We start from the raw sequence: 461,373 nt of genomic DNA, 5'->3' as shown, positions 1-461,373 counted from the left end.
GCCGAGTTTGGAGCAGATGGCGGCGATAGAAGGGATGTCTGCTCGAACGCTGCGACGCCATCTTGCCAATGAAGGGTTAAGTTACTCTCAATTAAAGAGCCAATGCCGTCATGAAGCTTCCTTGGATTATCTAAACTGTCCTGAATTGTCTATTCATGATGTTGCGACCCTAGTCGGGTTTGAGGATCCAAGTCCGTTCATTCGAGCCTTCAAACAATGGACTGGAACCACTCCAGGTGACTACCGTTCTACTTTAATGGAGTAGTCTTGGGCGGAGTGGGCGCTTACATTCACTGCGTTTTTTTCACTATTTATACTTAGTTGTTACGCCTGCCTTATCCATTTGTGGCCGATTATGTCTATTTGGTTGTCCCATCTGGTCATTGGCAAACTGTGCGCTAGCTCACACAATGGAGTAACTTGATGCAACGGATGCATCGTCAACAGTAGGTGGACGTAATGAAAGTACTGGTCGCAGTAAAACGCGTAATTGACTACAACGTGCGGGTTCGCGTCAAAGCGGATAATACCGACGTTGATTTGGCTAACACTAAGATGGCCATCAACCCGTTCTGTGAGATCGCTGTAGAAGAAGCAGTGCGCCTGAAAGAGAAAGGTGCAGCAGACGAAATTGTGGTGGTATCCATCGGCGACAAATCCTGCCAAGAGCAATTACGTACCGCGTTAGCTTTGGGAGCCGATCGCGCAATCCAAGTTGATGTGAGTGAAGCGCCAGATCCGCTGTCGATTGCCAAGTTATTAAACAAAGTTGTTGAACAAGAACAACCAGGGTTGGTGTTGTTGGGTAAGCAGGCGATCGATTCAGATAATAACCAGACAGGACAGATGCTAGCTGCACTGGCTGGAATGGCACAAGCGACCTTTGCATCTGAATTGCAGGTTGCTGATGGTCAAGCCACGGTAACCCGTGAGATTGATGGCGGTATGCAAACGCTGGCATTGAAACTGCCAGCAGTGGTGACCACAGATCTACGCTTGAACGAGCCGCGTTACGCGTCGCTACCAAACATCATGAAGGCTAAAAGAAAGCCGCTTGCGGTTGTAACCCCTGCTGATCTGGGTGTGGAAGTCTCTCACAACATCACTACCTTGCGCGTTGATACGCCGCCGGTACGAAGTGCTGGTGTCAAGGTAAGCTCGGTTGCCGAGCTGGTAGAGAAACTGAAATCTGAAGCCAAAGTGCTTTAAGCTGCCCCAATCAGAAGGAATTGAATTATGACCACACTGGTTATTGCTGAACATGACAATACTGAGCTAAAGCCCGCAACCTTGAATACTATTGCTGCGGCGCAAGCCATTGGCAACGACATCACCGTTTTGGTGGCCGGAGTAGGCTGCCAACCAGCGGCTGAGCAGGCGGCGCAAGCGGTTGGAGTAAGTAAGGTATTAATTGCTGATAACGGTAGCTACCAACATCAACTGGCTGAAAATGTATCTTTGTTGGTGGCTGAGCTAGGTAAGGACTATCAACATATCTTGGCTCCAGCTACCTCCATCGGTAAAAACCTGCTGCCACGAGTTGCCGCCTTACTGGATGTGAATCAGATCTCCGATATCATTTCGGTTGAGAGCGTTGACACCTTCACTCGTCCTATCTATGCCGGCAACGCCATTGCTACGGTCCAATCTGCCGATGCGATCAAGGTGATTACCGTTCGCGGTACCGGTTTCGACGCAGTGGCGGCAACGGGTGGCACTGCCGTGGTTGAAGCGGTAACTGCAGTGCACAACGCTGATATTTCAAATTACGTGTCGGAGCAACTGGCTGAATCAGACCGTCCAGAGTTGACCGCTGCTGAGGTGATTATCTCTGGTGGTCGAGGTATGGGCAATGGCGACAATTTTGCCCTGCTTGATGGTATTGCCGATAAGTTGGGGGCCGCAGTTGGTGCCTCGCGCGCTGCTGTCGATGCCGGTTTTGTACCTAATGACATGCAGGTTGGTCAAACGGGCAAGATCGTCGCGCCTAACCTTTACATCGCAGTGGGAATATCTGGTGCCATTCAACACCTCGCTGGAATGAAGGACTCAAAGATCATTGTTGCTATTAACAAAGATGAGGAAGCGCCCATCTTCCAAGTGGCAGACTATGGTTTGGTTGCCGACCTATTTGATGTGTTACCTGAGCTTGAAGCCGCATTGTAACCAATCACATTACTCAATACGGCACCTTCGGGTGTCGTTTTTTGCAACAATACCCGAGTGTTGTTCTAGGTAATTTGAGTCTATGTTACATTGCGGATACTATTGTTAAGGATAATTATTAACATTTGCACTTGGAGTTTACATGCGTCAGATTTTTGCTTTAGTTGCGTTGCTGCTCAGCGTTACAGCTCAAGCTGCTGAAACCGTTACCATCTATTCTTACCGTCAGCCTTTTTTAATTGCACCTATGTTGGAAAAGTTCACTGCTGAAACGGGCATTGAAACCGAGGTAGTGTTTGCTAAAAAGGGGTTAGATGAACGCCTTAAGCGTGAAGGTAGACTAACCCCCGCCGATGTAATGTTGACCACTGATATCTCTCGCTTAGCTAACCTGGTCGCGATGGACTTAGTCCAGCCGGTAGAGAGTGAAATCTTGACGAAAAACTTACCCGCGCAATACCGGGACCCATCCAACAATTGGTTTGCTTTGACTGTACGCGTGCGCAATGTTTACAGCTCTAAAGAGCGAGTTGGTAAAGCCAACTTAAGCTACGAAGATCTCGCAAAGCCTGAGTTTAAAGGCAAGATTTGTACTCGCTCCGGTAAGAACGCTTATAACATTGCCTTAGTATCGTCGATGATTGCTCACCACGGTGAAACCAAGACCATTGAATGGCTGCAAGGCGTTAAGGCTAATCTTGCACGCAAGCCACAGGGTAATGATCGTGCTCAAATTAAGGCAATAGCTGAAGGGGTTTGTGACTACGCCATTGGCAACAGCTACTACTTCGGAAAGATGCTGAGCGATGAGAAACAGCGTCCCTTTGCTGACCAAGTGGAGATTAACTTCCCTAACCAAGCTGATCGTGGTGCACACGTAAACGTTTCTGGTGCTGCGCTAACTAAGTACTCAAAGCATCCTGAAGCAGCAATCAAATTGCTTGAATTCTTATCAGCACCAATAGCACAGCAGATGTATGCGGAAGCAAATATGGAATATCCAGTGAATCCCATGGTTAAGCCTTCTGAGCTGGTATCGAGCTGGGGCAGCTTCAAATCTGATGACTTGCCGGTTCACCGTTTAGCTGAATACCATCAGGATGCGGTTAAGCTGCTTGATAAAGTGAAGTTTGATCTATAACCGATGAACCATTCCCTCAATCGTCGCTGGTTGTATGGCGGAATGATGATTACCTTGTTGCTGTTAGCGCCTGTTGGGGCGCTACTGCAACAGGGAATGATGCCAGCCAGTGAGGTGTTTACCGATCTGGCCTCGTCGGTGTTAGGGGATTACATAATAAACACCACTTTGCTGGTTCTAATGGTGGCGTTAGGCAGTGCTGTTATTGGTGTTCCTGCGGCGTGGTTAGTGGCCATGTGCCGTTTCCCACTGCAACGGCAGCTGCAATGGGCGCTGTTGTTACCCTTAGCGATGCCAGCGTATTTAGTCGCTTACGTTTATACCGACCTACTTGACTATGCAGGCCCCGTGCAAAAGGCGCTGCGTAACTGGTTTGGCTGGCACAGCCCCAGTGATTACTACTTTCCCGAAGTCCGCACTCTTGGTGGCGCTGCTATCATGCTGGCCTTGGTGTTGTTCCCATATGTGTTTATGTTAGCTCGCACTGCTTTTTTGGAGCAGGCGGGCAATTTGGTGCAAGCCAGTCGTACCTTAGGGTGTAGTCCGTGGAGGAGTTTCTTTCGGGTTAGTTTACCGCTTGCCCGCCCAGCGATTGTGGTTGGTGTGGCGTTGGTGGGCATGGAAACCATGGCTGACTTTGCCACTGTAAATTACTTTGCCGTGAACACCCTCACCACAGCGGTTTACGATGTTTGGCTAGGCTACGGCAGCATTAGTGCAGCGGCGAGATTATCTTGTTTGATGTTGCTCGGGGTGATGTTGTTGATTGCGGTTGAGCGCAGAGGCCGAGCACAACAAAAGCTGTTTCAACGTGGCGATAATCAGCAATCGTTTCATCCCTATACACTTGGTGGTTGGCGGGCTTGGTTGGCTTGCGGCTATTGCGTCACGATGCTGTTATTGGCCTTTGTATTGCCAGCTGCCATTTTGCTGAATTACGCTATCGCCTACTTGGATTGGAGCGAGCTAGATAAGTTTTGGCAGTTTAGCGGTAACAGTTTACTGGTTGCCGTGCTGGTGGCCCTGCTGTCTATTACGGTCGCATTGTTATTGCAATTCCTTGCACGCACCGGTGTGGCTAACTGGCCAAGTCAGATAGCGGGTTTTGGTTATGCATTGCCGGGTACCGTATTAGCCATTGGCGTGTTGATCCCGCTAACGTGGCTGGATTACCGTATTAATGATGTTGCTCAATGGCTGGAACAACCATTACCGGGACTGGTGTTATCAGGTTCGATGCTGGCGCTGTTGTTTGGTTACACTGTTCGTTTCTTAGCGGTGGCCTTGGGCAGTGTTGAATCAAGCTATAAGCGGATAAACCCAAATTTGGATATGGCGGCAGCCACTATGGGGTGTCAATCGCCGCAGATCTTACGCCGTATCCATCTGCCTTTACTACGGCGGGGGCTGCTGACCGGAGCGGTTATTGTATTTATGGAGTCGATGAAGGAGTTACCAGCAGCACTACTACTGAAACCGATAGGCTTTGAAACCCTAGCGACCTACGTCTATCAATTTGTTTCTGATGAAGCGTTGGAACTCGGTGCCTTACCTGCGTTAGTGATTGTCGCCGCTGGACTGCTGCCGGTATGGTTACTGAATCGAAGTTTGGAACAGTCACAATGACAACGACGCTCGAACTGAAACAGCTCCGCTGTAACTACGACGATAAAACGGTACTAGATGGCATCAACCTAACCGTTAAAGATAATGAGATTCTGGCTTTGCTTGGCCCAAGTGGGTGCGGCAAAACTACACTGCTGCGGGCAATCGCCGGTTTACAGGCCGATGTGCAAGGGGAGATCTGGCTGCAGCAACGGTGCTTAACTGCGGCCGGTAAACAGCTCCCACCTGAGCAGCGTAACGTTGGTATTATCTTTCAGGATTATGCTCTGTTTCCTCATTTAACGGTGGCTGACAATATCAGTTTTGGTTTGCAAGGCATGACCAGTGCGTGCAAACGTGAACGGGTCAATGAGATGCTCGAACTGGTGCGGCTTGAGGGGTTAGGGAAACGTTATATTCATCAACTCTCCGGTGGGCAGCAACAACGGGTCGCTATTGCTCGGGCGCTAGCTTATCGACCTAAGTTACTTTTATTAGATGAACCATTTTCCAATATTGATTCACAGGTTCGCACTGAGATGATGCGAGAAATTCGCCAGATCTTGCAGTCGCAAAAAGTGAGTGCCGTTTTCGTTACTCATGCTAAAGAGGAAGCGTTTGCCTTTGCGGATAAGTTGGCCTTGATGCATCAAGGTCAAGTGGTGCAACAGGGGCAAGCGGAACAGCTTTACCGATTTCCCGCGAGCCGTTTTGTTGCCGATTTTCTTGGTGGAGGGAATTATCTTGATGCGGTGGTCAGTGCCGTCGATGAGGTTGAAACTCCGCTTGGTTCGATCAAAAGCTTAAACCCGCTTTCATACCCGCCTGCCCACCAAGGGAAGCTACTGTTGAGACCACAGCAACTTAACCTAGTAGCCGATGATGATGGCAGCGGCATTGTTACCGCGCGTAACTTCAGCGGTACCTATTGCGATTATCAGGTTGAGGTAGGTCCGATTAGCCTAGCAGTGCGTTCGGAACGGTTAGATCTAGCTCAAGGAGCTAAGGTTGCAGTGTCTGCTTTACCTCACGCGTTGATTTTATTGTAATTGATGTTGGTTTTAGCGTTATCCTACTTGCTTGATTGCGGCTCAGTGAGCAAACTATTGCCAGTTGAATTTTGAAGGATAAGACAATGCCGAGAGAGCAGGGTGGGATCTGTGCAGAGGGTAATCTGCATGGGTTATATATGATGTTTAATGCCTACGAAGGAGCTGAGTTGGCATTGCCAGGAGTATTAGCTGGATTAGCGTCATGGCTGCAAAGCTCTGCTGATCGCAATGCTGATTGTGCCTTTAATGGTTTTGTTGCCGTTGGTGCTAACTATTGGGATACCTTGTACCCAAACCAGCGTCCGCCATTGCTTAATCCGTTCCCACAATATTCAGCTGAAGATCGGCACACTCCAAGCCAGCCGGTTGATCTGTTTATCCACCTGCGCAGCGACCGCCTCGACTTTAACCATGTCGTGGCGCAAGAAGTGTGTCGTCGTTTGGTTGGCTTTGCTGAATTGGTCGAGGAGGTGCGTAGTTTCCGTTACCTTGATAACCGTGACTTTACCGGTTTTGTTGATGGCACTGAAAACCCTACAGGCAGCCATCGGCGTGAGGTTGCCTTAGTCGCCGAAGGTGAGTTTGCTGGTGGTAGTTACGTTCATACCCAGCGTTACGTACACAATATGGCGCAGTGGCAACAACAATCGATAAAGACTCAAGAAGATACCATCGGTCGCACCAAGGTTGATAACGTTGAGTATCCATCAGCAGCCAAGCCTGCTTACTGTCATATTAAGCGTACCAATCTTAAAGATGAACACGGCAAAGGCATGGAGATTTTACGTCAAAGCATGCCTTACGGTGATATGAAGGAGCAGGGACTGTTCTTTATCAGCTGTTGTTATACCCCGGTACACTTTGAGAAGCAGTTGCATTCGATGGTTGTCGGTGATGGCCACGGCCACCACGATCACTTGCTGAACTATACACAAGCGGTAACGGGGGCTTCATTTTTTGCACCGTCGCTCGACTTTTTAGAGCAAGCTGCGAATCTATAAGCTGCCACAAAAAACGCCTGACTTAATCGTTAGGCGTTTTTGTATCTAGCGACTTAACTGGTAGAGGCTAATCGACGTAATTGAACAGTTCTTTGATCATCGCTAAGGTTGGCTCTAATTGAGCGTGGCTGGTTGGAGCGATGAAGATGGTATCGTCGCCTGCGATGGTGCCTAAAATCCCCTCAGCTTTACCCATGGAGTCCAACAGACGAGCAATCAATTGGGCGGCGCCTGGACTAGCGTGAACGACGATCATGCTGCCGTTATGATCAACATCTAATACTAGATTACGAAGCTGTGCATTCGCCGTTGGTACCCCAAGCTCTGCAGGTAAGCAGTACACCATCTCTTGCTTAGCGTTACGAGTGCGTACTGCCCCAAACTTGCTAAGCATCCGCGATACCTTGGACTGGTTAATATTGCTGAACCCTTCCCCTTGCAGTGCGGTAACGATCTCGCCTTGTGAGCCAAATCGCTCCTCTTTCAAGATCGATTTGAATACTCGTACTAGTTCGTCTTGCTGATGGCCTGTCTTCATAAGTGCTTTAATACAACAAAGTTAGCTTTTAAGGAGGGTTAGGTTGCATAAATAGTGCTTATAAAGCAAGAGTGATTCATATATACGGCATAAAAATTCATCATTACGTATTATCTACAGCCATTTTTGCTGCCATTGACAGTATTGATACCAGTCATTGCGAAACGTCTTACCTTTGGGTATTGTGGGCGCCAATAGAGTGATGTCTATCACATTTTCATGGAAAGATGGAGACAACGATGAAAGTTGCAGTATTGGGTGCCGCAGGTGGCATTGGTCAGGCCTTAGCCCTGTTGTTGAAACTGAACCTGCCTGCTGGCAGTAAATTGGCATTGTATGACATTGCGCCAGTAACCCCGGGCGTAGCAAAAGACATTAGCCACATACCTACCGATGTGGAAGCAACCGGCTTTGCCGGCGAAGACCCAAGCCCAGCGCTTGAGGGAGCTGACGTAGTACTGATCTCAGCGGGTGTTGCCCGTAAGCCAGGTATGGACCGTTCTGATCTGTTCAATATTAATGCCGGTATTATTCGGAACCTAACCGCTAAGGTCGCTGCAGTAGCTCCAACAGCGTGTATCGGCATTATCACCAATCCAGTAAACACTACAGTGGCGATTGCTGCTGAAGTGCTAAAAGAAGCGGGTGTTTACGACAAGAATAAATTGTTCGGCGTAACCACGTTGGATGTGATCCGCAGTGAAACCTTTATTGCTGAAGCAAAAGGCTTGAACGTTGCAGATGTTAAGCTAAATGTAATTGGTGGCCATAGCGGTGTGACTATCTTGCCACTGCTGTCCCAAGTTAAGGGCGTTGAGTTTAGCGCTGAGGAAATTGCCAGCCTGACTCACCGTATCCAGAACGCCGGAACAGAAGTAGTAGAAGCTAAAGCCGGTGGCGGTTCTGCCACATTGTCGATGGCGCAAGCGGCTTGTCGCTTTGGTTTAGCGGTTGTTCGAGGTTTACAAGGTGAGCAGGGCGTAATTGAGTGCGCTTACGTTGAAGGCGCAGGTGAACACGCTCGTTTCTTTGCTCAGCCGATTGAACTTGGTACCGCGGGTGTTAAAGCCATTTTGCCGTACGGTGGCCTCAGTGCTTTCGAGCAAGATGCACTGACCGGCATGCTCGAGACTCTTAAGGGTGATATTCACATTGGTGAAGAGTTCGTTAAGTAATAATGCTCTTTGCTAGTGCTAACAAACCGACGCTGATGCGTCGGTTTTTTTATGCTTTGATGTTGCCAATGCGCCGAGCCAATCACATTCTTCGCCACTGCGATATCGTCAACTGTATGCCAATTCAATTGGAGCCTATGAAACGCTGGACTTGGTGTTGATATGCACTTAGGTCTGCTACTGGGGTTGGCAGGCGAGGGTATAAGTCAGGGGGGAACTGCTAATTTCTGGCGCAGCAATCGGCATGATGATGCTGTTGTCGGTATTGGTTATTCGTGAGTAGCTTAGTGTTGGGCGATGCTAGTGATAGCCAAGGCATTGCCCGAGCGTTTCAGTTGAGTGAGCTAGCGGGTGCATTCGTAGGGTTGGTAATAACAGTTCATTTATTACTGCCGTTGCTCAGCTCGTACTAACGACACTCTTTTCTCGGCGCTAGATACAACAACACGCCTACAGCGGTAGGCGTGTTGGTAAGCTAGGCGAAACGCCGCGGATTAGCTTTGGCTTTTCACTGTGACGAACTCAGGGTACGCATCAATACCACAATCTGATGCATCCATGCCGTTGTACTCTTCCTCTTCGGTAACACGGATCCCCATGGAGTATTTAAGCGCTACCCATACTACGAAGCTGGTGCTAAATACCCAAGCGAAGATGATGGCAGCACCCAGTAGCTGGCCGCCAAAGGTGGCGTCGGCATTGGATACTGGTACTGCTAACAAACCAAATAGGCCACACACGCCGTGAACTGAAATTGCACCCACAGGGTCGTCCAGCTTAATCTTGTCCATCGCAACGATGGAGAACACTACTAAGCTACCAGAGATGCCACCAATCAGTGCAGCCATAGGCAGTGATGGTGATAGCGGGTCGGCTGTGATAGCAACTAGGCCAGCCAAAGCGCCGTTCAATATCATGGTTAAATCGGCTTTTGCCCAGGTGATTTTACAAAGCAGCAGCGCAGCGATGGCACCAAAGGCAGCAGCGGAGTTAGTATTAACGAAGATCTTAGCAACAGCGGTTGAGTTTTCAGCATCGGAAATCAACAATTGCGAGCCACCGTTAAAACCAAACCAGCCTAACCACAAAATAAAGGTACCCAGTGTTGCCAGTGGTAGGTTTGAGCCCGGAATCGGATTTACGCTGCCATCGGCGTTGTATTTCCCCTTACGCGCTCCTAATAAAAGCACACCAGCGATTGCTGCTGCGGCACCAGCCATATGGACAATGCCTGATCCAGCAAAGTCTACAAATCCGATAGTGCTAGAGATAAAGCCACCCCCCCAGGTCCAGTACCCCTCTATCGGATAGATAAAGCCAGTTAACACAACAGCAAACGCCAGAAATGCCCAAAGCTTCATGCGTTCAGCGACAGCGCCGGACACAATGGACATGGCAGTTGCAACGAACACCATTTGGAAAAAGAAATCAGACTCAAGGGCGTGATCGGCCCCCTCTGCTTGGCTGCCAATCAGGCTGCCAAAGCTTGGTAACCAGCCGCCTTCGACGTTGTCGACGTACATAATGTTGTAACCGACCAACAGGAACATGGCACAAGCAATGGCGTACAGTGCCATGTTTTTGGTTAGGATCTCGGTGGTATTTTTAGAGCGGACTAACCCCGCTTCGAGCATCGCAAACCCGGCTGCCATCCACATCACTAAGGCGCCAGACACCAAGAAGTAAAAGGTATCTAAGGCAAAGCGTAATTCAGTAACTGTGCTCGTCAATTCGGTAACTTGTTCCATGTTGGGTTCCTCCTTAAATTGCTTCGGCGTCGAGTTCGCCAGTACGGATCCGAACCACACGATCAAGATCGACGACAAAGATTTTCCCATCCCCGATTTTGCCGGTTCCGGCGGCTGCAGTGATCACTTCGAGTAGGCGTTCAACCTTGTCGGTTGAGGTAGCGATCTCTAGTTTCACTTTTGGGAGAAAATCTACTTGGTATTCCGCCCCGCGATAGAGTTCGGTATGACCTTTTTGACGACCAAAGCCTTTAACTTCAGTGACGGTCAATCCTTCAACGCCTAACTCGGCGATGGCTTCTCTAACGTCATCTAGCTTGAATGGTTTTATGATTGCACTGACCAGTTTCATTGCCGTTACCTCGCCTTTTTAATTAGTTGCCAAGACTCTTACAACAGTTGTGCCAGTTTTTTTTATCTAACATTAACAATGATTTAGATGTTATGGCGCTGGTGGGGGCTGGAAGCATGCACCGAGTTGGACTGTGTTGTTGCACACTTATTGTGCAGGGTGCGTTGTGGTGCAAGCTGTGAGGTTGTCGAGCTAGGAATAAAAAAGCTGTGTACCAACTAAGTGTTGTTGTTTCCAATGCTGTTAAAGCACCGGCTAGGCGAGTTTTGATACAAGGGGAAAGCACTACCGCCGTTGATCTCCTGCCGCATTGGAGCAGTTCAGCGAAGCGTTTTGGACTGCGACCTAAGGCAAAGGGGGATTCCAAAGGGGGCGGAGCTCCCCCCTAATGCATACAAGAATGTGCCGTCGCCACCGCGACATCCTCCCCTAAAGCACCGAAATCGATGAAGCCGAAGGCTTAAGATAAACTTCAACAGCTAACTACGACACAGCCATAAAAAAGGCAGCCATAGGCTGCCTTGATAATCGAACCAAGTTAACGGTTACTCAGGAGAGCTGCCGTACTTGTTGTTGTAACTTTCGTCCCACTTAGGCGCCAATGTTTCTAGGAATTTTGCTTTCTCTGCTTCCAGTTTCTCCATATCCCAACCAACGGCAGCTTGCGCTGCGGCTTTGGTGGAGATATCAGGAATGGCAACCACGTCGGTGTAACCATGCTTAGCCAATACTCGCGCCAAAGCGGCTCGGGCATCAGCACTACGCTCAAGTGAGCTGGCCAATAAGCGCAGAGCTTCGGCTGGGTTGTGCATATGGATTCCGTGGGAAGCGATAGCCATATCCCAACGCCATTGGCTGTGGCGAATGGCGGTCAGCACCTCTTTCATTTCCGCTTCGGTTGCACCAGCATCCCAAGCGGCTTTGGCCTCAAAGTGCGCGTGTACCAATTGTTTCTCGGCATTAAGCTTAGCTTCGTTCACCATCTCCTTATAACCATGAACTACTTTTTCGAGATCCTCTTTGCTCTGATCGTGACAGCGAGCACAAGTGAATTCGAACTGGTCAAATGGGTTACCAACGTTGTGATCGGTAAACTTGCGCCCCTCGGCGTTAGTGACTCGCGGCATGTGACAGTCCGTACAGGAGACGTTATTGCGCCCATGGGTACCGGAGGTCGTGGTTTCAAAGCCCGGATGCTGGGCTTTCAGCATCGGTGCCTTAGAGATCCCGTGGGTCCAGTCTGAGAACTGAATGCTGTCGTAGTACTTCTCGATCTGCAGTGCATCGGTGCCCATATCCCATGGGAATTTAACGAATTTGTTGCTCTTTTCGAAGTAGTATTCAACGTGACATTGAGAACAGACCATGGTCTGTTTTTGTGACTTAGTGGCTTCTTTCCAATTCCAGCCGATGGTATCCATGGCACGTATAGCGAAAGGCACACTCATCCGCAGTCGAGCGTTATTGTCGTGGCAGTTGCCGCAACCAATTTGGTTATTGATCTCGTCGCCACCTTTAGCCCACTTACCAGTGAAATACTCTTTCTCGCCATTGGTTTCTATATAGCGTGGCACATCGGGAGACTTACATGACCAACAAGCCATTGGCATCGGTCCATCTTCTGGGCCGGTTGGACCGCCGGTTCGCAAAGTATTGCGAATGTCGGTAATGGCGTAGTGGTGCCCACGTGCCTTGTTATAGTCTTTGGAAAAACCATAACCGGCCCAAAGCACAACCAGATTAGGATCACCGGCTAGGGCATCCTCAACCTCGTCACTTTCGCTGGTCTTCATCCATGACTCATGCTGCTTTTTAAAGCGTGAAAACTTGCTGTTGTCCGCCTCGGTGATTTGCGCTGCTCCTGCACTGAAGGAGATGGATGCAATTGCAGCCATCAACACGCAGGCGGTCTTAGAAACCATAGTCCTCATTATTAATCCTTAAATTTAGTAGGAGTACATCCTCTATAAAGTTAGTGCAAAAATCACCCGCACACACGCGCTTTTAGATCACAAATAGGCCTAATTTTGCTGGTTATGCCACATCAGTCGCGGCACAATAAACGTTCCTTTCATACGAGCATTTTCATGGCCAATAAGTTATCCCTCGGGCGCAGTGTTGCGGTCACGATTGCAGTAGTGATGCTTTGTGTCACCGTCCAAGCCAGCGTTGGCCTTATTACCGCTATATACAGCATCGGCGACGGGCGAGCGATTAACTACGCAGGTTCATTGCGCATGCGTTCCTATCAGCTGGTATTCGTTGCAACTACCACTCCAACTAAGTTGCCCTTTAAATTGGATCAGTTTGAGCTAGTGCTGCACGCCCTAGAAGGTAATCTTGCCGAGCAAGGTTTAAGCCCTGATGAGTTGGAGCAGCGATTCCGCTTGGTTGAGAACCGTTGGGACAGCATGCGTGGCCTTATCGAGAAGGGGGACATTAATCGCTACGTCAATGAGGTGCAGCCGTTTGTCGAGGAAATCGATGCCTTTGTGCGCGAACTGGAGAATTTCTCCCGGCAAAAACTATTGATGTTATTAATCTGTCAAATCGCAGCGATGGTGTTGATTGGCGGTTTAACGCTACTAGCGTTTATCTATATTCGACGCCAAGTTATCCAGCCACTGGCGCAGCTTGAAGATAATGCTGAACTGATGGCTTCAGGTGACTTCAACGTCATTAACCCGGCTTCGCGGTTTCGGGAGCTCTCCACGTTAGGTGATTCGATGGCAAGTGCCAGTCATCAACTGAATACGTTGTACCAACGCTTAGCCAATCGAGTTGAAGCGCAGGATATTGCACTTCGGCAGGCGCACCTGAATCTAACCTTCTTATACGACACTTCGTTTACGTTGCATGCGCAACCGCAAAAGACCGAGCTGATTGAGATTGGCCTCGATGCGTTCAAACAGCATATTGGCGCAACTTCAGTAGGCTTGTGGTTAGGTGATGAACAACGAATAAAGTGGCGGGTTGGTTCTGCTGTAGATGCTAATTACGAAGTAAAGTTACCGGAACAGCACGGCGTGCAAGGTTCGTTGCTGGTCAGTCATGAAGGCAAGGTGGATAAAGAGCTGTTGCACAGTTTTGCGCTATTGATCAGTCAGACGCTACGGATCCAACAAGACGCCAACCAGCACGAGCAGATGGGCTTGATGGAGGAACGGGCAATTATTGCCCGTGAACTGCACGACTCGTTAGGGCAGTTGCTAGCCTATATGAAGATCCAGATAAGCTTACTTAAACGAGCTAATCGTTCCGGTCAAAAGGCTGCCATTGATGATGCCACAGCGGCATTGCAGGACTCGACTGATGCCGCTTATAAACAACTGCGGGAGTTGCTCAGCACCTTCCGTTTAAAGTTGGTGGCGACCGATCTGCGCCAAGCGCTTAACAGTATGATTGAGCAGTTGCAGCCCCGGACTAAAACCAAGCTCAAACTTGATTATCGCTTGCCTAAAATTGTATTGGAGGCCAGCCGGCAGGTACACCTTCTGCAGCTGTTACAAGAAGCGGTAGTGAACGCGATTAAACATGCGGAGGCCGACAACATCACCATTCGTGGCGTTGCAAAAGGAGCCAGCTGGCGTGTCAGCGTGTGTGATGATGGCAAAGGGATGGATATTCCCAAAGATGTGTCTGGTCACTTTGGTTTGGGCATTATGCGAGAACGTGCCAGTAAAATGGGAGCAGAGCTCTCACTGGAATTAAATGAAGGCGGTGGCGTTTGTGTCATCGTGCGATTGAACGACTCAGAGGACAACTTACATGACTGAGACTTGGTCAGTGCTTCTTGTTGATGATCACCCGTTGCTACGACGTGGGGTTGCTCAGCTGCTTAACAGTGAAGCGAAATTTGACGTGCAATGGCAGGCTAGCAGTGGTGAAGAAGCGTTAGCGTGCTTAGACGAATATAAGCCAGCGCTGGTGGTGTTGGATCTCAACATGCAGCCGATGAGTGGTCTGGATACCCTGCAAGCTATTCGCCAGCGTGGCGATGACGTCAAGGTTGTGGTGTACAGCGTGTCTGATAACTCTCGCGAAGTGAATGCAGTACTGGAAGCCGGAGCCGATGGTTTTTTAGTAAAAGATACCGACCCCGATGAGCTGCTCGAATCGCTTAGCGCGGTAATGCACGGCGACAAGTGCATTACTCCAAGGATTGAGCAACAGTTAGCGGAAACCAACTACTGGGATCAAGACCTGACTCCGCGTGAGAAAGAGATTGCCCAGCTAATTGGTTTAGGTAAAAGCAATAAAGCAATTGGCGAAGCACTGTTTATCAGTGAAGGTACCGCTAAGGTGCACGTTAAAAATGTACTTCGGAAAACGGGTTGCAGCAGCCGAGTAGAGCTAGCGTTAATGGCAACACAGGATTAACGGCCGCCTAGAAACTCAAGCCAGCTGTGAAGCAGGTGTTCAAAATCATCTAAACCGCAGCAGGCTTCGCTTTCCGCGTCATAAAGCGATAGGTCGGGGTCATCTAGCTCCTCATGTTGATGCAAGCGATGATCCTTCACCTCAACCTCGCCGTCGAGAATAACTAAGGTTTGCTCGCGCCCCTCGAAGGTAAATGGCTTGTGTGCACTAAATTCCCCTTGTGCTAACTGGGCCAACAGTTGCTTTACACTGTGGCTGTCACCCAGTTCATCGTTAATAAAACGGGCGATGGCCTCGTGGCCCATCGATAGCTCTAGTTGAGCTTGGCCGCCAAGCTCGCGGCGAAATTCAAACTCCATTGTGATCCTGTAACTTGCTCGTTGGGTAAGGCCTTATTGTAACCCAGTCAATTGGATTTGGGGCTGACTTGACCATAGCTGTCGATACTAAATTGATGTGCTTTATCGTCCCTACGTGATTCTCACGCAGATTACAGGGTAAACTTGCGGCTAAAGCCATATTGACGGTAGTACTAGTGAACGCAGAACAAACAACGACCGAGATTAATGAACGCCTGATCGACCTAGAAACAAAGGTGTCCTATCAAGATGGCATTATCGAACAACTCAATGATACCGTTGTCGAACTTAACAGCATGTTGGCCAAGCAGGGTGAACAGATTCGCTTGTTAGCGGAACGAGTAAAATCGATGCCGCAGGGAAACAGTACTGACGGCGATGACAACACGCCACCGCCACACTATTAATAGGATAGGAGCTGCTTTGAATAACATTGCACAACTAGGTGAGCCGGTATTAGCTGAGGTTGCCACCTATGTTCGTGATTTCGGTCCAGAGTTACAGCAGCTGGTGGAGCGAATGCAGACCGCGATGGAAGATGCCAATGGGGTTGGTATTGCAGCGCCACAGATCTTTGAAAGCCAACGGGTGATGATCATCGCCTCGCGCCCGAGTGAACGCTATCCAGATGCACCGCATATGGAGCCATTGGTGTTGGTTAACCCAGAAATGCTTACCCATGGTAGTACTAAGCAGCTGGGGTGGGAGGGCTGTTTATCGGTACCGGGGATCCGCGGTCGTGTCTGTCGTTTTTGCGATGTTGGCATTGCCTACCAAGACCTCAATGGCAATAGCCACAGTATTCAGCTTAGCGGTTTTGTAGCTCGTATTGCTCAGCATGAACTGGATCATCTTGACGGCAAAACCTTTGTTGATAAAGTTGAGTCGCGCCGTGATTTGATTGCGGGAACCGTATGGGAGCAGCAGTGTCGGTGATGGGACGACGGTGTCGACAATGGTGGACAGTAACGCTATTGGCGGTGCTGCTCTGTGGCTGTGCTAATAGTAGCTTACTGCTGTCTTACCCTAGTCGATACGCCAAGGTGGCTGCCAACGCAGACGCCGATCCCAATGCGGCATTAGAGCAGTTGTCACAAGGGCTCAACGGCAACGACAAACTATTGTATGCACAAGAGTCCGGGCGAATAGCCTCGTTAGGCGGTGACGTTACCGCCAGTATCGATTTCTATCACCAAGCTGAGCAAAGTTATCAGCAATACGATTGGAAGGCGGTGTTCTCGTTAACGGATATCAGCAGTCAGGTTGCCGGTTCGACCATCTCCGATAATCTTATTCCATACCGAGGTCAAGCCTACGAGCGGGTGATGCTGCATCAACAGCAGTCTCTCAACTACTTGTGGCAAGGCAAGCTCGATGATGCGCTGGTTGAAGTACGACTGGCGACTCAAGCTCAAGACCAAGCGCAGAAAGCTTATGCTGATGCGTTGCAATCTAACCAAGCCTTTGACGGTGGTTATGTTGATTCTGATCTGGCAGAGCTGGATCGGGCCGCTGGTAACGCCCCTGATTCGTTTATTAACCCTTACGTGCTCTACTCCAATGCAACCTTGTATGCGGCTGCAGGAAAGGAGAATGATGCACTTATCGATGTGCGTAAGGCGCTGCAGCTTCAACCAGAAAATCCACTGCTGCAACGGGAGTTTGTGCGGTTGTCCTGTGTAGTTCGGATTGACTGTGACCAGGCACAGCAGCGCTATGGCGAACTTGCACCGGCTGATAACAAGGCAGGGCAAGTGGTGGTATTGATGGAGTCTGGCCAGATCTCCGCTAGGCAGACCTTTTGGTTACCGTTTAGCTGGGACGGAAACTATCAACAGATTGCGATGCCTTACTATTATCAAGCGCAGGTAACGGCACCGCCGCAAGTGAGTTTAGGACAGCAACCACTGGCGTTAACGCCTTTAGTGCGACTGGACCAGTTAGCGGCGCGGTCATTGCGTGAGCAATATCCGTTCATTTTGGCACGACAAACACTCCGTGCAGTCACCAAGCACAATAGCAATAAATGGGCTGAGAGCGCTGGCGGTGATATAGGTAGCATTGCGATGCAAATTTTTAATGCGGTAACCGAACAAGCGGATCGTCGCAGTTGGTTATCGCTGCCTCAACAAGGTTTGGCTTGGCAAGGGGCTTACGCTGCCGGTGAACATCAACTCAATGTTGGCAGTCAAAGTGCCACCATTAAGGTTATGGCAGGGCGAACCACAGTAGTATGGGTTGCCAATAGTGGCGCTCGCACTCAAATCCATTCACAATTGATTTGATTTAACTAATTTAGCAGAAGGACCCGTCCGATGAGTAAGATGAGATTGATGTTAGGGCTGGCGCTGGCGGTTGCGTTAACTGGCTGTGCCTCAAAAGTGGAATACCGCGACGCAACTGAAGTGGAAACCGTTGATGTCAGCTTTGGGTCCAGCGACCTGCAAGCGGTCGCTAGCAAAATGGTTGATTCAATGTTGACTACTCCGTCAGTGATGATGCTCACCAATGACAGCCGCCCGATTCTGTTTGTTGATCGTGTGACCAATAAAACCTCTGAGCACATCGATACCGAATCCATCACCGATACCATCAGCACGCAGTTGTTGCGCAGCGGTAAGTTCCGCTTTATCGACATGACCAAGGTTGATGCGGTTCGGAAACAGCTGGATTACCAAAACCACTCCGGTTTGGTTGATCCAAGCAAAGCGATTCAATTTGGTCGCCAAGTTGGTGCTCAATACATGTTATACGGCAACCTTTCGAGCATCGTTAAGCAAGATGGCTCAACCAAAGATGTTTACTATAAGATGACCATGCGTTTAATGGATCTCGACTCTGGCCTGATTGAGTGGGCTGATGAGAAACAGCTGCGTAAGCAGAAGTCTAAATCGCTGTTTGGTATGTAACATACTGCAAAAACAAAAGGGGCCGTTGGCCCCTTTTGTTGTTCTAGTGAGTTACTCGGGTTTGAATACCCCGATAACGTCGCCACTGGCTTGCTGCTCTGCAGCTTCGGATCCTTGGTGCTTGCGGTAGCCGCAGCTAACACACTCCATCACCTCAACGCCACTCTCGATAAACAGCATAATACTGTCCTGATCACTGCACTTTGGACAGGTTGCACCAGCAATAAAGCGTTTACGCATGGTAGTACCACTCCCTTGTTGAGCCGAAATCCGCTATTATCCGGCCACTTTTCCCAATTAGATGTTTCCTATGATAACCCTGGATAACGTGCAACTCATCCGTGGCGGTAAGCGATTGCTCGATAACGCCAGTTTGACTGTATTTCCAGGCCACAAAGTGGCCTTAGTTGGCGCCAATGGCGCGGGTAAATCAAGCCTATTTGCCTTGCTTCAGGGTGAATATGGCGTCGATGCCGGTAATTGTCAGTTGCCGAAAGATTGGCGAATGGCGTCAGTGGCACAGGAAACTCCAGGGCTAGATACCAGCGCCATAGATTACGTGCTGGATGGTGACAGCCGTTATCGTCAGCTAGAGCAGGAACTGCACGATGCCCAAGAAGATGGCAACGGTGACCGTATTGGCCATGCCCATGAAGCGTTTGAGGCATACCACGGCTATCAGGTTGGGGCGACAGCAGCAGAGCTGCTTAATGGCCTAGGCTTTGAACAGGAGGCCCAAGGGCGTCCGGTACGTTCATTCTCCGGTGGCTGGCGGATGCGACTTAACTTGGCTCGGGCACTGTTGATCCCATCGGATCTGTTGTTGTTGGATGAGCCGACTAACCACCTCGATTTAGATACCCTTATCTGGCTAGAGCAATGGTTGAAACGCTATCAGGGCACCTTGCTATTGATCAGTCACGATCGCGATTTTCTCGATGAGGTAGTCAATGAGATTGTTCACTTAGATCAACTGCAGCTTAACCATTATCAAGGCAACTACAGTCAGTTTGAACGGCAGCGAGCCGAGCGTTTGGCTCAGCAGCAGGCAGCTTTTGATAAGCAGCAGCGTGAAAAGGCGCACATGCAGAGCTTTGTTGATCGCTTTCGAGCCAAGGCCAGTAAAGCCAAGCAAGCGCAAAGCCGTATTAAGGCGCTGGAGAAGCTAACACTCTCCGCCCCAGGGCACGCGGACTCGGTATTCCATATGGCCTTCCGTCAACCTGCGGCATTGCCATCGCCGTTATTGCAGATGGACAAGGTACAAGGGGGCTACGGTGACCATGTAGTGCTAGAGCAGATTAAGCTCAACTTGGTGCCTGGCAGCCGTATTGGTTTACTGGGTCGTAATGGTGCTGGTAAGTCGACCCTAATTAAGATGCTATCCGGCGACCTAACGCCACAAGCCGGTGAGCTCAAGTTGGCCCAAGGGGTGAAGATTGGTTACTTTGCTCAGCATCAGCTTGAGTTATTGCGCTTGGACGACTCGCCACTGGATCATCTAGTGCGATTGGCTCCAGAAGCGAAAGAACAAGAGTTGCGCAATTTCCTTGGTGGCTATGGCTTCGCTGGTGACCGAGCTCTGGCACCGGTACGGCCATTTTCCGGTGGTGAAAAGGCGCGGCTAGTATTGGCTTTACTGGTGTGGCAAAAGCCAAACCTGCTGTTGCTTGATGAGCCGACTAACCACCTCGATTTAGAGATGCGTCATACACTGACCATGGCGTTGCAGGACTTCGAAGGAGCGTTGGTCGTGGTGTCGCACGATCGTCACTTGTTGCGCGCTACCTGCAGTGATTTTTATCTGGTTGATAGCCGTCGAGTGGATAACTTTAATGGCGATTTAGAGGACTACCATCAATGGCTGCTGCAGCAGCAAGGTGCTGGAACGGCTAAAGAGTCGGCGAGTGTTGCAGTGGTCGATCGCAAAGCAGAGAAACGCCAACAAGCTGAGTTACGCAAGCTGATCTCTCCATTGAAAAAGCGACAAGAGCGCATAGACAAAGGGATGTCTCAAGCACAGACTGAACTGGATGAGATTGAAACCTTATTGGGCGAAAGTGAAATCTATCAAACTGATCAAAAGGATAGGCTCACCGAACTGTTAAAGCGTCGCGGTGATCTGCAAGGTACTCAGGAAGAGTTGGAGATGGAATGGTTAGAGTTGCAGGATCAGATCGAACAGCTGATGGCGTAGAGCCCAGTATCGATCTGCAAGGTTTTGTGGCGTTTGGTGATAGTCAGTGGCATAACAAAACCTTACGAGCTTTGGCGTTGCGCCTACAGGATGAACATCAATTGGAACCCAACCTATTGTTGTTGGCCATCTTTCTTAGCTCGAAGGGGCAATTTGTCGACAGCGATGACTTTAAACAGATCGCTTTAGCGCAGCAGCCGTTTGCAACTGAGGTTCTATCGCCATATCGAGAGCTCCGCCGCTTAGCCAAAAAACATCTTGTTGAAACTGACTATCGGCGGATGCTGGAGGTAGAGCTTATATTGGAGCGTCACAGCCAGAAGTTGATTGTTGGTGCATACAAAGGCATTACGCCCAAGGCAACAGGTAACAACGGAGCCGCCTTGTTAGCCGCCCACCAGTGGTATGAAACGCCATTGCCTGCGGATTTAGCTGAGCAGCTGCAGCTTTGTATAGGCTCAGTCGATTTGTAAGCTCAAGAAAAAGGGTAGCCATTTGGCTACCCTTTTTGCTTTAGGCTTGTTGTGATAGCCGTTGCAGTAGCTTGGTGCAATTGCGCCGCGCTAACCCGTATAGGGTAACTTGTGGGTTAGCGCCCAAGCTGGTTGGCAATACTGAGCCATCAAATATGGATAAGTTCTCAAGCTGGTGGTGTTCGCCGTTAGCATTTACTACCCCAAGCTCCGGACTGGCCCCCATGCCACATCCACCCATGATGTGAGCGCTGGACACTATGGTTTGGTATTTTTGCAGTGTTAATTCGTTAAAGGCCAGCTCAGCTTCCTCCACGCTATTAACCCAAACTAACGGATCATGTGCCAGTGCTACCCGTTTAGCGCCTGCAGCAAATTGCAGTTTAGCCATGTGAATCGCGCTGTGTCGTGCGCTTTTCCAGAACAGCTCATTAAGCGGATAATCGAGCAGTGGGTCGCCAAATTTATCGAGTTCAACTGTCCCCCCAGGACTGTTTGGTCCGAAGCCGTCTCGGAGCAGGGCAATCGTCATCTGTAGGTGCTGGAATGATTGCATTAACTCGGCATGTTGCTCCCCCAGCAGCGGCAACTTGGTTGCTAACAAAATAGGATGCAGTGGTGCCGCTTCCATTTTATAACCTAAGCGCTGCTCATCTTCTGTCGGCCATAAAAATTGGTCACTGTAGATCGATTGTGGTGCGCCACTGTGGGCCGCGATGGTACGGTCAAACTCACTGATGTTGATTAGCACCGGGTGAAGAAAAGTTCGCCTACCGATAAGTTGATGTGGATCTGGCACCTTGGAGCGCAGCAGTAGTGCCGGGCTATGCAGAGCGCCGCCACAGAGCACAAAGTGCTTGGCGCTGATCGAGATGTTGATATCACGCCGTTGATGGTTGGTGTCGCGGGTACGACAGAGTATAACGGTGACCTTATTGTCGCTGTGCTGTAGTTGCCATGCCTCGGTATAGCTCAGTAGAGTTGCGCCGGCGTTGAGAGCGGCGGGCACAGTAGTGACCAACATCGATTGTTTAGCATTGATGGGGCAGCCCATGCCGCAGTAACCCAAATTGGCACAGCCGTTAACATTGCGTTCGATCACGGTGTGATCCCAACCAAGCTGTTGGCAGCCCTGTGCCAATACATCATTGGATTGATTGGGACTCATTTGCCATTGATGGATATTTAATGCTTTATCGGTTTGCTCAAACCAGGGGTCTAGTTCTTGGCGGGTAAGTTCAGTTAAGCCAAAATGCTGTTGCCAGTGGGTGAGTGTTGGCTCTGGGGTGCGAATTGAGGTGGTCCAGTTGACCGTGGTTGAGCCGCCAACACAGCGCCCCTGTAGCATCGCAATAGCACCATCTTTAGTCTTCATTGCGGCAGACTGCTGATACAGATCTGGGTAGGCGATCTTTTCCTGCATCTTAAAGTCCGATGAGGATTTTAGCGGCCCCGCTTCAATGATGATTACCTTAAAGCCGGCTTCTGCCAAGATCTGTGCACTGGTACCGCCACCGGCACCGCTGCCTATCACTACCACATCGGCTTGCAGTTGTAGGTCTGCGGCCAGTTGGGCGCCATTTATGTGTTGCCATCCCGCCGCTAGGCCAAGTTTAATTGGATCACTTATCATGACGACGATCCCATTGACGGCGCTTGGTAATTAAACTCGCTCCAATGGGATGGGTCACCCCAGTAAGCGGCAAAAATTGGTTCTTTTAAACCGACATAAGCTAACTTGATGGTATCTAGGAAGTGGTGCCGCCATTGGTTGAGTATCTGTGTTAGTTGTTGCGGTTGTCGCTGCGCCAATGGCACGGTCGAACCGGTTAATGCTAGCAGCGCGACGCGGTTATCTAACAACCCCAGCAGTTCGTCTAGTTGCGCCCGGGTATTGGGCGGCAACGTCTGGATGGTTTGGCTGATAGCCTCGACTAACCGTGGGGCCAACTGTTGCAGTTGTTGTGGCGATTGGGTACCGGCCAAAACCACCGGAACCAAGGCCTGAATAATCCAACTTTGCTGATCGGTAAGGGTCGAGTTTGGCGCTGCCGTTGGCACCACCGAGATCCCAACGGTCACGGCGGCCACTCCAGCGAGCGAACCATATAGGAATGTACGTCTATCCATGACGGCACCTTGGTGTTGTCCAAAAATTGACTTACAGTGGTACCATTTTTCAAACGGCTGTTTCAATATGGATCTAGTGAATGAATTTTATCCGAACCGGTTTTGGCGTAACCCCCATCTGCAAACTATCTGGCCGTTAGTTTGCCGACCTCGCCGTGCCCCAAGGCTTACACGGCAACGCCTCGAGTTGGCGGATGGTGATTTTTTAGATTTAGATTGGCTCATCCGACCAGAACAGCAGCAACCTATTTTGTTGTTAATACATGGTTTAGAGGGCAACGCTGACTCTCATTACATCCGCCGCATGCTGTTGCAGGCACAGCACGTTGGCCAAGCTGTCGTGGTGATGCACCAACGCTCCTGTTCCGGTGAAATGAACCGATTGCTGCGCAGTTATCACAGTGGTGCCAGTGATGATATTGCTGCCGTAGTGGCGACGTTACAACAACATTATCCGCAATCGCCACTATGGGCTGTTGGTTACTCTTTGGGCGGTAATCAATTGGCGAAGTACCTAGGCGAAACCGCTACTAGCAGTGGCCTTGAGCGAGCGGCGGTGGTTTCAGCACCGCTTGAGTTGGCAGCTTGCGCTAAAAGAATGGAAGCGGGTTTTTCGCGGATTTATCAACGTCGACTGTTGAAGCAGATGCAGCAAAAAACCGAACAAAAACTGGCGATGTTTCCCCAATTTACGTTGCCGCAACCGGTAACCAGCCTTAACACTTTTTATCAATTTGACGATGTCGTTACTGCCCCAACAAACGGTTTTGACGATGCGCCTGATTACTATCGTCGTGCGAGCGGCAAACCTTACATCGCACAGATTGAAACGCCGACTCTGTTGTTGCACGCCTTGGATGATCCGTTTATGACCGAGGCTGTGGTGCCAGAGCAGATCGCCCCAGCGGTAACGATGGAGTTGCATCCCTACGGCGGGCATGTTGGCTTCATTGCTGGCGGTTGGCCATGGGCACCTAAGTTCTATCTTGAACAGCGACTATTTGATTTTTTTAATAACAATGCCGTTCAGCCTAACTAAACTTAGCGTTCGTTTTTAGCCTTTGAGCAGTATCGGTTCGCCATCGACTCGGGTTTTTGCTAGCGCTTTGGTAGTAGGAAAGCGACAATAGTGCTTTGTTTTAAGTAGTGAAATAGGCCATGTTGATCGACTACGCGACGTTAGTGTCAGCCATAGATGCGGATACCATCGACAATTTGCTGCGCGAGTTTCTGTTAACGCAGGTAAGTGACGAAGGTTTTGAACAGACCGATGCTGAAGGTTTGAGTCGTGCCATTACTGCTGCTCGAAGTGCACTAGCGCGGGCTGAGTTGGTAGTTGAGTTTAGTGAGGAAGATGAAAGCATAACGGTGCGGCGAGCAGAAGATATCGCTCGTTAAGATTGAATTTACGGATGCGACTACGACAGAGGGATTATGTCAGCTAAACACCCAATTATTGCGGTGACCGGCTCTTCAGGAGCTGGTACCACAACTACTACGACTGCGTTCAAACATATCTTTCGCCAGCTGAGTATTAATGCCTCATTAGTCGAAGGCGATAGCTTTCATCGCTATACCCGTGTGGAAATGGAAGTGGCTATTCGTAAAGCTAAAGAGGAGCGGCGGGCGATCAGCTACTTCGGTCCAGAGGCCAATGACTTTCAATCGTTGGAAGCGTTCTTCAAACAATATGGTGAAGACGGGCAAGGACAACTTCGACGCTATCTACACACCTTTGACGAAGCAGTCCCATTCAATCAAATGCCAGGCACTTTCACTCCTTATCAACCCTTGCCAGATGACAGCGAGCTGCTTTATTACGAGGGGTTGCATGGTGCCGTCGTTACTGAACAGTGCGATGTGGCCAGTCATGCTGACCTGTTGATAGGGATGGTACCTATCGTCAACCTTGAGTGGATTCAAAAAATTGTTCGTGACACCAATGAACGCGGCCATAGCCGTGCAAAGGTGATGGACTCAATTGTACGTTCTATGGATGACTACATCGAACATATGACACCGCAGTTTTCCCGAACCCACATTAATTTCCAACGAGTACCGACGGTAGACACCTCTAATCCATTTTCGGCTAAAGCGATTCCTAGCTTGGATGAGAGCTTTGTGGTTATCCGCTTCCGTGGAGTAAAAGATGTTAATTTTACGTATTACCTACAGATGATCAGTGGTAGTTTTATGTCGCGCGTGGATACGTTAGTTGTGCCGGGCGGGAAGATGGCATTAGCGATGGAACTGATCCTCACACCACTGATCCGTAAGCTTAAAGAGACAAGGCAGCAATGTTTATTGGCTGGCCAAGCAACCAATATCCAGCCCAAGGAGTAATAGTGGCCAACACGTAGGTCACATTACTGCAAGATATGACAGAATAGGCCAAACTTTGATAAAAATTTGAACAGGTTCAAAGTGTCATTCGCTTTACCGTATTAACATTTGCCTGTAGAATTTTTTGAATTATGTTTCAACCGACTCGAACCGAAAGGAATATTTATTATGGCGCTTATTGGTAAGCCGAAGCCAGATCCAACACTGGAATGGTTCCTGTCTCACTGCCACATCCACAAGTACCCAGCAAAGAGCACATTGATCCATGCTGGTGAAGAATCGGATACGCTGTACTACATCGTAAAGGGTTCGGTAGCAGTACTGATCAAGGATGAAGAAGGCAAGGAGATGATTCTTTCCTACCTTAACCAAGGTGATTTCATTGGCGAACTGGGCTTGTTTGAAGAGCAACCAGAACGTACCGCATGGGTACGTGCTAAGTCACCTTGTGAAATTGCTGAAATCTCTTACAAGAAATTCCGTCAGTTGATCCAGGTTAACCCTGACATCCTGATGAAGCTTTCTTCACAGATGGCTAACCGTCTGCAGTCTACTTCCCAAAAAGTAGGCGATTTGGCATTCTTGGATGTAGCTGGCCGTATCGCTCAAACGCTGCTGAGCTTGGCTCGCCAGCCGGATGCGATGACTCACCCAGATGGCATGCAGATTAAGATCACTCGTCAAGAGATTGGTCAGATTGTTGGCTGTTCCCGCGAAACTGTGGGCCGCATCTTGAAGATGCTGGAAGAGCAGAACCTGATCCAAGCCCATGGTAAAACCATCGTGGTATACGGCACTCGTTAAGCGATTGCCGCATAACAAAAAAGCACCTTAGGGTGCTTTTTTTGTGCCTACCGTTTACTGCTTAACGAGCGTCGGTTGATTCGAAAATCTTATCTGCAGAAGCCGCGACAAAACCACTGTAGAGGTTGCCATCAGCCATTGGGTAGCGCTGAGCAAACTCATAGAAACAGGCTGGGATCTGTAATACGCCATCGACAAAATTCACATTGATCTTATCCGCTAGGGTCGAGGACTGCTCTAATAGCACCTGCGGCGATCCTTTGATCTCCCCTCCTGCTTGATTAAGAGGGAAGCCCGCTTGCTTTAGCGCGGTGTTTACGTCGCCCAGGTGGGAGAATTGAGGTAACTGGTTAACATTCACTGTGAAATGATTGGCACGATAACCAAAAGCGGCTAGCCAAGCGGCGTATTCACTCTCTTGCTGCAACGCTTGGTAGGTCGCGGTGGAAACTTGCCATTGCTGACCGCTGTAGAGGAAGTCTTTATCTGCGACGGCATCGACCTTGAGCTGGGCTACCAATGATTTAGCCACTTGTTGTAATGAATCACTGCACTGTTCTAGCAGCAACTCTGAGATAAACACTTTTGGAGCTGTCGGCGACGGGTGCTCGAAGTGACGCGCAAACAACTTCTTCTGTTTGAATGCGTACTCACCCTTGGCTTCATACCCCAAGGCGATGAAGTGCTGAGCCAGCTTATCAAGACCTACCTCGGGTAGATTGAAGGTACGAAAGGCAACATGGTCATTGATGATCTCACCGTCATGTTCAAGCAACTGGTGAATTTTGTCGGCACTCGGGCATTGAACGATATAGTCCTGCCACATGGCGTCAAATAACGAGGCTATGGTGTGGGGCATATGATAGCTCCTATTCCTTGTAACTATCGTTGAAAAAGGCTGCCAGAGGCAGCCTTATATAGAGAGGTTTAGTCGATGGTTAAGCCCGGCGATAGCGACGCGGGGAAGCTCACCTGATCGGACTCCATTGAGGCCACAGGATAAGCACAATAATCAGCAGCATAGTAGGCTGAAGCACGATGATTACCACTGGCACCAATGCCACCAAATGGTGCTGAACCGGCGGCTCCAGTGATTTGCTTATTCCAGTTGACGATGCCGGCACGGCTGCGCGGTAAGAAATAATCCCACTCGGCGCGGTCGTCTGCCAGCAATCCCGCAGACAGGCCGTAACGGGTGTTGTTGGCCATGGCGATGGCGTCATCAAAGGCGTCGTAACGAATCAACTGCAGCAATGGCCCGAAGTACTCTTCGTCTGGTAACTCGGCAATGGCAGTAACATCAACGATACCTGGACGGACCAAACCGGTATCAGGTTTTAACTGAGTTAGTGCGGTGAGAATGGTGCCACCAAGACTAACCAGTTGTGCCTGTGCAGCCACCATCTGTTGAGCTGCTTGAGCTGAGATCATGCTGCTGATAAATGGGGCTGGGGTCGCGTCTTGCTGAGCTACATGGATCGCTTCGGTTGCGGTAATTAAACGGGCTACGATCTCATCACCTTGCGTTGTGCGTGGCACATAGAGGCGACGAGCACAGGTACAGCGTTGGCCAGAAGAGATAAATGCCGACTGAATGATGTCATGAACGGCCCCGCGCACATCACTTACTTCACGAACGATGAGTGGGTTATTGCCCCCCATTTCCAACGCTAAGATCTTACCAGGTTGGCCGCCGTGTTGTTGATGCAGTAAATGACCAGTGCGAGAGCTACCGGTAAAGAACAAGCCATCGATGCCGTTGTGGCTAGCCAGTGCCTTACCGGTTTCCAATTCACCTTGGACTAGGTTGATAACACCATCAGGTAAGCCCGCTTGTTGCCATAGTTTTAGCGCTTTTTCAGAAACCGCAGGAGTTAATTCTGACGGCTTTAACACCACGGTGTTACCGGCGATAAGGGCAGGGACTATGTGGCCATTAGGCAGGTGGCCAGGGAAGTTATATGGACCAAACACCGCAACTACACCGTGGGGTTTGTGACGCAATACGGCGCGACCGGCAGGGGTATCGCTCTCTTTTACACCGGTACGCTCGTTGTAAGCGTTAATTGACAGGCCAACCTTGCCAATCATTGCAGCAGCTTCAGTGCGGGTTTCCCATAGCGGCTTGCCGGTTTCGTTGGCAATCAATTCTGCCATCGACTCTTTGTTTTGTTCGAGTAATGCTTTGAATCGTTCAATGACAGCCAGACGGGCGCCTAGACCCGCGAGGTACCAGTCCAACTGAGCAGCGCGAGCGGCAGCAACCGCATTATCGACCTGTGCGGCATTAGCGCTGTTGCCTTGCCACACCACCAAGTTGTTGGCGGGGTTGAGCGATTGAAATAGGGGGCCTTGGCCGTCAAGCCATTCGCCGTTAATAAAATGAGTCATGGGTAATTTCCTTATCTACAGCGGTAACAGCCAAATTGGATCGCCACAGTTTATCTGTAGGGCGTCCAGTACTTGCTGGCTGAGCCCTACACCATGTGACTCAGTAAGTTGGGCAGCAGCACGGACGACGCGATAGTTGTTGATGCGACCATTGGACACGATGTAATCGCCGCTAAGTTCAGCCTCCTCCGCGGTATGGCAGTGGCGTGGCTCTGACAGCTGCACCGAACGGATCTGTTGGCGTTGACATTCAACAGTTGGGCCAGCATCGAATATGTCGACGTAATTGCGAAAGGTGAAGCCTTCATGCTTCAGCAATGATAACGCTGGCGCGGTATTGGTATGTACCTTGCCGACTACTTGCTGCGCCGCTTCACTGAGCAGATTGACGTACACTGGATGGCGCGGCATCAACTCAGCGACGAAGCTCTTCTCGCCGATGCCAGTAAGGTAATCGGCAGTTGGAAAGTCGATGCCAAAGAAGTGTTGTTCAAGCCACTGCCAGAACGGTGACTCGCCATGCTCATCACTGACACCGCGCATCTCAGCAATCACCGTGTCGCTAAAGCGTTCCGGAAATGCTGCCATCATCAAAAAGCGGCTACGAGAGAGAAAGCGACCAATGTTGCTGTGACGATGCTCTTCGCGCAAAAATAGGGTACACAGCTCACTAGCACCGGTGTAGTCGTTGCAAAGGGTGAGCGTCTCGACCTCGCGACGGATGTTGAGCTTGTCGGAGACATGAACATCCTTGCCAAGCCGATAGTGGTAAAACGCATCATCGTGGCCTACGGCTGCGGCGATGGCGCAGGTACCGACGACTTTGCCATCGTCTTCCAACACCATCAGGTAGCTTTCGCCACCGGGTTGAGTAATGGTATTGGCAAAACTGTTAACCGAGACCTCGATCTTTTTGCGTAGCAAAGATTCATCGACCGGTAACGAGGTGAAGCCGTGCCCAGAGGCGACGGCGATCGCCATCAGCTCTGGGTAATCTTCATTTTGTATTGGGCGGATCACTAGCATGTTGAGGTCCTCGATTAGCCAGCGACTACTTGTGCAACCGCCTTTTCGAAACGAGCTAACCCTTCATCGATCTCTTGGTCGCTGATGACTAAGCTTGGGGTGAATCGAACCACATTGGCACCGGCAACCAAACACATTGTGCCGTGCTCTGCTGCTGCTACTAAGAAGTCACGAGCACGACCTTGGTAATCCGCGTTTAAGGCTGCGCCGAGCAGTAAGCCCATGCCGCGGACTTCGCTAAATACATGGTATTTGGCGTTAATGGCAGCTAAGCCGTCACGGAAACGCTGAGACTTGGCTTCAACCGCAGGCAATACGTCGGGCGTGGTGATAACGTCGAGTACTGATTGTGCCACAGCACAGGCTAATGGATTGCCGCCATAAGTTGAACCGTGGGTACCAACCTTCAGGTGTTTAGCAATCTCGGCTGTGGTAAGCATTGCGGCAATAGGGAAACCGCCACCTAAGCCTTTAGCTGAGGTCAGGATGTCTGGCACGATGCCGTATTTTTGATAGGCGTACAGGTGACCAGTGCGACCTGCACCGGTTTGTACTTCATCAAAGATAAGCAGGGCGTTGTGTTGATTGCATAGGTCGCGGACAGCCTGCAGGAATTCGTCTGAGGCTGGGATAATCCCCCCTTCACCTTGCATCGGCTCGATCATAACTGCACAGGTGCGCTCGCTGAAAGCTTCCTTTAATGAGGCAACGTCGTTAAACGGCAGGTGATCAATAGCGCCCGGTTTAGGGCCGAAGCCATCGGAGTAGGCTGCTTGACCACCAACGGTAACGGTGAAGAAGGTGCGGCCGTGAAAGCCCTGTTTGAAGGCGATGATCTGATCCTTCGTTTCGTCGAAGCGCTCCAAGGCGACGCGACGGGCCAGCTTCAATGCTGCTTCGTTGGCTTCTGCACCAGAGTTTGCAAAATACACGCGCTCAGCGAAAGTATGGTCAACTAGGGTTTGCGCGAGCTTCAGAGCCGGCTCATTGGTAAATACGTTCGATAGGTGCCACAATTTTTGCCCCTGCTGCGTTAACGCATTAACCATCGCAGGATGACAATGACCTAAGCAACTCACGGCAATACCACCGGCGAAGTCGATGAAGTCTCGGCCCGTTTGGTCCCAAACGCGGCTGCCTTCGCCTCGTACCGGCACTATGGCCGCGGGGTTGTAGTTCGGTACCATTACCTCATCAAACAAGGCACGATTTAGGGTGGTTTGTTCACTCATGGCGGGGTTCCTCTTATGGCCACTGCGTCATCTCGGTGTGACGCTTCTCTCATTTCCTATAACGCTGAACCATATAAAAACAAGGCAACAGAGTCAAAAAAGCGCTTATTGTAGCAATAAGCGGCTTTTTGCTTAGTTATGCAGCTTTAAGTTTATAAAATTGTTGGTGATTTGTACCTAGGTTTAAAATTTACTAGGCCACACAACCGCTGTTGGCAGTGATCTGATGTAGGGTAACGGTTGTTGCTATAACGTTACTGGTCGCGCCAAAAACGCTCATTCATGTGATTGTTATGCTGTTCTATGCGTACTTTTTTGTTGCGTCAGCCAAGCTAGGGTAACTATATCGCCACAATACCAGTTGCTCTGGCTCGACCAATTTTCGCTTTTTAAGGGTACTGCTGATGGTAATTAGGTGGGCGTGAGCCACCACTTCAGTTGCGGCTGATAGCTTATGATAATGCTGTTGCGCCATCTCAACCATAAAGCGTTTATTGGCGTTCGATAGGTGCGCAGATAGTGTCTGGAAACCCCATAAATGCGGCTTCTGCCAGGCGCTAACTAAACTGCGGCTTGGTAGCTTTACGTCGAAGATAGCTTGATGGGCCAGTTTTTCACCAGCTTGGCGGGCATGGGTTAACCATTTATGCCGGAGCTGCTCGAACAGGTTCTCGCCAATGTGAAGCAATAACATGATCTCCACCGATTGCAGTACAGCTAGCCCTTCTGCGAGTCCGCTATTGCAGCCGAAGCTTGGCGCTAATTTGCCTGCCATCTTCTTTTGTTGCTGTAGCATTCGCCACAACTTACGCAGTCGAAGTGAGGTTGGGCCGTTGCGACGCCATAACTGAAACTGCAACCATGGCAGCACTTGCTGCAGCTCTTCAACCCCAAGAAAATTGAAAGCCAAGCGGACGTTGGTTACCGGCGCACCATCGCGTTGGAGTTGTTGTTTATTGACATAGCGGACCAAGGCGTTACTTAGACTCGGCAGGGCTGTGAGTTGGGTTAGTACTCGGTTGCGATTGACGTTAGGCGATAGTAACTCGTCCAGCAAACCCAACTCTGCTTCGGTGATGGGGCTGCCCTGACTGATCAACTCCGGTGAGGCCATCACTCGCTGGAGCTCTTTATCGTAATGGCTGACAAAGCGTTGTTGGAATTGCTGTATCTGCTGCTGTTGAGCCTCTAAGTCGGCTTGGCGCTGCTGCTGGGCAACGCGTTCCACCTCAAGCTTACCTTGCCAATAATCCGCCTCTACTTTGTCCGCATCCTGTTGCTGGCGATTTTTCGGGGCGTCGTCGATCAGATACTGCCAAAAGCGTTGTTGCAGGGCGCCTCTATCCGTTAATGGGTTGGCGGTTGAAGGCAAACTACCTGCGGTTGGTTTCAAGTTGGGCTCCGATATATGGGTTTACATCAATTACGTTAAATAGATGCTCTTAGCTAAGTTAGCAACTACTGAATGTATTTGGTATTTATGATCTTGAACAATCTATTTTACCTCAGCCTCGAACAAACGGAAGATCCTTCTATACTCATCGAGCCAACTGCTGGGCTGACGGAAGCCGTGGGGCTCGACTGGATAGATAGCGGTTTCAAACATGGGCTTTTCAAGCTCAATTAGTCGTTGCACCAAACGGACGCTGTCTTGAAACAATACATTGTCATCTAACACTCCAGTCATAATCAGCAGTGGTTTGTTGAGCCCATCGGCGTGATAGATAGGTGAGCTGCGTTGGTAGGCGATATGGTCATCTATCGGAGTATTGAGAATGTTGCTGGTGTAGTTATGGTTATAATGAGCCCAATCGGTCACCGGACGCAGTGCCGCGCCGGCTTGGAATAACTCCGGCTGGGTAAATAGCGCCATAAAAGTCATAAAGCCACCGTAACTGCCGCCATAGGTACCGACTCGAGCTCGGTCAACGGCTGCATTGGCCACCATCCAGTCAATGCCATCAGCAAGATCGTCAATCTCGGGATGGCCCATATGGCGATAGATGGCCGTTCGCCAATCGCGGCCGTAACCTTTAGAACCGCGGTAATCCATATCCATCACCACGTAACCCTGTTGGCTCAGCAGGTTATGGAACATGTATTCGCGGAAGTAACCAGACCAGCCAAAGTGCGCATTTTGTAGATAACCAGCCCCGTGGTTAAAGATCACCGCTGGGTATTGTTTGGTAGCGTCATAATTTTGTGGCAGGTAAACCCGAGCGTAGACAGGCTCCTGTTGATGGCTTGATGGAACCGCAACAATGGTGGGGGCCTGCCAAGGATAAGCGCTAAATTCGGTTGAGATGGTATTGGTTAATCGTTGTGGTGCTGCTCCAAGCACTTGGGTATACAACTCTGGTGGTCGAGTCGAACTCGATGCAAATAACAGAAGGGTTTGCTCGTCTGGACTGAGCTGATAGTCCAAATTACCCTTTAAGTCAGTTAACTGCTCAACTTCGCCAGTCTTAGTGGCAACGCGAAATACTTCATACTGACCCGGATGATTTGGGTTGGATTGATAGTAAATGTATTGCTGATCTGCGCTGACGGTAAGGTTGCTAACGACCTGTTTGCCCGCAACCAATGCGTGCTCGGATTGGCCAAGCGCTTGCAAGTACAGATTGGAATACCCAGATTGCTCCGAAAGATAGTAAAGCTGCTGCCCTAACCAGCCAAACTCGTTGTGGGTGTAGTTGACCCAAGCGTCGTCATGCAGGCGGTGCTCGGTATTAAAGGTACCCTCGCTCAGATTCACCGTCGCAATCCAACGGTCTTTATTGTCCGCTGCCTCTAGCATCACGGCAACAACATCGGCATCTTGCTGCCATACCATCGCGCTTTGTTGCCACCCCCAGTCTTGTATTAAGCGAATGGTACGCAGCTTAGCTTCAGAATGATAAGTCCGGCCTTGTGCCAAGTAGTTTTGCTGTTTCTCGCTAATCAAGACATCTTCGTCGAAACCACTTAGCCCTTCGTAACTGACATCCTGTTGTTGTCCGGTGTTGGTATCCAAGACGACGAAGCGATGCGCTGCGATCTGCGCTTCAGCGACTCGGGTCCGGACCGGCAGTGCATCCACATATCCAGACTGGGTAACGTAGTTGGGCATGATGTCATGCTCTGCGCGTCTGCTGGCGTCTTTGTCAGTCAACGCCAGTAATAGGTAACGGCCCGTTGGAGACAATGAGAGTTCCACTAATCGCTCTGTTTCACCGAGGTAAAACTGGGCATCGCTGATGGCTGGATCTTGTTGTTGACGTAGCTGCTTCAATTCAAACTGTTGCCGCGCTTGATGCTGTTTTTTAGCTAAATAGCTGCTGAGTAACTGCTGCTGTTTAGCTAGGTAGTTCGTTGCCTGTGGCACTTGGGGTGCGGCGCTAAAAATGAGTTGGGCTAATAATTTAGGTTGTGGTCGATTGGGCTCTATTAGCCACACCTGTTGATTATGCCAATAGGCTAGCCGACCATCCTTTAACCAGCGAAAATCGTCAATTGGCTCATTACCAAAGGTCAGCTGTTGCACTTCACCTTTATCTTGGAAAAACAGGTTGCCTTGATATAACCACGCTGTTGCGCCTTGGTGAGACTTGCCTGGCTGTGCGACTGAGCCCCATTGCGACAGCGGCAGCTGTTGTGGGTTGATAGCGTCCAACCGATGCACATATCGGTCTCGTAATATCGAGCCGTGCTGTTTGCGCTGATAGAGTACCGCTTGGCTGTCTGGAGCCCAGTAGTAACGCTCCGGTGAGCGTGCTATCCAGTCTGGTTCGGCCATTATCTGCTCCAGCGTCAAAGGCTTTGCCGGCAGTGGCGGCGCAGTTAACGCTGGGGGGAGTGCCGAGGTATTTGGCTGCCCATTATTCGCTATTGGTTGTTGAGTATTAACGCATCCACATAGGGTGATTGCGACCGCGAGTAAGCCGATTTTCATCATGGTTCTTCCGTGATTGCCATTGTTATTAATGGGTTATATCACGTTAAATACGCGGCAAAAAACAGTTACATCGGTGGGAATTGTGTCTAGGTGTTAGCGTTGTTGATTGAGAAAATTATTGAGCAACTCTAACCCTTGTTCAGTCAGGATAGACTCCGGATGAAACTGTACCCCTTCAATCGGTAAGGTTTTATGACGTAACCCCATGATTTGTTGTTGTCCGGCAGGGCTAGTATGGCTGGCGGTGATCTCAAGACAAGCAGGGAGGGTCGCCGCGTCAACAATGAGCGAATGATAACGGGTGACTCGCAATGGTTGAGCTAAGTGCTGAAATACGCCAACGTTGTTATGGCTGATGTCACTTGTTTTGCCGTGCATCGGGGCATCGGCGCGAATGACGCTTGCTCCAAAGTGCTGGGCGATGGCTTGGTGGCCCAGACACACCCCTAAAATGGGAACGACGCCTGCAAAGTGGGCTATCACCTCCAGACTTAGCCCAGCTTGGTTAGGATCTTTCGGCCCTGGGGATATAACTATGTAATCTGGCTGTAATGCGTTGATCTCAACAATGCTGGTTTGGTCGTTACGTCGAACTACAACCTGTTGACCTAATTGCTGAAAATACTGCACAAGGTTAAAGGTAAAAGAGTCGTAGTTATCGAGCATTAACAGCATGGTGAGCAATTCTTCGTTGTACTGGGCGGGGCGATGATAGCAATTGTCGCGGTAATAGAAACAAAAAACGCCCTAACGGGCGTTGATTGTGGTGACTATTGATTGACGGTCAATTGTCACCTAGCAGGGATGATGAACATAACATCAGACTGCGCCTAATTTGATAAGTTCACATCCGTTTAAAATTTTCTGTAAATTTCTTAATTTCGGCGTTGTACCGCAATGTGGGCCAACCCGACTAAGGCTTGTTTAAAGTCGCTCTCAGGCAGGATAGATAGCGCGGCAATCGCCTTATCTGCTTCCTCTTCAGCACGCTGCATGGTGTATTCGAGTGAGCCAGTTTGATTGAGAGTCGCAACAACGGCCTCGACCTCATCACAGCCGCCTTGCTCGATAGCGGTACGAATACGGCTACTGCCGGTCTCATCAGCATGAGCGATCGCATGGATCAGCGGTAAGGTTGGTTTGCCTTCAGCCAGATCATCGCCAAGGTTCTTACCTAGCTCTTCTGCGTCTGCGGTGTAATCCAATACGTCATCAACTAACTGGAATGCGGTGCCAAGGTAGCGACCATAATCGGACATAGCTTGATTAACGTTGTCTTCACAGCCAGCCAGAACCGCCGCCAAGTGGGTTGCTGCCTCAAATAAGCGAGCGGTTTTGCAGTAAATAACCTGCATGTAGCTATCTTCAGTGGTGTCGGCATCATTACAGTTCATGAGCTGCATCACTTCACCCTCTGCCAATACGTTGGCAGCGCTGGCGAGATCAGCCATTACATAGTGCTCTTTGAGATCAACCACCATCTGAAATGAACGAGAATAAAGGAAGTCACCGACCAACACGCTCGCGCTATTGCCAAACATGGCGTTGGCAGTTTGACGACCACGGCGCATGGTTGATTCATCCACCACATCGTCGTGCAGCAATGTCGCGGTGTGGATAAATTCGATGATAGCCGCAAGCTTGACGTGAGCATCACCGTCTTGATAGCCAGCAGCTCGAGCCGCCAAAACAGCCAATAATGGGCGCAGGCGCTTGCCGCCGCCATTAATGATGTAAAATGACAACTGATTGATCAAAGCAACATCGCTATGAAGCTGCTCAGAAATAGTACTATCTACTGCTTGCATATCTGCTGCAGCAATGGCGCGGATGGCGTTCAGGTCCATGCTGGGATTCCGAGATCGTGCTTAACGATGAGTTAAGCCTATTATGGTTAGTGTTTTTCGGATTGTCATTCTACCCAAAAAGTCGCAATGAACCAGAGTGTTCCTTGCACAAGGTTGAGAAAATATCGGTAACCTCGGTTTTTTTTTAAAGTCGGACTTGCCTGTTTCCTGCTCATGCCGTAGAATCCGCGCCCATTGTCAAACAGTTTTAGCCACACCCTGACCCCCAAACTAATAGGCGGTTTCAGCGTGTGAAGTAGCGGAGTTATTATGTACGCGGTTTTCCAAAGTGGCGGTAAGCAGCATCGTGTTGCTGAAGGCCAGACCCTGCGTCTAGAGAAATTAGACGTAGAGACCGGTTCTAGCATCGATTTCGACCAGGTTTTACTGGTTGCTAACGGTGAAGAAGTAAAAGTAGGTGCACCTCTTGTTGAAGGTGGCAAAGTGGTAGCGGAAGTGATTTCTCACGGTCGTGCGGACAAGGTGAAAATCGTTAAGTTCCGTCGTCGTAAGCACAGCCGTAAGCAAATGGGCCACCGTCAGTGGTTCACTGAAGTTAAAATCACTAGCATCAACGCTTAATACGAGGGTACTGAGAAATGGCACACAAAAAAGCTGGCGGTTCGACTCGTAACGGTCGCGACTCAGAAAGTAAACGTCTTGGTGTTAAGCGCTTTGGCGGTGAAAACGTTTTAGCGGGCAACATCATCGTTCGTCAACGTGGTACTAAATTCCACGCTGGTGACAACGTAGGTTGTGGTAAAGACCACACCTTGTTTGCTACCGCAAACGGTAAAGTTCAGTTTGAAGTGAAAGGCAAGAACAATCGCAAATTTGTGAGCATTGTTGCCGAGTAATTCGACCTGTTCGAATAAGAAAAGCCCCGCCTCGGCGGGGTTTTTTGCGTATTACGCATATACTTTAGGCGAAACCTTGGTGGGACCTGATCATGAAGTTTGTAGATGAAGTCACAATCCGCGCAGAAGCTGCGGATGGCGGAAGCGGTGTTGTTAGCTTCCGCCGTGAAAAATACATTCCCCGCGGCGGCCCGGATGGCGGCGATGGCGGTGATGGCGGCGACGTATACCTGGTTGCCGACGAAAACCTAAACACGTTAGTGGACTACCGCTTTGAACGTTGTCACCGCGCTGAGCGTGGCAAGAACGGTCGTGGCGCTAACTGTACCGGTCGACGTGGCGAAGATAAGCTGTTGCCTGTACCGGTAGGTACTCGTGCTATCGATGCCGACACCGATGAGCTGATCGGTGATCTGACCAAGCATGGTCAGAAGCTGATGGTCGCTAAAGGCGGGTTCCACGGTTTGGGTAACGCCCGTTTTAAAAGTTCGGTTAACCGTACCCCTCGTCAAAAGACCTTAGGCTCGAAAGGCGAACATCGCGAAGTGAAGCTGGAGTTGTTGCTATTGGCAGATGTAGGCCTATTGGGCTTACCAAATGCCGGTAAATCAACCTTCATCCGTTCGGTGTCTGCTGCTAAGCCTAAGGTGGCGGATTACCCGTTCACCACTTTGGTACCAAACTTAGGCGTTGTGCGCACCGGAGCTTCCTCCAGCTTCGTGATTGCTGATATCCCAGGTTTGATTGAAGGCGCATCCGACGGTGCAGGCCTAGGTATTCGCTTCTTGAAGCACCTAGAACGCTGTCGTTTGTTGCTGCACATCATCGATATGGCACCATTTGACGGTTCTGATCCTGGTGATGGCGCTGTTGCTATCTTAAACGAGCTAGCGGAGTACTCCCCTAAGCTGTATGAGAAGCCTCGTCTGCTCGTGCTTAACAAACTGGACCTTGTGCCAGAAGATGAGCGCGAAGAGCGTATCAACGCCATTAAGGACGCTTTGGAGTGGGATGAAGAGGTAGCGACCATCGCTGCAATCTCTAAAACCAATACCGACGACTTAGTGCAACAGGTACAACGCATCATCGATGAGATGCCTGAGCAGTTCTCTGAAGAGGAATCTGAAGAGGAAGTGAGCTTCAAGTGGGAGCATCACCATGCTGAGCAAATGAAGCACGTAGTGGTTGAAGATGACGATTGGGATGATGATTTTGACGACGACGATTATGACGTTGAAGTTATCTACCAAAAGTAACAGCTACTGACTTCTGCTGTGAATTTTGCGAAAGTAGGGCGCCCTTAGGGGCGCCCTTTTTTATACCATCAAGACAGTTACTTAACTGCAACAAGGAGAGTCTGTGCAGATCGCGATGATTGCCTGTATGGCCCGTAACCATGTTATCGGTAAAGAAAATAAGATGCCGTGGCATCTCCCTGCGGACTTGGCGCATTTTAAAAGTGTGACCATGAGCAAGCCTATCGTCATGGGGCGTAAGACCTATGAATCGATTGGTCGACCGTTACCCGGGCGACAGAATATCGTTATTTCTCGGCAGGAAGCGCTTACGATCCCAGGGGTGGAAGTGGTCAACAGCATCGATGCGGCTATGGCACTGGTTGCTGCAACGACCGATGAGTTGATGGTGATTGGTGGGGGCCAGCTCTATGGAGAGTTGCTACCTCGTGCAGATACGCTGTACCTCACAATGGTGGACGCTGAGCTTGATGGCGACACCCATTTCCCTCAATGGGACTCGACACAATGGCGAGAGGTTAGCCGTGAGCGTCGTAGCCGCGATGCCAACAATGGTTACGATTTAGATTTTATCTGCCTCAAGCGATGTGTCGAATAGCAAACAGCCCAGCTATCGAGCTGGGCCGTTTGGGATTGACTGCGTCGTATTAAATAACGAATTGACGTACGCGCGTACGCAGTTGTTCTGACAGCTGCGCAACTTGATGACTGGCGCTGGCAGTTTGCTCGGCGCCAGTACTATTTTCCTCAGCGATCCCGCTAACTTGGTTGATGCTCTCAGAGATACTCATTGACACCTCGTTTTGCTGTTGGGCTGCTTGAGCAATATGATTGCCGGCGCTGTAGACGCGGTTTACCGCATCAGCGATTGAGTCCAGTACCTGATTCACTTCATTGGTTTTATCGACACTGCTCTGCGCTTTCGCTTGGCCATGGCTCATAGCGCTTACGGCTTGCTGAGCACCGAGTTGAAGCGCTTCAATCATATTTTGGATTTCGGTGGTTGAGGTTTGAGTGCGCGATGCCAATGACCTTACCTCATCGGCGACCACAGCAAACCCTCGGCCTTGCTCACCGGCGCGGGCTGCTTCGATAGCGGCATTGAGCGCCAACAGATTAGTTTGATCAGCAATGCCGCGGATTACATCCAAGATACTGCCAATGGTGGCACTGTCTTCATGCAGTTTATTGATCACCATGCTGGCTTGTTCAACCTCTTGAGCAAGCTCAAGCAACGACGCTGAGTTTTCATTCGATAGGGATTTCATCCGCTGAGTTTCATCGTCGGCTTGCTTCATTTCACCGAGGGTGTCATTGGCACTGGTGGCGACTTCGCTGGCAGAGGCGGATAGTTCAATGGTCGCCGCGGCGACTTGCTCTAACTGATTACGCTGCGCTTGGATGCCCGAGGTAGTCTGTGTAGTAATGGCCGAAGTTTGCTCGGCGGCGGTGGCCAGTTGGTTAGCGTTGTCACTAATAGAGCTAATCAAGGTGCGGAGGCTACCAACTAAGGTATTGATGTTAGCAATCAGTAGGCCAAACTCATCCTTAGAGCGGTAATCCAGTTCTGCGGTAAGATCCCCTTGGGCGAGGATAGTCAGGGTGTGGTTGACTTGATTCAGTGGTCGGGTGATCGAGCGAATAGTGAACAAGCCAATGGTGGTTGCTAACAGTATCGACAGTGCCATCACCACTAGAGTTCGTTGCTGGCTCGTCAGAATCGAATCGATGGTGTCATCGCCAGCGCTTTCAGTTGCGTTAAATAGTTGGTCGTTTAACCGCTGCACATTCATTGATAACGCTTCAGCTTGAACGTTATTGGCTGTTAGTGATTGCTTGGCACTTTGGTTGTGTTCAACGTAGCGTCGCGCCTGCTGCCAGACGCCATTATTACGGCTCAGGTTACTGATGATAGCCGTTACGGCTTCAACCAGCTCGTCGATGTCGTTGGCGATGGGAAGAGTATTGTTTAGCCCAATCAATTTATCGCGACTTTGCCCTAAAACCTGTACCGAACCCTGTAGCTCTATAGTGAGCGAGTCGATTTGCGGCAATGTATTGATGGTTGATAGCGCCACCAATGAGCGGGCAAGAACGGTAATATTGTTTTGCAGTTTACCTGCCTCTATGGCCATCTCTTGTTCAAATAGGTTATTGGAATCTTGCAGATCGATAATGTCTTCAAGGAAGTATTCGGTGTCGTCGATGGAGATACGCAGTTGCTCTAATGTTTGTTGCACCTGTACCTGGGTTTCTAAGGCGTTGTTGTGTGCGTTGATTAACGCAGTACCCGATTGATTGAAGGTGTCGAGCTGTTTTTTCAGCTCTATCAATACTTCGAGGGAATCAGGAGCAGTGCTCAGTAGCGGCTCAATCTGTGCCAGCACCTCGAACAGTTGCGCTTGGTGACTATCCAGACTTTGTTGGGCATTGTCGTTGCTGCTTTGGTTGTTGCTGAAATAAGCGTTGAGTAGGTCGACTTGCTGTTTTGACAGTAATCGCTCAATGCTGGTGGCATGATCTTTTGCTGGTAGGGAGAAGTGCAGTAGTCCCTCAGTATTGCGAGTAACCTTTTGCATATCGAGCCACGATAAACTGCCTAACAACAACAACAGTAAGGTTACTGAGGCAAAACCACCAATGATTCTCTTTGCTACCGTTAAAGTCATAACAAGCTACCCTAATTATTATTATTATTCTGAGTTATCGGCAGGAATGTCATTCGACTTTAATTGTCGCGCAAATTTCCCACACTAGTCGTAATCTTTACTCTTTTTGCGTGAGGGTATTGTGTGCTTTATCCCAGTTTCAGCCTGCCAAATACACAACTCTCCGCCCCAGCAGCAGCCTAAGTCGATAGCGATGGCGTTGCTGTCGGTTGTATTTCCCTGTAGTGACGCCCAATGGCCGAACACTAGTCGATGGTGCTTAAGAGCATAGTGATCAGGGTAAGCAAACCACGGTATGTAAGGGGAATCCTCAGTCGGTGGGGTTTTATCCTCAAATTCAAGTGCGCCGTCGGTGGTTAGGTAACGCATTCGAGTGAGCGTATTGACGGTGAAAGTGGCTCGCTCATACAGCGGTGCCGCGGGGTTGTCTTGGTTAGGTTTAACCCCATACATCTGCTGACAGAACTTAAGGTAATCATCCTGCTGTAATATGGCTTCGACTTCGGCGGCACGTTGTTGAGCGGTCTTGAGGTCCCACTGTGGTGGTAAACCTGCATGGGTCAGTACTACGTTATGTTCTGGCAACGTCCGTAGTAGTGGCTGAAACCGCAACCAGTCGATAATTTGCGGTAGGTCCGGTGCTGCTAATAGCTCCTGTTGCAGATCTTTTCTACTGCCTCGCTTTAGCCCAGCGGCAACGCAAAAAAGATGTAGATCGTGATTGCCTAAAACCACCTTGGCATGGTCACCGAGAGACATGAAAAAGCGCAGGGTCGCCAAAGAGTCTGGTCCGCGAGAGATAAGGTCACCGCAGGCCCAAAGCACATCAGATTTAGGGTTGAACTGGAGTTGCGCTAACAGCTGAGTTAGTTCGACAAAACAGCCTTGAACATCACCAACAATAAAGTTTCTGTTGGCTGCAGTGGTGGCCATGTTAATGAAGAATCCCAGGTTGGCTTAATTGGAATGGAGCGATAGGGGCTTTGATAGAGCCGCGGGCAGTGGCTAAGGTAAAGTAGCCATGCATGCTGCCAACAGGGGTTTCGATAACAGCAGCGCTGCTGTATTGAAACCGTTGCCCTGGTTGCAGCGTTGGCGTTTCACCGACAACGCCTTTGCCTTCAACCTCAACCTGTTTACCGTTAGCATCGTGGATAAACCAGTGACGCCGTTCAAGAGTGAGACGGTCATTACTGATATTGTCGATGGTGATCTGGTAGTGAAACAGGAAGCGACATTCGGCCGGATCGGATTGCTCCGGCACGAATGTGGTTACAACCGTTATCCGCAGCGGGGATTCAGGCTGCATTACGGCGGCTAATGAAGTTGGCCATGGTTACGTACTGCTCTACGCTGATGCGCTCAGGACGTAGGGTTGGGTCGATCCCCATTTGCGCAAACTCTTCATCATTCAGCTGACCCTTGAGGTTATTACGCAGGGTCTTACGGCGCATGCTAAAGGAGCTGGCAACCAGTTTTTCCAAGGTACGAATGTTGTCGGCAGGGTACGGCTTCTGCTTGTGTGGCATCAGTCTTACTACGGCGGAGTCTACCTTTGGTGGCGGGGTAAAGCTGCCTGGTGGTACTTCCAGCACTGGCATGGTTTTACAGTAGTACTGCGCCATAACCGTAAGACGGCCATAGTTTTTATGACCAGGGCCAGCACAAAGACGTTGCACCACCTCTTTTTGCAACATGAAATGCATGCTTTCCATGTTGTCGACGGTTTCAAATAGGTGGAACATCAGCGGAGTCGAGATGTTATAAGGCAGGTTGCCAAACACCTTCATCCGTTTACCTGGTTCTGCCAGTTGACCGAAATCAAACTTAAGTGCATCCCCTTCGTGAATAACCAAGTGTTGCCCCCAGCGTGGTTGATTACGCAGGCGCTCAGCCAAATCACGGTCAAGTTCAACCACATTTAGGGTTTCTACTTGCTCTGCCACTGGCTGAGTTAAGGCGCCTAGACCAGGGCCAATCTCAACCATGGTGTGATCGTTATCAGGGCTGATAGCAGCAACGATATGATCGATGACGTTCATGTCATGCAGGAAGTTTTGACCAAACCGCTTTCGGGCGCGGTGCCCCATATGAATATTGTTGCTCATGAATGTTGATTATTCGCTAGCTCGATGGCTTTACTTAAGGCGACATGGAGGCTACCCGGATCAGCTTTGCCTGTTGCGGCTAAGTCTAATGCGGTACCGTGATCGACAGAAGTTCGGATAAAAGGTAATCCCAGTGTGATGTTCAGTGACTGACCAAACCCTTTGTATTTTAGCACCGGTAAACCTTGATCGTGATACATTGCTAAGACCGCGTCGGCCTCATCGAGGTATTTTGCTTGGAACAAGGTATCCGCGGGTAGCGGTCCGGTTAGCAACATTCCTTCGCCGCGTAACGCTTCGAGGGTTGGCTCGATAACGTCGATCTCTTCTCGACCTAAGTGGCCGCCTTCGCCGGCATGGGGATTTAAGCCACAGACGAGGATTTTCGGTTGCTCGCAACCAAATTTGGTTTGCAGATCGTTGTGCAAGATACGGATAACTTTATCCAAACGCGCTGGTGTGATCGCCTTAGCTACGTAAGCTAATGGGATATGAGTAGTAACCAGTGCTACTTGCAACCCTTCGGTAGCCAACATCATCACCACATCTTGACACCCTGCCTGTTGAGCAAAGTATTCAGTGTGACCAGAGAATGGCACGCCTGCTTGGTTAATTATGCCTTTATGAACTGGTCCCGTCACTACCGCATCAAACTCACCACTTAGGTTGCGTTCACTGGCAAAGCGAAGTGTTTCCACGACGTAAGCGCTGTTTGCTTCATTCAGAACTCCGGCAGTAACCGGTGCTCGCAGTGGCGTTGGGGCAATCGTTAAGGTGCCTGCTGCTTGCGGCTGTGGCGGTTGCGATGGTTGATACGGTTGCAGTTGCAACGGTAAGCCAAGTAGCTTGGCACGCTGTGTCATTAAATCAGGATCGGCACAGATCACCAGCTCAACAGGCCATGCCTGTTGAGCTATTTGGATGACGAGATCGGGGCCGATCCCTGCAGCTTCACCTGGGGTAATCGCGATCCGGCGAGTTGTCATTTAGTTTCAACTACTTCGATATAGGCGTTAGAGCGTAGCTCGTTCTGCCAGCTTTGCGCTTGTTCACCAAACTTACGGCGATAAAGTAACTGATAGGCGCGATCTGAATTGATGGATTCGCTGGCGTCGGTGGTACGACGTTCGATTAACTGTACCACGTGCCAACCGTGGCTAGAGCGAAATGGCTGCGAGTATTCGCCCGGCTCAAGACTGTTAAGGGTGTCGCGGAATGCCGGAACATACATATTGGGATCAGCCCAACCTAGATCGCCACCACGAGCCGCAGAGCCAGGGTCGTCAGAATGCTTTTCTGCCAAGTCGGCAAACTCACTTTGACCCGCTTTTAGTTGTTCTAAGAATTCAACTAGCATCGCTTGAGCACGGTCTTCACTTAGGATTGGTGAAGGCTTTAGCAGGATGTGACGCGATTGCAGTTCTTTTAGCTCTTTGGTTTGAATACCGCGGGTCTCAAATACCTTGACGATGTGGAAACCGGCACCGCCCTTAATTGGGCCAATGAGGTCACCAGCTTTAGCGTCGGTAACCACTTCGCTGAAAAGGGTTGGCATGGCGTTGACGTTCATAAAGCCCCAGTCGCCACCCTCAAGTGCTTTAGGGCCAGATGATGCCGCTAGGGCAGTCTTCTTAAAGTCAGCGCCTTCGTTCAGCAGCGTCATCACTTTTTCGGCTCGCTCACGGGCAGCGATTTCGTCATCGGCGAAATCGATAAGGATGTGACCGACATGGAATTCGGCGCTTTTGAGACCTTGTTCCTTAATCAGTTTTACAAGGGTTTCAATTTCTTGAGGGGAGATCTGTACGCGGCGTTGAACCTGAACTCGTTGTACCTGGCCAATGGTGATCTCATTGCGGATCTGCTCACGGTAAGCAGCATAGTTGTCGCCACGGGACTCAACAACAGAACGAAACTGGGTTAGATCCATGCCCTGCTCTTTGGCCATGTTGGTTAGGGTTTGATCTAGTTGGGTATCACCAACAACCATGCCCATACGTTCAGCCATCTGTAGTTGTAGCGATTCAGTAATAAGGCGATCAATCACCTGAGTTCGTAATGCGTTGTCAGATGGCAGCTGCTGGCCCGCGTCAGTAGCAGACTGCTTCACCATATCTAGGCGGTCAACTACTTCACTTTCAAGGATAATGCCGTCATTCACCAGAACGGCGACGTGATCCAGTGGTTGCGGTGCTGCGATGGCTAACATCGGGGCTAGCAGTGAAGCGAGTAGGGTATTACGAACTCTCATTTATGGTATCCATTCTGGCTTTATTGGCGTGATTTGCTCAACGGAGGCACTTTATCACGTCTTAGTTAATCAGTTACGTAAGTAGTAAGGTTTGCGATAGTTAAACTGACCTTCATCGCGCATCTTCGATACGCCGATAGGGCCGGATGAACCAAGTCCTTTCAACACAAAGTTGATGCGGAAACCTTTGTCATAGTCAGAGGTACGACCGATGGTATTGAAATCTTCGCCCTCATAGTTTGTTTCTAATTCTTTGTAGTAAGAGAACTGAATCGCCCAACAGCAAGACTCATATTGAAATCCTGCATAACTCTCAACGGCACGGCTAAGGTGGGTGTCGTAGTAGTAATTACCAATGAAGTAGATATCTTTAGCTACTGGCCAAGTGGTACGTAAACCGGCTTGGCTAATATCGACCGAATCGCCGTTATCGTCGACGCCCAAATCTGGCACGTATCGATGGGACAGCTGAATCATCCTATCGTTATCGACCTGATAATCGACCGACAGTTCAGTTTTGTTGGTATCACCGGATTGGGTATCAAATTGGAATGAGCCTTGCAGTGCCCAGCGCTGGTCGATCTGCCATTGACCTTCCATTGCTAACGCTGAGGTACTTTCTTGGCGCTGCTCATCCTCAGAACCGAGGCTTACCTCAGAGTCTTCGAAATAGAAAATTTGGCCGATTGAGAAACTGCCGCGCTCATGCAGTCCATCATCGAGAACTCGAGTCGACAAACCAACGGTCAGCTGATTGGCGTCGGCAATCCGGTCGAGGCCAGAATAGCGTCGGTCGCGGAACAAGCCATAATAATCTTCTTGCAGTTGCGCGGTATCATAAAGGCCAATATCTGATTGGTCTTCATGGGGAATGTAAAGATATTGGAACTGCGGTTCAACGGTCTGCAGGTAATCGTTGCCCTTGAACTGGAAGTCACGTTCGAAGTTCATCTGGCCGCCGATGCGCAGCTGTGGCAAGGTTCGGCTTACTTGATCATCGAGATCATCATTTTGTTGGTAATTGAGGCCGCTCTGATCGTAAAAGGTCTGCATCAGCTTCAGTTCGGCATTGAGGCTGCCAAGTGGCGACTGATAAGGCAGGCTCAACGTTGGCTCAAGGTGCAGGCGAGTCGCGGTGAGGTGATTACTATCACGGTGAGCAAAGTGAGTGAGTTCACTGTTGAAGTCGAAATTCAGGTTAGCCGGAATGCCGTGTTGGTAATAGTTGAAGGTCAGCGATGGCATAACCTGGAACGGCTTTTCTACATCACCTAATACCTCGATGTCTTGCACCCGTATCGCCATATCCCAGTTGTCACTGAAATAGGACACTTCGCCTTCACGATTGATCTGATTATCGGTGTTGGTACTGACGTCGCTGTCCATGTCAGAGAAATAGTTATCATCACTGAACTGGGTAAATTCACCGAATATGCGCCAGTTTTTGTCTAACTTGCCGGCATGCTCGAAGTGGAAGAGGTAGCGATCTTGGTTATCATCTTCTCTATCTTTGCCAATGTATTCTAGGTTTACTTGGCCTTGTCCCCAAGGCTGAAGGTAACGACCTACACCACGGACGAAGGTGCCACGCGCACTCATCACCTGAGTGGTTAAGGTGGCGTCCATATTCGGGGCGATGTTCCAGTAATATGGGACACTTACGTCGAAACCATTGTCTGAGCTGGTGGCGATGCTAGGAAAGAGGAAACCAGACTTACGTTTATCGGTAATCGGTACCGTCATGTACGGCATATACATTACCGGTACACCAAACATGTTTACCTTGGCGTGCCAAATTTCGCCCCACTCGGTTTCACTGTCGAGGATGATGCTATCCGCTTCCAGCTCCCAAGTTGGATCGTCGGCTACACAGGTGGTGAAGGTTGCATCCGTTAGCTCGATATTATCGTCAGCGGTGATCTGCAATAACTTAGCATCACCGTGAACCTGCTGACCGTTGAGCCAATATTTGGCTTTAGATAGCTCCGCTTCGCTGGCGTTCATGTCGGCGCTGAGTGAATCCGCGGCAACAGAAACCCCAAGATCTTGATAGAAGATCCCCCCGGTAGCGGTTAATTTTCCTTCAGCTTCACTTACTTTGGCTTGTTCGGCGGTAATGCGCCGAACCCCCTGAGTTAATTGAACCTGCCCTTCAAATTTGGCTGAATCACCGGCCACGGCCTCACTGCGATTGGCGTTAACGCGAACCGCTCGGTCATTTTCGTTTTCTTCCAGCGTCGTTGGGCTAGTAAGCTCTGGTGGACGAGGGGCTTCGCATTCGCCAGGCTGGACAAAATCGGTTGCCCACACAGTAAAGGGGGTAACACTAAAAGTAAGGATGAGGGAAAAGCGCATGAGGTCCCGTAATCGTCAACATCAAAAATCGAGTAACATCCATTTCGCCCGATAAGGAGCGCATGAAAGTTTTCCCTACAATTGCACAACAGCTTAATCGTAGGTAGAAAAACTTAGGTATGATAAAGCAATTTTAACTTTTCTACTACGTGTGGGACAGCGATGACGACCGACCCAAGAGCGCAACGATTACATCAATGGCTTGAACAAATTTGGCAACAACCGCTCGCGCCACCAGAAGCCATTTTTGCTGACGCCAGTTTTCGCCGTTATTTTCGTTATCAGCGTAATGGTGTTAGTGAAATAGCCATGGACGCTCCGCCAGAATTAGAAGATTGTCGGCCGTTTGTGGCAATGACTAAAGCACTTGCCGATGGTGGTTTACCAGTACCACAGTTGTTGGCGGAAGATCTGCAGTTAGGCTTTTTGTGTTTGTCTGATTTGGGCGATACCCACCTGTATGCTCGTTTGATAGAGAATGATGCGCAGCGGTGGTATCAAAAGGCGCTAGCGATGTTGCCAGCGTTTGCCGAGATAACCTCAACCGTTGCCGGTGCATTGCCGCAATACAGCCGAGCGCTGCTAACCACCGAGCTTGAGCTCTTTCCTCAGTGGCTGTTAAAGACTCATCTGCAACTCGATGTTGATGCCCAAATGTGGCAACAGCTAGTTGAGGTGTTGGTCGGCAATGCCATCGAGCAGCCACAGGTTGGAGTACATCGAGATTTTCACAGCCGTAATTTAATGGTTATCGGTGATACATTGGCGTTGATTGATTATCAAGGTGCCGTTGTCGGCCCGATAAGCTACGACGTGGTATCACTGCTTCGCGATTGCTATCTAGTGTTGCCAGAGGCGCAAATAACGTCGTTGCTGCAGCAACACCTAACCCAACTGAAAGCGGACGGGTTGCTAGATGAAACGGTTACACAGGAGCAGTTTCAGCGTTGGTTTGATCTGATGGGCATGCAGCGCCACCTCAAAGCCGCGGGAATATTTGCTCGGCTGCACCATCGAGATGGCAAGTCAGGCTATTTGGCTGATCTGCCGCGAGTGATTAATTACCTCATTGCAGTTGGGCAGCGTTATGTTGAAACACAACCTTTAGCGCAACTATTGGCCCAACAAGTTGCGCCTAGATTGGCTAACCCATTAGGCGAGCAGATGGATGATCTAAGCCGATGAAAGCGATGATCTTAGCTGCTGGGCGTGGTGAGCGTATGCGCCCATTGACGGATTCAACCCCTAAACCATTAATTCCGCTGCTGGGTAAACCACTTATTGAGTATCACTTGGAGAACCTAGCCCTTGCTGGTTTTACTGAGATAGTGATTAACCTAGGCCATTTAGGTGAACAAATCCCGCAAGCATTAGGAGATGGTAGCCGCTGGGGTTTATCGATTGCATACAGCGACGAGCAAGGTATGCCGTTGGAAACTGGCGGCGGTCTGTTAAAGGCCTTGCCCTTGTTAGGTCAACAGCCTTTTTTGTTGATTAACGGCGATGTCTATTGTCCCTACCCATGGCAACAGGTGACACTACCGGTAGGTAAAGTGGCACACCTGTTGATGGTGGCTAATCCAGAGCATAACCCCTCGGGGGATTTCAGTTTGGATAACGGCCTATTATCTCAGCACGGAGAGGCTAAGCTGACTTACTCGGGCTGTGCGATTATCGATCCACAACTATTGGCGGGCTCGCAGCCGGGGCGGTTCCCACTAGCACCGCTGCTACGTGCAGCAATGGAACAGGGCCAAGTTAGTGGCCATAGAATTACACAACCATGGTGCGACGTAGGCACCGTGGCTAGATTACAACAGTTGGAGAAACAGCTAGATGCGCATTTGGGGTAAGCTTATCGGTGCCGGAATCGGCTTTATGATGGGCAAATGGTTTGGAGCACTGTTGGGGCTCTATTTAGGGCATCGCTTCATCGATGCTCGTCGCCAACGTCGACCAAACCCGTTTTTCCACACCACCTTCGCCGTAATGGGCCATATGGCCAAAAGTACAGGCCAAGTGACTCAGCAAGATATTGCCTTGGCATCTGCGTTGATGGATCAGCTGGGGTTACGCGGTGATGCTAGGATTATTGCACAGCAAGCCTTTAGCGATGGCAAGTCGGCAGATTATCCATTGCGGCAACGGCTGAAACAGCTGGGTTTAGCGTTGCGTTTTCGTCGCGATTTGGCGCAGATGTTTGTTGAAATCCAGATCCAAGTTGCGCTGGCCGATGGTGAGGTACAAGCGCCAGAGATGCGTTTGTTGGAGATTATTGCCCATGAGCTTGGTTTTAACCAAGAGCAGTTGGCGCAGATGTTGGCGCGTCAAAAAGGTGGGCAACATGGCCAGCAAACTGGCATGAACATGGCGGATGCATGCCAGATCCTTGGTGTCGATGAGGCCGATGATTTGCGTACCATTAAACGCGCGTACCGTAAGCTGATGTCGCAGCATCACCCAGATAAATTGGCTAGTCAGGGGCTGCCGCCGGAGATGGCTCAGGTTGCTCAGGAAAAGAGTCAGCAGATCCAGTCCGCATGGGAGTTCGTTCGCGCTAACAAAGGAGAGTAACAATGCGCCAAGGAGTAGTGGCAGCGATAGCAACACTGTTAAGTGGCTCAGCACTTGCTGCTGAGCCCAATTATTTTATTGCACCAATGTATGGAATGAGCTTCGGCGGTGAGTTTGATACCACCGATGAGGTTGAAGGGGAGCGCACCGATGTTGGCGATCTAGAGATCGATAGTGATAGCCATGTCGGTTTTATGATTGGGCGAGAGCTGGATGACCCAGGTAACGTTTACCTGCTCTATTCGAAACAGAGCACCTCATTCAAGACCGGCAGCTTTGGTCCCTCCAACGGCGTTGATCTTGATGTTAGTTACCTGCATTTTGGTGGCAGTCTCTATTTCCCCAATGGGGATTTTGTACCCTATGTAACGGCGAGTGTCGGTGTTACTGAATTCAAACCAGATGGCGACTACTCTTCTGAGTATGCGTTCTCAATGGGGTTGGGCTTAGGCGCGCGCTATAACATTACCCGTAACATTGGCATCTATGCTGACGCCCGCAGCTTTTTCAGTGGCTACGAAAGTTCATCTGATCTAGTTTGTTTTGACCAAGATGGCCAATGTAAATTGCGACTGGAAGCCGATGCTATTGTGCAAGGGCAGGTGAACATCGGTCTATTGGCGCGGTTTTGATTTTAGCTGTGACGACGTTTCACAACCAAGTGAATTACCATGGCGCGATAACTATCGCGCCTTTTTTCTGGAAGTAGTATGAGAAAAATCATTGTATTGGATGGTGAGACGCTGAACCCAGGTGATCTCGATTGGACTTTGTTAAACCGATACGGTGAGGTGACCGTTTATTCCAACAGTTCAGCGGAGTTGGTGTTAGAGCGTTGTGAAGGCGCTGAGATCGTCTTAACCAATAAGGTTGTTTTAGATGCGTCCTTATTGGTACAGCTGCCACAATTACGTTATATCGGAGTGACGGCAACAGGCTATAACGTGGTTGATGTAAACGCCGCGGCAGCTCAAGGAGTTGTGGTTACCAATATTCCCGGTTACGGGCCCGAGTCGGTGGCGCAAATGGCAATGGCTCATCTGCTCCATTTTGCCAGTCGAGTGGCGCAGCATGATGACGCCGTGCATCAGGGTCAGTGGGTGGATAGCCCCAACTTTTGTTTCTGGAATGCGCCACTGATGGCATTGGCTGGTAAAACACTGGGCGTCGTTGGATTTGGCGATATTGGCCAAGCGATGGCTCGGATGGCGAGGGGCTTTGGCATGAAGGTTTTGGTGCATACTCGGTCAGAACGCCATGACCTGCCAACGGAGCACCGCTGGGTAACTCTAGCCGAACTATTTAGTCAAGCCGATGTAGTGAGCCTGCACTGCCCCCAAACTGCCGCCAATACTGAATTTGTTAATGCCCAGCTGCTGGCCACCATGAAACCAACGGCTCTGCTGCTCAACACTGCTCGAGGTGGACTGATCCATGAGGCGGAACTAGCGCAAGCATTAGCGGCGGGAGTCATTGCTGGTGCAGGTTTGGATGTACTCTCAACCGAGCCACCAGCCGCAGATAACCCACTGTTGACTGCGCCTAATTGTAGTATTACGCCACACAATGCGTGGGCAACTCTCGAAGCGAGACAAAACCTGCTCAACATCGCCATTGCCAATATTGGTAGCTACCTTAATGGTAAGGTTCAGCATCAAGTAAACTGATAGTCATGGTGCTGCCATGGGTCACCGATAAGGTTGGCGCATGCGGTGCTATCCCGTACAATTGCCGCTTTTCTGGTACCGCCGGAAGCCCATTTTAGTCAGCACAGAGACGGTAACCCCGATGTTTCAAGACAATCCGCTGCTGCAGCAATTAAAAGCTCAGATCCGCGAAACCCTGCCAACCGTTGAAGGGCAGGTAAAAGCTACCGCCAAAGGTTACGGCTTTATCGAAACCGATAAGGGCGAAAGCCACTTTGTGCCGCCGCCGATGATGAAGAAAGTCGTGCACGGTGATCGTGTTAGTGCGGTATTGCGCGAAGATGGCGATAAAACATCCGCCGAACCAGAGCAGCTGCTTGAGGCGAGCCTAGATCGCTTTATCGCCAGAGTGCAATGGTTTAAGGGCCGTTTAAACCTTGTTCCTGATCACCCGATGATGAAAGCGGGCATGCGTGCTCGCTGTAAAAAGCACATCGATGAGAAATCGTTAAAGGATGGCGACTACGTGGTTGCCCACCTGAAACGTCACCCGCTGCGTGAAGACGACAAGAGCTTCTTGGCGGAAGTGTCAGAGTTTGTCGCTGCCACCGATGATCCCCATGTGCCTTGGTGGGTGATCCTCGCTAAACATGACTTAGCTAAGGTTGAACCAGAAGGGCCAAGTACATGGCAACTGGATGGTGCTGAGCGTCAAGATCTGACCGCACTGCCATTTGTTACCATTGACGCGGCCTCAACCAAAGATATGGACGACGCCCTATATGTTGAGCGCAACGATAACGGTTGGCGTTTAACCGTCGCTATCGCTGATCCAACAGCCTATGTGCAGCCAGGCGATGACGTTGACCAAGAGGCCTTTAAGCGTTGCTTAACCCAGTATCTGCCGGGTTACAACGTACCGATGCTGCCACGTCAATTGGCAGACGAGCTGTGCTCGTTGGTTGAAGCTGAAGATCGTCCAGCCCTATGTGCCCATATACAAGTGGCTGCTGATGGTGAACTGCAGCCGGGGGCTGAGTTCTTTTTAGCCACCATTCGCTCGCAGGGCAAACTGGCCTACGACAACGTGTCTGACTACTTGGATGAGGTTGCCGATGGGTGGCAGCCACAGCAAGCTGAGATTGCTGAGCAATGCCAACAGCTGCACGCCTTAGCTAATGCTCGCAGTGCGTGGCGTAAAGAGAATGCCTTGGTGTTCCCCGATCAGCCAGACTATCGCTTTGAAGTGGATGACAACGGCAACGTACTCAATATTCACGTTGATGAGCGCCGTACCGCCAACCGTATTGTTGAAGAGTGTATGATTGTTGCTAACGCCGCTTGTGCCGAGCGTCTAAGTGCAACCGTTGGCCAAGGTATTTTTAATGCTCACGCCGGTTTGGACCCAGAGCGCATCAATCTGGTGGTAGAACTACTTGAGAAGCACCACATCACCTTTGACGCAGAACAGTTGCTGACGATGGGCGGTTACTGTGCCTTGCGCCGGGTATTGGATAAGCAAGAAAGCGGTTACCTTGATGCTCGAGTGCGTAAGCTACAGGCCTTCGCTGAGGTAGTAGGAACACCACAACCTCACTACGGCATGGGGCTAGAAGGCTATGCAACATGGACTTCGCCGATTCGTAAATACAGCGATATGGTTAACCACCGCTTGTTGAAAGCCACTATCGCTGCAAGCGATCCAACCCAAGTGGTAACTGACCAGTTGTTAGAGCAGTTGGCTAAAATGCGCAAGCTGCATCGCATGTGCGAACGTCACGTTGGCGATTGGCTCTATGCTCGTTATCTGCTGGCGGAGTCCGGTTCTAAGACCGAATTTACCGGCAAAATTATCGACATCAATCGCGGTGGTATTCGAGTGAAGTTAGCAGAAAATGGCGCCGTCGCCTTTATGCCAGCTAGCCACGTTAGCGTTGATAAAGCTCGTCTGAACATCAATGGTGAAACCGCTCAGGCATCGTTTGACGACGAGCTTAAGTTACAGGTGGCCGATACCATCGCCGTGACTATCGGGCAGGTAGACGTTGATCAACGTAGCGTTATGGTGTTACCGGTGACGCCGCTGGGCAGTTGATAGCTACTTATGTTTAGCAATTGTGAATAAAAAAGGGCTGTGTCGTAGTTAGTTGTTGAAGTTTATCTTAAGTCTTCGGCTTCACCGATTGCGGTGCTTTAACAGCCTTGGAAAGAACAACACTTAATTGGTACACAGCCATAAAAAAGGAGACGGTAAAACGTCTCCTTTTTTGTTGGCGGCAGCGAGCTTACGGAATGGGTAAGCCCAAGACAAAGCTGGCAAAACCAAGATAGATAACCATACCGGTAGCATCAACGATAGTGGTAACCAGTGGGCCAGAGGCCGTTGCTGGGTCGAGGTTGATCCGTGACAGCAAAAACGGCAGTGATAAGCCAATGAGTGAGCCTGCCATTACCACACAGATCATCGCCATGGTAACCACCAGTGCGATCTCTGGCCCACCGCGGAACCAACCTAAACTGGCAACCACGGCTCCCATGGTTAAGCCAAGGCCGCCAGCAACCAAAACTTCACGGCCAAGAACGCCGAGCCAGTCCTTCAATTCAACCTCGCCGGTGGCAAGGGCTCGCACCATCAGTGCGGCGGCTTGCGAACCGGCGTTACCGCCAGAGCCCACCAATAACGGCATAAAGAACACCAGTGCGACATGGCTTTCAATTACCGCCTCATAGTGGGCGATGCCGGCTCCAGAAAGTAGCGAACCAAATACCAACAGGATCAGCCAGCCAATACGTTTGCGATAAAGTTCCCATTTGCCGACTTTATCCATGGTGGAATCAAGTGCGGCAACCGAACCACTCTTTTGCGCATCTTCGGTCGCTTCTTCAACCACCGCATCCATGGCGTCATCGTAGGTACAGATCCCCACTAATCGCTCGGCGGTATCTAAAACCGGCAATGCCAGTAAGTCGTAGTGACGGATTTTTTCCGATACATCTTCCTGATCTTCATCAACGCGAACAAACAGTACCTCGGTCAGCATGATGTCCGACACCAGTCGCTCGGGGTTAGATAGGATCAATTCACGCAGCGAGATGGTGCCAACCAGATGGCGATCGCCATCGATAACGTAGGTTTGGTAGATGGTTTCTTTATCTGGCGCTTCTAACCGGAGACGTTGTAATGCCTTTCGGACGGTCCAGTGACTACGTAAGGTCGCGTAGTCAGAGCTCATCATTGCCCCTGCGGTTTTTTCTGGGTAGGAGGCGAGTTTGCGTACGTCTTCACGCTCGGCTTGAGCTAGCCCTGGCAGCAATGCTTGTTGTTGCTCTTTTGACAGCTGGTTGAACAGATCCGCTCGTTCATCAGATTCCATCTGTGAGAACAATGCCGCCAACTCATTGCGGGGCATCGACTCAGCGATGTCGGCTTGATTTTGCGGGTCGAGGTAACCGAATACATCGGCGTGATCAGGCAGCGACAGCAGATCCAGCAGCTTCGCCGCTAGAGGAGCATCGAATTCATCAACGGCCAGTGCGAAGTCGGCCGCGTGCATATGTTCCAGCTCAGCACGAATAGCGCGTTTATCACTGGCAGCGAGAGCTTCGCTAAGGGTGGCAAAAAGTTGTTCTTTTTGCATGGTCCACCTCCGAGAGTCGGAAGCAGAGCATTAGGGAGGCTATCCCTAGGGAGTATGGACTCTGCTTACCGAAGGTAATTGTTACATGTTTCGGTTATCTCGTCCCACCTGGGACTGGGAATGGGGTCCATATGGCCTCCTGAAATTACTTTTCGCTGAGATTTTAGGTGCTTACATACAGTGGTGCAAGGGGAGATAGAGATAATGCGCAAATTGTTGTTGCTTGCCTGCGGCATCAGTCGTGTCTGGCCACTACCGTTATCACTAACAAAAAAGGGGTGCCATTGGCACCCCTTTTCAGTAGCGATGGCTAACGCTATTTATTCCGGTGTAACCACAATCAAGCGAATAGCATCCAGCTGGATCTGGGCGCGGTCCAGGTGGGCCTTAGCCATGCTCATCTGCTCACGTACTGCGTCAAGTTCTGCGTCTCGAATGTTCGGATTTACCGCCTTAAGTGCTTGGAGACGCTCGAGTTCACCACCCAACTCTTGCTCCATGCGTTGTTCCGCCGAGCTAACCAAGGTCGCCAGACGTTCGGCTACTTGAGTTTCCGCAGCGGCAATCAACGGGTGTAATACCGATTGCGACGCCGATACCAGTTTAGAGCCAGTGTGGCGGTTGATAGGCACCAGCTGGCGGTTAAAGGAATCGAAGTCGATGTTTTGTCCTAGATCTTTACCAGACTTATCCATTAGCAGGCGGATGGGCGTTGGCGGCAAGAAACGACCCAACTGTACTTCGGCCGGGGCAATTGCCTCAGCAACATAGATCATTTCCAAGAACAGAGTGCCAGCTGGCAGTGCCTTGTTCTTCAGCAGTGATACGCCGGTACAGCCAGTTTCTGAACTGGTGATCAGATCGATACCTGCTGCCACCATTGGGTGGGCAGGGGTGATGAACTGGAAGTCATCACGCGACAGTGCGGTGTCGCGATCGAAGGTGACTGAGCAACCGTCGTCTGGTAAGCCGGGGTAGCTTGGGTAGAGCATGTGCTCGGTTGGGCGCAGCACTACCGCATTTTCACCGCGATCGTCTTGATGCACGCCAATTACATCCCATAACTTCAGCATAAAGCTAATGAAGTCGGTATCGTCGTCGGCCTTTTCAATCTGTTCGACCAAGGCTTGCGCTTGTTCGCCACCGTTGGAGTTTATCTCCAACAGGCGATCACGGCCGGCTTCCAGAGCTGCATTGTGCTCGGCGGCACGGGCAGCTGTTTGTTCAATCAGCTCATTCAGGCCTTCACCGGTACCCGCTAACACGTTGATCAACGCTTCACTGAATTCGTTGTGCAGCAGGTGGCCACCTTGACAGTTATGCTCGAATGCATCCATGCCCTTATCGAACCAGTCCAGTAGATGTTGCTGGGCGCTGTTTTCGATATAAGGTACGTGGATCTGTACATCGTGATTCTGGCCAATACGATCCAGACGGCCGATACGTTGCTCGAGCAGATCTGGGTTTTGTGGCAGGTCGAACATCACCAAGTGATAGGCGAACTGGAAGTTACGACCTTCTGAGCCGATCTCAGAACAGATCATCACCTGAGCGCCACCATCTTCTTGGGCAAAGTAGGCCGCGGTTTTGTCACGCTCTAGAATCGACATACCTTCATGGAATACACCAGCCTGAATACCTTCACGGGTACGCAGGGCTTCTTCCAGTTGCAGCGCCGTGGTGGCTTGCGAGGCAATAACCAACACCTTTTTGGAACGGTGGGACTTTAAGAACTCAAGCAACCAGTTAACGCGGGTGTCGAACTGCCACCACGAGGCGTTACCTTTATCCCCTTCAAACTGTTGGTATAGTTTTTCTGGGTAAAGGTTGTTGATCACCTGTTGTTCGGTGTTGCCGGCACCACCAAACATGTTAGATACCTTAACCGCGGTAGCATACTGCTCTGGTAAGGTGACCGGGTGACGGTTGAGCTGACGGGCGGTAAAGCCAGACACGCCAGCACGGGTGTTACGGAACAAGACGCGGCCGGTACCGTGGCGGTCAAGCAGATCGCTCAGCAGTTTGTCGCGGGCGTTTTGGTCATCAGCAGCAATAGCAGCCAATGCTTCAGTCAAATCTTGCTCAGGCAGTAGCGCAGTTAACGCTTTGGCTTCAGTGTCAGTCACCGGTCGCTTCTCTAATAGGGCTTCCGCCGCATCAGCAACCTGCTGGTATGCCTGCTCTTCTGTTAGGAACGCTTGGTAATCGTAGAAGCGATCAGGATCGAGCAAGCGCAAACGAGCAAAGTGACTCTGATGGCCAAGCTGATCTGGAGTGGCGGTGAGCAGCAGTACGCCAGGTACTTCTTCTGCTAGCGACTCTACTACTTGGTAAGCGCGGCTCGGCTTGTCTTCACTCCATTCTAAGTGGTGTGCCTCATCGACAATCATAAGATCCCAAGTCGCATCTAGGGCTTGTTCGAAACGCTTTTTTCGGCGCAACAAGTCAATGGAGCAGATGATCAACTGTTCAGTGTCAAATGGATTGTCGCTATCAGCCAGCGATTCGATGCAGCGCTCTTCATCAAACAGTGAGAAGCGCAGGTTGAAGCGACGTAGCATCTCAACCAGCCATTGATGCTGCAGATTTTCCGGTACCAAGATCAGTACGCGTTCGGCGCGACCGCTCAACAATTGCTGATGAAGGATGTGACCCGCTTCGATGGTTTTACCCAGACCAACTTCATCGGCAAGTAGAACTCGTGGAGCGTGGCGCTGGCCAACTTCGTTAGCGATGTAGAGCTGATGGGGGATCAGGCCTGCACGAGGACCCTGCAGCGCGCGATGGCTGTTCTGTTGCATGGCATGACGCTGTTGCTGACATTGGTAGCGACTAACGTAATACTCCATTCGGTCGATCTGACCTGCGAACAAGCGGTCTTGTGGCTTGTTAAAGCGAATTTGGTGGTCCAGCATGGTTTCACGCAGACTTACTGCTTCACCATCGTCGCTACGTTTGCCGTGGTAGGTAACCAGTTGGTTACTCTCTTCAATGGTCTCGACGATCATCTTCCAGCCTTCATGGCTGCTAATCTCATCACCCTGATTGAAGATAACGCGAGTTAATGGCGCTTCCTGAATGGAAAAGAGGCGGTTGTCGGCGGTAGCGGGGAATAGCACGGTGACCATTCGACCCTCAACGGCAACAACGGTGCCGAGGCCAAGATCAGATTCGGTATCGCTGATCCAGCGTTGACCTAAAGCAAAGGACATAGCGTGGGAAACTCCTGACTGAGCGAATTGCTGGCGCAAAAAGGCGCGTATCTTACACCAATTACCACCTCGCAATCACCTGCTTGTTTTATATGGTTAAATGATAGCCGTTAGCCATGTGATACAGTGTTGTTGATAGCAAAAAATTGATGTTTAGCTGGTCGCTATCATCAATGCCGTTGCTACTCTAAAGATAGAAGCATAGCGGAGGCGTCATGGTTGAGTCTGAGAAAAAGCTATTCGTACTTGATACCAATGTGCTGTTACATGAGCCATTAGCGATCTATTCATTTCAAGAACATGATGTTGTGGTACCGATGACGGTGCTGGAAGAGTTAGATCAAATCAAAGACCGCAACAAGGATGTCGCTCGTGATGCGCGTATTGCGGTGCGAACGCTCGAGCAATGCGTTGGCTCGGCCTCGCCAGACGAGCTGTTAGCGGGAGTACCATTAGAAGCCGCTGGTATCGATATCCCCAGTGGCAAGTTACTTATCTTTCCCGACCACCAAGCGACGTTTGCCCCAAGCCAATCTCTTCCTCTGAGCTGTAACGACAACACTATTATTAATAGTGCTTTATACCTACAACAGCAGCATCCCACTCGGCCAGTAATCCTGGTTACTAAAGACATCAATATGCGTATCAAAGCCAAGGGGGCAGGGCTCCGCTGGGTTGAAGATTATCGCAGCGATCAGTTGGTTGATGACATCCGTTATTTGGCTAAAGGTTTTGCCGAGTTTGAGGGAGACTTTTGGCAAAATGTTGGTGAAGTTAAGAGCAATCAACAGGGCCGTTTTACCGAGCATCTTATAAAGAACGAGGTGTTTGCAGAACAACAGTTCTACCTCAATCAATATCTGCTTGATGATGGTGAACAGTTTTGCGGCCAAGTTAAGCAGTTGGACGAGCGCTACGTCACCATTCGAGATTTGGGTCGCGACCGGTTGATGCACTATCACGCTTGGGGGATAACCCCCAGAAATATCTATCAGGGTATGGCGTTGCACGCACTGCTAGACCCAAAGATAGATGTGGTGATCCTGACCGGGCCTGCTGGCTCAGGCAAAACGCTGCTGGCGTTAGCTGCAGCTTTAGAGCAGGTGATAGAAACCCGCCGCTATAGTCGGGTCATTGTGACTCGTAATACCCCCGAAATTGCCGAATCAATTGGCTTTTTACCTGGTACCGAAGAGGAAAAAATGATGCCGTGGTTGGCGGCCATTACCGATACATTGGAGGTACTGCATAAGCAGGATGAGAGCCCATCAGGTAGTCTGCAGTACATTATGGAAAAGGCCAATATTCAGTTTAAGTCGGTTAACTTTATGCGTGGTCGTTCGATTCAAAACAGTTTTGTGCTGTTGGATGAGTGTCAAAACCTAACGCCATCGCAACTAAAAACCATCATCACCCGCATGGGCGAAGGCACCAAATTAGTATTAAGCGGAAACTTGGCGCAGATAGACTCCAGCTACCTTACTGCAGTTACCTCTGGGCTAACCTATGCGGTTGAGCGCTTTAAAAGCTTTAACGGCAGCGCCAATGTCTTTTTGGATGGGGTCGAACGATCGCGATTAGCGGCGTTTGCAGAAGAAAATTTGTAGTTAATAATAAACTGGGGCACGGCTAATTTCGTGCCCCATTAATTAAAAAATACCAGTTATTTATGTCAACTTGTGTTCATTAGCCCAATATAGTTGAACTGCTACAACGCAGTTAACCGCGGTTGCGGATCACTGCTGCTCTAACTGATTCGGTTTGAATACGTATGGTGCTAACCAAGCGGTAAATGGAATGGTTAGTACGATACCAACGCTGCCGGCTAGGGCGTTGACCACTGCCATTGCGACCAACGGCATATTCATAAACTGGTTTGCTGGCATGTTGAAGCCCCACACCATCATGATGGTCGTTAACGCGCCACCGGCGAAGGCTAAGATTAAGGTATTGGTCATGGTGCCCATGATATCGCGGCCGATGTTCATACAGGCGTGCACTAACTGCTTTGGTGTTAATTTAGGATCGGTTATCCGCAGTTCGTTGTAAGCGGAAGCGATCGAGATAGCTACGTCCATCACAGCGCCAAGGGCAGCAATAACAATGGCGACAAACATCAGCCAGCGAATTGGAATCAGGTTTTCCGCGAGGTAGATGACGTCTTCGCCCTTATCTAAGTAGATCCCCGATAGGTTGGCCATTTCGCCAAACAGCTGCGCCATAATGCCAGCGGCGACAATACCAAGTAGGGTACCGCCCATGGCACAGATGCTTTTGCGGTTGGCACCGGATACCAAGATAAAGCTGACTATGATGATCACTGCCATCAATACAATACTGGTGAGGATGGGATTCCAGCCAGCAAAGATGGAGGGCACCAGTACCCCAATAATCAGTGCTGCGGTGAAGTAAAGGGCGACCATCGAGTTGAGCCCTTCTTTGCGCCCAAATGACAACAATAGCGCGAAGAAAGCGGCTAGCATTAAGTAGATAGCGTCTGAGCGTTTGTGATTATAGGCCCAATAAACGGTGCCGTTGACGGTTTGCCGTACCATCATGATAAATACATCCCCCTCATCAACGTAAACGTTGTGTTGGCGGCTGAGTGGGTTGTCGATCTTAACTTGCTTGCCTTGCTCTGGCCCTTCTAGCAGTTCGGCCATAAACACTTGCTGGCCCGTCGTTATCGAGGGCACCCGTGCGTCTGGCGCAAGGTGGCTCGAGATCATCTTTACCACTTTGGCTTCTACAAATATCTGTTGCTGTGATTGCGTTGGCCGAAATGATTCACTCCAACTTGGAGAGAAGTAAAAGATCAGGGTTGATAGCGCAGCTATCAAGAAGGTGAAGCCATAGTTACGGATCATGGGTACAGCTCTAAGTTAATTTACTCACGACTAAATTCGGATTCGAGCAAACTCAGTGGTGAGTCAATTAGTTGGAAAAAAAGGCACGGTAAATACCGTGCCTTAATGCTGTTAACCGAAGTTATTACTTAGCTTCGATGTTACAACCTAAGTGCAGCTCTTCAGCAGTAGCACCATCTTTGTAATTGGTGTTAGTAAAGTACGTACTTGCATCTTTCACGTTAACTGAAGTCATGATGCCTGGGTACTTAGCGTTAGACCAATCGATCTGAACACAGGTCTTCATCTCTTGGATGTCTTCCCATAGCGCTTGGCCAGCGCCACCGTCAGTGCGTGCAGCTTCAATTGCTGGAGTCTGAACGAATGACCAAGTGTTCAAGCTATCGCTGAAGTCAGCAACGTCGATACCTTGGTTAGCGATAACGTATTCGGTCAGCATGTCGCGGATGGCGTACACGGTTTCGTTAACCGAATCGTAAGTTACGTCGTCATTTGAAGCCCAACCAAATTTAGCAACCTGAGAACCAAAGCGGTAGCTGTTCAGTGCCAGTGAGTAGGTAGCAGCTGGATCGAATGGCTTGCCATCGATTTCGGTAATGGAGATACGCTCACCAGCAGTCGTGATGTTGTATTCAGCATCCATTTCCTGAGCCGCTTTGCTTAGGTCAACGGTGTACGCAATAGCGCCATCGAATTGGTCGTATTGGTAAGCAGCAACACCTGGAGTGAAGGAGATGGTTAGATCGCCGTCTTTGTACTGATTGAAGTAAGTGTATGACCACTCCATGTACTTCTTCAGGTTTTCACCAGAGATGTTTACCGCCAGCAAGGTGTTGTCGTACTTGTACAGGTTAGTCGACTTGCCTTTGGTGTACTCTTCGCCGTCTTCAAGATTAGATGAGTCAGAGAACAGTGAAGCAGCTGAGATGGTTGCACCAGAAGCGTCCAGCTGGATCTTGTTGATTACGTCCATTAGCGGGGTATCGTGTACCTTGGCGTAGTGGATAGTGGTGTACAGTCGACCAGCGTCACCATCGTAGTCAGACTCGGTTGCGATATCTGGCTTACCGGTAGAGGTTGGAGTGAAGTTACCAACAACGTTACCAATTACTTCGTTAGCATCGGCTTTAGAGATGTCATCAACGTACTGGAACTGCGCAGCCAAAGTGGTGTCTTCTGCAACGTTCTTAGTAGAGGCGTTGGTCAAAGTGGTATCAACCATGGTCCACTTATCATCAACCTTGGCCAGCTTGATTTCAGCAATCGCAAGGTTAGAACCCCATTTGCCAGGCTCCATGATCTTAACCGACTCAGCACGGTTGCTTTCGTCGTAGCTGCCAGAGATGCTCTTATCTTCTACATAGCCGTTGCTGTCATCGGCAACTTTGATGTCGACGATGTTTTCTGCGTCACCCAACTTTACTGATTCAATGTAAGTTGCGTGCTCGTGGCCCGCTAGGATCACGTCAAACTTGTCAGCCATTGCAGCGGCGATGTCGTGCACACCAGCGCCATATTCGCCAGAGCGACCTAAGTGCAAGGCGCCTACGATAACGTCAGGGGCGTATTCAGCAACCAGTTCGTCCATTGCGGCTTGGGTAGAGGCTAGCTCTTCTTCAAACTTCAAACCAGCGAAGTGGCTAGGAGCAGATGCTTCCCAGTTAGGAACGTTAGCAGGGGTTAGGCCGATAACAGCAACACGAGCGCCATCAACTTCAAAGATCTGGTAACCACGGATGTAGTTAGCGCTGTTGCTTTCCCACTTGATGTTAGCGGACAGAACGGCACCGTTGAAGTTAGCCAAGTTACGGTCGATGAAGGAGCGCTCGAAGTTGAATTCGTGGTTACCCGGTACCCACACGTCGAAGTCCAGAGCGTTCAAGCTAGACACTACTGGGTGAGTAGGATCATCATTAAACAGCTGAGCGGAGTTACCTTGAACGGTATCACCGATATCAATCATGATGATGTTTGGATCTTGTGCGCGTGCATCAGCAAGCAGAGTCGCTACGCGAGTAAGGCCAGCATCAACGTCTTCGCTGTTAGTAGCGTAATCGTAGCCGAAGATACGACCGTGCAGATCGGAGGTCGCGCCGATGCTGATGGTTACTTCGGTTTTATCGGTATCGTCACTCTTAACAACGATGTCAGGAGTGTTGGTAAGAACTTTACCTTCAGCAACTACTGGGCTGTATGGAGATGGAACTTCAATTGGATCCGTTGGAACTTCGATGTATTTGGTATCGTCATCGTTACAGCCAGATAAAGCAGCAACGATAGATAGGCAGATCAAACTACGATTAATAATTTTCACGGTGACCCCTGCAATGTGTCGGAAAAGACTGGACGCTCTTTGGCGCTTTCTAAACGGGCGAATCTTAAGTCTCTTGGTTTGCGATAACATTACACTGATGTGTTTTTGTGACATTGGTGCGTGATTATTTGTGAACTCCCTTTCAGCGTTCCATAGCCGGTTACCTGAATTAACCTCGAGTTATCATTGGTAACTTGTTGGAAATAAACATATGGGATCTATCTTCTACTTTTTAATGAAATTTAGCTGTGGGTGCTAAAAGAGTCATTGGCGTGTGAAAATGTGTTCCTTAAGGAAATTGTTTGATAGACGATTAGAGCGCGGCTTAAGTTGGTTTTGGTAGTAACCGGGCAATCTTGCATCTGATACACTGGCAAACAACGACTCCTAATGTGTTCGACTGCTTGTGAAATTGCCGATTCTTCGCCGCTACAATAAAGCCGTTTTCTATACCTATTTGGTTGTGGTGCTGTTAGCTATGGTTACCGCTGCGGTTGATTACAACAACAAGCGTCAGCAGCTAATGGATGACAAGTTTGGGCGTATTACTCAGCACGCGCATCAAGTTGATATGCTGCTTGAGTCGAGCGTGCGAGCATTACAATCGTTGCATGATTTTGCGGTAAACCATCTAACCATTGGTCAAGTGACCCGAGTCAGCGCCTTCCCTGATTTAGCTCGGTTTGATGCTCACGACGATTACTTTGAGTTAGAAACCTTCGACAATCAGCTGATTAAAGAGGGGATAGGCTTGATTGTTGGTAAGGGGCGGCTATCAGGGCGCAGCCCTGATTTCTATCTCGAGCTGGATATGCTCCACCAGATGTCACTGACATTGCCAGTGGCGAAACGGATGGCGCCAAAGGCATCACAGATCTATTACATCTCGAACCGCAAGATGATGTCGGTGTATCCATGGCCTCAAGAAGACGGCGGTATCCGTGAAAGCATTCTGCACTCGCCGCTGTTTGGTTTAGCGCAGCCACAACAGAACCCAGAGCGGAAGATGTTTTGGAGCGAAGTGCGCCGAGATGAGCGTGGTGAGCTCATCACCACATTAGGAATGCCGGTATACATTGATAATCAATTTCTTGGGGCGCTGTTCCTTGATATTGAGTTAGTAACCCTCGCCAACCAGATTGAGCGTTACTTCGATGTCGAAGGTATGGTGTTGCTGCTTGATGACAATAATAACCTGATGTCTTACCCCAATATGCATCAGGAGTCGATTGCTCGTACCTATCAACTCAGTCAGAAATTGCCCCCTGCACTTAATAATGTGCCAGTTTCAGAACTGATTAACAGTGATAATGGCTTAATCACTAACGACTTTTATATCCGCTCTATGTCGATGGGGGTGGCACCATGGCGGTTGCTGTTTATGCAACCACAGGCTGAGATGATGGCACCTACCCTACGTCAGCTCGAATCCACCTTCTTGACCGTTATTATGGCGTTGTCGATCTTGGTGACGGCAGTGCACTACCTGACTCGCCGTGCCTTTGTTAGCCCAGCTTCGCAACTGTTAACTCACTTGGAACGCAGCACAGAGCAACCACAGCCACCACCAACGAGGGTGCAGCGAGGGTGGGAGACCTGGTTTGAGTTGATCTCCAGAACCTTTGAAGAGAATCAACAATACACCCGCCACTTGGCCGAACAGAACCGCCGTTTGGACAAGCTGGTTGCCAAGCGAACGGAACGGTTACGCCTCTCGAATGAGCAGCGGGAACGGGATTTTTCGCTGATGCGCAGCCTGATCGATGCTATTCCTGAAGCGATCGTATTTAAAGACACCTCTGGCCGATATCTGGGCTGTAACAAAGCAGCAGAACGGATGCTGGGCCAAAATGAATCGGAGATTATTGGTAGCGCCGTCACTGAGATCGATCCCTCACCGCGGGCAGCTCAACAAGCCAAAGAGGATTCAGAGCTGCTGGAAAAGCGGACTCCAGACCGTTATCAAGAACGGGTAGAGATCGACGGCAAAATGGTACTTCTAGATGTACTTAGATTGCCATTCTATAACCGTCGTGGTGAGCTATTAGGGCTGATTTCCGTATGGCGAGACATCACCCGTGAAGCCCAACAGCAGGAGCAGATCCGTCGTTCAGAGCAGCGCTATCACTTGGCGATGGACGCAGTTGAAGATGGCATGTGGGATTGGTACCTCGACTCCAACCAGATGATCTGTAACCCTGCTTATTACACCATGCTCGGTTATGAGGCCGATGAGTTCCCGCTGCTAATCGATACCTTCTATAGTTTGATGCACAGTGACGATCGCCAGCGGGTCGAGCGCTACATCGACGATTACCTTGACTTCCCCGAGCAAGCGTTTTCGGTGGAGTTCCGCCTTCGAGGGAAAGGCGGGGAATACCATTGGATCCTTTGTCGTGGCCGTGCGGTTGAGTTTGATGAGTTTGGTGAGCCGCTGCGTTTGCTGGGAACCAATAAAGATATTACCCAGCAAAAAGGCAACGAAGTTACCCTGCTGGAAGCAAAGCAAGACGCTGAGCTTGCTAACCGTACCAAAAGTGAGTTCTTAGCTAACATGTCCCATGAGATCCGTACCCCAATGAATGCGGTATTGGGCATGTTAGAGCTAACTTTGCGTACCGAAGTGGACGATCGCCAACGAGACTACTTAGATAAAGCTAAGATGAGTGCCGCATCGCTGCTGCGTATCATCAATGACATTCTCGACTTCTCCAAGATTGAAGCAGGTAAGCTTGAGTTAGAACAGCGTGATTTTTCTCTTGATCAGGTGCTTGAACACGTGTTGTCGATCAATGCAATTAAGGCTCAGGAGAAGGGCGTTGAACTGCTGCTGTATGCGCCAATAACCGCCGGTTTGCACGTGCAAGGGGACTCTCTCCGGCTTGGCCAGGTGTTGGTTAATCTACTGTCTAATGCGGTTAAGTTTACCGAGCACGGTGAAGTTGAGCTGGGCTGTGAAGACATTAAAGAGAGTAACGGTCGAGTTAGCCTCAAGTTTTGGGTGCGCGATACGGGTATCGGCATCACGGCAGCTCAACAAAAGCGGTTGTTTGATGCCTTTAGTCAAGCGGATGGGTCAACTACTCGTGAGTACGGTGGCAGCGGCTTAGGGTTGTCAATTTGTAAGCACCTTGTCGCTATGATGGGCGGTGATATAGAGGTCAGTAGTCGTATTGGTGAAGGCACCACCTTTAGCTTTACCATCGATGCGCTGCAGGTTGAGGCGCCACAAGGCAGTACCAAACTGCTGCCGGAGCAGCTGCAAGGCAAAGCCATTGTGGTCGACGATAATCATAGCGCGCTGCAGATCTATTCCACCTACCTTCGGGATCTTGGCTTTCAGGTTGAAACCGCCGATAACGGCGCCGATGCCCTTAATCTTATCAAGGAGCATCAGCCGGTTTTAGTGTTAATCGATTGGATGATGCCTGAGATGGATGGCCTTGAGCTGGTAGAACAGATCCATCATTTGCAGCAGCAAAACGGCATTGAGACTGTGCCGGAAATCTTGATGATGACCGCTTATCGGGGAGAGTCGGTACAGCACGAGGTTAAACAGGGTCGAGTTCATACGCTGCTACAGAAGCCGTTTAAGCAGAACGATCTGCAAGACGCCGTACTTGATGCTTTTGCTAGTAAGTTTGAACCAGCAGTTAAGGCCGAACAACCAGAGCCATTGCCGCAGACCAATGAACAGGCTCATATCTTATTGGTGGAAGACAACCTGATTAACCAACAAATTGCTACCGAACTGCTCAAAAGTGCCGGCTATCAGGTGAGTTTAGCCGTCAATGGTGCCGATGCGGTGCAAGCTGTGACAGACAACCAATACGACTTGGTACTGATGGACATTCAGATGCCAGTAATGGATGGGCTCCGCGCCACTAAAGAGATCCGTAAGAGTAATACCGACATACCAATTATAGCGATGACCGCCCATGCTATGAGTGGCGATCGCGACAAGAGCCTTGCGGCAGGCATGAATGACCACATTACTAAGCCTATCGTGTTACCACAGCTATTTGAGGCCCTGAATTCGTGGCTGAATAAGGAATCAGCTTAATGAAAGTGGCGCAAGGGCCGTGGCGCTATCTGTTGCTAACGGTAGGTTGGTTAGCGGTAGCGTGTGGCATGGTTGGCTTGTTTTTACCGTTGATTCCCACGGTGCCGTTCTTATTATTAGCGACCTTCTGCTTTTCCCGCAGCTCACAGTGGTGCCAGCAATGGCTGTTTAACAACCGTTTTCTCGGCCCAGTGCTAACTAACTACCTTGAGCGTCGAGGCTTAACACTGCGACAGCTCACCACCACTTTGCTGAGTTTGTGGATCAGCATTACTGTAGGGATTGTATTAGTGCCGCTGTGGCAAGTGCAGCTGTTGCTTGCGGTGATCGCGACTGCAGTATCTATTCACCTGCTGCGCATGAAGCGTCTACCGGAACAAGCTTAACCGCTCGAATCGACGTTGATAGCGCCCGGTCGCTCTATGTCTCTGTGCTTAAGAAAATGCGCGGATCCTTAGGGTAGTAACGGTTGGGTAGCTGCTCTAGTGTCGAGAACTGACGAGTGTTCTTGTAGGGAAGTTTCATAAAGCCAGCGATTCCGCATTCGTCGATATCCACTAGCGCCGCTAAAATTCGCTGCAAACAGTTGCTGAATGCCTGTTGCCGATTAGGATCCAGTAATCGTAGGCAGGAGTGGATTTTAAGGTGGTCCTCAAGCACTTCGAAAATGATGCAACCAGTATGGTGGATCAGGTTGAGGCGTCCGAGCTCACTCATGATTGAGGCAGGTAGGGTCAGGTTTTCATCGGGATCCCGGCCATCCTCAAAGTAAGAGTGTAAGCGGCTGCTTAACTCTTGTTGCGGGGCGCTACCGAGCTCAAACGGCAGCGATAATTCAGGTGGTGCGACAAATCGTTGGCCGTTATTGTTGCGGTTAAGGTGCAAGGTATCGCGTGCGTCAAAGAAGCATGCCTTAAATATCGCGTTATTGTGCTGGGGTTGTAGCGTTTGAGCCAAGCGCACCACGGTATTAACCACATGGGTAAAGGGTTGTCTTAAGGTTGGATCTTGCAGGTTGAGACTGCAATCAATATCGACTCCGTCGCCGTGCCAGTGCAGGGCCAACCCTCCCAATAGTGGGTAGTTTCCGAGTTGGCTTACCGCCACCACAAACGCTTTCTCATTGTCCCCCATACCTTGCATAAAGTCGCGATAGTAGTGTGCTAATTGGATGTCGTGGCGTTGATTGTCATTAGGCTTAATTTGATTGGCGAGCAGGAACGATTTACGTGAACTGTAAACCACGGTATCGATCTGTTTGCCCTGACGATGAACCCATAATGGCAACAGGCAACTGATAACCGGTTGGGGCGGTGCGATAAGACGCCAGTGCCGACTGGCAGGAAGGGTCGCAACAAGGTGATCTCCTGCTTGTTGCCGAGTCGTCTCATCGTCACTGAGCAAGCCATCAAGGATCTCAGCTAACGGCCGTGGCAGACCTAAGCTGCTAGCGGGTTGCAATTTGCTGCCAAAACGACTTATTTGGCCTGAAGCCAGAGCATACAATGTAGCCGCCACCCCCTGCTCGTCAAAACGCGGTGACGATGGTCGTTGAGCAAGTTGTTCTGGCCCAATAAAGTAGACATCACCCATGCGCGCATTGGAGCTTTGCTGGCCCTCATATAGGCCTATACTGGAGCCCAATGCATGGCCGTCGATATCTTGTTGGGCAGTCACGGCAGAGCCCCAATCAACCAAGGAGAGGTGGCGCTGAGCGGGCTCGAACAGCAGGTTTGATGGTTTGATGTCGCCGTGCACAATTGGCCGAGGTAGCTGGCGCAAATACAGCAATATTTCAGCGAGTTGTTGGGCAATTGGCATTAACCATGTGAGCGGGAGTGCGCCACAGCGCTGAGCCAGTTGGGCTAATTCTCGGCCTGGCGCACGCTCCATCTGGAGAATAGGTTGGCCGGAGGCACGTACAAAGTGGGTGAGTCCGGGAATGTTTGGATGGTCGAGTTGCGCTAAGATTTCCGCTTCATCTTGCAGTTGATCCTGGAGGCGTTGTGGCAGGGTGCGGCGGCTGAATTTAAACACCTGCTGTTTGCCGTGGCCGATGCCAGCGAACACAAACCCAAACACCCCTTTACCAATAAAGTGCACCTGGCTGTAACCCAATTGACGCAGCTGTTGTTGGCATAACGCTTGCCATTGTCGTAACTTTCGCGCGTCATCTTGACGCAGCAGGTAGATACTCTGCTCCTCGGGGATATAAAATTGCTGCAACGATTGCTGTTCTGCCACGACTTGGCTCCCTGCCACTAACGATCAATCAGTTAGCAGCATACCGTATAGTGAACAGTTGGTGTGATTGTGATCTACTGCACAATGCTCACTACTGTATTGATCTATGCCGCGGTAGCTGTGACAGACTAAGAGCAAATGGGAATTAGAGCGTTCACCATGACCAAAACCATACAATTAGACACAATCGATCGCACAGGCCTGTCCGAACTGATGGCTTACCCACGCCGGAAGATGCGTGACAACATGGACGTGCGCTTTTGTAAACATGCCGTTTTTTACAACCCGGTTGATGAAGAGTGCACTTATTGTCACCAAGACATGGAATGTAAGTGGTTGAATCACAATGATGAATTAATTTCTTTGGATGATAAAACTGACGACGATATTCGCCGTGAATTAACCAAAGCGATGGATTATGTTGAAGCCCAGCTAACTGCGGCACATCTTAATCGCCGCGCCTGCACCTGCGACAACTGCTCTTGGTTGGCGAAAGTGCGTTCGCTGCTCGAGATCTCCAGCTAGCCTCAATCGTTTATTTTTCTCCCTCTGTCAGCGGCCAACTTTTCACCGTTAATGTTAACGACTCCGGTTGGCTGGCTGCTGCTTTTTGCTATACTCGCGCCTCGATTTTTTCACTTAAGCTAGCGAGCTCCGATAATGAACGATCTCTATCAGCAGCGCTTTGGCGGCATCGGCCGTTTGTATGGAGCGCAGGCGTTGCAATATTTCGCTAATGCCCACGTTTGTATCGTAGGGATCGGCGGAGTTGGTACTTGGGCTGCTGAAGCTCTGGCGCGCTCAGGCATTGGCCAGATAACGCTTATCGACTTAGATGACATTTGTACCACCAATACCAATCGCCAGATCCATGCACTGAAAAGTACTGTTGGTCAGTCAAAGGTAGCAGTAATGGCGGAGCGTATGCGCGCTATTAACCCAGACATTGTGGTTAATGAAGTGGAAGAGTTTGTTGATCTCGACAATCTGCACGAGCTCATTGATAACAAACTAGATTACCTTGTGGATTGCATCGATTCGGTCAAGGCCAAAACCGCTCTTATTGCTCACTGTAAGCGCCAAAAAATTAAGATTGTGACCGTCGGTGGTGCCGGTGGCCAACTGGACCCAACCCGAGTACAGGTGGCGGATTTAGCCAAAACCTATCAAGATCCATTGGCTGCCAAAGTACGTAACAATCTGCGTCGAGAGTACAACTTCAGCAAGAACCTTAAACGTAAATTCAGCATTGAGTGTGTGTTCTCTGACGAACCGCTGCGTTACCCAAGCAGTGACGGTGAAGTGTGTATGACCAAATCCGATGCGGAAGGGCCTAAAGCGATGGACTGTGCCACTGGCTTTGGTGCGGTAACCCCAGTGACCGGTACCTTCGGCTTTGTGGCAGCATCGCGGGTGTTATTGAAGCTGGCAGAAAAAGCCAAACGTGAACAGCAATAGTTAGCGCGATATAAGGCGGTTAACAAAACGGAGCACTTATTGAGTGCTCCGTTTTTGGTATCCACACTTAGCTCTGTTATTGCAACGTCCGGATCTGTTGCACCACGGCATTAAGGCCATTGCTGCGGCTTGGACTTAAGTGGTCAGTGAGGCCCAACTCGGCAAACCAATCAGAGAGCGTGACGCTTGCCAGTTGCGCTGAGGTTTTGCCATTGCAGGCTGCGAGGACCAAAACCAACAAACCGCGGACAATTCGAGAGTCTGAATCGGCTAGAAAATAGTGACGTTCGTCGATCTGTCGATGATGCAGCCAAGTCACGCTTTCGCAGCCAGCTACGACTGCGCTATCGATCTGCAGCGACTCTGGCAATTTATCCATTCGCTGGCCAAGCTTCATTAGAATTCGGTAGCGTCCTTGCCAGTGCCCTTGGGTCATAAGCTCTTCAGTTAGTGCCGCTTGGGTGAGCGTATCGCCTAACGGGCTTTGTAGAAACAGTTGTTGGTTAACAGTCGTCATTTACAAATTCCAAGTAGTCTTTAATAGCTGCGATAAAGGCATCAATCTCAGCCATGGTGTTATAAGCGGCGACCGAGACGCGGCAGGTACCTTTCAACTGTAGGCTGGCCATGAGCGGCTGGCAGCAGTGGTGGCCGCAACGGATCGCAATGCCCGCCTGATCAAGCCACACCCCAACATCCTGATGGTGTTCGCCATTAATATTAAACGCCAGCGAACCTACGTTGTCGTCAAAGGCGCTGTACAAGGTAACGCCGTCTAGCTGGCGTAACTGTTGCTGTGCATAATTAAGGAGTCTCTGTTCATGCGCTGCCACTTCATCTCTATTTTGTCGTTGTAACCACTGTGCCGCGGCCCCCAAACCAATGGCTTCGGCGATGGCGGGGGTGCCAGCTTCAAACTTAAACGGCAACAGATTAAAGCTGCTGTGCTCAAAGCTGACGGTTTCGATCATCTCTCCACCAAACTGATAAGGTGGCATTGCGTTTAACATTGCGCTGTTGCCCCAAAGTACCCCTATCCCTGTTGGGCCGTACATCTTATGCCCAGAGAAGGCGAAAAAATCACAGCTTATTGCCTGCACATCGACCGGGTGATGCCCAACCATTTGTGCCCCATCGACAACGGTAATGGCCTCAACCAGTTTGGCGGCAGCAATGAATTGAGCGAGATCAGTACGGCAACCCAAGGCATTACTGACGCCGGTTAATATCACGACTTTAGGCTTGAGGGTGAGTAGCTGCCGATAAGCGTCGGTGTCCAGTCGGCCACTACCATCCATTGGGATCGCTTTGATGCTCGCCCCTGCGGTTATCGCAGCCTGTTGCCACGGCACAATGCTGGCGTGGTGTGCCCATTGATCGATTAATACCGTATCACCGGTTTGTAACGTCAACTTCCCTAATGAGCTTGCCAGCAGGTTCATCGCGTCGGTGGTGCCGCGGGTGAAGATCACCTCTTCGGTTTTAGGCGCATTGATGAACTGCGCCAACTGATAACGGGCACCTTCAAAGGCACGGGTGGCACGCGCTGACAGCCGGTGAGCACCACGGTGAACATTGGCGTTGTCGCGCAGGTAAAACTGCGACATGGCATCGATCACTTCATTGGGCTTTTGGGTGGTGGCGGCGTTATCTAAATAGATTAGATTGCCCTGTGCCAAAGCTGGGAATTGTAAGCGCAAGGATTCCACGGCGTACCTTTACTAAATCGAGGGTGAAACAGCAATTATACCTTTTGTTACCCCAGTGTGGGCAGCTTAGTACTTGAAACCAGTGGCGATTTGATTAAAAAGTAGCTTTACTAGTATTACCCGAAGTGAGGCTTTGCCCAGATTACTCAGACGACGCGCGCAGTATCCGCATTGTTTTTTAACAAGGAAGATAATTATGACAATAAGACCATTTTTGGTTACCGCGTTGACTGCCGCCTTAGTGCTTGCCGGTTGTGATAACGACTACGACGTACCAACGCCACCAGTGGCGGTGGTGCCACCGGCGCCAGAGCCGATTGTGCCGCCGTCGGTTACTACCATGGCAGACGGTACGCTGGAAGCACGGATCCGCCGCACCAGTTACGGGGTACCCCACATTGAAGCCGACAGTTTGCAAGAGATCGCATTTGGCTCTGGTTATGCTCAAGCAGAGGACCACCTGTGTATCTTGGCGGATGGCTTTGTGAAGGCCAACAGTGAACGATCTAAGTTCTTTGGGCCGCACCGTAGTATTGATTTTAATACCGGTGACGTGCTGGCGGAAGACAACCAAAATATTATTAGCGACTTTGGTTATAAAGCATTGGGGGTGCGAGCCAGTGCTGAGGTGTTACTCGATACCATGCCAGAGCGCTCTGTGGCGATGATGTCCGGTTTCACCGAAGGCTATAACCTCTACCTTTCGGAACTGGAGACCAATCAAACGCCGAACCTTCCCTGTGCAGGGCAAGCGTGGGTTGAACCGATTGAACCGGTTGATCTGCTAACCTACCTGTTTTCTATTGCACTGCTGCCAGGCTCAGCCAATTTCCTCGATCTTATTTTCTTTGCTAATCCCGGTGATGGCGACGAATATCTGCCGCAACCGGCAGCTACAGCTGCTATTGACGAGCTTTCGAAGCCACAGCAACAGCTGTTAGCGCAGATCCACGACAAAGCGCGGAGCCGCGCTGGAAAGATAACCACGCCAGAGCTTAATCCGATCGACTTAGGCTCCAACGGCTGGGGAATAGGCAGTGAGCTAAGTGCCAATGGCAAAGGTATCGTTTTGGGGAATCCTCACTTCCCCCACACCGGCCAGTTACGTTTTTGGCAATCGCACCTAACCATTCCTGGAGAGCTCGATGTGATGGGAGGGTCGCTGGTTGGTACGCCGGGTATCATCAATATTGGCTTTAATCAAAATCTAGCTTGGACCCATACTTTCTCTACCGCTGAACATTTCATTATGTATAACCTTGCGCTGAAAGAGGGTGACCGCCTTACCTACCTCTATGACGGGGCGGAGCTGCCGATTGAATCTGAACTGGTCAGCATCGACGTTAATGTTGGCGGAGGGGTGGTAGTGCCATTTGAAAAGACCATCTACCGTACGGCTAAGGGAGTTATGGTTGAAGCACCGCCGACGTTAGCCCCATTCGCGTGGGACGATAGCCAAGCGTTTTTTATTCAAGATGCGAATGAAGAGAATGTTGACGTATTAGAGCATTGGTTAGCAATGAACCTAGCCACCAATATTGATCAGTTCCAACAAGCGTTTAGGGATTTCGATGGGGTTATCTTTAACAATACCATGTACGCCGATGACCAAGGTAATGCCTTCTATATCGATGACTCAACAGTGCCGCATATCAGTGACTATGCCCAAACCGCGTTACGGGTATCTCCTGATTTAATAACGATTAAAGAGCAAGCCGGCTTTACTATTTTTCCTTACGAACCGCTATTTGCCTTCGATGACGCGGTGCCTTACGACAGTGCACCGAAGCTAGTTCGTCAGGATTTTGTGCAGAACTCTAATAACTCCTATTGGGTTACCAACCCTGCAGAACCGATTGAGGACGTGTCACCGTTATACGGTAAGCGTCGTAGCGAACAAACGTTACGAACGCGATTGGGGCTAACTCTGTTAACCGATAGCAGTGGTGATGATGGTTTGTTTGACCCCGCCGAGGTTGAAGCGGCACTGTTTTCCAACCGCGCTTATTTGGGAGAGTTGGTGTTGCCAGAGTTATTGACTCAGTGTGAAGCGCAAGGGAGTACCGGCGTCGATATTGGTAATGGCACTGTGGTTGATTTAACCAACGCCTGTGCAGCGCTAGGCCAATGGAATGGGGCGCAAAATAAAGACAGTATCGGGGGGGCGCTATTGCGTGAATTTGCCCATCGATTTGATACTGGTAGTCATCTAACTCAACCGTTTGTGTCGACCATGCCTGTAACTACCCCAGCAGGGTTGGTTGATGATGGCAGTGCGCTGGTTATTTTGGCTCAGGCGGCGCAAAGCTTAACGAACGCCGGCTTTGGACTTGATGCCCCCCTTGGCTCGATGCAGTTTATCGAGAAGTCGTTGCCGGATGGCAGCGCTTCAGGTGCCAAGATTGCCATTTCAGGTAGTAACAATCGCGAAGGTGGCTTTAATGTGTTCAGTTATTCACTCGACAGCCGTGATGATACCTTGTTACCACAACATGCCTATACCGCGGTTACTGATCCTGTTAGTGGCGAGCCGTTGCGTTCGCAGCTAAGCACTGAAGGTTATCATGTCCGTTACGGTTCTAGTTGGATGATGGTGGTAGGCTTTGGTGACAATGGGCCGACGGCTCGGGGATTATTGACCTACAGTCAGTCGAATAACTTCCAGTCACCTCATTGGAATGACCAAACTCAATATTACAGTGACAACAATAACTTGCGTCCATTGCTCTTTACTGAAGATGAGATTGCTGCAGCAACATCATCAGACAAGGTAATTCGCCCAGCAGAATAAGCTTTATTGCGGTAGCGCTACGCTACCGCAATCTCTGCTTCATTAATGGGAGCAACAATGATTCCTACCGGAGTGTTGAGCTTAATATAGGACGTCGTCAGCGTGGTTGCTAATGGGAAAACTAATGCTGGATCACTTGCTGATGCAGAGGTTGGACACAGCCATTTTTTAGGCCACTTAAGGCACCTGTTTCACTTAGTCTAACTGCTTGTGCTGAATAACGTGTTTAACGGATCTGTTTAGTTCTCAGTTATTTCGACAGCATAAATTGCTACTGAGATTCCAGTTCGCGCCGCCAAATGCCAAGTAAACTAATGACTACGCTAAAACTGTGGTGCGCGAGTCGATCCGTTCAGCTGCGTATGAATGAGCCATTAATTTGCTTGGAGCGGCAGATTGGCTAAAACAGGTTGGGATGTAAAAAGGGCGCCAGCAACAGTGTCATGGTATCGCGATAGGTGCTGCACCTATCAACCTTGCCATTGGTAAATAATCCAATAGCTCCGCCTTTCTGTTTGATGTTGTGATCGTTAAATAAGATGTCCATCAGCGGCCCAAGTTCGCCCCCTTGTTCCAGTTGGATTGCAACTTGTTCGGGTAGGGGCAGGGTGGCACTGCGGCCGAATTGCACTCGTTCGCCATTGGAGATAGCAACATAGGCAAAAGTAAAAGGCGAGCCGTTAAATCGGTCATAACCACCCTCAAATGCAGCATAGAAATCGGCGTCAGGCTGAGCCAAACGCAAGGCATTGAGACGGTTTTCAGCGCCGAGTCGAGTCTCAGTTTCGGTTAATGGTTGCTCGGCAACACCAGACGGAACTGCAAAGCCTTCAACTAACCAAGTGGTGGCGGGAAAAGCTTGTGATAGTGCCTGTTGCGCGGCTTGAACTTTTACAGGGTTTTTCGATGCTACGACTGCTCGTTTCTCTGACATAACGGTTACCGGTTAGATATATGGCTGTTATTTTGCCAGACTCACTGAGACAATGTGTTTGGTTTTGTAAGGGAAATAACCAACATGTCGGATTTACTGATTTATCTGTGCTTAGGTGCCTTCGCTGGCACCTTATCAGGGTTGTTTGGAATTGGTGGCGGGTTAGTAATTGTACCAGTGCTGATCACCACGTTTAGCTTGATGGGCTTAAGCCAAGATATCTATATCCACATGGCTATCGCGACCTCATTAGCAACCATTGTGATTACTGCGATTAGTGCGATTCAAAACCACCATCAACGGGGTAATGTTGATTGGAGCATCGTCAAGCGTTTTACTCCTGGGGTACTTTTTGGTGCTTACTTAGGCGGAATTATCGCTGATAGGGTTCCGGCCGACGGTTTAGCCATTTTACTGGGAGTGTTCATGTTTGTTATTGCGACCCAGATGTTGTTTGGTTTAAAGCCTGATGCCGGGCGTAAGCTGCCCCACAGTGGTGGTTTGATCGCAGCCGGCAGTGTCATCGGCACCCTTTCCGCCATGGTCGGGATCGGTGGAGCGAGTTTGAGTGTGCCATTTTTGCGCTATTGCTCAGTTGATATGAAGCGTGCCGTAGGCACCTCGGCCACGTTGACATTGCCACTGGCGGTCGCAGGCGTGACCAGTTTTATTGTTAATGGCTGGAATGCCGTCGACTTACCAGAGTGGACTTTAGGCTACGTTTATCTGCCTGCTTTTGCTGGTATTGTAGTGGCAAGCTCCCAATTTGTTCGAGTGGGGGCGGCGTTGGGGGCGAAATTGTCGCAACTGTGGTTGCAACGAGCATTTGCAGCCTTCCTCATTTTTATGGGGTGCAAACTGTTATTTGGATAAGCCAGCCGCCACAGCCTATCCACGCGGCTAAACGCTCCATTGGCATTGGTAACTCGATTATCGATGCCGCCTTAGCCAACTCCGACTGAACTTCCTTCCGGCTGCTATTGCCACCTCGCTCGACTGAGATTCACGCACCGCTGTGGTGCAAGCTCGCAAACGTTACAATCACTGGCGGTTTGTTTGTATTTGGTTGAAAGACGTTACTCATCAGCAACAAGGTGGCATTAATCACAAAATATCGACATTGGTGATCTATCTCGCCACCGTTCGACTGGGATAGTTCTCTGTAAAAGACACTGTATGCGCATTATTAATGGTAAATTGGTAAGACCAATCTGTGGTTCGAATGATATTCTGTTGCAGAACGTGACCTTGGTCACTTATGATCTTCACTGAGGTGATTTATATCACCTTTTTGTTCGCTCAAATCCCTATTCTGTGCCTCGCTAACTCGAACACACTCATAGGTGATAATCATGCAGAACAACACTGCAACCACAACTGATAAAAAATCAGTCGGCTTTTCTAAGCAGGACCTAACTTGGTCACTGTCTATGTTCGGTACCGCGGTAGGCGCCGGTGTACTATTCCTGCCAATCCGTGCTGGCCTTGAAGGTTTTTGGCCATTGATCGTGATTGCAATGCTGGTTGGTCCAATGACCTACCTGTCTCACCGTGCACTGGGTCGTTTTGTTCTGTCTTCTAAGAACCCAAATGCTGATCTGTCTGACGTTGTCGTTGAGCATTTCGGTAAGAACGCCGGTATCATCATCTCGTTCCTATACTTCTTTGCGATTTACCCAATCGTACTGATCTACGGTAACGCCATCACCAACACCTTAGACTCCTTTATGGTCAACCAGATGGGCATGGAATCAATCCCACGCTGGATTCTGTCAGGTGTATTGGTATCAATGATGATGTCAGTGATGATCCTAGGCCAGAAGTTGATGCTGAAAGCCACTGAGCTATTGGTTTACCCACTGGTTGCGATTCTGTTTGGTATGTCAGTTTACCTGATTCCAAGCTGGTCAATGGAAGCGATGTCCTTCGACAAGATGCCTGCTTTCGGTGACCTGATGATGGTTGTTTACCTGACGATCCCAATGTTGATCTTCTCGTTCAACCACAGCCCAGCAGTGTCCTCTATGGCACAAGCACAGCGTAAAGCACACGGCGACAACGCTGCTGCGAAATCTGACGCCATTCTTAAGCGTGCTTCGTTCATGCTGCTTGGCTTCGTAATGTTCTTCGTATTCTCTGTAGTACTGTCTCTGTCTCCAGCTCAACTGGCTGAAGCAAAAGCACAGAACTTACCTGTACTGAGCTACTTGGCTAACGAATTCGACTCTCCAGTTATCTCCTTGTTGGGTCCACTGGTTGCATTCTTGGCTATCTTCTCTTCTTTCTTCGGTCACTACTTAGGTGCGAAAGAAGGTCTAGCTGGTATGGCTCGTAAGAGCTGCCCTAACGCTGTTGAAGCAATGGGCGAGAAGAAGTTTGATAAAGCCTTGGTTGCTTTCTTCTTCTTCACCACTTGGGGTGTTGCCATCATCAACCCATCTGTACTGGGTATGATTGAGTCAATCGGCGCACCGTTTATCGCTGCCATCCTGTTCCTGATGCCAATGTACGCCATCAAGAAAGTACCAGCGATGAAGAAGTACGACGGTAAAGTGTCGAACATCTTCGTGGCCATCATGGGTCTAGTGGCAATCTCTGCCATCGTTAAAGATCTGTTGTTCTAAGTAAAAAGTACCCTTTATAGAAGCCGGGCTTGCTGGTCCGGCTTTATGTTTTCTATCTTTCCGAGGTTATGCAGATGTATAGCGTATTCGATATTTTCAAAATCGGTGTTGGTCCTTCTAGTTCGCATACAGTCGGACCGATGAAGGCAGCGAAAACCTTCGTTGACGATCTGCGTAATAGCAACAAGCTTGGTAACGTAACTCGCATCAGTGTTGATATTTATGGTTCACTCTCGCTAACTGGTAAGGGTCACCATACTGATATCGCTATCATTATGGGGCTGGCTGGCAACAGCCCAGAAAGCGTTGATATTGATAGCATCCCTGGTTTCATTGAGCAGGTTGAGCAATCGGAACAGTTAGTGGTTGATGGCTCTCACGTTGTTGAGTTCCCGCAAGGTTCTGTGACCTTCCATGAAGAGACATTAGCTCTGCATGAGAACGGCATGTCTATCCACGCCTACCAAGGCGAATTCAGCATCTATTCAAAAACCTACTATTCGACTGGTGGCGGTTTTGTGGTTGATGAAGAAAACTTTGGTAAGCCAGACAGTAACCTCAAACCACTGCCGTACGGTTTTACCGATGCGGAATCGATGCTGGATCTATGCCAATCAAACGGCATGAGCATCAGTGCGATGGTGATGGAAAACGAAAAGGCGTATCACAGCGAAGCGGAGATCGCGGCAAACTTTGCCCAGGTGTGGAATGTGATGCGCGAATGCATCAACCGCGGCTGCTCAACTGAAGGTTTGCTCGCTGGACCTCTGAGGGTGCCACGTCGCGCGGCGGCATTGCATCGTCAATTGGTTTCTAGTGCCTCTCTTTCAAACGATCCAATGGCGATTATCGATTGGGTGAACATGTTCGCGTTAGCGGCATCTGAAGAAAACGCTGCGGGTGGTCGTGTAGTTACCGCGCCGACAAACGGTGCTGCAGGCATCATCCCAGCGGTATTGGCTTACTACGATAAATTTATCGAACCAGTAGGCGTTAAGCAGTACACCACTTTCTTCTTAGCAGCTGGTGCTGTGGGTACCCTATACAAGATGAACGCCTCTATCTCTGGTGCTGAAGTTGGCTGTCAGGGTGAGGTTGGCGTAGCTTGTTCTATGGCTGCTGCCGGTTTGGCTGAGCTTATGGGCGCGTCTGCGTCGCAGGTCTGTATCGCTGCTGAAATCGCAATGGAGCACCACCTTGGCCTAACCTGTGATCCAGTTGCGGGTCAGGTGCAGGTGCCATGCATTGAGCGTAATGCGATTGCAGCAGTGAAGGCTGTCAACTCAACTCGTATGGCTATGCGTCGTAACTCGGATCCATGTGTTTCGCTGGATAAGGTTATCGCGACTATGTACGAAACCGGTAAAGATATGCACCCTAAATATCGTGAAACCTCTCGTGGTGGTTTGGCGATTAAGGTATTGAACGTGTGCTAATTGGCCACTTCGCTTAGAACTAAAAAAACCAGCCATCGGCTGGTTTTTTTGTATCTGAACACGAGATATCAAACTGTTATCTATCGGTCGGTTTGCCCGCTAAAAAGTCACTGATCTGATTGGCTGGCAGCGGTCGGCCTAAGTGGAAACCTTGACCATAGTGGCAGCCTAAGTCACGCAGTTGTTCAATCTGTTGTAATCGCTCAACACCTTCAGCATTGACGCTGATCCCCAGTTCGTTACACAGGGTAAAGATGGCACTTACTACGGCAGCAGAACGGTTGCAATGGTTCATTCGACTGATGAAGCTACTGTCGATCTTCACTACTTCAATAGGAAGTTGATGCAGATGGCTGAGAGAGGAGTAGCCGGTACCAAAGTCGTCCATAATCGAACGCACCCCAATATTTTGGAGCTGTTTTAATAGCTGAGCTGCATTCTCTTGATGGTGCTGAACTCCTTTTTCGGTGATCTCCAACAGCAGGTGTTTCGCTGCTAGTTTGTTAGTCGCTAAAGTTTTGATGATGACATCGAAGCTATCGTTACGACTAAACCATTCCGAGCAAAGATTTATACTCACTCCAATACTCTCAAGACGAGGGTATTTGGTTAACCACTGTGCAAAGTGCTTGGTCGCGGTTTGGAGCACCCAACGATCGAGCTCGATGATCTGTCGATTCTCTTCCATCATTGGTAAAAAGTCTTCCGGCAGCAGTAACCCGCGGGTAGGATGACGCCAACGCGCTAGTGCTTCAAAACCACACAACTTACCGGACTCCAAAGTCCATGTTGGTTGGTAATAAACTTCGAACTGTTCGAATTCCAGTGCCCGTTGTAGCTCATTTTCTAAGGTCATCCGCTGTTGGGCAGCCTCGCGCATACTGGCATCAAACACAACTGGCTTCTTACTGTGCTGATCTTTGGCGCGGTACATTGCAACGTCGGCGTCGCGAAGTAACTCTGACGGTTCTTGGTATTGCTCATCGCCAAAGGCGATGCCGATACTGGCACCGCTGTAAACCTCTTCATTATCGATGTAGAAAGGACGAGAAAGCGTAGCCTGAATGCGATTGGCAGTATTGATTGCGTCTTCAGGCGAGTTAAGGTGCTCGACCAGTATTGCAAACTCATCCCCCCCTAAACGGGCGACGGTATCAAATCCACGTAAGCAGTTACTTAACCGCTGTGCTACTTGACGTAGTAGATGATCACCAGTGAGGTGGCCAAGGGAGTCATTAATTACCTTAAAGCGATTGAGATCCAAAAATAGCAACGCATACTGAAAAGACTTATCGCGCTTGCGCACTGCAAGCACCTTGTTAAGGCGCTCCATGATCATGGTGCGATTGGGTAAACTGGTTAAGTCGTCGTGTAAGGTGTCATGACGTAGCTGACTTTCTATACGGCGACGTTCGGTGATCTCATGTTCTAACTCGGCGGTGCGTTGTTTAACTGCTTGTTCGAGCTTTAGTTGATTGTTTGCTAGCTGTTCTTGGGTACGCCGTGTGCCAATGACGTTAGCAATATGATGTGCGACATAGCCGAGCAGTTGCCGCTCAGCGACGCCGTAGGCGTGATCATCATGGTAATCCTGTAATACTAAGCTGCCAAGCACCTCGCCACCGAATCGCATTGGCGCTGCAAGCACACAAGCAGAACGTCTGCCCAGCAAGGTAACTTCACCATTATCGAACAGCGCCTGCATTTGCTCGCGGGTGAGCAATAATGGCTTGGCTTGCTGCATCGAGTACTCTGTGATGCCATTGTATCCTTGCCTAGGAGTGAAATCTTCCAGGTTTTCATTAGCGGTATACACGAAGTCAATCGTGTCTTCGCCCACTTTCAATGCGATGACAAAGTGGGTTGCCGGCATAAGCTGAGAAAGCAGTTCGTGAAAACGACCATACAGCGTATCCAGTGGCATTTCGCTTTGACACAGTTCAGTTAGCTCACACATCACTTGCAGTGACTTTTGCGATTTTCGTTCCGCTTGCTCGGCAATCTTGGATTCAAGCTGCTTATGTTGGGACTGGAGATGCGCAAGTGCACTGGCAATGGCAGGAGTCAGAAGGTCGAGCAGTTTTTTGTCGTCATTGGTAAAGCGGTAGCTGTCATAGGTTTGTAAGATAACGCTGGCAACTAATTGTTGCTGCTGCGCCACAATAATCCCCATCCAGCTGTGGGGTAAATTGCCAATCAAGCTAACCTGACCACGATTAATCAGGCTCAGCACTTCCATTTGATGCAGCACCGCGGAGCGGCCATGGCGCATCAAATAGTGAGTTACGCCATTTTCTAGATTGGTAGGGATTACATTATTGAGATTGTCTTTAATCCACATAAGCTTTGGCCACGCACCACTCATGTCGCACAACACCATATTCTCCGCTGGCATCTCAGTGCCAATCAGCTTTTGTAACGCTAAACAAAAGCTATTCAGATCGGCAGCACTACCCTGCATTTCGCTGATCTTAACATTCATCGCTTCAGCTCTAGCTTGGATCGATGTGGAGTTGGTTTTAGATAAAGACAAAATGGAAATAAACCTACTATTCGCGTGAACTGGTAATAGTGCCATGTTGAATATAAATGCACCACTAATAGCAAACAGATAATTCTAGAAAATATCCAGCTTAGTGTTTGATTTGTTACCTAAAGTAGAAATTTCTAAACATATCCTAAAGTGAGTCAAGGTCATGCTAACTCGCAAGTAAGTTGGAGTTATTAGGAATGCTCACTATTGCAGTTTTTGTTGAGGATTTTGTTAAATAGGTAGCGTAATTGTTTAGTGGTTGTGTGTTGGTCTGGTATATTCAATTCTTAAGCTTAGCAAGCCCTTAGGAATTCGATATGGCTTTAGATTATGTGGCATTGGCTATTTTAGTGATTGTGGTTTTGGTGTTGTTCTACGGCATCATCATTATTCACGACATCCCCTATGAAATTGCCGAGAAGCGCAATCACCCCCATCAAGATGCAATTCACGTGGCTGGTTGGGTGAGTTTGTTTACGTTACATACCATTTGGCCGTTCCTTTGGATCTGGGCTACGTTGTACCGCGAGGAACGAGGGTGGGGATTTAAGGCTGCAAGTAATGTCAGTCAGTTAGACAGTGAGCAAAGCAAACAAATAGAACAACTCACGCTTCAAGTTGACCAACTTCGAGTGCAAGTCGAGCAACTGCAGCAAAACCAAGACAAGGAGCAATAGTCATGGATTTACTGTTACTGATGACTTACGGCGCCATCTGTATTGTCATATTTAAGGTATTTGATCTCCCTCTAAATAAGTGGACAGTACCAACCGCTGCACTTGGTGGAATTGTACTGGTTGGCGCTTTAGTGTTACTGATGAACTACAACCATCCGTTTACAGCATTAGCGCGGCAGGTTTATGTCACCACACCGATCGTCCCTTCAGTTAAAGGACTCGTTACCGATGTACCAGCACAGGCGAACACCCCGTTAGTCGCAGGCGATGTGCTGTTTACCATCGACTCTCGTCGTTACCAAGATGAAGTAAACGAATTGGCCGCTGTCGTAGAGTCGAAGACAGCGGAGCGGGACCGAACCCAAACTGCATTTAAACGATACCAAACCGGTTATAACAAAGGCGGTGCCTTTACTAAGCAAGAGCTAGACAATCGCCGCCAACGTTATGCAGCGGCTGAAGCCGATTTAAAAGAGGCCGAGGCAAAATTACGTAAGGCTCAGTACGATTTAGAAGAAACCATTGTTAGAGCGCCGGCTGATGGTTACATCACTCAGGTAGCACTGCGCAAAGGGGTAATGGCTGTTCCTTTCCCGTTCTCACCTTCGATGATGTTTGTTGAGAGTTCGCATAGCCGAGTTGCCGCCGCCTTTAACCAGCGTTCTTTATTGCGGGTAAAGGCCGGTTACGAAGCCGAACTTATTTACGATGCCTTACCGGGCAAGGTGATTAAAGGACGAGTAGTGCAGGTCTTACCTAACATTGCCGAAGGTGGCTTTCGCACCAGCAGTAACCTGATTAGCTCAGACGTCTTGCGTAAACGCGGCCGCTCTTTTGTCGAGATTGAGATCTTAGAAGACATGAGCAAATACAACTTGCCTCAAGGGGTGCATGTTGAGGTAGCGGTATACTCAGATCATTTCGCCCACGTTTCTATCATGCGTAAGATTTTGCTGCGGATGAAGAGCTGGCAGAATTACTTGTTCCTCGAACATTAATAGCTAAGTCACGTGCGTGTGTGATGCTGTTGTTTGGTGGTCTTACCGAGTAAGGTGAGGCCATTAACGTTTTTGAGGATATGTCACGGATGCTAAACCCTACATTTTGTCGACGAGTGTTATTGATGCTCACCATCTCTGAGCTCGATCGTCCGTCGGTACCGATGCTGATGAAAACCTTAGGTTGGCCACGTCGTACCGTACAGGATGTGATTAAAGCCTTAGCGGGAATGGGGGTAGAGGTAAGCTTTATCGAAGATGGTGTTCGCCATAATGATGGCTACTACCAGGTCAGTGATTGGGGCAGCGTAAACCAACAATGGGTCGCGCTGCATCGAGAGCAACTACAGCAAGCACTGCTGTAGTGCCTTTCTCTATAAAGTAAGATCAAAAAAGGGCTCGTTTGAGCCCTTTTTTGTTGCTGTGAATCTTCTTAGTTCAACATGCGACGCGCTGCATCTACAACAACAGCAATGGCATTTTTTTCGGTTTGAGCCATGGTTGCTTCTGACGGGATTTCTTGTTCAGTACGATTAACGATAACCCCAGCAACACAACCGGCACGTAAGCCTAATGCGGCACACATCGTTAGCAGTGTTGCTGACTCCATTTCGTAGTTCAACACACCAAGAGCTTGCCATTCCTCCATTGAGCCTTGGAAGCGCTTGATTACTCGTTTGGAAATAGTGTCGTAACGTTCTTGGCCAGGATAGAAGGTATCTGAGCTAGCGGTAATACCAATACGAGGGGTTTGACCAATACCATTACTGGCCTCAACTAACGCTTGGGTACAAGCAAAATCGGCAACTGCTGGGTATTCGGCTGGTGCAAAGTGATAGCTAGCACCATCCAAGCGTACTGACCCTTGGGTAACAATAAGCGAACCAACGGGAATGTCTGGCTGGATAGCACCGGTTGTACCAATGCGAAGGAAGGTGGTTATTCCTAGCTGCGCTAGCTCTTCTACTGCGATAGAAGTGGAGGGGCCACCGATACCAGTGGAGCAGACAACCACCGGCTTACCGTCCATCTTACCTAAGAAGCTGGTGAACTCGCGTGTTGCTGCGAGCTTGGTTGGCTCATCCATCAAGCTGGCTATGCGCTCTACTCGTTCAGGGTCGCCAGGGACGATTGCAACGGTGGCACCTTGCAGCATGGTCTTTGTTAAGCCTAAGTGGAATACATCACTCATGATGACAATACCTATCTTTTATAATCCTACCGCTAGTTTAGACACACCTTTTGGTTTGGGTATATAGAAGAACTCAGTAAAGATGATAAACCACGGCCAAGTTCAAACTTGGCGCAAAAAACGAACTAAATTAGCGATATTTGTGGGTAACTCTGTGGAAATCTCGGTATTGGCTGTGTCTTTGACCAAACGGTAAGAAAAGCACAAATAAGCGCTTGCGGCAGCAAAGAATCTCCCTATAATGCGCATCTGTCGACGGGGCACAGCCACTTACCAAGTAAGCCGCTGAGCATTAAATCGACACTCGGAAAAGCCTTTAAAAATAGAGCTTGACGGGGAAATAGGAAAGCGTATTATACGCCTCCTGCTTCGGCAACGAAGCCAAGTTCGCAAGAACTGCTCTTTAACAATTTGTCAGACAATCTGTGTGGGCACTCACGTAGAATTGAGAAATCATCATTTTCTCGATATTTACTGAGTGACTATACGAAATTCAGTATTCATTGAGTGTCTAGCTCTTAGGAGTTGGACAAAAAATCAAATCTTTAATTGAAGAGTTTGATCATGGCTCAGATTGAACGCTGGCGGCAGGCCTAACACATGCAAGTCGAGCGGAAACGATGATGATGAACCTTCGGGGGATTCATTAGGCGTCGAGCGGCGGACGGGTGAGTAATGCTTAGGAATTTGCCCAGTCGAGGGGGACAACAGTTGGAAACGACTGCTAATACCGCATACGCCCTACGGGGGAAAGGAGGGGACGCTTCGGCACCTTCCGCGATTGGATAAGCCTAAGTGAGATTAGCTAGTTGGTGAGGTAAGAGCTCACCAAGGCGACGATCTCTAGCTGGTTTGAGAGGATGATCAGCCACACTGGGACTGAGACACGGCCCAGACTCCTACGGGAGGCAGCAGTGGGGAATATTGCACAATGGGCGAAAGCCTGATGCAGCCATGCCGCGTGTGTGAAGAAGGCCTTCGGGTTGTAAAGCACTTTCAGCGAGGAGGAAAGGTCAACGGTTAATACCCGTTGGCTGTGACGTTACTCGCAGAAGAAGCACCGGCTAACTTCGTGCCAGCAGCCGCGGTAATACGAGGGGTGCAAGCGTTAATCGGAATTACTGGGCGTAAAGCGCATGCAGGTGGTTTGGTCAGTCAGATGTGAAAGCCCCGGGCTCAACCTGGGAACTGCATTTGATACTGCCAAACTAGAGTCCTTGAGAGGGGGGTAGAATTTCGGGTGTAGCGGTGAAATGCGTAGAGATCCGAAGGAATACCAGTGGCGAAGGCGGCCCCCTGGCAAGAGACTGACACTCAGATGCGAAAGCGTGGGGAGCAAACAGGATTAGATACCCTGGTAGTCCACGCCGTAAACGATGTCTATTAGGAGGTTGTTCCCTTGAGGAGTGGCTTCCAAAGCTAACGCATTAAATAGACCGCCTGGGGAGTACGGCCGCAAGGTTAAAACTCAAATGAATTGACGGGGGCCCGCACAAGCGGTGGAGCATGTGGTTTAATTCGATGCAACGCGAAGAACCTTACCTACTCTTGACATCCAGAGAAGCGACCAGAGATGGACGTGTGCCTTCGGGAACTCTGAGACAGGTGCTGCATGGCTGTCGTCAGCTCGTGTTGTGAAATGTTGGGTTAAGTCCCGCAACGAGCGCAACCCTTGTCCTATGTTGCCAGCACGTAATGGTGGGAACTCATGGGAGACTGCCGGTGATAAACCGGAGGAAGGTGGGGACGACGTCAAGTCATCATGGCCCTTACGAGTAGGGCTACACACGTGCTACAATGGTCAGTACAAAGGGTTGCCAACTAGCAATAGTGCGCTAATCCCATAAAGCTGGTCGTAGTCCGGATTGGGGTCTGCAACTCGACCCCATGAAGTCGGAATCGCTAGTAATCGTAGATCAGAATGCTACGGTGAATACGTTCCCGGGCCTTGTACACACCGCCCGTCACACCATGGGAGTGGGCTGCAAAAGAAGTGGGTAGTTTAACCTTTCGGGGAGGACGCTCACCACTTTGTGGTTCATGACTGGGGTGAAGTCGTAACAAGGTAGCCCTAGGGGAACCTGGGGCTGGATCACCTCCTTAAACGACATGATTACTTGTTTTGCGCTGAGTGTTCACACAGATTGTCTGAAATCATTAAGTCTTTGACTTAATGATTTTGGCTCGTTGTTCATTTATGAATGACATGCTCTTTAAAAATTTGGAAAGCTGATAAAATTTTCTCGAGAAACTGTAAGAGTTTCTAAATAAACAATCTTACAAGTGTCTAAAGATATCCGGCGTTACACCTCCTACCCGGAGCGTGTAACTAACGAAAACATTTGGTTGCGGCATATTACTAACAATGACTTGCAAGTTGTTGTCAGTATTGCGAAAGCAAGACCCCTTGGGGTTGTATGGTTAAGTGACTAAGCGTACACGGTGGATGCCTTGGCAGTCAGAGGCGATGAAGGACGTAGTAACTTGCGATAAGCGTAGATTAGGTAGTAACAACCGTTGAGTCTACGATTTCCGAATGGGGAAACCCACTTGCATAAGCAAGTATCATTAACTGAATACATAGGTTAATGAGGCGAACCTGGGGAACTGAAACATCTAAGTACCCAGAGGAAAAGAAATCAACCGAGATCCCCCTAGTAGCGGCGAGCGAACGGGGGTTAGCCCTTAAGCATTTTAGAAGTTAGTGGAACAAGCTGGAAAGCTTGGCGATACAGGGTGATAGCCCCGTACACGAAAACGACTTTAGTGTGAAATCGAGTAGGACGGGACACGTGATATCCTGTCTGAATATGGGGGGACCATCCTCCAAGGCTAAATACTCCTGACTGACCGATAGTGAACCAGTACCGTGAGGGAAAGGCGAAAAGAACCCCTGTGAGGGGAGTGAAATAGAACCTGAAACCGTGTACGTACAAGCAGTAGGAGCCCACTTGTTGGGTGACTGCGTACCTTTTGTATAATGGGTCAGCGACTTACATTCTGTAGCGAGGTTAACCGAATAGGGGAGCCGTAGCGAAAGCGAGTCTTAACTGGGCGTCGTAGTTGCAGGGTGTAGACCCGAAACCCGGTGATCTAGCCATGGGCAGGTTGAAGGTGCCGTAACAGGTACTGGAGGACCGAACTCACTAATGTTGCAAAATTAGGAGATGACCTGTGGTTAGGGGTGAAAGGCCAATCAAACCGGGAGATAGCTGGTTCTCCTCGAAAGCTATTTAGGTAGCGCCTCGTGTCTTACCATTGGGGGTAGAGCACTGTTTGGACTAGGGGGTCATCCCGACTTACCAACTCCATGCAAACTCCGAATACCAATGAGTACAATCACGGGAGACACACGGCGGGTGCTAACGTCCGTCGTGGAGAGGGAAACAACCCAGATCGCCAGCTAAGGTCCCAAAGTACTAGCTAAGTGGGAAACGATGTGGAAAGGCTTAGACAGCCAGGATGTTGGCTTAGAAGCAGCCATCATTTAAAGAAAGCGTAATAGCTCACTGGTCGAGTCGGTCTGCGCGGAAGATGTAACGGGGCTAAGCTAGTCACCGAAGCTGCGAATGCTTATTTATAAGCATGGTAGAGGAGCGTTCTGTAAGCCGTTGAAGGTGGATTGAGAAGTCTGCTGGAGGTATCAGAAGTGCGAATGCTGACATGAGTAACGTTAAAGGGAGTGAAAAACTCCCTCGCCGGAAGACCAAGGGTTCCTGTCCAACGTTAATCGGGGCAGGGTGAGTCGACCCCTAAGGCGAGGCCGAAAGGCGTAGTCGATGGGAAACGGGTTAATATTCCCGTACCGCTAATTACTGCGATGGAGAGACGGAGAAGGCTAGGCTAGCGCGGCGATGGTTGTCCGCGTTTAAGGTAGTAGGCTGTTCACTTAGGCAAATCCGGGTGAACATTAGGCTGAGAGCCGATGACGAGGTGCTACGGCACTGAAGTAGTTGATGCCATGCTTCCAGGAAAATCTTCTAAGCTTCAGGTAATTAGAGATCGTACCCCAAACCAACACTGGTGGTCAGGTAGAGAATACCAAGGCGCTTGAGAGAACTCGGGTGAAGGAACTAGGCAAAATGGTACCGTAACTTCGGGAGAAGGTACGCCGCTGACGGTGATGGGACTTGCTCCCTAAGCTATTGGCGGTCGCAGATACCAGGTGGCTGCAACTGTTTATCAAAAACACAGCACTGTGCAAACTCGTAAGAGGACGTATACGGTGTGACGCCTGCCCGGTGCCGGAAGGTTAATTGATGGGGTTAGACTTCGGTCGAAGCTCTTGATCGAAGCCCCGGTAAACGGCGGCCGTAACTATAACGGTCCTAAGGTAGCGAAATTCCTTGTCGGGTAAGTTCCGACCTGCACGAATGGCGTAATGATGGCCACGCTGTCTCCACCCGAGACTCAGTGAAATTGAAATCGCAGTGAAGATGCTGTGTACCCGCGGCTAGACGGAAAGACCCCGTGAACCTTTACTACAGCTTGGCACTGAACATTGAACCTACATGTGTAGGATAGGTGGGAGACTATGAAACTTTGACGCTAGTTGAAGTGGAGTCAATCTTGAAATACCACCCTTGTACGTTTGATGTTCTAACGTAGGCCCCTTATCGGGGTTGCGGACAGTGCCTGGTGGGTAGTTTGACTGGGGCGGTCTCCTCCCAAAGAGTAACGGAGGAGCACGAAGGTTGGCTAATCACGGTTGGACATCGTGAGGTTAGTGCAAAGGCAGAAGCCAGCTTAACTGCGAGACAGACACGTCGAGCAGGTACGAAAGTAGGTCTTAGTGATCCGGTGGTTCTGAATGGAAGGGCCATCGCTCAACGGATAAAAGGTACTCCGGGGATAACAGGCTGATACCGCCCAAGAGTTCATATCGACGGCGGTGTTTGGCACCTCGATGTCGGCTCATCACATCCTGGGGCTGAAGTCGGTCCCAAGGGTATGGCTGTTCGCCATTTAAAGTGGTACGCGAGCTGGGTTCAGAACGTCGTGAGACAGTTCGGTCCCTATCTGCCGTGGGCGTTTGAGAATTGAGAGGGGCTGCTCCTAGTACGAGAGGACCGGAGTGGACGAACCTCTGGTGTTCCGGTTGTATCGCCAGATGCATTGCCGGGTAGCTAAGTTCGGAATCGATAACCGCTGAAAGCATCTAAGCGGGAAGCGAGCCTCGAGATGAGTTCTCACTGGAACTATAAGTTCCCTAAAGGGCCGTCGAAGACTACGACGTTGATAGGCAGGGTGTGTAAGCGTTGTGAGGCGTTGAGCTAACCTGTACTAATGACCCGTGAGGCTTAACCATACAACACCCAAGTGGTTTTGCGGATATCGCAGAGCTTGTGAGATTGTAGAGAAAGTCAGCTTACCAAATTTACGTTTTTTGTCTGATGACAATAGCGCTGTGGCCCCACCTGATCCCATGCCGAACTCAGTAGTGAAACGCAGTTGCGCCGATGGTAGTGTGGGAGTTCCCATGTGAGAGTAGGTCATCGTCAGACACCTTTTTAGATAATGGCTGAATGCAATTATCTGCACAGAATAGTGCGGAGTGGTAGTTCAGTTGGTTAGAATACCGGCCTGTCACGCCGGGGGTCGCGGGTTCGAGTCCCGTCCACTCCGCCATTATTTCGAATAAGCCCTGTCCTTTGGACAGGGCTTTTTTCGTTTCTGACGTTTGGGAAAATGGCGGTTGCGATATATGCGTCGTTGCGGGAGTGAAGGATGAACGAGCCAATAGTGGTGAAGCTTCAGTTCAGTTAGTCGACTTCTTATTTACAACGCAGCGGCCTGTCACGCCGGGGGCACGGGTTCGCTGGTGATAAGGGACGAGTCCACTGGGCCATTATTTGGCTGTGTCGTAGTTAGTTGTTGAAGTTTATCTTAAGCCTTCGGCTGTACCGATTGCGCACTCTTAAGGGGTTATGTCGCGGTGGCGACGGCACATTTTTGCATGCATTAGGGGGCGCTTTACCCCCTTTGGAATCCCCCTTGCCTTAGGTCGCCGTCCCAAACGCTTCGCTGAACTGCTCCAATGCGGCAGAAGATCAACGACGGCAGTGCTTAACCCTTTGTATCGCGACTCGCCTAGCCAGTGCTTTAACAGCCTTAGAAAGAACAACACTTAATTGGTACACAGCCCATTATTTTGTTTCTGGCGTTTGGGGAAATTGTAGGTCGAGTTTTGATGCTAGTTTGTATGATACCAAGTCGTCGACATTGGACAGATTGGGGTGTGCACTCAAGTTAAGATCACCCTGAAACAGCTATGTTGATCTTGAATAGGTTATCAACGGCTCAACCGTAGCCCTTGATTCTGCCGTGGTTGGCAGCAAAGATTACGAGAACAGACATAACAGTCCCTATTAGTGATGTGGTTTGGTAAGATCGCCGGCTAATGTTGTGGCCAGTATCGGTTAGCATACATTCAGAATACTACTGCCCAGCACGCTGGGTTAGCATCATTCTTCGTTTTATTTGTGCGGATATATCATGGCGGATAGCGGGTCTCGCGAACGACCGAGTAACAAAAAAGATATGGTGGATCAGCTTAAGATCCCACCCCACTCTCTCGAGGCTGAGCAATCGGTGCTGGGCGGCTTGATGCTGAACAGTGAATTGTTTGACCAAGTGGCTGAGCGAGTTGTAAAAGAGGACTTCTACAGTCGCAGCCATCAGCTGATCTATGAAGCGATGGCCAAAATAATGGAAACTGGTGAGCCGCTGGATCTGTTAACTGTGTCTGAAGAGCTATCTAAGACCGGCCACATTGAGTCGGTTGGCGGTATTCCGTACCTGTCTGATATCTCCCGTAACACCCCTAGTGTGGCCAACCTTACTGCTTACGCTGGTATTGTCCGTGAACGCGCGGTAATGCGTGAGATGATTAAGGTTGCCAACGAGATTGCCGATGCCGGTTTTAACCCAGAAGGGCGTGATTCATCACAGCTACTGGATCTGGCCGAGAGTAAGGTATTTAAGATTGCCGAAGCTCGAACTGACGCGAACGAAGGGCCAGAAACATTAAAACTGGTGCTGAATAAAACCATCGATCGAATTGAACAGCTGTTTAATAACCCTAATTCCGGCGGTGTTACCGGTGTCTCTACCGGCTATGCCGATCTGGATAAAATGACCGCAGGCCTACAGCCGTCTGATCTGATCATTGTGGCAGCACGCCCGTCGATGGGAAAAACCACTTTTGCCATGAACCTGTGTGAGCAGGCGGCGATGCACGAAGAATACCCTTGTCTTATTTTCAGTTTGGAGATGCCCTCTGAACAGATCATGATGCGTATGCTGGCTTCGCTTGGCCGAGTAGATCAGACCCGTATCCGTACCGGTGAGCTGGATGATGACGATTGGGCTCGTGTCACCTCCACCATGGGTATCATGATGGAACAGGGTAAAATGTACATCGATGATGGTTCCGGCCTGACTCCAACTGAAGTACGCTCTCGTGCCCGTCGTATTGCTCGTGAACACGGCGGAATTTCGATGATTATGGTTGACTACTTGCAGTTGATGCAGGTGCCGGGGATGTCGGAAAATCGAACTTTGGAAATTGCTGAGATCTCACGCTCACTGAAGTCGTTAGCCAAAGAGCTACAGTGCCCAGTAGTGGCACTGTCGCAGCTTAACCGCTCGTTGGAGCAGCGTGCTGATAAACGGCCGGTAAACTCAGATCTGCGTGAATCCGGATCGATTGAGCAGGATGCGGATCTGATTATGTTCATCTATCGTGATGAGGTGTATCACCCAGATACCGCAGAGAAAGGCCAAGCTGAGATCATCATCGGTAAACAGCGTAACGGGCCAATTGGCCGAGTACCGTTGACCTTCCAAGGTCGCTTTTCACGCTTCGATAACTACAGCGGCAGCAGCTTCGAATACGACGAGTAAGATATGCGTTTTTCTCCCATTGCTCAGATCAGCCGAAGCGCCCTTAAGCACAACATAGCTCGGCTGCGACAAGTCGCTCCTCACAGCAAGATCATGGCGGTGCTTAAAGCGAACGCCTACGGTCATGGGGTTATTCAGTTAGCCCAATGGCTTGATGGCGTCGATGGTTTTGGTTTAGCTCGTATTGAAGAAGCGCTGACGTTACGTGACAGCGGCATTGGTGCTCGCTTGGTGCTGTTGGAAGGGGTCTTCAATGAAGAAGATCTGGAACAAGCTGCACACCACCAACTTGATGTGGTGGTGCATGATGCTGAGCAAGTAGCGATGATATGCAATGCTGAGCTGTCGCAGCCATTGCGAATTTGGCTGAAGATTGATTCGGGCATGCATCGTTTAGGGGTTCAACCTGCTCAATTTGATGATCTCTATCAACAGCTAAGTCAAAGCAACAATGTGCAGCAGCCGATAAACTTGATGACTCACTTTGCCGTCGCCGATGAACTGGAAAACCCGCAAACGGTCAAACAGATCCAGTGCTTTAATAAGCTGACAAAAGGTCTTCCTGGTGAGCGTACGCTATGTAATTCTGCCGGTGCATTATCCTGGCCAGCGGCGCATGGCGATTGGATCCGTCCTGGGTTGGCGCTGTTTGGCGCTAACCCAATGGTTGGTGGCCGCGCCGAGCAGCAAGATCTTACGCCGGTGATGACTATGCGTTCTAAGGTACTAACGGTACGAGCGCTCGCAGCAGGTGAGCCGGTTGGCTACGGCCAGTCGTGGCGCAGTAATAAAGATACTCATATTGCGGTGGTAGCGATGGGGTATGGTGATGGTTACCCTCGCCATGCAGTATCGGGGACGCCGGTGTTGATTAACGGCAAGCGTTTTCCGCTCGCTGGTCGTGTCTCGATGGATATGATCACCGTTGATGTTGGCCATGCCAATGTTGAGGTTGGCGACGACGTGGTGTTGTGGGGGCAAGGGCTTGGGGTTGAGGAGATCGCCGAGTGTGCCAGTACCATTTGCTATGAGTTGTTATGTAGTACTACGGCACGGGTTGCGTACCAGTATATTGACTAATTGAACTCTTCCGGTGGTTGAGTAAGGACATTGACCATGTGGCAACAACAGCTTATTACCCTTCCTCAGTACCAGCGTGGCTTCCATCTTATTACTGATGCGATAGTGCAACGGTTGCCACAACTCGCTTATTTCGATGTTGGCCTGTGTCATCTTTTGATCCAGCACACTAGCGCCAGTTTGAGCCTCAATGAGAACGCCGACCCCACTGTTCGTGCCGACATGGAAGCGCACTTCCATCGCCTTGCACCAGAAAATGCCCCTTACTATCAGCACACTTATGAAGGGGCGGACGACATGCCTGCGCATATTAAATCTGCACTACTGGGCACTAGCCTAACCTTACCGATTCAGCGTGGTCGTTTAGCATTGGGGACATGGCAAGGGATCTACCTTGGTGAGCATCGTAATCATGGTGGTGAGCGCAACATCATCGCCACCCTGCAAGGCCAAGAGTTTTAACGTCCAATTTAATACTCATCTAGTTAAATAAATGTTAACTATGGACTTAAGTCGTAATCGAACGTTATTTGTCCAACTATAAATGCGTAGTCGCTGCTGTTATCGCAAAACGCGTGAGATTGATCGGAGCTAATGTTCATTTGCTGCTTTTTTGAGCACTCAGTTTAATATGGATAGATAACATAATTAAACCCAAACTGACTATTTGTTGGCTATAAAAACTACCATTTACAACAAAAAGCAGTGTAACTCCCTGTCTAAATATTTCATTTAACCGGCCCGTGTTAAATTTGAGTTAATTTCACTGGTTGCTTTCTGACTTTGAGTCAAAGGTGAATGTATCCGCTTGGTGCGTATTGTTTGAAATTTTGTTATGTTTTGACAAGCTGTGGTCGAATAACACGCTGCACATTTGCTTGTTGCAAGCATGTTAATTAAATAAAAATAAACACAGCAGCACAGAACCGACATAATTTAGAACCAGGGAGCACGAAGTACATGGCATATTCACGCTTTACTGCCGTGGGGCTCAGCTTAGTATTGGCTTCACTATTGCCTACTAGTCAGGCCGCACAAATACCGGAAGGAACCAAGTTACATTCGGTACAAGAGCTAGTTCGCGGTAATGGCAGCGAACCGGCCTCATTGGATCCACAAAAGGTGGAAGGGACTACCGGCTCGGCGATCACTAAAGATCTGTTTGAGGGTCTGGTACAGCAAGATGAATTTGGCAATATCATTCCAGCGCAAGCTACTCATTGGGAAGTGAGCGGTGGTAATAAGGTGTTTACCTTTTACCTTCGCGATGGCATCAAATGGTCTAACGGTGATCCAGTAACCGCTCATGATTTCGTGTTTGGTTTCCGCCGTGCTGTTGATCCTGAAACGGCCTCTCGTTACGCCTGGTATCTTGAGATTGCGACCGTAACGAACGCAGACCAGATCGTTTTAGGCAAAGCCTCGCCGGAAACTTTGGGAGTGGAAGCAGTAGATGATAAAACCTTCCGTGTAACCTTAGAAAAGCCGGTGCCGTACTTTGTACGGATGCTCGCGCACCAGAACACTTTCCCGGCACCAAAGAAAGTGATTGAAGCGCTCGGTGATAAGTGGACTCGTCCGGGTAATATGGTTTCCAATGGCGCTTATGTACTCGAAGATTGGGTCGTAAATGAGAAAATCATCGCTAAGCGTAATCCGCTGTACTGGGACAACGAAAAAACCGCTATCGAAAAGGTGACTTACCTAGCCCTGCCCGCCAATACCGAATTGGCACGCTACAAGGCCGGCGAAGTGGACATGACCTTAACCATTCCGATGGAACACTTTAAGTCACTGAAGAAGCAGATTCCTGAGCAGATTAAGATCTCTCCTTACCTTTCTGTTTACTACTACGAGTTCAACACTAAGGTACCGCCGTTTGATGACTGGCGGGTGCGCAAAGCGTTGTCGTTAGCAGTAAACCGCGAAGCGATGACCAAGTACGTTACTGGCATGGGCCAGAAGCCGGCGTACGGCTTTACTCCAGACTCTGTCGCGGGATTTGTGCCACCGGTACTGGATTACGCTACATGGACTCAAGAGGAACGTGACGCAGAAGCTATTCGGTTGATGAAAGAGGCAGGGTACGGCATTGGCAAAGATGACAATGGCAACAAGCTTAAACGCTTGAACGTTAACTTGCTGTACAACACGGCTGAAAGCCATAAGAAGATTGCCATCGTGGTAGCGCAGCTGTGGAAACCACTGGGTGTACAGGTACAACTAGAAAACCAAGAGTGGAAAACCTTCCTCGATACTCGTAACCAAGGTCGCTTTGAAGTAGCTCGAGCTGGTTGGTCTGGTGACTACAATGAAGCCTCCACTATGCTCGATATCATGCTGTCGACCCATGGTCAGAATAAAGGTCGTTGGGAGAACGCCGAATTTGATGACGTGATGACTCGTTCACGCTTGTTAGAAAGCGATGAAGAGCGCTCTAAGTTGTACACCCGCGCCGAAGAGATTATCGCTGCAGAAGCACCGGTATTGCCGGTATACCAGTCAGTGATGGCGGTATTGGTGAAGCCTTACGTAGTTGGTTACCCAATCGATAACGTTGAGAACACCATCTACACCAAGAACCTATTCATCAAAGCCCACTAAGGCGAGCAAGGAGCATATATGTTGAGTTTTGGCTTGCGCCGTCTGCTGATGGCGATCCCCACTCTGTTTATCTTGGTGACCTTGTCATTCTTTATGATGCAAGCGGCACCAGGTAGCCCATTTACCGGCGACTTCAACCTACCGGCTGAAGTACTGGCTAACATCGAAGCCAAGTATCACTTGGATAAACCGATGTGGCAGCAATACCTATACTACCTTGGTGACCTAATGCAGGGCGATTTCGGCCCGTCATTTAAGTACCGTGATTACAGCGTAAATGAATTGATTGCTGCGTCGTTCCCAGTGTCTATTACCTTGGGGACCGTAGCGTTTATCTTCACTGTTATCTTTGGCGGTACCCTAGGTGTCATCGCTGCACTTAAGCAAAACACTTGGATCGATTACACCGTGATGAGTTTGGCGATGGTTGGCGTAGTACTGCCGTCGTTCGTTCTGGCACCAGTGTTGGTGTTGGTGTTTGCGATTAACCTACAGTGGGTTCCTGCTGGTGGCTGGAACGATGGCCATTGGCTTAACTTGGTGTTGCCGGTATCAGCAATGGCGATTCTGTACATGGCCTCCATCGCTCGTATCATGCGAGGATCGATGATTGAGGTACTGCACAGCCCATTCATTCGTACCGCCCATGCTAAAGGCTTGCCGATGAAGCACATCATCTTCAAGCATGCGCTGCGTCCTGCAATGTTGCCGGTTATCTCCTATTTAGGCCCTGCATTTGTGGGGATCATCACCGGCTCGGTAGTGATTGAAACCGTATTTGGTATTCCTGGCATTGGTCAGTACTTCGTTAACGGCGCGCTAAACCGTGACTACTCATTAGTGCTGGGCCTAACCATCTTGGTTGGTGCTTTAACCATCCTGTTTACTGCCATTGTCGATATTGTTTATGGCCTTATCGATCCACGTATTCGAGTGGAGAACTAATTGATGCAAACCATTACCCAAAAACAAAATAACGAAGCGGTAGAGCAGTTTGCCCAAGAGTTAGAAGTTGAAGGTCGTAGCCTCTGGGCCGATGCCCGTCGTCGCTTCCTGCGTAACCGTGCTGCTGTTGTTTCACTAGGTATTCTGGCGTTCATCTTCGTGATGGTGATGATTGGACCGATGCTGTCCATTTACACCTTCGATGAGATGGACTGGGAAAACATGGCCACAGGTCCAAGCTTAGCGAACGGTCACTTCTTCGGCACAGACTTTATTGGCCGTGACTTGTTTGTTCGTACCCTTGAAGGCGGTCGTATCTCTTTCTTGGTGGGCGTACTTGGTGCTGGCGTAGCGGTGATCATCGGTACCTTGTACGGTTCAATTGCCGGTTACATTGGTGGCCGTACAGACAGCATCATGATGCGTATCCTTGAGATCCTGCAGTCGTTCCCATTCATGTTCCTGGTGATCCTGCTGATGACCTTCTTCGGTCGTAGCTTGTTCTTGATCTTCCTCGCCATTGGTGCGGTCTCTTGGTTGGATATGGCGCGGATTGTGCGTGGTCTAACCCTTGGTCTTAAAAAGAAAGAGTTCGTTGAAGCCGCCATTGTGGCCGGTAGCCCGAATAAAGACATCATCCTGCGCCACTTGGTACCGAACGTACTGGGTATCGTCGTGGTATACGCATCGCTGTTGGTTCCTGGCATGATTTTGTTCGAATCTTTCTTGTCGTTCTTAGGCTTAGGGGTACAAGAACCATTTACCTCATGGGGTGCCTTGGTGAACGAAGGCGCAATGACCATGGAAGTGGCTATTTGGCAGCTCGCATTCCCAACGTCATTCTTGGTCGTAACCCTGTTCTGTTTCAACTACATCGGCGACGGTTTGCGCGACGCCCTTGACCCTAAAGACCGCTAAGGAGGCGTCATGAGCTTATTGCAAGTAAACGATTTGAATGTGCAGTTCACCACGCCAGACGGCAACGTAACTGCGGTAGACAAACTGAGCTTCGACTTGGCGCCCGGTGAGACCTTAGGGATTGTGGGGGAGTCCGGTTCAGGTAAAAGCCAAACCGCTTTTGCTATCATGGGACTGCTTGCGAAAAACGGCGTGACTGGCGGCTCGATTAAGTTCGAAGAGCGCGAAATTCTCGGTTTGCCGCCTAAAGAGTTGAACAAGATCCGCGCTGAACAGATTGCGATGATCTTCCAAGACCCAATGACTGCGTTGAACCCGTACATCAAAGTAGGTCCGCAGTTGATGGAAGTGCTGATGCTGCATAAAGGCATGAGTGCTAAGGAAGCATTTGAGATTTCAGTGAAGATGCTCGATGCAGTGAAGATCCCTGAGTCGCGTAAGCGTATGGATATGTATCCGCACGAATTCTCCGGTGGTATGCGTCAACGAGTAATGATCGCCATGGCACTGCTGTGTGAGCCAAAGCTGTTGATTGCCGATGAACCAACCACCGCATTGGACGTAACCGTTCAGGCGCAGATCTTGGATCTGCTGAATGAGCTGAAACGCGATTTTGGCACATCTATCATCATGATCACTCACGATCTTGGTGTAGTAGCAGGTCTGTGTGACAAGGTAATGGTGATGTACGCCGGTCGTACTATGGAATACGGCAGCACCGATGACGTATTCTACCGTCCGGCCCACCCGTACACTGAAGGCCTATTGTCTGCTATTCCGCGAGTGGATAGTAACGAGGCTATCTTGCCGACCATTCCTGGCAACCCACCAAACTTGTTGGCATTGCCTCCAGGATGTCCGTTTAGTGCTCGTTGCGTTAAAGCGAGCGAATTGTGTCACACCCAACCAGCACCGTTAGTTGGCTTTGGTGATAACCGTCAGCGTGCTTGTCACATTCAGTTAGAGGAGGTTGTGGCATGAGCACCTTACTAAAAGTGTCTGATGTAAAAGTTCAGTTTGAGATCAAGAAAGGGCAGAAATGGCCTTGGGATCCTATTCCAAAACTGAAAGCGGTTGATGGTGTTTCCTTTGAGGTCAATGCCGGCGAAACCATCGGTGTGGTTGGCGAGTCTGGTTGTGGTAAATCCACATTGGCGCGGGCGCTGATTGGGCTGGTGCCTGTTGCGTCCGGCACTGTCGCTTTTAATGGTGTTGAAGTAGATACCCGCGATCCCAAGGCGATGAAAGATCTGCGTAAAGACGTGCAGATGATTTTCCAAGACCCGTTGGCGTCGCTGAATCCACGTATGACCGTAGGTGACATCATTGCGGAGCCGCTGCGTAACTACTACCCCGAGTGGAACAAAGAGAAGTTGCTCAGTGAAGTGCGAGCCATGATGGCCAAAGTGGGCTTGCTGCCAAACGTAATCAACCGTTACCCGCACGAGTTCTCTGGAGGTCAGTGTCAGCGTATCGGTATTGCCCGCGCGTTGATCCTAAAGCCGAAGCTGGTGATTTGTGATGAGCCGGTATCGGCCTTGGACGTATCGATTCAGGCGCAGGTGGTTAACTTACTTAAGCAGCTGCAAGCGGAGATGGGTCTAGCGCTTATCTTCATCGCTCATGATCTGTCTGTGGTTCGCCACATTAGTGATCGCGTTATGGTGATGTACTTAGGCAATCAGGTTGAAACCGCGAGTTGTGAAGAGTTGTATGCCAATCCATCACACTTCTACAGTCGTGCGCTGCTTTCTGCGGTACCGCTACCGGATCCAGAGGCCGAACGTAATAAGGTGGTTATCCCACTGACTGGCGAGCTGCCTTCGCCAATCAACCCGCCATCGGGCTGTGTGTTCCGTACTCGGTGCCCTGCAGTATGTGATGACTGTGCCAGCAAGCGTCCCGAGTTGACCAACATTGCGGGAACTCATTTTGTGGCCTGTCCACGGATTGATGCAGAGATTAACGTGGCTTAACCTAGCTATCGTAATAAAGAAACAGGGCGCCTAGTTAGGCGCCCTGTTTTGTTTGATGTCGTTGAGCCAAGAACGTGTTAACTCATATCAAGCCGCAGTTAGGATCGGCTTAATTGCAATTCGAGCGGCGATAATTGCTCCCCGAGTCTGTTCAATAATGCGCTGGCAGGTATGCCAATTTTTACTGTTGGTTTGATGCGCGTTGTTGTTGAATCTGCTGTTATCGACTCGGCCAAATAATGACCTAAATCAATATCCTTTTAAACTAAGCAGCGCATGATAAAACGGAAACCAAAGCAAGGAGAGTTAGGATGATTATTGAAGATCACAGTCTAGTGAATGAGTTTCCGAAGGACAAAACCCTGATTCAGGAACTCAATATGGTTGATAACCAGTTCCATCAATTATTCAACGAGTATCACGAACTCGACCGAGAGGTTCATCGCATCGAAGAGGGGATCGAGGTTAGCGAAGATGCCCATTTAGAAAGCCTAAAAGTGCGCCGACTGAGCTTAAAAGATTCATTGTTTGGTGCTATTCAACAAGCCAAACTTAAACTCAACTGATCCAGTAGCTCTGATTGGGTGAGTAACGGTAAAAAGCGCTGCAGTCGTTGCCGAGCAATAGTCAGTCTGCCAGTAGTTGCGTTAATTCGAGCTGTTGCTCACCTTGTACAAACTGCGATTTAAATAGATAACCTTGCACCAAATCAATGCCCAGATCTCGTGCGTAATGCAGTTGAGACTGCAGTTCTACGCCTTCCATTACCGTGGTCTTACCCATTTTCTTGGCATAATCGATAAGTGTAATCAGCAGTTGATGTTGGCTATCGCAATCAGAGCGATCGAGCCAAGTCATATCGAACTTGAAGCAATCAACCTCACTTAACAGCTGTAACGACAGCATTGAGTGCGGTGCACCAATATCGTCTAAGGCTACTTCATTGCCTTGTTGCTGGAGTTTTTTCAGTAGGGCTGCTGATAGTTTCGCGTCGCTAATAGACGTGTTCTCAATGAGCTCGGCGGTTAGATTTGGCTGCTGTGCTAACAGCGTCAGCATCGCCTCTTCGTTGTGCTGGTTAACCGCATGAGGATCGAGATTGATAAACAATCGGCCGGATTGTGGTGCGTTAATCAGTTGCAGCTGTTTGGCGAGATATTCAACCCGAGCTAAGGTTTTTGGCGACTGATGAAATTGGTCAAACACCACATTGGGGGCGACGGGAGAGCCACAGGGTAAGTGGAATCGCGCTAATGCTTCATAGCCGTGTGCGGTTAAGGTATGGGTACAAATCAGCGGTTGATATTCACAACCCATTCGCAACGCTTCAAATGGTGTCATTAGTGCTACATGTAATTAATGCGGATGGGAATTATTACCTTTAACAATGGCTGAACACCAGTATTAAAGTGCTAATTCGTGAGTGAAGTGGGAAAGACAGTGGATATTAATTAGCTAATTTTCATTCTATGTAATGAGGGCAATGGCTCAGCGCTAAATTCGATATAAAAAGGGCAGCCGTTGGCTGCCCTTAGTGCTAATCAATACGCATTAGTCGATTAAGCCGTAGTCGCGGCTCAGGATCTCAATGATTTCTGCTTTTGGGTTAGCACTTAATGGTACCGGCGCACCAGTGATCTTGGCCGCGATATCGGTGTAGGTTTTTGATACCGCCAACAACACCTCAGTTGGTAGGGCGTTGTCGCGTGCTAACGCTTCACGCTCTGGCATTCGATCTTTGTTGAGCAAGATATCGGGATCTGGGAAGTGGCTTAGCAGCAACTGACGGAAGCCCTCTTTCGATTGTTCTATGATCTTACCATCACGATGGGCGGGGCCATCCCAAATGCGGGACGAGTCAGGGGTGCCAACTTCATCCATGTAGATAAGCTTGTCATTACCTGCGGCATCGGTCACGTAGCCAAATTCAAACTTGGTATCGATAAAGATCTGATCCAATTCAGCCAACGCCGCGCTGATCAAATCAAAGCCTTCTTTTAGCAGCACTTCATAGCGGTCGACATCAGTTGGCGATTGAAAGTTGAAGGCTTGGTAGTTGTCGTCAATGTTGGTGCGGGTAATGTTGACGTCATCGACGGCAGGTACACCCGGAATGCCTTCTAGGATGCCTTTGGTAGACGGTGTAATCAGTAGCTCCGGTAACTTCTGATCCTTCTCCAGCCCTTCAGGTAACTGAATACCACAGAAGTCACGTTCGCCCTTGCTGTATGCTCGCCACATCGAACCAGTGATGTATTGGCGGCAGATCGCTTCAATCATCACCGGTTTGGCTTTTTGTACAATCCAAACAAATGGATGGGGGATATCGAGGATATGGCTGTCAGCTAAGCCATTCTCTTTAAACAGCTTGAACCAGTGGTTGGATATGGCGTTAAGTGCAGCACCTTTGCCGGGTACGCCAGCCATGCCTCCTTCACCGTGCCAGATGCAATCGAAGGCAGAGATCCGGTCGGAGATTACCATGATGGCCAACGGCGCATCAGCGGCAACGTCGTAGCCTTTCTCTTTTATTAGACGGGCGCTGTCGGCTTCAGTAAGCCAGTAAACGGAACGCACTTTGCCGGAGTGAACCGGTGCATCGGTGCGGATAGGAAGATCGTTATTAACGGCCAATACCTGCTCGGCAAGACTCATAATCACTGTCCTGTGTTGGTTGTAGGGGAGCCTAAACTTCTCTGCTAATTATCGATTTAGCTTATTGATAGTGATGAGGTTTAGACCAGCGGATAATAACAGATGTCGACCGTTGCTAGCGCATAATTGCAGCATAGTTTTTACTTATCATAGTAAAAGCCCAGCAAGTTATTGCTGGGCTTTGTGATGGGTGAGTGTGTTCAACTAAGGCTAGTGCTTACGTTGATACATCGCTTCAATCTCCTCAACAAACACCTCATTAATTACCTTACGGCGTAACTTTAGGGTCGGGGTGATTTCGCCATGATCCATACTAAATGGACGTTCCAGCAGGGTAAATTGCTTTACCTGCTCATAACGGGCGAGCTCAGACTGATGTTGCGACAGCTGCAGCTGATAATGACCGACCACCTCAGGCAACTTAACCAACTCGGCATTATCGCGAAAGCGCAGGCTCTGCTCGATAGCCCACTCTTGCAGCTGAACGAAATCTGGCACTATTAGCGCTGAGGCGAAGTTACGGCCATCAGCGATAACGGCAACTTGCTCGATCATTGGTGATAGCGTCAACATACCTTCAACCCGTTGTGGAGCGATGTATTTGCCGTTCGAAGTCTTCATTAACTCTTTGATGCGATCGGTAATGTGCAGGTGATTGTCTTTGTCTAGGTAGCCTGCGTCACCGGTTTTATACCAGCCATCGATAAAGGCTGCCGCGGTGTCTGCTGGACGGTTGTAGTAGCCGGCCATGACGGTATCGCCCTTAACTAGGATCTCATCATTTTCACCGATGCGGATCTGTAGCTTTGGCAGCGGTTTGCCTACGCCAGCAGTGCGACGGTCATGGATTTGGTTACAAGTTGCTGTTGCAGTGGTTTCGGTTGCGCCGTAGCCATTCAGCAATGGAATACCGATGTATTGGAAGAACTGGTTAACTTGCTGATCTAAGCGAGCGCCACCGGCAGACATTAGCTTAAGGTTACCGCCCAGTGCAGCGCGTAATTTGGCTAAAACCAGTTTATCGGCTAAGGCGAACAACAATCGTGAGATTAAGGCGCGGCGGCGTTGTTTAATGTTGGCATTAAACTGCCGGCGACCCTGACGTAAACACCAAGAAAACAGCAGGCGTTTGTGCAAAGGTGCTTTCGCAACTTTGCTGATGATGGCGCTGTGGATCTTCTCAAACAAGCGCGGTACGGCACACATCATCTCAGGTTTTACTTCGGTCAGAGCTTGTTGCACTGCGCTTGGATCGGATAGTACCGCGACCCGGCCACCGCTGCTAAGAACGTAATTGCTCCAGCCTCGCTCGTATACGTGCGATAACGGTAGGAAGCATAGTGATAACGCATTTTCTTCTAGCGGCACCGCAATACTGTGCTGCTCAATCATCGACGCCATATTCTTATGGGTCAGCATTACCCCTTTGGGCTCACCAGTGGTACCAGAGGTGTAGATTAAGGTAAACAGGTCGTCTAACTGCAGCGCTTGAAAGCGCTGTTCTAGCTCGTTCTGATGAGTGCTGGCATCGGTTTCAAGCAACTGCTCAATGGTGACGGTGCGGATGGTTACATTGCGATGTGGCGTTATGGCCGAACTCATCAGCACTAACGTCGTTAGGCTTGAGCAATTAGTAGCGATATTAACGGCGACGTCGTATTGATTTTGATCTCCAACAAACAGCACCTTAATCTGTGCATCGTTGATGATGTACTGCGCCTGCTCACTGGTACTGGTGCCATAAATCGGCACATTTACTGCGCGAGTCTTTAAGCAGGCCATGTCGGTGAGGAACCATTCGAGGCAGTTACCTGCAAAGATGCCAACCTTGTCTTGAACCTCAATACCTAGCTGTAATAATGCTGCAGCGAGTGAGTCACTTTTATCAGTAACCTGTTGCCAGTTTAAGCTGAGCCATTGGTCGCCCTGTTGATACTGAATCGCTTCACGATCAGCAAAGCGTTGAGAGGCAGATTTGAGCTTGCGCGCCAATAGAAAAGGGGACAGTTCGGAAGACATCGACAATTCCATAAGGGGTAATTGGCAAAGGCTATGTAAAATTGACGGGCATGACCATACTCGTTGCGGTTGAAGGCGACCTACATCACGGCTTTGCCAACTGGTCTGATGAGGTTTATTGGCAATGACCATATCCCATATCACTAAAGGTTAGCTGCCGTCGGTAGCGACAAAGTTGGCGATAGTGTCGCCAATGGGTATAATCCCGCCTCTTTTTTCACTGTGAGCCAACATGACCTACGCTGCTTCTCGTTTTTCTGTAGCCCCGATGCTGGATTGGACTGATCGTCATTATCGTTACATGGCACGCCTGATCTCCAAGCGTACGCTGTTGTATACCGAAATGGTGACAACCGGCGCCATTATTCATGGTAAAGGTGATTATCTGCAGTTTAATGAGCAAGAGCACCCGTTGGCGTTGCAGCTCGGTGGCAGCAACGTTCAAGACCTTGCCCACTGCGCTAAGCTGGCGCAAGAGCGAGGCTACGATGAGGTTAACCTAAATGTCGGATGCCCTTCTGATCGGGTTCAAAACGGCCGTTTCGGTGCCTGTTTGATGGCCGAGCCAAAGTTGGTAGCAGATTGCGTTAAGGCAATGCGTGATGCTGTCGATATCCCGGTAACGGTGAAAACCCGTATCGGTATTGATGAGCAAGACAGCTATCAGTTTCTTACTGATTTCGTCGGCACGGTTGCTGCCGCTGGCTGTAATGACTTTACCATTCACGCCCGCAAAGCATGGTTGCAAGGCCTCAGCCCTAAGCAAAATCGAGAGATCCCAGAGCTTAACTATCAGCGTGCTTACGATATCAAGCGTGACTTCCCGCAGCTTGATATTGGTGTGAATGGTGGCATTACCACTATTGAGCAGTGCTTGGCGCATCTACAACACCTCGATGGCACCATGGTCGGTCGTGAGGCCTACAGCAATCCATGGTTGTTAGCGCAAGTTGATAGCAAGTTGTTTGATGAACGGCGTGCGTTGCTTAGCCGCGCAGAAGTGGTTGAACAGATGATCCCCTATGTTGAAGCGCACATCGCTCAAGGTGGTCGCCCGAATCATATCACTCGACATATGCTGGGGTTGTTCAATGGTTTACCAGGTGGGCGCCGTTGGCGTCGACATTTGGCCGAAAATGCCCATAAGCCTGGTTGCACTGCTCAGGTACTTGCTGACGCGCTGGCGTGCCTGCCTGAAGAGGCGTTAATCGCTTAAACATCGCTTTAAATCCCCAATAGTGAAACTCACTACATCCGCTAGTGAGTTTCACTATTTTAAAACTACCTTGGTTAATTTGGATTCACCTTAACTCTCTTAATTTTTAAATTTAATTTATTTAAAACATACACTTAAATAATTATTTTCAATGTGGCACAGCTCTTGAAATACCTTTGGTGTTATTTACTGAAACTCAAAGGAACTTGTCATGTTTGCGGTTAAATCAATTTTGCGTCGTGGTGTGTTGGCTGGTCTGGTGTTTGTTGGTGTAGTAGGCAGCGTATCGGCACAAGGGTTACGTAACGATATCGATGCTGAGATCAAACAACAGAGCTTACTGGCCAGCAGTACTGTCCAGCAGCAAGCGCTTCATAATGCCCGAGTTGATGCCTGGAATGCCTTAATGGGCTACCAGTCGCAAACTGGCTTGCTAACCCTAGAGCAAGAGGTTGAGCATCAGTCTGAGCAGATTGCCGCAGCAGCAAAGCGCGACGCGTTAGAGCAAGCGCAAAGTTACTGGGAAGCGCCTGCTTTAACCACTCCTGTTGCCATCGCCAAAATCAAATAAGGAGCAGACACGATGAATGGAATAGTTCGCCCCTCTGAAGCGTGGATCTATGGTGTGGTGGCTGGTTTAAGTGCTCGGCTGGAGTTAAGCACCACTTGGTGTCGGGTAGCAGCGCTGGGGCTGTTGTACATCGCTCCGTTGAAGGCGCTGGTTATCTACTGTCTTGCACTGTGGTTGATGCCTAAATCATGGCGTGGTTGTTAATCGTATTGTTGGCGGTGTTGGTAGCAGTGGTAGGCATTATCGACATTTGGACGCTGGCGTTTATTGACTGGAAGTTGTCGTTCCTCATAACCGTCGCCACTGTTGTAGTGGCAATCGGATTAAGACATTGGCGACAGCGTGGTGGCAACTCACACCACGCCGATTGATCATCTCATCGCATTAACGATTGCGGATGGCGGCCAATAACGGTTTTGCTTCATCACCAATCAATGCGGCACTAAAGGCAACATCTTCTGCGTTCATCGCAGCATCAACCGAAGGTCGATTGGCTTTTAACAATGCTTTGGTTGCTTGCAGAGCTTTGGGCGGTTGCGCTGCTAAAGCTTGGGCTTGTGCCAACGCAAATGGCAAAACTTCATCCCGTGGTAATACCTTATTAACCAGTCCCAATTGGTACGCTTTGTCACCATCAAACGCTTTGCCTAGCAGCAGTAGTTCTGCAGCTTGGGCCCGACCAATTCGCAATGGTAACAGCAAACTAGAGGCTGCCTCCGGCACCAAACCGATATTAACAAAAGGCAACGAGAATCGCGTTTTGTCGCTGCAATAGACTAGATCGCAGTGCAATAACATGGTGGTACCAATACCAACCGCAGCGCCAGATACCGCTGCTACTAACGGTTTGTTTAGGGTTGGTAATAGACGAATGAATTGGTGTACTGGGCGGTTATTCTCTGCAACTTCAGTTTCCAGAAAGTCGTCAAGATCGTTACCGGCGCAAAAACAGTTATCACTGCCTTGGATTAACACCGCACGGATTTGCTCATCCTCTTCGGCATCGAGCAAACCTTTACACAGCCTTGCGTACATCTCTTGAGTTAAGGCGTTTAGCTTGTCCTGACGATTGAGGGTCAGTACCATGACATGTTCGTCACGACGACAGATTACGGACTCCATAGCTGCTCCTTGCAGTGGTTAAATCTCCATCAATGGTTGGTCAGTTTAAAGGATGAACTGCAATGATTAAACGTTTGTTTGAATTTTCGGCATTATCGGCAATGTTGATTGCCAATGCATGGGCAGGAGCGATTACCGTGTCCGCGCCAACAGTTCGGGCGATGCCAGCCAGTGTGCCTAATACCGCTGGATATGTGCAGCTTACTGCAACTGAGCAAGACGATGCCTTGCTGTCAGCCCGTTGTGAGGGCATTACCGTTACTGAGCTGCATACTTTGCTAATGGAAGACGGCATGATGAAGATGCGGCCAGTGGACGCCATCCTACTTCCTCACAACCAATTGATTGAGTTAGAGCAGGGTGGTTATCACTTGATGATGATGGGGCTGCAGCGGCCGCTGACGATAGACGATACCGTTTCGTGTCAACTCAGCTTTAAGCTGGCACCACCGCAGATGGTCGATTTCACTGTGCGGCGGATGGGTAAGCCCGCCGAACATCACCATCACCACCACTAAGATTTTTCTCAGCGGTTTATATTAAAACCAATGACTTACTAACAAATGATGTAACAAGGACATAATTCACATGCGCATAAATAGCTTAGTTGCAGCGTTCGTTTTGGCCGGTGCTGTTGCCGTGCCTGCACAAGCCGATGTTTTGGGCGTAAAGGTTGGCTTGGATATCTTCAGCACCAGCACCGACGGCAGTTTCGCCAATGCCGATGCTGACTTTAATGATGAAACTCACTTTAGTGGTTACGTCGCGTTTGAGCACCCAATTCCACTGCTGCCAAACGCCATGGTTCGCTATACCGATCTGAGCGATAGCGATAATGGCAGTAAACTGGATTTGAGCAACGCCGATTTGGTGCTCTATTATGAGCTGCTGGATAATCCTGCGCTGGAGTTAGATGTTGGTTTGGATTACCGAATCTACATGGGTGAAGCCGACGCTGCAGATATGTTAAAGAGCAAAGACCTCGATGAAGGTGCGCTAATGGGTTACGTTCGTGGCCGCTTTAACCTAATTGGCACTGGTTTGTTTGCTTACGCTGACATCGTTGCCACCGATTACGACGACAAAGCCATCAGCGATTACCAACTGGGTGTTGGCTACACCTTTGGTTTGGTGCCACTGATTGATATGACTGTTAAGGCCGGCTTCCGCGAGCACAGCTTTGATGTGTCTAAATTCAACGGTATCAGTGCTGACGTTACTCAGGACGGTTGGTTTGGTGGCGTAGAAGTCGCATTCTAAATCGCTATAGCAGTGAGAAAAAGAGGCGCCTTAGGGCGCCTCTTTTGGTTGCAATTTCAGCACCTCTGACTACACTGTGCGCTTTTCAAATGTTGTCCGGCGGCGAAGATGAATCGTAAGAAGAAAGTGAAACAAACGCTGCTAAAGCAGGTTAAGAAGAACAAAGCTAAGTTGGCACCAAGCTCTAAGCCAAAGTACATCTCCAAGGCGGATCGTGAAGCCATCGCTGTTGAAGCCGAAGAGCACAATGTTGTCGATGACAATATTACCTAGCATGCTCGATAACGAGCACCTAAACGCAAAAGAGCCAGTCGATTGACTGGCTCTTTTCGTATCCGCGGTTAACCCATCAATTAGCTGGCAGGGCGTAAGCCTTTATTGATCATTTCAAGATCCGCTTCAGCTAGGGTGCCGGCGGCTTGCTTTAGCGCCAATACTGAGATGATGTAGTTGTAACGAGCGTCAGCCAATTGCTGTTTCGCGCTGTACAGCTGCTGGGTTGAGTCCAGTACATCAACGATGGTACGCGTACCTACTTCAAAACCGGCTTCGGTCGCTTTCAGTGCGCTTTCTGCAGAAACTACAGATTGCTCGAAGGCGCGAATGGAGCTGATTGAAGAGTTAACGTTGTTCAAGCTAGCACGAGTGCTACGAACCACGCTGCGATGAGTTTCTTCCAGCGATTGCTGCGCAACTACGTAGTTCGATTTCGCTTCATCTACCTGACCGGTAACACGGAAGCCAGAGAAGATTGGGATAGAAACGTTAATGCCGATGTTGCTGTAGTTGCCCTCTTGGGAACTAATATCATGGCTGAAGGTATCGTTGTAACCAGCAGAGAAGCTGATGCTTGGCATGTGGCCAGTACGAGCCAAATTGATCTGCTCTTTAGCAATCTCAACACTCAGGCGGTTGATCAACAACGCAATGCTGGACTCTTCAGCAATGGTTTGCCATTGATCGTGACTGGTTGGTGTTGGTTTGCTTGGGCTGAAGCGCTCGGTATCAAGGATGTTGAGATCCTTATGGGCCATACCAGTGATTTCGCGCAGCGCTTCGAAGTTATTTTCGAGCGAGTTTTGTGCGCCAATCTCGTTTGCTACTGCTAAATCGTATTGAGCTTGTGCTTCATGTACGTCAGTAATGGCGGTTAAGCCAACGGCAAAACGCTGCTTGGTTTGTTCCAGCTGACGCTCAATCGCGCGCTTGTTGGCTAAAACAAACTCGAGGTTGTCTTGAGCTGACAATACATCAAAGTAAGCTTGAGCTACGCGCACAATAAGATCTTGCTTGCTGAAATCAAAGTTTAACTCTGATTGCGCAGCCGATTGCTTGGTAATACCTAAATTAACGTAGTTAGAGTGGTCGTAGATACTCTGAGATAAGGTGATAGAGCCGGTGGTGCTATCCACTTCAGAAACGGAATCAACACTGCTGTCGACGATATCGCTGTATCCTAACGAGGCATTAATCTGTGGCAGTAAATTGGCGCGAGATTGGCCAATGCGTTCGTAGGCCGCTTCACGACTGTAATCTGCCTGAAGCAGTACTGGATCTTTAGTCAGCGCAAGCTGATAGATCTGCATCAGATCATCCGCTTGAACGGCGCTGGTGGAAAGAGATAAGCCGATCGCCAAACAGGCAGAACGCAATTTGAAATCCATGGATCTTCCTTAGAGTTTGTAACAGTACTACGCCTTTTAGTCGGCATAACAACTTAAATAAGTGCCTGAATGGGCAATGGTAACTCAAGTAAACTTAAGTTGACCCTAACGAGTCATACAATACTACCAAACAATTGTAACATAGTACTCTGATTAGCTTAGGCTATATCGATTACCACAAGGGAAGATGATGGCTAGTTTTACCCAGCAATTTAGCTCAGCAGATGTGAACGTTGAACAGGTTGATACCGCCTTTAACGGTTTTTTTCGGTTAGACAAAATAACCTTCCGCCATGCGTTGTTTGCTGGCGGCATGAGCGACATCACGACCCGAGAAGTATTCGAACGCGGCGATGCGGTAGTTGTACTCGCTTACGATGCCGATATCGATACCGTCGTATTGGTAGAACAGTTGCGTATTCCGGCGCTGCGGACTGCGGCGAATCCGTGGCAACTGGAACTGGTAGCTGGCATTGTCGAACCGGGTGAATCAAAGGCAGCAGTTGCTCGGCGCGAATTGCTGGAGGAGTCTGGCTTGGTTGCCAACAGCTTAACCAAACTCTGCAGTTATATGCCCAGTCCCGGTGGCTGCAGCGAACGCCACACCCTCTACTTGGCGAATGTGACCATCAGTGACCAACAACAACTGTTTGGAGTTGCAGCAGAGCAAGAAGACATTCGTCGGCACCTATTTAGTCGTACCGAAGCCCTTGCGATGGTGGAGCAGGGCGTTATCGATAATGCGCCTACTATTATAGGGTTACAGTGGTTAGCACTGCATCACTCATCATTATGAAGCAGCGTTACTCACCAAAAGTGGCTGAACTGTTAGCGTTGTGCACTCGCAACTACGCGTCATTACAACGGTTATTAACCCAAGCGAGGCGGGTCAATGGGGAGTTAGAACGCTTCCATTGGCACCATAAAACGCAAGCGATAACCATCGAGCTAGCGCTGTGCGAGCAAACCAAATATACCGAGGTTGTTAAACTGACTCGGCATGATGAATCGACCAAACATCTGGATGCCCCTAGCATTGATTTACGCCTTTATCACGATGCCCAGCTTGCAGAAGTGTTAACTGGGCAACATTTTTCGAGATTCCTTCCGGTCTATCCTTATCCAAATGCGTCAATGCTACAGCGCAACGAAAAATTTCAGGTTAATCTATTTGTCACTGAACTACTGGGCCAGTTCCAACACCGGGATTGGTTGTTGATGACCATACAGGAGAGTCGTAAGTCTTGAGCCACACCAATCGAACTATCTCACCACTCGCTGATGATGGCAGTGTATTGCTAGCACAAGTTAGTGATCCGCACCTATTTGCGGATCGAGATAACGTATTTTTGGGGATCAACCCATACGACAGCTTTGAGGCCGTAGTAGACGAGTTACACGGTATTGATGGTTTAGATTCGGTGCTTGCCACCGGTGACATCAGTCAAGATCATACCCCTGGCGCTTACCACCAGTTTGCGCAGATGCTGGCGACGGTTAACGCGCCGAGCTATGTCTTACCGGGAAATCACGACCTTCCACATTTGATGAAAGCGCTGTTGGTTGGCCCTAAGGTCACCTGTGGTCGTCGTATCGTTGTTGGTGATTGGCAGATCTTAATGCTCGACTCGACCATTAAAGGCAAACCCGCAGGGCATATGAGCATTGATGAGCAAGCGTGGTTGTTAGATATGCTCAAAACTCATCAAATGCATACCTTGGTTGCGCTGCACCACAATCCTATTGCTACCGGCTGTACTTGGCTTGATCAGCACAGCTTGGATAATGGCAGCGAATTCTTGGCGCTGTTGTCGCGCTTTGACCATGTTAAAGGGGTTATCTGGGGGCACGTTCACCAAGAGATGGATCTGACCTATAAAAACATTCGCTTGATGGCTGTGCCATCAACCAGTATTCAGTTTTTGCCCAACAGCCATAACTTTGTGCTCGACACCAAGCAACCTGGCTTCCGTTTGCTGCGACTGCACCCCGATGGTAGCATCGAAACTGAAGTTAAGCGCTTGAACAGTGGTCGATTTAATCCAGATGGTAGTGCCACTGGTTACTAATACCTAGTTACTTAGATTGGTATAATCGTTGAGTCAGCGCCCCCTTAACCAATGAGAATGCTGATCAATGTTTTTATATCTGCACGGTTTTAATAGTGCCCCAAGCTCGCTCAAAGCGCAGCAAGCTAAAGATTATCTGGCTGAACACTACCCCAACGAACCGTATGCGTTCCCGCAGCTAGCCACCACACCTGATGAAGTGAAGGCACAGATAGTGCCATTGGCCTCCGCCGCGCTTGAAGCGGGTGAGCCGTTGCGATTGATGGGCAGTTCGATGGGTGGTTTTTTCTGCACCTATTTGCTGGAAAATTTGACAACTAAATACCCTCAAACCGAGATAACTGCGGTGTTGATCAACCCTGCAGTAAACCCTTGGGCGCTAATGGATGATATCCTAGGCGAACACACCAACCCCTACACCAATGAGGTGTTTCAGGTTGAGCATCAACACGCAGAACAATTGGAGTTGATGAATACCGCTAATATTCGCCACCATGGTGCTTATCGAGTGCTGTTACAAAGCGGCGATGAGGTACTGGATTATCGCTTAGCCGTTGCTAAGTACGGCCAAAGCCAGCTGCATATCGAGCCCGGTGGCGATCACAGCTACCAAAATTTTGCCGCTCAGCTGCCCCAAGCTTTTGCCTTTTTAGGGCTAGCTTGAAGCTAAACAATACGCCTCGTTAAGATGGTTAATAAAAACACAATTGGAATAATTGATGAGCAATCAATATACCTCGGATGCCATTGAGGTTCTCAGTGGTTTAGAGCCAGTGCAGAAGCGCCCTGGCATGTACACTGAAACTGCCCGCCCGAATCACCTTGGCCAAGAAGTAATCGATAACAGTGTCGATGAAGCACTCGCAGGCCATGCTGATGATATCCAAGTTATCTTGCGTGCTGATCAATCCCTAGAAGTGATTGATAACGGCCGTGGTATGCCGGTCGACATTCACCCAGAAGAGGGCGTACCTGGAGTCGAGCTGATCTTAACTCGGCTGCACGCCGGTGGTAAGTTCTCCAACGATAATTATCAGTTTTCTGGTGGTTTGCATGGAGTCGGGATCTCAGTGGTTAACGCGCTGTCGAAGCGAGTTGAGATCAAGGTTCGCCGCGATGCGCAGATGCATGAAATGGCGTTTGAGCATGGCGATAAGGTCAGTAACCTCGAAGTTACCGGCACTGTTGGTCGTCGTAACACCGGCACCAGCGTACATTTTTGGCCAGACCCAAAATACTTCGACTCCGCCAATTTTTCGGCCAGTCGCATGGCCCATGGTCTGCGCGCTAAAGCGGTGCTATGTCCTGGCTTGCGTATCCGTTTCGACAACAAGGTCAACGGTGAACGTCACGAATGGCATTATGAAGCGGGCTTAAAGGATTACCTTGTTGATGCCATTAAAGAGTGGCCTAAACTGCCAGAACAACCTTTTGTTGGTGAGTTTAGCGGTAACAATGAAGCGGTTGATTGGGCGGTCTTGTGGTTGCCTGAAGGCGGCGACAGCATTGGTGAAAGCTACGTTAACCTAATTCCGACAGCGCAGGGGGGGACGCACGTTAACGGCTTCCGCCAAGGTTTGTTGGAAGCGATGCGCGAATTTTGTGAGTTTCGTAACCTACTGCCGCGGGGTATTAAACTTGGGCCCGAAGATATCTGGGACAAAGCCGCTTATGTGCTGTCGACCAAAATGCAGGATCCCCAATTCTCCGGCCAGACCAAAGAGCGTCTGTCGTCGCGTCAGGCCAGTGCCTTTGTGTCGGGCGTGGTACGGGATGCCTTTAGTCTGTGGTTGAATGAACATACCGACCAAGCTGAGCTGCTGGCAGAGTTGTGCATTAACAACGCGCAAAGCCGACTGCGTAAGGCCAAGAAGGTCGCTCGTAAGCGAGTGACTTCAGGCCCTGCATTGCCAGGTAAGCTAACCGACTGTTCGGGCCAAGATGCCTCCAAAGGTGAGCTGTTCTTGGTAGAGGGCGACTCCGCTGGTGGCAGTGCCAAACAGGCGCGAGATAAAGAGTTTCAAGCGATCATGCCGCTGCGCGGTAAGATCCTCAACACCTGGGAAGTGGATGCCTCGCAGGTACTGGCGTCACAAGAGGTACACGATATTTCGGTGGCCATTGGCTGCGATCCTGACTCAGACGACCTAAGCGGTTTACGTTACGGCAAAATCTGTATCTTGGCCGATGCGGACTCCGATGGTTTGCACATCGCGACGTTGCTGTGCGCGCTGTTTATGCGTCACTTCCGCAAGCTGGTGGAAGATGGCCATATCTATGTTGCCATGCCACCGCTGTTTCGAGTTGATGTTGGCAAAGAGGTGTTCTATGCCCTTGATGACAGCGAGCGCCAAGGCATTTTGGATCGCATCACCGCAGAGAAGAAACGCGGCAAGGTGCAAGTGACTCGATTTAAGGGCTTGGGTGAGATGAACCCAGGCCAGTTGCGCGAGACCACCATGGACCCTAATACCCGTCGCTTGGTACAGCTTACCGTTGATGATGGCGAAGCAACCCTAGCGTTGATGGATATGCTGCTTGCTAAAAAGCGCGCAGGCGATCGTAAAAGCTGGTTAGAAACTAACGGTGATCTGGCTGAATTGGACTAGGAGATCATTATGTGGGCAAGGCTTGGATGGCTAATTATCGCGTTTACCTGCACCGCGATGGCGACGGAGGTTGAACCGCCCAAGGCGGTTTATCACGCTAAGCTGCAGCACGGTTTTCAGCTAGAACTGTACGTTGATGGTGTCGCTAATGCCCGCCAAATGGCGTGGGGCAATGACAACACGCTGTACGTTGGCAGCCGCAAAGAGGGTAAGGTCTATGCGGTCTACGACCGTGACCAAGATGGACGCCCTGAAACCGTTACTGAATTTGCCTCTGGGTTGAATATGCCCAGCGGCATTGCAACACATAATGGTTCGCTCTATGTGGCCGCGGTTAATCAAATCATTAAGTATGACTTGAGTGCTCTGAACGCCAGCGCGAAGGTGGTGTACGATCAGCTCCCTAGCGACGGTCATCACGGCTGGAAGTTTATCCGCTTTGATAACCAAGGGCGGTTAATCGTACCAATTGGTGCACCCTGTAATGTGTGCGATGAAGCACTGCCCTATGCCAGCATTTACGCCATCGATTTAGATAAGGGTGAGCGGCAGTTATTAGCCCAAGGGGTGCGCAATTCCGTTGGCTTCGACTTTCACCCACAAACCAACAAGCTTTATTTTTCCGATAACGGCGCTGACATGATGGGCGATGATATGCCCCCATGTGAGATCAACCGATTAGACCAAGTTGGGAGTCATTTTGGCTTTCCATATTGGCACGGTGGTGTGGTTGAGGATGGCCGTTTCACTATTCCTGAGGCACTGCAGGGAAAGATGGTGGATCCTATTGCTCGCCTGCAGGCACATGTGGCTCCATTAGGGGTTGAGTTTTATCGGGGAAGCCAGTTCCCCGAACCATGGCAGGGGGCGTTATTGATTGCCGAGCATGGCAGTTGGAATCGCTCCAGTAAGGTCGGTTATCGCATCAGTGCGTTGACCTTTGATGGCAGTGATAACAGCGGTTACCGTGTGCTGGTGGATGGTTGGCTTGATGGTCAAACACCATTAGCTCGCCCGGTCGCCTTCTTGCCTCACCCCGACGGCAGTATTTTAATTTCTGATGATTATCAGGGCCGGATCTATCGGCTCAGTTATAACTCCGGCATCGCCGGCAAGTGAGAACCATGACAGATCTGAGTGATATGAGCTTAGACGGCGTCGAGCAACAACCGCTGCGCCAATTTGCTGAACAGGCATACCTTAACTACTCCATGTACGTAATCATGGATCGCGCCTTGCCGCACATCGGTGATGGCCTAAAACCGGTACAGCGCCGGATCATCTATGCGATGAGTGAGCTGGGGCTCAGTGCGACCGCTAAGTACAAAAAGTCAGCTCGTACCGTTGGTGATGTGTTGGGTAAGTACCACCCTCACGGTGACAGTGCCTGTTATGAAGCGATGGTTTTGATGGCGCAGCCGTTTACCTACCGTTATCCGTTGGTCGATGGCCAAGGTAACTGGGGCGCACCGGATGATCCTAAATCCTTTGCGGCAATGCGTTACACCGAATCGCGTCTGTCACGCTTCTCTGAAGTGCTGTTGGCGGAATTAGGCCAAGGTACGGTGGAGTGGGGGCCTAACTTCGATGGCACCCTCAAGGAGCCGAAGCTGCTGCCGGCTCGTTTGCCTCATATCTTACTTAATGGCATTACTGGTATTGCGGTTGGTATGGCTACCGATATTCCGCCACACAATGCCCGAGAGATTGCTAACGCCTGTGCGTTGCTGCTGGAAAAGCCAAAGGCTGAACTGGCAGAGCTGATGGAGTTCGTGCAAGGCCCGGATTACCCAACTTCAGCGGAGATCATCACGCCGCGTAGAGATATAGAGAAGATCTATCGCACCGGCAAAGGCTCAGTACGGATGCGTGCTATCTACAACGTAGTGGATGGTGAAATCGTGGTTGATGCGCTGCCGCATCAAGTTTCTGGAGCCAAGCTGATTGAGCAGATTGCCAGTCAGATGCAAGCGAAGAAGCTACCAATGGTGGCGGACTTACGTGATGAGTCTGATCATGAAAACCCGGTACGGCTTGTCATTGTGCCGCGCTCTAACCGCATCGATCTTGAACAATTGATGGCGCACCTGTTTGCGACCACCGATTTGGAGAAGAGTTATCGCGTTAACATCAATATGCTGGGACTGGACAATCGTCCCGGTGTACGTGATCTGAAATCGATTCTTGTGGAATGGTTAGAGTTCCGCACTAATACGGTTCGTCGTCGTTTACAGTATCGTTTAGACAAGGTTTTGGCGCGCCTACATATCCTAGAAGGTCTGTTGGTTGCCTTCCTCAATATCGACGAGGTGATTGAGATCATCCGCGGTGAGGATGAACCAAAAGCAGAGTTAATGCGACGCTTTGAGCTATCAGAGAAGCAAGCGGAAGCGATCCTTGAGATTAAACTTCGTCAGCTGGCCAAGCTCGAAGAGATGAAGATCCGTGGCGAGCTCGACGAGTTAGCTGCGGAACGAGACAAGCTGCAACTTATCTTGTCGTCCGAACGTCGCCTTAAAACTCTAGTGAAGAAAGAACTGCTCAAAGATGCGGAAACCTATGGTGATGATCGTCGCAGCCCGCTGATTGAACGCGGTGAGTCTAAGGCGATGACCGAGCAAGAACTGACCCCTGCAGAGCCGGTAACGGTAGTGATGTCTGATAAAGCATGGGGCCGTTGTGCCAAGGGCCACGAGGTTGATCCTACGTCTCTATCTTACAAAGCCGGTGACAGTTACATGTCTCATGCTCGTGGCCGATCGAATCAGCCGGTAGTGTTCCTTGAGAGCTCTGGTCGAGCCTATACCACCGATCCACATACCTTGCCGTCGGCACGTTCTCAGGGGGAACCGCTGTCAGGCCGCTTTAACTTGGTTGCCGGAGCGCGCTTGGAGCACGTGGTAATGGCTGCTGATGATGACATGTACCTGATAGCGACGGATGCGGGCTATGGCTTTATCTGTCAGCACAAAGATTTGATCAGTCGTAATAAGTCAGGTAAAGCGTTGCTCACCGTACCTGCTGGGGCGGAAATTCTACAGCCACAGAAGATCAGCAACGATGGTTCTGAGCGATTGCTGGCGGTCACAACTGAAGGGCGGATGCTGCTATTCCCACTGTCACAGTTACCAGTATTGGCTAAAGGTAAGGGTAACAAGATTATCGGCATTCCTGCCGAACGAGTGAAGCAGCGCGAGGAGTTCGTCAAGCACCTGATTGTGGTGCCTGAGACTGCCCAAGTTACCCTGTGGGCTGGCAAGCGTAAGCTGACGTTGCGTTCGAGCGATCTTGACCACTATGTTGGTGAACGTGGGCGCCGCGGCAACAAGCTGCCTCGTGGCTTACAGCGTGTCGATAACGTCGAACTTGAGCTCGACTGATAGGTAATTTTGGCAGCAACTGTCTTGAGGTGGTTGCTGTCTATTAAGGAATCGTTGTGAAGTTGATCGATATGGCTACTTGGCCACGGCGAGAGCAGTTCCAGCTCTACCTGCAGCTAGATTTTCCCTATGTTGGTTTATGTGCCGACGTTGATGTTACTGCGCTACTGGCTCATTGTGATGCCCATGGCATCAGTAGCTACCGAGCCATCATCTACGCCATTCTGTTAGTAAGCGATGAGTTGCCATGGCTACGCCAGCGTATTCGCGATCAGCAGGTCGTCGAACACGACAAGGTCAACGCTGGCATTACCGGCTTGAGCGAGCAGCAACAACTTCGCTTTAGTCGTATTCCGTTTGCGCCAAGCTGGCCTGAATTTGATGCCAAAGCTAAACAGGTAGCGGCAGAGATTAAGGCCAGTCAAAGTCTGTTTAATGCCAGCATTGATGAATATGAAGATGCGGTGATCTACCTGTCCTGTATGCCATGGTTACGGTTTACCCAGTTTACCCACCCCGTGCCGATTAAACCTCATTGCTCGATCCCGCGTATGGGCTGGGGCAAATACGATAAACAAGGCGAGCGCACCGTGATGCCACTTTCATTGCAAGTACACCATGGTATTGCCGATGGCCTGCACCTAGCAGACTTTTATCGACGCCTAGAGCAACGTTTCGCCACGCCGGAACAGTGGTTAAGCTAGCTAGTGTAAAGTTTATTCACCGCTATCAAAAACTTGAGCGCACATCTGTAGCCTAAACGTATTGCTCCTTTGACAAGGCGGCTCTATACTGAGCGCCCGTTTTTGTCTGAGGATACGTTTGTGCTGACTTTGATCCGAGGCCTGCTGTTGGTCTTGTTACTTATGTTGTTGTTTGTTGGCACCATGGTGATGTGTATCGTACGGCCATTCCACCGAGATAACGTTCATCAAGTGGCACGCTGGTTTGGCCGAGTAGGACCATTAGTTGGCATTAAGCTGCTTAAACGTGGACAAGAGAATCTCTTGCCCGAGCAGCCAGTAGTTTACATTGGCAACCACCAAAACAACTTCGATCTGTTTACTCAGGCATCGATGGTTCCGAAAAGCACCGTAAGCATCGGTAAAAAAAGTCTCAAGTGGATTCCATTTTTCGGTCTAATCTATTGGTTATCTGGCAATATTTTGATTGACCGGAAAAACAGTAGCAAGGCGCGAGGCACCATCGAAAACGCCACCAATAGCATTCGTGATGATGGTTTATCGGTGTGGGTCTTTCCTGAAGGCACTCGCTCCCGTGGTCGAGGTCTGCTGCCATTTAAAAGCGGCGCCTTTCACACCGCCGTAAGCGCAGGTGTGCCTATTGTCCCGGTATTGGCGTCCTGCCAAAAAGACATCAACATGGGTAAATGGGACAACGGCACCATTATCGTTGAAGCAATGGCGCCGATAAGTACTGAAGGCATGACTCGCGAAGATGTGAGAGAATTAGCCACACGAGTGCAGCAACAGATGGCCACTCGCTTAGAAGAAATTAATGAGGAAGCGCGACAATTAAGCGCGGCCTAAGTAGCCAGTAATACGTTAGGAATGCAGCGATGATGACAGCTGATCAACTGATTAAAGAACAGCAGATGGAAACCCGCGAGATTGTGCAGGCGCTGCTGGAAGATGGCTCTAAAGAAGACGCAATCTATAGCATTGAACACCACTTCGCTTCGGAAGACTTTGACGCGCTTGAGAAGGCCGCGGTTGATGTTTATAAGGCGGGGTTTGAAGTGGAAGATGCCGAAGAGATTGAGTTGGAAGATGGTGATATCGCTTACTGCTTCAGCGCCGTAGTGGACCACGAGCTGAAGGTTGAGCGGTTAGATAAAGACTGCGCCCAGTTGATCGCCTTGGCAGAGAAGCACAAAGTATTGTACGACGGTTGGGGTACTCACTTCGTCGAGCAAGGTGAGTAATTAACAACGATTACCCGGTAACAGAAGCAGCCTTAATGGCTGCTTTTTTGTACCCAGCCTATACTCATGCAAGGTGAAACTAGTGGAGCATTGGCATGGACTACAACGGACCAGAACGAAGAGGTAAAGATAGGCGCTGGCAGATCCAACGTACTATTTCACAGCGCTGGGAAAAAGCTGGAGTTGATCGTCGCGTTAAGGGGCCGGGACGACGAGATGAAGACGTTTTACGGTTACCAATCTAAAGGGGTGCTTGATGAGTTATATGGGACCTGAACGTCGCTTACAGCCGCGACGAGTACAACTTGAGCGGCGTGGTGATACACGTTGGCAAAGCGAGTTGGTCGACCGTCGCTTTAGCCCTGGGCGCCGTACCAGTGATGCGCCCAAAACCCTAACTCGGTAAGGCTTTCTGCCAGATGGCCACGTCATACCAACGTTCAAACTTAAAACCGACCCGGTGCATCAATCCCACTTTTTCGAAACCGAACGAGCGGTGCAGTTGCGCGCTGGCGTCGTTGGGCTCAGTAATGATTGCCAACAGCTGTTGTATGCCCTGACTTTTTAGACGCTTAAACAGTTGCGGGTAGAGGCGCTTAGCAATACCGTGGCCATGATGCTGCGGGTTAACATAGATAGTTACCTCAGCACAGAAGCGATAGGCGCTACGCGGTTTATAGTGGCCACCATAGGCATAGCCGACCACCTCGTTATCGATTGTGGCCACTAACAACGGGTGGCTTTGCTGAATTGTCTCTAATCGCTGTGAGAATAGCGTCAGTGGCAACGGCTGCTCCTCAAAGGTTGCACTGCTATTGATAATGGCATCATTGTAGACAGCCAGTAATGCCGCGGCATCATTGGCGACATAGTCACGGATAATGATCTGTTTCATTACACCATCGTTAGCCGATTACGGCCTTCATTTTTGCTGCGATATAACGCTTGGTCTGCTAGTTCAAACCACTGCTTTGGTGACGTTAGAACCTTGCGGAAACCACATACCCCTAAACTCACCGTTACCTTCAGTGGCGGCTGCAGGTCAAACACCATCTGCTCTACTGTTTCACGTATTCGTTCTGCCAGCAGCTGTGCTTGAACAGGTGAAGTTTCGGTCAGTATAATGACAAACTCTTCGCCGCCATAACGGGCAATGCAGTCACTTTTTCTTAAGCAACTTTTGAGCAGATTAGCGAGCCCAACCAAGACCTTATCGCCGACCGCATGGCCGCGTTGGTCATTGACCAGCTTGAAATTGTCGATATCTAGAACCACCAGACTGCTGGATTGATCGTAGCGGCTACAACGGTGAAATTCACGCTCCAACAACGACTCCCATTGACGTCGATTAGTGAGCCCGGTGAGTCCATCGACCTGACTCAATTGCTCTAAGCGATCATTGGCACTGGTCAATTTCATTCGATCTTGCGCTTGCACGCTGACGTCATAGATAACCAATGCCGCATGGCTGATATTGCCGTTACTGTTCTTGAGCGGTTGGATAGTCATGTTTTGGTGCATCTTTTCCAAGCCACCGGTAATGGGCCTCGAGTTAGCAAATGAGAAGACCCATGGACGTTGCTCCCATACGGTAAAGCTGCGACTCTCTAGCAGGAAAGCGGACTCTAATTTGCTCAACAACCATTGTTGCGGTAGCTCAGGAAACCGTTCAAACAACGATTGCTCTAGTACATCGTTGCTTAGTACGCCCGAGTGGTTCTCCATAAACCCGTTCCATAGCTTTACCTTGTAGTCGCGATCGATAACGACCAAGCCAACTTCAATTCCTTGCAGTAGCTGTGTGAGCCAATGCAGTTGTTCAAATTCATGGTTGTCCAACGGTTATTCCACCAGGTACTTAATGTTGCGCTCAAGCCGGGGCAGGCTGGCATACGGGAATAGGATAAGCAGATCGCAGACGATCTGATGCTCTGCTAGACGGTAGCTGATCTCGACTGCTAGAGTTTGCTCGTCGAAACGTTCCGATGGTAACTCAGACAAAACTACCGGATGACTTTGGCAAAAGGGGATGTTGAGCTGTGCTGCGAGTCCGGTAAGAAATGAGGCAAACAGAATGTTGGCGGTATCCATCTGGATCTCCAACCGCGACTGCTTTGAACTAACATCATTGATGCCCATCAGTTGGCCCATGCTCTTATAGCTCCCCTCCTGCAGCATCAGCAACGCCTCGCCACTGATGCCATCACCAATGAAGCCTTGTGAGATCACTTGCAGATCTTGGTCATCGACTGACGGCAGTAGGATCATCTTCATCTCGCCTCTGTTGAGGCGGCGAACTTTAGGGATTGGCAAGTCAACAAAGGTACCCAACACCTGAGCAATACTGGCACCAGCCTTGCCCATGGCCACGTTGCAGATTTCGCGTAGGGCGTCATCGTAATCGACGGTAATATCGGTATCCGAAGACAATTGGCCGGTTTGGTACAGTTGATGAGTCTTCAACAGCACGAGAATCTCGTCTGCTTTGGATGGCTTTTTTAAGAAGCCCAGCGCGCCAAAGTCTAATACTCGGCGCAGCGCTTCCTGTTGAATGTCTGCTGAGCAGACAATGACTTTAGGAGCGATAGCGACATGTTGGAGTTGCTGCAATACGCCGTAGCCATCAAGCTCTGGCATGTTGAGATCCAAAAATATGAGATCAAATTTGGTGGTGCTGATCTGCTCTAAGGCATCAACCCCGTTTACCGCAAAGTGCACTTCAGCTTGCCAATCCTTTGGCAAATTGCGTTGTAAATGTTTCCGCGCCATTGCGGAGTCATCACAAATTAAAATCTGTAACGTCAAGTATTTAGTTCCAAAATTGCATAAATTAAGTGCCAATTTTATTCTATTTCAAATTCAATCGGTTGTCATGAATAGTCGCGATTGTTACTGTGCAAAAAGCAATCAAGGAGAGATGCATGGAACAGCGAATAGAGTGTGAAATTATCGACTCAGTGGCGGTAGTAACTCTGCAGCGCCCAGATAAGCATAATGCGCTAGATATGGCGATGTTTAAAGCGATAATTGCGGTACAAAAGCGTCTTGCTAAACAACATGAACTACGCGGCGTGATCCTAACTGGAGCTGGTGTCGATTTTTGTACTGGCATCGATGTTAAATCGCTACTTAGTGATGCCAAGCAAGCTGCGAAACTATTGTGGAAGTGGTGGCCCGGCCAAGCGAACATGGCGCAACGGGTGAGTACAGGTTGGCGCGATTTACCGGTACCAGTGATGGCAGTATTGCACGGTAAGGTCTGGGGGGGGGGCTTACAGATTGCTCTTGGTGCCGATTTTCGCTATGGCCAACCCGATTGTACCCTGTCAGTGATGGAAGGGCGCTGGGGGTTATTACCCGATATGGGCGGCAACTTGGCCATGCGCGAACAGATGAACCAAGATCAAGCGTTGTGGCTGGCCATGAGTGCCGATGTTATTGATGCGGAACAAGCAAAAGCACAGGGGTTGCTAACAGAGTTGTGTGACGACCCAATGGCTTTAGCACAACAAAAGATGGCTGAGTTGCTGCAACGTTCTCCTGATGCGCTGGCGGCCACCAAACGCCTCTATCGTCGTCATGGCGTACCTAAATCGGGACGTATGCTCGCAGCTGAAACCTTCAGCCAATGGCGGTTGGTGCTGGGTAAGAACCAGCGTATCGCTGTTGCCAAGCAACAGGGTAAAGAGCGTGATTACCTGCCAAGGCAGTCTTGGTAGTAAAACCGATATAAAAATGCCCAGCTAGTGCTGGGCATTTTTTTGTTGAACTCACCTTAGCCAATGATGTGGCTAATGCTCAGACGATTATTCGTCTAGGAAGCTCTTCAGGATTTCAGAGCGAGATGGGTGGCGTAGCTTACGCAGTGCCTTCGCTTCAATCTGACGAATACGCTCACGGGTTACGTCGAACTGTTTACCAACCTCTTCCAAGGTGTGGTCAGTGTTCATCTCGATACCAAAACGCATCCGCAGAACCTTCGCTTCACGAGCGGTCAGACCTGCCAATACTTCGTTAGTGGCCATTTTCAGGCTTTCCGAGGTGGCGGAGTCTACCGGTTGTGCCAAGGTAGTATCTTCGATGAAGTCACCTAAGTGAGAATCTTCATCATCACCAATTGGCGTCTCCATGGAGATTGGCTCTTTGGCGATTTTCAGTACTTTGCGGATCTTATCTTCAGGCATCAACATACGTTCTGCCAACTCTTCAGGAGTTGGTTCACGGCCCATTTCTTGCAACATTTGGCGCGAGATACGGTTCAGTTTGTTGATGGTTTCGATCATGTGTACCGGAATACGAATGGTACGAGCTTGATCGGCAATGGAGCGAGTGATCGCCTGACGAATCCACCAAGTGGCGTAGGTCGAGAACTTGTAACCACGACGGTATTCAAACTTATCTACCGCCTTCATCAAGCCGATGTTACCTTCCTGAATCAAATCCAAGAACTGCAAACCACGGTTGGTGTACTTCTTCGCGATAGAGATAACCAAACGTAAGTTGGCTTCAACCATCTCTTTCTTAGCGCGGCGAGCTTTCGCCTCACCAATAGACATACGACGGTTGATGTCTTTGATCTTGGAGATAGAAAGACCGGTTTCGCCTTGAATCACTTCCAGTTTGGCAACGCTGCGTTGCAGGTCGGTACGACATGCAGTCAGTGCGGCACTGTATGATTTGCCAGCGGCAATTTCAGCGTCCAACCATGTTTCGTTAGCTTCGTTACCAGCAAAAACTTTCATGAAGTTTTTCTTTGGCATCTTAGCTTGTTCAACACAGGTCTTCATGATCAGACGTTCTTGTACGCGAACGCGATCCATCATGGAACGCATAGAGCGAACCAGACCGTCAAACTGCTTCGGGATCAGGCGGAACTCTTTGAACAGCTCAGACAGTTTAGTAACGATCATCGCTACTTCAAGGGAGTCAGAACCGTGCTCAGCCATCGCAGTCATTGCCAGAGAGTAGTGCTCACGCAGGGCGTCGAACTTCTCTTTAGCTTGCTCAGGGCATGGGCCGGTGTTGCCTTCTTCTTCTTCCTCGTCGTCTTCCTCACTGTCGTCGTCTTCGTCGTCAAGCTCTTCTTGAGGTAACTCGGAACCGACGTGAGTCGCCGTAGGTGCTTCGTCTTCTTCGGTAATGAATCCAGAGATGATATCAGTTAGGCGGATCTCTTCAGCGACGTAACGATCCCATTGCTCCAGCAAGTAGCTGATAGCGGCAGGGTACTCGGCGATTGAACATTGCACCTGGTTGATGCCATCTTCAATGCGCTTCGCGATTACGATTTCGCCTTCACGAGTTAGTAGCTCTACTGTACCCATTTCACGCATGTACATGCGGACCGGATCAGTGGTGCGACCAAGTTCACCTTCGACACTAGCCAGTGCGGCTGCGGCAGCTTCAGCTGCATCTTCGTCGGTGTTGTCTTCCGACATCATGAGTTCGTCTTTATCCGGAGCGGATTCAAAGACTTGGATACCCATGTCGTTAATCATCTGGATAATATCTTCGATCTGGTCAGAATCGACCATATCGGCCGGCAGGTGATCGTTCACCTCGGCGTAAGTCAGATAGCCCTGTTCTTTGCCTTTGGCGACCAGGAGCTTAAGTTGTGACTGCGGAGTTTGATCCATTGATATCATCCACTTAAGGTTAAAAACTGAGGTTGAGCGATCGATGACGCACAAACGCCATAGTATAACGATGTTCGTTACATGCCGCTAGCCTTTGCCGAATATCTAAGCGCTTACCAACTCTTTTGTGAGCCACTGCAGTTGTCGAAGTTCGTCCTTAGTTATGGACCCGTCTCGAGCTTTTTGATTCAGTGTCTCGAACATTTGTTCTAAGAAGCGTTGATTAAGCCAACTTAAGCAGTCGGTGAATTCGCTGCCGAGGTTTTCCTCAACAGCAAGCTTTTGGCCCATTAATTTGCGCAACACCCCGTGCTCGGGGCGCTCGCGGAACCGTTCCAACAGTTGGGCCGTTGTTAATGGCTGTTGGCGGCAGAACTCCAGCATCTCGCTTAGTAACGCGACGCCGTTGAGATTTAGGTGTGCTAGCGCGGTTTGTCGCTGCAACTGATGTCCTAACTGCGGTTGATGTAACAGCAGTGTGATTGCGTGCCGTAATGGCGTACCGCGACCCTTGGATGTCTTTTTTAGTGCCAGCTGAGCAGGCTTAGCTTCTCGTTTGAGGAACTGCTCCAGCTTGTGATCGTGCCACGACAGCACCTGAGCTAAGCGGTTGGCGAAGGCGAGGCGAAGATCTTCGTCATTCACTTTGTTGATCAAATCACGAGTCAGCTTGGCTAAATGGCCTTTGCCCTCTTCGTTACTTAGATCCGCTTGCTTGGTCAACTGGCTGAACAGGTAGTCAGACAAACTGCTGGCGTTACTAATACGCTGTTCGAAGGCTTCTTGGCCCTCTTGGCGCACTAACGTATCGGGGTCTTCACCGTCAGGTAAGAACATAAATTTTAGTGCAGTTCCGCTACGAAGCAGTGGAAGTGCTGTTTCCAGTGCGCGCCAGGCGGCCTCTCGGCCGGCGCGGTCGCCGTCGTAACAGCAAACCACTTCGCTTTTGGCGGTACGGATCAACGCTTGGATATGTTCGGCAGTTGTTGCTGTGCCTAATGAGGCAACCGCATAATCAATGCCGTGTTGCGCTAGCGCAACCACATCCATGTAGCCCTCAACCACCAATACCCGTTCTGGGTTGCGGCTGGCTTGGCGTACTTCATAAAGGCCGTAGAGTTCGTGTCCCTTATGGAAAATCGGGGTTTCCGGCGAGTTTAGGTATTTAGGCGTATCGTCGCCCATTACTCGGCCACCAAAGCCTACTACGCGACCACGGCGATCGTGGATCGGAAACATTAGCCGGTCACGAAAGCGGTCGTAGCGCTTACCGTCCTCTTTCTCGATCACCATGCCGCAATCGGTGAGTAGCTTTTGGCCACTGTTGTTGCCGCGCTGCTGCCCTAGCAGGTTATCCCAGCCAGGAGGAGCAAAACCGATGCCGAATTTGCTTACGATCGACTCATCGAGGCCACGGCTGCGGATGTAATCGATAACACGCTGTTTTTCCGGGTGTTGCCGTAACGCTTGTTGAAAATACTGTGCTGACCACTGCATCAGGCTGTAATGATCAGTAAATTTGGCACTGTTACTCGGTGGCGCGGAACGAGGCGCATTGCCGCCGGAACCATTAGAACTGTAGTTCGATTGTTCGCGAACCACTTCTAGACCAGCTTGGCTGGCGAGCTCTTCTACTGCGTCGGGAAACTCGAGGCGGTCGTACTCCATAATGAAGTCGATGGCATTGCCATGGGCGCCACAACCAAAGCAGTGGTAGAACTGTTTGTCTTGGGCAACCGTAAACGAGGGGCTTTTCTCGTTATGGAAAGGGCAGCAAGCGTTGTAGTTACGCCCAGCCTTTTTCAGTTTCACTCGGCCATCGATCAACTCAACGATGTCGACTCGCGCCAACAGTTGATCAATAAATTCTCTTGGAATGCGACCTGCCACGTGAAGCGTTGCCCTCAAGCGAGTTTGTTGAAATACATATGACACTATTAATTTAGCAGTACTGAACGATATCAGTTACTTGTAATTAATAAGGGCATATATACTAGGTTAATAGCACAAACAAACAAGCCGTGCATTAGGCACGGCTTGTTGCTGTGATCGGGCTAGATCAATTACGCCAGTTGAGCTTTTAAAATTTTGCTCACCACGGCCATATCAGCACGCCCTTGAACCTGGCTTTGCAGCAGGCCCATCACTCTACCCATATCCTTCATCGAGCTGACACCGCTGTCGGCTACAGCTTTACTGATCAGGGCCTCCAGTTCCGCTTCGGTCAGCTGTTGTGGCAAGAATTCTTGCAGTACAACAACTTCAGCAGCTTCAGCGTCCGCCAAGTCTTGACGACCTGCATCTTCGTACTGCTTGATAGCGTCCCGACGTTGTTTCACCAATTTGGTAATCAACTTAATCGTTTCCGCATCATCCGGAGTGGTTTGGGTGTCTACTTCAATCTGCTTTACAGCAGCAAGAGCCATACGAATAGTACCCAAGCGCGGCTTATCTTTAGCGCGCATGGCTACTTTCATAGCATCTTTAAGTTGCTCGACTAATGTCATGATTAGTACAGGCGAACGCGACGTGCGTTTTCGCGAGCCAGTTTCTTAGCTTGACGCTTAGAAGCTGCAGCCTTTGCACGCTTACGTACAGTAGTAGGCTTCTCGTAGTGCTCACGACGACGAACTTCAGACAGGATACCTGCCTTTTCACAGGAACGCTTGAAACGACGCAGTGCTACGTCGAAGGGCTCATTTTCACGAACTTTAATTACCGGCATCTGCCTCTTACCTCGAAAAATATTTCGGTTACATCGGGCTGGTCAATCTTTGAGCAGCCTCAATTCAAAATGGTGCGAAATTCTACTCCGATTACCCCACGGTTGTAAAGTCTGGTTGTGGAGTACTGGCTACTGAAGTTTAGCGGCGGTAGAATTGCACCACTTTTATTACTAATAGAGACCCGTGCATGCGCATTTTAGGCATCGAAACTTCGTGCGATGAAACCGGTATTGCCATCTACGACGATGCAAAGGGATTGCTGTCAGAAACCCTTTATAGCCAAGTAAAATTGCATGCTGACTACGGAGGGGTAGTACCAGAGTTGGCTTCTCGCGACCATGTTCGCAAGATTATACCACTAATTAAGCAGGCAATCGCAGCGGCTGGCTTAACTAAAGATGATATCGATGGTGTCGCCTACACCGCAGGTCCTGGTTTAGTTGGGGCGTTGATGGTTGGCGCTTGTGCTGGCCGTGCGTTAGCGTTTGCTTGGGGCAAACCGGCAATTGCGGTTAATCATATGGAAGGACACCTGCTGGCGCCGATGCTGGAAGATACACCGCCGTCGTTTCCGTTTATCGCTCTGCTGGTCTCTGGTGGCCATACTCAGTTGGTGCAAGTTGATGGCATCGGCCAATACCAATTACTGGGGGAGTCGATTGATGATGCCGCCGGCGAAGCCTTCGATAAAACCGCCAAGCTGATGGGCCTGGATTACCCCGGTGGCCCGTTGTTGTCGAAATTGGCAGAGGAGGGACAAACTGGTCGTTATAAGTTCCCACGGCCAATGTGTGATCGCCCTGGCCTCGACTTCAGCTTTTCTGGCTTAAAAACGTTTGCGGCTAACACTATTGCTGCTGAACCCGAAGAGGCCAAAGCGGATATTGCGCGCGCCTTTGAAGACGCAGTAGTCGATACCCTTGCTATTAAGTGTCGTCGAGCATTTGAACAAACGGGCATCAACCGTTTAGTGGTTGCTGGTGGTGTGAGCGCCAACCGCCACCTGCGCAAGCAGTTAGCGGAGGTGATGAGTAAGCGTGGTGGTGAGGTGTTCTACCCTCGCCCGGAATTTTGTACCGATAACGGCGCCATGATCGCTTTTGCCGGGATGCAGCGGTTGTTGGCTGGTGAAGCACAAGGCTTAAGCGTTAAAACGACGCCACGATGGCCGCTGGATCAGCTTACGGTTCCGGGGCAGTAGTTCGTTTGGTACCGAGCTTAGGCTCGGTACCTTTATACAAACGAATAAAATTATCGCGATGACGCCATAGGATCAGTGCGATTAGCACCGATACAGAACCGGTGTATTGTGCTTTAAAGAAGAAGGTAAACAGCGGTGCTAAACCGCAGCTAATAATCGCAGCCAGTGATGAATAGCGGGTGATCAACGCGACCACCAGCCAAGTAATTGCCAGAGCAAGTAACAACTCCCACCCAATCGGAGCAATTGCGCCCAGTGCGGTTGCGACCCCTTTACCACCATCAAATCCGAAAAATATTGGGTAGATATGCCCAAGCGTAGCGGCGACGCCAATGGCGGCTAATGCCCAAGGTGACAACCCCAGAAAGTAACAGCCCCATACAGGGATGGTGCCTTTAAGAATATCGCACAGCAGCACCAGTATGGCCGGTAATTTGCCTCCTAACCGCAGTACATTGGTTGCGCCTGGGTTGCCTGAGCCGGAATGACGCGGATCCGGTAGCCGAAATACCCGACAGATCAATACAGCGCTTGATATGGAACCCAACAAATAGGCAGCAATGGCCATAGTAAAGGTAAGAAGTAGAGGGCTATCCAATGTTTTTCCTAGGTTGTTTAGGCTATTATCCTTCGCCCACAGGTTGCCGAATTAGATCGGCATATCACTAAGTTTAGGGTATCGAACCCGTAGTCGGAGCGCCAGTATATCCCGGTGCCAAAAACAGATGACTGACACAGTATTTATTAAAGCTCTCGATTGCCAAGCGGTGATAGGGGTATTCGATTGGGAAAAGCAGATTCGCCAGCAGCTTCTGTTGGATCTCACCATCGGTTGGAACAACCGCCCAGCGGCGGCCACTGACGATTACCAACATGCGCTCTGTTACGACACCGTTGCCAAGCAGGTCACTGCATTAGTGCAGGACCAACCACATGAGTTGGTGGAAACCGTAGCTGAAAAAGTGGCGGCACTTATCCTTACCGAATTTAACGCCCCTTGGGTACGGGTAACCGTGAACAAGCCTGGTGCGGTTGCTAACGCCAGCACCGTCGGGGTGGAGATTGAGCGGAGTCGCGCATGACCCGGATATTTATTAGTTTAGGTTCCAATATTGATGCGCATCGCCACATCAGTAATGGCCTTAATGATCTCACCGCGACCTTAGATAATGTAGTTATCTCGACGGTCTACGAAAGTGAAGCGGTCGGTTTTGAAGGTGATAACTTCCTAAACCTAGTGGCACAAGCAGACACCAATTTACCGATTGCCGAGGTGGTGGCGCTGTTTAAGCGGATTGAGCAAGCCCATGGGCGGATTCTTGGGGCGAAGAAGTTTGCGCCGCGAACCTTAGATCTGGATCTGCTGCTCTATGGCGATGTTTGCGTCAAGGAGCCGGTTGAACTGCCCCGAGCTGAGATCTTCCATAACGCCTTTGTGCTGTTGCCACTGCAAGAGCTATGGCCAGAGGGAGTGATCCCTGGCAGCAGTAAAAATTTACAACAGCTGTGGCAACAGTATCCGCAGCACAGTCAAAAACTGTGGCCGATCGCATTCGCTTGGCCTAATTCAGAAAGTTAACGGGGTAGTTCGTGGATTTAATGCAAACCGTTCTGCTGGCATTGCTGCAGGGCTTCACCGAGTTTTTGCCGATCTCTAGCTCGGCTCACCTTATTTTGCCAGCGCAAATGTTGGATTGGCCGGATCAAGGGGCTGCGTTTGATGTGGCAGTTCACTTCGGTACCTTAATGGCAGTGGTGTGGTACTTCCGTGATGATATCGGTCGATTGTGGCTGGCTTGGGTGGCATCCGTTAAAGGCAATCACAGTGCCGACGGTAATCTCGCCTGGTATATTGCACTTGGTACCGTACCTGCAGTTATTGCCGGATTATTGTTCAATGACATTATCTCGACTGAGTTGCGATCGACAACGGTGATTGCCTCAACAACGGTGATTTTCGGTTTGGCGCTATGGTACGCCGATGCCAGCGCGACCGAGCGTAAACAGATAACCGATGTAACTTGGAAAATCGCCTTACTGATTGGTATTGCTCAAGCGGTCGCGTTGATCCCTGGGACTTCCCGTTCAGGTATCACCATTACTATGGCATTGCTGCTTGGCTTAAGTCGGGACAGCGCAGCACGGTTCTCGTTTCTGCTATCGGTGCCAATCATTGTTGCTGCCAGTGGTAAGAAGGCACTCGATTTAGCTGGTGAAACTGTGCCGGTTGATTGGCTCGCGATGGGGGTTGGGGTGGCGCTGGCCTTTGCTTCTGCCTATGCCTGTATCTATCTGTTTCTAAAGGCTATTAGTCGCATGGGCATGTTGCCGTTTGTGATCTACCGTTTGGCCTTAGGGGCGGTGTTGTTTGCCTTCTTCGTTTAGGGGCAACTTTAGAGTTTAAATGACAGGGCAGCCAATTGGCTGCCCTGTTGGGTTTACACCCTATAGTTTTGCTTGAATTCTGTGAGCGCGGCTAAGCGACGTACGCTCATCTCATCGCGAATTTGAGGCCCTTTGAAACCAGCGGCTATTACTTGTTGTACTGATACCGCATTGGCGCAGCTGATTGCTTCGAGTAGATAGGCTTCGCTGGGGTAATTACTGCGCTGTTTATCTGGGCGCCCTTGGACATCAAGGCGGCAGCCTTGCAGAATTAAGCTAAAGCGATCCCCTTTACGCCAAGCATCGATCTTATCAAACAACTTGAGAATGGTAGCGGGCTTGAGTTCGAGGGCTCGGTGAATATTGAGGTGTTGCTCGCAGACAAGTAGCGCCAAATCACGCCACTCGTTGGGTAATCTTAACCGTTGGCATAGAGCTTTCAACGGCTTAATACCGGCGCGCTCATGGCCAATATGACGTGGCCATTCGCTTTCAGGGGTTAAACCTTTACCTAAATCGTGGGTTAATACTGCAAAACGGACTGAGCCAGTTGCCTGTTCGGCACTGCTCAGTTGCAGTGCGAGCATGGTGTGCTCGAACGCATCGAGGCCACCGTGCCATTGAGTTGGTTGCGTCACGCCAACAAGGCTATCGATTTCAGGAAACAGTACCTTGAGGGCACCACAACGTTGCAGCAATTGAAAATAGATGTGAGGGTTTGCCTCACCTAAGGCGCGTTCGGTCTCTTGCCAAACGCGTTCGGCACTAAGGTGCTCAAGCTCACCGCTGTTAGTTAGTTGCTGCATCAAGCTGAGGGTTGCTGGCGCTACGGTAAAACCAAGGTGATGCAAGCGTGCTGCAAATCGAGCCACTCGCAGAACCCGTAACGGATCTTCGGCAAAGGCTGGGGATATGTGGCGCAGTATTCGTGCCTCGATATCGGCTTGGCCGTTATAGGGATCGTGTAAGTTACCGCTGCTGTCTTGAGCGATGGCATTGATGGTTAGGTCGCGTCGGAGCAGATCTTGCTCAAGAGTAACGGTCGGTGCTGCGTCAAAGTCAAAGCCGCCGTAACCGTATCCGGTTTTGCGCTCGGTGCGGGCGAGGGCGTACTCCTCTTTAGTATGGGGGTGCAAAAACACCGGGAAGCTTTTGCCTACCTGAGTGTAGCCTTGCGCAATCATCTGCTCGGCACTGGCACCAACCACGAGGTGATCCTTATCTTTTACCTGCAAGCCGAGCAACTGATCTCGTACTGCGCCACCGACCAAATAAATTTCCAACCTGATTGTTCCTTTTCGACGTATCTATGATCCCAGACGCACGAAATGTTGCAGCGGGACTCAATATTTAGTGAGCTTGGTACCAGTATACCAATGGCGCCTTTTGACAAGCTATGGTGATCACCGTACCTTGGCTGAAGTTAACTTTCAGCGCAGTGTTGCCCATGTACAAAGGATTTTATGGACTGAATGAAAGTCCGTTTTCCATCGCCCCAAACCCCGCCTTCTTATTTCTCAGTGATCGCCACCGCGAGGCACTGGCGCACCTAACCTATGGTCTAGGTGAAAATGGCGGCTTTGTCCTGTTGACCGGCGAAGTAGGGACCGGTAAAACCACCGTATCTCGAACCCTATTTGCACAGTTACCTGACGATACCGATCTGGCCTTTATCCTGAACCCGGCATTGACTCAATTGGAGCTGCTGGCGACGGTATGTGATCAGCTTAAGTTGAGTTATCAACCAGAGCCAACTCTCAAACAGCTAACCGATAAGATTGCCGATTTCTTATTAGAAAACCATAAGAATGGGCGTAAAACCTTGTTGGTTATTGATGAGGCTCAGCACCTTGATGCCGATGTGTTAGAGCAGTTGCGCTTGCTGACCAACCTAGAAACCGACACACGTAAGTTGCTGCAGGTTATCTTGATTGGCCAGCCAGAGTTGCAGGCGTTATTGCGTCGTCAAGAGCTACGCCAGCTAGCGCAACGGATCACCGCTCGATATCACCTGTTGCCACTAAACCTTGATGAGGTTGCGGCGTATGTTAGCCATCGCTTGCATGTTGCTGGGCGCTCACAACCGCTGTTTAGGCGCAGTGCTATTAAAGCCCTGCATCAAGTCAGTGGCGGGGTGCCGCGGATCATTAACCTCATCTGCGAACGAGCCTTGATGGGAGGCTATGGTCAACAGAAGGCGCAACTTGCGGGTGTCGACATTGATGCGGCGGCGGCGGAAGTACTCGACCGACCACAAGCGAAACGTGTCCCTTGGGGCTTAGGCGTAGCGACCATTGCCGCAGCGGGGTTAGGCTTTGCGTTGGCCTATGGTTGGCAACCGTCGATGTCGCAGCCATCGTCTACTGCGGCTGTTGTCCCAGTTGCGGAGGTAACGCCGCCTATAACGGTAGCGGCACCAAAGCCGAGTGTTGATCTGGCCAGTTTTCCGAGCAGTGAGCTGTCGTCACTGCAAGCGCTGTTTCATCGTTGGCAACAGCCAGTACCGGCAACAGAGCCGTGCCGTTATGCCGCTGATTTTGGTTTGAGCTGCCTCAGTGACAATGGCAGTTGGCAACAGCTGCTACAACTTAATCGACCAGCGATGGTGACTATCAGCGATGATAGCGGCCAAATCCGCTATGGCGCGGTGCTGAGCAAAGAGCCTGAGCGTTGGTTGCTACAGTTAGGTGACCAGCAGCTGTGGGTACAACACGATTGGTTTGCGTTGCACTATCAAGGTCGATTTACCCTGTTGTGGCAACCGACTGAGGCATTACCGCGCTTGATCAGTCCAAGCGCGTCATTGGCGCAAATTCAGTGGTTAGAGAACCGGTTAGCGCAAGTGCAGCAGCGTAGTGCTCGTTTAGTCGCGAGCTTTGATAGTCAGTTAGAACGGGCATTGCGACAGTTTCAGTTAACTCAAGGGTTGAACGCCGATGGCCTTGCTGGCCGACAAACCTTAGAGCGTCTTAGTTTGCTGCTAGCTAATGTTGGTCCAACGCTTGTGCAGGAGAATCGATAATGTCGATGTTACTTGATGCGGTGCAAAGGCAGCGTCAGTCTGAACTGAATCACGACCCTGCCTTGGCAGCGATGCTACCGCGGCAAAAACCAAAGCGACAGCTACCCTGGACGTGGTTGCTACCACCGGCCGCGTTAGCTATTGGGGCGGCAGCGGGGTGGTTGTGGGCGCCAATGACAACAACTACTCCCCCCTTGAATGTACCTGCAAGCACAGCGGTGCGAGCCATTGAGCCGACGTTGGCAGCCTCAGTCGAGGCGGCAGCCGCAAACCAGTTTGAGTTAGCGCAGCGCATTGTTATGCCGTTGCCTGTTGATTTAGCTGCGCAGCGAATCACTGTAACACCTTCGATACCGGTTGCTGTTGTAGCTCAGCAACCGACTCAGTTTAATACTGCACCGCTGGAGCAAAAGCCAACAAATCAGTCTAAAGCGGTGACTGAAGAAGCTGTTGCAGAGCCAGTCAATAACGATCTGTTGGCTGCCTTAGAGCAAGCGCTGGCTGATGTTGGTGAGGAGCCGTTTGAGTCGCAACTATCTGCGCAGCACGGGCAGATGGAACGGTTGGAGCAAGAACTGACGGCAGCGGTTGAGGTAAATGCTGATGACGAACAGATAGTCATTCCCGTCGAGCCAGAAGGTAAATACGATGCAGCGGAAGACTCACTCGATAGCCTATCCCCAGATATGCAGGTAGCGCTGGAACAAGCGTTACAAAAAGTGGGGATTGAGGCGAGCGCTCCTAAAGCGGGTGAACCGATGGTGATCCCTAAGCTAGGTCAGATGCCGTGGTCGTTTCAAAAGAATCTGCCCGATCTTGATGTGACGGCTCATGTTTATGCTTCTGACGCCAGTAAGAGCTGGTTACGTGCAAACGGACAAGAGCTGCAAGAGGGGGACGAAGCGGCTCCGGGGTTGAAAGTAAAACAGATCCTCCCTAATGAGATTGTGTTGGAGATGGATAACCAAGTGTTCCGCATTCCGGCACTGGGCAGCATCTAGTTGATGCGGTGCAAGCCAAAACGGCCGCACATCTGTGCGGCCGTTTTTTTGCAAGCTGAGTTTAGCTTAACCATCGCCAAGGGATAGGAGTGTGGCATTGCCGCCGATGGCGGTGATGTTGTTGCTGATGGTTTTCTCGGTTACAAACCGGGTAAGGTAGTGTGGGCCACCGGCTTTCGGGCCAGTACCCGAAAGCCCTTGGCCGCCGAAAGGTTGCACTCCTACGACGGCGCCTATCTGGTTGCGGTTAATATAGGCGTTACCCACGTTTACCCGCCGCGCAATCTGTACCGCTGAGCCTTCGTTGCGACTGTGGATCCCCAGCGTTAAGCCATAACCGGTAGCATTGATGTCATCAATAACCTGCTGGATCTGGTTAGAGCTGTAGGTGATCACATGCAAAATCGGTCCGAACTGCTCCTGCGATAGTTGCGAGATCTTATCTATTTTGACCGCTGTTGGCGTAACAAAGTGGCCCTCAATGTCAGTAGGAATAACAGTTTGCGCAATCAGTTCACCAGTTGTGCTGATGGCCTCAATATGGGCGTTGAGTTTGTCTTTGGCAGTGGCATCAATAACGGGGCCGACATCAGTGCTCAGCAAGGCAGGGTTACCAACAGAGAGCTCGGCCATTGCTCCCTTCAGTAGGGTTAGCATTCGAGGAGCCACATCCTCCTGCACATATAACACACGTAGGGCTGAACAACGCTGGCCAGCACTTTGGAAAGCGGAGTGAACCACATCGGTAATTACCTGCTCCGGCAGTGAGGTGGAGTCAACAATCATCGCATTCTGGCCACCGGTTTCGGCCACGAGTGGCACGATAGCTCCCTCACGAGCTGCAAGCGTGCGGTTAATGTGCTTAGCGGTCGCGGTCGAGCCAGTAAAGCAGACGCCATTGATGCGCTCGTCGGCGGTCAGAATTGGTCCGATTTCGCGCCCTAACCCCGGCAGTAACTGCAATACATCAGCGGGGATCCCTGCTTGATGCGCCAACTCAGTTGCACGAAACGCAATTAGATTGGTCTGCTCAGCTGGTTTGGCAATAACGCAGTTGCCGGTGGCGAGTGCAGCGGTAACTTGGCCTAAGAAGATCGCCAATGGAAAGTTCCAAGGGCTGATGCATAAGAAGGTACCGCGTCCGTGTACGAACAGTTGGTTGAGCTCACCGGTTGGTCCAGGCATTTGTGGATCGGCGCCAATCAGCGCTCGAGCTTGAATGGCGTAGTAACGGCAAAAGTCGACCGCTTCGCGGATCTCGTCAATGCCATCTTGCAGGCTTTTTCCTGCTTCTCTGGTACATAGGCTGATCAACTCAACACGATTAAGCTCCAATAGATCAGCTAGTTTCTCTAAGGCGGTGGCACGAATATCAACGTCGCTGTTGTTCCACAGTGGAAACGCTTTAGTAGCCCGACGCAGTGCCTCTTCAATTTGTTCTGATGTGCTGAAAATCGCCGTGCCAACGCAGCTCAGATCATATGGGTTAGTGACCGTTACCGACTCGCCGTTAGTGCGTACTTCCCCACCAATGAGTGGCGCGGCTTGCCACTGGTGTTGCTCGAATTGCGCCAGCTGAGCATAAAATGGTCTAGCTTCGCTGTGGATATTGAGGTTGAGGCCACGGGAGTTGAGGCGATCACAGAAGATCTTTGCTGGCGTCATAATGCGATGGTTACCGAGGCTTGGAAAGCCGCTGAGTGTGGTTAGAGGGTGGGTAACCAAGCTCTCGATTGGGGTGTTGGGATCAACCAGTTTATGGACAAAAGAGGTGTTGGCACCGTTCTCAAGCAGACGTCGAACGAGGTAAGGTAGGAGATCTTTATGGGCGCCAACAGGCGCATATATCCGCACCTTTAAACCGTTATGTTTTTTCAGCAAGGTATCGTAGAGCTCTTGCCCCATGCCGTGCAGACGTTGAAACTCGAAGTCACGCTCACCAGCCATCGACAAAATTACTGCGGCGGTTTGGGCATTGTGGCTGGCAAACTGCGGGTAGATGTTCCCCCGAGTGGCATCAGACAACAGGTAACGGGCGCAGGCCAAGTAGGATACGTCGGTACCGGCTTTACGAGTAAATACCGGGTAGGCGTCGCTGCCGGTTTGTTGGCACCATTTAATCTCACTATCCCAGTAGGCTCCTTTCACCAAGCGGACTGGAATTAAATCGCCGTGTTCCGCCGCCAAGGTGCTGATCCACACTAATACTGGCAAGGCGCGTTTGGAATAGGCTTGCACCACCAGACCTAGGTTGCCCCAACCCTGACAGTCGTTGTGGCGGTAGATACGCTCGAACAGCTCTAACGATAATTCGAGTCGATCCGCTTCTTCGGCGTCAATCGTCATCCCCACGTCGAGGTTACGGGCGTGGCGAACAAGCTGCAGTACGGTGTCGCGTAGCTCGGTTAGTACGCGCTCGCGATTGGCGACTTCGTAGCGTGGGTGCAGCGCCGACAGCTTAATGGATATTGTTGGTCGTGGGGCTTCGCTGTTATCAAACTGCTGCGCACCTAGGGTGGTAATCGCCTGATAGTAATCGTCAAAATACTTAGCCGCATCCGCTTGCGTTAGCGCGGCTTCGCCAAGCATATCGTAGGAGTGGGTATAACCTAGTTTGCGATTATTGCGGCTCTGCTTCAGCGCTTCGTTAATGTCACGGCCAAGGACAAATTGGCGGCCCATGATTTTCATCGCTGCGTACATCGCTTGGCGGATCACCGGCTCACCAACCTTATTAACCAAACGGCCGAGTAGGCTAGCAGGTTTAGTTTCTACTGCCTTATCTAGGGTGACCACTTTGCCAGTCAACATTAGGCCCCAGGTAGAAGCATTGACCAGCAGCGAATCGCTGCCCTTAAGGTGCTTGCTCCAGTCAGCTCCAGAGAGCTTATCTTCAATTAGCGCATCAGCGGTGGCGGGATCAGGGATCCGCAATAGTGCTTCCGCTAGACACATCAGGATGATCCCCTCTTGGGTATCGAGACTGTACTCCTGCAAGAAGGCATCGATGCCAACGCTCAATCCTTTTTTATCGAATTGACGAACCTCGGTAACCATTTGATGGGCGTCGCTGGTGATTGCTTTAATATTGTTGCTGGGAACCAGCGTTATCAACTGCTCCAAGTAGGCGGCTTCATCAACACCATAGTTGCCACATACTTGCTCAAAACGTTCGGCTAGGGTGACACTGTTGCTCTGGGGATCCAGTACGCTGCTGGCTTCAAACATCGAATATCCTTCCTGATAGGCGTTCAATGAACGCACCTCCATTTTGTATACAATATATAACTTGGCTCGCAGTGTACTCGCAAAATGTGAGCTGAAACAACATTTGGCGGGTGTGTTTTGTACTTGCCTGAACATTAAATGAATCACAATGTTAAACGGCGGGATCAAAAAACGGCGCACAGTGGCGCCGTTTGGGATGATAACTAAACGAAATTCAGTTTATCGAATGTAATTGTGGTCTTTACGACGGCGAGATGGTCGTGGCAGGTAGGTAACGATAAGACCCAGAATGAAGCCGATACCGGCAATCATTGCACCCTGTTGCGACCACATAAACCGTAGATTGCTCTGCATCTCATTTAGTTGGGAGGACAAGGTTGAGTTCTCTTGCTCAAGCTCGTTGATACGAGTGCCCTGGGTAGTAACCCGTTCGCGCTGCTCCGCTAATGATTCTGCGCTCTGTTGCTTAAACAGTTCGTAGCGCTCGGTCATCTCAGTAAGCTGAGTATTGCTTTGCTCTAGTGCCAGCTCAGTTTCCGTCAGTTTCTGCTGAGTTTGCGGCAACAGGGTGCGGAAACTTGGCTTGTTTACCAAGTGCTGGGTTAAGGTCCAGCCTTCGCGGCCTTTGCCGTCTTTGACTTTGCTGTAGTCGCCAGAAACCTCATTTAGTGAGGTTACTGCATCACCAGCTTTCATACTGCCAAGAATGCGGTACTTGTTGCTGGGACCAGCCACCAAGTACACATTAATGTCTTCAGTGATGGTGAGTTCGTTGGCGTGGGCGCCGGTAAGGCTAAGCAAGGCGATAAAAGCGATGCTGATGCGTTTCAACATAATGTAAGTACCCTTTAATTTGCCCGCCCATGCTATGAAATTGGCGCTAGCGGTACAAGCGAACAAGCACAAAAAAAGGGGCTAATAGCCCCTTTTCGTTTTAGTGATTGCTGAATCACTGCATCATCGTGCGAATGATCATAAAGAACACGATAGAAAGTGCTGCGCCAGCTGGGAGGGTAACTACCCAAGAGATCACAATGTTACGTACTACGCTGATGTTCAAAGCCGCAATACCACGGGCCATACCAACACCCAATACCGCACCAACTAGGGTTTGCGTAGTTGAGATTGGCAAACCAGTACCAGAGGCGATTACAACGGTAGAGGCGGCTGCCAGTTCAGCAGCAAAGCCACGGCTAGGAGTCAGGTGAGTGATCTTAGTACCAATGGTCGCAATTACACGCTTACCAAGAATCGCAAGACCCAACACAATACCGAAGGCACCCAGAGGCAAAATCCACCACGCCAATGGTGCTTGGTCAGGGATCTCACCACCGTGGCTTACGATGGTTACAACTGCAGCTAGAGGACCAATGGCGTTAGCAACGTCGTTTGAACCGTGAGCAAACGCCATACAACAAGCGGTTACCACCATCAGCAATGCAAACACTTTTTCAACGTTAGCAAACTGTGAGTGACGGTCGGCATTGGTGTCGAACTTAACGCGACCAATGGCTACCTTACCCAGCAAGCCCACGATAGCAGCCAGTAGAATCGCTAAACCGTACGCTTCAACAGTATCGAAATGTAAGCCAACGTGCTTTAAGCCTTTCTTGATGGTTACCAAAGACATAACAAACGCGGCTAGGGCCATGTAAAACGGCACGTAGCGTTTTGCGTTCAATAGTGGCTTATCGGTATCGAAAATCAGCTTTTGCGCACTTTGGAATATTAAGAAGGCGATGATGCCAGAGATAGCTGGGGTTACCACCCAAGAGCCGACAATACCGGCAACCTTGCCCCACATTACCGCTTCCATACCAACACCCACAGCAGCGAAACCAATAATGGCACCGATGATGGAGTGAGTGGTCGAAACCGGCCAACCTAAGAACGAGGCTGCAACCAGCCAGATACCAGCAGCCAATAGCGCTGAAATAAAGCCATAAACCAACAGTTCAGGAGTATCGACGAAATACGCGCCATCAATGATCCCTTTACGGATGGTATTGGTTACTTCACCACCGGCCAGATAGGCACCAGCGAATTCGAAAACCATCGCAATCAAGATTGCTTGTTTGATTGACAGAGCACCGGAACCAACCGAAGTGCCCATTGCGTTGGCTACGTCATTGGCGCCAACGCCAAATGCCATTAAAAAGCCAAACAGTGCCGCAGCTGCAATCAGCCACGGGCCATAAGTTACTAGAACTTCAACCATGGAAGAGCCTATCTATGAACCTAAAAAAATTAACCGCAGACGGTTAGGAACGAGCCAGCATCAGTTCTAGACGAGCACCTACACGCTCGGCCAAATCAGCTAGATCACCAATCCATTCTAAAATTTTGTAAAACACCATCACGTCAATTGGGTTCAAATCGTTTTCGATAGAGAACAACTGACGACGAAGCTTCACCTGCATAGAGTCGGTATCGTCTTCGATAGCGTCTAGCTGCTGGATCAGTTCATTTACAAAGGTAACTTCACGACCACGGAATCCGCTTTCTAGCAGATCATCCATTTCGTTAATCGCTTTTTGGGCTTGCTTTACCGCATCGACACAACGTTGCACGTAGGCAATGAAGGTTTCTTGCAGTAATTCTGGAACCTGAGATTGACGACCGATAACACGACCGGCGATGTCTTTTGCTTTGTTAGCGATTTTGTCTTGCTGGGTTACTATCTCCAGCAAATCGGTACGCTGTACCGGCATGAAGATGCCACTTGGCAAGCTCATACGGATTTCGCGCTTGAGGGTATCTGCTTCTTGCTCCAACGCACTGATTTGGCGCTGGATGGTTTCAGCTTCTTCCCAACGGTTGTCCATGACCGCTTGGAAAAACGGCACCATTCTTTCTGCAGCATCGGCAACTTTGTCGATATGCTGCTCAAGAGGTTTGATCGGCGACTTTGCGAAGACGCCCAAAAAATTTACTGGCATAGCCTTAGTTCCTGCTGTGGAGCCCTATGTTAGGCGAGCGAATCATACTTACCTGAATTTGATACGCAAGATGATTTCTCATGTGCACACTGCCATATTTTATCTTATAGCGCAGCGAAGTGTTGTTTATTCGAATCGAGCGCATCGTATGGCAGAATTATTACACTGATATTACAGTTGAAACATGAACGTCATCTTACTGAAATTCTAATTAAAAATTAAAGTGTTATGGAAATAGAAATTAAACTGCTGTTACCCCCGAATTGTTGCTCTAAGCGCCTCTGTGACTGGCGCTGGCCAGCGCTTTTGGAGGCAACGAGCAACGATACTCTCGGAAATATTTATTTTGATACGGATCAACAGATCTTAAGAAAAAAGGATATGGGCCTTCGAATCCGTCGCAAAGGCACTCAACAAGAGATGACGCTGAAAACTGCTGGTGAGGTAGTTGGCGGAATGCATGCACGCCCAGAGTACAATGTTGATGTGGTTAGTGACCGTCCTGATTTGAGCCTGTTTCCCGCAGGGATCTTTGCCGATGACGAGGTGGCATTGATCAACGCCCAGTTACAGCCGCAGTTCGCCACCGACTTTGTTCGTCAAAAAGGGGAGTTGCAGATTGTCGATGCGGTCGTTGAGGTTGCCCTTGATCAAGGCGAGATCCTTGCAGGCGAACAATCTCTAACTATTGCGGAACTGGAGTTGGAGCTTATCAGCGGTGATGCCAAATCGTTGCTACCACTAGTGGCCGAAGTGATGCAGCAGCAACCGTTGCGATTGGGACTCGACTCCAAGGCTGCACGGGGCTATCGGTTAGCCCAGCTGCAACCTGCGGCAGCGGTAGTCACCCAGTGGCAAGAGACTCCTGCAGCGGTGTTGTCGGCGTGGCAACGCAACGAGGAGCGTTTGCTCTGCGGCGACCAACAAGCACTGGCACCGCTGTTGTCGTTATGGCAGCAGGCGCAGCAGTGGCAATCGCAGCCTCAGTGGCTTGCTCGTGCCCAACAGCAATTGGCGGCGAGCGAAGTGCCACAATCCACTTTGGTTGAGCTGTTACAACAACGCCAGTATGGTTTGACCCAACTGGCGCTATTAACGGCTTGGCTGCAATCGAACTAAGTTACTGTTTCTGTTGCAGCAGCCTGTCAAGTTTGGCTTCAAGTGCCGTTACTTTCTCTAAGATTTCGGCGTTTTGTTTGCGCAGCTCGCGGTTTTTGACGTTGGTGTCTGAAAAGCCAAACATACGGGTAGCAAACATGGCGCCAATGCCACCTAAAATGCCTACCCCTAAGCTAAACATAACCACTGAAACGATCCGACCACCTAAGGTGACCGGATAAAAATCGCCAAAGCCGATGGTGGAGGCGGACATCAACATCAGCCACACCGCTTCGGCATAGTTGGTGACATTCGCTCCTTCAGCACCAACTTCAAACAGGTAGGTGAGGTAGCCCAATCCAGTACACAGCATCACCATGGTCAAAATCGAGGTGATGAGTAGTGCTTTTAGGTGGTAGTTTTTCACCCCGAACTCATCGAGATGGTAAAATCCACTGCGTTCCAATACGTCTTTCAATGCCAGTGCCATGGTTATTTAAAGTGAATAGTTACATCTAGTTAAGTGCTATTTTAACGATAAAATAGAACAACTTAAACCGTTAGAATAGGTGGCTAATGAGATACGCTGAGGCAAACACCAGCGCCCCTTCAAGCGCGGCCACGCCACCGTTATTTTGCAGCTCAATCTCTTCATTGACTTTGACCTTGGCTAACACCAAGTATCGCAGTAGCGAAGAAAAGATAATCAACAATAGAATCTTGCACACCGATAAACTGAACCAAATGGCCAGATTGCTCACCGGTTCGTTGGGCGAAAAGATAGAGGACAGGCCGCTGCTGTGCATCAACAGGCCGCAAGCCAAAAGATAACCACCGTGGCGGATAGCCACTGGCATATGCCCTTGCGCTAGCGCTTGTTGTAGGCTGCCCCCTTGATTGTGACGGGAGAAACGCCACTCCAATACGCGGCTGATCAGCACCAGCAGCGTCAGTGCGGCGATGAAGTTGACCAATAGCATCGGAACCGTGCCCCAATGCAAACCATCAAACCAGACCATACTGCCTTTTAGTACCATCGCAATGGCACAAGCGACAGCACCGTCCACCAACGCCATCGCGATATTGCCTTCAAGGATCAGCTCACGCTTATCAAAGCGGTGGAGGCCCCACTTATCGTAGCTCCAGCGGCCGAGACGGATCATCAGCAGCGAGCCGATCCCAAGGGCGAGCAGCCTCAGACCATGCAATATTGGTTGATTGACCAACGGCAGCATAAACACTTCCGACAGTGCGATGGCGAGGGCAACCACACCACCAGCAACGCTTATCCCAAAGGCCACGTTGTCACGCTCAGCCAGCTCTGAAGTACTATCAACCCCACTAAACCAGCCGTGGCTATAGCGAGCAGCCACGAACAATAGCAGCACCAATACCAGATCGATGCCTTGCAGCAATAGATGCTCTGCTGACGGCAGAAGTGACAACGGCAAAATGCCTTCCATACTGCTTCCTTTCCTTAAGATGGCTCGATGGTGCAATAACCATCAAGCATAGAGGTGATGCTTAACGACTATCAAATAGTGCTTCATAGTGGGCTCGCTGCACTAAGGTTGCTACAGTGAGCTTCTGCTGTATATCAGGTTAGAATAAACAAGGCGTTAGACAATGACCAGCGTACCCCATGATCCCCAACTTAGCGCGGCACTGCAGACACAAGCCCTGCGCTTGTGGCAGCGATTGTGTCCCGACACCTTGGCACAATTAGGGGATAACGCCCACCTTCAAATCTGGCGGTTGTTGGCGCTATCGGAGTTTGTTGGTAACCAGCTGGCGCGAGACCCACAATGGTTAACCATGTTGTGGGGCGAGGGGCAGTTGCAAGCAACATTGCGTCATCCCGACTATGCCACCCAGCTCGCCGCTGAGTTAGCCCTGTGTCCCAGCGAAGCTGACGGAGCCAAAACGCTACGTCGTTTTCGCAATCGTGAGTTATGTCGTATTGCCTGTCGCGATCTACTTAACCTTGCTGATCTGAATGAATCATTAACCCATCTATCAGCCCTAGCTGAAGCAGTGGTTATTGCGGCCCGCGACTTTGTTATTAATCTGCAGGCGGTGGCATGGGGTCGAGCCAGTAACAGTGACGGCATTGAACAACCGCTGTTGATCCTTGGTATGGGTAAGCTTGGGGGAGCAGAGCTGAACTTCTCCTCCGACATCGATCTGATCTTTTGTTATCCCGAACATGGCGAAACCCAAGGTGGTCGGCGCCAATGGGACAACCAACAATACTTTATTCGCATTGGCCAGAAGTTGATTAACCTGTTGGCCAAAACTGACGTTGATGGTTTTTGCTATCGAGTTGATATGCGCCTGCGCCCTTTTGGTGAGGCGGGACCGTTAGTGGTATCGCTGGCGGCACTGGAAGATTACTACCAAGAACAGGGACGTGAATGGGAGCGCTTTGCGATGGTAAAGGCGCGGGTACTTGGTAATGACAGTGCGGCGGCAGAGGTGAATGCGATGCTGCGGCCGTTTGTGTATCGACGTTACCTTGATTATTCCGCGATTGATGCGTTGCGGCGCATGAAGGGATTGATCGAGGCGCAAATCCGTCGGCAGGCTATTCGCGATAACATCAAACTGGGTGCTGGCGGCATTCGTGAAGTTGAATTTGTGGTGCAAAGCCATCAGTTGATCCGTGGTGGTCGCGAACCTGGCTTACGGATGCAACCTTTACGGCCGGCGCTAGAGGAGCTAGAGCGCTTAGGGGTTTTAGGTGCTGGTTATAAACAGCGACTGCGGCAAGGTTATGACCTCTTGCGATCGGTCGAAAACCGCTTGCAGGCCCTCAACGATCAGCAAACTCAAACCTTGCCGAATAATCCAGACGACTTGCTTCGACTAGCGTTGGCAATGGGCGATGAAAACGCTGACCAACTGCTGGTGAAGATCGACCAAGCGATGGCCGATATTCACCAGGTATTTCGGATCACCATTGGCGATAGTGACGATGACGAGCAAGAACTCGGGGCACTGCCGTCATTGTGGCTCGATCAAAACAACAAGCTGGATGGCGAAGCGATTCTGACGGAACAACAAATCGAGCCTGAATTGTGGCCTAAGTTGCAACGCAGCCGAGATGATTTTAAACAACGTCGCTTAGGTCCTCGCGGCCGAGAAACCTTGGATAAGTTGATGCCACATATGTGGCAAGAGCTCGCTAAACGCGGCCATGCCGAAGCGGTGTGGTTGCGCCTAGAAAGTGTGCTGCTGACCATCCTAACGCGTACCACCTATCTGGAATTGTTGCTCGAAAAGGCCGGTGCACGAACCCAATTAGCTAACCTGTGTGCCAGTAGCCCGTGGATTGCTGAGCAACTGGCTCGCTATCCAGTGCTGCTTGATGAACTTATCGATCCGGTCGCATTGTACCAACCGTTACCTGCGCAGGGCTACGCTGCCGAGCTGCGTGAGTTTATGCTGCGCATTAGCGATGATGATCTGGAGTTGCAGATGGAGGCATTGCGTCAGTTTAAGCAGGCACAGCAACTTCGCATCGCCGCCGCGGACGTAACTGGCGTGCTGCCGGTGATGAAGGTTAGTGATCATCTGTCATGGTTGGCAGAAGCGATTATTGAAAAAGTAGTCGAAATGGCCTGGTATCAAATCAGCAGGCGTTTCGGGGTGCCGCATAACCTTGATGATGGTAATCGCGGTTTTGGAGTAGTGGCCTACGGTAAGTTAGGTGGGTTCGAATTAGGCTACGGCTCTGATCTTGATCTGGTGTTTTTACATCAAGCGGATGTTGGCGATACCGATGGCGATAAAGCCGTTGATGCTAGCCATTTCTACATCAAGCTCGCTCAGCGGATTTTACATCTGTTCTCAACTCGCACCTCGTCAGGGGTACTGTATGAAGTTGATATGCGCTTACGGCCATCGGGGCAAAGTGGTTTACTGGTGAGCCAAATAGGTCGCTTTGAGGAATATCAACAACGGGAAGCGTGGACCTGGGAGCATCAAGCGTTAACCAGAGCTCGCTTTGTTTTTGGTGATGACTCATTGGCGCAACGCTTTGCTCGGTTGCGTCATGGGATCTTAATGGAGCGTCGAGATCGCCAAGCGTTGCAGCTAGAGGTGGTTAAGATGCGACAAAAGATGCGCGATCACCTGAATAAATCCAATAAAGAATGGTTCGATTTAAAACAGGGTTGCGGTGGCATCACCGATATTGAGTTCATGACCCAATATCTGGTGTTGGCACACAGCGCTGAGGCCTCAGGTTTGGTGCGCTTTAGCGATAACGTCCGCATTCTCGAAGCGGCCCTGAAGGCTGAGTTGATAAGCCCCGAGCAGGCGGCGCTGCTCACCAGCACCTACATCGAACTGCGCGACGATAACCATCATCGAGTCTTGGCCGGGGATAAAGGCATAGTCCCGCTAGCGGAAAAGCCTAAAGCCTGTGAACAGGTTGCGCTGTTATGGCAGCAGATGTTCGAACATTAAACTGCATCAATTGGCGTAACAGCAAAGAGGGCTAACCTTGCGGTTAGCCCTCTTTGCTGTATCTGTTAGCGTATTAAGCAAGCTTAGGTTGCAACTGCTCTGTTTGGTTAGCGCGCTTATCAAGGCGTCCGCTAAAGCGTGTTAGTGCCAGAGCAACCAGAACTACTACTGCACCAACCCAAGGGGTATGCATCAAGCCCGCTTTATCGACGATGATGCCACCGCCCCAAGAGCCAAATGCGATGCCGACATTGAAAGCCGCGATATTCAAACCAGAAGCTACATCAACCGCATCTGGGGTGTGCTTCTCAGCCAGTTGAACTACATAAACCTGCAGTCCCGGGACGTTACCAAAGGCAAATGCCCCCCAAACTAAAATGGTCGCTACTGCTGCAATTGGGTTAACGGCAGTAAAGTTAAACACAACTAAGATGGTGGCAAGCGCCGCGAAGATAATGCTCAACGCTTTGATTGGCCCCATGCTGTCAGCCATTTTGCCGCCCCAGATGTTACCAACGGCAACCGATGCACCGTACACCAGCATGATTAAACCGATGGTGCTAGAGCTGAAACCAGATACCTGCTCTAAGATTGGAGCCAAGAAGGTAAATGCGGTAAATGTGCCACCGTAACCTAATGCAGTAATCGCATAAACCAACAATAAACGCGGTTGCAGTAATACCTTAAATTGTGAAGACAACTTCGCTGCTGGCGGTTGTTTTAGGTTGTTAGGCACTAAGATGGCGCTGCCAATAAGGGCAATTAACCCAAGTACCGCAACAACTAAGAAGGTGGTCTGCCAGCCAAATGCTTGACCAATATAGGTGCCTAAAGGTACACCGGTTACCAAAGCAACTGTTAAGCCAGTGAACATGATGGCAATAGCGCTCGCGGCTTTTTCTTTCGCGACTAAACCCGTAGCGATGGTTGAACCAATAGAGAAGAACACACCATGAGCGAGGCCAGTTAAAATGCGCGCCACAATCAAGGTGTTATAGCCCGGCGCTTGCCACGCCAGCACGTTACCAAGCACAAACAGTGACATCACTGCCAGTAGAACGTATTTTCGATTCCATTTTCCGGTGAGTGCGGTAAGCGCTGGAGCACCAATGGCAACGCCTAGTGCATATAGGCTGACAAGCAAGCCTGCAGAAGGCAATGACACGTTTAGATCGGTGGCCATGGTTGGGATTAAGCCAACGATGACGAATTCGGTAGTTCCGATGGCAAAGGCGCTTAACGTCAATGCAAGTAATGCTAACGGCATAATGATTCTCGCTGTGTAAAAGGCATCTACCCCGCGCCAACATCGACGCAGAGTTAATTTCAATGCGGCGATTATGGGTAAATTTTGTATTGTTAAAAACAGCACCTATAGCAAATTACTTTTGTTATATTTGGTGTCAATAATGGCGCAACGTGAGTACAGCCGATGCAAACACGCTCAGACGATCTTGAAATTTTGGTGACGGTAGTCGATAGCGGAGGTTTTTCCGCGGCAGCAAATGCCTTGGATATTCAAGTGGCGCGAGTGTCACGGGCAGTCAGTAAGATAGAGAAGCAGCTCGGTGTTTCTATTCTCAATCGAACCACCCGTCGAGTAGAGTTAACCGATGAGGGGCGCCAATTTGTAGATTCGGTTCGACTTGGGTTGCAGCAGATCCAAGCGGCAGAAGAGGAGCTGATCTCGCGGGGGGAGTTACCTCAAGGGCGTTTGCGTGTCGATGCCGCCAGTCCGTTTGTGTTTCATCAGTTGGTGCCGTTAATAAAGCGCTTTAACGCAACCTACCCAGATATCCAACTCGAGTTGACCTCCAATGAAGGCTTCGTCGATCTGCTTGAGCATAAAACCGATGTTGCCATTCGCATTGGCAAGCTAGCGGACTCGACCCTGCATGCCAGGCCGTTGGGCAACAGTCGTTTGTATATCGTTGCGAGCCCAGAGTACCTAGCTGGACGCGGAGTTCCACAGCGAACGGCAGAGTTGTCCAGTCACGACACCATCGGTTTCTCTGGGATCAAGGCACTGAACAATTGGCCACTGAAAGGTTTTGCATCATTAACCCCTGCATTTACCAGCAGTAACGGTGAAACCGTGCGGCAATTGGCACTAGCGGGTAATGGTATCGCCTGTTTGTCGGGGTTTATGGTTAAGCAAGATATTGAGGCCGGACGGCTTATCTCGCTATTGGAATCAGATAAGCTGGAAAACCGAGAGCGGGAGCAGATCAACGCGGTGTTCTACAAATCGTCGTCAGTGGCGCGGCGCATCTCCGCCTTTATCGACTTTATCCAGCCTAATCTTCAGCTGTAGCGGTAAAGCGTGTTTGTAGTGTGGCGGATTGCGACACCACGGCTAAGATCGAGATCCAATGCCGCCTAGCAATCAAAAAGGCTGTGTACCAATTAAGAGTTGTTCTTTCCAATGCAGTTAAAGCCCTACCGCCGTTGATCTGCTGCCGCATTGGAGCAGTCCAGCGAAGCGTTTTGGGCTGCGACCTAAGGCAAAGGGGGATTGCAAAGGGGGGCAGAGCTTTCCCTAATGCATACAAGAATGTGCCGTCGCCACCGCGACATTGTCCCCTCAAAGCACCGAAATCGGTGAAGCCAAAGGCTTAAGATAAACTTCAACAGCTAACTACGACACAGCCCCAAAAAGGCCTGCGAGTAAGCAGACCTTTTGTCGGTATTAGCTATAGCCAAGATTAACGATAAAACTCAGTTTTATCGCGGGTTCCCTCTTGGGTTTTAAAACGGCGGTGCAGCCACATATATTGTTCTGGGCGCATCCGTACCAGCTTCTCTGTCTCGTCATTACCCCGTTGAACATCCGCTTGGTCATCGCCACTTGGGAAATCGGTTAACGGCGGGTGCATCTTAATTCGATAGCCGCTGGCATCGGCTTTGCGTTCAACAAAGAACGGCAGCACTTGCGCCTTACCCATTTTCGCCAGCGCTGGCGCACCGGGGGCAGTGGAGCAGCGCAACCCAAAGAAGTTGGCAAACACGCCGCGACCGCCGGCGTCTTGATCTTGGGTGTACCACAGCACTTCGCCTTTACGCAGCGCCTTCACCATCTGCCGCACCTCTTTTTTCTTAATGAGGCCCTTATTGGAGCGCAAGCGCCCGGCGCTCTGTAGATACTCAAGTAGTGGGTTCTTATTGGGGCGGTAGACACCAACCCCTTGATGCATCTGGCCAAACACGCGAGCACCGGGCTCGAGCATTAAACAGTGGGACGCCAGCAGAATAACCCCGTGGCCGGCATCTTGAGCGGCTCGCAGGTGTTCATCACCTTCGATCTCCATATGCTGTTGAATCCGCTCATCGCTCCAGAACCAAGCGTTACCGGTATCAAATAATGCCATGCCGATCTCGTCAAAGTTGGCATCCAGTAGCTGTTGTTGTTCCGTCGCAGACATCTGCGGAAAGCAGCGCTCAATATTGCGCTGCACGGTCTTAACACGCTTAGGTTGAAATTTTTTAAAGCCACGGCCAATTCGTTGCCCCAAACTTACTTGGGTCGACAGTGGCAGTTTTACCAGCAGCTTGAGTAAACCGACCCCGGCCCATAGCAGCCAAAACTTTGGATGGAGTAAGCGGCGTTCAAATTGAGCTTCTGTAATCATGTTTGACCGATTTTAGTGGCAGAAAAATGGGCTGGAGATGCCATGGCGTAAAGCGGAACTATAGCGAAAATCACCATGTTGATGCAATTGACGACGTAGAGCTGAAGTGCAAGCTTGTGAGCAATGTATGCCGCTTCAGTGATCGCGGCAATGCAATATGGGCTAGTTACTCATTGCTGCTGTGATAAACTGAAGAATTAATCAGTTATAGCTAAAAGAGTGTGGCGATGAAAGTAGCCCTGTCGGCCTTTGAACAGGCTCAGGTATTGGTGGTTGGTGATGTGATGCTCGACCGTTATTGGGTAGGACCAACCGGTCGTATCTCTCCTGAAGCCCCAGTTCCAGTGGTTAAAGTAGACCAAACTGAAGACCGTCCTGGCGGCGCGGCGAACGTGGCATTAAACGTTGCTGCACTTGGCGGGCAAGCGCAACTAGTAGGCTTAGTTGGCGCTGATGAAGCCGCACAAGTACTGAAAGCCAGTTTAACCGGCCTTGGGGTTGAACCTCAGCTGGTCGAAGTTGCCAACGCACCAACCATTACTAAGCTGAGAGTGTTGTCTCGCAACCAGCAGTTATTGCGCCTCGATTTCGAAGAGGACTTTGGCCTAGAAGCCACGGCACCACTGAAAGCGGCCACCGAGAAAAATCTCGCTCCCAATAAAGTGATGGTATTGTCCGATTACGCCAAAGGTGCGCTAGCCCAAGTACAGGATTTAATCCAACTGGCTCGTGCTGCATCGGTACCAGTGCTTATCGACCCTAAAGGCGGCAGCTTTGAAAAGTACCGCGGTGCGACCCTGCTAACGCCGAACATGTCTGAGTTTGAACTGGTTGTTGGCAAAGTGGCCGATGAGGCGGACCTGGTCAACAAAGGCTTGGCATTGATTGAACAGTACGACTTCGAAGCGCTGCTAATCACCCGTTCTGAGAAGGGCATGACCTTACTGCGTCCTGGCCACAAAGAGCTGCACTTACCAGCAATGGCCCGTGAGGTTTACGATGTTACCGGAGCCGGTGATACGGTTATCTCTACTCTGGCTACGGCGTTGTCTTCTGGTGCGGAGCTGGATCAAGCCTGTGCCTTAGCGAATGCGGCGGCCTCGGTTGTGGTGGGCAAGCTTGGCACCTCAACGGTGTCGGCGATTGAAGTAGCGGCGATGGTGTCGGACATGCACGATGAATCAGGCTTCGGCGTGGTTAACGAAAGCCAACTGCAGCTGGCTGTCGCGGAGGCCAAAGCTCGTGGTGAAACCGTAGTAATGACCAACGGCTGTTTCGATATCCTGCATGCTGGTCATGTCTCTTATTTGGCGCAGGCGCGCAAGCTTGGTGACCGGTTGATTGTCGCAGTGAATGACGACGACTCAGTGCGTCGTTTAAAAGGCGATGGCCGCCCAGTCAACAGCGTCGATCGTCGCATGGCGGTTCTGGCGGCATTGGGGGCGGTAGATTGGGTGGTACCGTTTGCCGAAGATACGCCACAACGCCTGATAGCCCAAACCCTTCCGGATATGCTGGTGAAGGGGGGAGATTACGAAGTGGAGCAGATCGCAGGTCATCGGGAAGTGCTAGATAACGGTGGTGAGGTGAAAATCCTTGGCTTTGAAGATGGTTGCTCTACCTCGGCAATCATCAAAACCATTCGTTCTCAGGACTGATATGGTAAGCGCAAGGAAGCGCTTCACAATGCTATTATGGCCAGCCGCTTTGCTGGCCCTCCTGCCTTCACTTGGCCAAGCGATCCCCGCTCATCAAATGTGCCGCTTAGATCAGTTACAGCAGTGCCAGCTCAGTCTTGAGTGGCAACAGGTGCTAACTCAACTGTGGCCCGGGGATTATTATGGCTCGATGCGCCGCGCAGTTAAGGGGCAAGGGGGAGTGACTCTGCTGGCAGAGCACGACGCGTTAATCTTATTGAACCCGACAACGCTGCAACGTAATCACTTGGTGTTGCTGGATGAAACGCTGTACGAACGCCCCTCTCTTAGAAACTATCGCTCCACCTACTACCACGAGATAGGGCATGTTGCGACACAACACTCGCACTGGTTAGCTAGGTTACAACCACACAATTGGCCGCAGCACTGGAACCGCGAAGTGTTGGCGGATCTCTATCTCTATTGGCATCTGCTGCGAGAAGGCGCTGATGAGCAAGAGCTGTGGGCGCAATTGCATCTGCGCAATATCGGTTTGATTCAGGCCCAGCCTGATTGGCAACATTGGACTACACCGGTGTTGTATCCATTACTGCAGGACTTCGGCGCATTAAAGCAGTGGTCGAAAAGGCCATTGGAGCAATTTATCGACGCTGCGCTGGCGGATTACGATCTGTCGCCATTACAGGACTATCGCCAGTTGGGGCAGCGCCAGTTTGGGCTTACCCGCCCCAGTGTCGCACAGCCCTATCTGGGCGAACCGCATCGGCAACAATGGGCCGATATGCTCACTCCAACCCTGATTTGGCTCGGGGTCGATCTCAGCACTTACCTTAGGCGTCATCAGCTCTAGCACGCCTTACGGCATTCCGTCACTTTCGCCACTTATCGGCTATTTTTACTACCTATCGACGTTGGTATCTGCGCAATAACAGCGTCAGCGTTGAATATTTTGCATTGGCCTGTTCTTTGCTTACATTTTAGTAACAATGTGCATTTGTGGTGTCATTGAGGCCCATCCAGTAGCTGAACTTGACACCCTCCCCTCGAGCTACGATGTTTGAGGGTTAATCGATAGGAGAAACGGGTATGGAATTTTGGACAGCGATTGTTGTGATAGTAGCGATTTCAACGGTGATGGGGGTTATTCCGCAGATTATGAAGGAGCGAAATCGCTCGCGCGCCAACAAACAAAATACCGATCTCGAACAGCGTTTAGCTCAGCTTGAAAGCCATAATGAACAGCTGATGGAGCGGGTGGAGGTGTTGGAACGCATAGTTACCGATGGCAACTATGATCTGCAGCAACAGTTTCAGAAGTTAGGGTAGGAGAGCAACAATGGAGATCGGTGGCGTTTTTACATTATTACTGGTGTTTGGTTTTTTATCGTTCACGGTTTGGCTCGATTACCGTAAGTCGCAGCTAAAGATAAAGAGTGGCCGCGCCAATCTTTGGGACAAATGGTTTGGTGTTGGCGACATTAGCATGTCCGGCGATGGTACTGGGCCCGATGAGCTAACCAAAGAGCTTGCTGAGCTACGGCAGCATAATAAAAAGCTGGCAGAGCGAGTCGAAGTGTTAGAGCGGATCGTCACTGATAGTGGCTTTGAACTAGAGCAACAGATCCGCAAGCTTTAAACCGGGGGAGTTAACCAATAGTAGCCATCAGTACACTGCCTAGAATAATCCCACCAACCAAGGTAAAGACCGTGCCGCACAGCGCGTCAATCCACACCGCAATGCCTTGCAGTTTCTGCTGCATGCGCTTGCCGGTGAGGAGATAAGAGAGCAGTGCAAACCATGCAAACGACAACCCCCACAGAATCCCAATAGCTGCGCCTTTGCCTGCCATCGACATCTGCGTTGGCACTAAGCTGGTTAATAGGCTCAAGAAGAATACCAAGGCCTTTGGGTTTAATAGATTTGTAACAAATCCCTTGATGGTGGCTTGCTTAATGTTGAGGCTGTCAGCGCTCCCCTTTAGTAATGGTCCATCACCTTGCCGTAATCGACCGGGCACGGTTTTCAGCGCGCCAATCCCCAAGTACAGCAGGTAACAACCACCAGCCACTTTTAACGCTACGCCGAGCGCTGGCAGTTGTTGAATCAATACCGACACCCCAGTAATGGCAAATACTGCATGCAGCAAAATGGCGAGGGAGATCCCTAAGGCGATGGCTAGACCGGCTTTGCGGCCATGTTTACCGGCAGCTTGGACAACCAGAGCAAAGTCTGGTCCAGGACTAGCGAGAGCGACTAAATGCACTACCGCTAGGGTAGTCAGAATGGATATTTCGTTGATCACTGAAGCGACTTAATGAGGAAAAACGCCAGAGTAGCGCTGTCAGCATAAGGATGCAAAGAACAGGTCTTTGAGTGACGAAAGATGCGGCAAGCGTGACTTTTTATGCGGCCATTATTGCAACTATGTTTTTGTCGGGCTTTTCGACGTTGGCTGGTTGCTCGGCAACAGACGGGCTAACCCAAACCAGAAGCCAATCTCCAGCGCGACGCCAGCGATCAGAAGAATGATGAAGCCAGAGTGCATGCCCATGCCGTAGAAGGTGAGCGAAGCGATCAAACAAACGAGCGGCAGTAGATAACGCATGGTTAGCTCCGTCAAATCGGTTTTAGTTCAAGTTAGCAGCACAGCCCCCGAAAACAATCATTAGTAGTAACCAACTGGGTCAGCGAACTTGGCGCGCTTTCTTAGCTAACCAGCGATCGAGTTCACCAGCAAAAGCTTTGCGATCTTGTGCGCTCAGTGCTGGTGGTCCACCGGTTTGTACGCCACTGGAGCGGAGGGTATCCATAAAATCACGCATGTTGAGGCGCTGGCGGATGTTACTGGCGCTGTACATCTCACCTCGAGGGTTGAGCGCGAGGGCTTTTTTCTCAATCACTTCTGCAGCCAAGGGAATATCAGCAGTGATCACAAGATCGCCGCTTTCGACTTGAGTGACAATCCAGTCGTCGGCAACGTCAAAGCCGCTGCTGACTTGGCGAAACTGAATGTAGGGTGACGGTGGGATCCGAATGCTGTGGTTAGCAATTAGGGTGGTTTGTGTTTTAGTACGATCGGCAGCTTTAAACAGGATCTCTTTGATCACCGTTGGACAAGCATCGGCATCTACCCAGATTTTCATAGTGCGTCCACAAGAGTAAAAGCCGAATTATATCAGTATTGGTAGTGATGTTCTGCGTCCGCTGTATTGCGCGCTCGGGCCAAAGTTATGAGTAATATGGCTGCCAAAGAGTTGGCTTTGCAGTGGCAATTACAGTTGCTGCGATGATTTGTTATCAACAACTTGATTGCGCTGATAGCGACGTAAGCCGATGGTTACCGCTGCGCCAAGGTACATCACCAAACCATAGACCCCAGCGGTAATAGCGTAGTCTGGGTGGCCGAGGAACGTAATGGCGATCAACATCGACAGCGTAGTGTTTTGTACCCCGACCTCAATGGCAACGGTGGTGGTGTCGTTATTATCTAAGCTAAACAACTTACTTAAGCCATAGCCGATGGCTAAGCCGAGCAGGTTGAACGTTAAGCAGGCCAACAATAGCTGTTCGAGCATGGTTGTCAGTAAGTGCCACTCCTGCACAGTAATCGCAACAATCAGCAATATCAGCACCGCAATCGAGAAACCTCTAAACACCGGTTCGGTACGTTCAGCCCAATCACTATAGTAGTGGCGAACCACCATGCCGACGCCAACCGGCAATAACGAGATAGCAAACAGACCCAAAGCAGTATTTACTAGGGAAAACTCCACCGCCGCACCCGTGGCAAACCATTGCAACGATAAGCCCACCAACAGGGGGGCAGTAACCACACAGATGAGGTTACTTAGGGCAGTAAGCGACACGCTCAGAGCCAAATTAGCCCGCGCCAAATGACATAACAGATTGGATGTGGTCCCGCCGGGGCACACTGCCACGAGCATTAAGCCGATGGCCAGTGGTGTAGATAGGTTAAATACCACTATCACCAGTAGCGCCAGTAGCGGCAAGCCAATCACCTGCCCCAATAAGCCGGCTGCCACCGATTGCGGCAGCTTGAATAGGCGGCTGAAGTCTCGCCGATGTAGCGACAGTCCCATGCCGAACATGATCAGCGCCAGTGCTAATGGCAACAGTATTTGAGTAAGAGCAGTGGCCTGCATCAGTCGAGGAAGCTGGCGTCTTGGCTCAGCAGCTTTTGGTATAGCGGTTGGAAGTTGCCCCAAGTAACCAGTTCAGAGGCGGTGATCTGTTTGGCTTGGCGAGCGACTTCGGGGCGAATCAGCTTTAGTTCGCCTGCCGCTTGCGCCAACAGTTGACTGTGGCAGCAACTGTCCATGATGATGAAGTTGGCACAGGCTGCATCTACACTGCTGCCAACAGTTAATAGGCCGTGGTTTTGCAAGATCGCGGCACAGTTAGCGCCGAGGGAATTGGCTATGCGTTGACCTTCATCGAGTTCCATTACCACTCCGCCAAAGTCGTCGTAAACGGCGTGATTTTCAAAAAACATACAGGCGTCTTGGGAGATCGGTTGCAGTGGCTGCCCCAGTGCCGCAAAAGCACGACCGTAGCGGCTGTGGGAGTGAGCCACTGCGTTAATGCTAGGGTGCGACTGGTGTACTCGCGAGTGGATGGCGAAGGCGGCTTTATTTACCATTGCATCGCCCTCAACCACATTGCCGTGATGATCGACGCGCACTAAATGCGATGCTTTAATTAGTGAAAAATGCAATGCCAGCGGATTTACCCAAAAGGTCTCTGGTTCGACCGCATCGCGAACGGTAATGTGCCCAGCTAAGCCCTCATCGAAGCCGTACAGCGCAAATGCTCGGAAGGCGGCCGCCAATCGTTGTTTATCGTGCAGGCGCTGCTGGTAGGGATCGTCAAACTGCGGTGGTGCTAAGGTGGCACCAGTGCCTATGGTGAGGTTATTGATGGCGGCTTCGCTCATGGGTTGCTCCGTGCTATCCGTGATGCCCCTAACTAAATAGGAATGCGACTGATTTTTATACTAAGTCGTGGATGCATGAATACAAATGATGGTTATGCATGCCGATGTCTGAATTGGGCTCAGTGAAGTGTGTGGAAACTGGCCAAACTTGATCCTCACGAGCGGTTATCGCACACTGCCGCCATTTAGCTAACCCCTTTGAGCGCACACCAACCCATGACGCCATTACGCTACCTTGCCCACTATCCTGAGACCTTGCAGCAACAGGTGCAGCAGCTTATTGCCGAGCAGCGTTTAGGAGAGTGGCTCCGTCATAACTACCCGCAGCAACATCATATTGGCAGCGATAACGCGTTGCGCGATTACATCATGACTCTCAAGCAGCAATACATGAAGAAGTCAGGGCCGCTCAGTAAGGTGCAGTTCGATGGCAAGCTGCATATTGTGCATAACGCCCTAGGTACCCACACTACGGTTAGTCGAGTGCAGGGGGGCAAACTCAAAAGTAAGAATGAGATCCGCATTGGTAGCATGTTTAAGCGAGCACCAGAACCGTTGCTGCGGATGATCTCAGTGCACGAACTGGCACATTTAAAAGAGAAACAGCACGATAAGAACTTCTACGCCCTGTGCCAACATATGTTACCCAACTACCATCAATTGGAGTTGGCGACGCGGATGTGGTTAACCGAAGTGGAGTTAAATGGTCACCCCTATCAGAAATAGTAAGAGCCTACCGGAGCAGGCTCTGTTGTTAGTTGGTGTGGGTTAGGTAGCCTGCGGTTTAGATCGGCTCTCCGGCGCCACGCCAAAACTGAGTTACAACGATGGCTAACATGGGCTTACCGGAAGCTGATTGACCAGCGATTAAGTACTCACTTGGACCATAGTTGATGATCTGGCTGACTTTGCTCATGGTGAGATTGGCGTTGGTGGCTATTTGGTCGAGCGAATCGACGGGATAAGTATAGCCCGGTTCTTCCCTCTCGGGTTGATAATGGCTAACCAGATGGGCCGACGGGAAGAACACCAGTTCGTTGCTGACTTCAGCGTGAGAACCTTTCTCTTCAAGGGCTGCAGCGGCGCGGCCTAACTCCCATATCACCGTGTAACGCTGTGCTTTTCATCAGTCGGCTCCGCGTCGGTTTCAGCTTTGCGCTGCATATAACCAACCGCAATGGTGCCGTCTTGGCTGGCGGCAGTTAACCGATATAACCATGGATTTCCGTGCGCATTGATATGCAGTGCTTGTTCACCCACAACCGCTGGTGGTAGCTGCCCGGTTTGGTTTCGAACCAACCTTGCTGCTCGGCGTAAGAGGCGTATTCGGAATCGAGTTGGCGCAGCAGGGTATCGATACTGAATATCGGCGCGAAAGGGCTACCGGAATACTCAAAGGCTTGCGGGGTAGGTAGGGCATCACCGGGTTGTTTGCCTTCGCTCAGCACTACCGGCACCGGTTGATAAACACCATCATCGAAGTTAGCGCTTAATACCTTGCTACGATCGTTATCATTACTTATCTAAAATTGCTGCCACGGCTTACTGTCGTTGGTGCTTTTCAGTGTGACGACGTAGTTGGAGTCAAAGCCGCAGTTGTCGGCCTGCATGTTGACAGTAAAGGTAGCGGTAGCGGCGCCATAACGTTCCTGACTAGACTCATCGTTACGATAGCGAATTGGGTAGATCTCTTTGGTTGGGTCTCGTTTTAATTTGGTTACCGCGGTGATTTTACCATCTGTATTAATCAAGGCGTTGATCTGTCCAGGCTGATCGATAACGCAGGTAATAGGGACAAAAGCGGCTTGTGCAGCGGGCGTTAACGCAACTGCGGTCAGTAAAGCTAATGAAGTCCGTTTCATTTAAAAAAACCTTGTGAAGTACTAAACACAAAAGCATATGGCGTCACCCAGTAATGCAGCCCATAACAATTCCATGTTGCGCTGTCATTTTGCGTCCCAGCCTCACAACCGGTTTGCCGTTAGAGCTATCAATATTGGCCCTAGGGAGAGGGCTCGACGGCAACATCGTGGAAATAGTGCAGTTATTCAACAAGGCGGATAAACAATATCCAAGGCCTATAACTTTAGGTATCAATCTCTTACGCAAGGTTATGGCATTTTCTAGTGGTAAACTTGGCTATACAGGCTATCCAGTAGTCATTACAATGCGCCGCTGATTTAACCCAGAGGCAGCGGCATGAGTAATCGATTTGAACTATTGGCACCAGGTGGAGATATAGACTCTATCAAAGCGGCCATCGCAGCTGGTGCTGATGCTGTCTACTGTGGCTTAGATAAATTTAATGCCCGTCATCGTGCCGATAACCTCGATTTTGATGCACTCAATGGCGTGATCCGAGTTGCTCATCAGCACGGTTGTAAGATCTTTCTCACCCTTAACATCATTATTTTGCAGAGCGAGTTTGTCCAAATGTGGAAACTGCTCAACCTATTGCATAACAGCGATGTAGATGGGGTGATCTTGCAAGACATCGGTTTGTTTGGTTTGGTGAAGCAGCACTTTCCCCAGCTAGATGTGCACGCTTCAACCCAATCGAATACCCATAACAGCGGCCAGATTGAGTTCCTAAATCAACTTGGCGCGAGTCGGGTAAATCTGTCTCGTGAGCTTAGCCTCAAAGAGATCAAACCGTTGGCCAGCTTTGGTGCGGAGCGGGGCGTGCAGATGGAGGTGTTTGTGCATGGCTCCTATTGCATTGGCTTCTCTGGTTTGTGTTACATGAGCTCTGAGCACAATGGCTCTTCCGGCAATCGAGGTCGTTGCAGTCAGCCCTGTCGTGACCCTTACCAAACCACCGCGGCTGGCAGCGACTTCCCACTCAACATGAAAGACAACAGTGCCTTTAGCGATATGGCTGAGCTGGCGGACGCTGGGGTTTATTCATTGAAAGTGGAAGGGCGCATTAAGAAATCGCACTACGTTTACAGCGTGGTAGATCAGTGGCGCAAGCAGATTGATAACTACTGCCAAGATAAGCCGTTAGCGCAGAGTAGTGATCTGCTCTACACCGTATTTAACCGTGATTTTACTGCGGGCTTCCTCCATGGTGATATCAATCATTCGATGTACAGCAACAACCCTCGGGATAACAGCGCCTATCACTTTGCGAAGCAAGCGCAGATCAGCACCGAAGCTGAGTTTAAACAGATCAAGCGTGCGCTTTACGATGTTAAAACCGACATTATCAACCACGTTAGCGATGCCATTGCACCACTAGACATAAGTAAGCGCCCGCTAACATTGAGCCTGTCGGGCCAACACGGTGAACCATTAACGATCACACTTATCCGCGATCGTGGACAAGCTGCGCAGGTGTGGACGCTGCAATCCTCTTCAGCGTTAATCAGTGCCGATAAACGTCAATTGGATATCGATACCCTGCTACCGATCTTCAAGCCCCTTAATGACGCCAATCATCAGTTGCAACCATTGCAGCTGTTAAGCCTAGGTGAGCAGCTGTTGTTACCATTTGCTGAGCTAACCGCAATGCGTGAGCAACTGTTTACTTACCTGCGTGACGGCAAGCCGCTGCAACCAGAAGTTGCCTTACCTGCGGCGCCACAAAAGCAGACCCGAACCGAAACCGCAAAGCTGGCGGTATTGTTAAACCGAGCACCGAGTGAGGCGCTGTTGCAGCAGCCGGTTGAGCTCTACTACCAGTTACCGGAGGCGCTGGATCGCCAGTTTGATGCCATGGTTGAGCTGTTCACTGAGCAGCCGCGATTGTTGCCGTGGTTTCCAGCTATCTTACTGGGTAAACACTTCGACGCAGCTAAGCGTTTTCTTGAACGGGTAAGGCCTAGCCGGTTAGTAACCAATAACTCCGGTATCGTTAAAATTGCGCAATCATTGGGGCTTAAATGGGTTGCTGGACCGCAGTTTAACCTAACGAATAGCTATGCCTTTGAGGTGTTACAGCAGCAATTTGGTTGTGTTGGTGGCTTTCTATCTAACGAGCTAAGCCGTCGTCAGCTCTACCCGATTGCAGCACCGAAGGGGATGGATCTCTATTACAGTATTTATCACCCGCAAGCGTTGATGACCAGCCGCATGTGCTTCTTGCAACAAACCGTTGGTTGTCATAAGCCGCGCTTTACTGAGGGCTGTCTGCGTAAGTGTGATAAATCGGCGTCGTTGGTGAGCTTCAAAAACAGCAGTTTTGTAATTGATAAGCAGCGTGGTGATCACAATGTTATCTACGCCAACGATAACTTCCTTAATCTCGACGCAATAAACGACTTAAAGCAGTTGACCCACGGCTTTATCGATCTGCGCCAGATTGAGACTGGCACCCGTGTCGCCACTGATAACGCTGCAACCGTAGCGCAGTTCTTAGCGCTGTTAGCGCAGCAAGACGGGGCAGCGAGCACCTTGCAAGCGAGCATCAGCGGTAGCAGCAATAAGCAGTATCAGAAAGGGTTGTAGCGAAGCGCATGCCGACGAATGGCATCGTAGGGGCGCACATGTGCGACCGTATTTCGAAGTTAAATTTAGAAAAGGTCACTCACGAGTGCCCCTTCGGCAATACGAGGCTCTGCCAACCATTCTGCCTGCATTAGTCTGGCTCAGGCTATTCAACCGAATTGTCACCGTCGCTGCCACAACTGGCAAGCACCAGGGTTGCGGCAACGGCTGTCGCTAAGGCTTTAATCTTCAAGGTTCATCTCCAATTTGTTTGCTATAGGCAAAAGCTGCCCGAAACGCACTGATACGCTCTTGGCTTTAACGGCGCCACTCAGTTGGAGGTAGTGTGAGTTTTCACACGTTCAAAAACGGGTGTGAGAGGTCATAGGAAATGAGCACAAGCTGGCTGCATTTTGAAGCAGATCACGCCTAGCCTAACCATTTCCGTGCAGTGGAAGATATCGACTGAAATGGCTGAGTGTAGAAGCCAAAGTGGATGGGATTTTTGTAGGTGTCCGGTTACGCCTATGGCTAACCGGACTTACTAGGGCGCCGCATTCAATTGTTGTGGGAAGTCGCCCTTAGCGAAGCGCAAGCCGACGGCTCTCCGCCCCCGCTAATCTGCCAGCAGATTGATGCTGTCGCGGTAGATTGCCAACAAACGCTGGTCATCCACTGTAATCGCGACCTCTTGAGATCGGAAGTGGCTGAATTCGTCATCGTAGTATGGTAATGAATCAGTCTTTTGCACGGTCATGCCGATCATTGGCCCGCTATTTACTACCCGAACTGGGCCGCTGCGCGTACCAAATAGGGTTGGGTCGGCCACAAAGGCGACCGCTGATGGATCGTGTACATGACAACCGTCTTTGCCAAAGCGCTCACTGTAAAACTTGAGGTAGTGGCGGCTAACTTGCCAGATAAACTCTCCAGCTTCACCAGCACTATGGCGTAGTTGCTCCAGATAATCGCCGGAGAAAAACGCTTTGTGAGTCACATCGAGGCCGATAATGGTTACTGGCCAATCGGCAGTAAACACCTGATCTGCCGCATCAGGGTCGTCATGAATGTTGGCTTCAGCAAAGGGGGCAACGTTACCGAAGTTACCGTCGCTGCCAAAGGCGCCGCCCATGATGACCACCTGCTTAACGTGGTTAACGATGTCGGGGTCATGCTGCAGCGCTAATGCGATGTTGGTCAGCGGGCCAATGGCCACTAAAGTTATCTCGCCTGAGTTAGCCTTCACCTCGTCGCAGATATACTGGTAGGCAGGGCGGCTATCAATCTCAATTGGTGTATCGAGTGGGGCCTGTACATCACCTAAAGCGTGTTGACCATGTACGCATATAGTTGGCCCATTTGCTGGGCGTTGCAGTGGCCCACTGGCTCCTTCAGCAACCACGGCGCCGATAGCAAACTTGGCATTAATGAAGCAGGCGTTACGGGTGCAATCGCTAATCACACCGTTGCCATATACGGTAGTGATGGCGTGCAGTTTGATGTTGGGGTGTGCGTGGGCGAACAGTAGTGCCATTGCGTCGTCGATACCAGGATCGGTATCAAAGATGATTTTTTCAGCCATCGGAAAGCTCAAATTGATAAACGGTTTGCAACCATTATCGGCTATGCGACGCCATACCGCTGTGATCGAGCTATTACTGATTCAGCTTGGTGACCGAACTTTAGTGAAATTTTTATCAAAAAGCCTTGGTAATTAAAGACTACCAAGGCTTTGTAAACGCACTACCCAACCGCTAAGGTTGCACCATTAGTTCCGCTGCGGTAACGATCAGCTTAGGATGAACCCGTACCTTGTAGTTGGGATTGACGTAGGAGAAGTGCACGAGTCCATCGGTATCAACAAGGTAAGCCGCCGGAGCAGGTAAGATGACATTGCCGGAATCACTAAGCTTTAAGCGATCACCAAACTTGGCTTTGTAAGCGATGTTACTTGGGCCTGACAGTGTAAAGCCTAAGCCAAAGCCGATGGTGGCTTCGAGGTTGTGGTCAGACAGCAGTTGATAGTTACCTTTGCCTTCACCCTCTTTGAGATTCTCTGGAAGCTCTGGCGCAATGGCCAGCACCTGCACCCCAAGCGCCTCTAGCTCTGCTTCAATCTGCTGTAAGCCTGCCAGCTGCGCATTACAAAATGGGCACCAACCGCCACGGTAGAACAGTACCAACGACGGTTTTTTTTCCATCAGTTGATTAAGTGACAGTGATTTACCGTCGCTGTTTTGCACAGTGATGGCAGGTACTTCCATGCCATTGAGCAGCGGTGAGACTTTATCGGCGCTGTCGGCCAATGTGGCTTGGGCAGAGAAACTTAGGGCACCCACAAGGGTAAGAATTAGCGTGGTAAAAGTGAAACGGCTCATCGGGTCTGTTGTCCTTTTCAGAAGTAGGTAGTCAAAGACCGGAGCGGTGTTAGTTTTGTTGCATGTGAACTGCACCGGTAATGGTGCTGTTGCCGCTTGCTGCTAATATTGCTGGCAATTATAGGCACACAGTCTGTTATTCGGTGTCCATAAAAAGCCGCCCTAATGGGCGGCTCATTGCAGTGCGGCAATCAGTACAGATTTACTGGTGGATCTTACCGCCATAGTTGTCGGTGAGACTTTGCAGCTTGCTACCTTCGGCGTGACACTCGCCACAAGCCCAAGCGTCTTTCAAAAACGGATTCATGTATTTACCGTCATCGGTCAGCTGGCTCTTGTCGTTGTAGAGATCAATGGTGACCACGTGGGTCATCTCATCGCCGAAGGTGACCCCCGCAGAAGTTACCTTACTGGTGGCATTTTTCACTACTTCCGGCATGTGACAATCAGTACACTCGAAGCTGGCGTGGAGACCAACCATGCCACTATTGAACGCTATGCTGCTGTGACAATCGCTACACTGTTTAACCGCGCCGCTATGTTTGCCGTCGGCACTGTCTTGGTTGACGGTAGACTTGTGCGGATTGTGACAACTTGCACAGCTCATGCCTGCGTTGTAGTGCGGGTTAGTGGTCTCGCCGCTAGCAGGATCGATCCCCATGAACTCGTCGTGGGTTTGGTGGTGGCGAGTTAAACCGCCTTTGGCCGCGATGCGGCCGCCAAACTCTTCACCTTCAGGAAACGCCGTTTTGTAGCCGTTGAGGTAATTGTTACCTAAATCGCCACCAGCACGGTTGCCGTCACGGGTGTGGCACTCAGCACAGTGCATGGCCGCGCCATAGCCCATGGTTTCGCTTTGTAGTAATTCAGTTGTACGCGCTGTCGCGCTCTTGGTTATGTTGGTCTTACTTGGCGCGCTGATGTGGGCAGAGCCGGCACCATGACAGGCTTCACATTGAACGCCAGCGTAAGCAAAGTCGCCGCCCATACCGGGTAGGTCATCTTGGCGATGCTCGTAGCTGCCGCTGCTGAATGGACGCCAACCGGTGTTATGGCAGTTACCACAGTCGTAAATCATATCAACATCGTCAGCGTGGTAGCCGCTCATCTGTTGGTTATCGGCACTGCCTTCGAGGTTGTACTGAACCGCATCGCCGGTAACGATATGGCCATTAGCATCAAACCAGCGGATCTTCTTCCAGTAACCACCAGTGGTGTAGGTTACGTCATCGTAAGAATCTGGCGCACCCAAGCTATTCATGGTTGGGATTTCATTGCCGTTGTCGTCGTGATGGCGTACTAGCTGGAGGCCACCTGTGACGTCGGAGTATGGAAATTGAACCTGAGTGCCATCGCTGACTTTGCTGATCTTAAAGTTGTGGCCAGAAAGCTGATGGGTTTCGTACTCAGCGGCATGACAGCTTTGACAAGATTCTGAGCCTACGTAACTTAATACCACTTCTTCTTTGGATACCGTCACCGTTACTATGGCTGCCGTTGAGTCGGTGCCATCGCTTACTTCAAAGTCGATTGTATCGTCGCCAACGTAGTCTTGAGGATGGTATTGGATTTGGCCATTTACAATGGTGGCTTTGCCGTTTTTGGCGACAGCTGTGGTTAAGGTCAGTTCATCTCCGTCAGCGTCACTGGCAGCGCTCATTACGTCGATCATCACGGCGGTTGAGCTGGTGGTGGTAGAGGTGGCATTAGCAACAACAGGGGCGGTATTAGTAGGTACAATTACGTCGTTATCGTTGTTGTCGTCGTCACTACAACCGCCAAGTAAAGTGGCGGCTATTAGGGTGGCTAAAAGCCGGTATTGGGTTTTCATCAGTTATTCTCCTGCGGTGGACAATATCTATTTTTGTCCTGCGGTGAATATCCTCTGCCACTGATTTTTCTTCCAGATTAGTTAAATTAACAGGCCAATCAAAGTTGATAAATATTCTTATCAAATTTTATTTAAGTGTCTGTTTTATAAAGTTTTAGTTTTTGGTTGAAAGGGTAATGAATTGCATCATCTGCTCACCGCTGAGGGTAAGAAAATAGACCTTGCTCACGCTCTGTTCGACTAAACCGCTTTGCTTCAATTGGCGTAGGTGGAAGTTAAATTGGGTGTGATTCTCTACCCCAGATAAACGACATAGATCCATAAACTTTAGCTGCTTGTGTAGTGCTAATTGCTCCATTACCGTGCGCCGCATTGGATTTGCTAGCGCAGAAAAGACCTTGTTGGTTGCTGCGTTTGGTAGTGCCATTGATGGTTGTCGTTGTGCCTGAACTCGCCGCAGTGTGGTCGCTAAGGTGGGTAAGTTAAACGGCTTGGTAATGAAGTCATCGGCACCGCGTTTCATAGCATCGACCGCGGTATCAACAGTGGCGAAAGCGGTGGTAATTACAACGCCAATACTTGGTTGCAAACGGCGTAATGAGGCGATGGCCTCAACCCCGGTAACGCCTGGCATAACTAGATCAAACAGGGCGATATCAAACTTGCGGTGTTGGGCAATATCCAGTGCTTCCTCTGCGCTAAAGCATGAGGTGACGGCAAAGCCTTCGAAAGTTAACGCTTCCTCAACGGCAGCATTAAGTTGTTTGTCGTCTTCAGCCAATAGTATTGATAGAGTCATAGCGCCGTCCGAGGCAAGGTGAATTGAGCAGTTAAACCAGTGGCGCTGTTACTCAAGAGAAACTCACCCTGGTGTTGGTGGATTATCTGTTGGCAGATCGGCAGGCCTAAGCCTGTCCCTTTGCCTTGCGGCTTGGTAGTAAAAAATGGGTTGGTTGCTTGTTTTAATTGTGCTGCGGTCATGCCGCTACCCCAATCTATTATTTGTATCTGAACATACTGGCCATAGAGGGCCGCGTGGATACGGATCTTATGGGTGTCGTGGCTAGCATCGATGGCATTGCTGATGAGGTTAATGATTACCTCTTCCACCTTAATGGCATCACCAATTGCATCCAGTTCTGCAGGCACATCTACCTCTACCGCAAAGGTTTTAAGACGAAACTGCATTAACGCTAAGGCTGAGTTAACTACCTTGGCTAGGTTGATATTGGTGGGAGAACTGTCGCTTTGACGGGCGAAATGGAGCACCTCCTGGCTAATGTGGTTAGCGCGCTCAAGACCGTGCCGTATCCGATGTAATTGCCGTTGCTGTGGCTCAGAAAGATCACTTTGAGCTTCAAGTAGGTCACAGCCTAACGTGGCGTAGCTGAGCGGTGTCTTAATTTCATGGGCAACACCGGAAGCGAGTTCACCAATGGCACGGAGCTTTTCACCGCGCAACACCCGCCGCTGTTGCTCCTCAATTTGCTGCTGATGCTCTTGGTCAAATAGCTTTAATGCCTGTAACAAACTGAGCAATAATGCCAATGCACATAGCATTCGTACTATCGGTACCCATATACCCCAATCGGAAGACAGCAGTCCTGCCGCCAGAGCGTATGCCAGCAAGGATATACCGCTATAGGCGAAGGCTTGTGCCCCTTGATGGTTGCTACAGGACAGCTCGCGGGCGTAATAGATAAGCGCGATGCCAGCCAAGCCACCGCCAACCAAACCGAAGATCCCGCGGGTAAGTTGTACCGAAAGATAAAGCGAACGCTCAATTGGAAAGATTGACCAGTGCACCATTGCCGCCACCAAATACAACAGCAACAACGACGGGATAAGGTAACGCAGCCAACGTCTATGCGGCGCAGCTAAAATCTCGAGCATCTGCCAGGCAAACCAGAGCAGCGCTAAGAACGACACCAATAATTTTACGATTCGCATTACTTGTATCTCCACCCAAAGGTGCGAGAACTGATGGATATCGACCAAATTTAGATAAAGATCGGACCATTCGTGTAACGCATGGGTGAAGCCAAATAGGGCGAGAGCTGGTAATGCAGAAGCGATGGCTAGCTTACTGAATTTAAAATTGCGAAAGCTGATAACGCAGCCAATGGTGAAAAAAACCAAGCCATAAAGTAGGTAGACGTTAAATAAAATTAGCTCATTCATTTAACCATCGTAAACGTCTCACTAATTTGGCTGTGTGAGTCTGGCTCCAGTTTAGCGTTCCGTTTTTTGAATTGTGTTTAAATGGTGAGGTTTCTCTTGTTTTTCGAACCTATTGAATAGTTTTCTTCATTTGCATTGAGCTAAGTTAATACACACTCTTTGGTCGCGCTTGACTGACTAGCTTAATAACAACACCAGTGTTGACCATACCAGCGTCAAATTTGATAACGAACAAAGAAGGCCATCGCTCAATATGATGCTATTGCAGCACTAAGCGACGACGGTTGAGGCGCTATGGTGTCGACTGAACTAGCATCGAACTACACTTGGTGTGAGTACCAATAGGAGAACCAACATGAACCGATACAACAGAGTGTTACTTGCTATCGATTTCCATGACGACTGCCAAACGGTAATCGACCGTGGGCTACAAGTGGTTGCAGATAACGATGCAGAGTTGTTTCTACAGCATGTAATGGAGCCGATCACCGTAGCCTACTCCATTGAAGCGGTGGGCTTTGCCGATCAAATGGTCGAGATGAAGCAAACCATTCGAGAAAATTCAGCCAAGCAGTTACAGCATTTTGGTGAACAGCTAGGGGTTCCTGCCGAAAGACGGTTACATAGTGAAGGCATTGCTGCAGATGAGATCCATCGGATGGCAAAAGAACACAACATCGAGCTCATTATCATTGGTACTCATGGTCAATCAGGGTTGCGCTCTTTGCTTGGCTCGACGGCCAATAGCGTTCTGCACAACGTCGAATGTGATGTGTTAATGGTGCGTTTGTAACTCGAATAGCCCCAGCGCAATGACATAATGCTTTAAATACATAATCTTAGGTTGTGCTTGTGCGAGCTGAACCTAAGCGTAGAAGTATTATCGATAGATATGCTTAATTTGCTCTAGAGAATGGTTAGATTACTTAGTGAACAATGCGCAATGAGGTTAGATTCGGATGTAATTAAGCAATATTCATACGAATCGATGCTATCGATTAGCACCACTGTAAATAAAATCGCTAGTGGCTCATAAATATAAAGTGGGGATGGCGAATCAAGAGAGCTTATGATACCGTTATAATTTATATTATACTAAATTATTTGTGGTGTAATGTTAAAGTGTCGTGTATGTAATGATGTTTAGTTTAGGTAAGCAAACAAAAACCTTGTTACAACATTAACCATAACAGTGCTGTAATGTTCATAATAGATAAATCATGAATGTTAATAGCTAAAATCAGTGCTTATTTTATTATTATGAATAAGTTCTGGTAATTTAATAAGTTATTTAATGATGAATAAAAATATTCAATCTTCACTTGATGAAAAGAAAGTTATCGAGCTAAACCAGTACTCAGGGGTGCTTCGTAAAGTCGCCTGGGCTATCGAGTTTGTTGTTGTTTTCATTGGTTTATGTATCTCTGTTTTTCTGGTTCTAAACTCCGGTACGCAAACAAGTGCATTCATCCTAGCAGCACCATTCGTGATGATTTCTATCGTTGAGTTAGCGAAAATCCCTTTTGTGGTAGGCCTTTGGCATGCGCGAAAGTCATTTCCACTCTACTTGGTTATGATCACCCTGTTATGTACGCTGACCTTTGAAACCCTGCTGAACGGTTTTGAACGGGCATTCTCATCGATTAACGAAGGCATCAATATCAAAGAGATTGAGATAAGCCGACTAGAAAGCAATATCGAAGCAAACCTTAACAGTATCGATGTTATTGCTGCTGATTATAAAAATGAATCTAATAAATATGATTTAGAAGAAGCGGATATTAACGACACCTACCAACAGGCTTACACCAGTGCTGTCGAAGACAACAAAGTGAAGTCAAAAAGCATTCCAGTTTTGTTAAGTTCGCTTAATATAGCCAAACAAGAATTAATTGACTTGAAAGTAGAAAAGGCCAACCTTTTACTCGAATTAGCTCAAAAGAAAGAAGAAAAATTTAAAGATAGTATTCAGCGCCTAGATAACTCTGATAATGCAGTCAGCGATGAGCGTAAACGCTTATTATCTGAATTACAAACTCTTAAGATCGCTAAAGAGCAAGCAATTAACGATGCTAACTTCTTTACCCGTGGTAGTGTTAAAATTGAATACGACAAAAAGATCCGCTACACCAACGATCAATTAAATAATATTAACAACCGTACCCTTACCGGCGATAAGCCAGATGAACAGTTCGAATCCGTTAAGTTTCTTGATAACTATTACTCAGATCTACTGTCTATCAAAGATGATTTGATTGCACAAAAATCTGCAGCTGTTGCTAGCCTAAATAGCCAATATGTAACGGCAAGTAAGGCCAGTTACCGTCAGCTTGAGTCACTTAAGAGTAAGTTGCTAGCAAACCGTAACGCCCAGCTGGACAGCGTAGATGCAGAACGTGAGGAGTTGGATAATGAATTTAAGAATCAAAAGCTAACCATTAACTCTCTGTTAAAAGAGAATAATCAGCTGCACTTCGATATTCGCCGTACCGAGATTGAAACCAACTCACTGGCACTATCGAATCAGATCTACCGCATGGCTTCCTACATTGATAACGTCGACAACTATAAAGAGATTAAGAAAAATAGCTTAACTCTAGTTGGCTTGATTTGGTTCGGTTCGTTGGCCTTTATCGGCTCAATTACCGGCGTAGCGTTAACCCTTTCTGGACTGCATCTTAAAAGTTTGGCAGATAAAATCGCCCTGAAACGGGAGCAGGCCACTCAATTAGCTCAAGCAGATACAGCACAAGTTGCTTCAAATAGCGGTAATACTAGCGTTAGCTAAGTAGTATCGTGATTACCCAGCCGACTCATTTACACTATAAAATGAGTCGGTTTTTTAGCCTCATGTAAATTAGCTTCCCTTACTTTATCTAACCCCATTACTCGCTAATAATGTTGATTGGATATCAATAATCTAGGCGTTTCTGTCAACACTGCAGCAGCTGCATTTCGTTGCTATTATTTTTAGCTAACCACCAAATATTAATATTACTTTTAACTTTATTAACCATATTAATCAGCTAAAAAAGTGCTGTTACTTACTGGTACTGGGCTATACAAGCTGTGAATAACCATCATTTGGTGGAATATGGCAAAAGCAATGAGAGATCTAGAACTAATAGTGAGCACGTGCGACTCTAGAGGTAGTTGGCTCATCCACTTAGGGCAGTACTATGGATAGATCGAGTACGGGTTATTCCCTGGTTGAATTAGTTGTCACCATCGTGTTAATAGCCTTGTTAAGTGCTGTAGCGGTGCCTAAATTCATCTCTTTGTCGCAAGACAGCAAAGCGAGCGCCTTAGCTGGGGTAGCTAGTGCCATGCGTAGTGGTTTACAGATGATTTATGCCAAAAGCAGCGCTGTTGATCAGGATGGGGTTAGTGGCACGATAGTGATCGATGGAGTTGATATACCGCTGCATAACGGTTATCCCGCAGTGGATGGAGATGATGGATTTGAGGAAATTAACCAACAGGTTAAGGCTTGGCTTGATATCGATAGCGTCCCTCGAGATGAGGCAATCTTGAACCCAACCAACGCAACCTTCTTTACTGATAAGTCATCAGCAAGCAATTGGATTTTTATCTTTTTCACTGAAGATAGGGCGGTCAAAAGCACTAGGTTTTTATGTTATGTGCTTTACACAAATAGTGGTGACGAAGGCCCTACAGTGACCATCTACTCTTCCGATTGTTGATTTAATTAAATTGATTGCGAATTATAATTATTTAGGCACTAAAAAAGCTGATTTAACATGACATAAAGTCATTAGTTAAATCAGCTTGCAAGTCAATAAAACTTAAATTCAAGTCAGCTAGTTTTTGAGTGCTGGCTTATAGTCATGACAGTATGAGCAGTAATTTTTTTCAACTTTGTTTTGTTGGTGACAATTGGTGCAATCTACGTAACCGCCATGAATTGAATCATGCGGATTCCACTTTCCTAGATGAGCCGTGTTTTCAGCGTTCTCTTGGTATGAGCCGTGGCACTCCATACATTGTTGAGCGGTATCAAACCCTTGGTGCATACTGTCAATTTCGGTTGCACTACTCGCCGCTAATGCGACATTAGAGCTCATGATTAAGAATGACGCGAGTAAGAGGGAATATTTACTTTTAGAGGAAAATAGCATCTTAAGCTCCTTTAACTGCATGCTTAGCTGATAAATAACCGAAGGTAATGGCACGCCCTATGGATGTACCTGGTATGTGACGGGGATAGTTACCAGAGAAGAAATCTCCAGATGCATTACCAGCGGCATAAAGCCCTTTGATAGCTTCACCCTTTTCGTTTAATACCCTGCCGTTCTCATCAATAATTAGACCACTTACTGTTGCAAGGATTACACTGTTACATAGCAAGGCATAATATTTTTTACCATTAAACTCTTTCGCAAACTCCATATCACGATTGAAGTCTGCATCAACGCCTTTAAGCTTGAAGGAGTTAAATTTTTCTATTGTATTTACCAAATTTCCATTAGGAACATCTAGTGCGGCTTCTAACTCGCGTGGGCTATTCCCTTCGAATAACCATCCTTTAGCTTTTAAGGTTTCGAATGAAGCTATTGCTTTGTCAAAAATATCCTTGTTTTTTGAAATCATCGTGTCATCAAACAGCAGCCAACTCTTTTTACCTTGTGTTGCCTGTCTGTTGGTTGCGTTTGATATTGACTGGAATGCAACGTCTTCGCGAACAAAACGTTTTCCTTCATCATTAACAATGGCGTAGAGACCCATTGCTCTTAATGTACGGACCGCAGGAATATGAAACGACTCAGGGCTACCAAAAGTAAAGTTCATAACAGAATGAGGAACCGGATCCATAGCTGCGCCAACCTTTAACCCCATCATATGTCCATCACCGGTCGTTCCCCAAGAAGGGTTCCACCAAGAGGCTGATGAGTAATCTTCTGGTCGCAAAAATGCTTTCATCATTTCAGGGTTAGCATCATAGCCGCCGGAGGCAAGAATAACGCCTTTGTTTGTATTTACTTTAATGTACTCGTTATTTTCTTTGGCGATAACACCAGTTACTTGACCTGAGCCATTAGTTACTAATTGCACCGCTGGAGTACTATATTTAGTCTCGATGTTAGGGTGTTTCATCGCGGTGTTAGCGAGATCTTTGATAATTTGAACCCCAACAAAGCCACTTCTGAACTTAACATTTTTTGGCAATCCAGGAGTGTTGTAGAACATACATTCGGCATCAATTACAGGTGCACCAGTGTTCGGGTACTTAGGCTTTAATGGCATTGGAGAAATTACCACTCCTCGCTCGCCCTTATTAAACATTTTCTCCATGAAGTCAGTTGCTTCGCCTGATTTTTCTACGTATGTCCGGACTACATCTGGACCAATACGGTAGTCAGCTGAACGGTGAATTTCATCGAGCAATTCAGCTTTATTGGTTTTAATGTTTGCTTCTCTTTGGGTTCGTGAATCAACGCTACCAAAGCATTCGAAAATACCTCGACCCTTGGTCATTTTCTCAAGTAGGACAACCTTAGCGCCGTCTTCAGCTGCTTTTAGTGCTGCAATCAAACCTGCAATACCACCACCAACAACTGCAACATCAAAATCATACGATTTAGCTATTTCACTATTACTTATTTTACGATCTTCAAAGCCGATAGGGCCTTTTGGCCCTGGTGATGTACCTTTCTTGGTATAAATCGAATTTACATCATCGCCATATATTTCTTCGTAAACACTTTTTGGGTTATTTTCCATCGCGTTAGCCGAGAAAGATGTACCCATTACCGCTGCAACACTTGAAGCGCCAGCACCTTTGATGAACTTACGTCTTGATAGGTTAGCTTTTGAATTATTCATATGTATCTCCTAAAATAAATAATGCGATTTGACCTGTTAGTGATGTTTGCTTTATTAGTGGAACTGTTTTTATTATAATTTCTGTTTTGTGGTTAGTTACGTCTGCGATAGGGCATAGCAAGCCCAGCCATTAATTAATGGTAGCCGTTTCGTCCAAGGATTAAATAACACTTGGTAGTAGAGTTATATTGATTGCATCAACGGCGACACTAGTAATTAATATATTGTCGCCTTGTGTTTTTGGGCGCTGATTGGCTGATAATTTATTTGTGTAGAATAACTTTCAAGCTGCAAGTGTGTAAATGTTTCTTGGGGGTTGCAGTAGTCTGTTTTATATTTTTCTGGACAGAAAGTTATATCAATACTGTAGTTGCTATTGTTCTCGATTTAACAGGAATTCATTGATTAAATTAAATGACTCGTCAAATTTCATTTTGGACCCTAAACTGAAGCCGGAAATAGTGATTGAGTTAAAATCATTGTAGAGCTCCTCGAGCGTCATACTAATACAGTTTTTAAGGTATGGTTCATTTGAAATCGAGCTAACAATGCCTCTGGCATGTATACGATATGCATTTACAAGCCGGTGTACTTCTTTTGCTGTAGCGATATCATCATTTACGAATTCATCCTCTATTTTTTTAAAGGTTTCATTCAATTCTGACAGCGATAATTTTAGTTGGTCTAGTAAATCGTTAGAGCCAAAATGATAAACACTAGGAGTTGCAGAGATTAATGATATTCTGTCGCTATCACTATGGTTCATTGCAACTCTAACCACGTCGTACATGCAAGCAAGTACCATCTTGTCATTTGGGGCTAAGTCTTTCAGCGACAGTAAATATTGATTAAATGTTGTTATTTCATCAATATTTTTAATGTATATACCAATAATCAAGTTTTCTTTACTGTCAAAGTTGCAATACAGTGTTGATTTTGAACAGCAACAGTGTTTTGCTAGTTTTGTAAATGAAAAAGAAGAGAGGCCTTCTGTAGCAATTAATATTGCGGCATTTTTAAGTATTTTATCTTTAATGTTAGCCATACTGCCCTCTCAAATCTATAATGGATGTTATTGATATCAGATGATGGTGACAGTGACATTAATCACACTTGATTAGTACTATTTGTACTACTTTCAGTTGCTGCTGTATTGTTTCCTTTGGCGGATGCTTCGGGGCGGCGAAGAACTGTTTTTAGTTCGTTAATTTACAGCCTTAAACGTCAAGTTTGCTCGAATAAACTATCGCATTCACCTTAGCTCTTCTATATATGCTATTGATGAGAATGTGCTTAAGTCAGGCTGTTACTGCTAGCCACTCTGTATTCAAGCGATTACCACCACAGTGGTGTTGTCATGGTAGACCATATTTTTAACATTTAGAGTGCGGCATTCTCTGCCTTATATCGCGTTAACTGCAGCACCTACATAACTCAAACTGGTATGCTTTGGTCGCAGCTTGATGGGGATGATGGTGGTATTGCTGTGGATGAGGCTGGTAGATACCCACTGCTGATTCGTCCTGTCATCGTTCAACTATCTCTGCCACAGATACCCATTAGATAAATGTTCTGCTCATTTGTTAGTCACTTGCACCATCTGTTGGATTTTCAATAGCCTGCACTAATGACAACCCCGAATTGACCTCGTATAATCATCCGCTATCTACCGCAGCAGCAGTACGATGACAATCAGGCCCCTTAGCTCAGTTGGTTAGAGCGCGCGACTCATAATCGCTCGGTCCACGGTTCAAGTCCGTGAGGGGCCACCATATACAGTAAGGCGTAGCAGGTTAGTAACCGCTACGCCTTTTTTGTATCTTAATTCCTGTGTAGCAATATGTAGCGGATCGACGTTGGCATAAGGACCAAATAGGGTTAAACAACCGTAGCCTTTTGGCACTGAGTTACGAGAATAAATACTTGGACTCTCACTCTCACTCTCACTCTCACTCTCACTCTCACAGCAACCCATCTTGAGTTAACTCCGACGATACAGCGATCGCGGGAGCCACTACTGCTCGTTGGCTTTCAGAGCGCTGCCAACAAAGTATGAACACCTTCAAAGCATAAGCTTACGGGCAGTTACTGGGACAATGCCTGCGTCGAGAGATTGTTCCATTCGCTAATAATCGAGGCGAGCCAATATGAACCAATCATGAATCGTGAAACGATGCGGCAGACCGTATTTGAATATATTTAGGTTGATTACAACAGAACGAGAAGGCGCAGTGCTCTTGGCTATATCAGCCCAGAAAACGATTAACTAAAGAACAGAGCTTAGTGTGGTGCTCACTTTTACTGGCTCGAATTATTGGCTCAATATGATTGCTCTGTGTGTAATTTGATATGGGCTATGAAGCTATGGGGCTGCAGATTTCTGAGGTGAAATTGCGGCTGCTGTTGCTGGGATGGTAGGGCACTTTTGTGGCTAGATAAAAATCCACTATCGCGGGCTAGGTAACGGACTATTGAGGACGATGCGTTACAATATCGTAGCGGTGTGATACCGCCACAACATGCTGTTTTATCTTGCTTATAGTGATTGTCTTATGTCAAAAATCCCCCCCAATATCCGTATTGCTCAACTCGCTAAGATGTTGCTCGATGGCCAATGCCTTGAGAAACATGCTCTGGCCGCGCAGTTTAATGTAGACGAGAAAACCATTCGGCGTGACTTCGCTGCACTGGCGGTACTGGGTACCACCAAAACATCGGCTGGCACGGTGATGACCAACCCGCTGCACAAACAAGTAGCGCAGTTGGCTGATTTGGGCGGGTTGTCAGAATACCAGCGACTGCGCAGGTTGGCACTGGAGCGGGTCGAGTTGGATAAGCACAGCGAGACCGTGCGGCAGCGCCAGCTGGAAAAACACCGCGCTTTTGTCGACAGTATTACCGATGTGGCGAAGCCGAAGGCAGCGCAAACGCTGGAGCAAGATAAGCGGTTTATCGCACTATTTGATGCGATTGAGCGACGCCAAACGCTGAGCTTCAGCTATCGTCGGTCGGATGGGCAAAAGAAGCATTATGAAGGTGTGCAGCCCTACTTCATTCGCCGTTATGAGTCGGCATATTACGTGGTCTGCTTCCATCAGGAGATTATCAAACCATTTCGGCTTGAAGGCTTAGAGCGGTTGGTCGTGGGGGCATGTTTTCCCCTTGTGCCAGAGGTGCTCAGTCGGATCCAGGCCAGAGACACCATCTACTTTGGTAAGACGACTCCGGCCAAGATTTGGGTCGCGAACGACGCCATTCACTATTTCGAGCGTAAGCAGCTGTTACCCAACCAGCAATCCGGATTTGTGACCTTTCGAGGGGGCTACATTATCGATTGTGCCTATAGTGCTGAAGTCGAAATACTGCCGATCATCAAGCATTGGTTGCCGCGGATTAAGGTATTGGCACCGAAGGCATTGCGTGATGCCTTAATGGATGATCTACAACGCTATTTAGCCGAGCCCCAACTTGAGCCGGCGGCCAGTTGGAGCCCGAAAGAAAAGGCTGTGTCGTAGTTAGCTGTTGAAGTTTATCTTAAGCCTTGGGCTGTACCGATTGCGGTGCTTTAGGGGAGGATGTCGCGGTGGCGACGGCACATTCTTGTATCCATTAGGGGGAGCTTCGCCCCTTTTGCCTTAGGTCGCAGTCCAAAATGCTTTATTGGACTGCTCCAATGCGGCAGAAGATCAACGACGGCAGTGCTTAACCCCTTGTATCGGAGCTCGCCTAGCCGGTGAACAGTATTGGAAGAACAACACTTAGTTGCTATACAGCCAAAGAAAATGCCATAGGGTGAACACGCGTGATGAGCCGATTTTGATGTAACACTCTTGCCTTAAGCCGAGCAAGGTATTCGTCGATCCTGACGGCAAACCGCCCGTTTAGTTCCTTTTATAAATCATTACAGTGATGCCACTGCACAACTCGTTGAGTTATGCGGTGGCATCTGTATTTCTGGGCCTCGCCTCGAAAGCTCATTTATCTATGGACGCTGCATGTCCACCTCTCTGTCGCAAGATTTGCTTGCCCACAAACAAGTCAGAACATCGTGTTAATTTCATTTTTTTTCAATGAAATGGATGTCGTTCAAAGTTCTGGACGGGCAGATGAGATACAACCCTCGTTCAAATCACCATTGCCATTAAGAGGTAAGTGCAATGTTCAATAACGACATGAAAAAAGAAGCATTGGCGAAGCTAGAGAAGAGCTTCGAAAGTTATACCAGCCGCGTTGATTACGTGATGAAGCAGTCCGAGAAGCTGATGAACCTGCGGATCGACAGTGGCAAAGAGGTGATCCAGCAGGTTGAAGATTACATCAATGGCATGGCTAATACGCCGAAGTCTTTCGACAAGAGCGTGACCGAGTACAAAGCGGAGTTTCGCTGCTTCAATGAATCGCTGCAGCAAATCGAGTTGGAGGCCAGCAGTGCCGACTTTAAAGCCAAGTCAGGTGCGGCGGGTGGCGTTGCCGTTGGTGCTGGCGTTGCAGCGTTTGCGCCTACCGCGGCAATGGCGCTGGCAACGACGTTTGGCACCGCTTCTACTGGCACTGCGATAGCCTCATTAGGTGGTGCAGCGGCTACTAATGCTGCGCTGGCTTGGCTTGGCGGGGGAGCGCTAACAGCTGGTGGCGCTGGCATGGCAGGTGGACAGTTGCTACTAGGCCTAGCTGGACCTATTGGATGGGCAATTGGGGCCACATCGGTGCTTGGCGGCAGTTTCTTCATGCGTAAGAAAAACCGTGAAATTGCCGAAGAAGCCAATAACAAGCGCAAAGAAGTAGAAACCTACAACCGTGCCCTTAACGCGGCTAAGCGTGAAATCAAAGGGCTGCTTGAGCTGACTGAATCCCATGTCAAAGGGGTGAATGATCTGTTGTTTAGCCTAAGCAACGACGCACCAAAGGACTACAGCCAGTTTAATGCAGAGCAAAAAGATCAGTTAACCGCGTTGGTAAACCACATCCGCGCATTATCTGAGCTGCTTAATAAGCGCGTTTCTGCCTAATGGAACGGCAGTCGACTAAGGCTGCTCGCGATCAAGCGGTAGGCCAGGCGGCAGAAGCCGCCAATTTGTTGCGGCAACAGGCCGAACAGCAGGCGTTGAATGCTCAGCAAACTGCGTTTGCACAGGCGCAGCAACAGGTTGAGCAGGTGCGTCAATTTGTTGGATCGCCTGAGAACATCTTAGGCAGTGAATTGACTAAGCATGGCGAGATTGCTGAACAGGTCGAGATCGGCGTGCGCAACGCCCGGGCTATTATGGATGGCGAAGCGACGCCGGGCACTTTTGAAGGAGTGGGTCGACTGGCGCCAGAAGACTACCTGCTTGATGGTGCTCAGGTGCAGTCGAAATTCATTAATGGAGCCAGTAATAACCTAACTCATGTACTTGACCACATGGACAAGTATCAGGATTTTGGCCGCGATGGCTCGTTTTATCACATCCCCAAGGATCATTACGCCAACATCGAAAAAGTGATGAATGGCGACGTGCCAGAGGGGATGCATAGCCGCACCGTTTCAGCCATCCGCAGCAAGATTGACGAAATTGAAGCGCAAAGTGGTAGGCCTTTTACTGAGGTGGTGAAACCTGGACTGTCTGATTACAGCGAGGTGCAGCAAGGGCAGGTGCACAATACGTTGGAGGGTCATGATGCGGACTTAGCACAACGGCATGAACAACAAAGCGCTGAAATCCAGCAGCAGCATCAAGCCTCTTGGCAAGAAGGCGCGCAAGTTGCGGTGGTTGCTGGTGCGGTGGCAGGTGGGATCTGTTTTGGTACACAGCTCTATGCTAAATATCGCGAAGGAAAGAACCCGTTTAAGGGCGATTTGAGCCGTGACGAGTGGCGTGAAATAGGCATTGAAACCGCCAAAGGCACAGCCGGTGGTGCGGTGACCGGTGCCGCTATTTATGGTTTAACTAACTACGCAAGTATGAGCGCACCGCTGGCGGCATCGGTAGTCAGCGCGGTAAAAGGTGTGGGCTCATTAGCACTGGACTACCAGCAAGGTCGCATCGATGGCGAGCAATTTGTGGAGATGGGGTTAGCCGTCTGCGCCGATTCGGCGATTGTCGGGGTGGCTTCAGTCGCAGGTCAAGCTCTGATCCCAATTCCAGTAGTCGGGGCGGTGATTGGCTCGATGGCAGGTAAGTTGTTGGCTGACTTTGCCACCGGCAAGACAAAAGCCTTAGCTCAGCAAGCCGCGGCGGAGATGAAGGCTTTCATTGCTCAGCTGGATGCAAAATATCGGGACCTGATTGCGCAGATAGAGAACGCCTTCGCCAAGTTAGGGGCACTAACTCAGGCTGCATTTGATCCTGCCAATAATCAACGCCTAGTTGAAACCAGCTTGGAGTTGGCGCGCGCTTATGGCGTTAAGGAGTCAGCACTTATCCGTACTCACGCCGAGCTTGATGAGTTTATATTGGCTTAGCTGATTGTTCGATAAATGATGCCAGTCCATTGATGGGCTGGCCTTTTTTTAGGCTGTGTCGTAGTTAGCTGTTGAAGTTTATCTTACCCCTTCGGCTTCACGGATTGCGGTGTTTTAGGGGACTATGTCGTGGTGGCGATGGTACATTCTTGTATGCATTAGGGGGAGCTTTGCCCCCTTTGCCTTAGGTCTCAGTCCAAAACGCTTCGCTGAACTGCTCCAATGCGGCAGAAGAACAACGGCGGTAGTTAGCGCTTTCCCCTTGTATCAAAACTCGCCTAGCCGGTGCTTTAACAGCATTGGAAAGAATAACACTCAGTTGGCACACAGCCTTTTTATCCCTCAGTGGACACTCCGTGTCCGCTCTCTTGCTCGAAGATAACCCTAGCGCTCGACACTGAGCTGTTATCAACACTAAGAGTAACGGAGAGACGTATGTCTGATGTCATCACCCTAAACCGCAACCTGTTCGATCATCTGGCGAATGAGTTGCAGGTCGGGCTTATGCTGCTGGATAGCAAACAACGCCTGATCAGCTGGAATCAGCCGTTGGCACGGTATACCGGCATAGCCGCTGTGCAGGCCATCGGTAAAACGCCCAAGGAGCTGTTAAAGCGTCGAGCCGAGCAATGGGTCGTCAATAAATTGGAGCGCAAAATTGTGAAGTCCAAGCTGGGCAAGCTCTGGGAAGAGCCGAACAGTGTCTTGTTGGCTGAGCCTTGGATGAAACTGGGCGACGTTGATCTGTACCACGAGATCAGTGACGGTGAAGGCAACGAGTACAGCGCGGCCTTGGTGTATGGGATCAATGCGCTGATCAACGAAAACCAACTGCTGCACGAGGCCAACAGCCGGCTTAAACAGCAAGCCCGGCTCGACAGCTTTACCGGACTGTTAGAGAAAACCACTTGGTTGGGCCAGGTGGAGCAGGAGCTTGGATTAAGCCATCAGCAGGGGGGGCAGTCGACCCTAATGATCATGGACTTTAACGGCTTTAAACAGATCAACGATAACCACGGCCATGTGGCGGGCGATAAGGCACTTAAGTTTGTTGCCGATTTGCTCAAGCAGAACATACGCCAGCAAGATCTGGCCTGTCGCTGGGGCGGTGATGAGTTCACCCTATTGCTGCCCAATACCGAGACTGAGGATGCGCAACAGATTTTTCAGCGTTTTGCTGCTGCGGTGGAACAGCAAGCAGTCCAGGCACTGGGCTTTGAGGTGTCACTGTCGGTGGGCTTGGCGCCGTTGAGCTACCAGTTTCGCAACCCGAGTGATTGGATTAATGCCGCCGATGAAGGCCTATATCAGGCCAAAGCGGAGCGATAAAGATGATGCCGGGTATGGCGGGTCATTCAAGTTGGTGCCCCTCCAATAGCCATTAACGTTGCACCTAACGGCTGTTTAGCTACTTGAGACCGCGCTATCTGCTCATTAGGACAACGCGCTGTTATACCAAGACGTCCAGCAATAAACACTGGATGAAGAAGCGCCATAACCTGTTTTATGAGATGGAGATAAAGCGGCCAGAGCAGGCATTAGTAAGCGATACCACCTATGTACGGAGTGATGAGGGTGTCCACTATCTGTCGCTCGTTACTGACGCTTATTCACGCCGAATCATGGGCTACGAGCTAAGCCATGAGATGAAGGCAGAAGATACAGCTAAGGCACTCAACCGGGCGGTAAGGAGCTGGAGTTACTCAGATGAGTGTATTCATCACTTTGCCTAGGGTTTACTAAAGTAGGCGTGGCAAGCATTAAAGTAGTCGAACATTGGGGCTGACGATCTATTTGTTGGAGTGTTTCTGGCTGAATAATATACCGGTACAGTTGGCGCGGTGTTTCGGGATGTCCTGGCCGCTATCAAGAGCGGCCTGGGACCTTCACCTACCTTGGCGACAAGTAAGGGCGCATGTTGGCTCGAAAGTGAGTTTGCCCAGAGCCACTGTTCACCCAGCAGTAGGTGGCGGAGATACGCCGCTATCAGCGCAATAGAGACCGAGAGTTAACCGGTGATTTGACACTGACAGAGTACTACTAGCATTTGGGTTGGATCGCTCCCAGGTGCCAAACCAATGACACTCGAGTGCGAATGGACGCGTTGTATCAGCAAGGCTTTGCGCTGCGTTGTGTTTGGAGCGGTAAGCCAATAACGAACACTGGAATCTATTGTTTGCCTTAGCCAAAGACAACAATGCCAAACTAGATATGCTGCCCACCTCGGCGTGGTTAAACACTGCCAAGCAGTGGTTGCTGTTGCCGGAGTGGTAGTGGGCTCAAGAAGGTTCATCGACTAAAAAGGCGAAGTCTTCGGACTTCGCCTTTTTAGTGCTTGTTAATAATGTTTACGCCACAAACCCAACCGGGGCTTTGTGGCCTTTGTTTTTATTGATTACAGTAAGTTCTATTAGTGCTTGCTCTGCAGATAGATCCGGTTCGAGTCGCTCAATGCGGCGGCGGATCACAGCAAAGTCTCCAGTGGTTAAGAAGCTTAGCGAATCGAGAGCTCGTTGATGCTTACCATAAGCTTGTGGGCCGAATTGATTGGTGAATAACGTGCGTATAGCTTGCTTGGTTAAGTAATCGAATTGCAGCACTGCGTCAAAGCGGCGTCGAACTGCGGGGTCGAGGTGTTCTGCAAAGTTGGTGGAGGCAATCAATATGCCGTCAAAGCGTTCGATCTGCACCAGTAATTCATTCACCTGCGTCGTCTCCCAGCTGTGCTGATGGCCATGGCGGTCAGACAACAAGCTGTCGATTTCATCAAGCAATAGAATCGCACGAGATTGCCGTGCAGCAGCAAAGGCTTGCGCTAATTTGGTTTCAGTTCCACCAACGTACTTGTCGAGCAGATCAGATGCAGTTTTAGCAACAATAGGTCGTGATAATTGCTGTGCGATATAGTGCGCTAAAGCGGTTTTTCCTGTCCCTGGTGGCCCCTCTAACAACAGGTTGGCTTGGCCGATCTTTTGTACTTGGGGTAGCATTTTTTCCAATGCTGGGCCGTTGTAATTGAGTACTGCTGGGTTAAAAGATACAGCCGGTTGGTAGGTTGGTTTTGGCTTTTGCTTACTCAGCTGCAAGATAGTGCTTAGTTGGTTACCAATGAAAGACTCCGCAGCGCGACCCGATAGCATTGCAAGCTTGGCTGACTGCACATACTTGCTAAGGTGGCCCACGGTTACGGTTTGTTCTTTGGCGAGTTCAAGCAGGAATTTCTGAGACAGGCGCAGGCCGCGACTGATTTTACGAAAGCGTCTGAGCTTGAATTCGCAATTGCCAGGTTTCAGTTCCAATACCAGTCCGAAGCGACGTAAGCAGCTGTCAGGAATATCCAAAATTTCGTTGGTGATCCAGATGGCTGGCAGTGGGTTGCTCTCTAGCAACGGGTGCAACTTTGCTTTAACTGAATCACGGTTGCCTAGCGACTCAGGGAATAGGTCTTCGCATTCATCAATCAGTAACAATCCATTGGTATGCCGGCCTTGCAACCGATAGAAATTACTCATGTCGCGCAGGCGTTTATTGCCGTTGCATAGTTCGGTGCTGTCGAGATCTACACTTATGCTGTCGATGCTGAACAGTGGCCGTTTCAATGCGTTGGCTAGGGTGCAGCTAAAGCTGGTTTTGCCTGTGCCAGGAGGCCCAAACAATAGAATGTTGGCCCCCGGTTGACCCTGTTGTTGCGCACCTTGTAGATAGCGGAAGCATAATGTCGCGGTGTCTTCATCGAATGCGGTTAATGGTAAGTGCGCCGGATCGGTTACGGTCTGCATAGTGGGCACAAGCAATTTTAGTAACTGATTTCCTGGATAATTAACAATGGACCACGCTTCACTTTCATCCAGTTGAATGCAGTATTCAAAGCTGTGGTAGGAACTGCTCTGAGGCTGCTTAAGCCAATCGAGTTGTACCAGAATCGGTTGCTGTTCAAATAACTCAAGCAATATCTGTTTGTTGATGCCGCTAAGACCCGCCAGTTGAGCTAATGGCTCGCCATCTTGACCCGCCAGCATAGATTGTAGTGGCGCTGATAAAGCGGTTATTACGATCAACTCAAGGATTTGGTGCTCCAACGCCGATAGCTTTAATTCTGTGGCAACTCGGCCGATGGCGGCGAGGGCTGATTGGGTGTTGTGCGTGGCGCTGGGGAGAATCAATTTATCCCGCTGCCAAGCGGAAATGATCTGAGTTTTAAATTGATTTTTTTGTAGTGATTCGGGTAGCAAAAACAGCTGTTTGGCATCGGCAAGTTTTAGCTCGCTGAGTGCGTCTTCATCGCCGTCGCAGAAGTCTAAAATACGCTTGGCGAGATCGGCACAAAGTGGTTGTAATGCACCGCTATCAAATTGTGCATTAGTTTGAGTGGCACCTTGGGATTGAGTCACATATTACTCCATAGACATATGCTGGCTAAAGGCCAGCAAGTGCGGCGCATCGCGCCGAATGTATGACCTGCTCTTTTGTTAGATTACAACGAGCGGTCACCTATTTTTATGAGTTATACGTTCTTCCATTTTGCCTACTTGATAGCCATGCGTTCGTATTAAGGGTAAAGCAGATTAACATTAATTATTATGATAATCAGTAGTTTATTCCATGATCAATGGTCTTTATCTGTGTTTGTTTTTCATACCGCGCCACTTGCCGTCACCGCGCCTTACCAGCAGTGCTCATGCGGCTTGTGGTTCCTCAGTGGCCAAGCTATCCCTGCGGGGCCTTGGCCTTTAAGTATTGCGACACGGAAGCGCCGGTTTTGTTGGCGCCGGGGGCGAATCGTTACCAATACTCGAAACCATGTGGGCTCGGCTAGCCAGTGCGGGCCAGAGTTTCGGTAGTTTCGCTTGAGGCGGCTACGGCCATCGCGGTCTCTACGATTGTTGTGCTGAGACAAAGCGTTGCTCCTATTGAATGATTCAATGGAAGCCGTAGATCCAGTTTTCTGGTGTTGGTTTTTTCATATTATTCCATCAATTTAGCGCGAAGCCCGATGCTTTGCGGCAGCACCAGGCTTGGAGCGCTGGCTGGCCAACGTTGTTACCGCAGCCTGGCAGCGAGCACCATTGCTGCGGGGGAGGGCTCAGTTAAGGCTGGCATTTTCATTAGCTGCTTAAGAGACAGCCGACGATCGGCGCAGCGCAGAATATCAACCAGCCGCCATGGGTCATCGAACGCTTTGGTGAGCAGTTGTGCCCCGGGAGTGTCGATGTAGTCTCGGATTAATATTGAGATGTCCGGTACATCGGATATGTATGGGTAACAGTCCAATTCACACCGCCGACCAAAATGCTTTGGGTAGTCTCAGATGATCTCTTTTTAAGGGATATCCAATATCGAGGTAGGTCACTGTCGCCGTGTTGGCTGTTCATACGATAAGCACGGCATTGAATCTGAAAGCTGATACTCGGGTCAATGATGTTATACAGCGCTTTCTGTAGCTTGCTCCAAGGTTTTGACATTGGGCTTCCTTACTGGCTTTGGCTCTGTCCATTGAGCCTCCTGTTGAAACAATATAAACGTAACAGTTGATCTTGTCACTAGTGGTGTCTAGTATGGCTGTCATGAAAACGACAAATCGCTACACCTTAAATGAGTTAAGCCAGTTGGTTGAGTTGCCAACGCGCACCGTGCGGTTCTATATCCAAAAGTCGCTGTTGGCAGCGCCAGAGGGCAGTGGCCGAGGGGCCTATTACACCCAGACACACCTTGAACGTTTGCTTGAGATCCGCAAATGGCAGGATGCCGGTTTGTCGCTGGAGCGGATCAAAGAGCTGCTGTTCGATGAAGGCGACAGCAAGCCGTTGCCACCACTCAAACGGCAGCAGCCCGGCGATATTGAGGTGTGCAGCCACATCCATATCGATGAAGGGGTATCGCTCACTCTTAACCCAAGTAAGGCGGGGTTAACCCCGCAGCAAGCCAAACAACTCTCAATGGACGTGATTGAGTTGTATGAACGGATCATCGCTAAGCAGTAAGGAAACATCATGAATGCTGAAATAGGATTGTCGGCAACTACAGGCGAAGGGCTACCGCTAAAAGGAGTCAAAATTGATGCGACTCTACAAGGTATCGTGTCGGAAGTGTCTGTTACCCAGATTTATAAGAATAACGAGCCCACTAATATTGAAGCGGTTTATACCTTTCCGCTGCCAGTGGATGCGGCGTTGCTGGAATTGAGCGTTGAGATCAATGACAAACGGTTTCAAGGCCAAGTGTTGGCGGCAACCAAAGCTGAAGAGGTGTACGAAGACGCCATCGTCAGTGGTGATAGTGCTATTTTGCTGAAAAAGATTCAGCCTGGGTTGTTCAGCGTTAACGTTGGTAACCTGCTGGCGGGTGAGTCGGCCACCATCCATTTCCGTTATGCCCAGTTGCATCGGTGGCAGGGAGACCGGTTGCGCTTCTATCTGCCTACCACATTAGCACCGCGCTACGGCGCCCCTCTTGACGCTGGGCTGGCTGATCATGAGATTCCGCAGCACAGCATCAGCTGCCGGTATCCATTTTCGTTTCAATTATCCATTACCGGTGCGCTCGCAGATGCCCAATGCCATTGCCCAACTCATGCCATCACTCGCAGCATGAATGAGGAAGGTTGTCAGTTAGGCTTGCCAGAGGCGGCGAACGGCATGGATCGCGATCTCATCATCGAGGTAGAGAAACCGGCAAACTATCAAGGTGAAGGTTTTTGGGCTAAAGATGGCGAACAAATGGTGACCCTATCGTCTTTCTACCCGCAGTTACAGGCTGCGACAACTCGAGAGCCTCGCTGCTTTAAGTTGCTTGTAGACTGTTCAGGTTCCATGTCTGGCGACTCCATTCGACAAGCTCGGATGGCTCTGAGCGAAATCGTTAAGCTGTTAGGTGCAGACGATTACTTCAATATCATTCGTTTTGGCCTTCACCATCAAGCACTGTTCCCTGAGTGTATGCCGGCCGATGAAACTAACCTACTTGCGGCAGAGCAATTGTTGACTGAGTTAAATGCCTCATTTGGTGGTACAGAACTTGGCGCAGCGCTGCAGGCATGCTTTGAGCTGAAGGCTCCAGTAGGCATGGGCAACGATATCTTACTGATCACCGATGGTCAGGTCTGGGATTCTGAAAGTCTCATTATTAAAGAGGCGATCAAATCTGAGCAGCGGATATTTACTGTTGGCGTTGGCACTGCCGTCAGTGAAGCTCTGCTCAGTGAGTTGGCCACTAGCACCGGCGGTGCCAGCGAGTTCGTAACCCCAAATGAAGAGATGGGTAAGCGAATCGTGCAGCACTTTAAGCGTATCGCCCAACCGGCGCTAGCGCACAGCCAGGTTCACTACCCGAGTAAACCAAAGCGGTATTCTCCTGAACGATTGGATGGCGTATTCCTTAATGACACCGTGCATCAGTTTGCGTGGTTCGACGATACCTCCGTGGATTCCGCAAAGTTCGACGCCCAGCAGGTCAGCAATGCGGAGAAACTTTCACAGTCTGTTTTATTGCAGGAATGGTCACCAGGCAGTGACACGCTTGCTCGTTTAGCAGCTCATTCTCGGCTTAGTGCTTTGGCAAAAGATGAGGCGACGGCGTTGGCGCTGCAGTACCAGCTAGTCACGGAACATACTTATTGCGTTTGCGTAAAACACAACGAGCAACAGCAAGAGCTGCCATTACCCGAGCTACGCACAGTGCCACACGAATTACCCGCTGGGTTCAGTGGATTGGGTACGGTAGAGCTCGAGCATGTCGTTTCAGCTATGGACTCCCCTCACGATGCTAATTGCATCCCGTCCGATGGGGTAGTGTATTCATCACCTGCATCTCGCGGTGAACCTCGTGAATGTCTCGATATCACGCCATTCTTACGGTGTGAGGCCCCGGTTGATCGACACATCGGTTATTTAGCTGAATCATTAAACCGCAAGTACACCTCTACCAACAGCCTGCAGCTACCGCAGATGGATCTGGATAAGCTCTTTATCTTGGGTGAAGTCACGTGGGTGGTTGATGCGCTGGCGTCTCTGCGTTCCGGTAAGGTGACCGAAGCCCAGCTGGTAGCGGCCTGGCTCAGTGTTTATAACGAGGTGCAAAGCGGTATCCCATTAAGTCGTCACGTCACTCGATTGGTGAAACGACTCTGCCGAGAGCTGGAAGTCAGCGAGCACTTGATTGAAGCGATCCGTAATACCATGGCCAGCGCTAAAGCCAGCCACAAGCAAGGCGGCAACAAGCTTGATGAGTTGACCATTTAAAGGCTTAGTTCAGCACCGTTACATGATGAAAAAGGCGAAGCCTCTTGGCTTCGCCTTTGTATTCAAAGTGCTCATTATTGATACATGTCTATCAATACAACCAGAATGTTGTATCGGCTTAATTTAACAACTTATATGTAGTAAAAATCATTTTTACTACATATAAGTTGTTTTGATGGGCTTTTACTATATCAGTGTTGTTTTTTGTCGACATACTACTTTTATGATGATGTCTGAAGTGCATGGTGTATGAATGGAGCCGTCAATGACGCCTATCAACGAGCTCATAAAGGTATTGATCCACGCCCGGAAGCGAAAGGGGCTGGGTCAGGGCGATTTTGAATCCATGGCTGGGTTCAAGCAGCAGCAGATTTCCCGTATGGAGAAAGGCAATGACATGAAGTTGAGCAACTTTATGGCGTGGGCCGACGCTCTAGGCTACGACGTGACGTTGGTTGAGAGAGGTAAAGGAAACTCAAATGGTAACGACCATACGACTAAACATCGCGAGTCGACTAACTTAATCCATCAGATCCTTGGAAAGTCAGGGAGCGAAGAGCAATGACGCTTAAACGCCAAGAGCCGGTACAAGGGATCTCACTGCATCTGCATGGTGTTCGAGTTGGGGTTGTTGCCCGATTCGCCGGTAACAAGAATATTCTCACCTTTGATCCCGAGTATGCTGCGACCCAATCTGTTGAATTGCCAATCGTTACGCTACAGCAGCACGATTCATTCCCCTTGAATCAAAACTATCCTAGCCGGTGCTTTAACAGCATTGGAAAGAACAACACTTAGTTGGTATACAGCCCTAAAAAAGCCCTCGACCTGTGAAATCGAGGGCTTGGCGTGCCAGCGGTAGCTGGCTAACAACGCAGTGACTCTTGCTGATATCAGCGCAAGACCTTGCTTAGGAACGCTTGGGTACGAGCGTGTTGGGGATTATCAAACAGCTCTGCAGGTGGCTTGTTTTCAACAATCACGCCGCCGTCGATAAACACGACTCTATCTGAAACCTCGCGGGCGAAACCCATCTCGTGAGTAACGATCACCATGGTCATGCCCTGCTGAGCCAGATCTTTCATAACATCAAGCACATCGCCGACCATCTCCGGATCCAGTGCTGAGGTTGGCTCATCAAACAGCATCATGTCTGGCTTCATTGCGAGTGCTCGAGCGATAGCAACACGCTGCTTTTGACCACCGGAAAGGCTGTTCGGGAACACCTCTGCTTTCTCCGCCAAACCCACTTTAGCCAGCAGCTCATGCGCTTGTGCGTCGGCTTGCTCTTGGCTCATTAGCTTGAGTTTAACCGGCGCTAACGTAATGTTCTGCTTTACGGTTAAGTGCGGAAACAGATTAAAGTTCTGGAACACCATACCGACGTTTTGGCGCAGCTTATCTACGCACGCATTGGCGGCGGTAATCGATTCACCTTCAATAATGATGTCACCGCTGGTTGGCTGTTCCAACAGGTTGAGACAGCGTAAAAAGGTACTCTTACCTGAACCTGATGGGCCAATCACACTCACTACTTCACCGGCTTTGATATGCTCGCTGATGCCATTTAATACCTGGTTATCACCGTAGCTTTTATGAAGATTCTGTACCTTAATCACTTTGTTTTAGCCTTTTCTCAAACCGAGTCAACAGGAAGGTGAAGGTATAGGTCAACACCAGGTAGATGGCCGCACAGGTTAGCAGTGGGGCGACATCCTCAAAGGTTCTGGAGCGAATAATTTCTCCTGCCCGCATCAGATCTACACCACCGATAAAGCCAATTACAGCGGTCTCTTTCAGTAACACAATAAATTCGTTACCCAGCGCCGGTAATATCTTTCTGACCGCTTGCGGCATGATCACTGTGGTCATGGTTTGGGCGGCCGATAACCCAAGTGACCGGGCGGCTTCCGCTTGGCCCTTATCGACTGCTTGAATACCAGCACGAATGATTTCCGAGATGTAGGCACCGGAGTTGATCGAGAAGGCGATAATTGCGGCACTGACTTTATCTACATCCAGCGACGCCAAGATGATGAAATAGAGGATAACCAGTTGGATAACCACTGGGGTACCGCGAATAACGCCAACGTATAGATCCGCTGGCCACTTCAGGTACCATTTGCCCGACATCTTCATCAGGGTGGCGGCCACCCCGAGAATAGAACCGAACAGAGTAGCAGCAAAGGTAACCAGTAAGGTGGTCTTTAGACCTTCGAGGATCAGCAACCCGCCAATCAGCCCATCGCTACCGATGGGCGTAAAGAGTGTATCGATAAAGGCTTGCATCGGATTACTTCATGTACTGCGACAGCAGTTGTTGGTAACGGCCGTCGGTTTTCATGTTATCGAGAGTGCTGTTGATCTGGGTCAGTAGCTCATGGTCACCTTTAGCAACAGCGAAGCCGTAGTACTCCGGTGTAAACTCAACTTTGCTCGCTTTCAGCTTCGGCTTACCGGCGATGATGTTCTGTGCCGGTGCTGCATCAAACAGTACCGCGTCAACCTTGCCGTTAGCGAGCTCCATTACCGCTTCAAAGCCAGTGTTAAAAGCGCTGACATCGGTGGTGAAATCCTTCGCCATGGTATCGCCAGTAGTGCCTAACTGAACGGCAATTTTCTTACCTTTGAGCTGCTCGCTGCTGCTGAAATCAACATCGTGATGGCTTATGACCAGTTGGGTTGCTTCGTAATATGGGGTGGAGAAATCAACGTTAGCTTGACGCTCTTCGGTGATGGTCATGCCTGCGGCAATCATGTCGATTTTGCCTGCGTTTAGGGCGACTACCAGTGAGTCAAATTTCATGTCTTTGATGACGAGTTCTTTGCCGGCATCCGCTGCTACCTGTTTAGCTAGGTCGATATCAAAGCCGATGATTTCAGTGCCATTGGCGCCACCCACGTACTCAAATGGTGGGAAGGTGGCGTTGGTACCAACGATAAGTTGATTGGTTTTATCAGCGCCGCAGCCAGTTAGTGCTAAGGCGGAAAATGATAATGCAGCGATGGTCTTTTTCATGATGAAGCTCTCTTTCACAGGTATTGCGTTGCGTTGTTGCAGCGAACTATAAATACCCATGCACACCAAATCAATAGTTATTCACTAAAAGTGTATTGTTATTCGGGAGTCAATTGCTTATTTTTACACCTAAATTTAACTTTTAGTTGGCTATTGTTAATGTCCTGTGATGCTGCAAGCTTATGATTAACATTTTAAATTCTTTTTATTCAATGGTTTATTTCGAGTTGTTGCTCTAATTTGTCATTGCGGTTTAATTTTGCACCGCTGACGTAACTGAGTTGTTGGTTGTATGCATACTTATTCGTTTGCTTGTTTTTTAAACGAGGGCAAAGTAAATATTAGTGACGGCGGCTGGGGCGCTGTCGAGTTGACAACAAGCGGAGATATCAGCGGAGGAAAATCGCAGCGAAGATTGCACTTCGCTGCCGAAGGGTTAACGTTGCGCGCGCAATTGCACCCTTCCGTTATCAATACGGATGGGGAAGGTTGCTACACTGATGGTTTGATCTTGCAGGCAGTGACCGTCTTGAAGACTAAAGTGGTGACGAAACAGTGGCGAGCTGATAGTTGGTGTGCCATCGATCTCCGCCACTAAACCGCGAGACAATACATTGGCGCCGCCGATAGGGTCGTGATTATCGATGGCGTACCAGTCGCCGCTGCTTAAGCGGAAGATGGCAACTTGTTGGTTATCCACTAATGCGCAGGCACCGCAATCGATAAGGATGTCGTCGCTGGCGCAAATGTCGAGCCATTGCTTGGTAACGGTTGCTGTACTCATGAGATCTCCATTATATCGATGGTGCTGCTAGCGGGTTGGATCTGACCGCGCTGTTGTTCAAACACCACGGCGTTATCGGTCTGGTCGCTATTAATGAAGTGGGTAAATTTGCTTAGTTTATCTGGGTTTTGCAGCGTGGTAGCCCACTCGCATTGATAGGTATCCACCAGATATGCCATCTGCTGCTCCAGTTGTTCACACAGGTCGAGCTTATCTTCGATAACGACCTGCTTAAGGTAATCCAGTCCTCCTTCGAGGTTCTCTATCCAAACTGAGGTTCGCTGCAGTCGCTCAGCAGTGCGCACGTAAAACATCATTATGCGGTCGATGTAGGCGATAAGGGTGTCATCGTCCAGATCGGTGGCAAATAGATCCGCATGGCGAGGACGCATACCGCCGTTGCCGCCAACGTAGAGATTCCAACCCGCTTCGGTGGCAATAACTCCGAAGTCTTTGCTTTGGGCTTCGGCGCATTCTCGCGCGCAACCTGAGACTGCCAGTTTAATTTTGTGCGGTGAGCGAACGCCACGATAGCGATGTTCAATGGCGATCGCCATCGAGGTGCTGTCTTGAACGCCGTAGCGACACCAATTGGTGCCCACACAGGATTTGACCGTCCGCATCGCTTTACCATAGGCGTGGCCGGTTTCGAATCCCGCCGCAACCAATTGCGCCCAGATCAATGGCAACTGGTGTAACTGAGCACCGAACAGATCGATGCGCTGACCGCCGGTGATTTTGGTGTAGAGATTAAACTCCTTCGCCACTTGGCCAATCACAATCAGTTTATCCGGGGTAATCTCGCCGCCGGGAATGCGTGGCACTACCGAGTAGGTGCCGTTTTTTTGCATATTGCCGAGATAACGGTCGTTAGTGTCCTGTAGTGAAGCGTGGCTATCTTCGAGAATGTAGTCGTTCCATAATGAAGCCAGCATGGAACCCACTGCAGGGCGGCAGATCTCACAACCTCCGCCTTGGCCGCAGCGGGTTAGTAGTTCTTCAAAGGTTTTGATCTGGCGAATACGAATGACATCAAACAGTTCGGTGCGGGAGTAGGGGAAGTGCGCACATAAGTCGTTGTTGACCTCCATCCCTTTCGCAGCAAGTTGCTTGTCCAGCAGCTGCCCCACCAACTGAGTGCAGCCACCACAACCGGTACCGGCCTTGGTACAGGCCTTGAGGCTGCTGAGATCGCAACCGCCTTCGGCAATAAGACTATCGACCGCAGTGGTAATGTCGCCCTTACTTACGTCATGACAAGAGCATATTTGCGCGCTGTCTGGTAATGCATCAACTCCTGCAGCTGCGGTTGCATCGCCCTCGATCGCGGGTAACAGTATGGTTTCTGGCGGCTGTGGTAACGGCATCTCGTTGAGGCACAGTTGCAGAAAGTGGTGATAATCGCTGTTATCACCCACCAAAACTGCACCAATCAGCTTGGTACCACTGGGGTCGATCACCACTTTTTTGTAGACCTGATTGGCGTGATCGTGGAAGCAGTAGCTGAGTGAGCCGGCGCTGGTGCCATGGGCATCACCGATACTGGCGACGTCTACCCCAAGTAGTTTCAGCTTGGTACTCATGTCGGCACCGGTGAAACTAAGTTGTTGGCCAGTTAACTGGGCGGCAGCTACTTTAGCCATTTGATAACCTGGCGCCACTAAGCCGAATAATCGTTCTTGCCAGAGGGCACACTCACCGATGGCGAAGATGTTGGGGTCGCTCGTTTGGCACTGATCATTAATGACAATGCCTCCCCGTTCACCCATCTCAAGCGTGGCTTGCTTAGCTAAGGTATCTTGGGGGCGAATACCGGCGGAGAACACCACCATGTCGGTAAGCAACTCGCTGCCATCGGCAAACTGCAGCCGATAACGGCAGTCACCATCGTACGCTTCAATCTGCTGAGTCGCTTTACCGGTGTGAACCTGTACTCCCAAATCGTTGATTTTTTGCTGGAGCAAGGCTGCGCCATCTTCATCCAACTGCACTGCCATTAGCCGCGGCGCAAACTCGACCACATGGGTTTCTAGACCCAAGGTTTTGAGGGCATTGGCGGCTTCTAACCCCAATAGGCCACCACCGATCACCACTCCAACCTTACTGTTGCTGGCGGCAGCTTGGATCAGCTCAAGATCTTCAATGGTGCGATAGGGGTGGATATGCGGCTGTTCTTTGCCCGGAATAGGAGGCACAAATGGGTAGGACCCCGTAGCGAGCACCAACCGATCGTAGTGGTAGCTCTCACCGTCGCTGCAATGCAACAACTGGGCATTGCGGTCGATACTATCCACCCGGGTATTGATGTGTGCCAATACCCCATTTTTTTGGTATTCAGCTGCATCCGCCAACATTAAGCCGTTGACGCTACCATCGCTGAAATAACGAGTTAGCTGAACTCGGTCGTAAGCCAAGCGTGGCTCTTCACAAAAGACTCTTAGCTGATAGTCGTTACACTCCATCATCTGCTCAATGAAATGGTGACCAACCATGCCGTTACCGATAACGGCGACAATGGGCTTGCTCATGCGCTTTCCTTAGCCAATAGCGGCAGTGTATGCGGTAGTGATTGATGGTTGGTTTGCGCCAGTGACACCACGTCACCAACGTAGATTAGGGTTGGAGTTTGCAATTGATGACGGATTGAGTCAGTGCTCATCGCAGCAAGAGTGGTGCGAATGACACGCTGCTTTGGGCGACAGCCGTTTTCGACCAACGCGACTGGGGTGGTGTCGACCATACCGTTGCTTATGAGCTGATTGCGGATCTGTGGCAACGCATTCAGACCCATATAAAACACCAAGGTGTGGCGACAACTGGCCAAGTATGACCAATCGATCGGGTCTTCATCACTGCCGTGGCCGGTGACAAAAGTGCAGCCCTGCGACAGGCCACGATGAGTTAGTGGAATATCGGCGGCGCTGCCACAACCGCTGGCAGCAGTGATCCCAGGAATAACCTCCGCTTTGATGCCGTGCTGTTTTAGCGTTAGTAGCTCTTCGCTGCCACGGCCAAAGATAAATGGGTCGCCGCCTTTAAGACGCACCACCTTCTTGCCCTGTTGCGCCAGTGCTACCATTTTTTGCTCGATTTTATCTTGGCTTAGGCTGTGGTTATGGCGTTTCTTACCGACGTATAAGGCTTCAGCCGTTGCAGGAAACAGGCTTCTAATTGCATCACTTACTAAGTTGTCGTAAAGGATCACTTCGGCTTGCTCAATTCGGCGCAGCGCTTTCAGTGTCAGTAACTCAGGATCGCCTGGGCCAGCGCCAACAATGGCTACGGGGTAGGTAACGAGGTAAGCGGAGTGTGGCATGGCAATCTCCCTGCAGCTGCCGAACGATAGTGTCAGTGGCGTTCGCAAGAGCGGTGCCAATCGGTGATTAGCCCTATGCCTTTCTTTTTTTATTTAATAAAAACATGCATTTGAAATCTATGAGTGGCGTTAGTTATGGCAGTGACTAACCGCAGTGACACAAGTTAGTGCACCAAAGCAAAGCGGCAACTGCCCCAAAAACGTGAGTTAAATTCAATGATGGTTGTTTTGGGGCGGGAGCAAGCCATCATCAATAAAGTTAATCAATTGAATTAATTGACTAAATTTTGTTTTGTGTTGGAGGGGGAGGGGGATGATGGATTGGCCTTGTTGTTGCAACACTGCAATTATGCTGAGTAAAGACTGGATGGGTTTCAATGAGCAAAGTTCTAACCACTTGCCCCTATTGCGGTGTTGGTTGTGGCGTCGCAGTGACGGCCAATGGTGATGCTATTCAGGTTGAAGGCGACCCTAACCACCCAGCCAATTACGGGCGACTTTGTGGTAAAGGGATGCAGCTGGCGCAAACCCTGAGCCCAGCTGGGCGGTTGTTGCAGCCCCACATTGATGGCAAGCCGGAAAGTTGGAGCCGAGCAACGGCTCACATCGCCAGTCGTTTTCGCCAAGCTATTGACCGCTATGGCCCTGACTCGGTGGCGTTTTATCTCTCTGGGCAGCTACTAACTGAAGATTACTACGTGGCCAATAAGTTGATGAAGGGCTTTATTGGCAGTGCAAATGTCGATACTAACTCTCGCCTGTGCATGTCCTCGGCTGTTGCCGCCCATAAGCGTGCCTTTGGCAGCGATACGGTGCCGGGCTGTTATCAAGACTTCGAACAGGCGGATTTAGTGGTGCTGGTAGGGAGCAATTTAGCGTGGTGTCAGCCGGTATTGTTCCAGCGAATGATGGCCGCTAAAGCTAAGCGACCGCAGATGAAGCTGGTGGTGATCGATCCTCGCCGAACCGCGACCGCTGCAGGTGCAGATCTGCACCTGCCACTGCAGCCGGGCACGGATTTGGCCTTGTTTCACGGCTTACTGCGTTACCTCAGCCGCAATGCCGCTTGCACTCAGCAAGCCTTAGCTCAGCTTTCTCTGGCCCAATTGAACGACTACAGCATTGATAAAACCGCTGAGATAACTCAGCTGCCACTGGAGTCGTTAACCACATTTTTCCAATGGTTTAAGGAAACCGATAAAACCGTCACAGGCTTTTCCATGGGGATAAATCAGTCGGTTAATGGCGTTGGGCAGGGTAATGCCATTATAAATTGTCATCTGCTTACTGGGCGAATAGGTAAGCCGGGCATGGGCCCTTTTTCGATCACCGGCCAACCTAATGCGATGGGCGGGCGTGAGGTTGGCGGCTTAGCGACTAGCTTAGCTGGCCATGTCGACTTTGCTGATAGCGATAAGCGTGATGCGGTGGCAGCGTTGTGGGGCAGCGACAATATTGCAACCAGGGCAGGACTTACTGCAGTGCCGATGTTTGAAGCGATGGCGGCAGGCAAGATAAAGGTGGTGTGGATACTCGGCACCAACCCGATGGTGAGTTTGCCGGATACTGAATTGGTGCGACGAGCACTGCAAACCTGTCCAACGGTGGTAGTGAGTGATTGTGTTATTGGAACGGATACTCAACGCTATGCCGATGTGTTGTTACCGGCCAAAGGTTGGGGGGAGAAACAGGGCACGGTTACCAATTCCGAGCGCCGCATCTCACGCCAGCGTTCATTCGTCGCGGCGCAAGGGAGAGCACAAAGCGACTGGTGGGCGCTGTGTCAGGTTGCTAAGGCAATGGGGTTTGCTTCGGGTTTTGACTACCGCAATGAAGCGGAAATCTTTCGAGAACACGCGACATTATCAGCAATTAACGGCGGCCCATTTGATATCTCGGCGTTAGCACAGTTTTCTGACCATCAATATCAACAGATGGGACCACTGCAGTGGCCCCAGCCTGCAGGCAAACCGTTGCAACTGCAACCACAACGGCTCTTCAGCTCAAGCGGCGCTGGCAAAATAGTGATAGATCATCCCCAGCCACGACTAGGGCAGGGCAACTTTATTGTTAACAGCGGTCGCAACCGCGATCAGTGGCACACCATGACTCGTACCGGCCTAGCCACGACTCTTGGCCGCCATCGTCCCTATCCGCAAATCAGCATCCACCCAGATGATGCCGCCGCACTCGGGGCCCGCAGTAACGATTTACTGCAGTTGGGGTCCGATATCCTAGCACCAATAACAATAAGCCAAAGTCAGCGTCGAGGAGAGTTGTTTATGCCTATCCATTGGAGTGATAACAACAGCAGCGCTGGTAGCGTTAATCGACTCATTGATAGCCAGTATGATCCCATCTCGCAACAGCCGGGATTTAAAGGGGCGAGGGTTGAGGCAAAGGCTCAAACTGTCATGTGGTGGGGACAATTGTTATTGCCTACCGAGATCGCGCCATCACTAGCGTTAATGCGATTTTGGACCAAGCAAAAAGTGGATGAAGGCACCATTTGGTGGTTTGCGACCGATACTGACCCAGAGTGTTGGCGCCAGTGGTTAATCACCCTGCCGCAATTAGGGCGAGTGTGGGTTGATCAGCAGGGTAATGGGTTAAGCAGTGTGCTGATGCAGCAAGGGGAGCAGTTAAGTGCAGCTCTGCAACTCAGCCCGCAGCACGGCCAATTGGCGGGGGACGGTTGGCAAGAGGTGTTGGGGCAGCGACTGTCGGCCCATCTATTGCAACGGCTGTTAGTTGGCCGTGATGAACAGTTGCTTTGTGCCTGCGTCGGGCTTACTGAATCGCAGGTTGATAAGGCGATAGAAGATGGAGCGAATACAGCGGAAAAGATCACCCAAGCTTGCGGTGCTGGCGGTGGCTGTGGTGTCTGTTCAATGGAACTGCAGCAGCGCTGCGATGCGCATCAACAACGGCAAGCGGTGGTGCAACAAGGCCGAGTAGCAACGGTGATGTTGTAACCGATTATCGGGCGCAGCCGTGTTCAGCAATGATTTGCGCACTCGTTCATGAGTCAGGGGGTGGTGGGGGATTTATGCCAATGGCTCCAAACCAACAATGGCAGCCTAAGGGCTGCCATTGTTATTTCAAAAGTAATGTCTTCGACGTTATTTCTGATCTGGGCGGTTACGCTTACCCAAACCACGGACGAAGTAGCGCAGTACCTGATCGCCACACTCTTGGTAGTTGCGGTGATCGGTAGCGCGGAACATCGCTGACAGCTCTGATTTGGTGATGCGGAAGTCAGACAGCGCTAAGATCTCAATGATATCGGTATCTTTCAACTGCAGAGCAATGCGCAGTTTACGCAGTATGTCGTTATTGGAAATCCGCTGCTTACCACGCAGCAGGGTAGGTTCACGACCCTCTTGGACACCACGGTACTTAATGATCAAGCCATCTAAGAAAGCAGAGAGGGTGCGGTCGCGACATGCAACGAATCCTTGTTCGTCCTCTTTCTTCAACAAGTGGTCTAACTCTTCCTTGGTGATGGTGTAGTTCATCAACCCAAACACTTCGATCACATCTGGATTGTTGAATTTGAGGGCGTAGCGCAGTTGGCGCAGTAGGTCGTTTTGCAGCAGCATGTTGGTTCCAAAATGATAAATTCGGCGCAATTGTACTTAAATATACGCCAGCGTGTTGGATTAAATAGCAACACTTTCGAGTTGCCATACTAAACCCAGTATTTGAGTAGGGGCACTCGAGAGTGACCGAATGCCCAAAAATTAGTTTTATGGAACGGTCGCACGTGTGCGCCCCTGCGAGGGCATTAACTTATGGGAACGGTCGCACGCGTGCGCCCCTGCGAGAGCATTAACTTATGGGAACGGTCGCACGTGTGCGCCCCTACGAGAGCATTAACACTGCGCTTCGAGTTGGGCGAACGGTTGCTGCTCCTGTTGGCCGTAGTCTGGCATTTGGCGTGCCTTAACCATGGGCTTGGCAAGCCGGTAAGAAAGTGGGCACCAATCCGAGGGGTATAGCCCCTGCCTCGCAGAGGCTGTACTTGGTGCTCTAACACCGGCTCAAGCTGGCATACTAAACCCAGTATTTGAGTAGGGGCACTCGAGAGTGACCGATTGCCCAAAAATTAGTTTTATGGGAACGGTCGCACGTGTGCGCCCCTACGAGGGCATTAACTTATGGGAACGGTCGCACGTGTGCGCCTTTACGAGGGCATTAACTTATGGGAACGGTCGCACGTGTGCGCCCCTACGAGGACATTAACTTATGGGAACGGTCGCACGTGTGCGCCCCTACGAGGACATTAACTTATGGGAACGGTCGCACGCGTGCGCCCCTACGAGAGCATTAACTTATGGGAACGGTCGCACGTGTGCGCCCCTACGAGAGCATTAACTTATGGGAACGGTCGCACGCGTGCGCCCCTACGAGAGCATTAACTTATGGGAACGGTCGCACGTGTGCGCCCCTACGAGGACATTAACTTATGGGAACGGTCGCACGCGTGCGCCTCTACGAGGGCATTAACTTATGGGAACGGTCGCACGTGTGCGCCCCTACGAGAGCATTAACACTGCGCTTCGAGTTGGGCGAACGGTTGCTGCTCCTGTTGGCCGTAGCCTGGCATTTGACGTGCCTTAACCTTGGTTAACCATGGGCTTGGCAAGCCGGTAAGAAAGCGAGCTCCGATACGCGGGGTATAAGCCCAGCCGTGTTGCACTAATGCCTGCTGTAGTGGTGCCAACCATTGGGCTATCTGCTCGGGGCTTGCCATTGGCGGTGTGGCTACAGCAGCCAAGGTGGCAACGTCGCCGCGACACGCAGAGCAGTGGCCACACTGCTGCGGCGCGGCACTATCGCCAAAGTAGTCGGCTAAGGCGTGGCTCAAACACTCTGGGGTCTGCAACAAGGCGAGCATCTGTTCAATCCGCCCCACCTCGCTGTGCTCCTTACTGGCAAACTGCTGCACCAGTTGTTGCAATACAGGCTCAAGTGGTGGCAGAGGTTGTTGTACTTGATAAACCTCGGTCATCTGTTTGGTTTGCAGTTCGATCAAGCCTTGTTGTTCAAAGTAATCCAATGCGGTTAGGGCACGACTGCGCTCAGCGCCGTAACCTTGGTACAGCGCCTCGAAGTCGACCTGCCACCAGATCCGTGCTTTTTGGCAGCTGGCGAACAGCGCTTCGACAAAGTGTTTGCGCTCGCCTTGGAAACGGTTGGCTAGCTCGGTTTCAGTAACCTTAAGCTTGAACTTCACTTCGGCATAATAGCTGTATTTTGATTCGATCAGCCCCGCCATCTCGAGGTACACCAACAGGGTGCGCAGTGGCAGTGGCCGAACGTTGCTGCTAGCGGAAAGTTGGTTGGCCATCAGCTCCCATTGCGGCCCAGCTTGGCTTACCTCGGTGAGGACCCGAGCAATGCTGTCTTGTTCTGGAGTATCGCCGTAGATAAAGTTTTCCAGTACTGAGCGGTTGGCTTGGTTGGCCAGCACTAGGCACTCTGAACGTTGACCATCACGGCCAGCGCGGCCGATCTCTTGGCTGTAGTTTTCTATCGACTTGGGCAGATCGTAATGGATAACGTGGCGAATATCTGCCTTATCGACCCCCATACCAAAGGCAATAGTTGCCACAATAACCGCCAGCTCGCCGGCCATAAATTGTTGCTGAATACGCATTCGCAGCGGGTGTTCTAGCCCCGCATGGTAAGCGGCAACATGGTGGCCGGTTTGTTTAAGTGCAGTGGCAACCTGTTCAGCACTTTGTTGCTGCGTAACGTAGACGATTGCCGGTTGTTCTCGGCGGCTATCTAGATGCTGTTGCAGGTACGGAAGACGCTGCTCAGGGCTAACCGCTTCAACACCTAAATCGAGGTTACAGCGATAAAAGCCGGTAGCGGTGATGCAGCTGGGGTCAATGGCGAACTTGGCCGCCATATCGTCAATTACCTGTGGCGTAGCAGTAGCTGTAAGCAGTAATACTCGCTCGATATTAAGGCTTTGGCGGTAGTGCGGCAGCTTGAGATAGTCGGGACGGAAGTTATGGCCCCATTCGGAGATGCAGTGCGCTTCGTCGACCACCAATAAGCTGATTGGGATCTGGCCGATGAAATTACGAAAACGTTCGTTCTTGAGCCGCTCGACCGAGATCATCAAGATTTTAATCTCGCCGTCACGTACCTGACGCATCACCTGCTGGCTCTGTTCGTAGCTTTGGGTTGAGTCGATGGTGGCGGCAGGGATCCCTTTGCTGTGCAAAAAGGCCAACTGATCTTGCATCAACGCCAGTAATGGCGAGATCACCAAGGTGAGGTTTGGCAGCGCCAACGCCGGTAATTGGTAACACAGTGATTTGCCTGAGCCGGTAGGAAAGATAGCGGCGGCACTGCGGCCGGCTAGTAGATGCTCAATGGTTTGTTGTTGGCCAGGACGAAATTCGCTAAAGCCAAAGTGTTGCTGCAACAGGGAGTGAGGCATAAAAGGTCTGAGTTACCAAATTGATTGGTCAGTTTGGCGTGCAGCCGAGGCTGGGTCAAACCAACAGTCAGGCAGGGGGCTTTTATCGCACTTAACCATTACAGTGATCTGCTGCAATAATTTCACTTTAGTGTGATGTTGTTATAATGCGGCTACTTGATTAATGCTTAGGGAATTACCGTGAAAAAACTGCTTATTAAAGGACTACGACAAGGATTAGGTGGTTTGATTGTTATTGGCGATAAGCTGTCTCGGCCCAAGCCGATGCAACGTACTGCTGATAAACAGTCTCTGGTTGAGCAACAGATCGAAGGGTTAAGTTTATATCAGCTGCCTGCTTGTCCATTTTGCGTCAAAACTCGTCGGGCGATGCATCGATTAAATCTGCCAGTTACCTTGCGTAGCACCCAAGTGGGTAGCCCTTATCGCGATGAATTAGCTCAGCAAGGTGGCAAGTTAACAGTGCCTTGCTTGCGCATTGAGGAGCAGGGTGAGGTGCGTTGGATGTATGAATCTAACGACATTATTACCTATCTCGATCAGCGCTTTGGTACTCAAGCTGCCTAAGTGTCATTGCTGATTCAATTTATTTGAATGCTCTGCCGGTCGGTAGAGCGTTGCTCTTTCACCTAGATCAACTTATTCATTGCTATGCTGTGTTTAGATTAATAACAGTTAATCCAGCAGGAGCGTGACCATGAGTGAACGAATTGATGTCGCACCCGCATTGCATGCGGTGCAATTGGTAATCGAAAATGGTGAGGTTTGCCCGCAGGGCTATAAGTTTGAAGGCTTTGTCGCAGATAGCGATAACGATGGTTACAACGTTTCGTTAAGTCACGGTGCGGTTGAGTTAAGCATTGGTTTTCATAACGCTTATACCTTGAAGTCCCCTAATGACGCCGCGACCGAACGCTTTTTAGATTGCATCAATCAACTGCTTGCCGGAAAAAAGCAGGGTTGGGTGAGCCACTAATAGTTACTGAGCCTTATTCGTTCCCACCTAGGCTGGCTTAGGGAGTTGTTACTCGCCTAAGCCAACCCTATCTCTGGTGGTTTTGTGGTTACAGGTACTTAACCCAGGCCTTATTACTGCTGTGTTTGTAGCGAGCAAACGCTTTGGTTGGCCAGTACATCACCAAGGCTAGCAAAGCCGTAGTCGCCCAAATCATCCATAATGAATCAAAACCGTACATATCACCTTGGTTAGCGCCGAATATTGCCGTCATGATGCGATAGCCGATCAGCAGCACATACAGGTGCACGATGTAGAAGAACATCGGCGCTGAGCCGAAGGTGCTGAGGTAGTCAGTAGCGCGATGATGGTAACGCTCTAGCAGGCACAAAAGAGTACAAGCGATGCCAACCGTCAATAAGATGAAGTCGAGCGATGGCGGGTACTTGGTAAAGTTTAGGAATGACATCACCGTTTCAATGGTGGTGCTATGCACCTGCCATGGCGCGGTTTCGCCGTAGAGGTTGCTGCCACGCAATAGTGCTAGTAACGCTAAGCTAGCGGCGCTCAGTTGCAATAATGTGCGTTGACGCTTTGATGCTTCGACCATACGGCTAAACAGCGGCCCCATCGCAAAGCCGACTAAGATCACCCCAATCCAAGGCAATACTGGGTAAGACGCTTTAATGCGCAGCCACTCTTGATCAAGGATGAAGCCCCGATCGTGGAGGATGGTCCAAATTGTGTAACCCCATTGCTCAGGCGCAAACTGAATTGGCTCAAGCGCGTTATGGCCTGCAACAATCGCCAAGCCTAGAGCAGCAATGACTTTAAGTGGCAGTGAAGAGAGCAGTGCCAGTGCGATCATGCTCAGGCCAATCGCCCAAATTACCTGTAGATAAAGGGTTTCATAAGCACCAAACCAAGAGAAGTTGATTAGGGTCGCTTCAATAAGCACGAGCACCACACCGCGCTTAAGCAAAAATGCCCGTACATCACGGGGTTGACCGTTGGCAGGATTGGCGTACAGCCAAGCTGAAATGCCGGTCAGTAGCACAAATACTGGTGCACAAAGGTGGGCAATCAAACGGGTGAAGAACAGATCTGGATCGGTCTGATCTATGGTCATTGGATCGGTGATAACGTGATGATAGAAAAAGCGCTCGCGCACGTGGTCGAGTAGCATAATCAGCATCACTAGGCCGCGCAGGGCATCGATGGAGTGCAACCGTTTGCCAATGGAGGCAGGGCTGGTTGCTGGCACAGTAGAGTTTGGATTCACGCAGGATCCCTTTCAGTTGTCGCAAAGTCGTCTCTATGAAGGTTAATCCATAGATAAAAATGTTAGAGGTGGACTCTTAAAGTGTAATTACAGCAAACGACAACGTGGCGGAGCGCGAATGGATGTGGCAACAACGGTGCGCTGCAACAAGCAATGTAACGCTGTAGCGAGGCGAAAAGAGTGCAGCTTAACGATAACTTGAGCGACCACAATGGCCACAGCAGCCAAGCCACAGTGGTTTAGCAATAGATCTGCTAAACAGTGTCCTTGTTGGTGCTTTTTAGCTGAAACCGCATTGAATGACGTACTGTGACCAAGCTGGTGCAACTGTTCACTTAGCTGCAATACCGCATTGCTTTGGCCCACTAATAGGGTCCATACAATTAACAGTAACGGCAGAGGGCGAGAGGGCAGCATTGGGGTGGTCATTCTGGGTGGCTTAAAAGGGGCGGCTATTGTCGATGGTTCGTAGGGGGAGATCAATAATTGTTTATGGTGGAGTAGCAACAAAATGGGCGCTGTGATTATCGGCCGCCGCCGAAGCGAATCGCGGCAAATGGTAAGTTTTCCTTCCCCTAGTGAGCACTTATCGGTACCCTGCAGCGTTTATTTTTTCTACCAAGGGTATTTGCTGTGATCTCTACCGCCAACATTACCATGCAGTTCGGCGCCAAGCCGCTGTTTGAAAACATCTCCGTCAAATTTGGCGGCGGTAACCGCTACGGCTTGATCGGAGCCAACGGCTGCGGCAAATCCACCTTTATGAAGATCCTTTCGGGTGAGCTGGAGCAAAGCGCCGGTAACGTTTCTGTTGAAGCCAACACCCGTGTGGCTAAGTTGGGTCAGGATCAGTGGGCATTTGAAGAGTTCACCGTGATCGATACCGTTATCATGGGCCACAAAGAGTTGTGGGAGATAAAAGCTGAGCGTGACCGTATCTACTCACTGCCGGAGATGTCCGAAGAAGAGGGCATGAAGGTTGCTGATCTGGAAGTGCAGTTTGCCGAGATGGACGGTTATTCTGCTGAAGCCCGTGCTGGTGAATTATTAATGGGGCTTGGCATTGAAGAGTCTGCTCACTTCGGTCTGATGAGTGCCGTTGCGCCGGGTTTGAAGGTGCGAGTTTTGCTGGCCCAGATCCTGTTTGCTGATCCAGACATCATGCTGCTTGACGAACCTACCAACAACTTGGACATTCACACCATCCACTGGTTGGAAGACATCTTGAATGCCCGTCAGTGCACCATGATCATCATCTCGCACGATCGTCACTTCCTCAACTCCGTGTGTACTCACATGGCTGACATCGATTACGGTGAGTTGCGTGTTTACCCAGGTAACTACGACGAGTACATGACCGCGGCAACGCAAGCGCGCGAGCGTCTGTTGGCCGATAATGCCAAGAAGAAAGCACAGATCGCTGAGCTGCAGGGCTTCGTTGCTCGTTTCTCAGCTAACGCCTCGAAAGCTCGTCAGGCCACCTCCCGCGCTAAGCAGATTGATAAGATCCAGCTGGATGACGTTAAAGCGTCTAGCCGTCAGTCGCCATTCATTCGTTTCGAGCAAGAGAAGAAGCTGTTCCGTCAGGCGCTGGAAGTAGAAGGGTTGAGCCAAGGTTACGACGGCGAACTGTTGTTTAAAGGCCTCGACCTGAAAGTCGATGTCGGTGAGCGTATTGCTATCATTGGTGCCAACGGTGTGGGCAAATCAACCCTGCTTAACACCTTAGTGGGTAAGTTGACTCCCCAAGATGGCGACATCAAATGGTCTGAGAACAACAACATTGGTTACTACGCTCAGGATCACGCCGCTGATTTTGAAGAAGATAAGAACCTGTTTGATTGGATGGGCCAGTGGTCTACCGAAGGCGCCGATGAGCAAACCATTCGCTCCTTCTTGGGTCGTATGCTGTTTAGTCAGAACGACATCAAGAAGTCGACCAAGGTTATCTCTGGTGGTGAACAGGGCCGGATGTTGTTTGGCAAGCTGATGATGCAAAAGCCAAACATTCTACTGATGGATGAGCCAACCAACCACATGGACATGGAATCCATTGAAGCGTTGAACAACGCCTTGGAAAGCTACGCTGGTACCTTGCTGTTCGTATCGCACGACCGTGTATTCGTGTCCTCAGTCGCAACTCGCATTATCGAGCTGAAGCCAGATGGCATCACCGATTTCCACGGTACCTACGAAGAGTACCTGCGCAGCCAAGGCCTAGAAGGCTAAGGTAGATTGCGCCCATAGAAAACGGCCCGCTCATTTAGAGCGGGCCGTTTTTGTTGGTAGATGGATTGTGGTAGATGGATTGTGTTAGTTGGCTTGTAACTGATGGTGCTGCAGTAACCGCTCAATAGCGCTAACCACGTTAATGCTGGCGGACTCCATCTAGTTACGTTGATAGTTCTGCTTCATCAATAGATGCGTATTGTCACTACCGTTGTTGGCGTTATTAACTCAGCGCCTGTTATTCGGGGGTATTACTGTCGGCTTTGTGCTGCAACTGCTGGCGACGCTGCGTCAACATTTGCTGCTGTCGTTGTGCCACCTTTTTCCGCCCTTGCGCTTCCATCATTCGCAAACCACCGGTGCTAAAGGCGAAGTGTAAAATAACCAGTAGCACATCATTGGCAGAGGCCTCTTTTTCCACTAGCAGTAATTGACGATAGAGCGGTTGCAGATCATCAGCTAAGGCTTGGTTTTGTTTGGTTAAGTCGGCCGTGGCGGCATCAACTTTTTTACCACCTTGGTTGGCGTGATAGCCCTCAACAAAAGCCTTTTTAATCGCCGATATTTCGGCATTGACAAGCTGCTTATCAGTTAGCTGTTGTTGGGTTAACTCTTTCGCTATGTTCTTAATAGTCGCCCAGGCCATCTCATTGGCTGCAATCTCACGTTGACGATGTTGACGCGCTTTATAGACGGCGAACAGGGCAATGGCACACACAAAAATAATTACTGGGATTGGGTTCATGAGACTCTCAAATCGCAAGCTGGGAACAGTACTTAGTTGAATTCGCTAATGGCTAAGTTTTAATGCAGGATAACGCAGCATCTGCTCCAGTGTTAGTGTTGTAATCGACACGGCTCACAGTTATGGACGATTAGCACAGCAGAGTGTGAACAAGATTACGGTTAAATCTGGATAAAAGACGTAGCTTGATACCACTATTTATAAGCCGTGCCGATCCCAAACGGCACCAACGCAAAAGGACCTTAGGATGTCAGAGCAAGACAGCAACAACGCATTTTACGAGCGCGCGAACGAATTTATTCACGTAGCTAACAAGCACAACCAAGATCCTGAGATCAAAACTGGTGAAATCAGCGCGTCATTTATGTACGCCTTGTCTCGTTACAACGCTTGGTTTGGTTCAACTGGCTTCGCCAATGTTGACCAAATGAAAGAGAAAAAAGAAGAGATGATGGAATACTACCTAGCCGAGTATCGCAAGATGCTAGACGCGAATATGGAAGATTACATTAACAACTTCGATTTATACCGTAAGACGCAAAAGTAAGCGTGTTTCGTTATGGCAAACGCCACCGTTGTTACGGTGGCGTTTTTGTATCTGCGCTTTGAGGCAGATTAATATCCCAGTCGATCCTTTTTAGGCAGTGCACCAGATAATTGTTATTTCTAATATCGTTAATGCAGCGGTTAGGTAGATATAGACACAAATAACAAGCATGACGGCCTATGATCTTGCGCCGCATTGGAGCTATCCAGCCCAGCCCAGCGTTTTGGACTGCGACCTAAGACAAGGGGGATTCCAAAGGGGCGGAGCCCCCCCTAATGCGTACAAGAATGTGCCGTCGCCACTGCGACATCGGTAGAGCCGAAGGCTAGATATAAACCTCAACAGTTAACTGCGACACAGCCACAGTAAAGGGGGGCGAAGCTTACCCCTGTGGCGACCGTTGCCACCACGTTGGCTTAAATCGGCAATAGCTAACCACGCCCCAACTTTTGTGGGGCCAGTTCGTCACCAGCAAACGTGGCTGCAGTGGCTTTTTATAGGGTTGCTCGGTAAGGTCGATAGACTGCATGCTAACCATCAAAATAGATCATGACCATACTGACGCTACGCCCCTTGCGCGAGACTGACTTAACCACTCTGATTGAATTGGAAACTGACGCTGAGGCGATGTTCTATACTGGTTCTCCGGAGCCGAAATCGACCCAGGCGATTGAACAAAACCTGCACAAATTGCTTGCCGATTTTGAGCCGCTGCCTAAGTTTCAAAAACTGATGGCGGTGCATCCGGAACATGGCAGTATTGGCATCGCGGTAATGTACCGTGGTGAGTCCGGCGAAGCGGAGATCGGTTATATGATGCTACGCCGCTTTTGGGGCAAAGGGTTTGGTCATCATTTGGCTCAAGCGACCTTTGAGCGGGCGCAACAATGGTTTCCTAATGAGCCGTTAACTGCGCTAGTGTACGAAGATAATATCGCTTCCACCAAGGTGTTGCTGAAGCTTGGCTTTGTGATTACCAAGAGAATGGTGTGCCCAGATCGCGGCTTAAAAGATCAAAAATTAGAGTGGCATGGGCTTGAGCAGTAACAGCGGCATTCAACGCCAGTTCTACCGGCAAGGGCCGGACTATCGATTTGATGAGCAGGTTGATTTTGCTGATATCAAAAGCCAGTTTGGTTTAGCGGGCATTACCGTTGGTCGCTGGGTTGATAACCAAGAAAAACGCTTGGCAGCCAACTTGGTGTTTGATGCCTTGGCAGACTTAGCGTTTTTATTGAATGTACCGCCGCAGGTGATGGGACTCCGGCAGAGCCTTAGCTTGGCTTTTGGCCAGGGCGGTTCGCCACTTGCACAGGCGCACTACGCCCCAGCCAGCAACACCTTAGCGTTAGCTAAAAATGCCGGTGCCGGTGCGCTCGCCCACGAGTGGTGGCATGCGTTTGACCACTATATTGCCTTTCGACTTTACCCCCGTCACAGCGACGATTCCATCATGCGTAGCTTCGCCAGTGACCTTTGGTTAACTGAACGTACGCCCACAGCACATCCTCTTAACGGTCGCTTGCAGCAATTGTTTGCGACCACCTTGCTGAGTGAAGATGGGCAGACTAAGCACGACTTCGTCAGTCGTTCGGTTGCGCTGGATAAGCGCATTGGTCGTCGTTATTTCAGCCTCCCTACCGAGATGATGGCACGGGCGTTCGAAGCGACGCTGCAACAAGATAGTCGCATCAAGAATCAATATTTGGTTAGTGGTACCAAAGCAACAGAATTGGCGCAGCAGGGAGGCTTTCCTGACGTCGCGCACCTAACTCGCATCCACACCGCACTGCACGGTTATTTCACTCCGTTGGGGCAAGCGCTATCACGATAAGCTAGGTGGTTGGGGCTAAATCCTGTCGGTAAGATTCAATAGTCACGTGCCATAATTTAGGCTGTGTCGTAGTCAGTTGTTGAAGTTTATCTTAAGCCTTTGGCTTCTCTGATTTCGGCGCTTTTGAGGGAGGATGGTTGCGGTGGCACGGCACATTCTTGTATGCATTAGGTCAACGGCGGCATTGCTTAACCCCTTGTGTCGGCGCTCGCCTAGCCAGTGCTTTAACTGTATTGGAAAGAACAACAATACTTAATTGATACACAGACATAATTTAAGTTGTAACGACAATAACTCTGTTGATTTATGGAATTGATAATATCGCTTAAATGGCAGCGACAATACGGCCTAGCTATGTACTCATTATACTTAAGGCGTATGATGTATGTTATTGAATGTCGGTTGTGATGTTAATGGTCGTGGCTGCCCAGTTGTATGTTAAGGAGTGACTAATGTCGAAGGTCGACAATCTTCTCGATACCTATGAGATTACCTCTGCGGATATAGGCCTTATTCGCGAACTTGGCCAACGTGCTATTCCCTTGTTAGATGACTATGTTGATGAGTTTTATCGTTGGCTGTCTCCCCTGCCAGAATTTCGTCAATATTTTGCAGACCCACGTCGCTTAGAGCGAGTTAAAGCTGCCCAGCGCAAGCATTGGCATCAGGTATTTTTGGCTGAAGTAAACGATGAATATATCAACAGCCGCGAAACCCTTGGCAGTTCCCACGCCAAAATTGGACTTAGTCTTTCGACCTATTTTGCTGGGGTGAGTAAAAGTCTGAGTTTCTTTCAGGGGGCACTGGATAATGACCAGGCGGCCGAGCGTTTTCATCTTCAACAAATTGCCCTCACCAAGTTAGTGCACCTTGAAACCGCTGTGGTTGTTGAGGCCTACTCAACGGTTACCCAGCAAAAGATTGAACAGCAAAGCCGTTCTTTGATCGAGATGTCGACACCGGTTACCTCAATCTGGGACGGCGTATTAATGTTACCAATCGTTGGTATTCTCGATTCCAAACGTGCTCAAGATCTAATGCATACCGTATTAGCTAAGATTGGTAATACGCGTTCGAAGGTGATCATTCTCGACATTAGTGGTGTTGCTGTGGTCGATACCGCGGTCGCCAATCACATCATCAAGATCACCAAGGCATCTAAACTTATGGGTTGCAGCTGCATCGTTTCTGGGCTCTCGCCTGCAATAGCACAAACGATTGTCGAGTTGGGGATTGAGGTAGGCAGCTTAACCACCACAGCAACCTTAAGCGATGCCTTAGCCACATCATTGACCCAGATCGGCTTGAAGATCGTTGGCGAGTAAGCTCAATGTCGAATGAAAGTTCTATTGTCTTAAATAAGATTGAGAGGCGGCTAATTGCTACGGTGCAATCCACTCTTACTGATGAGGTTTTAGCCCGCTTTCAGCAGCAGCTATTACTGCGCCTAACTGAACTGCAACTGGACTACCTACTATGTGATCTTTCGGGCATAGATATCATTGATATTGAGGAGTTTGAGGCGTTAAGTAATATCTTCAAGATGGCTTCACTGATGGGCGTAAACACCATCTTGGTTGGACTTAACCCTGGGTTGGCTGCAACCATCGTGGATTTCGACTTGGACACTTCAGCATTTATGTTCGCGCGTAATATTGAACACGGCTTAGAGTTGTCCTGTCATGGCTGAGAGCGGGTTACATACTATAAGTGAAAGTCACCCGGTCTCCGATGAAGCCAGCTTTCAGGGAGCCTTACTGGAGGTAAAGCGTATGCTTCAACAGCAAGGCTTTGATTCAGTGCAGAGCGCTAAATTCCTTACCGCGGTCTCAGAGCTCGCTCGCAATATTATTAAATATGCCGGTAACGGTTGGCTCGAATTAACCCCACTGAATTATTTGAATCGAACGGGGATTCAGGTCGAAGCCATCGATTTTGGCAACGGCATTGCCAACATAGAACAAGCGATGCAGGAGCATTTCAGCTCCGGTGGCACCCTTGGACAAGGTTTACCGGGCACCCGACGATTGGTAGATGAGTTTAATATTAAATCCTCATCCCAAGGTACGCGAGTAACAGTGAGGTCTTGGTGTTAGAGAATATAATGCGATGCAGTATACGCAATCGACCTTTCCTTGATGAAGCTGTCAGTGGCGATGCCATTGTTTGTTTTGAGCATGAGCATTGGCAACTATTGGCTATCATTGATGGCGCTGGTCATGGCTGGGATGCTCACCGGTTGTCTGTGGAGATGGCTGACTATCTTGAACGACGGAGCGGCATCGAGGCGCCGCAACAAATGATCCAAGAGCTGCATCAATTAACCATGCCAAGTATTGGTGCAGCAGTTTCTATCGTTGTGATCGATACTATTAATAACAGCCTTACCTTTGCTGGCGTGGGCAATGTTTCTGCCTATCTTTTAGGGCACAAAGATCATAGCTTTCATAGCTCTGATGGCAGCGTTGGTTACAATTTGCGGCGGATTACCAGCGAACAGCAAGCCTTGCTAGCAGGAGACTGTATTGTGATGCACAGCGATGGCATTCAATCCCGTTTCTTTACCCAGTTTGATGAGAGTTGTAAGCGCTTAAATCCGGAGGACTTTGTGGACTATATCTTTGCGCACTTTGCTAAGGAGCATGACGATGCCTCCTGCTTAGTCTATCGATACTGATATGAATACCGTTGCTAAACTCACAATCTATAACTTTGATGCAATCTACAGTGTTCGCAGCAAGTTCCACCGTGTTGGGTTGTTGTGCGGATTGCAAAGTATCTACCTAACTCGGGTGGTCAGCCAGTTGTCATCACTGCTGAAATCAGCCAACTACGACCGTTTAAATGAGCCGGTTACGCTGTCTATCACTCATCAACAAACTCCGGTGGCCGCCAAGTTGTGGCTATCAATTGGTTCCAGTAATCCACTTCGTTTGCCAAGTAATGCCAACTCCTTGTTTGCTCAGGTTATTCAGCATCCTGTAGGTGATCTGCAACAGCTCCAGTTGGCCATTGGGTTGACCGCCACTCAGTCGCAGGCGTTCGAACTGAATCGAGACAAAATCCACGATTTATTCAATCATAAGAGCCGCCAAGAGCTGCTTTCTGAGCTCGAACTCAAGAATGAGTCGTTGCAAACCCAATCGCAACAATTGGCGGTTGAGGTGGAGCAGCGAACGGGCGAACTCCAACAGGCGATGATCGAAGCAGATGCGGCCAATAAAGCGAAAAGTGATTTTTTGGCTAACATGAGCCATGAGATTCGTACACCAATGAATGCCATCATTGGTATGTCGCATTTGGTGCTGCAAACTGAGTTGGAAGGCAAACAACGCAATTACATTGAGAAGGTCAACTTATCTGCTGAATCATTGCTGGGGATCATCAACGATATCCTTGATTTTTCAAAGATTGAAGCCGGTAAGCTAACCTTGGAAAAGATTCCGTTTCAGCTTGATAGTGTGATGGCTAACTTAGGTAATTTGATTAGCCTAAAAGCGGAAGAGAAGGATCTAGAGTTCCTGTTTGATATTGCTCCAGAGGTGCCACAAAGCCTGATCGGTGATCCGTTGCGGCTGGGGCAGGTTCTGATCAATCTCGCTAATAATGCGGTTAAGTTCACCGAGCAGGGGCATGTGGTGGTGCGGGTTAGATGCCCCAACAGCGGCAGTGATACCGCTCAGCTTAGCTTTTCGGTTGAAGATTCGGGTATTGGCATGAGCGCCGAGCAGCAAGCGAAGCTGTTTCAGTCGTTCTCGCAGGCCGATACGTCAACCACGCGCAAATACGGTGGTACCGGTCTGGGGTTATCAATATCGAAGAGATTGGTCGATATGATGGGCGGTGAGATCTCTGTCAGCAGCCAGCAAGGACAAGGCAGTACCTTCAAATTTAATGCTGAGCTGGCGATCGATCATGAACAGCAGCAGCGCCAACCAATACTGATTAAGCCTGCCGAGCTGGATGACTTGCGAGTGTTGATCGTCGACGACAACTTTATCGCCAACCAGATCCTATCGATGATGCTTGAGTCCTTTGGTTTTGAGGTGACATCGGTTACCTCAGGTCAGCGGGCTATAGAGGCGATGAAACAGGCGCAGCAGCCGTTTGATTTAGCCTTTGTTGACTGGAGAATGCCGGGTCTTGATGGCGTTGCAACCGCCAAGGCGCTTAAGGTGTTAGGACCGTTACCGATAGTCATGCTCACCGCCGCTAGCCTCAGCGACGTTAAGGAGCACGCGGGCAGTCCGCAACTACTTAACGGCGTGCTTAGCAAGCCGGTCTCGGCATCATCGCTATACGACACCGTGATGGAAGTGTTTGGGCTAGAACAACAGCATCGTCGCCAAGATCGTAAGACGATCAAATGCGAAAGCTTCAGCGCTAACGTGCAGAAACTGGCTGGAGCCCATTTGCTACTGGTTGAGGACAATGCCTTTAATCAGGAATTAGCAATAGAGTTTCTTACTGCAAACGGGATAACAGTCGTCGTTGCTGAAAACGGTGTCGAGGCGATTAAGTGCATTGAGTCTGAATCGTTCGATGGGGTCCTTATGGACTGCCAGATGCCGCTGATGGACGGTTTCGAGGCAACCAAACGAATCCGTGCGTTGAATGAATCATTCGCTTCCATGCCAATTATTGCTATGACTGCCAATGTAATGACTTCAGACCGAAAGCGGGTGCTCGAAGCTGGGATGAACGATCATATTGGCAAGCCGATTCGGGTTGAAGATATGTTTGCCACTATGGCTAAGTGGATCGTACCAGCAGCCCCAACTGGGCTGCCAAAGCAGCAGTTGACTGAAAGCGACAACTTGGCTGATAACTTGGTTTCGCAACTGGCTAACGTGAGTTTGATTGATAGTGATATCGGACTAATCAATACCGAACAAAACCCAAAACTCTATCGCAAATTATTACTGCAGTTTTGTGAATCTCAATCGCAGTTTGTTAGCCAGTTTGATGATGCTTTTGCACAGCAAGATTTTGTCACCTGTATGCGATTAGCACACACTATAAAGGGGTTGTTAGCTACTATCGGTGCGAACGGACTTGTAGCGCCAGCACAGGCTCTGGAGCTTGCTTGTGAACAGCAACAGTCCGATGTTGAAGTGCAGCTGGCACAATTCAAGCCAAGCATCGAACGGCTACTGCAGCAGCTGCATCAGGTTAATGTAGCAACCGCGCCTGAGGACAAGTCCGCTAAGCAACCTCTCGCTCACGCAGAGTTAGAACACAGACTGATTGAGATTATTGAATGTTGTGAACAGTTTGATTCCGCTGCGCCGGACCTGCTAGAGCAATTAGAGCAGTTTCAATTAGCGCACGAGCAACGGCAAGCCTTACGAAAAGCCTATGATCTGCTAAAAAATTACGATTTTGAGCAGGCCCAACAGTTGCTTGCAGCAATGCTTAGCCCACATTAGTTGAGCCATCATTCAGTTACATCCTAGCCGCACGAGTGTGAATCGACCCGCCTTATAGTGCATTGCTCGGAGCTGGTAGGAGAGCAGCTATCACTGCAATCTTGACCTTGGCTGCTATCGCTTCAGCTGAATAGGCAAGGCGTTATCCCATTAGCTGAAGTTACCGCTGGGTGTTTGTTACCTTGCTAATCGAGTTAACGCCGCTAGAGTATAATTAATCAGCAAGGATCAAAAACGGACGCCGCAGCGTCCGTTAGTTGCATCCCCAAGGGCAGTTAAGCGGCTTGGGTGGGGATACCGTTGCCGGTACCCTTAATGCTGTTATTCGCGTCGCAGTATACCAAGCTAGGCTGGTGTACCTTGGCGTCGGCTTCATTCATGGTCATATAGGCACAGATAATGACACGATGGCCTGGGCTTGCTTTATGGGCCGCCGCGCCGTTGACGGAGATCATCTTGGAGCCGCGCTCCCCGCTAATAGCATAGGTGCTGAAACGTTCACCATTGTCGATGTTATAGATCTCGATCTTTTCAAACGCCAAGATCCCTGCTGCATCCAGCAAATCTTGATCGATAGCACAAGAACCCTCGTATTCAAGCTCGGCATGAGTTACGCGAGCTTGATGCAATTTCCCTTTTAGCATTATTCGTTGCATTCGATACTCCACGAACAAACGTTGAACACATGTAACAATCTTGTTGACGCGACATATTAGCAGATCATTTGCTCAGATCCAGCCGCAAATTATCGATTAGGCGGGCCTTCCCAAGTTGTGCCGCTGCAAGAATAACGATTTGATTATCACCAACTTGCGCAGGTTGTAAGGTATCTGCATGACAGATCTCGAAATAATCGGGCACAAAGGCATAGGCATTCAGTGAATGCAGCGCTTGCTGTTGTAACTGCTCTCGCTGGGCTAAACCGTCGCTGTGAATGGCGGTCGCAGTGGCATCGATCACCTGTTTTAATTTAGGCGCAATAGTGCGCTGTTCATCGGTCAGGTAACCGTTGCGTGAACTTTTGGCTAAGCCATCGTCGTCGCGCACCGTATCAACCCCAACAATCTGCACCGGCATATTGAGATCTCGCACCATGGCGCGGATCACCGCCAATTGCTGGTAGTCTTTATTACCGAATAGAGCGATATCCGGTTGGACCAAGTTAAACAACTTGGCCACGACAGTCGCTACCCCTCGAAAGTGACCGGGACGGCTGTTCCCGCAGTGTAGGTCGGATATTGCCGGTACTTCAATGTAGGTTTGGCTGCCTATACCAGCAGGGTAAAGCAGTTCCACCTCAGGGGTGAACAACAGATCACAGCTGGCGTCATAGAGTTTGTTCTTATCGTCATCCAGTGTGCGTGGGTAGGCATCAAGGTCTTCCCCTTGGCCAAATTGCATGGGATTGACAAAGATGCTGCTGACCACCTTATCAGCTCGCTGGCGTGCCTGATTAACTAACTCGATGTGGCCTTGATGCAGATTGCCCATGGTCGGCACAAAGGCGACACGAAAGCCCTGTTCTCGCCACTGCAATACCAACTGATGAAGACGAGCGGGATCGGTTACGGTTTGCATAGATCGTTACCCAAAGGTGTGTTCGGCCGCAGGGAAATCACCATGGGCGACTTCATCAACAAAGGCTTGAACGGCGGTGGCGATATTGCCAGTTTGCAGCAAATAGTTTTTGGAAAACTTAGGTATATAGCCAGAGGATATCCCTAGAATGTCGTGCATCACCAAGATCTGACCGTCGGTATCTTTTCCTGCACCGATGCCGATCACAGGGATATCAAGCTGTTCGGTGATAGTGCGGGCTAATTGATGCGGTACACATTCCAGCACCAGCATCGCTGCTCCAGCCTGTTGCAGTTGCAGTGCTTCATCGATAATCGCTTGGCCAGCGTCACCACGCCCTTGAACTTTATAACCACCAAACACGTGGACCGATTGCGGCGTAAGGCCTAAATGAGCACATACCGGCACGCTGCGTTGGGTGAGAGCACGTACGGTATCGAGCAGCCATTCGCCACCTTCAAGCTTGACCATATTAGCCCCAGCACGCATCAGCTCCGCGGCATTGTTGCAGGCGCTTTCTACGGTGTGGTAGCTCATAAAGGGCATATCGGCAATCACCAGCGCGTTAGGGGCGCCTTGGACCACGCTACGGGTGTGATAAGCGATCTGTTCAACGGTGACCTTGAGGGTGTCATTGCCGCCTTGCAAAACCATGCCAAGGCTATCGCCAATCAATAATACGGGCACATTGTTCTGCTCAAACAGCGCGGCAAAACTGGCATCGTAGGCCGTTAGCGCAGCGAACTTACGTTTTTCAGCCTTATAGCGGCTGAGAGTAGAGATTGTGATGTTGTCCATATAACGATTGCCTTACTTCCATTTGGGGCACTGTTATATGACAGAAACGGGCACTATTTCAATATTGAGTTAGTGCCTTGTTACTAAATATGACGAATTAGTAGAGGGATAAGGGCTGTGGCGGGCAATTACTTACCAAGGAAACCAATGGTTTGCCGTCGGGCAACAACAGTGCTGGGGCAAGCTCGAATAAGGGCAGTAAAACAAAGATGCGCTCAGCGATACCGTAGTGAGGTACGGTTAGACGTTCACTTTCAATCTGTTGGTCGCCATACAGCAGTATATCCAGATCTAAGGTGCGAGCCCCCCAACGGCTATGCCGTTCGCGGCCTTGGTTGTGCTCAAGCTGTTGCAAATGATCAAGCAGCGCTATCGGGCTAAGGGCAGTATCAATAGCTGCCACTGCATTGCAGTAATCCGGCTGCACCATACCCGCCATCGGTGGACTACGGTACAGCTGTGAGTGGCTAACTAATGAGGTTTGTGGCAACTGCGCCAAAGCCTGAAGGGCTTGGCGCAGTTGTTGATCCGGTTGGGCGAGATTAGCGCCCAACGCGATGTAGCAACGGATCATTGTTGTGCTGGCTTAGCGTTTGGCTTGCGACGTGGGCGGCGACGGCGACGACGGTTACCGTCATTGCCTAAACTGCGTACCATCATGCGACGGCTGTGATCGTCGGCATCATTAAAGGTGGTCCACCAGCGGGCGAGTTCCAGCAGCTCTTCATCTTGCTCTGCTTCAGCACGCAGCAACAGGAAGTCGTAGGCGGCACGGAAACGTGGGTGCTCGAACATCTTGAATGCGCGGGCGCCACTACGCTTATCGAGACGACCTTGCAGCTGCCAGATCTCTTGTGCCGGCGTGGTAAAGCGACGCGGCAATGAGATGGTTTTACACTGTTTGCTGATCGCTTCACCCGCTGCAGCGGTAATGGCGTCGTAAGGCGCCATGCCTTTCTTTAGCTTAGCGTTGGCGAGGTCTTCCACCACATACCAAAGTAACGCAGCGTAAAGAAACGCTGGTGTTACCGGCTTGTCGGCGTTAACGCGGTCGTCGGTGTTAGCCAGCATCGCTTCCATTAAGCGCATAACCTTGCCGTCTTCATCGCGCTTAAGCAGGCTTTCTTGCAGTGGGAACATCGGTTCCCACAGGCCAAACTCACGCAGCATGTGGAAGTTTTCCTGGCCCTTGCCAGACATTAGCAGCTTGAGTGATTCCTCAAACAGCCGAGCCGCAGGGATGTCCGCCATCATTGGTGCCATCTTATGGATCGGCGCCGCCGTAGCTTTATCGATGCTAAAGCCCAATTTCGTGGCAAAACGGACAGCGCGGATCATCCGCACTGGATCTTCGCGGTAGCGAGTTTGCGGATCACCGATTAGGCGCAGGCGTTTGGCTTTGATGTCATCCATGCCACCAAAGTAGTCACGGACGCTGTAATCGCTGATGTCGTAATAGAGACCATTGACGGTAAAGTCACGGCGCTCGGCATCTTCGTCGATGCTGCCGTATACGTTGTCACGCAGCAGGCGACCAGCATCATCTTGCTTGGCGATTTTGGCATTGCCTGCATCGTGGTGGCCACGCAGTGTTGCTACCTCGATGATGTCACGACCAAATAGGATGTGAGCCAGACGGAATCTACGACCGACTAAACGACAGTTACGGAACAGCTTGCGGATCTGCTCTGGGGTCGCGTTGGTGGCAATATCGAAATCTTTCGGTTGCTGGCGTAGTAGTAGATCGCGTACGCCGCCGCCAACAAGATAGGCTTCATAGCCTGCTTTATGCAGACGGTACAGCACCTTGAGAGCGTTTTCGCTGATGTCGTTGCGTGAGATCCCATGCGCAGAGCGGGGAACCACCTCCAACTGCGGTTCGGCTGGCACCGGCTTGTCGCTGCCAATCAGGCGCATTGCGATGTTTTTTAGACGCTTAAGGATGGTACACCTCGTTGAATTTGGGTGATTTGGCTGAGCTTACTCAACCCTACTGTTCTGGCGCGCAATGATATACCAAGGTTGGTTAAATGATAAACCGTTATCATCGGCACGGCGCGGCCAATTGGCGTGTTGTCGGTACTCTAGTTAACTCAAAAGCAGCGACGGCATAGTTCAGTTGCTCCGCTACTGGAGCCTTATTTAGCTCGGCAGGCAATGGTTGCCCTAATAAATCTAGTGCAGTCGCCATGGTATGGCTGACATTGGTGCTATCCAGCGCTGGCGCATGATTCTGCTTGGATAGCTTGTTGCCATCGACATTGATGGCCAATGGCAAATGCAGAAACGACGGTGTTTGCCAGTTAAGCGTGTGATAGAGCGAGATCTGTCGAACCGTCGGTTCGAGCAAGTCATTACCACGCACTATCTCAGTGATGCCTTGGTCGTGGTCATCAACAACCACAGCAAGTTGATATGCATACAGCCCATCACGGCGCTTTAATATAAAGTCTTCGCTGGCGAAGGCACTGTCGGTTTCAATCTGACCTAGCAACAGATCATTAAATTGATGGCAGCCATGTTGATTAACCAACCGAACCGCACAATCCTCAGCTGGTTTAGCTAAGTTACGACAATGACGGTCGTAAATGCCACCCACGGCTTTGATCCGTTTTCGGGGGCAGTCGCAATGGTAGCTCAGCCGTTGCTCATACAACTGGGCTAGTATCGCTTCATAGCGTTCGTTTTGCTGGCTTTGGTATCGAACCGAGCCATCCCAGTGCAAACCATACTGCTCCAGTTGGTGCAATATGGTGGTTGCGGCACCGGGCACCTCCCTTGGTGGATCGATGTCCTCCATTCGCACCAGCCATTGGCCACCCAAATTACGGGCACGCAAATAGCTGCCAACTGCGGCAAGCAGTGAGCCAAAATGAAGTGGTCCAGACGGGGAGGGAGCGAAACGTCCTACGTAAGCAGGCATCAAGGAAGGCAAAGTTAAGGATGAGGGCGGGAGAGTTAGACTCTCCCGCACAGCGGCGGCTTAACCGACCAGCTGCTTCTCTTTGATCTCTGCCAGAGTCTTACAGTCGATACATTGATCAGCAGTAGGACGCGCTTCTAAGCGGCGGATGCCAATCTCAATACCGCAAGAATCACAGAAACCGAAGTCATCTTCTTGCACTTTAACCAAGGTCTTTTCGATCTTCTTGATTAACTTACGTTCGCGGTCGCGGGTACGCAATTCGAGGCTGAATTCCTCTTCTTGAGCTGCGCGGTCAACCGGATCTGGGAAATTAGCTGCTTCATCTTGCATATGGTGCAAGGTGCGGTCTACTTCCTCACGCAACTGGGAGCGCCAAGCTTCCAAGATGGTTTTGAAGTGAGCTAATTGCGTCTCGTTCATGTACTCCTCACCAGCTTTTTCCTGGTAAGGCTCCACGTTGGCGTATGCCAATACGCCGATTTTTTTGGTCTTGCCCTGCGGCATCAGGCGTCTCCTGTTTACTATATACGAGAGGCAGTTCTCTAAATTCGGGCGCTATCTATACCAGAAGGTTTGCAAATGCGCAATCGACAAAAATAGCATTGTTCGGTGAAAACTGAACAAATCCCCTAATCCTGCCGACTTCAACTGAGCGCAAATAACTGAATAAACGGTTTATATCATTACATCAATTGGCTCAATTAGGCTAATGCCCTCACTGTGTGCATGGGCGCTAACTGCATAAAATTCGACCCCTCCAGCGACAGCGTCGCGGCAAAGTTGTGCGTATTTTGGATCGATGTGCTCAGCGGGCGTTACTTTGGTTATGCCACTATGAGCCACCACAAATAGGATGCAGGCGCGACTGCCTTGCGCCACCATCGACATTAATTCGCGCAAATGCTTCTGACCACGGGTGGTCACCGCATCTGGAAAATAACCTTGGCCATCTTCGGCCAGTAATGTGACGTTTTTAACCTCTACATAGCAATCGCACAGATCACTGTTTTGCAAAAGAAGATCAATACGGCTGTTTTCTTGACCATATTTAACCTCACGTTTGATAGAGTTGTAGCCAGCCAGTTGAGGAATGAGCTTGTTTGTTAACGCTTCCTCAGCCAGATAGTTGGCGCGGCCGGTATTAACCACAATCGCATCGCCTTGGCCGTTTTCAACCCACTCCCAAGTGTGGCGATACTTCCGCTTCGGGTTGTTGGAGTCGGAATAATGCACCCGCCAGCCGGGTTCTGCACAGCCGGTCATGGCGCCGGTATTGGGGCAGTGGATGGTTATCTGAGTGCCATTCGCTAACTCAATGTCAGCCAAAAATCGTTTGTAACGTTTAATTAAACGGGCGGACTCTAATTTCGGTTCGAACTTCATCGGCTTTTTGTCTCGACTTGGTCTTTGGTGATTTAGTCACATATGAGCGCGGCATCAAAAAACGGGCAGTAAGTGATACACTCGGCGCCACATATCACCGCATTACTCAGTGATAAATCAAGGAGAATAGAGATGACCCAGGCAATGAAAGTGAGTTTGAGCCAGCAACCCGCAGCAGCACAGTGGGGGAGCGCCACTGTAAGTTTTGCGGCAGACGGCGCTCAGATCCATTTAAGCGATGGCGATCAAGCTCGCCAAATCCAAGCGGCGGCGCGTAAGTTAACTCAGCAGGGGATCAACTCCGTTAGCTTAACCGGGGAGTGGACTCAAGCTCAGCAGTGGCGCTTCGCTGCTGGCTTTGGTGGCACTATGGATGGCGGTAACATTGAGTGGGCCAACGACAACGAAGCCTTAGATGCTCGTCGTGATGCCGCGCTGTGGTTGAAGTCGCTTATCCATGCCAGCCCTGAGGCACTCAGCCCAGAAGTGCTAGCGGATGAGGTGGCCGAGCGTTTATGCGCGGTGGCTCCGGCGCACATTACCACCAAACGTATCGTTGGCGATGCACTGCTGACCGCAGGTTGGGTTGGTATTCATGGCGTTGGTCGTGGCAGCGTTCGTCCACCAGTCATGTTGGAGTTGGACTACAACCCAACTGGCGACCACGATGCGCCGGTAGCGATTGCGTTGGTTGGTAAGGGAATCACCTTTGATTCCGGCGGTTACTCGTTGAAGCCTTCTGCTAGCATGGTGAGCATGAAGTGCGACATGGGTGGGGCAGCTACCGTTGCTGCGGCTTTGAAACTGGCGATCCGTAGCGGCTTAAACAAGCGCGTTAAACTGTTTCTATGTTGTGCAGAGAACTTGGTTTCCGGTCACGCCTACAAGCTCGGCGACATCCTTCACTACAAAAATGGTACCAGCGTTGAGATCGTTAATACTGATGCCGAGGGGCGCTTGGTGTTAGCTGATGGCCTCATTGCCGCCAATGAAGCCGGTGCCGAGCGCATTATCGATGCAGCGACTTTAACCGGCGCCGCGATGACCGCCGTTGGTGGCGATTATAACGCCCTGTTTACCGTTGACGACCAAGCGGCAAGCGACGCCTTGGCTGCGGCAGCTGCCGGTGATGAAGGCTTGTGGCGTTTGCCATTGGCGCCATTTCATGCCAATAAGTGCCCATCTTCATTTGCCGATACTGCCAACAGCACCACCCAAAAAGGTGGCGGTGCCGGTGGTGCTTCCAATGCGGCGGGTTTCTTAAGTCGATTTGCTGGTGCACCAGCAAAAGGTTGGATCCATTTGGATCTGGCTGGGGTTTACTCTGAGGGTGGCAATAGCATGCATCACGATGGCGCTACCGCGCTTGGGTTGATGACGGTGACCAACCTTTTGCTACAAGATTAAAACGCTGCCCCTGCAGTCGCGGGAATAAACAACGCCACCCATTGGGGTGGCGTTGTTGTTTTGATTCAATGCTTGAAGAGATTGTGGCGAATGCGCTCTTGCAACTGCTTCTCTTCGCCCCTTTGTATCGCGACTCGCCTAGCCAATGCTTTAGCAGCATTGGAAAGAACAACACTTAATTGGTCCACAGCCTTAACTAATTACCTTCATGTGGGGCGCGGCAATAGTGCAGTGCACCAACAATGACATTAAGCGCGATCAACGGTGGGCCCCAACTCAGTAGATACTCGCCAATTTGTAACCACTGCACTCCCTGATTGCTAAAGTAGATGCCGTCAGGCGTGGTTATCAGTTCGTAGATGGTCAATAACGCTAGCATCAGCAGCGCAAACGCCAGCCCAAATTTAGCGCCTAGCCACAAACGGCTTCCCAGTAGGCGTAATTCGCCGGACTCACTCATAACACTGCCACCGTTTTATTGGTTGGTAACTCACTCCTGCTGGAGTTTGTTCGGAGATCATCAACTGCACTTCGTTGCAGTTGATAAGGATGGGTTGTTGGAGATGTTGCGTTGCCAGTGGCGATTGTTGCGCCCCTCGAAACAGGGTCAGATGTGGCCGAAAGCCGTGCTGACTTTGGTGTAAACCGTGTTTGGCTGCGTCTCGTTGTAATGCCCCAGCAAGTTGATATAACGGCGTTGGACACTCATTGCTGGTTAGCGCAAGCACTTGGGCCTTGGGCCATAGCTGCAGTTGATTCAACGACAGTTGGCACGGTGGTAGGGATAACCCTTGCCACCGTTGTAGGAGCTGTTGTTGCGCTGCGGCGCAGACATTACCAAGAAACGCCAAAGTAATATGGAAGTTACTGGCTAAAACCGGCCGGCCAGCGCCCTCCAGCTGGGTTTGTAACCGCAATAGCGGTAACTGTTGGCTGCGCGGAACCGGCACAGCGAAGAACAAACGGTTAGCCATTAGGCTCCTAACTCATGTTGGTATGCTGATATTACCTGTCAGTGCGGTAAACTGTCGGATTCTATTATCACTGCTGCGAGCCATAGCCGTTGTCGAGACTGCCCATTGAGGATCTGTTTGAACCGATCCGCACCACGCTATCAAGCCACAATCAGATCATTCTACAAGCTCCGACCGGTGCAGGTAAATCCACGGCGCTGCCGCTGGCGTTAAGTCAGTGGAATGAAATCGATGGAAAAATCCTGTTGTTGGAGCCTCGGCGCTTAGCGGCAAGGATGATCGCGCGGCGGCTGGCCAGCAGTTTGGGTGAAACCGTTGGCCAAACCATTGGTTTACGAGTGCGGGGCGAGTCTAAGGTTTCGGCGCATACCAAGCTCGAGGTCATCACCGAAGGCGTACTGACCCGTTTGATTCAACAAGACCCAGAACTCGATGGTATCGCCATGGTGCTGTTTGATGAGGTGCACGAGCGTCACCTAGCAACTGATCTGGCCTTAGCGCTGACGTTAGAGGTGCAGTCGAGCCTGCGGGACGATCTGCAAATTATGCTGATGTCGGCCACCTTAGAAGGCCAACCACTGGCGCAATTGTTGCCAAATGCGGCCTTGCTGGAAAGTCAGGGACGGAGCTACCCGGTCACTATCGAGCATGTTAGTCCCAGCAACGGGGTGCCATGGTTGGGAGAATTGGTTACTCAGGTGCAACGGCAGTTGCGGCAGCGCCATGGTAATATTTTGGTGTTTTTACCAGGTATGGCTGAGATCCGCCGCGCCCATGAACAGCTGCAATCCACGGTCAGTGACGATGTGTTGCTGTGCCCACTGTATGGTCAGCTAAGCGGTGCAGAGCAAGATGCGGCGGTACAGCCTCCGCCAAAAGGTAAACGCAAAGTGGTGCTGGCGACCAATATTGCAGAGTCGAGTCTGACTATCGATGGGATCTCGGTGGTGGTGGATTCCGGCTGGCAGCGCCGCGCCAGCATTAACTTGCGTAACGGCTTGTCGCGACTGCAAACCGCACGGATCAGTAAAGCCAATGCCGCCCAACGTGCTGGGCGTGCCGGACGTTTGATGCCCGGCCATTGTGTGCGGCTGTGGAGCGAATCGATGCAGCACGGCCTAGCTGAGGCGGATAGTGCAGAGATCAATCGCGCCGATCTGACCAGCTTGCAGCTAGAGCTAGCAGCGTGGGGCAGTGGCGCTGATGAGCTGCAATGGTTAACCTCTCCGCCACAACCAGCATTGCAACAAAGTGCGCAGCTTCTGCAGCAGTTGGCTCTGCTTGATGACCGTGGCCAATTGACTGGCTTAGGGCGACAAGTGCATGAGTTAGGTGCCGATCCTCGGATGGGGTTGATGCTGTGTAAAGCTGCTGAGCTGGAACAGGCCGGGCATGGTCGCGGCTTGGTGGCGTTAGCGGCGCTGCTGGCGGCGATTGTGGAGGAGGGCGACCCACTGCGTGGCCGTCACATCGGTGCTGATATTGGCCGCCGCATTGATGCAGCTAAGAGTGGTCGTCATGGTCAATTAGCGCAAAAGTGGCGTGGCCAACTTCAGGGTAAGTTTGCACAACAAGCAGCACACCACAGTGAAGCCGGTACGCTGTTGGCATTAGCCTTCCCGGATCGCATTGCGCTGTGTCGGGATAACGGCTTGCGCTATCAGCTGGCCAATGGCAGTGGTGCCAGCTTGAATGAAGGCGATGCCTTAAGCGGCCATCGCTTGTTGGTTATCGCCACTATGAATGAGCGTGAAGGTCGTAGCGATGGCATCATTCACTTAGCGGCTGAGCTGCATAGTGATAGCTTAGAGGCGATAGCACCACATCTATTTGTTCAGCGCCGTCAGGTTGAATTTGACCGTCACAGCGGCGCCTTAAAAGCCGAGTTGCAAACTCAACTCGGTGCATTGGTGTTGGCTCGTAAGCGTTTAACCGACATCAGTGCTGCCGATAAGCAGCAAGCGTTGTTGCATGAGGTGAGACGCCGTGGGTTGTCCTGCTTGGGGTTCAACCAGCGCAGCCAAAATTTACGTTTGCGGGTGGCGCTGGCGGCCAAGTTGATGAGCAATGAAGCGTGGCCGGATCTCAGCGATGGCGGCTTACTCGATAATCTGGATGATTGGCTGTCGCCCTACTTGGCTGGGATGAGTAAGTTTGCCGAATTAGCCAAGCTGGATCTGTATACCTTGTTGCTCAATCAAGTAGAGTACTCGCAACAGCAGTTGTTGACCAATGAGTTACCAGAGCAGTTGACGGTGCCAACCGGCTCAACGCTTACCCTTAACTACCATGCCGACGGTGTTAAATTGGCAGTACGGGTGCAAGAAATTTATGGCCAAAGCGATACGCCAAGGCTGGCCCGCGGCCAGTTACCGGTAACCTTAGAGCTGCTTTCTCCTGCCCGTCGGCCACTGCAGATCACCGAAGATCTGGCGGGTTTTTGGCAAGGAGCGTGGCAGGAAGTTAAAAAAGAGATGAAAGGGCGCTATCCCAAGCACCTATGGCCTGATGATCCGGCTAACACCTTACCGACCAGAAAAGTGAAGAAGTACAGTTAATGGCAAAGCGTCCAACCAACAGCAATCCAACCCCGCCGAAAAAGGCTGCGCCACGCAAACGCGCACCGGCGAAAAGGACACCAGCAAAAAAGCGACCCACCAAAGCGAAAGCCGGCAAACCAAGTTGGCTAAAGCGGATGTGGAGCCTGTGTTGGAAGGTGGGGCTGGTGGTCTTCAGTGCGCTGGTGATCTACGGGATCTACCTTGATGGCTTGATTGCGCAAAAGTTTGAGGGGCAGCGTTGGTATCTACCGGCACAGATTTACGCTCGACCAATGTCGCTTTTTCCTGGAGCACCAATCACCCATAGCCAGTTAAAAAAAGAGCTGGCACTGCTGGGCTATCGTAATACCGGTAAAGCCGCCAAAGAGGGCGAATACGCGGTAGCTAAAACTCGAATTCAGATCTATCGCCGCCCCTTTGATGGTCCTAATGGCCATGAGGGGCCAATGCGGGTAATGGTGCACTTCGAAGACAACCGAATCGCGCAAGTACAGCGCAGCAAAGATGGTCGAGATTTGGGTTTTTTGCAGCTGGAGCCATTATTGCTGGATCGGATCCTCACCGGTGAACGGGAAGATCGTCTATTTGTGCCACGGATCGAGATTCCAGAGCCGCTCGTCACCGCGTTATTGCGAACGGAGGACCAAGATTTCTACCGTCATCATGGCATCTCTATCAGCGGCATCGCCCGTGCAGCCTTTGCTAACATCAAAGCGGGAAAGACGGTACAGGGGGGCTCGACCCTAACCCAGCAGTTGGCGAAGAACTTCTTTTTAACCCGTGATCGAACCATTGTCCGTAAAGCCAATGAAGCCTTGATGGCACTGATTATTGATGCCCGATACGGCAAAGATGAGATCCTCGAAGCCTATCTAAACGAAGTGTATATGGGCCAAGATGGTGCCATTGCAGTGCACGGTGTCGGCTTGGCGGCTTGGCATTACTTTGGCACGCCACTCGCGGAACTGGATATGGCCCAGCAGGCGATGTTGGTCGCCTTGGTTAAAGGCCCAAGCTATTACAATCCTTGGCGTTTTCCTGAGCGGGCGCAACAACGGCGCGACCTGATCCTCAAGTTGATGATGGAGCAGGGCAGCCTCTCTTCATCGCAATACAATCAGCTTGCCAGTAGCTCACTTAATCTGCGTGATCCTAACTGGCGCCAACGGCATAAATTGCCGGGCTTCCGCACAGTTATGCAGCGCGAGCTAACCGAACGATTTGGTCCAGAAACCTTGAATGAGTCGGGCTTGAAGGTATATACCACCTTGGACCCGCTGGCTCAGCAAGCGGCGGAACGCGCGGTGCGTGAGGGGATGAAGACCCTGGCAGCCAAGCGTGATGACAATAAGCTGCAAGCGGCGATGGTGGTGGTCGATCGCTATCAAGGCGGGGTGTTGGCCGTTGTTGGCGATAAGGAGCCTAATTATAAAGGCTTTAACCGTGCCACCGATGCGCACCGACCGATAGGCTCGCTGATCAAGCCGCTGCTGTACCTGACCGCATTGAGTGAGCCGCAGCAATTTAACCTGATGACGCCCCTAAAGGATGCGCCTATCAGTTTAAAGAGCAACGATGGCCAACGTTGGCAGCCGCAAAACGTTGATAAGAAGTATCGTGGCACGGTGCCATTAAAAGAGTCGATGATCAACTCACTTAACGTGCCGACCGTTAACCTTGGTATGGCAGTGGGAATCGACGCACTTAACGACACCCTAACCCGTGCTGGCTGGACTCAACGCTTTAACAACAACCCATCGGCCTTTTTAGGGGCGATGGATGCTAGCCCGTATCAGATGGCACAGCTGTACCAAACCCTTGCCGATGGCGGCCGTTATCGTCGTTTGTACAGCATTGGTCATGTTACTGACAGTAACGGCAATCGTTTGGTTGAACAGCAACCATCGTCGCAGCAGGTGTTGTCGGAGAATGCAGCGTGGCTGACTAACTACATGCTGACCGAGGTGGTTCAGCGAGGTACCGCAAAGCGCCTTGGCCAGCAGTACCCTAATATCCTGTTAGCGGGTAAAACCGGTACCACCAGTGATGGCCGCGATGCGTGGTTTGCCGGCTTCGATGACCGCGATGTAGTGGTCACTTGGGTTGGCCGAGACGACAATAGTGCTGCCGGGCTCTATGGCAGCTCAGCAGCCCTGCCGCTTTATCAGCGCTACCTTGAGCAGCGTGAGCCATTGTCATTGGTAATGGTACGTCCGTACGAGGTCAGTGACGGTTATTTTGCCAGCGGTGGCCAAGCGGTAGCGAAACGTTGTCGTGGGGCAATTAAGGTGCCGGTCGATCAAGCCAGTTGGAATGAGCCATCTGGCTGCTCAGGTAGCGCATTAGCGACTAACGATGAGCAACCGGATAAGAAAAATTGGTTTGAGAAACTGCTGGGCTTATAAGCTCGCTAAATTGATGGCGATTAAGCCAATCGATCTGTTCGCTGCTATCCCCCTATAACAACTAGGGGGATAGCGGCATAATGCGGCTATTACGTTTTTAGCGCGAGGAAATTCCCAATGTCTTGTCACCGTATTGATGAACTTATCGAGCTATTGGATCCGGTCTGGCAGAAGAATCAACAGCTCAATCTGGTGCAGATGCTGGCACAGCTAGCACAAGAGGCGGGGTTTGAAGGGCCGTTATCGGAGCTGACCGATGATGTACTTATCTATCACCTGAAGATGAAAGAAACCGGTGCAGGTAAGATGATTCCAGGCATCGCTAAGGATTACGTTGAGGATTACGACTGGAAAGCAGCCATCCTTAAAGCGCGCGGCATTGATCCAAACGAATAAACACCAAGATGGTTCTAAATGCGCACTCTTAAGGTGCGCTTTTGGGGGGCTGTGTCGTAGTTAGCTGTTGAAGTTTATCTTAAGCCTTCGGCTTCACCGATGTCGGTGCTTTAGGGAAGGGTGTCGCGGTGGCGACGGCACATTCTTGTATGCATTAGGAGGGAGCTCCGCCCCCTTTGGAATCCCCTTGCCTTAGGTCGCCGTCCAAAACGCTTCGCTGGATTGCTCCAATGCGGCAGAAGATCAACGGTGGTAGTGCTTTCCCCTTGTATCAACACTCGCCTTTCCGGTGCTTTAACTGTATTGGTAAGAGCAACACTTAGTTGGTACACGGTCTTTTTTGTATCGATTCAGAGCGTCAGCGTGTTGGTTGGCAACCTTCAGCACGTTACACTTCGCCAAACAGACAGTGAGAATGAGCGCGTTATGCAAGGAAATCTAACCAAAATGGCCATCAGTGTGGCCCCTTTAGAGCAATTGGTGGAAGCCACCGAAGCGGCTCAGTATCAACTGCGTTTGGGCGATCAGTTGGTGCCATTGAATGAACACATTGGCAAGCCGATCTCATTGATCTACAGCGGTACCATTAACTGCACCGCCTGTGGCCGTAAAACCAACAAAAGCTACTCGCAAGGGCACTGTTTCCCCTGCATGAAAAAACTGCCGTCGTGTGACATGTGCATAATGAAGCCGGAAACCTGCCACTACGCTCAAGGTACCTGTCGAGACCCACAGTGGGGCGAAGCCAACTGTATGGTGCCGCACTACGTCTATCTAGCAAATACATCTGGGCTTAAAGTCGGTATTACTCGTCACACCCAGATCCCAACCCGCTGGCTAGATCAAGGCGCAACGGAAGCGTTGCCGTTGCTAAAGGTATCGAGTCGCCAGCTATCAGGTTTGGTCGAGGTGGCGATTGCAGAGCATGTGGCCGACAAAACCAACTGGCGGGCGATGCTAAAAGGCAATGGCGAACATATCGATTTGGTGGCCGAAGGGCAGCGCTTGCTAGCCGAGGTGCAGCCACGGTTGGAGGAGTTGGAACAGCAGTTTGGTGCAGGCTGTATCGAACGGTTAGGCGATATGCAGGTTCAGATCCAGTTTCCGGTGACGCAATGGCCGGTGAAGATCGCCTCGCATAATTTTGATAAGAACCCAGAGGTAACCGGAGTACTGCAAGGGATAAAAGGCCAGTACCTGATCCTCGATACTGGCGTTATCAACCTGCGTAAATTTACCGGTTATGACGTTGCTTTCAAACCGCAATAGGTGCTTCGAGCCGTTAATGGTGACTCTGGCGGCAGTGAATTAACTGGGTTGCTGTTGCAACGGCATCAATAGGGACATCCCAAGGCTGCACCGGCAGCGCTGGGACACGCTGCACTTCGTGGGCCAACCCAATTAGGGTTGGCCTTTGTGTTTCGGTAAAGCCGCCTAAGGTACGGTCGTAGAAGCCACCGCCCATGCCCAAACGATTTCCACCAAGGTCATAACCCACTAATGGCATAAATATCACGTCGAGTTCTTGCAACGGAATGAGCGCCGACTTATCCAACTTGGGTTCATCGATACCAAAGCGATTGGGCTGTAATGGCATTCCCGGTTGGTAGCGTTGAAAAAGCAGTTGCTGGCGATGGAAAGGGTGGATAATCGGCAAGGCGAGGGTTTTCCCCCGGGCGTGCAGTATTTCCGCCAGCAGGTGTGGGTCAAGTTCGCCATCGGCAGCAAGGTAGATAGCCACATGACTGGCGTGCTGTAACAGGCTGTGATCGGGCAGGTGCGCAGCTAGGTTGATGGCGGCGGCTCGTTGTAACTCTTGCCCTAGGCTCTGTCGAGCTTGACGTAGCTGCTGGCGTAACTGTTGTCTGGCATGCATCGACGACTCTCAGTGATTTTGAGTTTTCGTGTTATTAGTGTGCGACTAAGTGAGTCAAAGTTCCAGCATAACAGTGCTCATTTTGTTTCGTCTTGATGCTGGCCTAGACTATTTTTAGGAATGGATTGTGATTGAACGCAGAGCACAAGTGAGGGCTTATGTCAGACAATTTTGAAGCGCCATCGGCGGATAGCTTCTGGGACAAAATAAAGACCAATGTTCGCGCGATGGGACGGCAAGTGGCGGTGCAGGGGATCAGTTGTTATTTGGCTATGACCGACTCGAAAACTTCAACGGCATCTAAAGCGATTCTTGGTGGCGCACTGGCCTATTTGGTTATGCCCCTCGATGCCATTCCAGATTTCATGCTCGGGCTGGGCTATACCGACGACGCCGCGGTAATGTTGGCAGCACTTAAGGCCAGTGATGATGTGATCAAGCCTGAACACGATGAAGAAGCCGAACGAATCTACAATGAGTTGTAATGAAGCGGGTATTAACTAACGTGTTGTTGAAAATAAGCAGTTACTAACTCTTTGTAGGTCATTGGTTTAGCAAAGCGGAACCCCTGTAACAGATCACAACCCATCATGGTTAACTGTTGTTGCTGTTCTATGGTTTCAACCCCTTCAGCAACTACCAGCAGGTTGTTGAATTTACCCATCGCCATGACGATCTTGGTAACGTTCATGCAGTGCTGATCATCCATCATATTCGTGATAAAGCACCGGTCTATCTTGATCTCATCGAATGGTAGGCTATTGATGTAACGAAGAGATGAATAGCCAGTGCCAAAGTCGTCAAGCGAGATATGGAATTTGAGTGCTTTCAGCTGTTCTAACTTGGTGCGCACTGTGCTTAAGTCTGCAATTAAAACATTCTCAGTTAGCTCTAAGGTGATTTGATGATTTGGCATCCCCGATTGCTGTACTAATTCAGCAGTGCGGCTAACGAAGTTATCTTGCAACAATTGCACCGGCGAGATGTTGACTGACAACATCAATGGTTCTGCTAAGTGGCGGTTGATGCAAGCTATCTGCTTACATGCTTGGCTCAATATTAGTTCACCGATCTGGTGAATTTTTCCGTTTTTCTCGGCGATATCAATAAAGATATCTGGCTGAACAAAACCCACTCGAGGGTTATACCAACGGCATAATGCCTCCACTGCGCTGATATTACCGTTACTGGCGCTAATCTGCGGTTGAAAGTGAACCGTAAATTCCCCTTTATCGAGCGCGCTTTGCATCTCTTGTTTTAATAATAATTGCTCTTGGAATTGCTTAGTTAACTCGTCATCGAAGAAGCAAATTTGACTATTGCCGTGTTCTTTAACGCCACTTAACAGTAAATCAGCGTTGGATAGCAACTCGTCGACACCATCGCCATCGTTGGGGGAAAGCGCAACACCTACAGATAGCTTGGAATGGAGGTGGTGGCCATAGATTGTGGTAGATCGGTTACAAATTTCAAGCACCTGTTTTAGCTGCTGTCTAATTTTACTTTTATGGCTATTGACCGGTATACAAGCAATGAACACGTCATTGTCAAAGCGGCCGATGGTGGTTGCATCTTTCAAGTTGTTTTTCAGAGTAATGGCAATATGTTGAAGCAGCTTATCGGCAATATCATCACCATAGCTGTCGTTTATCTTCTTAAAATTATCAACTTCTATTCGCACTAGCGCTATTGATTGAGCCTTAGGTGCGGCGTGATCTAAGGCGGTTTGAATTTCAGTGCGAGTTCGGTAACGATTGACTAAACCGGTAAGAGCGTCATGCTCAGCTTGATGTTTTAATTGGTGCTTGTGACGATCGATCTCTTCGAGATCCTGGATGATTTGAGCTCGGTATTTGCCCAAGCGAGATTGCAAGGCACTGGCAAGCACTAAGCAGGGCAGGATTGCAATCAGTCCGATAAAAAAGCACATGCCAAAGACTTGAAAGAGTGTGGAGTAGTGTTTTTGTTGAGCTATGGCCAGTTCATCTGCAACTTGTTGCCACAATTTGCTATCAGAAAAGCTGGCGGCGATCACCCAGTTCCATTGTGAAAAATGGCGGACGTAAGCAATGTGGGACTCAAATTCATTTGGTTGTTTCGAACTAGCAAGCTGATACGCAATGAAATATTTAGAATTGCGGCTAAAGTCGCTGGAAAAGCTTATTTCTTCTCTAAATGTGTCAGCAACAGTACCGATTAAACTGTCGTCGGAGTGCGCTAGGAACTCTCCTGAATGGTTCAGCACAAAGGTTGAATCTTGGTCGGCATGATTGTCAAAGTAGAGCAATTCGAGCAGGTCTTGCTGAACCTCATTGCGGACATCACTGAGGTATTCACCAGTGCCAATGTAAGCATCTAAAGGGGCAAAATATTTGCCAAATCCAAGCTTTTCTGACTCTTTGGTTTCATTTGGTTTGGTGTACGACCATTGGTAATAGGCCTCGCCCAACTCTGATTGCCGGATAAGCTCTATGTGATTTTTAATGGACGGTATGTCCTTGTTGTCGCGAAACTCCAGCATATTGGTTCCCTCTAAATGGGGGTGTGCTGGGGCAAGCAGGTTGATACCATCCATTGTAAACATAAAGAAATAACTCTGGCCTTGGTGAAAACGCAATCCCCGAAGTGCAGAGTTAATCCTTTGAGTTAGTTCTACTTTTGTTATGTTTGGGTTGGCATTGTGAATGCCGGTAGCGATAGTATGAGCTTTATAAACACGGTCGCGGATACTGCTTCGAACAGCAACTAGCGATTTGCTTTGTGCTAACTCAAGTTGCCGAAATGTCATATCAACTTTCAGCTTAACCAGCCTTTTCTGTTCTGCCAGCAGGTTAAAGCTCAACTCTTGCTCAAGCTCGTCAAGCTTGCGTTTGCTTGCGCCTAAGCCTGTAAATATTAATGCAGTCAAAAACACCACCAATACAAATACCGGCAGTAGTCTCACCCCGCGAATGAGATTGTTCTCACTAAACAAGTGCATCAGTATCGATACCTAAAACGCATAGCAAAAGTCTAAAAAATAACCATGTATAACTACATCTTAGTGTAGGTTTTTCCGATATGGTTTATTGATGAAGCAGAAATAGATAGTGCTTATGAAGTAAGTAAGATTTCTCTTACAAAAAGCGAAGGAGGGAGGAATTAGGTGATAACCAAGAAATGTTAAGAGCTCCCCGCGGTGCCGCTGCGAAGGGTTGCCCTCGAATCCGAAAATTCAAGGCGGGTGTCCATTTGATGCTTTCGGCTTCTCGGACGTACCGAGCATGCGCAGCCGCACCTTACGAACACCCTGGGGGTAAAAGCATCGGCCAGGGACGTTATTCGCTGGCGAACACTTCAGGGAGCCTAATCAGTGTAGGAAAAAGCAAGGCATTTTCCTAACTGACAACTTCAGTCTATGAGGCTTATTGGCTCGGTTCAACTGGTTTTTTAGGGTTTGTGATACGTTCGCCCAAACGTTGCTCAATTGAGGCCTCTAGCGCTTTTAACCGTTTTTGCATTTGCATTTGTCGTTGCGCGTGTTCTAGCTGGGACTGGTCTTGTTCATGCAATAAATTCAATGCCACCATCACCGCAAGGTGCTCCATGCTAGTGGTGCCTGTCCGTTGCTTTAGCTGATCGAAACGCAGATGTAATTCGGCGGCAATCTGCTGCAAATGCTCGCGCTGCTCCGGTGGACAGGTGACGGTGTAATTACGTCCAAGTACGGAAATGTCGGTGGTGTTGGTGCTCATTGAAATACCGAATTTATGATTGAATTATTTTCCCCCACAAGCAGGCGATTAAGCAACCGGCAGTAGGTGGAGCGATCGGGTGGCTCATGATAGCATGGCTGCAGTTTTTAACCTCGGAACTTCTCTGATATGAAATCCACCTCTCCATTGCTGCTCGGTAAACTGCAAACCGCACTGGATGCAGATAAATTAGCGGTATTACCTGCTGAAATCCATGGTGTTTTAACCGGCCTTGTGTGTGGCGGTGTCACCATCGAAAACAATCAGTGGGTAAAGCCACTACTGGAACTGATCAACGATGGTGAACCATTGTCTGATACGCTGATGAACATCGTGAAAGAGCTGTACCAAGATGTGGTCAATAGCTTGGTCGATCCTGAGTTGAGCTTCTCGCCATTACTGGCGGAGGAAGATGACCCGCTAACGGATCGTCTTGAAGCCTTTATCAACTGGACCCAAAGCTTTCTAACCGGCCTTGTAATGGTCCAACCTGCGCTGGATAAGTCCTCCGCGGAGGTGCAGGAGCTTATCCAAGATCTAACCGACATCACCTTGGTTGAGTTGGAAGTGGAAGACAACGACGATAATGAAGAGGGTTTTGCCGCCTTAGTGGAACACGCCCGCATTGCCGCTTGGGAATGTTTGCGTGAGTTTCGCGGCCTAGCCGATGACGAAGATACGGAGTCTAAGACTCTGCACTGATCGCTGTACGTTAACTAATTAGTGAAGGACACCTTTGATGGATCAAGCCCTAGCCGCCTCTCATCGCCAGCAGTTGCTGGCGCAGATGCCAGAAAATTCCGTAGCTCTGGTATACGGCTCTGCTGAAGTAACCCGCTCTAACGATACCGAATATCGTTTTCGCCAAGACAGCGACCTGTTTTACCTCACCGGGTTTAATGAGCCTGATGCATTGTTGCTGTTACGCAAAGGGCAAACGCCGGAATCGGTGATATTTGTGCGTCCTCGTGACGAGATGATGGAGATCTGGCACGGCCGTCGCTTAGGCGCTGAACGTGCACCGGATGCCCTAGGGGTAGATGCGGCTTACAGCATTGATGACCTCGCTAAGGAGTTGCCGCTGCTGGTAAGCGGCTTTGATGTATTGCTGCATCGCAATGGCTTCTCCAGCCGAGAAGATGAAGCGGTAGCAAGCCTGCTTGCGACCCTCCGAGTTGGGCAGCGTCAGGGCCTTAAAGCGCTGACTCAGGTACAAGACCTCCGTACCATTTTGCACGAACTACGGCTGCACAAATCCGATGCCGAGCTTGAGTTGATGGCGACGGCGGCGCGTTTGTCTGCTGAAGGCCATACCCGAGCGATGCAGGTGTGTAAGCCAGGCATGTTCGAATACCAGCTGGAAGCGGAAATCAAACACCACTGCGCCATGAATGGAGCCTTGGAGATGGCCTATGGCACCATTGTTGGTGGTGGTGAAAACGCCTGTATTTTGCATTACACCGAAAACGAGTGTGAGCTGAAGAGCGGCGACTTGGTATTGATTGACGCTGGTGCTGAATATCGCGGTTACGCTGGTGACATTACCCGTACCTTCCCAGTTAACGGTAAGTTTAGCGACGAGCAAAAAGCACTGTACACCTTGGTTTTGAACGCTGAGAAAGCCGCGATTTCGATGCTTAAACCTGGCGTTGCCATTAAACAAGCCAATGCTAAGGTATTGGAGATCATGGTTGGCGGTTTGGTCGAACTTGGCATTATGCAGGGCGAGGTGGCTGAGCTGATCGAAACCGAAGCCTATAAGAAGTTTTACATGCATGGCCTAGGCCATTGGTTGGGCTTGGATGTGCATGATGTCGGTGACTACTACAGTGCAGATCGTACCCGGCCACTGGAGCAAGGTATGGTGCTGACCATCGAGCCGGGCCTGTATATCGCTCCTGATGCAGACGTTGATCCGAAGTGGCAAGGAATTGGAGTGCGTATCGAAGATAACATTGCCATTACTGCCGACGGCCACATCAATATGACCGCTTCGGTTGTCAAAGAAATTGCCGATATTGAAGCACTTATGGCTGGTTGAACGTCACCAAGTTAGTGTTGTTAGAAGCGAAACCGCAGCGATGCGGTTTCGCTTTTTTTAGGCTGCGTAGCAACTAAGTGTTGTTCTTTCCAATGCTGTTAATGCACCGGTTAGGCGAGTCCCGAGACAAGGGGTAACGCACTACTACCATATTGTTCTTCTGGCCCATTGGGGCAGTCCAGCGAAACGTTTTGGGCTGCGACCTGAGGTAAAGGGGCGAAGCTCCCCCCTAATGCATACAAGAATGTGCCGTCGCCACCGCGACATCGTCCCCTAAAAACACCGAAATCGGCAGAGCCGAAGGCTTGATATAAACCTCAACACTTAACTACGACACAGCTTTTTTTATCGCTTAGGTTCAACAGCGTTAACCCTTATCAACTCATGCACAACGGTGGAGTTAAGCGGTGATGGCTTCAAATGTTCTCACTCACCTGTGACTCTTCACTTGAGTTCTTTCCCTATTGTGAACACAATCGCTCAACAAGATGGATTGCTGCCGCTGCGACAGAGCTTAACTTTACCGTCAGGAAAGGGGCTCGGGTAGCGATAGTATCGATAGGCGCAGGATTAGGGGAAGCCTTTTTGACCACAAAACAGGTCGACATTGCCATTGTTGGTGGCGCCATGGCCGGGGCATGCTTAGCGCTGTCATTGGCACAGCTAAAAGGCCCCAATGGCGAACGCTACCAAGTAGCGTTAATTGAAGCCAACGAAGTTAATGGCACTCGCCACCCTGGCTATGACAGCCGCGCTATTGCATTAGCAGCAGGGTCGGTCGATACCCTTAAAGGGTTGCAGCTATGGTCTGCCATTGCCGCCAATGCCGCCACTATCGAGCGTATTGAAGTTTCCGATCGTGGCCACTTCGGTGGCGTTGCGATGACAGCGGCGGAATATGATGTCGACAGTCTTGGCCATGTGGTTGAGTTGGAGCGAACTGGCCCAGCCCTGTGGCAACGCTTAACAGAATCTACCGTTGAGTTGTATTGTCCTAATGCTTTAACTGCATTAACTCAGCGTCAGCATCAGGTGGAACTTACCCTTAACGACGGCCAACAGCTTAATGCCAAGTTGGTTGTCGGTGCCGATGGCACCATGTCACAGGTGCGGCAGCGTCTTAATATCGATTTAGAGCGTCAGCCTTATCAACAAACAGCCGTTATCGCTAACATCAGCTGTGCCGAACATGGCGTAACCGCTTACGAGCGTTTTACCAGTGAAGGCCCATTGGCTCTGCTGCCAATGAGTGACGGCCGTTATTCACTTGTATGGGTACAAAGCGATGATGAGGCGCAACGCCGTTTAGCGTTGGACGAACAAGCCTTTAAACTGGAACTGCAGCAGGCGTTTGGGCAGCGGCTGGGATTGATAGAAAAAGTTGGCGCTCGCGCTAGCTACCCACTGGCCTTGTGCAAAGCAGAGCGGGTGCATCACCACCGCAGTGTACTGATTGGTAACGCGGCCCAAACCGTGCATCCGATTGCTGGGCAAGGCTTTAACCTTGGTTTACGCGATGTGGCCACGCTGGTGGAGCAACTTGATGTTGCCCTGCAGCGTCAACAAGATCCTGGCGACTATGCGATAGTGCAAGCCTACGCTGATAGCCGTGAGGATGACCGTTCACGGGTCACCGGATTGACCGACGGCTTAGTAAAACTGTTTTCGAATTCATCGCGATTGATGGCGTTGGGACGCAATTGCGGCCTGTTGTCGATGGCGTTGAGCCCAACATGGAAGCGGCAGCTGGCTCATCAAGCGATGGGCTGGAGCCGCAAGCGCACTTAGCTATAGCGCTGGGTGTAGGAGAATAAAGATATGGTAACCACCGAATCCGTAGACATCGCCATTGTTGGCGGTGGCATGGTTGGTATGGCAACGGCCATCGGCCTCGCCAATGCGGGCTTTCAGGTTGGCATTGTTGACCGTGCAGCAGCGCAGCCGGTTAGCGGTGAACCGCGTTTACGTGTGTCTGCGATCAATCGCGCCAGTGAGCAGTGGTTGCGAGAGCTGGGGGCGTGGCAGTTGTTGCCTAAGGAACGGCTCAGCCCGTACAACGGCATGCAGGTGTGGGATAAAGACAACCTCGCCGGTATCGAGTTTCATGCGGAGGATCTGGCGCAACCGGATCTGGGTCATATCGTCGAAAACGATACCTTGGCTTATGCCCTGTGGCAGCGGGCTGAGCAAACCAAAGGCATTAAGTTGTTTGTCGCGACCCCGCAGGGCGTTGCGGTCAGTGAACGCGATGCGTGGCTGAACTTAGATAACGGCACCATGCTCACTGCTCAGTTGGTATTGGCCGCTGATGGCGCCAATTCATGGTTGCGCCAGCAATGTCAGATCCCGCTGAGTTTCCGCGATTATGGCCACCATGCGCTGGTAGGCACGGTGCGCACTCAACAGCCTCACGGTGGGGTAGCGCGGCAGGTGTTCCTACCGGATGGGCCGCTGGCATTGTTGCCGCTCAATGATCCGAACCTCTGCTCCATTGTGTGGTCACAATCACCAGCGCAGGCTGAGCAACGGGCGCAGTTAACGGCTGATGAGTTTAATTTGGCCATCAGCGTTGCTACAGAATCGCGCCTAGGTCACATTCAAGTTGAGTCGGCTCGGCCAGTATTCCCATTAATGATGCGCTACGCCCGAGATTTTGTCCGGCCACGCATCGCATTGATGGGCGATGCAGCCCATACCATTCACCCATTGGCGGGGCAGGGAGTGAATCTTGGTTTCGGTGACAGCATCGCTATGGTGCAGTTACTGAGCGAGGCCAAAGGCAGTGATTGGGACATTGGCGCGGAAAGACTGTTAAAGCGTTACGAACGACGACGCCAAGCCGCAGCGCAAGAGATGTTGGTAGCGATGGACGGATTCCGCTGGTTGTTTGCTGGCACTAACCCGCTAAAGCAGATGGTACGCGGACTTGGTATGAACCTAGTCGATAAAGCCGGTAGCGTAAAAAATCAGTTGCTGTCCCATGCACTTGGGCTGTCAGCAACAAATAACAATCGGTTGTAAATTAACCATAGTAGCAAGTGTATACAGCAGCGGCGCGATAGGTATAATGCGCCGCAAAAGTGCGATGTGATCTAGGCCGCATTTGCAGTCAGACCCAAATCGCCGTGCCAGTTATCCAAGGAATCGATATGGCCAGCAAAACCGTTCTGTTTGAGCAACACCTTACCTCTAATGCCAAGATGGTCGACTTTCACGGCTGGGACATGCCGCTGCATTATGGATCGCAGCTGGATGAACATCACGTTGTGCGCACTGACGCCGGTATGTTTGATGTGTCCCACATGACCGTTGTCGACATCAATGGCGCTGATGCCGGCGATTTTCTTCGGCGCGTATTGGCCAATGACGTCGCCAAGCTAACCACCCCAGGTAAAGCCCTTTACGGTGGCATGCTTAATCAAGATGGTGGGGTGATTGATGACCTCATCACTTACTACCTGTCTGACACCTTCTATCGCGTCGTGGTGAATTCCGCTACCCGTGTTAAAGATCTCGATTGGCTTAATCAACAGGCGGAAGCGTTCGACGTTACCCTGACTGAGCAAACCGATCTTGCCATGATCGCCGTACAAGGCCCTAACGCGAAAGCGAAAGCCGCGCAGGTGTTCGATGCCGAACAAAACGCTGCGGTTGCAGGCATGAAACCATTCTTTGGGATTCAGGCTGGTGAGTTGTTTATCGCGACTACCGGCTACACCGGCGAAGCTGGGTACGAGATCATCGTTCCCAATGAACAAGCTGCATCGCTATGGCAACAGTTATTAGCCGTTGGGGTGAAGCCCGCAGGCTTGGGCGCTCGCGATACCCTGCGCTTGGAAGCCGGTATGAATCTGTACGGTCAAGATATGGATGAGACCGTAAGCCCACTGGCTGCCAACATGGGTTGGACCATTGCGTGGGAGCCAAGTGAACGTGAGTTCATTGGTCGTGAAGCGCTGCTGCAGCAAAAAGCAGCAGGTACCGCCAAGTTGATCGGTTTGGTACTAACCGAAAAAGGCGTATTGCGCGCCGGTATGCCGGTCTATGTCAAAGACGCTGAGGGCAATGAGCAGGAGGGGATCATCACCTCTGGCACCTTTTCGCCAACTTTAGGCCACGCCGTGGCTATGGCTCGAGTACCGTTCGCGGTAGCGGGTCAAGTCGAGGTGGGTATTCGTAAAAAGCGCGTCGTTGTTGACGTTGTGAAGCCGTGTTTTGTCCGTAACGGCAAGAAAGCATTCTAGTTAAAGGAAACGAAGATCATGAGCAACATTCCATCTGAATTGAAATTTGCCGCCAGCCACGAATGGGTTCGCCCAGAAGGTGATGGCGTCTACACCGTTGGGATCTCTGAGCACGCCCAAGAGCTGCTGGGTGACATGGTGTTTGTTGAGTTGCCTGAAGTGGGCGATACCGTTGATGCTGGTGAAGATTGTGCGGTAGCAGAATCGGTGAAGGCCGCGTCTGATGTATACGCACCTCTTACCGGTACCGTAGTTGCTGTTAATGAAGAGCTAGAAGACGCACCAGAAACCGTCAACAGTGACCCATACGGTGACGGTTGGTTGTTTAAAGTGGAAGTGAGCGACGCCGCTGAGTTGGATAACTTGTTGGATGGCGAAGCCTATTTAGCGTCGATCGAAGACTGATTAACACCCCACAGATGAAAGCCCCCACAGAGGGGCTTTGTCGTATATCAATCTAAGTATTTTATTCACTGATCGAATATTGGTGCAGATTGGTATTACTACCCTACTTGTTTTTAAAGGACCTGCCCGTAATGAGTACGCCCCGCACTCTTAAGCAATTGGATCGCAGCGCTGAATTTATTGGCCGTCATATTGGCCCGGATGCCACTGAACAACAGCAGATGCTGGCCGCCATTGGTGCTGATAGCCTCGACGATCTTACCGCCCAAATTGTTCCTGAAGATATTCGCTTAACCACCGAGATGAGTGTGGGTGAGCCGATGGCAGAAGTGGATGCTTTAGCCCGTTTGCGGGCGATGGCCGACAAGAATGAAGTGCGTAATAACTTCATTGGCATGGGTTACTACGGTACCCGTGTACCGCATGTTATTCAGCGTAACGTATTGGAAAATCCGGGTTGGTATACTGCTTACACCCCATACCAGCCAGAGATCGCCCAAGGCCGTTTGGAAGCGATTCTAAACTTCCAGCAGTTGTCGATGGATCTTACCGGAATGGCGCTGGCTTCGGCTTCGCTGTTAGATGAAGCAACTGCCGCTGCGGAAGCGATGGCGCTAGCCAAACGAACCTCTAAAAACAAGAAATCGGATCTGTTCTTTGTCGCCGATGACGTCTTCCCGCACACCTTAGATGTGGTGCAAACCCGTGCTGAACAGCTGGGATTAGAGATTGTTGTTGGTGCCGCTGCAGACGCTGCCAAACACGATGTGTTTGGGATCCTGCTGCAATACCCAAATCAGTTTGGTGCTATTGAAACGTACCAAGAGCTTACTGACGCCATTCACGCTAAAAAAGGCTTGGTCTGTGTTGCCACCGATCTAATGGCACTGACACGTCTACAGGCTCCATCACAGTGGGGCGCTGACGTGGTGTTTGGCTCGGCCCAACGTTTTGGCGTGCCAATGGGCTATGGCGGTCCACATGCGGCCTTCTTTGCTACACGTGATGCCTACAAACGTTCGATGCCAGGGCGCATTATTGGTGTCTCGAAAGACACCCGTGGCAAGCCAGCGTTGCGGATGGCAATGCAAACCCGTGAGCAACATATCCGCCGTGAAAAGGCCAACTCCAACATCTGTACCGCTCAGGTGTTATTGGCCAATATGGCGTCGTTCTACGCGGTCTACCACGGTCCAGCAGGGCTTAAGGCAATTGCAGAGCGCATTCAGCGGTTAACCACCGTGGTAGCGACTGGGCTTGCTGCCAAAGGGTTAGCGCCAAGTAACAGCAACTGGTTTGATACCTTAACGGTGCCGGTGAGCGATGCGGTAGCGGTGCAAGCACGCGCTGACGCAGCTGGCATCAACCTGCGTACCGATATTGCAGGTAGCGTTGGCATCAGCTTGGATGAAACCCATAAGGCTGCCGATGCGGCACTATTATGGGACGTATTGTTGGGCGATGGCCACGGTCTCAGCGTTGATGATATTGATGCTCAACTGAGTACCCCCGCCTTCCCTGAACGTGATACCGAGTTCCTGCAACATGCGGTGTTTAATCGCTACCACAGCGAGACGGAGATGCTGCGTTACATCCGCAAGCTCGAAGGCAAAGACTTGGCCTTGAACCACTCTATGATCTCATTGGGCTCTTGCACCATGAAGCTCAATGCGACCGCCGAGATGATGCCAGTCAGCTGGCCTGAGTTTGCCAACATGCACCCGTTCTGTCCGCAGACTCAAGCCCAAGGCTACAAAGAGATGGTCGACAGTTTGGCAGAGTACTTGGTGAGCATCACCGGTTACGACGCCATGTGCATGCAGCCCAATTCTGGCGCTCAAGGCGAATACGCAGGCTTGCTCGCAATTAAGAAATACCAAGCCTCTATTGGTCAAGGTCATCGTGACATCTGCCTGATTCCAAGCTCGGCCCACGGTACCAACCCGGCATCAGCGATGTTGACCAGCCTCAAAGTGGTCGTGGTCGCCTGTGATGAATCTGGCAACGTTGATATGGCAGACTTGCAGGCTAAGGCAGCAGAGCACAGCGACAACTTGTCGTGCATCATGGCGACCTATCCATCTACCCATGGTGTGTATGAAGAACAGATCCGTGAGATCTGCGATTTGATTCATCAGCACGGTGGTCAGGTCTACATGGATGGTGCCAACATGAACGCTCAGGTTGGGGTGACCTCACCGGGCTTTATCGGTTCTGATGTATCGCACCTAAACCTGCACAAAACCTTCGCAATCCCCCATGGTGGCGGCGGTCCAGGCATGGGCCCAATCGGTGTAAAAGCACACTTAGCGCCATTTGTGGCTGGCCACTCGGTGGTTAAAACCGGTGTAGCCAGTGAAAACAACGGTGCCGTATCTGCTGCGCAATATGGCTCGGCTTCGATCTTGCCTATCAGCTGGATGTATACGGTAATGTTGGGCAATCGTGGGTTAACCGAATCAACTCAGGTCGCAATGCTTAATGGCAACTACTTGGCGCAGGAGCTGGGGAAGCATTACCCGGTGCTCTACACCGGCCGTAATAACCGTGTAGCGCACGAGTGCATCATTGACCTTCGTCCACTTAAAGAAGCCACAGGCGTCACTGAGATGGACATAGCCAAGCGTCTGAACGACTACGGTTTCCATGCACCTACCATGAGTTTCCCAGTAGCGGGTACGCTGATGGTTGAGCCAACGGAGTCGGAGTCTAAGCTGGAGTTAGACCGCTTTATTGAGGCTATGGCGATGATCCGTGCTGAAGCCGATAAGGTGGGGCGTGGTGAATGGCCGGCGGACAATAATCCGCTGCACAACGCTCCGCACACCTTGGACGATATCGTAGATCCGAGCTTTGATGCGCGTCCATACAGCCGCGAGTTGGCGGTATATCCGACTGCGGCGACTCGCGACAACAAGTTTTGGCCAACGGTAAATCGCATCGACGATGTGTTCGGCGACCGCAACCTGTTCTGCGCCTGTGTGCCTATGGAAGCGTATCAAGATTAAGGGTAAGAAGGTTGCCGCTTGATAGCTAGCTTTACTGCTAGCTAAAAAGAGACCCTAGCAGGGTCTCTTTTTATTGGTGGCTTCGGGGCGCAGCGTGGAGCAATCCTTATTACTAATGCCAGTCAGTTTTCTGACTGGCATTGTCAATGGTGTGGCTTAGCGCACTTCCATGGTTTGCATCATCAAGATAAACGCCTTTATCGATTTCTGCCGCATTGGAGCAGCTCAACGAAGCATTTTGGACTGCGACCTAAGGCAAAGGGGGATTCCAAAGGAGGCGGAGCTCCCCCCCCCCTAATGCATACAAGAATGTGCCGTCGCCACCGCGACATAAACCATTAATAGTATTGCAATTTGTTGAGCCTAAGGCTTGATGTGAACCTCAACACCTAACTGTTACACAGTTAAGTTTTAACCCCTATAAATAAACTTTTTTTGTGCGTGTAATGGGGTACTCAGAGGCATCAACTGGCTGCTTCGATGAGGCATTGGTCACATTAAATAATAAATGGTAATTCTTTATTGTTTACAGGTTGTTCAAAATGACGATAATGCGCTCAGTGCAAACAGATAACGAACCTCGAACATTCGGTGGTGTAGGGCTTCAGACTGACTGGTTCGACTGGTGGCATTCAAGGGGGCGAACCAACGTAACGGAATACCGCATAACAATGGATTGTTTTTCTTTAATAGATGAACAAGGCATCGACGATGCAGTGCAATAAGGGCTGAAATTAAGAAATTCTATGGCAAATTTTTCAGCAGCAACAGCCTAATGTTCTTCGCCGAAGAACCCTGAAAATTAACTAATCCATTTTCGCAAGCTGAAACTTGCGTTTTACTTATTCAAGGTAAACTATGAAGTACTCTAAAATTGCTTTAGTAATCGCAACTACATTGGTTATTTCTGCTTGTGATGATAGTGACTCAGGTAGCTCGACATATACTAGAAATGTTTCGGTTGATGTAAGTTCGATCTACGGAGAGCTTACCACTACGCCAATGGTAATAAGTTCTGAAGAAGGTGTTGAGCCAATTTCTGACTGTACTTTGGATATTTCGAAAACGACTCCTTCTGAAGCGAGTGACGCCGTTCCGTTCGACCTCCGTTATTGTAATGATGGTTATACCTTGACTATTGAGCACAATGGTGAATCTCTGGTACATAAAGACATCACTCTAACTGAAACCGTTCAATCTGGTAACGTCACTGGTCCGGTGACATTTACTTTGAGTCACCCTGAACTAGAGGGCGTAGACGAAGCACCTTATTATACCTTGTCTGGCAGTGCCTTTATCGGTGCAGAAGATGCTTCCGTAGAGCTAATTGCCAAGAACGAGGATTGGGCGCTGGTAACAGTTGTTGATAACGAAGATGTTTCGGAAGCAAGACTGAACAATATAAATATGACTTCTCAAGAGTCTAAGACTTTGAATAAAGTAAATCGTAATGACTTTGTTATGTATACCAAAGAGTCTGAATCATTCTTGGAAGTTGAGTCGGAAAAGCATGGCCACTATGGTGCTAGCAGTATTTCTACTGCATCTGATACACATAGCCATGTACCAATCATAATCAACGAAGATGGCTCGGTAATTGTTAAGCCTGGTTTTAGGAATGATCCGATTGAAGTGAGTCCAGCCGAACCGGTAATGGCTGACAACAAACTAACATCAGCTGGCTTGTCTAATTACTCTGTAGATGTCCTGAGCGGTGCTGTAACTTATGATATTGAGTATGTAAGAGAAGGAACGGAAGCGTACTCCTATACTCCTGTTTCTATCAACAAAAAGCTAGGTGCATATAATGTTGAATTTGATGCATTGATTACTAGAGACAGTGGAGATAGCACATTTCCCACCTTATCTATTTATGTAACTCAAGAGTCGGGCGTGGGAAATGGGGGGGGCTTCTTCGAGAATACCAATTTGAAGTTCCATGGCTATAGGGGTGAAGAGGGCGAAATGCTTGTGAAAGCATATGTGCGCAAGGACAACAGCTGGGTTCCTCGAAACGGTGAATTAGATAAAATCAGTGACTACAATGACTATTTCGTTTCTTCAACTTGGGGCGAAGATGGAACGCTAGGTAACTTTTTTGTTCGCTATAACGATGAAGGTCAAAACACTGGTGGTAGCGTAACTATCACTGAGCATGAATTTGTATTGTCATCAAATGAAGGCTAACCAATCCGGTAACGAATGTTGGAGTAAGCAGATACTAAAACACCATTATTTCGTTCTGTTAAAACTGCCATTTTTTAAAGCGAAATAATCATAAAAGCGAGTGCCCTAAGGTGCTCGCTTTTTTGTTGCAACGGTAGCCCTACCCCAAGACTCCGGTGCCGCGGTTATGTTCCTTTTGTAACTGAACGAAGGAAAACCGTGAGGTTAGGATTAGCCATCGTGGGTGGCTACTTTTTCTCGGGCGCCTTTTAGCGCTTGTTGAATTTCATTGATCAGCAGTTTGGTGCGATTGTGGACATAGTGGCGCGAGCTAATGACTGCATACAGGTTAAGGGTGTCATAGATGTCGCCGTTGAATAGGATCTGAAACTGATCTTTAGGCAAACGTGAAATGGTAATTTGTGGCAAGCGTGTAATCCCAAAACCGGCCAGCATCCATTGTGCACTGACTTGAATTGAATCGGTGTTGATACGGGGGTTAACCACTACACTACCGTCGTCCCCATTGCGGGTATGCCAATGCCACACCGCTTCATTGCCGATGTGGTAGCCAGAGGTAATAACCTGATGGTTAGCAAGTTCAGCGGGCGATTGTGGATGCCCATGCTTGGCTAGGTACTCATTACTGGCGACGAAGTACTTATCGCTTTTATATAGCGGCTTAGCAATTAGGGTCTCATCACTAGGGATAATTGGTGAGATGGTAAAATCACAACCTTCCATCTTCGACATATAGCGTGGTGGGATAGATACCAAGCGTAACTTCAGCTTCGGATATTTGCTCATCAATTGAGTTAACACCAGCTCGGTTAGTAGGGTGGCCATCGGCTGGTGGGCACCAATAACAACTTCACCAGCTATCTCTTTATGCTGGCTGCTAACCGACTCTATCGCGGCTTCATATTGACTCAGTAAGTTATGAGCCTTGGGAAGAAACGCAATCCCCTGAGCGGTTAACTCAATCTTTTTGCCTCTTCGCGATACCAGCAACGCTTCGCACTCCTGTTCTAGCGCCTGCAGCCTTCGAGTAATGGTGCTGGTATTGCAGTCCATTATCTCCGCCGCATGGCTTAGACACTTTGTCTGAGCAATTAACGTAAACGTTCTAATATTTTGAATAGACATATTTAATTCATCCAAGAGTTTTCTGAAAAATACTTTTTATCTCGAATAACGATTGCGACATACGTCTCAATGTTGAAGTGAATTCTTCCGGTTAGAAATTTTTCTGTGATCTGATGCCGATTTATTGCTGCGTTTTTCGCAACGTAAACACCGCTTTTGTTCGGTTAATTGCTCGCAAGGATAGATCTAGCATGTGCTCATTGTTATCCATATAGCTACTGAGACTACCGCTATGAAAAAAGTATTCACTACTGCTGTTACTACTATCGCGTTAACACTATCTGCTTTTGCTGGTGCAGCAACTTATGAAGAGGGAACTCACTACGTAAAATTAGGTGATGCGGCCTTTAACTCCCCCAACAAAGTCGTCAAGGTTTATTCAACCAACTGCCCATTCTGCTACAAGTATGAGAAAGCAGTAATCCCTAACTATATTAAGAACCTTCCAGCTGGGGTTGAATATGATTCTTATCACATCACCACTAAACCACCATTTGGATTAGAGAAGGCATCGGTATTAGCGGTTGCCAAAGCAATTGGTGATAAGCAATACAAAAAAGCCAAAATGGCTTATTACAAGCATATTCACGACGACAAAATTAAGTTCTCCTCCAGCGAAGAAACCACCGAGTTTGGATTAAAGGCAGCTGGTATTTCCCGCGCTGATTACGATGCCAAAGTGGGCACTGCAGAAGTGAAAGCGACCCTGACTGAGTGGGACCAAGGGGTTGATGTTGCCAAGGTTAAAGGGATCCCAGCGATTGTTGTCAACGGCAAATACCTGATCAACACCTCGTCAATTCGTTCCATGACCATGCTGGATGAATTGACCGCTGAACTGCTGAAAAAGTAAGGCCTATCTCATGATTGCGAATCTATTTCAACAGTTTAAACAAGCCCCAATGGGCACGCTCTCAAGCTGGGAGCAACAGCGACCAGTATGGCTGGTGATGTCTGCTGCATCGTTATTTCTGATTCTATCGGCGATGGGGTATTTCCAGTGGTTCTTAGAGATGGACCCATGTGAAATCTGCGTTTACATCCGTTTTTCGCAGTGCTGCATTTTGTTTGCGGGTTTGATTATTGCCATCAATCCTCGTATCTCGGTATTGAAGTTAATCGGCTTGGCTCTGGCTTGGTACGGCGTCCTGCAAGGTATGGCATGGTCGATTGAACTGAACGTATTACACGATTCATCACACGCTCTGGATGACGTAATGGCAAGCGGCGGCGACCTGTTCGCAGCAGGCGGTGGCGGTGGCGCTTGTTCTACCGAACCACACTTTCCATTAGGTCTACCACTGCATGAGTGGCTGCCGTATGAATTCCAGCCTTCTGGCATCTGTGGCGAAGACGATTGGACGCTGCTGGGATTGAACATGGCGCAGTACTGCATCATCGCATACACCTTTTTCATCGTTGCACTAGCTCCGGTTACTGCCGGCACAGTGAAAAACCTAATTAGCAAATAAGCATTATCAAACTTAAAAAAATAGGACCTTATTATGTTTAAGAAAACCGTTTTAGCTGCCACCTTAGCGACCGTTGCACTGTCCGCTAGCGCCGGTAAATTCAATGCAATTAAGCCACCACCGGCACAGGGTGCCTTAGGCTCAGTGGTAGTTAACCCGTACGGTTATGCCCCACAGACTGCCGTAGTTGATTTAGGTGGCCACGAAATCACCGCTGCTAAAGTTACCGTGCAAGGTAAAGGCAAGAAAGGCGTTGATATCAGTTACGACGTTAACCGCGAAACCATCTTGAACCACAACGGTGTGCCAATCTTTGGTCTGTACGCTGACTTCGACAACACGGTAACGTTGGAATACGTTAAAAACGGCGACAAGATTAAAGAAGACTACTCCATCTGGACTCAGCCTCTGCAAGGCGGTGCAGTAGTAAACGGCGTTAAAAATAACTACCCAGAAGTGGAAGTTAAAAAGGTCGACAGCAAGTTTAAAGATCGTTTGTACATGATGAACTATCTGCTACCAGTACCAGGTTCTTATGACTTGGAATGGAAAGGCGGCATGGGTGCCATGAACTGGGATCGCCACACCTTTACCTACGTATTGGATACCCAAGGTGAGACGCGCTGGACGCTAGATACCAACAAAATCCACGATGTGAACGACCGCAGCAAACGCGGCATCATTATGGGCATCCACCAGATGGATAACGGCGACATCATCTTTGGTCAAGGCCAGAAGATCTACCGTTTCGATATGTTCGGCAAGAAGGTATTCGAATGGGATTTGCCGCGCGGTTACCAAGATTTCTCACACGATATGAAGGCCATGCCTAACGGTCACTATATTGTTCGTGCAGCGAAAACCGATTACCTGCGAGAAGATGGCAAGCGTGTTCACACCGTTCGTGACCACATCTTAGAGATTGATGAGCACGGTAAGCTGGTAGAGGTATGGGATCTAAACAAAATCCTCGACCCAATGCGTGATGACCTGCTTAAAGCACTTAATGCTGGTGCAGTATGTCTGAACATCGATGAAGACAAGATGGGTAAGAAAGCAGATATCGAACCGGACGCCCCGTTTGGTGACCTTCCTGGCGTTGGTGCTGGCCGTAACTGGGCTCACGTAAACTCTGTTGATTATGACGTTGCTGACGACAGCATCATCCTGTCGCTGCGTCACCAAGGTAACGTTAAGATTGGCCGTGACAAAGAGGTGAAATGGATTCTGTCGCCATCTGCTGGTTGGAAAGGTGAGTTGGCTAAGAAAGTACTGAAGCCAGTTGATAGCAAAGGCCGTGCTCTGCAGTGCTCCGAGAAGGGCGAGTGCGAAGGCGACTTCGACTTCACTTACACCCAGCACACCACCTGGTTGAATGGTAAGACTTACAAAGACCAAGATGTTGTCGGTATTGTCTCGTTCGATAACGGCGATGGTCGCCACCTTGACCAGCCAGCAATGCCAAGCATGAAGTACTCTCGCGGTGTTGAATACAAGATCAACGAGAAGGACATGACGGTTGAACAGACGTGGGAATACGGTAAGGACCGCGGCTACGATTGGTACTCAGTAGTAACCTCCAACACCCGTTACATGGCGGACCGCGATACTATGGAACTGTTCTCAGCCAATATTAATATGGGTATTAAGGGTAAACGTTCTGGTGGTATTTTGAATGAGATTGATTACCGTACCAAAGATGTAAAAGTAGAAATGGAGTTCACGTGGTTGATGCCTCGAAATGCCGCATACCGCGCCATGGCTATCGATGTTAACAAACTAGGCAACTAATCATAATTAGGGGAAAGACAGAATTATTATTACTGTCTTTCCCCTTTTCTTGTTTTGTATTTCTTGTTTTTTATTACTCGTTTTTTTTTGTATATCTAATCGGCATTGTTTAGCGCTACATTTGTAACCGTTAAATATAAAGTGTTTTTATCAGGGATAATGATTATGAGACGTTCTTTTATTGGCTTGGCAGTTGTATCCGCCTTAGTGTCTACTTCAGTAATGGCGGAAGCTGAACCATTCAAAACATCAGCATATGGTGATGTTCAAGTTCAAGCGTTATGGCAGACTGACAAAGATTTTGAAACTGAAGTTGCCTTAGCTAACTTAGGCGTCAAAGGTGTTTATAAGTACGACGGTTTAACTGCTAAGTTTGACCTTGGCGGTCAATACTCAGATAACGACAACAGCGGCGATGCTGACGACTTTGAAATATTGAAGGCCAACATTCTACTGGCAAATAAATACGGTGCAATTTTTGCCGGTGACGGGGTTTCCGGATCATATTCGAATATTTATCAGCGTATTGATATTCACGAGTCTAATAATAACGAAGCTTATAATTCGGCAATGCTTTATGAGCAGCCAAAATACTCTGAAAATATTTTCTGCTTAATCAGTAAAAAGTACGATGTGGGTTTCGGTAAACTGCAGGCTAAGACCGCAATTGTAACCCCGAAAGACAATAACGGCTCTGACGATGACGTATTGATGGGTCGTATCCTGTTCTTCAGCGACAGCTTTAACGCTACGTTTAACGCGTTAAGAATCGATGAAAAGTACGGTAACGCTGATGACACCTACATGCGTTACGCCTTGGGTGCCGATTACAGCATCGATAATTTAACCTTAGCAGCAGTAGCTGAAGTGACCGATGAGTCCTTTAACGGCGCTGAAAATACCTATATTGGCGCAGCGACTTACCGTATGGATAAGTTCGAGTTTGGTGTGTCTTACCAGCACAAGACCTTTGAAGAAAAAATTGGTGTCGAAGATATCGATTCAGTTGGCTTAGCAATTGCCTCGGTTAAGTACCACCACAGCAAATACCTAACGCTCTACACTGAAGTTGCTGAGTACGGCGAAGATATGACTAAGGCGTTCGCTGATACTAACTTTGCGGGCAAATTCGCCAACAGTGAAGATAACGTAAGTATCGGTGTGAAGGTGCGTTTCTAACATCGGTTAGTCAGCCTTTCTCTCCACCATAATAAAATCCGGCGTAAGCCGGATTTTTTCGTTAATGGCCAATCGTTCACTCAGTACAGAAACTTGTTGGTGGCAGTCTCTGTAATAGCCTATTTATCTTGGTCTTGGTCTTGGTCTTGGTCTTGGTCTTGGTTCGGTGCTGTGAGTTGAGCTAACAGCAGTTTATTGGAGCGATAACGAGGCGCAATGATACAGCCCAAAACCATGATAAAACCGATACAGAGACAGTAGCCGCCAAAGCTTAGATTAGCGATTATCTGTTGCCCTAAATAGCTAACCTCTCGAGCTGACAATGAGCCATGACCACTGCCACCAAACAGCGCTGCCAGCGCTTGTAGATGGTGTAATGTATCAACCAGCACGCAGATTAAAATAACGCTACATAGCAAGGCTGTTGCACGGCTCAGCTTACCGCTAAGACCAACTGCAAAGCTGACTAATCCAATAACAGCAATCATGCATAAAGGCGTCAGCCAACTCATCTGTCCCCGAGCTTGCGTCATCATCGGGTTAGCTAGCTTATCCGCGTCAACCCATGGTAACAGCAATCCTGTTAGCAACAGCGTAAAGGCAAGTGTGCCGACTTTGTTGTGCCATTTAATCAGTGTCACGGCGCGTAGCCATGGCGAACTGCTCAATAGCGTGGCTTTGTTGACGGGGCCAAGTAGAGGCTGACTCATTAGTACATCCCGATCCATAGAATGAGTAAGCTTTAAAGCTATCGATCGAGTTCTAAAGCAGCAATACGTGTTCGTTGTTAGTACCGTTAGTTGATTCACCCCGTTCGTTAGCGGCAATATGCGCTAAGCCAAGTAAGAGTTTGACCTGAGCAATGAGTGGCGGGAGTAAACCGCAGCGAAGCTGGAGGTGGCAACCGCACAACATTGCCATCGAGGTTAACTTGGTACCACAAGCACTGGCGGCAGTATTGGTGCTGCAATCTAAGCCACCAATCATGACCATAATCGTAATGGTAAATGCCGCCATTAATGCATAGTTGTATCGCCATAATTTAACCGGCGATATCGTAATTGCGTGTTAAAGCAGGCTTTGCCCCTTGCCAGACCGTGCCGATGTGGCCAACATTTTGCAAAAAGTTAACCAATAAAGAGGCTGTGTACCAACTAAGTGTTATTCATTCCAAGGTTGTTAACGCAGCGGCTAGGCGAGTGTTGATACAAGGGCAAAGCACTACCGCCGTTGATCTTCTGCTGCATTGGAACAGTCCAGCGAAGCGTTTTGGACGGCGACGTAAGGCAAGGGGTATTCCAAAGGGGACGAAGCGCCCCCCTCTAATGCATACAAGAATGTGCCGTCGCCGTCGCGACATCCTCGCCTAAAAGCACCGAAATCGGTGAAGCCGAAGGCTTAAGATAAACTTCAACAGCTAACTACGACACAGCCTAAAAAAGGCAGTGCCTTCACAGCACTGCCGATATGTCATTAACCAAGCGATCGGTTATCGCCTCAATACAGTTCAACCGCTGGCAGGTTATCGCCCATCTCAATGGCGGTATCGCCAAACTCATTAATCCCGTCACCGATGATGAGGTCATAGAGCTGTGGAACCCCGACTTCACCGTATTCGCTATAGCCCCAACATTTTACCTCGAGGTTATCGAGCAACGCACACATCTGGTAACCGCGGCCAGCAATATCGATGGCGTAACGGCCTTCACCTAAATCAGGTAACGCGGCATTGGACGGTAGCTCATCAGGGGTGTCGCTCCAGTCGTTATCAGTATCAAGGCCTGTGGTACCTTCGTCACCGTCGCCCCAACAATTGAGGGTGTGATCGTCAAACAACACACAGGTCGAGTAGTAACCCATGGCGATTTTAGTGATTGGTGCTGAACTGGCTAACTGGACGAAAGGAAGGTTGTCACCCATCTCTGGAGTCGGTAAGTCGTCACCATCCACATCGTAGCCGTAATTGTATTCGAAACCACCATTGCCGTTACACTCGCTCGAACCGAGCCGGTGTTCAATAATCGCCCCTAATGCCGGCGCGCCATCAACGCCGCAGCGGTTGTATGTACCTTGATATTCATCGGCACTGAGGGCTCCATCGGCATTGCTATCGTAGCCGTAATCGATGCGAAAACCTTCAACTTCACAACTGTTATTCACACTCATTACGGTGCGCGTTTCAAATACTGCTTCGTTACCGCGACATAACGCGCTAGTGCTCTCATAGCCGCCATCACCAACGAAACTATCGCCTCGGCCTAGGCCTGCTTGACCATCACGATTGTTGCCCCAACATTTTAGTGAGCCGTCATCAAATATCACACAGTTGGTACCGTAGCCGCTGTAGATCTGGAGTGGGGTGAGATCGGTGCCAAGATTGATAGCAGGCAGGTTGGCGCCCATCTCACCAACGTCATCGCCAATGTCGTCGGTATGTTGATAGCCTAATTTGAAGAAGGCGCCGTCGCCCCAACAACGGAGGCTGTCGTCACTGAGAATGGCACAATTGTAGTTATAACCACTTGCGATCTGCTTTACCGTTAATGGTTGGCCATCGCTGCCGTTGCCGAAGTTTACTGCTGGCCAACTATCACCAATGCTATCTGGGGTTGCGCCGACACTATCTTTATTTTCATAACCAAGACGGCCATCGCTACCATTGCCCCAGCAGCGGAGGCTTTCATCGTCCAAAATGGCACAGAAGTGATCATCGCCACCAGTAAGTGATATTGCGGTCCGCCCGGTGCCGAAATTGACGCCAACCAAATTGTTACCGAGCTCAGCTGGGTCGTCACCAATGTAGCTGTTATCTGCAAAAGGAACCCCTAATCCAAGCATTCCGTTGCTATTACTACCCCAACATTTAACGGTGTTGTCGACAAATAGGGCACAGCTTTGATACTCGCCTACGGCTATGGAAATAACGGCAATGTCGCCGATGTCAGTAGCTAGCAATTCGCTGCCCATCTCTGATGTGGTAAGTACCCCATCGAGATTGTCATCGCTCCCATGAAAAATTGACATGCCGCCCTCTGGACAAGAAGCAGAGGCTTCGAACTGTTGTGGCTCCAAGGCGATGTAGGGAGGAACGTTGTTACCACAACGATTGATAGCACGGGATACCAGTTCATCATCCTCAAGTGTGCCGTTGCCATTGTCATCATTGCCTTGGGTGATAACGTAGCCACCATAACCGCTGCAATTATCGAGGTCATCAACCTCATAGCGGGTTATCTCAATCAAACCATTCAGCCCATCCTGGTTGCAGGATTCGGTCAGCTCGGCCTCGCCGAAATCGTCGCCGATATCGTCATCGTGGCCGTTGCCAAGGGCATAGCCGCCATTATGGCCCCAACATTTAACCAAGCTATCTTCGGTAACAACACAGTTGGCATAAAAGCCACCAAATAACTTAGCAGTGGTTGGAATTATACTGATCTCAGCGCCGCTGAAATTGATGCTGGCGCTACTAGTTGCACTGGAGTGACTATTATCGGCTGCCATTAGGTTTAACGCGTGTACGCCCGTGTCAGCGATGCTGGCGGACACTTGAATGGTTTCTCGCTCCTCACGAATAGCATCGTTAACTGGCTTGATAGCCACTTCAACTCGTTCTGTTGCAGCGGCGATTACAACGGTTTCTGCTGCATTGAAATCAACGCCGTGGATAGCGGAGCCGCTGTAAGCTAATGCAACCTCTACTGGTTCACATACTGGGTGGTCAAACACTAAGGCAAATGTTGCATCGCTGTCATTCTCGACGATTTCGTTGTCGATTACATCGATACGCGCCTCTAATTGAGCGGCGCCGTTATCGTTGATTTGTCCAAAGCCGCTGTAGCTGCTGCCGTTGCTATTCAATGCCAACATTACCGTTTCGTTGCACTCAAACAGTGTGTCGCTTGCCAGTTCAATTGCGACAGTTTTGCTGGTTTCACCGGGGCTGTAAACTAAGGTACCCGCAGTGCTAGTAAAGTCTAGGCCGGCCGTTGCAGTGATCCCTACGGTACCGTAGTTAATGCTCAGGGGAGCAACCTGTGCTTCAGATAGAGCAACGGTAAATATTAGGCTGGTATCATCTTCGTTGGCGGCAGTGCTTGTTACAGTAATATCAACTGGTGCAGGGGCATCGATGCCATTACAGACATATTGGGTGTTGGTGATCTCCTCGAGATCGAGCATGTTGTTGCGGTTCAGGTCTAAGCCGATATCGAGGCGTTTGCCACCGTTACTACAGTGCTCGCCGGGCTCTTCGGTACTTAGATTGGTTACAACTGAGTATCCGTCTTGGCCATCATCACCGTCGCTTCCACCTTCGCCGTCGTTACCGTGACAAATGTATTGAGTGTTAGTTATCTCTTCAGCATCAAGGATGTTGTTGCGGTTGCTATCGAGGCCAGAGTTAATTCGGGTGCCACCGGCGTCGCAATTAGCGCCTGCAGGCTCGGCAATCGTTGCCACTAAGGCGGTAAAACCGTCTTGGCCTGTGAAGCCTTGTTCACCGTTACAAACATAAAGCACTGACAACACTTCGTCATCTGATAACACCGCATCGCTATTTGAGTCGAGACCTACTTCAACTCGCTGGCCCCCGTTAGTGCAGTTTTCACCAGTGGATTCTTGGCTAACATTGAACCGCGCGCTAAGGCCAGCCTGACCGTTGGCACCGTGGCAAATCAGTTGGGTATCGGTGATCTCGCCGTCGGTTAAGGTGCCGTCACCATTGCTATCAATCCCAACCTGTAGCCACTCACCACCATTGGCACAGTTATCACCTTGTGGTTCGGCAGTAGAACCGATCAACGTTGGTGGCGCGTTGTCTGGGGTCGGACTCGGATTGAGCGCGACCGCTCCTGAGTCATCGTTGCTCTCACCTCCACCACAACCAGAAAGAGCAGTGATCAATGCTCCGTATATTAGATGTTTTTTCATGCTTCCCTTCCCCAAATGCCTGTTGGTTGATATACCTGACTAAAATGATCGGGTATGTTAACAGTTGGTTAATATTCAAGGGGCGCACCAATATCAATTCGGGTGAATCGGCTAGCTGCTGTCAATTTGTGGTGTTTTATCGGCTGTAACTATGCTGGTTGTCATGAATCAACTGAATTTGGAAGTAAAAAGATCAAATTGTTTTGGCGGAGAGAGATGGAGGATTTGCGTCATTTATATCTACCTGCGAGAGCACTGCCGAATCAAACTGGTTGAGAGGTGAATCTGGCAGCGATAATGTATTTAGACACAAAAAAGGCTGTGTACCAATTAAGTGTTGCTCTTTCCAAGGCTGTTAAAGCGCTGGCTAGGAGAGTCGCGATACAAGGGTAAAGCACTACCGCTATTGATCTTCTGCCGCATTGGAGCAGTTCAGCGAAGCGTTTTGGACGGCGACCTAAGGCAAGGGGGATTCCAAAGCGGGCGAAGCTCCCCCCTAATGCATACAAGAATGTGCTGTCGGCACTGCGACGCAACCCCTAAGAGTACTGCAATCGGTACAGCCGAAGGCTTGATATAAACCTCAACACTTAACTGTGACACAGCCAAAAAAAGGCGCCACGAGATTGCTCTCGGGCACCAAAGATGATGAAACTGTGTTGGTGCAGATGTTAGAACCAGCTAACCATTTGCTCCATAGTACGGCGGGTCTTATCAAATTGTGGCTCGTCGGCTCGGTAACCAAAGGCCGCCATAACAGCCGGCTGATACACCTTAGGGTCGATACCGAAGTGCTCCTCCAGTACTTGTGATGTCTTATCCATTTCAAAGCCCTCGATAGGGCAAGAATCGATACCTATCTGCGCTGCAACCGACATGGTGTTGCCTAAGGCAATGTAAGCTTGCTTGCCAGCCCAATCAGTGATTTGGCGAGCGCCATCAATATTAAAATCTTGCTCCTGAAACTTCTGGAAGGCTTGGTTGATAAAGCCAATCACATCGTCTGGCAGTTGCTTTACTTCCTTCATAAACTTCTGTTGGTACTCAGAGTTATGCTTCATGTTTACGTCGGTGTGAGCCAAAAAGATCACAAAGTGACTGGCGGTACCAAGCTGGCCTGCGGAGCCATTAAAGGCACCATTTGCACCCCAAGCAAAATCGCGGAACAACTCACGCTTTTGTGGCGACTGGATAATCAACATCTGGAATGGTTCGAAACCAAAAGAGGTTGGTGATAACCGCGCCGCCTCAAGGATGGTGTTGAATTGGTCATCACTGATCTTGCGCTTGGGATCGAACACCTTAGTTGCATGGCGAAAGTTAAAGGCTTCGATGATCTGAGATTGGATAGCTTTGGTATCTTTTGCAATTGTCATTGTTGCTGCTCCATTAAGCGCTTGAACAAGTGTGAATTGGGATAATCAACGCTGTAGCGATTACCCCGTTGACTCAATGGCACGCATGCTATCACCGGGTTATCCCAAGCCAAAGGTGCAAAATGTCCAAAAACATTGGAAGATTTTGTCCTTAACCAACTCCTGTATTTTTTCGATAATTAATTTATATGGTTAAAATATCTTAAAAATCAGTATTTTGCTGTGGCTTTATGGGCAGACGGAATCAATTGGGGCATCGAGCTTGAACTTGGATTATTGCTTTGATGCTCCACCTAAGGTGAGCGGCTCTGTGAGACTTTAACCACCGCAGAATAGGTAATAGCCGCGTGGCTTTGGCAGCAATAGCGCGTTGTTGGTGTGGTTTCGTTGCCGTAACTTAATCTCCACACGTTATTTAGCGCTATCTCTATACAAGGATGTATCCATGCAGCACGTTAAGTCCATAACAATGGGTATCGCAACGGCACTGCTGTTAGTTGGTTGTGGCAAGCTCGAGGGCGGTATTGAGGCGGCCAATCAAACGGAAGAGTATCGGCGGATTGAATCTGACATGGCGGTAGTGATGCTGCAGATGATGGGGGACGCCTTTAGTGGTGAACTTGATCAACAGGTTTGTGAAAAGCTGGTTGGGTTACAGGACGAGCTTGTCGATCTTTACCAGCAACATGAAGGCACCGGCAGCTGGGTTAAAACCTTACAGGGCGACATTGAAGATACAGAGCAAGACTGTGGATTGTAATGGTCTGTTCAATCACTAGTTACCCAATACCGTTGGCACCTTACCTTGGTGCCAGCGTGGGAATGACTGCATCGCTTGGTTATATAAACGGTGTTGGTAGTGCTGCGCTAACCAACGCCGTATCTCGCCAAAATCCTCACTTATAAACCACCGCCGCTCTATGCGTGAAAACTTACGTATGAACGGTAATAAAGCGTAATCGACTAATGACGGAGTCTCCCCAAACAGATGGCTATGCTGTCGCAGCCGTTGTTCCAATTGCCGCATGAACGACAAGGTGCGCTGGCGGTAATACTGGTGGTTTGGAGCTCGGTAGCGCACGGCCGCTTGATAGCTCTCAAGTATGGGCACAAACTCCCTATCGGCGTATTGAATTAATTGTTGCATCTGTTGTTTAACTAGAGGCTGCTGCTGGCGGAGCAGATCGCTAGGATCTTGCTGCGCTAACGCCCAAACCATGATATCGAGACTTTCCTCTATCACTCTACCGTCAGGTAGCTGCAATACCGGCACAGTGCCCTTGGCTGAAGCAGTGATTAGCTCGGTAGGCTTGTTGGCCAATACAATGTCTCTAATCTCTACCGGTTGCTCAGCATGCAGCAGCACCAATCGCGCTCGAACGCAGTAGGGGCAGCGGCGGAGAGAATAGAGAATAGGTAAGGGCATCACAACCTCTGTTACGGTGCTTTTGGTTACCTTATCTCAATTTGAATGCCCAGTATAAATTGATTTTATATCAATGCCTTGGTGTGCCAATCCAGTTGGGTTCGACAAGCTGAGATAACCTGACTTTGGTCAATATGACCATAGGGAGCGAGCCAGTCTAGCCCATTCAATAGGTTTTCCATGGTGGAAAATGAGCATTCGAGACTTGGCAACGACTGCTGCTCGCGCAGGAACAGATTTTGCGATTGCAGCACACAGCCTCGTTGATAACCAATCAAGAGTTGGCGGCATTGTTTAATAGCGGCCATATCGCTCAGCAATTTTCCCTGTTCGATCGGCACTAACCACAATTTGTCGGTGATCTGCTGCAGTTTTAAAAAACTGGCTTCTATTTGACTGCGATATGCGCTTTCAGCGTGTTGCCACAACCCGGCATTGGCAATCATAAAATTGAGCCCATCAGTGTTGGGGCTGTGCAAGCTCACCATGATTGGGGTGAGATTTGATACCAACAAGCGCTCTGCAGGGTTAAGCTCGGCGTCTAATAACTCCTGCCGCGTTTTAACATAGTCGTTGATGCGCTCAACATACAACTCCACCAGCAGGTTCTCTTTTGAAGCAAAGTGGGAGTAAAGCGTGCCCGTGGATGTTTCCGCATGCTTGGCAATGTCGCAGAAACGCATCGATACCAGCCCCTGCTGTTGAATCAAATATTGCGCGCTGCGCAGTAATTGATTACGAACGGTTTGGCGGTTCTTTCTATACATTGCAGCAGCCTTAAGCGAAAACTATTTCGAGAAAGTCTCGCGACTTTTCTTGGCACTGTCGAGTAATGAAAATTGTTCAACCTGAACCTTGTTAAGGTTGTGAATAAGCTAACGCTAGCGCGGTTGTTAACCGAGAGAAATTATTGTGGATGGTTGATATTAGTGAGGCAAGTCTCGACTTGCTGCTAAGTCGATGGTGGTTCGGTTGGGTGAGTTTTAACTCTCATTTCTGAGTGATTGCTGTGGTTAATCTGGTTACCAACATAGCTCGAATCAAACCATGTTTACTCGGAGATAATGATGAAGATACGCAATGCAGCAGTAGTATTTGCAGTGATTGGTGCCATTGGTTTTAGCCAAAGTGCAATGGCCGCAGGGGTTAAGAGCTCACTTAAGTCCACTCGCGGAATGGCAGTCTACTCCAAAGGCACTGAGGTGATCGGCACCATTTTCATGAACAAATATGGCTACGCGCCGTTGACCGCTGTGATTGACATTCCTAGCGGCCGTAAGCTGACCGATGTCAAAGTGACCGTACTAGCCAAAGGCGCTGATGGAGTCGATATTAGTTACCATGTCGCAGCGAATGAGTTGCTGCAACACTCCGGTATTCCAGTGTTTGGCTTATATGCAGATTACCAAAACCGAGTCTTGGTTAACTGGACCGAAGATGGCAAACGTCAGAATCACACCTTTAACATGCGCACCGGTGGGGTCAAGTTTACTCCAGCGGCAAATGCACGCAGCTCTTACCTTAAAGGCGAAGTTAAAGTTAAAGCGGCAAAGGGTTTTGAAGATCGGTTGTACCTTGTAGATGGCTTTGGCGATGGCTCAGCACGTTCTATCGTTGGCCATAACAACCCCAAAGCACCAGGGGCTGGCTTGTGGGATCGTTCACCAACCCTTTCAATGTACGACACCAATGGCGATTTACGCTGGTACATGGATTACCAAGCGTTCCGCGACGCGGAACACTATCGTAAAACCGGTTACGTAATGGGCATTAAGCAGGTTGGTAAGGATCTGGTTTGGGGCGCAGGTCAGGCTTACCACCGTATGAGCTTGATGGGGGAGCACGTGTACTCGCGTGATCTACCAGGTAACTACTCTGATTTCTCCCACGACATTCACCACCGTCCGAACGGCAACATGATTATTCGCGTGGCTAAAAAGGACTACCGCAATGACATCGGTGAGATTGTTAACACCGTCCGTGACCACATTATTGAGGTCGACCCAAACGGCAAATTAGTTCACGAGTGGGACTTAAACGGCATTCTCGATCCGTATCGCGATATCACCCTCAAAGGGTTGGATATGGGCGCTGTGTGTTTGAATGTTGATGTTGATAAGGCTGGTAAAACAGTAACCAAAGAAGAGCTGGCCGCGATGCCTTACGGTGATGTACCAGGTGTTGGTGCTGGCCGTAACTGGGCTCACGTTAACTCAGTCTCTTACGATGAGTTAGACGACGGTTTGATTGTGTCGCTGCGTCACCAGTCCGCCAATATTAAGATTGGTAAAGATAACCAAGTGAAGTGGATTATGTCCGCTCGTGGCGGTTGGAAAGGTGACTTAGCCGCCAAGGTACTGCAGCCAATTGATGCGGATGGGAATAACATCGATTGTACTGAACAGGGCCAGTGTCCAGACTTAGATAAGTTCGACTTTACTTGGACTCAACACACCGCTTACATCGGCAAAAATAACGATCAGCGCTACTTCAAACTGTTCGTTCTCGATAACGGTGACGGCCGTGGCAACGAACAGCCAGCGATGCCAACCATGAAGTACACCCGTGGTGTTGAGTATGTGATTGATGAAGAGAACATGACGGTACAGCAGCTGTGGCAGTACGGTAAGGATCGTGGCTACGAGTTCTACTCGCCGGTTACCTCTATCACTCAATACATGGGCGATAAGGATTCTAACTTCATCGCATCGATGTCTACCGGTCTGTACGAAGGGAAAACCGTTGGTAAGATTTTGGAGGTCCCATATGGCGAAGATAAGCCCGCGGTTGAGATCTGGGTTCACGGCATGGCACCAGGTGCTCCGGGCTATCGTGCGACCGTGATCAAGCCAGCATTCGATCAGTAATAGCTCGAGCGCAATAACGAGGCCAGCACAGTGTGCTGGCCTTTTAGGTTTGTATTAACGTGACAATTGTCGAAAAGGAATCGTTGTCGGACTGTGGTGATTGCGGTGGGGGCAATCGTGATTGACCTTCGCTGAGGTTGAGAGCTGTGCCATTGCGGTTGTGCTCAAGGCTGCTGTTGCGGTCGAGGTTGCGGTCGAGGTTGCGGTCTTGGTCGCGGTCGCTCATGAGCGCCCCTACGTCTGGGCAGGTGAATGTTGTTGGGGCAATGGTGGTTGCGGTAGGGGCAATCGTGATTGACCTTCGCTGAGGTTGAAAACTGTGCCATTGCGGTTGCGGTCGAGGCTTCGGCCGAGGTTGTAGCCGAGGTTGCGGTCGCTCATGAGCGCCCCTACGTCTGGTCAGGTGAATGTTGTTGGGGCAATGGTGATTGCGGTGGGTGCAATCGAGATTGACCTTCGCTGAGGTTGAGAACGGTGCCATTGAGGTTGTGCTCGGGGCTGCTATTGCGGTCGAGGTTGCGGTCTTGGTTGCGGTCGCTCATGAGCGCCCCTACGTCTGGGCAGGTGAATGTTGTTGGGGCAATGGTGCGGTAGGGGCAATCGTGATTGACCTTCGCTGAGGTTGAAAACTGTGCCATTGAGGTTGTGGTCGGGGCTGCTGTTGCGGTCTAGGTTGTAGCCGAGGTTGCGGTCGCTCATGAGCGCCCCTACGTCTGGGCAGGTGAATGTTGTTGGGGCAATGGTGCGGTAGGGGCAATCGTGATTGACCTTCGCTGAGGTTGAGAACGGTGCCATTGAGGTTGCGCTCGGGGCTGCTGTTGCGGTCGAGGTTGCGGTCTTGGTCGCGGTCGCTCATGAGCGCCCCTACGTCTGGGCAGGTGAATGTTGTTGGGGCAATGGTGATTGCGGTCAAGGCCGCTGTTGCGGCCGAGGTTGCGGTCGAGGCTTCGGTCGAGGTCGCTCATGAGCGCCCCTACGTCTGGGCAGGTGAATGTTGTTGGGGCAATGGTGCGGTAGGGGCAATCGTGATTGACCTTCGCTGAGGTTGAGAACGGTGCCATTGAGGTTGCGCTCGGGGCTGCTGTTGCGGTCGAGGTTGCGGTCTTGGTCGCGGTCGCTCATGAGCGCCCCTACGTCTGGGCAGGTGAATGTTGTTGGGGCAAGGGTGATTGCGGTAGGGGCAATCGTGATTGACCTTCGTTGAGGTTGAAAACTGTGCCATTGCGGTTGTGCTCAAGGCTGCTGTTGCGGCCGAGGTTGCGGTCGAGGCTTCGGTCGAGGTTGTAGCCGAGGTTGCGGTCGCTCATGAGCGCCCCTACGTCTGGGCAGGTGAATGTTGTTGGGGCAATGGTGCGGTAGGGGCAATCGTGATTGACCTTCGCTGAGGTTGAGAACGGTGCCATTGCGGTTGTGCTTGAGGCTGCTGTTGCGGTCGAGGTTGCGGTCGAGGTCGCTCATGAGCGCCCCTACGACCAAACAAAAAGGCCAGTCGGATTGCTCTGACTGGCCTTTAAAACTGGCGCTATTGGCGGATTAGGCCGTTTCAGTAGCAGGCAGCTCTTCGGTATCCTGCTTGCTAATCCACACTAGCAGACCTGCTAGGGTCAGCATTGGGATAACCAGATCGAAGATGGTACCGGCTGAGCCGAAGGCCAAGTTCAATGCCGTCACCATGGTGGCACCAATCGCCCAAGCGATCATAGCGGTCACACACCAGATCTCCATCTGTGCTTTGGTTTCATCTACACCCAAGGTGCGGTTTACCACGTGGAAGTAGGAATCATTAAAGTGACTAAAGCCGATAGCACCAACAGCACAAGCCAAGGCAACGAATACTGGCTCTAAGCCCAGCCCCGGAACCATAGGTGCAGTGATGGTCGCTGCAGTGATCATCGCAACCGTGGCAGACCCCTGAGCTAAACGTAGCAGTGAAGCGATTGCCAGCGGGATCAGGATTGGTGGTAAACCGGTAGAGGCGATGGCATCGGCAATGGTGTCGCCAGCGCCAGAAGCACGCAGTACTGCACCCATTGCACCGCCGGCACCAGTTACCAGTAGGATGATACCGGTAGAGGAAACGCCGCTCTCCATCGAGGTGATGATCTGCTCACGTGGGATGTGACGAGTCAAACCATACAGCGCTACCAGCAGGCCGAGACCAACGGCGATTACCGGGTGGCCAACCAGTTGAATCAAGTTGTATAAGAAGCTGGCTTCTTCACCCTCAGGCAGTTTGCCCATTAAGGTGCGGGTTAAGATTAGCGCAATAGGCATTAGGATTGGCGCGAATGACAGCAAGTTGCTTGGCAGTTTCGCTTCCTCTTCAGAAGACATCTCTTTGACGCCGCGGAACATCGCTGGCTCAGAGATCCATTCGCCATCTTTACCTGGAACACGGTAGTATTTTTGGCCCATGCGGCGGGTGTAGAAAATGGTACCTAGCATCATTGGGATAGCAACGATAAGTCCCCAAACCATGTATGCGCCCAAATCGACACCCAGCAACGCAGCAACGCCAACAGGGCCCGGTGTTGGTGGCACCATGGCGTGGGTGATCAGCAGACCGATTGCCAAGGTAGAACCTAAACCAACAACGGACTTACCGGTGTTGGCAGAGATTGCGCGAACCAACGATTGCAACAGCACGTAAGCCGAGTCACAAAATACTGGAATGGAAACCAACACACCGGTGAAACCCAACGCGATGTCTTCGCGACCTTTACCAAAGATCTTGATGAAGGTACGAGCCATTCGCTTAGCCGCACCAGAGACTTCAAAGCAGGAACCCATCATCACACCGAAACCGATGATCAGACCAATTGAAGACAAGGTACCACCGAAGCCAGAGGTTAATGCCTTGGTTAGTGCATTAGGATCCATGCCACCAAACAAACCGATGATTAACGCTGTGATGATCATGGCCGGGAAGATGTGGATACGGGTCTTTAATACCATGGCCAACAGGGCAATAAGGCCTGCGACAATGCCGATGATGGTAGTTTCCATAATTTTTGGGGTTCCGTTGTTATATAGGAAACGGCGACCAGTACGGTCGCCTCATTGAGTTAGGCTTGAGCCATCCAGCTCAAACCAGAAACAGTGTCGTTACGCGGGTGATATTCACAACCGATGTAACCGGCGTAGTGCTTATCCAATACCTTAAATAGGTGTGGGTAGTTCAACTCGCCTTCGCTTGGTTCGTGACGTTCAGGTACCGAAGCAATCTGGACGTGGCCTATGTAGCTACCAATCTCTGCAATCAGTTTGGACAGATCACCATCCATAATTTGGGCGTGGTACAGATCAAACTGAACCTTAACGTTGTCACGGTCGGTGGCCTTAGCTAGCTCTAGCGCATCACGTTGATGAGCAAGGAAGTAGCCTGGTGCATCACGGTCGTTCAGCGGTTCAATCTGGATCTCGATACCGTGCTCGGCATATAGGTCAGCAGCCCAACGAAGGTTGTTGATAAAGGTGTCACGGTGGCTGTCGATGCTGTGGTTCATATCAACAATACCGGCCATGGCGTGCACTTTTTTACAGCCCAACGCAATAGCGTATTGCAGTGCTTGTTCGGCATTGTTGCGAAACTCAGCTTCACGGCCTGGGATTGCGGCCATGCCGCGTTCACCTGCTGCCCAGTCACCTGGGAACATGTTGAACAGTGCTTGGGTCAAGCCATGCTGTTGCAGCTGCGCCGCCAGATCTTCCTTGGCATAGTCGTATGGAAACAGAAACTCAACCGCCTCGAAACCGGCGGCTTTGGCCGCCGCAAAGCGTTCCATAAACGGCAGTTCGGTGAATAGAGTGGTTAGGTTGGCAGCAAATTTAGCCATAACGGGCCTCCAGCTCAGCCACTTCTTGTTGGCTTAAGTAACGAATCGGTTGGTCTTTCATCAGGTTTAACAACTTAGCGGTCTCTTCCAGCTCTTCCATGTTGTTAACTGCGTCTTCTAAATCTTTGCCTGCACACACTGGACCGTGGTTGGCCAGCAACATGGCGCGGTGTACTGGAGCCAGTGCAGCCAATTTATCGGCAATGGCTTTGTCACCGGGGGTGAAGTACGGCACCAGTGGCATCTTGCCAATGCGCATTACGTAGTACGGAGTGAATGGCTTAATTACGTTGGTAGGGTCTAAACCCTCTTGGCAAGACAGCGCCGTTAGATAGGTGCAATGCAGGTGCACAATGGCACGATGCTTAGGGTTGGCACGGTACATTGCCAAGTGAAACTGCACCTCTTTCGAAGCTTTGTCACCACTGATTGGGTTGCCATCGATGCTGACTTTGCTGAGGCGGTCGGCAGCTAATCGGCCCATGCATGAACCGGTCGGAGTTGCCAATACATTGCCACATGGTAGGCGCAATGATAGGTTGCCGGCGCCACCAGTAGCGTAGCCCCGTTCAAACAGCGAGCGGCCTAAGTCGACCATCTGTTGCCGCAGTTGTTGTTCGGTCATCATTTTTCCACCATGAAGGTAAGCGCGCGGGAGAAGAAATCCACCTGACCAAAGTTGCCGGATTTCAGCGTCAGGTTGAGGTTTTGGTCGACCGCTTTTACCCAAGGCACACCAGGGGCGATCTGCGGGCCGATGTGGAAGGCTTCCACCCCAAGGCGCTGGGTAACAATAGAGGAGGTTTCGCCACCAGCGACGATGAAGTTAGTTACCTGATGCTGCTTCGCCAGTAAGGCCAACTCGGCAAAGGTCTCCTCTACTGCAGTAGAGGCGCGCTCTGCACCATAGGTTGCTTGGATCTGCGCTAGGGTCTCGGCATCGGCAGTGGCGAATACCAACGGCGCGGCAGGGTTGTCTAGCTTAGGTAGCAACCACGCCATGATTTGACGGGCGTAGTCGTCCTGTTCGATACAGGCTTTTACATCCAACGGGTAGCTGCAAGCATGCTGGCGGTAATCGGCAACTTGGGCGTTGGTCATCTGTGAGCATGAACCGGAGAATATGACGGTTTTGCCACGAGTTGGTTGACCCGCAGCGGACTGCTTGGTTGTGCTAGTTGCCAAGTGTCGCGCTAAGCCTAGTGCGAGGCCTGAACCACCGGTTACCAGTGGCAAACCGGCAACTGCGGCACCTAGGGTTTCGAGGTGAGCTTCATTGAGGGTGTCCAATACCGCGTAACGATGGCCGGCGGCTTTAACCTCTTCAAGGCGTGCTTTTACCGCATCAACGCCAGCGTCGATGATGGCAGCATTAACCAAGCCGGTGGTACCGCGGGCTTGTGCATCCATGAGACGGACTAGGTTGCTGTCGGTCATTGGCGTGACCGGGTGGTTACGCATGCCAGATTCAGACAGCAGCTGCTCACCAACAAATAGGTTGCCCATGTAAACGCTGCGACCGTTAACCGGTAGCGAAGGGCAGATGATGGTGAAGTCATGGTCCAGCGCGTCAAGCAGGGCATCGGTTACCGGACCGATGTTGCCCGCGGCGGTGGAGTCAAACGTAGAGCAGTATTTAAAGTAAACCTGCTCAGTGCCACGGGATTTAAGCCAATCTAGTGCAGCAATGGAATCGCGGATTGCTTCGTCAGTTGGGCAAGAACGCGATTTCAGGCTGATAACGACTGCGTCGGTATTCAGCTCGATGTCGCCAGCCGGCACACCAGACAGCTGTACTGTGCTTAAGCCGTTTTCAACTAAGAAGCTCGCGATGTCGGTAGCGCCGGTGAAATCGTCGGCGATAACTCCTATCTTGATCATGCTTCATCTCCTGGCAAGGTGATGCCGGAGAAGGTTTTGATGACGGCCGCATCGGCTTGGTGGCCATAGCCAGCGTTAGACGCGTTGAGGTACATGTTGTAGGCGGTGCTCGCCAGTGGCGATGGGAAGTTGAGGCTCTTGGCTGTATCTGCCACCAGGCCCATATCTTTTACGAAGATATCGACCATTGAGGTTGGGGTATAGTCGCCGTTAACGACGTGCTTCATACGGTTTTCAAACATCCAGCTATTACCGGCGGCATTGGTAACCACGTCGTACATAGTATCCAGCGGAATCCCTGCTTTAGCCGCCATCGCCATCGCTTCAGCACCTGCAGCAATGTGTACGCCAGCCAGCAACTGGTGGATGATCTTAACAGTGGCGCCAAGGCCAATTTCAGTGCCGATGTTGTAGGTTTTGGCAGAGGTGGCATCCAGTACCGGTTGCAGTTTAGCAAAAGCCTGCTCACTGCCGGAAGCCATAATGGTCATCTCTCCGGCTGCGGCTTTAGCGGCACCGCCAGATACTGGGGCGTCCAACATCAGTAGTTGGTGCTCATTAAGTTTGGTTTCAATCGCTTTGGCGTCGTCGGCAGAAATAGTGGCAGACACCATCACTGCGGTGCCTGGCTTCAATGCTGCAGCAAGGCCTAAATCAAATAAAATGGTGTTTACTTGTTTGGCGTTAACAACCAGTAGCATCACCGCATCGACGTCGGCAGCATAAGCCTTAGCATCGGTACCAGTGGCAGCAGCGCCGGCTTTGTTAAGTTGCTCTAACGCGACAGGATTAAGATCCACACCGTAGGTGGTAAGGCCCGCATTGATGCAAGACAGAGCTGCGCCCATGCCCATAGAGCCAAGGCCGATAACAGCAACAGAGTATGATTGAGTCATTGTGAATCCTGTGAATTAGTGTGAATAACTAAGCTGTCACAGCGTATTGGTGAGGCTTGGTTCTCATAATTGCACGGGAGTATCACAGGATTTCACTAACGCAATGGTTAACATCCGTGCGCGATTACTTTTTTGTGAGCGGTGACTAGAAACCAGTGAATCAAATTACAAAACAGAACAACATTCGCCACATTAATGACACAATCTTCTGGTTTGGTTTTTAATTGTTCGCAACGGAGAACGGTTTGTTTGTCTGTTTGCTATTGCCGCTAAGCTCAATAAGGTAGGCTTAGCGGAGGAGTATCAGGGGGGTTGGGAATTAGATGTCTATTGCGAATCAGTTAGCACTGTTTCTGGATATAGTGCAGCAGGGTTCATTCACTAAAGCGGCTGCATTGCACGATATGGACAATTCGTCACTGTCGAAGCAAATAAAGAAGCTCGAGGCGGATCTTGGGGTGCAGTTGTTGAATCGGTCAACTCGCTCCTTCTCGCTAACCTCTGCCGGTGAGGAGATATTGGCTCAGGCGCAGACGGTAGTGAACACCTTAGATCAGATCCAAGACACGGCAGCGGCATACCATGCCCAACCAAAGGGGGCGCTGCGGATAACGACCTCGGTGTCGTTGGGACAAGAGGTAGTACAGCCGGTGATCAACCGTTTTATCACACGTTACCCTGATATTAAGGTGACGCTGTTTTTGGATGATAAAAAAACCGACATTATTGCTGATCACTTCGATCTAGCCTTTCGTCTTGGCAAGATGGTCGAGTCCAACCTTATTGCCACCAAGATCGCCAATACCAACTTTGCCATTGTCGCTGCGCAGCAGTTTATTGATAGCTACGGTGAGCCAAAGACACCTCAGGAGCTAATAGCATTACCTGCGGTGATATACAGCAACGGTGATGTAACTCTCGATCAGATCGATATCGGCACCTCAGAACCACTAGGTCGCTACCGGATGCAGGGGAACTGTAAGGTAAACGACGTTCGCGCAATAATTAATGCGGTCAAGAGTGGGGTTGGTTATACCGTTCTTGATCTGTCCAACCTTGACCGACCGATCAGTGAGTTGGGGTTGGTGCCTCTTTTGACCGATCATCAATTATCGAATCAAGGGACTGGGATCTACGCAGTCTATCCTCACCGAAAAAAATCAGCGTTGGTGGCGGAGTTTCTCGAAGCGATGAAGAGCTACGTTGGTAACCCGCCCTATTGGGAGCAGTACATTCCCAACTACCATGAACTCTATAACGGCAACCCGCGCCAATAGCGGCGCGATGTTTGGTGTTGCCTCAACTACAGATAGAGCGGGCAAAGCTCTACTATGGCACCGTCGCCAGTTGGGGGGCTGATATCTCGGCAATGCTGTTGACCATTGTCATCATATCGTCGTGGTTGCTAAAAATATCTGGTGGTAATGCTGTCTGAGGTTATGCCAGCTGGGTGACGAAATTCATGTATTGCTTCATATCGCCAATCAGCGCGGCTTCCATCAGTGTACCGGTAATCTTGGAGTAGGGTTGGTTGAAGTGGATATCCCATACCGCAGCTTCGTTACGCCAGTGTTCATAGACTGCCAGAGTATCGTTGCTACCATTGATGGTATAGAGCTCAAATAGTAGATTTGCCGCCTCAGTGCGGGTTTGGCTAACGTGATCCTCAAACTGTTGCAGCAAGCGCTGACGGAGTTCAGGCTTGATCTTAAATATGAACAAGATAATAAACTCTTCGTCGTCAACCGCCGCTGTTTTTAATGGCTGTGGCAGTGGATTGGTTTCGCCTAACTCGAATAGCTCAGCCGGCTCGATTAACGCCGTATCAAGCGTTGCTTGTAACTCGATCGAATAGGCTTGTAGTGCATTACAGGCTATCCCTGCGGCGCAGTCCCAGCGTTCGTAGGTGAAAAACAGGTTGGGGTTGTCGCGGTCTACATAAATACGCACGGCAATGTTACCACGCAGCTGCTTAGCACCGTTTTGATAGGTCAGCAGTGCCGTTTCAACGTGTTGGCGTTGTTCTGGTTTAACCGTAAATTTTGCGATCTTATTCAACATTAGAGTGTCCCTAATTGAGCCGTGCGCCAATTGGCATGGCTCAATTAATCAGCGTTACTTGTTGCCAAGCATAGTGCCGAATATGGACGTAGGAGGGGAGAGTGAAAAGCTCCAATAGTTATGGACAAATTGTTCCGTAATGGCTTGGGACGTGGCTTAACAACATCAGCTATTGATGCATCTGATGCAGTTTTTCCCCGCTGCTTTCGCCAGATAGACGCCTTTGTCTGCCAACTTAATCAACTCCTGATAACTTCTCATTGAGGTGGTTGAGCAGGCAACGCCAATACTGACTCGGGCTTGCCAAGGTTGGTCTGGGGTTGGCACAGACACAGCACGCACCTCAGTAAGTATTTGCTGCGCTAATTGCAGGCCGCCATTAAGATCTGTGTCTGGGAAGATTGCGAAGAACTCATCGCCACCGACGCGGCAGATAATGTCGTCGGTGCGGATGGCGTATTGCAGCACTTTACCGAGCTCAGCTAAGACGGTGTCGCCGAAGATGTGTCCGTAGTTATCGTTGACCTGCTTAAAGCCATCGGCGTCGATCACCATGCACACTAGCGAGCGCTTGGATTGGCGCGAGACTTGCCATAACTCCATTAGTCGATTAATGGCGTAGCGTCGATTGGGAAGGCCAGTAAGTGAATCGGTTGAGGCGATAACTTCTAGCTGCTTATTGGCCTGAGACAGTGCCTCGGTACGTTCGGCAATGCGTTTCTCTAGGCTGCGGTTGAGGGTCAACAGCTGTTGATTACGCAGCGATACCTGCTTGTATAACCGCTCTAATGTTGAGACCAATGGTTGAACCGCAGGATCGGCGTTTCGCTCTTCCTCAATATATGCTTGTTCCGCTGTTACACCGGCATTGATGGCCTGTATTTGGCGCGCCATATTTTGGTCAATACCGAGGATATGGAATGCGAGCCAGTTAACTAGGTAATCAAGCAACTGATGTTGGCCGTCGAGATCATTGGAGGCGATGACACTTTGTTGCTGCAGTACATCAGCTAAGAACGCTTGGTGTGCGTCAACGTGAAGCTGTTGATGGCGAGGATCGACCCCAGCCGTGCGCATTTCTCGCTCTTCTTCGGCGAAGTGGTATTGACTGTAATCAATGAGCTGCTCGAACAGCTGCGCGAGCGCTTGAGGTTGTACATTTCGTTGGTTTAGCTCTAATGCATAGCCGTTGATGATATTAACCAATTGCTTGTGTTGACTATCTACCGTAGCTAACCCGGTAATGAAATGTTTGTCCCACTGAAACGATGACATCGACTCTAAACCTAAGCCCATTAACAACTGTCTGTAGCGTTAGCATACGTGATAAGCCAATCAATGTTATTGCTATTCTTTGCTTGGTATCAGGCTTTCGTTAGCGTAGTAACAAAATCTAATGTTGATGTGATTTAGGTTTATTTGCTGTTAGCTTGCCGCATAGCACTGATTGGATAGTGGTCGAATATGACTAATTCTTCAGGCGGCACAACTATAACAAGGATGGTTTAAATCGTTATGCACACACTCTCGAGACTGTTTAAGCTAGCCAGTTATGTCGCTCTTAGTGGTTGGCTCTTGTTGCTGCTGTTGCCAAGCTGGGAGCATACCCAAGCTGCCATTGTTGGCGTGGTCGTTATGTTATTGTCTGCGCTCTATACTTATCTGGTATTTTTCGGAAAACGTTTGGACGATCCGCAGCAAAAATACCGCGGCCACTTCTGGTCACTGACTGGGGTAATAAACCTATTTAAATCACCACGAGCGGTGTTAGCGGGTTGGGTTCACTATTTAGCGTTTGATCTAATGTTGGGGCTCTTTATTGTGGTTAATGGTAACCACTACGGTATTGCCCATTGGATATTGGTGCCGTGCTTGTTGCTAACACTGATGTTCGGCCCCGCCGGCTTACTGCTCTATTTACTGCTGCGCATGGCGGTTAGCGGTGACTACTGGGCGGATACCCTGTTTTGAGCTATTAACAGCCTTTGGTTTGCTTAACTAAGCCGTACTTATTAGAGCCATCTGCCGGTGCACCAGTGCCGTTGGGTTCGCTGTAGTGTACGTAGCAGCCTTCACCATCTTCCAAGTCGTAGCCAATAACAACTTGAGAGCTGCCGCTGGTGCAGTTACTTGGGTAATTATTGCCGTTGCAGACCATTAGATCTTCGCTAATATTGAGCAGATCGATAATATCATGCTCATCGCTTTCTGCGTGGGCTTCTGGGTATCCATATTTGGCTTGAACAATGGTGCCATTAATCTCTATGTCCGAGCGTTCATCAGCTTCAACACCTACAAGTATGGCCTTAAGGTAGGTTTGATCGGCAGCCGTTTGTACCGAGGAGTAGAGGTTGTCGATAACAGCGATTCGAGCATCACGGGAGATATCGATGAATTTTGGGGCTGCTACGGCGGCGAGAATAGCGATAACGACGATAACTATCACCAGCTCAATGAGAGTAAAACCTTTCTGTTTCAACATGTCACCTTAACGCTATTGTTCATTTTTGTAAGACTGCAGTGAACCAACCAAAGCTTAGTTAGCCCTCCCCCCTTATCGCAATATTCCGGCCATTAGTTTCTCAAGCGATCGATATTTTTCGCCGATAAGTGCGAAGCTATAGATAACAATGTCGGCTTTGGCGAATCTATCAGACTAAATGTAGCCATCAGAGCAAATGTGGTTAAAATTTAACAGGTTTGCATTTGTGCAACAAGCCTAGTGGGGATCGCGGTGTGGTTAGTGTAATCACAGTGTCTTTGAGGATGGTAAACCCTAATGGATAAAGAGATTTATGTTGCTTAAGCACTAGTCGATTTAATGCCAATGGCAATGCGGGCATAGACCTATTTGTGGGCGGGGCAGGGCAATACCAACTAAGTGTTGTTCTTTCTAATACAGTTAAAGCACTGGCTAGGCGAGTTTTGATACAAAGGGGGCAAAGCTCCCCCCTAATGCATACAACAATGTGCCGTCGCCACCGCGACATAGTCCCCTAAAAGCACCGAAATCGCAGAAGCCGAAGGCTTGATATAACCCGCAACACTTAACTGTGACACAGCCATAAAAAAGCCGATGCATGCTGCACCGGCAATAGGGAGTTGCTGATCTAACTAGCGTATTCGCTCTGGTCAATTTCGAGCAGGGTTGCAATACCGGCAGCATAGGCTGGATCGGCTAAGAAGCAGTGGCGTAAGTGACGCAACTGGATCTCTTTCGGTACGCCTGCGATGTTGTTCGCTGTGTTGCTAAATAGCGCTTGTTGTTGCTCAGGGTTCATCAAGCGGAACAGATTACCGGGCTGGCTGAAATTATCTTCATCTTCTGCAGCATCCCAGTGATCTGCAGCGCCTTCCAGTGTTAATGGCGGCTCCGCGAAATCAGGTTGCTGTGCCCACTCACCATGTTGGTTGGGTTCGTAACCGATGGTACCGCCGTGGTTGCCGTCTACTCGCATCGCACCATCACGGTGGTAGCTGTGCACTGGGCAGCGTGGTGCGTTAACCGGAATACTATGGTGGTTAACCCCTAAGCGATAGCGCTGAGCATCGCCGTATGAGAACAAACGTCCTTGCAGCATCTTGTCTGGCGAGAAACCGATGCCCGGAACAATGGCACCTGGATTAAATGCTGCCTGTTCAACTTCGGCAAAGTAGTTATCTGGATTACGGTTGAGTTCCAACATGCCCACTTCAATCAATGGGTAGTCTTGGTGTGGCCATACCTTGGTTAGATCAAATGGATTGTAAGGCACCTTGCTGGCGTCCGCTTCAGGCATCACCTGCACCATCATTTTCCATTTAGGGAAGTCGCCATTGTCGATGCTATCGAGTAGGTCGCGCTGATGACTTTCTCGATCCTGACCTGATAATAGTGCCGCTTCTTGATCGGTTAAATTCTTAATGCCCTGTTGCGATTTGAGGTGGAATTTGACCCAAAATCGTTCGTTACTAGCATTAATAAAGCTAAAGGTGTGGCTACCGAAGCCATGCATATGGCGGTAGGTTGCAGGCAGGCCTCGCTCGCTCATTACAATAGTAACTTGGTGCAGCGCTTCAGGCAGTGAAGTCCAGAAATCCCAGTTGTTAGTCGCACTGCGCAGGTTACTGCGTGGGTCGCGTTTTACTGCGTGGTTTAGATCTGGGAATTTGAGTGGATCGCGCAGAAAGAATACCGGGGTGTTATTTCCCACTAGATCCCAATTGCCCTCTTCGGTGTAAAACTTCACCGCAAAGCCGCGGATATCGCGCTCGGCATCAGCGGCTCCGCGTTCACCAGCAACGGTGCTAAAGCGGGTGAACAAAGGTGTGGTTTTTCCGACTTCGGAGAAGATCTTCGCTTTGGTGTATTTGCTGATGTCATTAGTTACGGTGAAATGGCCATACGCAGCTGAGCCTTTGGCATGCATGCGTCGCTCTGGAATGACTTCACGATCAAAGTGAGCCAGTTTCTCTAAGAACCAAACATCTTGTAGCAGCTGAGGGCCGCGTTTACCTGCAGTTTGCACGTTCTGGTTGTGAGCTACTGGGCAGCCACTGGCCGTTGTTAGTTTTTTGGTCATAATAACCTTCCTGATAAGAGCCAAATTTTTTGGAGGCGAGAGCAAGTATTTGGCAACTGCAGACTAATGTAGTTGATCTTGATCAACTTAAAATAGATTGGAATAGATTGTATTAATCTGTAAATGTGGTTGCACTTCGGTGGTTGGTTGATGCAGGGAGTTAATGAACTTAACGAGTGGGTTACATCTTTTCGCGACCACGATGCCATTTCAATTGGGGGTTGATGGCGGCGAGCCCAATTTAGCGGCAACTTCGATTACAACTTAACCAACCGGACTGCATATTGTTTTTGATTGGTGGTGGTAATTTGTGTGAGTTGTGAATTGATTGTGACTTGAGGTGCTGTTCGCTGTTAGTCAACTCAGTTGGGTAACAACTGTCTAAAAGAAATGTTATTGGTGCTGCAGCACTGGTACCAGCGAAGCAGGGAAGAGCAATGAAGGTAGTGTTGGCAATATACCGCAGCGTTCGTTGCTTTATCGAGAGCAAGGTTACATTGAAGGTGGCTATCTAATGGAGCCAATGTTGTTTGGCAGCGAAGTAAAACAGGTAGCGATGTTGAAGTGTTTGACCTTATTCGAGCCAAAAATTTGAGTTTGAAAACAGTGATGACACCTAAGTGGCACCACTGTTTTTAAGTCAAACTCTATACTTACCCAAATAACTAAGGTAGTTAGCATGTCGTGCTGTCGGAGTCGTTGTTAATTTCCGCTTTGCTTACTCATTGGTGTCGAACTTGATATTGAAGGCTAAGGTAGGGGTTGCTAATGACGAAAGATACAACGGTGTTTACCAATACTGAAAAGACGTACTTACTGGAACAAGTTCACCGAGCTAGGGTGCATAAAACCGCTTACTTCATGTTGGCTAAAGAGTTTCACATTAAATCAGAACGATGGTGGATCCTGTCTAATTTATTAGCCATCGCCTTGGGATTAGGGATGTTGTTGTTATTGATTGGTACCTTTGGTGAAGAGCTTACTATCGGCACTATAGGCATGATCGAGATTGTGGTGTTTCTGATCGCAATTGCAACGGTGGCGGTGGATAAAACGCAATGCCTTGATGGCTGTCAGCACAAGGCTGGCCATTATCAACACCTTGGTAAGGTCTATAAATCGATAGAACATCAATACGGTGCTGTGCTCAGTAGCGGTACCGATATCCATGCTAAAAGCACAGCCATTTCAGCCATTATGGCTAGCGTAAGTGAGCATCTCGACCCACTTGATGAACATACCTATCAACGAGCATTAGCGCTGGTTGATGCGGAGTAATATCGACTTAAAAGTGCTTTAGCTGACCTAGTGCCAAGCTAGGTGAGTAATATTTGCAGTTTGGTTTTGCCACCCTAGTGGCCTCATTAGGGTAAAATGGCGACGTTAGTCAGTATTCATCCAAAGGAAAGAACAGATGTCGGTACCATTAACGATCGTGGCAACCATTGTCGCTAAGCCACAACAGTTGGAGTTTGTTAAAGCGCAACTGTTGATCGTTGTTGCAGCTACTCGGGCGGAGGAGGGCTGCCTGCAATACGACTTACACCAAGACCATAATGATCCTTCGGTATTCCTGTTGTTTGAAAACTGGCAAAGTCGGAGCCACTGGGAAAGCCATAAAGTGGCTCCGCATATGGACGCTTACCGTCAGGCCATGGCCGCTGCGATCGCCAAACCCACCGTTGTGCATCAGTTGGGCAAGCTGGTCTAACACCGTTAGGTTATTAACCTTTAGCAATTGAAAGTTCTTTACTCCCTATGACTCCATCAGACCAACGCTATCGCCAGCTTAGAGCCGCTAATGGCGGTGATTTTCATACCTGTTTTTATTGTGGCTGTTTAGCGACGGAATTTGACTTTGCCCCTCCTCAAGCGCATTGGCAATCCTTCCATTATCGCCAAGCGAGTGCCGACAATTTACAGGTTCCCGCCTGTAAGGAGTGTGCGACTTTTTTGAAAAAGTGCAGTATGGGATTGGTGCAACAGCGGCGCGAGTTAGTCCACACCAAGATCGCTGCAAAATACGCTAAATCGATAGGGGTTTATCTGCGTTGGAACCAAGATGAGCTGGCCCAGATGGATTATGGTTTCAGCCACAGTTTGGGTGCTGGTATGAAGCTGGGTGAAGAATCGCATCGACGTAGCAATTATCAAGGCTTTGCCTATGAGTTGGATGGTGCCATCGTTGCGGCTAGCGCGCCGACACCGGTTCCTATTCATGTATTCGAACAGCGATTTAATAGCATTAAAGAAGCCTTAGTGGCGGTGAGTAAACGCTATGGCATTAGCCAAACCAAACTGGTGGATGGACTGGCAAAACACGACAATAACCTCGAAGCAGTGGTGATGGCGGTTCAGCGAGAGCAGGAGCAAGCGTTGTATCAGCGTCAGCTGCGGAGCCAGTGCCGAGCGTTTGCCAAGCAGCATAATCAGTCAGTGCGTTATGTGACTAATTCGGTCGAACGCTATCTCGATAAAAATGAGTTGATGACAGTGCCGGAAGCGTTAGAGAAGTTATACCAAGAGCGAGTAAAGCACCCTAATAAGCTGTAATGAGGAGAACACCAACCTAAGTGTATACACAGTTAGGTTGGTGTCACCTCGAGCTTTAGGCAACGATTTACATCATGGGTTTAAAGCCATCATTATCGGTGTTACCGACAGCGCCATCTATTATCCCACCTTCAGCAAGTCCGGCACCGGCAAAGGCAAGCTCGTTACTGTTTTGCTGATGCCGGGTCATGCCCTTTTCAATTTTTTCTGCCTGAGCAAACATCTGCTGCTTGAGCAGCGCCTCTAGCGGTTGATCTGCTCGAATAGTGCCGCCTAAACGATCGGTAACCAACGAGAATAGGGGCACATAAACAAACAGCATTGCGATGCCGACGCCCCACATTACATAATCGTTGAGGTCGAACAGGTGCAGTTTAATTAAAAATGGTGTGGCGATTGCTGCGCCTAATGAACTGATGTAGTTCGCCCCATTCATTAAACTGCCCCACAGTGAAGCGGCCAATCCGCGCTTGAGCGCGGCGCTTTTGGCTTTCTTCCACTCCGTTTGACCCAAATAGTTTAGTCGTTCGGTGTCATGGACATAAAATGCCATTGGACAGTATTTATCTTTGGTTTCGTAATAGAAAACGGTAATTAAGGTGTCCTGGGGGATATTGGCTGTGCCGTCTTTGACCACACTAAAAATCTTACCATCAGTACCACGGATATTAACGGTTTCATACTCAGTCGTGGTGACTTTGGTACGGCCATTCGTTTCGGTGGTGCGGGTTCGCGTCTCAACCTTACCACCAGCGTAAGTACCACTACGGTAGAACCAATTGCAGTCAACGGTTTTGCCGGCCACAGTCTCTTTTATTGCAAATGAATCCATCGGGAATTCCTATCAAAATACGGCGCTTAAGCGCCGCAGTTGTTACATTATTCTTGGTGTTCTAGTTGTTGCTGGTTTGCACCTAAGGCCGCCTGAGTTTGTGCTAGGCCTTGCGTTGGCATAGCGCGGCTTTGTTCATTGATGCTATGGATCTGCGCTGCAGCTTCGATGTCGGCTTCAGTGTTTAGGTTGGCGATGGTTTGGCGAGATTTGAGGTAACCACGCAGATCGTTAACGATTTCACTCATATCATTGTCATTGCTGTGCAGTGCCATAAGGTGACGCGGTTGCTCTAAGTTTTTGCTACCTACACCGGCAAAGGTTGAGCTAATGGCGGTGGCAGTAACCACCCATGGGGTCATCGATGAGCGACAGATAACGTTTTCAGATTGGGTTGAATCGTAGATCCCTTTACCGGTTGAGATGGTGCTTTCGGTATAAGTGCCTTCGCACTTGAAGTAGATAAGCTGCGATTCGAATTGGAATTCACTCCAAAATACGTGCGTTAGGTTAGTTAACATACGGCCAAACATTGCCAATATCGCCATGGCAATTAAGGCGTTAATCATTGTCGCAATTTGGGTGCCCAAGCTTACGGCTTCGGCATAAGGATCTTTGTCTCGCAGGTTATTGGCTTCAAACACCCACTGAGTCAGATTAATCAGTGTCTCGTAGTTGCTGAACAAGACAACTGCGGCTGCCAGCATTAGCAGTTGGCCAACTACCGTGCCGGTAATTCGCATTGCCTTAGGTAACCCGTCGATAACAATAGGTTTTGCGCGAGGTTGAGTCTCTTGAATAGTCTCGCCATAGAATGCGCCTTTGCCGTTAGATTGCTCCTTCAGCATCGGTTTGAGGCTACGGTAAATTCGGTTTGGCACCTCTTTGTAACGACGGTTAGCCATTACCATTGAGTCGAGGTTGATGAAGATCTCCCGCGGGTGCACGGACTCCTGCCAATTCTCCCGCAGTTCAGAAACCTGAGTTATGGGATCGGCATGGCGGCAACGGTGGGCAATCAATACCGTGATTAAAGCACAGGTCAGTAGGGCCAACACTGTGATGGCCATAATCCACTGGGAGTTACTGACGTTATGGTAGATGGTTGATACGGTACCAGCGACAAATAGCTCACCATTATCTAGCTGTTCCATCGGTTGGAATAGGTTGCCGATGTTGCGTGCCCAACGCTGTTCCAGCATATGGCTTAATCCCATGGCAGCTGCCGTAGGCAGAGTCACCGCTAGCACTAGGGTACGAGCAAGACCAGAGGCTCCACGAGATTGTGCCCCGTTCGCGACGTTGCGGGAGATAGGTTTACCGGCCTTGAACCAAATGATCATCAAGTAACCGAGAAATAGGGTTGAGATGATAGGCGTTAATATCGATGCATGGTTGCCCCCCACTAAACCACTGCTGAGTACAAAACTGGCTAAGCCAAACACTACAATTGCCACCAGTGTTTGCGCTAAGGTGTCGGTCAGTTGTTGGGCCATGTTGCGAATTGGGTATGGCACAAAGGTAAGCTTTGGAAACAAGGTATGGATGAGACGTGCGATCAACCCTTGTGGCTCGGTAAAGGTAAGGTTTTTGCGCCCCACCAACATCTGCTCAAGCTGAGCACCATCGTAAGCAACATCGGCTTCTTCAGCTTTAGCGCTATCGGCTTCTGATTTGGCGTTGTTGTAGGCTAATGAGGTCGGCACGGAACGACCGACAAAAAAGCGCAGGGTTTGCATCAAGCCGCTGCCTAATGTCCACAGCCCGCTACTGAGGAGCAAGAAGCCGGTTATTGCAGTGATCCAGCCAAACACTTGGTGCTGCTGTACCGCGCTGGTTACGGCTAAGAGAACTAATACCCCAAGTGCGGTGGTTAAGATGCCGCGCATAGCGCGGATAGTCCCTTCAAATCGAAACGGATTGCGTAATCCGAGATCCAGTGAGCCGTGTTCGTAGGCCATGTTAACTCCATTTTATTGACGCTTTGGTCGAGCAAACGCTAAGGCGTGCAAGGATACATTTCCCCTTGGGGTTATTGAAGTTAAAGGGTTAAGCATCAGTATCTTACGTTTTATTTTTAATCGAAGTAGTGAGCGGTTTACTGTTATTAATGTGATTCAGCAACCGCTATTTTCTGTAGTTTTCGCTCAATCGATTCGCTGTTTTATCTTCATTGATAAAAACTGCTGTAGGGCTCTGATGGTTGGGTTTAATTGACTGCGGCTGGCACACAGAAGGTTAAGAGGGACAGTTCTACTTTGCCAAGAGTGGCATAAACGGATTAGTTTTCCTGATTGTAAGTCGTCATAAATATCGACGATTGATTTGAATGCAACGCCGTAGCCAGCAAGCGCCCAGCGATGCACTAACTCACCGTCGTTAGCAATGCGGTCACCACTAACCTTGATACTGAGTGCTTGCTGATTATCGTGCAGTTGCCATTTATTAAAGGTGGTACTGTCTAGGGCAAAGCAAAGACAGTTATGCTGTGTTAATTGGTGGGGGGATTGGGGCTCACCATAGGCAGTAATATAAGCAGGGGAGGCACACAGTATTCGGACGTTATCGTTGGTTAATGGTAGCGCTACCAACGAGGAATCGTTGGGTTGTCCATAGCGCAGCATTAAGTCGACCGGTTGACGGTAAAGATCGGTCAGGCTGTCGTTTAGGTGTAACCGAATCGTTAAGTGTGGGTGCAGTTGCATAAATTCAGCCAGCCAGGGACTTAACAGGTTACGGCCAAAGTCTGAGGGAGCAGAAATGCTGATCTGGCCTGACAGGTCAACGGCGTTATCACGCACAGCAGCTACCCCATCTTCAATCAGATCTAGGGCTTGCTGGGCGCTAATTAGAAAGCGTTCTCCCTGTTGGGTTAAGCGTAATTGACGAGTCGACCGGACAAACAGCTCGTGCCCTAGCTCTTGCTCTAGCCGTTTAACTGCTGCGCTGCTAACCGCAGGGCTCAGTTCTAGTAGCCGAGCCGCTGCAGATAAACTACCCAATCGTGCGGTTTCGACAAAAATTCGCAGCGCTTGCATCGATTTCATTTTCAATATTTTTTTAATAGTAATTCTATAAAAGCCTACTTTTTCAAATTCAAGTGATCAACTAAAGTAATCACAACGTCACGATATCGGTCTATGTAGACCGCGGATCTCACAATAGGAACTACCCAATGAAAGCCATCGGTTACCAACAATGCTTGAGTGCAGACAACGAAAATGCCTTAACAGACATTACCTTAGATCAGCCTCAAGCTGCAGGCCGGGATCTGTTGGTTGAAGTCAAAGCGATATCAGTAAATCCGGTCGACACCAAAATCCGCACCAATGTGGCCCCAGCAGCGGGTGATTGGAAAGTGATCGGTTGGGATGCCGCTGGCATTGTTACCGCCGTTGGCGACGGTGTTACTGACTTTAAAGTGGGTGATGAGGTGTTCTACGCCGGCGACCTGACTCGCTCTGGCAGTAACGCTGAATTCCAGTTGGTTGATGAACGCATTGTTGGCCGCAAGCCTGCGAGCCTTAGCTTCGCTGAAGCTGCAGCAATGCCATTAACGGCAATTACAGCCTACGAGTTGCTGTTCGATCGCTTGCAGGTCGCCACTACAGAACCCAAGAAACTGTTAGTAGTAGGAGCTGCAGGTGGTGTCGGCTCTATCTTGGTGCAGTTGGCGAAAAAACTGACTAATTTGGAAGTGATTGGTACCGCCTCTCGCACCGAAAGCTCAGATTGGCTCAAGCAGTTGGGTGTTGACCATGTTATCAACCACCGCAACCCGCTGAGTGAAGAGCTCAAAGCCATTGGTATCGATGAGGTCGATTACGTTGCCGGCCTAACCAACAGCGATGATCACCTGCAGGAGATCGTTAAATCACTGAAACCACAAGGTCAGTTTGGTTTGATTGATGATCCACAGGTGTTTGATATTCGTGCTCTGAAGCAAAAGAGCATCTCGCTGCATTGGGAGTTTATGTACACTCGTTCGATGTTTACTACTGACGATATGATTGCTCAGCAGCAGCTACTGAATAAGGTTGCTGACTTGGTTGATGCTGGTGATCTGAAAACCACTGTTGGTGAGCACTTCGGTACCATTAATGCTGCAAACTTGCTTAAAGCACACCGCTTACTCGAATCGCAGAAGGCGATTGGAAAGATCGTGCTGGAAGGGTTTTAATCTGATTATTGTGGCTAGTTAGCACTAGTGGCAGCAATGAAACAGGGACGCTTAGGCGTCCCTGTTTGTTATCGTTTTGCTGTAGCACTAAATCGAACGGTAACTTGCTACTGACCTAGCAATAACGCGGCTTGTTAGCTATTAGAGCGACGGCAGTGGCATTAATTAGGCTGTGTACCAACTAAGTGTTGTTCTTTCCAAGGCAGTTAAAGCACTGGCTAGGCGAGTCACGATACAAGGGTAAAACACTACCGCTATTGATCTTCTGCCGCATTGGAGCAGTTCAGCGAAGCGTTTTGGAGTGCGACCTAAGGCAAGGGGGATTCCAAAGGGGGCGAAGCTCCCCCCCTAATGCATACAAGAATGTGCTGTCGCCACCGCGACATAACCCCTTAAGAGTGCTGCAATCGATAGAGCCGAAGGCTTGATATAAACCTCAACATTTAACTGTGACACAGCCATTAATTAACTGTGGCGTTGTTAGCTTTTGAGGCTGGCCTTAAGTCTAAGATGATAACGACTATTGTGCTTAACTGAGTTATCTCGTGGTGGCAACGGCATCCATGGGAAAGTTTCAATAAACTATTCGCAATCTACACTGTTATAAGCGGGCTTATTGTCAGTAGCAATGCTGTATAACAACAGGCATTGAAAGCCTGAACCACTCGAATCTGCGGCAATACCTAAGACCGACGTTGGTTTAGTTGTTGCTTCCCCATAAATGCCATAATCGGCATCAAAGCTATCGGTGGGACCACCAATGTCGGCAAAGTCAGCATCGATAGCGGCTTTCACTGCGGTAGTTGATGGCGCTAGATAGCCATAAATAGTGGCGACTTTTACACCTGCAATATCTACTTCGCCGATGGCTTTTGTGTGTTCACCAGACAGTAATGCTTTTGAATACACGAGGGTATTGGCGCTTTTAAGCGATCCTTCCATTGCTTTTAGCTTAGCATCCATTGCATCGCTCGACAGGTCGATGAATTTCGGTGCAGCGGTGGCGGCTAAGATCCCCAGTATGACAATCACGACAACCAGTTCAATTAGGGTAAATCCGGCTTGCCGACCAAATGATTTTTTATCCATGAAACACTCCTACTGCTGGATTCATGACTTCGATGAGGAGCTAATTAAATCATAAATAACAAGTAATTGATCGGTTATTGTTATGTTCGGTGACGACAGTAATGTCACACGTTGGTGTTCAGTTGCGATGTAAGTTGCAGCCTAGTGGCATTGGTCACAGCGAGATTTGAGCCAAGTCGCGGCTTCAGTAGTGGAGGGAACTGCTGTTTTTCGCGAACGCGGAATGGGGCCAAGGAATCCAAGCACAGGTGGTAGGTGGTAGGTGGCTGAAGTTGACCCACCTACCACTTAGCGTATTGGTCTTCGACAAAACCCCATAAGCCATCGACGGGTACGTTGGTGCCATTAGACAGGCGGATCTGACCGTTGAACTGACCAAACAGCTGCTTAAAGTCACTGGCGAACAGCAGCAGATTGAGCCGCTGTTGGTGCGAACCATGGGGGGTAAAACACAATGACACGCTGCCATCTTCACTGGTTATTTGCCATGGTTGTTCTGGTCTGTCCCAATCGTAATCGAAGTAACACAAACCAAGGTGGTGCAGTTGACCGTTTAACCAAACGGCATTTTCACTAAAACTGGTTTCGTTGACGCCGCAGCTGAGGTTTAAGCCAATACGGTCACCGTGTTGGTTTCGACCACTAAGGCAGGCCCAGTTCCAAAAGGTTTCCCGGCGCAGAAAGCCGGCAGAAAAGTCATGGTGGGCGAAGGAATTAAGCGCCGTCAAATCAAATTTTTGGGAATCTAACTGGATGCTGCCATGGCAGCTTACACCTGCCACTTTGCGGGCATAGGCCCAGCCATTACGTCCAATGCGACTGGCAATGCCCAGTGGTTGGTAATCGACTTCGGTAAACCATGCATCTATATGGAGGCGTTTACCAAGGGTAACAGAAAGGCTTTTGCGTTCACCTTGGTGGTTAAGTTCGATAGCGAGATTACCTGCGTGAAAACGGCTGCAGCCATTTGTGGTGTCGTTGCTCAGCGTTACTCCAATTCCCAATGGTATTCGCCGGCTGATCTCCAGCAACATTCCATGCTGGGGATGATATAGGTAAATGAAAGCGATGGCGGTATGACGGAGGTGGGCGATGGCACAGCCAAATAGCAGTTGTTCAGAGACAGCGCCAAAGTATTGAAACTGCTTGAAACCGACCCAATTATTCCAGGCTGAAGCTTGCCCGCCTCGGGGTTTACGCAGCCAAAAGTCATCAATATTGATTTTTGAAACGCTATTGCCAAGCAGACCAAACCGTACCTTACCTGCATCATCTATCAGCTTTTCATTCATGGGGACTACTTACCAAAACAGAGGCTTATTAACATCCCATCGGCGTTGAGCAATCACAAGCGATTAATCGTTTCTTAAATTTGGTTGTATTTTAGGCAAAGCTGCTTATCTCGCCTACCATTGGCTATGTAAGTTATTACGCTGAAAACCTGAGGAGAGTTAGCATGGCATACGTTCAAATTGACGGTGTACGGCTTGAAAAAGAACTGATTGATATGGCTAAAGCACATACCACCGGTCGTGGTGAAGGGCGGCTGTCTCGTGATGAGGCTGTCGATCTGATTAACAGTGCTAATGACGGCCAAGGGATCACTGGTGTTGAAATGGCGACCCTTAATTATATTCGCGATAACTTTGATTTGACCGACGCCGCAGTGCGCGTATTCGACGAAAACCTAAAATAGATTTGGGTGGTCGAACCGGTAGACTTAAGCGCTGCGCTGCAGCGCTTTTTGTCTTTTTAAGGGCGCCGTGCCAAGTAATTATTGAGCTTTTCTATACGGTTAAAGCACCAGTGGATTGGTGTCCAGAGATAAGTACATAAGGCACTAATATCCTTGAACTATCGCTGCATTGCTACGCCCTTTAACTAAGCGTTTTGAAAGGCTGTGTTGTAGTTAGCTATTGAGGTTTATCTTAAGCCTTCGGCTTCACTGATGGCGGTGCTTTAGGCGAGGGTGTTGCGGTGACGACGGCACATTCTTGTATGCATTAGGGGGGAGCTTCGCCCCCTTTGGAATCGTCCCTTACAATCGTCCTTTGCCTTAGGTCGCAGTCCACAGCACTTCGCTGGACTGCTCCAATGCAGCAGAAGAACAACGGCGGTAGTGCTTTGCCCCTAGTATTGGGACTCACCTAGCCGGTGCTTTAACAGCATTGGAAAGAACAACAGTTAATTGGTACACAGCCTTTTGAAATGCTATCTCGCATCCACGGTATTGCTTGGAATTAACCTGCGATCCTAAAGCCTCTGTTGCGGTTATTTTAGCAGTGGTGGCAACCTGCCTGCGCGGATAACTCGATACGGGCACAACATGGCGTTGTGGCTCGTGCCAGCGTAAGCTGTCGTCATCGTTGGGTATACCAATATATCGAAGCAAGGATCATTAAGATGAAGTTCACTTTTGAAAACAGCACTCGCGTCCATTTTGGCGAAGGTCAGATCAAGCAAGTCGGTAACGATATCCCGAAAGACAAGAAAGTCTTGGTGCTGTTTGGTGGTGGGTCGATTAAAAACAACGGCGTATACGATCAGGTAACCGCAGCGCTGGCTGATCATCAGTGGGGTGAGTTTGGTGGAATCGAAGCCAATCCTCAGTACGATACGCTAATGAAAGCGGTAGAGCTTATTCGCGCTGAGGGTTACGACTACCTTCTCGCTGTTGGCGGTGGCTCGGTAGTAGATGGCAGTAAGTTCGTCTCCGCTGCGGTAGCGTTCCAAGGTGATCCGTGGGATATCCTCGCCAAAGGTGCCTCAACACCAACGGTAATGCCGATCGGCTGTGTATTGACCTTGCCTGCCACTGGCTCGGAGTCCAACCCGGCCTCAGTCGTTTCTCGTGGTAACAGCAAGCTGGCATTTTTTGACCCACGGGTGCGACCTGCGTTCGCGGTACTTGATCCCCAAACCACCCTGAGTTTATCCCCGCGCCAAGTGAGTAATGGTGTGGTCGATGCCTTTGTCCACGTGATTGAGCAATACCTGACGGTGAATCACAACGCCAAGGTGCAAGACCGATTTAGTGAAGGTTTACTGCTAACGTTGGTGGAAGAGGGGCCTAAAGCCCTAACCAATCCAGATGACATGGAAGTACGCAGTAACGTTATGTGGGCGGCCACCATGGCCTTAAACGGTTTGATTGGCGCTGGTGTACCGCAAGATTGGACTACTCACATGATAGGTCATGAGCTAACTGGTCATTACGGCGTCGATCACGGCCGCAGCCTAACCATTATGTTGCCAGCTGTTATGAAGCAACGCCGTGACCAAAAGGGCGACAAGATCGTACAGTTGGGGGAGCGAGTATTCGATATCAACAGCGGTAGCCGTGATGAGCGCATTGATGCCACCATTGAGGCCGTTGTAGCATTCTTTAAGCAGATGGAAGTGCCAACCACATTGGCTGACGTTGAGTTGGGTGATGATGCCATCGTTAAAGTGTTAGCCAGCCTAGCTGAGCACGGTCGTGAAGGCATGAGTGAGCATGGTGACGTTGGGCCTACTGAGTTGGCGCAGATGCTTGAGTTAGCGCGTTAAACCACGTTAGCCAATGGCGCGGCAGCGATACGAGCCAGCGCGAGCGTAATAAAAAACGGCGTACTCTTTAGTACGCCGTTGTTGTTTCCGTGGTTTGGTTAAAACTTGTAGCTGTAGTCAACGTATACGCGGTGGTCTTTCTCGTCGTCTTTAACGCCACCAACAGAGCCAGTCTCGTCAGAGTTGTAGTCGGCGTATAACCAACGTAGCTTTAAGCCCTTCACTGCCGCAACGTTATAGCGAGTATCGATGGCCCAGTAGTCTTCATCAGCAGTGCCACCGGCGGCGCCTAACTTGGCATTCTCTGCGTCTTTACCTTCGGTGTAGGTCATATTGATGGTTAGGCCATCGACAATCCCAGCGAAGTCAAAACCAACACGGCCTTGCCAAATGGTTTCTTCGGCATTGGTTAAATCTGGGCCGATTGGGGCACGGGTTGGCAGTGGGTTAGTACCATGATCGCCAGCGAAATTGTCTTCAATCCAAATTTCGTCAACTTGGGCAAAAGCAACACCAAAAGTTAACATTTGATAATTCCAGTTGGCATCAAGGTAGTAAACCTGACCATCATTACTGTCTATATTATCTAGGTTTTTATCACTTCCCGCTTTAAATGCACTGCCATCATCTTCAGAGAAAAAGATACCTGCGGATAACTTTATTTTACCGCCTGCTAACTTGTCCGAATAACTCCCGCGAATGCCGTATTTAGCTAAATAATTGTCGGAGTTTAAATATTCAGCATCGGCTTGCCATTTACCTTGTTTAAAGGTAGTTCCAAATCCCCAGACATAATCAATGTCATCACCATTAACCGTTTCGAATGATTCCCATTCGTCATCACCACGGCGACTCCATTCATCAAATACATAACCGTAAACCTTAAATGACTGCCACTGATAATTGCCGGTTATGCCGCGGAAAGTGCTGGGAATAGCACGGCTGCCAGAGCTTGCCAATAACATGGTTTTGGTTTTTTGGTAGCCCAAAGTGATGTTGCTGTCTTCAACTAGGGACAAACCAATGTAGGCTTGACCAACTTTACCAAAGCCACCACGAACATCGCCAGCGTGACTGCCACTAGGAAGAATGTTACCACCAGCGCTGCCGCTAGACTTGATGTTGGCCACGCCATAGAAGGAAGCACCAACGGTGAAAAAGTCAGAAATTTCACCAGATTGGTAATTTAGTTCGAGGCCCTGAGCCAAGGTACTGTCGTTCGAGCTACGCTTTTCATAGTCTCGATCGAAGTAAACCGTGCGAGATTTTAGAGCAAGCTTATCGGCCGCGGTTATGCCCTCAATCGCAGTGGCATTAGCGGACATTGCCAATTGAGCTGCAACAGCCAGCAATATCGGAGACAGCTTAAAAGTGCTATTTAACATCATCATATATCCATATTGTTTTATTCTTCATTACTAAATATAGGCGAGCGATTTTGTGCTATGTAGATATTGGTCACAACTTTAAATTACCAGCTTAAGCTTTTTTTAATCAGGGTTAACTATAGTTAACTTTGGTTTGATTGTAATAAAGTAACCACAATAAACCTCATAAACTTAGAGAGCTAAGGTGATAATTTTTCGAGATTCCTTTTTTGCGTCTTTACGTAGTTAAGAAACATTTAATGGGGTTTAAGAATGTTGATGTTGCTCCCTATTTTTAATATGACGCGGATCAAATTGTATATTCTCCATCTACTGCTAAAGTGGTAGTCAGAAAATGAAAATACTCCAAGGTGAGATGATGAAACTGAAATTAGCAACGCTTTCTGCAGCGGTAGTATTAGGCCTGTCCCTAACGGCTCCAGTACAAGCAGAATCTGGTCAAGCACTGGCAAAATTCCATGCTGAAATGGGTGGCTGTGATTCCTGTCACGTTGGTGAAAAAATCAAGGATATCAAGGCTAACCTGACTGATAGTCAGACCCATGAGAACGCTCAGTGTCAAGATTGTCATGGCAGTTACCAAGAGCTAGCCAACGATGAGTTGGAGTTCGACCCACACACTTCTCACCTGGGTGAAATCAACTGTACTTCTTGTCACGTTGGCCACTCTAAGCCAGAGCTGACTTGTAACCGTTGTCACTCTTTCGATGACATGGAAATGCCGTTTGCTGACAGCAAAGAGAAGAAAGCATGGAACGGTGATTGGAACCAGAAAAAGATTCAAAAAGCTATCGATAAAGGCCCAGTTGAAACTGTGGACGTAATCGTTGTTGGTGGTGGTTCTGCTGGTTTTAATGCTGCCATCTCCGCTAAAGAAGCTGGCGCCAACGTTGTGTTGTTCGAAAAGAACGAATACACCGGTGGTAACTCGATGTTGGCTGCTGGCGGTATCAACGCCGTTGGTACACCACAGCAGAAAGCCAAAGGTATCGAAGACTCTGTTGAATGGTACGCAGAAGACGCCATGAAAGGCGGTCGCTACCAGAACGATCCTAAGCTGGTGCAGATCCTGTCTGAACGTTCTGCCGACGCAGTCAAGTGGCTGGAAGATCTCGGCGCTAACATGGATGACTTAAAGCGTTCTGGTGGTGCTCGGGTAGAGCGTACCCACCGTCCTTCGGGCGGCCACTCTGTTGGTCCACACATCATCGATACGCTGCGTAAAGCTGCTGAACAGCGTGACATTCCAGTTCGCGTAAACTCTCGGGTTGAGAAGATTGTGCTGAATGATGACAAGTCTATTGCAGGCGTAGTCGTTCACGGCCGTCACAGTGGTTACAACATGATCGCCGCTGACTCTGTCGTTTTGGCTACCGGTGGTTACGGCATGAACAAAGAGATGATTGCTTACTATCGTCCAACCTTTGCTGACATGACAAGCTCTAACAACGTTACTGCGACGGGCGATGGTATCACCCTAGCGAAAGAGATTGGCGCGTCCATGACCGACATCGATTGGGTACAAGCACACCCTACCATTGGTAAAGATAGCCGTATCTTGGTTTCTGAAACCGTTCGTGGTGTTGGTGCCATCATGGTGAACACCGACGGTCAGCGCTTCATTAACGAGTTAACTACTCGCGACCGTGCTTCCGATGCAATTTTGAAAACTGAAGCTCAATGGGCTTGGTTGGTATTCGACGAGCAGTTGGTTGAGAAGAAGAAAATGGTACGTGGTTACGACCACCTGGGCATGCTGAGCAAGTCCGATACCATCAAAGGTCTGGCCGAAATCACCGGCATGAAAGACCTTGTTAAAACTGCCACTGACTACAACCAGTACCAAGCTAATGGCAAAGATGATGCCTTCGGTCGTGAAGACATGCCTCTTAACCTGAGCAAACCGCCATACTACGCGGTACGAGTTCAGCCTGGTATCCACCACGTAATGGGCGGCGTAGCAGTAGATACTGATGCCAACGTATTGAACCTGCAAAGCTGGAAGATGGATGGCCTGTACGCAGCCGGTGAAGTAACTGGTGGTGTTCACGGTTACAACCGTCTGGGCGGCAACGCTATCGCTGATACTGTGGTATTCGGCCGCATCGCTGGTGAGAACGCAGCTAAGTTCGCTAAAGAGAAAAAATAACGGCTAACTATTTCATCACTCTGTAAAACGGAGCCTGTTAAGGCTCCGTTTTTTTTGGCGCTGCCTTAGTTAGCTGTTGAAGTTTATCTTAAGCCTTCGGCTTCATCGATTTCGGTGCTTTAGGGGGGAGCTTCGCCCCCTTTGGAATCCCCCTTGCCTTAGGTCGCAGTCCAAAACGCTTCGCTGAACTGCTCCAATGCGGCAGAAGATCAATAGCGGTAGTGCTTTATCCTGTGTATCGCGACTCGCCTAGCCAGTGCTTTAACAGCCTTGGAAAGAACAACAGTTAGTTGGTACACAGCCTTTTTTTACTTTAAATTGTTAACTCATCTGCTCTTTCATTACACTGTCGACTCCAGCAGTGAGGAGTAGTAATGCGAATTACCCTAAAACAGTTAGCGGTGCTAAAAGCGATTTGTGAGCATGGACAGATCTCGAAAGCAGCGAAACATTTACATCAGTCCGTGCCTGCGGTAAGCATGAGCTTAAAGGAGCTTGAGTCCTCATTAGAGGCCAAGTTATTTGTACGTAGTGCCTCCGGAGTAGTGTTGAATGAGTCTGGGCAGGTTGCATTAACCTACGCCAACACAATTTTAGGGCAGGTTTCAGAGCTTAAACAGCGCTTCCAGGACCAAGCAACAGGCGAGGGTGGTACCTTAAATATTGGCGCCAATAAGACCTGCGGCAACTATGTTATCTCCAAGCAGCTTCCCTATTTCAAACGTTATAATCCGGCAATCAACACTCGTCTTAAGATCGGTACTTCCAGTACGATTGAACAGATGGTAGTAGATAATGAGTTAGATCTCGCCTTCATCAGTGCGCGGCCAACTTCTATTGGCATTGAGTCACAACCGTGGCTGAGCGATCGCCTCTGCGTGGTCGCTAGCCCAGAGCATAAGTTAGCTAAGCGTACCGCTTCGATTGAAGATCTCTCTGCGGCAACTTGGGTTCTGGATGAAGAGGAAGCCGCCAGTCGTATTGAAGCACTGCATCTGTTAAAAGAGTTGGGCGTGACCGTACAGGACGAGATGGTGATGAACACCATGGGCGCCATAAAGCGTGCAGTAGGAACTGGTCTTGGTTTGAGCGTACTGCCGTTACTGGCGGTTGATGCTGAGCTGGAACGTGGTGATCTTCGTGAAGTTATCGCTCCGGGAGCAGGCTCTGAAAAGCGCTCAATTTACCTCATCTATAAATCGGAACGGCTTACTCCGCTAGCGCAACGCTTTATTGAACACTGTGGCATTGAGTTAGCTAAATAGCCTTATCTGTGGTGACGTTAATGCAGCAGTAAGATTGCCCACAACAGCGTAACCAAGCTTAACTTTACCTTCCAGCCAATGTTGGCCAGTACCTTGGTTGGGATCGATGCCATATTAACAACTAGGCTATTGGATGGCGTTCCGGTCGATAGTACAAACGCGAACGAACACCCCATTCCGACCAATAACGCCAACTGCTCTTCGGTTGCCCCTTGGGGCAACAGTAGTAGTGACAGTAACGGCGCCATTAAAGACGCGCAGGCGACATTGCTCATTAGCTCGGTAACAATGGCGGCAAACAACAACACCAAGCCAAGCTGCAATGGCAGCGGTAGCTGCGTCAACGTTGGCATAATGGCATCCACCATTAATTGGCCACCACCGCTGTTATGCAGCACGGTACCGAGGGTAATCGCACTGACAAATATAAGCAGTACTCGATATTTGACCGACTGAAAAAACAACTTTAGTGACAGCAGTTTAAAGGCCATCATCAACAGTACGCCCACTAATGGGATCAGCCCCCAATAAGCTTTGCCTTCGCGCCAGAAAATGGCGGTGAAGACGAAGGTGGTTAAGGTGGTGCAGACGATCAATAACGATAACTTTTGTTGCGGTTCGATCGCCAATTTAGGTAGCGATAAATCGTTGCCAAACTCCGGCTTAAAGTACTGGCTAGTTAGGCCGATGCTCAACAGCCACAACAACAATGAAATTGGCATTGCCCATTGCATCCAACCGATAAAATCGATTCCTATGAGGTTGCTGGCGATAAAGCTGGTTGAGCTTCCTACTTGAGTAGCCATGCCGCCGATGGTGGCACTGTAGGCGATGCAAATACAGATAAAATAACGATAATTCAGTGATTTATTCTCGGTCATCATCAGCGCCAGCGGCAGTATTAATGCCGCGGTTACGACGTTGCTGGTCCACATCGATATCGCAAAAGTGCAACAAAATAGAATGAAGCAGGCGCGACGCTCGCTGCCGTTAGAACGCTGAGCAATGGTGGCCAGAATCACTCGGTCTAAGCCTTGGTGGCGGCTTAGCGCTGCAAAGGCAAACCCAAATACAAACACCGCCATAATAGGGGCTAAAGCGATTTCAAGTAATGCTTCAGTAGGTAACAACCCCTGCGTGAGGGCGATAACGGGGATGAGTAATGCACTGTGTTGTTCCGGTAGAATATGGGTAGTCCAAAGCACACCAGCTAGACCAAACAGCGCTAGGCCCTGCTGCGGTAATGCCAGCGACGGAAACCATAAGCTGCATGGGAGTAATAACAGCAAGAACAACAACCAATGGCGCATAAATAACCCGACAAGATATGATGGAAATAGTGTACCAAATTGATTCCAGTCAAAAATGACCGACAAGCCCGTTAGCGCTAACTTGGTACTAAAGTTGGTAGCGGGTCACAATTCATCTCAAATCCACCTAAAGCCATGACAACATATTGTATGGGGTGACTTATCGCTCGCAGAGCTGGGGAAAATACGCTGATTTAGTTGCGTCTTTGGGAGTGCTGTCTTACCCTCCATCCATCTGTTTGCTATTGGCAAACGCTTACCATTGACGCTCTGTTGGAGCGTGAACTCAAAAGGTACCAACATGTCTGTGACCGCAGTGCCGCTATTGGCAAAACCTGAGCTTAAGTCTCACCATAAAGCCCGCCATCAGAAAAAATACGGTATTGGCGCTTACGCTGAAACCTGTGTTGAGTTTCGCTTCGAAGCAGACATTGAGAAGTTCGATGATCTGGACGACGCCTTAACTGAACTGCAAGGCACTGAAGGTTGGGATCTGTTTATCGCTTTCTTCAGCAAGAAGTACCACGTAGCAGTAAGCTTCTACACTGCGCAGGAGTCTCAGGACGAAGTGATTGCTAAGATCCAAGGCGTTATCAAGGCGCAATTGGGTGAAGTAGCCACCACCATCTTAGCTGGCGATGCCAACTACGGTGACTGGGATGGCAGCTACGCTGAATAAGGGCGTTGCCTGTGTCGCGCTAAAAGGCTGTGTCGTAGTTAGCTGTTGAAGTTTATCTTAAGCCTTCGGCTGTACCGATGGCAGTATTCTTAAGGGGCTATGTCGCGGTGGCGACGGCACATTCTTGTATGCATTAGGGGGAGTTCTGCCCCCTTTGGAATCCCCCTTGTATCAAAACTCGCCTAGTCGGTGCTTTAACAGCATTGGGAAGAACAACACTTAGTTGCTACACAGCCTAAAAAAGCCGCTCATTGAGCGGCTTTTTTTTGATGGCAGTGTATTGCCGCTCGATTTAGCTACCGGCACTCAGTTCCAGATTAACGCGGCTGCCACGGGTATCGAGGTTAACTCGGCTTTCTCGGACAAACACCCGTTCAGGAGGCAAGCCAACCACTTCAACCAGCACCTGTTTGGTGTTGGCGGCACGATTCAGTGCCAGTTTTGATAACGCCTCATCGGATACCGCTTGTGCCTCAACCATTTTCTCCAATAGCAGTGGTTGCCATTGCGCCGGTTCCGGTTGCTGTTGTTGCAGCACTGTCACCGTCTCTTTTCCTAATTGAGTCTGTGCCAACCGAACTAGGCGTTGCCAATCGCTGTCGCTGCTTAAGTCACTAACCTCGAAACCAAGTTGCTCACTAAGGCGGCGTTCCGCCAACGCCCGTTTATCGGCATTGGGCGAGATAGAACCAAGCAGCGCTAGGTTCAACCCTGGCCGCTGTTCGAGCGCTTTGCTAAGGCGTTTTAGATCCGCTTGGGCCTGTTCTGTTACCTCAATCTCACCTGCGGCAAACTGCACAAACTGCGCCGGTGGATCGCCTTCCAGCAAACTACCTAACAGTGAAAATGGCGCGGTAACCGCTTTAGTGATGACATTGGTTAATGCCTTCATCACTAAAGGACCAACGGCGAATGAGGGATCATCAACCTCGCCGCTGATATCGAGCTCAAGATCGATGACGCCGTTGCTGTCTTGCATTAACGCGAGCGCTAAAGAAACCGGCAGGCTAGTGGCTTGTTCAGATTCACTGCGCTGGCCAAGCTTGAGCTGATTAAGAACTACCTTGTTGTTGCCGTTCAGCTTATTGCCTTCCATTTGATAATTGAGGGCTAAATTGAGTTGGCCTTGATCAATGAAGTAGCCGGCGTAGGTGCCCGAGTACGGGTTAAGCGAGGTTAGTTCGATGTTGTCGAAATTGAGGGCTAAGTCGAGCTCACGGTCAGCACCAAACGGTTGCAGTTCGCCTTGCAAGCTCATCGGTGCATAACGGTCGACTTTACCGGCAATGTCGACCTCAGCTGGTTTGTCAAAGTCGGTACTTAGGGTGCCAATGCGCCCCTCAATCTGTTCGATACCGGTGGCAAATTTCGGTGTTAAGGAGTTGTCAGCGAAGAAGGCACTGCCTTGGGTAATCACCACCTGACCGATCTCCAATTGCAGCGGCAGTGCCGTTGACTCAGCGGCTGGTTCATTAGTAGCCACATCAGTTTGCGCAGTTTCAACGACAGCGTCATCGGTTTGGGCGGCACTATCGTTGCTCGATAGCTGGCTGAGGTTGGTGCTGCCGTCCTCATCAATGATGATACGAGCATAAGGCGCGACCGCTTTAACGGTATCAATTGAGATTGCCATCGGGGCGGTGGCGACACTTAGCTGTTCCAACGCAAAGGATTTCCACTTGAGGAGATCTCGTTGGCCATTTGGGTCTTGAGTAACAAAGTTGCTGATCTCAGTGCGACCATCAAAACTAACGTCTAACGGTTCCGTCCCCTTGAGCTGTAATGTCCCGTCGAAACCCGCTTGGCCAGAGAGTAGTTTAATCGCCACCTGCTGTTGCCAATAGGGAATGGTGTCGAGCAAGTTGAACTGTTGCAATGCTAGCTGGGCATCAAGGGTCAGTGCATCAGGTTGTAAATTGCCGGAAAAATCGAAGCGACCTTGCTCATTGATGGTGGTTGCCAGTGCCAAGGCGATGGGCTTGCTCAGATCGCTACCAAGCGGCGCAGCGCTAAAGCTGTTAAGCAATACTTGCCACTGTACGGCGGTCTCAGGGGTGGTGTCTGTCAGGTTAAACTGCCACTGCTCGATGGCGGCTTTATCAAGGGTAACAACCCATGGTTCGCTCGGTTCAGTAGGCTCATCTGTTGTCGCGGGGGCAGCATTGTCATCGCCGTTGTCGATGGGTTGGAATAGGGTTGCCCAATTGAGACCGTCTTGATCCAGTTGGGCGTGGCCATGGCCACCTTGTAAGGTAACCCCAGCAATTGCCAACTGTTGTTCCGGCCAGCGCAGCTCGAGCTCACTGACATTGAGGCTATCAATGCTGAGCAGTGGTTGTTGTTGGTGACTTAAGGCCACTTGGGTGATATCAACATTGCTATTGCTGATGTGCGCGGAGATCCCGTTGCCTTGTTCGGTCACACTGATCTGGGTGGTAAGCGCTAACGCCCCTTGGTCAAGATCAAACGCCAACGGCAATTGCAGGAATTGCCAAAATGGCTGCAGCTGTACCTTACGCAGTGCTAGCTCGGCTTGCACGTTTAGCGGGGTAAGTTGGCTGTCGAGCTTAAGGTCCAATTCACCGCCGCCTGGGCCAACCAGTGCCAATGCAATCTTGTTGCCATCGTGGGCGAAATCGAGTTGTTCTCCAGCTAGGCTAAGTTGTTCGAACTTAAGCGGCTTATGGTCATCGACTTGGTAACTAACCGCACCTCGCTGGAGTGCAAAACGGTCGATGGTTAGCGGTATTGGCTGTGCTTCTTGTTGTGGTTCAGCTTCCGGTTCTAGCGCCGGAGTATCGCTGCTTAGCGGAGCGAAAATATCGCTAATGTTAAGGCTGGCGTCACGGTTAACTAAATCCAGTGCCGGTTCGTATAGGGTGATCTCGCTAAAAGTGCCAGACAGTGTAAATAGCGATCGCCATGGTTCGATATTAACGACGCCTTGCTCCAGAGCAACGACTTGAATGCTGGCCTCATCATTAAGGGCGACCTGGTCGACCTTTAACTCCCACGTTAGCGGGTTGAAGCTGATATTTGCAATACTTAAGGAGCCGTTGGTGTTCTGGGCTATCCATTTGGGCAACTGGCGTTCTGCCAATGATGGCAATCCCCAACCCAAGGTTAAGCAATAGAGCGCCAAAGCGATCAAGGCGTAACTAACGCGGCGTACCCACGCCTTTTCCCACCACTGTTTTAACACGATTAATTCCTTTCTGATGGCTATGTTTCTATTGTAGCGCTACCCGCCGTAATGTAACCAGAATGAAAACACCGCTTTTGTCACTAAAGGCAGTGACAATTGAAATTTCATTAGGGTAATGATTGTTGCGGTGATGGCGGTTAAAGCGTGGCATTTCTGTCCGGCGCTAACGGGACGTGGTGTTGCCAGTTCGGTTGCGGAGGGTGAAGGGGGGAGAGAAACTTCCCCCTAAATATGGAATCTTCGCTGGCTCTAGCCCGAGGGGTAAAAGCCGCCAAGGATAGCCTCGCGGCTGGCACCAGTCACCGCAGGCAGATTACCACTGAGACCATTAATATGGCGGTACGCCAGCCATGCAAACGCCGTGGATTCGACCCATTGCGGGTCAAGGCCCAACGCCTCGGTGCTGCGCACATTGCTGTGGGGTAAGCGCTGACGCATCTGCCGTACCAACTCGGCATTAAATGCGCCACCACCACATAGGTAAACCTCAGTGTGATTACTGTGATGGCTGATGCAATCGCAAATGCTGATAACAGTGGTCGCCAATAGCGTAGCGAGAATATCGTTATCTGCCATTGCCGGTAGGCTGTGTAGGTGGCCCTGCAGCCACACTGAGTTAAACAACTCACGGCCTGTGCTTTTCGGTGCTGGTTGACTGAAGTAAGGGTGGCTCAGTAGTCGCTCTAACAGCGCATCGTTAACTAGACCGCTGGCAGCCAGAGCGCCGTCCTTATCGTAGCTGCAGTTGAGATGATCGCGACACCAAGCGTCCATTAAGGTATTGCCGGGGCCGGTGTCGTAACCCAATACCTCACTGCCATCACTGGGAAGCCAAGTAATGTTGCTGATTCCGCCGATATTAACGATAGCGCGGTCGGCATTACTTCGAAATAACGCTTGGTGGAACGCTGGCACCAACGGTGCACCTTGGCCGCCTAAGGCGATGTCTTTACGGCGGAAGTCCGCGATGACATCAATGCCGGTCAGCGCCGCTAGCGTGTTCGGGCAGCCCAGTTGTAAGGTAAATGCGTGGTGGCCGTCAGGCATATGGCGCACGGTTTGGCCGTGGCTGCCAATGGCGCTGATGTCGCTGGCGTTAAGTTTGGTTTTGGCCAGTAGGTTGTGGCAGGCTTCGGCAAACACTTGCGCTAAAGCGCGATCGGCGCGGCCCAGCCGATCAATTTCGTCATTGCCGGGACGACACAGCCTGTGTAGTTCGATCAACAGCGGTGCCGGTAACTCCAGCGTATGTTGCTCAAGAAGAGTTGGCTGGCCGTGATCATCAAACTGCACCAAGGCTGCATCAACTCCATCCATCGAGGTACCGGACATCAAGCCAATTAGGTAAGTCATAATTGTTGGTTCCCGCGACTTGCCAGTAAAAATGATTGCCGGTGGTTAAGTTGCTCAAGCAGATTACTGGCGTTGGCCAAAAAGGTTTGTTTCTCTTTGCCCGATAGTGATTTCGACTGTGGCAGCTTGACCGTGCGTGGGTTGCGATGCACACCATTGACCAAAAACTCATAGTGCAGGTGCGCGCCGGTAACCCGCCCGGTGCTGCCTAACTTGCCGATCGACTGCCCCTGCTTCACTCGCTGGCCCTTTTTCACTAAGCGCTTCGATAGGTGCAGGTACTTAGTGACATAGGTATTAGAGTGCTTAATGAACACATAGTTGCCATTAAGGTTGTTATAAGTGGAATGTGTAACCACGCCATCACCGGCGGCCATAATGGGGGTGCCGCGTGGTGCTACGTAATCGGTGCCGTTGTGGGCTCTGACTCGGCCGGTAACAGGGTGCAGGCGTCGCGGGTTAAAGTTGCTCGAGACATAATTAAACTGCACCGGTGCCCGCAAGAACGCCTTCTTCATAGCGCTGCCATTGTCGCTGTAGTAGTTGCCGTCACTATGACGAATGGCGCGGAAGGTTTCCCCTTGGTTGACAAACTCAGCCACTAAGATCTTACCTTCATTGACGTATTGGCCATCGATGTAATTATTTTCCCATAACACTGAGAAACTATCGCCTTGACGAATGTCGAGGGCGAAATCGATGTCCCAACCAAACAAGCCGGCCAATTGCATAATGGTGTTGGGGGTCAGCCCCGCTTCCACGGCTGCGTTCCAGAAGTTGGATTTAATCTCGGCAGCGGCATACTGCTCCCGTTGTTCAACCTCTAGTTGTTCCAGCTGCTCAGTAAAGCCTTGGTCGCTGGCGGTAACCAGCAAGGTGCTATTAGCGGCAAGCTGGTAGCGAAGCTGGGCGAGCTGTTCGCCCTCAAAGGCGATGGAGATGGTTTGCCCCGGTTTAATCCGGGTCAGTTGTTTGCTCGCCTGCGGCAGTTGAGTAATTTGATGCAGGGTTTTGGCTGACAGCCCCGCGCGGTTAAACAGCAACGCCATGCTGTCACCATTTTTTACGGTAAAGTCGCGCCATTGAATCGGTGCTTGGGGAGCGGCAGAAACCGCCATAGGCGCTATGGTTAACGGCAGCCTTTGTGCGCTTGGGATCGACTCGGTTTGGCTCTGCGCCAATGACGCCGGGCTCGGCAGCAAACCAATAACCGCCATCAGGGCAGTTAATGCAGCAATTGCCGCTTTGTGGCGCGTTGGTAGCTGCACAATTGCAGATTTAATTCGGGTAACGGCTTCGGTCATAAATCTTTTTAATGGTGTTGGGCGAGTGTGGCGTCACAAAAACAGCAAACTGGGTCTTTTTACCGCTGTAATTGCCGCTTGTTGCCATGCCGCTCTTTGCTTTATCAGGGCTAATCAGTAACATTATCGCTTTTGCAGACAGAATCAAACCGTGTGGAGACAGTGAATGACTGATTTGGATAAGGCCTTAGCTGAAATTCGTCGTGGAACCGATGAAATTTTAGTGGAAGAGGAGTTGGTGGCCAAGCTGAAATTGGGTCGCCCACTGAAAGTAAAACTGGGTGCCGATCCGACCGCCCCTGATATCCATCTGGGCCACACGGTTATCCTGAATAAGTTGCGCCAGTTTCAGGAACTGGGGCACGAAGTGATCTTCTTGATTGGTGATTTCACCGGTATGGTTGGCGATCCAAGTGGCAAGAACACCACTCGCCCGCCGCTAACCAAAGAGCAGGTGCTGGCTAACGCTGAAACCTACAAAACTCAGGTATACAAAATCTTGGATCCAACAAAAACTCGCATCGAGTTTAACTCGAGCTGGTTGGGTGATCTTGGCGCTGAGGGCATGCTGCGGTTGGCATCACAACAAACCGTGGCTCGTATGCTGGAACGTGACGACTTTAAGAAGCGTTACGCTGATGGCCGTGCTATTGCGATTCACGAGTTTATGTACCCACTGCTGCAGGGCCACGATTCAGTAGCACTTGAAGCGGACATCGAGCTCGGTGGTACTGATCAGAAGTTCAACTTACTGATGGGCCGTGAACTGCAAAAAGCTGCAGGCCAAGAGCGTCAAGTGGTGATTACCATGCCGCTGCTGGTTGGTCTGGATGGCGTTAAGAAGATGTCTAAGTCTGCTAACAACTACATCGGTGTGGCAGATGCACCAAGCGAGATGTTCGGCAAGATCATGTCTATCTCTGATGAGCAGATGTGGGACTACTACGAGTTGCTGTCGTTCAAGCCACTGGAGCATATCGAAGCACTGAAAGCCAAGATTGAAGCCGGTGCGAACCCGCGCGATGCCAAGATCGATTTGGCTAAAGAGATCATCGCTCGTTTCCATGATGAAGCCGCTGCTGAAGGCGCTCATAACGAGTTCACGCAACGCTTTTCCAAAAACCAGATCCCTGATGAGATGCCAGAGCTGAGCTTTGATGCTGGCTTGCCTATCGCTAATTTGTTGAAAGAAGCTGAGCTGGTGAAAACCACCTCAGAAGCGATGCGAATGATTAAGCAAGGTGCAGTTAAGATCGACGGCGAAAAAGTTGAAGACGCTAAGCTGGTACCTGCTGCTGGTACCGCGGTTTACCAAATCGGTAAGCGTAAGTTTGCTCGCATTACCATCGGCTAATTACGTTGTAGCAACGGCACCCGAGAAGGAGTGACGTGCAGCTGAAATAGAGATCGGCGCAGCCCATAAGGTTGCGCCGATTTTTTATCTCCTGATAGCAAAGAAGTGCCCAACTAGGCTGGCTTGATTAGATAACGCTGCGGCGTCGATAGAACAGCAAGCCGGGCAGGGCGAGGCCAATTGCTAAGCCACCAACAATGAACACCGCCTTTAATAGGTTATCCACTAGATTAGCTAGTAACTCAGGGCTATAGCCGAGTTGATTCATCTGCACCAGCGCAATCATCGATCTAAAGGCAAAGACTCCAGGTAGCATTGGGATCACTGCGGCGACCGTGAATACCTTTGGGTGAGCTAAAAAGCGTTGTGACCAATAGACGCCGAGAAAACCAACCACACTGGTGGCAAGCAGTGTCGCTAGTTCGATTGAAACCCCTTGCTCTAGCAATAAGTAACGACAAACCACACCGATAGCGCCACCGGCAGCACAATATTTCAATGCCTTTAGCGGAACATTGAACAGTAAGCCAAAGCCCACTGCGGGGATCATAGCGAAGAAGGCATGGTGAATAATGGTGAGTAGGAGATTCATCGCATCCAAGGCCACAATTGAAATAAGTTAATGGCGAGAACTATGCCCATACAGGTCGCCAACGTTAACAGCGATGCCATTACCCAGCGGGAAACACCGATGTTGATGTGGCCTTTGACCATATCGGACGCCGCATTAATCAGCGGGAAGCCGGGCACTAACATCAATACCGCTGAAGCCATGATTAACGAAGGGTTGTTGCCAATCTCAAAATAAAACCCTGGCACCGATGCTGAAGTGGTTACAAAGGCGGTCGCGCCGAAGTTTAGCAATGGGTTGAAGTGACGATGGGCCAGTTCTTGCCGTACCAGCATACCGCAGCAGGTAGCGATAAATGTCATCGCAAAGACGGCGAAGTCACCACCGGCTAAGCGGCTAAATGCTGCACAAGAAAGGCCTACCATTACTAACACCAACCACCGGTTGTAGCGTTTGGCGGTGATCTTCTGTAATCGTGCTGCGGCTGCATATGTGTCCAACACCTGATGCTCTGTCATAACCACAAGGTGTTGGATCTTGGTAATGACATGCATATTGATGCCGTGATCAGGGCATTGGCGTACGGTAGTAATGCAGTGGCGATCGGTGATGGTAGTGACTGATATGCTGTTGGGAGAGAGGGACACCTCGATCTCCTCGATACCGAGGGCCAAGCCCAAGCGTCGGGTTAAATCCACCACTAGGGTGCTTTCTGCGCCATGCTGTAGCAGCATCTGCCCTGATTGAATACAAAGGCGAGATAGGGCGCGTTGATCAGACTCGGTTAGTTTGCTGGTCACGGTGGGGCCTCTTTAACGTCAACCAAACTGTATCAGCTATCTTGTGGCGGTACACGATTAACCATCAAACTGATAAATAATGGTTATTGTTGATAGCTCGGTTAACTTCAAATACGCGCATTGGTTAACAGCACGACGATTGGAATGGCGTTTATTCCGGGCTGTGTCACAGTTAACTGTTGAGATTTATATCAGGCCTTCGGCTGTAGCGATTGCGCTGCTTTAGGGGAGGGTGTCGCGGTGGCGATGGCACATTCTTGTATGCATTAGGGGGGGCGCTAGGCCCCCTTTGCCTTAGGTCGCAGCCCAAAACGCTTCGCTGGACTGCCCCAATGTGGCAGAAGACCAACGACGGCAGTGCTTTACCCCTTGTATCGGAGCTGCCCTAGCCGGTGCTTTAACAGTATTGGAAGCACAACAGTTAGTTGCTACACAGCCTTATTTAGTGCGAATTGCTGCTAATGTGCCCACTTGGTTCGCGCTAGACAAGAAAGCGCTTTACCTTTGAAGGGGTATCCTTATAATCTTCTAGCGTTCGAAGGGGTATAGCTCCAATTGGTAGAGCACCGGATTCCAAATCCGGGTGTTGGGAGTTCGAATCTCTCTACCCCTGCCATATTTTACGAAAGAGCCCGCACAGTGTGCGGGCTTTTTTGTGTCTGCAATTTATGAAAACCTAGCCGATTTGAAGCGGTGGCGACAGCACATTCTTGTATGCATTAGGGGGGAGCTTCGCCGCCTTTGGAATCCCCCTTGCCTTAGGTCGCAGTCCCACACGCTTTGCTGAACTGCTCCAATGCGGCAGAAGCACAACGGCGGTAGTGCTTTGCCCTTGTATTGCAACACGCCTAGCCGGTGCTTTAACAGTATTGGAAGAGCAACACTTAGTTGGTACACAGCCTTAAAGTACCGTATTCGGTAGCGGCTTATCGCTCGAACCACAACGCAGCCTAACCAAGGAGCCTAGCGGACCCTTTATGGTTTTAAGCTGCAATCGTAGTTAGAAGAATAAGCCTTGGTGCAGGTGCGCGGCGCTAGTGTGCTGCCGCCCAACACGGTTACAGCTGTTTGGGCAGTTCGTTTTTTAGAAACTCAATAAACGTGGTGATCTTTGCAGGTACATTCTTGCCTTGGTAATACACTGCAGTGATCTCTCTTTGGTCGAGCTCAAGTTGTTGGCTAAACAGTTCCACCAGCTTGCCGCTGCCGCGATCTGACTTACTGATAAAATCGCTCAGGCAGGCGATACCGGTGCCGGAGAGCGTCAATTGACGCAACACTTCACCGCTGGAAGCGGTGATCTTCGGTTCGATTTTAACTAGCTTGCCGTTCGCTGCTCTGAGTGGCCAAGTATTTAGTGCTGGCGGCCCCTCCAGCCCGATTAGTGTGTGTTGACTCAACTGCTCCGTAGATTGCGGGAAGCCGTTGCTTTGCAGGTAGGCGGGACTAGCTAGGATCCGTCGCCGGCTGGTACCGAGGCGTTCTACCGTAAAAGTTGGAGCGGTGACTGGGCCGACTCGAATCGCAATGTCTGCCCTATGCTCAATTAGGTCGACGATCTCTTCGTTGTTGTAGAGTTCAATCCGCACCTCTGGGTAGCGTTGTTGGTACAACTTCAAAATGGGGCTGATCAGATGGATAAGTACCGGTGAAGCGCCATTGATACGCAGAGTGCCAATTGGATCTGAGGACTCGGTATTAAACTCCGTTTCGATATTGTTAACTGAAGCGACGATAGTTTTGGCGTGCGTGAGTAGCTTGCACCCTTCGGCAGTAAACTCAATCCGCCTTGATGTTCTGACCAGTAATGACGCATTGAGCTTCTCTTCCAGGCGCGACAGGCTGCGACTGATGGTCGAGGGCATAACACCAATGGATTCGGAGGCCTTGCTGATAGAGCCCGACTCATGTAAGTGGATCAGAGTTTTTAGTTCATCGAGCGTAATGTTGTCTTTCAACTCGTTACCTTCTGAGTGAAATCAAACGGCAGGTCAGGCTGATGTGGCCTGCCGTGTTGCGGAAGGTTAGAAGAAGTAACCTAAGTTGATGTGGAGCCTTGTACCCTATCCATTATAGAGCTCTGCATGTCTGGTGGTTAGCCGTTTCGCTTCAAAACGGGCGCAGCTATGCTTTTCCTGGCACATAAGCGCGGGAAGCATTGAGCACGCACTGAGACTTTTGCTTGCCGTAATTAGCGATACACCAGTTGCAGGCTAAGCAGCGCGGTCGCTGGGTTGGATCCTTAGCCCACTTGTTGGCCAGATCAGGTTCGGACAGTAAGGTACGGCCAAAACCAAAGGCTTGCAGCTGATCAATCTCGGCTAATTGCTGTTCCAGCAGCTTAGGGGTGCGGTTACCGCCGGTAACAATCAATGGCAAGTCGAGGTTGTCACTGATGTATTTGGCGTCTTTAGCAAAGTAGGACTGATCCTGTTCGTCCTGAATGTCTGGGTGGAACTCGCCCATTCCCATCACTTTATTGCCGCCACTGATGTCGACAGCGGTAATACCCCGCTCTTTCAGGCCCTTAATAAAGTAGAGGTTTTCCTCTTTAGTATTGCCGCCGGCGAGACTGCCAAGGTAATCACGACCGTGTACTTTGGCCAAGATAGGGAACTCTGGTCCCACAGCTTTGCGGACGGCTTCGATGATCTCAAAGCCAAACCGAGCGCGATTCTCGATAGGGCCGCCATATTCATCGGTACGGGTGTTGTAGTAAGGGAATAGGAATTGGCTGACCAGATAGTTGTGGGCAAAGTGCAGTTCGATACCGTCAAAGTTGGCTTTTTGCGCGCGAACCGCAGCAGCGGCAAAGGACTCGATAGCGTATTGGATGTCCTGTTTGGTCATCACTTTGTTGGCTACGGTACCGTAGATCGGGTGCGGTACCTCGGATACACCGTAGACGCTCCGGTGATCGGTACGGTAGTCACTTTGCGGGCCCACCATCGCTAGCTGAACTGCGATTTTGCTGCCGTGATCATGGGTGTTTTTCACCAGCTCTCGGTACATCTCAATTTGGCTATCGTCATACAGGCCGGTACCAGTATGACCATATTGGTCCTCCTTTAGGATGTAAGTGAGACCGGTGATGATCAGGCCAACCCCACCCTCAGCTAATTCACGGTGAACGCGTTTAAGGTCTTCGGTTGGGTTACCATCAGCGGTGGCGCGGTACTGTGATTGTGCAGAACGGATAATCCGGTTCTTTAACTCAAGGCTGCCAATCTTTACTGGTTCAAACAGCTTGCGCCCAGAGTCAGAAGACGCTGCTGCATTAAAGGATACTGCACTTGGCGTAGTTGCTGCCAAGCCCATAATTTTCATCATTGTGCGGCGATCGATACTCATCATTACCTCTGAATTAAGTATTACTTGTGGCAGCTGCTGTTCGTGCAGTTGGTTAGACTTACTTCATTATCATCACGCTGTTGTTGTTCTTGCTGGTGGCAGGCTAAACAACGCTGGGCCGGATCATTATCTTTGGCTTTTTTACTGTGAATGATCTTGAAATAAGCGTTTGATTTAGCTTTATCTTCACCCTTAGTTGAGTGACAGCTGGAACATTTATATGGGGTAAAACTTTCGACCTCATTTATTTGCGGATGATGGCATTGGCTACAGTCGACATTAAGGTGAGCTTGATGATCAAAGTCGACGGCTTTGTCGGTTTGATGCATTGACATAATAATCTTCGGGTATTGACGATCATATGGGTCGGCTAAGGCTGGCACCGATAACGTCGTCACCATTATCGAGGCGATAATTAATTTAAGTTTCATTGAACTTTCTCTTTTTTGAAGTCGCAGTTATTTCATCACTCCGTCTGAAGGGCATCAATGCAACTGCCGCAAGGCTGGTTTGCGCGCATGACAAGGGTGGTCCTTTTTAAACCCATGGTCACAGCATTGGCTAGGGTGTGGAATAGGTCTAATTTAATGCTAAGAAAGTACATCCAGCTAAGCTTAAATGAAGTTAAAGTGAAAGTTTTTCGATTTTAGTTTGGTTTATTTTGAGTAGGTGCGCTGGTTTATAAAATTAATCTTTGAAAATAAATGATTGCTGGGTCGTAATTATAATTTTGATAACGTTAGATAATGATTTTTGAGCTGCAGTGGCGTTCCACATAAGTTAATTTATCGCGGCGAGATAAGAGTTAATGATGATGCCGAATGAGACTACCATATCGGTAATCCGCTCAGGGAAAAGGTAAACACTTTTAGGCTATGACAAGCTAATTCGAGCCACAGCAGTGACGATGACATTATACCCAGCTGGGCAATGCCGCCCCTGTTAGTCTGAGTTACTCACATTCAGTTAAACCAGCAACAGTTGCAATGGTAAGGACACCGAGTAAATAGAGGGTTAAGGCTTAATCGCTGTTGTGCTTGCGTTTAGCATTTACTGAGGCGATACAGATCCAGTAGATTCTCGGCTTCTAATTTACGCATCATGGTAGCGCGCTGTACTTCAATAGTCCGCACGGAGACAAATAGCTCGGCCGCCATCTGCTTATTGGTTTGGTTTTGTAGCACCCGCGCTAATATCTGTTGTTCACGCTCGGTTAACGCCGCTAACTTGCGTTGGTCGCATTGGCTTTGGTGGCGGGTTACGCTGGCAGCGTGGGCTGTGACAACGGCGTCGTATAATACTTTGCCAGCAACCGGTTTCTGGAAAAAGTCACAAGCTCCCTGTTTAAAAGCCTCCACGGCCATCGGCACATCGCCGTGGCCGGTTAGGAAAACCACACTTAGGGGGCTGTTGACCTCAATCATTTGCTGATGCAATTGCTGCCCTGTCATCCCCGGCATGCGGCTATCAAGAACCACACAGCCAGGTTGGGATAGATCAGTTTGGGCTAAAAAGTCGGCCCCACTTAGGTATGGTGTTACCGCGAGTTGATAACTCGTTAGCATGAACTCCAGCGAGTTTAAAACCGCTGGGTCGTCGTCAACCAAAATAACCTGTAGTGGCTCAGTCATAACGAATCCTTAAAAATACCGTTGTACCAGTTTAAGGGGTTATAAATCGGAAGTTCCATGAATAAAATCACAAGATGTGGCAATGTCATTGGTTATAGCGCGCTGAACGAATAACAGCGGCAAACGGAACAACCGCATACATTTCGATAGATAACAGGTAGCACTGTGGGTAAACGAGCGATATTGGCGTTACTTTGGTTATGGTTAAGCTGGGTTAATACGGTACAGGCTGAACCAAGCCAACTGTTGCGTGTTGGGGTATTAGCAAACTGGGGACATCAGTATGTTAACCAACGTTGGCAACCATTAATGGAGCACCTATCTGAACGGGTTGAAGGGGTTCATTTTGAGATCCAATCAGGGACTTTTGATGAGCTGCAACACGCCCTTGCGAATGATCAAATCAGCTTTATTATTACCAATCCGGGGCAATACCTGTACCTATCTAAGCGTTTCCCGTTGTCGTGGTTAGCGACTATGCGGTCACAGCGCCATAACCATACGACTAATGCCATTGGTGCCGCTATCTTGGTTCGAGCCGACAGCCCTTACCGCACCTTGTATGATCTGCAAGGTAAGTCGGTGGTTGCCAGCGGCTTTCATGCGCTTGGAGGCTATCAAGCCGCGCTTGGGTTGATTAAACAACGAGGTATTGAGGAACCGCAAAAGTTCTTTGATAACGTCCGCTTCCTTGGTTTCCCTCTTGACCCACTTATCTACAATGTTCGCGATGGCACAGCAGACGCTGCCATTACAGCCTTTTGCACTCTTGAAGATATGGTTGCTGCCGGTAAGGTGCGGCTGGATGACTATCGCGTTATTAACCGCAGTCAGCCGCCGGGGTACGACTGCCAAACCAGCACAGAGCTTTACCCTAATTGGTCGTTTGCAGCGATAGATAGTGTCGCTACCCCTATTCGTGAGCAACTTACTCAGGCATTGCTGGCATTAACCCCAGACGACCCGGTTTCCATCAGCTCTGGGAATGCTGGCTGGACGTCGCCTATCAGCCAATTGGCGGTTATTAAGCTCTTTTCTGACTTGGAATTTGAGCATCGGCAAACCTCTGCGCCGTCGTCGTTAATGCGTTGGTTAGATGAAAATCAGCATTGGGCTATTGGGGCGTTGCTGCTGTGGTTGATTGCCACCCTGTATCACTTTTGGATCGAATATAAGGTACGGCGTCAAAGCGAAGAGTTGATCAACAGCGAACGCCAACTACAACAACAAACCATACAACTAGAAAAACTGCATAGCACTGCGGTATTGGGTGAGATTGGCTCTGGCCTTGCACATGAGCTGAACCAGCCGTTAGCGGCAATCAGCAATTATTGCGAGGGTGGTCAGATCCGATTACAGCTGGTTGATAATCCGGATCCACAGCAGCTTGATCTGTTAGACAAAATAGCCACGCAAACGCAACGAGCGAGCGCCGTTGTTAACCGAATTCGGGGGTTATTAAAGCGCCATAAAACGGTGATAGAACGTACCAATATGCTAACCGTACTCGAGGACAGTTTAGCGTTACTTGAGGTGGAGTTTCAGCGTAACCAGATCGAGATTGAGCAACGTTATATCGGCGAACCCTTTTTTGTTATGGCCGATAAGGTTGCGATGCAACAGGTGCTGGTTAACGTGCTAAAAAATGCTGTAGATGCGATGCGGCCCGACGCGCAAGGCACCATCACCATAGTTCAACATTTTGAAGAGTCGCAACTTCGGATCACTATTGCCGATACCGGGCCAGGCTTTAGCGATGACCCTGACAAAATGATGGATTCGTTCATCACCACCAAAGAGGATGGACTCGGACTTGGTTTAGCTATCTGCCGTGAGCTGATTTCCCAACAGCAAGGTACGTTTACTGTAGTTAATCTTGACGACGATACGGTGGAATCGCATCGTGGTTGTGAGGTCGCCATTACCTTGCTCCGAGCAGCAGTGTCAGCACAATAAAAATGGCTGTGTTGTAGTCAGCAGTTGCAGTTTTCTTAAGCTTTCGGCTGCACCGATTTCGGTGCGTTTAGGGGAATATGTGGCGGTGGCGACGGCGCATTCTTGTATGTATTAAGGGGGGGAGCTCCGCCCCTTTGGAATCCTCCTTTGCCTTAGGTCGCAATCCCAAACACTTCGCTGGAGTGCTCCAATGCGGCAGAAGGTCAACGGCGGTAGTGCTTTGCCCTTGTATCAAAACTCGCCTAGTCGATGCTTTAACAGTAATGGAAGAACAACACTTAGTTGGTACACAGCCATAAAAATACGCTCTAACATGGCGGTCAATTATTGAGCTGAGTCACACTTTAGCTTTTATCATCGCAATCATGTGGTCGACCACAATAGTTAACCACCGGTTAGTTTTAGACACTTAATCTCGACAATGAAAATCACGCTGGCGTGGCCGGCTTGGGAGATTAAGATGAAACTGGATAGACGTAGCTTCCTCAAGGGAGCCGGTGCCAGTACTGCTGGATGTGCATTAGTTGCAACCCTACCGGGAACCCTTGCAGCCTTTGAACAACAAAGCCTTAAACCGGTTGGCAGCGAAGTAAACAGTATCTGCGAGATGTGTTCAACGCGTTGCCCGATCTCGGCACGTGTCATTAATGGTAAAAACGTTTCCATTCTTGGTAATGCCGCTGCCAAATCATTTGGCGGTGCCGTCTGCGCTCGCGGCGGTGCTGGTCACAGCCTTTTGTATGATCCGCAACGATTGGTCAAGCCGCTTAAGCGGGTTGGCGAGCGTGGTGAAGGCCAATGGCAAGAGATTGAATGGCACGAAGCCTATCAACTGATTGCCGAAAAATTGAATGGCATCAAGCAGAAGTATGGCGCTGAAAGCGTTGCCTTTTCATCTAAATCTGGTTCCCAACATAAGTATCTATTCCACCTTGCTCATGCGTTTGGTAGCCCAAATACCTTTACTCATGCAAGTACTTGCCCAGGAGCATACAAATACGCTGCATCGGCGATGTACGGCGGAGGTGTAAAGCGTGATTTAGGTGGGGCCAAGTATATTATTAACTTTGGTCATAACCTGTACGAAGGTATCAACATGTCGGAAACCCGCGGTTTGATGAAAGCGCAGACCAAGGGTAAAGCCAAACTGGTGGTGTTTGAGCCACGTTTCTCTATCGTTGCTGACAAGGCCGACAAGTGGTATCCCATCAAGCCGGGAACCGATATCGCGGTGGCATTATCACTGTGCCATGTGCTGATTAACGATAATTTATATGACCATGATTTTGTTGAGAAGTACGTTGCTGGCTTTGATGAGTTTGCCGACGAAGTTAAGCAGTACACCCCAGAGTGGGCCGAACGGATCTGTGAAGTTCCTGCAGCTGACATTCGCCGTATTGCTCACGAGTTAGCGGCAGCAGCACCCCATGCACTGGTGGACTACGGCCACCGAACCACCTTTACCCCAGAAGAGTTTGAACTTCGGCGTGCGCTGTATGCAGCCAATGTATTGATTGGCAACCTTGAACGGAAAGGTGGCCTGTTCTTCGCAAAGAAAGCCAAAACCTACAATCAATTTGCCGGTGATGACGCCGCCCCAACCTTAGGTAAACCTGGAGTTGACGGCATGCCAACCATTACCGCGAAACGCATCGATCAAGTCGATCAGCAGTTCGCTATGACTTGGTCAAAAGGTGGAGTCTATCAGTCGATATTGGATGCAGCGTTGGAGAGCAAACCATATCAACTAAAAGGTTGGGTGATTAGCCGCTCCAATCCAATGCAAACCATGACCGATCGCGCCCGCGTTGTGGAAGCGATGAAGCAGATGGAGTTTGTCGTTTGCTGTGATCTATACGTGAGTGAAAGCGCCGCCTATGCCGACGTGATTCTGCCGGAATCAACCTATCTCGAGCGTGACGAAGAGATCTTTGATAAATCCAGCAAATCGCCAGCCTACTACGTGCGTCAACGGGTGGTTGAAACCATCGGTGATACGCGCCCGTCGTGGCAGATCTGGCAGCAGATTGGCCACGCGCTTGGCTTAGGCAAGTTCTTCCCATGGGAAACCATGGAAAGCCTGCAGCTGGTACAGACCAAGAAAGACGCTAAGTTGCTGCAAGAGATTAAACGGCAAGGTTATATCAGCTACGGCGTGCCGCTGTTGCTGCGCGAACCAAGCTACGTAGCCAAGTTCCAAGCGACCCATAGCAAAGCTCGGGTGGCGGATGAGGATGGCAGCTACGCCAGCGCCCTTAAGTTTAAAACCCCAAGCGGCAAGATAGAGCTTAGTTCAACCAAGATTGAAACGATGGCGCCGGGACGCGGTGTGATTCGTTATCGCGAGGTAACGCTAAAGCAGCCGAATCAACTGTTTTTCATTCAAGGTAAGGTGGCCGTTCACACCAATGGCGCAACCCACAATGTGCCGTACTTAGCCAACCTAATGAACGACAACGCGGTGTGGATTAACCCGATTACCGCAGGTCATATGGGCATTAAGTCTGGCGATAAGATCCGCCTCTACAACGATACTGGCGAAGAGCATGGGGTTGCACTGGTGACGCCAGGCATCCGCCCAGACACCGTGTTTGCTTACATGGGATTTGGCTCAAAGAACAAAGAACTGGCTCGTGCATACGGTCGTGGCGTGCATTGCGGCAACCTACTGCCTCACGTTATCTCACCGGTAACTGGCATGAGCCTACACACCGCCGGTGTCAGCGTGGCTAAGGCCTGAGGAGTAACCAATGACTAAACGTTATGTAATGGTGCACGACGAGAACAAGTGCATCGGTTGTCAGGCCTGTAATGTCGCCTGCCGAAGTGAGAACAGCACCCCTGATGCGGTAACTCGAATTCAGGTTCGGATTGAAGGCCCTCATGGTCACTACCCAGATCTCCACTTTAAGTACCACCGAGTATCGTGCCAGCAGTGTGAGAATGCCCCTTGTGTTGAGGTCTGTCCTACCGGCGCCGCATACGTTGGCGATGACGGCATTATCAGCATTAACAAGGACAAATGCGTTGGCTGCCAATACTGCATCGCGGCATGCCCGTACAAGGTACGCTTTATCAACCCAGAAACTCGGGTGCCTGATAAATGCGATTTCTGTAAACACAGTCGCTTGGCCGAAGGCAAACAACCGGCGTGCGTAAGTGTATGCCCAACCGATGCGTTGACCTTTGGTGATGCTAACGATCCAAGTAGTGATGTCGCCCAGCTGCTTGATACTCGTATCCACTTCCAAGACAAAGCACACCTAGGTACCAAGCCACGGGTGTACCGTATTCCAGGAAAACGCGGAGGGATCAACCAATGAACAATATCTGGGGCTCAATGGAACAATATGATCCAGTTGTTTGGAACTGGATGATCGCGGTCTATCTATTTATGGCTGGTTTGTCTGCTGGCTCAGTAATGGTGGCCATCGGCTTACGCTGGTATAAGCGCAGTCGAGGCCTACCGGTTGAAGGCCTGCCGGTAATTAAGGCGTCGGCGATTATCGGCCCAGCGGCAATCTGTGCTGGCATGGCATTATTGGTTTTCGATCTAACGAAACCTTTTGATTTTTATCTTATTTTACTTAACTACAACCTAACTTCAGTGATGGCGTGGGGGGTATTGGTACTGTTGCTCTACATCCCGTTGATGTTTGTCTATTTTGCACTGGTGTTTCAGCAAGTTCTGCTTGAACGTGTGCCGGCACTTACGGGCCTGATCAACGTACTAAGGGTGATAGAGCAACCGCTATTAAAGCTGATGTTTGTGTTAGCCATTGGCGTGGCAATTTACACCGGCTTCCTATTGTCGGCGATGATCAGCTACCCGATCCTCAATACAGCGGTGTTGCCTGCATTGTTCTTGGCGTCAGCACTATCTATGGGTTCAGCCAGTAATATTCTGCTGGCAACGCTGGCTTTCAATAAATCTGACTCAGACTGCATTGAGCAGGTACACCGCATTGAGTACCCAGTGGCCTTTAATGAAGCGCTTTGTTTGGTGCTGCTGTTTGTTGGTTTGAACTTCTCTGGGCCAGCGGCACAGGCGGCAACGGCTGCCATCAGCAGCGGTGTTTGGGCACAGGTATTCTGGTTTGGGGTGGTTGGTTTGGGCCTTGCGGTGCCGGTACTAGCCAGTACTTTAGCGCCGGTAGCTTGGCGTCACAGTAAAGCCTTTTTGATTGGCGTATCAAGCTGCACCATTTTAGGGGTATTAGCCCTGCGCCACTTCGTGGTATACGCCGGACAGATGTACATTAGTTAATAGTAATTGGCTGGTAGCGTAAGCGAGCCAGCAGCAACAGTTAAAGCCAGCCGCATAAGCCGCTGGCTTTTTGTTGTTTGGTCGCGCTGATGCAGCTTCGGGTAATGAAATCGGTGGCCACCGCTACGTTAATTTGTCTGTTATCAGCAGGCGCAGAATCGCTAGGGTCATAATGGCGATGAGGATAGGTTGCTGCGAGATAGAGCAGATGTAGCTAGCGTGTCGCCATGTTAGCTAAGGCTAACAACAGCGAAAAAGGAATAGATGCAGTCGGTATTGATTCAGGTGCCTAGTTATCACGGCATTGGCAATACAGGTTATGCGGCTCATTTTTCGTTTTCGTGCTGGTAAATAGCACAGAGTGCTGTGATAGTGAGCGGTTGATGAGGCATTTGTTAAAAAGTGCTTTACCTTTTCTCCGTCATCTTTAGAATTGGCTTCGTTGTTTAGGGGTATAGCTCCAATTGGTAGAGCACCGGATTCCAAATCCGGGTGTTGGGAGTTCGAATCTCTCTACCCCTGCCATATTTTACGAAAGAGCCCGCACAGTGTGCGGGCTTTTTTGTGTCTGCGATTTGTGAAAACCTCGTTGATTTGAAGCGGTATTTGGAGCAACTGCCGCCACCTTCCGGTCGGACTACCGCGATATGATCTTCCAAATGCCATTGAGGTTCATATCCGGCTAGGGTAAACCACAGCTAAGATTTTAGATGTCGTATTTTTAGCGAGCTAAAACACCGCCTGACGAGTTTTATTTAAAATCTCCAAGCTTGAGTAATGACAGTAGAGAAGTACTGTCGATGACTCTATCTAGAACTTTGCTTGTGGCCCCCAACAGGGTGCTGAATGCAATAGTTGCAGTGATAACGGCAATATCCATTGCCGTAGTCTAGTTGTGAGTATTTTCACCCTACATCATCCAGCTCTCAGTAATCACGCCATTTCACAATTACGATATTTCACAATTTCAAATTAACGAAATATCGTTTATTGCGATAACCAGATCACAACAAAAGTGGCAAAAAGCCCATTTTAAAGATTGGCACAGTTCTCGCTCTTCTACTTCTGATTGTTTTACTTGCCTATCAGGAGAACCATTGTAATGAGCAAGTCTGAATGTAACCACGCTCGTCGTTCGATGCTAAAAAAGAGCATTACTCTCGCCGCTGGAGTGGGTGCCACTGCTGCAACTGGAACTACGCTCGCAACCCCTTGTGCTAACAAAGGGGACCAAGCCTTCGACCATGTCTACGACGTCATTGTCGTAGGCTCTGGATTTGCCGGAATGTCCGCTGCAGTCCAAGCTGCCGAAGAAGGGCAGAGCGTCCTTGTGGTCGACAAAATGCCGGTATTTGGCGGTAACTCCACTATAAACGGTGGTGCTATGGCCATCGCTGGTTCCGCAACTCAGAAGGAAAAAGGCATCAGCGATAGCGTTGAGTTGATGGTTCAGGACATGTTGGAGTCTGGACGTGGTATGAACGACGTCGAAATGCTGAAATTGGTCTGTCAGGACACAGCTTCCTCAGCCATCTGGTTAGAAGGTTTCGGTGTTGAATGGAAGCCTTTTGTTCAGCACTTTGGTGGTCACTCCGTTCCTCGGATTTTGCAAGCCAAGCAAAGCTCCGGCGCAGGAATCATTCGCCCTCTGATTAAAGCCGCTGAGGCCAAAGGGGTTGAGATGAAAAAACAAACCAAGCTGGAAAGCTTCATTACTGACGACTCTGGTCGTGTGATTGGTTTTAACGCTTTGGTGAACCACCGTTATGAACGTCCCAGCAGTGGTGAAGCAAAACGCTTCGGTGCCCGCAAAGGTGTGATTATGGCCACCGGCGGCTTCGGTCAGGACATCGCCTTCCGCCAAATCCACCAGCCTAAGATGACCGATGAGCTGACCTCCACCAACCATCCAGGTGCCAACGCCGATGCTTTGAAACAAATGATGCTACTGGGAGCCAACCCAGTGCATCTGGATCAAATCCAGCTTGGTCCCTGGACCTCTCCAGATGAAAAAGGCTTCGGTACTGCTTCTCAGTTCAACACCATCGGCACCTTCCCCAAGGGCATAGTGGTTGATCCTCGTAGTGGCCAGCGTTACTTCAACGAGCTGGCAGACCGTCGTGAGCGCGCTACCAAGATTATGCAAAACCGAGATGAAAAGGGTCAGCCGGTGTACCCCATCGGTTTCACCAATGCCGAAGGAGCGAGCCGCGCCCAAACCCTAGAGTGGGGCCTCAAGTACGACGTAATTAAAAAAGCAGAAAACCTAGACGATTTGGCCAGCCTGTACGATATGCCAGCCGAAGCATTGAAACAGCAGGTTGCCGACTGGAATAAGTACGTTCGTCAAGGCAAAGATGAACAGTTTGGCCGTCCTCTAGCCTCTGCAATCGAACTAAATCTCGGTCCTTGGTACGCCGTTCGCATGTGGCCAAAAGTGCATTATTGCATGGGGGGGGTACGGGTTAATGCTAAGAGTGAAGTGTTGGCATTGTTGACCGATCAGCACATTGAAGGTCTATACGCCGCTGGCGAGGCAACTGGTGGAATCCATGGAGCCTCCCGCTTGGGGGGGTGCGCTATCGCAGAGGGAGTAGTGACGGGACGCAACGCTGCGCGAAATATTGCTAATAAGAACTCTGTCACCCTGAAACAGGCTTAAGGATTCCATCATGAAAAAGACATTAGTATCTCTGGTACTTATCACTGTGTTCGCAACCCCAGTGGTAGTGGCCAACCCAATTAAATCTCATCACCAAGAGATTATGTCCGAAAACGGTAAAGTTGATTGCACCATTTGCCACGACAGCCAGAAGGATTTTAATGTGCCGTCTGAAGACGCCTGCATTGCCTGTCACGGCTCCAAGGCCGATTTGGCGGAAGCAACCGCCCGTGACAGTCACGACCATACCGTCGAGCCAAACCCGCACGATTCTTTGCACTACGGTCAGGACCTTGCCTGCAGTTATTGCCACGCAGAGCACCAGAAATCCGAGATTTACTGTAACCACTGCCATGAGTTCGAGTACCCGGCCATGATCCGTTAAAGGCTAAGGCTGATGACGAACTGCCATTAATTAAATAACTACTCCTCTTCCTACACTCCATTAGGAGTGCGGAAGGGCAACAATAAAAGATCTAAATTGATGAAAATTAATGCCCCACTGTTGATCGCCGCAATTGTAGCGACAACCACCCCGTACACCACGGCCGCTGAGTTCACTAAGACTTCCTTCGAAATTGGTTACATGGGCTTTAGCGACACTACCAAAGACGATAACCCTGGTGCCCTTGACCAGCCTTTTATGTCGTTTAATCACATCGCGGTGAAAGCCGAGCAGAGTCTGTTCCAGATGATTAAGCTCGAAAATCCGGACAATATTGCCGGTGACAAGCGGATGGCAACCAAAGCCTTGACGATTTTTCACCATGATTTGGGCAATAGCGCCTTCCAGTTCTGGGGTCAAAACTTCCTAGTGGCTCACAAGGACATAGTTGAAGATAACATTTACCTAGGCGCGAAACATAAAGCCGCTTTTGGGGGGGTCAAGCTGAAGTACGGTGTAGGTATCCATTACACCCACAGTTCATCTGATTTTAAAAATTTGGACTACACCGGTTTCTCCGGGGGCGTGGGTAACATCAATATGAGTTTCCGTGACACCCTCTTAGATTGGCCCACGTTATTCAGCCTAGATTACACCACGCAGTTCGCACGGGATGAAGAGCATGCGGCTGTGTTCAATTACGACGAAGACTACGGTCACCAGATAATCGCGAGTATGGCAACTAACTTGTCTGATGACGTTTTTATCAAAGCTAACCTAAAGCATTATAAAAGCTGGGGATGCACTCCCAATGATGGTGTCGAGTACGGTTTCAGTATTGGTTACGTCTTCTAAATCCAGATAGGTACTCCCCTAACATCATTGATGCTAGGGGAGTAATTCAAATAATCTCAAATTTTTTTAACTTACTGCGTAAGGTGTTGGGATTGACGTCCAATCTTTCGGCTGCACCGCCAGGGCCGTGGATTTTGCCATGGCAAAGCAATAACACCCGGTGCAGGTACTGACTCAACATGGTATCGAGAGGTATGATCTCGATATCGTCGACAGGGGCACTCGAAGTAATCGCAGATACACTAGCTACTTCACCTCGCAAATCAAATTCTAACTTGCCATTTCTAGAAGAAATAACCGCACGGTCAATCACGTTTTGTAGTTCCCTCACGTTGCCTGGCCAGGAATATTCCATAAGCTGCTCGGTATCATATTCGGTCACACCCGAATGGTCGTCATCCGTCAGACGCCGTATCGCTGATTCCAGAAAATACTCGGCCAGTAGCGGGATATCCTCTTTGCGCTCTCTCAGCGGTGGAACATCTAGTGGAAACAGATTAATTCGGTACCACAGGTCTTGACGAAATTCGCCCGTTGCTATCATCTGCGGCAAGTTCCGGTGCGTCGCCGTTATTAGGCGAAAGTCGACTGAGATCTCTCCTGTACCGCCCACCCGAGTGGTCCGTCTGGTTTGCAATACCCGAAGTAACTTCACCTGCGCAGTTAGCGGCAACTCGCCAATTTCATCCAAGAACAGCGTTCCGCCGCAGGCCTGTTCAAAGTATCCTTTGTGTTGGCGATCCGCCCCGGTGAAGGCCCCCTTTTCATGACCAAACAAGATGGAATCGATCAGGTGCTCAGGAATGGCTCCACAATTGACACGGACAAAATTCGCCCCAGAGTTGCTGTGTTGATGGATAGCATTAGCGATAACTTCTTTGCCAACACCGGACTCACCTTGGATCAGTACCGTACACCGGGTGGGAGCCACACTCCTGACTTTCAGCATCACTTCCGCAAGTCCATTATGTTCGCCAATGACTGTCTCAGGCACAGTATCCATGACCTGATCCACACCACGACGTTGGAAGGACATATTGGATCCAGCTTGGCGACGCTGTTGGATTTCCAATGCCGCGATAAGCGCAAAATGACGATGCAACTGCTGAAGTAACTTAGCTTGCGTGTCGTTGTATTGATTGGCTAGGTTGGAGTAAAAACCGATAATACCGCAGTGCACGCCGTCAATGAGTAACCGCACCAGAATTACGGAGCGTGCTTGGGGCAAGTAATTGCTTAGAACCCAACGGGTAACGGGATCATCCTGAACATCAGCTAATACCATCATTCTAGGACGGTGGCTGGACGTCAGACGTTGACACATGAAAGTATTCAGAGAAATCTTTCCTGACTGACTTTCCGTTCCCAACGCATTAACTTGGGCTATGGGCCAAATACAGCGTTGCTGTTTATCAAAGTAATTGATGTAGATGCCATCAAGGGGCATTACGGCCTTCAATTGATTGAAGCAAGTACTGAGAGATGCAGTGACATCCAAGCTAGGCAATCCCATCACTAAATCATGGATTGAAGACTTTAACGGTTCCATAGAGACACAAGTTTATTCCAATTTCCTAGTTCCCTACATCATACTTACAACTAGCTGATTATATTGGTTAAATGAAACTTGGCGTGTCAGAACTAGGAGCAGCTCACAGCTGGGTATTGCTAACAGTAAATGATTTAACTTTGTTGCCAAAAACTCTCAACATCACCTGAATGTAGAGTTCCAAGTGAAAAGAACACTTGTCTTAGTACTCACATCTAGCAGTCATTTACGCATAGGTTTTGCCTATGGCGCGACAGGCATGCCAGTTCTGAGTTAATGCAGGTGATTGCTCACATTTGACCTCACTTAATTCGAACCACCAAATTTGAATTCGGAAAAGCAGCTGCAGAGTTACTCAGCATCGCAGGAAAGCGCTTGGTCACATAGATAAGTTGTCGTTGGTGATGCCGATTAAACCTTACTATAAAGTAGTTTTGAAGGCGCAACCTTAAGGTCATTTCAGGTAGGTCTCATGCCTTCTACACAAGTTTTATTGACTGAAAATGCCTGACAGGCATAGTTGATAATGACGTCATGGCGAGCTACTAACTGCTGAGCAAACGTTCGACACTCAAAGGGCTTCAACACTCTTGGCCATGGATTCCTGAATGCTCTCGGCCTTGAGGTGTTCATCGGCATACATCTTTTTGAGGCGTCGTTTTTCCTCTTCAAGCTCTTTCATCCGAGCCATTAGGGAAGCATCCATGCCACCACATTTCTATCGGCACTTATAAAAGGTGGCGCTGTTCATGTCATGCTCGCGGCAAAGCTCAGGAACTGGCGTTCCAGCTTCCGTTTGCTTGACAATGACCAGACTGTCCGTATAACGCGATTTTTTCACTTTCGAATCTCATGCGTTTAATTTGCGAGGAAATTCTACTTTTGACACCAGTTAGTTGCCGGGGAGGGGACCTACCGGTGTTGATTGCTACCACACCTGGGCATATGTCGATGTAACGGGCTTACTTGCCCTGTTTCTTCTTCATATGAACCACCTTTCGGGCGATGGCCAGCAGCTCTGGCGAGATATCGTCTGCACCGTTCTTAATTAGCTTACTAACATCCCCTGATGAATATAGGGTTCCGCGATCCGACTTGACCTCTAACGAGCGAACGAAGTCTTTGGTTTTGCCGGTGCTACCGGTATCGATGTACTTAAAAATCACCTGCTCGTTGAAGCTTTTTGGCTCTTGCTTAAGGGTGTTAATTTCGTCATTGAGGGCACGAACTTGAGACTCTAACGATTCAATTAATTCAGCAATGTCAGAATAAGACTTCATATGGGAATAGCTCTGTTTTAAGTGAGGAAACGATCAGCCTATGGTAATCATGCTGATGTAAATGTGTTGGCCTAAGCCTGCATTATACAACCAAAAATAATGGTGTAGTGGCTTTCTAATAGGCTCTGAATTGATTGAAGTGCAGAGTAGGGCCATGACGGTTGAGCCGCGCTCTTTGCGCCGTACTCAACCGTTAACGCCTAGATTAACCGCGAGTAGTTATATCGCTAATCGAGGCCGTGATGCTGTATTTACCCTGCTTTGGTAATTCTATCTTAATAGCCGTGCCGATTTCGTTCTGGCCCGGGCGAAGATAGGTATTGGCCATACGCTTGATCGAGCGCCATACCGGGAACTCATCGCTATGCAGTAGCTGGCCGTTTTCACCGTAAATTTCCACTTTTAGATCCAGTTCAATCAACGGCTGAATCGCGTTGTTGTAAATCTCGGTTGGAATAACAAGCTCATCACCGTCCCACTTTGGTGGTGCCAATACCACGGTGTAATCAGACTGCTCGGTTTGTAAGATGCTGCTTGATTGACCAGGGCTAAAGGCTATGGTTTTCTTGGCTGGAATGACCGTTGTTACCACTGGCACGACAACGGGTGCGGGAGCGGGTGCAGCCAAATTGGTAGCAGCCACTGCTGTTGGATTAACCGACGCTTCAGGTTGTGCTTTGGGCACATATTCCCAAGTAAAGTTGTCTTTCAGCAGGATGTGGCGACCATCGACTAACTCAATGGTTTGGTCGGCGCTGGCTTGGAATAGGGCGATAACACCGAGTAACGGTATCCACTTAGTGATTTTCATTGCAGAGTCCTTAATTTTTACTGTGGACAAAGTAACAAATGTTGACGGAAAAGGCTGCTTTAGGGGTTTGATCTTTTGCTGCAGTGGGGAAAATAATGAAGCTTGGCACCATCTGGGCTAATGAATGAGCAAGTCGAACACGGCCTAGGTTAATAAACCGTGCTCATGGCTAACCTGAAACCGATTTTGCAGGGGCGATTTCAGCCTAGGATTAACGCCGCTCTGGGGCGGAGTCTGGTTTGCACGCGAGCCCATCGTTGTCCTCTTGTTTAATCACGATGCATTGCCCTTCAATGGCCTCGCCACGGCGACCTTCAAAGCTACAACTGTCACCTTCGGACAACTCCACGCAAGCTTGCAACGCTTCTTCTGGTGGCCCATTACGAGGACCGCCATCGCGGGCCGTTGCCACGTTGATAGTTGAGAGCATCAGCCCAATTAGGGCGGTGTATTTACAGAGTTGAATAACAGTAGGCATGGAATAGCTCCGATGGTGACTCAAGGAGTTGTTAGCGTATCGAGACAACTCAGAGTCAACATGGAGAGATTGTGCAGAAATGGTGGAGTTGCACCTAGTCGAGTTTGTAACCAACGCCGTAGATGGAGTGGATGTAGTCACAGCCCGATTTAACCGCCACCATCTTTTTACGCAAATTTTTGATGTGGCTGTCGATGGTGCGATCACTGACGACACGGTCATCCTGATAGCAGCTCGACATTAACGCATCGCGAGAAAATACTCGCCCAGGTTGCTTTACTAACGTCTGCAGTAACCTAAATTCGACCGGAGTGAGATCGATAGCTTGTCCATCAACGCGGCACAAATATTGGTCGAGCTGCAGCGTGAGATCGCGGTAACTGAGTTGGTTGTGATCGTTAACCTGAGTGACCGCCCGATTGACTCGGCGTAAGATGGTTTTCACTCGCGCGACCACTTCACGCGGCAGAAACGGCTTGCAGACATAATCGTCGGCTCCAAGCTCTAGCCCCAACAGCCGGTCAATTTCGTCTACTCTGGCGGTAACCATAATGATAGGCACCTCCGAAAACTGCCGAACTTCCTTACAGATGGTTAAACCGTCTTTTACCGGCAACATCAGATCCAAAATAACGCAATCTGGCTGCATGGCTCTTATGATTTCAACGGCATCTGCGCCGTCGAACAACAGCGAGACATCATAGCCATCCAACACAAAGTAGTCTTTCAATAGTTGGGCGATTTTGGCCTCATCTTCGATGATGAGTAGACGTTTACTGCTCATTAAATTGCTCGTTTTGAGTTGGTAGAGTTAAGGTCATTTGCAGTCCACCAAAGCTTGACGGACTGGCGTCTAGGCTGCCTCGGTGTGCCTTAGCGATGTTGGTGCAGATAGCGAGCCCTAGCCCACCGCCGGCGGTACGACGACTGCGGGACTGTTCTTGCCTATATAGTGGTTCAAATAGTTTGTCGCACTCGGCTTGAGTCACACCCGGCGGCGTATCTTCTATCACTAAGACCACGCGCTGTTTTTGCACTGCCAGTTTGATAGAGATCAGCCCCGGTTTATCGGTGTAGGCCAGTGAATTTTGAATCACGTTGCTAAGCAGTTGTTGGATCCGTTGATTGTCGCCGTTGATTACAATATGTGGCTCAACCTGACAGGTGATGGTTATCCCTAATGGTGTCGCTTGACGATTGAGACTGGCCACTTGTTGCTTAACCAAATAACTGAAATCCAGCGATTCAAAGTGGTAGTTAAGGGCTCCCAGTTCAGACAGCGATAACTGATAGAGATCGTCAATCAAGCGTTGCAGTCGCAGCGCCTCTTGCGACAACGATTCAATCTGATTCATATCCAATTGACGCACGCCATCTTTCAGTGCTTCAAGTTCGCCTACTAATACCGTAGTGGGCGTTCGTAGCTCATGAGATATGTTAGCAAACCATGCTCTGCGGGCATTTTGGGCTTCATTGAGAGCCACTGCAAGATGGTCAACATCGGCCATAAGTTGTCCCAACTCATCTTTACGGGGTTGGTGGATGCGACTGTCGTAATCGCCATTGGATAGCTTCGCCACGCCGGTGGCGATGCGATTAATAGGGGCTAAAAATTTGCGGGTGACCAACATGGAAACGATAAACGCCAATACGATAGAGAATAGAGCGATAACCATACTGGTTGACAGCTGCTGTCGTGAAAACGCAGTTTCTTGAGCCGTAGCAAAATGGCGTTTGGGTGCGGTATGCAACTCACCAACCCGGACGCCATCGACCATGATAGCTACCACGATTGGATTCTGTTTATCTGGCGTGGTTATGGCTCCGGCAATCACATTACCATCGTTATCCAGCAGCACGGTTTGCGGTGGCATTGGTAAAGGTGGGCGCGGCCGCGCCTGCTCTCGCGCCTGCTCACGCGCCTGCTCTCGCGGCGGCGGAGTTGGCAACGGAATGCGTTGGGGTAAGTTGGCTTGCCGAAGTAGCTGGCGGAGGCGGTGAAAGTCGACATTCTGCCAGCTGTTATCAGCGCTGCGATACTCCTCAACTAAGATTTCAGATAACTGCTGTAAGCGGTTTTGCTCTAACGCGTTAACGTAGTCGAGAAAGCCGTATTCAAAGCTCCATCGAGCCAACAGTAAGGTGGCGCTAAGCACCATCAAAGTGATGCCGATAAAAGCGGTTAGCAGTCGATGCGATATCGTCATTAATGAACCTGTAATTGGGAGCTGAACGTGGTTAAGCAGTGACGTCGACCAGTCCGTTTTCTGGAGCTGTCTGGGCAAAAATGGCTTGAATTGAGGTTAATGTCTCCGCTTTTGCCTCATCGGAAAGAGTACCACTGGCATAGCTGTCGAGTAAGCTACTTAATTCGGTTGCCATCTCATCGGAGATATCGAGGCTTGCAACTGTTTCGCTGCTTGATGGTGGTGGCGGTGGTGGATTACCGGCCTTGGCCTGATCGCCAATGCTGGCGGCATCAAAGCCGGTGTCGGTCATCATCGTTGCCAGCTCTTGGCTTGGGTTAATGCCCGCTTCGGCAAAGGCTTCGGTGATGGCGATAGCGTCTGAGCTGCTGAGGTTATCTGAGTCATAGTTGGACAGCGTATCAGTAACAAGCTGCTTTTGTTCGTCGCTCATTGGGGTTTCAGTTTGGCGCGTTGGCTGCATTTGGCTGTACGTCGATGAACTAACTGAATTGATCATAGTTGTGATTCCTTTACTTTTTAAGGCGGGGCCGGCGACCTATTGCTGGTCAATAGCACGCTGAAGCGTCATGCCGCAGCGTTGCTTAGCAGGTTAACAACACAACTTGCAGGAAATGTGCAGTCGCGGCAGAGACCAAGTGAAGGTGTTTCGTTAGGTTGTGTGCTAACTCAGTGTTGTTTTTGCCAATACCGTTAAGGCACCAGCTAGGTTAGCCTCGAAACAAGGGGTACAGCCCTATCGCCGTTGATTTACTGCCGCATTGGAGTGTGTTGCGAAGCTGCCCCTTTTGGGGCCGTCGCCATCGCGACATAGCCACCTAAAAGCACCGCAACCGCTACAGCCGAAGGCTTGAGAAAAAACTCAACAGCTAACTACGACACGGCCTTTCGCTAAGACGATATTACAATGGGGTAATTGCGCTGAAATAACGGGGGAGACTGCGTATCGTCCTTAAATCATGGTATCTTTGCCGCCATGAGCAAACTATCCAATAAACTTTCTTTGCGGCACACAGCAGTGCTGCAGCAGATGGGAATTACCCCCTATGTGGTGCCAGAAAAGCCGGCAGAATTGTGCTTGGTTAACGTCGATGACAGCGCCCTTCAGCACCCGCTGATCCTAGATGTGTTAGCGTTGCTGCAACTTGAGCCAAGCCAATGTAAGGTCGCGCCGGAGCAAGCAACGGTTAAAGCCAAACGCTATTGGCAGTTAAAACACGATATGCCAACACGACCGACCCATTTGAACACCGCCACCTTAGCTGAGCTCGCCGAACCAGCCGCTAAGCGTCGCCTCTGGCAGAGACTGCAATCATGGTTGTAACCTTTCAAGCAGCTTCCCCCCAGCGGTTTGACGATTTTTGGGTATTGGAGCAAGCATGCCATCCCTTACCGTGGAGCGAATCCAACCTCTACAGCTGCTTAATGGGCAACTATTGGGGCGAGTTGATGCGGGTAGATGGCAAACCCGCTGGCTTTTATCTATTCCAGCAGGTATTGGATGAACTGACCTTGGTCAACATCTGCGTTAGCCCTGCACTGCAGGGCAAGGGGTTGGGGCAACAACTGCTGCAGCGAGGCATTACGCAAGCCGAACAACGCGACGCCGCAGTGTGTTTTCTTGAGGTACGCGCTGGTAATAGCGCCGCAATTGCTCTGTATAACAAGAGTGGCTTTAACCAAGACAGCGTCCGCAAAGGCTATTACCCAGCAATCGCTAAGGGCGACCGCGAAGACGCGTTGTTGATGTCCTACAGCTTTAGCTAGCATACCTATTGCTGGAATGGGCATAACCTCAGAACAATGTCAGCGGTATTGCTTAGCTAATCGAGTGTTAAGTTGGGCTAGATTTGCTGTGCTATTGCTTCCATCAACTTAAATTGTTGATGGCAACGATTTATCGCCGCCTCATCAAATTCAGCCGCACATTTTAGGCTCACGTTCGCTAGCTGTTTCAAGTTTATGAAACAACAAACCCGCCTATTGGCGGGTTTGTTGTTTAGCTCGAAACCTAAGGAGATGGTTACTTCACCTCTTTCCCCTGCGCCTGCAGATCAGCATGATAGCTGGAGCGCACCAATGGGCCACAAGCGGCGTGGTCAAAACCGATACTCTCGGCGTACAGCTTAAACTCATCGAACTCCGCCGGAGAGACGTAGCGTTTCACTGGCAGGTGGTGACGGCTTGGTTGCAGGTATTGACCAAGGGTTAGCATGGTGACGTCGTGGGCACGAAGATCACGCAGGATCTGTTCAATCTCTTCGTTCTCTTCTCCTAGGCCAACCATGATGCCAGATTTAGTCGGTACGTCTGGGTGACGTTGCTTAAATTTCTTCAGTAGATCCAAGCTCCACTGGTAGCTTGCCCCAGGGCGTGCTTGGCGATACAAGCGCGGCGCCGTTTCCAGGTTGTGATTAAACACATCCGGTGGGCTTTGGCTGAGAATATCCAGTGCCTTATCGATGCGACCACGGAAGTCTGGCACCAATATCTCAATCTTAATATGTGGGTTGAGGGCGCGGATCTCGCGAACACAGTCGGCAAAGTGCTGAGCGCCGCCGTCACGTAAGTCATCGCGATCAACAGAGGTTAGCACCACGTACTTTAACTTCATATCGCGAATGGTGCGTGCCAGTTTGGCTGGCTCTTCGGCGTCGGGTTTGAGCGGCCGGCCGTGGGCCACATCGCAAAATGGACAGCGACGGGTACAGATGGCGCCAAGGATCATGAAGGTGGCGGTGCCATGGTTAAAGCATTCGCTTAGGTTAGGGCAGCTGGCTTCCTCACACACACTGTGGAGGCCATTTTTGCGCATGGCGTTCTTTACTTCGTCGATGCGCTCGCTGGTTGGCGGCAGCTTGATCCGTAACCAATCTGGTTTGCGCAGAATCTCTTCACGTTTGCTTGGTACCACTTTAATTGGAATACGTGCCAGCTTTTCCGCATCACGTAGCTTCACCCCTGGTTGCAGCTTCACTGGTGCATCAGACATGGGGGACTCCTTGTTGTGTTTCGACCTGTTGATAGCCAAGGCGCTCAACAAAAATAGAGGTTAACTCGCTGCCCAGCTGCTGAACGTTGGCGTCTATGCCCACGGTGCTGGTTTGCGTCATGTTCATACCAGCATAGCCGCAAGGGTTGATTCGTAAAAATGGACTCATATCCATATTAACGTTTAGAGCCAAGCCGTGGAATGAGCAGCCTTTGCGAATACGCAGCCCGAGCGAGCAGATCTTATCGTCGCCGACATAAACCCCGGGAGCATCGCAGCGGGGAGCGGATTCGATACCATGCTTAGCGAGCAGGTCGACGATGCTCTGTTCAATTTCGGTAACGAGGTTACGAACCCCCAGATTACGCCGTTTGATGTTCAAGAGCGGATAGGCGACAAGTTGGCCGGGGCCGTGATAAGTCACTTGGCCACCGCGATCAACCGGCACTACCGGAATGTCACCGGTATTGAGCAGATGTTCAGCTTTGCCAGCTTGACCTTGAGTGAACACAGGGGCGTGTTCAACCAGCCATAATTCGTCTGGTGTATCGTCGTTGCGATTATCGGTGAACTGCTGCATCGCTTGCCAGATTGGCTGGTATTGTTGCAGCCCCAGTTCACGCACGATCAGTGTGTGTTCAACCAAGAGAGGGCATTCCTTGCAGGGTGTAGCGGGAGTATACCGAGGCGTTGAATTGATGTCAGCCACGGGGCCGAAACGGCCAAGGCGATTGCGCCAATCGATTCACTTCGTCTGGCGCAATCTGCTGTAAATTAACGATTGTTCGTTAAAGTACGCCCTTTACGCCTTCTAGCTTAGCCAGTTCGGTGTATAGGGTTTCGATCTGCTGTTTGCTGTGGACGGTACAGTTTACACCGACAGAGACGTAAGTGCCTTTTGATGATGGCTTCACACTCGGGGTGTAGTCACCTGGGCAGTGCAGTTGCAATACGGCAACAACGCGATCCGCCAAGGTGTCGCTCTTCAGGCCCAAAACTTTGAACGGGAAGGCACAAGGAAACTCGAGCAGTTCGTCGAATTTAGTCTGCATGGGGATGGCTCCAAAAAAACATTAATAACAGTGTTGGCACGAGATTTGGGGGCGAGGGTGACAAAATTCAACCACTATTTCAACAAAAGCAAAAGGCCATCGAGCGATGGCCTTTTATATCAATAAGTTGCTATATCACTTGGATTGGCGCTTTAGCCAATGAGTGACTTAAACAGCAGTTTGAAGTAATCCATTAGCTTGGAGAACCAGCTACCTTCTTGCACGTCTTCCAGCACCGTTAGTGGGTAGCTGGCGACATCTTTACCGTCGATGCGGAAGTACAGTTTACCAACCTCTTGACCGCGAGCTAATGGCGCTTCCAGATCTTGGCTCAGTTCAAACTCGGCTTTCATGTTGGCAGCTTGGCCGCGGTAGATGGTTACCGGAGTATCTTCCAACACGCCTAATTTCACTTCAGGCTTGTCGCCATACCACATCTGTTGGCTGACGAAAGTATCACCGGCTTTGTATGGGGTAACGGTTTCGAAGAAGCGGAAGCCGTAGTTAAGCAATTTCTTACTTTCAGCTTCACGGCTCTTAGCACTCTTAGCGCCCATTACCACTGAGATAAGACGCATGTCATCGCGCTTGGCTGACGCAACCAAAGAGTAACCGGCGTTGTTGGTGTGGCCAGTCTTAATACCATCAACAGCAAGGGAGCGATCCCACAGCAAGCCGTTACGGTTGTGCTGGCGGATCTTGTTGTAGGTGAACTCTTTTTGTGAGTACAGCGGGTAATGCTCAGGGATATCACGGATCAGTGCTCGACCTAGAATCGCCATATCGTACGCGCTGGTAAGCTGACTTGGTGCGTCAAGACCGTGGGCGTTTTCGTAGATGGTGGCGCTCATGCCTAGCTCGCGGGCCCAAGTGTTCATCAGATCAGCGTAGCCATCTTCCGAGCCAGCTACGTGCTCAGCAATGGCAACACAGGCATCGTTACCGGATTGAACTACCATGCCTTGGTACAGCTCAGACAGCTTTACTTGGCTACCGGCTTTTAGCCACATCAGTGATGAGCCAGCCAGCTTAGGGTTTTGTGCCCAAGCGTTCTCAGAGACGGTGATGGTGTCTTCAAGGCTTACGCGGCCAGCTTTTAGCTCCTGACCCAATACATACGAGGTCATCATCTTGGTTAAGCTGGCAGGCGCACGTTGTTCATGCGGGCTGCCTTCAGCCAAAATCTGACCGGTCTGGTAATCCATCAGCACAAATGAGCTTGCGGCCACGGTAGGGGCGTTAGGGATCACCACTGGAGCAGCAGTTACAGCGGCGCTGAATACCAGTGAAGCGGAAAGCAAAGTTCGTTTAATGAAGGTCATCTTTTAGGCTTTTATCGTTTTTAGGCGCGAGGTGTCAGTTGGACAGCTCGATACTTTAATTAGTTTCAATCGGTTGCATCGCTATCAAGGATCTTAAAGGCGCTGCTAAAACCCGCCGCTTGAAGCAGGTTCAATAATTCTTGGGTGCGAGCGACAGTATCGAACGGACCTAGTTGGAGTTTATACAAGCTGCCCTGCTGAGTCACCCGTGATGGCACCGAATATTGTTTTGAAATCTTGGCCCCAAGCTGGTCTAGGTTGCTTTTCTGGCTACTGGCGGCCAATTGCACGTAATGACCACCGCTGTTGGCGGTTGTTGGCTCGGGTTGGATTTCAGCTTCAGTACCGGGTTTGGGAAAGGTGAGTGCCTCAATCCGGACCTGTGCCGTACCGTGTTTGAGCACATCCAGCTTATAAGCAGCGGCGTAAGACAGATCAATCTCGCGGTCGCCATGGAACGGGCCACGGTCGTTAACCCGAACGACCACATGTTTACCGTTAGCTAGGTTGGTTACCTTGGCGTAGGTCGGCAGTGGCAGCGATTTATGGGCTGCGCTAAAACCGTACATGTCGTAGGTTTCGCCGTTGGAGGTTAGGTGGCCATGAAACTTCTTGCCGTACCAAGAGGCGGTGCCCTCTTTGACAAAGCCTTCGGCACTGGCAAGCACCTTATAATCCTTGCCGAGCACGGTGTAGTTACGGTTGCCACCAGGGCTCATCGCTTCGTAGCGTGGCGCTGGTGGCTCCAGGTGGCTTAAGTCGGGTGCCTCAGTTGGGGCGTGATCCTGACTGATCTGATAACGACTGTTATTGGAGCCGGAGCCAGCACAACCAGCCAGCAGCGTCACAACGATTAGCGCAATCCATTGATACCTCATGGCGTGGCCTGTGCCTGTTTCAGCTGCTGGCTAAATTGCCATACCGCCATCGCATAAAGTGGGCTGTGGTTGTAGCGGGTGATGGCATAAAAGTTTGGGTGCACGACAAAATGCTGCTTGCTATCGGCGCTAATATCCAAGGCCAGTAAGCCCAGTTTGTCGGCGTTGATGCCGCCAAGTTGTACGCCAGCATCATTGAGCTTTGCACTGCTGTGGCTGAGCTTCTTGCCGTTCCACAGAAGTGGCTTCACTTTAATGGCATCAGCCACATCAACCTTAGTGGTTACCGGTTGGCCGGCTTGCCATTTGTGACGGGCGAAGTAGTTTGCTACAGAGCCAATCGCATCGGCCTTATTGTTGAACAGGTCGCGTTTGCCGTCGTCGTCAAAATCGACCGCGTAGGCTAAATAGGACGATGGGATGAATTGTCCCCAGCCCATGGCACCAGCATAGGAGCCTTTAGGTTCATCCAGTTGCCAATTTTGCTCTTGCGCTAACTGTAGGAAGTAGCCTAGCTCTTTACGGAAAAAGCTTTGTCGCGGCGGGTAATGAAAGCCCAAGGTGTAGAGGGCGTCAAGGACCGACCAGGTGCCCTTGTGGCGGCCGTAATATGTCTCTACACCAATAATGGCAACGATTATCTCAGGCTCAACCCCAAAGCGCTCGTAAGCGGCTTCAAGGGTGGACTTATTCTCTTGCCAGAATTGGGTGCCAGCGGCCAAGCGCTCTTCTGTTAAGAACAGTTTGCGGTATTGGTACCACGGCTTGGCTTCCCAAGGGCGGGTAATGGAGTCGATGATCTTTTGCTGCTTTTGCGCCTTCGATAAGGCGTGGTGCAGCATTTCACTATCTACTCCCTTCGCTTGCCAGTCGGTCACGAACTGCTGTTCGGCATCGGATTGGTCAGCGGCAGCGGCGGTTAAGCTACAGCCCAATATCGCGGCGGTGATAACGGCGGTTTTGAGTCCTTTCATAACTTCCTTAACTACTGATAAAGCGACGATGGGTATGAATTCCCATCAGAATGCCAAAGCCGGCCATCAATGTCAGCATCGATGTGCCGCCGTAGGACACAAGTGGCAGCGGCACCCCTACTACTGGCAGCAAGCCAGACACCATACCGATGTTTACAAACAGGTAAACGAAGAAGGTCAGGGTGATTGAGCCGGCCAACAATCGTGCAAATGGGGTTTGCGCTTGTGCCGCAATAACCAACCCACGACCGATGATAAACAGGTACATCCCCAGCAGGAGAATCACCCCTAAGAAACCAAACTCTTCACCTAATACAGCGAAGATGAAATCGGTGTGGCGTTCCGGCAGGAAATCGAGTTGCGACTGAGTGCCGTGAAGCCAGCCTTTACCATCAACGCCACCGGAGCCAATGGCGATCTTCGATTGAATGATGTGGTAGCCAGCACCAAGAGGATCTTTCTCTGGATCGAGCAGGGTCATCACTCGGGTGCGTTGGTAATCCTTCATCAAGTAGAACCACAGCACCGGCAAAAAGGCGAGCACAGCAACGACACAGAAGCCGATAACGCCCCAGCTCATGCCAGATAAGAATAAGACGAACACGCCGGATGCCGCCACCAAAATGGAGGTGCCAAGATCCGGTTGGGAGGCGATAAGCAACGTCGGCACCAGCAGAATTGCAGCACCACCAAGCAGATATCGCTTTTTCGGTGGCAGCGGAAACTGACTAATGTACCAAGCCATCATGATCGGGAATGCCAGCTTCATGATCTCTGATGGCTGGAACTCCATAAAGCCGAGGTTCAACCAGCGTTTAGCGCCCTTATTAACTTCACCAAAGAAGGTCACCGCGAGCAACAAGCACACGCCAACGAGAAAGATCGGCAATGCCCAGCGGCGGAATATCTCTGGGTTAAACTGGGCGAGAAAAAACATTACCCCAAGGCCGAGGCCAATTCGGACTAACTGTTTCTCCAGCATAAATAAGCTTTCGCCGCTGGCACTGTAGAGCACCATCAGACCGTAGCCCATCAGCAGTAATAAGCCGCAAAGTAACGGCAGGTCAATATGCAGACGTTGCCACAAGGTTGGACGACGTTGTCCTGAATTAACCATTACGGCGTGTCCTTAGCAATCAAGAATTCATCAAACAGAGCGCGAGCCACAGGGCCAGCGTTAGCGCCACCCCAACCGGCGTTTTCCAGTACCACCGCAATGGTAATTTGCGGGTCATCAAACGGCGCGTAGCCAACAAATAGGGCGTTATCGCGGAGGAATTCAGAAACCTGGTCTTCGTCGTATTCGGCATCTTCAGCGACCCCAAAGACCTGCCCAGTACCGGTTTTTACTGCAGATTTGTATGGGGCGTCGTTAAACAAGCGATAACCACTGCCACCACTGCGGTGGGCGGTTAGGTACATTGCCCGTTGCACACTCTGCCATGACTCCGGCCGCTGTAGCTCGATTGGCGGTTTTTCCGGTGGCGCTTCTTGGGCTATCTGACCATCTTGACCGGTCGCCTGCAAAAAGTGTGGCACTAGGCGACGACCGCTGTTAGCCAACATAGCTGTAGAGCTGGCTAACTGCAGTGGTGTGGTGGTCCAGTAACCTTGGCCAATACCAACCGAGATGGTGTCACCGATGTACCATGGCTCTTTGTATTTACGCTCTTTCCACTCGCGGCTTGGTAGGTTGCCAGTGGACTCTTCAAATAAATCGATGCCGGTGTTTTGGCCAAAGCCAAACTCGTACATGAAGTTGCTAATGTTGTTAATACCGGTGTTGTAGGCCAACTCATAGAAATAGATATCGCAGGAGCTGGTAATGGCTTTATTGAGATCAACCCAGCCGTGGCCCCACTTTTTCCAGTCACGGTATTTGCGCTCGACGTTGGGGATCTGCCACCAACCGGGATCCCACACCTTGGTTTTCTCGGTAACCACTTCTTTTTCCAAACCAAGCAGCGCTAATAGCGGCTTAACGGTTGAAGCGGGGGCGTATTGCCCTTGGGTGGCGCGGTTGATCAGTGGACGGTCACGGTCGTTGAGCAGTTCGCCGTATTTTTTGCCGGAGATCCCGCCAACAAAGAGGTTAGGATCGTAGCTTGGGCTCGACACCATCGCCAACACTCCGCCGGTTTTCGGGTCCATCGCTACCACTGCGCCCCGTCGACCTGCGAGCATCTCTTCAGCTTTGAGCTGCAGTGGTAAATCTAGGGTTAGGTGCAAGTCTTGGCCCGCTACCGGAGCTTGGCCACTGATGGTACGGACGATGCGGCCACGGTTGTTTACCTCAACCTCTTTCATGCCAGGTTCACCGTGAAGAATGCTCTCGTAGTAGCGTTCGATCCCCTGTTTACCAATGCGTTTGGTTGCAGCATAACGGGCGCTTTCATCAATCTCGTCGATGCGCTTAAGATCTTTTGAGTTGATACGGGCAACGTAGCCAAGCAAGTGAGTCAAGCTTTGGCTATGGGGGTAGCTGCGGGTTAAGCCCGCCTCAACTGCAAAACCGGGGAAACGGTGGCTGTTAACCGCAAACATCGCTACATCTTGTTCGCTTAAGCGGTTGAGCAGAGTAATAGGTTTAAAGCGGCGATGTCCTTTAAGGCGCTCTTCAAAGTGTTTTTTATCTTCATCGGAGAGCAACAATACCGTTTGCAAGTCTTCCAGCTGTGCCTGCATATCAACGACTTGTTCTGGCACCACATCAAGTGAGAATGTTGGTTGGTTATCGGCCAACAGGATGCCGTTGCGATCGTAGATAAGGCCACGGTTTGGGGCAACGGGGATTAAGCGAATGCGGTTGTCATTCGAGCGGGTTTGAAACGACTTATGCTCAATCACTTGGAGGTTGTAGAGGTTGCCAAGGAGTAAACCGACTAGCGCGATAACAAACATAAAACCGACGATGGCTCGACGGCTAAATAGGGCGGTTTCTGCTGCGTGATCTCGCAGGGCTGCACGCTGTTTATAGCGTCTCATTCGCGGTGATAAGGGTGATTGTTGTTAATACTCCAAGCCCGATAGAGGCTTTCGGCCATCACGATGCGCACCATCGGGTGGGGCATAGTGAGATTGGACAATGACCAGCTTTGTTCCGCCGCTTGTTTAACGGCAGGAGCTAACCCTTCTGGGCCACCAATCATAATTGCGACGTCGCGGCCGTCCAGTTGCCAGCGTGTCAGTTGTTTAGCCAATTGTGGTGTATCCCACGGCTTACCGGGGATGTCCAAGGTGACGATATGACAGCCTTGAGACGCCGCTAACATCGCCTCACCTTCTTTTTCAAGAATGCGTGGGATATCGGCATTTTTGCCCCGTTTTCCCGCAGGGATCTCAACCAATTGCAGGCTGAGATCCCGTGGGAAACGGCGCTGATACTCAGTAAAGCCTTCGGTTACCCATTTGGGCATTTTGGTGCCGACGGCGATCAGTTTCAGCTTCATTTAGTTTCCTGGCTTAGCGCCCCACAGCTTCTCAAGCTGGTAAAGGTCGCGAGTTTGTTCTTGCATCACGTGCAGCACAACGCTGGACAGATCAACAAGTGCCCAATCGCCGTCTTGAGTTCCTTCAATACCTAGCGGGGCAAAATCAGCACGTTTGGCTTCCAATCCGACGTGTTCAGCGATAGAGCGCACGTGAGTTTTCGACGTACCTGTACAAACGACCATAAAGTCGGTGATGTCAGAACGGTCGCTCACGTCCAATACTACGATATCGCGGGCTTTAAGATCTTCAATCTTATCAATAACAAAGTCTTTCAGTTCGGTTGGTTGCACCGGATAAACCTCAATCTGGAAAATGCCAAGCGGCGGAGTATAACTGTTTCAACGCCGCGCTACCACGCTAACTGCGGTAGAGCTGATTTTGTTCAATGTAATCGACCACCTGTGGTGGCAGTAAAAAATCAGCGGCTTGTCCGTTAGCCATCTGCTCGCGTAACGCCGAAGAGGCGATGTCGAGCTGAGTCGCAGCAAACAAAAATATGCCACCACTAGCGTGTTGCTGCAGTGCTTTGACACTGTGCCGCTGATGTTTTTCCAACAGTGCCGCCGCTGTACTGCTTGGGTGCAGTTGGTGGCCAGGACGATGGCACACAATCAAATGAGTGAATTCTAGGATCTGCTGATACTGATGCCATTGATGGAAGTTCAACAAGGAATCCATGCCAATAATAAAGTGCAGTTGCGCCTGAGGCTGCTGCGCTTTTATTTCAGCTAGTGTATCAACCGTATAGGAATTGCCAAGGCGGTTGAGCTCGCGGCCATCGACAGTGAGCTGCGGGTGGTTGGCACAGGCTAACTCTACCATCGCCAGCCGTTGTTCGGCACTTACGCCGGGGCTGGTTTTATGCGGCGGAATGGCGTTAGGTAGCAGGTCAACTCGGTCCAACTCGAGCCCCCGTTGCACCTCAAGTGCGCAGCGAAGGTGGCCGTTGTGCACTGGGTTAAAGGTGCCGCCAAACAAACCTAAACGCATTAGCCAGTTAACCCCGCAGCAGCGATGGCCAGCGGTTGGTAATTACCATCAAAACGGGCGCACAGATCTGCCAGTGCTAACCACTGTTGAGCGTCGCTGCCGCCCTCAAGCTTAATCAACTGTTCTAGCTGCCCAACCGCTGCCAGTGCTGCGCCAAGTTGAGCTGGAGTGATGCGATCGAGGCAGTTGCCATAGAGACGCTGGCGCTTTTCCCAGATCTTTTCTGTTTTCATAGCGGCGTTGCGATTTTGTCCCTCTTGCAGATGCTTAGCCAAGCGGCACAAGGTGGTAAATTCACGGCTTAGGGCCCAGCCAATCAACGTTGGTGCAGTATCTTCTAATTGCAGTTGATTGAGCATTTTGATTGCCATTGGGATCTGCCCTGCCAATAGCGCATCGACCAACTGAAACACGGTATAGCGGCTTTGATCTTCCAGTAATTCTTGCAGCTCAGTTTGTTCAATTCGTTGGCCGTCGCTGATGAGGCCAAGCTGGGCCATGGTTTGATCCGCAGCCATTAGGTTGCCTTCAAACATCGACGCAATGAGTTGGGTGGCACTGCTGGATAGATTCAGTTTATGGCGCCGGGCGCGTTCGCCTATCCAGCGTTGATAGTGGCTGCCTTCAGGGGTTAATGCTTGTATGTGCAAGCCGACTTTGTCGAGGGATTTAAACCATTTGCTGTTGGTTTGCTCGCGCGCGGCTTTGGGGCCATGCAACAACACGAAGGTATCTTGTTGCTGCGCAAGGTTTGCCGCCAGTTCCACCAGCGCTGCAGCACCTTCGGTACCGGGTTTAAGGGTTGGTAGTTCCAGTTCAATTAGCCGGCGGGAAGCAAATAGCGATAAGGCTTGGCACTCTTGCAACAACCCTTGCCAGTCGAAGGAGGATTCCTGCACCATCGACAAGCGCTCTTCGATCCCTTGGCGTTTCATCAGTTGTTCACGGATGGTGTCGCGGCACTCTTCGCGGATCAGAACGTCGTCACCAAATACCATCATTACTTGCGGCAGCTTGGTTAACTCCCGCTGTAACTGACTTGCAAATATTCGCATCAGCTCGCTTCGTTGCTGGCTGGAGCAGCCTTAGTTGCTTGGTCGACTTCGGTTGTCGCCAGAATACGCATGATTTTATCGGCGGCGTTTTGACGCATCTCTTGCAGTAACAGATTCAGTTCGCGGTTCTTTGCCAGTGCGGTACGAGGATCGTCGAGGTAGTCGCGACGTACTTCAATGCTAAAGCGCTGTGCCTGTTGATCTTTGAGCTGGACGTTAAAGGAAACGCTGTAAATTAGCTCATACTCCGCTACTTGGCCTGAGGGGAACAATGACAAGGTGGCGCGTTCGAGGCGGTCGTCATTTAACCAGATCTTTGGCGCGTTGTTATCGTCGACCACTTGGATGCTATGCTCGCGGAACCTCTCCTGCATCAACCGGTGCAGTTCGCCATACTCATCGTTACTTTGCAGTTGTACTTGTGACAACTGTTCAGGGTATTGGTAGTTTCCTTGCAGACGTAAGCCGCAACCGGAAAGTAATAGGGTAGTGGCCAGTAGTGTGACCAGTAGGCGTGCAATCACCCCCGTCTCCTTATGGTTGTTCAAACACGTTGTTTAAATAGGTGGTTTATTCAAACGGTGGCTATAACGACTGTTGCAATCGTTATAGCCACAGCCTGAAAATGCGGTGGTACTGCTGCCAGTACCACCGTTATTCAACCTGCTGTTAGCTAGTATGGCATAGCTAACATCAGAATTAGTTAGCTACGATATTCAGCAGCTTACCTGGAACGTAGATCACCTTACGGATGGTCTTCTCATCGGTAAACTTAGTGACGTTTTCGTCAGCCATAGCCAGCGCTTCAACCGCATCTTTGTCGGCGTCTGCTGCTACAGTTAGGCGAGCACGTAACTTACCGTTTACCTGCACGATAATCAGCTTTTCGTCTTCAACCAGTGCAGCTTCATCAACAGCAGGCCAAAGGGCGGTATCAACATCACCTTCGTTACCCAGCGCGTTGTAAAGTGCGTAGCTAGTGTGTGGGATGATTGGATATAGCATTAGCGTTACTGCGTCCAAGGCTTCCTGCAGCAAGGCACGGTCGTTGTCAGACTCCTGCGGTGCTTTGGCTAGCTTGTTCATCAGTTCCATTACCGCGGCAATAGCCGTGTTGAAGGTTTGACGGCGGCCGAAGTCGTCGTTCACCTTGGCGATGGTCTGGTGTACTGCACGGCGCAGGGTTTTCTGGTCGTTAGTCAGGCTTGCCTTATCCAGTGCTGGCGCAATGCCTTTACTGGAGTGTTCAAATGCCAGTTTCCACAGGCGCTTGATGAAACGGTGAGCGCCTTCAACGCCAGATTCCTGCCACTCCAGAGTCATCTCTGGTGGCGCAGCGAACATGGTGAACAGACGTACGGTATCGGCACCGTACTTATCAACCATCAGCTGTGGATCGATGCCGTTGTTCTTCGACTTGGACATCTTAGTCATGCCGGTGTGGATCAGCTCGCGACCGTCAGCGTCTAACGCTTTGATGATTGCGCCTTTGCCGTCACGCTCTAAGGTTACGTCTACTGGCGAAACCCAAACGCGCTGGCCATTGTCGCCAACATAGTAGAACGCGTCAGCCAGAACCATGCCCTGACACAACAAGCGCTTAGCTGGTTCATCGCTGTCTACCAAGCCCGCGTCACGCAGCAACTTGTGGAAGAAGCGGAAGTACAGCAGGTGCATGTTGGCGTGTTCGATACCACCAATGTACTGATCTACCGGCAACCAGTGATTAGCGCGGGCAGGATCAACCATGCCGGTGTCGCAGCCTGGACTGGTGTAGCGAGCGTAGTACCAAGACGACTCCATAAAGGTGTCGAAGGTGTCGGTTTCACGCCATGCTTTTTGACCGTTGATGGTGATCTCAGACCACTTACGATCGGCTTTAATTGGGCTGGTTACGCCATCCATTACCACATCTTCTGGCAGTACTACTGGCAGGTCTTCGGCTGGAATGGTAACGGTTTCGCCATTTTCCAAGGTCGCCATTGGAATTGGCGCACCCCAGTAACGCTGACGGGAAACCCCCCAATCGCGCAGACGGAAGTTGGTGGTTTTGCTACCGTTGCCGTCCGCTTCCAGCTTAGCGGCAATGGCATCAACCGCCTGTTGGAACTCTAAACCGTCAAACTCACCAGAGTTAAACAGTACGCCCTTGTCGGTGTAGGCTTCGGTGGAGATGTCCAGCTCAGCGTCGACTGGCTTGATCACAGGAGTGATGTCGATGCCGTACTTGGTGGCAAACTCGTAATCACGTTGATCGTGAGCAGGAACGGCCATTACCGCACCGGTGCCGTAACCCATCAGGACGAAGTTAGCGACGAAGATTGGCACCTTCTTGCCGTTCAATGGGTGGATGGCGTACAGGCCTGTCGCCATGCCTTTCTTTTCCATGGTCGCCATTTCAGCTTCAGCAACCTTGGTGTTTTTGCACTCGTCAACGAACGCAGCCAACTCTGGGTTGTTCTGCGCTGCCAGCTCGGCCAACGGGTGACCTGCGGCGATGCCAACGTAGGTTACGCCCATTACGGTGTCTGGACGGGTGGTGTAGATATCGAACTTCTCGTCCATATCTGCTACCGCGAAGGTCATCTCAACGCCTTCAGAGCGACCAATCCAGTTGCGCTGCATGGTTTTAACCATCTCCGGCCAGCCATCAAGTTGATCCATATCGGCCAACAGCTGATCAGCGTAATCGGTGATGCGCACGAACCACTGTGGGATCTCTTTTTGGATCACTGGGCTGTCACAGCGCCAACAACAACCATCAACCACTTGCTCGTTAGCCAGTACGGTTTGGTCGTTGTCACACCAGTTTACTGAGGCGGTCTTCTTGTACACTAAGCCTTTGTTGTACAGCTCGGTGAAGAACCACTGCTCCCAGCGGTAGTAATCAGGCTTACAGGTTGCCAGTTCGCGCGACCAATCGAAGCCAAAGCCGAGCAGATTAAGCTGACCCTTCATGTAGTCGATGTTTTCGTAAGTCCAAGGCGCAGGTGCGGTTTTGTTCTTGATTGCCGCATTTTCTGCAGGCAAACCAAACGCATCCCAGCCAAACGGCTGCATCACGTTTTTGCCCTGCAGGCGTTGGTAACGACTTACAACGTCGCCGATGGTGTAGTTACGCACGTGACCCATGTGGAGGTGACCACTTGGGTACGGGAACATCGACAGACAGTAAAATTTTTCTTTGCCTTCAATTTCTTTAGCGACAAAGGTTTGTTGCTCTTGCCAGTGCTGCTGCACTTGCGGCTCGATTTGCGCGGGATTGTATTGCTCTTGCATCGACACGTTTAGAGTCCACTCGAATTTTGATTTCGGGCAGGGAAAGGCCCATAAAGATCTGCATAGAATACAGTAGTAGCTGGACAGGCAACAACCACTGCAGTTAGGTAAATAGCAACTACAGTTGGTTTATCAACGCGAGGAGCCGCTTATGAACAGCCGTAATGACGCTTTAATCAGGAAATATGAATTTTTGCTGCATGAGATGGAGCGGCGTTATCGAGCCAAACCGGATCTTACTCTTGGTGAACTCGACTCTGTCTTGCAGGGCAGTAAAACTTATCTAGCGATGAACCAAGAGCTCAGTGCTAGTGAACTTGAGTTGGTCGAGCAGTTCCTTCGGCGTGACCTTGCTGATTATGCCGAACGCTATGCCAAAGAGCAGTTTGAGAGCGAAGGGGACAGCATCTTCACCATTGGCTTAGAGAATACTGTTTGGCGTTGGCTAGCGGAGATCACCGATCGCAGTCAGCTCGAATGGCATGAGTTGGGCGATGAATTGCGCCATCGCGGTACCTATGAAGCGGGAGAGTTGGTCGGTTTAGGCGAACTGGTGTGTGATAACTGCCATCACAGCATGAGTTTCTTCCACCCAACCCTATTGCCAGCCTGTCCTGAGTGCGATGGTGTGGTCTTTTCAAGGCGCCCACTCGAGCCTTAACTGTTTGTGGTTTCTTTGCCTGTCCTCTGATCTGCCATCACCGGTGCAGTTCAGGGGGGAGCTTCGCCCCCTTTGGAATTCTCCTTGCCTTAGGTCGCAGTCCAAAACGCTTCGCAGGACTGCTCCAATGCGGCAGAAGAGCAACAGCGGTAGTGCTTTCCCCTAGTATCAAAATTCGCCTAGCCGGTGCTTTAACAGCATAGGAAAGAACAACACTTAGTTGCTACACAGCGTTTGTTATGCTCAGTTAATACCAATAATTTATTCGATTAATGTTCTTAATTTGCTGATTTTATTGATATTATTCTGTCTGTTGTCACGAATGTCATTGTTACCACCCGCTGTTGTCATTAACACCAATAAAATTGGGTCAAGCCCACTGTTTGCTGAAATTTCCACTCCTATATTTATCTCATAAACTTTTGTTTAAAAAGAATATTTATTCATATTTCTGGGCTGTTGAGGGAGTTGGTCATGTCGTTAGCATTTTTTGCAAGCCGGCGAGGGATCGTGTTAGTCGGCGTTCTTATCGGTGTTATTGCTGCATTGCTACAAAATGCAGGTAACCCATGCGAACATGGGGTTGAGTTTGATCAGGTGGTGCCGCTGGAGCCTTAACAGCGGCGTTAATAATGCCGCTTAAGCTTGGCCTGTGCTAGTGAGTTGATCTGGATTAATTAGTCGGCTGGGCTAGGCGCCTGATCGACAATAGTTACCCCGGTCGGCACCAGCTGATAGAGCGTCTTGGCTGCAGTAACGCTGGCAGGGTCAAATGGCTGCCCTTGTTCTTCAGCTACATGAGCTAAGTACTTCTTGGTTTGTGCCAGATCGAAGCGCTTTGCTTGCACAGTGCCGGTGACTATCGCTTCCTTACCGATACTTGACGTGGGGAACACCATGTCGCCATCCTTCACTTTAACCTTAAGGTAGTTGCTGCCATCTTTAGCGGCTATCTCAAGCCAACAACCAGCCTTTTTACACACTGCAATCACTTCGCCTTCGATGGTGACTCGGCGATTCTCATAACTATCGGCATTGGCCAAAATAGTAGCAACATCGGTGAGCAGCTCCGGTTGTACAGGTTCGCCAAAATCAACTGCAGCCGTTGGTAGCGAGAGGGCACTCGCCAGCACCGCTGTTACCATTTTTCTAGCAAACGTCATAAACATACTCCTTTGAAAGTGATTCTCATCATTTAAGTTAAGCTAATCTGAGTCGCAAGAGAGTTTTTTTGTTTGCGGGTTAGCTTTAGGTCGATTGTGGCATAGCGTGATTAAGACGACGTTGTGTTGGTTGCGGATGATGAAAAGCTCTACTTTCTGTCGACTTGGCGGTAATACTTAGAATGACACTTTGGCCTTTATATCAATAAGAAGCACTGATGAACCTAGATAAATCACGCAAGCGAATCGATAAGAAAGTAAAAATGGGCTTCAAAGGTTACCCACAGATAATGTTGACCTACCGTGGTAAGACTGAAGATTGCGCTACCGAAGTGGTGATCGGCTTTATCGCAGCCGAAGGCACTGCGGTGCAGGAACAGACATTCGCAAGCCAAAGCGATGTGCGTTTGGATGAAACTATTCAATCGACCTTAGTGAAGATCATCGAACGGGCGGATGCAAAAACAGTAACGGAGCAGAAACAAGTAGAGCTGATTAGCTAACGATATGCGGCATTATAAGAAGCGTGAATAGTGGTTGCTATCCTTCCATATCGACTGTTGGGCCATAAGCCATAAAGATGCAAAAAACGCACTCAAATGAGTGCGTTTTGTTTGGCGAATAACGTATCTAGCTTAGTTAATACGCTTGTACTTCACTCGGTGCGGCTCGGTGATGTCGATGCCTTGCTCTTTCTTCATCCACTCAGCGTATTCTTGGAAGTTGCCTTCGAAGAAGTTGTGTTTGCCTTCATCACGGTAGTCCAAGATGTGGGTTGCAACACGGTCAAGGAACCAACGGTCGTGCGAGATCACCATGGCGCAACCAGGGAACTCAAGTAGCGCGTTTTCAAGGGCACGCAGGGTTTCGATGTCCAAGTCGTTGGTTGGCTCATCGAGTAGCAACAAGTTGCCGCCGGTTTGCAGTAGTTTCGCTAAGTGCAAACGGCCACGCTCACCACCAGACAGTTCACCAACGCGTTTTTGCTGATCGGTGCCTTTGAAATTGAAGCGTGACACGTAAGCCCGTGATGGGATCTCGAAGCTACCGATCTTCATGATGTCCTGACCGTTGGACACCTCTTGGAATACGGTCTTGGAGTCGTCCATGTCGTCACGGAACTGATCAACCGAGGCGATTTTGACAGTATCACCTAAGGTGATGTTGCCTGAATCTGGCTGCTCTTGGCCGCTCAGCATACGGAAGAGCGTTGATTTACCAGCACCGTTGGAACCGATGATGCCAACGATGGCGCCTTTTGGCACCGAGAACGACAGATCATCGATCAGCACGCGACCGTCGTATGATTTGGTTAGGTTCTCAACTTCCACCACTTTGTCACCTAGGCGTGGGCCCGGTGGGATGAATAGTTCGTTGGTTTCGTTACGCTTTTGGTAGTCGCTGTTGTTCAGTTCATCGAAACGCGCCATACGGGCTTTCGATTTAGCCTGACGACCTTTAGGGTTAGAGCGTACCCACTCCAACTCTTTCTGAATCGACTTTTGGTGTGCTTTCTCTTGTGAGGCTTCCTGCTGCAAACGGGCATCTTTCTGCTCTAGCCACGAAGAGTAGTTACCCTCCCATGGAATGCCTTCACCACGGTCAAGCTCTAGAATCCAACCAGCGGCATTATCCAAGAAGTAACGGTCGTGGGTAATCGCCACAACGGTACCTGGGTATTCCACCAAGAAACGCTCTAACCAGGCAACGGACTCGGCATCCAAGTGGTTGGTTGGTTCGTCTAGTAGCAGCATGTCTGGCTTTTCAAGCAGCAGACGGCACAGGGCAACACGACGTCGCTCACCACCGGAGAGGTTGCCGATCTTGGCGTCCCATGCTGGCAGACGCATTGCGTCAGCAGCACGTTCAAGGGCGTTCTCTAGGTTATGGCCATCTTTAGCGTCGATCAGGCTTTGCAGCTGCTCTTGTTCTTTGGCTAGGGCGTCAAAGTCGGCACCCTCTTCAGCGTACTCAGCGTACACCTCATCCAAACGCTTCATTGCGCCGGCAACGTCGCTTACCGCTTCTTCAATCGCTTCGCGTACGGTTTGGTTTTCATCCAGTTTTGGTTCCTGTGGTAGGTAACCAACCTTGGTGCCCGGTTGTGGCCGAGCTTCGCCTTCAAACTCGGTATCTACGCCGGCCATGATCCGCAGTAATGTGGATTTACCTGCACCGTTTAAACCCAATACGCCAATCTTGGCGCCTGGGAAAAAGGAGAGGGAGATGTCTTTTAGAATATGACGCTTCGGTGGCACTACTTTGCCAACTCGGAGCATGCTGTAAATGAACTGGGCCATTTTACTCTTCGCAATTAAGGTGATTGAAAGTCTTAATCTTACCTCAAAATCTGAATCTAGTTGAGGATGTTCAGCGGGATTACCAAGGTATTCTTGAGTGGATGAAGCCAAGCTGAACCCGTTAACGGGCATGTCGTGGACTATTCGCCCAACTACGCAATTCAAGTGTCAATAATAGCAATGGGCGCCAGCTGCGGGGCTTAGCAAGGATGAAGCCCATTGCTCAGTGCTGATGCTGCTGCCAAGGGGCATGATTGAAGGTGTGAGACTTAGGCTGAACTTTGCACATCAATATGATTTTTGGCCAATTGAGGTGGGAGTGTTCGAGTCGCCATTTTGAGCTATTAGCTCTACTCACTGTGGAGTGCAGTCGATATAGTGCTTGTCCCAGCAGTGGTGGCTGCTGGGATTTTTTGGCTATGATCGAATTGGGGCTTCATGCTATGAATCTTAAGAGTTTGCGAATTTTTGCTGCGGTGATGGCTGAAGGCTCGCTTAAGTTAGCCGCGCAGCGTCATTCACTCAGTGAGTCAGCAGCCAGTCGCCAGCTAAAAAACCTTGAGAAGCAATTGGGGCTGACACTGTTTGAGCGGCAGGTTCGCCAGTTAACTCCAACTAATCAAGCGTACCAATTACATGAAGAGCTCAATCGGGTGCTTACCACGCTCGATGGTCTGCCTGAATTTGCCAAGGGACTGCAAATTGAGCAACGGCAGTTGATCAATTTGGTGGCGGTACCGCGAGTAATTCGCCCGTTGGTTGCCCCGGTGATGGCAGCGATGATGAAGCGCAATGACCTGCAAATTAACCTTGATGTGCAATCGATGCGTCATGCCAAACGATGGGTTGCCAACCGCCAATATGATCTGGCCATTGGTCGCAGCTCGGTCGAGCATAATGATTTGTTGCTCATACCTTTTTGCCGCTGTCGTGCGATGGTGGTATTGCCTATTGAACACCCGTTAGCACAGCAACAACAGCCACTTACTTTGTCGCAGTTGCTGTCGTTGCCATTTATTGCACCCAGCCTCAACAATACCTTACTAGGTCGAGATATCGAACAACTGTGCCAGCAGGAGCAGATAACCTTGACGCCGCTGCTTGAAACCGCCTCTACCCAAGCTGCTTGCGCGCTGGTAGAGCAGGGGATGGGATTCACCATTACCGATGAATTCGGGGCAATTAGCAGTTACACCCCTAGATTAAAATCGTTGCCTTTAGAGAGTGATTTCCGCTTTGAATTCGCTTTTTATCTGCATAAGTCCAGTAAACATAATATCGCGTTGCAACAGGTGATTGCTGAACTGCGCCAGCAAGCTAATAACATTATTATTGATGAATTAACGCAGGTTGAAGATAGCGTTCACAAATAATAACTAACCTTCTTTCTCTACCTACTTAGATATAACTAACCGCCCTAATTGAATGAGGTTAATCTGTTAGCCCCTTCACCTCTGTTTTGTCGATCCCCCTTTGCTCATTCAAATAAGTTGTTGATTTAATTTATTTTTATCTAGATCTTATAGTTGCAAAAAAAGCAATTATATAGGTGTTAATGCCAATTGTTGTTGGTTGGTCTGGTCGCTACCGTATGCCCAACCGCACTCATCGAGTGCTGCAGATGATTGATGGAGTCTTGCAAATGATTGGCAATATGAAGAAAACCACTTGGGCAGCCACAGCGATATTAGCTGTGCTGTCTGGCTCGGCAACGGCAGCTGAGAAAGCCCCAAATTTAATGGAAATGCCAGATTTCTATGGGCGTATCTGGTTGGGGGTTACGGCTAGTGAAAATGGCATCGCCAGCAAAGAGAAAGTGGACGGTATCGCTCTGGAAAACTATGCCTCGCGCCTTGGTCTAAAGGGCGACTATCAGGTTAATGGTGATCTGACTCTGTTTTACCAAGCAGAAGTGGGTGTGGACGCGTTTGAAGAGGACGACAAAAACGAACCATTCAACTCACGCGACACCTTTCTTGGGGTAGAGGGTTATTACGGTAGCGTCTTAGTTGGTCGGAAAAATACCGTAGTGAAATCTTCAGAAGGTCCGGTAGACGTATTCAACGCCACCAATGCGGATATGGGTTACTTGATTGCTGGGCAAGAGCGTTTGGCAGATCAACTCGTTGCAAGCAGTGCCAACTATCAAGGTTGGACTTTGCATAGCACCGTTCTGTTTGAAGATGACTTTGGCGACGATGCCGAACTGGATGGGGCGAGCAACGTTGCCCTGTCTGCTCACTTCGGTGATAAAAAGTTCAAATCGAGCCCCTTGTTTACCAGCGTAACCTGGGCAGATGGCTTGAACGGCTTGGATGTGATGCGGTTGGTTGCAGCCTACAAACTAGGCCCATGGCAGCTTGGGGCGTTGTATCAAGACACCGACTCACTGGTGTACCCGGAATTGGGTGGGAGCAGTTACTTAGCCAGTGTCAAATACAAGTCGGGCCAGCATACGGTCAAGGCGCAGTTTATTAGCGACGATGCAGGCTTGGGCAAGGTAGTGAAAAACGCGGTTGCTGAAAATGGCGATAGCCGCAGTGATTTAACTGACAGCAGCAGCTATAACGTTAGTGTCGGTTACGACTATCAGGTGACTAAAGCCCTGACCGTTAGTGCCGTGGCCAGCTACCACGATGGCGATTACCAAACCACTGCCACCACCGTCGACTTTGACGACTCCCTACTAACTTTGCACAGCCGCTTTGTGTTTTAAGGACTCATCGTTATGAAACCGTTTCGTTATTCACTTGTTGTTGGTGGCATTCTTGCTGCACTAGCAGTCAACGCTAATGCCGTTGATAATTTAGCTGAGTTCCATGCCGAAGAGCTTGGTTGTGAGGCATGTCATGTCGACAATAACCAACCTATCGACGATAACTTGAGCGTTGAAAACAGCCAATGTGCAAGCTGTCACGGCAGCCTAGCGGAAGTGGCTGAAGAGACCCAACGCCACCATGTTAACGCCCATGATTCTCATCTTCCCGGCGAACCGTCTTGCACCACTTGTCATATGGGCCATGAGCAGTCGGTAACCTATTGCGATTCCTGTCATAGCTTTGAGTTTGAGCTGCCATTTGGTGGTAAATGGCAACGTGATGAGCCAACCATTGCTGAGCTTGCGCTCGAGCAACAACAGCGACAGCAAGTACTTGCTGGTGCACCAGCATTATCCACCGATGTTGTGGTAATTGGTTCTGGTGGCGCTGGATTTTCTGCCGCAGTAGCGGCATTTGATGCCGGTGCAAAGGTGGTGTTGGTCGAGAAAGAACCGGTGATAGGTGGCAACGCTAAGCTTGCTGCTGGCGGCATGAATGCAGCAGAGTCGGCGTCGCAAGATGCCCTAGGTATTGAAGACAAGGTCAGCATCATGGTGGAAGACACCATGAAAGGTGGCTACGGCAAAAACGATCCAGCATTGGTCGACATACTGGCGAACAACTCTGCCGGTTCGGTTGCATGGTTAACCGCAATGGGCGCGGATCTCAAAGACGTTGGCCGCATGGGAGGCGCATCAGTTAACCGTTCACACCGCCCAACCGGTGGTGCTGGGGTTGGTGCTCATGTGGTGCAGGTACTGTATGACAATGCCGTTACACGCGATATCGATATGCGCTTAAACACCCGAGCGGTCGAGATATTGAAGCATGCAGACGGTTCGGTTCGCGGATTATTGGTCAAAGGCGCCCATACCGGTTACTACTGGATTGAAGCCAAGGCGGCAATTTTAGCAACCGGTGGCTTTGCTAAAAACAACGAACGTGTTGCTCATCATGATCCGAAGCTAAAAGGGTTTGCTGCAACTAACCATCCCGGAGCGACTGGTGATGGCTTAGATGTGGCAGCCAATGCTGGTGCCAGTATGACCGATCTTGAATACGTACAGGCGCACCCGACCTATTCACCGCTTGGCGGCGTAATGATTACCGAAGCGGTCCGTGGTAATGGTGCGATTTTAGTTAACCGAGATGGCAACCGTTTCGTTAATGAGATCACCACTCGTGATGTTGCCGCCGCAGCCATTCTTAAGCAAAAAGGTGGCAGTGCCTTCTTGGTGTTTGATGATTCGGTGCGTAAATCACTGAAAAAAATTGAAGGCTATATTGCGCTAGGGATTGTGTCGGAATCACAACAGTTGAGCGAGATCGCTGCTGAATTGGATATCGATGCAGCCCAACTTGCGGCCACGGTAAAGCGTTACAACAGCTTGGTGGAAGGCGGTAAAGATCTCGATTTTGCGCGCCCGAATCTACCTCGTGCGCTTAACCAAGGCGCTTATTACGCGTTAGAGGTTACCCCGGCGGTGCACCACACCATGGGTGGAGTGACCATCGATAATCGGGCAGAAGTTCAAAACGAACAAGGCCAAACAATTAAAGGTTTATACGCTGCTGGCGAAGCAACTGGTGGTGTGCATGGTGCCAACCGCTTGGGTGGTAATGCCATTTCAGACATCGTTACCTTTGGGCGTCTTGCCGGCGAGCAAGCGGCTAAATACATCAAATAATTCCTTTATAGCTAAGAGTTTGCGGTACCAAGTGGTACCGCAACGGAGTACTTGTTATGAAAAAAACACTGATTGCCACTTCGATAGCACTGCTATCCACCTTAAGTGTGATTGCACCGGCACAAGCCACTGGCGTCGATAGCGCTAACGCCACCAATGTCAGCGTGTACGACTCAGCCATTTATGGCGACCTATTTAGCACCCCGGAGATCCGTAACGTATTTAGCGATACGGCATTGGTGAACTACTGGCTACAAGTAGAAATTGCGTTGGCGCAATCGCAAGCCGAGCTGGGCATTATTCCTGTTAGCGCGGCTGAGGCCATTACCGCTGCAGCGACCATCGACAACATTGATATGGCTGCACTGCAACAGCAAACCAATAAGGTTGGCCGAGGCATCAAAGGGGTGGTCGGTCAGGTTAAAAAGGCTGGCGGCAGTGAGGTGGCTAACTACTTGCACCTTGGTACAACCACTCAAGACATCATGGACTCTGCAACCGTAATGCAGGTGCAAGCGGCAATTGACGCGACGCAGGTGCGCTTGCGCGGATTGATTTTGCAGCTGGCGGATTTGGCTGAGGAACACCAAGCCACCATCATGATCGCCCGCTCCAACGGCCAAGATGCGATCCCTACTACCTTTGGGTTGCACCTAACCACCTATATTGGAGAGCTGCACCGCCACTCGGTTCGATTGGATGAGGTGGCAGGTCGGTTAGAGCTGCAATTTGGTTCTACCGTTGGCACCTTGGCGCCATTTGGCGATCAAGGTTTGGTCCTGCAGCAAAAGATTGCCAACAAACTGCAGTTGCAAACGCCGTTAACGCCATGGAACCCGAGCCGCGATACCTTTGCGGAAACGGTACAGACGTTGGCGTTGGTTAATGCCACCTTAGGGCGTGTCGCAATTGACGTGAATACCCTAAGCCGTACCCAGATTAACGAGCTGAAAGAGGGGGAGGGCGGCGCCTCGTCAACTATGCCGCATAAGCGTAATCCGCGAGCGTCTGAGTTTATGGGCGGCCTAGCGCGCCTTGGCGCGATGTATAACTCTGCGGCACCGCAAATAATGAGCCATAACGATGCTCGCCAAGGAGCGCCATGGATTGTTGAATGGTCCATTATTCCAGAGTCATTTATGGCGACTAACGCCTCGCTTGAGCGAGCCCAACGAATGTTCTCTAAGTTAATCGTTAATAAACAGGTGATGCTGGATAATTTCGCCGACTCTAATAACTTTGTTATGTCTGAAGCAGTGATGAACGCGATGGTTGATAAAGTTGGTCGTGCTGACGCCTACAGCCTTGTGAAAAAAGCGATTAAAAACGCCGACAAAGGCAGTGATCTGGCAGAGGTATTGCGCACTGATCCACAGTTGAGTCAACACTTTGATGCCAAGGCCATCAGCGCAATCTTGGCGCCAGAAAACTATCTCGGTCAATCTGAGCAGATTATCGAACGAGCGGTAGCTGCGGTGCGTAAACACCATCAGTAATAAATCGCGCTGCTAACGGTAATCCAAATCAAGCCACGATGCGTAAAGCATGGTGGCTTGTTGTTGCTAGCGGCATCAATCCTAGCTCGGGATAGCCGAACTTTACTAATGGCACGTTTATGGTGAAGGTTATACTGCGATTGCCAATGTTAATGGTCGCTCATGAGAACAGTGAGGTTGCTCACCTTGTCCTTGGGTTCGAAAAAACATCGGAGTACAATCCGCGCACAAATTACAAATAGCCAACTGTCTGATCCACGGAGTAAAGGAATGCTGGAAAAAAAGATGAACATCGCCGATTTCGATCCGGAGTTGTGGAATGCGATGGAAGCAGAGCGAGTGCGTCAGGAAGAGCACATTGAACTTATCGCCTCTGAAAACTACACCAGCCCGCGTGTACTTGAAGCGCAAGGTTCGCAGCTAACCAATAAATACGCTGAAGGTTACCCAAACAAGCGTTATTACGGCGGTTGTGAGCACGTGGATGTGGCTGAGCAACTGGCCATCGATCGTGCCTGTGAACTGTTTGGTGCTAGCTACGCGAACGTGCAACCACACTCAGGTTCACAAGCTAACTCCGCGGTATTTATGGCGCTGTTGAATGCTGGCGATACTGTTCTAGGCATGAGTTTGGCTCACGGTGGCCACCTAACTCATGGTGCTTCGGTATCGTTCTCTGGCAAGATCTACAATGCGGTGCAGTACGGTATTACCCCTGAAAGTGGCGAGATCGATTACGCCGAAGTGCGCGCTATGGCGATCGAACATAAGCCGAAGATGATCATCGCCGGTTTCTCTGCATACTCTGGCATCGTTGATTGGGCTAAATTCCGTGAGATCGCTGATGAAGTTGGCGCCTATCTGTTTGTAGACATGGCTCATGTCGCCGGTTTGATTGCCGCAGGTGAGTACCCGAACCCGCTGCCACACGCGCATGTAGTTACCACCACCACCCATAAAACCTTAGCGGGTCCACGTGGCGGTTTGATCTTGTCAGCAATTGATGATGAAACCATCTACAAAAAGCTGAACTCTGCTGTTTTCCCTGGCGGTCAAGGTGGCCCACTGTGTCACGTTATCGCAGCGAAGGCTGTGGCCTTCAAAGAAGCGTTACAGCCTGAGTTTAAGATCTACCAAAAACAAGTAGTGAAGAACGCTCAAGCGATGGCCGACGTGTTTATTAACCGTGGTTACAAAATCGTTTCTGGCGGTACTCAGAATCACCTGTTCTTGTTGGATCTGATCGACAAAGATATTACCGGTAAAGATGCTGATGCTGCCCTTGGCCGCGCCAACATCACCGTGAATAAAAACTCGGTGCCAAATGATCCGCGCAGCCCGTTTGTCACCTCAGGTTTACGCATTGGCACTCCGGCGTTAACCCGCCGTGGTTTTGCTGAGTCAGAAGCCCGTGAGCTGACCGGTTGGATCTGTGACATTCTCGATAACTTTGGTGATGAAACCGTGGTTGAGCGAGTTAAATCTCAAGTGGTTGAGTTGTGTAAACGTTACCCAGTTTACGCATAAAATTACTTTAGTTAGATTAAAGGCCCGCAACTGAGCGGGCTTTCTTATTTTTCGAACTTACCGAGCAAAGTAAAATTCGGTATGATCTGCAATAATTTCAATGCATAAATTCCATTAGCGGAGGCGCCATGCACTGCCCATTCTGTGCAGCCACAGACACCAAGGTGATCGATTCTCGGTTGGTTGCAGACGGTCATCAAGTGCGCCGTCGTCGCGAGTGCCTTACCTGCCACGAGCGCTACACCACCTTTGAAACCGCCGAGTTGGTAATGCCCCGCTTGATTAAGACCGACGGTACGCGCCAGCCCTTTGATGAAGAGAAACTTCGTCGCGGGATCCTCCGTGCTTTAGAGAAGCGCCCGGTCAGCTCAGAGCTGATTGAGCAAAGCATCTCTAAGATTAAGTCAGCCATGCGTGCCACCGGTGAACGTGAAGTGGGATCCGATATGTTGGGCAACTTGGTTATGGAGCAATTGTTGTTGCTGGATAAGGTTGCCTATATCCGTTTTGCCTCGGTCTATCGTGCCTTTGACGATCTTGCCCAGTTTGGGGAAGTGATTGCCAGTTTGGACAAACGCTAATGTTTTCAACCATTGATGCTCAGCACATGGCTCGAGCACTGCAACTGGCTAAGCGCGGGTTGCTGACAACGCGGCCAAACCCTCGGGTTGGCTGCGTTATTGTTAGAGGTGATCAAGTTGTTGGTGAAGGCGCGCACCTGAAAGCGGGTGAGCCACACGCGGAAGTGCATGCCTTGCGCGCCGCTGGCGATGCCGCTCGTGGTGCTACCGCCTACGTTACCCTAGAGCCATGCAGTCATTACGGCCGTACGCCACCCTGTGCTGAAGCACTTATTAAGGCTGGCGTCGCCCGTGTGGTTGCGGCCATGGTTGACCCCAATCCACAGGTTGCTGGTCGTGGTCTAAAGATGCTGCAAAATGCCGGCATCGAGGTTAGTCACGGGCTGCTTCAGGCACAAGCCGAAGCGCTTAACCCTGGTTTTATTAAACGGATGCGGACTGGTTTCCCATTTGTCACCATTAAATTAGCGGCCTCGGTTGATGGCCGCACGGCTTTGGCTAACGGCGAGTCGAAATGGATCACCGGTCCAAAGGCTCGACAAGACGTACAACGGCTGCGAGCTCGCTGTGACGCAATTATCACTGGCGCCGATTCAGTGCTTATTGATGACCCATCAATGAACGTACGTCACAGCCAACTAGGGCATTGGCAAGCTAAACTAGAGCCACAACAGTTACAGCAACCTTTGCGGGTAGTAATTGATGGACGGGCTCGTTTAGCACCGCCATTACAATTACTGCAGTGCGAAGGCGAGATATTGCTGGCCACAACCGAAGAATATCAGTGCCAATGGCCTGAAGCGGTGTCGACCTGGCGTAGTGCTCCTCATAACGGCAAGGTCGACTTAATCTTGCTGATGATGGAGCTGGGCAAGCGCGGCATTAACGAGGTACTGGTGGAAGCTGGTGCTAGCCTTGCAGCGGCCTTTATTAAGGCGGAGCTGTGGGATGAAATTGTGCTCTATCAAGCGCCTAAGCTTATGGGCAATCCAGCTCGAGGCTTACTTGAGCTGCCTGAATTTGCGCAGATGACCGAAGCGGTTAGCCTGCAATTTAACGATATACGTCTGGTTGGCGGCGATTTGCGCCTGAGCTTAACCCGACGGGAGAGATAAACTACGTGTTTACCGGAATCATTGAAGCGGTTGGCAACATTCGCAAAATGGAACATCGCGGCGGCGATCTGCATATGACCATCGCCACCGGCAAGCTGCCGTTAGATGACGTGCAATTGGGTGACTCCATCGCCACCAACGGTGTGTGTTTAACCGTGGTGAGCATGGGGGCTGACCATTTCGTTGCCGACGTGTCTGCTGAAACCCTCGACTTGACTAAGTTCACCAGTGCCAATGTGGGTGATAAGGTCAACCTAGAGCGGGCGGTAACCCCAAGCACTCGCTTAGGCGGTCACTTGGTTAGTGGCCACGTTGATGGCGTTGCTACCGTCGAGCGTCGTGAAGTGCGAGCTCGAGCGATTGAGTTTTGGATCCAAGCGCCAGCAGAATTGGGCCGTTACCTGCCGCACAAAGGCTCGGTAACCGTCGATGGTGTTAGCCTCACCATTAATGAAGTTGATGGGGCGCGCTTTCGCTTAACCATCGTGCCGCATACCGCTGGCGAAACCACATTAATTGATTTAACGCCGGGCGATAGTGTTCATCTTGAGGTGGACTTGATTGCCCGTTACCTAGAAAAATTGATGCAGCCACAAGCTGATGTGCCTGCGTCTGGCTTAACTCTCGAGACTTTGGCCCGTAGCGGCTTTGTGAAGTAAAAGGAATCTATCACCATGGCGCTTAACAGCATCGAAGAGATTATCGAAGATATCCGTCTAGGTAAGATGGTTATTTTGATGGACGATGAAGATCGTGAAAATGAAGGTGATCTGATCATGGCCGCTGAAGCCGTGACTCCAGAAGCAATCAACTTCATGGCCCGCTTTGGTCGTGGCCTGATCTGCATGCCAATGAGCGCAGATCGCTGCGATCAGTTGGGGTTGCACCAGATGGTGAGCCGCAACACCGAACAGTTTGCCACCGCGTTCACTGTATCGATTGAAGCAGCCCAAGGTGTAACCACTGGGATCTCTGCATCCGACCGGGCGGTTACTATTCAAGCGGCGGTAGCCAAAGATGCATCACCTGCTGATTTAGTTCAGCCTGGGCACATCTTCCCGTTGCGTGCTAAAGATGGCGGCGTCCTTAACCGTGCTGGCCACACTGAAGCGTCGGTTGATTTGGCGCGTTTGGCTGGTTTTGAATCCGCTGCAGTGATTGTTGAAATTCTGAATGAAGACGGCACCATGGCCCGTCGCCCAGAGTTGGAAGTGTTTGCCGCTGAGCACAACATGAAAGTGGGTACCATTGCGGACTTGATTGAGTATCGTAACCACAATGAAACCACCATCGTTAAAGAGACTCAGTGTAAATTACCGACCAAACACGGTGAGTTTGAGTTAACCCTGTACCGCGACACCATCGACAACCAACAGCATGTTGCTTTGGTAAAAGGTGAGATCGGCGAGGAGACCTTAGTGCGCGTTCACCTTGGGGATCCACTGCGTGATCTACTTGGAGCAACCCATAAAGGCGCGAGTAGCTGGCCGATTGAAGACGCCATGGCCAAGATTGCTGCTGAAGGTGGTGTCATGGTGTTGGTGGGGCGTGAGCATCAAGAGCAAGATATGCTCGAGCAGATTGAACAGCTGGCACGTTTGCAATCCGGTAACGAGATTGGCCAACGACCAGCTCATGAGGCACCGCGTACTGTTGGTGTCGGTTCACAAATTTTGGCGGATCTTGGTGTAACTAAGATGCGTTTATTGTCTGGCCAGACACGATATCACTCGCTCTCTGGCTTTGGTTTGGATGTGGTTGAATACATTCACGAATAGGCAGCAAGTTTATAATTCTAGGCTCAATCAGCTGAGATAAAACCGGCTTCGGTCAAGGCTTCCAAACAGCGCTATAGTAGCTTTACAGCGGGTTTTGGTCATGCCAACGAGGTTGGTTTTAATCGGCGCCGGTTCAACACTGGTAAGGGCCACTGCTTTGAACAACAATTTAATGTAGTTGGTATATGTTCAACGGGCGTAAATTTTTATACCCGTTGTGCTATTATGTCGCCACTTTTTTGCCCGTTAACGGGCTCTAAGATAGAAAATGGAAATAATATGAAGGTTATCGAAGGTAACATCGAAGCCAAAGGCGCTAAAATTGCCTTGGTGGTATCCCGTTTTAACAGCTTTGTCGTGGACAGCCTGACCGAAGGTGCTATCGACACCCTTAAGCGTTTCGGCCAAGTAAACGACGAAGACATCACTGTTGTGCGTGTACCGGGTGCCTTCGAACTGCCATTGGCGGCACGCCGCTTGGCAGCGAAAGGTGAATTTGATGCCATCGTGGCACTGGGTGCAGTGATCCGCGGCGGTACGCCACACTTCGACTTTGTCGCAGGTGAGTGTAACAAGGGACTGGCCCAAGTGATGCTAGAGTTTGATACTCCAGTAGCATTCGGGGTGCTAACTGTAGACACCATTGAGCAAGCCATCGAGCGCGCCGGTACCAAAGCTGGTAACAAGGGCGGTGAAGCTGCCCTGGGTGCGCTAGAGATGGTTAATGTCCTAAACCAGCTGGCCGACTAAGGCCTGATTGGAGAGTTGTGTGAAGCCTTCTGAGCGTCGTAAAGCCCGTCAACTGGCGGTACAGGCCCTCTACTCCTGGCAGATGAGCGGTAATCCCGTTGCCGATGTAGAGCAAGAGTTCTTAACTGAACAAGATACCAGTGGTGCTGATGTAGCCTACTTCCGTGAACTGCTGGCTGGCGTTGCTAACCAAGCAGATAACTTAGATACCAAACTGAAGCCTAACTTGGCCCGTTTGGTTGAAGAAGTAGACAACTTAGAGCTGTCGGTATTGCGCTTGGGCGCATATGAACTGATGTATCGTGACGATGTGCCATACAAAGTGGCTATCAACGAAGCGATCGAGTTGGCGAAAGTTTTTGGCGCTGAAGAGAGCCATAAATTCGTGAATGGTGTGCTGGATAAGCTCGCTATCTCATTGAATCGTCAAAAAGGCTAACCGTTTTGTCTAAGTGCCATTAGGCACGTAGTGACGACAAGGAGTACGGCCACATTACGATGTGGCCGTCTGACGTTATGAGTACTGGTGAATTTTCTATAATTGAGCGCTTCTTTACCCTCCGCCGTAACCGTAAGGATGTGGTTGTCGGGGTTGGGGATGATGGCGCTGTTCTCGCTGTACCTACTGGCCATCACTTGGTGGTTTCCACCGATACTTTGGTGAGCGGTACCCATTTTTTCCCGGACATCGATCCTGAAAAGCTGGCTTTCAAAACCGTGGCGGTAAATCTCAGTGATTTAGCGGCAATGGGGGCTGAACCAGCTTGGATGACGCTGGCAATTACGTTGCCAGAGATCGACGAAGATTGGTTGGATGAGTTTGCCAAAGGTCTCGAGTACGCCAGTGATTACTATGGCGTTTCGTTGGTCGGTGGTGACACTACCCGCGGGCCATTAAGCCTCACCGTTACCATTCATGGCACTGTACCTGAAGGACGCAGCTTGCGTCGCGATGGCGCCAAGATTGGTGATTGGATCTACGTGACTGGTGCATTGGGTGACAGTGGAGCAGGGCTACAAGCGCTGTACGCCAAGGAAACGGGAGCGCAATGGCAACCGTTTATTGATCGTCACCTTACCCCAAAACCTCGTTTAGCCGCTGGTATCGCTTTGCGTGGTATTGCTACTGCAGCGATGGATCTATCTGATGGCTTAAGCTCCGATCTGGGCCACATATTGGAAGCGTCCGGCGTCGGTGCACAGATTGAGTTAGAGCGGGTGCCGTTGAACCCAACCTTGATTGAGTTGGTTGGCCGTGAACAAGCGCTGCAACATGCGCTAAGTAGTGGTGAAGATTATGAGCTGCTGTTTATGGTTTCTGACAGTGATAACGGCGCGCTATCTACCATGATGGCCGAAACGGGCAATCAGGCTATCTGTATTGGGCAGGTGGTTGCTGGCAATAGCATCACTTATCGCCAAGATAGCGAGGTGATGTCGGTGGCTAGCACCGGTTATAACCATTTTGAGGAGCTGCAATGAGTCGTTTTGCTGGGATCTCAATGGCTAATCCAATTCACCTGTTGGCTTTTGGCTTTGGGTTGGGACTCGCGAAAAAAGCCCCTGGTACCTTTGGTACCTTAGCGGCTTTCCCATTTTTCCTGCTGATGCAGGAGCTATCGTTAGTTGCCTACGCCGGGATTGTAGCGGTGATGGGCATAGTCGGCATCTACCTGTGCGATCGTACTGCCAAAGACATGGGCGAGCACGACAACCCTGCCATTGTGTGGGATGAAGTGGTTGGTATGCTGATTACTATGGCGGCATTGCCAAGTGGTTGGCACTGGTGGCTAATTGCTTTCATCGCCTTTCGCTTTTTTGACATCATTAAGCCTTGGCCTATTCGCTTACTAGACCGTCATGTCCATGGTGGCTTTGGTATCATGATTGATGATGTCTTAGCGGGTTTCTTTGGTCTGGCGGTAGTGCAAGCGTTAGCCTACTACTTATAGCTGCAACTTGATCTAAAAAGCCTGACTTCGGTCAGGCTTTTTGCTTTCTAGTGGGGGGACACTAACGGCTTAGCGTACGATCACGCTAACAAGTGTCTTAAATAGTAACCAGCAAAATTCAAAAGTTTTCATTCTGTGTCTCTTTGCAACTGGGTTAATTAAAGCCACGATATCTTCCTAAGCCATTTGGTGATATTGCACTTTAGTGTAATACCAAGCGTAGTTAATATTTGCTCAACCAGCAGAGAATTCGATAGTTTTTGTCTCAAGCTAACCTCAGCTTTGATTGAGGCCAAGCTGCCGCTGTTTCTTTTTGGTTAACCCCAGCGAGACGATCCGATGAGACTCAGTCAGGTAATAGCGTAGCTCCTCGTCGGTACTTGGGCTGCTATCGAAGTGCTGGATCCACTTCATTCCTCTGGTTGCAAAATAGGGCGCTGGTCGGTATCCCGGCTGCTCGCTGAGAAATAGATAGTTGTGCTCCGACGCCTTAAAGATAAACGCCGGCTTACTCTTATCGTTACTCCAGCCGCCGATGGCAAAGACCTTGTCGCCGACCTTCCATACATGGGCGTTATTCCATTGCATCACGTAGGAGCTGGCTGGCAGTGACTGACATAACTGATTGAATTGGTCGTAGGTCATGCGCTTCCTAGGGCTGTGTACCAATTAAGTGTTGTTCTTTCCAAGGCTGTTAAAGCACTGGCTAGTCGAGTCGCGATACAAGGGTAAAACACTACCGCTATTGATCTTCTGCCGCATTGGAGCAGTTCAGCGAAGCGTTTTGGAGTGCGACCTAAGGCAAAGGGGGCGAAGCTCCCCCCTAATGCATACAAACCGCGACAGAGTCCCCTAAAAGCTCCGAAATCGGTGAAGCCGAAGGCTTAAGATAAACTTCAACAGCTAACTGCGACACAGCCCTTCCTAGTGTGGGCAAAGGGGGGCCTCAATCCTAATCTATTTTTAGCGTCCGTTATCGTCACTCTTCGGTGGCATCGGCAACAATAAACTCCGGCTCAAGCAGAGCAAATAGTTGCACAAATTGCTGAGTTAGTTTGTGTTTAGGGGCAAGGTAGATCAATGGGGTTTGGGCGTGATGAGACTCGCGCATCTTCACCGAGCTAGACAGTTTGCTATCTAAAACCGGGATCCCTTGATTCGCAATAAGTTGCTGGACCAATTGCTGCGGTAACTTAGCTTGTGGGTTGAACTGGTTAACAACGATGCCTTCCGCCGTCAATCCGGGATTATGGTCGCTCTTTAGCTCAAGTAAGTTGGCCATAAGGTGATCGATGGCTTGAGCTGAAAAACCGTCACAGTCGAATGGGATTAATACGCTGTCGGCGCCAATGAGGGCAGACTTAGAATAGAAATTAAAGTTCGGTGGGGTGTCGATGTAGATCCGATCGAATTGCTGCTCTAGTTCAGTCAGTGCATCTCGAATCTTAAATATTTTGTAGCGACTTTCCAGCTCCCGTTCAATATCGGCAAGCTCTGGACTTGCAGCCAATAGATACAGGTTTTCAAACTGAGTAGGTTGGACAAAGTCGATAGCCTCTTTGGGCGAGGCAAACCAGCCAACGGTTTGTTTAAGGAAGTCGCTGATACCTGCAGCACGTTGTGGTTGAGTTTGATCGAACCCCAAGTAATGGCTGCTGTTAGCTTGGCTATCAAGATCAATAACCAGCGTCTTCAGCCCAAACGCGGCGCTGATTGCGGCCAGATTGACGCTAATGCTGGATTTACCTACGCCACCTTTTTGATTGAACACCACTCTTTTCATGCATTGTCCTTTGCTTAATGAGTCAATCACGTCAACGGTTTGACCATAAAATACTCACTCTACTGTATCTTAACCACGGCATAAAGATGTTGATCGAACACAAACGAATGCAGCTCATAAGAGTGTTCGCCACCGCAACGAGCGCGAGAGGTTTGCTCGCCGCATTTGATGCGGTTAGTTCGCGATTTAACCGCAATTTTTTATCTTGATCGCAAAAATGGATAGCGAACTCGATTCGCTGCTCTGCGTGGTTGCGTCTAAAATAACACTTGGTCATTATGCCAAATGAGAAAGTAGGAGAAACCCGATGACAGAACAACAACAACAGCAATTAAACGCTCGAGCCGAGGTGCTTAAGGCGTTAGCACACCCAACCCGATTATGGTTGGTAGAGCAGTTGCAGCAGCAAGAGCGTTGTGTCTGTGATCTCACTGATGGCGTTAATGCCGATATTTCAACGGTGTCGAAGCATCTGTCGGTATTGAAGAATGTGGGCATCGTTAGTAAGCGCCGTGACGGCAAACAGATATTTTATCGGCTCGAAACCCCATGCCTGAACAGCTTGTTTGGGTGTATCGAGAAGGTAATCAGCAATAACGTACAAGCCCAAGTTGCCATGATGGGTTAGCAATAACCTAAGTGGTGTTAGCCCATTGCTGCTGGAGAGCAATAATGTCGATTAAAAGTACATTGTTAATGATAATGACACCGTTGGTATTGCTGGTTGGGTTGATGTCGATGGGCTCAAACGCCAATCCTAAAAATATCGATATTAACTATCAACCAACTCCAATAGAGCTGACTAATAATCAGCAGCTTAATGTCTATTACTTCCATGGTAACGCGCGCTGTGCAACCTGCAAACGTATTGAAAAGTACACCGTGGAAGCGTTGCAACAAGGCTATGGAGTACAGGTTGGTAAAGGTGCTATCGAGCTAAAAATCGTTAACCTTGAAGAGGCTGAGAACGAGCACTTTATTGACGACTTTGAGCTAGTCACTCGTTCAGTGGTGCTTGAGCTGGAACTAAATGGCCAGCCACAGCAGTGGCGTCGCCTTGACCGAGTGTGGGAGTTAGTGACCGCAGAGCAGTCCTTTATTGATTACATCTACGCTGAGATGGCCGTTATTACCGCCAACGTTGCGAACGGCTAGTAGCACGCTAATCGGGGTTGCTGCAGTTCGAGTTAAAATTTTGAACTCGTCTAAGTAATAACATTGGTTTTAGCTGTGTTTGCACACAGCACTGCTTTATATATTTGGTCATTGCGCCAAATAAGAAAGTGAATGAGTTGATGCAGCCATTAAGGGTAAGTCAAAGACAGTAATTTTATTGATGTTGGTCGCGTCATTGCGATAGCGCACCTGCATTGAAAAACAATATGCCGGCCGGAACGGTTTGGTTGAAGTCATTGTGGAGTAAAACATGAAAATTGAGATCCTTGGTTCTGGCTGTAAAAAATGCACTAATTTGGCTGCCGAAGTAGAGCGTGTTGCCACCGAGTTAGCGATTCCGTTTGAACTGGAAAAAGTAACTGATATGGCGCAAATCATGGGCTATGGCGTGATGTCGACTCCAGCGATTGTGCTCAATGGTGTAGTTGCCAGCGCCGGTTCGGTGCCTGCTGCAAATGCGATTGCCGAGCTACTTAACAACGCTAACGGCTAATACCAATGACCATTAACGGAGTTTTCATGAATCTACAATCCTACTTGTTGAAGGCATGTGCGCCGCTGCTAATAGTGTTTGGTTTGTTATCAACGCCAGCTCAGGCCGGTAATGACACCAACATTAACTATCAGCCGGTACCTATCGAACTGGCGGCTAACCAGCAGCTCAATGTGTATTACTTCCACGGCAATGCGCGTTGCACTACCTGTAAGAAGATGGAGCGCTATACCGTAAATGCGATGCAGCAGGGTTATGCAAGCCAGCTTGAGCAAGGCCAAGTTAATGTAAAGATCACTAACCTCGAGCAGTCTCAAAACTACCATTACATTCAAGATTTCGAGCTGATCACCCGTGCAGTGGTGTTAGAGATTGAACAGGATGGTAAGCCAATAGCTTGGCGTCGTCTGGATGAGGTGTGGAATGCGGTAACCAGTGAACAACGCTTCACCGATTACATCTACGCCCAAATCGGCATCATCATGCTGGGGGAAAACCATGGTTGAATGGGCGCTCATACTCAGCAGTGCCCTGTGGTTTGGGGTACTTACCTCGATCTCGCCGTGTCCACTGGCAACCAACGTAGCGGCGGTTTCATATCTGAGCAAACAGGTTGAACAGTCATCGCAGTCATTGTGGATGGGTATGGCATACAGCGCTGGGCGCATGGCCAGTTATGTATTGCTGGCTACCTTGCTGCTGCATACGGCTTTATCAGCACCGCACTTATCGGCTTTTTTGCAATCGCAGATGAACATGGTGTTGGGGCCGGTATTGTTGCTAGTTGGGGCTTGCTTATTAGGCTGGGTCAGTATTCCAACCCCCAATTGGTCGATCTCAAATGCAGTACAACAACGCTTGGCAAAGAAGGGCCAATTAGGAGCCTTCGGCTTAGGTGGTTTGTTTGCCTTATCGTTCTGTCCTACCTCGGCGGCGCTGTTTTTCGCTTCACTACTGCCGCTGGCGGTCGCGAATGACTCAGCGCTTATTGTTCCGGCAGCCTATGGCATCGGTACCGCGGCGCCGGTAATGGTGCTGGCGCTGTTACTGCACTTTGGCACTATGCAGGTGGGCAAGATGTTTCAGCAGCTAAGCGTGATTGAGAAGATAGCGCGAACCATCTCTGGGGTGATCTTTATTGCTGCCGGTGGATACTACTGCTGGTCTTACTTAGTCCCGCTGTTGAGATAGCATTATGTTAGCGTGGTTTACGGTTTTAGCTGATTGGTTAGCCTACGACATACTTGGGTTATCGCCAGAGACCCAGCTTGGGCATGCGGTGCACTTCTTTATTGAAGACACCACCAAGATTTTTGCCCTGTTGGTGGTGATGATATACGCCATCGGTTGGTTACGAGCATCGCTCAATGTGGAGCGAGTACGCGGTTACCTTGCCGGTAAGCCTAAGGTTATTGGTTACGGCTTAGGGGCGGGGTTTGGTGCAATTACGCCGTTTTGCTCTTGCTCCAGTATTCCGGTGTTTCTTGGCTTTACCTCTGCGGGTATTCCGGTGGGGATCACCATGGCGTTCTTGCTGACGTCCCCCCTTATCAATGAAGTGGCTATCTTGCTGTTGTTTAGCCTGTTAGGTCTGAAACTAACGCTGTTGTATGCGGTTACCGGTATTGCCATTGGTATGTTTGGCGGTGCCTTGCTTGACGCCCTTCGAGCTGAGCGCTGGTTGCAGCCATTAGCGGCCAAAGCTTACGAGGTGGGGCAGCAATCAGCAGCGGCGCAGCAGCAAGAGCAACCACAGGGCGCGGTAACTTGGGCTGAACGGCATGAGTTTGCGAAGCACGAAACTGGCGAGATCTTTGGCCGGGTATGGAAGTGGGTTGTTATTGGGGTGAGCTTAGGCGCGGCGCTGCATGGTTTTGTGCCTGCTGGCTGGCTCGAAGCTAATCTTGGAGATGGTCAGTGGTGGTCGGTACCGTTGGCAGTGTTAATGGGCATTCCCCTATACGCCAACGCTACTGGGGTTATTCCAGTGCTGGAAAGCTTGCTGATGCAAGGGGTACCACTGGGAACCACGCTAGCATTTTGCATGAGTACCGTTGCGGCCAGTTTCCCTGAGTTCGTGATGTTGAAACAGGTTATGCAGTGGCGTCTACTGGCGCTGTTATTCACCCTATTATTGGTGTCGTTTACTGTGATGGGGTGGGTGCTGAACCTCTCCGCCTAAGCTGTGGTGAGTAAAACAGAGTATGCCGCTGCTGCAGTTATTCAGCGGTAAATACTACAACGCCCACATTACGTGGGCGTTGTTCGTTTAGCGCTGCTGTTACGCAGTGACCATGGGCGCAGACGGCCGCACTAATGGCTTAGCGTTGATCGGCAGGTGCAGTATTGCCGCGACAAAGGCTAATACCACTGTGCTCCACCAGATTGGCTCGTAGCTGCCGTAGTAATCGTAGATGCGGCCACCGACCCAAGCCCCTAAGAAGCTGCCGACTTGATGGGTAAAGAACACCAAACCGTACAGGGTCGACATGTACTTGGCACCGAAGATCTGCCGCACTAAACCGGAGGTCAGTGGCACGGTTCCGAGCCAACAGAAGCCGATGGCAGCACCGAAAATTGTGGCGGTATTAACGGTGACAGGCAAGGTGACGAAAGCAGCGATGACTGCGGTACGCAACAGGTACAGTGAGGTCATGACGTAACGCTTGTCGTAGCTGTCGCCCATCAAACCCCAGAAGTAAGAGCCGAAAATATTGAAAATGCCAACGTAGGCTAATGCCAGTGCCGCGGTATCGGCCGGTAATCCCTTATCCGCCAAATAGCTTGGCAGGTGGGTAGCGATAAACATGACGTGGAAGCCGCAGACAAAAAAGCCCATATGGATAAGCCAGTAACCCTTGTGGTTAAAGGCTTCTTGCAGTGCTTCGCGTAGACTTTGTTTATCTTCTGCGATCGCTACGGCGGCTGGGTTAGCTTGGTTGTTGGTCTTCATAAATGAAGCAAACGCCACCATTGCACAGCAACACAGGGCAAAAAACTGCATTGCGGTTTGCCAGTCGTAGTCGGCTAATAGCGACTGTGCACCTGGGATCACCGCAAACATACCAAAGGAGCCGGCAGCAGTGGTTAAGCCAAAGGCCTTAGCTGTATGCTCAGCGGGCACCACTCGGGCGATGGCACCCAATACGATGACGTAGCTGGTGGCACTGAGGCCGAGCCCGACTAAGACCCCAAGACTGATAAACAACATGTTCGGTTCTTGGGTAATGGAGGTCAGGTATAAGCCGGCGCCATAGGCGATGGCACCGAGGCCAATAATTCGTTTGGCACCAAAGCGGTCAGCAGCCATGCCAACGAATGGTTGGAAAACGCCAAACAGCAAATTTTGAACCGCAATAGCGAGGCTGAAAAACTCGCGGCCGGTACCGAAGGTATCGACAATCGGAGTCATAAATAGACCAAATGATTGGCGGATCCCTAAACTGAAGATCAGGGTGGCAATTCCCAACCAAACTAACACTGGAAAGCGGAAGATACTCATTAATGGTGACTCATATGGTGGCCAGCGTGGGGATCGCTAGCGGGGTGTTGATGATGGTGTGCATGGTCGCTTGAGCTGCTATCACCTTGGTGGCAACCAGCTTCAACGGCGTTTTGAGACAGAGCATCACGCAACGGTTGGCAGTGGTGAACAAACACCAAGGCACAGATCAGCGCCAATGCCCAACGGCTAAGTTGTGCAGGCAGGGATTGACTTAACATCACCGTTCCAACAATGGGGAAAAAGAGGGCGAAATTGTATGCAGTGGTGGCTTTATCGGCAAAGATTATGTCGCAATGATCACGTTTTTTGTGAAGTACCTAGCAGTATGAATGTAGCTACTGCGCGGATAAAAATTGGCCGTGTGCCAATTAAGTGTTGTTCTTTCCAATGCAGTTAAAGCACCGGCTAGGCGAGTGTTGAGCCAAGGGCAAAGCACTACCGCCGTTGCTCTTGTGGCGCATTGGAGTTGCCCAGCGAAGCGTTTTGGACTGCGACCTAAGGCAAGGGGGGGCCATCGCTACATAACCCTTAAGAGTACTGCAATCGGTAGAGTCGCAGGCTTGATATAAACCTCCACAGCTAACTACGACGCAGCCTAAAAGTTGGTCTGTTTGAAATGGATAGCAGGTGCATTGGTGCGGCGCGCTTAAGTCCGTGAGGCAGACTTATCGTTATGTGTTTGATATACCGTAATGTCTGAGTGTTGCTGATGATAAATTCGCTGGTTAGCTACCCGTGGCGGGGCAGTTAACCGCCACTCAAACAACAAAAAGCCCGCACTAGGCGGGCTTCGTTATAAGCAAAAAGCGGTTTGCTTAGTGGTGGCCGTGGCCGCCGCAGCAATCGTCGCCTTTGGCGCAGTCGCCTGAGCCACCACAACATTCGTGGTCGTCATCGTGGCTATGGTCGTGGTCGTGAGAGCCACAACCGCCGCCACCGCAGCAGCCGCCTTCTTGATGAGGATGGCCGTGAGCCACTTCATCTTCGGTGGCAGCACGAACGTCTGCTACTTCTACGTAAAAAGACAGCGCTTGACCAGCCATTGGGTGGTTACCATCAACGATAACGGTATCGTCTTTCACTTCGGTCACAACAACAGGGCGTGGGCCTTGTTCGGTTTGTGCCATAAAGCGAGTACCAGGGATGATGTCGTCTACGCCTTCAAAGGCAGACAGTGGTACTTCTTGTACTAGGCCAGGCTCGATAGCGCCGTAAGCGTCTTCTTCAGCGATGTCTGCAGTGAAGGTATCACCTGCTTTTTTGCCTTGCAGTTGCGCTTCTAAGCCTGGGATCAGGTTCTGTGCACCGTGCAGGTATTCCATCGGAGCGCCGCCAAACGACTCTTCAATCTTCTCGCCAGCACTGTTGTGCAGACGGTAGTGGATAGTTACAACGGTTTTGGCGTCGATAATCATCAGACAGCTCCAGTTATTGGGATTAAAGACGCATCTTACGGGATCAAAGCCTATCGACGCTATGATCCCGATAGCACTTTTTCCTAACGCAGGCGGCAGTCACGGCGGTAAGGGTATACATCTGGGATCTTTTCCGCGGCAACGTTATCCTTGATCTGTTGCCAGTACTCGGCGGTAAGTAGATCTTGGTGGTGCGGTAAAAACGCCTGACGAATGCTCGGCCTTGCTAACAAAAAGTGGCCAAACTCCTCCGGGAAAACATCGTTAGGACCGATAGAAAACCACGGTTCGGCGGCCATCTCTTGTTCAAGGGTCTGAGCTTTGGGAATGGTTCTAAAGTTACATTCGGTCATGTAGCTTATCTCGTCGTAATCGTAGAACACCACTCGGTTATGCCGGGTTAAGCCAAAGTTTTTAAACAGCATATCGCCGGGGAAGATGTTCACCGACGCCAACTGTTTTATTGCCAAGCCGTATTCATAGATGGCGTGGTCAATCTGCTCTTGGGTGGCGCCATCGAGGTACATGTTGAGTGGCACCATGCGCCGCTCAGCATAGAGATGATGAATAATTATATGAGTGTCGGTGAGTTCAATCTCTTGTGAGGCAACTTTCAGAAGCTCATCGATCAATGCTTGGCTAAAACGCTCTCGAGGAAAGACAAAGTTGCTGAACTCTTGGGTGTCAGCCATGCGACCAACCCGGTCGTGTTGTTTTACCAAATCGTATTTAGACTTAACGTCCTCTTTGGTGACCTCTTTGGGCGGGGCAAACTCATCCTTAATGATCTTAAACACCATAGGTAGCGACGGAAGGGTAAATACCGACATCACCATGCCTTTGATCCCCGGAGCGACATCAAACTTATCGTCGCTGTGATCAAGGTGATGGAGGAAGCTGCGATAGAATTCGGTTTTACCGTGTTTTTGCAATCCGAGGGCGCTGTAGAGCTCAGCCCAAGTTTTACGAGGCATTAACTGTTTGAGATAGCTAACCAGCATGCCCGGATGATCGGTATTCACCATAAAGTAGGCGCGGGTAAAACTGAACACCACTGACAAGTCATCTTGATTGCTTAACACCGCATCGATGTAGAGCCCGTTGTCGCTGTGGCGTATTGGTAGCAACAGCGGTGCAAAGCCGCGGGGACCAATTAACCGACCCACCAAATAGGCGCCTTTGTTGCGATAAAACACACAGTTAAGCAGCTCAACCCGATTGTACTGATTGGCACTAACAATGGGCTCTAAGCGCTGCCATACCAGTGCTAAGTCTTGCTCTAAATCTGCGAACGGGCGTTGGAACCTGCGGGGGTTAATTAGCTCGCTTAAGGCGGTGGTGGGGTCATTACCAAAGAAGCGATACTTACTGAGTTTTTCTGGCTGAAAGGGCGGACGTTTGCGCACTTTAGTATGCAAAAATAGGTGTTGTTCATCGAGGCCCCGATGGCGAAACAGGCGAGAAAATACCGAGTTAAAGAAGGTCTCTGCTACTTCTGCTTGTGGGTGTCCCTCAAGCAGCTTGCTGTAGGCCTTTTTGGTGTCGCGCCACAAGTCGGTGGAGATCACCGGCTGATCCAACTGCTCAATCAGCTTCTGCGTTTGCAAGCTAACCTGCTGGCTGTAGAGCTTGATCCGCTTTACTTGGTTATTGTTAGCCTGTACCCAATCCTGTTGGATAAAGTTTTCCTTAGCGCCACGAGATATCCGCATAAATAGCCGGAAGTGTTTATCGAAGCCTGCCAAAATTTGGTAAGCCAAGTAGGATGGGGCCGAAGAGTTCATCATCACTCCTTTGATGTCACATCGGGAAAAATGCCAATTCGGTTGGCATATCGCGCATAATTTCAGCGGCTTTGTAGTGTTATTACTGTAAAACTAATCCTCATAAGCACGATTGGCAATCGTTGATGCTTGCTTCTACAACCGGTGGCGTTAACCTTGGCAGCCTAAAGCTGGAGGATAGATGGCTGAACTGTATTTTATTTTGGTATCACCCCAACGCGGTGAAAACGTTGGCGCTGCCGCACGAGCGATGAACACCATGGGGTTCGACAAACTACGGGTGGTTAATTCTGTTGCTCATCAAAGCGATGAAGCGCAGTGGACGGCCCACGGTAGCCAGCAGATTTTAGATAGCGCAGAACACTTTGACGACTTGGCCTCAGCTCTGGCTGATATCGATTTAAGCTTCGCCACCACCGCCCGTAAACGGGGAGACAAACGTCGCTTACACAGCCCTAACGATGCCGCTAAGCAGGTACAACTGTTGGCGAGCAGCGTTAATAAAGTAGCTGTGGTGTTTGGTTGTGAAGCCTCAGGCCTTGCTAATGCAGACTTAGCGTTAGTGGATTTGCTGACCACCATCCCATTGGCTAATCCTTACCCGTCACTTAACTTGGGTCAGGCAATCATGTTGTACGCCTATGAGTTTTCTCAATTGCCGCCGCCAACGGAAGCTGAGGCGAACCAAGCGCAGTTCAAAGCACTTAAACAACGAAGTGTTCAACTACTTGATAAATTAGATGTTTCAGAGCAAGAGCCCTTGCGCCGCTGGGTTGCCGATAGCGTTGGAACCCTAAGCCAGCGAGATGTAGCTATGTTGCATTTGTTATTAGGTGATATTGAAAAAGCTATTAAGTGAGCGTTGACAATTGGTCTGTAAACACTGAATGTAGAAGGGAGATTAACGAGGAACTGAATGTGAATTTTAACGCTGTAGCCGCAACCCTAGTAATTACTACGATTACCACAACCTTCGGGTTGAGGGCGGGCTAGCAGTACCTCGGATTTATCATCCAAATATAACAAAGCCCGCTCCCACCAGAGCGGGCTTTGTGCTTTTTAAGGCGTAGGGCAAAGGAAAAATAAGATGAAAGTAATGAAATTTGGCGGTTCATCGCTGGCGGATGCGGCTAAGTTGCAGCGTGTGGCGCAACTGGTTAGCACCGAAGCGAGCCAGTTTCCGGTGATGTTGGTTGTGTCTGCACCAGCAGGGATCACGAATCTACTTGAGTTAGCTGCAACGCAAGCGTCACAGGGGCAGTTTCCAACCCCAGCGTTTGCGCAACTGCAAAGCAATATTGAACAGATCATCTTAGGCCTAACCCCAACGCTAACTAACACGGCACAACAGCAGCTTACGCAGCAATGGCAAAGCGAAGCGAACCAACTGCAACAATTGCTGCAGGGCGTGGCATTACTGCAGCGCTGCCCCGATGAAGTAACTGCACAACTGATGGTTACCGGCGAACGCCTATCAGTCGCCATGCTCCAAGCGCTGTTTGCAGACGCGCCTTGGCCGGTCGCTAGCCTCGACCCGCGCCAATCGCTGCTTGCTAGTGGCCCTTATCTATCGGCAGAAGTTGATATCGAGCGCAGCCGAGTTAATCTGGCGCAGCTGCCGTTAGGTGATAACCGAGTGTGGTTGGTGCCGGGCTTTACCGCAGCCAACGACCTAGGCGAAACCGTTACCCTTGGTCGTAACGGTTCCGATTACTCCGCCGCTGTTATGGCCGCTTGTCTGCATGCCGATAGTTGCGAGATCTGGACCGACGTCGATGGGGTTTACAACCTCGACCCACGCCTGATTGATGATGCGCAATTGGTGCCAAGCCTGAGCTACGAAGAAGCGATGGAGCTGTCCTATTTTGGTGCCTCAGTGCTGCACCCGCGTACTATCGCTCCTATTGCTCAACACCATATTCCCTGCCGTATTCGTAATACTCTAAACCCAGACTCCGCCGGTACCCTTATCCACGCTCGTACTGAAGCCTCTAACTCGTTGGTTAAAGCGATAAGCCAGCTCAAAGACCAGTGGATGATCAGTGTGTCTGGGCCGGGTATGAAAGGGATGGTTGGCATGGCTAGCCGTGTTTTTGCGGCGATGGCTCAGGCCGGGGTATCGGTAACCTTGATTACCCAAAGCTCGTCGGAATACTCTATCTCGTTTTGTATTAATGCCGATGGCGGCCCTGCAGCTCTTAAGGCTTTGAACCAAGCGTTTGAACTCGAGCTAAAGCAACAACTGCTTGACCCTATTGATGTGCAGCGCGACCTTGCCATTGTTACCTTGGTTGGTGATGGCATGAAAACCCGCAAAGGCGTGGCGGCGCATTTCTTCAAGGCGTTGTCACAGGCCAGTGCGTCGGTACTGGCAATTGCTCAAGGCAGTTCAGAGCGCGCTATCTCTGCCGTTGTTGCACAAAGCCAAGCCAGCAACGCACTGCGCTTATGTCACGAGAACTTCTTTGTTCGCCGCCAATCCATTGATGTTGTGGTTGTAGGGGCAGGTAACGTTGGTATTGAACTTATCAATCAGATTGCCGAGCAACAACCGCACCTGAAAGAGCACAATATCGCTATTCGCCTTTGTGGTGTGACCAACTCGAGGCAGATGCTACTGCGCGCTGATGGCTTGGCCTTTGAACACTGGCAAGACGAACTACCGCAAGCGGACGCGCTCGATATGGAGCGATTGCTGCACTTTGCCCGTGATGCTCACCTAGTTAACCCTGTGTTTGTCGATTGCACCGCTTCAGATCAGGTAGCCGAGTTCTATCTGCAAGCGATGGCACTAGGGTGGCACGTGGTAACCCCTAATAAAAAGGCCAACACCGATTCGATGGCGAAATACCATCAACTGCGCAAAGTAGCGCGGGAACACAAACGCCAGTTCCTGTACGAAGCTAACGTTGGTGCTGGTTTGCCGGTAATCGATAACCTGCAAGGGTTGCTGCGAGCTGGCGATGAACTGCAGCAGTTCTCGGGGATCTTATCTGGCTCACTCTCTTACATATTTGGCTTACTGGAAGAGGGCTTAACCTTGTCGGAAGCCACAACTAAGGCCCGCGATAAGGGCTTTACCGAGCCGGATCCTCGTGAAGATCTGTCCGGTATGGATGTCGCCCGTAAAGTGCTGATCTTGGCTCGTGAGGCGGGCATGCCGCTGGAGCTTGCTGATCTCAACATTGAGAGTGTATTGCCTGCGGAGTTTGACGCCAGCGGCGACAACGACACCTTTATGGCGAACCTGCCTAAAGCTGATGCGGCAGTGGCGCAGCGGGTGGCGGCAGCCAAAGCACAAGGCAAGGTACTGCGTTACGTTGGTGCCATCGATAATGAAGGCAAATGCCATATCGAAGTACAGGCGGTTGGGCCAGCGCATCCACTGTATAACATCAAAGGCGGTGAAAACGCCTTGGCGTTCTACAGCCGCTACTACAACCCGCTGCCGTTCGTATTACGAGGCTATGGTGCCGGTGCTGCGGTTACTGCCGCCGGGGTATTTGCCGATGTGCTGCGCACTCAAGCGTGGCAACGGGAGGCGTAATGAAAAGTGTATCTGTATACGCACCGGCCTCAATGGGTAACGTTAGTGTTGGCTTTGACTTACTTGGTGCGGCGTTAGAGCCGCTTTATGTCGAGCAACCTTTTGGCGATGTGGTAACCGTTACCGCAGGACAGGGAATTAGCCTTGAATGCCGCGGTGATTACGCCCATTTTTTACCCAAACAAGGCAACATTGTGGAGCGCTGTGCCGAGCGTTTTATTGAACGCCATGCCCCGCAGTGCCAAGGGCTGGCGTTAACCCTCGAGAAAAACCTGCCGATAGGCTCTGGTCTTGGTAGCAGTGCCAGCTCAGTAGTGGCAGCACTGGCTGCTCTTAACCGCTATTTTGATGATCCACTTGAGCCGCAACAGTTGCTGCAGTTTATGGGCGAGTTGGAAGGTGAGATCTCCGGCTCAGTGCATTTTGATAACGTTGCCCCAAGCTACCTTGGTGGCATGCAACTCATGCTGGCGGATGATGCCCAGCCGCTACCTTGTTTTGATAACTGGTATTGGTTAGTAGCCTATCCGGGCATCACCCTTTCCACCGCAAAGATGCGAGCGTTGTTGCCCAGTGATGTACCAATGACAACCACCATTGGCTTTGGCCAACAACTGGCTACCTTTGTCGCTGCATGCTATCGCCAAGATGAACAACAAGCACTGGCAGTGCTCAACGATGTATTGGCTGAGCCCCATCGGGCCGCACATATACCAGGCTATCAAGCAGCCAAGCTACAGCTTCAGCAGTTAGGCTTTGAAGCGGTAGGGATCTCCGGTTCTGGACCAACCCTATTTGCCGTATGCCGCGACGAGCAGCTGGCTAAGCAAGGCGCGGATTACCTGCAAACTCATTACGTAACCAATCAATATGGACTTGTGCGTGTGTGCCGTTTGGCACGACAAGGCGTGCAATATATGGAGCACCAACTCAATGCAGTTAACTAACCTCAATGTCGCCGCTGAGCAGGTCGATTTTCGTCAAGCCGTCCTGCGTGGTTTAGGTGAGCAATATGGGTTGTTCTTTCCTGACACCCTACCTCAATTAGATATCGAAGCGTTGTTGCAGTTGCCGTTTGTTGAGCGCTCGCAGCAGGTATTAGGTGCACTGCTGGCGGATGAGCTAGGGCAAGATAAAGTTGATGCGTTAGTGGCCAATGCCTTTAACTTTCCATTGCAGCTTTGTGCGGCGAAGGAGCAGCAATATTGTTTAGAGTTGTTCCATGGTCCGACACTTGCGTTTAAAGATTTTGGTGCGCGCTTCTTGGCGCAGTGCTTAAGTGCCTTTGCCGGTGATAAACCGCTAACCATTCTTACTGCCACCAGTGGTGATACTGGCGCGGCGGTGGCAGATGCCTTCTACGGCTTAGCGAACATCAATGTGGTGGTGCTGTACCCTGACGGTGGCATTAGCGAGTTGCAAGAGAAGATGTTTTGCACCTTAGGCGATAACATTCGTACCGTTGCCGTGGATGGTAGCTTTGACGATTGCCAACAGTTGGTAAAACAGGCGTTTTCAGATCCCGATTTGAAACAGAAGTATGGACTTACCTCGGCCAACTCCATCAACATCGCTCGTTTACTGGCGCAGATCTGTTACTACTTTGAAGCGATAGCTCAGTTACCAGCGGACAAACGCAACCAAGCAGTGATCTCGGTGCCATCCGGTAACTTTGGCAACCTTACTGCAGGGTTAATTGGCAAAGCGATGGGGCTGCCTATCAAACGTTTTGTGGCGGCGACCAACCTTAATGATACCGTACCGCGCTATTTGGAGACCGGTAATTGGCAACCACAAGCGGTGCATAACACCCTATCTAATGCGATGGACGTAACCAGCCCTAATAACTGGCCCCGGGTTGAAGTGCTATGCCAGCGCCAAGGTTGGCCGTTGTCGAGCATAGCTTCTGTATGTATTGATGAGCAGCAAACTGCCGCCCAGATGAAGCTGTTGGACGCTGGCGGTTATCGTAGCGAGCCGCATGCGGCGGTAGCCAGTGCCGCATTAGAACAGTTCTTACAGCCTGGTGAGGTGGGGGTGTTCTTAGGTACTGCCCATCCAGCTAAGTTTAAGGAATCGGTAGAAGATATCTTAAAGGTAAAGCTAACACTGCCAGCGCCGTTAGCGGCGGTTGCCGACAAGCCACTATTGAGCAGCAAGCTATCTGCCGACTTTGACCAATTTGCTGATTATCTGCAGCAGCAACTGAACGGATAAGCAGGCACAGCACCGAGCTGTTGTTTGTTATCGCTATTGGATTGAGCACGCAGGAGAGATCATACTTTTCTGCGTGCTTTGGCTTTAACTGAGCTGTTCATAACTCGGGCATGTACAAGTAAATCTGACATTGTGCCGAGTAGCTACCCCGCTAGGCTGTTGGTAACACTGGCACTATTGCTATGCCAAAAGGCAATTGTGAGCTTGCCCAGTAGATGAGGCCAAGCAGCCGATTTCGGCGAGCTTTATTTATATCTTTGCCGCGGCATATTCAATACCTTTAAGTTGGCTGTGACACAGTTAACTGTTGAGGTTTATATCAATACCGGTTGCAGCCCTCTTAAGGGGTTATGTCGCGGTGGCGGCGGCATATTCTTGTATGCATTAGGGGGGCGCTTCGCCCCCTTTGCAATCGTCCCTTGCCTTAGGTCGCAGTTCAAAACGCTTCGCTGGACTGCTCTAATGCGGCGCAAGAGCAACGGCGGTAGTGCTTTGCCCTTGTACCAACACTCGCCTAGCCGGTGCTTTACCAGCATTGGAAACAACAACACTTAGTTGTTGGTACACAGCCTTTAAGCTAGCCACAATGAGAAATACATTAAGCGCGTTAAGGTTAATTCTATTCCTTGTGAAAAAGTGCCTTCGACGAGGTAATAGTATTACGAACTGCTGTAATACTCTTTAAGCCAGTCTCTGGCTGCTTGATGGTTGCAGTGGTTATGGTAGCAATGATGGCAATATCCATCAGCGGCATACAGCAATGCATCGGTAGTAATTAATGCAGTAAAGCCCATTTGTTATAGAGTGGCACCATCACTACCGCTCAAATAGAAAATCGTTACAGACACCAACCGCTGAGCCAAGCCAATATCCTTTGGGGGATAGTTAATGAAATTAGGGCGCTTATTTATCTAACAGTAAAGTGCTATGTTAATTAGCGCTAATACCGTTGCACTTGTAAAGAGTGTTATGGCGTAGCGATGCTGAAATATATTCAATAAAATAAGATTTCCCTTAATTGCCTACGCTCACACGTTTGTAATTACTAACTTACAGCTCAGATAATGGGCTTCTTACTCCATTAGCACCGACATTAATTACATGGGTATAGATCTGTGTTGTGCGAATATCATTGTGGCCAAGTTGCGCTTGAATTGTGCGTATGTCCGTTCCGCGCTGTAATAAATGAGTGGCAAATGAATGGCGTAAGGTGTGGCTGGTAACGCGTTTGGGGATTCCAGCTGCACGTTTGGCTTTGAGTAACGCCTTTTGAAATGCGGTGGCATCTAAGTGGTGGCGGCGCAGTTTGTCATTGTCAGGATCTTGGCTCAACCGCGTTGACGGAAACAGAAACTGCCATCCTAGTTCATAGGGGGCATTAAGGTACTTTTGGGCTAGGGCATTGGGTAGCTTAGCACCTTGGTAGTGCGGGTTATTGCTGTCGCTGTGCAGTAACTGATGAACCACCACAACTTGCTGTTTAAGTGGTACCGCCAACTCTGCTGCCAAGGTAACTCGGCGGTGCTTACCGCCTTTGGCATTCCAAATGTTGAGGGATAAGTGGTCAATATCGATATCTTGGCATCTTAGGCGTAACGCCTCATTTTTACGAAGCCCTGAGCCGTACATCAGTTGGGCCAATAACAAATGGGGGTGTGGTAGGTGCTGAAACAATGTTCTTATCTCGGCTTGGGTTAATACGGTAGGTAACGCACGTTGCGACTGGGATTGTTGAAAAGACATCGTTAATGAGAGCGGGTTACCAATCAGCTCTTTGTATAAAAACACCAATGCGTTAAGTGCAATCGCTTGTGTGCTTGGTGAGCACCGCCGGTCACTGGCCAAGTGCGACAAGAATAACTCAACCTCGGTACTACCAAGATTTTTGGGGTGACTTTTGCGATGAAAGAGGATGAATCGCTTAATCCAATGAAGGTAGGTTTTAATGGTTTGCTCGCGATAGCGACGTAACCTCATCTGTTCGGCAATGTGTTGTAAGTAAGGTGAAGCCATGATAACTCCTGTACTGTTTTTATATACAGTAAAGATGATAGGCATGTTTTCTACAAGCGCGGGCATCGTATCACGCACAGAAACTGTGTAAGCTTGCAGTTGATTTGGGTTAAGGTATTGAATTTAAAGGTAAATAATAAATGTTGAGTTTTTGGGGATTTTTACAAACTAAGCCTGAGGCATTGTGTGTTACAAAGCCTCAGGCATCATAATAAGCTGTTATAAGGTATCTATAGTTTGGCGTCTCGTTTTTCTATTTTACTGCTTCTAGTTTTCCTTTCAGGCTGTGAGTGTGACTCTATTTGTGAAGCAAATAAGCGAGCAAAGGATTTCTTCTCTGAAGAAAAGTCCAATTCAGAAATTATCCTCTTTTTGACCGATTATTATGGCGAAGGCCCAGGAAGTGAAACTTACTCCATTTTTGTCAAATGGGGATTGAAAAATCAACAAGCTTTTATTTCGGTCGTTAATGATCCTCAATTAACTAAGCCTGTTTTGCACTTAATTGCTTATTCTATTTCTGATATTGGGCTTTCTGATAAATATTGTGAGTTCTATAGTTCGTTACCTAAAGGTGTTGAGTTTAAATTAAAAGATTTACTTTTAGGGTGTAATTCAAATACCTTATAACAAGTCGTTAAAGCAGGACAAATAACAGTTGGCTTTTGCTCCTGCGTCGCTTATTTTAGCCAACATATTATTTGCCTCTTAACGAGGCGTTATAAGCACATAAAGTATTGAGTATGAATCAAGTTGTCGAGTTAAAGGAAAAGCAGTCAAGTGTAGGAGCTCCTTGCCCTGTAATATTAAGTGATGAACATAATATCTTCGTTGCGTATTACATGCAGGAACAATCAGAAAGCTTTGAGCTTGAAGCTATTGGGCTTGTTAAATTCAATGGCTTTCACTCTTATAAATTTGGCGCGCCAAACGATGAAGCGTTTCATGGGCATCCGTTAAGTGAAAACGGATTAGAGCCATATGGGACCTTTAAAATTCTGAATTCAACTTGGGTTCAAGAGCTTTGCAAGCAAAATAGTGTTCACCCATGCCACTCAGATGAAATCTTTAGGGATTTAATGCACTTAGTGTGGAGTTTTCACGACACCACTTTAGAGGTGGTGGCTAAGAGTTACGAGTTTAGTCTTCACCAAGGTTCTCCGAGTAGTGTTTTAGCTAACTACCTTTCAAGTATTGAGTAGGTGCTTATAACAAGTTGCTCAAAAGGACGCAAAACAGTTGGCTTGCGCTCCTTCGTCGCTAATTTTAGCCAACAATTTTGCGCCTCTTAGCAAGGCGTTAGGTTTTTAGGGGAGTGCAATGGAACCAGATCTTACTATTTCGCTTGAAAGCTTTTCTAATGAAACAGATGCAAATTCTTTAGGTAATAGCGTGATGAATGCTATTCAAGCTTTACATAAGCAACATCAACTTGATTTAACAAGTTTAAAGAGGGTATTGATCTCTTTCGATTTTGCAAGTGCGCTAAAGAAAGTGACCGAGGAATACGGTCATATATCACCTTCTTCATTTACCGAATCTAAACAAGCGATAGCTATAGCACAATTAGTAATGAAAGGTGCTCGTGAAGAGTTTACGCTTGTGCTTGGCATTGATTTTTTCTATGAGTGGTTCAATAGTGATGGTCGATGTGAAATTAGAGAAGACAACATATCTGTTGTTTTACATCGAATTCATCATGAGTTGATCCATGTTCATGAGAAGAATGTTTTGGCACAATTAGACGCATCTCGTTTAATTGATGATTATGATGATGCTCTATTAATGTCAGCCACAAGATCTTGGTCAGAATATCTGGCTAATTTGAAATCAGCATCGTCAGCTCCTGATGAAACAGTCGAACTATTCCTTGAACAATTGGATACTATAATCAAGGAAGTTCCAAAAGAAATCGAATCTTTAATTCGTAAGTATCAGCACCGCTTAATTCCACTGAATGAAATGTACTTAGCTGTTAAGAAAAGAATTAAGCTTATATTAAACGCGTATGCATATGCTTTTGGGTATGTTGATGCACTTGGTTTCGACTTAGAAAATTGCTTTCCCAAAATCACTAAGAGTCTCAAAGAAAGTCAGCTGTCGGATACGCTTCATCAATTAGGAACTAGTTTTAAAATTGTTACAGAGTCATATGAGCAAGGGTTGATTGAAAGCTACGATGCATTCGATGAGATAGTAAAAGTTATTGATCGTATGTTTAAGGAGTTCGGCCTATCGTTGGAGAGAACGCAGAGCGAGAATGGTACTGGATTATATGTACATGTTAAATGAATCAGGTTTTTAATTATTTAATAAACTAGACTCTAACTTGCTGTGAATAAACCTAACAAGTCACTTATGCGGACCGCATACTGCATGCCGGCGGTTGATGCCGGCTGTGTCGCGCGGCCGCATAGCTCAAGCGTTATATTGAAGCGAAGATTCATATAGGGAATTTAGGATATGTGGGAATTAGTATCGTTCATGATCGCCTTTGGGATCTTAATGTTAGTAATGAACTATTTTGTAGATCCTCGGCAGCTCATTGAAGACGTAAGGGAACTCAAGGGAGCCGACAAGCGAATTGAGGTTTTAGAAGAGCGAGTAGCTAGGTTAGAAGCCGAACTTCAGAAACAAAATAATAGTGCTTCAAGTTAACAAGGCACTGCAGGCGGATTTCAACCAGGCTGGCTCTTGCTCGTGCCTCGCAGATTGTAGCCAGCCAAGTTGCTCCCGCTGAGTGGAGCGTTATGTGTTTCAATACTTAGGAAATAGACTTTGAGTTTTATATTGGACTTTTGGTGTTGGTTGACAGTTGAAAAAGTTGCAGTTTGTATGACTGCTTTTGGCTTGCTATATACCATTCATAGTTTTAACAAACAGCAAAAATTAATAGTGTTTATGGACTATACCAAACGCTATCAAGATATTTGCTTAAACCTTCCTGAGAACATAAATGAAACAGAGTTTTCGTTTGACGATTTAGATAAAAATACTAAAGAGAAAACTTTACGCTACATGCGAGCTTATTTTGACCTGTGTAGTGAGGAATATCACCTATATCTCCAAAAACACATACATAAAAACACTTGGAAAGAATGGGAGTCAGGAATTCAGTTTGCCTTATCCAAAACTGCTTTCCGTAGTGCATGGGAAATACTGCAATTAGATACCATTTACTATTCAGATTTTTCAAAATTCGTTGATAAAACGATTAACAACACATAACAAGAGCTTAAACGGAATAAAAACAGTTGGCCATCGCTACGCGATTATAGCCAACCATTTTTATCCGCTTAGCAAAGCGTTAGAATTACTGCGTACCTCATAGTTCGGTGTAAGGATTAAAATTTGGAAAACTTTTGGCAATTAATAGTAGAACATTATAAATGGGTGTTTAGTGGTGCAGGCATTGCTTTATTTGGTGGTCTTATTGCTTTTTTTAAGCGAAATAAGGCTTCAGGTATAACACAAAAACAAAAGTCAGGTAATAACTCTACAAATATACAAGCAGGTGGAAATGTTGAGTTTACTCAAAAGAATGATTAATAAATCCAGCCAAAAGCAGGACGCAGGTGACAACTCCACTAACCTTCAAGGGCAGCAAGTCATAGTAAATCAGGGAATTTCATACTCTGATGCCAAAGAAATTGCTAATGACGTATTTAAGTCCAATTTCATTGAACTTAAGCAAGAAGCAGCTCAGATCGCCCAAGAGCGAGCAGAAGAAGTTACGGATAAAGTTATTTCTCAATTAAATGAGCGTTCTCCTGAGTCAATAAATGAATTTGAGACCCCTGCGTTACAAGATGCACTCTTCACTGTTCAAAAACAGTATGCAATTAGTGGCGATGAAGATCTAGGCGATTTATTGGTTGATATATTGGTGGACAGAGCGGCAGCCCCTACAAGAAATATGGTTCAAATAGTATTAGATGAATCTTTGGGAATAGCACCAAAGCTGACTTTAGAACAATTTGATACTTTAACACTTAATTTTTTGTTGATCTGTACACGAAGACTAGATGTAAAAAACTATGATGGTTTAATCGCTCATTTCAATAAAAGGGTAGTTCCTTTTATTGAAAATCTATCAGAGAAAAATTCTGATTACACGCATGCAGAGTATTTAGGGTGTGGCCATGTACGAGCTGGTAACTATGGGAATCTCGAAGATCGATTGAGAAGAGCTTATAAAGTGTTTTTTTCTAAAGGCTTTACCGAAGAAGAGCTCCTCGAAAAAGTTGGTGAAGGATTAAATTTACAAGGTTTAGTCATTCAATGCTTTCATGATAAAGATAAGTTACAGATCGGGGTTTTTGATGAAGATGTGCTTGAAACCGTTGCGAATAAGAACGGTCTAAATACAGAAGCTAAGAAAAAACTTAAAGCTCTTTTTGAATCTTCTACTAAACCAGCTAATGAGATAAAAGATATAGTCATACGGGAAATCCCAGAGTTGCAAGAAGTGTTTGATGTTTGGGGGAAGTCTCCTTTCAATAAATTTGAATTAACCAGTGTTGGTATCGCAATTGCGCATGCGAACTATAGAAGAAAAATAGGCGACACAATGGATTTATCTATCTGGATAAATTAATTCTAACAAGTCGTTTAAAAGGACAAAAAACAGTTGGCTTTTGCTCGTTCCTCGCTAATTTTAGCCCACTATTTTTGCCCGTTAATGGGGCGTTATATTTCACGGAGAGCTCATGCGTATATTGTTAGCTATGGCACTATTATCGACTTTAACTGGATGTGTAGGACTTGCGGTTGGTTCATTTGGCACCCTTGAAGCGAAGAAAACGGATTTCTCACTGAATGATCAACGAGGAAAACTTGGGTTTAGTGTCAAAGAAGCTGAAACGTACACAACTGAGCAGGTTGTAGAGCTGTGGGGAGATCCTGATTCAGTGGCAGAAAAGGGTAATTGCACGGTGTATTCATACCATGACGGCTTAAGTTGGTCTGGAGTCGGAGCATTTGTCGGTGTAGTGCCACTTCCCCTTCTAGTTCCATCAGGTAAAGATGAGACAAAGATTTACTTCGTTGATGGTCGAAGTGTAGCTGCGGTTAGTGAGTACGGGGAGGTTACCCATGCCTTTGGATACGTCTGTGGCAGTAACGAATGCGGCTTCAACTATGGTGCCGCCAACACAGAAGCTCTAAAAAATGCAGAAGTAACGGAGTGTAGTGAAATATAACAAGGCACTGTAGGCGGATTTCAGCCAGCCCGGTTGCGCTCGTGCCTCGCGAAGTATAGCCGGGCAGTCTGCTCCCGCTAAGTGGAGCGTTATATGCCAGAGGAGTATCATGGCAAAGTCAAGAAGTCGCAGATTGCGCAAGAAGTTGTATCTTGATGAGTTCGCAATATTTGGATTTGAGCTCTCTTTTGTTATAGATGTCGCGGAGAAAGATATCGACAAATTCGTAGGCGAGTTTGTCGATGTGATCGAAGATAATGGACTTATCGTCGGTGGCGGTGGCTTTAAAGAATTTAGTGCATTCGTATGTTCCGCTCAGCGTTATGGCTCGGCGACTGATGATGACCGGCAGTTTATTGAGAAGTGGTTAACTTCAAAGCCAATCATTTCAAATGTGGTTGTTGGAAAATTGGTTGATGCTAATTACGGCATATAACAAGGCACTGTAGGCAGATTTCAGCCAGCCCGGCTCTGCTCGTGCCTCGCAAAGTTTAGCCGGGCAGTCTGCTCCCGCTAAGTGGAGCGTTAGGTGACTAATGGGTACCGAGATATTATCAATTTTCATCTTAGCTCCAATTGTTGTGAGCCTTGTTGATTTGATCAAAATATTAAGAAATGAAAACCGCTTAAAACACACCATTCTTTTGGTAGTTACTTTTTGTACAATTAGCTGCCTGTCTTTATCTGCTTACTTAGCAGGTTTTAATCCAATGCAAGGTGTGGTTATTAGCAGTCTATTTTATATTCCAGGCTACTTAATATTGTATTGTGTATTTACCGCCTATTTTAAGAGAAATAGCACTTAAAAAACCGTCACTTAATAAGAGTTTAAAGCGGGACTGCTAACGGTTTTCTCGGTTTCGCTTCGCTACACATTTGAAGCAAATAAAAACTAACAAGCTGTTCAAGCAGGGCTTGAAGTTGACCCTTTTTAGCTAGCTATTACTCACCGCTTATTGGGGCGTTATGTGCATTTAGAGGAATGAATGGAGCATAAAATATTATTACAAGTAGTTGGCTTTATACTTATGTTGGCGGGAATTATTCTTACCTATAATCCTGAGAAGGTGAGTAGTAAACCAATTCCAGAAGATACATTTCTTGCAATTGAAAGAAGAGTTCGCTGGGGCTTTTTAATTGGTTTAGGTATCTTACTCATGTTCCATCATCAAATTAAGCCATACTTATTTACTGTTGCCGCATTAGGGATGACATTAACATTAGGAGCTTTAATTTCACGCCTAGCTGGTATTGCTCTTGATGGTTCATCACAAAGACAATGGATGTGGGTAGTTGTTGAGCTAGTTATGATTATCGGTTTCGGACTTTGGTATGCAAATCAACGCACATAACAAGTCGTTAAAGCAGGACAAATAACAGTTGGCTTTTATTGTTGTGTCGCTAATTTTAGCTGGCATATTATTTTCCCGTTAATGTGGACATTAGTGGTAAGGTGAAATATAAAATTGCGGTATTTATTCAGGCGTTATTCTCGTTAATCGGTTTGGCGTTAATTACGGTCTCAGGCTTTAATAGCATTAAAAGTACGCTAATTTATTTTGTTCTTTATGTGCTGATTCCTGCATATGGAGCATACGGATCCTGTGTTAAGAGCCGGATTGCAATAGCTATCTCTTTGTTTTTCTTTGTTTCTCAAAGTATTCGCAGCGTTAGTGATAGCAGTGTTATCCCATATATTGCTCCGTTAGCACTTTCTTTTCCTTTTGGGGACTTCTCTAATGGCCAAGGCTATCTAATTGACTTTTTTGCTATTTTTATGGCGTTGTTTCTGGGTTGGTTACTTAAAGCGATAAGCTGCTCTAGTACCCCATTAAAGTAGGCCGGTCAGTGCTTCTGTGTTGCCTACTTAGGCTATTGAATTATCGCTTGGCAATGAGCAGCCACCTGCCTTTAGTAAGAGTAAAAACAACCAACAATCGGCGCTTTGAATGCGTATGAGGTTAGTATGTTTAAATCAGTTCAGCAGCAAATTGGCAATGTAGCTCTAGTTGTTGAAGACTACGATGATGCGATTGCCTTTTATACTCAAAAACTTCAATTTACGCTGGTTGAAAATACAGACTTAGGGGCTGGGAAACGTTGGGTTCAGATTGCCCCGCCTAACTCAAATGGCACCAACTTACTTCTTGCTCAAGCGAGCACAGCGGAGCAGTTTAGTGCTATTGGTAACCAGGCCGGCGGGCGAGTGTTCCTATTTTTACAGACCAATGATTTCTGGCGAGACTACCAGTTGATGAAGGCAAATGGTGTTGTATTTAACGAAGAGCCGCGAGTGGAAGAGTACGGCACGGTAGTGGTGTTTCAAGATCTTTACGGTACTAAGTGGGATCTACTTCAATTAACTAATGCAACCAGTTAACAGGCCCATAGCAAGGTGTTTAGGCTGTCTGCAACGGCTGCTGATTTAGCTTCATGCAAGTGTATCAGCGGCTTCACCGATTTCGGTGCTTTTAGGCGAGGATGCTGCTGGGGCGACGGTACATTCTTGTATGCATTAGGGGCGAGCTTTGCCCCTCCCTTTGCAATCGTTCTTGCCTTAGGTCGCAGTCCAAAACGCTTCGCTGAACTGCTCCAATGCGGCAGAAGAACAATAGCGGAAGTGCTTATCCTTTGTATCGCGACTCGCCTAACCAGTGCTTTAACTGCACCGGAAAGAACAACACTTAATTGGCACACAGCCTATAAAAAGTGTCAAATTTGGAGTTAAATTAAACTATGAAATGTTCTGTTTATATCGCTACAAGCGCAGATGGATATATAGCAACAGCTGAAGGTAGCGTTGACTGGCTGCATAGCGCTGGAAATCGAGAAGCAGATATGAGTAACAATCCTGACATGGGGTTTAATGACTTTATTGACTCGGTGGACTGTATGATTATGGGGCGGAAATGCATGGATGTTATTTCTAGTTTTAATTTAACTCCAGCGCAATGGCCTTATGGCGAAACCAAAATTTATGTGCTTAGTAACTCAGTGAATGAACCACCTGAAAATTTACGTGGTAAAGTTGAGATGTATTCTGGCGATATTATCGAGCTAATAAATAGACTTGAAGATAGTGGCTATGAACATGCTTACATTGATGGCGGTTCAACGATTACGGCGTTTATTAATCTTCATCTAATTAACGAAATAACAATTACCAGAGCACCAATTATCTTAGGTAAAGGTATTCCGCTTTTTGGTGAGTTAGGCGCAAGTATTAAGCTGGTAAATTCCGAAGCTACTGCTTTTCCGAATCATTTTATTCAGGAGAAGTATGAGGTTAAATACTTTGGATAAACTATTTTGGTAAGCTAAATAACAGTTGCTTTCGCGCTAATTCACTGTTTGGCTAACTGTAATTTTAACAGCATTCGTGCCCAATTGAGTCTGCTTTGAGCCTAATGCTTGTAAACAAAGCGTTCACTTTCTAAGGATAGAACATGTTTTTTACACTACTTTTTGTAACGTTTGCGTTATCGGTTACTGTGTCATTTATGGTGGTTTATATATTTAGAAATCCACTAGCTGATATATTTGGCCGGATAATACAGGATACTATTAGCGCCGCATGGCAGAAGTACATTATCTTCGCAACCTATGTGGTTGGTATCTCTGGTGGTGTGCGCATATATGATTTAGAACGTTACATTACCGCACGGCACAAAGACACACAGATTCTAGAGTTAACGCTGGAGCGTTGGACTATCGAAATCTATCGCACCATTATTGAAACACTACAGTGCATTGCATGGATGTATTTAGTAGTCTTTATATTTGCTCTTATCGCATATGTGATTGTTAGAGGGTTCGAGCTAAAAAACGCTAACAAAACAAGTAAGAAGGACGAGGCATAGGGCATACCTTCTTGCTGCATTATTAGAACACAGGAAGCTTTATGTTAACCCCCAGCTTGAAGACTCATCGGTTTACCATACGCGCTTTTACAGCGGCGGATTTAGAACTCTTCACTCACTATCGCTCTCAGCCGGAAGTGGCCAAATACCAAAGTTGGTCTGACTTCAATTATGCTGATGCATTGTCGTTATTTGAGAAAATGGACTACCAAAATTTTGGTGTTGTTGGCGCATGGTATCAGCTTGCGATAGCTGACTGTGAAAGCGATATATTGCTAGGGGATTTAGCGGTGCATTTCATCGACGATGAGCAGGTTGAAATCGGCTTTACCATCGCACCTGCAAACCAGCAAAAGCATGTAGCAAAAGAGGCCGCTGTAGCTTTGCTTGGTTACCTGTTTAATACACTTAATAAGCATAGGGTTGTAGCCACAACCGATGCTCAAAATGTTGCTTCTTATCGTTTACTCGAGAGCCTTGGCTTTCGACGCGAAGCCCATTTTCGACAAAATATTTTCTTTAAAGGGGCATGGGGCGACGAGTATCAATACGCAATGTTGCGCACTGAACAAGCAACCGCATAACAATTACATCAGTTACTATTAGTACGGGATGAGCCATGAGAAAATTACTGCTATTACTATCTTTCCTGTCGCTAGCCGGTTGTTTAGGTATGCCTCAAGGGGTTCAGCCCGTTGCAGATTTTCAGCTTAATGAATATTTAGGAAAGTGGTATGAAATCGCTCGTTTAGATCATTCATTTGAACGTGGCCTGCAAGATGTTACTGCGGAATATGCCTTACGCGCTGATGGCGGCGTTGCGGTTATTAACCGTGGTTACTTGGCAAAGACAAACGAGTGGAAGCAAGCAGAGGGTAAAGCCTACTTCGTCAACAATGAAGATGAGGGCTACTTGAAGGTTTCGTTCTTTGGCCCGTTTTATGGTTCATACGTTATTTTTGAACTTAAAAACGACCAATATGCGTTCGTGTCGGGTCCGAATACTGATTATCTTTGGTTGTTGTCGCGTACGCCAAGTGTAGATAACCAAGTGAAAGCTAAGTTTGAGCTATTAGCCAAGAAGCGTGGTTTCGACATAACGCAATTAATATACGTCGAACATAAATAAACGTGTTAGCCATGAGCCAACCGCAGCTAACGTTTGCGCTTCACTCCACTGTAGTAAACGCTCTGCCTAACCTTAATGTGCTGTTATAGCTAAATTTTAGCTTAAGGTGCCCAACGTGGGTTGGTGCGACAAAAGCCATTTTTATTGGCTCGAGCTGCTTGCAAACACCGCTGTGTTGTTAGCGCTTAGTGCTGTGGCTACCTAAGGCTATAAACCAACCGGCGCGCAGTGCGTCGCGAAAGGTAGCGCAGGATACGGTGATGCCCTTTACGGTGACGATGTGCTTGCCGTCTACTGGTCGAATAATCATGGTTATTCTCTGTACGCTTTGGGCTGCCGTGCCACCGGTGCCGACGCTTCAATGGTCGGGGTTAAATGGGTTCCCTATGTTGGTGCTTTCCCTTAAGTGGCTATTTATAAAACATATCTTGGCTATTTTCTCAGCTACGCATGGTGTTTGTGATAAAGATCTCGCGGCCGACTGTAATGTTGTGATGCTGGTGGGTTAACAGAGTAACGCTGACGTTGCCACTGGCCTGTGGCAACGGTGTGGTAAACACCGTTGCGCGTTGCTATTAGGCTTGTTGCAAGCCTCGTAACCAGTTTATCTCTTCGGCCCAGATGGTGTCGTCGATGGTTTCCAAAACCATTGGAATGCCGATGGTGGCAGGGTGGGTCATCAGGAATTGAAATAACTCGGTGCCAATCTCACCTTGATTGAGGCTATGGTGGCGGTCGACCCTGCTGCCAAGCACCGACTTGCTGCCGTTTAAGTGCATCGCTTTGAGGTAGTTAAAACCAACAATATGGTCGAATTGGGCAAAGGTCTCTGCAGCGGCTTCAAAGCTGGATAGGTCGTAGCCTGCAGCGAAGGTATGGCAGGTATCGAGGCAAACACCAACCCGTGTTTTATCTTCAACTTGGTCGATAATCGCAGCGAGATGTTCGAAACGGTGGCCGAGGTTGCTGCCTTGACCAGCGGTGTTTTCAATTACTGCGGTCACCCCAACAGTGGCATCTAAGGCGAGGTTTATCGATTCGGCAATACGCGCTAAACAATCTTGTTCGGAGATCTTTTTAAGATGGCTGCCAGGGTGAAAATTAAGCAGCGTTAACCCAAGCTGTTCACAACGCTGCATCTCATCGATAAAGGCATCGCGAGAACGCTGTAACGGCTCTGCTTCAGGATGGCCTAAGTTAATTAGGTAGCTGTCGTGAGGTAGAATCTGCTCTGGGGCAAAGCCGTATTGGGCGCAACGCTGCTTGAAGTTATTGATGTTTTCTTCAGTTAAAGGTTTCGCTTGCCAACGGCGCTGATTCTTAGTGAACAGGGCAAAGGCGTTAGCGCCGAGTTTATGGGCATTAACTGGGGCGTTTTCGACGCCGCCACTGGCACTAACGTGGGCTCCAATGTATCGCATGGGTTCTCCTTCCAAATATGGCGGCCATGCTACTGATGCTGGTTTTATCGGGCAAGCGGAATGGGTATCCTAACCCAATCGTTTTTTTCACTCGTTAGGTGGTTGCTATGTCATGCTCCAACGCTTTCTCGTCCCAGTGGCAACCGCTGATGCTGCAACAGCAACAACAGCCTTACTATCAACAGATGATGGCGCAGATAGAACTCTGGCGACAGCAAGGGCAGGTTATCTACCCACCGCAGCAGCAGATATTTGCTGCCTTTGAACATACGCCACTTGCTAAGGTCAAAGTAGTGATATTGGGTCAAGATCCCTATCACGGCGCTGGGCAAGCTCATGGGCTTAGCTTTTCGGTTGAGCCGGGCATTAAGGTGCCGCCGTCATTGGTGAATATCTATAAAGAGCTAGCGCAGGATATTGACGGCTTTACCATTCCTAGCCACGGCGATTTGCGCCATTGGGCCGAGCAGGGGGTGCTGCTGCTCAATACGGTATTAACGGTTGAACAGGGTAAGGCTCACTCTCATGCCAAGATTGGCTGGGAGCAGTTTACTGATGAGGTGATCCGCAATCTTGCTAGCGAGCGTGAGGGCTTGGTGTTTATGCTGTGGGGCAGTCACGCGCAGAAGAAGGGTAAAGGCATTGATCGTACTCGCCATACCGTTCTTGTTGGGCCGCATCCGTCGCCGCTTTCGGCTTATCGTGGCTTCTTTGGGTGTGGCCATTTCTCGCAAGCCAACAGACAACTGCTGGCACAGGGGCAAAGTGCAATAAATTGGCAACTTTGATGCTGATCAACACGGTTGTGGTTGAGATCAGGCAAGGTGCTAGTAGGCTCTAACTGAGCTAATGGAGGCTGAATGTTAGCTAGAATTGATACCGATCATCGTCATATCACCAGTTTGCTGAATCTACTGGCTGACAAAATTGATCGTTTGGAACAAGGCGGGGCAGTGCAGATGACGATGCTGCATGATGCCGTGGACTACTTGCACCGGTATGCTGACCACTGCCACCACCCGCTGGAAGATATTCTCTACCAATACTATTTGGATAAGACTGAGCAATCTGAAGGGGATGTGCACCGATTGGCGCAAGAGCACCATAACCTGGCGGATGCCACCAATGCCATATTGGATACGTTGCGGATGATCTTGAACGACCAAGTTGTTCCCCGTGAGCGGCTAATTAAGGATCTGCAGTTGTTTCTCACCATGCAACGCGATCATTTATCGTATGAAGATAACGTGTTGCTACCAAAGGTCGCCGCTGCGTTAGACGAAGACGATTGGAGCAAGTTACAAGTGATGGTGGCAGATAAGATCCAACACGATCCGCTGTTCAGTAGCAGCGCTCGTGACTATGAAGATCTGCGTGCTTACTTAGCGGAGTAACCTAATCGCTGCGCTGCTAAAGCAGAAATACAGTGCGACCCAATAGCAAAACGCCAGTCAGGTTTCTGACTGGCGTTTTTTTGTTATCTAGGCGAAATGATTAGCGGTGCTAACTACTCTTCGTGACAGTTGCTGCAGGTAGTCATCGGGTCGGTCTCTTCATGCAGGGTGTGGCAGTCACTGCAGACCAAACTGCCTTGGTGTGGAGCATGAGGGTCGTCCATCTCACTGAGTTCGCTGTGGCACTCCACGCAGTTACCGTTTTCAAAGGTGAGAGTGTCCGAGGGTTCACCCTCTTGGTGGCAGGATTCACAGCCGCCCATCTCGGTGTGCATATCGGCTAAAGGTTGGGCCTGAGCAAGGCCACCAACCAGCAGTAATATCCATAAATATTTCATGTTGTTATTCCTTTTTATTGTTATCGAGTTAGGCCGGAACCATTTGGCCGGTGTAGAGCATGAAGTGACGAAGGGCAAACACCCCGGATAAGCTGAGAATGCAACAGAAGCTTACGAAGTAGCGGTGATGGGTGAGCGACTCGGGCAATAACCATTGCAGTAGCCATGGCAAGGCAATACCACCACCAATCACAAAGCCCCAGAAGATGACGCTCCAAAAATCGTTATTAAGTGCGGTGGTAAGCGCTTTCATTGAACCAGCGCCACCGAATGATAGGCCGACAAAGAACAACGCCAACAGTGCCAATTCCATCGCTAGTACCGGCTTTTCGATCTTGTGAATGAATTTGATCTCTTCTGGTTGGTTGGTGCCGTCGAAGCAGAGCACCGCAAACAGTAGGGTAGCGGCTGCGCCGGAGGATAATCCTGATACTAAAAACAACACCGGTAACAGAGGGTTATTCAGCAGCGGATAGGCTTTGAGTGCCGACAATAACAGGCCGGTGTAGGCACCAATACCGATGGCCAGTACCACCATGGCGGTTTCTAGGTATTTGTCCCAGCGTCGCACCAGGTTGATTAGGTGGGTTAACGGCGAAATAAAGTGGGCAAACACTTCCATTGGTTCATGGAATATCGCCATGAGGTATAACATCAGTACGCCGATGTAGACTGACAGTCCCCAGACTCCCCAAAACATAACTGAGCTAGGGTTGCCGTAGATCATCATTTTCCAGAATTCGAGCGGCTTGCTGAGATCCACAACCAGAATAGCGAGGCCAAGTATTACGCTCACCGGCGCGATTAATGCCATGGCGCGGACGATGCTGCTATGGGCAGGATCGTTACCCAGTGACGTGGCACGACGCTTAAATAATATTGAGATTAATACGGCACCGGCGGACACCCCCGCTAGAAACAGGTAGATGGCGATAGGCCAATGCCAAATTAGGTTATCAAAGTGAAGTACTGCATTGACGGCGGTGTCCATTAGATTACCTCGCCTCTTCCGTGTGGGATTTTGTAGAGTTTTGGACGTGTACCAAGGTACATCTTGTCTCTAAAGGTTTGCTTGTGGCGCAACAGTTGTACAATTTCGCTGTTGTGATCGTTTAGATCGCCAAATACCAAGGCTTTCGTTGGGCAGACTTCAACACAGGCAGGTAGTTCGCCTTTGGCTAGTTTGCTGGTGCGGCAGAAGTCGCACTTGTCGATAACCTTGGTGACAGGATTTAAGTGGCGGACCTTGCTTGGACAGGCAGCAACACAGTATTTACAGCCAACGCAACGTTCTTGATGGATAGCAACAATGCCATCTTTATCGCGATAGGGAGCACCGGTTGGGCACACGCTGATGCACGGTGCGGTTTCACAATGGACGCAACTGCTGCGATCAAAACGGTAATGGCGATCTTCGCCTTCTCCAAATGGACCAGTGCGGATTATTTCTAAGCGGCTGTAGCTTGCTGGAATATCGTTGGTTTCACGGCATGCTTGTTCACAACGTTCACAGCCAATGCATTTGCTTTGATCGTAAACCATGGCGAAATTGCGGCTGCTTTCATCCTCGGCGGTAACGTTGAGCACCGGAATAATGGTGCAAGCTGTTCCTCCGATGAGAAATTGGCGACGGGTAACTTTCATTGTTCTGCCTCCCCGTTGAACTGGCTATGGCAATCTGCACAGGCTTGCGAACGATCGTGTGCTGAGATCCCATCGATTGGGTCTCGTTCAGGATGGAGTTGATGGCAGGCGGCACAAGAGAGTTTGCTGAGGTGCACATCGTGGGTCCATTCGGACTGGCGCAGTTGCTCAAGTTGGTGGCAACTCATGCAAGCGAGGTTTTGTTCTGATGCGGGGGTATGGCTGTCGAGCCCAAAGTAACGCAACGCGGTTTTATCGCGTGGATGCTTACCTTTTTCCCCATGACAGCTAACGCAACCAATAGAAATATTATTAATGGTGCTGTGGATGCCTAACATGGTGCCGTTTTTCTTATGGCACATCATGCATTTTTTATCCGCACTGGCTTGTGCGGCAACGCCAAAGCACACAGACATTAACAGCGTGACTGTAATGGCATGTTTCAACATGGGGGGCTCTCCTTCTTGCCAAGGGTGGTAGTTGGGATGCTGCTACCACCCTCCTTATCGACGTTCATGAATGTTTCAGGTTATTGAACGAGGTGCCTTCAGAGGTTTTCTGCTGCTTTTCAGGTTGGCTCTGTTTGCGCTTATGCAGTGCTTCGTAACCGGCTTTAGCTAATCCAAGCACGACCATAGGGACGCAAATAAACAATACAAAGAACATGAAGAAATAAGGAACGATGACGTTGAAAAATAGTTCTAAGCTCATAATTTACTCCTATATGGTGGAGTCTTGTTTTCCACCTGAGTTAATTATCAAACTTTAATTTGCCAAGTGATAATGATCTAAATCATGTATTTTCAGAGTTGCATTATTAGTGATTTTTGATCGTTATATTTTGAAATATATCATAATCCATATCAGATTTCTTATAACTACAATTTGCTATTGCAGTTATTGAAATAACCAGTCAACTTAACAGTTTCATTAGTGCAGGCTAATGTTGAATCAATAGCGCTACTTTTAGGTGTCATTAAGGATTATCATGGTGCATTACTAGTGAAAGTCATGCGTTAACAATATAAACACGACAGATTTAAAGTTGGCTGTAGATAAATCGAATATAGTTTCTATAACATGTGGTTTAAATACAGGGATGGAATGCAATTCGATATTTTTTCGTTGTGAATTGTAGTCGCGGCTAACTCAGAAAGATCAGAACTTTTGCAAGATAGTAAGGATCAGATTTTCAAATTGTAATAATATTAATTATGACGATAGTCACACTTTGGAGGCAGTTATGGCACGGATAAAAGATATCAATGTGTTTTCTGCTCAAGTTTTTGTTGCGGTGTTTGATTCACTTAATGCTCTGTTGGTATCGAAACAGCTGAACGTTGCTCCTTCCAAGGTAAGCCGTTGTCTTGCAGGCTTGCGCCATTCTCTCAATGATGAGCTGTTTATCCGCAAACAGTATGGCTTTGAGGCAACGCCCATGGCTGAAAGAGTTTATCCCTATTTCAAGGAACTACTGGAAGTTGCGGATGAAATGGCGCAGATATGTAACGCCAAAGGGTCGCTTAAAGACCAAGGCAAAGTGGTTGTTGTTGAAGTACCACCACTGTTCTCTTGCTGTGTATTTAATAATGATGCCGACACCTTTACCGAGCAGTTAGTTATCGAACCATTGACAAACGATAGTGTCGATAATTTATTAAAAGGTAAAAGTGATCTTATTATTTCTTTTCTTCCTAGTAACCATAAAGGGATTAAAACAAGCTTTGTAGCTTCATCAGAACAGTTATATGTAGTTACACGTAAGAATCATCCATTATGGAATAACTCGGATAGCACTTGTCTTAACGACCTACTCGATTACCCCTATGTTGAAGTAAGTTGCCCAACACTAACTGAACGGATTCATCCATTGGAGTTATATGCGCAAACGCATGGGCGTAATTTACAGTATTTAGAGCCTTCGACAGGATTAGATGCTGCAGTAAAGAAAATAAAAAACTGTAATGCCTTCATCTTGGTTTCAACTAATTGTGGGGTTCGATTTATTGAGTCGAACCCAGATCTACACTGTCAGCGCTTGGCCCAGGCAGAATTTGATCGGTTACACCAGCGCTGTGAGGTAGCCACTTATTATATTTTGACTGCCCGTACCAGACCCGTTGATGAAGTCATCTTCAAACATATCTATCAGGTCATGGCTGACTGTGTCAGAGCGGCAGAGCATTAACGAACACCCCTTAACGGGCTGAACAATATTATTGGTAGTGGACAAGATTATGGATCAGATTTCAGCGTTGAGTTTCTTTGAACTGCGGGTCTTTATTTTGACCTATGAGCTGCGTAACGCGTCTGCGGTTGCTAAGCAGCTGAACCTGTCTGCATCTAAAGTTAGCCGCAGTCTAAATAGTTTGCGGCAGCACTTTGATGACCCATTGTTCCACCGCCGTCAGTTTCAATTTGAGCCGACATCATTGGCAGTAAAGTTGTATCCATCGGCGCAAAGGGCGGTTCTGATTGAGGAGCAACTAAATCAATTAGTAAGGGGGACTAGCGCCTCAGCAGCGCTTGAATATCATATCCATCTACCCAGCATGTTGTGCAGCGCGGCCACCAGTCAGTTAATGCATGCCACTAAAGCGTTGGGGCATAACGTTAAGCTAACGGTGCACTCATCGGATGAACATTCTCCGAAGATGCTGCTTGATGGTGGCAGCGATATGGTAGTGAGCTGTCAAAGTTTACAGATCCCACAATTGGACTGTGACTATATCTGCACTGGCGATGGTCCGCGATTGATCGCTCGAGAAGGCCATCCGATTTGGCAGTGCCCCGAGGATGACCGTCTGAGCAAAATATTGGACTATCCGTTTTGGGTTACCTCAATTACTGGTTTTAACTCTAAGGCCGACCCAATGGAACACTTTGCGATGGAGCGTGGTCGCATACTTAATAAAGTCGGTAGTTCTAATCTGTTGTCGGAAGTGCCATCGATTCTGCTGGATAGTGATGCCATCAGTTTTGTGTCGAGCCATACCATCTCGTTTTTTAACGACTATCCCGGCATCCGCTGCGAAGAGTTTGCGGCCAATGAAGCGGAGCTCCTAAAGCAATCGCTAAAGCCGGCAAACTACTATGCACTTACCAGCCAAACGGCGTCGGCATTACCGCTGTGGTTGCGTAATGCCGTCTATCAATTGGTAAAGTATGGTTCAGTGCAGGTCGAGTCCGCTTAGGCAACCTTATTCAAGGGAACTTAAGCGTCTCTGCTGAGGCCTTTTTCGACGATGCGAATTAAGCGTTGCTGTTGCCGGTTGTTTGGCTGCTGTTGTTGAAGTTGGTTAACAGCCCAATGGATATGTTCATCAACCATCGCATCGACACGGCCAAGGCCGTTGTTCAGGGCGCTGATAGCCTTGTCGCTGGCTGGGCCATTGCCAATCGCAACGGCCAGGTTACGTTGCCAACGCCTAAAGCCGATACGGCGTATCGGTGACCCTTCGGTGTTGGCAAGGAAGGTTGCTTGGTCCCATTGCCAAAGTGTAAGTAACTCGATTTGTTGCAGCGGTTTGCGAATGTGGAAATCGGATTCTGCAGTCAGCGGCGCTTCGCGGTTCCATGGACACACCAGTTGGCAATCATCACAGCCGTAGATGCGATTGCCTAAGGCTGGGCGTAATGCTTCTGGAATGGCGAGATCTGACTCAATGGTGAGGTAGCTGATACAACGGCGCCCATCAACGACGTATGGAGCAACGATGGCATTGGTTGGGCAGATGGTCATACAGGCACTGCAGCTGCCGCAGTCTTGTTGGTTTGGGGGATCGATTGGCAGCGGTAAGTTGACCAACAGTTCGCCGAGGAAGAACCAAGAACCAGCGTGCTCATTTAAAAGTAGTGAGTGCTTGCCAACCCAACCAAGCCCAGCATTTCTGGCCAACGGCCGTTCTAAGATAGGTGCTGAGTCAACAAAGGGGCGGAAGTTAAGCTCGTTTTGATCTGGCAGCTGAGTCTTGAGCCAATCACCTAACTTTTTGATGCGGTTACGCATCAGCTTGTGGTAATCACGGCCACCGGCGTAACGGCTAATGTAAGCTGTTTCGGTCTGTTTTAGATTATCGGCGAAGCCTGCTTGCGGTGGCAGGTAATCAAGTGCCACACAGATCACTTTAAGTGTGCCGGGATGTAATGCCTGCGGCTGACAACGCATATCACCGTGGCGAGCCATGTAATCCATGTCGCCGTGGTAGTGGTTGTCTAACCATTGTTGCAGGTGTGGCAGTTCGGCACTGAGATCAATGTCTGCAATACCAACGGCGCTGAACCCCAACGCCTTGCCGTGTTGCTTAATGGCGTCAGCCAGAGACGCCCAATCATTCGTATTCATGGGCGCAAGGGTAGCGCAAACCGCGTTGGGATGGCAGCGTGATTAGCGTTGATTTAACGGCGTTTCAGCGCAAGCAAGCCACTAACAGTGTTGAGCGTTACGGTTTTGGCGCCGCTGCCAAACTCTAAGCTCTTGTTGCCACCGTATTTACTTTTTTGTACGTTATCTTCGCTCCAGTCATTGTCAATATCGCCACCGCCGCCGGTGTGAGCGTGTACTGACACTGAGCCAATGTCGGCAATACTTAAGGTGACGTCGCCGCTTACGGTTTCCAGTTCTAATTCAGATTTCAGAGCCAGTGTTTTGCCATTGATGCCGATGTCGCCGCTGACGCTGCGTCCTTCCAGCGCGGTTAATTCAAGGATATCGATTTCGATGTCGCCACTAACGGATTCTAACTCCAACTCGCCGTTGAGGTTTTTGCCCCTGATATCACCACTGACCGAGCTGAGCTCGAACTCACCACGGCTGTCGTCGGCATTGATGTCACCACTGACGGTTTCAATATCAATGCTGCCATTGGCTTCGCGCACGGTGACGTCGCCACTAACGGCATCGATCTCGACGCTGTCACTACTTACGCTTGCACGCACGTCGCCACTAACCGATTCGATTTCGATAGAGTTGACCTTGCTGATGTCGATGTCAGTACTTACTACGTCGATATCTACTTGTGCTTGGGAGGGGAGCGAGATCTTTAGGTCACTAAACTGCTTGGCGTTATTTTGCTGGTTGCCCCAATTTCGTGGCAGCTTAACCTGAATGCGCAGCACATCGCCCTGTTGCTCAAAGATAAAGGCTTCGGCTTCGCTATCGATACGGCCGCTGACAGTAACGCTGGTACTATCGGTGCCAAGAACCTCAATATCACCCCGAGGTACATCGATAACGACATTACTGTTGCTTGACCAGCTAAGAGTTGTATTTACCTCTTCAGCGGCGGCGAAGGGACTGAGTAAGAGTGAAGTAAGCGTGGTGGCAAAAACGGTGGTTGAAAACGGTTTCATCATAGCTCCTTAAAGCATCTCTGGATGGGAGAGGCGAGTTTGCAATAGCTCAAGTTCACGTTGTTTGGTCCATAGCCAAAGTTCAAGTAAAGCTTGGTTATTGGGTTGCTGTAGCAGTGCCTGTTGAAGCTCTGAAGCCCCACTGCGTAATGCTTGTAGATCAGCTGCGGCAACCAATGGGTTGCTTGGTGGTAGTTGTGCCAATTGTTGTTGATGCTGTTCCGATAACACCTGCAACACCCCCTGTAACAGCTGTGGGTCATAGCGGGGCTGTGGTTTGATTTGATAGCCACCTATGCCGCCAATAAGCACACCAATAACTAAGCTAGCGGCCACAGCCCACTGGTTAAATGGCTGCCGTTGCTTGGTGTTTATCTTAGCAGTGATGATGGGCCACAGATCGTTATTAGGCGTTAGCTCCGCTGGGGTTTGCGCTAGCAGTTGTTCTAGTTTGTCTTGCTTCATTGCAACCACTCCTGCAATTGTTGGCGAGCATGGTGGTAATGGGCTTTACTGGCGCCGCTGCTGATCCCCAACAGTGTGCCTATCTCGTTGTGTTGGTAGCCCTCGATGGCATGCAACACGAACACTTGACGGCGCCGTACCGGTAATTTCGGCAGTAATCTATCGATGCCGTCGCTGTGGTTTTCAGTAATTTCGATCTCTGCTTGTTCATCGTTGGTGATGAACTGGCGCCACCATTGCCCTTGGCGTTGATAGTTGATGGCGTGATTAATACACAAGCGATGTAGCCAGGTGCTGAATTTGGCTCCACCACGATATTGGTCGAGCTTTTGCCACAAACGCAGAAACACCTCTTGAGTTGCGTCTTCAGCACAACGAGGGTTATGACATAGACGCAGGCACAGCGCATAGACACGGCGGTGATGATGTTCAAATAGCAGTGAAAACGCAGCTTGGTCACCGGCCTGGGCTAGGGCAATCCATTGCTGCTCAATATGTTCGGTGTGATCCTCTGGCGGCTGAGTCACTGTAATGTCCTTTTACCGAAGCTAACGAATAACCAAGGCAACTTGTTTGGAAAACAGTTCAAGTGCCAATCGGATGGTTATTTGATTAGACAGGTGGATTTAGTAAAAAGGTTTAACGCGATTGCGATTTATCCTCGCCTTATCGCGAAGTGTTCCATTTGTTCTTCACCGTCAAAGGATTCGCACCGGTTTCGACCACGCGCTTTAGCGTGATAAAGGGCACTATCAGCACGGTTAAACAACTCCATATCAGGTAAAGCAACTTGTTGAACCAAGGTGGCACAACCAATACTGGCCGTAACGTAGAGCTCCTGCTGCTGGTAGATGATCGGCTTTTCAGCAACCTTCTTTAGAAGGGTATTGGCAACGTGTTCCGCGCCTTGTTTATTGGTTTGCGGCAGCAAGATCGCAAACTCTTCACCACCAATACGGCACAATGCATCCGCAGGACGACGGAGACTGTAGTAGAGGCGTTTAGCTACCTGACGGAGCACTTCATCACCGACGGGGTGGCCGTGTTGATCATTCACGTTTTTGAAAAAATCCAGGTCGAGAATAAGCAGACTAAGCGTGGTTTGTTCGCGATTACTGCGGGCGACTTCAGCTTGATACTGCTCATTAAAGAACAGGCGGTTGCGTAGGCCAGTAAGTGGGTCTACCCAGGTTTTTTCATGCAACATTCGGTTTTTCGATTCGAGCGAGTCGATCTGTTGTTGCAATGAGCTGTACTGTTTTTGGTCGGCGCTTGATAGCTGTTGTTTCTTTTGTTCCAGCTGCGACGAGTGCGCCGAAAGCTTCACCAGTGGCCGGATAATATGGCACAACTGCCAAATGGCAATGGCTGCCAGCGCATAGATGATGGAGATGTCACTGCGCACTGGTAACTCTAGCGCCAGCACCATTAGGGCGAGCCAAGTAACCTGTTGATACCAATGACTTTGCCGTGACAGCAGGTGGTAGCACAACAGCGGTAAGGCGAAGGCGAAGCTCGACCACGCTTGCCATTGTTGTGGCACCATTAACCCAACCAAGACGGCAACGCCAACCCAGGGTATCGCCCATTGTTTGTTTAGTGGCAGTGCCGCAACCAAGGTAAGTAGTGCGCCGGTTGCGACTATTGGCAACAGTGGCGAGACGATAAGCATTGGTCCTGCTACGGCTACGGTTGCCATGGTGCGCCAGCGAATAGTAGTAAATAGCCACAGGATCACCTGACCAAGCAGCAGCGCCCCTAGCAGCATAAATAGAATCGGGTTTGGCAACTCGCCAAAGAATACGCGACCGTTACCATCAACAGAGTGATACAGATCGAGTGGGCGAGACAGGCTAGTGACTAAATGTCGCTGCAATGGTTGTTGCCAATCTGAGGCGGCAATTTCAATTACTTCAGTTCGAAGTGAGTCGACTTTGGCTAAGGTGATCGGCTCAAGTGAGAGCGTAGTGATGACCTGTGATTCATAAGGGGCTAATTGATGATGATGCCAGTGGGCGTTGCTTGCTGCATATGGTTGCCATTCTCTATCGCTAAACTCATCCACCTCTGCAGCGGTAGCATGTTGATGGCTGTATTGAGTGTGGCTATCAAATTTTTGGATCAGTAAACCCAAGCCCACGCTGATGGCCAAAGCTAGGAAAATCCTTATCCAACGCTTTTGAATGCTCTGCATTAATTAACAGCCAGTTCTAATAAATCCATTATATCCGTGTTAGTTTCTCATATAGATTCGCCTAAGTGCACCATAAGTCATTTAAACTTAATAAAATTTTGGAGTAAGCATGCAGCCTGTCTTCTTTGCGTTAATGTCTCGAATGCAGAACGTTCACCGGTGGGGCAAGTCGAACCCAACCCGAGCCGAAAATGTGGCGGAGCACAGTATGCAGGTGGCGATGTTTGCGCATGCGCTGGGACTCATTCACAACAAAATCTTCCCTGAGCTGAAGCCAGTGGACGAGAATAAGTTGGCGGTGGTGGCGCTGTTTCATGATGCTCCAGAGGTGCTAACCGAGGATGTGAATAGCGGCATTAAGTACTCGGCGCCAAGAATGTTGGAGTTGTGCCGTGAGATGGAAAATATCGCCACTGAGTTGCTAGTAGGTACGATTCCAGATCCGCTTAAGTCTAGCTATGCACCACTTTTGAGCCATGGCGAGGGCGATTTGGAAGCCCAGATTGTTAAAGCGGCGGATCTGCTTTCGGCTTACACCAAAGCTTTGGCGGAGTTGCGGGCGGGTAATATGGAGTTTGAGGGCACCGAACGTAAGGTGTTAGCAGCGCTGCAGCCCTTTATTGATGATCTGCCAGAGGTGAAGTGGTTTATGGATAACTTTGTAGCGTCATTCCACCTGACTATCGACGATCTCGTAGAGGCGGCTTTCGATTCTAAATAGGCTGGTTGTTTACGAAATTTGTGACCCAACCTGTGACGTGATCGATTTTTTATGAGATAAACGCTTTTATCGATTAAAAAAGCCTATTGCTCATTATGAATAAGTTACCGAGCCTCAAGAATTTGTACTATCTGGTGCAGCTGCATCGAGAGCAAAATTTTAACCGGGCTGCTAAAGCCTGCCACGTTAGCCAATCTACTTTGTCGTCTGGAATTCAGAACCTAGAAGAGCAGCTGGGTGGGCAACTGATTGAACGTGACCACAAATCCTTTATGTTTACCGCTTTAGGTGAAGATGTGGTTGGTCGTTCGCGGCATCTGTTGGCGGAAGTGCAAGAGATGACGGAGCTGGCGCGTAGCGCGGGTGAACCGATGGCGGGCACCATTCGCCTTGGCTGTATTCCTACCATTGCGCCGTTCTTGCTAAACCGGGTTGTTAAAGAGACCCAAGCTCAATTTCCTGAGATGAGCCTGTTGCTGCGTGAAGATACCACTGAAAGTCTGATCTCTGCCTTAGGCAGCGGCGAACTCGACCTGTTACTACTGGCGTTGCCGGTTGATACTAGCGGTTTTCATAGCATGTCGGTTGGTATTGATCCGTTTAAGCTGGTAGCGCACAAGGATCAAACCTTAGATTCTGAAGATTTGGAGTATGAAGAGTTTCCGGATCAAAGCATTTTCTTGTTGCAGCGCGAACATTGCATCACCGGCCATGCAATTAGTGCCTGTGATCTAAAAAACAGCGCCAAGATCAATCCATTCGCTGCGACCAGTTTGCATACATTGGTACAGATGGTGGATTCGAAGCTAGGGACGACGTTCCTGCCACAAATGGCGATTGATGCTGGGATCTTAAATGGTACTGAGTTGAACGAGTATCAGCCGAAGGGGACTGCACCATACCGCGAAATTGGCTTGGTATGGCGCCAGACTTCAAGCCGTTTGCGAACCTTTAGAACCCTCGGTCAAATGATCCAGGGGCTACTTCCGCCGAAGGAGCGTTAACCGCGAACACCTCGACCTCATGCTGCTTGCCTTTTAAGCGCATGGGGCCGATGGACTCTATGTTGTAGTTGGCTGTGTCACCTAAGCGATGGCGAATCTGGCCCGACAACAACAGATCTTGTTTTAATGGACCACACTGATCTTGCAGTCGCGCTAGGGTGTTGATGACATCAGAGAAGTAACTGATCTCCTGCTTATTCACTCCGACTACGGCGGTCATCACGCGACCACCATGAACCGCTCCTTTAAAGCGCGGTACAAAGCCGTAGTTCTCTTCGAAGTAGTTTTTATGCCAACCAATGATCTGCACAAATTCGTAGTAGAGATCTAAGCTGTGTTCGAGGTTGCGGTCGCGATTGAGCTCCCAGCTGATCATCGCCGCATCACCGATGTAACGGTAGATCTCACCCTTTTGACGAGTAACGCAGCCGGACAGCAGATCGAAACAGTCCTGCACCAAACGTGAGAATTGGAAATCACCAATGGCCTCAGCGTGTGCGGTCGAACCGACCATATCGATAAACAGGAATACTCGTTCCTCTTGGCGTGGTCGGTGGTAGTTGCCGACACCCATGTTGATTAGGTTACGAGAGCCCACCAATAATACTACTTGCTCGAAAAAGGCTAAGCACAACCGTACCCATACTAAGTACGCCAACATGATTGGTGTGGAGGCACTAGCCAATAAGCTTTGGGTCAGTTCGTTATAGTGGCGATCGAGTTGCGGTGCCGGTGTCCAAGTGTTGATCCAGATGGTCACTTTGATAAGGAAGAAGGCACCGAGCAGCAGGAACATCCCTTTGAATGCCACAATGGCAAGGTAGTTCATACGCCGAATAGCACTGATGTTGGCAATTAAGTTAGATAGCCAATGCAGACAACCTAAAATAGTGCCGAGATAAGTAACGATGCTGATGACGTCACCAGTGGTGAAATTCCACGACTCATTGTCGTACGCGAAGGAGTGCCGCACCGTCACAAAAATTAATATGGCGGCGGTCCATGCGATAACAGCAAAGATAAATTTTTTGAGTTCTTGACCTGTCTGCAAAGGAAAAAATTTCGCTACTTCTGAAAACGACGGGGGGTGCTATGAGCACAAGCGCACGATTGTAATGAATTGTGTGAGCTTAAACCAGCATTTGTGCTCAGCTTCTTACCTTAAAAATAGATATAGATCATGAAAAGTTTCTTTGGAACAGTAACTTGGTAAAACTGGTTCGAAGATAAAATCCGCGAGGAAGGGTGTTTATCTTACAACCGTCGGGGCCAATGGCTTCGGTTAATGCCTTGCGGTTAGCGGCTTTGGGACGCAATTGCAGCAGCTCTCCTTGGTGAGCGGTAATCGATTCTACCTTACCTAAGGCGACTTGCTCGATCAGCTCTTCCCAATCTCGCTGTAACTGTTGCTGTTCATCTGCAGTGGGTTGCCATAGTAGCGGCATACCGACATGGCGTTGTGCCACCGGAATGGATTTATCTCCCTGAACAGGGATCCACAATACATGGCTGAGCTTGTGGCAGACCGCTGAGTCTTGCCAGCGCAGACCGCGTAAGCCAGTAAGTGGACATACGCTTATGTAAGTTGACTCAATGGGTTTGTAATTTGCGTCAATGGGGACGGTTTTGAGCTCAACGCCTAAGTGGGGGAAGTCTGGTTCTGGTCGCGAACCGGCGCTGGCGCCTAACCAATGCTCCAACAGCTGCCCCACCCAACCTTTGTGGTGGCGAAGGTCATGGGGAGCGGCTATACCCAACTCAGCGGCAATTTCGCCCAGTTGCCATCCGGCAATGTGGTGAGCGCGCTGAAGAAGTTGTTCAATATCTTTAGGGGAACTGTGCATAACAACATTATATCGCGGTTGCGAATTGAGATCCGCTCTCTTAAGTTTTGACTCTAGTCATTACCTACTTGGTGTTATGCACAGTTCCTTCCACAATATATGGGTGAATCACAAATTTACGAACCCTACATCGGCGCAAAGAGCACAAAAAACACTCGACCGGTTGAGGGCTGTGGATAAAAAACTCGACACTTCAGTCACAATCTGATTGAGTTAACTAAGATTAAAAAACGAACAGAAAGAGTGTTTTTGCTGTTTTGCTTGTTTGGGTTGGAGGTAAGTGGTTGTTTTTATTGGTAAGTGTTTTTGAAGGCGAGCATTGCTGGTTATAATCAACGCTGATAAAGACAGTGTTAAAACAGATATTTGAGGTTATTCACGTAGTTATCCACAGAGTTAGTGGATATCTTCTGTTAATAACTTTTGTGATGACTAACAATGCACTATGTTTGCCGCATTGCTGCCTTTGTGGAACAATCCCAATAAGTTACGAATTTTATCGGATTATCTTGTGATCGATAGCGACGGCTTTCGAGCCAACGTTGGGATCATTATCTGCAACCGCAACGGCCAAGTGCTGTGGGCTCGCCGACTAGGCCAGCACTCGTGGCAGTTTCCTCAAGGCGGTATCAATGATGGTGAAAGCGCGGAACAGGCGATGTTTCGTGAACTTTTCGAAGAGGTCGGCTTAAAACGAGACGACGTTCGCATCATCGCCCGTAGCCGAACTTGGCTACGCTATAGGCTGCCTAAACGTCTTGTTCGACAAGACAGCAAGCCGGTTTGTATTGGTCAAAAGCAGAAATGGTTCCTGCTGCAATTGCAGTGTGAAGAAAGCCGCATCAATCTGGCCGCTTCTGGCCATCCAGAATTTGATGATTGGCGCTGGGTTAGTTTTTGGTATCCAGTAAGACAGGTGGTCTCATTTAAACGTGAGGTCTATCGTAAAGTATTGGATGAATTTACGCTGACTGCCTTAACCGGACAGCAGCCACAAAAAGGGAAGCCTGAGCCTTCGCGCAATCGCCGAAGGCGACGACCACGATGATAAATACTCTGCGGCAAATTGTTCAGCAAGTGTCACAAGCCGAAACTGTCGAACAGTCAGTGACCGAGCTTGTGAATTTGACCCGTTCCGCACTAAACACCGATTGTTGTTCACTCTATTTAGTGGATGAACAAGGGCTGTTGTTAGTGGCCAGTAATGGTTTAGCCGCAGATGCAGTGGGCCGCTCGCGGCTCGCATTAGGTCAAGGGGTCGTTGGCACCGTTGCTTCGCGCGAGGAGCTAATTAACCTTGCTAATGCGCCAAGTCATCCAGCTTTTGTCCGTTTACCTGAAGCCAACGAAGACGATTACCGTGCCTTTCTCGCGGTACCATTGGTGCACCGAGCGGTTACTGTTGGGGTGTTGGTGGTGCAACAGCGAATAGCACGTCAATTCAGTGAAGAGGAGGAGTCCTTTCTCATTACTCTTGCTTCGCAAATATCCCCGCAAATACACCAGCGTGCGCTTGCCAGTAAAAATGGTGAGTCGCGCTATTGTTATAGTGGCTTGAGTGCTTCCTCTGGCATCGCAATTGCACCAGCCCTAGTGGTGAAACCACAGGAGTCGTTGCAGCAACCAGAGCAGTTAAGTGTGGAGCCTGATCTCGAGTGGCCACGATTGCAGCAAGCGATTGATGCGACCATGGTGGATCTTGACGCACTGATGCTGCGGCTCGACAACGGTGTTGCTGATGATGTGCGGATGGTATTCGATAGCTACCAAATGCTGTTGGGCGATCCGGAGTTACTACGCAGTTTTGAGGCTCAATGCGAGCAAGGTTGGAGCGCTGAAACCGCCGTTTGTCGGGTAATGAAACAAGCGATGAACCGCTTTGCCAGCATGACTGACGAGTACCTGCGTGAGCGCGCTAGCGACATTCAGGACTTAGCGCAGCGGATTTTAAAGCAATTGTCAGCCTCCAGTGATCAAGTTAGCGAGGTTAATGGACCAATGATATTGGTGGCGACCGATATCACCGCAACCATGTTGCTGGAATATGGTGGCGAACAGTTGCAGGGGCTTATTAGTATTCGCGGTGGGGTTAATTCTCATACCGCCATCTTGGCACGAGCAATGGGGATCCCGGCCATTGTCGCGCTGGAAGGGATAACTGTCGAACAGCTCGATGGTCAACAGTTGCTTCTAGATGCCTTAAAGGGGCAAGTTTGGATAAACCCTGAGGCGGAGCAAGTTGCCCGATTCGAGCGGTCGAAACAACAACGAGATCGCTTCCAAGCGGTAATGCAAGAGCATCTATCGCAGCCTTGTGTGAGCCAAGATGGTCAGGCAGTGCAACTGATGCTTAATGCCGATGCAGGCTCAGTGGAGCAGTTAATGAGCCAAGATGGCGTTAGCGGTGTTGGTTTATACCGCACTGAAGCGCTGTTTATGGCGTCGGATCGATTCCCTTCCGAGCAACAACAGCGCCGTCACTATCACTTTATGTTGGAGCAGGCCAAAGGCAAACCGGTGGTGATCCGAACCTTGGATGTTGGCGGGGATAAACCGCTGCCATACATGCCTATCCGTGAAGACAACCCGTTCTTGGGCTGGCGTGGGATCCGCTTATGCTTGGATCATCCAGAGCTGTTTATCGGGCAACTGCGGGCGATGTTAAGCGCCAATGCCGATTTTGATAACCTTAAAATTTTGATCCCAATGGTGGCGCGGTTGGATGAGATCCACCAGTGTCAGCGCTTGATGCATCAAGCCTTAGCTGAATTGGTGGAGGAGCTAGATCGGCCGCTGCCGATCCCGCAATTGGGGATTATGATTGAGGTGCCTGCAGCGTTGATGCAACTGCCCAAATGGCTGGAGCAGGTTGATTTTGTTTCTGTTGGCAGCAACGATTTAACCCAATATATATTGGCAGTTGATCGCAATAATGAACGAGTTGGGCAGCAGTTTGATAGCTATCATCCCGCAGTAGTACAAGCGTTAGCGCAAGTGGCAGATAGCTGTAAAAATCACTCATTTAGCTTATGTGGTGAACTGGCCGGTGAGACTCAAGGTGCACTAATGCTGTTAGCGCTGGGGTATCGTGAACTGAGTATGAATGGACCCTCTTTAGGGCCGATTCATTATCTAGTACGCAATCTTGACCTACTGCAATTAGCTGATTTGAAGCAGGGCTTACTCGACGCACGTGATAGCCATGAAGTTCGGCAGTTGTTGCACAACCATCTACACCAGTCCGGTTTAGACAATTTGGAACAATTTTGATTATCTTGAGTTGCCGCTGAACGTTGCTACGGAGCTGCTAACTCACTATCCTTGTGCAAAAATTTTAACTCCCTAAGAGACTCATTTTTTCATGGCTGAACCTTGGTTTACCTTTCCTCAGATCGATCCGATTATTGTTGAGATCGGCCCGTTGGCATTACGCTGGTACGGGTTGATGTACTTGGCTGGCTTCTTAGCGGCACTTGGCTTATTAAACCGTTACGCTGATCAACCAAACTCCGGCTGGGATCGAGACCAAGTGTCTGACCTGTTGTTCTATAGCTTCTTGGGTGTGGTGCTTGGTGGCCGTCTTGGCTATGTCCTGTTTTATGGCTTTGAGTGGTTTTTGCAAGACCCACTTTATCTGTTCAAAATCACCGATGGTGGTATGTCGTTCCATGGCGGTCTAATTGGTGTTATTAGCGCGATGGGATACATCGCTTGGCGACAGAAGCGGACCTACTGGCAGGTGGCAGATTTAGTTGCTCCGGTTGTGCCTATCGGTCTTGGCCTAGGTCGTATTGGTAACTTCATTAATGGCGAATTATGGGGCCGAACTACCGATGTGCCATGGGCCTTCGTGTTTCCAGGCGCTGGCGCAATACCACGTCACCCGTCGCAGCTGTATGAGGCGTTCTTAGAAGGTCTGGTGTTATTTACGGTGTTGTGGTGGTTTAGCAAACGCAATAAGCGCCCTGGAGCGGTTGCTGGATTGTTCTTGGTAGGCTACGGTTTAAGTCGTTTTGCGGTTGAGTTTGTCCGTCAGCCTGATGCCCATATGAGCCTCTATTTTGGTATGACTATGGGGCAGTTGCTCACCGTTCCGATGTTGATGTTTGGTTTGTTCTTGATGGTGCGCCCGTACAAAGCGGCCAACGCTTAATAGCAAACAATATTGCTGCAATAAAAAAAAGAGAGCCAATTGGCTCTCTTTTTTGTTTTGGTTAAACCGAGAACGGGTATTTGATTGGCTCGTGGTGTTGGTAATCGACTACTTCAAAGTCGTCCATGGTGACCCAGGTTTCAATATCTTCGAGCGACTTGATGTTGGGGTTAATCTTTAAAGTCGGTAACGGCAATGGCGCGCGTTTGAGCTGCACATCACGCATCAACTCGAGCTGGTCTTCGTAGATATGAGCGTTAACAATTTTATGGAATGCGGTACCGGCTTTGTGGCCGGTAATTTGCGCAATCAACGCCAGTAGTACGTATACCTGCACCATATTAAAGTTCAGACCCAGTGGGACATCACAACTGCGTTGAGTGCTGTTGAGGTACAGGGTGTCACCCAGTAATGAGAAGTGGTGGCTGTACATACACGGGCGCAGGCACCCCATGTGGAAAGCACCCGGGTGGAAGAAGGTTAAGATTTCGCCACGGTTATCGATGCCATTTTTGAGGTCATCGATGATCTGCTTGAGCAGATCGATGCTGCCGCCATCGGGTTTTGGGAAGTTACGAGCTACTGCCCCATAGATAAAGCCGCAATCGTCTTCCCCCTTACGCAGTGGGTTGGCAAGCCAATCTGAATTCAGGTTGGCATTGGCATCCCAGGTTTTGGTGCCAAGGGCGCGGAAGTCGGCGGCATTATCGTAACCGCGCAGGTAGCCTATCACCTCGGCAATGGCCGATTTATAGAAGCTTTTGCGGGTGGTCACTAACGGAAATTCGCCAGCAGCAACATCGTATTCAAGATCGGCGTTAATGACGGTAAGGCAGCGCTTACCGGTGCGCTTGTTTTCAACCCACTGCCCTTTATCAACAATGCGTTGGCACAAATCTAAATACTGTTTCATCTGGCGAAATTATCCTGTTGTTATTGTTGTGATGATCCTAGCAGATTGAGTAGTAGCGATAAACGCTGGCCCGCGCGTAGGATTGAAAGGAAGCTTAAGATGGGGAAGGGCTAACAAACATAAGCGAGGGAGCGTAAATCCCCTCGCTTAATTGACTGAGCGAACGATGGTTAGCAGTTATCGCTGTTCATTTCGCCTTCAGATTTAGCAACGATGGTGGTTGCCACCAAGTCACCGGAAACGTTAACTACGGTTCGAGCCATGTCGAGGACGCGATCGATGCCTGCAACCAGTGCGACCCCTTCCAACGGTAAGCCGACGGTGGTCAGTACTAACGTCAGCATCACCAAACCAGCACCTGGAACACCAGCAGTACCAATGGACGCTAGGGTGGCGGTGGCGATAATGGTTAGGTATTGGCTTAGGGTTAAATCAATGCCGAACGCTTGTGCCACGAACAACGCACATACGCCTTGGTATAGTGCGGTTCCATCCATGTTGATAGTGGTACCCAGTGGCAATACAAAGCTAGAGATGCGCTTATTTACACCGATGGCTCCGGCACACTTCATTGATGCAGGTAAGGTACCGGCGGAACTTGAAGTGGTGTAGGCGACAGCCATCGCTTCGGAGATCTTTTTAAAGAACTGCAGCGGATTCATACGGGCAACGAGCGCCAATAGGGTGCCGTAGAAGCCAAAGATATGCAGGGCGCAACCAAGGTAAACTGCAAAGATAACCTTAATCAGGGGCAGTAATACGCTCAAACCGTATGAGCCTGCAACCCATGCCATCAGCGCAAATACACCGTAAGGGGCAAGGCGCATAACCAAGTCGGTCAGTTTGAACATCGCTTCAGCCATCGACTCAAAAAAGGCCGCCGCTGGTTTACCGCGCTCACCGATAAGCACCAGTGACACGCCTAGGGCAACAGCAAATACGATAACCTGCAGGATCTTGCCATCTGCGAGGGCTGCCACTGGGTTTGTCGGTACAATAGCCACTAAAGTATCAATAAACGAAGGGGCTTCTTTACTATTTGCAACCAACTCTGATGTTGGTAGTGACAGGCCAGCACCGGGCTGCAGTAAAGCGCCCAAGGTTAGACCTATGGTGATCGCCACTGCAGTGGTTGCGAGGTAGAACAGGAACGATTTTAAGCCGATGCGGCCCATCTTGTGGGTATCTTGCATCGAGGTGATGCCGACAATCAACGAGCAGAAGACCAGCGGCACGATAAGCATTTTGATGGTATTAACGAATAGGGTACCGATAGGTTTCAGGTATTGCGCGTTTTCCCCGAGCATGGCGCCGGTCGCCATACCTAAAATCATGCCAATAAGGATCTTTAACCATAGTGGAACGCCACACCAGCGTGCCCAAGGCGAAGGTGTGTTAGTTGAATCAGTGGAAGCGGATGTCATCAGAAGTGCCCAGTAATACCAGTGAAAAATTCTCAGTAATTGTACTTGGCCAGTTCGATTTACTAGCGCGACGAATGGCATGGATGTGATCCGGATCGGCTGTGATTCTGGCTATAGCACGATAACTAATTTCAACCCCTTGTAGTCGCCACCGAGTGCTCTAGTTGGTTGATTCATATGCAAGTTCGGTTTTTCCGAGTTATAATACAGAAACAAACGATTTTCCCTGTCTATTGGATATCCTTACACTTTCGACTCTTTCAAATATGGAGCGATGTATGCCACAGCGGATTAAAAACTTCTTGGGACAACCAGCAGCGGGCGGAATGATCCTGCTTGCCATGGTTGGATTAGCAATGGCTATGGCCAACTCGTCGATGGCGACGTGGTACCAAGGGTTTCTTGACACACCGGTACAGATCCGCATCGGCGCATTAGATCTGGATAAACCACTGTTGTTATGGGTTAACGACCTATTAATGGCACTGTTTTTCTTACTCATCGGCTTAGAAGTAAAGCGTGAGTTGTTGTTTGGGGCGCTATCAACTTGGCGTCAAGCGGCGTTACCGACCTTTGCAGCCATTGGTGGCATGGTTTTCCCAGCACTGATCTTCTTGATGATTGCCGGCGGTGATCCTATTGCAGCGAATGGTTGGGCAATCCCCGCCGCTACCGATATCGCTTTTGCCTTAGGTATTTTGGCCTTGGTAGGCAGCCGAGTGCCGCCGAGCTTAAAGGTGTTCTTGTTGGCCTTGGCTATCATTGATGACCTGTTGGCGATCGTCATCATTGCGGTGTTTTACAGCGGCAGTTTGTCGACCACCAGTTTGGTGATTGCAGCGGTAGCGATTAGCGCCTTAATCGGCCTAAACCGCGCTAACGTTCGCACGCTAACGCCGTACATGTTGATCGGTACAGTGCTGTGGGTTGCGGTATTAAAGTCTGGCGTTCACGCTACGCTTGCAGGTGTGGTCTTAGCCTTTACTATCCCATCGGGTCATCAGGCCAATAAGCCTTGTCCGAGTGATACCTTAGAGCATAGCTTACACCCGTGGAGTACCTTCTTCATTCTACCGTTGTTTGCCTTCGTGAATGCTGGGGTAAACCTGGACGGAGTTGGGGTTAATGATCTGATGGCACCACTGCCACTGGGCATTGCTGCTGGCCTGTTGCTTGGTAAGCCGTTAGGTATCTTGCTGTTCAGCACCGTGGCGATTCGTACCAACATTGCCCGTATGCCGCACGGCGTTAACTGGACGCAGTTGTTGGGTGTCGGGTGCTTGTGTGGTATCGGCTTTACCATGGCGATGTTTGTTGCCTCGTTGGCGTTCGAAGCTGGGATGGTGGAATACGGTGCGATGGCACGATTGGGGATCTTGATTGGCTCTGGTGTTGCAGCGGTTATTGGCTTTACGTTATTGCGTTTCGCTAAGCCGACCGTAACTAACGGTTAGTTTGAGTTAACAGGGGTACTCAATGGCGCATCTGAACTATAACCATTTGTATTATTTTTGGATGGTCCAGAAAAAAGGCTCAGTGGTAGCGGCGGCACAAGCGCTATTTCTGGCGCCACAAACGGTGACAGGTCAGATCCGCCAATTGGAGCAGCGACTTGGGGGCAAACTTTTCGATAGAAAAGGGCGCCAATTACAACCAACCCAGTTGGGGCTGCTGGTGTATCGTTATGCCGATCAGATGTTCAATCTCGCTTACGAGATGCAGGATCTCCTCAACTATACCAAGGATGAGTCGATCTTGTTCGAGGTTGGCATTGCTGAAACCCTGTCGAAACCCTTAGCCAGTCGGGTGTTGTTATCGGTTATGCCAGCCGATGGCAGCATCCACTTAAACTGCTTTCAAGCCGCGGACGATCAATTGGCGGCTCGGCTTGATCAGCATAAACTTGATATGATCTTGTCCGGCAGTGACGCTGAATCTCGTAATTACAGTACCATTCTCAGCCAAAAGCTTGGCAGCTGCGGAATCTGTTTCTTTAGTCAAAAAACCATCGATGGGGAATTTCCTGCCAACTTAGAGCAGGCTGCAATGTTGATTCCTCAGCGAAAATCACCGTTGGGGCAACAGTTGTTGCGCTGGTTCGATGGGCTTGGACTTACGCCGAAGATCCTTGGTGAGTTTGATGACGCTGCGATGATGAAGGCCTTTGGCCGCCACAGTCACGGGATCTTTGTTACGCCGAACCTGCAAAAGCAGGAGATGTTGGACGCCGGTTTAACCTTAATTGGCGAAACGGAGGAGGTGCAAGAGGAGTATCACGTGATGTTTGCGGAACGAATGATTCAGCACCCAGCAGTGCGGCGGTTGTTGAGCACTGACTTCGGCCCTTTCTTTGCCGGCAACGAGTAATCATTTTCACGTGCGTTAAGTTAGTGCGATCTATCACCTTGTTTTGATTTTTTTGTGATGCGAACATAGTGGGTCTGCTTTTCGAGGTATCCCTGTGGCTCGTGCTCCCTATCCTATTGTTATTACTATCCTTGGTATTGTTGCTGGGTTAACGCCACTTGCCATTGATATGTACCTCCCTGCGATCCCTGCTTTGGGACTGCACTTTTCCGAGCCTGTTGAACGGGTACAGCTGTCCGTTAGTGTCTATCTATTATTCTTTGGTTTTGGTCAGTTATTGTTTGGCCCCCTCACTGACGCGATTGGTCGACTGAAAGTGATGAACGGCGGCCTGATGCTATTTGGCTTTGCCAGCTTGGGTTGTATCTTTTCCCATAATCTTGAACAACTGTTGATGTGGCGTGCGTTACAGGCGGTAGCGGGGGCTGCAACATCAGTGGTTACGATGGGAATGATCCGCGACCGCTTCAAGCGTGACGAATTCGCCCGTGCGGTAAGCTTTGTTATGTTGGTAATGCAGCTTGCGCCTCTACTCGCGCCAATCCTTGGCGGTTACCTACTGGTGTTTGCCGGCTGGGAAAGCTTGTTTGTTTTGCTGGCAATAGTCGCGATGGTGATGTTGCTTGCCGTGTCACTTGGACTGGGTGAAACCTTACCACCGGAGCGGCGCCATTCCCTGTCGTTTCGTTCTGCTATAAAAACCTATCTGACCATCTTGCGCCACCGTCCATGCCTCGGCTTACTGCTGGTGGGGATCATGACTGCCGGTTCGCTGTTTTCTTTTATCGCTGCAGCACCATTTGTCTATATCGAACACTTTGGGGTTGCCCCAGAAAACTTCGGTTATATCTTTGGCTTAAACGTGGTGCTGATGATGATCTGCACCAGCTTTAATGCCCGCTATGTCGCTAAATTAGGGGCGCGGCGGATGCTGTCGATAGGCTTAACTATTGCGGCGTTCGGGGCGGTACTCATGCTGTTATGTCAACTGATTGCCCCAGATTGGATGTGGGGTATGACCATACCAGGGGTGTTTATCTTAGGTCCAATAGGGATGATTGCTGCTAACAGCACCAGCCTAGCATTGGAATACTTTGATAACGCCGCCGGCTCGGTGGCTGCCCTAGGGGGCTTTATGCGCTTTACTTGGGGAGCAGCTTCTAGTGGACTAATCAGTTGGTTGCACAACGACACTACCTCACCGTTGGCGTTTATGATGATTAGTTGTACCAGTGCAGCGGTGCTGATCTTTTGGCTGCAGAGCCGTGCTACACTGAGTCGCGATTAACTTGGATGCTGTAATACCAAGTGCATGAGTATTTGAGGAACAGGGATGACCCAACAACAACAAAGTACGCCAGCGCAGGACATTCGCCGGCTCAAGTGGGCCTGCCGCCGTGGCATGTTAGAGCTAGATGTTTTGCTCGAACCCTTTGTAGACCGGGAGTACGCTGGTCTAAGTCGTGGCGAACAACAGCAGTTTGAACGGCTGCTTACCAGCGACGATCCAGAGTTGTTCGCTTGGTTTATGGGCCACGAACAATGCCCCGACCCACAGCTTGCTAGCATCGTTAAGCTGGTCCTTGAGCGAAATCGTTTATAGTTTTCGGCCGCACCACTCCCGCCTAGGCCAAATATGGTACTGGGCGGCGACAACCTTTCTCGTTCTATTGATTCTCAGTTGGCCACAGCAGGCCGCCTTGCAACCGTTGCTTCAAGCTATGCTGGGGCTTTATGTTGGTTATTTCCGTTACCATAATCGACCAAAACGTCTCGCCGCTTTTACCCTTGAGGGGAATGGACGAGGTCGATTGTTGGCCGCTGGTGAACAGTTTCAATTATCGGTTCGGACGCGGTTGCTGCCGCAGGTGGTAGTACTGCATAGTGAGCAATTGGGGTGGCAATGGTTGTGGTGCGATAGCATCGACGACACCCATTGGCGTCGCCTTTGCCGGATAGCGCTGAAGGCTCAACGCGGAGAAAGTATGGTTGGGGCTGGATCAGAGCTTAATTCAGGGTAATCCAGAGTAAAGTGTAAGCCACGGCTCTCTTTGCGCTCCATTGCACAACGAATGATAAGCTCAGCGACCTGAACAAGGTTACGCAGTTCCAGCAGATCATTGCTGATCTTAAAGTTGGAGTAATACTGGCGGATCTCCGCTTCAAGCATCTCTACCCGGCGCAGCGCTCGTTGCAAGCGTTTATCGGTGCGAACGATGCCGACGTAATCCCACATAAAGAGTCGTAATTCATGCCAGTTGTGAGCAATCACCACGTGTTCATCGGAATCGACTACTTGGCTTTCATCCCAGTGTGGCAGCGGTAATTCAGGGCGATCTTTGGCTGCATCAAGCTGTTCGACAATGGCATTGGCTGCCGCTCGAGCGAACACCAAACACTCCAGAATTGAGTTGCTGGCCATGCGGTTGGCGCCATGCAAACCGGTGTAGGCCACTTCACCAATGGCGTATAGGCCGGGCAGATCAGTGGCACCGTTCAGATCTGTCATCACTCCACCACAGGTGTAGTGAGCCGCTGGTACTACTGGGATCGCAGATGTGGTGATGTCGATGCCTAACTCTAAGCAGCGCTCATAGATCGTAGGGAAGTGTTTGGTAATAAACTCAGCCGGTTTATGGCTGATGTCTAAGTACATGCAATCCGCGCCTAATCGTTTCATTTCGTAATCGATAGCACGGGCAACAATATCTCGAGGGGCTAACTCTTCGCGGGGATCAATACCTGGCATAAATCGAGTGCCATCTGGCCGCTTTAGCTGCGCACCTTCGCCTCGTAATGCTTCGGTCAACAGGAAGTTGCGCGCGTCCGGATGAAATAGGCAAGTGGGATGAAACTGGTTAAATTCCATATTGGCGACACGGCAACCGGCACGCCATGCCATAGCGATACCGTCGCCAGAGGCTACATCTGGGTTGGAGCTGTATTGATACACTTTGGACGCGCCGCCGGTGGCGAGCGTAACAAAGTTGGCTCTAACTGTTTCCACTTGGCCACTGGCACGGTTGAGTACGTATGCCCCTACCACCCGGTCGCTCTGGGATTTATCCAGCTTTTTCGCGGTGATTAAATCAACGGCGTTAAAGCCCTCTAACACGGTGATATTAGGGTGCAGTCGGGCTTGTTGCTGCAGCGTTAGCTGGATCTCTTTGCCGGTAGCGTCCGCTGAATGGAGAATCCGGCGATGGCTGTGGCCACCTTCACGGGTTAGGTGATAGCGATGTTGTCCATCACTGCCGGTCTCTTGGTCGAAATGCGCTCCTTGGCCAATCAACCACTCCAATGCATCACGGGCGTGACTAGCCGTAAAGTGAACGCTATTGCGATCACACAAGCCGGCGCCAGCAATTAGCGTATCTTCGACGTGGGAATCGATGCTGTCGTCTTCATCAAATACCGCAGCGACTCCGCCTTGGGCATAATAGGTCGATCCATCTTTGAGTTTGCTTTTGGCTATCACAATAACCTTGGCGAAATCAGCCAATTTTATCGCAAGTGTTAAGCCAGCGGCGCCGCTGCCAATAATTAACGCGTCGGTGCGGTGTTCAAGCCCTTGAGTCATCCGGTATCATGGTGGGAATTTAAATGGTTCGATAATGTTACCCTGACTTGCTGGAAACACCCAGTTTTTCGATGCGTAGCTGTTTTTTTTCGAGATACCTATTTTTTTACGAACTTTTTCCGAAGGTCGCAGTCTCACATAGTGCGCTTGAGACGAGTAAACCAAAAATTCAACAGGTTAGTAGGAGTGACGACTCGAGTGAGTGAGCCGTTAAGTGATCAACAACTGGTCGAGCGTGTTCAGCAGGGTGATAAGCAAGCTTTCAACCTGCTCGTAGTGAAGTATCAGCATAAGGTGGCCAATTTGATTGGTCGCTTCGTGAAGAATCAGGGTGACGTCGCTGATGTAGCGCAAGAAGCGTTTATTAAGGCATACCGTTCACTCCCTAATTTTCGCGGTGATAGTGCGTTTTATACTTGGTTGTATCGCATTGCGGTAAACACAGCGAAAAACTACCTTGTAAGCCAAGGTCGTCGGCCTCCAGCCAGTGACGTTGATGCGGAAGAGGCAGAGTTTTACGATGGTGCAGATGCACTTCGTGACGTTGCGTCACCGGAGCGACAACTATTAACAGACGAGATTAAGTCAGCGGTGTTCAGTACCATTGACAGCTTGCCTGAAGAGTTAAAAGTAGCCATCACCTTGCGAGAGTTGGAAGGTATGAGCTATGAAGAGATTGCGGCAGTGATGGACTGCCCGGTAGGAACGGTCCGCTCTAGGATCTTCCGCGCACGGGAAGCCATTGATCGGAAAATTCAACCGCTCGTTGAACGGGCATAAAAAGGTACCTTATCGTGTCAGATATCAAGGAACATTTGTCGAATTACGTGGACGGCAACGAACACGACGGCATGTTGGACCAGATCATGTCAGATCCGGAACTGCGTCAGCGTTGGCAAAATTACCATCTAGTTGGTGATGTGATACGTAACGAAGTACCAGCGCAGATCAATTTTGATATTGCCGGTCAAGTGGCTGCTCAATTGGAGTTGGAACCAACGGTATTGGCTCCAAAACCGTCGAAGCAACGCTTTGCTATGCCGGCCAAGGTTGTGCAGCTAAGTAAGCAATTTGGCCAGTACGCCATTGCTGCTGGTGTTGCAGCAGTAGCCGTTGTAGGTGTGCAGCAGTACGGTGCGCAAAACAGCGCGGTTAACCCGTCGCCAGTATTGCAAACCACGCCGATGCTTGGTGCACCGACTCCAGCCAGTTACCAAGTACCTGGCATGGGCGCTCAAAACGAGCGTACCGCTGAAGAGTCTGCTAAAGAACAGCAGATCCGTGCCAACGCGTTCTTGCGCGACCACCTGTTACAGCAACGTTTGAATGGTGTTGTGGTACAGCATTAAGCATCTGCACTTAACAGGAATATAGTTTGCAGCGAATTTTGTTTGTTATTGCACTGGCCTTCACCAGCATGGCCAGTGCAGCCCCCTCTGAGTCCGGCAGCGATGTAGCTAAGCAATGGCTAGGTCGAATGGCTCAAGCCTTGAATCAGCACAACTTTGAACTCTCCCTCGTACAGATGCAGCGAGATCAGATCCGGCCAATGCGCTATTACCATGGCGTTTTGGATGGAGAGCAGATCGCATTTTTAGAGAACCTTAATGGGCCAATTAAAAGTGCCGCTCGTGTTGGCCGTAAGGTTGTCTTTCTAGAACAAGACGCTCAGCCTTATAGCGTTCAGAGTGCTCGCATCCCTGATCTCTTCCCCGGCGCCTTTGCCGGTGGCTTGTTGCAGCTTGAAGGTAACTACAGCTTTGTTGCCGGTGGGCGCAATCGGGTCGCAGGGCGCAGTGCCCAACTGATTCGCATTGTGTCTGCTGATCAGTACCGTTATCAGTACCGTGTCTGGTTGGACGTAGAGAGCGCATTGCCGCTGCGAGTTGATCTGGTTGATCCTGACAACGCACTGCTGGAACAGTTACTGGTTGTTGAAACCCACGTATTTAAGCAACCGCTGCCGATTTTAGCAGAGATTAAAGCACAGCCTTGGCCTGAAGTAGTATTGGCGCCAGTGAGTCAAACCGATCACCCGTGGCGCTTTGGTTGGTTGCCAGAAGGGTTTGAGGTTAAGCATTATGATCAGCACCTTCTGCTTGGTTTAAATGAACCAGTTGAATATCTGTCGTTGACCGATGGCCTGAGCAATTTCTCTGTCTATATTGGCCTCGTAGGTCGAGTCAGCCTACCAAAGAGCATTACTGCGGGTAATGGCTTGTCGCTGACCTCCTCGGTGCATGGCGAATATGAAGTGGTGGTGGTTGGCAAGATGCCGGTAGAAGCCCTTAACAACATCGCCGAAAACATCTACCCACAGAAGCCCGAATGATAGAAGCCATTGCTACGGTTGAGGCGTCACAAGCTGGCACTTTGACTATAAGCTGGTTTAGCCAAACTGCTTGTGGTCACTGCGAACAAGCAGACGAGTGCGGCTCAGGTGTAGTGGCTAAAGCGATGGCACCGAAACAAAATCGGCTCACCATCGACAGTAAACAACACTATCCTATAGGCACCCAGCTGCGAGTTGGTATTGCCGAACAAGATTTGCTTAAGGCCTCTGCCGCGGTTTATTTGTTACCGCTTGTTAGCGGTATCGGTATGGCAATGGCAGCACAAGCTACTATTGGCACTGAGGCCGTTACCATTTTAGCCTCAATAATCGGGGGCGTTATCGGTTGGGCTGTAGCTCGTTCGTGGGCGGCAAAACAGCCAAAACCACTGACCATTCTCGGTCAGTTGGGCGAACCGCTCTCAGGCGCATAGCCCAGCGGCAAAAAATCCGCTAAAATCGCCCCCCTTAGTTATACCTGTCGTAGTAAATAAGTGTTCTAACTGCTCCACGGAAGCGCAGCGCTTCGAACACGGATGGTCAGAACCATTATTTACTGGGATTGGTATTTAGATTCAGTTTATTAGCGAAGTACCGGCACAGATGAAGCACATTCGAAATTTCTCGATTATCGCCCATATCGATCACGGCAAGTCGACCTTGTCAGACCGATTAATCCAACACTGCGGCGGCTTGTCCGAACGTGAAATGGAATCGCAGGTTTTGGATTCTATGGATTTGGAACGTGAGCGCGGTATTACCATTAAAGCCCAGAGTGTAACTCTGGACTACCATGCCCAAGATGGCGAAACCTACCAGCTGAACTTCATTGACACCCCTGGGCACGTCGACTTTAGCTATGAAGTCTCGCGTTCATTGGCTTCCTGTGAAGGTGCCTTATTGGTGGTTGATGCAGGTCAGGGCGTTGAAGCGCAGACCTTAGCTAACTGTTACACCGCCATCGAAATGGATCTTGATGTTCTGCCAATCCTGAACAAGATCGATCTGCCTCAGGCGGATCCTGATCGTGTTGCCCAAGAGATTGAAGACATCGTTGGCATCGATGCGGTTGATGCCACTCGCTGTTCCGCTAAAACCGGTCTCGGCATCGAAGACGTTCTGGAAACCATCGTCCGCGATATTCCGGCCCCAGAAGGTGATCCAGAAGCGCCGCTGCAGGCCTCTATTATCGATTCATGGTTTGACAACTACCTTGGCGTGGTCTCTTTAGTTCGCATTAAAAACGGTAAACTGAAGAAGAACGACAAGATCAAAGTGATGAGCACCGGTCAGGTGTGGGGCGTTGACCGTTTAGGTATTTTTACGCCAAAACAGGTCGATAAAACCGAACTGTTATGTGGTGAAGTTGGCTGGGTTGTTATGGGTATCAAAGAGATCCATGGTGCCCCAGTAGGCGATACTCTAACCCACGCCAAAAATGGTTCCGATGAGCCGCTGCCGGGCTTCCAGAAAGTGAAGCCGCAGGTATATGCCGGTTTATTCCCAATCTCATCGGAAGATTACGAAGCGTTTCGTGATGCACTGGCGAAACTGTCGTTGAATGACGCCTCGCTATTTTACGAGCCAGAGAGCTCTACCGCACTGGGCTTCGGTTTCCGTTGTGGCTTCCTTGGCATGCTACACATGGAGATTATCCAAGAGCGTCTTGAGCGTGAATACAACTTGGATCTGATCACCACTGCACCAACGGTAGTTTACCAAGTAACCACCACTGCTGGTGAAGTGGTAATGGTAGATAACCCATCGGGTTTGCCTGCCATCAACAGCATCGAAACCATCGCAGAACCAATTGTTGAAGCCAACATTTTGGTACCGCAAGAGTACCTCGGCAACGTGATTACGCTATGTATCGAGCGTCGTGGTGTGCAGAAAGACATGACCTACCACGGCAACCAAGTGGCGGTTCGCTACGACCTACCAATGGCTGAAGTGGTACTGGATTTCTTCGACCGTTTGAAGTCGACCTCCCGCGGTTTCGCTTCGTTGGATTACAACTTCGTGCGCTTTAACGAAGAGAAGATGGTTCGTGTAGACGTACTGATTAACGGCGACCGCGTTGATGCGCTAGCGATGATCACCCACGTTGATAATGCACAGTTCCGTGGTCGTCAGCTGGTTGAGAAGATGCGCGAGCTGATCCCTCGACAGATGTTTGACGTGGCGATTCAGGCTGCTATTGGTAACCAAGTTATTGCTCGTTCTAACGTTAAAGCCCTGCGTAAAGACGTAACCGCTAAGTGTTACGGCGGTGACGTTTCTCGTAAGAAGAAACTGCTGCAGAAGCAGAAAGAGGGTAAAAAGCGTATGAAGCAAGTAGGTAACGTTGAGGTTCCACAGGAAGCGTTCCTTGCCATCTTGAAAGTCGGAGACAGCTAATTCATGGCTACCCTGTTTTCTCATATCTTAGTACTGGCTACGCTGGTATGTGGATTAGTCTGGGCGTTCGATCACTTTGTGTTGTTGCCGAAGCGCCAAGCTGCGCTGGCAACAGCCGAAGCCAACAGTGGCGCGCCGTTGGACGAGAACACCCGCACCGGATTGCTGCGTGAGGGGGTTATTGCCGAAAACTGCCACGGGGTGTTCCCGGTGCTGTTTGGTGTGCTGATCTTCCGTTCATTTATATTTGAACCGTTTCAGATCCCATCGGGTTCGATGATGCCAACCTTGTTGGTTGGCGATTTCCTGTTGGTTGAGAAATACGCATACGGCATCAAAGATCCAGTATGGCGCAATACTCTGGTGGAAACCGGCAAACCGGATCGCGGTGACATCGTGGTATTCAAATACCCGAAAGATGAACGCATCGATTACATCAAGCGAGTGGTTGGTCTACCTGGTGATCGCATTGTCTATCGTAACAAGAGCCTGTACGTTCAGCCTAAGTGCGAACAGGGCCAAACCCCTTGTCCTGAGCTGAAAGAGATCTCTCGGGTTGAGGTCAACCAAGGTGAATTTAACCAAGGTGCAATTGCGCTGACCCGTCTGCGTGAAGAGATTGGCGAGGTGACCCACGACCTGCTAATCAACCCAAGCCGTCGCGAGCCGGTAGGCTATTACTATCAGCAAGATGGTAGCCGTGTGGGTGAGTGGATTGTGCCTGAAGGCAAGTACTTTGCTATGGGTGACAACCGCGATAACTCCACTGACAGCCGTTTCTGGGGCTTTGTTGATGAGTCGCAACTAGTTGGTCGAGCGAACGTTATCTGGATGTCATTCGAGTTTGAGCGCGGTGCTGACAGCATCTTACCTAGTTGGGTTCCTACCGGGGTTCGTTTAGACCGTATTGGAGGCCTGGAGTGATGCAGCTCAAGCTAAAACGCTTGCAGGATGCACTGAATTACCAGTTCAAGGACGAAGCGCACCTGCAACTAGCACTGACTCACCGCAGTGCCGCAGGGCTTCATAACGAACGCTTGGAATACCTAGGGGATGCGGTATTGGGTTTTGTCATTGCTGACGAGCTTTACCACCGCTTCCCTAAGGTAACCGAGGGCGATATGACTCGCATGCGGGCAAGCTTAGTCAAAGGGGTAACCTTGGCTGAGCTTGGCCGCGAGCTGAATCTACCTGAAGTGATTAAGCTTGGCCCCGGCGAGTTGAAATCAGGTGGTTTCCGCCGAGAATCGATTCTGGCCGATGCGGTTGAAGCGATCTTTGGTGCGGTTTATCTGGATAGCGGTACTGAAGCGATTAGAAGCTTGATTCTACGCCTGTATAAATCGCGTCTAGACGCCATCGTACCGGGCTTACGCCAAAAAGATCCAAAGACCAGCTTGCAGGAGTTTCTGCAAGGTCGTCGTAAAGCACTGCCTGTTTATACCGTGCTCACCGTTGCCGGTGATGCTCACGACCAAACCTTTACCATTAGCTGTGAAGTAGAAGACTTAGCCGACGCGATTGTTGGCGAGGGCTCTTCACGCCGCAAGGCCGAGCAGGACGCTGCAGCCAAGACTCTGGAGCTGTTACAGTCATGACCGATACCACCTTTTGCGGCTTTGTCGCCATCGTTGGCCGCCCCAATGTGGGCAAATCCACGCTGCTAAATAGCATCTTGGGCCAAAAAATCAGTATTACTTCGCGTAAGCCACAAACCACCCGCCACCGCATCATGGGCATTCATACGGAAGGGTCTTACCAGACCATCTTTGTTGATACTCCTGGGCTGCACGTGGATGAGAAAAAAGCGATCAACCGTTTGATGAACCGCGCTGCGGCTTCCTCCATCGGTGACGTTGAGATGGTGGTGATGGTGGTTGAAGGGACCAAATGGTCGCCTGACGATCAGATGGTACTTAACAAGGTCAAACGTGGTGCTGGCCAGCGTAAAACTGTGCTGGTAGTGAATAAGGTTGATCAGGTTAAAAACAAAGAAGAGCTGTTCCCGCATCTAGAGTGGTTACAGCAACAATTTGCTTTTGACGCCATTATCCCAATGTCGGCAGGTAAGGGCGACAAGCCAGATCAGATCGTTAAGATGGCGCAACAGCTGCTACCTGAAGGCGTACACTACTTTCCAGAAGAGTACGTGACCGATCGCAGCCAACGCTTTATGGCGGCTGAAATCCTGCGCGAGAAGCTGATTCGTTTCTTAGGGGATGAACTACCGTACTCACTGAACGTTGAAATTGAACAGTTTGGTGTTGATGAGAAAGGCACTTTCCACATCAACGCCCTGATCTTGGTTGAACGTACCGGTCAGAAGCGCATGGTGATTGGTAATAACGGTGAGAAGATCAAAGTGATCGGCCGTGAAGCGCGAATCGACATGGAAGAGCTGTTCGACACCAAGGTTTACCTTGAGACATGGGTAAAGGTGAAGTCTGGTTGGGCCGACGACGAACGCGCCCTACGTAGCCTCGGTTATGGCGACGACTGAGCCGCTTAGTCGGGCCTACTTGCTGCATGCTCGGCCTTACAAAGAGAGCAGCTTGTTACTCGACCTACTTACCGAAGATCACGGCCGCATTGCGGCCGTTGCTCGTATTGGCGGCAAAACCGGAGCCGCTAAGAAAGCGCAGCTGCAACCCTTTCGGCCGCTAAAGGTTGGCTTAAGCGGCCGCTCAACGCTGCGCAACCTCGCCCAACTTGAAGCTCCGAGTATGCCGCTACCTCTGACTGGTACGGCGCTCTATAGTGGCCTCTATCTCAACGAACTATGCCAACGGACTTTGCCTGAGTGGCAAGAGTGCGCCACGCTGTTTGAGCAGTATCAACAAAGCCTGATTGCCTTGGCCAGCGAAGCGCAGGCAGAGGCCAATTTACGCTATTTTGAGCTCGCGTTATTGCAACACCTTGGTCAAATCCCCGCTTTAGAATACGATGCCAGTAGTCAGCCGTTATCTACCAGTGCTAACTACTTATGGCAGGCAGGACAAGGCTTTATCGCCACCATACAACCCAACCATCGTGCCGTTAGTGGAGCGATGTTATTGGCATGGAGTGATCACCAGCTTCTTGAACTGGAACACCTACGCCAAGCCAAACATTTAATCAGAGCCTTATTGCAGCCGTTGCTTGGCAACAAACCACTGCATAGCAGGACGCTATTTAACCGACAACGAGGACGACATGAGCATACTTCTGGGCGTTAACATCGATCACATTGCTACCCTTCGCCAAGCCCGTGGTACTGATTACCCCGATCCGGTGCACGCCGCCGCAGTTGCTGAAATGGCTGGCGCTGATGGCATCACGATTCACCTGCGTGAAGACCGTCGTCACATCGTTGATCGCGATGTTGAGTTATTGGCGCAGACCATTAAAACACGGATGAATCTTGAAATGGCTGTGACCGATGAGATGCTGGCTATTGCCGAGCGGATCAAACCGGCTTACGTATGTTTGGTTCCGGAAAAGCGGGAAGAGCTGACGACCGAAGGCGGTTTAGATGTCGTCGGCCAGATGGATAAGATTGAAGACGCTTGCACTCGTTTAAAGGCGGCTGGCATTAAGGTGTCGTTGTTTATCGATGCCGATCCCGCTCAGATTGAAGCTGCCGCCCAAGTTGGTGCACCGTACATTGAGATCCATACCGGAGCCTACGCTGATGCTGAATCTGACGTTGCTCAGCAAGCAGAGCTAAAGCGTATTGCTAAGGGCGCGAAACAAGCAGCAGCACTAGGTATCGTTGTGAATGCAGGCCACGGTTTGCATTATCACAACGTTGGTCCTATTGCTGCTATTCCTGAGTTCTATGAACTCAATATTGGCCACAGTATCATCGCGCGGGCTGCAATTGAGGGGCTAGCTCCAGCGGTGCAGACGATGAAACAATTGATGTTGGCTGCGCGTCGTTAATGGCGATTAAAGGGCTCGGTACCGACATTGTCGAAATCGCTCGCTTTAGCGATCGCTTCGATAAGCTTGGCGATAAGTTAGCACGGCGCATCCTAACCGAGTCTGAGCAGGCAGAATTTGCTCAAAGCTCAACCCCAGCCCGCCTGTTGGCGAAGCGTTTTGCCGTCAAAGAGGCTGCTTCTAAGGCGCTAGGTACCGGGATAGGTCGTGGTGTCTCGTTCCATCATATTGAGCTTTATCACGATGACTGGGGCGCGCCTAAGCTGCGATTCAATGGTGGTGCTGCAGAGCGACTAGCATCACTTGGCGCAAACTGTGCGTTGGTAAGCCTATCGGATGAGAAAGCCTACGTGGTGGCGACCGTTATCATCGAGTAGCGGCGTGCTCAAATAGGCAAGTCTGCTACCGCCATAACTGAAAAAGCTTCCATCGATGGGTAACGATGGAGGCTTTTTTGAGGCTGTGTCACAGTTAACTGTTGAGGTTTATAGCAAGCCTTCGGCTTCACCGATTTCGGTGCTTTTAGAGGACTATGTCGCGGTGGCGACGGCACATTCTTGTATGCATTAGGGCGGAGCTTCGCCCCCCTTGGGAATCCCCCTTGCCTTAGGCCGCCGCCCAAAACGCTTTGCTGGAGTGCTCCAATGCGGCAGAAGAACAATGGCGGTAGTACTTCCCCCTGGTATCAACACTCGCTTAGCCAGTGCTTTAACAGCCTAGGAAAGAGCAACACTTAATTGGTACACAGCCATAAAAGAAGGGACCGAAGTCCCTTTTATATCAGTTGCTGATATTAGATAGCAGGTAACCGCGTACTTTGACGTGGGATGATCTCAAAGCCAACATCAATCCGTTCACCTTCATAGCTTTCATCTTGCGCCATTCTAAGCATCATTTCAGCGCTGTGGCGTGCCACTTGCTTGGCATGCAAACTCATACTGCTGAGCGATACTGGCGATAAGTAACCACTGTAGGGGAAGTCACCAAAGCCGAGGATGCTTAACTGTTCTGGCACCTTAATGCCTTTGTCGTTTGCTTCCATTAGCAACGCGGTAGCGATGGAGTCGTTTGAGGCAAAGATCCCATCAATTCCTCGGTTCGCTACCATTGCCCTAAGCAGCGCAGGGCGGGTGGCCGCATAGATATTTTCATTGCCAGCAATATCGACCACTACAGGCTCGATATTGTGTTCTTCTAGTGCCGCAATGAAGCCATTGCAACGCTTTTTGGCACGAACATCGTCTTCTAACCGAGTACTGAAATAGGCTGGTTTTTTACAGCCAGTTTCTAGTAAATAGTCAGCCGCAGCATAGCCCGCTTTGGTGTGGTTGATGCCCACCTGAGCAGTAAAATCGCCGCGGTCGACCTGAAACATCTGTACCACCGGGATCCCAGACGCTTTAAGCATCTTAATCGTATTCGGCTTATGCGTCGCACCGGTGATGGCAATAGCCGCTGGCTTCCACGCCAGTATCGAACGGATCTGTTCCTCTTCTTTGTCGAGGTCGTGATCATAGGTTGCGATAGACAATGTGTAGTTAGCCTGACTTAGCTGCTTTTCAATCTGCTGTATCGCTTCGCTAAAGGCGATGTTGGCGATTGAAGGCACCAGCAGAGCCATTGATTGACTTCTGCCCCCAGTCAGTTGGCTGGCAATTTTATTGTGCACATAGCCTAACTCGTCGATCGCTTGTTGAATCTTAGTTCCGGTATTGGCGGAGACTTTGTCAGGGCGACGGACGTACAGTGACACGGTTGACGGAGACACTCCCGCCAACGATGCAACGTCATCCAGCTTGATGCTCTTTTTAATTGGTGGACGCACAGGCATTTCCAGTAACTGATTTTCTTAATTGGCGAATAATTACCACAGCAATCATCCAAATCCCAGCAACTAACATCGGATATGTGTTGGCGATACCATCTGGGTTAGCCAAGCCCAATGGCGACAGCGTTACGTAGATGGTCACTAGACCTGCCACGATGAATACGCTCATGCTCTTAGCATGGTGCCATGGTTGCATAGGGATAACTGGCTTGATCTCTTTGGGTTGGTAGTCGGTTTTAGGCATTAGTTTACCAAACAACATCATGATGCCCACTTCCAACGCAAACATGATACCCATGATGTGGATGTAGTGCAGATCGATCATCTCATCCAAACCAGCAAACATGTAGCTGCCGTAGAAGACGATGTGGAAGCCGAGGACAAACTTAGCGGCCACAGCTGGAACGCGTTTAGTCAGAAAGCCTACCAATACAATGGTGATGATTGGGATGTTGTAGAAACCGGTAAAGCGGCGCAGCAGATCGAATATCCCGCCAGGGGCATCCAGTAGCAATGGTGCGATAGCGATAGACACTAGTGCAAAGGCAACAGATCCCCATTTGCCAACCTTAACCAGCTTCTTTTCATCGGTACAACCCGTCAGCGGGCCGTACAAGTCCATTGCAAATAGTGTTGCCGAGGAGTTAACAATGGAGTTGAAGTGGCTTACTACAGTACCAAACAACGCAGCTGCAAACAGACCAGTTAACCACCACGGCAGAACTGCCTTAACTAACGTTGGGTAAGCAACGTCGCCATTTTCTAAAGTATCGCCAAACATGTTGAAGGCAATAAGACCGGGTAGCACCATTACTAGCGGTACCAAAAGTTTGATAGAGCCGGCCAGTAACACACCCTTTTGACCTTCAGCCAAAGATTTAGCGCCAAGGGTACGCTGGATGATCATCTGGTTAGTACACCAGTAGAATAAGTTGGCACAGATCATACCGGTAAACAGCGTGCCAAACGGAACCGATGCGTTCTCGTCGCCGATGGCGTTAAGCTGCTCTGGGTTTTCATTTACCAGCATCATAAAACCGTCGCTGATAGAACCATCTCCCAGAGCCATTAAGCCAAGGAATGGGATCAGAATAGAGGCGACCAGTAAGATAATGCCGTTAATGGTATCGGATACTGCTACCGCCTTCAGGCCACCACAGGCCGCATATAAACCACCGACTGCACCCATCACCAACGAAAGAATCGCGATGGAGCTGGAGTAGGAGATATCAAGCGACTCATGCAAGCCAAACATCTCATCCATAGTGATAGCACCAAGGTATAGAGAAGAAGGGTTGGCCATTATCGCGTAACCAATAAGGAACATAATGCTGACCATTCGACGCGTGGTGGCATCGAAGCGCTCTTCAAGAAACTCCGGCATGGTGGTAATGCCGCGCTTTAGATAGCGCGGCAAAAAGAACAGCGCCATCGCAATGGTGGCGATCGCGGCGGAACTTTCCCAAGCCAAACCACTAATGTCGAAACGGTAAGCGTTGCCGTTTAGCCCCACTAATTGCTCGGCAGATAGGTTCGACAGCAATAAGGAACCCACAATAAACCAAGCGGTTAAGCCTCGGCCAGCGAGGAAGAACCCGGACACTCCGCTCTCTGATATCCCTTTCGTTTTTGAGTAGGAGTAGAGCGCTACGATGAGCATAAATGCTAGAAAGCTAGCTAATACAAATAAGGTTTCAGTCATAAGTAAATACGGCTAAATCAGAGGAATTAAGCTGACTATCGCACCATATAAGGCGCATTCCAACGTGACATGATAAAAAAACATGACTGAATTAACAGAATTCATGCGGAATCGGCAGCGAATGTGAATGAGGTCACACATGCACAATCGTAGCGTTGCGATCGTAGCGCTACGATGTAAATTAGACCCCAACAAATTATTCCCATTTACTATTCGTGAGTCGAGTTCATGTTTAATACTCAAAATCTTAAGAAACTAGATATCTCTGAGTTGCGTAGCCAGCGTTGGTATGCGCCGGACACCATCCGAGCTTTTGCACATCGCCAGCGCACTCAACAAGCAGGCCTGAACCGCGAAGAGTTTATGGGTAAGCCGGTAATCGGCATTATCAATACTTGGTCGGAGCTAAGCCCTTGTCACTCACATTTACGTGAGCGTGCTGAAGCGGTTAAACGCGCAGTATGGGCAGCTGGTGGTTACCCTGTAGAGCTACCAGCTTTGTCAGTAGGCGAAGTATTGGTTAAGCCTACTACTATGCTGTACCGCAACTTCCTAGCGATGGAAACTGAAGAGTTGCTACGTCAGCACCCAATCGATGGCGCAGTTTTGCTTGGTGGCTGTGACAAATCTACCCCAGCTATGCTGATGGGGGCGGTATCTATGGATATCCCAATGTTGTTCTGTCCAGCTGGACCAATGTCTTCTGGCAAATGGCGCGGCCAAACTGTTGGCGCTGGTACTCACACTAAGAAGTACTGGGATCAACTACGTCTAGGCGCTATTACTCAGCACGATTGGATTGAGCTAGAAGGTTCTATGACTCGCTCAATCGGTACCTGCAACACCATGGGTACTGCTTCTACCATGACCTCTATCGCTGATGCGATTGGCTTCATGCTGCCAGGTGCTTCTTCTATCCCTGCCGCCGATTCTCGCCACGTACAGATGGCCGCGAAGTGTGGCGAAACCATTGTTGATATGGTGTGGCACGACCACAAGCCGTCGAAGTGGTTGAAGCGTGAAAACTTCATAAACGGCATCGTGGCTTACATGGCTGTTGGTGGTTCTACCAACGCTGCTATCCACATGATTGCTATGGCTAACCGCGCCAAGATCAAGATTACTCTTGATGATATGGAAGCGATTGCTCGCAAGGTACCAGTACTGGCTAACCTGTTCCCATCTGGCGACCAGCTGATGGAAGAGTTCTTCTTCGCTGGCGGCTTGATGGCACAGATGAAGAAACTGGAGCAGTTCCTGCACAAAGATGTGGTTGGCGTAACCAACACTACTTTGGGCAGCTGGATTGAAAACGCTCATTGCTACGATGACAACGTCATCCGTGACCTCGACAACCCAGTAGTACCACTATCTCAGGGCTGTGCTCTGTCTGTACTGAAAGGCAACCTGTGTCCAAATGGCGCGGTAATGAAGTCCTCCGCTGCTAAGCCTGAGCTGCGCAAGCACAAAGGTAAAGCGGTTGTATTTGATGACCATCAGTCACTGTCTGACAACATCGACAGTCCAGAGTTGGACATCACCAAAGACTCAGTACTTATTCTGCGTAACGCAGGTCCAGTTGGCGCACCAGGCATGCCAGAGTGGGGCAACTTACCAATTCCTAAGAAACTGCTGCAGCAGGGTGTGAACGACATGGTTCGTATCACCGATGCACGTATGTCAGGTACTCACTACGGTACTTGTATCCTGCACGTTGCCCCTGAGTCTGCGGTTGGTGGTCCATTGGCGCTGGTTAAGACTGGCGACATCATCGAACTGGATATCGAAGCGGGTTCTTTGAACATGTTGGTATCTGACGAAGAGCTGGCCGATCGTCGTGAGCATCTGAAGCCAACCCATCGTACCTTCGACCGCTCATACGCTGCCCTTTACCAGCAGCACGTTACCCAAGCTGACGAAGGTTGTGATTTCGACTTCCTGCAAGCTGGTAGCGATGTTCCTGAGCCACCAATTCACTAATTCGTTAGTCACTAATTGAAATGTTGGGCCGTTACGGCGGCCCCTCCGTTGCGTCACAAGGATCACAACAATGAACCAATTTAAACACGCCATCGAAAACGGTAACACCCAACTGGGTACCTGGATGATGACTGGCTCTGACACCGTTGCTGAAGCGATGTCTACCATCGGTTTCGACTTCTTGGTATTGGACCAAGAGCACGTACCAGTAGATTCACTAGACGCAGTTCGCATCGATCGTGCGATTCGCAACGCCAGCACCACGACTACTCCACTGTACCGCTTGGCTTGGAATGACGTAGTACTGATCAAGCGTGCCTTAGACGGCGGCGCTAACTCGTTGATGGTTCCTTTTATCAACACCGCAGAAGAAGCTCGTGCTGCGGTAGAAGCCGCTTACTACCCGCCACTAGGCAAGCGTGGTTTCGCAGCTGTACACCGTGCGTCTATGTACGGTTCAAAAGCCGATTTTGTTCGTGAAGCGAACGAAGAGATTGCCTTCATCCTGCAAATGGAAACCCCTGAAGCAATTGACAACATGGAAGCCATTGGCGCAGTAGAAGGCGTAACTGGTTTCTTTATCGGCCCCGGCGACATGTCTGCGGCTATGGGTCACATCGGTAACCCAAGCCACCCAGAAGTTCAGGCCAAGATTGCCGAAGGTCTGGCGAAAGCCAAGGCGATGAACCTGCCTTGCGGCATTGTTGGCGGCAACCCTGAGCTGGCTAACAAATACCAAGAGATGGGCTTCTCGTTCGTAGCACTGGGCTCTGACATGAGCTACTTGCTGGCTCGTGCTAAAGAGCAGCTGGCTGCTATCCGTGGCGAAGAGCTAACCGTATCCGGCGGCGAGGTTTACTAACATGCTTAAGCTCGTCACTAAAACTCTCGGGGACCTAACCCTAAAAGTTGCCCCTGAACTGGGCGGCGCTATTGCAGCGTTGCAATACCGCGACGTAGACATTTTGCGTCCATTGCCTGCGCTTGAGAATGTGATTGTTAACCAATCTGGCAGCTTCCCGCTGATCCCGTTCTCGAACCGCATCGCTAACGGCATCTTTGAGTTTGAAGGCGAGCAATTTGAGCTGTTAAAAAACTTTGGTGAGCACCCGCACACCATCCACGGTAATGCATGGCATCAACCGTGGATCATCAGCGAAGAGGCCAGTAACGGTGTAGTCCTCAAGTGTCTCCACCAAGCAGAAGGCGATGCCTATCACAGCTGGCCTTGGCCATACCAAGCTACTCAGGTGTTTGAGCTTAAAGATAATGAGCTGCACGTGACTCTGAGCTACTTCAATCTAGCCGAGCGCAATGTGCCGGTAGGTCTAGGCTTCCATCCGTACTTTGCTAACGCCAAAGACGCGTTAGTGCGCTTTGCTGCTAAAAAGGTACTGCTCAACGATGCCAACACCCTGCCTTGTGCGGTTGAAGATGTACCAGCTAAGTGGGACTACAGCGAATTGCGTGCCCCTGTTGCCGGTTCGGTAGACAACTGCTTTGCCGGTTGGGATGGCCACTCCGAGGTGCGCTGGCCTGACGCCAAGGTGAAGGCTGAGGTTATCTCTCCTGATGCGAAAAATGCGGTGTTCTTCATGCCGCCTGCGGAGAAAAACTTCGTGGCGATTGAACCCGTTACCAACGTAAATAACGCTATTAACGATCTGACGTGTGGTAGTAACGACCAAGCGATGAAGCTGGTTGGCCCAGGTCAGTCTGTATCCGTCACTATGATCATTAAGGTATCCGATTGTGAATAAGCCTGAAGTTCTGTTTGACTACATCGGCCATCTGCCAGAGTGCCCAACTTGGGACTCGGCGCAGCAAAAGCTGTTGTGGACCGACATCATTGAACAAGAGATCCACTCGTTGGATCCTGCTACCGGCGAGCACTCAGTGCTTAACTTCGATGAAGAAGTAGGTTGCTTTGGTTTGCGTGATAAGGGTGGTTTCATCCTAGCTATGCGTACTGGCATCTTCTTAGCTGATGCCAACGGCAAGATTGAATCTCGCGTATGTGAAAACCCGAACAACCCACTGGTCGCTCGCTTTAACGACGGCGGAGTTGATCAAGACGGTCGCTTCTTTGCTGGTACCTACTGGGGCCCACGCAGCTTCAATGGTGCCATGCTGATGCGTATCGATGCTGACCTGACTCCGAAAGTAGTGCAGTGCGACATCCTTGGTGCTAATGGCTTAGCGTTTAGCGCTGACAAACAGTGGATGTACAACACTGATACCCCAAATCACGTGATGTACCGCACCCCAATTGACGCCGATGGTGAGCTGGGTATGCGTGAAGTGTTTAAACGCTTCCCACAAGGCAATGGTCGTCCAGATGGCGGCGCAATGGATGTTGAAGGTTGCTACTGGACTGCATTGTTCGATGGCCACCGCATCGCTCGTATCTCCCCGACTGGCGAAGTATTGGAAGAGTATCAACTGCCAGTACGTTGCCCAACGATGGTGTGCTTTGGCGGCGACGATATGAAGACGCTGTACATCACTACCACTCGCGAAAACATGGATGAAGCCGAACTGGCAGAGAAGCCACTTTCTGGCTCAATCTTTACCATGCGCACAGACGTTGCCGGCATGGTTAAACCAACCTTCAAAGAGAACAAATAATGACAACTATCGGTTTTATCGGTCTGGGCCTGATGGGCGAAGCCATGTCCAAAAATATCGTTGCTAAGCACGACGGCGACGTTTTGGTATTCGATTACAACCAAGCGCAGGTAGCGAAGCTAGTTGAAGCGGGCGCAACTGCGGTTGAGTCTAGCGCTGAAATTGCTAAGAAAGCAGACGTAATCATCTCAATGGTGCCTAAGTCTGAGCATGTTCAAGCGGTATACGCTGATCTGCTGCCACATCTGCGTGACGGCCAGATCACCATTGATATGTCTACTATCGACCCTTCAGTATCTGAAGACCTGTCTGTTCAAGTTGCTGCCACTGGCGCAGTGATGCTGGACGCACCGGTAGTTAAGTCTGTGCCTGCTGCTGTTGCAGCAGAGCTGGGTATCTACGTCGGTGGCGACAAAGAAGCTTACGGCAAGATTGAGCACATCCTTGCGATGATGGGCTCTAACCAGATCCACTTAGGCGCTAATGGCCGTGGTCTGGTAATGAAAATTCTGCACAACAACTTAGTTGGCGGCATCCAGAACGCGGTAAATGAAATGGTTACTGCTGGCGTTCACTACGGCATCGATAAAGAAGATTTCGGTTTGGCTGCTTCTTACGGCGGCGCTTCCAACTTCTACATGTCTGGCAAGCTGCCTGCCATCGCCAAAGAAGATTACACCACTGCATTCTCGCTGGAGAACATGGCTAAAGACGTAAACATCATGAACGCCATGATGGCCGAGTCTGGCCTGAAGCTACCTGGTGCTGATGTTGTTAAAGCTGTTTACGACAAAGGTCTAGAGCAGGGCATCGGCGGCGAAGATTTCTGTGCCACTTATAAAGTGGTTAACAGCAACGCAAAAATTTAATTCAAATTTAGCTCGGCGTTATTCGACTTTTCGCCGAGCAGATTCACTAGGAGTAACACCATGAACTACACCGACCACGTTCAATACAAATCCATCGAAGGCAAAGTAGCAGTTATCTCTGGCGGCGCTAGCGGTATCGGCGAAGAGCTGGTACGTGCATACGTATCTCAAGGCGCTAAAGTTGCATTCCTAGACTTCGACAAAGACGCAGGCCAGAAACTGGCTGACGAACTGGGCTGCATGTTCTTGTTCTGCGACGTGACCAACACTGAACTGCTGAAAAACTGTTTCGAGACCGTGTCTGCTGAGCTGGGCGACGTTGAAATCCTGATCAACAACGCGGGTTCTGACGATCACCACACCATCGACGATATCTCTGAAGAGTACTTCGATAACCGCATCGCAATTAACCTGCGTCACCAAGTATTTGCTATCCAGTCGGTAATCGATGGCATGGCGAAGAAAGGCAGTGGCTCTATCATCAACATGGGTTCCATCAACTGGATGCGTGGCCGTCCTGGTCGTGTTTGTTACTCCATGTCTAAAGCTGCTATCCACGGCTTTACCCGTACTCTGGCACAAGAGCTAGGCGAGCGCGGTATTCGCGTAAACAGCTTGGTTCCAGGTGCTATTCGCACTCCTAAGCAAGACGCAATGTGGGCCAAATTGGATCCAGCTGCGGTAAACCAATTTGTTGAACTGCAAGCTTTGAAATTCCGCCTAGACGGTTCTCATTGTGCACGTTTGGCACTGTTCTTGGGCTCTGACGAGTCTTGTGGTTGTACTGGTCAAGACTTCATCGTAGATGCTGGTCTTACTCTGAACTAATCCGCTTTTTTAAAATAGAAGTAGTTTCCTATGGAATTTTTCGAGTTATTTACGCCTGACGGCGTCGCGTTAGAAACCAGCACCATCCTTACGGTTGTTGCGTTGATGTTTATGTACACCTTCGTTGGTATCTGTGCTGGTTTTGGTGGTGGTTTAACTACCATGCCACTAGTTACCCTGTTGCTGCCAGTTAAGATGGCAGCACCTATGTCGGTAATGGTAGGTACCGCTACTGCCTTGTACGCCACTTGGTTGTCCCGTAAAGACACTGACTGGAAGTCTGCAGCAGTCCTGATCGGTTTCTCCGTTCTGGGTGTGCCAGTGGGTATCTACGCTCTGTCTTACTTGCCAGATGCAATGATGAAAGCTTTCTTAGGTACCTTCCTGATTGTTTACTCTTTCTACAGCTTGTTTATTCCTCGTTTACCGGTATACGACAAGGGTTGGATTGCAGCACCTATGGGTGTGATCGCTGGTGCACTGGGTGCAGCATTCTCTACCAATGGTCCACCAGTTGTTATCTACGGTATGTTGCGTAACCTAGCTCCTGCGGCTTTCCGTGGTACTTTGAACGCCTTCTTTACTGCGAACAACTTGACTGTAATTGGCGGCTTGGCCGGTGCAGGTATTCTGACCATCTCTACTGTTAAGTTAGTTATCCTGTGTATCCCTACTATGATTGCTGGTTCTCTAGTAGGTCAGTGGGTTCACAAGCGTATTCCTACTCCGATCTTCCGCAAGATGGTATTCATGCTGTTGATTGGTTCTGGTGCAATGCTGATTAAAGGCTACTTGGACGTTCCTGCTTGGACCTGTCTGGTACCTGCCTTCGGTGGCGTAGCGATTCTGCAACTGATTTTCGGTAAGAAAGTTGCTGCTATCCGCGCAGAAGAAGACGCTCGTCAAGCGGCGATTGCTGCTGCCGAAGCTGCTGAAGCTAAATAATATATAGCCTTTAGGTTATCTACCAAGGGCCGCACTTGCGGCCCTTTTGGTAACCGTCGGCTGCGATGACTTTCTTTTTATTGGTATTGCTAGGGCGCCGAGTTAGCGCTAACGCCTTAGCAGTAATCACCCCTTTAGAGGGAAGTCATCGGAGTCAGTTGTTCCCAAATTTTTGGCTCCTCTTAAGTGTCGATGTCGTCAGCAGCGATTCCTAAGGTTTAAAACGAAAATGCCGGCTAGCATCCGCCAGATGCGAGTCGGCTTTTTTGTACAAAATGAAAATTACTGCGGCTTTGTGGTGAAACTCAGCAACCGTTGAGGTTAATTCAAACTCACGCGTTAGGATGCTGCATTACACACGTCGTAGCGCTACGAATTGTGCGATCTAGTTAACGCCTTTAAGGTGAAGTAATGGCTGTCTGCTCGCAGTAATTTTACTATCACTATTGAATGAATTATCAGCGGCCTTCGTCGCTAATGGTCTAGGAGATCCTAATGGCTCAGTTAGTGGTAAAACGCGATAGCATGTTTGTGGATCGTAACCGTAAGTACAAAGTGTTCGACGGCAAGAAAAATAAGATTGGCGAGGTCCGCGACGGTGAGACCTTAAGCTTTGACCTATCCCCAGGTGAGCATGAGATCTTTTTTAAGTTGGATTGGATGCGGTCCAATAAGCTGCAGGTTAAGGTGAAACGTGACGATAAATTAACGATTCACACCGGCTGTAACCTAACCGGAGCAAAAGCGATGCTAACCCCAATTATGGTGTACTTTGCGCCGCATAAGTACCTGTACGCCAAACAGGTTTAGGCAAAAATAGTACCACCGCAGCGAAGCAACGAAAAACCGCAGCTCTCAGAGCTGCGGTTTTGTTTTAAGTGGTCAATGTCGATTAACCCTGTGCCAATATTTAGAGCGGTTAAGCGCTGGCCTAAGCTGACGGCATAGGCACTTACTTCGTGCTAAACGTCACCTGAGTTTTCTCTTCCAGCCACTCCAATAAACCGCGGTAGGCGGGTTCGCCGATCAACAGGTTTGGACTGGCTTTCTGGCGTTCACCTTGCTTATAGATCTTACCGGCAGCATCAACCGCTTTGACCTCGTTGATGTGTTGTAGCAGCGTCTGTGCCGCTTGTTCAGGGGTTTGCCACTTGATCATCAATGAGAATAGCTTATTGAACAGACCTTGATTCTTGGTTTGCCCAGTTGAGGTTGCACCGGGGTGGTAGATCTCATGCGGGGTGTTGCAATGGCCAAATTTATTGACGTGGTAGGCCAATAAGCTGCAGCCAGCAAACGCTTGGAAGGTTGCCTTACCAACGCCGGTACGACCGTCTTCAAGCAGTTTGTAGTTGATGTTATCCAGATGGCTTGGGTCTGCAATATGAATGACGCGGCTGTTGTCACTGGCCTGCAATAACGGCTCTAGTGCTTCGCTAAATAAGTAGCGCGAGACGCAGCCAACCGCAAAGGTAGATTCGATGCCATCGTCACTGATGTTGGTCTTGCTGCCGTGGGGAAGGGCGTTAAGGACCAATAGCTGTAACGATTGATGTTGCTGGGTATAACGAGCTAAAAATGCATTGTTGGCACTGATGGTCGCCAGTTCAACTAGATGTAACTGATGTTCGCCTTCTGGGTGCAGTTGCTGCAGCTGCTGGAGCACCGCTTCACCGCGACTAGCATCGCGGCCAAGCACATCGACGTTGTAGCCCTGTTGGGCGAGTTCAAAGGCTAAAGCACGACCGATGCCATCGGTGGCTCCGGTTACTAATGCGCGTGGTTTCATGGCAATGCTCCTAAAATCGTATCGCTACGATTATCCTGCCAGATCCCAATGAAAATAGTGACATCAACCGTTATTGGTGGTGACATTTTGTGATCTACAGCGAGGCTTACTCGGTGGTGGTAGCGATAACCTTAGCTGGGTTGCCGCCAACAGTGGTGTACGCAGCAACGTTTTTGGTTACGACTGCACCTGCGGCGACAATAGCGCCCTCTGCAATAGATATTCCCGGTAGGATAATGGCACCGCTGCCAATCCACACTTTGTCAGCGATGTTGATCGGTTTTGCTATCTCACCTCCGGCGATGCGCTCTTTGGCGCTGCTGGCGTGATTCACTGTGACCAATTGAACTTGTGGGCCGATAAAAACATGTTCACCAATGGTAATGCCACCATGATCTAGCATGACACAGTCCCAATTAATGAATGACTTGGCCCCAATTTTAATGAAACGTGCGTAGCAGGTACGTAATGGTGGTTGGATCAGCGCCGTCGGATGGATATCCATCCCCATCTCTAGCAACAGTTCGATACCATCGTGGGCACTGGCGCCTTGATTAAAGCGTTGCAAAATTGGGTATACATGCAAGCGAATAGCGTCGAGTTCGGCATCGAACAAGTTGTAAGGCAGGCCAGAGCGCATCTTTTCTAGTTCGGTCATATCACTTATCGTTGGTGGCTAAACTGTTTTTTCGGGCGGTATCGAATAGGGGCCGCTTGGTTACAGCAACGCCGTTGTTACGTTGCAATCTTGATTGGCTTTTCTAAGTTTGTTGCAGGTCGCTATTGCTGCGTTTTTATTGTCAAACGGACCCACCTTAAGTCGGTAGAAGGTACCTTGTTTTAAGGTCGCTTTTTCGATGAACGGATCGAGATTCCCCAAAAGCTGTTCATGCTTGCGACGGATCTTTTGCCAAGCCGCCACCGTAAGGCGTTCGTTCTTAAAGGAAACGAGCTGAATATCGATAACAGCGTTAGCTGTTGCAATGGTCACCGGGTTGTTGGGGCTAGTAACAGCCTCTGTTTTAGGCGTGGCTTCTTGTGCCATTGATGGGGCTACCGCAGTCGCTATTTTAGGCTTGAGTTTATCGGCTGGCGTAGCGTTGATAACTGCCGATTCTGTATTTTCGAGCGGAGTTGGAGGTGTGGCAGCAGCAACCTGAGGAGCCGCGGGCTCAGAGATATTTGGGGTAGTATGCGCAGGGGGGGGGATATTTGGTAGCTCAGAAGTCATTTGTGCTAACTCATCAACCACAATCTTTAGATCGCCTTCGAGCTCAACTAGGTGTTTAAGCTTGGGTTCCATTTTCTTATAGTCAGACATCTGCTGCTGCAACTGAACCACTTGCGAGTTTAGTTGCTCTAGCCGAGGATCTTGGTCGACATTGGTTGCACAACCAGAAATTAACAGCACCACAGGTATTAGCGCTCGCTTCATGCTCACAGAAAAACACTGAGTTGGACGATTCATATACTACACACTACCTAAAAATCGCGCTGATACAGACTGACATTACAGCTTATACCAGTTTGTTGGAGTTTTCGACAGACCAAGTCGGCTTCGTTTTCTTGTTGATATAACGCCGCATTTAATTGGTAACCGCTGGCGTCAATGGAATAAAAACCGTTGAGTTCGAAACCGACTAACCTAGGTTGCAATAGATGCCAGTAGCTCTGCATTAATGCTAATGATTTAAAGGTGCCGATGGCAGCAGCATATCCTGTTAAGGTTTGTTTGCGCTCTAGGGTCATATCTAGCCCTGCTAACACCGTACCCGGTTGGTGTAGTGCTGCAGTCGCTGGTTCTACCGTGCGCAGTTTTTGGCGCTGGGCGTATTCCGGATCAACGACTACCTGATAATCTCCAGGAATGATGTCGGTAAACAGATAATAGCCATCGTATTCCGCTTGCGTGGTGGCTACCGTTTGGCCCTGTTTATCTTTTAGCATTAGACCCGCGTATGCGGCTGGCTCATCACCTTTATCGGGATCTTTTTGCAGATAGATTGTGCCATCAATCTCAGCGGCTTCGACCAGAGGAATTTCTAGAACGACCATCTGGCCACGCTTAGGTGCAACGGCCACGCCCGGTTGAGTTGGGATCAGAAATCCATCCTCTAGACTGTCACGATCAAGTACAACATCTGTGGCGCGAAGCAGCGGCATTGAGGTGAGTGTCGCTATGCCAGAGTCGTTGGTGTAACCCTGCCGACGGCTTTGAGGAGCTTTCACCTTGGCATTTTTAACCAGCAGTTCATCCTCGTCGTATTTGCCGTTGAGGTTACTGTCTTCGAATACGCGAACCAACACGGTGCCAGAGTTTGCCAGCGATTGTTTGGTGAGCAATACGCTGTCCGTTTTATTGTCGTAACCGACGCTGATCCGCGCTAATAAGCCAAGACTCCACTCTTGTACCGAGTCCCACCTGAAGTAACTGTTGAGATACCATGAGTTCTGTTGCCAAGTGAAGGCTGTTTGTACCTGATATTGGTCATACTGTGGCTTATAGAACGCTTCCACATCGCCACTAAGGTAGGGGATGATAGGCCATGATAAATCGACCTTTACTTTATCCAGTTGCCATTGTGGTAGTGCACTGTAATCCAGCGTTAGTTGACTAAATACACCGAACCGATTGAACTGACTGCGGAAACTTCCCTTTAATGAATCTTCGCTGTAATCGTTTTTGCCCCAGAGCAACGAATGTTCATAACCAATGTTGGCTATGCGCCAGTTTAGGCTCTGACGCAGCTGTTGATGACTGCTGGAGGTCTGATAGTCGGTCCAACTCAGTAAGTAGTTCAGATTGATGCTGTCACCGAAGGCGGGTTGACCACTGACCTCTGTACCCCACTGTTTATTGTCTCGATGATATTGCTCGATGTAAGCACTGAAGCTGTGTTGTTGGCGCTGGCCTCGAATCCCAAAGTGATAGCCATTGTCGTTCTGGTCATCCCATTGGTACAGTCCATCCAACAGCCAGTTGTCCCACAAAGCATAGTTACTGCCAAGTGAGAGGCTTTGTTGGTCGGCACCGACACTGTTGTCTAGGTAACTTGCTCCTAGTTCGACCGACCAGCGTTGGTTCAGGCCACGCTGCAGCTGACTGCTCAGTTGCAGCCCTTGTTCACTGCTGTTTTTATTGTCAAATTGATCAAACAGACCACTATTCAGTTCGACGGCTGAAAAATCGTAAACCCATTGCTGTTCGGTGGTGCTGTCGATATCTACCAGTACCTGTTTGCTTTTCCGTTCAATTTCACCATATGGGCCGTAAAAAACCAGCTCAAAACGGTTATCACCAATGCGGAGTGAAACGTCATTAAATTCATAGCGTCCGTTTTGATTACTGAACTGCTGATCTATTAACAGCTCATTGTGATAAAGCTCGATATCCCAGCCAGGTTGTATATCGCCATCAAGGGTTATTTTGCGAGTATTGGTGAGTTGATTGTTATTGCGGTTGCTGATCCGTGCTCCGCGACTTAAGCCGCTGCTGCTGTTAATGCCGTGGCTGACCGGGCTAACATCGCCAATACTGTATTGGCTTACCTGCAGTGGGCCTAACAGATCATTGTGGTTGGATTGGTTACTTAGGGTAAAACGGGCATTATCGAGACCAGATTCGCTGCTGCCAGAGAAGTAATACTGGCTATTCATAAAGGCCAGATCATGGCTACCTAAGGCGGAGAAGTAGCCGTTATTATAGTTTTCACTGAAATTGCCTTGTAGCTGCAAGTCGAGCACTGGAGCAGACAGCAATTGGTAGCTGTTATCCGCTTCGGTAAAGCTTGGTGTATCGTTTGGTTTGCTACTCAGACTCCGTTCTCGTCGCGCCAATTGCTGCTCAAACGGTAGTGTCTGTGACGACTCAATAGTAAGACTCATTTGGCGATAGTTGATGGCTAAGTCCAACCCAAACCAATTGGCGAGCTGGTTGGCATCGACCAATAGTTCGTCGTCCAGTAATAAAAAAGTGTCGTCATTGACCGGAAGCTCGACGCCATTGATGCTAACTTGGCGTTGTCCAGTCGTCAGATTACTAGTCAGTTTAAAGCGATTGTTGGGATTGAAGTACCACCCCTCAACCAGCTCGGAGCTAAGATCAATCTCGATGGGGATCTGCAATAGATCGAAGAAATCTTGCAAGCTGAGCATCGCACCTGAATTACTTTTTATCCCCCAAATATCGCTGTGCAGCTGCTGCGCTACGGTAACATCTAACAACAACTCTTCCCCTGCCGGAATACCACTGGCCTGAGCCCCCATATCGGTGGCTTTATTCGATGGGTTCTCATAACTTTGTTGGATCCGCTTTAGCGCTGAGATTAACCGTGAATTTTTAAGGGCTGCGTTGTCGTTACTCGCCCAACTACCACTTGGCAGTAGCAGAGCAAGTAAGCTACAGCCTAAAATAATAGCTGATGAAGATCGGTTCATTGGTCGTGCTTAGTGAATGGCAATGGCTTCAGACGCACTAAGTAATTTGCCTTTGTCCTTACCTAATCCAAGGTATTTTGCTGACAATAAACCGCTGTTAGGGATATCGCTGTGGGCGGGGATATTCAGCTGAGCATGGTCGAGCTCTGGGTACAGGCGATAAGCGTTGATCCGTGCTACTTCTTGGGTTGGGGCAGTAGCTGAGGCCTGCCAATAGATAATGGCGTTGCCTACTACAGAGTGTTTGCCTGTACGCTCAAAGTGAACTGCAATCGAACTGCTATCTGCTGCGCGACGATGTTCGATGCCAGCAATATTGACGGCTACTTTATCTTGCCCTTGGCGAACAATTACTGGCATTGAGTAGTTCATCAATACATCAATACTGATCGAGCCGCCGGCGCCATTCTCCGCTGCAGATTTATTTTCTGGCAGTGCCGAAAACAACAGGTGGCTGCGGTACTCTCCATCAAGTAGCCCTTTGGGACGGCGAGCGGAAAGGCGAATCGTTTGGCGTTCACCTGCTGCTAAGGTTACCTGGCGAGGGCTGATTTTTATAAACTGATCAGCAGCGAGCTGCAGCGGTGGCGTATCGGTGACATTGACGTAGCCGCCAGACGGTTTGGCGCGTTTATGTTGCCATGAGAGCCGATAAGTTCGGGTTGTTTTACCGTTATTAATAACCGTGATATTGCTACTGCGTTGGCGATCTTCAATCACAACGTTGGTTGGACTAATTAATAAGTTGGCGTGCACAGAAACGGTAGTAAAAGCGCAACAAAAAAGCGCCAAAGAGATAAATTTTTTCACGGTAAGGTTAATTCTTTTATTTAGTAGCTGACTGTTATGTGGAAATAGGTCGAGTGAATACCGTCAAATGCCGGTTTACCTTTTACGGTTTCCAAGGTACCACTCACTTCAAGTTGTGCTTCACCATAAATATCGGCGGTGAGAGTTGTTGGGGTAACAATTTCAGTCAACTTGAATGAGTTATTATTGGGGCCTGTGGAGTCCGGTACAGTAATAGTACTGCTAATGGACATTACTGTGTAGGGCGGCAAACCAATGAGCTGGTAAAGCCCAAGCTGTCCTGGCGTTATCCGCCATAGGGCCTTGGTTGAGCTAGTATGGCCGTCAGGGTGAACCGTAACAGTACTAACTTGACTAACATCACTGTTAACAACCTCACCAAAATTAAGGTGTTGGATAGTCAAAAAGCCAGCAAGGCTGGCTTTACAATAAAACAGGCCAACCAAAGCAGCGGCCGTTTTTCTAGGCGTTAACATCGAACTGGGATTAGTAATCAACAGTTAAAGTAAAGGTACCTGTGTATTCTTCATCGTAATAGGTAGGCGAAGTGCCGGCAGCATCTGTGGTTAGTACTGCACCGAGGGCGAAGCCTGCGCTGCCGCTCGCGTCGGCAACTATTGGTGTGGAATTATCAGCACTGTCGCCGACATTGTTACCCACAGTAACGGTCGCTTCAAAGTTATCTACCGTGAATGTTGCTGCCCCTGGCGCACCAGATACTGCTGTAAGTTCAACAGAATTGCTGTTTAGGGTAGTTAGGTCGAGGGTAAGGCTAGAGTAGGGGGCAACACCTGAGATGGAGTAGGTACCTGCGCTACCAGCGGTTAACACTCGGATCTGTGCTGCGGTTGCAGCACTATTATCAGCAGCATTCACAGTACCATCGGAACTAATGGTTAACGTTGCGATATCAGTAGTGGCAGTGGCACCAGCAGTCGCGCTGATTTCACCAAAGTTTAATGGCGCATCTTCAGTAAAGGTGAATGAGTTTTTCACAGTGACGGTTGCGTTACCAGTAACGTCTTGCGCGATCGAAGGCGTTGCAACTATTGCAAGTGCAATCAAACTACAACGTAATGCAGATGTGTTCATAGTAATGTCCTTATCGTTTAGTACATAACGAGTTAGAAGTTAATAATTGAATGAACTAATGTTTAAATATTAAACATTAGTTGATGTTTTTTCATTGATAACTAACCGGTTGATATTTTTTCGTGTTTAGTTTGGAACTGGTCAATTATTAGCTGTTATGTATGGTTTTTCCTAACTTTAATATGTGATTGGTGTCACGTAAAATCGTTAAAGTATATTTGTTGTCTGTCGACATTTCGCCAATGAATATAGTTACCGCTAATGAAAGTTTAATATATTCAGTCGCTAGTGGTTGTTTGGTTTTGGTTATTCATGAGTATGATTCAATCTCCATTTTTATATTTCAGCAGTAGTTAAAGTAGCGATAGTTCTTATTGTATAGCTACTTTTTTGACCGTTGGGAATTCAAGCCTAAATGGTGAAACATAAAGTGCAGCGATGCAGTTGAGGTTGTTCAGTGGCGCGAGTTGAGTTGAATGGGCGTGAAAGTGATTGACCTTAGCTGGGTAGGCAAAGCCACGGCCGACGTAATCAGTTAGCCATAATTGACTAGCATGAGGCTGAGCTAACGGCATTGGCAACAAGGCGGTGTGCATCGGCAAAGGGATTGGGTAGTGGCTCAGACTGATATCAACTAATGGTTGCTGCTGTTCGGTTACGCAGATATGGCTGTTGCGCTCGTGCTGCTGCCAAGCAAACTGTGCTAAGCGTTTAGGGATAGCCCAGTTGGCATTACCACTGATTGCGCTTTGCTCGGTTGAAACCACAATATCGGTGATGCTGTGGCGCTTAATCGAGGCCGGTTGTGCCGGCCAATGAAATTTACCTGGGATAAACAACATCTCCTGATAAGGCTTTACGCCACAGTCGCTGTTGAGGTAGTTAACCAACATCAGCGCCCCTAAACCACCACAGCAGTGGTCGCGCATCGACGTGGGAACGAGGCGATGTTGCCGCAGCCAATCGGCCTTAAAGTGATACAACAAGATAATGCCGGTGCCGCTTAGATTCCAAGGGGCAGGGATAATTTCAGCGCCCTTCATAAGCTTCCTAGGTATGGCTGGCGGTCTGCTAAAGCTAGCTTAATTTTCCGCTTACTTGTACTACTACTACTGTTACTGTGTTTGGTCGAGTAGTAACCTAAAAAGCACAGCCACTGGCTGTGCTTGAGCGAGCAGGAATTGTTATGGCTTGCACTACTTTTTGAAGCCGCGTAGCCAACCGAAGGTCGCTGCGCCTAAACCGATGATAAAGAAGCTGTAAGCGATGATGCAGTATTGCGCCATATTCAGGCCTAACAGTGACCAATCATCTTCACCACAGATCCCCGATGGCTGGAACTCATATGGCAGCCATTCGTGCAGTGGTAGGCCCAGTGGGAAGTGCGGTTCGGTGGAACAAGCACCACCGCCACCACCGGCTGCAAACAGATCGCCGCCCGCTGCCATTACGTCATCTAGTGCGTGGGAGGAGTCGTGCAACGCGTTTAATTCAATTGACCATGCCATGCCTTGCAGAACGCCGTACCAAGCTAATGCCATACCAGCAATCTTGAGAACGTTATTGCAGGGTTTAATTGCGATAATGAGGCCTGCAAAAAGGATACAACACTGACTAAAGCGGATGTATACACAGATCTCGCACGGGTCCATCTCAAGGAACCATTGGAAATAACCCATGGCAGATAAAATGAGAAATAGTGCCGCGCCACTCATTAACAGCCACAGCCAGCGCTGATTCTGCCATGCCGTTAGGGTTTGGCCCGGAGCTGCTCTTAAGTCTCCGAAGCCAGCGGTAATTGCAGTCATAGTGCTCTCCTTACTTAGCCAGCAGCTCAGCGGTCAATTCATCTAGCATCTTCATACTGGTGACGCTTTGGGTGTTGATCAGGTATTTACCGTTCACCACGATGGCCGGAATGCCCTTAACTTTGGCAACCTCTAATCCTTGGTCCCACTTCAGCAGCAGTTTAGCGACTTCAGGGGAAGCGGCATGCTTATCGAACTCTGCTTGTGAGATGCCTAATTTGTCGATGCCGAACTGAGTGGCTTCTTCACTTGAAGTGAACTTCTTCTTTAAATCGTGGAGCTGTTTGTAGTAAGCCATTTTTACGGTTTTGTATTGTTTCTCACCCAGTACTTTACCAACGGCAACTGCAGTAGCTTTTTCTAAACCAAATGGTGGTTTAGTGGTAATGTGGTACGCATCGTAGTTAATACCATCAGGCAGGTTTTTTTCGTAGTTAGGAATAACAGATTTTTCATATTTGTAACAGAATGGGCAGTTAGTAGAATAAACTTTAACTACTTGGTTCGGTGCATTAAAACCTTTATCTTTTAGGTCGATATAATGTTTTCCTTGATCATAAGCGGTAGCACCGAAAGAGATGGCTAAAGAGATAGCAGCAATTATTTTTTTCATGGTAAATCCATTGTTGGTTATTTCACTTGCTATATAATTTAGCGGCGTCAACCGTAGTTTATTATGAGTTGAATCACACTAAAAATAGAAATTATTTAGCAGAACCGATTTTGTAAAGGTACTCACACCAGTGATGGAATTTTTTCCATCTATAATTTTAGTGGCTCCCAGGTGAGAGTAAGTGGTTTCACATTCTGGTTGGTTAATGTTGTTTGGTGTCACAAATTTACCATTGCTGTGATCGGGTTGGTGTATTGCTTATTCCATTGGCTTGAATGTTATTTTCCTTGCACTGTAACGCACAAAGAAAAGGCCCATATCGTTAAAGTGCTTATATTGTAAGTAGAAGAGAGAATTACTTTGGACAGGGACAGCCTTTTATCAATATTTACATGCTTAGATGAGTTATATGATTCAGGGAAGTTGTTTTCCTGTACCTTGAATTCGGTAGTAAAGGGTACCGGCTTAGCAAAAGGAACAGTTTATAAAAACTTCTCATCGGTGAATGATTTTTACGTACTGTTATTCAACCGTAACCTGATTCGATGGGGCATCAATGGGCAGAAGGATTGCTTTACTAGTGCATTGAATCCAAAGGAAAAGTTGCTAGCTCAGATCTATTTGACTACGTTAAAGAATCAATACTCTAGAGTCGATAATGACATCCAGTATTTTGTATCAATTCATGGCTTGATGGATTGCGCCTCGCATCAATATATTCATGATACCTCGCTGATTTATAAGAAGTTAAAATCGATAAATTTGGCGTCAATTCGGTGCATGATTGAGCGGGGCTATGTCGATGCTACTGAGGACGAAATTAGGCGTTGTATTCAGACCATGAAGAACTACGAGCGCGGATTTACGCTCAATTATGATAACAAGAACATCAATATGTTTGGCTGTGAAGACAGCTTAGACATGATGAAGTTTGAAGCAGACATTCTTCAAACCCTCAACTGGAACATTACTGATGAGATTAGTATCAGTAACGTTGAGGAGTACTGCCATTCCTTAGCCCCAAGGATTGTGGCCGATACCGATTATATCGAAGAGATGAAGCTTCTATCTTATTAAATATAGTGATGATTAACGCGATAAGTAGAAATAGCAGCGGTAATCACCCAAATTTTTTATTGTAAATATTTAGCGCCACATAATTATGTGGCGCTTTTTGTTGGAAAATATAACCTTATTGCATTAATTAGCCATTATGAGATTAATTATGGCTAGCAATAGTCATTAAGTTTTAAACCAGATTTCTATGTGAAATTTTTTACTCTGCAATGTGTTTATTTTGTGTTCTACACCTTAAATTTTTTTAATGTTAGATTTTGACTTAATTATTTTTAATGTTTGCGGATTTGTTTCCATCTCTTTGGTGAAAAAAGTCATGATAACCTTACTCAATAACACCGAATATAACTCCGTCATCTAGTTTCTGAACACGGAGTTATATTATGAAAAAGAGCATCTTAAGTGTCGCAGTTCTTGCCACTATGATTTCCACTACGGCTTATGCAGCAAAAGCCTTTGACCCATCACAAAAACCAAAGGCGCAAGGCCAATTAGGTACAGTCTTCGTTGATGCCTATGGACTGGCTCCACAAACCGCAATTATCGATTTGGGCGGCTACAAAATCGAAGGGGCTAAGGTTACCGTTCAAGGTAAAGGCAAAGACGGTATCGATATTACCTACAACGTAGAAAAAGATAAGATTCTGACTCACAACGGTATTCCTGTATTTGGTTTGTATGCCGATTACAACAACACCGTGACCGTAAGCTACGTTAAAGAAGGCAAGCAAATTACCGAAGACTACAAGATCTACACTGCTCCTCGTGTTAGTTCTACTCCAAAAGATGGCATGAAAACCAATGCCCCAGTCATCAAGCCAGTTAAAGTAGACAGTAAGTACAAAGATCGCTTGTACATGGTAAACCACATCTTTGAGACCCCAGATGACGCTGCACTGGCTTGGAAAGGCAACATGGGTTCGCAAAACTGGTCTGGTAAGAACAACATCTTTGTGACCGATACGACTGGTGAAGTTCGCTGGACATTAGACACCTCTCATTTCGAAGATTACCGTGATATCACTAAGCGCGGCATCATGATGGGCTTCCATCAGCTGCCAAACGGCGACCTGTTGTGGGGGAAAGGCCAACAGCTGTTCCGGATGGATATGTTCGGCAAGATGGTTTGGGACTGGGATTTACCTCGTGGTTACCTTGATTTCTCACACGATGTAATGGAAATGGATAACGGCCACTACCTGCTGCGGGCTGCTAAAGCGGATTATCTGCGTGCTGACGGCAAGCGCGTCCACACCGTACGTGACCACATCTTAGAGATGGATGAAGACGGTAAGCTAGTTGATGTGTGGGATTTGAACGAGATCCTTGACAATATGCGCGATGACCTGTTGATTGCACTGGATGCGGGCGCAGTTTGTCTGAACGTTGATAACGAGCACACCGGTGAAACCATTGAGATTGAATCCGACGCTCCATTTACTGACATTCCTGGTGTCGGTGCTGGTCGTAATTGGGCGCACGTTAACTCGGTTGAACATGATAACTCTGACGATTCCATCATCTTGTCCCTTCGTCACCAAGGTGTAGTGAAGATTGGCCGTAACAAAGTAGTGAAATGGATCCTGTCTCCGTCTGCCGGTTGGAAAGGTGATTTAGCAAGTAAAGTACTGACCCCAGTAAACAGTAAAGGCAAAGAGATTAGCTGTTCTGAGAAAGGGTTGTGTGAAGGTGACTTCGACTTTACCTACACCCAGCACACAGCTTGGCTGACCGGCAAGGTATACAACGGCGGTGAAACAAAGGGCTTAACCGTATTTGATAACGGCGATGGCCGTCACTACGAACAGCCAGCAATGCCAACCATGAAGTACTCTCGTGCCGTCGAATACAAGGTGAACGAGAAAGACATGACCGTTGAGCAAGTTTGGGAATACGGTAAAGATCGCGGTTACGATTGGTACTCAGCAATCACCTCTAACGTAAGTTACCAGCAAGATACCAACAGCATGTTTATCTACAGCGCGAACACCTACCTACAAGATCGCACTCAATTGACTCGTGGCGTAATTAACGAAGTTAAATACAACAGCGATGAAGTGGGCTTAGAGCTGGAAGTTATCTCGCCATTGCCAGGTAATGCTCCTTACCGCGCCACCATCATCAATCCTGAACTGCTGTAGGTCTGATCATGAAGAAATTACTTTTAGCTGGCGCGATAGTCGCCGCTGCAGTTGCTCCGGCGCAGGCTGAGATTTTAAAAAGCAACTTTCAAGTTGGTGTTGGTTATTGGTTTGAAGTAGGCACCGATTCAGAGGCATCAAACCAAGGCGATGAAACCGTAATTACCGCTGAGTTTCGTGCGAAGACCGACTGGGGGTCGAGCATGGCGCGAGGGTTAATCGAAAACATTGGCAGTACCAAGGAGAGTCCGAATGGCTTAGAGATCGCAACCTTTAAGACCTTCTCTACCACGCTGTACGATTTGGACGATTCTAACTTCTCGGTATGGATTGATCACCAGACGGTATCGAACACCAAAATCGCCGATAACCATCTAAGAACCGGTTTTTCGTACGCCAAGAAGTTTGGTGATGTGGCGTTCAGAATGTCGCTGGCACCGGAGTACTACTTTGGTCACTCGCCACAGGATGACGCTGACAGTATTCACCTGTTTGGTCGCACCACTGCAAGCTACGCTTGGACCAACAAGTTCAGCCAGATGCTGATGTTTGAAAACGTTAATTTTCGTAATGAACGGCTTCAAGATGCGATTGGTTGGAAAGAGCACGGTTATCATTACATGCTGATGAGCAACTACGCCTTCACCAAGGATTTTGTTGGCCACCTGCAATGGCACCACTTCAAGTCGTTTGGTGGCTACAAATACGATGGTACCTCGCTGTTTTTGAACTTTACCTACAAAATCTAACGGCTCTCTTGCCTCGCTAACAATGGCCACCTAACTCTAGGTGGCCATTTTGGTATCTGCTTGCACAGAACTGCGGCATGGTTTTCAACGGTTACCTTTGATCGGGATCCAAGCGGCTAATTGCTCTGATTACAGGGTGGTTCTCATTAGGGCTAAAGGCAGTTAAAGTAGCCGCGCTATTGCTAACTAAACAAACTATTAGGCTGTCTAAATTACCTATTGATATAGGTCAATTTGTTGTAGGAACAGGATGTTGAAAAATAATTTTTTTACTACCTCAAGGCTGTGCTTTCGCCAGTTTGAGTTAACCGATCTCGATGAGCTGTCTACGTTATGTGCCGATGCTGAAGTGATGACCTACGTCGGCGATGGCAACCCCCTTACTCAAGCGCAAACCGAGCAGTGGATTATCAACTCACGCCGTAACGTGGTCGCTCATGGTTATGGTACTGGGGCGTTGTTAGACAATGATAGTGGCCGCTTGATTGGCTGGGCTGGGATCTCACGTCCAGATGAAGGTGGCGAAGAGATTATCTATGGCTTTGGTCGTGAACACTGGGGTAAAGGGCTAGGTAGCGAACTACTGCAAGGCATGATTGTCTGGTCGCAGCATCATTTGCGACTAAGCCAGCTGCGGGCAACGGTTGACCCATGTAATCAGGCGTCGATTCGGTTGCTGCTAAAGCATGGCTTTGAACTGATAGAAAAAGGCTTTGAAGGCGACGTGGATTGTGATCTGTACTGCTTAAATATGGGTGGCTGACATCCGCACTTGCAAAGTCGCTTTACAATAATGAAACAGGGCGCCGTTAGGCGCCCTGTTTGTATCGGATAATCAACGCGAACGTTGTCGCTTAATCGCTGCGACGGCTGCGGTTGCCGCTACCCTGACTGCGACCGCCGGAGTTGCGGTTACCATTACGTTGGCCTTCGCCACCGCTGCTCGCACCGGTACGTTGACCGCCACCGCCACGACGTTGACCGCCAGTCGGTTTAGCATCGCCACTGTGAGCACCTTGGCCATTTCGATTGGCTTGTGGCTTGCGACGGCGTGGTGCTGCAGCTTTGGTCTCAGTGCCATCGCTGTTGTGTTCATTGCCAGCTGGCTTCTTTGGTTTCTTCGGCTTCTTTGCCTTAAGCGGGCGAATCGGCTTAGAGTCATCCAACGGGTTTTGTGGTTCAAATCCAGCCACCATTTCACGCTCTAGGTGCTTTTGAGTCAGCTGTTCAATGGCAACCATTTGCTCCCACTCGTCGGCACACACCAGTGAGATAGCATGACCGGTTGCACCAGCACGGCCAGTTCGGCCAATGCGGTGTACATAGTCTTCTGCCACCTGTGGTAGCTCGTAGTTTACGACTTGTGGCAGTTGGTCGATATCGAGGCCACGGGCGGCGATATCGGTAGCAACCAAGGCACGTACATCACCGGATTTGAACTCAGCCAGAGCGCGAGTACGAGCACCTTGGCTTTTATTGCCGTGGATAGCGGCAGCGGTAATGCTGAACTCTTGCAGGTACTTGGTTAACTTATTAGCACCGTGCTTGGTACGGGTAAACACCAACACCTGTTGCCAGTTATTTTCGCCAATCAGCTGTGCCAGCAGAAGCGGCTTACGCTTCTTATCCACCGGGTGGACAATCTGCTCGACGCTTTTGGCTGTGGCGTTACGTGGCGTCACTGAGATCTCAACCGGATTGTTTACTAAGCCTTTGGCTAGCTCGCGGATCTCGTCGGAGAAGGTGGCGGAGAACAGAAGGTTCTGACGCTTTGCAGGCAACAAGTTAATGATCTTCTTGATGTCGCGGATAAAGCCCATATCGAGCATACGGTCCGCTTCGTCCAGTACCAGCACTTCCAGCTGATCAAAACGAATAGCATTTTGTTGGTACAAGTCGAGAAGGCGACCTGGAGTTGCGACCAATACATCCACACCGCTGCGCAATTTTTGCAGCTGCGGGTTGATCTTTACACCACCAAATACCACTGCAGAGCGCAGCGGCGTGTTCTTGGCGTAAGCGTTAACATTCTCTTCTACCTGTGCGGCTAACTCCCGTGTTGGGGTTAACACCAACGCGCGACACTTGTTGCTGCGAGCGCGTTGACCGTTATTAAGCAGGTGCAGGATCGGAAGGGTGAATCCTGCGGTTTTACCTGTACCTGTCTGCGCTGCCGCCATCACATCTTGGCCTTGCATTACTGCAGGTATTGCTTGGGCCTGAATAGGAGTAGGGACGGTATAGCCCTGAGCGGTAACGGCATCGAGGATCGGTTTAGCTAAACCGAGATCAGTAAACTGCATAGATTTGGGTAACTCTGCTGCTTTCAAGTTGGCCACAACGGCTCTTGAGGGATGCCGAAGTTTACCTGATGCGTACAGTCGCTGCTGGTTTTTCTTTGTTTATTTAGTGGTGTCTTGGTGGTGAGTGTTGTTCAAATGTTGAAACAATGTTTCTCTTTGGCGAAAAAGCATGTGACCTTGGTCTAGGCTTCATTCAATTATCCCTAAATGGGTATAGAGCGAAACCCTCTGAAATCCATACTTAACCCATCTTATTTTTCTGATAAGGCACAGGAAATGGAACATGAGTATCACGTAGTTAGCTTGGTGGTTCACGCCAATCCAGACAAACACCAGCTGGTGGTGGAGCAGTTGCAACAACTGTCCGGCGCCGAATTGGTAACCCATACCAAAGAGCATAAGTATGTTGTGGTTATTGAGGGGAGCACCCGCCAACAGGTACTTGATGGTATTGAAGCAGTTCAAGCAATGAACGGCATTGTTTCCACTACCTTGGCTTATCACCAAGTTGATCAACTAGACAGCGAGAACGCCGCATGAGCATCAGTCGTCGTGATTTTATCAAAGCTAACGCAGCAGCTGCCGCTGCCACCGTTGTTGGCGCTACCCTTCCAATCAAAATGGTTGAAGCAACCGAAGCAGATCATAAAGATCTGAAGTGGCAGAAGGCGGCTTGTCGTTTCTGTGGCACCGGCTGTTCCATCATGGTTGGTACTCAAAACGGTAAAGTTGTTGCCTCTAAAGGTGATACCGAAAGCCCGGTGAACAACGGTTTAGCTTGTATTAAAGGTTACTTCCTACCGAAGATTATGTACGGCAATGATCGTCTTTCTTCGCCGCTGTTGCGCATGAAAAATGGCGCCTTTGACAAATCTGGTGAGCTGACTCCAGTAAGCTGGGAGACCGCTTTTGACGTAATGGCTGACAAATGGAAAGCCTCGTTGAAAGCCAAGGGCCCAACCTCTGTCGGTATGTTTGGTTCTGGTCAATGGACCATCTGGGAAGGCTACGCGGCTTCTAAGATGATGAAAGCCGGTTTCCGCTCGAACAACATTGATCCTAACGCTCGTCACTGTATGGCGTCTGCGGTTGTTGGCTTTATGCGTGCCTTTGGTATCGATGAGCCGATGGGCTGTTACGATGATATCGAGCACGCTAATGCGTTCGTATTGTGGGGTTCTAACGCCGCTGAGATGCACCCAATCCTGTGGCAGCGTTTGTCTGACCGTCGCTTGAGCCACCCGAAAGAGAGCTCAGTACACGTCCTGTCGACCTACGAAAACCGTAGCTTCGAATTGGCTGACAACAAGATGGTGATGAAGCCTCAGTCTGATCTAGTGATCCTGAACTTCATCGCTAACTACATCATCCAAAATGATGCAGTAAACCAAGACTTCATCAACAAGCACACCAAGTTTGCTGAAGCGACTCCAGATATCGGTTACGGCTTGCGCCCGGATCACCCACTAGAGCAGAAAGCGAAGAACGCTGGCAATGGTAAAACCAAGCCAATGACCTTCGCTGAATACAGCAAGTACATCTCTGATTACACCTTGGAGTACGCAGTAGAAGCCTCCGGCGTACCGGCAGAGAACCTGCTGGAGTTGGCTAAGGTCTACGCTGATCCTAAACAAAAAGTGATGAGCATGTGGTGTATGGGTGTGAACCAGCACACCCGTGGTGTTTGGGCTAACAACTCTATCTACAACTTGCACCTGTTAACTGGCAAGATTTCTGAGCCAGGCAACAGCCCATTCTCTTTGACTGGTCAGCCATCCGCTTGTGGTACCGCCCGTGAAGTAGGCACCTTTGCTCACCGTCTGCCTGCAGACATGGTGGTAATGAATCCTAAGCACCGCGAAATTACTGAGAAAAAGTGGCAGCTGCCGGCTGGCACAATTCCAGCGAAACCGGGTTACCACGCGGTTAAACAGAGCCGTATGCTTAAAGACGGCAAGCTGAACGTGTACTGGACCATGTGTACCAACAACATGCAGGCCGGCCCGAACATCAACGAAGAGATCCTACCGGGCTTCTTGAACCCGGAGAACTTCATCATCGTTTCTGATCCGTACCCAACCGTGACTGCGTTAACCGCAGACTTGGTATTGCCAACGGCAATGTGGGTAGAGAAAGAGGGTGGTGTTGGTAACGCTGAGCGTCGTACCCAGTTCTGGCACCAGATGGTGAAACCGCAACCTGGCGCTAAGTCTGACTTATGGCAGTTAATGGAATTCACTAAGCGCTTCACCATGGATGAAGTGTGGACTGAAGAGCTGTTAGCGCAGAAGCCTGAGTACCGTGGCAAGACCATGTTTGACGTGCTGTTCGCTAATGGTGTGGTTGATAAGTACCCACGCAGCGAATGTACCTCTGAATTGAACGACGAGTCTGATGACTTTGGCTTCTATGTGCAAAAAGGCTTGTTTGAAGAGTACGCTGAATTTGGCCGCGGCCATCATCACGATCTCGACAAGTTTGATGTGTACCACCAGGTGCGCGGTAAGCGCTGGCCGGTGATTGACGGTAAAGAAACCCTGTGGCGTTTTAAAGAGGGTTCTGACCCATACGCGAAGAAGGGCTCCGACTTTGACTTTTACGGTAAGCCAGACGGCAAGGCGCTGATTATTGCTTCTCCGTTTGAGCCAGCACCAGAAGAGCCAAACCAAGAGTTCGACATGTGGCTGTCGACCGGTCGCGTCCTTGAGCATTGGCACACCGCCTCTATGACCGCGCGTGTTCCAGAGCTAAATAAGGCGATGCCAACTGCCAAGATCTACATGCACCCACAAGATGCGAAGAAACGCGGTTTGGTAAACGGTGACGAAGTGGTTGTTTCTAGCCCTCGGGGTGAAGTGAAGACCCGAGTTGAAACCAAAGGCCGTAACAAGCCGCCGGTTGGCGTTGTGTTCATGGCGTTCTTTGATGCTCGTGTACTGGTTAATAAGTTGATTCTTGATGCGACGGATCCACTGTCGAAAGAGACCGACTTCAAGAAGTGTCCAGTTAAAGTGGTTAAGGCATAAGGAGCTCGTCATGAAAAAGGTTTTAATCTCAAGCGTATTGGCGGCCCTAGTGCTAACAGGTTGTGGCGCAACGGAAGAAGTTGCACCAGCTGAAGCGCCAAAAGGCATGCGTGATGGTGCACCTGTAGCGGTAACCCTGAGCGCTCAAGATGCAGCGGTTTACCCAAAGAAAACCCCGTTGATTGAACGCAACTGGGAAGGCCAACCACCGGTGATCCCACACGATTACAAGAAGTCGGTTAACCTGAAGAAAAACAGCTGCCTGATGTGCCATAAGCCAGCGAAGCCAGGCAAAAAAGCTAAGGCTACGCCAACCCATGCCTCTCACTATGATGCCGATGGCAAACTGGACAACCTGTTCTATAACTGCCACCAGTGTCACGTTGCAGTGTCTGATGGCCCAGCGGCGATTGGCAGCAACTTCTAATACCGGTATCGCCTTGTTATAGAGGTAATCGTTCTAATCGAAACCGACGGCTATGCCGTCGGTTTTTTTATGGCTGTGTCACAGTTAAGTGATGAGGTTTATATCAAGCCTTCGGCTGTACCGACTGCGGCACTCTTAAGGGGTATGTCGCGATGGCGACGGCACATTCTTGTATGCGCTAGGGGGGGGGGGGGGAGCTTCGCCCCCTTTGCAATCCACCTTGTTTTAGGTCGCAGTCCAAAACACTTCGCTGGACTGCTCCAATGCGGCAGAAGATCAATAGTGGTAGTGCTTTACCCTTAGTCTTGCGACTCTCCTAGCCAGTGCTTTAACAGCATTGGCAAGAACAACACTTAGTTGGTACACAGCCTTTTTTATGGCTGTTGATGAGCAGGTTAATCCGCATTCTTATTTACTACAGCGTAAATGTCATCAGTTTGAACATATATTGAGGCAGTGTTCTGGTTTAGCAGATCTATTGATATGGTGCACTTGGTGTTCTTCAACGTACTGATTTTATGTAAATAATGGGATAGCCAGCAACATCTCAGCCGCTAACTAAGTTAGGATGAAGGCTAGTTGTTATCGACAAGGAAAAGGCAGATGAACAGTAAATGGGTGCTATTGGTTGATACGGTCGATAAAATTGGCCTGATCCATCAAATTACTGGGGTGTTACATCGGCACAATATCAATATTGATAAGAACACCGAGTATGTCGATAAGGCTCAAAATCTGTTCTTTATGCGCAGTGAGATTGAGGGGGATATTGAGCAACAGCAGCTGCTTGATGAACTGCATCAGATCATCCCTAGCGCGCATGTACAGCTCAAGCCGATGGCCAAGAAAAACATCGTGGTGCTGGTGACTAAAGAGGCACACGCCATTGGCGATATCCTTATTAAGCATCAGTTTGATGCGTTGAATGCCAATATCCTAGCGGTGGTCGGCAATCGCGATAATTTGCAGGGGCTAGTTGAGAAGTTTGATATCCCGTTTCATTACGTCAGCCATGAAGGTTTAAGTCGCGAAGAGCATGAAACTGCGGTGCAGGCGACAATCGATCAATACCAACCGGACTATCTAATACTCGCCAAATACATGCGTATTTTAACGCCGCAATTTGTCGAGTCCTATCCGAGTCAGATCATCAATATTCACCATTCATTCCTGCCGGCATTTATTGGCGCTAATCCCTATAAGCAAGCGTTCGAACGTGGCGTGAAGATTATCGGGGCCACAGCCCACTTTGTTAACAACAACCTCGATGAAGGGCCAATTATTTGTCAGAACGTGATTCCAGTGGATCACAGTGACTCGTGGCAGCAGATGGCGAGTAAAGGCCGCGATGTTGAGCGGACAGTTCTGGCTAATGCGCTACGCTTGGTGCTTGACGATCAGGTGTTTGTCAGTGGCAACAAAACGGTTCTGCTG

General features: G+C 49.6%; 426 protein-coding genes, 4 tRNA genes, 3 rRNA genes, 1 other RNA gene, 4 pseudogenes and 1 riboswitch (2 of these 439 cut by a window edge). Of the genes and pseudogenes, 243 read left to right on the top strand and 195 right to left on the bottom strand.

The window, feature by feature from the left end; all coding sequences use genetic code 11:
* From HER31_RS13730 to HER31_RS13700, 7 genes are all read left to right on the top strand, one after another.
* Window positions 1-265, top strand: partial view of an AraC family transcriptional regulator gene (locus tag HER31_RS13730; RefSeq protein ID WP_168661267.1) — the 3' end only. 773 nt of this gene lie to the left of the window's left edge; only the last 265 of its 1,038 coding nucleotides appear in the window; its start codon lies beyond the left edge, outside the window; the stop codon is at window positions 263-265.
* A gap of 194 nt (window positions 266-459) precedes the next feature.
* The gene (locus tag HER31_RS13725) at window positions 460-1,209 is read left to right on the top strand and encodes an electron transfer flavoprotein subunit beta/FixA family protein (protein ID WP_168661265.1); all 750 of its coding nucleotides are present in this window, start codon (window positions 460-462) and stop codon (window positions 1,207-1,209) included.
* Between the two features lie 27 nt (window positions 1,210-1,236).
* A complete protein-coding gene (locus tag HER31_RS13720) occupies window positions 1,237-2,166 on the top strand; it encodes an electron transfer flavoprotein subunit alpha/FixB family protein (protein ID WP_168661263.1) in 930 nt (309 codons plus the stop codon).
* Between the two features lie 142 nt (window positions 2,167-2,308).
* Window positions 2,309-3,307 (top strand): Fe(3+) ABC transporter substrate-binding protein, encoded by a 999-nt coding sequence (locus HER31_RS13715; protein WP_168661261.1) that lies wholly within the window; start codon window positions 2,309-2,311, stop codon window positions 3,305-3,307.
* Window positions 3,308-3,310: 3 nt separating this feature from the next.
* Window positions 3,311-4,933, top strand: coding sequence for an ABC transporter permease (locus HER31_RS13710; RefSeq protein ID WP_168661259.1), 1,623 nt, complete (start codon window positions 3,311-3,313; stop codon window positions 4,931-4,933).
* Window positions 4,930-5,961 (top strand): ABC transporter ATP-binding protein, encoded by a 1,032-nt coding sequence (locus HER31_RS13705; RefSeq protein WP_168661257.1) that lies wholly within the window; start codon window positions 4,930-4,932, stop codon window positions 5,959-5,961. Before HER31_RS13710 ends, HER31_RS13705 begins: the two co-directional genes overlap by 4 nt.
* A gap of 86 nt (window positions 5,962-6,047) precedes the next feature.
* Window positions 6,048-6,965: a Dyp-type peroxidase gene (locus tag HER31_RS13700; RefSeq protein ID WP_168661255.1), complete on the top strand. Its 918-nt coding sequence runs from the start codon at window positions 6,048-6,050 to the stop codon at window positions 6,963-6,965.
* 67 nt (window positions 6,966-7,032) lie between these two features.
* On the opposite strand, the gene argR is transcribed toward HER31_RS13700, so the two are convergent.
* Window positions 7,033-7,503 (bottom strand): transcriptional regulator ArgR, encoded by a 471-nt coding sequence (gene argR, locus HER31_RS13695; protein WP_168661253.1) that lies wholly within the window; start codon window positions 7,501-7,503, stop codon window positions 7,033-7,035.
* 239 nt (window positions 7,504-7,742) lie between these two features.
* On the opposite strand from argR, the gene mdh reads away from it, so the two are divergent.
* On the top strand, window positions 7,743-8,678 hold the full coding sequence (gene mdh, locus HER31_RS13690; RefSeq protein ID WP_168661251.1) for a malate dehydrogenase: 936 nt from the start codon (window positions 7,743-7,745) through the stop codon (window positions 8,676-8,678).
* A gap of 494 nt (window positions 8,679-9,172) precedes the next feature.
* Here mdh and HER31_RS13685 read toward each other — a convergent pair whose 3' ends face one another.
* The 3 genes from HER31_RS13685 to nrfA form a co-directional block, all read right to left on the bottom strand.
* Window positions 9,173-10,426 carry an ammonium transporter gene (locus tag HER31_RS13685; RefSeq protein ID WP_168661249.1) on the bottom strand — a complete coding sequence of 418 codons (1,254 nt, stop codon included), beginning with the start codon at window positions 10,424-10,426 and terminating at the stop codon, window positions 9,173-9,175.
* Window positions 10,427-10,439: 13 nt separating this feature from the next.
* Entirely contained in the window at window positions 10,440-10,778 is a 339-nt protein-coding gene (locus HER31_RS13680; protein WP_168661247.1) for a P-II family nitrogen regulator, read from the bottom strand.
* Between the two features lie 545 nt (window positions 10,779-11,323).
* The gene (gene nrfA, locus HER31_RS13675) at window positions 11,324-12,712 is read right to left on the bottom strand and encodes an ammonia-forming cytochrome c nitrite reductase (RefSeq protein ID WP_168663353.1); all 1,389 of its coding nucleotides are present in this window, start codon (window positions 12,710-12,712) and stop codon (window positions 11,324-11,326) included.
* 153 nt (window positions 12,713-12,865) lie between these two features.
* On the opposite strand from nrfA, the gene HER31_RS13670 reads away from it, so the two are divergent.
* Both HER31_RS13670 and HER31_RS13665 read left to right on the top strand, forming a co-directional pair.
* The gene (locus HER31_RS13670) at window positions 12,866-14,554 is read left to right on the top strand and encodes a histidine kinase (protein ID WP_168661245.1); all 1,689 of its coding nucleotides are present in this window, start codon (window positions 12,866-12,868) and stop codon (window positions 14,552-14,554) included.
* A complete protein-coding gene (locus tag HER31_RS13665; protein ID WP_168661243.1) occupies window positions 14,547-15,158 on the top strand; it encodes a response regulator in 612 nt (203 codons plus the stop codon). The genes HER31_RS13670 and HER31_RS13665 overlap by 8 nt, the downstream gene beginning before the upstream one ends.
* Here the strand turns inward: HER31_RS13665 and HER31_RS13660 are convergent.
* Window positions 15,155-15,517, bottom strand: coding sequence for a YacL family protein (locus HER31_RS13660; protein WP_168661241.1), 363 nt, complete (start codon window positions 15,515-15,517; stop codon window positions 15,155-15,157). The genes HER31_RS13665 and HER31_RS13660 overlap by 4 nt on opposite strands.
* 176 nt (window positions 15,518-15,693) lie before the next feature.
* Here HER31_RS13660 and HER31_RS13655 point away from each other — a divergent pair, with 176 nt between their 5' ends.
* The 4 genes from HER31_RS13655 to lpoB are packed head-to-tail and all read left to right on the top strand — an operon-like array spanning window position 15,694 to window position 18,426.
* Window positions 15,694-15,924: a SlyX family protein gene (locus HER31_RS13655; protein WP_168661239.1), complete on the top strand. Its 231-nt coding sequence runs from the start codon at window positions 15,694-15,696 to the stop codon at window positions 15,922-15,924.
* 16 nt (window positions 15,925-15,940) lie between these two features.
* Entirely contained in the window at window positions 15,941-16,453 is a 513-nt protein-coding gene (gene def, locus HER31_RS13650) for a peptide deformylase (RefSeq protein ID WP_238786832.1), read from the top strand.
* Window positions 16,432-17,802, top strand: coding sequence for a COG3014 family protein (locus tag HER31_RS13645; RefSeq protein ID WP_168661235.1), 1,371 nt, complete (start codon window positions 16,432-16,434; stop codon window positions 17,800-17,802). Before def ends, HER31_RS13645 begins: the two co-directional genes overlap by 22 nt.
* Window positions 17,803-17,832: 30 nt before the next feature.
* Window positions 17,833-18,426, top strand: a complete 594-nt coding sequence (gene lpoB / locus HER31_RS13640) for a penicillin-binding protein activator LpoB (protein ID WP_168661233.1) — start codon at window positions 17,833-17,835, stop codon at window positions 18,424-18,426.
* Window positions 18,427-18,477: 51 nt separating this feature from the next.
* Here lpoB and HER31_RS13635 read toward each other — a convergent pair whose 3' ends face one another.
* Entirely contained in the window at window positions 18,478-18,666 is a 189-nt protein-coding gene (locus tag HER31_RS13635; protein WP_168661231.1) for a YheV family putative zinc ribbon protein, read from the bottom strand.
* Between the two features lie 70 nt (window positions 18,667-18,736).
* On the opposite strand from HER31_RS13635, the gene HER31_RS13630 reads away from it, so the two are divergent.
* Window positions 18,737-20,623 (top strand): ATP-binding cassette domain-containing protein, encoded by a 1,887-nt coding sequence (locus HER31_RS13630; RefSeq protein ID WP_168661229.1) that lies wholly within the window; start codon window positions 18,737-18,739, stop codon window positions 20,621-20,623.
* Complete coding sequence (locus HER31_RS13625) at window positions 20,581-21,096, top strand: DUF2390 domain-containing protein (protein ID WP_168661227.1); 516 nt, start codon at window positions 20,581-20,583, stop codon at window positions 21,094-21,096. The genes HER31_RS13630 and HER31_RS13625 overlap by 43 nt, the downstream gene beginning before the upstream one ends.
* A gap of 40 nt (window positions 21,097-21,136) precedes the next feature.
* Here HER31_RS13625 and HER31_RS13620 read toward each other — a convergent pair whose 3' ends face one another.
* Both HER31_RS13620 and HER31_RS13615 read right to left on the bottom strand, forming a co-directional pair.
* Window positions 21,137-22,729, bottom strand: coding sequence for a GMC family oxidoreductase (locus HER31_RS13620; protein ID WP_168661225.1), 1,593 nt, complete (start codon window positions 22,727-22,729; stop codon window positions 21,137-21,139).
* Complete coding sequence (locus HER31_RS13615; RefSeq protein WP_168661223.1) at window positions 22,726-23,226, bottom strand: twin-arginine translocation signal domain-containing protein; 501 nt, start codon at window positions 23,224-23,226, stop codon at window positions 22,726-22,728. The genes HER31_RS13620 and HER31_RS13615 overlap by 4 nt, the downstream gene beginning before the upstream one ends.
* A 67-nt stretch (window positions 23,227-23,293) precedes the next feature.
* Between HER31_RS13615 and HER31_RS13610 the strand changes: the two genes are divergently transcribed.
* The 4 genes from HER31_RS13610 to crp all read left to right on the top strand — a co-directional run bounded on the left by HER31_RS13610 (window position 23,294) and on the right by crp (window position 26,373).
* Window positions 23,294-24,265 carry a hydrolase gene (locus HER31_RS13610; RefSeq protein ID WP_168661221.1) on the top strand — a complete coding sequence of 324 codons (972 nt, stop codon included), beginning with the start codon at window positions 23,294-23,296 and terminating at the stop codon, window positions 24,263-24,265.
* A 119-nt stretch (window positions 24,266-24,384) separates the two neighbouring features.
* Window positions 24,385-24,624 carry a YheU family protein gene (locus HER31_RS13605; protein WP_168661219.1) on the top strand — a complete coding sequence of 80 codons (240 nt, stop codon included), beginning with the start codon at window positions 24,385-24,387 and terminating at the stop codon, window positions 24,622-24,624.
* Window positions 24,625-24,660: 36 nt separating this feature from the next.
* Window positions 24,661-25,569 (top strand): phosphoribulokinase, encoded by a 909-nt coding sequence (locus tag HER31_RS13600; RefSeq protein ID WP_168661217.1) that lies wholly within the window; start codon window positions 24,661-24,663, stop codon window positions 25,567-25,569.
* 168 nt (window positions 25,570-25,737) lie between these two features.
* Window positions 25,738-26,373 carry a cAMP-activated global transcriptional regulator CRP gene (crp, locus tag HER31_RS13595; RefSeq protein ID WP_028115681.1) on the top strand — a complete coding sequence of 212 codons (636 nt, stop codon included), beginning with the start codon at window positions 25,738-25,740 and terminating at the stop codon, window positions 26,371-26,373.
* Between the two features lie 61 nt (window positions 26,374-26,434).
* On the opposite strand, the gene HER31_RS13590 is transcribed toward crp, so the two are convergent.
* The 8 genes from HER31_RS13590 to ispB all read right to left on the bottom strand — a co-directional run bounded on the left by HER31_RS13590 (window position 26,435) and on the right by ispB (window position 36,803).
* The gene (locus HER31_RS13590; RefSeq protein WP_168661215.1) at window positions 26,435-27,232 is read right to left on the bottom strand and encodes a DUF1338 domain-containing protein; all 798 of its coding nucleotides are present in this window, start codon (window positions 27,230-27,232) and stop codon (window positions 26,435-26,437) included.
* A gap of 68 nt (window positions 27,233-27,300) precedes the next feature.
* Window positions 27,301-28,764 carry a succinylglutamate-semialdehyde dehydrogenase gene (astD, locus tag HER31_RS13585; protein WP_168661213.1) on the bottom strand — a complete coding sequence of 488 codons (1,464 nt, stop codon included), beginning with the start codon at window positions 28,762-28,764 and terminating at the stop codon, window positions 27,301-27,303.
* Between the two features lie 15 nt (window positions 28,765-28,779).
* The gene (gene astA / locus HER31_RS13580) at window positions 28,780-29,790 is read right to left on the bottom strand and encodes an arginine N-succinyltransferase (RefSeq protein ID WP_168661211.1); all 1,011 of its coding nucleotides are present in this window, start codon (window positions 29,788-29,790) and stop codon (window positions 28,780-28,782) included.
* Between the two features lie 14 nt (window positions 29,791-29,804).
* Window positions 29,805-31,022, bottom strand: a complete 1,218-nt coding sequence (locus tag HER31_RS13575) for an aspartate aminotransferase family protein (protein ID WP_168661209.1) — start codon at window positions 31,020-31,022, stop codon at window positions 29,805-29,807.
* Window positions 31,023-31,323: 301 nt separating this feature from the next.
* Complete coding sequence (locus HER31_RS13570) at window positions 31,324-32,415, bottom strand: hypothetical protein (protein ID WP_168661207.1); 1,092 nt, start codon at window positions 32,413-32,415, stop codon at window positions 31,324-31,326.
* 102 nt (window positions 32,416-32,517) lie between these two features.
* On the bottom strand, window positions 32,518-34,956 hold the full coding sequence (locus HER31_RS13565; protein ID WP_420811001.1) for a S9 family peptidase: 2,439 nt from the start codon (window positions 34,954-34,956) through the stop codon (window positions 32,518-32,520).
* Window positions 34,957-35,049: 93 nt separating this feature from the next.
* Window positions 35,050-35,631 carry an anthranilate synthase component II gene (locus tag HER31_RS13560; RefSeq protein ID WP_168661204.1) on the bottom strand — a complete coding sequence of 194 codons (582 nt, stop codon included), beginning with the start codon at window positions 35,629-35,631 and terminating at the stop codon, window positions 35,050-35,052.
* Window positions 35,632-35,831: 200 nt separating this feature from the next.
* Complete coding sequence (gene ispB, locus HER31_RS13555; protein ID WP_168661202.1) at window positions 35,832-36,803, bottom strand: octaprenyl diphosphate synthase; 972 nt, start codon at window positions 36,801-36,803, stop codon at window positions 35,832-35,834.
* Window positions 36,804-37,073: 270 nt separating this feature from the next.
* On the opposite strand from ispB, the gene rplU reads away from it, so the two are divergent.
* The 4 genes from rplU (at window position 37,074) to folA (ending at window position 39,514) form a co-directional block, all read left to right on the top strand.
* Window positions 37,074-37,385, top strand: a complete 312-nt coding sequence (gene rplU, locus HER31_RS13550) for a 50S ribosomal protein L21 (protein WP_168661200.1) — start codon at window positions 37,074-37,076, stop codon at window positions 37,383-37,385.
* A gap of 17 nt (window positions 37,386-37,402) precedes the next feature.
* Window positions 37,403-37,660 carry a 50S ribosomal protein L27 gene (gene rpmA, locus HER31_RS13545; protein WP_168661198.1) on the top strand — a complete coding sequence of 86 codons (258 nt, stop codon included), beginning with the start codon at window positions 37,403-37,405 and terminating at the stop codon, window positions 37,658-37,660.
* A gap of 92 nt (window positions 37,661-37,752) precedes the next feature.
* A complete protein-coding gene (gene cgtA, locus HER31_RS13540; protein WP_168661196.1) occupies window positions 37,753-38,916 on the top strand; it encodes an Obg family GTPase CgtA in 1,164 nt (387 codons plus the stop codon).
* A gap of 103 nt (window positions 38,917-39,019) precedes the next feature.
* Window positions 39,020-39,514: a type 3 dihydrofolate reductase gene (gene folA / locus HER31_RS13535; RefSeq protein WP_168661194.1), complete on the top strand. Its 495-nt coding sequence runs from the start codon at window positions 39,020-39,022 to the stop codon at window positions 39,512-39,514.
* Between the two features lie 49 nt (window positions 39,515-39,563).
* Here folA and HER31_RS13530 read toward each other — a convergent pair whose 3' ends face one another.
* The 7 genes from HER31_RS13530 to lptD all read right to left on the bottom strand — a co-directional run bounded on the left by HER31_RS13530 (window position 39,564) and on the right by lptD (window position 48,299).
* Window positions 39,564-41,585 carry a methyl-accepting chemotaxis protein gene (locus tag HER31_RS13530; RefSeq protein ID WP_168661192.1) on the bottom strand — a complete coding sequence of 674 codons (2,022 nt, stop codon included), beginning with the start codon at window positions 41,583-41,585 and terminating at the stop codon, window positions 39,564-39,566.
* An 84-nt stretch (window positions 41,586-41,669) separates the two neighbouring features.
* The gene (locus HER31_RS13525; RefSeq protein WP_168661190.1) at window positions 41,670-42,518 is read right to left on the bottom strand and encodes a symmetrical bis(5'-nucleosyl)-tetraphosphatase; all 849 of its coding nucleotides are present in this window, start codon (window positions 42,516-42,518) and stop codon (window positions 41,670-41,672) included.
* A 1-nt stretch (window position 42,519) separates the two neighbouring features.
* On the bottom strand, window positions 42,520-42,894 hold the full coding sequence (gene apaG, locus HER31_RS13520) for a Co2+/Mg2+ efflux protein ApaG (protein ID WP_168661188.1): 375 nt from the start codon (window positions 42,892-42,894) through the stop codon (window positions 42,520-42,522).
* Window positions 42,884-43,693, bottom strand: coding sequence for a 16S rRNA (adenine(1518)-N(6)/adenine(1519)-N(6))-dimethyltransferase RsmA (rsmA, locus tag HER31_RS13515; protein WP_168661186.1), 810 nt, complete (start codon window positions 43,691-43,693; stop codon window positions 42,884-42,886). The genes apaG and rsmA overlap by 11 nt, the downstream gene beginning before the upstream one ends.
* Window positions 43,690-44,679 (bottom strand): 4-hydroxythreonine-4-phosphate dehydrogenase PdxA, encoded by a 990-nt coding sequence (gene pdxA, locus HER31_RS13510; RefSeq protein ID WP_168661184.1) that lies wholly within the window; start codon window positions 44,677-44,679, stop codon window positions 43,690-43,692. Before pdxA ends, rsmA begins: the two co-directional genes overlap by 4 nt.
* On the bottom strand, window positions 44,676-45,944 hold the full coding sequence (gene surA / locus HER31_RS13505) for a peptidylprolyl isomerase SurA (RefSeq protein ID WP_168661182.1): 1,269 nt from the start codon (window positions 45,942-45,944) through the stop codon (window positions 44,676-44,678). The genes pdxA and surA overlap by 4 nt, the downstream gene beginning before the upstream one ends.
* A gap of 69 nt (window positions 45,945-46,013) precedes the next feature.
* On the bottom strand, window positions 46,014-48,299 hold the full coding sequence (gene lptD, locus HER31_RS13500; protein ID WP_168661180.1) for an LPS assembly protein LptD: 2,286 nt from the start codon (window positions 48,297-48,299) through the stop codon (window positions 46,014-46,016).
* A gap of 162 nt (window positions 48,300-48,461) precedes the next feature.
* On the opposite strand from lptD, the gene HER31_RS13495 reads away from it, so the two are divergent.
* The 6 genes from HER31_RS13495 (at window position 48,462) to HER31_RS13470 (ending at window position 54,614) form a co-directional block, all read left to right on the top strand.
* Complete coding sequence (locus HER31_RS13495) at window positions 48,462-49,484, top strand: aminoglycoside phosphotransferase family protein (RefSeq protein WP_168661178.1); 1,023 nt, start codon at window positions 48,462-48,464, stop codon at window positions 49,482-49,484.
* Window positions 49,481-50,152, top strand: a complete 672-nt coding sequence (gene murU / locus HER31_RS13490) for an N-acetylmuramate alpha-1-phosphate uridylyltransferase MurU (RefSeq protein ID WP_168661176.1) — start codon at window positions 49,481-49,483, stop codon at window positions 50,150-50,152. The genes HER31_RS13495 and murU overlap by 4 nt, the downstream gene beginning before the upstream one ends.
* Window positions 50,136-50,873, top strand: a complete 738-nt coding sequence (djlA, locus tag HER31_RS13485) for a co-chaperone DjlA (RefSeq protein WP_168661174.1) — start codon at window positions 50,136-50,138, stop codon at window positions 50,871-50,873. Before murU ends, djlA begins: the two co-directional genes overlap by 17 nt.
* Window positions 50,874-50,875: 2 nt before the next feature.
* On the top strand, window positions 50,876-51,505 hold the full coding sequence (locus HER31_RS13480) for an outer membrane beta-barrel protein (protein WP_168661172.1): 630 nt from the start codon (window positions 50,876-50,878) through the stop codon (window positions 51,503-51,505).
* Between the two features lie 78 nt (window positions 51,506-51,583).
* Window positions 51,584-52,540, top strand: a complete 957-nt coding sequence (locus HER31_RS13475; protein ID WP_168661170.1) for a D-2-hydroxyacid dehydrogenase — start codon at window positions 51,584-51,586, stop codon at window positions 52,538-52,540.
* A 121-nt stretch (window positions 52,541-52,661) separates the two neighbouring features.
* Complete coding sequence (locus HER31_RS13470) at window positions 52,662-54,614, top strand: exoribonuclease II (RefSeq protein WP_168661168.1); 1,953 nt, start codon at window positions 52,662-52,664, stop codon at window positions 54,612-54,614.
* Between the two features lie 190 nt (window positions 54,615-54,804).
* On the opposite strand, the gene mgtE is transcribed toward HER31_RS13470, so the two are convergent.
* The gene (mgtE, locus tag HER31_RS13465; protein ID WP_168661166.1) at window positions 54,805-56,157 is read right to left on the bottom strand and encodes a magnesium transporter; all 1,353 of its coding nucleotides are present in this window, start codon (window positions 56,155-56,157) and stop codon (window positions 54,805-54,807) included.
* 320 nt (window positions 56,158-56,477) lie between these two features.
* On the bottom strand, window positions 56,478-59,369 hold the full coding sequence (gene rapA, locus HER31_RS13460; RefSeq protein ID WP_168661164.1) for an RNA polymerase-associated protein RapA: 2,892 nt from the start codon (window positions 59,367-59,369) through the stop codon (window positions 56,478-56,480).
* A gap of 215 nt (window positions 59,370-59,584) precedes the next feature.
* Between rapA and HER31_RS13455 the strand changes: the two genes are divergently transcribed.
* Window positions 59,585-60,976, top strand: coding sequence for a PhoH family protein (locus tag HER31_RS13455; protein WP_168661162.1), 1,392 nt, complete (start codon window positions 59,585-59,587; stop codon window positions 60,974-60,976).
* A gap of 129 nt (window positions 60,977-61,105) precedes the next feature.
* On the opposite strand, the gene HER31_RS13450 is transcribed toward HER31_RS13455, so the two are convergent.
* On the bottom strand, window positions 61,106-62,236 hold the full coding sequence (locus HER31_RS13450; RefSeq protein ID WP_168661160.1) for a YibE/F family protein: 1,131 nt from the start codon (window positions 62,234-62,236) through the stop codon (window positions 61,106-61,108).
* 124 nt (window positions 62,237-62,360) lie between these two features.
* Window positions 62,361-64,550 (bottom strand): bifunctional metallophosphatase/5'-nucleotidase, encoded by a 2,190-nt coding sequence (locus tag HER31_RS13445; RefSeq protein WP_168661158.1) that lies wholly within the window; start codon window positions 64,548-64,550, stop codon window positions 62,361-62,363.
* 400 nt (window positions 64,551-64,950) lie between these two features.
* On the opposite strand from HER31_RS13445, the gene HER31_RS13440 reads away from it, so the two are divergent.
* A complete protein-coding gene (locus HER31_RS13440) occupies window positions 64,951-68,613 on the top strand; it encodes a response regulator (RefSeq protein ID WP_238786941.1) in 3,663 nt (1,220 codons plus the stop codon).
* A complete protein-coding gene (locus HER31_RS13435; protein ID WP_168661156.1) occupies window positions 68,613-68,999 on the top strand; it encodes a YbaN family protein in 387 nt (128 codons plus the stop codon). Before HER31_RS13440 ends, HER31_RS13435 begins: the two co-directional genes overlap by 1 nt.
* 34 nt (window positions 69,000-69,033) lie before the next feature.
* Here HER31_RS13435 and HER31_RS13430 read toward each other — a convergent pair whose 3' ends face one another.
* On the bottom strand, window positions 69,034-70,857 hold the full coding sequence (locus HER31_RS13430) for a protein kinase domain-containing protein (protein WP_202983561.1): 1,824 nt from the start codon (window positions 70,855-70,857) through the stop codon (window positions 69,034-69,036).
* A gap of 159 nt (window positions 70,858-71,016) precedes the next feature.
* Here HER31_RS13430 and HER31_RS13425 point away from each other — a divergent pair, with 159 nt between their 5' ends.
* Both HER31_RS13425 and tcdA read left to right on the top strand, forming a co-directional pair.
* Window positions 71,017-71,382 carry a hypothetical protein gene (locus HER31_RS13425; protein ID WP_168661154.1) on the top strand — a complete coding sequence of 122 codons (366 nt, stop codon included), beginning with the start codon at window positions 71,017-71,019 and terminating at the stop codon, window positions 71,380-71,382.
* Between the two features lie 135 nt (window positions 71,383-71,517).
* Complete coding sequence (gene tcdA, locus HER31_RS13420) at window positions 71,518-72,315, top strand: tRNA cyclic N6-threonylcarbamoyladenosine(37) synthase TcdA (RefSeq protein ID WP_168661152.1); 798 nt, start codon at window positions 71,518-71,520, stop codon at window positions 72,313-72,315.
* A gap of 76 nt (window positions 72,316-72,391) precedes the next feature.
* Here tcdA and HER31_RS13415 read toward each other — a convergent pair whose 3' ends face one another.
* On the bottom strand, window positions 72,392-72,832 hold the full coding sequence (locus tag HER31_RS13415) for a SufE family protein (protein ID WP_168661150.1): 441 nt from the start codon (window positions 72,830-72,832) through the stop codon (window positions 72,392-72,394).
* Window positions 72,819-74,024: an aminotransferase class V-fold PLP-dependent enzyme gene (locus HER31_RS13410; protein ID WP_168661148.1), complete on the bottom strand. Its 1,206-nt coding sequence runs from the start codon at window positions 74,022-74,024 to the stop codon at window positions 72,819-72,821. Before HER31_RS13410 ends, HER31_RS13415 begins: the two co-directional genes overlap by 14 nt.
* A gap of 196 nt (window positions 74,025-74,220) precedes the next feature.
* On the opposite strand from HER31_RS13410, the gene HER31_RS13405 reads away from it, so the two are divergent.
* Complete coding sequence (locus HER31_RS13405; RefSeq protein WP_168661146.1) at window positions 74,221-76,815, top strand: penicillin acylase family protein; 2,595 nt, start codon at window positions 74,221-74,223, stop codon at window positions 76,813-76,815.
* Window positions 76,816-77,215: 400 nt separating this feature from the next.
* On the opposite strand, the gene yjjX is transcribed toward HER31_RS13405, so the two are convergent.
* The gene (yjjX, locus tag HER31_RS13400; protein ID WP_168661144.1) at window positions 77,216-77,749 is read right to left on the bottom strand and encodes an inosine/xanthosine triphosphatase; all 534 of its coding nucleotides are present in this window, start codon (window positions 77,747-77,749) and stop codon (window positions 77,216-77,218) included.
* An 84-nt stretch (window positions 77,750-77,833) separates the two neighbouring features.
* Here yjjX and HER31_RS13395 point away from each other — a divergent pair, with 84 nt between their 5' ends.
* From HER31_RS13395 to HER31_RS13385, 3 genes are all read left to right on the top strand, one after another.
* A complete protein-coding gene (locus HER31_RS13395; RefSeq protein ID WP_168661142.1) occupies window positions 77,834-78,622 on the top strand; it encodes a sulfite exporter TauE/SafE family protein in 789 nt (262 codons plus the stop codon).
* A gap of 479 nt (window positions 78,623-79,101) precedes the next feature.
* Window positions 79,102-80,373, top strand: a complete 1,272-nt coding sequence (locus HER31_RS13390) for an aromatic amino acid transport family protein (RefSeq protein ID WP_168661140.1) — start codon at window positions 79,102-79,104, stop codon at window positions 80,371-80,373.
* Between the two features lie 74 nt (window positions 80,374-80,447).
* Complete coding sequence (locus HER31_RS13385) at window positions 80,448-81,809, top strand: L-serine ammonia-lyase (RefSeq protein ID WP_168661138.1); 1,362 nt, start codon at window positions 80,448-80,450, stop codon at window positions 81,807-81,809.
* Between the two features lie 76 nt (window positions 81,810-81,885).
* Here the strand turns inward: HER31_RS13385 and HER31_RS13380 are convergent, their stop codons facing one another.
* Window positions 81,886-84,291 (bottom strand): putative bifunctional diguanylate cyclase/phosphodiesterase, encoded by a 2,406-nt coding sequence (locus HER31_RS13380; protein ID WP_168661136.1) that lies wholly within the window; start codon window positions 84,289-84,291, stop codon window positions 81,886-81,888.
* 368 nt (window positions 84,292-84,659) lie between these two features.
* On the opposite strand from HER31_RS13380, the gene HER31_RS13375 reads away from it, so the two are divergent.
* From HER31_RS13375 to HER31_RS13365, 3 genes are all read left to right on the top strand, one after another.
* Window positions 84,660-85,019: a DUF3302 domain-containing protein gene (locus HER31_RS13375; protein ID WP_168661134.1), complete on the top strand. Its 360-nt coding sequence runs from the start codon at window positions 84,660-84,662 to the stop codon at window positions 85,017-85,019.
* 2 nt (window positions 85,020-85,021) lie between these two features.
* Complete coding sequence (locus HER31_RS13370) at window positions 85,022-86,017, top strand: HlyD family secretion protein (protein WP_168661132.1); 996 nt, start codon at window positions 85,022-85,024, stop codon at window positions 86,015-86,017.
* A gap of 89 nt (window positions 86,018-86,106) precedes the next feature.
* Window positions 86,107-86,382 (top strand): helix-turn-helix domain-containing protein, encoded by a 276-nt coding sequence (locus tag HER31_RS13365; RefSeq protein WP_202983560.1) that lies wholly within the window; start codon window positions 86,107-86,109, stop codon window positions 86,380-86,382.
* Window positions 86,383-86,450: 68 nt separating this feature from the next.
* Here the strand turns inward: HER31_RS13365 and udp are convergent, their stop codons facing one another.
* Complete coding sequence (gene udp / locus HER31_RS13360; RefSeq protein WP_168661128.1) at window positions 86,451-87,209, bottom strand: uridine phosphorylase; 759 nt, start codon at window positions 87,207-87,209, stop codon at window positions 86,451-86,453.
* Between the two features lie 546 nt (window positions 87,210-87,755).
* Here udp and HER31_RS13355 point away from each other — a divergent pair.
* The 13 genes from HER31_RS13355 to HER31_RS13295 all read left to right on the top strand — a co-directional run bounded on the left by HER31_RS13355 (window position 87,756) and on the right by HER31_RS13295 (window position 103,203).
* Window positions 87,756-89,312 (top strand): 16S ribosomal RNA (locus tag HER31_RS13355).
* A gap of 316 nt (window positions 89,313-89,628) precedes the next feature.
* A 23S ribosomal RNA gene (locus tag HER31_RS13350) occupies window positions 89,629-92,517 on the top strand.
* Window positions 92,518-92,598: 81 nt separating this feature from the next.
* Window positions 92,599-92,713, top strand: a 5S ribosomal RNA gene (gene rrf, locus HER31_RS13345).
* The 16S, 23S and 5S rRNA genes sit together here with 1 tRNA gene alongside, the layout of an rRNA operon.
* A gap of 47 nt (window positions 92,714-92,760) precedes the next feature.
* A tRNA-Asp gene (locus tag HER31_RS13340) sits at window positions 92,761-92,837 on the top strand.
* An 867-nt stretch (window positions 92,838-93,704) separates the two neighbouring features.
* Window positions 93,705-95,114, top strand: coding sequence for a replicative DNA helicase (dnaB, locus tag HER31_RS13335; protein ID WP_168661126.1), 1,410 nt, complete (start codon window positions 93,705-93,707; stop codon window positions 95,112-95,114).
* 3 nt (window positions 95,115-95,117) lie between these two features.
* A complete protein-coding gene (gene alr, locus HER31_RS13330) occupies window positions 95,118-96,194 on the top strand; it encodes an alanine racemase (RefSeq protein ID WP_168661124.1) in 1,077 nt (358 codons plus the stop codon).
* A 36-nt stretch (window positions 96,195-96,230) separates the two neighbouring features.
* A complete protein-coding gene (locus HER31_RS13325; RefSeq protein WP_168661122.1) occupies window positions 96,231-96,656 on the top strand; it encodes a secondary thiamine-phosphate synthase enzyme YjbQ in 426 nt (141 codons plus the stop codon).
* Between the two features lie 498 nt (window positions 96,657-97,154).
* Window positions 97,155-98,798, top strand: a complete 1,644-nt coding sequence (locus HER31_RS13320) for a peptide ABC transporter substrate-binding protein (protein ID WP_168661120.1) — start codon at window positions 97,155-97,157, stop codon at window positions 98,796-98,798.
* Window positions 98,799-98,816: 18 nt separating this feature from the next.
* The gene (gene oppB, locus HER31_RS13315; RefSeq protein ID WP_168661118.1) at window positions 98,817-99,743 is read left to right on the top strand and encodes an oligopeptide ABC transporter permease OppB; all 927 of its coding nucleotides are present in this window, start codon (window positions 98,817-98,819) and stop codon (window positions 99,741-99,743) included.
* A 3-nt stretch (window positions 99,744-99,746) separates the two neighbouring features.
* Window positions 99,747-100,661 carry an oligopeptide ABC transporter permease OppC gene (gene oppC, locus HER31_RS13310; RefSeq protein ID WP_168661116.1) on the top strand — a complete coding sequence of 305 codons (915 nt, stop codon included), beginning with the start codon at window positions 99,747-99,749 and terminating at the stop codon, window positions 100,659-100,661.
* A 9-nt stretch (window positions 100,662-100,670) separates the two neighbouring features.
* Complete coding sequence (gene oppD, locus HER31_RS13305; RefSeq protein ID WP_168661114.1) at window positions 100,671-101,642, top strand: oligopeptide ABC transporter ATP-binding protein OppD; 972 nt, start codon at window positions 100,671-100,673, stop codon at window positions 101,640-101,642.
* Window positions 101,639-102,637 carry a murein tripeptide/oligopeptide ABC transporter ATP binding protein OppF gene (oppF, locus tag HER31_RS13300; protein ID WP_168661112.1) on the top strand — a complete coding sequence of 333 codons (999 nt, stop codon included), beginning with the start codon at window positions 101,639-101,641 and terminating at the stop codon, window positions 102,635-102,637. Before oppD ends, oppF begins: the two co-directional genes overlap by 4 nt.
* 311 nt (window positions 102,638-102,948) lie before the next feature.
* Window positions 102,949-103,203: an HP1242/YdcH family protein gene (locus tag HER31_RS13295; protein ID WP_168661110.1), complete on the top strand. Its 255-nt coding sequence runs from the start codon at window positions 102,949-102,951 to the stop codon at window positions 103,201-103,203.
* A 61-nt stretch (window positions 103,204-103,264) separates the two neighbouring features.
* On the opposite strand, the gene HER31_RS13290 is transcribed toward HER31_RS13295, so the two are convergent.
* The 3 genes from HER31_RS13290 to HER31_RS13280 all read right to left on the bottom strand — a co-directional run bounded on the left by HER31_RS13290 (window position 103,265) and on the right by HER31_RS13280 (window position 107,311).
* The gene (locus HER31_RS13290) at window positions 103,265-103,978 is read right to left on the bottom strand and encodes an EAL domain-containing protein (protein WP_168661108.1); all 714 of its coding nucleotides are present in this window, start codon (window positions 103,976-103,978) and stop codon (window positions 103,265-103,267) included.
* Between the two features lie 210 nt (window positions 103,979-104,188).
* Window positions 104,189-105,292: a phosphoribosylaminoimidazolesuccinocarboxamide synthase gene (locus HER31_RS13285; RefSeq protein ID WP_168661106.1), complete on the bottom strand. Its 1,104-nt coding sequence runs from the start codon at window positions 105,290-105,292 to the stop codon at window positions 104,189-104,191.
* A gap of 210 nt (window positions 105,293-105,502) precedes the next feature.
* Window positions 105,503-107,311, bottom strand: a complete 1,809-nt coding sequence (locus HER31_RS13280) for an AMP-dependent synthetase/ligase (protein WP_168661104.1) — start codon at window positions 107,309-107,311, stop codon at window positions 105,503-105,505.
* Between the two features lie 232 nt (window positions 107,312-107,543).
* Between HER31_RS13280 and dusA the strand changes: the two genes are divergently transcribed.
* The 4 genes from dusA (at window position 107,544) to HER31_RS13260 (ending at window position 109,469) form a co-directional block, all read left to right on the top strand.
* Entirely contained in the window at window positions 107,544-108,527 is a 984-nt protein-coding gene (gene dusA / locus HER31_RS13275; protein WP_168661102.1) for a tRNA dihydrouridine(20/20a) synthase DusA, read from the top strand.
* 211 nt (window positions 108,528-108,738) lie between these two features.
* Window positions 108,739-109,098, top strand: a complete 360-nt coding sequence (locus tag HER31_RS13270) for a hypothetical protein (RefSeq protein ID WP_168661100.1) — start codon at window positions 108,739-108,741, stop codon at window positions 109,096-109,098.
* Between the two features lie 12 nt (window positions 109,099-109,110).
* On the top strand, window positions 109,111-109,302 hold the full coding sequence (locus HER31_RS13265; RefSeq protein WP_168661098.1) for a PspC domain-containing protein: 192 nt from the start codon (window positions 109,111-109,113) through the stop codon (window positions 109,300-109,302).
* The gene (locus tag HER31_RS13260; protein WP_168661096.1) at window positions 109,287-109,469 is read left to right on the top strand and encodes a hypothetical protein; all 183 of its coding nucleotides are present in this window, start codon (window positions 109,287-109,289) and stop codon (window positions 109,467-109,469) included. Before HER31_RS13265 ends, HER31_RS13260 begins: the two co-directional genes overlap by 16 nt.
* Before the next feature lie 13 nt (window positions 109,470-109,482).
* Here HER31_RS13260 and HER31_RS13255 read toward each other — a convergent pair whose 3' ends face one another.
* Window positions 109,483-110,220, bottom strand: coding sequence for an enoyl-CoA hydratase-related protein (locus HER31_RS13255; RefSeq protein ID WP_168661094.1), 738 nt, complete (start codon window positions 110,218-110,220; stop codon window positions 109,483-109,485).
* 62 nt (window positions 110,221-110,282) lie between these two features.
* Between HER31_RS13255 and HER31_RS13250 the strand changes: the two genes are divergently transcribed.
* The 3 genes from HER31_RS13250 to HER31_RS13240 all read left to right on the top strand — a co-directional run bounded on the left by HER31_RS13250 (window position 110,283) and on the right by HER31_RS13240 (window position 111,753).
* Window positions 110,283-110,738, top strand: a complete 456-nt coding sequence (locus tag HER31_RS13250; RefSeq protein WP_168661091.1) for a copper chaperone PCu(A)C — start codon at window positions 110,283-110,285, stop codon at window positions 110,736-110,738.
* Window positions 110,739-110,808: 70 nt separating this feature from the next.
* Window positions 110,809-111,480 (top strand): TIGR04219 family outer membrane beta-barrel protein, encoded by a 672-nt coding sequence (locus HER31_RS13245; RefSeq protein ID WP_168661089.1) that lies wholly within the window; start codon window positions 110,809-110,811, stop codon window positions 111,478-111,480.
* A gap of 108 nt (window positions 111,481-111,588) precedes the next feature.
* A complete protein-coding gene (locus HER31_RS13240) occupies window positions 111,589-111,753 on the top strand; it encodes a DUF2986 domain-containing protein (RefSeq protein ID WP_168661087.1) in 165 nt (54 codons plus the stop codon).
* Between the two features lie 80 nt (window positions 111,754-111,833).
* Here HER31_RS13240 and tolC read toward each other — a convergent pair whose 3' ends face one another.
* On the bottom strand, window positions 111,834-113,144 hold the full coding sequence (tolC, locus tag HER31_RS13235; protein WP_168661085.1) for an outer membrane channel protein TolC: 1,311 nt from the start codon (window positions 113,142-113,144) through the stop codon (window positions 111,834-111,836).
* A gap of 190 nt (window positions 113,145-113,334) precedes the next feature.
* Here tolC and HER31_RS13230 point away from each other — a divergent pair, with 190 nt between their 5' ends.
* The 12 genes from HER31_RS13230 (at window position 113,335) to HER31_RS13175 (ending at window position 123,553) form a co-directional block, all read left to right on the top strand.
* Window positions 113,335-113,940: an NUDIX domain-containing protein gene (locus HER31_RS13230; RefSeq protein ID WP_202983559.1), complete on the top strand. Its 606-nt coding sequence runs from the start codon at window positions 113,335-113,337 to the stop codon at window positions 113,938-113,940.
* Complete coding sequence (locus HER31_RS13225; protein WP_238786831.1) at window positions 113,910-114,392, top strand: DUF1249 domain-containing protein; 483 nt, start codon at window positions 113,910-113,912, stop codon at window positions 114,390-114,392. The genes HER31_RS13230 and HER31_RS13225 overlap by 31 nt, the downstream gene beginning before the upstream one ends.
* Window positions 114,389-115,213 (top strand): 3',5'-cyclic-AMP phosphodiesterase, encoded by an 825-nt coding sequence (gene cpdA / locus HER31_RS13220; protein ID WP_238786830.1) that lies wholly within the window; start codon window positions 114,389-114,391, stop codon window positions 115,211-115,213. The genes HER31_RS13225 and cpdA overlap by 4 nt, the downstream gene beginning before the upstream one ends.
* A gap of 67 nt (window positions 115,214-115,280) precedes the next feature.
* A complete protein-coding gene (locus HER31_RS13215) occupies window positions 115,281-115,877 on the top strand; it encodes a YqiA/YcfP family alpha/beta fold hydrolase (RefSeq protein WP_168661078.1) in 597 nt (198 codons plus the stop codon).
* Between the two features lie 55 nt (window positions 115,878-115,932).
* Window positions 115,933-117,822, top strand: a complete 1,890-nt coding sequence (parE, locus tag HER31_RS13210; protein WP_168661076.1) for a DNA topoisomerase IV subunit B — start codon at window positions 115,933-115,935, stop codon at window positions 117,820-117,822.
* A gap of 9 nt (window positions 117,823-117,831) precedes the next feature.
* Window positions 117,832-118,941 carry a PQQ-dependent sugar dehydrogenase gene (locus HER31_RS13205; protein WP_238786829.1) on the top strand — a complete coding sequence of 370 codons (1,110 nt, stop codon included), beginning with the start codon at window positions 117,832-117,834 and terminating at the stop codon, window positions 118,939-118,941.
* Window positions 118,942-118,946: 5 nt separating this feature from the next.
* Complete coding sequence (gene parC / locus HER31_RS13200; RefSeq protein WP_168661074.1) at window positions 118,947-121,202, top strand: DNA topoisomerase IV subunit A; 2,256 nt, start codon at window positions 118,947-118,949, stop codon at window positions 121,200-121,202.
* Window positions 121,203-121,258: 56 nt separating this feature from the next.
* Window positions 121,259-121,906: a CatA-like O-acetyltransferase gene (locus tag HER31_RS13195; RefSeq protein ID WP_168661072.1), complete on the top strand. Its 648-nt coding sequence runs from the start codon at window positions 121,259-121,261 to the stop codon at window positions 121,904-121,906.
* Window positions 121,907-122,026: 120 nt separating this feature from the next.
* Complete coding sequence (locus HER31_RS13190) at window positions 122,027-122,752, top strand: 1-acylglycerol-3-phosphate O-acyltransferase (RefSeq protein ID WP_168661070.1); 726 nt, start codon at window positions 122,027-122,029, stop codon at window positions 122,750-122,752.
* A 32-nt stretch (window positions 122,753-122,784) separates the two neighbouring features.
* Window positions 122,785-123,147 (top strand): ribonuclease E inhibitor RraB, encoded by a 363-nt coding sequence (rraB, locus tag HER31_RS13185; protein WP_168663341.1) that lies wholly within the window; start codon window positions 122,785-122,787, stop codon window positions 123,145-123,147.
* A gap of 95 nt (window positions 123,148-123,242) precedes the next feature.
* Complete coding sequence (locus tag HER31_RS13180; RefSeq protein WP_168661068.1) at window positions 123,243-123,392, top strand: hypothetical protein; 150 nt, start codon at window positions 123,243-123,245, stop codon at window positions 123,390-123,392.
* Between the two features lie 11 nt (window positions 123,393-123,403).
* Complete coding sequence (locus HER31_RS13175; RefSeq protein WP_168661066.1) at window positions 123,404-123,553, top strand: hypothetical protein; 150 nt, start codon at window positions 123,404-123,406, stop codon at window positions 123,551-123,553.
* Here HER31_RS13175 and HER31_RS13170 read toward each other — a convergent pair.
* The 3 genes from HER31_RS13170 to HER31_RS13160 are packed head-to-tail and all read right to left on the bottom strand — an operon-like array spanning window position 123,542 to window position 125,952.
* Complete coding sequence (locus HER31_RS13170) at window positions 123,542-124,042, bottom strand: GNAT family N-acetyltransferase (protein WP_168661064.1); 501 nt, start codon at window positions 124,040-124,042, stop codon at window positions 123,542-123,544. The genes HER31_RS13175 and HER31_RS13170 overlap by 12 nt on opposite strands.
* On the bottom strand, window positions 124,042-124,986 hold the full coding sequence (locus HER31_RS13165) for a sensor domain-containing diguanylate cyclase (RefSeq protein ID WP_168661062.1): 945 nt from the start codon (window positions 124,984-124,986) through the stop codon (window positions 124,042-124,044). Before HER31_RS13165 ends, HER31_RS13170 begins: the two co-directional genes overlap by 1 nt.
* 3 nt (window positions 124,987-124,989) lie before the next feature.
* Window positions 124,990-125,952 carry a response regulator gene (locus HER31_RS13160; protein WP_275060703.1) on the bottom strand — a complete coding sequence of 321 codons (963 nt, stop codon included), beginning with the start codon at window positions 125,950-125,952 and terminating at the stop codon, window positions 124,990-124,992.
* Between the two features lie 116 nt (window positions 125,953-126,068).
* Here HER31_RS13160 and HER31_RS13155 point away from each other — a divergent pair, with 116 nt between their 5' ends.
* Window positions 126,069-126,866 carry a crotonase/enoyl-CoA hydratase family protein gene (locus tag HER31_RS13155; protein ID WP_168661058.1) on the top strand — a complete coding sequence of 266 codons (798 nt, stop codon included), beginning with the start codon at window positions 126,069-126,071 and terminating at the stop codon, window positions 126,864-126,866.
* Between the two features lie 87 nt (window positions 126,867-126,953).
* Here HER31_RS13155 and rpoD read toward each other — a convergent pair whose 3' ends face one another.
* The 4 genes from rpoD to rpsU all read right to left on the bottom strand — a co-directional run bounded on the left by rpoD (window position 126,954) and on the right by rpsU (window position 131,508).
* Complete coding sequence (gene rpoD, locus HER31_RS13150) at window positions 126,954-128,783, bottom strand: RNA polymerase sigma factor RpoD (protein ID WP_202983558.1); 1,830 nt, start codon at window positions 128,781-128,783, stop codon at window positions 126,954-126,956.
* A 105-nt stretch (window positions 128,784-128,888) separates the two neighbouring features.
* Complete coding sequence (gene dnaG, locus HER31_RS13145; protein WP_168661054.1) at window positions 128,889-130,673, bottom strand: DNA primase; 1,785 nt, start codon at window positions 130,671-130,673, stop codon at window positions 128,889-128,891.
* A 173-nt stretch (window positions 130,674-130,846) separates the two neighbouring features.
* A complete protein-coding gene (locus HER31_RS13140; protein WP_168661052.1) occupies window positions 130,847-131,290 on the bottom strand; it encodes a GatB/YqeY domain-containing protein in 444 nt (147 codons plus the stop codon).
* A 2-nt stretch (window positions 131,291-131,292) separates the two neighbouring features.
* A complete protein-coding gene (rpsU, locus tag HER31_RS13135) occupies window positions 131,293-131,508 on the bottom strand; it encodes a 30S ribosomal protein S21 (RefSeq protein WP_168661050.1) in 216 nt (71 codons plus the stop codon).
* Between the two features lie 188 nt (window positions 131,509-131,696).
* Between rpsU and tsaD the strand changes: the two genes are divergently transcribed.
* A complete protein-coding gene (gene tsaD, locus HER31_RS13130) occupies window positions 131,697-132,710 on the top strand; it encodes a tRNA (adenosine(37)-N6)-threonylcarbamoyltransferase complex transferase subunit TsaD (protein ID WP_168661048.1) in 1,014 nt (337 codons plus the stop codon).
* Here tsaD and plsY read toward each other — a convergent pair.
* Window positions 132,691-133,308: a glycerol-3-phosphate 1-O-acyltransferase PlsY gene (plsY, locus tag HER31_RS13125; protein WP_275060702.1), complete on the bottom strand. Its 618-nt coding sequence runs from the start codon at window positions 133,306-133,308 to the stop codon at window positions 132,691-132,693. The genes tsaD and plsY overlap by 20 nt on opposite strands.
* 127 nt (window positions 133,309-133,435) lie before the next feature.
* Between plsY and folB the strand changes: the two genes are divergently transcribed.
* Genes folB through HER31_RS13110 form a run of 3 tightly spaced genes read left to right on the top strand, consistent with a single transcriptional unit; the run spans window position 133,436 to window position 135,095 of the window.
* Window positions 133,436-133,792 carry a dihydroneopterin aldolase gene (gene folB / locus HER31_RS13120; protein ID WP_168661046.1) on the top strand — a complete coding sequence of 119 codons (357 nt, stop codon included), beginning with the start codon at window positions 133,436-133,438 and terminating at the stop codon, window positions 133,790-133,792.
* Window positions 133,789-134,289: a 2-amino-4-hydroxy-6-hydroxymethyldihydropteridine diphosphokinase gene (gene folK, locus HER31_RS13115; RefSeq protein ID WP_168661044.1), complete on the top strand. Its 501-nt coding sequence runs from the start codon at window positions 133,789-133,791 to the stop codon at window positions 134,287-134,289. The genes folB and folK (HER31_RS13115) overlap by 4 nt, the downstream gene beginning before the upstream one ends.
* Before the next feature lie 11 nt (window positions 134,290-134,300).
* Window positions 134,301-135,095: an undecaprenyl-diphosphate phosphatase gene (locus tag HER31_RS13110; protein WP_168661042.1), complete on the top strand. Its 795-nt coding sequence runs from the start codon at window positions 134,301-134,303 to the stop codon at window positions 135,093-135,095.
* Between the two features lie 53 nt (window positions 135,096-135,148).
* Here HER31_RS13110 and HER31_RS13105 read toward each other — a convergent pair whose 3' ends face one another.
* A complete protein-coding gene (locus HER31_RS13105; protein ID WP_168661040.1) occupies window positions 135,149-136,378 on the bottom strand; it encodes a multifunctional CCA addition/repair protein in 1,230 nt (409 codons plus the stop codon).
* A gap of 164 nt (window positions 136,379-136,542) precedes the next feature.
* Here HER31_RS13105 and HER31_RS13100 point away from each other — a divergent pair, with 164 nt between their 5' ends.
* Entirely contained in the window at window positions 136,543-138,117 is a 1,575-nt protein-coding gene (locus HER31_RS13100) for an ExeA family protein (RefSeq protein ID WP_168661038.1), read from the top strand.
* Complete coding sequence (locus HER31_RS13095) at window positions 138,117-139,118, top strand: general secretion pathway protein GspB (RefSeq protein WP_168661036.1); 1,002 nt, start codon at window positions 138,117-138,119, stop codon at window positions 139,116-139,118. The genes HER31_RS13100 and HER31_RS13095 overlap by 1 nt, the downstream gene beginning before the upstream one ends.
* Before the next feature lie 66 nt (window positions 139,119-139,184).
* Here the strand turns inward: HER31_RS13095 and putA are convergent, their stop codons facing one another.
* The 4 genes from putA to HER31_RS13075 all read right to left on the bottom strand — a co-directional run bounded on the left by putA (window position 139,185) and on the right by HER31_RS13075 (window position 145,285).
* Window positions 139,185-142,346 carry a bifunctional proline dehydrogenase/L-glutamate gamma-semialdehyde dehydrogenase PutA gene (gene putA, locus HER31_RS13090; RefSeq protein WP_168661034.1) on the bottom strand — a complete coding sequence of 1,054 codons (3,162 nt, stop codon included), beginning with the start codon at window positions 142,344-142,346 and terminating at the stop codon, window positions 139,185-139,187.
* Between the two features lie 219 nt (window positions 142,347-142,565).
* Complete coding sequence (locus HER31_RS13085) at window positions 142,566-143,180, bottom strand: TIGR04211 family SH3 domain-containing protein (protein WP_168661032.1); 615 nt, start codon at window positions 143,178-143,180, stop codon at window positions 142,566-142,568.
* 115 nt (window positions 143,181-143,295) lie between these two features.
* Window positions 143,296-144,564, bottom strand: a complete 1,269-nt coding sequence (locus tag HER31_RS13080; protein ID WP_168661029.1) for an inorganic phosphate transporter — start codon at window positions 144,562-144,564, stop codon at window positions 143,296-143,298.
* A 43-nt stretch (window positions 144,565-144,607) separates the two neighbouring features.
* A complete protein-coding gene (locus tag HER31_RS13075) occupies window positions 144,608-145,285 on the bottom strand; it encodes a TIGR00153 family protein (RefSeq protein WP_168661027.1) in 678 nt (225 codons plus the stop codon).
* A 228-nt stretch (window positions 145,286-145,513) separates the two neighbouring features.
* On the opposite strand from HER31_RS13075, the gene HER31_RS13070 reads away from it, so the two are divergent.
* Window positions 145,514-146,404 carry a CYTH domain-containing protein gene (locus tag HER31_RS13070; RefSeq protein ID WP_168661025.1) on the top strand — a complete coding sequence of 297 codons (891 nt, stop codon included), beginning with the start codon at window positions 145,514-145,516 and terminating at the stop codon, window positions 146,402-146,404.
* 1 nt (window position 146,405) lies between these two features.
* Here HER31_RS13070 and HER31_RS13065 read toward each other — a convergent pair whose 3' ends face one another.
* Together HER31_RS13065 and HER31_RS13060 are read right to left on the bottom strand one after the other, a co-directional pair.
* Window positions 146,406-146,873, bottom strand: a complete 468-nt coding sequence (locus HER31_RS13065) for a potassium channel family protein (RefSeq protein WP_238786828.1) — start codon at window positions 146,871-146,873, stop codon at window positions 146,406-146,408.
* Between the two features lie 70 nt (window positions 146,874-146,943).
* Complete coding sequence (locus HER31_RS13060) at window positions 146,944-147,846, bottom strand: DUF350 domain-containing protein (protein ID WP_168661023.1); 903 nt, start codon at window positions 147,844-147,846, stop codon at window positions 146,944-146,946.
* Between the two features lie 163 nt (window positions 147,847-148,009).
* On the opposite strand from HER31_RS13060, the gene glnE reads away from it, so the two are divergent.
* Window positions 148,010-150,853, top strand: coding sequence for a bifunctional [glutamate--ammonia ligase]-adenylyl-L-tyrosine phosphorylase/[glutamate--ammonia-ligase] adenylyltransferase (gene glnE, locus HER31_RS13055; protein ID WP_168661021.1), 2,844 nt, complete (start codon window positions 148,010-148,012; stop codon window positions 150,851-150,853).
* 73 nt (window positions 150,854-150,926) lie between these two features.
* Here glnE and HER31_RS13050 read toward each other — a convergent pair whose 3' ends face one another.
* Window positions 150,927-152,120 (bottom strand): MFS transporter, encoded by a 1,194-nt coding sequence (locus HER31_RS13050; protein ID WP_168661019.1) that lies wholly within the window; start codon window positions 152,118-152,120, stop codon window positions 150,927-150,929.
* A gap of 165 nt (window positions 152,121-152,285) precedes the next feature.
* On the opposite strand from HER31_RS13050, the gene HER31_RS13045 reads away from it, so the two are divergent.
* The gene (locus HER31_RS13045; protein ID WP_168661017.1) at window positions 152,286-153,167 is read left to right on the top strand and encodes a LysR family transcriptional regulator; all 882 of its coding nucleotides are present in this window, start codon (window positions 152,286-152,288) and stop codon (window positions 153,165-153,167) included.
* A 391-nt stretch (window positions 153,168-153,558) separates the two neighbouring features.
* Here HER31_RS13045 and lpxL read toward each other — a convergent pair whose 3' ends face one another.
* Complete coding sequence (gene lpxL, locus HER31_RS13040) at window positions 153,559-154,482, bottom strand: LpxL/LpxP family Kdo(2)-lipid IV(A) lauroyl/palmitoleoyl acyltransferase (protein WP_168661015.1); 924 nt, start codon at window positions 154,480-154,482, stop codon at window positions 153,559-153,561.
* Between the two features lie 227 nt (window positions 154,483-154,709).
* Here lpxL and hldE point away from each other — a divergent pair, with 227 nt between their 5' ends.
* From hldE to HER31_RS13020, 4 genes are all read left to right on the top strand, one after another.
* The gene (gene hldE, locus HER31_RS13035) at window positions 154,710-156,140 is read left to right on the top strand and encodes a bifunctional D-glycero-beta-D-manno-heptose-7-phosphate kinase/D-glycero-beta-D-manno-heptose 1-phosphate adenylyltransferase HldE (RefSeq protein ID WP_168661013.1); all 1,431 of its coding nucleotides are present in this window, start codon (window positions 154,710-154,712) and stop codon (window positions 156,138-156,140) included.
* Between the two features lie 28 nt (window positions 156,141-156,168).
* A complete protein-coding gene (locus HER31_RS13030; RefSeq protein WP_168661011.1) occupies window positions 156,169-156,990 on the top strand; it encodes a hypothetical protein in 822 nt (273 codons plus the stop codon).
* A 236-nt stretch (window positions 156,991-157,226) separates the two neighbouring features.
* On the top strand, window positions 157,227-157,466 hold the full coding sequence (locus HER31_RS13025) for a hypothetical protein (protein ID WP_168661009.1): 240 nt from the start codon (window positions 157,227-157,229) through the stop codon (window positions 157,464-157,466).
* A 10-nt stretch (window positions 157,467-157,476) separates the two neighbouring features.
* Window positions 157,477-157,776 (top strand): hypothetical protein, encoded by a 300-nt coding sequence (locus tag HER31_RS13020; RefSeq protein ID WP_168661007.1) that lies wholly within the window; start codon window positions 157,477-157,479, stop codon window positions 157,774-157,776.
* Window positions 157,777-157,786: 10 nt separating this feature from the next.
* On the opposite strand, the gene HER31_RS13015 is transcribed toward HER31_RS13020, so the two are convergent.
* The 5 genes from HER31_RS13015 to HER31_RS12995 all read right to left on the bottom strand — a co-directional run bounded on the left by HER31_RS13015 (window position 157,787) and on the right by HER31_RS12995 (window position 161,095).
* Window positions 157,787-158,443: a LysE family translocator gene (locus HER31_RS13015; protein WP_238786827.1), complete on the bottom strand. Its 657-nt coding sequence runs from the start codon at window positions 158,441-158,443 to the stop codon at window positions 157,787-157,789.
* Window positions 158,444-158,563: 120 nt separating this feature from the next.
* Entirely contained in the window at window positions 158,564-158,746 is a 183-nt protein-coding gene (locus tag HER31_RS13010; RefSeq protein ID WP_168661005.1) for a hypothetical protein, read from the bottom strand.
* 79 nt (window positions 158,747-158,825) lie between these two features.
* The gene (locus HER31_RS13005) at window positions 158,826-159,284 is read right to left on the bottom strand and encodes a YaiI/YqxD family protein (RefSeq protein WP_168661003.1); all 459 of its coding nucleotides are present in this window, start codon (window positions 159,282-159,284) and stop codon (window positions 158,826-158,828) included.
* Between the two features lie 129 nt (window positions 159,285-159,413).
* Window positions 159,414-160,304: a bile acid:sodium symporter family protein gene (locus tag HER31_RS13000; protein ID WP_168661001.1), complete on the bottom strand. Its 891-nt coding sequence runs from the start codon at window positions 160,302-160,304 to the stop codon at window positions 159,414-159,416.
* Window positions 160,304-161,095, bottom strand: coding sequence for a class II aldolase/adducin family protein (locus HER31_RS12995; protein ID WP_168660999.1), 792 nt, complete (start codon window positions 161,093-161,095; stop codon window positions 160,304-160,306). The genes HER31_RS13000 and HER31_RS12995 overlap by 1 nt, the downstream gene beginning before the upstream one ends.
* A 216-nt stretch (window positions 161,096-161,311) precedes the next feature.
* On the opposite strand from HER31_RS12995, the gene HER31_RS12990 reads away from it, so the two are divergent.
* A complete protein-coding gene (locus HER31_RS12990) occupies window positions 161,312-161,821 on the top strand; it encodes a M48 metallopeptidase family protein (RefSeq protein ID WP_168660997.1) in 510 nt (169 codons plus the stop codon).
* A gap of 58 nt (window positions 161,822-161,879) precedes the next feature.
* Here the strand turns inward: HER31_RS12990 and HER31_RS12985 are convergent, their stop codons facing one another.
* The 3 genes from HER31_RS12985 to HER31_RS12975 all read right to left on the bottom strand — a co-directional run bounded on the left by HER31_RS12985 (window position 161,880) and on the right by HER31_RS12975 (window position 162,957).
* A complete protein-coding gene (locus HER31_RS12985) occupies window positions 161,880-162,200 on the bottom strand; it encodes a hypothetical protein (RefSeq protein ID WP_168660995.1) in 321 nt (106 codons plus the stop codon).
* Window positions 162,201-162,297: 97 nt separating this feature from the next.
* Window positions 162,298-162,552: a hypothetical protein gene (locus HER31_RS12980; protein WP_168660993.1), complete on the bottom strand. Its 255-nt coding sequence runs from the start codon at window positions 162,550-162,552 to the stop codon at window positions 162,298-162,300.
* A 66-nt stretch (window positions 162,553-162,618) separates the two neighbouring features.
* Entirely contained in the window at window positions 162,619-162,957 is a 339-nt protein-coding gene (locus HER31_RS12975; protein ID WP_168660991.1) for a hypothetical protein, read from the bottom strand.
* A gap of 46 nt (window positions 162,958-163,003) precedes the next feature.
* A riboswitch (cyclic di-GMP riboswitch) is annotated at window positions 163,004-163,085 on the bottom strand.
* A gap of 209 nt (window positions 163,086-163,294) precedes the next feature.
* Here HER31_RS12975 and HER31_RS12970 point away from each other — a divergent pair.
* Entirely contained in the window at window positions 163,295-165,544 is a 2,250-nt protein-coding gene (locus HER31_RS12970) for a peptidase U32 family protein (protein ID WP_168660989.1), read from the top strand.
* A gap of 595 nt (window positions 165,545-166,139) precedes the next feature.
* Here the strand turns inward: HER31_RS12970 and HER31_RS12965 are convergent.
* From HER31_RS12965 to HER31_RS12945, 5 genes are all read right to left on the bottom strand, one after another.
* Window positions 166,140-167,105, bottom strand: a complete 966-nt coding sequence (locus tag HER31_RS12965; RefSeq protein ID WP_168660987.1) for a nucleoside hydrolase — start codon at window positions 167,103-167,105, stop codon at window positions 166,140-166,142.
* A gap of 172 nt (window positions 167,106-167,277) precedes the next feature.
* Entirely contained in the window at window positions 167,278-167,901 is a 624-nt protein-coding gene (locus HER31_RS12960; RefSeq protein ID WP_168660985.1) for a peroxiredoxin-like family protein, read from the bottom strand.
* A gap of 202 nt (window positions 167,902-168,103) precedes the next feature.
* Complete coding sequence (locus HER31_RS12955) at window positions 168,104-169,732, bottom strand: Ig-like domain-containing protein (RefSeq protein WP_168660984.1); 1,629 nt, start codon at window positions 169,730-169,732, stop codon at window positions 168,104-168,106.
* 154 nt (window positions 169,733-169,886) lie between these two features.
* Window positions 169,887-170,531 (bottom strand): response regulator, encoded by a 645-nt coding sequence (locus HER31_RS12950; protein WP_168660983.1) that lies wholly within the window; start codon window positions 170,529-170,531, stop codon window positions 169,887-169,889.
* A complete protein-coding gene (locus HER31_RS12945; protein WP_168660982.1) occupies window positions 170,528-171,913 on the bottom strand; it encodes a sensor histidine kinase in 1,386 nt (461 codons plus the stop codon). Before HER31_RS12945 ends, HER31_RS12950 begins: the two co-directional genes overlap by 4 nt.
* Window positions 171,914-172,268: 355 nt before the next feature.
* Between HER31_RS12945 and HER31_RS12940 the strand changes: the two genes are divergently transcribed.
* The 3 genes from HER31_RS12940 (at window position 172,269) to HER31_RS12930 (ending at window position 175,617) form a co-directional block, all read left to right on the top strand.
* The gene (locus tag HER31_RS12940; protein WP_168660981.1) at window positions 172,269-172,706 is read left to right on the top strand and encodes a universal stress protein; all 438 of its coding nucleotides are present in this window, start codon (window positions 172,269-172,271) and stop codon (window positions 172,704-172,706) included.
* A 504-nt stretch (window positions 172,707-173,210) separates the two neighbouring features.
* Window positions 173,211-174,701 (top strand): coiled-coil domain-containing protein, encoded by a 1,491-nt coding sequence (locus HER31_RS12935; RefSeq protein ID WP_238786826.1) that lies wholly within the window; start codon window positions 173,211-173,213, stop codon window positions 174,699-174,701.
* A gap of 391 nt (window positions 174,702-175,092) precedes the next feature.
* Complete coding sequence (locus tag HER31_RS12930) at window positions 175,093-175,617, top strand: pilus assembly FimT family protein (protein WP_168660979.1); 525 nt, start codon at window positions 175,093-175,095, stop codon at window positions 175,615-175,617.
* A 117-nt stretch (window positions 175,618-175,734) separates the two neighbouring features.
* Here HER31_RS12930 and HER31_RS12925 read toward each other — a convergent pair whose 3' ends face one another.
* The 3 genes from HER31_RS12925 to HER31_RS12915 form a co-directional block, all read right to left on the bottom strand.
* On the bottom strand, window positions 175,735-176,052 hold the full coding sequence (locus HER31_RS12925) for a cytochrome c3 family protein (RefSeq protein ID WP_168660978.1): 318 nt from the start codon (window positions 176,050-176,052) through the stop codon (window positions 175,735-175,737).
* A gap of 1 nt (window position 176,053) precedes the next feature.
* Complete coding sequence (locus HER31_RS12920) at window positions 176,054-177,757, bottom strand: FAD-dependent oxidoreductase (RefSeq protein WP_168663333.1); 1,704 nt, start codon at window positions 177,755-177,757, stop codon at window positions 176,054-176,056.
* Window positions 177,758-178,130: 373 nt separating this feature from the next.
* Window positions 178,131-178,802, bottom strand: a complete 672-nt coding sequence (locus HER31_RS12915; RefSeq protein WP_168660977.1) for a TetR/AcrR family transcriptional regulator — start codon at window positions 178,800-178,802, stop codon at window positions 178,131-178,133.
* A gap of 650 nt (window positions 178,803-179,452) precedes the next feature.
* Between HER31_RS12915 and HER31_RS12910 the strand changes: the two genes are divergently transcribed.
* From HER31_RS12910 to HER31_RS12885, 7 genes and pseudogenes are all read left to right on the top strand, one after another.
* Window positions 179,453-179,529, top strand: a tRNA-Ile gene (locus tag HER31_RS12910).
* Window positions 179,530-179,751: 222 nt separating this feature from the next.
* A pseudogene (locus HER31_RS18840) lies at window positions 179,752-179,957 on the top strand (IS3 family transposase); the annotation flags it as partial.
* A 352-nt stretch (window positions 179,958-180,309) separates the two neighbouring features.
* The gene (locus HER31_RS12905; protein WP_168660976.1) at window positions 180,310-181,272 is read left to right on the top strand and encodes a helix-turn-helix transcriptional regulator; all 963 of its coding nucleotides are present in this window, start codon (window positions 180,310-180,312) and stop codon (window positions 181,270-181,272) included.
* 642 nt (window positions 181,273-181,914) lie between these two features.
* Window positions 181,915-182,766, top strand: a complete 852-nt coding sequence (locus tag HER31_RS12900) for a hypothetical protein (RefSeq protein WP_168660975.1) — start codon at window positions 181,915-181,917, stop codon at window positions 182,764-182,766.
* Window positions 182,766-184,199 carry a hypothetical protein gene (locus tag HER31_RS12895; protein ID WP_168660974.1) on the top strand — a complete coding sequence of 478 codons (1,434 nt, stop codon included), beginning with the start codon at window positions 182,766-182,768 and terminating at the stop codon, window positions 184,197-184,199. Before HER31_RS12900 ends, HER31_RS12895 begins: the two co-directional genes overlap by 1 nt.
* A gap of 435 nt (window positions 184,200-184,634) precedes the next feature.
* Window positions 184,635-185,528, top strand: coding sequence for a GGDEF domain-containing protein (locus HER31_RS12890; protein WP_168660973.1), 894 nt, complete (start codon window positions 184,635-184,637; stop codon window positions 185,526-185,528).
* A 152-nt stretch (window positions 185,529-185,680) separates the two neighbouring features.
* Complete coding sequence (locus HER31_RS12885; RefSeq protein WP_168660972.1) at window positions 185,681-185,932, top strand: DDE-type integrase/transposase/recombinase; 252 nt, start codon at window positions 185,681-185,683, stop codon at window positions 185,930-185,932.
* Window positions 185,933-186,547: 615 nt separating this feature from the next.
* Here HER31_RS12885 and HER31_RS12880 read toward each other — a convergent pair.
* The gene (locus HER31_RS12880) at window positions 186,548-188,590 is read right to left on the bottom strand and encodes an AAA family ATPase (RefSeq protein ID WP_168660971.1); all 2,043 of its coding nucleotides are present in this window, start codon (window positions 188,588-188,590) and stop codon (window positions 186,548-186,550) included.
* 831 nt (window positions 188,591-189,421) lie between these two features.
* Entirely contained in the window at window positions 189,422-189,661 is a 240-nt protein-coding gene (locus HER31_RS19035; protein WP_476702596.1) for a hypothetical protein, read from the bottom strand.
* A 102-nt stretch (window positions 189,662-189,763) separates the two neighbouring features.
* On the opposite strand from HER31_RS19035, the gene HER31_RS12875 reads away from it, so the two are divergent.
* The 4 genes from HER31_RS12875 (at window position 189,764) to HER31_RS12860 (ending at window position 193,234) form a co-directional block, all read left to right on the top strand.
* Window positions 189,764-190,180: a helix-turn-helix domain-containing protein gene (locus HER31_RS12875; protein ID WP_168660970.1), complete on the top strand. Its 417-nt coding sequence runs from the start codon at window positions 189,764-189,766 to the stop codon at window positions 190,178-190,180.
* A 9-nt stretch (window positions 190,181-190,189) separates the two neighbouring features.
* Window positions 190,190-192,436, top strand: a complete 2,247-nt coding sequence (locus HER31_RS12870; protein WP_168660969.1) for a VIT domain-containing protein — start codon at window positions 190,190-190,192, stop codon at window positions 192,434-192,436.
* Between the two features lie 265 nt (window positions 192,437-192,701).
* Window positions 192,702-193,001, top strand: coding sequence for a helix-turn-helix domain-containing protein (locus HER31_RS12865; RefSeq protein WP_168660968.1), 300 nt, complete (start codon window positions 192,702-192,704; stop codon window positions 192,999-193,001).
* The gene (locus HER31_RS12860; RefSeq protein WP_168660967.1) at window positions 192,998-193,234 is read left to right on the top strand and encodes a hypothetical protein; all 237 of its coding nucleotides are present in this window, start codon (window positions 192,998-193,000) and stop codon (window positions 193,232-193,234) included. Before HER31_RS12865 ends, HER31_RS12860 begins: the two co-directional genes overlap by 4 nt.
* A 95-nt stretch (window positions 193,235-193,329) precedes the next feature.
* Here the strand turns inward: HER31_RS12860 and HER31_RS12855 are convergent, their stop codons facing one another.
* The 6 genes from HER31_RS12855 to cobA form a co-directional block, all read right to left on the bottom strand.
* Entirely contained in the window at window positions 193,330-194,055 is a 726-nt protein-coding gene (locus HER31_RS12855) for an amino acid ABC transporter ATP-binding protein (protein ID WP_168660966.1), read from the bottom strand.
* Entirely contained in the window at window positions 194,048-194,725 is a 678-nt protein-coding gene (locus tag HER31_RS12850; RefSeq protein WP_168660965.1) for an amino acid ABC transporter permease, read from the bottom strand. Before HER31_RS12850 ends, HER31_RS12855 begins: the two co-directional genes overlap by 8 nt.
* Window positions 194,726-194,729: 4 nt before the next feature.
* Window positions 194,730-195,455 carry a basic amino acid ABC transporter substrate-binding protein gene (locus tag HER31_RS12845; protein WP_168660964.1) on the bottom strand — a complete coding sequence of 242 codons (726 nt, stop codon included), beginning with the start codon at window positions 195,453-195,455 and terminating at the stop codon, window positions 194,730-194,732.
* 436 nt (window positions 195,456-195,891) lie between these two features.
* On the bottom strand, window positions 195,892-196,239 hold the full coding sequence (nirD, locus tag HER31_RS12840; protein WP_168660963.1) for a nitrite reductase small subunit NirD: 348 nt from the start codon (window positions 196,237-196,239) through the stop codon (window positions 195,892-195,894).
* The gene (gene nirB, locus HER31_RS12835) at window positions 196,236-198,767 is read right to left on the bottom strand and encodes a nitrite reductase large subunit NirB (RefSeq protein ID WP_168660962.1); all 2,532 of its coding nucleotides are present in this window, start codon (window positions 198,765-198,767) and stop codon (window positions 196,236-196,238) included. Before nirB ends, nirD begins: the two co-directional genes overlap by 4 nt.
* Window positions 198,764-199,555 carry a uroporphyrinogen-III C-methyltransferase gene (cobA, locus tag HER31_RS12830; RefSeq protein ID WP_168660961.1) on the bottom strand — a complete coding sequence of 264 codons (792 nt, stop codon included), beginning with the start codon at window positions 199,553-199,555 and terminating at the stop codon, window positions 198,764-198,766. The genes nirB and cobA overlap by 4 nt, the downstream gene beginning before the upstream one ends.
* 377 nt (window positions 199,556-199,932) lie before the next feature.
* Between cobA and HER31_RS12825 the strand changes: the two genes are divergently transcribed.
* Window positions 199,933-202,530, top strand: coding sequence for a molybdopterin oxidoreductase family protein (locus tag HER31_RS12825; RefSeq protein ID WP_168660960.1), 2,598 nt, complete (start codon window positions 199,933-199,935; stop codon window positions 202,528-202,530).
* A gap of 147 nt (window positions 202,531-202,677) precedes the next feature.
* Here the strand turns inward: HER31_RS12825 and HER31_RS12820 are convergent, their stop codons facing one another.
* Both HER31_RS12820 and HER31_RS12815 read right to left on the bottom strand, forming a co-directional pair.
* On the bottom strand, window positions 202,678-203,157 hold the full coding sequence (locus tag HER31_RS12820; RefSeq protein WP_238786825.1) for a YehS family protein: 480 nt from the start codon (window positions 203,155-203,157) through the stop codon (window positions 202,678-202,680).
* A gap of 947 nt (window positions 203,158-204,104) precedes the next feature.
* A complete protein-coding gene (locus HER31_RS12815; protein WP_168660959.1) occupies window positions 204,105-206,015 on the bottom strand; it encodes a RecQ family ATP-dependent DNA helicase in 1,911 nt (636 codons plus the stop codon).
* A gap of 180 nt (window positions 206,016-206,195) precedes the next feature.
* On the opposite strand from HER31_RS12815, the gene HER31_RS12810 reads away from it, so the two are divergent.
* On the top strand, window positions 206,196-206,582 hold the full coding sequence (locus tag HER31_RS12810) for a glutathione S-transferase N-terminal domain-containing protein (protein WP_238786824.1): 387 nt from the start codon (window positions 206,196-206,198) through the stop codon (window positions 206,580-206,582).
* 130 nt (window positions 206,583-206,712) lie between these two features.
* Window positions 206,713-206,991, top strand: a complete 279-nt coding sequence (locus tag HER31_RS12805; protein WP_168660958.1) for a DUF3081 family protein — start codon at window positions 206,713-206,715, stop codon at window positions 206,989-206,991.
* Between the two features lie 88 nt (window positions 206,992-207,079).
* Here HER31_RS12805 and HER31_RS12800 read toward each other — a convergent pair whose 3' ends face one another.
* Complete coding sequence (locus tag HER31_RS12800) at window positions 207,080-208,252, bottom strand: acetyltransferase domain-containing protein (protein WP_275060701.1); 1,173 nt, start codon at window positions 208,250-208,252, stop codon at window positions 207,080-207,082.
* 87 nt (window positions 208,253-208,339) lie between these two features.
* Window positions 208,340-208,681, bottom strand: a complete 342-nt coding sequence (locus HER31_RS12795; protein WP_168660957.1) for a hypothetical protein — start codon at window positions 208,679-208,681, stop codon at window positions 208,340-208,342.
* A 204-nt stretch (window positions 208,682-208,885) separates the two neighbouring features.
* On the opposite strand from HER31_RS12795, the gene HER31_RS12790 reads away from it, so the two are divergent.
* Window positions 208,886-210,481, top strand: coding sequence for an ABC-F family ATPase (locus tag HER31_RS12790; protein WP_168660956.1), 1,596 nt, complete (start codon window positions 208,886-208,888; stop codon window positions 210,479-210,481).
* Window positions 210,482-210,719: 238 nt separating this feature from the next.
* On the opposite strand, the gene HER31_RS12785 is transcribed toward HER31_RS12790, so the two are convergent.
* Window positions 210,720-211,226, bottom strand: coding sequence for a hypothetical protein (locus HER31_RS12785; protein WP_168660955.1), 507 nt, complete (start codon window positions 211,224-211,226; stop codon window positions 210,720-210,722).
* Between the two features lie 247 nt (window positions 211,227-211,473).
* On the opposite strand from HER31_RS12785, the gene HER31_RS12780 reads away from it, so the two are divergent.
* From HER31_RS12780 to HER31_RS12745, 8 genes are all read left to right on the top strand, one after another.
* Window positions 211,474-211,773, top strand: a complete 300-nt coding sequence (locus HER31_RS12780) for a DUF3144 domain-containing protein (RefSeq protein WP_168660954.1) — start codon at window positions 211,474-211,476, stop codon at window positions 211,771-211,773.
* Between the two features lie 549 nt (window positions 211,774-212,322).
* Window positions 212,323-212,820, top strand: a complete 498-nt coding sequence (locus HER31_RS12775; RefSeq protein WP_168660953.1) for a GNAT family N-acetyltransferase — start codon at window positions 212,323-212,325, stop codon at window positions 212,818-212,820.
* Window positions 212,804-213,607, top strand: coding sequence for a CLCA_X family protein (locus HER31_RS12770; RefSeq protein WP_168660952.1), 804 nt, complete (start codon window positions 212,804-212,806; stop codon window positions 213,605-213,607). Before HER31_RS12775 ends, HER31_RS12770 begins: the two co-directional genes overlap by 17 nt.
* Window positions 213,608-214,059: 452 nt before the next feature.
* Window positions 214,060-214,932 carry a protoglobin domain-containing protein gene (locus tag HER31_RS12765; protein ID WP_168660951.1) on the top strand — a complete coding sequence of 291 codons (873 nt, stop codon included), beginning with the start codon at window positions 214,060-214,062 and terminating at the stop codon, window positions 214,930-214,932.
* A 5-nt stretch (window positions 214,933-214,937) separates the two neighbouring features.
* Window positions 214,938-215,297, top strand: coding sequence for an STAS domain-containing protein (locus tag HER31_RS12760; protein WP_168660950.1), 360 nt, complete (start codon window positions 214,938-214,940; stop codon window positions 215,295-215,297).
* Window positions 215,290-215,703 carry an ATP-binding protein gene (locus HER31_RS12755; RefSeq protein WP_168660949.1) on the top strand — a complete coding sequence of 138 codons (414 nt, stop codon included), beginning with the start codon at window positions 215,290-215,292 and terminating at the stop codon, window positions 215,701-215,703. Before HER31_RS12760 ends, HER31_RS12755 begins: the two co-directional genes overlap by 8 nt.
* A gap of 8 nt (window positions 215,704-215,711) precedes the next feature.
* Window positions 215,712-216,284 (top strand): SpoIIE family protein phosphatase, encoded by a 573-nt coding sequence (locus HER31_RS12750; RefSeq protein ID WP_168660948.1) that lies wholly within the window; start codon window positions 215,712-215,714, stop codon window positions 216,282-216,284.
* 1 nt (window position 216,285) lies between these two features.
* On the top strand, window positions 216,286-219,036 hold the full coding sequence (locus tag HER31_RS12745) for a hybrid sensor histidine kinase/response regulator (RefSeq protein ID WP_168660947.1): 2,751 nt from the start codon (window positions 216,286-216,288) through the stop codon (window positions 219,034-219,036).
* 275 nt (window positions 219,037-219,311) lie between these two features.
* Here the strand turns inward: HER31_RS12745 and panD are convergent, their stop codons facing one another.
* From panD to sfsA, 8 genes are all read right to left on the bottom strand, one after another.
* Window positions 219,312-219,692, bottom strand: a complete 381-nt coding sequence (gene panD, locus HER31_RS12740) for an aspartate 1-decarboxylase (RefSeq protein WP_168660946.1) — start codon at window positions 219,690-219,692, stop codon at window positions 219,312-219,314.
* Window positions 219,693-219,756: 64 nt separating this feature from the next.
* Window positions 219,757-220,614, bottom strand: a complete 858-nt coding sequence (gene panC, locus HER31_RS12735) for a pantoate--beta-alanine ligase (protein WP_168660945.1) — start codon at window positions 220,612-220,614, stop codon at window positions 219,757-219,759.
* Between the two features lie 6 nt (window positions 220,615-220,620).
* Window positions 220,621-221,412, bottom strand: coding sequence for a 3-methyl-2-oxobutanoate hydroxymethyltransferase (gene panB, locus HER31_RS12730; RefSeq protein WP_168660944.1), 792 nt, complete (start codon window positions 221,410-221,412; stop codon window positions 220,621-220,623).
* A gap of 97 nt (window positions 221,413-221,509) precedes the next feature.
* Window positions 221,510-221,986, bottom strand: a complete 477-nt coding sequence (gene folK / locus HER31_RS12725) for a 2-amino-4-hydroxy-6-hydroxymethyldihydropteridine diphosphokinase (RefSeq protein WP_168660943.1) — start codon at window positions 221,984-221,986, stop codon at window positions 221,510-221,512.
* Complete coding sequence (gene pcnB / locus HER31_RS12720; RefSeq protein ID WP_168660942.1) at window positions 221,983-223,329, bottom strand: polynucleotide adenylyltransferase PcnB; 1,347 nt, start codon at window positions 223,327-223,329, stop codon at window positions 221,983-221,985. The genes folK (HER31_RS12725) and pcnB overlap by 4 nt, the downstream gene beginning before the upstream one ends.
* Before the next feature lie 127 nt (window positions 223,330-223,456).
* Window positions 223,457-224,335 carry a tRNA glutamyl-Q(34) synthetase GluQRS gene (gene gluQRS, locus HER31_RS12715; protein ID WP_168660941.1) on the bottom strand — a complete coding sequence of 293 codons (879 nt, stop codon included), beginning with the start codon at window positions 224,333-224,335 and terminating at the stop codon, window positions 223,457-223,459.
* Window positions 224,336-224,395: 60 nt separating this feature from the next.
* Complete coding sequence (gene dksA / locus HER31_RS12710) at window positions 224,396-224,842, bottom strand: RNA polymerase-binding protein DksA (RefSeq protein ID WP_168660940.1); 447 nt, start codon at window positions 224,840-224,842, stop codon at window positions 224,396-224,398.
* A gap of 171 nt (window positions 224,843-225,013) precedes the next feature.
* Entirely contained in the window at window positions 225,014-225,721 is a 708-nt protein-coding gene (gene sfsA / locus HER31_RS12705) for a DNA/RNA nuclease SfsA (RefSeq protein ID WP_168660939.1), read from the bottom strand.
* Between the two features lie 132 nt (window positions 225,722-225,853).
* On the opposite strand from sfsA, the gene pepB reads away from it, so the two are divergent.
* A complete protein-coding gene (pepB, locus tag HER31_RS12700; RefSeq protein WP_168660938.1) occupies window positions 225,854-227,128 on the top strand; it encodes an aminopeptidase PepB in 1,275 nt (424 codons plus the stop codon).
* 196 nt (window positions 227,129-227,324) lie between these two features.
* Here pepB and HER31_RS12695 read toward each other — a convergent pair whose 3' ends face one another.
* Both HER31_RS12695 and thpR read right to left on the bottom strand, forming a co-directional pair.
* Entirely contained in the window at window positions 227,325-227,588 is a 264-nt protein-coding gene (locus tag HER31_RS12695) for a hypothetical protein (RefSeq protein WP_168660937.1), read from the bottom strand.
* Window positions 227,581-228,102, bottom strand: coding sequence for an RNA 2',3'-cyclic phosphodiesterase (thpR, locus tag HER31_RS12690; RefSeq protein ID WP_168660936.1), 522 nt, complete (start codon window positions 228,100-228,102; stop codon window positions 227,581-227,583). The genes HER31_RS12695 and thpR overlap by 8 nt, the downstream gene beginning before the upstream one ends.
* Before the next feature lie 89 nt (window positions 228,103-228,191).
* Between thpR and hrpB the strand changes: the two genes are divergently transcribed.
* From hrpB to HER31_RS12670, 4 genes are all read left to right on the top strand, one after another.
* On the top strand, window positions 228,192-230,660 hold the full coding sequence (gene hrpB / locus HER31_RS12685) for an ATP-dependent helicase HrpB (protein ID WP_168660935.1): 2,469 nt from the start codon (window positions 228,192-228,194) through the stop codon (window positions 230,658-230,660).
* Window positions 230,660-233,068 (top strand): penicillin-binding protein 1B, encoded by a 2,409-nt coding sequence (gene mrcB / locus HER31_RS12680; RefSeq protein WP_168660934.1) that lies wholly within the window; start codon window positions 230,660-230,662, stop codon window positions 233,066-233,068. The genes hrpB and mrcB overlap by 1 nt, the downstream gene beginning before the upstream one ends.
* A 117-nt stretch (window positions 233,069-233,185) precedes the next feature.
* Window positions 233,186-233,464 carry a YihD family protein gene (locus HER31_RS12675; protein WP_168660933.1) on the top strand — a complete coding sequence of 93 codons (279 nt, stop codon included), beginning with the start codon at window positions 233,186-233,188 and terminating at the stop codon, window positions 233,462-233,464.
* Between the two features lie 426 nt (window positions 233,465-233,890).
* A complete protein-coding gene (locus HER31_RS12670) occupies window positions 233,891-234,733 on the top strand; it encodes a DUF2797 domain-containing protein (protein WP_168660932.1) in 843 nt (280 codons plus the stop codon).
* A gap of 13 nt (window positions 234,734-234,746) precedes the next feature.
* On the opposite strand, the gene HER31_RS12665 is transcribed toward HER31_RS12670, so the two are convergent.
* Complete coding sequence (locus HER31_RS12665) at window positions 234,747-235,340, bottom strand: 5-formyltetrahydrofolate cyclo-ligase (RefSeq protein ID WP_168660931.1); 594 nt, start codon at window positions 235,338-235,340, stop codon at window positions 234,747-234,749.
* Between the two features lie 158 nt (window positions 235,341-235,498).
* Here HER31_RS12665 and HER31_RS12660 point away from each other — a divergent pair, with 158 nt between their 5' ends.
* Window positions 235,499-235,825: a YkvA family protein gene (locus tag HER31_RS12660; RefSeq protein ID WP_168660930.1), complete on the top strand. Its 327-nt coding sequence runs from the start codon at window positions 235,499-235,501 to the stop codon at window positions 235,823-235,825.
* Window positions 235,826-235,836: 11 nt separating this feature from the next.
* Here the strand turns inward: HER31_RS12660 and HER31_RS12655 are convergent, their stop codons facing one another.
* The 3 genes from HER31_RS12655 to HER31_RS12645 form a co-directional block, all read right to left on the bottom strand.
* The gene (locus HER31_RS12655) at window positions 235,837-238,320 is read right to left on the bottom strand and encodes a bifunctional diguanylate cyclase/phosphodiesterase (protein WP_168660929.1); all 2,484 of its coding nucleotides are present in this window, start codon (window positions 238,318-238,320) and stop codon (window positions 235,837-235,839) included.
* Window positions 238,321-238,506: 186 nt separating this feature from the next.
* Window positions 238,507-238,686, bottom strand: a non-coding RNA gene (ssrS, locus tag HER31_RS12650) — 6S RNA.
* Window positions 238,687-238,744: 58 nt separating this feature from the next.
* Window positions 238,745-239,074 (bottom strand): cell division protein ZapA, encoded by a 330-nt coding sequence (locus HER31_RS12645; protein ID WP_168660928.1) that lies wholly within the window; start codon window positions 239,072-239,074, stop codon window positions 238,745-238,747.
* Window positions 239,075-239,203: 129 nt separating this feature from the next.
* On the opposite strand from HER31_RS12645, the gene HER31_RS12640 reads away from it, so the two are divergent.
* The 8 genes from HER31_RS12640 to HER31_RS12605 all read left to right on the top strand — a co-directional run bounded on the left by HER31_RS12640 (window position 239,204) and on the right by HER31_RS12605 (window position 250,959).
* Window positions 239,204-239,776 carry a UPF0149 family protein gene (locus HER31_RS12640; protein ID WP_168660927.1) on the top strand — a complete coding sequence of 191 codons (573 nt, stop codon included), beginning with the start codon at window positions 239,204-239,206 and terminating at the stop codon, window positions 239,774-239,776.
* Window positions 239,777-239,813: 37 nt separating this feature from the next.
* Complete coding sequence (gene pepP / locus HER31_RS12635; protein WP_168660926.1) at window positions 239,814-241,115, top strand: Xaa-Pro aminopeptidase; 1,302 nt, start codon at window positions 239,814-239,816, stop codon at window positions 241,113-241,115.
* 585 nt (window positions 241,116-241,700) lie between these two features.
* Window positions 241,701-242,903 carry a 2-octaprenyl-6-methoxyphenyl hydroxylase gene (ubiH, locus tag HER31_RS12630; protein ID WP_238786823.1) on the top strand — a complete coding sequence of 401 codons (1,203 nt, stop codon included), beginning with the start codon at window positions 241,701-241,703 and terminating at the stop codon, window positions 242,901-242,903.
* A gap of 30 nt (window positions 242,904-242,933) precedes the next feature.
* Window positions 242,934-244,136, top strand: a complete 1,203-nt coding sequence (locus tag HER31_RS12625) for an FAD-dependent monooxygenase (RefSeq protein WP_168660924.1) — start codon at window positions 242,934-242,936, stop codon at window positions 244,134-244,136.
* Window positions 244,137-244,264: 128 nt separating this feature from the next.
* Entirely contained in the window at window positions 244,265-245,359 is a 1,095-nt protein-coding gene (gene gcvT / locus HER31_RS12620; RefSeq protein ID WP_168660923.1) for a glycine cleavage system aminomethyltransferase GcvT, read from the top strand.
* Between the two features lie 18 nt (window positions 245,360-245,377).
* Window positions 245,378-245,764, top strand: a complete 387-nt coding sequence (gene gcvH / locus HER31_RS12615; RefSeq protein WP_168660922.1) for a glycine cleavage system protein GcvH — start codon at window positions 245,378-245,380, stop codon at window positions 245,762-245,764.
* A gap of 131 nt (window positions 245,765-245,895) precedes the next feature.
* Window positions 245,896-248,772 carry an aminomethyl-transferring glycine dehydrogenase gene (gcvP, locus tag HER31_RS12610; protein WP_168660921.1) on the top strand — a complete coding sequence of 959 codons (2,877 nt, stop codon included), beginning with the start codon at window positions 245,896-245,898 and terminating at the stop codon, window positions 248,770-248,772.
* Between the two features lie 858 nt (window positions 248,773-249,630).
* On the top strand, window positions 249,631-250,959 hold the full coding sequence (locus tag HER31_RS12605) for a hypothetical protein (protein WP_168660920.1): 1,329 nt from the start codon (window positions 249,631-249,633) through the stop codon (window positions 250,957-250,959).
* A 210-nt stretch (window positions 250,960-251,169) separates the two neighbouring features.
* Here the strand turns inward: HER31_RS12605 and HER31_RS12600 are convergent, their stop codons facing one another.
* Window positions 251,170-252,084, bottom strand: coding sequence for a LysR family transcriptional regulator (locus HER31_RS12600; RefSeq protein ID WP_168660919.1), 915 nt, complete (start codon window positions 252,082-252,084; stop codon window positions 251,170-251,172).
* Between the two features lie 232 nt (window positions 252,085-252,316).
* Here HER31_RS12600 and HER31_RS12595 point away from each other — a divergent pair, with 232 nt between their 5' ends.
* The 4 genes from HER31_RS12595 (at window position 252,317) to HER31_RS12580 (ending at window position 256,526) form a co-directional block, all read left to right on the top strand.
* Window positions 252,317-252,937: a thiol:disulfide interchange protein DsbA/DsbL gene (locus HER31_RS12595; protein ID WP_168660918.1), complete on the top strand. Its 621-nt coding sequence runs from the start codon at window positions 252,317-252,319 to the stop codon at window positions 252,935-252,937.
* Window positions 252,938-252,947: 10 nt separating this feature from the next.
* A complete protein-coding gene (locus tag HER31_RS12590) occupies window positions 252,948-253,556 on the top strand; it encodes a disulfide bond formation protein B (protein ID WP_168660917.1) in 609 nt (202 codons plus the stop codon).
* 33 nt (window positions 253,557-253,589) lie between these two features.
* Complete coding sequence (locus tag HER31_RS12585; protein ID WP_168660916.1) at window positions 253,590-255,347, top strand: aryl-sulfate sulfotransferase; 1,758 nt, start codon at window positions 253,590-253,592, stop codon at window positions 255,345-255,347.
* 165 nt (window positions 255,348-255,512) lie between these two features.
* Complete coding sequence (locus tag HER31_RS12580) at window positions 255,513-256,526, top strand: porin (RefSeq protein ID WP_168660915.1); 1,014 nt, start codon at window positions 255,513-255,515, stop codon at window positions 256,524-256,526.
* A 119-nt stretch (window positions 256,527-256,645) separates the two neighbouring features.
* On the opposite strand, the gene HER31_RS12575 is transcribed toward HER31_RS12580, so the two are convergent.
* The 4 genes from HER31_RS12575 to HER31_RS12560 form a co-directional block, all read right to left on the bottom strand.
* Window positions 256,646-257,236 (bottom strand): hypothetical protein, encoded by a 591-nt coding sequence (locus HER31_RS12575; protein ID WP_168660914.1) that lies wholly within the window; start codon window positions 257,234-257,236, stop codon window positions 256,646-256,648.
* Window positions 257,237-257,288: 52 nt separating this feature from the next.
* The gene (locus HER31_RS12570; RefSeq protein WP_168660913.1) at window positions 257,289-257,543 is read right to left on the bottom strand and encodes a hypothetical protein; all 255 of its coding nucleotides are present in this window, start codon (window positions 257,541-257,543) and stop codon (window positions 257,289-257,291) included.
* A gap of 480 nt (window positions 257,544-258,023) precedes the next feature.
* A complete protein-coding gene (locus HER31_RS12565; RefSeq protein ID WP_168660912.1) occupies window positions 258,024-261,458 on the bottom strand; it encodes a DUF7151 family protein in 3,435 nt (1,144 codons plus the stop codon).
* 671 nt (window positions 261,459-262,129) lie between these two features.
* On the bottom strand, window positions 262,130-262,834 hold the full coding sequence (locus HER31_RS12560; RefSeq protein WP_168660911.1) for an NAD(P)H-dependent oxidoreductase: 705 nt from the start codon (window positions 262,832-262,834) through the stop codon (window positions 262,130-262,132).
* A gap of 445 nt (window positions 262,835-263,279) precedes the next feature.
* Here HER31_RS12560 and HER31_RS12555 point away from each other — a divergent pair, with 445 nt between their 5' ends.
* Window positions 263,280-263,594: a hypothetical protein gene (locus HER31_RS12555; protein ID WP_168660910.1), complete on the top strand. Its 315-nt coding sequence runs from the start codon at window positions 263,280-263,282 to the stop codon at window positions 263,592-263,594.
* Window positions 263,595-263,609: 15 nt separating this feature from the next.
* On the opposite strand, the gene HER31_RS12550 is transcribed toward HER31_RS12555, so the two are convergent.
* Together HER31_RS12550 and HER31_RS12545 are read right to left on the bottom strand one after the other, a co-directional pair.
* The gene (locus HER31_RS12550; protein ID WP_168660909.1) at window positions 263,610-264,260 is read right to left on the bottom strand and encodes a glutathione S-transferase N-terminal domain-containing protein; all 651 of its coding nucleotides are present in this window, start codon (window positions 264,258-264,260) and stop codon (window positions 263,610-263,612) included.
* 65 nt (window positions 264,261-264,325) lie between these two features.
* Window positions 264,326-265,027 carry a TetR/AcrR family transcriptional regulator gene (locus HER31_RS12545; RefSeq protein WP_168660908.1) on the bottom strand — a complete coding sequence of 234 codons (702 nt, stop codon included), beginning with the start codon at window positions 265,025-265,027 and terminating at the stop codon, window positions 264,326-264,328.
* A 297-nt stretch (window positions 265,028-265,324) separates the two neighbouring features.
* Here HER31_RS12545 and HER31_RS12540 point away from each other — a divergent pair, with 297 nt between their 5' ends.
* The gene (locus tag HER31_RS12540; RefSeq protein ID WP_168660907.1) at window positions 265,325-267,127 is read left to right on the top strand and encodes an aryl-sulfate sulfotransferase; all 1,803 of its coding nucleotides are present in this window, start codon (window positions 265,325-265,327) and stop codon (window positions 267,125-267,127) included.
* A gap of 43 nt (window positions 267,128-267,170) precedes the next feature.
* On the opposite strand, the gene HER31_RS12535 is transcribed toward HER31_RS12540, so the two are convergent.
* Together HER31_RS12535 and HER31_RS12530 are read right to left on the bottom strand one after the other, a co-directional pair.
* Window positions 267,171-267,353: a hypothetical protein gene (locus tag HER31_RS12535; protein WP_168660906.1), complete on the bottom strand. Its 183-nt coding sequence runs from the start codon at window positions 267,351-267,353 to the stop codon at window positions 267,171-267,173.
* Window positions 267,354-267,516: 163 nt separating this feature from the next.
* Window positions 267,517-267,765: a hypothetical protein gene (locus HER31_RS12530; RefSeq protein WP_168660905.1), complete on the bottom strand. Its 249-nt coding sequence runs from the start codon at window positions 267,763-267,765 to the stop codon at window positions 267,517-267,519.
* 216 nt (window positions 267,766-267,981) lie between these two features.
* Between HER31_RS12530 and HER31_RS12525 the strand changes: the two genes are divergently transcribed.
* On the top strand, window positions 267,982-268,170 hold the full coding sequence (locus HER31_RS12525; protein WP_168660904.1) for a hypothetical protein: 189 nt from the start codon (window positions 267,982-267,984) through the stop codon (window positions 268,168-268,170).
* Window positions 268,171-268,257: 87 nt separating this feature from the next.
* Here HER31_RS12525 and HER31_RS12520 read toward each other — a convergent pair whose 3' ends face one another.
* The 6 genes from HER31_RS12520 to ltnD all read right to left on the bottom strand — a co-directional run bounded on the left by HER31_RS12520 (window position 268,258) and on the right by ltnD (window position 273,740).
* Window positions 268,258-268,530, bottom strand: a complete 273-nt coding sequence (locus HER31_RS12520) for a hypothetical protein (RefSeq protein WP_168660903.1) — start codon at window positions 268,528-268,530, stop codon at window positions 268,258-268,260.
* A 130-nt stretch (window positions 268,531-268,660) separates the two neighbouring features.
* Window positions 268,661-270,133 (bottom strand): GntP family permease, encoded by a 1,473-nt coding sequence (locus HER31_RS12515; protein ID WP_168660902.1) that lies wholly within the window; start codon window positions 270,131-270,133, stop codon window positions 268,661-268,663.
* A gap of 59 nt (window positions 270,134-270,192) precedes the next feature.
* Window positions 270,193-270,963 carry a 2-oxo-tetronate isomerase gene (otnI, locus tag HER31_RS12510; protein ID WP_168660901.1) on the bottom strand — a complete coding sequence of 257 codons (771 nt, stop codon included), beginning with the start codon at window positions 270,961-270,963 and terminating at the stop codon, window positions 270,193-270,195.
* Window positions 270,956-271,591, bottom strand: coding sequence for a 3-oxo-tetronate 4-phosphate decarboxylase (gene otnC / locus HER31_RS12505; RefSeq protein ID WP_238786822.1), 636 nt, complete (start codon window positions 271,589-271,591; stop codon window positions 270,956-270,958). The genes otnI and otnC overlap by 8 nt, the downstream gene beginning before the upstream one ends.
* Complete coding sequence (gene otnK, locus HER31_RS12500; protein WP_168660900.1) at window positions 271,588-272,844, bottom strand: 3-oxo-tetronate kinase; 1,257 nt, start codon at window positions 272,842-272,844, stop codon at window positions 271,588-271,590. The genes otnC and otnK overlap by 4 nt, the downstream gene beginning before the upstream one ends.
* On the bottom strand, window positions 272,841-273,740 hold the full coding sequence (gene ltnD / locus HER31_RS12495; RefSeq protein ID WP_168660899.1) for an L-threonate dehydrogenase: 900 nt from the start codon (window positions 273,738-273,740) through the stop codon (window positions 272,841-272,843). Before ltnD ends, otnK begins: the two co-directional genes overlap by 4 nt.
* Before the next feature lie 323 nt (window positions 273,741-274,063).
* Here ltnD and HER31_RS12490 point away from each other — a divergent pair, with 323 nt between their 5' ends.
* On the top strand, window positions 274,064-275,017 hold the full coding sequence (locus HER31_RS12490) for a LysR family transcriptional regulator (RefSeq protein ID WP_168660898.1): 954 nt from the start codon (window positions 274,064-274,066) through the stop codon (window positions 275,015-275,017).
* 160 nt (window positions 275,018-275,177) lie between these two features.
* Here HER31_RS12490 and HER31_RS12485 read toward each other — a convergent pair whose 3' ends face one another.
* Window positions 275,178-275,801 carry a putative quinol monooxygenase gene (locus HER31_RS12485; RefSeq protein WP_168660897.1) on the bottom strand — a complete coding sequence of 208 codons (624 nt, stop codon included), beginning with the start codon at window positions 275,799-275,801 and terminating at the stop codon, window positions 275,178-275,180.
* A gap of 165 nt (window positions 275,802-275,966) precedes the next feature.
* A complete protein-coding gene (locus tag HER31_RS12480) occupies window positions 275,967-277,076 on the bottom strand; it encodes a GGDEF domain-containing protein (protein WP_168660896.1) in 1,110 nt (369 codons plus the stop codon).
* Window positions 277,077-277,316: 240 nt separating this feature from the next.
* On the opposite strand from HER31_RS12480, the gene HER31_RS12475 reads away from it, so the two are divergent.
* Window positions 277,317-277,772 (top strand): ABA4-like family protein, encoded by a 456-nt coding sequence (locus HER31_RS12475; protein WP_168660895.1) that lies wholly within the window; start codon window positions 277,317-277,319, stop codon window positions 277,770-277,772.
* Window positions 277,773-277,776: 4 nt separating this feature from the next.
* On the opposite strand, the gene HER31_RS18925 is transcribed toward HER31_RS12475, so the two are convergent.
* Together HER31_RS18925 and HER31_RS12465 are read right to left on the bottom strand one after the other, a co-directional pair.
* Window positions 277,777-278,283 (bottom strand): prepilin-type N-terminal cleavage/methylation domain-containing protein, encoded by a 507-nt coding sequence (locus HER31_RS18925; protein WP_168660894.1) that lies wholly within the window; start codon window positions 278,281-278,283, stop codon window positions 277,777-277,779.
* A 628-nt stretch (window positions 278,284-278,911) separates the two neighbouring features.
* Window positions 278,912-280,363, bottom strand: coding sequence for a catalase (locus tag HER31_RS12465; protein WP_168660893.1), 1,452 nt, complete (start codon window positions 280,361-280,363; stop codon window positions 278,912-278,914).
* A 768-nt stretch (window positions 280,364-281,131) separates the two neighbouring features.
* Between HER31_RS12465 and HER31_RS12460 the strand changes: the two genes are divergently transcribed.
* The 3 genes from HER31_RS12460 to HER31_RS12450 all read left to right on the top strand — a co-directional run bounded on the left by HER31_RS12460 (window position 281,132) and on the right by HER31_RS12450 (window position 282,916).
* A complete protein-coding gene (locus tag HER31_RS12460) occupies window positions 281,132-281,641 on the top strand; it encodes a hypothetical protein (protein WP_168660892.1) in 510 nt (169 codons plus the stop codon).
* A gap of 136 nt (window positions 281,642-281,777) precedes the next feature.
* Window positions 281,778-282,074 carry a putative quinol monooxygenase gene (locus HER31_RS12455; protein ID WP_168660891.1) on the top strand — a complete coding sequence of 99 codons (297 nt, stop codon included), beginning with the start codon at window positions 281,778-281,780 and terminating at the stop codon, window positions 282,072-282,074.
* Window positions 282,075-282,121: 47 nt separating this feature from the next.
* Window positions 282,122-282,916, top strand: a complete 795-nt coding sequence (locus HER31_RS12450; protein ID WP_168660890.1) for a hypothetical protein — start codon at window positions 282,122-282,124, stop codon at window positions 282,914-282,916.
* 67 nt (window positions 282,917-282,983) lie between these two features.
* On the opposite strand, the gene HER31_RS12445 is transcribed toward HER31_RS12450, so the two are convergent.
* From HER31_RS12445 to HER31_RS12435, 3 genes are all read right to left on the bottom strand, one after another.
* The gene (locus HER31_RS12445; protein WP_168660889.1) at window positions 282,984-283,748 is read right to left on the bottom strand and encodes a hypothetical protein; all 765 of its coding nucleotides are present in this window, start codon (window positions 283,746-283,748) and stop codon (window positions 282,984-282,986) included.
* A gap of 47 nt (window positions 283,749-283,795) precedes the next feature.
* Window positions 283,796-285,709, bottom strand: a complete 1,914-nt coding sequence (locus HER31_RS12440; protein ID WP_168660888.1) for a hypothetical protein — start codon at window positions 285,707-285,709, stop codon at window positions 283,796-283,798.
* Between the two features lie 186 nt (window positions 285,710-285,895).
* Window positions 285,896-286,795: a LysR family transcriptional regulator gene (locus HER31_RS12435; RefSeq protein ID WP_168660887.1), complete on the bottom strand. Its 900-nt coding sequence runs from the start codon at window positions 286,793-286,795 to the stop codon at window positions 285,896-285,898.
* A 128-nt stretch (window positions 286,796-286,923) separates the two neighbouring features.
* Here HER31_RS12435 and HER31_RS12430 point away from each other — a divergent pair, with 128 nt between their 5' ends.
* Entirely contained in the window at window positions 286,924-287,928 is a 1,005-nt protein-coding gene (locus tag HER31_RS12430; protein WP_168660886.1) for a zinc-binding alcohol dehydrogenase family protein, read from the top strand.
* A gap of 582 nt (window positions 287,929-288,510) precedes the next feature.
* On the opposite strand, the gene HER31_RS18920 is transcribed toward HER31_RS12430, so the two are convergent.
* A complete protein-coding gene (locus tag HER31_RS18920) occupies window positions 288,511-289,017 on the bottom strand; it encodes a type II secretion system protein (RefSeq protein WP_168660885.1) in 507 nt (168 codons plus the stop codon).
* A gap of 281 nt (window positions 289,018-289,298) precedes the next feature.
* Window positions 289,299-290,309, bottom strand: a complete 1,011-nt coding sequence (locus HER31_RS12420; RefSeq protein WP_168660884.1) for a DUF2804 domain-containing protein — start codon at window positions 290,307-290,309, stop codon at window positions 289,299-289,301.
* Window positions 290,310-290,473: 164 nt separating this feature from the next.
* On the opposite strand from HER31_RS12420, the gene HER31_RS12415 reads away from it, so the two are divergent.
* Complete coding sequence (locus tag HER31_RS12415) at window positions 290,474-290,713, top strand: hypothetical protein (RefSeq protein ID WP_168660883.1); 240 nt, start codon at window positions 290,474-290,476, stop codon at window positions 290,711-290,713.
* Between the two features lie 707 nt (window positions 290,714-291,420).
* Window positions 291,421-292,566: an iron-containing alcohol dehydrogenase gene (locus HER31_RS12410; protein WP_168660882.1), complete on the top strand. Its 1,146-nt coding sequence runs from the start codon at window positions 291,421-291,423 to the stop codon at window positions 292,564-292,566.
* Window positions 292,567-292,664: 98 nt separating this feature from the next.
* Here the strand turns inward: HER31_RS12410 and HER31_RS12405 are convergent, their stop codons facing one another.
* A complete protein-coding gene (locus HER31_RS12405) occupies window positions 292,665-293,957 on the bottom strand; it encodes an OprD family outer membrane porin (RefSeq protein ID WP_238786821.1) in 1,293 nt (430 codons plus the stop codon).
* Between the two features lie 331 nt (window positions 293,958-294,288).
* Between HER31_RS12405 and HER31_RS12400 the strand changes: the two genes are divergently transcribed.
* Together HER31_RS12400 and HER31_RS12395 are read left to right on the top strand one after the other, a co-directional pair.
* A complete protein-coding gene (locus tag HER31_RS12400; protein WP_238786820.1) occupies window positions 294,289-296,103 on the top strand; it encodes a flavocytochrome c in 1,815 nt (604 codons plus the stop codon).
* 374 nt (window positions 296,104-296,477) lie between these two features.
* Window positions 296,478-297,368 carry a LysR family transcriptional regulator gene (locus tag HER31_RS12395; RefSeq protein WP_168660881.1) on the top strand — a complete coding sequence of 297 codons (891 nt, stop codon included), beginning with the start codon at window positions 296,478-296,480 and terminating at the stop codon, window positions 297,366-297,368.
* Between the two features lie 17 nt (window positions 297,369-297,385).
* Here the strand turns inward: HER31_RS12395 and HER31_RS12390 are convergent, their stop codons facing one another.
* Window positions 297,386-298,678 carry an SLC13 family permease gene (locus HER31_RS12390; protein WP_168660880.1) on the bottom strand — a complete coding sequence of 431 codons (1,293 nt, stop codon included), beginning with the start codon at window positions 298,676-298,678 and terminating at the stop codon, window positions 297,386-297,388.
* A gap of 301 nt (window positions 298,679-298,979) precedes the next feature.
* On the opposite strand from HER31_RS12390, the gene HER31_RS12385 reads away from it, so the two are divergent.
* The gene (locus tag HER31_RS12385) at window positions 298,980-299,357 is read left to right on the top strand and encodes a hypothetical protein (protein WP_168660879.1); all 378 of its coding nucleotides are present in this window, start codon (window positions 298,980-298,982) and stop codon (window positions 299,355-299,357) included.
* A gap of 292 nt (window positions 299,358-299,649) precedes the next feature.
* On the opposite strand, the gene HER31_RS12380 is transcribed toward HER31_RS12385, so the two are convergent.
* The 3 genes from HER31_RS12380 to HER31_RS12370 all read right to left on the bottom strand — a co-directional run bounded on the left by HER31_RS12380 (window position 299,650) and on the right by HER31_RS12370 (window position 305,219).
* Window positions 299,650-302,559: a DUF748 domain-containing protein gene (locus HER31_RS12380; protein WP_168660878.1), complete on the bottom strand. Its 2,910-nt coding sequence runs from the start codon at window positions 302,557-302,559 to the stop codon at window positions 299,650-299,652.
* 252 nt (window positions 302,560-302,811) lie between these two features.
* Window positions 302,812-303,915, bottom strand: a complete 1,104-nt coding sequence (locus tag HER31_RS12375) for an anhydro-N-acetylmuramic acid kinase (protein ID WP_168660877.1) — start codon at window positions 303,913-303,915, stop codon at window positions 302,812-302,814.
* On the bottom strand, window positions 303,912-305,219 hold the full coding sequence (locus HER31_RS12370; RefSeq protein WP_168660876.1) for a peptidoglycan DD-metalloendopeptidase family protein: 1,308 nt from the start codon (window positions 305,217-305,219) through the stop codon (window positions 303,912-303,914). The genes HER31_RS12375 and HER31_RS12370 overlap by 4 nt, the downstream gene beginning before the upstream one ends.
* Window positions 305,220-305,385: 166 nt before the next feature.
* Here HER31_RS12370 and tyrS point away from each other — a divergent pair, with 166 nt between their 5' ends.
* Window positions 305,386-306,573, top strand: a complete 1,188-nt coding sequence (tyrS, locus tag HER31_RS12365) for a tyrosine--tRNA ligase (RefSeq protein WP_168660875.1) — start codon at window positions 305,386-305,388, stop codon at window positions 306,571-306,573.
* 127 nt (window positions 306,574-306,700) lie between these two features.
* Here tyrS and HER31_RS12360 read toward each other — a convergent pair whose 3' ends face one another.
* Both HER31_RS12360 and HER31_RS12355 read right to left on the bottom strand, forming a co-directional pair.
* Window positions 306,701-307,165 carry a threonine/serine exporter family protein gene (locus HER31_RS12360; protein ID WP_168660874.1) on the bottom strand — a complete coding sequence of 155 codons (465 nt, stop codon included), beginning with the start codon at window positions 307,163-307,165 and terminating at the stop codon, window positions 306,701-306,703.
* Window positions 307,162-307,944 carry a threonine/serine exporter family protein gene (locus HER31_RS12355; protein WP_202983556.1) on the bottom strand — a complete coding sequence of 261 codons (783 nt, stop codon included), beginning with the start codon at window positions 307,942-307,944 and terminating at the stop codon, window positions 307,162-307,164. The genes HER31_RS12360 and HER31_RS12355 overlap by 4 nt, the downstream gene beginning before the upstream one ends.
* Before the next feature lie 539 nt (window positions 307,945-308,483).
* Here HER31_RS12355 and HER31_RS12350 point away from each other — a divergent pair.
* Window positions 308,484-308,560: transfer RNA gene (locus HER31_RS12350), tRNA-Trp, on the top strand.
* Window positions 308,561-309,002: 442 nt separating this feature from the next.
* Here the strand turns inward: HER31_RS12350 and HER31_RS12345 are convergent.
* From HER31_RS12345 to HER31_RS12330, 4 genes are all read right to left on the bottom strand, one after another.
* On the bottom strand, window positions 309,003-309,902 hold the full coding sequence (locus HER31_RS12345; protein ID WP_168660873.1) for a LysR family transcriptional regulator: 900 nt from the start codon (window positions 309,900-309,902) through the stop codon (window positions 309,003-309,005).
* A 166-nt stretch (window positions 309,903-310,068) separates the two neighbouring features.
* On the bottom strand, window positions 310,069-311,298 hold the full coding sequence (locus HER31_RS12340) for an oxidoreductase (protein ID WP_168660872.1): 1,230 nt from the start codon (window positions 311,296-311,298) through the stop codon (window positions 310,069-310,071).
* A gap of 17 nt (window positions 311,299-311,315) precedes the next feature.
* A complete protein-coding gene (locus HER31_RS12335) occupies window positions 311,316-311,726 on the bottom strand; it encodes a cytochrome c3 family protein (RefSeq protein WP_168660871.1) in 411 nt (136 codons plus the stop codon).
* Between the two features lie 612 nt (window positions 311,727-312,338).
* Window positions 312,339-312,926: a response regulator transcription factor gene (locus HER31_RS12330; protein WP_168660870.1), complete on the bottom strand. Its 588-nt coding sequence runs from the start codon at window positions 312,924-312,926 to the stop codon at window positions 312,339-312,341.
* A 183-nt stretch (window positions 312,927-313,109) separates the two neighbouring features.
* Here HER31_RS12330 and HER31_RS12325 point away from each other — a divergent pair, with 183 nt between their 5' ends.
* The 8 genes from HER31_RS12325 to HER31_RS12290 all read left to right on the top strand — a co-directional run bounded on the left by HER31_RS12325 (window position 313,110) and on the right by HER31_RS12290 (window position 323,051).
* Entirely contained in the window at window positions 313,110-314,882 is a 1,773-nt protein-coding gene (locus HER31_RS12325; RefSeq protein WP_168660869.1) for a sensor histidine kinase, read from the top strand.
* A 460-nt stretch (window positions 314,883-315,342) separates the two neighbouring features.
* A complete protein-coding gene (gene phsA, locus HER31_RS12320) occupies window positions 315,343-317,622 on the top strand; it encodes a thiosulfate reductase PhsA (protein ID WP_168660868.1) in 2,280 nt (759 codons plus the stop codon).
* Between the two features lie 10 nt (window positions 317,623-317,632).
* On the top strand, window positions 317,633-318,205 hold the full coding sequence (locus HER31_RS12315; protein ID WP_168660867.1) for a 4Fe-4S dicluster domain-containing protein: 573 nt from the start codon (window positions 317,633-317,635) through the stop codon (window positions 318,203-318,205).
* The gene (gene nrfD, locus HER31_RS12310; protein WP_168660866.1) at window positions 318,202-319,149 is read left to right on the top strand and encodes an NrfD/PsrC family molybdoenzyme membrane anchor subunit; all 948 of its coding nucleotides are present in this window, start codon (window positions 318,202-318,204) and stop codon (window positions 319,147-319,149) included. The genes HER31_RS12315 and nrfD (HER31_RS12310) overlap by 4 nt, the downstream gene beginning before the upstream one ends.
* A 448-nt stretch (window positions 319,150-319,597) precedes the next feature.
* Window positions 319,598-319,674: transfer RNA gene (locus HER31_RS12305), tRNA-Trp, on the top strand.
* Window positions 319,675-320,251: 577 nt separating this feature from the next.
* Window positions 320,252-321,811, top strand: a complete 1,560-nt coding sequence (locus HER31_RS12300; RefSeq protein ID WP_168660865.1) for a flavocytochrome c — start codon at window positions 320,252-320,254, stop codon at window positions 321,809-321,811.
* 10 nt (window positions 321,812-321,821) lie between these two features.
* Window positions 321,822-322,196, top strand: a complete 375-nt coding sequence (locus tag HER31_RS12295; protein ID WP_168660864.1) for a cytochrome c3 family protein — start codon at window positions 321,822-321,824, stop codon at window positions 322,194-322,196.
* A gap of 99 nt (window positions 322,197-322,295) precedes the next feature.
* Window positions 322,296-323,051 (top strand): nucleoside-specific channel-forming Tsx family protein, encoded by a 756-nt coding sequence (locus HER31_RS12290; protein ID WP_168660863.1) that lies wholly within the window; start codon window positions 322,296-322,298, stop codon window positions 323,049-323,051.
* 46 nt (window positions 323,052-323,097) lie between these two features.
* Here HER31_RS12290 and HER31_RS12285 read toward each other — a convergent pair whose 3' ends face one another.
* The 8 genes and pseudogenes from HER31_RS12285 to HER31_RS12250 form a co-directional block, all read right to left on the bottom strand.
* Entirely contained in the window at window positions 323,098-324,600 is a 1,503-nt protein-coding gene (locus HER31_RS12285; protein WP_168660862.1) for a sigma-54 interaction domain-containing protein, read from the bottom strand.
* Between the two features lie 483 nt (window positions 324,601-325,083).
* Window positions 325,084-325,441, bottom strand: a pseudogene (locus HER31_RS12280) (transposase); the annotation flags it as partial.
* A gap of 121 nt (window positions 325,442-325,562) precedes the next feature.
* Complete coding sequence (locus HER31_RS12275; RefSeq protein ID WP_168660861.1) at window positions 325,563-325,880, bottom strand: hypothetical protein; 318 nt, start codon at window positions 325,878-325,880, stop codon at window positions 325,563-325,565.
* Window positions 325,881-326,085: 205 nt separating this feature from the next.
* Window positions 326,086-326,691, bottom strand: coding sequence for a DUF3157 family protein (locus HER31_RS12270; protein ID WP_168660860.1), 606 nt, complete (start codon window positions 326,689-326,691; stop codon window positions 326,086-326,088).
* 211 nt (window positions 326,692-326,902) lie between these two features.
* Window positions 326,903-327,169: a hypothetical protein gene (locus HER31_RS12265; protein WP_168660859.1), complete on the bottom strand. Its 267-nt coding sequence runs from the start codon at window positions 327,167-327,169 to the stop codon at window positions 326,903-326,905.
* A gap of 94 nt (window positions 327,170-327,263) precedes the next feature.
* Complete coding sequence (locus tag HER31_RS12260; protein ID WP_168660858.1) at window positions 327,264-327,953, bottom strand: response regulator; 690 nt, start codon at window positions 327,951-327,953, stop codon at window positions 327,264-327,266.
* A complete protein-coding gene (locus tag HER31_RS12255) occupies window positions 327,943-329,376 on the bottom strand; it encodes an ATP-binding protein (protein ID WP_168660857.1) in 1,434 nt (477 codons plus the stop codon). The genes HER31_RS12260 and HER31_RS12255 overlap by 11 nt, the downstream gene beginning before the upstream one ends.
* A gap of 31 nt (window positions 329,377-329,407) precedes the next feature.
* The gene (locus HER31_RS12250) at window positions 329,408-329,875 is read right to left on the bottom strand and encodes a hypothetical protein (RefSeq protein ID WP_168660856.1); all 468 of its coding nucleotides are present in this window, start codon (window positions 329,873-329,875) and stop codon (window positions 329,408-329,410) included.
* Between the two features lie 477 nt (window positions 329,876-330,352).
* Between HER31_RS12250 and HER31_RS12245 the strand changes: the two genes are divergently transcribed.
* The gene (locus HER31_RS12245; protein WP_168660855.1) at window positions 330,353-330,700 is read left to right on the top strand and encodes a DNA polymerase III subunit psi; all 348 of its coding nucleotides are present in this window, start codon (window positions 330,353-330,355) and stop codon (window positions 330,698-330,700) included.
* The gene (gene rimI, locus HER31_RS12240) at window positions 330,691-331,143 is read left to right on the top strand and encodes a ribosomal protein S18-alanine N-acetyltransferase (RefSeq protein WP_168660854.1); all 453 of its coding nucleotides are present in this window, start codon (window positions 330,691-330,693) and stop codon (window positions 331,141-331,143) included. Before HER31_RS12245 ends, rimI begins: the two co-directional genes overlap by 10 nt.
* A gap of 256 nt (window positions 331,144-331,399) precedes the next feature.
* Here rimI and lipA read toward each other — a convergent pair whose 3' ends face one another.
* The 14 genes from lipA to leuS all read right to left on the bottom strand — a co-directional run bounded on the left by lipA (window position 331,400) and on the right by leuS (window position 345,410).
* On the bottom strand, window positions 331,400-332,368 hold the full coding sequence (lipA, locus tag HER31_RS12235; protein WP_168660853.1) for a lipoyl synthase: 969 nt from the start codon (window positions 332,366-332,368) through the stop codon (window positions 331,400-331,402).
* Window positions 332,361-333,014: a lipoyl(octanoyl) transferase LipB gene (gene lipB, locus HER31_RS12230; protein ID WP_168660852.1), complete on the bottom strand. Its 654-nt coding sequence runs from the start codon at window positions 333,012-333,014 to the stop codon at window positions 332,361-332,363. Before lipB ends, lipA begins: the two co-directional genes overlap by 8 nt.
* A gap of 142 nt (window positions 333,015-333,156) precedes the next feature.
* Window positions 333,157-333,420 carry a DUF493 family protein YbeD gene (ybeD, locus tag HER31_RS12225; protein WP_168660851.1) on the bottom strand — a complete coding sequence of 88 codons (264 nt, stop codon included), beginning with the start codon at window positions 333,418-333,420 and terminating at the stop codon, window positions 333,157-333,159.
* Window positions 333,421-333,572: 152 nt separating this feature from the next.
* The gene (locus tag HER31_RS12220; protein ID WP_168660850.1) at window positions 333,573-334,742 is read right to left on the bottom strand and encodes a serine hydrolase; all 1,170 of its coding nucleotides are present in this window, start codon (window positions 334,740-334,742) and stop codon (window positions 333,573-333,575) included.
* A gap of 65 nt (window positions 334,743-334,807) precedes the next feature.
* Window positions 334,808-335,620 carry a septal ring lytic transglycosylase RlpA family protein gene (locus tag HER31_RS12215; protein ID WP_168660849.1) on the bottom strand — a complete coding sequence of 271 codons (813 nt, stop codon included), beginning with the start codon at window positions 335,618-335,620 and terminating at the stop codon, window positions 334,808-334,810.
* On the bottom strand, window positions 335,617-336,594 hold the full coding sequence (gene mltB / locus HER31_RS12210; RefSeq protein WP_168660848.1) for a lytic murein transglycosylase B: 978 nt from the start codon (window positions 336,592-336,594) through the stop codon (window positions 335,617-335,619). Before mltB ends, HER31_RS12215 begins: the two co-directional genes overlap by 4 nt.
* Window positions 336,595-336,601: 7 nt before the next feature.
* A complete protein-coding gene (gene rodA / locus HER31_RS12205) occupies window positions 336,602-337,711 on the bottom strand; it encodes a rod shape-determining protein RodA (protein WP_168660847.1) in 1,110 nt (369 codons plus the stop codon).
* On the bottom strand, window positions 337,711-339,579 hold the full coding sequence (gene mrdA, locus HER31_RS12200; RefSeq protein ID WP_168660846.1) for a penicillin-binding protein 2: 1,869 nt from the start codon (window positions 339,577-339,579) through the stop codon (window positions 337,711-337,713). The genes rodA and mrdA overlap by 1 nt, the downstream gene beginning before the upstream one ends.
* Window positions 339,576-340,043, bottom strand: a complete 468-nt coding sequence (gene rlmH / locus HER31_RS12195; protein ID WP_168660845.1) for a 23S rRNA (pseudouridine(1915)-N(3))-methyltransferase RlmH — start codon at window positions 340,041-340,043, stop codon at window positions 339,576-339,578. Before rlmH ends, mrdA begins: the two co-directional genes overlap by 4 nt.
* Window positions 340,044-340,376: a ribosome silencing factor gene (gene rsfS, locus HER31_RS12190; protein ID WP_168660844.1), complete on the bottom strand. Its 333-nt coding sequence runs from the start codon at window positions 340,374-340,376 to the stop codon at window positions 340,044-340,046.
* A 67-nt stretch (window positions 340,377-340,443) separates the two neighbouring features.
* A complete protein-coding gene (gene nadD / locus HER31_RS12185; RefSeq protein WP_168660843.1) occupies window positions 340,444-341,076 on the bottom strand; it encodes a nicotinate-nucleotide adenylyltransferase in 633 nt (210 codons plus the stop codon).
* Window positions 341,076-342,131 (bottom strand): DNA polymerase III subunit delta, encoded by a 1,056-nt coding sequence (holA, locus tag HER31_RS12180; protein WP_168660842.1) that lies wholly within the window; start codon window positions 342,129-342,131, stop codon window positions 341,076-341,078. The genes nadD and holA overlap by 1 nt, the downstream gene beginning before the upstream one ends.
* A complete protein-coding gene (locus tag HER31_RS12175) occupies window positions 342,131-342,655 on the bottom strand; it encodes an LPS-assembly lipoprotein LptE (RefSeq protein ID WP_168660841.1) in 525 nt (174 codons plus the stop codon). Before HER31_RS12175 ends, holA begins: the two co-directional genes overlap by 1 nt.
* Before the next feature lie 175 nt (window positions 342,656-342,830).
* A complete protein-coding gene (leuS, locus tag HER31_RS12170) occupies window positions 342,831-345,410 on the bottom strand; it encodes a leucine--tRNA ligase (protein ID WP_168663317.1) in 2,580 nt (859 codons plus the stop codon).
* A gap of 151 nt (window positions 345,411-345,561) precedes the next feature.
* Here leuS and HER31_RS12165 point away from each other — a divergent pair, with 151 nt between their 5' ends.
* Window positions 345,562-346,071, top strand: coding sequence for a zinc ribbon-containing protein (locus HER31_RS12165; protein ID WP_168660840.1), 510 nt, complete (start codon window positions 345,562-345,564; stop codon window positions 346,069-346,071).
* Window positions 346,072-346,545: 474 nt separating this feature from the next.
* Entirely contained in the window at window positions 346,546-346,689 is a 144-nt protein-coding gene (locus tag HER31_RS12160; protein ID WP_168660839.1) for a hypothetical protein, read from the top strand.
* Window positions 346,690-346,748: 59 nt separating this feature from the next.
* On the opposite strand, the gene HER31_RS12155 is transcribed toward HER31_RS12160, so the two are convergent.
* Entirely contained in the window at window positions 346,749-347,234 is a 486-nt protein-coding gene (locus HER31_RS12155; protein ID WP_168660838.1) for a DUF4920 domain-containing protein, read from the bottom strand.
* A 218-nt stretch (window positions 347,235-347,452) separates the two neighbouring features.
* Between HER31_RS12155 and HER31_RS12150 the strand changes: the two genes are divergently transcribed.
* On the top strand, window positions 347,453-347,737 hold the full coding sequence (locus tag HER31_RS12150; RefSeq protein WP_168660837.1) for a hypothetical protein: 285 nt from the start codon (window positions 347,453-347,455) through the stop codon (window positions 347,735-347,737).
* A gap of 132 nt (window positions 347,738-347,869) precedes the next feature.
* On the opposite strand, the gene ettA is transcribed toward HER31_RS12150, so the two are convergent.
* Window positions 347,870-349,534 carry an energy-dependent translational throttle protein EttA gene (gene ettA, locus HER31_RS12145; protein WP_168660836.1) on the bottom strand — a complete coding sequence of 555 codons (1,665 nt, stop codon included), beginning with the start codon at window positions 349,532-349,534 and terminating at the stop codon, window positions 347,870-347,872.
* A 443-nt stretch (window positions 349,535-349,977) separates the two neighbouring features.
* Between ettA and HER31_RS12140 the strand changes: the two genes are divergently transcribed.
* The 13 genes from HER31_RS12140 to HER31_RS12080 all read left to right on the top strand — a co-directional run bounded on the left by HER31_RS12140 (window position 349,978) and on the right by HER31_RS12080 (window position 363,240).
* A complete protein-coding gene (locus HER31_RS12140) occupies window positions 349,978-350,907 on the top strand; it encodes a LysR family transcriptional regulator (protein ID WP_168660835.1) in 930 nt (309 codons plus the stop codon).
* 182 nt (window positions 350,908-351,089) lie between these two features.
* Window positions 351,090-352,250, top strand: coding sequence for a porin (locus tag HER31_RS12135; RefSeq protein ID WP_168660834.1), 1,161 nt, complete (start codon window positions 351,090-351,092; stop codon window positions 352,248-352,250).
* Between the two features lie 12 nt (window positions 352,251-352,262).
* Window positions 352,263-354,041, top strand: a complete 1,779-nt coding sequence (locus tag HER31_RS12130; protein WP_168660833.1) for a flavocytochrome c — start codon at window positions 352,263-352,265, stop codon at window positions 354,039-354,041.
* A 56-nt stretch (window positions 354,042-354,097) separates the two neighbouring features.
* Window positions 354,098-355,537 carry a class-II fumarase/aspartase family protein gene (locus tag HER31_RS12125; RefSeq protein WP_168660832.1) on the top strand — a complete coding sequence of 480 codons (1,440 nt, stop codon included), beginning with the start codon at window positions 354,098-354,100 and terminating at the stop codon, window positions 355,535-355,537.
* Window positions 355,538-355,807: 270 nt separating this feature from the next.
* On the top strand, window positions 355,808-357,064 hold the full coding sequence (glyA, locus tag HER31_RS12120) for a serine hydroxymethyltransferase (RefSeq protein WP_168660831.1): 1,257 nt from the start codon (window positions 355,808-355,810) through the stop codon (window positions 357,062-357,064).
* A 128-nt stretch (window positions 357,065-357,192) separates the two neighbouring features.
* Window positions 357,193-357,645 (top strand): transcriptional regulator NrdR, encoded by a 453-nt coding sequence (nrdR, locus tag HER31_RS12115; RefSeq protein WP_168660830.1) that lies wholly within the window; start codon window positions 357,193-357,195, stop codon window positions 357,643-357,645.
* Window positions 357,645-358,760, top strand: a complete 1,116-nt coding sequence (gene ribD, locus HER31_RS12110; protein WP_168660829.1) for a bifunctional diaminohydroxyphosphoribosylaminopyrimidine deaminase/5-amino-6-(5-phosphoribosylamino)uracil reductase RibD — start codon at window positions 357,645-357,647, stop codon at window positions 358,758-358,760. Before nrdR ends, ribD begins: the two co-directional genes overlap by 1 nt.
* Before the next feature lie 5 nt (window positions 358,761-358,765).
* Window positions 358,766-359,419 carry a riboflavin synthase gene (locus HER31_RS12105; protein ID WP_168660828.1) on the top strand — a complete coding sequence of 218 codons (654 nt, stop codon included), beginning with the start codon at window positions 358,766-358,768 and terminating at the stop codon, window positions 359,417-359,419.
* Window positions 359,420-359,434: 15 nt separating this feature from the next.
* The gene (gene ribBA / locus HER31_RS12100) at window positions 359,435-360,538 is read left to right on the top strand and encodes a bifunctional 3,4-dihydroxy-2-butanone-4-phosphate synthase/GTP cyclohydrolase II (RefSeq protein ID WP_168660827.1); all 1,104 of its coding nucleotides are present in this window, start codon (window positions 359,435-359,437) and stop codon (window positions 360,536-360,538) included.
* Between the two features lie 279 nt (window positions 360,539-360,817).
* Window positions 360,818-361,288 carry a 6,7-dimethyl-8-ribityllumazine synthase gene (ribH, locus tag HER31_RS12095; protein ID WP_168660826.1) on the top strand — a complete coding sequence of 157 codons (471 nt, stop codon included), beginning with the start codon at window positions 360,818-360,820 and terminating at the stop codon, window positions 361,286-361,288.
* 19 nt (window positions 361,289-361,307) lie between these two features.
* On the top strand, window positions 361,308-361,727 hold the full coding sequence (gene nusB, locus HER31_RS12090; protein WP_168660825.1) for a transcription antitermination factor NusB: 420 nt from the start codon (window positions 361,308-361,310) through the stop codon (window positions 361,725-361,727).
* A 59-nt stretch (window positions 361,728-361,786) separates the two neighbouring features.
* Complete coding sequence (thiL, locus tag HER31_RS12085; protein WP_238786819.1) at window positions 361,787-362,770, top strand: thiamine-phosphate kinase; 984 nt, start codon at window positions 361,787-361,789, stop codon at window positions 362,768-362,770.
* Window positions 362,767-363,240 carry a phosphatidylglycerophosphatase A family protein gene (locus HER31_RS12080; protein WP_168660824.1) on the top strand — a complete coding sequence of 158 codons (474 nt, stop codon included), beginning with the start codon at window positions 362,767-362,769 and terminating at the stop codon, window positions 363,238-363,240. The genes thiL and HER31_RS12080 overlap by 4 nt, the downstream gene beginning before the upstream one ends.
* A 276-nt stretch (window positions 363,241-363,516) precedes the next feature.
* Here HER31_RS12080 and HER31_RS12075 read toward each other — a convergent pair whose 3' ends face one another.
* Both HER31_RS12075 and HER31_RS12070 read right to left on the bottom strand, forming a co-directional pair.
* Window positions 363,517-363,885 carry an MmcQ/YjbR family DNA-binding protein gene (locus HER31_RS12075; protein WP_168660823.1) on the bottom strand — a complete coding sequence of 123 codons (369 nt, stop codon included), beginning with the start codon at window positions 363,883-363,885 and terminating at the stop codon, window positions 363,517-363,519.
* Between the two features lie 334 nt (window positions 363,886-364,219).
* On the bottom strand, window positions 364,220-365,023 hold the full coding sequence (locus HER31_RS12070; protein WP_168660822.1) for a ParA family protein: 804 nt from the start codon (window positions 365,021-365,023) through the stop codon (window positions 364,220-364,222).
* A 307-nt stretch (window positions 365,024-365,330) separates the two neighbouring features.
* Between HER31_RS12070 and HER31_RS12065 the strand changes: the two genes are divergently transcribed.
* The 6 genes from HER31_RS12065 (at window position 365,331) to HER31_RS12040 (ending at window position 368,874) form a co-directional block, all read left to right on the top strand.
* The gene (locus HER31_RS12065) at window positions 365,331-365,651 is read left to right on the top strand and encodes an ArsR/SmtB family transcription factor (RefSeq protein ID WP_168660821.1); all 321 of its coding nucleotides are present in this window, start codon (window positions 365,331-365,333) and stop codon (window positions 365,649-365,651) included.
* Window positions 365,652-365,695: 44 nt separating this feature from the next.
* Window positions 365,696-366,178: a nitrophenyl compound nitroreductase subunit ArsF family protein gene (locus HER31_RS12060; protein WP_168660820.1), complete on the top strand. Its 483-nt coding sequence runs from the start codon at window positions 365,696-365,698 to the stop codon at window positions 366,176-366,178.
* 271 nt (window positions 366,179-366,449) lie between these two features.
* A complete protein-coding gene (locus tag HER31_RS12055; RefSeq protein ID WP_168660819.1) occupies window positions 366,450-366,692 on the top strand; it encodes a thioredoxin family protein in 243 nt (80 codons plus the stop codon).
* Between the two features lie 26 nt (window positions 366,693-366,718).
* Entirely contained in the window at window positions 366,719-367,198 is a 480-nt protein-coding gene (locus tag HER31_RS12050; protein WP_168660818.1) for a nitrophenyl compound nitroreductase subunit ArsF family protein, read from the top strand.
* On the top strand, window positions 367,191-367,883 hold the full coding sequence (locus tag HER31_RS12045) for an aromatic aminobenezylarsenical efflux permease ArsG family transporter (RefSeq protein WP_168660817.1): 693 nt from the start codon (window positions 367,191-367,193) through the stop codon (window positions 367,881-367,883). The genes HER31_RS12050 and HER31_RS12045 overlap by 8 nt, the downstream gene beginning before the upstream one ends.
* 4 nt (window positions 367,884-367,887) lie before the next feature.
* A complete protein-coding gene (locus HER31_RS12040) occupies window positions 367,888-368,874 on the top strand; it encodes a permease (protein WP_168660816.1) in 987 nt (328 codons plus the stop codon).
* A gap of 99 nt (window positions 368,875-368,973) precedes the next feature.
* On the opposite strand, the gene HER31_RS12035 is transcribed toward HER31_RS12040, so the two are convergent.
* The 4 genes from HER31_RS12035 to aceK form a co-directional block, all read right to left on the bottom strand.
* Window positions 368,974-370,194 carry an MFS transporter gene (locus HER31_RS12035; protein WP_168660815.1) on the bottom strand — a complete coding sequence of 407 codons (1,221 nt, stop codon included), beginning with the start codon at window positions 370,192-370,194 and terminating at the stop codon, window positions 368,974-368,976.
* The gene (locus HER31_RS12030) at window positions 370,194-370,415 is read right to left on the bottom strand and encodes a hypothetical protein (protein WP_168660814.1); all 222 of its coding nucleotides are present in this window, start codon (window positions 370,413-370,415) and stop codon (window positions 370,194-370,196) included. Before HER31_RS12030 ends, HER31_RS12035 begins: the two co-directional genes overlap by 1 nt.
* A 597-nt stretch (window positions 370,416-371,012) precedes the next feature.
* On the bottom strand, window positions 371,013-371,612 hold the full coding sequence (locus HER31_RS12025; RefSeq protein ID WP_168660813.1) for an FKBP-type peptidyl-prolyl cis-trans isomerase: 600 nt from the start codon (window positions 371,610-371,612) through the stop codon (window positions 371,013-371,015).
* 83 nt (window positions 371,613-371,695) lie between these two features.
* Window positions 371,696-373,399, bottom strand: a complete 1,704-nt coding sequence (gene aceK, locus HER31_RS12020) for a bifunctional isocitrate dehydrogenase kinase/phosphatase (RefSeq protein WP_168660812.1) — start codon at window positions 373,397-373,399, stop codon at window positions 371,696-371,698.
* Between the two features lie 178 nt (window positions 373,400-373,577).
* Between aceK and HER31_RS12015 the strand changes: the two genes are divergently transcribed.
* From HER31_RS12015 to thrC, 4 genes are all read left to right on the top strand, one after another.
* A complete protein-coding gene (locus tag HER31_RS12015) occupies window positions 373,578-374,255 on the top strand; it encodes a tRNA/rRNA methyltransferase (RefSeq protein ID WP_168660811.1) in 678 nt (225 codons plus the stop codon).
* Between the two features lie 228 nt (window positions 374,256-374,483).
* The gene (thrA, locus tag HER31_RS12010) at window positions 374,484-376,943 is read left to right on the top strand and encodes a bifunctional aspartate kinase/homoserine dehydrogenase I (protein ID WP_168660810.1); all 2,460 of its coding nucleotides are present in this window, start codon (window positions 374,484-374,486) and stop codon (window positions 376,941-376,943) included.
* Entirely contained in the window at window positions 376,943-377,890 is a 948-nt protein-coding gene (gene thrB, locus HER31_RS12005; RefSeq protein ID WP_168660809.1) for a homoserine kinase, read from the top strand. Before thrA ends, thrB begins: the two co-directional genes overlap by 1 nt.
* Window positions 377,877-379,160, top strand: a complete 1,284-nt coding sequence (thrC, locus tag HER31_RS12000; RefSeq protein ID WP_168660808.1) for a threonine synthase — start codon at window positions 377,877-377,879, stop codon at window positions 379,158-379,160. The genes thrB and thrC overlap by 14 nt, the downstream gene beginning before the upstream one ends.
* Before the next feature lie 1,050 nt (window positions 379,161-380,210).
* Here thrC and HER31_RS11995 read toward each other — a convergent pair.
* Window positions 380,211-381,173: an integron integrase gene (locus tag HER31_RS11995; protein ID WP_168660807.1), complete on the bottom strand. Its 963-nt coding sequence runs from the start codon at window positions 381,171-381,173 to the stop codon at window positions 380,211-380,213.
* A gap of 237 nt (window positions 381,174-381,410) precedes the next feature.
* On the opposite strand from HER31_RS11995, the gene HER31_RS11990 reads away from it, so the two are divergent.
* The 16 genes from HER31_RS11990 (at window position 381,411) to HER31_RS11915 (ending at window position 391,363) form a co-directional block, all read left to right on the top strand.
* Window positions 381,411-381,803, top strand: a complete 393-nt coding sequence (locus tag HER31_RS11990) for a hypothetical protein (RefSeq protein WP_168660806.1) — start codon at window positions 381,411-381,413, stop codon at window positions 381,801-381,803.
* Window positions 381,804-381,916: 113 nt separating this feature from the next.
* Window positions 381,917-382,375 carry a hypothetical protein gene (locus HER31_RS11985; RefSeq protein WP_168660805.1) on the top strand — a complete coding sequence of 153 codons (459 nt, stop codon included), beginning with the start codon at window positions 381,917-381,919 and terminating at the stop codon, window positions 382,373-382,375.
* A gap of 118 nt (window positions 382,376-382,493) precedes the next feature.
* Window positions 382,494-383,465, top strand: a complete 972-nt coding sequence (locus HER31_RS11980) for a hypothetical protein (RefSeq protein ID WP_168660804.1) — start codon at window positions 382,494-382,496, stop codon at window positions 383,463-383,465.
* A gap of 171 nt (window positions 383,466-383,636) precedes the next feature.
* Window positions 383,637-383,831: a hypothetical protein gene (locus tag HER31_RS11975; RefSeq protein ID WP_136861861.1), complete on the top strand. Its 195-nt coding sequence runs from the start codon at window positions 383,637-383,639 to the stop codon at window positions 383,829-383,831.
* 120 nt (window positions 383,832-383,951) lie between these two features.
* Entirely contained in the window at window positions 383,952-384,401 is a 450-nt protein-coding gene (locus tag HER31_RS11970; protein WP_168660803.1) for a hypothetical protein, read from the top strand.
* 123 nt (window positions 384,402-384,524) lie between these two features.
* Complete coding sequence (locus tag HER31_RS11965; protein ID WP_168660802.1) at window positions 384,525-384,722, top strand: hypothetical protein; 198 nt, start codon at window positions 384,525-384,527, stop codon at window positions 384,720-384,722.
* Complete coding sequence (locus tag HER31_RS11960) at window positions 384,694-385,770, top strand: LPO_1073/Vpar_1526 family protein (protein ID WP_202983555.1); 1,077 nt, start codon at window positions 384,694-384,696, stop codon at window positions 385,768-385,770. The genes HER31_RS11965 and HER31_RS11960 overlap by 29 nt, the downstream gene beginning before the upstream one ends.
* A 112-nt stretch (window positions 385,771-385,882) precedes the next feature.
* A complete protein-coding gene (locus tag HER31_RS11955) occupies window positions 385,883-386,374 on the top strand; it encodes a hypothetical protein (protein ID WP_168660801.1) in 492 nt (163 codons plus the stop codon).
* A 109-nt stretch (window positions 386,375-386,483) separates the two neighbouring features.
* Window positions 386,484-386,810: a YggL 50S ribosome-binding family protein gene (locus HER31_RS11950; RefSeq protein ID WP_168660800.1), complete on the top strand. Its 327-nt coding sequence runs from the start codon at window positions 386,484-386,486 to the stop codon at window positions 386,808-386,810.
* A gap of 550 nt (window positions 386,811-387,360) precedes the next feature.
* Window positions 387,361-387,726, top strand: a complete 366-nt coding sequence (locus HER31_RS11945) for a DUF4345 family protein (RefSeq protein ID WP_168660799.1) — start codon at window positions 387,361-387,363, stop codon at window positions 387,724-387,726.
* A gap of 101 nt (window positions 387,727-387,827) precedes the next feature.
* Window positions 387,828-388,214, top strand: a complete 387-nt coding sequence (locus HER31_RS11940) for a hypothetical protein (RefSeq protein WP_168660798.1) — start codon at window positions 387,828-387,830, stop codon at window positions 388,212-388,214.
* Window positions 388,215-388,340: 126 nt separating this feature from the next.
* On the top strand, window positions 388,341-388,754 hold the full coding sequence (locus HER31_RS11935; protein ID WP_168660797.1) for a VOC family protein: 414 nt from the start codon (window positions 388,341-388,343) through the stop codon (window positions 388,752-388,754).
* Between the two features lie 356 nt (window positions 388,755-389,110).
* Window positions 389,111-389,677 carry a dihydrofolate reductase family protein gene (locus HER31_RS11930; protein ID WP_168660796.1) on the top strand — a complete coding sequence of 189 codons (567 nt, stop codon included), beginning with the start codon at window positions 389,111-389,113 and terminating at the stop codon, window positions 389,675-389,677.
* Between the two features lie 143 nt (window positions 389,678-389,820).
* Window positions 389,821-390,234, top strand: a complete 414-nt coding sequence (locus HER31_RS11925; RefSeq protein ID WP_168660795.1) for a hypothetical protein — start codon at window positions 389,821-389,823, stop codon at window positions 390,232-390,234.
* Window positions 390,235-390,275: 41 nt separating this feature from the next.
* Window positions 390,276-390,818, top strand: a complete 543-nt coding sequence (locus HER31_RS11920; RefSeq protein ID WP_168660794.1) for a GNAT family N-acetyltransferase — start codon at window positions 390,276-390,278, stop codon at window positions 390,816-390,818.
* Between the two features lie 35 nt (window positions 390,819-390,853).
* Window positions 390,854-391,363 (top strand): lipocalin family protein, encoded by a 510-nt coding sequence (locus HER31_RS11915; RefSeq protein ID WP_168660793.1) that lies wholly within the window; start codon window positions 390,854-390,856, stop codon window positions 391,361-391,363.
* A 178-nt stretch (window positions 391,364-391,541) separates the two neighbouring features.
* Here the strand turns inward: HER31_RS11915 and HER31_RS18915 are convergent, their stop codons facing one another.
* Window positions 391,542-391,673: a hypothetical protein gene (locus HER31_RS18915; protein WP_275060700.1), complete on the bottom strand. Its 132-nt coding sequence runs from the start codon at window positions 391,671-391,673 to the stop codon at window positions 391,542-391,544.
* Between the two features lie 265 nt (window positions 391,674-391,938).
* Complete coding sequence (gene nfo / locus HER31_RS11910; RefSeq protein ID WP_168660792.1) at window positions 391,939-392,784, bottom strand: deoxyribonuclease IV; 846 nt, start codon at window positions 392,782-392,784, stop codon at window positions 391,939-391,941.
* 107 nt (window positions 392,785-392,891) lie between these two features.
* Between nfo and ung the strand changes: the two genes are divergently transcribed.
* Complete coding sequence (gene ung / locus HER31_RS11905; protein WP_168660791.1) at window positions 392,892-393,572, top strand: uracil-DNA glycosylase; 681 nt, start codon at window positions 392,892-392,894, stop codon at window positions 393,570-393,572.
* A 72-nt stretch (window positions 393,573-393,644) separates the two neighbouring features.
* Window positions 393,645-394,178: a hemerythrin domain-containing protein gene (locus tag HER31_RS11900; RefSeq protein ID WP_168660790.1), complete on the top strand. Its 534-nt coding sequence runs from the start codon at window positions 393,645-393,647 to the stop codon at window positions 394,176-394,178.
* A 113-nt stretch (window positions 394,179-394,291) separates the two neighbouring features.
* On the opposite strand, the gene HER31_RS11895 is transcribed toward HER31_RS11900, so the two are convergent.
* From HER31_RS11895 to HER31_RS11875, 5 genes are all read right to left on the bottom strand, one after another.
* A complete protein-coding gene (locus HER31_RS11895) occupies window positions 394,292-394,576 on the bottom strand; it encodes a cytochrome c3 family protein (RefSeq protein ID WP_168660789.1) in 285 nt (94 codons plus the stop codon).
* A gap of 28 nt (window positions 394,577-394,604) precedes the next feature.
* Entirely contained in the window at window positions 394,605-395,567 is a 963-nt protein-coding gene (gene nrfD, locus HER31_RS11890; protein ID WP_168660788.1) for an NrfD/PsrC family molybdoenzyme membrane anchor subunit, read from the bottom strand.
* Window positions 395,567-396,220: a 4Fe-4S dicluster domain-containing protein gene (locus tag HER31_RS11885; RefSeq protein WP_168660787.1), complete on the bottom strand. Its 654-nt coding sequence runs from the start codon at window positions 396,218-396,220 to the stop codon at window positions 395,567-395,569. The genes nrfD (HER31_RS11890) and HER31_RS11885 overlap by 1 nt, the downstream gene beginning before the upstream one ends.
* Window positions 396,217-396,669: a multiheme c-type cytochrome gene (locus tag HER31_RS11880; protein ID WP_238786818.1), complete on the bottom strand. Its 453-nt coding sequence runs from the start codon at window positions 396,667-396,669 to the stop codon at window positions 396,217-396,219. The genes HER31_RS11885 and HER31_RS11880 overlap by 4 nt, the downstream gene beginning before the upstream one ends.
* Before the next feature lie 64 nt (window positions 396,670-396,733).
* Window positions 396,734-396,931 (bottom strand): hypothetical protein, encoded by a 198-nt coding sequence (locus HER31_RS11875; RefSeq protein ID WP_168660786.1) that lies wholly within the window; start codon window positions 396,929-396,931, stop codon window positions 396,734-396,736.
* A 532-nt stretch (window positions 396,932-397,463) separates the two neighbouring features.
* Here HER31_RS11875 and HER31_RS11870 point away from each other — a divergent pair.
* Window positions 397,464-398,408: a LysR family transcriptional regulator gene (locus HER31_RS11870; RefSeq protein WP_168660785.1), complete on the top strand. Its 945-nt coding sequence runs from the start codon at window positions 397,464-397,466 to the stop codon at window positions 398,406-398,408.
* A 49-nt stretch (window positions 398,409-398,457) separates the two neighbouring features.
* Complete coding sequence (locus tag HER31_RS11865) at window positions 398,458-399,414, top strand: LysR family transcriptional regulator (protein ID WP_168660784.1); 957 nt, start codon at window positions 398,458-398,460, stop codon at window positions 399,412-399,414.
* Between the two features lie 20 nt (window positions 399,415-399,434).
* On the opposite strand, the gene queG is transcribed toward HER31_RS11865, so the two are convergent.
* From queG to HER31_RS11840, 5 genes are all read right to left on the bottom strand, one after another.
* Entirely contained in the window at window positions 399,435-400,565 is a 1,131-nt protein-coding gene (queG, locus tag HER31_RS11860) for a tRNA epoxyqueuosine(34) reductase QueG (protein ID WP_168660783.1), read from the bottom strand.
* A gap of 53 nt (window positions 400,566-400,618) precedes the next feature.
* A complete protein-coding gene (locus HER31_RS11855) occupies window positions 400,619-401,572 on the bottom strand; it encodes a DUF4097 family beta strand repeat-containing protein (RefSeq protein WP_168660782.1) in 954 nt (317 codons plus the stop codon).
* Window positions 401,573-401,581: 9 nt separating this feature from the next.
* The gene (locus HER31_RS11850; RefSeq protein ID WP_168660781.1) at window positions 401,582-402,037 is read right to left on the bottom strand and encodes a hypothetical protein; all 456 of its coding nucleotides are present in this window, start codon (window positions 402,035-402,037) and stop codon (window positions 401,582-401,584) included.
* Window positions 402,034-402,564, bottom strand: a complete 531-nt coding sequence (locus HER31_RS11845) for an RNA polymerase sigma factor (RefSeq protein WP_168660780.1) — start codon at window positions 402,562-402,564, stop codon at window positions 402,034-402,036. Before HER31_RS11845 ends, HER31_RS11850 begins: the two co-directional genes overlap by 4 nt.
* Before the next feature lie 128 nt (window positions 402,565-402,692).
* A complete protein-coding gene (locus tag HER31_RS11840) occupies window positions 402,693-404,189 on the bottom strand; it encodes a GGDEF domain-containing protein (protein ID WP_168660779.1) in 1,497 nt (498 codons plus the stop codon).
* 151 nt (window positions 404,190-404,340) lie between these two features.
* Between HER31_RS11840 and yfbR the strand changes: the two genes are divergently transcribed.
* The gene (gene yfbR / locus HER31_RS11835) at window positions 404,341-404,952 is read left to right on the top strand and encodes a 5'-deoxynucleotidase (RefSeq protein WP_168660778.1); all 612 of its coding nucleotides are present in this window, start codon (window positions 404,341-404,343) and stop codon (window positions 404,950-404,952) included.
* Window positions 404,953-405,047: 95 nt separating this feature from the next.
* Window positions 405,048-405,956 carry a hydrogen peroxide-inducible genes activator gene (locus HER31_RS11830; RefSeq protein ID WP_168660777.1) on the top strand — a complete coding sequence of 303 codons (909 nt, stop codon included), beginning with the start codon at window positions 405,048-405,050 and terminating at the stop codon, window positions 405,954-405,956.
* Here the strand turns inward: HER31_RS11830 and HER31_RS11825 are convergent.
* Both HER31_RS11825 and mutH read right to left on the bottom strand, forming a co-directional pair.
* Window positions 405,904-406,929 carry an adenylate/guanylate cyclase domain-containing protein gene (locus HER31_RS11825; protein ID WP_238786817.1) on the bottom strand — a complete coding sequence of 342 codons (1,026 nt, stop codon included), beginning with the start codon at window positions 406,927-406,929 and terminating at the stop codon, window positions 405,904-405,906. The two genes, HER31_RS11830 and HER31_RS11825, sit on opposite strands and share 53 nt — an antisense overlap.
* 205 nt (window positions 406,930-407,134) lie before the next feature.
* Window positions 407,135-407,800 (bottom strand): DNA mismatch repair endonuclease MutH, encoded by a 666-nt coding sequence (mutH, locus tag HER31_RS11820; protein WP_168660775.1) that lies wholly within the window; start codon window positions 407,798-407,800, stop codon window positions 407,135-407,137.
* A gap of 511 nt (window positions 407,801-408,311) precedes the next feature.
* Between mutH and rppH the strand changes: the two genes are divergently transcribed.
* From rppH to lgt, 3 genes are all read left to right on the top strand, one after another.
* Entirely contained in the window at window positions 408,312-408,848 is a 537-nt protein-coding gene (gene rppH / locus HER31_RS11815; RefSeq protein WP_168660774.1) for an RNA pyrophosphohydrolase, read from the top strand.
* Window positions 408,845-411,070, top strand: coding sequence for a phosphoenolpyruvate--protein phosphotransferase (gene ptsP / locus HER31_RS11810; RefSeq protein ID WP_168660773.1), 2,226 nt, complete (start codon window positions 408,845-408,847; stop codon window positions 411,068-411,070). The genes rppH and ptsP overlap by 4 nt, the downstream gene beginning before the upstream one ends.
* Window positions 411,071-411,161: 91 nt before the next feature.
* Window positions 411,162-411,953: a prolipoprotein diacylglyceryl transferase gene (lgt, locus tag HER31_RS11805; protein ID WP_168660772.1), complete on the top strand. Its 792-nt coding sequence runs from the start codon at window positions 411,162-411,164 to the stop codon at window positions 411,951-411,953.
* A 61-nt stretch (window positions 411,954-412,014) separates the two neighbouring features.
* Here lgt and HER31_RS11800 read toward each other — a convergent pair whose 3' ends face one another.
* Together HER31_RS11800 and HER31_RS11795 are read right to left on the bottom strand one after the other, a co-directional pair.
* A complete protein-coding gene (locus HER31_RS11800) occupies window positions 412,015-412,866 on the bottom strand; it encodes a thymidylate synthase (RefSeq protein WP_168660771.1) in 852 nt (283 codons plus the stop codon).
* 170 nt (window positions 412,867-413,036) lie between these two features.
* Entirely contained in the window at window positions 413,037-414,290 is a 1,254-nt protein-coding gene (locus tag HER31_RS11795) for a dicarboxylate/amino acid:cation symporter (protein WP_168660770.1), read from the bottom strand.
* Between the two features lie 278 nt (window positions 414,291-414,568).
* Between HER31_RS11795 and nhaA the strand changes: the two genes are divergently transcribed.
* The 5 genes from nhaA to HER31_RS19005 all read left to right on the top strand — a co-directional run bounded on the left by nhaA (window position 414,569) and on the right by HER31_RS19005 (window position 418,678).
* On the top strand, window positions 414,569-415,744 hold the full coding sequence (gene nhaA / locus HER31_RS11790) for a Na+/H+ antiporter NhaA (RefSeq protein WP_168660769.1): 1,176 nt from the start codon (window positions 414,569-414,571) through the stop codon (window positions 415,742-415,744).
* A 22-nt stretch (window positions 415,745-415,766) separates the two neighbouring features.
* Window positions 415,767-416,657, top strand: a complete 891-nt coding sequence (gene nhaR / locus HER31_RS11785; protein WP_168660768.1) for a transcriptional activator NhaR — start codon at window positions 415,767-415,769, stop codon at window positions 416,655-416,657.
* Window positions 416,658-416,751: 94 nt separating this feature from the next.
* On the top strand, window positions 416,752-417,945 hold the full coding sequence (locus HER31_RS11780; RefSeq protein ID WP_168660767.1) for a Bcr/CflA family multidrug efflux MFS transporter: 1,194 nt from the start codon (window positions 416,752-416,754) through the stop codon (window positions 417,943-417,945).
* A gap of 45 nt (window positions 417,946-417,990) precedes the next feature.
* Window positions 417,991-418,260, top strand: coding sequence for an FAD assembly factor SdhE (locus tag HER31_RS11775; RefSeq protein WP_168660766.1), 270 nt, complete (start codon window positions 417,991-417,993; stop codon window positions 418,258-418,260).
* Window positions 418,217-418,678, top strand: a complete 462-nt coding sequence (locus tag HER31_RS19005; RefSeq protein ID WP_420811000.1) for a protein YgfX — start codon at window positions 418,217-418,219, stop codon at window positions 418,676-418,678. Before HER31_RS11775 ends, HER31_RS19005 begins: the two co-directional genes overlap by 44 nt.
* Here HER31_RS19005 and nadB read toward each other — a convergent pair.
* Window positions 418,627-420,237, bottom strand: coding sequence for an L-aspartate oxidase (gene nadB / locus HER31_RS11770; RefSeq protein WP_168660765.1), 1,611 nt, complete (start codon window positions 420,235-420,237; stop codon window positions 418,627-418,629). The two genes, HER31_RS19005 and nadB, sit on opposite strands and share 52 nt — an antisense overlap.
* A gap of 198 nt (window positions 420,238-420,435) precedes the next feature.
* On the opposite strand from nadB, the gene rpoE reads away from it, so the two are divergent.
* The 11 genes from rpoE (at window position 420,436) to acpS (ending at window position 429,264) form a co-directional block, all read left to right on the top strand.
* A complete protein-coding gene (gene rpoE, locus HER31_RS11765; protein WP_168660764.1) occupies window positions 420,436-421,017 on the top strand; it encodes an RNA polymerase sigma factor RpoE in 582 nt (193 codons plus the stop codon).
* Window positions 421,018-421,031: 14 nt separating this feature from the next.
* Window positions 421,032-421,586 carry a sigma-E factor negative regulatory protein gene (locus tag HER31_RS11760; RefSeq protein WP_168660763.1) on the top strand — a complete coding sequence of 185 codons (555 nt, stop codon included), beginning with the start codon at window positions 421,032-421,034 and terminating at the stop codon, window positions 421,584-421,586.
* Window positions 421,587-421,612: 26 nt separating this feature from the next.
* Complete coding sequence (locus HER31_RS11755; RefSeq protein WP_238786816.1) at window positions 421,613-422,569, top strand: MucB/RseB C-terminal domain-containing protein; 957 nt, start codon at window positions 421,613-421,615, stop codon at window positions 422,567-422,569.
* Window positions 422,566-423,003 carry a SoxR reducing system RseC family protein gene (locus HER31_RS11750; RefSeq protein WP_168660762.1) on the top strand — a complete coding sequence of 146 codons (438 nt, stop codon included), beginning with the start codon at window positions 422,566-422,568 and terminating at the stop codon, window positions 423,001-423,003. The genes HER31_RS11755 and HER31_RS11750 overlap by 4 nt, the downstream gene beginning before the upstream one ends.
* Before the next feature lie 169 nt (window positions 423,004-423,172).
* A complete protein-coding gene (gene lepA, locus HER31_RS11745; protein ID WP_168660761.1) occupies window positions 423,173-424,966 on the top strand; it encodes a translation elongation factor 4 in 1,794 nt (597 codons plus the stop codon).
* Window positions 424,967-424,969: 3 nt separating this feature from the next.
* Complete coding sequence (gene lepB / locus HER31_RS11740) at window positions 424,970-425,890, top strand: signal peptidase I (RefSeq protein WP_168660760.1); 921 nt, start codon at window positions 424,970-424,972, stop codon at window positions 425,888-425,890.
* A complete protein-coding gene (gene rnc, locus HER31_RS11735) occupies window positions 425,890-426,564 on the top strand; it encodes a ribonuclease III (RefSeq protein ID WP_168663307.1) in 675 nt (224 codons plus the stop codon). The genes lepB and rnc overlap by 1 nt, the downstream gene beginning before the upstream one ends.
* Window positions 426,561-427,466, top strand: coding sequence for a GTPase Era (era, locus tag HER31_RS11730; protein WP_168660759.1), 906 nt, complete (start codon window positions 426,561-426,563; stop codon window positions 427,464-427,466). The genes rnc and era overlap by 4 nt, the downstream gene beginning before the upstream one ends.
* On the top strand, window positions 427,453-428,181 hold the full coding sequence (gene recO, locus HER31_RS11725; protein ID WP_168660758.1) for a DNA repair protein RecO: 729 nt from the start codon (window positions 427,453-427,455) through the stop codon (window positions 428,179-428,181). The genes era and recO overlap by 14 nt, the downstream gene beginning before the upstream one ends.
* Complete coding sequence (gene pdxJ, locus HER31_RS11720; RefSeq protein WP_168660757.1) at window positions 428,159-428,887, top strand: pyridoxine 5'-phosphate synthase; 729 nt, start codon at window positions 428,159-428,161, stop codon at window positions 428,885-428,887. The genes recO and pdxJ overlap by 23 nt, the downstream gene beginning before the upstream one ends.
* The gene (gene acpS / locus HER31_RS11715) at window positions 428,887-429,264 is read left to right on the top strand and encodes a holo-ACP synthase (RefSeq protein ID WP_168660756.1); all 378 of its coding nucleotides are present in this window, start codon (window positions 428,887-428,889) and stop codon (window positions 429,262-429,264) included. The genes pdxJ and acpS overlap by 1 nt, the downstream gene beginning before the upstream one ends.
* 416 nt (window positions 429,265-429,680) lie before the next feature.
* On the opposite strand, the gene HER31_RS11710 is transcribed toward acpS, so the two are convergent.
* Both HER31_RS11710 and HER31_RS11705 read right to left on the bottom strand, forming a co-directional pair.
* Window positions 429,681-430,712, bottom strand: coding sequence for a LacI family DNA-binding transcriptional regulator (locus tag HER31_RS11710; protein WP_168660755.1), 1,032 nt, complete (start codon window positions 430,710-430,712; stop codon window positions 429,681-429,683).
* Window positions 430,696-432,417: a solute:sodium symporter family transporter gene (locus tag HER31_RS11705; RefSeq protein ID WP_168660754.1), complete on the bottom strand. Its 1,722-nt coding sequence runs from the start codon at window positions 432,415-432,417 to the stop codon at window positions 430,696-430,698. The genes HER31_RS11710 and HER31_RS11705 overlap by 17 nt, the downstream gene beginning before the upstream one ends.
* Window positions 432,418-432,645: 228 nt before the next feature.
* Between HER31_RS11705 and araD the strand changes: the two genes are divergently transcribed.
* The 8 genes from araD to HER31_RS11665 all read left to right on the top strand — a co-directional run bounded on the left by araD (window position 432,646) and on the right by HER31_RS11665 (window position 440,477).
* Window positions 432,646-434,397, top strand: a complete 1,752-nt coding sequence (gene araD, locus HER31_RS11700) for an L-arabinonate dehydratase (RefSeq protein WP_168660753.1) — start codon at window positions 432,646-432,648, stop codon at window positions 434,395-434,397.
* 70 nt (window positions 434,398-434,467) lie between these two features.
* Window positions 434,468-435,259: an HpcH/HpaI aldolase family protein gene (locus tag HER31_RS11695; RefSeq protein WP_168660752.1), complete on the top strand. Its 792-nt coding sequence runs from the start codon at window positions 434,468-434,470 to the stop codon at window positions 435,257-435,259.
* 1 nt (window position 435,260) lies between these two features.
* A complete protein-coding gene (locus HER31_RS11690; RefSeq protein ID WP_168660751.1) occupies window positions 435,261-436,157 on the top strand; it encodes an aldose 1-epimerase in 897 nt (298 codons plus the stop codon).
* Window positions 436,150-437,025 carry an SMP-30/gluconolactonase/LRE family protein gene (locus HER31_RS11685; protein ID WP_168660750.1) on the top strand — a complete coding sequence of 292 codons (876 nt, stop codon included), beginning with the start codon at window positions 436,150-436,152 and terminating at the stop codon, window positions 437,023-437,025. The genes HER31_RS11690 and HER31_RS11685 overlap by 8 nt, the downstream gene beginning before the upstream one ends.
* Window positions 437,025-437,894, top strand: coding sequence for an NAD(P)-dependent oxidoreductase (locus HER31_RS11680; protein WP_168660749.1), 870 nt, complete (start codon window positions 437,025-437,027; stop codon window positions 437,892-437,894). The genes HER31_RS11685 and HER31_RS11680 overlap by 1 nt, the downstream gene beginning before the upstream one ends.
* Window positions 437,895-437,954: 60 nt before the next feature.
* Window positions 437,955-438,722, top strand: a complete 768-nt coding sequence (locus HER31_RS11675; protein ID WP_168660748.1) for an SDR family NAD(P)-dependent oxidoreductase — start codon at window positions 437,955-437,957, stop codon at window positions 438,720-438,722.
* Between the two features lie 30 nt (window positions 438,723-438,752).
* Window positions 438,753-439,667 carry a sulfite exporter TauE/SafE family protein gene (locus HER31_RS11670; RefSeq protein ID WP_168660747.1) on the top strand — a complete coding sequence of 305 codons (915 nt, stop codon included), beginning with the start codon at window positions 438,753-438,755 and terminating at the stop codon, window positions 439,665-439,667.
* A 495-nt stretch (window positions 439,668-440,162) separates the two neighbouring features.
* Window positions 440,163-440,477 (top strand): hypothetical protein, encoded by a 315-nt coding sequence (locus HER31_RS11665; RefSeq protein ID WP_168660746.1) that lies wholly within the window; start codon window positions 440,163-440,165, stop codon window positions 440,475-440,477.
* A gap of 142 nt (window positions 440,478-440,619) precedes the next feature.
* On the opposite strand, the gene HER31_RS11660 is transcribed toward HER31_RS11665, so the two are convergent.
* The 11 genes and pseudogenes from HER31_RS11660 to HER31_RS11615 form a co-directional block, all read right to left on the bottom strand.
* Window positions 440,620-441,456 carry an SDR family NAD(P)-dependent oxidoreductase gene (locus HER31_RS11660; protein ID WP_168660745.1) on the bottom strand — a complete coding sequence of 279 codons (837 nt, stop codon included), beginning with the start codon at window positions 441,454-441,456 and terminating at the stop codon, window positions 440,620-440,622.
* 124 nt (window positions 441,457-441,580) lie between these two features.
* Window positions 441,581-441,733, bottom strand: a pseudogene (locus HER31_RS19000) (LbetaH domain-containing protein); the annotation flags it as partial.
* Window positions 441,734-442,012: 279 nt separating this feature from the next.
* A pseudogene (locus tag HER31_RS18995) lies at window positions 442,013-442,096 on the bottom strand (hypothetical protein); the annotation flags it as partial.
* Between the two features lie 78 nt (window positions 442,097-442,174).
* Complete coding sequence (locus tag HER31_RS11650) at window positions 442,175-442,924, bottom strand: SPOR domain-containing protein (protein ID WP_168660744.1); 750 nt, start codon at window positions 442,922-442,924, stop codon at window positions 442,175-442,177.
* 14 nt (window positions 442,925-442,938) lie between these two features.
* Entirely contained in the window at window positions 442,939-445,893 is a 2,955-nt protein-coding gene (locus HER31_RS11645; RefSeq protein ID WP_168660743.1) for an MSCRAMM family protein, read from the bottom strand.
* A gap of 9 nt (window positions 445,894-445,902) precedes the next feature.
* Window positions 445,903-446,703 carry a fimbrial biogenesis chaperone gene (locus HER31_RS11640; protein WP_168660742.1) on the bottom strand — a complete coding sequence of 267 codons (801 nt, stop codon included), beginning with the start codon at window positions 446,701-446,703 and terminating at the stop codon, window positions 445,903-445,905.
* Window positions 446,704-446,723: 20 nt separating this feature from the next.
* Window positions 446,724-447,107, bottom strand: coding sequence for a DUF4402 domain-containing protein (locus HER31_RS11635; RefSeq protein WP_168660741.1), 384 nt, complete (start codon window positions 447,105-447,107; stop codon window positions 446,724-446,726).
* An 82-nt stretch (window positions 447,108-447,189) separates the two neighbouring features.
* Entirely contained in the window at window positions 447,190-447,795 is a 606-nt protein-coding gene (locus HER31_RS11630) for a DUF4402 domain-containing protein (protein ID WP_168660740.1), read from the bottom strand.
* Window positions 447,796-448,166: 371 nt separating this feature from the next.
* Window positions 448,167-448,838 carry a hypothetical protein gene (locus tag HER31_RS11625; RefSeq protein ID WP_168660739.1) on the bottom strand — a complete coding sequence of 224 codons (672 nt, stop codon included), beginning with the start codon at window positions 448,836-448,838 and terminating at the stop codon, window positions 448,167-448,169.
* A 153-nt stretch (window positions 448,839-448,991) separates the two neighbouring features.
* Window positions 448,992-449,603, bottom strand: a complete 612-nt coding sequence (locus HER31_RS11620) for a disulfide bond formation protein B (RefSeq protein WP_168660738.1) — start codon at window positions 449,601-449,603, stop codon at window positions 448,992-448,994.
* 10 nt (window positions 449,604-449,613) lie between these two features.
* Window positions 449,614-450,216, bottom strand: a complete 603-nt coding sequence (locus HER31_RS11615; RefSeq protein WP_168660737.1) for a thiol:disulfide interchange protein DsbA/DsbL — start codon at window positions 450,214-450,216, stop codon at window positions 449,614-449,616.
* 840 nt (window positions 450,217-451,056) lie between these two features.
* Here HER31_RS11615 and HER31_RS11610 point away from each other — a divergent pair.
* The 4 genes from HER31_RS11610 to HER31_RS11595 all read left to right on the top strand — a co-directional run bounded on the left by HER31_RS11610 (window position 451,057) and on the right by HER31_RS11595 (window position 454,946).
* Entirely contained in the window at window positions 451,057-451,293 is a 237-nt protein-coding gene (locus tag HER31_RS11610; RefSeq protein WP_168660736.1) for a hypothetical protein, read from the top strand.
* 383 nt (window positions 451,294-451,676) lie between these two features.
* On the top strand, window positions 451,677-453,434 hold the full coding sequence (locus HER31_RS11605; protein ID WP_168660735.1) for an aryl-sulfate sulfotransferase: 1,758 nt from the start codon (window positions 451,677-451,679) through the stop codon (window positions 453,432-453,434).
* A gap of 8 nt (window positions 453,435-453,442) precedes the next feature.
* Complete coding sequence (locus HER31_RS11600; RefSeq protein ID WP_168660734.1) at window positions 453,443-454,183, top strand: hypothetical protein; 741 nt, start codon at window positions 453,443-453,445, stop codon at window positions 454,181-454,183.
* 250 nt (window positions 454,184-454,433) lie between these two features.
* Complete coding sequence (locus tag HER31_RS11595; protein WP_168660733.1) at window positions 454,434-454,946, top strand: GNAT family N-acetyltransferase; 513 nt, start codon at window positions 454,434-454,436, stop codon at window positions 454,944-454,946.
* A gap of 91 nt (window positions 454,947-455,037) precedes the next feature.
* On the opposite strand, the gene HER31_RS11590 is transcribed toward HER31_RS11595, so the two are convergent.
* Window positions 455,038-456,486, bottom strand: a complete 1,449-nt coding sequence (locus HER31_RS11590; RefSeq protein ID WP_168663303.1) for a DEAD/DEAH box helicase — start codon at window positions 456,484-456,486, stop codon at window positions 455,038-455,040.
* A 276-nt stretch (window positions 456,487-456,762) separates the two neighbouring features.
* On the opposite strand from HER31_RS11590, the gene HER31_RS11585 reads away from it, so the two are divergent.
* The 4 genes from HER31_RS11585 to purU form a co-directional block, all read left to right on the top strand.
* Complete coding sequence (locus HER31_RS11585) at window positions 456,763-457,026, top strand: chaperone NapD (RefSeq protein WP_168660732.1); 264 nt, start codon at window positions 456,763-456,765, stop codon at window positions 457,024-457,026.
* The gene (gene napA, locus HER31_RS11580) at window positions 457,023-459,512 is read left to right on the top strand and encodes a nitrate reductase catalytic subunit NapA (protein WP_168660731.1); all 2,490 of its coding nucleotides are present in this window, start codon (window positions 457,023-457,025) and stop codon (window positions 459,510-459,512) included. The genes HER31_RS11585 and napA overlap by 4 nt, the downstream gene beginning before the upstream one ends.
* A 10-nt stretch (window positions 459,513-459,522) precedes the next feature.
* The gene (locus tag HER31_RS11575) at window positions 459,523-459,939 is read left to right on the top strand and encodes a nitrate reductase cytochrome c-type subunit (RefSeq protein WP_168660730.1); all 417 of its coding nucleotides are present in this window, start codon (window positions 459,523-459,525) and stop codon (window positions 459,937-459,939) included.
* Between the two features lie 603 nt (window positions 459,940-460,542).
* Window positions 460,543-461,373: the 5' portion of a formyltetrahydrofolate deformylase gene (gene purU, locus HER31_RS11570; RefSeq protein WP_168660729.1), read on the top strand. 3 nt of this gene lie beyond the right edge of the window; only the first 831 of its 834 coding nucleotides appear in the window; the start codon lies at window positions 460,543-460,545; its stop codon lies beyond the right edge, outside the window.

It is taken from the genome of Ferrimonas lipolytica, assembly GCF_012295575.1.
GTDB lineage: Bacteria > Pseudomonadota > Gammaproteobacteria > Enterobacterales > Shewanellaceae > Ferrimonas > Ferrimonas lipolytica.
Note: the sequence above shows the minus strand (reverse complement) of the source record. Positions and strands in the feature narration are given on the sequence as shown.

Excerpts from the sequence above, each read along its gene's own strand:
- HER31_RS13725 (WP_168661265.1), top strand. The coding sequence starts at position 460 with ATGAAAGTACTGGTCGCAGTAAAACGCGTAATTGACTACAACGTGCGG.
- HER31_RS13720 (WP_168661263.1), top strand. The coding sequence starts at position 1,237 with ATGACCACACTGGTTATTGCTGAACATGACAATACTGAGCTAAAGCCC.
- HER31_RS13715 (WP_168661261.1), top strand. The coding sequence starts at position 2,309 with ATGCGTCAGATTTTTGCTTTAGTTGCGTTGCTGCTCAGCGTTACAGCT.
- HER31_RS13710 (WP_168661259.1), top strand. The coding sequence starts at position 3,311 with ATGAACCATTCCCTCAATCGTCGCTGGTTGTATGGCGGAATGATGATT.
- HER31_RS13705 (WP_168661257.1), top strand. The coding sequence starts at position 4,930 with ATGACAACGACGCTCGAACTGAAACAGCTCCGCTGTAACTACGACGAT.
- HER31_RS13700 (WP_168661255.1), top strand. The coding sequence starts at position 6,048 with ATGCCGAGAGAGCAGGGTGGGATCTGTGCAGAGGGTAATCTGCATGGG.
- argR (WP_168661253.1), bottom strand. The coding sequence starts at position 7,503 with ATGAAGACAGGCCATCAGCAAGACGAACTAGTACGAGTATTCAAATCG.
- mdh (WP_168661251.1), top strand. The coding sequence starts at position 7,743 with ATGAAAGTTGCAGTATTGGGTGCCGCAGGTGGCATTGGTCAGGCCTTA.
- HER31_RS13685 (WP_168661249.1), bottom strand. The coding sequence starts at position 10,426 with ATGGAACAAGTTACCGAATTGACGAGCACAGTTACTGAATTACGCTTT.
- HER31_RS13680 (WP_168661247.1), bottom strand. The coding sequence starts at position 10,778 with ATGAAACTGGTCAGTGCAATCATAAAACCATTCAAGCTAGATGACGTT.
- HER31_RS13670 (WP_168661245.1), top strand. The coding sequence starts at position 12,866 with ATGGCCAATAAGTTATCCCTCGGGCGCAGTGTTGCGGTCACGATTGCA.
- HER31_RS13665 (WP_168661243.1), top strand. The coding sequence starts at position 14,547 with ATGACTGAGACTTGGTCAGTGCTTCTTGTTGATGATCACCCGTTGCTA.
- HER31_RS13660 (WP_168661241.1), bottom strand. The coding sequence starts at position 15,517 with ATGGAGTTTGAATTTCGCCGCGAGCTTGGCGGCCAAGCTCAACTAGAG.
- HER31_RS13645 (WP_168661235.1), top strand. The coding sequence starts at position 16,432 with ATGGGAGCAGCAGTGTCGGTGATGGGACGACGGTGTCGACAATGGTGG.
- lpoB (WP_168661233.1), top strand. The coding sequence starts at position 17,833 with ATGAGTAAGATGAGATTGATGTTAGGGCTGGCGCTGGCGGTTGCGTTA.
- HER31_RS13635 (WP_168661231.1), bottom strand. The coding sequence starts at position 18,666 with ATGCGTAAACGCTTTATTGCTGGTGCAACCTGTCCAAAGTGCAGTGAT.
- HER31_RS13630 (WP_168661229.1), top strand. The coding sequence starts at position 18,737 with ATGATAACCCTGGATAACGTGCAACTCATCCGTGGCGGTAAGCGATTG.
- HER31_RS13625 (WP_168661227.1), top strand. The coding sequence starts at position 20,581 with ATGGTTAGAGTTGCAGGATCAGATCGAACAGCTGATGGCGTAGAGCCC.
- HER31_RS13620 (WP_168661225.1), bottom strand. The coding sequence starts at position 22,729 with ATGATAAGTGATCCAATTAAACTTGGCCTAGCGGCGGGATGGCAACAC.
- HER31_RS13615 (WP_168661223.1), bottom strand. The coding sequence starts at position 23,226 with ATGGATAGACGTACATTCCTATATGGTTCGCTCGCTGGAGTGGCCGCC.
- HER31_RS13610 (WP_168661221.1), top strand. The coding sequence starts at position 23,294 with ATGGATCTAGTGAATGAATTTTATCCGAACCGGTTTTGGCGTAACCCC.
- HER31_RS13605 (WP_168661219.1), top strand. The coding sequence starts at position 24,385 with ATGTTGATCGACTACGCGACGTTAGTGTCAGCCATAGATGCGGATACC.
- HER31_RS13600 (WP_168661217.1), top strand. The coding sequence starts at position 24,661 with ATGTCAGCTAAACACCCAATTATTGCGGTGACCGGCTCTTCAGGAGCT.
- crp (WP_028115681.1), top strand. The coding sequence starts at position 25,738 with ATGGCGCTTATTGGTAAGCCGAAGCCAGATCCAACACTGGAATGGTTC.
- HER31_RS13590 (WP_168661215.1), bottom strand. The coding sequence starts at position 27,232 with ATGCCCCACACCATAGCCTCGTTATTTGACGCCATGTGGCAGGACTAT.
- astD (WP_168661213.1), bottom strand. The coding sequence starts at position 28,764 with ATGACTCATTTTATTAACGGCGAATGGCTTGACGGCCAAGGCCCCCTA.
- astA (WP_168661211.1), bottom strand. The coding sequence starts at position 29,790 with ATGCTAGTGATCCGCCCAATACAAAATGAAGATTACCCAGAGCTGATG.
- HER31_RS13575 (WP_168661209.1), bottom strand. The coding sequence starts at position 31,022 with ATGAGTGAACAAACCACCCTAAATCGTGCCTTGTTTGATGAGGTAATG.
- HER31_RS13565 (WP_420811001.1), bottom strand. The coding sequence starts at position 34,956 with ATGATGAAAATCGGCTTACTCGCGGTCGCAATCACCCTATGTGGATGC.
- HER31_RS13560 (WP_168661204.1), bottom strand. The coding sequence starts at position 35,631 with ATGCTGTTAATGCTCGATAACTACGACTCTTTTACCTTTAACCTTGTG.
- ispB (WP_168661202.1), bottom strand. The coding sequence starts at position 36,803 with ATGGACCTGAACGCCATCCGCGCCATTGCTGCAGCAGATATGCAAGCA.
- rplU (WP_168661200.1), top strand. The coding sequence starts at position 37,074 with ATGTACGCGGTTTTCCAAAGTGGCGGTAAGCAGCATCGTGTTGCTGAA.
- rpmA (WP_168661198.1), top strand. The coding sequence starts at position 37,403 with ATGGCACACAAAAAAGCTGGCGGTTCGACTCGTAACGGTCGCGACTCA.
- cgtA (WP_168661196.1), top strand. The coding sequence starts at position 37,753 with ATGAAGTTTGTAGATGAAGTCACAATCCGCGCAGAAGCTGCGGATGGC.
- HER31_RS13530 (WP_168661192.1), bottom strand. The coding sequence starts at position 41,585 with ATGACTTTAACGGTAGCAAAGAGAATCATTGGTGGTTTTGCCTCAGTA.
- HER31_RS13525 (WP_168661190.1), bottom strand. The coding sequence starts at position 42,518 with ATGGCCACCACTGCAGCCAACAGAAACTTTATTGTTGGTGATGTTCAA.
- apaG (WP_168661188.1), bottom strand. The coding sequence starts at position 42,894 with ATGCAGCCTGAATCCCCGCTGCGGATAACGGTTGTAACCACATTCGTG.
- rsmA (WP_168661186.1), bottom strand. The coding sequence starts at position 43,693 with ATGAGCAACAATATTCATATGGGGCACCGCGCCCGAAAGCGGTTTGGT.
- pdxA (WP_168661184.1), bottom strand. The coding sequence starts at position 44,679 with ATGACAACTCGCCGGATCGCGATTACCCCAGGTGAAGCTGCAGGGATC.
- surA (WP_168661182.1), bottom strand. The coding sequence starts at position 45,944 with ATGAGAGTTCGTAATACCCTACTCGCTTCACTGCTAGCCCCGATGTTA.
- lptD (WP_168661180.1), bottom strand. The coding sequence starts at position 48,299 with ATGCGCTTTTCCCTCATCCTTACTTTTAGTGTTACCCCCTTTACTGTG.
- HER31_RS13495 (WP_168661178.1), top strand. The coding sequence starts at position 48,462 with ATGACGACCGACCCAAGAGCGCAACGATTACATCAATGGCTTGAACAA.
- murU (WP_168661176.1), top strand. The coding sequence starts at position 49,481 with ATGAAAGCGATGATCTTAGCTGCTGGGCGTGGTGAGCGTATGCGCCCA.
- djlA (WP_168661174.1), top strand. The coding sequence starts at position 50,136 with ATGCGCATTTGGGGTAAGCTTATCGGTGCCGGAATCGGCTTTATGATG.
- HER31_RS13480 (WP_168661172.1), top strand. The coding sequence starts at position 50,876 with ATGCGCCAAGGAGTAGTGGCAGCGATAGCAACACTGTTAAGTGGCTCA.
- HER31_RS13475 (WP_168661170.1), top strand. The coding sequence starts at position 51,584 with ATGAGAAAAATCATTGTATTGGATGGTGAGACGCTGAACCCAGGTGAT.
- HER31_RS13470 (WP_168661168.1), top strand. The coding sequence starts at position 52,662 with ATGTTTCAAGACAATCCGCTGCTGCAGCAATTAAAAGCTCAGATCCGC.
- mgtE (WP_168661166.1), bottom strand. The coding sequence starts at position 56,157 with ATGCAAAAAGAACAACTTTTTGCCACCCTTAGCGAAGCTCTCGCTGCC.
- rapA (WP_168661164.1), bottom strand. The coding sequence starts at position 59,369 with ATGTCCTTTGCTTTAGGTCAACGCTGGATCAGCGATACCGAATCTGAT.
- HER31_RS13455 (WP_168661162.1), top strand. The coding sequence starts at position 59,585 with ATGGTTGAGTCTGAGAAAAAGCTATTCGTACTTGATACCAATGTGCTG.
- HER31_RS13450 (WP_168661160.1), bottom strand. The coding sequence starts at position 62,236 with ATGATCCGTAACTATGGCTTCACCTTCTTGATAGCTGCGCTATCAACC.
- HER31_RS13435 (WP_168661156.1), top strand. The coding sequence starts at position 68,613 with ATGAAAGTGGCGCAAGGGCCGTGGCGCTATCTGTTGCTAACGGTAGGT.
- HER31_RS13425 (WP_168661154.1), top strand. The coding sequence starts at position 71,017 with ATGACCAAAACCATACAATTAGACACAATCGATCGCACAGGCCTGTCC.
- tcdA (WP_168661152.1), top strand. The coding sequence starts at position 71,518 with ATGAACGATCTCTATCAGCAGCGCTTTGGCGGCATCGGCCGTTTGTAT.
- HER31_RS13415 (WP_168661150.1), bottom strand. The coding sequence starts at position 72,832 with ATGACGACTGTTAACCAACAACTGTTTCTACAAAGCCCGTTAGGCGAT.
- HER31_RS13405 (WP_168661146.1), top strand. The coding sequence starts at position 74,221 with ATGACAATAAGACCATTTTTGGTTACCGCGTTGACTGCCGCCTTAGTG.
- yjjX (WP_168661144.1), bottom strand. The coding sequence starts at position 77,749 with ATGTCAGAGAAACGAGCAGTCGTAGCATCGAAAAACCCTGTAAAAGTT.
- HER31_RS13395 (WP_168661142.1), top strand. The coding sequence starts at position 77,834 with ATGTCGGATTTACTGATTTATCTGTGCTTAGGTGCCTTCGCTGGCACC.
- HER31_RS13390 (WP_168661140.1), top strand. The coding sequence starts at position 79,102 with ATGCAGAACAACACTGCAACCACAACTGATAAAAAATCAGTCGGCTTT.
- HER31_RS13385 (WP_168661138.1), top strand. The coding sequence starts at position 80,448 with ATGTATAGCGTATTCGATATTTTCAAAATCGGTGTTGGTCCTTCTAGT.
- HER31_RS13380 (WP_168661136.1), bottom strand. The coding sequence starts at position 84,291 with ATGAATGTTAAGATCAGCGAAATGCAGGGTAGTGCTGCCGATCTGAAT.
- HER31_RS13375 (WP_168661134.1), top strand. The coding sequence starts at position 84,660 with ATGGCTTTAGATTATGTGGCATTGGCTATTTTAGTGATTGTGGTTTTG.
- HER31_RS13370 (WP_168661132.1), top strand. The coding sequence starts at position 85,022 with ATGGATTTACTGTTACTGATGACTTACGGCGCCATCTGTATTGTCATA.
- HER31_RS13365 (WP_202983560.1), top strand. The coding sequence starts at position 86,107 with ATGCTAAACCCTACATTTTGTCGACGAGTGTTATTGATGCTCACCATC.
- udp (WP_168661128.1), bottom strand. The coding sequence starts at position 87,209 with ATGAGTGATGTATTCCACTTAGGCTTAACAAAGACCATGCTGCAAGGT.
- dnaB (WP_168661126.1), top strand. The coding sequence starts at position 93,705 with ATGGCGGATAGCGGGTCTCGCGAACGACCGAGTAACAAAAAAGATATG.
- alr (WP_168661124.1), top strand. The coding sequence starts at position 95,118 with ATGCGTTTTTCTCCCATTGCTCAGATCAGCCGAAGCGCCCTTAAGCAC.
- HER31_RS13325 (WP_168661122.1), top strand. The coding sequence starts at position 96,231 with ATGTGGCAACAACAGCTTATTACCCTTCCTCAGTACCAGCGTGGCTTC.
- HER31_RS13320 (WP_168661120.1), top strand. The coding sequence starts at position 97,155 with ATGGCATATTCACGCTTTACTGCCGTGGGGCTCAGCTTAGTATTGGCT.
- oppB (WP_168661118.1), top strand. The coding sequence starts at position 98,817 with ATGTTGAGTTTTGGCTTGCGCCGTCTGCTGATGGCGATCCCCACTCTG.
- oppC (WP_168661116.1), top strand. The coding sequence starts at position 99,747 with ATGCAAACCATTACCCAAAAACAAAATAACGAAGCGGTAGAGCAGTTT.
- oppD (WP_168661114.1), top strand. The coding sequence starts at position 100,671 with ATGAGCTTATTGCAAGTAAACGATTTGAATGTGCAGTTCACCACGCCA.
- oppF (WP_168661112.1), top strand. The coding sequence starts at position 101,639 with ATGAGCACCTTACTAAAAGTGTCTGATGTAAAAGTTCAGTTTGAGATC.
- HER31_RS13295 (WP_168661110.1), top strand. The coding sequence starts at position 102,949 with ATGATTATTGAAGATCACAGTCTAGTGAATGAGTTTCCGAAGGACAAA.
- HER31_RS13290 (WP_168661108.1), bottom strand. The coding sequence starts at position 103,978 with ATGACACCATTTGAAGCGTTGCGAATGGGTTGTGAATATCAACCGCTG.
- HER31_RS13285 (WP_168661106.1), bottom strand. The coding sequence starts at position 105,292 with ATGAGTCTTGCCGAGCAGGTATTGGCCGTTAATAACGATCTTCCTATC.
- HER31_RS13280 (WP_168661104.1), bottom strand. The coding sequence starts at position 107,311 with ATGTCTTCCGAACTGTCCCCTTTTCTATTGGCGCGCAAGCTCAAATCT.
- dusA (WP_168661102.1), top strand. The coding sequence starts at position 107,544 with ATGACCTACGCTGCTTCTCGTTTTTCTGTAGCCCCGATGCTGGATTGG.
- HER31_RS13270 (WP_168661100.1), top strand. The coding sequence starts at position 108,739 with ATGTTTGCGGTTAAATCAATTTTGCGTCGTGGTGTGTTGGCTGGTCTG.
- HER31_RS13265 (WP_168661098.1), top strand. The coding sequence starts at position 109,111 with ATGAATGGAATAGTTCGCCCCTCTGAAGCGTGGATCTATGGTGTGGTG.
- HER31_RS13260 (WP_168661096.1), top strand. The coding sequence starts at position 109,287 with ATGGCGTGGTTGTTAATCGTATTGTTGGCGGTGTTGGTAGCAGTGGTA.
- HER31_RS13255 (WP_168661094.1), bottom strand. The coding sequence starts at position 110,220 with ATGGAGTCCGTAATCTGTCGTCGTGACGAACATGTCATGGTACTGACC.
- HER31_RS13250 (WP_168661091.1), top strand. The coding sequence starts at position 110,283 with ATGATTAAACGTTTGTTTGAATTTTCGGCATTATCGGCAATGTTGATT.
- HER31_RS13245 (WP_168661089.1), top strand. The coding sequence starts at position 110,809 with ATGCGCATAAATAGCTTAGTTGCAGCGTTCGTTTTGGCCGGTGCTGTT.
- HER31_RS13240 (WP_168661087.1), top strand. The coding sequence starts at position 111,589 with ATGAATCGTAAGAAGAAAGTGAAACAAACGCTGCTAAAGCAGGTTAAG.
- tolC (WP_168661085.1), bottom strand. The coding sequence starts at position 113,144 with ATGGATTTCAAATTGCGTTCTGCCTGTTTGGCGATCGGCTTATCTCTT.
- HER31_RS13230 (WP_202983559.1), top strand. The coding sequence starts at position 113,335 with ATGGCTAGTTTTACCCAGCAATTTAGCTCAGCAGATGTGAACGTTGAA.
- HER31_RS13215 (WP_168661078.1), top strand. The coding sequence starts at position 115,281 with ATGTTTTTATATCTGCACGGTTTTAATAGTGCCCCAAGCTCGCTCAAA.
- parE (WP_168661076.1), top strand. The coding sequence starts at position 115,933 with ATGAGCAATCAATATACCTCGGATGCCATTGAGGTTCTCAGTGGTTTA.
- HER31_RS13205 (WP_238786829.1), top strand. The coding sequence starts at position 117,832 with ATGTGGGCAAGGCTTGGATGGCTAATTATCGCGTTTACCTGCACCGCG.
- parC (WP_168661074.1), top strand. The coding sequence starts at position 118,947 with ATGACAGATCTGAGTGATATGAGCTTAGACGGCGTCGAGCAACAACCG.
- rraB (WP_168663341.1), top strand. The coding sequence starts at position 122,785 with ATGACAGCTGATCAACTGATTAAAGAACAGCAGATGGAAACCCGCGAG.
- HER31_RS13180 (WP_168661068.1), top strand. The coding sequence starts at position 123,243 with ATGGACTACAACGGACCAGAACGAAGAGGTAAAGATAGGCGCTGGCAG.
- HER31_RS13175 (WP_168661066.1), top strand. The coding sequence starts at position 123,404 with ATGAGTTATATGGGACCTGAACGTCGCTTACAGCCGCGACGAGTACAA.
- HER31_RS13170 (WP_168661064.1), bottom strand. The coding sequence starts at position 124,042 with ATGAAACAGATCATTATCCGTGACTATGTCGCCAATGATGCCGCGGCA.
- HER31_RS13155 (WP_168661058.1), top strand. The coding sequence starts at position 126,069 with ATGGAACAGCGAATAGAGTGTGAAATTATCGACTCAGTGGCGGTAGTA.
- rpoD (WP_202983558.1), bottom strand. The coding sequence starts at position 128,783 with ATGGATCAAACTCCGCAGTCACAACTTAAGCTCCTGGTCGCCAAAGGC.
- HER31_RS13140 (WP_168661052.1), bottom strand. The coding sequence starts at position 131,290 with ATGACATTAGTCGAGCAACTTAAAGATGCTATGAAAGTAGCCATGCGC.
- rpsU (WP_168661050.1), bottom strand. The coding sequence starts at position 131,508 with ATGCCGGTAATTAAAGTTCGTGAAAATGAGCCCTTCGACGTAGCACTG.
- tsaD (WP_168661048.1), top strand. The coding sequence starts at position 131,697 with ATGCGCATTTTAGGCATCGAAACTTCGTGCGATGAAACCGGTATTGCC.
- folB (WP_168661046.1), top strand. The coding sequence starts at position 133,436 with ATGACTGACACAGTATTTATTAAAGCTCTCGATTGCCAAGCGGTGATA.
- folK (WP_168661044.1), top strand. The coding sequence starts at position 133,789 with ATGACCCGGATATTTATTAGTTTAGGTTCCAATATTGATGCGCATCGC.
- HER31_RS13100 (WP_168661038.1), top strand. The coding sequence starts at position 136,543 with ATGTACAAAGGATTTTATGGACTGAATGAAAGTCCGTTTTCCATCGCC.
- HER31_RS13095 (WP_168661036.1), top strand. The coding sequence starts at position 138,117 with ATGTCGATGTTACTTGATGCGGTGCAAAGGCAGCGTCAGTCTGAACTG.
- putA (WP_168661034.1), bottom strand. The coding sequence starts at position 142,346 with ATGTTTGAAGCCAGCAGCGTACTGGATCCCCAGAGCAACAGTGTCACC.
- HER31_RS13085 (WP_168661032.1), bottom strand. The coding sequence starts at position 143,180 with ATGTTGAAACGCATCAGCATCGCTTTTATCGCCTTGCTTAGCCTTACC.
- HER31_RS13080 (WP_168661029.1), bottom strand. The coding sequence starts at position 144,564 with ATGGTTGAAGTTCTAGTAACTTATGGCCCGTGGCTGATTGCAGCTGCG.
- HER31_RS13075 (WP_168661027.1), bottom strand. The coding sequence starts at position 145,285 with ATGCCAGTAAATTTTTTGGGCGTCTTCGCAAAGTCGCCGATCAAACCT.
- HER31_RS13070 (WP_168661025.1), top strand. The coding sequence starts at position 145,514 with ATGGAAATAGAAATTAAACTGCTGTTACCCCCGAATTGTTGCTCTAAG.
- HER31_RS13065 (WP_238786828.1), bottom strand. The coding sequence starts at position 146,873 with ATGGCACTGGCATTGAAAGACGTATTGGAACGCAGTGGATTTTACCAT.
- HER31_RS13060 (WP_168661023.1), bottom strand. The coding sequence starts at position 147,846 with ATGGAAGGCATTTTGCCGTTGTCACTTCTGCCGTCAGCAGAGCATCTA.
- glnE (WP_168661021.1), top strand. The coding sequence starts at position 148,010 with ATGACCAGCGTACCCCATGATCCCCAACTTAGCGCGGCACTGCAGACA.
- HER31_RS13050 (WP_168661019.1), bottom strand. The coding sequence starts at position 152,120 with ATGCCGTTAGCATTACTTGCATTGACGTTAAGCGCCTTTGCCATCGGA.
- HER31_RS13045 (WP_168661017.1), top strand. The coding sequence starts at position 152,286 with ATGCAAACACGCTCAGACGATCTTGAAATTTTGGTGACGGTAGTCGAT.
- lpxL (WP_168661015.1), bottom strand. The coding sequence starts at position 154,482 with ATGATTACAGAAGCTCAATTTGAACGCCGCTTACTCCATCCAAAGTTT.
- hldE (WP_168661013.1), top strand. The coding sequence starts at position 154,710 with ATGAAAGTAGCCCTGTCGGCCTTTGAACAGGCTCAGGTATTGGTGGTT.
- HER31_RS13030 (WP_168661011.1), top strand. The coding sequence starts at position 156,169 with ATGCTATTATGGCCAGCCGCTTTGCTGGCCCTCCTGCCTTCACTTGGC.
- HER31_RS13025 (WP_168661009.1), top strand. The coding sequence starts at position 157,227 with ATGGAATTTTGGACAGCGATTGTTGTGATAGTAGCGATTTCAACGGTG.
- HER31_RS13020 (WP_168661007.1), top strand. The coding sequence starts at position 157,477 with ATGGAGATCGGTGGCGTTTTTACATTATTACTGGTGTTTGGTTTTTTA.
- HER31_RS13010 (WP_168661005.1), bottom strand. The coding sequence starts at position 158,746 with ATGCGTTATCTACTGCCGCTCGTTTGTTTGATCGCTTCGCTCACCTTC.
- HER31_RS13005 (WP_168661003.1), bottom strand. The coding sequence starts at position 159,284 with ATGAAAATCTGGGTAGATGCCGATGCTTGTCCAACGGTGATCAAAGAG.
- HER31_RS13000 (WP_168661001.1), bottom strand. The coding sequence starts at position 160,304 with ATGCAGGCCACTGCTCTTACTCAAATACTGTTGCCATTAGCACTGGCG.
- HER31_RS12995 (WP_168660999.1), bottom strand. The coding sequence starts at position 161,095 with ATGAGCGAAGCCGCCATCAATAACCTCACCATAGGCACTGGTGCCACC.
- HER31_RS12990 (WP_168660997.1), top strand. The coding sequence starts at position 161,312 with ATGACGCCATTACGCTACCTTGCCCACTATCCTGAGACCTTGCAGCAA.
- HER31_RS12975 (WP_168660991.1), bottom strand. The coding sequence starts at position 162,957 with ATGAAACGGACTTCATTAGCTTTACTGACCGCAGTTGCGTTAACGCCC.
- HER31_RS12970 (WP_168660989.1), top strand. The coding sequence starts at position 163,295 with ATGAGTAATCGATTTGAACTATTGGCACCAGGTGGAGATATAGACTCT.
- HER31_RS12965 (WP_168660987.1), bottom strand. The coding sequence starts at position 167,105 with ATGGCTGAAAAAATCATCTTTGATACCGATCCTGGTATCGACGACGCA.
- HER31_RS12960 (WP_168660985.1), bottom strand. The coding sequence starts at position 167,901 with ATGAGCCGTTTCACTTTTACCACGCTAATTCTTACCCTTGTGGGTGCC.
- HER31_RS12955 (WP_168660984.1), bottom strand. The coding sequence starts at position 169,732 with ATGAAAACCCAATACCGGCTTTTAGCCACCCTAATAGCCGCCACTTTA.
- HER31_RS12950 (WP_168660983.1), bottom strand. The coding sequence starts at position 170,531 with ATGACTCTATCAATACTATTGGCTGAAGACGACAAACAACTTAATGCT.
- HER31_RS12945 (WP_168660982.1), bottom strand. The coding sequence starts at position 171,913 with ATGAATGAGCTAATTTTATTTAACGTCTACCTACTTTATGGCTTGGTT.
- HER31_RS12940 (WP_168660981.1), top strand. The coding sequence starts at position 172,269 with ATGAACCGATACAACAGAGTGTTACTTGCTATCGATTTCCATGACGAC.
- HER31_RS12935 (WP_238786826.1), top strand. The coding sequence starts at position 173,211 with ATGAATAAAAATATTCAATCTTCACTTGATGAAAAGAAAGTTATCGAG.
- HER31_RS12930 (WP_168660979.1), top strand. The coding sequence starts at position 175,093 with ATGGATAGATCGAGTACGGGTTATTCCCTGGTTGAATTAGTTGTCACC.
- HER31_RS12925 (WP_168660978.1), bottom strand. The coding sequence starts at position 176,052 with ATGCTATTTTCCTCTAAAAGTAAATATTCCCTCTTACTCGCGTCATTC.
- HER31_RS12920 (WP_168663333.1), bottom strand. The coding sequence starts at position 177,757 with ATGAATAATTCAAAAGCTAACCTATCAAGACGTAAGTTCATCAAAGGT.
- HER31_RS12915 (WP_168660977.1), bottom strand. The coding sequence starts at position 178,802 with ATGGCTAACATTAAAGATAAAATACTTAAAAATGCCGCAATATTAATT.
- HER31_RS12905 (WP_168660976.1), top strand. The coding sequence starts at position 180,310 with ATGTCAAAAATCCCCCCCAATATCCGTATTGCTCAACTCGCTAAGATG.
- HER31_RS12900 (WP_168660975.1), top strand. The coding sequence starts at position 181,915 with ATGTTCAATAACGACATGAAAAAAGAAGCATTGGCGAAGCTAGAGAAG.
- HER31_RS12895 (WP_168660974.1), top strand. The coding sequence starts at position 182,766 with ATGGAACGGCAGTCGACTAAGGCTGCTCGCGATCAAGCGGTAGGCCAG.
- HER31_RS12890 (WP_168660973.1), top strand. The coding sequence starts at position 184,635 with ATGTCTGATGTCATCACCCTAAACCGCAACCTGTTCGATCATCTGGCG.
- HER31_RS12885 (WP_168660972.1), top strand. The coding sequence starts at position 185,681 with ATGAAGAAGCGCCATAACCTGTTTTATGAGATGGAGATAAAGCGGCCA.
- HER31_RS19035 (WP_476702596.1), bottom strand. The coding sequence starts at position 189,661 with ATGTCAAAACCTTGGAGCAAGCTACAGAAAGCGCTGTATAACATCATT.
- HER31_RS12875 (WP_168660970.1), top strand. The coding sequence starts at position 189,764 with ATGAAAACGACAAATCGCTACACCTTAAATGAGTTAAGCCAGTTGGTT.
- HER31_RS12870 (WP_168660969.1), top strand. The coding sequence starts at position 190,190 with ATGAATGCTGAAATAGGATTGTCGGCAACTACAGGCGAAGGGCTACCG.
- HER31_RS12865 (WP_168660968.1), top strand. The coding sequence starts at position 192,702 with ATGACGCCTATCAACGAGCTCATAAAGGTATTGATCCACGCCCGGAAG.
- HER31_RS12860 (WP_168660967.1), top strand. The coding sequence starts at position 192,998 with ATGACGCTTAAACGCCAAGAGCCGGTACAAGGGATCTCACTGCATCTG.
- HER31_RS12850 (WP_168660965.1), bottom strand. The coding sequence starts at position 194,725 with ATGCAAGCCTTTATCGATACACTCTTTACGCCCATCGGTAGCGATGGG.
- HER31_RS12845 (WP_168660964.1), bottom strand. The coding sequence starts at position 195,455 with ATGAAAAAGACCATCGCTGCATTATCATTTTCCGCCTTAGCACTAACT.
- nirD (WP_168660963.1), bottom strand. The coding sequence starts at position 196,239 with ATGAGTACAGCAACCGTTACCAAGCAATGGCTCGACATTTGCGCCAGC.
- nirB (WP_168660962.1), bottom strand. The coding sequence starts at position 198,767 with ATGAGCAAGCCCATTGTCGCCGTTATCGGTAACGGCATGGTTGGTCAC.
- cobA (WP_168660961.1), bottom strand. The coding sequence starts at position 199,555 with ATGCCACACTCCGCTTACCTCGTTACCTACCCCGTAGCCATTGTTGGC.
- HER31_RS12825 (WP_168660960.1), top strand. The coding sequence starts at position 199,933 with ATGAGCAAAGTTCTAACCACTTGCCCCTATTGCGGTGTTGGTTGTGGC.
- HER31_RS12820 (WP_238786825.1), bottom strand. The coding sequence starts at position 203,157 with ATGCTGCTGCAAAACGACCTACTGCGCCAACTGCGCTACGCCCTCAAA.
- HER31_RS12815 (WP_168660959.1), bottom strand. The coding sequence starts at position 206,015 with ATGCCTCACTCCCTGTTGCAGCAACACTTTGGCTTTAGCGAATTTCGT.
- HER31_RS12805 (WP_168660958.1), top strand. The coding sequence starts at position 206,713 with ATGAGTGAACGAATTGATGTCGCACCCGCATTGCATGCGGTGCAATTG.
- HER31_RS12795 (WP_168660957.1), bottom strand. The coding sequence starts at position 208,681 with ATGACCACCCCAATGCTGCCCTCTCGCCCTCTGCCGTTACTGTTAATT.
- HER31_RS12785 (WP_168660955.1), bottom strand. The coding sequence starts at position 211,226 with ATGAACCCAATCCCAGTAATTATTTTTGTGTGTGCCATTGCCCTGTTC.
- HER31_RS12780 (WP_168660954.1), top strand. The coding sequence starts at position 211,474 with ATGTCAGAGCAAGACAGCAACAACGCATTTTACGAGCGCGCGAACGAA.
- HER31_RS12775 (WP_168660953.1), top strand. The coding sequence starts at position 212,323 with ATGACCATACTGACGCTACGCCCCTTGCGCGAGACTGACTTAACCACT.
- HER31_RS12770 (WP_168660952.1), top strand. The coding sequence starts at position 212,804 with ATGGGCTTGAGCAGTAACAGCGGCATTCAACGCCAGTTCTACCGGCAA.
- HER31_RS12765 (WP_168660951.1), top strand. The coding sequence starts at position 214,060 with ATGTCGAAGGTCGACAATCTTCTCGATACCTATGAGATTACCTCTGCG.
- HER31_RS12760 (WP_168660950.1), top strand. The coding sequence starts at position 214,938 with ATGTCGAATGAAAGTTCTATTGTCTTAAATAAGATTGAGAGGCGGCTA.
- HER31_RS12755 (WP_168660949.1), top strand. The coding sequence starts at position 215,290 with ATGGCTGAGAGCGGGTTACATACTATAAGTGAAAGTCACCCGGTCTCC.
- HER31_RS12750 (WP_168660948.1), top strand. The coding sequence starts at position 215,712 with ATGCGATGCAGTATACGCAATCGACCTTTCCTTGATGAAGCTGTCAGT.
- HER31_RS12745 (WP_168660947.1), top strand. The coding sequence starts at position 216,286 with ATGAATACCGTTGCTAAACTCACAATCTATAACTTTGATGCAATCTAC.
- panD (WP_168660946.1), bottom strand. The coding sequence starts at position 219,692 with ATGCAACGAATAATGCTAAAAGGGAAATTGCATCAAGCTCGCGTAACT.
- panC (WP_168660945.1), bottom strand. The coding sequence starts at position 220,614 with ATGCAAACCGTAACCGATCCCGCTCGTCTTCATCAGTTGGTATTGCAG.
- panB (WP_168660944.1), bottom strand. The coding sequence starts at position 221,412 with ATGGACAACATCACAATCTCTACTCTCAGCCGCTATAAGGCTGAAAAA.
- folK (WP_168660943.1), bottom strand. The coding sequence starts at position 221,986 with ATGATCCGTTGCTACATCGCGTTGGGCGCTAATCTCGCCCAACCGGAT.
- pcnB (WP_168660942.1), bottom strand. The coding sequence starts at position 223,329 with ATGCGCCTGATTGGCAGCGACAAGCCGGTGCCAGCCGAACCGCAGTTG.
- gluQRS (WP_168660941.1), bottom strand. The coding sequence starts at position 224,335 with ATGCCTGCTTACGTAGGACGTTTCGCTCCCTCCCCGTCTGGACCACTT.
- dksA (WP_168660940.1), bottom strand. The coding sequence starts at position 224,842 with ATGCCGCAGGGCAAGACCAAAAAAATCGGCGTATTGGCATACGCCAAC.
- sfsA (WP_168660939.1), bottom strand. The coding sequence starts at position 225,721 with ATGAAGTTCGAACCGAAATTAGAGTCCGCCCGTTTAATTAAACGTTAC.
- pepB (WP_168660938.1), top strand. The coding sequence starts at position 225,854 with ATGACCCAGGCAATGAAAGTGAGTTTGAGCCAGCAACCCGCAGCAGCA.
- HER31_RS12695 (WP_168660937.1), bottom strand. The coding sequence starts at position 227,588 with ATGAGTGAGTCCGGCGAATTACGCCTACTGGGAAGCCGTTTGTGGCTA.
- thpR (WP_168660936.1), bottom strand. The coding sequence starts at position 228,102 with ATGGCTAACCGTTTGTTCTTCGCTGTGCCGGTTCCGCGCAGCCAACAG.
- mrcB (WP_168660934.1), top strand. The coding sequence starts at position 230,660 with ATGGCAAAGCGTCCAACCAACAGCAATCCAACCCCGCCGAAAAAGGCT.
- HER31_RS12675 (WP_168660933.1), top strand. The coding sequence starts at position 233,186 with ATGTCTTGTCACCGTATTGATGAACTTATCGAGCTATTGGATCCGGTC.
- HER31_RS12670 (WP_168660932.1), top strand. The coding sequence starts at position 233,891 with ATGCAAGGAAATCTAACCAAAATGGCCATCAGTGTGGCCCCTTTAGAG.
- HER31_RS12665 (WP_168660931.1), bottom strand. The coding sequence starts at position 235,340 with ATGCATGCCAGACAACAGTTACGCCAGCAGCTACGTCAAGCTCGACAG.
- HER31_RS12660 (WP_168660930.1), top strand. The coding sequence starts at position 235,499 with ATGTCAGACAATTTTGAAGCGCCATCGGCGGATAGCTTCTGGGACAAA.
- HER31_RS12655 (WP_168660929.1), bottom strand. The coding sequence starts at position 238,320 with ATGCACTTGTTTAGTGAGAACAATCTCATTCGCGGGGTGAGACTACTG.
- HER31_RS12645 (WP_168660928.1), bottom strand. The coding sequence starts at position 239,074 with ATGAGCACCAACACCACCGACATTTCCGTACTTGGACGTAATTACACC.
- HER31_RS12640 (WP_168660927.1), top strand. The coding sequence starts at position 239,204 with ATGAAATCCACCTCTCCATTGCTGCTCGGTAAACTGCAAACCGCACTG.
- pepP (WP_168660926.1), top strand. The coding sequence starts at position 239,814 with ATGGATCAAGCCCTAGCCGCCTCTCATCGCCAGCAGTTGCTGGCGCAG.
- HER31_RS12625 (WP_168660924.1), top strand. The coding sequence starts at position 242,934 with ATGGTAACCACCGAATCCGTAGACATCGCCATTGTTGGCGGTGGCATG.
- gcvT (WP_168660923.1), top strand. The coding sequence starts at position 244,265 with ATGGCCAGCAAAACCGTTCTGTTTGAGCAACACCTTACCTCTAATGCC.
- gcvH (WP_168660922.1), top strand. The coding sequence starts at position 245,378 with ATGAGCAACATTCCATCTGAATTGAAATTTGCCGCCAGCCACGAATGG.
- gcvP (WP_168660921.1), top strand. The coding sequence starts at position 245,896 with ATGAGTACGCCCCGCACTCTTAAGCAATTGGATCGCAGCGCTGAATTT.
- HER31_RS12605 (WP_168660920.1), top strand. The coding sequence starts at position 249,631 with ATGAAGTACTCTAAAATTGCTTTAGTAATCGCAACTACATTGGTTATT.
- HER31_RS12600 (WP_168660919.1), bottom strand. The coding sequence starts at position 252,084 with ATGTCTATTCAAAATATTAGAACGTTTACGTTAATTGCTCAGACAAAG.
- HER31_RS12595 (WP_168660918.1), top strand. The coding sequence starts at position 252,317 with ATGAAAAAAGTATTCACTACTGCTGTTACTACTATCGCGTTAACACTA.
- HER31_RS12590 (WP_168660917.1), top strand. The coding sequence starts at position 252,948 with ATGATTGCGAATCTATTTCAACAGTTTAAACAAGCCCCAATGGGCACG.
- HER31_RS12585 (WP_168660916.1), top strand. The coding sequence starts at position 253,590 with ATGTTTAAGAAAACCGTTTTAGCTGCCACCTTAGCGACCGTTGCACTG.
- HER31_RS12580 (WP_168660915.1), top strand. The coding sequence starts at position 255,513 with ATGAGACGTTCTTTTATTGGCTTGGCAGTTGTATCCGCCTTAGTGTCT.
- HER31_RS12575 (WP_168660914.1), bottom strand. The coding sequence starts at position 257,236 with ATGAGTCAGCCTCTACTTGGCCCCGTCAACAAAGCCACGCTATTGAGC.
- HER31_RS12570 (WP_168660913.1), bottom strand. The coding sequence starts at position 257,543 with ATGGCGGCATTTACCATTACGATTATGGTCATGATTGGTGGCTTAGAT.
- HER31_RS12565 (WP_168660912.1), bottom strand. The coding sequence starts at position 261,458 with ATGAAAAAACATCTAATATACGGAGCATTGATCACTGCTCTTTCTGGT.
- HER31_RS12560 (WP_168660911.1), bottom strand. The coding sequence starts at position 262,834 with ATGACAATTGCAAAAGATACCAAAGCTATCCAATCTCAGATCATCGAA.
- HER31_RS12555 (WP_168660910.1), top strand. The coding sequence starts at position 263,280 with ATGCAGCACGTTAAGTCCATAACAATGGGTATCGCAACGGCACTGCTG.
- HER31_RS12550 (WP_168660909.1), bottom strand. The coding sequence starts at position 264,260 with ATGCCCTTACCTATTCTCTATTCTCTCCGCCGCTGCCCCTACTGCGTT.
- HER31_RS12545 (WP_168660908.1), bottom strand. The coding sequence starts at position 265,027 with ATGTATAGAAAGAACCGCCAAACCGTTCGTAATCAATTACTGCGCAGC.
- HER31_RS12540 (WP_168660907.1), top strand. The coding sequence starts at position 265,325 with ATGATGAAGATACGCAATGCAGCAGTAGTATTTGCAGTGATTGGTGCC.
- HER31_RS12535 (WP_168660906.1), bottom strand. The coding sequence starts at position 267,353 with ATGAGCGACCGCGACCAAGACCGCAACCTCGACCGCAACCTCGACCGC.
- HER31_RS12530 (WP_168660905.1), bottom strand. The coding sequence starts at position 267,765 with ATGGCACAGTTTTCAACCTCAGCGAAGGTCAATCACGATTGCCCCTAC.
- HER31_RS12525 (WP_168660904.1), top strand. The coding sequence starts at position 267,982 with ATGAGCGCCCCTACGTCTGGGCAGGTGAATGTTGTTGGGGCAATGGTG.
- HER31_RS12520 (WP_168660903.1), bottom strand. The coding sequence starts at position 268,530 with ATGGCACCGTTCTCAACCTCAGCGAAGGTCAATCACGATTGCCCCTAC.
- HER31_RS12515 (WP_168660902.1), bottom strand. The coding sequence starts at position 270,133 with ATGGAAACTACCATCATCGGCATTGTCGCAGGCCTTATTGCCCTGTTG.
- otnI (WP_168660901.1), bottom strand. The coding sequence starts at position 270,963 with ATGGCTAAATTTGCTGCCAACCTAACCACTCTATTCACCGAACTGCCG.
- otnC (WP_238786822.1), bottom strand. The coding sequence starts at position 271,591 with ATGATGACCGAACAACAACTGCGGCAACAGATGGTCGACTTAGGCCGC.
- otnK (WP_168660900.1), bottom strand. The coding sequence starts at position 272,844 with ATGATCAAGATAGGAGTTATCGCCGACGATTTCACCGGCGCTACCGAC.
- ltnD (WP_168660899.1), bottom strand. The coding sequence starts at position 273,740 with ATGACTCAATCATACTCTGTTGCTGTTATCGGCCTTGGCTCTATGGGC.
- HER31_RS12490 (WP_168660898.1), top strand. The coding sequence starts at position 274,064 with ATGTCTATTGCGAATCAGTTAGCACTGTTTCTGGATATAGTGCAGCAG.
- HER31_RS12485 (WP_168660897.1), bottom strand. The coding sequence starts at position 275,801 with ATGTTGAATAAGATCGCAAAATTTACGGTTAAACCAGAACAACGCCAA.
- HER31_RS12480 (WP_168660896.1), bottom strand. The coding sequence starts at position 277,076 with ATGTCATCGTTTCAGTGGGACAAACATTTCATTACCGGGTTAGCTACG.
- HER31_RS12475 (WP_168660895.1), top strand. The coding sequence starts at position 277,317 with ATGCACACACTCTCGAGACTGTTTAAGCTAGCCAGTTATGTCGCTCTT.
- HER31_RS18925 (WP_168660894.1), bottom strand. The coding sequence starts at position 278,283 with ATGTTGAAACAGAAAGGTTTTACTCTCATTGAGCTGGTGATAGTTATC.
- HER31_RS12465 (WP_168660893.1), bottom strand. The coding sequence starts at position 280,363 with ATGACCAAAAAACTAACAACGGCCAGTGGCTGCCCAGTAGCTCACAAC.
- HER31_RS12460 (WP_168660892.1), top strand. The coding sequence starts at position 281,132 with ATGACGAAAGATACAACGGTGTTTACCAATACTGAAAAGACGTACTTA.
- HER31_RS12455 (WP_168660891.1), top strand. The coding sequence starts at position 281,778 with ATGTCGGTACCATTAACGATCGTGGCAACCATTGTCGCTAAGCCACAA.
- HER31_RS12450 (WP_168660890.1), top strand. The coding sequence starts at position 282,122 with ATGACTCCATCAGACCAACGCTATCGCCAGCTTAGAGCCGCTAATGGC.
- HER31_RS12445 (WP_168660889.1), bottom strand. The coding sequence starts at position 283,748 with ATGGATTCATTTGCAATAAAAGAGACTGTGGCCGGCAAAACCGTTGAC.
- HER31_RS12440 (WP_168660888.1), bottom strand. The coding sequence starts at position 285,709 with ATGGCCTACGAACACGGCTCACTGGATCTCGGATTACGCAATCCGTTT.
- HER31_RS12435 (WP_168660887.1), bottom strand. The coding sequence starts at position 286,795 with ATGAAATCGATGCAAGCGCTGCGAATTTTTGTCGAAACCGCACGATTG.
- HER31_RS12430 (WP_168660886.1), top strand. The coding sequence starts at position 286,924 with ATGAAAGCCATCGGTTACCAACAATGCTTGAGTGCAGACAACGAAAAT.
- HER31_RS18920 (WP_168660885.1), bottom strand. The coding sequence starts at position 289,017 with ATGGATAAAAAATCATTTGGTCGGCAAGCCGGATTTACCCTAATTGAA.
- HER31_RS12420 (WP_168660884.1), bottom strand. The coding sequence starts at position 290,309 with ATGAATGAAAAGCTGATAGATGATGCAGGTAAGGTACGGTTTGGTCTG.
- HER31_RS12415 (WP_168660883.1), top strand. The coding sequence starts at position 290,474 with ATGGCATACGTTCAAATTGACGGTGTACGGCTTGAAAAAGAACTGATT.
- HER31_RS12410 (WP_168660882.1), top strand. The coding sequence starts at position 291,421 with ATGAAGTTCACTTTTGAAAACAGCACTCGCGTCCATTTTGGCGAAGGT.
- HER31_RS12405 (WP_238786821.1), bottom strand. The coding sequence starts at position 293,957 with ATGATGATGTTAAATAGCACTTTTAAGCTGTCTCCGATATTGCTGGCT.
- HER31_RS12400 (WP_238786820.1), top strand. The coding sequence starts at position 294,289 with ATGAAAATACTCCAAGGTGAGATGATGAAACTGAAATTAGCAACGCTT.
- HER31_RS12395 (WP_168660881.1), top strand. The coding sequence starts at position 296,478 with ATGCGAATTACCCTAAAACAGTTAGCGGTGCTAAAAGCGATTTGTGAG.
- HER31_RS12390 (WP_168660880.1), bottom strand. The coding sequence starts at position 298,678 with ATGCGCCATTGGTTGTTGTTCTTGCTGTTATTACTCCCATGCAGCTTA.
- HER31_RS12385 (WP_168660879.1), top strand. The coding sequence starts at position 298,980 with ATGTCTGTGACCGCAGTGCCGCTATTGGCAAAACCTGAGCTTAAGTCT.
- HER31_RS12375 (WP_168660877.1), bottom strand. The coding sequence starts at position 303,915 with ATGACTTACCTAATTGGCTTGATGTCCGGTACCTCGATGGATGGAGTT.
- HER31_RS12370 (WP_168660876.1), bottom strand. The coding sequence starts at position 305,219 with ATGACCGAAGCCGTTACCCGAATTAAATCTGCAATTGTGCAGCTACCA.
- tyrS (WP_168660875.1), top strand. The coding sequence starts at position 305,386 with ATGACTGATTTGGATAAGGCCTTAGCTGAAATTCGTCGTGGAACCGAT.
- HER31_RS12360 (WP_168660874.1), bottom strand. The coding sequence starts at position 307,165 with ATGAATCTCCTACTCACCATTATTCACCATGCCTTCTTCGCTATGATC.
- HER31_RS12340 (WP_168660872.1), bottom strand. The coding sequence starts at position 311,298 with ATGATGAGTATCGATCGCCGCACAATGATGAAAATTATGGGCTTGGCA.
- HER31_RS12335 (WP_168660871.1), bottom strand. The coding sequence starts at position 311,726 with ATGAAACTTAAATTAATTATCGCCTCGATAATGGTGACGACGTTATCG.
- HER31_RS12330 (WP_168660870.1), bottom strand. The coding sequence starts at position 312,926 with ATGACTGAGCCACTACAGGTTATTTTGGTTGACGACGACCCAGCGGTT.
- phsA (WP_168660868.1), top strand. The coding sequence starts at position 315,343 with ATGAAACTGGATAGACGTAGCTTCCTCAAGGGAGCCGGTGCCAGTACT.
- HER31_RS12315 (WP_168660867.1), top strand. The coding sequence starts at position 317,633 with ATGACTAAACGTTATGTAATGGTGCACGACGAGAACAAGTGCATCGGT.
- nrfD (WP_168660866.1), top strand. The coding sequence starts at position 318,202 with ATGAACAATATCTGGGGCTCAATGGAACAATATGATCCAGTTGTTTGG.
- HER31_RS12300 (WP_168660865.1), top strand. The coding sequence starts at position 320,252 with ATGAGCAAGTCTGAATGTAACCACGCTCGTCGTTCGATGCTAAAAAAG.
- HER31_RS12295 (WP_168660864.1), top strand. The coding sequence starts at position 321,822 with ATGAAAAAGACATTAGTATCTCTGGTACTTATCACTGTGTTCGCAACC.
- HER31_RS12290 (WP_168660863.1), top strand. The coding sequence starts at position 322,296 with ATGAAAATTAATGCCCCACTGTTGATCGCCGCAATTGTAGCGACAACC.
- HER31_RS12285 (WP_168660862.1), bottom strand. The coding sequence starts at position 324,600 with ATGGAACCGTTAAAGTCTTCAATCCATGATTTAGTGATGGGATTGCCT.
- HER31_RS12275 (WP_168660861.1), bottom strand. The coding sequence starts at position 325,880 with ATGAAGTCTTATTCTGACATTGCTGAATTAATTGAATCGTTAGAGTCT.
- HER31_RS12270 (WP_168660860.1), bottom strand. The coding sequence starts at position 326,691 with ATGAAAATCACTAAGTGGATACCGTTACTCGGTGTTATCGCCCTATTC.
- HER31_RS12265 (WP_168660859.1), bottom strand. The coding sequence starts at position 327,169 with ATGCCTACTGTTATTCAACTCTGTAAATACACCGCCCTAATTGGGCTG.
- HER31_RS12260 (WP_168660858.1), bottom strand. The coding sequence starts at position 327,953 with ATGAGCAGTAAACGTCTACTCATCATCGAAGATGAGGCCAAAATCGCC.
- HER31_RS12255 (WP_168660857.1), bottom strand. The coding sequence starts at position 329,376 with ATGACGATATCGCATCGACTGCTAACCGCTTTTATCGGCATCACTTTG.
- HER31_RS12250 (WP_168660856.1), bottom strand. The coding sequence starts at position 329,875 with ATGATCAATTCAGTTAGTTCATCGACGTACAGCCAAATGCAGCCAACG.
- HER31_RS12245 (WP_168660855.1), top strand. The coding sequence starts at position 330,353 with ATGAGCAAACTATCCAATAAACTTTCTTTGCGGCACACAGCAGTGCTG.
- rimI (WP_168660854.1), top strand. The coding sequence starts at position 330,691 with ATGGTTGTAACCTTTCAAGCAGCTTCCCCCCAGCGGTTTGACGATTTT.
- lipA (WP_168660853.1), bottom strand. The coding sequence starts at position 332,368 with ATGTCTGATGCACCAGTGAAGCTGCAACCAGGGGTGAAGCTACGTGAT.
- ybeD (WP_168660851.1), bottom strand. The coding sequence starts at position 333,420 with ATGCAGACTAAATTCGACGAACTGCTCGAGTTTCCTTGTGCCTTCCCG.
- HER31_RS12220 (WP_168660850.1), bottom strand. The coding sequence starts at position 334,742 with ATGACCTTCATTAAACGAACTTTGCTTTCCGCTTCACTGGTATTCAGC.
- HER31_RS12215 (WP_168660849.1), bottom strand. The coding sequence starts at position 335,620 with ATGAGGTATCAATGGATTGCGCTAATCGTTGTGACGCTGCTGGCTGGT.
- mltB (WP_168660848.1), bottom strand. The coding sequence starts at position 336,594 with ATGAAAGGACTCAAAACCGCCGTTATCACCGCCGCGATATTGGGCTGT.
- rodA (WP_168660847.1), bottom strand. The coding sequence starts at position 337,711 with ATGGTTAATTCAGGACAACGTCGTCCAACCTTGTGGCAACGTCTGCAT.
- mrdA (WP_168660846.1), bottom strand. The coding sequence starts at position 339,579 with ATGAGACGCTATAAACAGCGTGCAGCCCTGCGAGATCACGCAGCAGAA.
- rlmH (WP_168660845.1), bottom strand. The coding sequence starts at position 340,043 with ATGAAGCTGAAACTGATCGCCGTCGGCACCAAAATGCCCAAATGGGTA.
- nadD (WP_168660843.1), bottom strand. The coding sequence starts at position 341,076 with ATGCGTTTAGGTTTGTTTGGCGGCACCTTTAACCCAGTGCACAACGGC.
- holA (WP_168660842.1), bottom strand. The coding sequence starts at position 342,131 with ATGCGAATATTTGCAAGTCAGTTACAGCGGGAGTTAACCAAGCTGCCG.
- leuS (WP_168663317.1), bottom strand. The coding sequence starts at position 345,410 with ATGCAAGAGCAATACAATCCCGCGCAAATCGAGCCGCAAGTGCAGCAG.
- HER31_RS12165 (WP_168660840.1), top strand. The coding sequence starts at position 345,562 with ATGAACAGCCGTAATGACGCTTTAATCAGGAAATATGAATTTTTGCTG.
- HER31_RS12160 (WP_168660839.1), top strand. The coding sequence starts at position 346,546 with ATGTCGTTAGCATTTTTTGCAAGCCGGCGAGGGATCGTGTTAGTCGGC.
- HER31_RS12155 (WP_168660838.1), bottom strand. The coding sequence starts at position 347,234 with ATGACGTTTGCTAGAAAAATGGTAACAGCGGTGCTGGCGAGTGCCCTC.
- HER31_RS12150 (WP_168660837.1), top strand. The coding sequence starts at position 347,453 with ATGAACCTAGATAAATCACGCAAGCGAATCGATAAGAAAGTAAAAATG.
- ettA (WP_168660836.1), bottom strand. The coding sequence starts at position 349,534 with ATGGCCCAGTTCATTTACAGCATGCTCCGAGTTGGCAAAGTAGTGCCA.
- HER31_RS12140 (WP_168660835.1), top strand. The coding sequence starts at position 349,978 with ATGAATCTTAAGAGTTTGCGAATTTTTGCTGCGGTGATGGCTGAAGGC.
- HER31_RS12135 (WP_168660834.1), top strand. The coding sequence starts at position 351,090 with ATGCCAATTGTTGTTGGTTGGTCTGGTCGCTACCGTATGCCCAACCGC.
- HER31_RS12130 (WP_168660833.1), top strand. The coding sequence starts at position 352,263 with ATGAAACCGTTTCGTTATTCACTTGTTGTTGGTGGCATTCTTGCTGCA.
- HER31_RS12125 (WP_168660832.1), top strand. The coding sequence starts at position 354,098 with ATGAAAAAAACACTGATTGCCACTTCGATAGCACTGCTATCCACCTTA.
- glyA (WP_168660831.1), top strand. The coding sequence starts at position 355,808 with ATGCTGGAAAAAAAGATGAACATCGCCGATTTCGATCCGGAGTTGTGG.
- nrdR (WP_168660830.1), top strand. The coding sequence starts at position 357,193 with ATGCACTGCCCATTCTGTGCAGCCACAGACACCAAGGTGATCGATTCT.
- ribD (WP_168660829.1), top strand. The coding sequence starts at position 357,645 with ATGTTTTCAACCATTGATGCTCAGCACATGGCTCGAGCACTGCAACTG.
- ribBA (WP_168660827.1), top strand. The coding sequence starts at position 359,435 with ATGGCGCTTAACAGCATCGAAGAGATTATCGAAGATATCCGTCTAGGT.
- ribH (WP_168660826.1), top strand. The coding sequence starts at position 360,818 with ATGAAGGTTATCGAAGGTAACATCGAAGCCAAAGGCGCTAAAATTGCC.
- thiL (WP_238786819.1), top strand. The coding sequence starts at position 361,787 with ATGTGGCCGTCTGACGTTATGAGTACTGGTGAATTTTCTATAATTGAG.
- HER31_RS12080 (WP_168660824.1), top strand. The coding sequence starts at position 362,767 with ATGAGTCGTTTTGCTGGGATCTCAATGGCTAATCCAATTCACCTGTTG.
- HER31_RS12075 (WP_168660823.1), bottom strand. The coding sequence starts at position 363,885 with ATGACCTACGACCAATTCAATCAGTTATGTCAGTCACTGCCAGCCAGC.
- HER31_RS12070 (WP_168660822.1), bottom strand. The coding sequence starts at position 365,023 with ATGAAAAGAGTGGTGTTCAATCAAAAAGGTGGCGTAGGTAAATCCAGC.
- HER31_RS12065 (WP_168660821.1), top strand. The coding sequence starts at position 365,331 with ATGACAGAACAACAACAACAGCAATTAAACGCTCGAGCCGAGGTGCTT.
- HER31_RS12060 (WP_168660820.1), top strand. The coding sequence starts at position 365,696 with ATGTCGATTAAAAGTACATTGTTAATGATAATGACACCGTTGGTATTG.
- HER31_RS12055 (WP_168660819.1), top strand. The coding sequence starts at position 366,450 with ATGAAAATTGAGATCCTTGGTTCTGGCTGTAAAAAATGCACTAATTTG.
- HER31_RS12050 (WP_168660818.1), top strand. The coding sequence starts at position 366,719 with ATGAATCTACAATCCTACTTGTTGAAGGCATGTGCGCCGCTGCTAATA.
- HER31_RS12045 (WP_168660817.1), top strand. The coding sequence starts at position 367,191 with ATGGTTGAATGGGCGCTCATACTCAGCAGTGCCCTGTGGTTTGGGGTA.
- HER31_RS12040 (WP_168660816.1), top strand. The coding sequence starts at position 367,888 with ATGTTAGCGTGGTTTACGGTTTTAGCTGATTGGTTAGCCTACGACATA.
- HER31_RS12035 (WP_168660815.1), bottom strand. The coding sequence starts at position 370,194 with ATGAGTATCTTCCGCTTTCCAGTGTTAGTTTGGTTGGGAATTGCCACC.
- HER31_RS12030 (WP_168660814.1), bottom strand. The coding sequence starts at position 370,415 with ATGTTAAGTCAATCCCTGCCTGCACAACTTAGCCGTTGGGCATTGGCG.
- HER31_RS12025 (WP_168660813.1), bottom strand. The coding sequence starts at position 371,612 with ATGATTATCGACGCCAAAACCGTTGTAACTATCCACTACCGTCTGCAC.
- aceK (WP_168660812.1), bottom strand. The coding sequence starts at position 373,399 with ATGATGAACTCTTCGGCCCCATCCTACTTGGCTTACCAAATTTTGGCA.
- HER31_RS12015 (WP_168660811.1), top strand. The coding sequence starts at position 373,578 with ATGGCTGAACTGTATTTTATTTTGGTATCACCCCAACGCGGTGAAAAC.
- thrA (WP_168660810.1), top strand. The coding sequence starts at position 374,484 with ATGAAAGTAATGAAATTTGGCGGTTCATCGCTGGCGGATGCGGCTAAG.
- thrB (WP_168660809.1), top strand. The coding sequence starts at position 376,943 with ATGAAAAGTGTATCTGTATACGCACCGGCCTCAATGGGTAACGTTAGT.
- thrC (WP_168660808.1), top strand. The coding sequence starts at position 377,877 with ATGCAGTTAACTAACCTCAATGTCGCCGCTGAGCAGGTCGATTTTCGT.
- HER31_RS11995 (WP_168660807.1), bottom strand. The coding sequence starts at position 381,173 with ATGGCTTCACCTTACTTACAACACATTGCCGAACAGATGAGGTTACGT.
- HER31_RS11985 (WP_168660805.1), top strand. The coding sequence starts at position 381,917 with ATGAATCAAGTTGTCGAGTTAAAGGAAAAGCAGTCAAGTGTAGGAGCT.
- HER31_RS11980 (WP_168660804.1), top strand. The coding sequence starts at position 382,494 with ATGGAACCAGATCTTACTATTTCGCTTGAAAGCTTTTCTAATGAAACA.
- HER31_RS11975 (WP_136861861.1), top strand. The coding sequence starts at position 383,637 with ATGTGGGAATTAGTATCGTTCATGATCGCCTTTGGGATCTTAATGTTA.
- HER31_RS11960 (WP_202983555.1), top strand. The coding sequence starts at position 384,694 with ATGTTGAGTTTACTCAAAAGAATGATTAATAAATCCAGCCAAAAGCAG.
- HER31_RS11955 (WP_168660801.1), top strand. The coding sequence starts at position 385,883 with ATGCGTATATTGTTAGCTATGGCACTATTATCGACTTTAACTGGATGT.
- HER31_RS11950 (WP_168660800.1), top strand. The coding sequence starts at position 386,484 with ATGGCAAAGTCAAGAAGTCGCAGATTGCGCAAGAAGTTGTATCTTGAT.
- HER31_RS11945 (WP_168660799.1), top strand. The coding sequence starts at position 387,361 with ATGGAGCATAAAATATTATTACAAGTAGTTGGCTTTATACTTATGTTG.
- HER31_RS11935 (WP_168660797.1), top strand. The coding sequence starts at position 388,341 with ATGTTTAAATCAGTTCAGCAGCAAATTGGCAATGTAGCTCTAGTTGTT.
- HER31_RS11930 (WP_168660796.1), top strand. The coding sequence starts at position 389,111 with ATGAAATGTTCTGTTTATATCGCTACAAGCGCAGATGGATATATAGCA.
- HER31_RS11925 (WP_168660795.1), top strand. The coding sequence starts at position 389,821 with ATGTTTTTTACACTACTTTTTGTAACGTTTGCGTTATCGGTTACTGTG.
- HER31_RS11920 (WP_168660794.1), top strand. The coding sequence starts at position 390,276 with ATGTTAACCCCCAGCTTGAAGACTCATCGGTTTACCATACGCGCTTTT.
- HER31_RS11915 (WP_168660793.1), top strand. The coding sequence starts at position 390,854 with ATGAGAAAATTACTGCTATTACTATCTTTCCTGTCGCTAGCCGGTTGT.
- HER31_RS18915 (WP_275060700.1), bottom strand. The coding sequence starts at position 391,673 with ATGATTATTCGACCAGTAGACGGCAAGCACATCGTCACCGTAAAGGGC.
- nfo (WP_168660792.1), bottom strand. The coding sequence starts at position 392,784 with ATGCGATACATTGGAGCCCACGTTAGTGCCAGTGGCGGCGTCGAAAAC.
- ung (WP_168660791.1), top strand. The coding sequence starts at position 392,892 with ATGTCATGCTCCAACGCTTTCTCGTCCCAGTGGCAACCGCTGATGCTG.
- HER31_RS11900 (WP_168660790.1), top strand. The coding sequence starts at position 393,645 with ATGTTAGCTAGAATTGATACCGATCATCGTCATATCACCAGTTTGCTG.
- HER31_RS11895 (WP_168660789.1), bottom strand. The coding sequence starts at position 394,576 with ATGAAATATTTATGGATATTACTGCTGGTTGGTGGCCTTGCTCAGGCC.
- nrfD (WP_168660788.1), bottom strand. The coding sequence starts at position 395,567 with ATGGACACCGCCGTCAATGCAGTACTTCACTTTGATAACCTAATTTGG.
- HER31_RS11885 (WP_168660787.1), bottom strand. The coding sequence starts at position 396,220 with ATGAAAGTTACCCGTCGCCAATTTCTCATCGGAGGAACAGCTTGCACC.
- HER31_RS11880 (WP_238786818.1), bottom strand. The coding sequence starts at position 396,669 with ATGTTGAAACATGCCATTACAGTCACGCTGTTAATGTCTGTGTGCTTT.
- HER31_RS11875 (WP_168660786.1), bottom strand. The coding sequence starts at position 396,931 with ATGAGCTTAGAACTATTTTTCAACGTCATCGTTCCTTATTTCTTCATG.
- HER31_RS11870 (WP_168660785.1), top strand. The coding sequence starts at position 397,464 with ATGGCACGGATAAAAGATATCAATGTGTTTTCTGCTCAAGTTTTTGTT.
- HER31_RS11865 (WP_168660784.1), top strand. The coding sequence starts at position 398,458 with ATGGATCAGATTTCAGCGTTGAGTTTCTTTGAACTGCGGGTCTTTATT.
- queG (WP_168660783.1), bottom strand. The coding sequence starts at position 400,565 with ATGAATACGAATGATTGGGCGTCTCTGGCTGACGCCATTAAGCAACAC.
- HER31_RS11855 (WP_168660782.1), bottom strand. The coding sequence starts at position 401,572 with ATGAAACCGTTTTCAACCACCGTTTTTGCCACCACGCTTACTTCACTC.
- HER31_RS11850 (WP_168660781.1), bottom strand. The coding sequence starts at position 402,037 with ATGAAGCAAGACAAACTAGAACAACTGCTAGCGCAAACCCCAGCGGAG.
- yfbR (WP_168660778.1), top strand. The coding sequence starts at position 404,341 with ATGCAGCCTGTCTTCTTTGCGTTAATGTCTCGAATGCAGAACGTTCAC.
- HER31_RS11830 (WP_168660777.1), top strand. The coding sequence starts at position 405,048 with ATGAATAAGTTACCGAGCCTCAAGAATTTGTACTATCTGGTGCAGCTG.
- mutH (WP_168660775.1), bottom strand. The coding sequence starts at position 407,800 with ATGCACAGTTCCCCTAAAGATATTGAACAACTTCTTCAGCGCGCTCAC.
- ptsP (WP_168660773.1), top strand. The coding sequence starts at position 408,845 with ATGATAAATACTCTGCGGCAAATTGTTCAGCAAGTGTCACAAGCCGAA.
- lgt (WP_168660772.1), top strand. The coding sequence starts at position 411,162 with ATGGCTGAACCTTGGTTTACCTTTCCTCAGATCGATCCGATTATTGTT.
- HER31_RS11800 (WP_168660771.1), bottom strand. The coding sequence starts at position 412,866 with ATGAAACAGTATTTAGATTTGTGCCAACGCATTGTTGATAAAGGGCAG.
- HER31_RS11795 (WP_168660770.1), bottom strand. The coding sequence starts at position 414,290 with ATGACATCCGCTTCCACTGATTCAACTAACACACCTTCGCCTTGGGCA.
- nhaA (WP_168660769.1), top strand. The coding sequence starts at position 414,569 with ATGCCACAGCGGATTAAAAACTTCTTGGGACAACCAGCAGCGGGCGGA.
- nhaR (WP_168660768.1), top strand. The coding sequence starts at position 415,767 with ATGGCGCATCTGAACTATAACCATTTGTATTATTTTTGGATGGTCCAG.
- HER31_RS11775 (WP_168660766.1), top strand. The coding sequence starts at position 417,991 with ATGACCCAACAACAACAAAGTACGCCAGCGCAGGACATTCGCCGGCTC.
- nadB (WP_168660765.1), bottom strand. The coding sequence starts at position 420,237 with ATGACTCAAGGGCTTGAACACCGCACCGACGCGTTAATTATTGGCAGC.
- HER31_RS11750 (WP_168660762.1), top strand. The coding sequence starts at position 422,566 with ATGATAGAAGCCATTGCTACGGTTGAGGCGTCACAAGCTGGCACTTTG.
- lepA (WP_168660761.1), top strand. The coding sequence starts at position 423,173 with ATGAAGCACATTCGAAATTTCTCGATTATCGCCCATATCGATCACGGC.
- lepB (WP_168660760.1), top strand. The coding sequence starts at position 424,970 with ATGGCTACCCTGTTTTCTCATATCTTAGTACTGGCTACGCTGGTATGT.
- rnc (WP_168663307.1), top strand. The coding sequence starts at position 425,890 with ATGCAGCTCAAGCTAAAACGCTTGCAGGATGCACTGAATTACCAGTTC.
- era (WP_168660759.1), top strand. The coding sequence starts at position 426,561 with ATGACCGATACCACCTTTTGCGGCTTTGTCGCCATCGTTGGCCGCCCC.
- recO (WP_168660758.1), top strand. The coding sequence starts at position 427,453 with ATGGCGACGACTGAGCCGCTTAGTCGGGCCTACTTGCTGCATGCTCGG.
- pdxJ (WP_168660757.1), top strand. The coding sequence starts at position 428,159 with ATGAGCATACTTCTGGGCGTTAACATCGATCACATTGCTACCCTTCGC.
- acpS (WP_168660756.1), top strand. The coding sequence starts at position 428,887 with ATGGCGATTAAAGGGCTCGGTACCGACATTGTCGAAATCGCTCGCTTT.
- HER31_RS11705 (WP_168660754.1), bottom strand. The coding sequence starts at position 432,417 with ATGACTGAAACCTTATTTGTATTAGCTAGCTTTCTAGCATTTATGCTC.
- araD (WP_168660753.1), top strand. The coding sequence starts at position 432,646 with ATGTTTAATACTCAAAATCTTAAGAAACTAGATATCTCTGAGTTGCGT.
- HER31_RS11695 (WP_168660752.1), top strand. The coding sequence starts at position 434,468 with ATGAACCAATTTAAACACGCCATCGAAAACGGTAACACCCAACTGGGT.
- HER31_RS11690 (WP_168660751.1), top strand. The coding sequence starts at position 435,261 with ATGCTTAAGCTCGTCACTAAAACTCTCGGGGACCTAACCCTAAAAGTT.
- HER31_RS11680 (WP_168660749.1), top strand. The coding sequence starts at position 437,025 with ATGACAACTATCGGTTTTATCGGTCTGGGCCTGATGGGCGAAGCCATG.
- HER31_RS11675 (WP_168660748.1), top strand. The coding sequence starts at position 437,955 with ATGAACTACACCGACCACGTTCAATACAAATCCATCGAAGGCAAAGTA.
- HER31_RS11670 (WP_168660747.1), top strand. The coding sequence starts at position 438,753 with ATGGAATTTTTCGAGTTATTTACGCCTGACGGCGTCGCGTTAGAAACC.
- HER31_RS11665 (WP_168660746.1), top strand. The coding sequence starts at position 440,163 with ATGGCTCAGTTAGTGGTAAAACGCGATAGCATGTTTGTGGATCGTAAC.
- HER31_RS11660 (WP_168660745.1), bottom strand. The coding sequence starts at position 441,456 with ATGAAACCACGCGCATTAGTAACCGGAGCCACCGATGGCATCGGTCGT.
- HER31_RS11650 (WP_168660744.1), bottom strand. The coding sequence starts at position 442,924 with ATGAATCGTCCAACTCAGTGTTTTTCTGTGAGCATGAAGCGAGCGCTA.
- HER31_RS11645 (WP_168660743.1), bottom strand. The coding sequence starts at position 445,893 with ATGAACCGATCTTCATCAGCTATTATTTTAGGCTGTAGCTTACTTGCT.
- HER31_RS11630 (WP_168660740.1), bottom strand. The coding sequence starts at position 447,795 with ATGAACACATCTGCATTACGTTGTAGTTTGATTGCACTTGCAATAGTT.
- HER31_RS11625 (WP_168660739.1), bottom strand. The coding sequence starts at position 448,838 with ATGAAGGGCGCTGAAATTATCCCTGCCCCTTGGAATCTAAGCGGCACC.
- HER31_RS11620 (WP_168660738.1), bottom strand. The coding sequence starts at position 449,603 with ATGACTGCAATTACCGCTGGCTTCGGAGACTTAAGAGCAGCTCCGGGC.
- HER31_RS11615 (WP_168660737.1), bottom strand. The coding sequence starts at position 450,216 with ATGAAAAAAATAATTGCTGCTATCTCTTTAGCCATCTCTTTCGGTGCT.
- HER31_RS11610 (WP_168660736.1), top strand. The coding sequence starts at position 451,057 with ATGAAGAACTACGAGCGCGGATTTACGCTCAATTATGATAACAAGAAC.
- HER31_RS11605 (WP_168660735.1), top strand. The coding sequence starts at position 451,677 with ATGAAAAAGAGCATCTTAAGTGTCGCAGTTCTTGCCACTATGATTTCC.
- HER31_RS11600 (WP_168660734.1), top strand. The coding sequence starts at position 453,443 with ATGAAGAAATTACTTTTAGCTGGCGCGATAGTCGCCGCTGCAGTTGCT.
- HER31_RS11595 (WP_168660733.1), top strand. The coding sequence starts at position 454,434 with ATGTTGAAAAATAATTTTTTTACTACCTCAAGGCTGTGCTTTCGCCAG.
- HER31_RS11590 (WP_168663303.1), bottom strand. The coding sequence starts at position 456,486 with ATGCAGTTTACTGATCTCGGTTTAGCTAAACCGATCCTCGATGCCGTT.
- HER31_RS11585 (WP_168660732.1), top strand. The coding sequence starts at position 456,763 with ATGGAACATGAGTATCACGTAGTTAGCTTGGTGGTTCACGCCAATCCA.
- napA (WP_168660731.1), top strand. The coding sequence starts at position 457,023 with ATGAGCATCAGTCGTCGTGATTTTATCAAAGCTAACGCAGCAGCTGCC.
- HER31_RS11575 (WP_168660730.1), top strand. The coding sequence starts at position 459,523 with ATGAAAAAGGTTTTAATCTCAAGCGTATTGGCGGCCCTAGTGCTAACA.